Annotated in this window: 429 protein-coding genes, 16 tRNA genes, 5 rRNA genes, 4 pseudogenes and 1 riboswitch (1 of these 455 cut by a window edge); of the genes and pseudogenes, 177 read left to right on the top strand and 277 right to left on the bottom strand. The window is 39.8% G+C overall.

Translation table 11 applies throughout. From position 1 onward, the window contains the following. Positions 1 to 106: 106 nt before the first annotated feature. From SOI81_RS02520 to SOI81_RS02505, 4 genes are all read right to left on the bottom strand, one after another. Positions 107 to 2,997, bottom strand: a 23S ribosomal RNA gene (locus SOI81_RS02520). A 354-nt stretch (positions 2,998 to 3,351) separates the two neighbouring features. Beyond that, positions 3,352 to 3,427 (bottom strand) — tRNA-Ala (locus SOI81_RS02515). A gap of 55 nt (positions 3,428 to 3,482) precedes the next feature. Then, a tRNA-Ile gene (locus SOI81_RS02510) sits at positions 3,483 to 3,559 on the bottom strand. A 59-nt stretch (positions 3,560 to 3,618) separates the two neighbouring features. Beyond that, positions 3,619 to 5,156, bottom strand: a 16S ribosomal RNA gene (locus SOI81_RS02505). The 16S and 23S rRNA genes sit together here with 2 tRNA genes alongside, the layout of an rRNA operon. 541 nt (positions 5,157 to 5,697) lie before the next feature. Here SOI81_RS02505 and SOI81_RS02500 point away from each other — a divergent pair. The 3 genes from SOI81_RS02500 to psaB are packed head-to-tail and all read left to right on the top strand — an operon-like array spanning position 5,698 to position 7,924. Beyond that, entirely contained in the window at positions 5,698 to 6,201 is a 504-nt protein-coding gene (locus tag SOI81_RS02500) for a YfiR family protein (protein ID WP_016143032.1), read from the top strand. Between the two features lie 5 nt (positions 6,202 to 6,206). Then, on the top strand, positions 6,207 to 7,430 hold the full coding sequence (locus tag SOI81_RS02495; RefSeq protein ID WP_034677722.1) for a diguanylate cyclase domain-containing protein: 1,224 nt from the start codon (positions 6,207 to 6,209) through the stop codon (positions 7,428 to 7,430). Between the two features lie 14 nt (positions 7,431 to 7,444). Beyond that, the gene (gene psaB, locus SOI81_RS02490; protein WP_239970236.1) at positions 7,445 to 7,924 is read left to right on the top strand and encodes an OmpA family protein; all 480 of its coding nucleotides are present in this window, start codon (positions 7,445 to 7,447) and stop codon (positions 7,922 to 7,924) included. A 50-nt stretch (positions 7,925 to 7,974) separates the two neighbouring features. On the opposite strand, the gene SOI81_RS02485 is transcribed toward psaB, so the two are convergent. Further along, entirely contained in the window at positions 7,975 to 8,985 is a 1,011-nt protein-coding gene (locus SOI81_RS02485; protein ID WP_239970239.1) for a metallophosphoesterase, read from the bottom strand. A 106-nt stretch (positions 8,986 to 9,091) separates the two neighbouring features. Between SOI81_RS02485 and plD the strand changes: the two genes are divergently transcribed. Continuing rightward, on the top strand, positions 9,092 to 10,717 hold the full coding sequence (plD, locus tag SOI81_RS02480; RefSeq protein WP_320541185.1) for a phospholipase D family protein: 1,626 nt from the start codon (positions 9,092 to 9,094) through the stop codon (positions 10,715 to 10,717). Here the strand turns inward: plD and plsC are convergent, their stop codons facing one another. After that, the gene (gene plsC, locus SOI81_RS02475; RefSeq protein WP_320541184.1) at positions 10,718 to 11,527 is read right to left on the bottom strand and encodes a lysophospholipid acyltransferase family protein; all 810 of its coding nucleotides are present in this window, start codon (positions 11,525 to 11,527) and stop codon (positions 10,718 to 10,720) included. Positions 11,528 to 11,745: 218 nt separating this feature from the next. On the opposite strand from plsC, the gene hflX reads away from it, so the two are divergent. The 4 genes from hflX (at position 11,746) to SOI81_RS02455 (ending at position 14,705) form a co-directional block, all read left to right on the top strand. Beyond that, the gene (gene hflX / locus SOI81_RS02470; protein ID WP_239976890.1) at positions 11,746 to 13,089 is read left to right on the top strand and encodes a ribosome rescue GTPase HflX; all 1,344 of its coding nucleotides are present in this window, start codon (positions 11,746 to 11,748) and stop codon (positions 13,087 to 13,089) included. A gap of 33 nt (positions 13,090 to 13,122) precedes the next feature. Then, positions 13,123 to 13,494 carry a hypothetical protein gene (locus tag SOI81_RS02465; RefSeq protein WP_224993878.1) on the top strand — a complete coding sequence of 124 codons (372 nt, stop codon included), beginning with the start codon at positions 13,123 to 13,125 and terminating at the stop codon, positions 13,492 to 13,494. Positions 13,495 to 13,504: 10 nt separating this feature from the next. Continuing rightward, complete coding sequence (lrgB, locus tag SOI81_RS02460; protein ID WP_032007481.1) at positions 13,505 to 14,179, top strand: LrgB family protein; 675 nt, start codon at positions 13,505 to 13,507, stop codon at positions 14,177 to 14,179. Positions 14,180 to 14,261: 82 nt separating this feature from the next. Further along, positions 14,262 to 14,705, top strand: a complete 444-nt coding sequence (locus tag SOI81_RS02455) for a DUF2147 domain-containing protein (RefSeq protein ID WP_016143023.1) — start codon at positions 14,262 to 14,264, stop codon at positions 14,703 to 14,705. Between the two features lie 92 nt (positions 14,706 to 14,797). Here the strand turns inward: SOI81_RS02455 and apaH are convergent, their stop codons facing one another. The 3 genes from apaH to pdxA are packed head-to-tail and all read right to left on the bottom strand — an operon-like array spanning position 14,798 to position 17,460. Next, complete coding sequence (apaH, locus tag SOI81_RS02450) at positions 14,798 to 15,640, bottom strand: symmetrical bis(5'-nucleosyl)-tetraphosphatase (protein ID WP_239976900.1); 843 nt, start codon at positions 15,638 to 15,640, stop codon at positions 14,798 to 14,800. Beyond that, a complete protein-coding gene (gene rsmA / locus SOI81_RS02445) occupies positions 15,641 to 16,453 on the bottom strand; it encodes a 16S rRNA (adenine(1518)-N(6)/adenine(1519)-N(6))-dimethyltransferase RsmA (protein ID WP_016143021.1) in 813 nt (270 codons plus the stop codon). A 23-nt stretch (positions 16,454 to 16,476) separates the two neighbouring features. Then, positions 16,477 to 17,460, bottom strand: coding sequence for a 4-hydroxythreonine-4-phosphate dehydrogenase PdxA (gene pdxA / locus SOI81_RS02440; RefSeq protein WP_320541183.1), 984 nt, complete (start codon positions 17,458 to 17,460; stop codon positions 16,477 to 16,479). A gap of 173 nt (positions 17,461 to 17,633) precedes the next feature. Here pdxA and rplM point away from each other — a divergent pair, with 173 nt between their 5' ends. The 5 genes from rplM to SOI81_RS02415 all read left to right on the top strand — a co-directional run bounded on the left by rplM (position 17,634) and on the right by SOI81_RS02415 (position 20,407). Continuing rightward, the gene (gene rplM / locus SOI81_RS02435) at positions 17,634 to 18,062 is read left to right on the top strand and encodes a 50S ribosomal protein L13 (RefSeq protein ID WP_002117832.1); all 429 of its coding nucleotides are present in this window, start codon (positions 17,634 to 17,636) and stop codon (positions 18,060 to 18,062) included. A 12-nt stretch (positions 18,063 to 18,074) separates the two neighbouring features. Continuing rightward, a complete protein-coding gene (gene rpsI, locus SOI81_RS02430) occupies positions 18,075 to 18,461 on the top strand; it encodes a 30S ribosomal protein S9 (protein WP_002048725.1) in 387 nt (128 codons plus the stop codon). A gap of 174 nt (positions 18,462 to 18,635) precedes the next feature. After that, a complete protein-coding gene (gene sspA, locus SOI81_RS02425) occupies positions 18,636 to 19,289 on the top strand; it encodes a glutathione S-transferase N-terminal domain-containing protein (protein WP_224993883.1) in 654 nt (217 codons plus the stop codon). A 6-nt stretch (positions 19,290 to 19,295) separates the two neighbouring features. Continuing rightward, on the top strand, positions 19,296 to 19,730 hold the full coding sequence (gene sspB / locus SOI81_RS02420) for a ClpXP protease specificity-enhancing factor (protein ID WP_016143018.1): 435 nt from the start codon (positions 19,296 to 19,298) through the stop codon (positions 19,728 to 19,730). Between the two features lie 17 nt (positions 19,731 to 19,747). Beyond that, positions 19,748 to 20,407, top strand: a complete 660-nt coding sequence (locus SOI81_RS02415; RefSeq protein WP_224993885.1) for a hypothetical protein — start codon at positions 19,748 to 19,750, stop codon at positions 20,405 to 20,407. Positions 20,408 to 20,460: 53 nt separating this feature from the next. On the opposite strand, the gene SOI81_RS02410 is transcribed toward SOI81_RS02415, so the two are convergent. From SOI81_RS02410 to SOI81_RS02385, 6 genes are read right to left on the bottom strand one after another with little or no spacing between them, the layout of a single operon-like run. Beyond that, positions 20,461 to 22,401 carry an acetyl/propionyl/methylcrotonyl-CoA carboxylase subunit alpha gene (locus SOI81_RS02410; RefSeq protein WP_320541182.1) on the bottom strand — a complete coding sequence of 647 codons (1,941 nt, stop codon included), beginning with the start codon at positions 22,399 to 22,401 and terminating at the stop codon, positions 20,461 to 20,463. An 18-nt stretch (positions 22,402 to 22,419) separates the two neighbouring features. Then, positions 22,420 to 23,256, bottom strand: a complete 837-nt coding sequence (locus SOI81_RS02405; protein WP_320541181.1) for an enoyl-CoA hydratase/isomerase family protein — start codon at positions 23,254 to 23,256, stop codon at positions 22,420 to 22,422. A gap of 15 nt (positions 23,257 to 23,271) precedes the next feature. Then, entirely contained in the window at positions 23,272 to 24,429 is a 1,158-nt protein-coding gene (locus SOI81_RS02400; RefSeq protein ID WP_320541180.1) for an acyl-CoA dehydrogenase family protein, read from the bottom strand. A gap of 42 nt (positions 24,430 to 24,471) precedes the next feature. Next, positions 24,472 to 26,085: an acyl-CoA carboxylase subunit beta gene (locus tag SOI81_RS02395; protein WP_320541179.1), complete on the bottom strand. Its 1,614-nt coding sequence runs from the start codon at positions 26,083 to 26,085 to the stop codon at positions 24,472 to 24,474. Between the two features lie 2 nt (positions 26,086 to 26,087). Further along, positions 26,088 to 26,969, bottom strand: coding sequence for an SDR family oxidoreductase (locus SOI81_RS02390; RefSeq protein ID WP_320541178.1), 882 nt, complete (start codon positions 26,967 to 26,969; stop codon positions 26,088 to 26,090). A gap of 20 nt (positions 26,970 to 26,989) precedes the next feature. Further along, positions 26,990 to 28,795, bottom strand: coding sequence for an acyclic terpene utilization AtuA family protein (locus SOI81_RS02385; RefSeq protein ID WP_320541177.1), 1,806 nt, complete (start codon positions 28,793 to 28,795; stop codon positions 26,990 to 26,992). A gap of 185 nt (positions 28,796 to 28,980) precedes the next feature. On the opposite strand from SOI81_RS02385, the gene SOI81_RS02380 reads away from it, so the two are divergent. Beyond that, a complete protein-coding gene (locus SOI81_RS02380; RefSeq protein WP_262458102.1) occupies positions 28,981 to 29,580 on the top strand; it encodes a TetR/AcrR family transcriptional regulator in 600 nt (199 codons plus the stop codon). A 31-nt stretch (positions 29,581 to 29,611) separates the two neighbouring features. On the opposite strand, the gene SOI81_RS02375 is transcribed toward SOI81_RS02380, so the two are convergent. The 11 genes and pseudogenes from SOI81_RS02375 to SOI81_RS02325 form a co-directional block, all read right to left on the bottom strand. Further along, positions 29,612 to 30,775: an acyl-CoA dehydrogenase family protein gene (locus tag SOI81_RS02375; protein ID WP_320541176.1), complete on the bottom strand. Its 1,164-nt coding sequence runs from the start codon at positions 30,773 to 30,775 to the stop codon at positions 29,612 to 29,614. A gap of 136 nt (positions 30,776 to 30,911) precedes the next feature. Then, on the bottom strand, positions 30,912 to 31,475 hold the full coding sequence (locus SOI81_RS02370) for a DUF4256 domain-containing protein (RefSeq protein WP_320541175.1): 564 nt from the start codon (positions 31,473 to 31,475) through the stop codon (positions 30,912 to 30,914). A gap of 170 nt (positions 31,476 to 31,645) precedes the next feature. After that, positions 31,646 to 31,753, bottom strand: a pseudogene (locus SOI81_RS02365) (DUF2007 domain-containing protein); the annotation flags it as partial. Between the two features lie 218 nt (positions 31,754 to 31,971). Then, positions 31,972 to 32,086 (bottom strand): 5S ribosomal RNA (gene rrf, locus SOI81_RS02360). Positions 32,087 to 32,272: 186 nt separating this feature from the next. Then, positions 32,273 to 35,163 (bottom strand): 23S ribosomal RNA (locus SOI81_RS02355). Between the two features lie 354 nt (positions 35,164 to 35,517). Next, positions 35,518 to 35,593 (bottom strand) — tRNA-Ala (locus SOI81_RS02350). Between the two features lie 55 nt (positions 35,594 to 35,648). Then, positions 35,649 to 35,725 (bottom strand) — tRNA-Ile (locus tag SOI81_RS02345). Between the two features lie 59 nt (positions 35,726 to 35,784). Beyond that, a 16S ribosomal RNA gene (locus SOI81_RS02340) occupies positions 35,785 to 37,322 on the bottom strand. 443 nt (positions 37,323 to 37,765) lie between these two features. Further along, a pseudogene (locus SOI81_RS02335) lies at positions 37,766 to 38,852 on the bottom strand (DUF6670 family protein). A gap of 17 nt (positions 38,853 to 38,869) precedes the next feature. After that, entirely contained in the window at positions 38,870 to 39,703 is an 834-nt protein-coding gene (pssA, locus tag SOI81_RS02330; RefSeq protein ID WP_224993506.1) for a CDP-diacylglycerol--serine O-phosphatidyltransferase, read from the bottom strand. Between the two features lie 41 nt (positions 39,704 to 39,744). After that, entirely contained in the window at positions 39,745 to 40,602 is an 858-nt protein-coding gene (locus tag SOI81_RS02325) for a 23S rRNA (adenine(2030)-N(6))-methyltransferase RlmJ (RefSeq protein WP_016143005.1), read from the bottom strand. Between the two features lie 117 nt (positions 40,603 to 40,719). Here SOI81_RS02325 and SOI81_RS02320 point away from each other — a divergent pair, with 117 nt between their 5' ends. Further along, positions 40,720 to 41,325 (top strand): 2OG-Fe(II) oxygenase, encoded by a 606-nt coding sequence (locus tag SOI81_RS02320; protein WP_320541174.1) that lies wholly within the window; start codon positions 40,720 to 40,722, stop codon positions 41,323 to 41,325. A gap of 67 nt (positions 41,326 to 41,392) precedes the next feature. Then, positions 41,393 to 41,920 carry a hypothetical protein gene (locus tag SOI81_RS02315; RefSeq protein ID WP_239975690.1) on the top strand — a complete coding sequence of 176 codons (528 nt, stop codon included), beginning with the start codon at positions 41,393 to 41,395 and terminating at the stop codon, positions 41,918 to 41,920. Between the two features lie 62 nt (positions 41,921 to 41,982). Here the strand turns inward: SOI81_RS02315 and SOI81_RS02310 are convergent, their stop codons facing one another. From SOI81_RS02310 to slt, 4 genes are all read right to left on the bottom strand, one after another. Continuing rightward, positions 41,983 to 42,228 carry a DUF2789 family protein gene (locus SOI81_RS02310; protein WP_002119522.1) on the bottom strand — a complete coding sequence of 82 codons (246 nt, stop codon included), beginning with the start codon at positions 42,226 to 42,228 and terminating at the stop codon, positions 41,983 to 41,985. 174 nt (positions 42,229 to 42,402) lie between these two features. Next, on the bottom strand, positions 42,403 to 43,389 hold the full coding sequence (mdh, locus tag SOI81_RS02305; protein WP_002119517.1) for a malate dehydrogenase: 987 nt from the start codon (positions 43,387 to 43,389) through the stop codon (positions 42,403 to 42,405). A 211-nt stretch (positions 43,390 to 43,600) separates the two neighbouring features. Beyond that, positions 43,601 to 44,263, bottom strand: coding sequence for a ribonuclease I (locus SOI81_RS02300; protein WP_239975689.1), 663 nt, complete (start codon positions 44,261 to 44,263; stop codon positions 43,601 to 43,603). Positions 44,264 to 44,320: 57 nt separating this feature from the next. After that, positions 44,321 to 46,264 carry a lytic transglycosylase domain-containing protein gene (slt, locus tag SOI81_RS02295; protein ID WP_025470448.1) on the bottom strand — a complete coding sequence of 648 codons (1,944 nt, stop codon included), beginning with the start codon at positions 46,262 to 46,264 and terminating at the stop codon, positions 44,321 to 44,323. 286 nt (positions 46,265 to 46,550) lie between these two features. Here slt and miaB point away from each other — a divergent pair, with 286 nt between their 5' ends. Genes miaB through ybeY form a run of 3 tightly spaced genes read left to right on the top strand, consistent with a single transcriptional unit; the run spans position 46,551 to position 49,614 of the window. Beyond that, complete coding sequence (gene miaB / locus SOI81_RS02290; RefSeq protein WP_046813479.1) at positions 46,551 to 48,002, top strand: tRNA (N6-isopentenyl adenosine(37)-C2)-methylthiotransferase MiaB; 1,452 nt, start codon at positions 46,551 to 46,553, stop codon at positions 48,000 to 48,002. Positions 48,003 to 48,039: 37 nt separating this feature from the next. After that, positions 48,040 to 49,128, top strand: coding sequence for a PhoH family protein (phoL, locus tag SOI81_RS02285; RefSeq protein WP_002119513.1), 1,089 nt, complete (start codon positions 48,040 to 48,042; stop codon positions 49,126 to 49,128). 9 nt (positions 49,129 to 49,137) lie between these two features. Next, positions 49,138 to 49,614 carry an rRNA maturation RNase YbeY gene (gene ybeY, locus SOI81_RS02280; RefSeq protein ID WP_002119528.1) on the top strand — a complete coding sequence of 159 codons (477 nt, stop codon included), beginning with the start codon at positions 49,138 to 49,140 and terminating at the stop codon, positions 49,612 to 49,614. 52 nt (positions 49,615 to 49,666) lie between these two features. Here the strand turns inward: ybeY and SOI81_RS02275 are convergent, their stop codons facing one another. Then, positions 49,667 to 50,551, bottom strand: a complete 885-nt coding sequence (locus tag SOI81_RS02275; RefSeq protein WP_320541173.1) for an energy transducer TonB — start codon at positions 50,549 to 50,551, stop codon at positions 49,667 to 49,669. 232 nt (positions 50,552 to 50,783) lie between these two features. Between SOI81_RS02275 and SOI81_RS02270 the strand changes: the two genes are divergently transcribed. From SOI81_RS02270 to xpt, 3 genes are all read left to right on the top strand, one after another. Next, on the top strand, positions 50,784 to 51,455 hold the full coding sequence (locus SOI81_RS02270; RefSeq protein ID WP_320541172.1) for a hypothetical protein: 672 nt from the start codon (positions 50,784 to 50,786) through the stop codon (positions 51,453 to 51,455). 158 nt (positions 51,456 to 51,613) lie between these two features. After that, on the top strand, positions 51,614 to 52,327 hold the full coding sequence (locus tag SOI81_RS02265) for a DUF3108 domain-containing protein (protein ID WP_238514030.1): 714 nt from the start codon (positions 51,614 to 51,616) through the stop codon (positions 52,325 to 52,327). A 72-nt stretch (positions 52,328 to 52,399) separates the two neighbouring features. Further along, entirely contained in the window at positions 52,400 to 52,975 is a 576-nt protein-coding gene (gene xpt / locus SOI81_RS02260; RefSeq protein WP_002119547.1) for a xanthine phosphoribosyltransferase, read from the top strand. Between the two features lie 48 nt (positions 52,976 to 53,023). Here xpt and wrbA read toward each other — a convergent pair whose 3' ends face one another. Continuing rightward, a complete protein-coding gene (wrbA, locus tag SOI81_RS02255; RefSeq protein ID WP_320541171.1) occupies positions 53,024 to 53,632 on the bottom strand; it encodes an NAD(P)H:quinone oxidoreductase in 609 nt (202 codons plus the stop codon). Between the two features lie 358 nt (positions 53,633 to 53,990). Here wrbA and SOI81_RS02250 point away from each other — a divergent pair, with 358 nt between their 5' ends. Beyond that, positions 53,991 to 55,238: a YihY family inner membrane protein gene (locus tag SOI81_RS02250; protein ID WP_016142993.1), complete on the top strand. Its 1,248-nt coding sequence runs from the start codon at positions 53,991 to 53,993 to the stop codon at positions 55,236 to 55,238. 106 nt (positions 55,239 to 55,344) lie between these two features. Here SOI81_RS02250 and ycgM read toward each other — a convergent pair whose 3' ends face one another. Together ycgM and SOI81_RS02240 are read right to left on the bottom strand one after the other, a co-directional pair. Beyond that, a complete protein-coding gene (gene ycgM, locus SOI81_RS02245; protein WP_320541170.1) occupies positions 55,345 to 55,986 on the bottom strand; it encodes a fumarylacetoacetate hydrolase family protein in 642 nt (213 codons plus the stop codon). Between the two features lie 39 nt (positions 55,987 to 56,025). Beyond that, positions 56,026 to 56,523: a YcxB family protein gene (locus tag SOI81_RS02240; protein WP_016142991.1), complete on the bottom strand. Its 498-nt coding sequence runs from the start codon at positions 56,521 to 56,523 to the stop codon at positions 56,026 to 56,028. Between the two features lie 223 nt (positions 56,524 to 56,746). Between SOI81_RS02240 and SOI81_RS02235 the strand changes: the two genes are divergently transcribed. After that, a complete protein-coding gene (locus SOI81_RS02235; RefSeq protein WP_320541169.1) occupies positions 56,747 to 57,439 on the top strand; it encodes a nitroreductase family protein in 693 nt (230 codons plus the stop codon). A gap of 115 nt (positions 57,440 to 57,554) precedes the next feature. Here SOI81_RS02235 and SOI81_RS02230 read toward each other — a convergent pair. Further along, positions 57,555 to 57,631 (bottom strand) — tRNA-Arg (locus SOI81_RS02230). Between the two features lie 578 nt (positions 57,632 to 58,209). Here SOI81_RS02230 and SOI81_RS02225 point away from each other — a divergent pair. Next, the gene (locus SOI81_RS02225) at positions 58,210 to 60,504 is read left to right on the top strand and encodes a hypothetical protein (RefSeq protein WP_320541168.1); all 2,295 of its coding nucleotides are present in this window, start codon (positions 58,210 to 58,212) and stop codon (positions 60,502 to 60,504) included. A 64-nt stretch (positions 60,505 to 60,568) separates the two neighbouring features. On the opposite strand, the gene SOI81_RS02220 is transcribed toward SOI81_RS02225, so the two are convergent. The 4 genes from SOI81_RS02220 to SOI81_RS02205 form a co-directional block, all read right to left on the bottom strand. Then, the gene (locus tag SOI81_RS02220) at positions 60,569 to 61,162 is read right to left on the bottom strand and encodes an HAD-IB family hydrolase (protein WP_239975683.1); all 594 of its coding nucleotides are present in this window, start codon (positions 61,160 to 61,162) and stop codon (positions 60,569 to 60,571) included. Between the two features lie 106 nt (positions 61,163 to 61,268). Continuing rightward, positions 61,269 to 61,345: transfer RNA gene (locus SOI81_RS02215), tRNA-Arg, on the bottom strand. Between the two features lie 39 nt (positions 61,346 to 61,384). Further along, a tRNA-Arg gene (locus SOI81_RS02210) sits at positions 61,385 to 61,461 on the bottom strand. 10 nt (positions 61,462 to 61,471) lie between these two features. Further along, positions 61,472 to 61,562, bottom strand: a tRNA-Ser gene (locus SOI81_RS02205). A gap of 261 nt (positions 61,563 to 61,823) precedes the next feature. Between SOI81_RS02205 and rnr the strand changes: the two genes are divergently transcribed. From rnr to SOI81_RS02185, 4 genes are all read left to right on the top strand, one after another. Beyond that, positions 61,824 to 64,241 (top strand): ribonuclease R, encoded by a 2,418-nt coding sequence (gene rnr, locus SOI81_RS02200; RefSeq protein ID WP_320541167.1) that lies wholly within the window; start codon positions 61,824 to 61,826, stop codon positions 64,239 to 64,241. Between the two features lie 135 nt (positions 64,242 to 64,376). Next, positions 64,377 to 66,431: a M3 family metallopeptidase gene (prlC, locus tag SOI81_RS02195; RefSeq protein ID WP_320541166.1), complete on the top strand. Its 2,055-nt coding sequence runs from the start codon at positions 64,377 to 64,379 to the stop codon at positions 66,429 to 66,431. Positions 66,432 to 66,471: 40 nt separating this feature from the next. Next, the gene (locus SOI81_RS02190) at positions 66,472 to 66,681 is read left to right on the top strand and encodes a YheV family putative zinc ribbon protein (protein WP_016142985.1); all 210 of its coding nucleotides are present in this window, start codon (positions 66,472 to 66,474) and stop codon (positions 66,679 to 66,681) included. Between the two features lie 11 nt (positions 66,682 to 66,692). Next, a complete protein-coding gene (locus SOI81_RS02185; protein WP_320541165.1) occupies positions 66,693 to 67,118 on the top strand; it encodes a hypothetical protein in 426 nt (141 codons plus the stop codon). A gap of 164 nt (positions 67,119 to 67,282) precedes the next feature. On the opposite strand, the gene SOI81_RS02180 is transcribed toward SOI81_RS02185, so the two are convergent. The 5 genes from SOI81_RS02180 to SOI81_RS02160 form a co-directional block, all read right to left on the bottom strand. Beyond that, positions 67,283 to 69,478, bottom strand: a complete 2,196-nt coding sequence (locus tag SOI81_RS02180; protein WP_016142983.1) for a TRAP transporter large permease subunit — start codon at positions 69,476 to 69,478, stop codon at positions 67,283 to 67,285. A gap of 179 nt (positions 69,479 to 69,657) precedes the next feature. Continuing rightward, complete coding sequence (gene rrtA, locus SOI81_RS02175) at positions 69,658 to 70,233, bottom strand: rhombosortase (protein ID WP_016142982.1); 576 nt, start codon at positions 70,231 to 70,233, stop codon at positions 69,658 to 69,660. Positions 70,234 to 70,318: 85 nt separating this feature from the next. Continuing rightward, complete coding sequence (locus tag SOI81_RS02170; protein WP_239967795.1) at positions 70,319 to 71,407, bottom strand: hypothetical protein; 1,089 nt, start codon at positions 71,405 to 71,407, stop codon at positions 70,319 to 70,321. Positions 71,408 to 72,176: 769 nt separating this feature from the next. Next, the gene (locus tag SOI81_RS02165; RefSeq protein ID WP_239975680.1) at positions 72,177 to 72,566 is read right to left on the bottom strand and encodes a hypothetical protein; all 390 of its coding nucleotides are present in this window, start codon (positions 72,564 to 72,566) and stop codon (positions 72,177 to 72,179) included. Positions 72,567 to 72,572: 6 nt separating this feature from the next. Continuing rightward, positions 72,573 to 72,830, bottom strand: coding sequence for a succinate dehydrogenase assembly factor 2 (locus SOI81_RS02160; RefSeq protein WP_016142980.1), 258 nt, complete (start codon positions 72,828 to 72,830; stop codon positions 72,573 to 72,575). Between the two features lie 189 nt (positions 72,831 to 73,019). On the opposite strand from SOI81_RS02160, the gene SOI81_RS02155 reads away from it, so the two are divergent. Further along, complete coding sequence (locus SOI81_RS02155; RefSeq protein WP_224993474.1) at positions 73,020 to 74,192, top strand: acyl-CoA dehydrogenase family protein; 1,173 nt, start codon at positions 73,020 to 73,022, stop codon at positions 74,190 to 74,192. Between the two features lie 50 nt (positions 74,193 to 74,242). On the opposite strand, the gene hapE is transcribed toward SOI81_RS02155, so the two are convergent. The 30 genes and pseudogenes from hapE to yfeJ form a co-directional block, all read right to left on the bottom strand. Next, entirely contained in the window at positions 74,243 to 75,733 is a 1,491-nt protein-coding gene (hapE, locus tag SOI81_RS02150; RefSeq protein WP_239975679.1) for a flavin-containing monooxygenase, read from the bottom strand. Positions 75,734 to 75,914: 181 nt separating this feature from the next. Beyond that, the gene (gene rplQ, locus SOI81_RS02145) at positions 75,915 to 76,292 is read right to left on the bottom strand and encodes a 50S ribosomal protein L17 (protein ID WP_002049717.1); all 378 of its coding nucleotides are present in this window, start codon (positions 76,290 to 76,292) and stop codon (positions 75,915 to 75,917) included. Between the two features lie 18 nt (positions 76,293 to 76,310). Then, positions 76,311 to 77,318 (bottom strand): DNA-directed RNA polymerase subunit alpha, encoded by a 1,008-nt coding sequence (gene rpoA, locus SOI81_RS02140; RefSeq protein ID WP_002116730.1) that lies wholly within the window; start codon positions 77,316 to 77,318, stop codon positions 76,311 to 76,313. Between the two features lie 17 nt (positions 77,319 to 77,335). Next, positions 77,336 to 77,962, bottom strand: coding sequence for a 30S ribosomal protein S4 (gene rpsD / locus SOI81_RS02135; RefSeq protein ID WP_000135204.1), 627 nt, complete (start codon positions 77,960 to 77,962; stop codon positions 77,336 to 77,338). Between the two features lie 12 nt (positions 77,963 to 77,974). Further along, positions 77,975 to 78,361, bottom strand: a complete 387-nt coding sequence (rpsK, locus tag SOI81_RS02130) for a 30S ribosomal protein S11 (protein ID WP_001040166.1) — start codon at positions 78,359 to 78,361, stop codon at positions 77,975 to 77,977. A 19-nt stretch (positions 78,362 to 78,380) separates the two neighbouring features. Next, the gene (gene rpsM, locus SOI81_RS02125) at positions 78,381 to 78,737 is read right to left on the bottom strand and encodes a 30S ribosomal protein S13 (RefSeq protein WP_000090815.1); all 357 of its coding nucleotides are present in this window, start codon (positions 78,735 to 78,737) and stop codon (positions 78,381 to 78,383) included. 106 nt (positions 78,738 to 78,843) lie between these two features. Further along, positions 78,844 to 78,960, bottom strand: coding sequence for a 50S ribosomal protein L36 (gene rpmJ, locus SOI81_RS02120; protein ID WP_000867907.1), 117 nt, complete (start codon positions 78,958 to 78,960; stop codon positions 78,844 to 78,846). Positions 78,961 to 78,980: 20 nt separating this feature from the next. Then, complete coding sequence (gene secY, locus SOI81_RS02115; RefSeq protein WP_014207743.1) at positions 78,981 to 80,300, bottom strand: preprotein translocase subunit SecY; 1,320 nt, start codon at positions 80,298 to 80,300, stop codon at positions 78,981 to 78,983. Between the two features lie 45 nt (positions 80,301 to 80,345). Further along, positions 80,346 to 80,786 carry a 50S ribosomal protein L15 gene (gene rplO / locus SOI81_RS02110; RefSeq protein WP_002116985.1) on the bottom strand — a complete coding sequence of 147 codons (441 nt, stop codon included), beginning with the start codon at positions 80,784 to 80,786 and terminating at the stop codon, positions 80,346 to 80,348. A 3-nt stretch (positions 80,787 to 80,789) separates the two neighbouring features. After that, complete coding sequence (rpmD, locus tag SOI81_RS02105) at positions 80,790 to 80,966, bottom strand: 50S ribosomal protein L30 (protein ID WP_000849088.1); 177 nt, start codon at positions 80,964 to 80,966, stop codon at positions 80,790 to 80,792. Positions 80,967 to 80,972: 6 nt separating this feature from the next. Further along, positions 80,973 to 81,470 (bottom strand): 30S ribosomal protein S5, encoded by a 498-nt coding sequence (rpsE, locus tag SOI81_RS02100; protein WP_001141025.1) that lies wholly within the window; start codon positions 81,468 to 81,470, stop codon positions 80,973 to 80,975. 2 nt (positions 81,471 to 81,472) lie between these two features. Next, positions 81,473 to 81,823, bottom strand: coding sequence for a 50S ribosomal protein L18 (gene rplR / locus SOI81_RS02095; protein WP_002049741.1), 351 nt, complete (start codon positions 81,821 to 81,823; stop codon positions 81,473 to 81,475). Positions 81,824 to 81,837: 14 nt separating this feature from the next. Next, positions 81,838 to 82,371: a 50S ribosomal protein L6 gene (gene rplF / locus SOI81_RS02090; RefSeq protein ID WP_002116801.1), complete on the bottom strand. Its 534-nt coding sequence runs from the start codon at positions 82,369 to 82,371 to the stop codon at positions 81,838 to 81,840. Between the two features lie 13 nt (positions 82,372 to 82,384). Further along, complete coding sequence (gene rpsH, locus SOI81_RS02085) at positions 82,385 to 82,780, bottom strand: 30S ribosomal protein S8 (RefSeq protein WP_002049732.1); 396 nt, start codon at positions 82,778 to 82,780, stop codon at positions 82,385 to 82,387. Between the two features lie 11 nt (positions 82,781 to 82,791). Continuing rightward, positions 82,792 to 83,097: a 30S ribosomal protein S14 gene (gene rpsN / locus SOI81_RS02080; protein WP_002049689.1), complete on the bottom strand. Its 306-nt coding sequence runs from the start codon at positions 83,095 to 83,097 to the stop codon at positions 82,792 to 82,794. Positions 83,098 to 83,106: 9 nt separating this feature from the next. Beyond that, a complete protein-coding gene (gene rplE / locus SOI81_RS02075) occupies positions 83,107 to 83,643 on the bottom strand; it encodes a 50S ribosomal protein L5 (RefSeq protein WP_002116961.1) in 537 nt (178 codons plus the stop codon). 15 nt (positions 83,644 to 83,658) lie between these two features. Further along, positions 83,659 to 83,976: a 50S ribosomal protein L24 gene (rplX, locus tag SOI81_RS02070; RefSeq protein ID WP_002116820.1), complete on the bottom strand. Its 318-nt coding sequence runs from the start codon at positions 83,974 to 83,976 to the stop codon at positions 83,659 to 83,661. Between the two features lie 9 nt (positions 83,977 to 83,985). Then, on the bottom strand, positions 83,986 to 84,354 hold the full coding sequence (gene rplN, locus SOI81_RS02065) for a 50S ribosomal protein L14 (protein WP_001982634.1): 369 nt from the start codon (positions 84,352 to 84,354) through the stop codon (positions 83,986 to 83,988). A gap of 92 nt (positions 84,355 to 84,446) precedes the next feature. Next, positions 84,447 to 84,704, bottom strand: coding sequence for a 30S ribosomal protein S17 (gene rpsQ / locus SOI81_RS02060; RefSeq protein ID WP_002116661.1), 258 nt, complete (start codon positions 84,702 to 84,704; stop codon positions 84,447 to 84,449). Beyond that, entirely contained in the window at positions 84,701 to 84,898 is a 198-nt protein-coding gene (rpmC, locus tag SOI81_RS02055) for a 50S ribosomal protein L29 (protein ID WP_000849928.1), read from the bottom strand. Before rpmC ends, rpsQ begins: the two co-directional genes overlap by 4 nt. After that, a complete protein-coding gene (gene rplP / locus SOI81_RS02050; RefSeq protein ID WP_002049688.1) occupies positions 84,898 to 85,311 on the bottom strand; it encodes a 50S ribosomal protein L16 in 414 nt (137 codons plus the stop codon). The genes rpmC and rplP overlap by 1 nt, the downstream gene beginning before the upstream one ends. Beyond that, positions 85,251 to 86,067: pseudogene (gene rpsC, locus SOI81_RS02045) on the bottom strand (30S ribosomal protein S3). Before rpsC ends, rplP begins: the two are co-directional and overlap by 61 nt. A gap of 1 nt (position 86,068) precedes the next feature. After that, positions 86,069 to 86,398, bottom strand: a complete 330-nt coding sequence (rplV, locus tag SOI81_RS02040) for a 50S ribosomal protein L22 (RefSeq protein ID WP_004639524.1) — start codon at positions 86,396 to 86,398, stop codon at positions 86,069 to 86,071. 11 nt (positions 86,399 to 86,409) lie between these two features. After that, positions 86,410 to 86,685 (bottom strand): 30S ribosomal protein S19, encoded by a 276-nt coding sequence (gene rpsS / locus SOI81_RS02035; RefSeq protein WP_001138119.1) that lies wholly within the window; start codon positions 86,683 to 86,685, stop codon positions 86,410 to 86,412. Between the two features lie 13 nt (positions 86,686 to 86,698). Next, positions 86,699 to 87,523 (bottom strand): 50S ribosomal protein L2, encoded by an 825-nt coding sequence (gene rplB, locus SOI81_RS02030; RefSeq protein WP_002049686.1) that lies wholly within the window; start codon positions 87,521 to 87,523, stop codon positions 86,699 to 86,701. Between the two features lie 11 nt (positions 87,524 to 87,534). Next, complete coding sequence (rplW, locus tag SOI81_RS02025) at positions 87,535 to 87,855, bottom strand: 50S ribosomal protein L23 (RefSeq protein ID WP_002049693.1); 321 nt, start codon at positions 87,853 to 87,855, stop codon at positions 87,535 to 87,537. Further along, positions 87,852 to 88,454 (bottom strand): 50S ribosomal protein L4, encoded by a 603-nt coding sequence (gene rplD / locus SOI81_RS02020; protein WP_002049755.1) that lies wholly within the window; start codon positions 88,452 to 88,454, stop codon positions 87,852 to 87,854. The genes rplW and rplD overlap by 4 nt, the downstream gene beginning before the upstream one ends. Positions 88,455 to 88,465: 11 nt before the next feature. Then, positions 88,466 to 89,104: a 50S ribosomal protein L3 gene (rplC, locus tag SOI81_RS02015; protein WP_002117051.1), complete on the bottom strand. Its 639-nt coding sequence runs from the start codon at positions 89,102 to 89,104 to the stop codon at positions 88,466 to 88,468. Between the two features lie 58 nt (positions 89,105 to 89,162). Then, positions 89,163 to 89,474, bottom strand: a complete 312-nt coding sequence (gene rpsJ / locus SOI81_RS02010) for a 30S ribosomal protein S10 (protein WP_000070912.1) — start codon at positions 89,472 to 89,474, stop codon at positions 89,163 to 89,165. Between the two features lie 252 nt (positions 89,475 to 89,726). Continuing rightward, entirely contained in the window at positions 89,727 to 90,455 is a 729-nt protein-coding gene (gene yfeJ / locus SOI81_RS02005) for a type 1 glutamine amidotransferase (RefSeq protein ID WP_239975678.1), read from the bottom strand. 168 nt (positions 90,456 to 90,623) lie between these two features. Between yfeJ and metC the strand changes: the two genes are divergently transcribed. The 7 genes and pseudogenes from metC to SOI81_RS01970 all read left to right on the top strand — a co-directional run bounded on the left by metC (position 90,624) and on the right by SOI81_RS01970 (position 96,793). Continuing rightward, on the top strand, positions 90,624 to 91,814 hold the full coding sequence (gene metC, locus SOI81_RS02000; RefSeq protein ID WP_239975677.1) for a PLP-dependent transferase: 1,191 nt from the start codon (positions 90,624 to 90,626) through the stop codon (positions 91,812 to 91,814). 43 nt (positions 91,815 to 91,857) lie between these two features. Beyond that, positions 91,858 to 93,405, top strand: coding sequence for a helicase HerA-like domain-containing protein (gene yjgR, locus SOI81_RS01995; protein ID WP_239975676.1), 1,548 nt, complete (start codon positions 91,858 to 91,860; stop codon positions 93,403 to 93,405). Between the two features lie 18 nt (positions 93,406 to 93,423). Continuing rightward, a pseudogene (locus SOI81_RS01990) lies at positions 93,424 to 93,548 on the top strand (hypothetical protein). Positions 93,549 to 93,550: 2 nt separating this feature from the next. Beyond that, on the top strand, positions 93,551 to 94,315 hold the full coding sequence (locus SOI81_RS01985; RefSeq protein ID WP_016142973.1) for a globin domain-containing protein: 765 nt from the start codon (positions 93,551 to 93,553) through the stop codon (positions 94,313 to 94,315). A gap of 88 nt (positions 94,316 to 94,403) precedes the next feature. Then, entirely contained in the window at positions 94,404 to 94,841 is a 438-nt protein-coding gene (locus tag SOI81_RS01980; RefSeq protein WP_239975675.1) for an RrF2 family transcriptional regulator, read from the top strand. A 100-nt stretch (positions 94,842 to 94,941) separates the two neighbouring features. After that, positions 94,942 to 95,718 (top strand): ribosome biogenesis GTP-binding protein YihA/YsxC, encoded by a 777-nt coding sequence (gene yihA / locus SOI81_RS01975; RefSeq protein WP_239975674.1) that lies wholly within the window; start codon positions 94,942 to 94,944, stop codon positions 95,716 to 95,718. A gap of 124 nt (positions 95,719 to 95,842) precedes the next feature. Beyond that, the gene (locus tag SOI81_RS01970; RefSeq protein WP_082183844.1) at positions 95,843 to 96,793 is read left to right on the top strand and encodes a metal-dependent hydrolase; all 951 of its coding nucleotides are present in this window, start codon (positions 95,843 to 95,845) and stop codon (positions 96,791 to 96,793) included. A 43-nt stretch (positions 96,794 to 96,836) separates the two neighbouring features. Here SOI81_RS01970 and SOI81_RS01965 read toward each other — a convergent pair whose 3' ends face one another. Beyond that, on the bottom strand, positions 96,837 to 98,102 hold the full coding sequence (locus tag SOI81_RS01965; protein ID WP_239975692.1) for a dicarboxylate/amino acid:cation symporter: 1,266 nt from the start codon (positions 98,100 to 98,102) through the stop codon (positions 96,837 to 96,839). A 109-nt stretch (positions 98,103 to 98,211) separates the two neighbouring features. Beyond that, positions 98,212 to 99,084 (bottom strand): acyl-CoA thioesterase, encoded by an 873-nt coding sequence (gene tesB / locus SOI81_RS01960; protein WP_224993460.1) that lies wholly within the window; start codon positions 99,082 to 99,084, stop codon positions 98,212 to 98,214. 276 nt (positions 99,085 to 99,360) lie between these two features. On the opposite strand from tesB, the gene plsB reads away from it, so the two are divergent. Further along, positions 99,361 to 101,934, top strand: a complete 2,574-nt coding sequence (gene plsB, locus SOI81_RS01955) for a glycerol-3-phosphate 1-O-acyltransferase PlsB (protein WP_016142967.1) — start codon at positions 99,361 to 99,363, stop codon at positions 101,932 to 101,934. Positions 101,935 to 101,980: 46 nt separating this feature from the next. Here plsB and SOI81_RS01950 read toward each other — a convergent pair whose 3' ends face one another. Next, on the bottom strand, positions 101,981 to 102,964 hold the full coding sequence (locus SOI81_RS01950; protein ID WP_239975673.1) for a putative solute-binding protein: 984 nt from the start codon (positions 102,962 to 102,964) through the stop codon (positions 101,981 to 101,983). 79 nt (positions 102,965 to 103,043) lie between these two features. Beyond that, the gene (locus SOI81_RS01945) at positions 103,044 to 103,859 is read right to left on the bottom strand and encodes an NAD(P)H-binding protein (RefSeq protein ID WP_016142965.1); all 816 of its coding nucleotides are present in this window, start codon (positions 103,857 to 103,859) and stop codon (positions 103,044 to 103,046) included. A gap of 20 nt (positions 103,860 to 103,879) precedes the next feature. Here SOI81_RS01945 and recG point away from each other — a divergent pair, with 20 nt between their 5' ends. After that, positions 103,880 to 105,925 carry an ATP-dependent DNA helicase RecG gene (gene recG, locus SOI81_RS01940; RefSeq protein WP_005067253.1) on the top strand — a complete coding sequence of 682 codons (2,046 nt, stop codon included), beginning with the start codon at positions 103,880 to 103,882 and terminating at the stop codon, positions 105,923 to 105,925. Beyond that, on the top strand, positions 105,918 to 106,547 hold the full coding sequence (gene comF / locus SOI81_RS01935) for a ComF family protein (RefSeq protein ID WP_239975671.1): 630 nt from the start codon (positions 105,918 to 105,920) through the stop codon (positions 106,545 to 106,547). The genes recG and comF overlap by 8 nt, the downstream gene beginning before the upstream one ends. A 1-nt stretch (position 106,548) precedes the next feature. On the opposite strand, the gene mutT is transcribed toward comF, so the two are convergent. Continuing rightward, complete coding sequence (gene mutT / locus SOI81_RS01930; RefSeq protein WP_057074644.1) at positions 106,549 to 106,950, bottom strand: NUDIX hydrolase; 402 nt, start codon at positions 106,948 to 106,950, stop codon at positions 106,549 to 106,551. Between the two features lie 14 nt (positions 106,951 to 106,964). Next, positions 106,965 to 107,546, bottom strand: a complete 582-nt coding sequence (locus tag SOI81_RS01925; RefSeq protein ID WP_239975670.1) for a TIGR00730 family Rossman fold protein — start codon at positions 107,544 to 107,546, stop codon at positions 106,965 to 106,967. 158 nt (positions 107,547 to 107,704) lie between these two features. On the opposite strand from SOI81_RS01925, the gene SOI81_RS01920 reads away from it, so the two are divergent. Next, entirely contained in the window at positions 107,705 to 108,718 is a 1,014-nt protein-coding gene (locus tag SOI81_RS01920) for a magnesium and cobalt transport protein CorA (protein ID WP_016142961.1), read from the top strand. A 72-nt stretch (positions 108,719 to 108,790) separates the two neighbouring features. Here the strand turns inward: SOI81_RS01920 and SOI81_RS01915 are convergent, their stop codons facing one another. From SOI81_RS01915 to dxs, 9 genes are all read right to left on the bottom strand, one after another. Beyond that, the gene (locus SOI81_RS01915) at positions 108,791 to 109,078 is read right to left on the bottom strand and encodes a lipid asymmetry maintenance protein MlaB (RefSeq protein WP_016142960.1); all 288 of its coding nucleotides are present in this window, start codon (positions 109,076 to 109,078) and stop codon (positions 108,791 to 108,793) included. A gap of 11 nt (positions 109,079 to 109,089) precedes the next feature. Then, a complete protein-coding gene (locus SOI81_RS01910; RefSeq protein WP_016142959.1) occupies positions 109,090 to 109,731 on the bottom strand; it encodes a phospholipid-binding protein MlaC in 642 nt (213 codons plus the stop codon). A 26-nt stretch (positions 109,732 to 109,757) separates the two neighbouring features. Continuing rightward, positions 109,758 to 110,441 (bottom strand): outer membrane lipid asymmetry maintenance protein MlaD, encoded by a 684-nt coding sequence (locus tag SOI81_RS01905; RefSeq protein WP_014207762.1) that lies wholly within the window; start codon positions 110,439 to 110,441, stop codon positions 109,758 to 109,760. After that, a complete protein-coding gene (gene mlaE, locus SOI81_RS01900; RefSeq protein ID WP_016142958.1) occupies positions 110,441 to 111,217 on the bottom strand; it encodes a lipid asymmetry maintenance ABC transporter permease subunit MlaE in 777 nt (258 codons plus the stop codon). Before mlaE ends, SOI81_RS01905 begins: the two co-directional genes overlap by 1 nt. Beyond that, positions 111,214 to 112,032, bottom strand: coding sequence for an ABC transporter ATP-binding protein (locus SOI81_RS01895; protein ID WP_239967817.1), 819 nt, complete (start codon positions 112,030 to 112,032; stop codon positions 111,214 to 111,216). The genes mlaE and SOI81_RS01895 overlap by 4 nt, the downstream gene beginning before the upstream one ends. A 90-nt stretch (positions 112,033 to 112,122) precedes the next feature. Continuing rightward, complete coding sequence (locus SOI81_RS01890) at positions 112,123 to 112,332, bottom strand: hypothetical protein (RefSeq protein WP_016142956.1); 210 nt, start codon at positions 112,330 to 112,332, stop codon at positions 112,123 to 112,125. Positions 112,333 to 112,438: 106 nt separating this feature from the next. Then, positions 112,439 to 114,301: a DEAD/DEAH box helicase gene (deaD, locus tag SOI81_RS01885; protein WP_239975669.1), complete on the bottom strand. Its 1,863-nt coding sequence runs from the start codon at positions 114,299 to 114,301 to the stop codon at positions 112,439 to 112,441. 406 nt (positions 114,302 to 114,707) lie between these two features. Continuing rightward, positions 114,708 to 115,538 carry an inositol monophosphatase family protein gene (suhB, locus tag SOI81_RS01880; RefSeq protein WP_005078362.1) on the bottom strand — a complete coding sequence of 277 codons (831 nt, stop codon included), beginning with the start codon at positions 115,536 to 115,538 and terminating at the stop codon, positions 114,708 to 114,710. 121 nt (positions 115,539 to 115,659) lie between these two features. After that, on the bottom strand, positions 115,660 to 117,564 hold the full coding sequence (gene dxs, locus SOI81_RS01875; RefSeq protein WP_224993451.1) for a 1-deoxy-D-xylulose-5-phosphate synthase: 1,905 nt from the start codon (positions 117,562 to 117,564) through the stop codon (positions 115,660 to 115,662). A 303-nt stretch (positions 117,565 to 117,867) separates the two neighbouring features. Here dxs and ribA point away from each other — a divergent pair, with 303 nt between their 5' ends. The 3 genes from ribA to aroE all read left to right on the top strand — a co-directional run bounded on the left by ribA (position 117,868) and on the right by aroE (position 120,515). Then, positions 117,868 to 118,470 (top strand): GTP cyclohydrolase II, encoded by a 603-nt coding sequence (gene ribA / locus SOI81_RS01870; RefSeq protein ID WP_002116908.1) that lies wholly within the window; start codon positions 117,868 to 117,870, stop codon positions 118,468 to 118,470. A gap of 126 nt (positions 118,471 to 118,596) precedes the next feature. Further along, positions 118,597 to 119,547 (top strand): oxygen-dependent coproporphyrinogen oxidase, encoded by a 951-nt coding sequence (gene hemF / locus SOI81_RS01865; RefSeq protein ID WP_016142953.1) that lies wholly within the window; start codon positions 118,597 to 118,599, stop codon positions 119,545 to 119,547. Between the two features lie 179 nt (positions 119,548 to 119,726). Beyond that, positions 119,727 to 120,515: a shikimate dehydrogenase gene (aroE, locus tag SOI81_RS01860; protein WP_239975668.1), complete on the top strand. Its 789-nt coding sequence runs from the start codon at positions 119,727 to 119,729 to the stop codon at positions 120,513 to 120,515. A gap of 46 nt (positions 120,516 to 120,561) precedes the next feature. Here aroE and SOI81_RS01855 read toward each other — a convergent pair whose 3' ends face one another. Next, the gene (locus tag SOI81_RS01855) at positions 120,562 to 122,895 is read right to left on the bottom strand and encodes a hypothetical protein (protein ID WP_320541164.1); all 2,334 of its coding nucleotides are present in this window, start codon (positions 122,893 to 122,895) and stop codon (positions 120,562 to 120,564) included. Between the two features lie 256 nt (positions 122,896 to 123,151). Between SOI81_RS01855 and mmgC the strand changes: the two genes are divergently transcribed. Then, positions 123,152 to 124,975 carry an acyl-CoA dehydrogenase C-terminal domain-containing protein gene (gene mmgC, locus SOI81_RS01850; RefSeq protein WP_224993443.1) on the top strand — a complete coding sequence of 608 codons (1,824 nt, stop codon included), beginning with the start codon at positions 123,152 to 123,154 and terminating at the stop codon, positions 124,973 to 124,975. 68 nt (positions 124,976 to 125,043) lie between these two features. Here the strand turns inward: mmgC and SOI81_RS01845 are convergent, their stop codons facing one another. Beyond that, positions 125,044 to 125,691 (bottom strand): hypothetical protein, encoded by a 648-nt coding sequence (locus tag SOI81_RS01845; RefSeq protein ID WP_239975666.1) that lies wholly within the window; start codon positions 125,689 to 125,691, stop codon positions 125,044 to 125,046. A gap of 248 nt (positions 125,692 to 125,939) precedes the next feature. On the opposite strand from SOI81_RS01845, the gene SOI81_RS01840 reads away from it, so the two are divergent. Continuing rightward, the gene (locus tag SOI81_RS01840; protein ID WP_016142948.1) at positions 125,940 to 126,194 is read left to right on the top strand and encodes a PspC domain-containing protein; all 255 of its coding nucleotides are present in this window, start codon (positions 125,940 to 125,942) and stop codon (positions 126,192 to 126,194) included. Positions 126,195 to 126,257: 63 nt separating this feature from the next. Here SOI81_RS01840 and SOI81_RS01835 read toward each other — a convergent pair whose 3' ends face one another. From SOI81_RS01835 to SOI81_RS01820, 4 genes are all read right to left on the bottom strand, one after another. Next, the gene (locus SOI81_RS01835) at positions 126,258 to 127,358 is read right to left on the bottom strand and encodes an HPP family protein (protein ID WP_239975665.1); all 1,101 of its coding nucleotides are present in this window, start codon (positions 127,356 to 127,358) and stop codon (positions 126,258 to 126,260) included. 133 nt (positions 127,359 to 127,491) lie between these two features. Beyond that, the gene (locus SOI81_RS01830) at positions 127,492 to 128,289 is read right to left on the bottom strand and encodes a TIGR03915 family putative DNA repair protein (protein ID WP_239975664.1); all 798 of its coding nucleotides are present in this window, start codon (positions 128,287 to 128,289) and stop codon (positions 127,492 to 127,494) included. A gap of 2 nt (positions 128,290 to 128,291) precedes the next feature. Beyond that, positions 128,292 to 129,554 (bottom strand): putative DNA modification/repair radical SAM protein, encoded by a 1,263-nt coding sequence (locus SOI81_RS01825; RefSeq protein ID WP_239975663.1) that lies wholly within the window; start codon positions 129,552 to 129,554, stop codon positions 128,292 to 128,294. A 171-nt stretch (positions 129,555 to 129,725) separates the two neighbouring features. Continuing rightward, the gene (locus SOI81_RS01820; protein ID WP_239975662.1) at positions 129,726 to 130,910 is read right to left on the bottom strand and encodes a TCR/Tet family MFS transporter; all 1,185 of its coding nucleotides are present in this window, start codon (positions 130,908 to 130,910) and stop codon (positions 129,726 to 129,728) included. Between the two features lie 370 nt (positions 130,911 to 131,280). Here SOI81_RS01820 and glyQ point away from each other — a divergent pair, with 370 nt between their 5' ends. Together glyQ and glyS are read left to right on the top strand one after the other, a co-directional pair. Then, on the top strand, positions 131,281 to 132,258 hold the full coding sequence (gene glyQ / locus SOI81_RS01815) for a glycine--tRNA ligase subunit alpha (RefSeq protein ID WP_239975661.1): 978 nt from the start codon (positions 131,281 to 131,283) through the stop codon (positions 132,256 to 132,258). Then, positions 132,258 to 134,327 carry a glycine--tRNA ligase subunit beta gene (glyS, locus tag SOI81_RS01810; protein WP_320541163.1) on the top strand — a complete coding sequence of 690 codons (2,070 nt, stop codon included), beginning with the start codon at positions 132,258 to 132,260 and terminating at the stop codon, positions 134,325 to 134,327. Before glyQ ends, glyS begins: the two co-directional genes overlap by 1 nt. A 118-nt stretch (positions 134,328 to 134,445) precedes the next feature. On the opposite strand, the gene ydfC is transcribed toward glyS, so the two are convergent. After that, the gene (gene ydfC / locus SOI81_RS01805) at positions 134,446 to 135,348 is read right to left on the bottom strand and encodes a DMT family transporter (protein ID WP_320541162.1); all 903 of its coding nucleotides are present in this window, start codon (positions 135,346 to 135,348) and stop codon (positions 134,446 to 134,448) included. A 108-nt stretch (positions 135,349 to 135,456) separates the two neighbouring features. Between ydfC and ilvY the strand changes: the two genes are divergently transcribed. The 3 genes from ilvY (at position 135,457) to SOI81_RS01790 (ending at position 137,418) form a co-directional block, all read left to right on the top strand. Then, positions 135,457 to 136,323, top strand: coding sequence for a LysR family transcriptional regulator (gene ilvY, locus SOI81_RS01800; RefSeq protein ID WP_320149576.1), 867 nt, complete (start codon positions 135,457 to 135,459; stop codon positions 136,321 to 136,323). A gap of 147 nt (positions 136,324 to 136,470) precedes the next feature. Then, a complete protein-coding gene (locus tag SOI81_RS01795) occupies positions 136,471 to 136,890 on the top strand; it encodes a hypothetical protein (RefSeq protein WP_239975657.1) in 420 nt (139 codons plus the stop codon). 96 nt (positions 136,891 to 136,986) lie between these two features. Continuing rightward, positions 136,987 to 137,418 carry a hypothetical protein gene (locus SOI81_RS01790; protein WP_239975656.1) on the top strand — a complete coding sequence of 144 codons (432 nt, stop codon included), beginning with the start codon at positions 136,987 to 136,989 and terminating at the stop codon, positions 137,416 to 137,418. Between the two features lie 98 nt (positions 137,419 to 137,516). Here SOI81_RS01790 and SOI81_RS01785 read toward each other — a convergent pair whose 3' ends face one another. Beyond that, entirely contained in the window at positions 137,517 to 138,872 is a 1,356-nt protein-coding gene (locus tag SOI81_RS01785) for a S8 family peptidase (RefSeq protein WP_320541161.1), read from the bottom strand. Positions 138,873 to 138,907: 35 nt separating this feature from the next. Then, a complete protein-coding gene (locus SOI81_RS01780) occupies positions 138,908 to 139,216 on the bottom strand; it encodes a hypothetical protein (RefSeq protein WP_320541160.1) in 309 nt (102 codons plus the stop codon). Positions 139,217 to 139,806: 590 nt separating this feature from the next. On the opposite strand from SOI81_RS01780, the gene SOI81_RS01775 reads away from it, so the two are divergent. Continuing rightward, positions 139,807 to 140,640 carry a hypothetical protein gene (locus tag SOI81_RS01775; protein ID WP_320541159.1) on the top strand — a complete coding sequence of 278 codons (834 nt, stop codon included), beginning with the start codon at positions 139,807 to 139,809 and terminating at the stop codon, positions 140,638 to 140,640. Between the two features lie 60 nt (positions 140,641 to 140,700). Here the strand turns inward: SOI81_RS01775 and astE are convergent, their stop codons facing one another. The 8 genes from astE to SOI81_RS01735 form a co-directional block, all read right to left on the bottom strand. Continuing rightward, positions 140,701 to 141,675, bottom strand: coding sequence for a succinylglutamate desuccinylase (gene astE / locus SOI81_RS01770; protein ID WP_320541158.1), 975 nt, complete (start codon positions 141,673 to 141,675; stop codon positions 140,701 to 140,703). A 12-nt stretch (positions 141,676 to 141,687) separates the two neighbouring features. Then, complete coding sequence (astB, locus tag SOI81_RS01765) at positions 141,688 to 143,031, bottom strand: N-succinylarginine dihydrolase (RefSeq protein WP_320541157.1); 1,344 nt, start codon at positions 143,029 to 143,031, stop codon at positions 141,688 to 141,690. Positions 143,032 to 143,050: 19 nt separating this feature from the next. After that, the gene (astD, locus tag SOI81_RS01760) at positions 143,051 to 144,520 is read right to left on the bottom strand and encodes a succinylglutamate-semialdehyde dehydrogenase (RefSeq protein WP_016142930.1); all 1,470 of its coding nucleotides are present in this window, start codon (positions 144,518 to 144,520) and stop codon (positions 143,051 to 143,053) included. Next, positions 144,520 to 145,551: an arginine N-succinyltransferase gene (gene astA / locus SOI81_RS01755; RefSeq protein WP_032052634.1), complete on the bottom strand. Its 1,032-nt coding sequence runs from the start codon at positions 145,549 to 145,551 to the stop codon at positions 144,520 to 144,522. Before astA ends, astD begins: the two co-directional genes overlap by 1 nt. Before the next feature lie 18 nt (positions 145,552 to 145,569). After that, positions 145,570 to 146,784 (bottom strand): aspartate aminotransferase family protein, encoded by a 1,215-nt coding sequence (gene astC / locus SOI81_RS01750; protein WP_320541156.1) that lies wholly within the window; start codon positions 146,782 to 146,784, stop codon positions 145,570 to 145,572. A gap of 135 nt (positions 146,785 to 146,919) precedes the next feature. Beyond that, the gene (locus SOI81_RS01745) at positions 146,920 to 148,191 is read right to left on the bottom strand and encodes a Glu/Leu/Phe/Val family dehydrogenase (RefSeq protein WP_032054674.1); all 1,272 of its coding nucleotides are present in this window, start codon (positions 148,189 to 148,191) and stop codon (positions 146,920 to 146,922) included. 1,033 nt (positions 148,192 to 149,224) lie between these two features. Then, positions 149,225 to 150,658, bottom strand: coding sequence for an amino acid permease (locus SOI81_RS01740; RefSeq protein ID WP_016142926.1), 1,434 nt, complete (start codon positions 150,656 to 150,658; stop codon positions 149,225 to 149,227). A 413-nt stretch (positions 150,659 to 151,071) separates the two neighbouring features. After that, complete coding sequence (locus tag SOI81_RS01735) at positions 151,072 to 152,349, bottom strand: hypothetical protein (RefSeq protein ID WP_320541155.1); 1,278 nt, start codon at positions 152,347 to 152,349, stop codon at positions 151,072 to 151,074. Between the two features lie 127 nt (positions 152,350 to 152,476). Between SOI81_RS01735 and SOI81_RS01730 the strand changes: the two genes are divergently transcribed. Further along, positions 152,477 to 153,265: a class I SAM-dependent methyltransferase gene (locus SOI81_RS01730; RefSeq protein WP_320541154.1), complete on the top strand. Its 789-nt coding sequence runs from the start codon at positions 152,477 to 152,479 to the stop codon at positions 153,263 to 153,265. A 26-nt stretch (positions 153,266 to 153,291) separates the two neighbouring features. Then, a complete protein-coding gene (locus tag SOI81_RS01725) occupies positions 153,292 to 153,825 on the top strand; it encodes a hypothetical protein (RefSeq protein ID WP_320541153.1) in 534 nt (177 codons plus the stop codon). Between the two features lie 51 nt (positions 153,826 to 153,876). On the opposite strand, the gene SOI81_RS01720 is transcribed toward SOI81_RS01725, so the two are convergent. Together SOI81_RS01720 and SOI81_RS01715 are read right to left on the bottom strand one after the other, a co-directional pair. Beyond that, the gene (locus SOI81_RS01720; RefSeq protein WP_239967079.1) at positions 153,877 to 154,440 is read right to left on the bottom strand and encodes a hypothetical protein; all 564 of its coding nucleotides are present in this window, start codon (positions 154,438 to 154,440) and stop codon (positions 153,877 to 153,879) included. 139 nt (positions 154,441 to 154,579) lie between these two features. Beyond that, the gene (locus SOI81_RS01715; RefSeq protein WP_016142921.1) at positions 154,580 to 155,047 is read right to left on the bottom strand and encodes a Holliday junction resolvase-like protein; all 468 of its coding nucleotides are present in this window, start codon (positions 155,045 to 155,047) and stop codon (positions 154,580 to 154,582) included. Between the two features lie 158 nt (positions 155,048 to 155,205). On the opposite strand from SOI81_RS01715, the gene parA reads away from it, so the two are divergent. The 4 genes from parA to yccS all read left to right on the top strand — a co-directional run bounded on the left by parA (position 155,206) and on the right by yccS (position 160,141). Continuing rightward, positions 155,206 to 155,850: a ParA family protein gene (gene parA / locus SOI81_RS01710; protein WP_262446187.1), complete on the top strand. Its 645-nt coding sequence runs from the start codon at positions 155,206 to 155,208 to the stop codon at positions 155,848 to 155,850. Positions 155,851 to 155,973: 123 nt separating this feature from the next. Next, a complete protein-coding gene (locus tag SOI81_RS01705; protein ID WP_016142919.1) occupies positions 155,974 to 157,092 on the top strand; it encodes an AI-2E family transporter in 1,119 nt (372 codons plus the stop codon). Between the two features lie 125 nt (positions 157,093 to 157,217). Then, the gene (sodC, locus tag SOI81_RS01700) at positions 157,218 to 157,787 is read left to right on the top strand and encodes a superoxide dismutase family protein (protein WP_079284299.1); all 570 of its coding nucleotides are present in this window, start codon (positions 157,218 to 157,220) and stop codon (positions 157,785 to 157,787) included. A 203-nt stretch (positions 157,788 to 157,990) separates the two neighbouring features. Further along, entirely contained in the window at positions 157,991 to 160,141 is a 2,151-nt protein-coding gene (gene yccS, locus SOI81_RS01695; protein WP_320541152.1) for a YccS family putative transporter, read from the top strand. A 40-nt stretch (positions 160,142 to 160,181) separates the two neighbouring features. On the opposite strand, the gene cmr is transcribed toward yccS, so the two are convergent. Both cmr and SOI81_RS01685 read right to left on the bottom strand, forming a co-directional pair. Continuing rightward, positions 160,182 to 161,411 (bottom strand): MFS transporter, encoded by a 1,230-nt coding sequence (gene cmr, locus SOI81_RS01690; RefSeq protein WP_224992036.1) that lies wholly within the window; start codon positions 161,409 to 161,411, stop codon positions 160,182 to 160,184. A 368-nt stretch (positions 161,412 to 161,779) separates the two neighbouring features. Continuing rightward, positions 161,780 to 162,148 (bottom strand): hypothetical protein, encoded by a 369-nt coding sequence (locus tag SOI81_RS01685; protein ID WP_224992248.1) that lies wholly within the window; start codon positions 162,146 to 162,148, stop codon positions 161,780 to 161,782. Between the two features lie 236 nt (positions 162,149 to 162,384). Between SOI81_RS01685 and mdaB the strand changes: the two genes are divergently transcribed. After that, positions 162,385 to 162,972: an NAD(P)H-dependent oxidoreductase gene (gene mdaB, locus SOI81_RS01680; RefSeq protein ID WP_224992037.1), complete on the top strand. Its 588-nt coding sequence runs from the start codon at positions 162,385 to 162,387 to the stop codon at positions 162,970 to 162,972. A 13-nt stretch (positions 162,973 to 162,985) separates the two neighbouring features. Next, positions 162,986 to 163,300: a putative quinol monooxygenase gene (locus tag SOI81_RS01675; protein ID WP_016142913.1), complete on the top strand. Its 315-nt coding sequence runs from the start codon at positions 162,986 to 162,988 to the stop codon at positions 163,298 to 163,300. Between the two features lie 51 nt (positions 163,301 to 163,351). Here SOI81_RS01675 and SOI81_RS01670 read toward each other — a convergent pair whose 3' ends face one another. Then, positions 163,352 to 163,720, bottom strand: coding sequence for a hypothetical protein (locus tag SOI81_RS01670; RefSeq protein WP_016142912.1), 369 nt, complete (start codon positions 163,718 to 163,720; stop codon positions 163,352 to 163,354). A 95-nt stretch (positions 163,721 to 163,815) separates the two neighbouring features. Continuing rightward, positions 163,816 to 165,225, bottom strand: coding sequence for an FAD-binding oxidoreductase (locus tag SOI81_RS01665; RefSeq protein WP_320541151.1), 1,410 nt, complete (start codon positions 165,223 to 165,225; stop codon positions 163,816 to 163,818). A 379-nt stretch (positions 165,226 to 165,604) separates the two neighbouring features. On the opposite strand from SOI81_RS01665, the gene serA reads away from it, so the two are divergent. The 3 genes from serA (at position 165,605) to SOI81_RS01650 (ending at position 168,774) form a co-directional block, all read left to right on the top strand. Then, the gene (gene serA, locus SOI81_RS01660) at positions 165,605 to 166,837 is read left to right on the top strand and encodes a phosphoglycerate dehydrogenase (protein WP_224992038.1); all 1,233 of its coding nucleotides are present in this window, start codon (positions 165,605 to 165,607) and stop codon (positions 166,835 to 166,837) included. 98 nt (positions 166,838 to 166,935) lie between these two features. Then, the gene (locus SOI81_RS01655) at positions 166,936 to 167,820 is read left to right on the top strand and encodes an EamA family transporter (RefSeq protein WP_320541150.1); all 885 of its coding nucleotides are present in this window, start codon (positions 166,936 to 166,938) and stop codon (positions 167,818 to 167,820) included. A gap of 90 nt (positions 167,821 to 167,910) precedes the next feature. Continuing rightward, positions 167,911 to 168,774 (top strand): EamA family transporter, encoded by an 864-nt coding sequence (locus tag SOI81_RS01650; RefSeq protein ID WP_057074897.1) that lies wholly within the window; start codon positions 167,911 to 167,913, stop codon positions 168,772 to 168,774. A 7-nt stretch (positions 168,775 to 168,781) separates the two neighbouring features. On the opposite strand, the gene SOI81_RS01645 is transcribed toward SOI81_RS01650, so the two are convergent. The 3 genes from SOI81_RS01645 to truB all read right to left on the bottom strand — a co-directional run bounded on the left by SOI81_RS01645 (position 168,782) and on the right by truB (position 171,139). Then, positions 168,782 to 169,225 carry a hemerythrin domain-containing protein gene (locus SOI81_RS01645; RefSeq protein ID WP_001019905.1) on the bottom strand — a complete coding sequence of 148 codons (444 nt, stop codon included), beginning with the start codon at positions 169,223 to 169,225 and terminating at the stop codon, positions 168,782 to 168,784. A 212-nt stretch (positions 169,226 to 169,437) separates the two neighbouring features. Next, positions 169,438 to 170,214 carry a sulfite exporter TauE/SafE family protein gene (locus SOI81_RS01640; RefSeq protein WP_004789764.1) on the bottom strand — a complete coding sequence of 259 codons (777 nt, stop codon included), beginning with the start codon at positions 170,212 to 170,214 and terminating at the stop codon, positions 169,438 to 169,440. Between the two features lie 19 nt (positions 170,215 to 170,233). Then, positions 170,234 to 171,139 (bottom strand): tRNA pseudouridine(55) synthase TruB, encoded by a 906-nt coding sequence (gene truB / locus SOI81_RS01635; RefSeq protein WP_239975214.1) that lies wholly within the window; start codon positions 171,137 to 171,139, stop codon positions 170,234 to 170,236. 153 nt (positions 171,140 to 171,292) lie between these two features. On the opposite strand from truB, the gene SOI81_RS01630 reads away from it, so the two are divergent. Both SOI81_RS01630 and lip read left to right on the top strand, forming a co-directional pair. Beyond that, complete coding sequence (locus SOI81_RS01630) at positions 171,293 to 172,327, top strand: lipase secretion chaperone (RefSeq protein WP_320541149.1); 1,035 nt, start codon at positions 171,293 to 171,295, stop codon at positions 172,325 to 172,327. Positions 172,328 to 172,442: 115 nt separating this feature from the next. Continuing rightward, the gene (gene lip, locus SOI81_RS01625) at positions 172,443 to 173,384 is read left to right on the top strand and encodes a lipase family alpha/beta hydrolase (protein WP_239967087.1); all 942 of its coding nucleotides are present in this window, start codon (positions 172,443 to 172,445) and stop codon (positions 173,382 to 173,384) included. Positions 173,385 to 173,435: 51 nt separating this feature from the next. Here the strand turns inward: lip and rplS are convergent, their stop codons facing one another. The 12 genes from rplS to ispH form a co-directional block, all read right to left on the bottom strand. Beyond that, positions 173,436 to 173,804 carry a 50S ribosomal protein L19 gene (gene rplS / locus SOI81_RS01620; RefSeq protein WP_002116654.1) on the bottom strand — a complete coding sequence of 123 codons (369 nt, stop codon included), beginning with the start codon at positions 173,802 to 173,804 and terminating at the stop codon, positions 173,436 to 173,438. Positions 173,805 to 174,023: 219 nt separating this feature from the next. Continuing rightward, the gene (trmD, locus tag SOI81_RS01615) at positions 174,024 to 174,779 is read right to left on the bottom strand and encodes a tRNA (guanosine(37)-N1)-methyltransferase TrmD (protein ID WP_239975216.1); all 756 of its coding nucleotides are present in this window, start codon (positions 174,777 to 174,779) and stop codon (positions 174,024 to 174,026) included. 42 nt (positions 174,780 to 174,821) lie between these two features. Beyond that, the gene (rimM, locus tag SOI81_RS01610) at positions 174,822 to 175,370 is read right to left on the bottom strand and encodes a ribosome maturation factor RimM (RefSeq protein WP_002116736.1); all 549 of its coding nucleotides are present in this window, start codon (positions 175,368 to 175,370) and stop codon (positions 174,822 to 174,824) included. Between the two features lie 19 nt (positions 175,371 to 175,389). After that, entirely contained in the window at positions 175,390 to 175,641 is a 252-nt protein-coding gene (rpsP, locus tag SOI81_RS01605; protein WP_000260334.1) for a 30S ribosomal protein S16, read from the bottom strand. A 147-nt stretch (positions 175,642 to 175,788) separates the two neighbouring features. Further along, a complete protein-coding gene (pilE, locus tag SOI81_RS01600) occupies positions 175,789 to 176,214 on the bottom strand; it encodes a type IV pilin protein (RefSeq protein ID WP_239975217.1) in 426 nt (141 codons plus the stop codon). After that, positions 176,211 to 176,693, bottom strand: coding sequence for a type IV pilin protein (gene comE / locus SOI81_RS01595; RefSeq protein WP_239975218.1), 483 nt, complete (start codon positions 176,691 to 176,693; stop codon positions 176,211 to 176,213). The genes pilE and comE overlap by 4 nt, the downstream gene beginning before the upstream one ends. A gap of 10 nt (positions 176,694 to 176,703) precedes the next feature. Beyond that, positions 176,704 to 180,558, bottom strand: coding sequence for a PilC/PilY family type IV pilus protein (comC, locus tag SOI81_RS01590; protein WP_239975219.1), 3,855 nt, complete (start codon positions 180,556 to 180,558; stop codon positions 176,704 to 176,706). Between the two features lie 11 nt (positions 180,559 to 180,569). After that, positions 180,570 to 181,379 (bottom strand): PilX N-terminal domain-containing pilus assembly protein, encoded by an 810-nt coding sequence (gene pilX / locus SOI81_RS01585; protein WP_239975220.1) that lies wholly within the window; start codon positions 181,377 to 181,379, stop codon positions 180,570 to 180,572. Continuing rightward, positions 181,376 to 182,377, bottom strand: coding sequence for a PilW family protein (gene comB, locus SOI81_RS01580; RefSeq protein WP_239975221.1), 1,002 nt, complete (start codon positions 182,375 to 182,377; stop codon positions 181,376 to 181,378). Before comB ends, pilX begins: the two co-directional genes overlap by 4 nt. After that, positions 182,377 to 182,937, bottom strand: coding sequence for a type IV pilus modification protein PilV (gene pilV / locus SOI81_RS01575; RefSeq protein WP_320541148.1), 561 nt, complete (start codon positions 182,935 to 182,937; stop codon positions 182,377 to 182,379). Before pilV ends, comB begins: the two co-directional genes overlap by 1 nt. Beyond that, positions 182,931 to 183,404: a Tfp pilus assembly protein FimT/FimU gene (locus SOI81_RS01570; RefSeq protein WP_216967680.1), complete on the bottom strand. Its 474-nt coding sequence runs from the start codon at positions 183,402 to 183,404 to the stop codon at positions 182,931 to 182,933. The genes pilV and SOI81_RS01570 overlap by 7 nt, the downstream gene beginning before the upstream one ends. Before the next feature lie 171 nt (positions 183,405 to 183,575). Continuing rightward, complete coding sequence (gene ispH / locus SOI81_RS01565; protein WP_016142896.1) at positions 183,576 to 184,526, bottom strand: 4-hydroxy-3-methylbut-2-enyl diphosphate reductase; 951 nt, start codon at positions 184,524 to 184,526, stop codon at positions 183,576 to 183,578. A gap of 122 nt (positions 184,527 to 184,648) precedes the next feature. Between ispH and gmk the strand changes: the two genes are divergently transcribed. The 7 genes from gmk to bfr all read left to right on the top strand — a co-directional run bounded on the left by gmk (position 184,649) and on the right by bfr (position 189,595). Further along, on the top strand, positions 184,649 to 185,278 hold the full coding sequence (gene gmk / locus SOI81_RS01560) for a guanylate kinase (protein WP_002116973.1): 630 nt from the start codon (positions 184,649 to 184,651) through the stop codon (positions 185,276 to 185,278). A gap of 72 nt (positions 185,279 to 185,350) precedes the next feature. Beyond that, positions 185,351 to 185,629 carry a DNA-directed RNA polymerase subunit omega gene (gene rpoZ / locus SOI81_RS01555; protein ID WP_002116990.1) on the top strand — a complete coding sequence of 93 codons (279 nt, stop codon included), beginning with the start codon at positions 185,351 to 185,353 and terminating at the stop codon, positions 185,627 to 185,629. 38 nt (positions 185,630 to 185,667) lie between these two features. Beyond that, positions 185,668 to 185,823 (top strand): hypothetical protein, encoded by a 156-nt coding sequence (locus SOI81_RS01550; protein WP_014207816.1) that lies wholly within the window; start codon positions 185,668 to 185,670, stop codon positions 185,821 to 185,823. Between the two features lie 15 nt (positions 185,824 to 185,838). Continuing rightward, positions 185,839 to 187,944, top strand: a complete 2,106-nt coding sequence (gene spoT, locus SOI81_RS01545) for a RelA/SpoT family protein (RefSeq protein ID WP_016142894.1) — start codon at positions 185,839 to 185,841, stop codon at positions 187,942 to 187,944. Between the two features lie 144 nt (positions 187,945 to 188,088). Beyond that, positions 188,089 to 188,472 carry a RidA family protein gene (locus tag SOI81_RS01540; protein ID WP_002116996.1) on the top strand — a complete coding sequence of 128 codons (384 nt, stop codon included), beginning with the start codon at positions 188,089 to 188,091 and terminating at the stop codon, positions 188,470 to 188,472. Positions 188,473 to 188,692: 220 nt separating this feature from the next. Continuing rightward, positions 188,693 to 188,887 (top strand): bacterioferritin-associated ferredoxin, encoded by a 195-nt coding sequence (bfd, locus tag SOI81_RS01535; RefSeq protein WP_000289091.1) that lies wholly within the window; start codon positions 188,693 to 188,695, stop codon positions 188,885 to 188,887. Between the two features lie 243 nt (positions 188,888 to 189,130). Next, positions 189,131 to 189,595 (top strand): heteropolymeric bacterioferritin subunit Bfr, encoded by a 465-nt coding sequence (gene bfr, locus SOI81_RS01530; protein WP_000678123.1) that lies wholly within the window; start codon positions 189,131 to 189,133, stop codon positions 189,593 to 189,595. A 43-nt stretch (positions 189,596 to 189,638) separates the two neighbouring features. Here the strand turns inward: bfr and SOI81_RS01525 are convergent, their stop codons facing one another. The 16 genes from SOI81_RS01525 to pilM all read right to left on the bottom strand — a co-directional run bounded on the left by SOI81_RS01525 (position 189,639) and on the right by pilM (position 209,917). Continuing rightward, entirely contained in the window at positions 189,639 to 191,267 is a 1,629-nt protein-coding gene (locus SOI81_RS01525; protein WP_320541147.1) for a PglL family O-oligosaccharyltransferase, read from the bottom strand. Positions 191,268 to 191,400: 133 nt separating this feature from the next. Then, on the bottom strand, positions 191,401 to 191,862 hold the full coding sequence (locus SOI81_RS01520; RefSeq protein ID WP_224992052.1) for a pilin: 462 nt from the start codon (positions 191,860 to 191,862) through the stop codon (positions 191,401 to 191,403). A gap of 349 nt (positions 191,863 to 192,211) precedes the next feature. Further along, a complete protein-coding gene (locus SOI81_RS01515; protein WP_320541146.1) occupies positions 192,212 to 192,772 on the bottom strand; it encodes a TPM domain-containing protein in 561 nt (186 codons plus the stop codon). Next, a complete protein-coding gene (locus SOI81_RS01510; protein WP_320541145.1) occupies positions 192,766 to 193,848 on the bottom strand; it encodes a TPM domain-containing protein in 1,083 nt (360 codons plus the stop codon). Before SOI81_RS01510 ends, SOI81_RS01515 begins: the two co-directional genes overlap by 7 nt. A 24-nt stretch (positions 193,849 to 193,872) precedes the next feature. Beyond that, on the bottom strand, positions 193,873 to 194,463 hold the full coding sequence (locus SOI81_RS01505) for a LemA family protein (RefSeq protein WP_002117090.1): 591 nt from the start codon (positions 194,461 to 194,463) through the stop codon (positions 193,873 to 193,875). Positions 194,464 to 194,592: 129 nt separating this feature from the next. Further along, a complete protein-coding gene (locus SOI81_RS01500; protein WP_320541144.1) occupies positions 194,593 to 195,480 on the bottom strand; it encodes a metal-dependent hydrolase in 888 nt (295 codons plus the stop codon). Positions 195,481 to 195,653: 173 nt separating this feature from the next. Beyond that, complete coding sequence (gene gltD, locus SOI81_RS01495) at positions 195,654 to 197,075, bottom strand: FAD-dependent oxidoreductase (RefSeq protein ID WP_016142888.1); 1,422 nt, start codon at positions 197,073 to 197,075, stop codon at positions 195,654 to 195,656. Positions 197,076 to 197,144: 69 nt separating this feature from the next. Continuing rightward, on the bottom strand, positions 197,145 to 201,620 hold the full coding sequence (gene gltB / locus SOI81_RS01490) for a glutamate synthase large subunit (RefSeq protein ID WP_238514466.1): 4,476 nt from the start codon (positions 201,618 to 201,620) through the stop codon (positions 197,145 to 197,147). A gap of 461 nt (positions 201,621 to 202,081) precedes the next feature. Then, a complete protein-coding gene (locus SOI81_RS01485) occupies positions 202,082 to 202,966 on the bottom strand; it encodes a hypothetical protein (RefSeq protein WP_239975228.1) in 885 nt (294 codons plus the stop codon). 16 nt (positions 202,967 to 202,982) lie between these two features. Beyond that, on the bottom strand, positions 202,983 to 204,065 hold the full coding sequence (aroB, locus tag SOI81_RS01480) for a 3-dehydroquinate synthase (protein WP_016142885.1): 1,083 nt from the start codon (positions 204,063 to 204,065) through the stop codon (positions 202,983 to 202,985). A gap of 28 nt (positions 204,066 to 204,093) precedes the next feature. Continuing rightward, positions 204,094 to 204,663, bottom strand: coding sequence for a shikimate kinase AroK (gene aroK / locus SOI81_RS01475; protein WP_016142884.1), 570 nt, complete (start codon positions 204,661 to 204,663; stop codon positions 204,094 to 204,096). Between the two features lie 11 nt (positions 204,664 to 204,674). Then, entirely contained in the window at positions 204,675 to 206,840 is a 2,166-nt protein-coding gene (pilQ, locus tag SOI81_RS01470; protein WP_320541143.1) for a type IV pilus secretin PilQ family protein, read from the bottom strand. Between the two features lie 62 nt (positions 206,841 to 206,902). Next, positions 206,903 to 207,430, bottom strand: a complete 528-nt coding sequence (pilP, locus tag SOI81_RS01465) for a pilus assembly protein PilP (RefSeq protein ID WP_239975230.1) — start codon at positions 207,428 to 207,430, stop codon at positions 206,903 to 206,905. Between the two features lie 11 nt (positions 207,431 to 207,441). Then, positions 207,442 to 208,221 (bottom strand): type 4a pilus biogenesis protein PilO, encoded by a 780-nt coding sequence (locus SOI81_RS01460; RefSeq protein WP_239975231.1) that lies wholly within the window; start codon positions 208,219 to 208,221, stop codon positions 207,442 to 207,444. Beyond that, positions 208,218 to 208,859, bottom strand: a complete 642-nt coding sequence (gene pilN, locus SOI81_RS01455) for a PilN domain-containing protein (protein WP_239975232.1) — start codon at positions 208,857 to 208,859, stop codon at positions 208,218 to 208,220. The genes SOI81_RS01460 and pilN overlap by 4 nt, the downstream gene beginning before the upstream one ends. Next, a complete protein-coding gene (gene pilM / locus SOI81_RS01450) occupies positions 208,859 to 209,917 on the bottom strand; it encodes a pilus assembly protein PilM (RefSeq protein WP_224992062.1) in 1,059 nt (352 codons plus the stop codon). Before pilM ends, pilN begins: the two co-directional genes overlap by 1 nt. Positions 209,918 to 210,078: 161 nt before the next feature. On the opposite strand from pilM, the gene ponA reads away from it, so the two are divergent. Further along, entirely contained in the window at positions 210,079 to 212,640 is a 2,562-nt protein-coding gene (ponA, locus tag SOI81_RS01445) for a penicillin-binding protein PBP1a (RefSeq protein ID WP_224992063.1), read from the top strand. A 58-nt stretch (positions 212,641 to 212,698) separates the two neighbouring features. Here the strand turns inward: ponA and rrmA are convergent, their stop codons facing one another. The 9 genes from rrmA to sbp all read right to left on the bottom strand — a co-directional run bounded on the left by rrmA (position 212,699) and on the right by sbp (position 222,280). Continuing rightward, positions 212,699 to 213,523, bottom strand: a complete 825-nt coding sequence (gene rrmA, locus SOI81_RS01440) for a putative RNA methyltransferase (protein ID WP_320541142.1) — start codon at positions 213,521 to 213,523, stop codon at positions 212,699 to 212,701. Between the two features lie 2 nt (positions 213,524 to 213,525). After that, positions 213,526 to 213,858, bottom strand: coding sequence for a hypothetical protein (locus tag SOI81_RS01435; protein WP_016142876.1), 333 nt, complete (start codon positions 213,856 to 213,858; stop codon positions 213,526 to 213,528). Between the two features lie 59 nt (positions 213,859 to 213,917). Next, complete coding sequence (gene mraY / locus SOI81_RS01430; protein ID WP_002116751.1) at positions 213,918 to 215,036, bottom strand: phospho-N-acetylmuramoyl-pentapeptide-transferase; 1,119 nt, start codon at positions 215,034 to 215,036, stop codon at positions 213,918 to 213,920. Beyond that, complete coding sequence (gene murF / locus SOI81_RS01425) at positions 215,037 to 216,437, bottom strand: UDP-N-acetylmuramoyl-tripeptide--D-alanyl-D-alanine ligase (RefSeq protein WP_320541141.1); 1,401 nt, start codon at positions 216,435 to 216,437, stop codon at positions 215,037 to 215,039. Positions 216,438 to 216,445: 8 nt separating this feature from the next. Beyond that, positions 216,446 to 217,945 carry a UDP-N-acetylmuramoyl-L-alanyl-D-glutamate--2,6-diaminopimelate ligase gene (gene murE / locus SOI81_RS01420; RefSeq protein WP_320541140.1) on the bottom strand — a complete coding sequence of 500 codons (1,500 nt, stop codon included), beginning with the start codon at positions 217,943 to 217,945 and terminating at the stop codon, positions 216,446 to 216,448. A gap of 3 nt (positions 217,946 to 217,948) precedes the next feature. Continuing rightward, positions 217,949 to 219,781: a penicillin-binding protein PBP3 gene (gene ftsI, locus SOI81_RS01415; protein WP_016142873.1), complete on the bottom strand. Its 1,833-nt coding sequence runs from the start codon at positions 219,779 to 219,781 to the stop codon at positions 217,949 to 217,951. Between the two features lie 11 nt (positions 219,782 to 219,792). Further along, positions 219,793 to 220,125 (bottom strand): cell division protein FtsL, encoded by a 333-nt coding sequence (gene ftsL, locus SOI81_RS01410; protein ID WP_016142872.1) that lies wholly within the window; start codon positions 220,123 to 220,125, stop codon positions 219,793 to 219,795. Then, complete coding sequence (gene rsmH / locus SOI81_RS01405; protein ID WP_016142871.1) at positions 220,125 to 221,048, bottom strand: 16S rRNA (cytosine(1402)-N(4))-methyltransferase RsmH; 924 nt, start codon at positions 221,046 to 221,048, stop codon at positions 220,125 to 220,127. The genes ftsL and rsmH overlap by 1 nt, the downstream gene beginning before the upstream one ends. Before the next feature lie 230 nt (positions 221,049 to 221,278). Further along, entirely contained in the window at positions 221,279 to 222,280 is a 1,002-nt protein-coding gene (gene sbp, locus SOI81_RS01400; RefSeq protein WP_239975236.1) for a sulfate ABC transporter substrate-binding protein, read from the bottom strand. Between the two features lie 398 nt (positions 222,281 to 222,678). Between sbp and SOI81_RS01395 the strand changes: the two genes are divergently transcribed. The 8 genes from SOI81_RS01395 to SOI81_RS01360 all read left to right on the top strand — a co-directional run bounded on the left by SOI81_RS01395 (position 222,679) and on the right by SOI81_RS01360 (position 227,709). Continuing rightward, the gene (locus SOI81_RS01395) at positions 222,679 to 222,978 is read left to right on the top strand and encodes a hypothetical protein (RefSeq protein ID WP_016142869.1); all 300 of its coding nucleotides are present in this window, start codon (positions 222,679 to 222,681) and stop codon (positions 222,976 to 222,978) included. 116 nt (positions 222,979 to 223,094) lie between these two features. Beyond that, complete coding sequence (gene gltX, locus SOI81_RS01390; protein WP_224992068.1) at positions 223,095 to 224,603, top strand: glutamate--tRNA ligase; 1,509 nt, start codon at positions 223,095 to 223,097, stop codon at positions 224,601 to 224,603. 57 nt (positions 224,604 to 224,660) lie between these two features. Further along, positions 224,661 to 224,736: transfer RNA gene (locus SOI81_RS01385), tRNA-Ala, on the top strand. A gap of 25 nt (positions 224,737 to 224,761) precedes the next feature. After that, positions 224,762 to 224,837: transfer RNA gene (locus tag SOI81_RS01380), tRNA-Glu, on the top strand. Between the two features lie 128 nt (positions 224,838 to 224,965). Beyond that, entirely contained in the window at positions 224,966 to 226,387 is a 1,422-nt protein-coding gene (locus SOI81_RS01375; RefSeq protein WP_239975237.1) for an amino acid permease, read from the top strand. A gap of 118 nt (positions 226,388 to 226,505) precedes the next feature. Then, positions 226,506 to 227,405 carry a hypothetical protein gene (locus SOI81_RS01370; protein ID WP_080649548.1) on the top strand — a complete coding sequence of 300 codons (900 nt, stop codon included), beginning with the start codon at positions 226,506 to 226,508 and terminating at the stop codon, positions 227,403 to 227,405. A gap of 121 nt (positions 227,406 to 227,526) precedes the next feature. Further along, positions 227,527 to 227,602 (top strand) — tRNA-Glu (locus SOI81_RS01365). Positions 227,603 to 227,633: 31 nt separating this feature from the next. Next, positions 227,634 to 227,709 (top strand) — tRNA-Glu (locus SOI81_RS01360). Positions 227,710 to 227,799: 90 nt separating this feature from the next. Here SOI81_RS01360 and SOI81_RS01355 read toward each other — a convergent pair. After that, entirely contained in the window at positions 227,800 to 228,747 is a 948-nt protein-coding gene (locus tag SOI81_RS01355; RefSeq protein ID WP_016142865.1) for a hypothetical protein, read from the bottom strand. A gap of 275 nt (positions 228,748 to 229,022) precedes the next feature. On the opposite strand from SOI81_RS01355, the gene SOI81_RS01350 reads away from it, so the two are divergent. Beyond that, positions 229,023 to 229,361: a hypothetical protein gene (locus tag SOI81_RS01350; RefSeq protein WP_016142864.1), complete on the top strand. Its 339-nt coding sequence runs from the start codon at positions 229,023 to 229,025 to the stop codon at positions 229,359 to 229,361. An 18-nt stretch (positions 229,362 to 229,379) separates the two neighbouring features. On the opposite strand, the gene SOI81_RS01345 is transcribed toward SOI81_RS01350, so the two are convergent. The 5 genes from SOI81_RS01345 to SOI81_RS01325 all read right to left on the bottom strand — a co-directional run bounded on the left by SOI81_RS01345 (position 229,380) and on the right by SOI81_RS01325 (position 236,701). Then, the gene (locus SOI81_RS01345; RefSeq protein WP_239975238.1) at positions 229,380 to 230,330 is read right to left on the bottom strand and encodes a cation diffusion facilitator family transporter; all 951 of its coding nucleotides are present in this window, start codon (positions 230,328 to 230,330) and stop codon (positions 229,380 to 229,382) included. Between the two features lie 131 nt (positions 230,331 to 230,461). Next, positions 230,462 to 233,620, bottom strand: a complete 3,159-nt coding sequence (locus SOI81_RS01340; protein ID WP_239975239.1) for an efflux RND transporter permease subunit — start codon at positions 233,618 to 233,620, stop codon at positions 230,462 to 230,464. Continuing rightward, the gene (locus SOI81_RS01335; protein ID WP_239975240.1) at positions 233,610 to 234,830 is read right to left on the bottom strand and encodes an efflux RND transporter periplasmic adaptor subunit; all 1,221 of its coding nucleotides are present in this window, start codon (positions 234,828 to 234,830) and stop codon (positions 233,610 to 233,612) included. The genes SOI81_RS01340 and SOI81_RS01335 overlap by 11 nt, the downstream gene beginning before the upstream one ends. A gap of 2 nt (positions 234,831 to 234,832) precedes the next feature. Beyond that, complete coding sequence (locus tag SOI81_RS01330) at positions 234,833 to 236,248, bottom strand: TolC family protein (protein ID WP_239975241.1); 1,416 nt, start codon at positions 236,246 to 236,248, stop codon at positions 234,833 to 234,835. Between the two features lie 54 nt (positions 236,249 to 236,302). Next, positions 236,303 to 236,701, bottom strand: a complete 399-nt coding sequence (locus SOI81_RS01325; protein WP_239975242.1) for a cation efflux protein, CzcI-like — start codon at positions 236,699 to 236,701, stop codon at positions 236,303 to 236,305. A 158-nt stretch (positions 236,702 to 236,859) separates the two neighbouring features. Here SOI81_RS01325 and SOI81_RS01320 point away from each other — a divergent pair, with 158 nt between their 5' ends. After that, positions 236,860 to 237,552: a hypothetical protein gene (locus tag SOI81_RS01320; protein ID WP_239975243.1), complete on the top strand. Its 693-nt coding sequence runs from the start codon at positions 236,860 to 236,862 to the stop codon at positions 237,550 to 237,552. 333 nt (positions 237,553 to 237,885) lie between these two features. Next, complete coding sequence (locus tag SOI81_RS01315) at positions 237,886 to 238,269, top strand: tetratricopeptide repeat protein (protein ID WP_016142857.1); 384 nt, start codon at positions 237,886 to 237,888, stop codon at positions 238,267 to 238,269. 44 nt (positions 238,270 to 238,313) lie between these two features. Here the strand turns inward: SOI81_RS01315 and ettA are convergent, their stop codons facing one another. Further along, positions 238,314 to 239,975, bottom strand: a complete 1,662-nt coding sequence (gene ettA / locus SOI81_RS01310) for an energy-dependent translational throttle protein EttA (RefSeq protein WP_005067029.1) — start codon at positions 239,973 to 239,975, stop codon at positions 238,314 to 238,316. 295 nt (positions 239,976 to 240,270) lie between these two features. Here ettA and metY point away from each other — a divergent pair, with 295 nt between their 5' ends. Further along, positions 240,271 to 241,548: an O-acetylhomoserine aminocarboxypropyltransferase/cysteine synthase family protein gene (gene metY / locus SOI81_RS01305; protein WP_262446848.1), complete on the top strand. Its 1,278-nt coding sequence runs from the start codon at positions 240,271 to 240,273 to the stop codon at positions 241,546 to 241,548. A gap of 272 nt (positions 241,549 to 241,820) precedes the next feature. Then, positions 241,821 to 242,711 (top strand): SDR family NAD(P)-dependent oxidoreductase, encoded by an 891-nt coding sequence (locus tag SOI81_RS01300; RefSeq protein ID WP_031949532.1) that lies wholly within the window; start codon positions 241,821 to 241,823, stop codon positions 242,709 to 242,711. A gap of 68 nt (positions 242,712 to 242,779) precedes the next feature. Here the strand turns inward: SOI81_RS01300 and ychM are convergent, their stop codons facing one another. Further along, the gene (gene ychM, locus SOI81_RS01295) at positions 242,780 to 244,966 is read right to left on the bottom strand and encodes a solute carrier family 23 protein (RefSeq protein WP_320541139.1); all 2,187 of its coding nucleotides are present in this window, start codon (positions 244,964 to 244,966) and stop codon (positions 242,780 to 242,782) included. 297 nt (positions 244,967 to 245,263) lie between these two features. Continuing rightward, entirely contained in the window at positions 245,264 to 247,612 is a 2,349-nt protein-coding gene (gene tex, locus SOI81_RS01290; RefSeq protein WP_239975246.1) for a Tex family protein, read from the bottom strand. Between the two features lie 667 nt (positions 247,613 to 248,279). Between tex and ompR the strand changes: the two genes are divergently transcribed. The 5 genes from ompR (at position 248,280) to ypeA (ending at position 252,787) form a co-directional block, all read left to right on the top strand. Next, the gene (gene ompR / locus SOI81_RS01285) at positions 248,280 to 249,044 is read left to right on the top strand and encodes a two-component system response regulator OmpR (protein ID WP_000060753.1); all 765 of its coding nucleotides are present in this window, start codon (positions 248,280 to 248,282) and stop codon (positions 249,042 to 249,044) included. 17 nt (positions 249,045 to 249,061) lie between these two features. Further along, positions 249,062 to 250,519 carry an ATP-binding protein gene (envZ, locus tag SOI81_RS01280; protein ID WP_016142852.1) on the top strand — a complete coding sequence of 486 codons (1,458 nt, stop codon included), beginning with the start codon at positions 249,062 to 249,064 and terminating at the stop codon, positions 250,517 to 250,519. A gap of 33 nt (positions 250,520 to 250,552) precedes the next feature. Further along, on the top strand, positions 250,553 to 250,675 hold the full coding sequence (locus tag SOI81_RS01275) for a hypothetical protein (RefSeq protein ID WP_224992080.1): 123 nt from the start codon (positions 250,553 to 250,555) through the stop codon (positions 250,673 to 250,675). 35 nt (positions 250,676 to 250,710) lie between these two features. Next, positions 250,711 to 252,225, top strand: coding sequence for an acetyl-CoA hydrolase/transferase family protein (locus SOI81_RS01270; RefSeq protein ID WP_016142851.1), 1,515 nt, complete (start codon positions 250,711 to 250,713; stop codon positions 252,223 to 252,225). Positions 252,226 to 252,355: 130 nt separating this feature from the next. After that, positions 252,356 to 252,787, top strand: coding sequence for a GNAT family acetyltransferase (ypeA, locus tag SOI81_RS01265; RefSeq protein ID WP_171429169.1), 432 nt, complete (start codon positions 252,356 to 252,358; stop codon positions 252,785 to 252,787). Between the two features lie 178 nt (positions 252,788 to 252,965). Here the strand turns inward: ypeA and SOI81_RS01260 are convergent. The 3 genes from SOI81_RS01260 to SOI81_RS01250 form a co-directional block, all read right to left on the bottom strand. Beyond that, positions 252,966 to 253,041, bottom strand: a tRNA-Phe gene (locus SOI81_RS01260). A gap of 126 nt (positions 253,042 to 253,167) precedes the next feature. Next, positions 253,168 to 253,243: transfer RNA gene (locus tag SOI81_RS01255), tRNA-Phe, on the bottom strand. 106 nt (positions 253,244 to 253,349) lie between these two features. After that, positions 253,350 to 253,733, bottom strand: a complete 384-nt coding sequence (locus SOI81_RS01250) for a GNAT family N-acetyltransferase (RefSeq protein WP_239975247.1) — start codon at positions 253,731 to 253,733, stop codon at positions 253,350 to 253,352. A 102-nt stretch (positions 253,734 to 253,835) separates the two neighbouring features. Here SOI81_RS01250 and hisB point away from each other — a divergent pair, with 102 nt between their 5' ends. The 5 genes from hisB to hisA all read left to right on the top strand — a co-directional run bounded on the left by hisB (position 253,836) and on the right by hisA (position 257,302). Beyond that, complete coding sequence (gene hisB, locus SOI81_RS01245; RefSeq protein WP_002116767.1) at positions 253,836 to 254,429, top strand: imidazoleglycerol-phosphate dehydratase HisB; 594 nt, start codon at positions 253,836 to 253,838, stop codon at positions 254,427 to 254,429. Next, entirely contained in the window at positions 254,429 to 255,046 is a 618-nt protein-coding gene (gene hisH / locus SOI81_RS01240) for an imidazole glycerol phosphate synthase subunit HisH (RefSeq protein WP_239975248.1), read from the top strand. The genes hisB and hisH overlap by 1 nt, the downstream gene beginning before the upstream one ends. Before the next feature lie 153 nt (positions 255,047 to 255,199). Next, positions 255,200 to 255,748, top strand: coding sequence for a DUF805 domain-containing protein (locus SOI81_RS01235; RefSeq protein WP_320541138.1), 549 nt, complete (start codon positions 255,200 to 255,202; stop codon positions 255,746 to 255,748). Positions 255,749 to 255,834: 86 nt separating this feature from the next. Beyond that, the gene (gene wrn, locus SOI81_RS01230; protein ID WP_239975250.1) at positions 255,835 to 256,476 is read left to right on the top strand and encodes a 3'-5' exonuclease; all 642 of its coding nucleotides are present in this window, start codon (positions 255,835 to 255,837) and stop codon (positions 256,474 to 256,476) included. A 94-nt stretch (positions 256,477 to 256,570) separates the two neighbouring features. After that, positions 256,571 to 257,302: a 1-(5-phosphoribosyl)-5-[(5-phosphoribosylamino)methylideneamino]imidazole-4-carboxamide isomerase gene (hisA, locus tag SOI81_RS01225; protein WP_000905538.1), complete on the top strand. Its 732-nt coding sequence runs from the start codon at positions 256,571 to 256,573 to the stop codon at positions 257,300 to 257,302. 66 nt (positions 257,303 to 257,368) lie between these two features. Here hisA and SOI81_RS01220 read toward each other — a convergent pair whose 3' ends face one another. After that, positions 257,369 to 257,920, bottom strand: coding sequence for a helix-turn-helix domain-containing protein (locus SOI81_RS01220; protein WP_239975251.1), 552 nt, complete (start codon positions 257,918 to 257,920; stop codon positions 257,369 to 257,371). 99 nt (positions 257,921 to 258,019) lie between these two features. Between SOI81_RS01220 and SOI81_RS01215 the strand changes: the two genes are divergently transcribed. After that, complete coding sequence (locus SOI81_RS01215) at positions 258,020 to 258,922, top strand: DMT family transporter (protein ID WP_239975252.1); 903 nt, start codon at positions 258,020 to 258,022, stop codon at positions 258,920 to 258,922. A 35-nt stretch (positions 258,923 to 258,957) separates the two neighbouring features. Here SOI81_RS01215 and SOI81_RS01210 read toward each other — a convergent pair whose 3' ends face one another. From SOI81_RS01210 to thrB, 4 genes are read right to left on the bottom strand one after another with little or no spacing between them, the layout of a single operon-like run. Next, positions 258,958 to 259,263: an antibiotic biosynthesis monooxygenase family protein gene (locus SOI81_RS01210; protein WP_206260553.1), complete on the bottom strand. Its 306-nt coding sequence runs from the start codon at positions 259,261 to 259,263 to the stop codon at positions 258,958 to 258,960. Positions 259,264 to 259,266: 3 nt separating this feature from the next. Next, positions 259,267 to 259,659 (bottom strand): DUF4870 family protein, encoded by a 393-nt coding sequence (locus SOI81_RS01205; protein ID WP_063097744.1) that lies wholly within the window; start codon positions 259,657 to 259,659, stop codon positions 259,267 to 259,269. Between the two features lie 36 nt (positions 259,660 to 259,695). Continuing rightward, positions 259,696 to 260,325 carry a DUF1294 domain-containing protein gene (locus SOI81_RS01200; protein WP_320541137.1) on the bottom strand — a complete coding sequence of 210 codons (630 nt, stop codon included), beginning with the start codon at positions 260,323 to 260,325 and terminating at the stop codon, positions 259,696 to 259,698. A gap of 10 nt (positions 260,326 to 260,335) precedes the next feature. Beyond that, a complete protein-coding gene (thrB, locus tag SOI81_RS01195; RefSeq protein WP_320541136.1) occupies positions 260,336 to 261,286 on the bottom strand; it encodes a homoserine kinase in 951 nt (316 codons plus the stop codon). Positions 261,287 to 261,399: 113 nt separating this feature from the next. Here thrB and hisF point away from each other — a divergent pair, with 113 nt between their 5' ends. After that, positions 261,400 to 262,158 carry an imidazole glycerol phosphate synthase subunit HisF gene (gene hisF, locus SOI81_RS01190; protein ID WP_000880078.1) on the top strand — a complete coding sequence of 253 codons (759 nt, stop codon included), beginning with the start codon at positions 261,400 to 261,402 and terminating at the stop codon, positions 262,156 to 262,158. Between the two features lie 41 nt (positions 262,159 to 262,199). Here hisF and SOI81_RS01185 read toward each other — a convergent pair whose 3' ends face one another. Further along, a complete protein-coding gene (locus SOI81_RS01185) occupies positions 262,200 to 262,838 on the bottom strand; it encodes a sterol desaturase family protein (protein WP_320541135.1) in 639 nt (212 codons plus the stop codon). A 108-nt stretch (positions 262,839 to 262,946) separates the two neighbouring features. Here SOI81_RS01185 and SOI81_RS01180 point away from each other — a divergent pair, with 108 nt between their 5' ends. After that, positions 262,947 to 263,951 (top strand): AraC family transcriptional regulator, encoded by a 1,005-nt coding sequence (locus SOI81_RS01180; RefSeq protein WP_320541134.1) that lies wholly within the window; start codon positions 262,947 to 262,949, stop codon positions 263,949 to 263,951. A 132-nt stretch (positions 263,952 to 264,083) separates the two neighbouring features. After that, a complete protein-coding gene (gene aqpZ / locus SOI81_RS01175) occupies positions 264,084 to 264,773 on the top strand; it encodes an aquaporin Z (protein WP_320541133.1) in 690 nt (229 codons plus the stop codon). Positions 264,774 to 264,951: 178 nt separating this feature from the next. Here the strand turns inward: aqpZ and SOI81_RS01170 are convergent, their stop codons facing one another. The 3 genes from SOI81_RS01170 to SOI81_RS01160 all read right to left on the bottom strand — a co-directional run bounded on the left by SOI81_RS01170 (position 264,952) and on the right by SOI81_RS01160 (position 267,016). Next, on the bottom strand, positions 264,952 to 265,194 hold the full coding sequence (locus SOI81_RS01170; protein ID WP_320541132.1) for a hypothetical protein: 243 nt from the start codon (positions 265,192 to 265,194) through the stop codon (positions 264,952 to 264,954). A 45-nt stretch (positions 265,195 to 265,239) separates the two neighbouring features. Continuing rightward, on the bottom strand, positions 265,240 to 265,839 hold the full coding sequence (locus tag SOI81_RS01165) for a LysE family translocator (protein WP_320541131.1): 600 nt from the start codon (positions 265,837 to 265,839) through the stop codon (positions 265,240 to 265,242). 97 nt (positions 265,840 to 265,936) lie between these two features. Continuing rightward, positions 265,937 to 267,016: a DNA/RNA non-specific endonuclease gene (locus SOI81_RS01160; RefSeq protein WP_025470430.1), complete on the bottom strand. Its 1,080-nt coding sequence runs from the start codon at positions 267,014 to 267,016 to the stop codon at positions 265,937 to 265,939. 256 nt (positions 267,017 to 267,272) lie between these two features. Here SOI81_RS01160 and SOI81_RS01155 point away from each other — a divergent pair, with 256 nt between their 5' ends. Next, the gene (locus SOI81_RS01155) at positions 267,273 to 267,710 is read left to right on the top strand and encodes a hypothetical protein (RefSeq protein ID WP_224992090.1); all 438 of its coding nucleotides are present in this window, start codon (positions 267,273 to 267,275) and stop codon (positions 267,708 to 267,710) included. A gap of 55 nt (positions 267,711 to 267,765) precedes the next feature. Here SOI81_RS01155 and trkD read toward each other — a convergent pair whose 3' ends face one another. Further along, positions 267,766 to 269,643 (bottom strand): potassium transporter Kup, encoded by a 1,878-nt coding sequence (trkD, locus tag SOI81_RS01150; protein ID WP_016142833.1) that lies wholly within the window; start codon positions 269,641 to 269,643, stop codon positions 267,766 to 267,768. A gap of 118 nt (positions 269,644 to 269,761) precedes the next feature. On the opposite strand from trkD, the gene SOI81_RS01145 reads away from it, so the two are divergent. Further along, positions 269,762 to 269,851, top strand: a tRNA-Ser gene (locus SOI81_RS01145). 78 nt (positions 269,852 to 269,929) lie between these two features. Here the strand turns inward: SOI81_RS01145 and SOI81_RS01140 are convergent. Together SOI81_RS01140 and ywrO are read right to left on the bottom strand one after the other, a co-directional pair. Next, positions 269,930 to 270,271: a DHCW motif cupin fold protein gene (locus SOI81_RS01140; protein WP_001017481.1), complete on the bottom strand. Its 342-nt coding sequence runs from the start codon at positions 270,269 to 270,271 to the stop codon at positions 269,930 to 269,932. A 151-nt stretch (positions 270,272 to 270,422) separates the two neighbouring features. Then, positions 270,423 to 270,980, bottom strand: a complete 558-nt coding sequence (ywrO, locus tag SOI81_RS01135) for an NAD(P)H-dependent oxidoreductase (protein ID WP_320541130.1) — start codon at positions 270,978 to 270,980, stop codon at positions 270,423 to 270,425. Positions 270,981 to 271,095: 115 nt separating this feature from the next. On the opposite strand from ywrO, the gene SOI81_RS01130 reads away from it, so the two are divergent. Together SOI81_RS01130 and SOI81_RS01125 are read left to right on the top strand one after the other, a co-directional pair. Then, entirely contained in the window at positions 271,096 to 271,431 is a 336-nt protein-coding gene (locus SOI81_RS01130; RefSeq protein WP_016142830.1) for a winged helix-turn-helix transcriptional regulator, read from the top strand. 27 nt (positions 271,432 to 271,458) lie between these two features. Next, positions 271,459 to 271,677, top strand: coding sequence for a DUF6500 family protein (locus tag SOI81_RS01125; RefSeq protein ID WP_320541129.1), 219 nt, complete (start codon positions 271,459 to 271,461; stop codon positions 271,675 to 271,677). Between the two features lie 67 nt (positions 271,678 to 271,744). On the opposite strand, the gene SOI81_RS01120 is transcribed toward SOI81_RS01125, so the two are convergent. The 4 genes from SOI81_RS01120 to SOI81_RS01105 all read right to left on the bottom strand — a co-directional run bounded on the left by SOI81_RS01120 (position 271,745) and on the right by SOI81_RS01105 (position 274,709). Further along, positions 271,745 to 272,626, bottom strand: a complete 882-nt coding sequence (locus tag SOI81_RS01120) for a hypothetical protein (protein ID WP_320541128.1) — start codon at positions 272,624 to 272,626, stop codon at positions 271,745 to 271,747. 44 nt (positions 272,627 to 272,670) lie between these two features. Beyond that, positions 272,671 to 273,027: a hypothetical protein gene (locus SOI81_RS01115; RefSeq protein WP_320541127.1), complete on the bottom strand. Its 357-nt coding sequence runs from the start codon at positions 273,025 to 273,027 to the stop codon at positions 272,671 to 272,673. A gap of 67 nt (positions 273,028 to 273,094) precedes the next feature. Next, on the bottom strand, positions 273,095 to 274,015 hold the full coding sequence (locus SOI81_RS01110) for a pyridoxal-phosphate dependent enzyme (RefSeq protein ID WP_320541126.1): 921 nt from the start codon (positions 274,013 to 274,015) through the stop codon (positions 273,095 to 273,097). A 145-nt stretch (positions 274,016 to 274,160) separates the two neighbouring features. After that, on the bottom strand, positions 274,161 to 274,709 hold the full coding sequence (locus SOI81_RS01105) for a helix-turn-helix domain-containing protein (RefSeq protein ID WP_320541125.1): 549 nt from the start codon (positions 274,707 to 274,709) through the stop codon (positions 274,161 to 274,163). A gap of 761 nt (positions 274,710 to 275,470) precedes the next feature. Here SOI81_RS01105 and SOI81_RS01100 point away from each other — a divergent pair. Continuing rightward, a complete protein-coding gene (locus tag SOI81_RS01100) occupies positions 275,471 to 276,373 on the top strand; it encodes a helix-turn-helix domain-containing protein (RefSeq protein ID WP_224992098.1) in 903 nt (300 codons plus the stop codon). 111 nt (positions 276,374 to 276,484) lie between these two features. Beyond that, positions 276,485 to 277,486 carry an aldo/keto reductase gene (locus tag SOI81_RS01095; RefSeq protein ID WP_320541124.1) on the top strand — a complete coding sequence of 334 codons (1,002 nt, stop codon included), beginning with the start codon at positions 276,485 to 276,487 and terminating at the stop codon, positions 277,484 to 277,486. 45 nt (positions 277,487 to 277,531) lie between these two features. On the opposite strand, the gene SOI81_RS01090 is transcribed toward SOI81_RS01095, so the two are convergent. Together SOI81_RS01090 and SOI81_RS01085 are read right to left on the bottom strand one after the other, a co-directional pair. Continuing rightward, on the bottom strand, positions 277,532 to 277,924 hold the full coding sequence (locus SOI81_RS01090) for a hypothetical protein (RefSeq protein ID WP_320541123.1): 393 nt from the start codon (positions 277,922 to 277,924) through the stop codon (positions 277,532 to 277,534). 24 nt (positions 277,925 to 277,948) lie between these two features. Beyond that, a complete protein-coding gene (locus SOI81_RS01085; RefSeq protein WP_320541122.1) occupies positions 277,949 to 278,692 on the bottom strand; it encodes a hypothetical protein in 744 nt (247 codons plus the stop codon). A 229-nt stretch (positions 278,693 to 278,921) separates the two neighbouring features. Here SOI81_RS01085 and SOI81_RS01080 point away from each other — a divergent pair, with 229 nt between their 5' ends. Beyond that, on the top strand, positions 278,922 to 279,821 hold the full coding sequence (locus SOI81_RS01080) for a DMT family transporter (protein WP_320541121.1): 900 nt from the start codon (positions 278,922 to 278,924) through the stop codon (positions 279,819 to 279,821). Here the strand turns inward: SOI81_RS01080 and sxtR are convergent. After that, the gene (gene sxtR / locus SOI81_RS01075; RefSeq protein ID WP_320541120.1) at positions 279,815 to 280,726 is read right to left on the bottom strand and encodes a multidrug efflux pump transcriptional activator SxtR; all 912 of its coding nucleotides are present in this window, start codon (positions 280,724 to 280,726) and stop codon (positions 279,815 to 279,817) included. The two genes, SOI81_RS01080 and sxtR, sit on opposite strands and share 7 nt — an antisense overlap. Positions 280,727 to 280,866: 140 nt before the next feature. On the opposite strand from sxtR, the gene sxtP reads away from it, so the two are divergent. Together sxtP and SOI81_RS01065 are read left to right on the top strand one after the other, a co-directional pair. Then, positions 280,867 to 282,111: a multidrug efflux MFS transporter SxtP gene (gene sxtP, locus SOI81_RS01070; RefSeq protein ID WP_320541119.1), complete on the top strand. Its 1,245-nt coding sequence runs from the start codon at positions 280,867 to 280,869 to the stop codon at positions 282,109 to 282,111. Between the two features lie 23 nt (positions 282,112 to 282,134). Next, entirely contained in the window at positions 282,135 to 282,464 is a 330-nt protein-coding gene (locus SOI81_RS01065; RefSeq protein WP_320541118.1) for a gamma-glutamylcyclotransferase family protein, read from the top strand. Between the two features lie 51 nt (positions 282,465 to 282,515). On the opposite strand, the gene SOI81_RS01060 is transcribed toward SOI81_RS01065, so the two are convergent. Next, complete coding sequence (locus tag SOI81_RS01060) at positions 282,516 to 283,298, bottom strand: SDR family oxidoreductase (RefSeq protein ID WP_239975272.1); 783 nt, start codon at positions 283,296 to 283,298, stop codon at positions 282,516 to 282,518. Continuing rightward, on the bottom strand, positions 283,295 to 283,627 hold the full coding sequence (locus SOI81_RS01055; protein WP_239975273.1) for a nuclear transport factor 2 family protein: 333 nt from the start codon (positions 283,625 to 283,627) through the stop codon (positions 283,295 to 283,297). The genes SOI81_RS01060 and SOI81_RS01055 overlap by 4 nt, the downstream gene beginning before the upstream one ends. Positions 283,628 to 283,728: 101 nt before the next feature. Here SOI81_RS01055 and SOI81_RS01050 point away from each other — a divergent pair, with 101 nt between their 5' ends. From SOI81_RS01050 to SOI81_RS01040, 3 genes are all read left to right on the top strand, one after another. Then, positions 283,729 to 284,643 carry a LysR family transcriptional regulator gene (locus tag SOI81_RS01050; protein ID WP_239975274.1) on the top strand — a complete coding sequence of 305 codons (915 nt, stop codon included), beginning with the start codon at positions 283,729 to 283,731 and terminating at the stop codon, positions 284,641 to 284,643. Positions 284,644 to 284,735: 92 nt separating this feature from the next. Continuing rightward, positions 284,736 to 284,811 (top strand) — tRNA-Thr (locus SOI81_RS01045). Between the two features lie 307 nt (positions 284,812 to 285,118). Next, positions 285,119 to 285,496, top strand: a complete 378-nt coding sequence (locus SOI81_RS01040; protein WP_239975275.1) for a hypothetical protein — start codon at positions 285,119 to 285,121, stop codon at positions 285,494 to 285,496. Positions 285,497 to 285,724: 228 nt separating this feature from the next. Here the strand turns inward: SOI81_RS01040 and SOI81_RS01035 are convergent, their stop codons facing one another. The 4 genes from SOI81_RS01035 to SOI81_RS01020 form a co-directional block, all read right to left on the bottom strand. Then, entirely contained in the window at positions 285,725 to 286,150 is a 426-nt protein-coding gene (locus SOI81_RS01035) for a GFA family protein (RefSeq protein ID WP_239967007.1), read from the bottom strand. Positions 286,151 to 286,158: 8 nt separating this feature from the next. After that, positions 286,159 to 286,986: a class I SAM-dependent methyltransferase gene (gene chiG / locus SOI81_RS01030; protein ID WP_320541117.1), complete on the bottom strand. Its 828-nt coding sequence runs from the start codon at positions 286,984 to 286,986 to the stop codon at positions 286,159 to 286,161. A gap of 4 nt (positions 286,987 to 286,990) precedes the next feature. Further along, complete coding sequence (locus SOI81_RS01025; RefSeq protein ID WP_239975278.1) at positions 286,991 to 288,289, bottom strand: FAD-dependent oxidoreductase; 1,299 nt, start codon at positions 288,287 to 288,289, stop codon at positions 286,991 to 286,993. Between the two features lie 440 nt (positions 288,290 to 288,729). After that, the gene (locus SOI81_RS01020) at positions 288,730 to 289,602 is read right to left on the bottom strand and encodes a pirin family protein (RefSeq protein ID WP_239975279.1); all 873 of its coding nucleotides are present in this window, start codon (positions 289,600 to 289,602) and stop codon (positions 288,730 to 288,732) included. 278 nt (positions 289,603 to 289,880) lie between these two features. Here SOI81_RS01020 and ycaC point away from each other — a divergent pair, with 278 nt between their 5' ends. Together ycaC and SOI81_RS01010 are read left to right on the top strand one after the other, a co-directional pair. Beyond that, positions 289,881 to 290,507, top strand: a complete 627-nt coding sequence (ycaC, locus tag SOI81_RS01015; RefSeq protein WP_002052204.1) for an isochorismate family cysteine hydrolase YcaC — start codon at positions 289,881 to 289,883, stop codon at positions 290,505 to 290,507. Between the two features lie 20 nt (positions 290,508 to 290,527). Next, positions 290,528 to 291,502, top strand: coding sequence for a LysR substrate-binding domain-containing protein (locus tag SOI81_RS01010; protein WP_320541116.1), 975 nt, complete (start codon positions 290,528 to 290,530; stop codon positions 291,500 to 291,502). 103 nt (positions 291,503 to 291,605) lie between these two features. Here SOI81_RS01010 and SOI81_RS01005 read toward each other — a convergent pair whose 3' ends face one another. Continuing rightward, entirely contained in the window at positions 291,606 to 293,054 is a 1,449-nt protein-coding gene (locus SOI81_RS01005) for an NAD-dependent succinate-semialdehyde dehydrogenase (protein WP_016142807.1), read from the bottom strand. After that, the gene (gene gabT / locus SOI81_RS01000; protein WP_239975282.1) at positions 293,051 to 294,343 is read right to left on the bottom strand and encodes a 4-aminobutyrate--2-oxoglutarate transaminase; all 1,293 of its coding nucleotides are present in this window, start codon (positions 294,341 to 294,343) and stop codon (positions 293,051 to 293,053) included. The genes SOI81_RS01005 and gabT overlap by 4 nt, the downstream gene beginning before the upstream one ends. 156 nt (positions 294,344 to 294,499) lie before the next feature. On the opposite strand from gabT, the gene SOI81_RS00995 reads away from it, so the two are divergent. Further along, a complete protein-coding gene (locus SOI81_RS00995) occupies positions 294,500 to 295,999 on the top strand; it encodes a PLP-dependent aminotransferase family protein (RefSeq protein WP_062850269.1) in 1,500 nt (499 codons plus the stop codon). A 63-nt stretch (positions 296,000 to 296,062) separates the two neighbouring features. Here the strand turns inward: SOI81_RS00995 and SOI81_RS00990 are convergent, their stop codons facing one another. Both SOI81_RS00990 and ydcN read right to left on the bottom strand, forming a co-directional pair. Then, entirely contained in the window at positions 296,063 to 297,505 is a 1,443-nt protein-coding gene (locus tag SOI81_RS00990; protein WP_016142804.1) for an amino acid permease, read from the bottom strand. A gap of 305 nt (positions 297,506 to 297,810) precedes the next feature. Next, a complete protein-coding gene (gene ydcN, locus SOI81_RS00985; RefSeq protein ID WP_141314709.1) occupies positions 297,811 to 298,359 on the bottom strand; it encodes a helix-turn-helix domain-containing protein in 549 nt (182 codons plus the stop codon). A gap of 68 nt (positions 298,360 to 298,427) precedes the next feature. On the opposite strand from ydcN, the gene SOI81_RS00980 reads away from it, so the two are divergent. Both SOI81_RS00980 and SOI81_RS00975 read left to right on the top strand, forming a co-directional pair. Beyond that, a complete protein-coding gene (locus SOI81_RS00980; protein ID WP_239975283.1) occupies positions 298,428 to 299,123 on the top strand; it encodes an AzlC family ABC transporter permease in 696 nt (231 codons plus the stop codon). Next, complete coding sequence (locus SOI81_RS00975; protein WP_016143744.1) at positions 299,120 to 299,443, top strand: AzlD domain-containing protein; 324 nt, start codon at positions 299,120 to 299,122, stop codon at positions 299,441 to 299,443. Before SOI81_RS00980 ends, SOI81_RS00975 begins: the two co-directional genes overlap by 4 nt. 40 nt (positions 299,444 to 299,483) lie before the next feature. On the opposite strand, the gene ssb is transcribed toward SOI81_RS00975, so the two are convergent. From ssb to SOI81_RS00960, 3 genes are all read right to left on the bottom strand, one after another. Then, positions 299,484 to 300,074 (bottom strand): single-stranded DNA-binding protein, encoded by a 591-nt coding sequence (ssb, locus tag SOI81_RS00970; protein WP_239967000.1) that lies wholly within the window; start codon positions 300,072 to 300,074, stop codon positions 299,484 to 299,486. 51 nt (positions 300,075 to 300,125) lie between these two features. Then, positions 300,126 to 301,490, bottom strand: a complete 1,365-nt coding sequence (gene yajR, locus SOI81_RS00965; protein WP_239975284.1) for an MFS transporter — start codon at positions 301,488 to 301,490, stop codon at positions 300,126 to 300,128. 146 nt (positions 301,491 to 301,636) lie between these two features. After that, complete coding sequence (locus tag SOI81_RS00960; protein WP_016142798.1) at positions 301,637 to 302,719, bottom strand: DUF475 domain-containing protein; 1,083 nt, start codon at positions 302,717 to 302,719, stop codon at positions 301,637 to 301,639. Between the two features lie 261 nt (positions 302,720 to 302,980). Between SOI81_RS00960 and tenA the strand changes: the two genes are divergently transcribed. Then, positions 302,981 to 303,655, top strand: coding sequence for a thiaminase II (gene tenA, locus SOI81_RS00955; protein WP_206218682.1), 675 nt, complete (start codon positions 302,981 to 302,983; stop codon positions 303,653 to 303,655). A gap of 50 nt (positions 303,656 to 303,705) precedes the next feature. Here the strand turns inward: tenA and glpM are convergent, their stop codons facing one another. The 4 genes from glpM to ydhM all read right to left on the bottom strand — a co-directional run bounded on the left by glpM (position 303,706) and on the right by ydhM (position 306,340). Next, positions 303,706 to 304,047 carry a GlpM family protein gene (gene glpM / locus SOI81_RS00950; protein ID WP_320541115.1) on the bottom strand — a complete coding sequence of 114 codons (342 nt, stop codon included), beginning with the start codon at positions 304,045 to 304,047 and terminating at the stop codon, positions 303,706 to 303,708. Positions 304,048 to 304,337: 290 nt separating this feature from the next. Next, positions 304,338 to 304,691 carry a DUF1304 domain-containing protein gene (locus tag SOI81_RS00945; protein WP_000580166.1) on the bottom strand — a complete coding sequence of 118 codons (354 nt, stop codon included), beginning with the start codon at positions 304,689 to 304,691 and terminating at the stop codon, positions 304,338 to 304,340. Between the two features lie 65 nt (positions 304,692 to 304,756). Beyond that, positions 304,757 to 305,734 (bottom strand): zinc-binding dehydrogenase, encoded by a 978-nt coding sequence (gene mecR, locus SOI81_RS00940; protein WP_224992143.1) that lies wholly within the window; start codon positions 305,732 to 305,734, stop codon positions 304,757 to 304,759. A gap of 3 nt (positions 305,735 to 305,737) precedes the next feature. Next, on the bottom strand, positions 305,738 to 306,340 hold the full coding sequence (ydhM, locus tag SOI81_RS00935) for a TetR/AcrR family transcriptional regulator (RefSeq protein ID WP_262445823.1): 603 nt from the start codon (positions 306,338 to 306,340) through the stop codon (positions 305,738 to 305,740). Between the two features lie 296 nt (positions 306,341 to 306,636). Between ydhM and uvrA the strand changes: the two genes are divergently transcribed. Further along, the gene (uvrA, locus tag SOI81_RS00930; protein WP_320541114.1) at positions 306,637 to 309,471 is read left to right on the top strand and encodes an excinuclease ABC subunit UvrA; all 2,835 of its coding nucleotides are present in this window, start codon (positions 306,637 to 306,639) and stop codon (positions 309,469 to 309,471) included. 32 nt (positions 309,472 to 309,503) lie between these two features. Here the strand turns inward: uvrA and SOI81_RS00925 are convergent, their stop codons facing one another. Further along, positions 309,504 to 311,213 (bottom strand): GGDEF domain-containing protein, encoded by a 1,710-nt coding sequence (locus tag SOI81_RS00925; protein WP_320541113.1) that lies wholly within the window; start codon positions 311,211 to 311,213, stop codon positions 309,504 to 309,506. Between the two features lie 1,010 nt (positions 311,214 to 312,223). Here SOI81_RS00925 and omp33-36 point away from each other — a divergent pair. Continuing rightward, positions 312,224 to 313,126 carry a porin Omp33-36 gene (gene omp33-36, locus SOI81_RS00920; protein ID WP_320149663.1) on the top strand — a complete coding sequence of 301 codons (903 nt, stop codon included), beginning with the start codon at positions 312,224 to 312,226 and terminating at the stop codon, positions 313,124 to 313,126. Between the two features lie 62 nt (positions 313,127 to 313,188). On the opposite strand, the gene SOI81_RS00915 is transcribed toward omp33-36, so the two are convergent. The 4 genes from SOI81_RS00915 to SOI81_RS00900 form a co-directional block, all read right to left on the bottom strand. Further along, complete coding sequence (locus tag SOI81_RS00915; RefSeq protein ID WP_224992149.1) at positions 313,189 to 315,156, bottom strand: BCCT family transporter; 1,968 nt, start codon at positions 315,154 to 315,156, stop codon at positions 313,189 to 313,191. Between the two features lie 167 nt (positions 315,157 to 315,323). Then, a complete protein-coding gene (locus tag SOI81_RS00910) occupies positions 315,324 to 316,016 on the bottom strand; it encodes an ion channel (protein WP_224992150.1) in 693 nt (230 codons plus the stop codon). 167 nt (positions 316,017 to 316,183) lie between these two features. Next, complete coding sequence (locus SOI81_RS00905) at positions 316,184 to 317,899, bottom strand: cation acetate symporter (RefSeq protein WP_016142786.1); 1,716 nt, start codon at positions 317,897 to 317,899, stop codon at positions 316,184 to 316,186. A 1-nt stretch (position 317,900) separates the two neighbouring features. Further along, on the bottom strand, positions 317,901 to 318,233 hold the full coding sequence (locus SOI81_RS00900; RefSeq protein WP_016142785.1) for a DUF485 domain-containing protein: 333 nt from the start codon (positions 318,231 to 318,233) through the stop codon (positions 317,901 to 317,903). Positions 318,234 to 318,415: 182 nt separating this feature from the next. Here SOI81_RS00900 and luxQ point away from each other — a divergent pair, with 182 nt between their 5' ends. After that, complete coding sequence (gene luxQ / locus SOI81_RS00895; protein WP_224992151.1) at positions 318,416 to 321,913, top strand: PAS domain-containing hybrid sensor histidine kinase/response regulator; 3,498 nt, start codon at positions 318,416 to 318,418, stop codon at positions 321,911 to 321,913. A 388-nt stretch (positions 321,914 to 322,301) separates the two neighbouring features. Continuing rightward, positions 322,302 to 323,069: a hypothetical protein gene (locus SOI81_RS00890; RefSeq protein WP_032054486.1), complete on the top strand. Its 768-nt coding sequence runs from the start codon at positions 322,302 to 322,304 to the stop codon at positions 323,067 to 323,069. A gap of 43 nt (positions 323,070 to 323,112) precedes the next feature. Here SOI81_RS00890 and agmR read toward each other — a convergent pair whose 3' ends face one another. Further along, the gene (agmR, locus tag SOI81_RS00885; RefSeq protein WP_002122041.1) at positions 323,113 to 323,763 is read right to left on the bottom strand and encodes a response regulator; all 651 of its coding nucleotides are present in this window, start codon (positions 323,761 to 323,763) and stop codon (positions 323,113 to 323,115) included. Positions 323,764 to 324,139: 376 nt separating this feature from the next. On the opposite strand from agmR, the gene msuE reads away from it, so the two are divergent. Next, positions 324,140 to 324,877, top strand: coding sequence for an FMN reductase (gene msuE / locus SOI81_RS00880; protein ID WP_016142782.1), 738 nt, complete (start codon positions 324,140 to 324,142; stop codon positions 324,875 to 324,877). Between the two features lie 44 nt (positions 324,878 to 324,921). Then, positions 324,922 to 326,034, top strand: a complete 1,113-nt coding sequence (sfnG, locus tag SOI81_RS00875) for a dimethylsulfone monooxygenase SfnG (protein ID WP_163118796.1) — start codon at positions 324,922 to 324,924, stop codon at positions 326,032 to 326,034. Between the two features lie 94 nt (positions 326,035 to 326,128). On the opposite strand, the gene lrpB is transcribed toward sfnG, so the two are convergent. Then, positions 326,129 to 326,542 (bottom strand): Lrp/AsnC family transcriptional regulator, encoded by a 414-nt coding sequence (lrpB, locus tag SOI81_RS00870; RefSeq protein WP_016142780.1) that lies wholly within the window; start codon positions 326,540 to 326,542, stop codon positions 326,129 to 326,131. A 105-nt stretch (positions 326,543 to 326,647) separates the two neighbouring features. On the opposite strand from lrpB, the gene ywoC reads away from it, so the two are divergent. After that, entirely contained in the window at positions 326,648 to 327,190 is a 543-nt protein-coding gene (gene ywoC, locus SOI81_RS00865; protein WP_320541112.1) for a cysteine hydrolase family protein, read from the top strand. Between the two features lie 47 nt (positions 327,191 to 327,237). Here ywoC and acs read toward each other — a convergent pair whose 3' ends face one another. Continuing rightward, the gene (acs, locus tag SOI81_RS00860) at positions 327,238 to 329,187 is read right to left on the bottom strand and encodes an acetate--CoA ligase (RefSeq protein WP_016142778.1); all 1,950 of its coding nucleotides are present in this window, start codon (positions 329,185 to 329,187) and stop codon (positions 327,238 to 327,240) included. A gap of 294 nt (positions 329,188 to 329,481) precedes the next feature. On the opposite strand from acs, the gene SOI81_RS00855 reads away from it, so the two are divergent. Both SOI81_RS00855 and SOI81_RS00850 read left to right on the top strand, forming a co-directional pair. Beyond that, on the top strand, positions 329,482 to 330,057 hold the full coding sequence (locus SOI81_RS00855) for a DUF805 domain-containing protein (RefSeq protein ID WP_016142777.1): 576 nt from the start codon (positions 329,482 to 329,484) through the stop codon (positions 330,055 to 330,057). A 112-nt stretch (positions 330,058 to 330,169) separates the two neighbouring features. Then, positions 330,170 to 331,150 carry a mechanosensitive ion channel family protein gene (locus tag SOI81_RS00850; protein ID WP_224992157.1) on the top strand — a complete coding sequence of 327 codons (981 nt, stop codon included), beginning with the start codon at positions 330,170 to 330,172 and terminating at the stop codon, positions 331,148 to 331,150. On the opposite strand, the gene SOI81_RS00845 is transcribed toward SOI81_RS00850, so the two are convergent. From SOI81_RS00845 to prfB, 5 genes are all read right to left on the bottom strand, one after another. Beyond that, the gene (locus tag SOI81_RS00845) at positions 331,130 to 331,837 is read right to left on the bottom strand and encodes a 16S rRNA (uracil(1498)-N(3))-methyltransferase (protein ID WP_320541111.1); all 708 of its coding nucleotides are present in this window, start codon (positions 331,835 to 331,837) and stop codon (positions 331,130 to 331,132) included. The two genes, SOI81_RS00850 and SOI81_RS00845, sit on opposite strands and share 21 nt — an antisense overlap. Continuing rightward, positions 331,834 to 333,126: a 3-deoxy-D-manno-octulosonic acid transferase gene (gene kdtA / locus SOI81_RS00840; RefSeq protein WP_320541110.1), complete on the bottom strand. Its 1,293-nt coding sequence runs from the start codon at positions 333,124 to 333,126 to the stop codon at positions 331,834 to 331,836. Before kdtA ends, SOI81_RS00845 begins: the two co-directional genes overlap by 4 nt. 158 nt (positions 333,127 to 333,284) lie before the next feature. Then, positions 333,285 to 334,343: an alkene reductase gene (nemA, locus tag SOI81_RS00835; protein ID WP_320541109.1), complete on the bottom strand. Its 1,059-nt coding sequence runs from the start codon at positions 334,341 to 334,343 to the stop codon at positions 333,285 to 333,287. Positions 334,344 to 334,371: 28 nt separating this feature from the next. Continuing rightward, the gene (locus SOI81_RS00830; RefSeq protein ID WP_017399836.1) at positions 334,372 to 334,674 is read right to left on the bottom strand and encodes an ArsR/SmtB family transcription factor; all 303 of its coding nucleotides are present in this window, start codon (positions 334,672 to 334,674) and stop codon (positions 334,372 to 334,374) included. 221 nt (positions 334,675 to 334,895) lie between these two features. Then, a protein-coding gene (gene prfB, locus SOI81_RS00825; protein ID WP_155237660.1) for a peptide chain release factor 2 occupies positions 334,896 to 335,991 on the bottom strand; the annotation gives its coding sequence in 2 pieces (ribosomal slippage) (positions 334,896 to 335,918 and positions 335,920 to 335,991; 1,095 coding nt in all). Between the two features lie 392 nt (positions 335,992 to 336,383). Here prfB and SOI81_RS00820 point away from each other — a divergent pair. Further along, a complete protein-coding gene (locus SOI81_RS00820; RefSeq protein ID WP_320541108.1) occupies positions 336,384 to 337,151 on the top strand; it encodes a putative porin in 768 nt (255 codons plus the stop codon). 45 nt (positions 337,152 to 337,196) lie between these two features. Here SOI81_RS00820 and recJ read toward each other — a convergent pair whose 3' ends face one another. From recJ to SOI81_RS00790, 6 genes are all read right to left on the bottom strand, one after another. After that, positions 337,197 to 338,897 carry a single-stranded-DNA-specific exonuclease RecJ gene (recJ, locus tag SOI81_RS00815; protein ID WP_262445836.1) on the bottom strand — a complete coding sequence of 567 codons (1,701 nt, stop codon included), beginning with the start codon at positions 338,895 to 338,897 and terminating at the stop codon, positions 337,197 to 337,199. Beyond that, the gene (pdxH, locus tag SOI81_RS00810; protein ID WP_239966986.1) at positions 338,898 to 339,554 is read right to left on the bottom strand and encodes a pyridoxamine 5'-phosphate oxidase; all 657 of its coding nucleotides are present in this window, start codon (positions 339,552 to 339,554) and stop codon (positions 338,898 to 338,900) included. It abuts the gene before it with no gap. 10 nt (positions 339,555 to 339,564) lie between these two features. Next, on the bottom strand, positions 339,565 to 340,902 hold the full coding sequence (gene glmM, locus SOI81_RS00805) for a phosphoglucosamine mutase (RefSeq protein WP_016142766.1): 1,338 nt from the start codon (positions 340,900 to 340,902) through the stop codon (positions 339,565 to 339,567). Between the two features lie 149 nt (positions 340,903 to 341,051). Further along, complete coding sequence (gene guaB / locus SOI81_RS00800; RefSeq protein ID WP_016142765.1) at positions 341,052 to 342,518, bottom strand: IMP dehydrogenase; 1,467 nt, start codon at positions 342,516 to 342,518, stop codon at positions 341,052 to 341,054. Positions 342,519 to 342,653: 135 nt separating this feature from the next. Further along, positions 342,654 to 343,019 (bottom strand): YkgJ family cysteine cluster protein, encoded by a 366-nt coding sequence (locus SOI81_RS00795; protein WP_239976129.1) that lies wholly within the window; start codon positions 343,017 to 343,019, stop codon positions 342,654 to 342,656. Between the two features lie 90 nt (positions 343,020 to 343,109). After that, positions 343,110 to 343,907 (bottom strand): MBL fold metallo-hydrolase, encoded by a 798-nt coding sequence (locus tag SOI81_RS00790; protein WP_239976130.1) that lies wholly within the window; start codon positions 343,905 to 343,907, stop codon positions 343,110 to 343,112. 227 nt (positions 343,908 to 344,134) lie between these two features. Between SOI81_RS00790 and SOI81_RS00785 the strand changes: the two genes are divergently transcribed. Beyond that, positions 344,135 to 346,291 (top strand): TonB-dependent siderophore receptor, encoded by a 2,157-nt coding sequence (locus SOI81_RS00785; protein WP_239976131.1) that lies wholly within the window; start codon positions 344,135 to 344,137, stop codon positions 346,289 to 346,291. 59 nt (positions 346,292 to 346,350) lie between these two features. On the opposite strand, the gene SOI81_RS00780 is transcribed toward SOI81_RS00785, so the two are convergent. The 5 genes from SOI81_RS00780 to SOI81_RS00760 all read right to left on the bottom strand — a co-directional run bounded on the left by SOI81_RS00780 (position 346,351) and on the right by SOI81_RS00760 (position 353,231). Further along, positions 346,351 to 346,926, bottom strand: a complete 576-nt coding sequence (locus tag SOI81_RS00780; protein ID WP_125739508.1) for a TMEM165/GDT1 family protein — start codon at positions 346,924 to 346,926, stop codon at positions 346,351 to 346,353. 15 nt (positions 346,927 to 346,941) lie between these two features. Continuing rightward, a riboswitch (yybP-ykoY riboswitch) is annotated at positions 346,942 to 347,127 on the bottom strand. A 28-nt stretch (positions 347,128 to 347,155) separates the two neighbouring features. Continuing rightward, on the bottom strand, positions 347,156 to 347,434 hold the full coding sequence (locus SOI81_RS00775) for a hypothetical protein (protein ID WP_016142760.1): 279 nt from the start codon (positions 347,432 to 347,434) through the stop codon (positions 347,156 to 347,158). Positions 347,435 to 347,583: 149 nt separating this feature from the next. Next, positions 347,584 to 349,569: a 2-oxo acid dehydrogenase subunit E2 gene (aceF, locus tag SOI81_RS00770; protein ID WP_320541107.1), complete on the bottom strand. Its 1,986-nt coding sequence runs from the start codon at positions 349,567 to 349,569 to the stop codon at positions 347,584 to 347,586. Positions 349,570 to 349,571: 2 nt separating this feature from the next. Continuing rightward, positions 349,572 to 352,289: a pyruvate dehydrogenase (acetyl-transferring), homodimeric type gene (aceE, locus tag SOI81_RS00765; protein ID WP_239976133.1), complete on the bottom strand. Its 2,718-nt coding sequence runs from the start codon at positions 352,287 to 352,289 to the stop codon at positions 349,572 to 349,574. 249 nt (positions 352,290 to 352,538) lie between these two features. Continuing rightward, positions 352,539 to 353,231, bottom strand: coding sequence for a M23 family metallopeptidase (locus SOI81_RS00760; protein WP_016142757.1), 693 nt, complete (start codon positions 353,229 to 353,231; stop codon positions 352,539 to 352,541). Positions 353,232 to 353,331: 100 nt separating this feature from the next. Between SOI81_RS00760 and SOI81_RS00755 the strand changes: the two genes are divergently transcribed. Further along, a complete protein-coding gene (locus SOI81_RS00755) occupies positions 353,332 to 353,778 on the top strand; it encodes a DciA family protein (RefSeq protein WP_239976134.1) in 447 nt (148 codons plus the stop codon). Between the two features lie 97 nt (positions 353,779 to 353,875). On the opposite strand, the gene lpxC is transcribed toward SOI81_RS00755, so the two are convergent. From lpxC to gshB, 8 genes are all read right to left on the bottom strand, one after another. Beyond that, positions 353,876 to 354,778: a UDP-3-O-acyl-N-acetylglucosamine deacetylase gene (lpxC, locus tag SOI81_RS00750; RefSeq protein WP_016143784.1), complete on the bottom strand. Its 903-nt coding sequence runs from the start codon at positions 354,776 to 354,778 to the stop codon at positions 353,876 to 353,878. A 110-nt stretch (positions 354,779 to 354,888) separates the two neighbouring features. After that, complete coding sequence (gene ftsZ / locus SOI81_RS00745) at positions 354,889 to 356,064, bottom strand: cell division protein FtsZ (protein ID WP_016142754.1); 1,176 nt, start codon at positions 356,062 to 356,064, stop codon at positions 354,889 to 354,891. Positions 356,065 to 356,228: 164 nt separating this feature from the next. After that, positions 356,229 to 357,491, bottom strand: a complete 1,263-nt coding sequence (ftsA, locus tag SOI81_RS00740) for a cell division protein FtsA (RefSeq protein ID WP_002122057.1) — start codon at positions 357,489 to 357,491, stop codon at positions 356,229 to 356,231. A gap of 60 nt (positions 357,492 to 357,551) precedes the next feature. After that, a complete protein-coding gene (gene ftsQ / locus SOI81_RS00735; RefSeq protein ID WP_224992170.1) occupies positions 357,552 to 358,406 on the bottom strand; it encodes a cell division protein FtsQ/DivIB in 855 nt (284 codons plus the stop codon). A gap of 2 nt (positions 358,407 to 358,408) precedes the next feature. Continuing rightward, entirely contained in the window at positions 358,409 to 359,335 is a 927-nt protein-coding gene (gene ddlB, locus SOI81_RS00730) for a D-alanine--D-alanine ligase (protein WP_002121862.1), read from the bottom strand. A gap of 37 nt (positions 359,336 to 359,372) precedes the next feature. Next, complete coding sequence (murC, locus tag SOI81_RS00725; protein WP_239976135.1) at positions 359,373 to 360,821, bottom strand: UDP-N-acetylmuramate--L-alanine ligase; 1,449 nt, start codon at positions 360,819 to 360,821, stop codon at positions 359,373 to 359,375. Positions 360,822 to 360,832: 11 nt separating this feature from the next. Then, on the bottom strand, positions 360,833 to 361,930 hold the full coding sequence (gene murG, locus SOI81_RS00720) for an undecaprenyldiphospho-muramoylpentapeptide beta-N-acetylglucosaminyltransferase (RefSeq protein WP_224992172.1): 1,098 nt from the start codon (positions 361,928 to 361,930) through the stop codon (positions 360,833 to 360,835). Positions 361,931 to 362,167: 237 nt separating this feature from the next. Continuing rightward, the gene (gshB, locus tag SOI81_RS00715; protein ID WP_320541106.1) at positions 362,168 to 363,112 is read right to left on the bottom strand and encodes a glutathione synthase; all 945 of its coding nucleotides are present in this window, start codon (positions 363,110 to 363,112) and stop codon (positions 362,168 to 362,170) included. A 160-nt stretch (positions 363,113 to 363,272) separates the two neighbouring features. Here gshB and SOI81_RS00710 point away from each other — a divergent pair, with 160 nt between their 5' ends. Both SOI81_RS00710 and SOI81_RS00705 read left to right on the top strand, forming a co-directional pair. After that, positions 363,273 to 363,485: a DUF1737 domain-containing protein gene (locus SOI81_RS00710; protein ID WP_239966980.1), complete on the top strand. Its 213-nt coding sequence runs from the start codon at positions 363,273 to 363,275 to the stop codon at positions 363,483 to 363,485. A 230-nt stretch (positions 363,486 to 363,715) separates the two neighbouring features. Beyond that, on the top strand, positions 363,716 to 365,902 hold the full coding sequence (locus SOI81_RS00705; RefSeq protein ID WP_320541105.1) for a TonB-dependent receptor: 2,187 nt from the start codon (positions 363,716 to 363,718) through the stop codon (positions 365,900 to 365,902). 261 nt (positions 365,903 to 366,163) lie between these two features. Here the strand turns inward: SOI81_RS00705 and SOI81_RS00700 are convergent, their stop codons facing one another. From SOI81_RS00700 to pyrE, 3 genes are all read right to left on the bottom strand, one after another. Next, positions 366,164 to 368,275, bottom strand: a complete 2,112-nt coding sequence (locus SOI81_RS00700) for a DNA methyltransferase (RefSeq protein WP_320541104.1) — start codon at positions 368,273 to 368,275, stop codon at positions 366,164 to 366,166. Next, positions 368,272 to 369,090 (bottom strand): hypothetical protein, encoded by an 819-nt coding sequence (locus SOI81_RS00695; RefSeq protein ID WP_320541103.1) that lies wholly within the window; start codon positions 369,088 to 369,090, stop codon positions 368,272 to 368,274. The genes SOI81_RS00700 and SOI81_RS00695 overlap by 4 nt, the downstream gene beginning before the upstream one ends. 420 nt (positions 369,091 to 369,510) lie before the next feature. Beyond that, a complete protein-coding gene (gene pyrE / locus SOI81_RS00690) occupies positions 369,511 to 370,161 on the bottom strand; it encodes an orotate phosphoribosyltransferase (protein ID WP_174730911.1) in 651 nt (216 codons plus the stop codon). Positions 370,162 to 370,199: 38 nt separating this feature from the next. Between pyrE and crc the strand changes: the two genes are divergently transcribed. Together crc and yffB are read left to right on the top strand one after the other, a co-directional pair. After that, positions 370,200 to 371,024 carry an exodeoxyribonuclease III gene (gene crc / locus SOI81_RS00685; protein WP_174741326.1) on the top strand — a complete coding sequence of 275 codons (825 nt, stop codon included), beginning with the start codon at positions 370,200 to 370,202 and terminating at the stop codon, positions 371,022 to 371,024. Between the two features lie 454 nt (positions 371,025 to 371,478). Next, a complete protein-coding gene (gene yffB / locus SOI81_RS00680) occupies positions 371,479 to 371,829 on the top strand; it encodes an arsenate reductase (protein WP_016142747.1) in 351 nt (116 codons plus the stop codon). A 38-nt stretch (positions 371,830 to 371,867) separates the two neighbouring features. Here the strand turns inward: yffB and SOI81_RS00675 are convergent, their stop codons facing one another. Further along, complete coding sequence (locus tag SOI81_RS00675; RefSeq protein ID WP_002121971.1) at positions 371,868 to 372,305, bottom strand: DUF2147 domain-containing protein; 438 nt, start codon at positions 372,303 to 372,305, stop codon at positions 371,868 to 371,870. 152 nt (positions 372,306 to 372,457) lie between these two features. Here SOI81_RS00675 and est point away from each other — a divergent pair, with 152 nt between their 5' ends. Both est and SOI81_RS00665 read left to right on the top strand, forming a co-directional pair. Next, complete coding sequence (gene est, locus SOI81_RS00670) at positions 372,458 to 373,369, top strand: alpha/beta hydrolase (RefSeq protein WP_174728134.1); 912 nt, start codon at positions 372,458 to 372,460, stop codon at positions 373,367 to 373,369. A gap of 174 nt (positions 373,370 to 373,543) precedes the next feature. Beyond that, positions 373,544 to 374,737, top strand: coding sequence for a GGDEF domain-containing protein (locus SOI81_RS00665; RefSeq protein ID WP_320541102.1), 1,194 nt, complete (start codon positions 373,544 to 373,546; stop codon positions 374,735 to 374,737). Here SOI81_RS00665 and dsbD read toward each other — a convergent pair. The 4 genes from dsbD to SOI81_RS00645 all read right to left on the bottom strand — a co-directional run bounded on the left by dsbD (position 374,732) and on the right by SOI81_RS00645 (position 378,406). Further along, positions 374,732 to 376,558: a protein-disulfide reductase DsbD gene (gene dsbD / locus SOI81_RS00660; RefSeq protein ID WP_320541101.1), complete on the bottom strand. Its 1,827-nt coding sequence runs from the start codon at positions 376,556 to 376,558 to the stop codon at positions 374,732 to 374,734. The two genes, SOI81_RS00665 and dsbD, sit on opposite strands and share 6 nt — an antisense overlap. 18 nt (positions 376,559 to 376,576) lie before the next feature. Beyond that, entirely contained in the window at positions 376,577 to 377,344 is a 768-nt protein-coding gene (locus SOI81_RS00655; RefSeq protein ID WP_016142743.1) for a transporter, read from the bottom strand. A 12-nt stretch (positions 377,345 to 377,356) separates the two neighbouring features. Next, positions 377,357 to 377,902 (bottom strand): ankyrin repeat domain-containing protein, encoded by a 546-nt coding sequence (locus SOI81_RS00650; RefSeq protein ID WP_032054517.1) that lies wholly within the window; start codon positions 377,900 to 377,902, stop codon positions 377,357 to 377,359. A gap of 153 nt (positions 377,903 to 378,055) precedes the next feature. Continuing rightward, positions 378,056 to 378,406, bottom strand: a complete 351-nt coding sequence (locus tag SOI81_RS00645) for an HPF/RaiA family ribosome-associated protein (RefSeq protein WP_001019316.1) — start codon at positions 378,404 to 378,406, stop codon at positions 378,056 to 378,058. 252 nt (positions 378,407 to 378,658) lie between these two features. Here SOI81_RS00645 and puuE point away from each other — a divergent pair, with 252 nt between their 5' ends. From puuE to tsx, 5 genes are all read left to right on the top strand, one after another. Next, positions 378,659 to 379,624: an allantoinase PuuE gene (gene puuE, locus SOI81_RS00640; protein ID WP_320541100.1), complete on the top strand. Its 966-nt coding sequence runs from the start codon at positions 378,659 to 378,661 to the stop codon at positions 379,622 to 379,624. A 99-nt stretch (positions 379,625 to 379,723) separates the two neighbouring features. After that, on the top strand, positions 379,724 to 380,227 hold the full coding sequence (gene uraD, locus SOI81_RS00635; RefSeq protein ID WP_016142740.1) for a 2-oxo-4-hydroxy-4-carboxy-5-ureidoimidazoline decarboxylase: 504 nt from the start codon (positions 379,724 to 379,726) through the stop codon (positions 380,225 to 380,227). After that, a complete protein-coding gene (uraH, locus tag SOI81_RS00630; protein WP_016142739.1) occupies positions 380,224 to 380,547 on the top strand; it encodes a hydroxyisourate hydrolase in 324 nt (107 codons plus the stop codon). The genes uraD and uraH overlap by 4 nt, the downstream gene beginning before the upstream one ends. Before the next feature lie 24 nt (positions 380,548 to 380,571). Further along, complete coding sequence (locus SOI81_RS00625) at positions 380,572 to 381,939, top strand: nucleobase:cation symporter-2 family protein (protein WP_320541099.1); 1,368 nt, start codon at positions 380,572 to 380,574, stop codon at positions 381,937 to 381,939. A 121-nt stretch (positions 381,940 to 382,060) separates the two neighbouring features. Beyond that, positions 382,061 to 382,786, top strand: a complete 726-nt coding sequence (tsx, locus tag SOI81_RS00620) for an outer membrane protein OmpK (RefSeq protein ID WP_320541098.1) — start codon at positions 382,061 to 382,063, stop codon at positions 382,784 to 382,786. Between the two features lie 56 nt (positions 382,787 to 382,842). Here tsx and hpxO read toward each other — a convergent pair whose 3' ends face one another. Beyond that, positions 382,843 to 384,000, bottom strand: coding sequence for an FAD-dependent urate hydroxylase HpxO (gene hpxO / locus SOI81_RS00615; protein ID WP_320541097.1), 1,158 nt, complete (start codon positions 383,998 to 384,000; stop codon positions 382,843 to 382,845). A gap of 199 nt (positions 384,001 to 384,199) precedes the next feature. Here hpxO and alc point away from each other — a divergent pair, with 199 nt between their 5' ends. Together alc and allA are read left to right on the top strand one after the other, a co-directional pair. Further along, complete coding sequence (alc, locus tag SOI81_RS00610) at positions 384,200 to 385,210, top strand: allantoicase (RefSeq protein ID WP_320541096.1); 1,011 nt, start codon at positions 384,200 to 384,202, stop codon at positions 385,208 to 385,210. Beyond that, positions 385,207 to 385,710, top strand: a complete 504-nt coding sequence (allA, locus tag SOI81_RS00605) for an ureidoglycolate lyase (protein WP_320541562.1) — start codon at positions 385,207 to 385,209, stop codon at positions 385,708 to 385,710. Before alc ends, allA begins: the two co-directional genes overlap by 4 nt. 103 nt (positions 385,711 to 385,813) lie before the next feature. Here allA and SOI81_RS00600 read toward each other — a convergent pair whose 3' ends face one another. The 3 genes from SOI81_RS00600 to SOI81_RS00590 all read right to left on the bottom strand — a co-directional run bounded on the left by SOI81_RS00600 (position 385,814) and on the right by SOI81_RS00590 (position 389,547). After that, positions 385,814 to 386,608: an SDR family oxidoreductase gene (locus SOI81_RS00600; RefSeq protein ID WP_320541095.1), complete on the bottom strand. Its 795-nt coding sequence runs from the start codon at positions 386,606 to 386,608 to the stop codon at positions 385,814 to 385,816. 459 nt (positions 386,609 to 387,067) lie between these two features. Beyond that, positions 387,068 to 388,951: a DNA topoisomerase IV subunit B gene (parE, locus tag SOI81_RS00595; RefSeq protein WP_004790102.1), complete on the bottom strand. Its 1,884-nt coding sequence runs from the start codon at positions 388,949 to 388,951 to the stop codon at positions 387,068 to 387,070. Between the two features lie 14 nt (positions 388,952 to 388,965). Beyond that, entirely contained in the window at positions 388,966 to 389,547 is a 582-nt protein-coding gene (locus tag SOI81_RS00590) for a YqiA/YcfP family alpha/beta fold hydrolase (RefSeq protein ID WP_016142731.1), read from the bottom strand. Positions 389,548 to 389,757: 210 nt separating this feature from the next. Here SOI81_RS00590 and SOI81_RS00585 point away from each other — a divergent pair, with 210 nt between their 5' ends. Continuing rightward, a complete protein-coding gene (locus tag SOI81_RS00585; RefSeq protein ID WP_262445853.1) occupies positions 389,758 to 391,101 on the top strand; it encodes a GPI inositol-deacylase in 1,344 nt (447 codons plus the stop codon). A 68-nt stretch (positions 391,102 to 391,169) separates the two neighbouring features. On the opposite strand, the gene SOI81_RS00580 is transcribed toward SOI81_RS00585, so the two are convergent. Beyond that, complete coding sequence (locus SOI81_RS00580) at positions 391,170 to 391,523, bottom strand: DUF5991 domain-containing protein (RefSeq protein WP_224992189.1); 354 nt, start codon at positions 391,521 to 391,523, stop codon at positions 391,170 to 391,172. A 144-nt stretch (positions 391,524 to 391,667) separates the two neighbouring features. Here SOI81_RS00580 and SOI81_RS00575 point away from each other — a divergent pair, with 144 nt between their 5' ends. Then, on the top strand, positions 391,668 to 392,339 hold the full coding sequence (locus SOI81_RS00575; RefSeq protein WP_224992190.1) for a haloacid dehalogenase-like hydrolase: 672 nt from the start codon (positions 391,668 to 391,670) through the stop codon (positions 392,337 to 392,339). Positions 392,340 to 392,473: 134 nt separating this feature from the next. Here SOI81_RS00575 and SOI81_RS00570 read toward each other — a convergent pair whose 3' ends face one another. The 6 genes from SOI81_RS00570 to gshA all read right to left on the bottom strand — a co-directional run bounded on the left by SOI81_RS00570 (position 392,474) and on the right by gshA (position 401,702). Next, complete coding sequence (locus SOI81_RS00570) at positions 392,474 to 393,163, bottom strand: hypothetical protein (RefSeq protein WP_224992191.1); 690 nt, start codon at positions 393,161 to 393,163, stop codon at positions 392,474 to 392,476. 3 nt (positions 393,164 to 393,166) lie between these two features. Continuing rightward, positions 393,167 to 395,527, bottom strand: coding sequence for a hypothetical protein (locus tag SOI81_RS00565; protein WP_320541094.1), 2,361 nt, complete (start codon positions 395,525 to 395,527; stop codon positions 393,167 to 393,169). Next, complete coding sequence (locus tag SOI81_RS00560) at positions 395,524 to 396,087, bottom strand: hypothetical protein (RefSeq protein WP_224992193.1); 564 nt, start codon at positions 396,085 to 396,087, stop codon at positions 395,524 to 395,526. Before SOI81_RS00560 ends, SOI81_RS00565 begins: the two co-directional genes overlap by 4 nt. Positions 396,088 to 396,098: 11 nt before the next feature. Then, positions 396,099 to 399,428, bottom strand: a complete 3,330-nt coding sequence (locus tag SOI81_RS00555) for a type VI secretion system Vgr family protein (RefSeq protein ID WP_320541093.1) — start codon at positions 399,426 to 399,428, stop codon at positions 396,099 to 396,101. A 164-nt stretch (positions 399,429 to 399,592) separates the two neighbouring features. Then, entirely contained in the window at positions 399,593 to 400,108 is a 516-nt protein-coding gene (locus SOI81_RS00550; RefSeq protein WP_016142725.1) for a disulfide bond formation protein B, read from the bottom strand. A 16-nt stretch (positions 400,109 to 400,124) separates the two neighbouring features. Beyond that, a complete protein-coding gene (gene gshA / locus SOI81_RS00545; protein WP_016142724.1) occupies positions 400,125 to 401,702 on the bottom strand; it encodes a glutamate--cysteine ligase in 1,578 nt (525 codons plus the stop codon). A gap of 168 nt (positions 401,703 to 401,870) precedes the next feature. Here gshA and SOI81_RS00540 point away from each other — a divergent pair, with 168 nt between their 5' ends. From SOI81_RS00540 to ypnP, 5 genes are all read left to right on the top strand, one after another. Next, complete coding sequence (locus SOI81_RS00540) at positions 401,871 to 402,410, top strand: DUF924 family protein (protein ID WP_002121850.1); 540 nt, start codon at positions 401,871 to 401,873, stop codon at positions 402,408 to 402,410. Positions 402,411 to 402,468: 58 nt separating this feature from the next. Further along, the gene (locus tag SOI81_RS00535; RefSeq protein WP_016142723.1) at positions 402,469 to 403,032 is read left to right on the top strand and encodes a CC0125/CC1285 family lipoprotein; all 564 of its coding nucleotides are present in this window, start codon (positions 402,469 to 402,471) and stop codon (positions 403,030 to 403,032) included. A gap of 13 nt (positions 403,033 to 403,045) precedes the next feature. Further along, a complete protein-coding gene (locus SOI81_RS00530) occupies positions 403,046 to 404,356 on the top strand; it encodes a DUF445 domain-containing protein (RefSeq protein WP_239977141.1) in 1,311 nt (436 codons plus the stop codon). Positions 404,357 to 404,384: 28 nt separating this feature from the next. Next, positions 404,385 to 405,539 (top strand): pyridoxal phosphate-dependent aminotransferase, encoded by a 1,155-nt coding sequence (gene ybdL, locus SOI81_RS00525; protein ID WP_320541092.1) that lies wholly within the window; start codon positions 404,385 to 404,387, stop codon positions 405,537 to 405,539. Positions 405,540 to 405,645: 106 nt separating this feature from the next. After that, positions 405,646 to 407,013, top strand: a complete 1,368-nt coding sequence (ypnP, locus tag SOI81_RS00520) for an MATE family efflux transporter (protein ID WP_224992199.1) — start codon at positions 405,646 to 405,648, stop codon at positions 407,011 to 407,013. 56 nt (positions 407,014 to 407,069) lie between these two features. Here the strand turns inward: ypnP and SOI81_RS00515 are convergent, their stop codons facing one another. Next, entirely contained in the window at positions 407,070 to 407,903 is an 834-nt protein-coding gene (locus tag SOI81_RS00515) for an SDR family NAD(P)-dependent oxidoreductase (protein WP_224992200.1), read from the bottom strand. Between the two features lie 197 nt (positions 407,904 to 408,100). On the opposite strand from SOI81_RS00515, the gene SOI81_RS00510 reads away from it, so the two are divergent. The 3 genes from SOI81_RS00510 (at position 408,101) to phoR (ending at position 411,105) form a co-directional block, all read left to right on the top strand. Beyond that, entirely contained in the window at positions 408,101 to 408,772 is a 672-nt protein-coding gene (locus tag SOI81_RS00510) for a TetR/AcrR family transcriptional regulator (RefSeq protein WP_016142718.1), read from the top strand. A gap of 254 nt (positions 408,773 to 409,026) precedes the next feature. After that, on the top strand, positions 409,027 to 409,737 hold the full coding sequence (gene phoB / locus SOI81_RS00505; RefSeq protein ID WP_000650776.1) for a phosphate regulon transcriptional regulator PhoB: 711 nt from the start codon (positions 409,027 to 409,029) through the stop codon (positions 409,735 to 409,737). 9 nt (positions 409,738 to 409,746) lie between these two features. Next, positions 409,747 to 411,105, top strand: a complete 1,359-nt coding sequence (gene phoR, locus SOI81_RS00500) for a phosphate regulon sensor histidine kinase PhoR (protein WP_068564604.1) — start codon at positions 409,747 to 409,749, stop codon at positions 411,103 to 411,105. 69 nt (positions 411,106 to 411,174) lie between these two features. Here the strand turns inward: phoR and SOI81_RS00495 are convergent, their stop codons facing one another. Beyond that, positions 411,175 to 412,371 carry an alpha/beta fold hydrolase gene (locus SOI81_RS00495; protein WP_320139404.1) on the bottom strand — a complete coding sequence of 399 codons (1,197 nt, stop codon included), beginning with the start codon at positions 412,369 to 412,371 and terminating at the stop codon, positions 411,175 to 411,177. A 237-nt stretch (positions 412,372 to 412,608) separates the two neighbouring features. On the opposite strand from SOI81_RS00495, the gene SOI81_RS00490 reads away from it, so the two are divergent. Continuing rightward, positions 412,609 to 413,370 (top strand): AcfC family putative adhesin, encoded by a 762-nt coding sequence (locus SOI81_RS00490; protein WP_262457215.1) that lies wholly within the window; start codon positions 412,609 to 412,611, stop codon positions 413,368 to 413,370. A gap of 142 nt (positions 413,371 to 413,512) precedes the next feature. Here the strand turns inward: SOI81_RS00490 and asd are convergent, their stop codons facing one another. From asd to pncB, 3 genes are all read right to left on the bottom strand, one after another. Next, a complete protein-coding gene (asd, locus tag SOI81_RS00485; protein WP_262457216.1) occupies positions 413,513 to 414,364 on the bottom strand; it encodes an archaetidylserine decarboxylase in 852 nt (283 codons plus the stop codon). Continuing rightward, a complete protein-coding gene (gene rhdA, locus SOI81_RS00480; protein ID WP_262457251.1) occupies positions 414,361 to 415,209 on the bottom strand; it encodes a sulfurtransferase in 849 nt (282 codons plus the stop codon). The genes asd and rhdA overlap by 4 nt, the downstream gene beginning before the upstream one ends. A gap of 147 nt (positions 415,210 to 415,356) precedes the next feature. Then, positions 415,357 to 416,571, bottom strand: coding sequence for a nicotinate phosphoribosyltransferase (gene pncB / locus SOI81_RS00475; RefSeq protein WP_262457217.1), 1,215 nt, complete (start codon positions 416,569 to 416,571; stop codon positions 415,357 to 415,359). Positions 416,572 to 416,739: 168 nt separating this feature from the next. Between pncB and dtd the strand changes: the two genes are divergently transcribed. Next, on the top strand, positions 416,740 to 417,183 hold the full coding sequence (gene dtd, locus SOI81_RS00470; protein ID WP_032005029.1) for a D-aminoacyl-tRNA deacylase: 444 nt from the start codon (positions 416,740 to 416,742) through the stop codon (positions 417,181 to 417,183). Positions 417,184 to 417,226: 43 nt separating this feature from the next. Here dtd and SOI81_RS00465 read toward each other — a convergent pair whose 3' ends face one another. From SOI81_RS00465 to serB, 3 genes are all read right to left on the bottom strand, one after another. Continuing rightward, a complete protein-coding gene (locus SOI81_RS00465; protein WP_262457218.1) occupies positions 417,227 to 417,706 on the bottom strand; it encodes an SCP-2 sterol transfer family protein in 480 nt (159 codons plus the stop codon). A 252-nt stretch (positions 417,707 to 417,958) separates the two neighbouring features. Continuing rightward, positions 417,959 to 418,294 (bottom strand): ciprofloxacin tolerance protein AciT, encoded by a 336-nt coding sequence (gene aciT, locus SOI81_RS00460; RefSeq protein WP_002119105.1) that lies wholly within the window; start codon positions 418,292 to 418,294, stop codon positions 417,959 to 417,961. Between the two features lie 409 nt (positions 418,295 to 418,703). Further along, positions 418,704 to 419,927, bottom strand: coding sequence for a phosphoserine phosphatase SerB (serB, locus tag SOI81_RS00455; protein ID WP_005078729.1), 1,224 nt, complete (start codon positions 419,925 to 419,927; stop codon positions 418,704 to 418,706). Between the two features lie 59 nt (positions 419,928 to 419,986). Between serB and SOI81_RS00450 the strand changes: the two genes are divergently transcribed. The 8 genes from SOI81_RS00450 (at position 419,987) to glmS (ending at position 428,249) form a co-directional block, all read left to right on the top strand. Then, complete coding sequence (locus SOI81_RS00450) at positions 419,987 to 421,294, top strand: hypothetical protein (RefSeq protein WP_224992208.1); 1,308 nt, start codon at positions 419,987 to 419,989, stop codon at positions 421,292 to 421,294. Between the two features lie 239 nt (positions 421,295 to 421,533). Next, positions 421,534 to 422,655 carry a bifunctional 3,4-dihydroxy-2-butanone-4-phosphate synthase/GTP cyclohydrolase II gene (gene ribBA, locus SOI81_RS00445; protein WP_016142707.1) on the top strand — a complete coding sequence of 374 codons (1,122 nt, stop codon included), beginning with the start codon at positions 421,534 to 421,536 and terminating at the stop codon, positions 422,653 to 422,655. 11 nt (positions 422,656 to 422,666) lie between these two features. Continuing rightward, positions 422,667 to 423,137, top strand: coding sequence for a 6,7-dimethyl-8-ribityllumazine synthase (gene ribE / locus SOI81_RS00440; protein ID WP_002119264.1), 471 nt, complete (start codon positions 422,667 to 422,669; stop codon positions 423,135 to 423,137). A 3-nt stretch (positions 423,138 to 423,140) separates the two neighbouring features. After that, complete coding sequence (gene nusB / locus SOI81_RS00435; protein ID WP_032054550.1) at positions 423,141 to 423,590, top strand: transcription antitermination factor NusB; 450 nt, start codon at positions 423,141 to 423,143, stop codon at positions 423,588 to 423,590. A gap of 16 nt (positions 423,591 to 423,606) precedes the next feature. Further along, positions 423,607 to 424,524, top strand: coding sequence for a thiamine-phosphate kinase (gene thiL / locus SOI81_RS00430; RefSeq protein ID WP_320139392.1), 918 nt, complete (start codon positions 423,607 to 423,609; stop codon positions 424,522 to 424,524). Continuing rightward, positions 424,502 to 425,017, top strand: coding sequence for a phosphatidylglycerophosphatase A (pgpA, locus tag SOI81_RS00425; RefSeq protein WP_239969847.1), 516 nt, complete (start codon positions 424,502 to 424,504; stop codon positions 425,015 to 425,017). The genes thiL and pgpA overlap by 23 nt, the downstream gene beginning before the upstream one ends. Positions 425,018 to 425,033: 16 nt before the next feature. After that, a complete protein-coding gene (gene glmU, locus SOI81_RS00420; protein WP_320541091.1) occupies positions 425,034 to 426,398 on the top strand; it encodes a bifunctional UDP-N-acetylglucosamine diphosphorylase/glucosamine-1-phosphate N-acetyltransferase GlmU in 1,365 nt (454 codons plus the stop codon). A 12-nt stretch (positions 426,399 to 426,410) separates the two neighbouring features. Continuing rightward, positions 426,411 to 428,249: a glutamine--fructose-6-phosphate transaminase (isomerizing) gene (gene glmS / locus SOI81_RS00415; RefSeq protein WP_239976869.1), complete on the top strand. Its 1,839-nt coding sequence runs from the start codon at positions 426,411 to 426,413 to the stop codon at positions 428,247 to 428,249. Between the two features lie 86 nt (positions 428,250 to 428,335). Here glmS and murI read toward each other — a convergent pair whose 3' ends face one another. The 9 genes from murI to hutC form a co-directional block, all read right to left on the bottom strand. Continuing rightward, positions 428,336 to 429,136, bottom strand: coding sequence for a glutamate racemase (murI, locus tag SOI81_RS00410; RefSeq protein WP_320541090.1), 801 nt, complete (start codon positions 429,134 to 429,136; stop codon positions 428,336 to 428,338). A gap of 115 nt (positions 429,137 to 429,251) precedes the next feature. Beyond that, positions 429,252 to 431,078, bottom strand: coding sequence for a DUF885 domain-containing protein (locus SOI81_RS00405; protein ID WP_320541089.1), 1,827 nt, complete (start codon positions 431,076 to 431,078; stop codon positions 429,252 to 429,254). Between the two features lie 252 nt (positions 431,079 to 431,330). Then, positions 431,331 to 432,251, bottom strand: a complete 921-nt coding sequence (gene hutG, locus SOI81_RS00400; RefSeq protein ID WP_239976874.1) for a formimidoylglutamase — start codon at positions 432,249 to 432,251, stop codon at positions 431,331 to 431,333. Positions 432,252 to 432,261: 10 nt separating this feature from the next. Next, positions 432,262 to 433,467 carry an imidazolonepropionase gene (gene hutI, locus SOI81_RS00395; protein ID WP_239976876.1) on the bottom strand — a complete coding sequence of 402 codons (1,206 nt, stop codon included), beginning with the start codon at positions 433,465 to 433,467 and terminating at the stop codon, positions 432,262 to 432,264. A 51-nt stretch (positions 433,468 to 433,518) separates the two neighbouring features. After that, positions 433,519 to 434,931: an amino acid permease gene (gene proY / locus SOI81_RS00390; protein WP_016142696.1), complete on the bottom strand. Its 1,413-nt coding sequence runs from the start codon at positions 434,929 to 434,931 to the stop codon at positions 433,519 to 433,521. Between the two features lie 64 nt (positions 434,932 to 434,995). Further along, entirely contained in the window at positions 434,996 to 436,534 is a 1,539-nt protein-coding gene (hutH, locus tag SOI81_RS00385) for a histidine ammonia-lyase (RefSeq protein WP_000421598.1), read from the bottom strand. A gap of 87 nt (positions 436,535 to 436,621) precedes the next feature. Continuing rightward, positions 436,622 to 438,289, bottom strand: a complete 1,668-nt coding sequence (gene hutU, locus SOI81_RS00380) for a urocanate hydratase (protein WP_239976878.1) — start codon at positions 438,287 to 438,289, stop codon at positions 436,622 to 436,624. Positions 438,290 to 438,550: 261 nt separating this feature from the next. After that, positions 438,551 to 439,126: a HutD family protein gene (locus SOI81_RS00375; protein ID WP_224992217.1), complete on the bottom strand. Its 576-nt coding sequence runs from the start codon at positions 439,124 to 439,126 to the stop codon at positions 438,551 to 438,553. Continuing rightward, positions 439,123 to 439,875, bottom strand: coding sequence for a histidine utilization repressor (gene hutC, locus SOI81_RS00370; protein ID WP_199985820.1), 753 nt, complete (start codon positions 439,873 to 439,875; stop codon positions 439,123 to 439,125). The genes SOI81_RS00375 and hutC overlap by 4 nt, the downstream gene beginning before the upstream one ends. A 353-nt stretch (positions 439,876 to 440,228) precedes the next feature. Here hutC and SOI81_RS00365 point away from each other — a divergent pair, with 353 nt between their 5' ends. Beyond that, entirely contained in the window at positions 440,229 to 441,341 is a 1,113-nt protein-coding gene (locus SOI81_RS00365; protein WP_239976244.1) for an acyltransferase family protein, read from the top strand. A 35-nt stretch (positions 441,342 to 441,376) separates the two neighbouring features. Here the strand turns inward: SOI81_RS00365 and zigA are convergent, their stop codons facing one another. From zigA to aroP, 3 genes are all read right to left on the bottom strand, one after another. Next, positions 441,377 to 442,642, bottom strand: a complete 1,266-nt coding sequence (zigA, locus tag SOI81_RS00360) for a zinc metallochaperone GTPase ZigA (protein WP_320541088.1) — start codon at positions 442,640 to 442,642, stop codon at positions 441,377 to 441,379. A 148-nt stretch (positions 442,643 to 442,790) separates the two neighbouring features. Beyond that, positions 442,791 to 443,471 (bottom strand): YcbK family protein, encoded by a 681-nt coding sequence (locus SOI81_RS00355; RefSeq protein WP_239976248.1) that lies wholly within the window; start codon positions 443,469 to 443,471, stop codon positions 442,791 to 442,793. Positions 443,472 to 443,636: 165 nt separating this feature from the next. Further along, positions 443,637 to 445,025 (bottom strand): amino acid permease, encoded by a 1,389-nt coding sequence (aroP, locus tag SOI81_RS00350; RefSeq protein ID WP_057065560.1) that lies wholly within the window; start codon positions 445,023 to 445,025, stop codon positions 443,637 to 443,639. Positions 445,026 to 445,382: 357 nt separating this feature from the next. On the opposite strand from aroP, the gene fahA reads away from it, so the two are divergent. The 4 genes from fahA to araD all read left to right on the top strand — a co-directional run bounded on the left by fahA (position 445,383) and on the right by araD (position 448,951). Then, positions 445,383 to 446,690 (top strand): fumarylacetoacetase, encoded by a 1,308-nt coding sequence (fahA, locus tag SOI81_RS00345; protein WP_239976249.1) that lies wholly within the window; start codon positions 445,383 to 445,385, stop codon positions 446,688 to 446,690. Further along, positions 446,677 to 447,309, top strand: a complete 633-nt coding sequence (maiA, locus tag SOI81_RS00340) for a maleylacetoacetate isomerase (RefSeq protein ID WP_239976250.1) — start codon at positions 446,677 to 446,679, stop codon at positions 447,307 to 447,309. Before fahA ends, maiA begins: the two co-directional genes overlap by 14 nt. A 17-nt stretch (positions 447,310 to 447,326) precedes the next feature. Next, entirely contained in the window at positions 447,327 to 447,875 is a 549-nt protein-coding gene (locus SOI81_RS00335; protein ID WP_016142686.1) for a VOC family protein, read from the top strand. A 296-nt stretch (positions 447,876 to 448,171) separates the two neighbouring features. Next, positions 448,172 to 448,951 (top strand): IclR family transcriptional regulator, encoded by a 780-nt coding sequence (gene araD, locus SOI81_RS00330; protein ID WP_239976251.1) that lies wholly within the window; start codon positions 448,172 to 448,174, stop codon positions 448,949 to 448,951. A gap of 70 nt (positions 448,952 to 449,021) precedes the next feature. Here araD and hppD read toward each other — a convergent pair whose 3' ends face one another. Next, complete coding sequence (hppD, locus tag SOI81_RS00325) at positions 449,022 to 450,077, bottom strand: 4-hydroxyphenylpyruvate dioxygenase (RefSeq protein WP_032054566.1); 1,056 nt, start codon at positions 450,075 to 450,077, stop codon at positions 449,022 to 449,024. A 525-nt stretch (positions 450,078 to 450,602) separates the two neighbouring features. On the opposite strand from hppD, the gene ybbK reads away from it, so the two are divergent. Then, a complete protein-coding gene (ybbK, locus tag SOI81_RS00320) occupies positions 450,603 to 451,073 on the top strand; it encodes a DUF523 domain-containing protein (protein WP_239976253.1) in 471 nt (156 codons plus the stop codon). A gap of 3 nt (positions 451,074 to 451,076) precedes the next feature. Here the strand turns inward: ybbK and SOI81_RS00315 are convergent, their stop codons facing one another. Continuing rightward, positions 451,077 to 452,036, bottom strand: coding sequence for a bile acid:sodium symporter family protein (locus SOI81_RS00315; protein ID WP_239976254.1), 960 nt, complete (start codon positions 452,034 to 452,036; stop codon positions 451,077 to 451,079). A gap of 53 nt (positions 452,037 to 452,089) precedes the next feature. Next, positions 452,090 to 452,734 (bottom strand): bifunctional nicotinamidase/pyrazinamidase, encoded by a 645-nt coding sequence (gene pncA, locus SOI81_RS00310; RefSeq protein WP_320541087.1) that lies wholly within the window; start codon positions 452,732 to 452,734, stop codon positions 452,090 to 452,092. Between the two features lie 329 nt (positions 452,735 to 453,063). Here pncA and dapA point away from each other — a divergent pair, with 329 nt between their 5' ends. From dapA to yfdC, 5 genes are all read left to right on the top strand, one after another. Then, positions 453,064 to 453,957, top strand: a complete 894-nt coding sequence (gene dapA / locus SOI81_RS00305) for a 4-hydroxy-tetrahydrodipicolinate synthase (RefSeq protein WP_016142680.1) — start codon at positions 453,064 to 453,066, stop codon at positions 453,955 to 453,957. 15 nt (positions 453,958 to 453,972) lie between these two features. Then, positions 453,973 to 454,575: a lipoprotein-34 precursor (NlpB) gene (locus SOI81_RS00300; RefSeq protein WP_080649758.1), complete on the top strand. Its 603-nt coding sequence runs from the start codon at positions 453,973 to 453,975 to the stop codon at positions 454,573 to 454,575. Between the two features lie 36 nt (positions 454,576 to 454,611). Then, a complete protein-coding gene (gene purC, locus SOI81_RS00295) occupies positions 454,612 to 455,331 on the top strand; it encodes a phosphoribosylaminoimidazolesuccinocarboxamide synthase (protein ID WP_002119240.1) in 720 nt (239 codons plus the stop codon). A 188-nt stretch (positions 455,332 to 455,519) separates the two neighbouring features. Then, positions 455,520 to 455,723: a hypothetical protein gene (locus SOI81_RS00290; protein ID WP_016142677.1), complete on the top strand. Its 204-nt coding sequence runs from the start codon at positions 455,520 to 455,522 to the stop codon at positions 455,721 to 455,723. A 150-nt stretch (positions 455,724 to 455,873) separates the two neighbouring features. Continuing rightward, on the top strand, positions 455,874 to 456,713 hold the full coding sequence (yfdC, locus tag SOI81_RS00285) for a formate/nitrite transporter family protein (RefSeq protein ID WP_320541086.1): 840 nt from the start codon (positions 455,874 to 455,876) through the stop codon (positions 456,711 to 456,713). Between the two features lie 15 nt (positions 456,714 to 456,728). Here the strand turns inward: yfdC and rarA are convergent, their stop codons facing one another. The 3 genes from rarA to SOI81_RS00270 all read right to left on the bottom strand — a co-directional run bounded on the left by rarA (position 456,729) and on the right by SOI81_RS00270 (position 459,840). Further along, the gene (gene rarA / locus SOI81_RS00280) at positions 456,729 to 457,994 is read right to left on the bottom strand and encodes a replication-associated recombination protein A (RefSeq protein ID WP_057075434.1); all 1,266 of its coding nucleotides are present in this window, start codon (positions 457,992 to 457,994) and stop codon (positions 456,729 to 456,731) included. Positions 457,995 to 458,098: 104 nt separating this feature from the next. Beyond that, positions 458,099 to 459,271, bottom strand: coding sequence for a PQQ-dependent sugar dehydrogenase (gene yliI, locus SOI81_RS00275; RefSeq protein WP_320541085.1), 1,173 nt, complete (start codon positions 459,269 to 459,271; stop codon positions 458,099 to 458,101). Between the two features lie 110 nt (positions 459,272 to 459,381). Next, positions 459,382 to 459,840 carry a YcgN family cysteine cluster protein gene (locus tag SOI81_RS00270; RefSeq protein WP_016142673.1) on the bottom strand — a complete coding sequence of 153 codons (459 nt, stop codon included), beginning with the start codon at positions 459,838 to 459,840 and terminating at the stop codon, positions 459,382 to 459,384. 194 nt (positions 459,841 to 460,034) lie between these two features. Between SOI81_RS00270 and SOI81_RS00265 the strand changes: the two genes are divergently transcribed. From SOI81_RS00265 to SOI81_RS00255, 3 genes are all read left to right on the top strand, one after another. Then, positions 460,035 to 460,193 (top strand): DUF1328 domain-containing protein, encoded by a 159-nt coding sequence (locus SOI81_RS00265; protein WP_000490267.1) that lies wholly within the window; start codon positions 460,035 to 460,037, stop codon positions 460,191 to 460,193. A 171-nt stretch (positions 460,194 to 460,364) separates the two neighbouring features. Beyond that, complete coding sequence (locus SOI81_RS00260) at positions 460,365 to 461,102, top strand: dienelactone hydrolase family protein (protein ID WP_320541084.1); 738 nt, start codon at positions 460,365 to 460,367, stop codon at positions 461,100 to 461,102. A 184-nt stretch (positions 461,103 to 461,286) separates the two neighbouring features. Next, positions 461,287 to 461,373 carry the start of an HIT family protein gene (locus tag SOI81_RS00255; RefSeq protein ID WP_016142671.1) on the top strand. 276 nt of this gene lie beyond the right edge of the window, so the window shows 87 of its 363 coding nt (coding positions 1-87); it begins with the start codon at positions 461,287 to 461,289; its stop codon lies beyond the right edge, outside the window.

Genomic DNA, 461,373 nt, shown 5'->3' with positions numbered 1-461,373 from the left:
GAATCTGACTTTATCTGTTCATTTTAGCTAAGCGTTTAACTAAATCAAGTTGCTTTGCATGTTTATGAATCGATTGATGCTTCATATACAACTGCTTGGGTGTTGTATAGTCAAGCCTCACGAGCAATTAGTATTGGTCAGCTTCACATATCACTATGCTTCCACATCCAACCTATCAACGTCCTAGTCTCGAACGGCTCTTTAGAGGAATAAATTCCTAGGGAAATCTTATCTTGAGGTAGGCTTCCCGCTTAGATGCTTTCAGCGGTTATCCCTTCCGAACATAGCTACCCGGCGATGCGACTGGCGTCACAACCGGTACACCAGAGGTTCGTCCACTCTGGTCCTCTCGTACTAGGAGCAGATCCTCTCAAATTTCCAGCGCCCACGGTAGATAGGGACCGAACTGTCTCACGACGTTCTAAACCCAGCTCGCGTACCTCTTTAAATGGCGAACAGCCATACCCTTGGGACCTGCTTCAGCCCCAGGATGAGATGAGCCGACATCGAGGTGCCAAACACCGCCGTCGATATGAACTCTTGGGCGGTATCAGCCTGTTATCCCCAGAGTACCTTTTATCCGTTGAGCGATGGCCCTTCCATACAGAACCACCGGATCACTAAGACCTACTTTCGTACCTGCTCGACTTGTGGGTCTCGCAGTTAAGCGCGCTTTTGCCTTTATACTCTACGCGTGATTTCCGACCACGCTGAGCGCACCTTCGTACTCCTCCGTTACTCTTTAGGAGGAGACCGCCCCAGTCAAACTACCCACCAGACACGGTCCTCGTCCCGGATAACGGGACAGAGTTAGAACCTCAACATTACCAGGGTGGTATTTCAAGGACGGCTCCATTGGAACTAGCGTTCCAACTTCAAAGCCTCCCACCTATCCTACACAAGTAAGGTCAAAGTTCAGTGTCAAGCTGCAGTAAAGGTTCACGGGGTCTTTCCGTCTAGCCGCGGGTACACTGCATCTTCACAGCGATTTCGATTTCACTGAGCCTCTGCTGGAGACAGCGCCGCCATCATTATGCCATTCGTGCAGGTCGGAACTTACCCGACAAGGAATTTCGCTACCTTAGGACCGTTATAGTTACGGCCGCCGTTTACTGGGGCTTCGATCAAGAGCTTCGCTTACGCTAACCCCATCAATTAACCTTCCAGCACCGGGCAGGCATCACACCCTATACGTCCACTTTCGTGTTTGCAGAGTGCTATGTTTTTAATAAACAGTTGCAGCGGCCTGGTTTCTGCGGCTGTCGTCAGCTCAGGAAGCAAGTTCCATCACCAACAACAGCGTACCTTCTCCCGAAGTTACGGTACCATTTTGCCTAGTTCCTTCAGCAGAGTTCTCTCAAGCGCCTTGGTCTACTCGACCTGACCACCTGTGTCGGTTTCGGGTACGATTCCTGTGTAACTGAAGCTTAGAGACTTTTCCTGGAAGCATGGTATCAGCCACTTCGCTGTACAAGTACAGCTTGCTATCGGATCTCAGTATAGAGTACCCCGGATTTGCCTAAGATACATACCTACATCCTTCCACCTGGACAACCAACGCCAGGCTGACTTAACCTTCTCCGTCCTCTCATCGCATTACACAGAAGTATTGGAATATTAACCAATTTCCCATCGACTACGCCTTTCGGCCTCGCCTTAGGGGTCGACTCACCCAGCCCCGATTAACGTTGGACTGGAACCCTTGGTCTTTCGGCGAACGGGTTTTTCACCCGTTTTGTCGTTACTCACGTCAGCATTCGCACTTCTGATACCTCCAGCATACTTCTCAATACACCTTCATCGGCTTACAGAACGCTCCCCTACCACTTGACTAATGTCAAATCCGCAGCTTCGGCACATAGTTTTAGCCCCGTTACATCTTCCGCGCAGGCCGACTCGACTAGTGAGCTATTACGCTTTCTTTAAAGGGTGGCTGCTTCTAAGCCAACCTCCTAGCTGTCTATGCCTTCCCACATCGTTTCCCACTTAACTATGATTTTGGGGCCTTAGCTGGCGGTCTGGATTGTTTTCCTCTTGACTACGGACGTTAGCACCCGCAGTCTGTCTCCCGGATAGTACTCATAGGTATTCGGAGTTTGCATCGGTTTGGTAAGTCGGGATGACCCCCTAGCCGAAACAGTGCTCTACCCCCTATGGTATTCGTCCGAGGCGCTACCTAAATAGCTTTCGGGGAGAACCAGCTATCACCAGGCTTGATTAGCCTTTCACCCCTATCCACAAGTCATCCCCTGGCTTTTCAACGACAGTGGGTTCGGTCCTCCAGTTAGTGTTACCCAACCTTCAACCTGCTCATGGATAGATCGCCTGGTTTCGGGTCTATACCCAGCAACTAAACGCCCTATTAAGACTCGGTTTCCCTACGGCTCCCCTATACGGTTAACCTTGCTACTGAATATAAGTCGCTGACCCATTATACAAAAGGTACGCAGTCACACCACGAAGGTGCTCCCACTGCTTGTATGCATGCGGTTTCAGGATCTATTTCACTCCCCTCACAGGGGTTCTTTTCGCCTTTCCCTCACGGTACTGGTTCACTATCGGTCAGTCAGGAGTATTTAGCCTTGGAGGATGGTCCCCCCATATTCAGACAAGGTTTCACGTGCCTCGCCCTACTCGTCATCATTATGTGTGCCCTTTCGTGTACGGGAATATCACCCTCTACGTTCGCACTTCCCAGAGCGTTCCACTAAAACACACATAACTTAATGGGCTGATCCCCGTTCGCTCGCCGCTACTGAGGGAATCTCAATTGATTTCTTTTCCTAAGGGTACTGAGATGTTTCACTTCCCCTCGTTCGCCTTGCAACACTATGTATTCATGTTGCAATACCTACCTTAAAGTAGGTGGGTTTCCCCATTCAGAAATCTCCGGATCAAAGGATATTTGCCGCCTCCCCGGAGCTTATCGCAGGCTATTACGTCTTTCATCGCCTCTGACTGCCAAGGCATCCACCACATGCACTTAATTACTTGACTATACAACCCCAAACAGTCGTCAACACCTACAAGTGAGTGTTGTCCGTGCGATTCTTCATCGCTACTATCTGTTGTCTGTGTACTTAAACACTGTACAGCTTCAATCTAAATTCATATACCAAAACGCTTGATTCAGTTAATTTGCTAGTTCTCAATTCATTCAGATTAATTGCTTAATCTAAACTCTTGAGTGAACAATTTATTTCAGACTCAATTTTGCCAATCTGTTAATGAATAAACATGCCTTCGTCAGGTCATGCTTAATACCGTGATATTTAAATCACAGAAGTTAATAAACCAAGATCATATAATCTCTATTTACTAATTTCTGTAATCCGAACTTCTCTTAAGTTCTGGTGGAGACTAGGAGAGTCGAACTCCTGACCTCCTGCGTGCAAAGCAGGCGCTCTACCAACTAAGCTAAGTCCCCAGCTTACATCATCAGTCATGTATCTTTTATCTATAACTTTAACCAGTCAAAGTCATGGTGGGTCTGACAAGACTTGAACTTGTGACCCCACGCTTATCAAGCGTGTGCTCTAACCAACTGAGCTACAGACCCTCAGATACATCTATGAAGAACAACTTGTTGTGGATTCTTACCAATCGTCAATCTTTCGTTAAGGAGGTGATCCAGCCGCAGGTTCCCCTACGGCTACCTTGTTACGACTTCACCCCAGTCATCGGCCACACCGTGGTAACCGCCCTCTTTGCAGTTAGGCTAGCTACTTCTGGTGCAACAAACTCCCATGGTGTGACGGGCGGTGTGTACAAGGCCCGGGAACGTATTCACCGCGGCATTCTGATCCGCGATTACTAGCGATTCCGACTTCATGGAGTCGAGTTGCAGACTCCAATCCGGACTACGATCGGCTTTTTGAGATTAGCATCCTATCGCTAGGTAGCAACCCTTTGTACCGACCATTGTAGCACGTGTGTAGCCCTGGCCGTAAGGGCCATGATGACTTGACGTCGTCCCCGCCTTCCTCCAGTTTGTCACTGGCAGTATCCTTAAAGTTCCCGACATTACTCGCTGGCAAATAAGGAAAAGGGTTGCGCTCGTTGCGGGACTTAACCCAACATCTCACGACACGAGCTGACGACAGCCATGCAGCACCTGTATGTAAGTTCCCGAAGGCACCAATCCATCTCTGGAAAGTTCTTACTATGTCAAGGCCAGGTAAGGTTCTTCGCGTTGCATCGAATTAAACCACATGCTCCACCGCTTGTGCGGGCCCCCGTCAATTCATTTGAGTTTTAGTCTTGCGACCGTACTCCCCAGGCGGTCTACTTATCGCGTTAGCTGCGCCACTAAAGCCTCAAAGGCCCCAACGGCTAGTAGACATCGTTTACGGCATGGACTACCAGGGTATCTAATCCTGTTTGCTCCCCATGCTTTCGCACCTCAGCGTCAGTGTTAGGCCAGATGGCTGCCTTCGCCATCGGTATTCCTCCAGATCTCTACGCATTTCACCGCTACACCTGGAATTCTACCATCCTCTCCCACACTCTAGCTAACCAGTATCGAATGCAATTCCCAAGTTAAGCTCGGGGATTTCACATTTGACTTAATTAGCCGCCTACGCGCGCTTTACGCCCAGTAAATCCGATTAACGCTTGCACCCTCTGTATTACCGCGGCTGCTGGCACAGAGTTAGCCGGTGCTTATTCTGCGAGTAACGTCCACTATCTGAAGGTATTAACTTCAGTAGCCTCCTCCTCGCTTAAAGTGCTTTACAACCATAAGGCCTTCTTCACACACGCGGCATGGCTGGATCAGGCTTGCGCCCATTGTCCAATATTCCCCACTGCTGCCTCCCGTAGGAGTCTGGGCCGTGTCTCAGTCCCAGTGTGGCGGATCATCCTCTCAGACCCGCTACAGATCGTCGCCTTGGTAGGCCTTTACCCCACCAACTAGCTAATCCGACTTAGGCTCATCTATTAGCGCAAGGTCCGAAGATCCCCTGCTTTCTCCCGTAGGACGTATGCGGTATTAGCATTCCTTTCGAAATGTTGTCCCCCACTAATAGGCAGATTCCTAAGCATTACTCACCCGTCCGCCGCTAAGATCAGTAGCAAGCTACCTCTCTCCGCTCGACTTGCATGTGTTAAGCCTGCCGCCAGCGTTCAATCTGAGCCATGATCAAACTCTTCAGTTAAAATCATTTTGTACCTTATTTAAAGACAAGGTACCAATTCTGGCTCATCAATTACTGACTTAAATTTCGCTCAAATAAACTTCGAGTAATTTAAACCAATCAATCAATGAAAATTATTTCGATTAATCAACCAGTAAAAATCCACACAAGTTGTTCTTCAATTCTCTTAATGATCTTCTTCCTGGTTCGTCACCAGCAAGCTAGGTCGGCTATATTACTCTTAATCTCTTAAAAGTCAACAGGTAATTTCGATATTTTTAAAACTTATCTTCAAAACCAACTTCTCATCAAATTCATCACTTAAAGCAATCAACTTAATCACAAGTAACTGTTTTTCAACAAGTTTCTATCTGCATCACCGCCGATGGATGTGCATTATAGACCATTAAAAACCCTTTGCAACCCCTTTTTTAATTTAATATTACCACTTGGCTAATTTTTAGGCTTTTTGGTCACTTTTAGATGAGATATTAAACTTTTTTTACATTATCAACTTCATGTAGAATAGATTATTCGTGTAATAGTTTGGCATTAACTCATCATGTGGCAGTTCGCTAAAAAAGTATTTGTTTGCATACTTGTAGTGCTTGCTACGAGTGCGCCTTGTTATGCCAATTCAAAACATAACTTCTATGTGCTTACTTTATCTATTCTAAGCTACAGTAAATGGGAGAATGTAAACACGCCTACTCTTTGTGTTATTGATAACCCTTCAATCACATCTACTTTTCAATCTTATATCCAGCAAATGTCTTATAATTATCGTGTTCAAACCGTAAATGCGAAAGATTTTGCTCGATCTCATTGTCAGGCTGTTTATTTTTCTACTACCTCTCCCCAGCAACAACAGAATCTTATTCAAAATTATCCTTATCACTCTTTACTTTCTTTAAGCATTAATAATCCAGAGTGCGAAATAGGAAGTATTTTTTGTTTATATAATCAGAATAATTACACCACCTTTAAAGTTAACTTAGATGCTTTAAGTCACTCCAAAGTTCATATTGATCCAAGAGTATTACTCTTGGCTAAGAATGCGGAGTAAGGATGATGATATCAAAGTTGTATCAGTCCACTTCACTGCATGCATTATTTAGAAAATCTCAATTTACTATTTTTGCTATCACCTTTTTTATTTGTTCTTTTACATTTGTATCCATTTCTGTTTTTACAATGGAAACTTATGCTAAACAAAATTTGCAATTGCTTAGCCATACGCTATTAGAGCGTATCCAGCCCGCTGTGGTGTTTAACGATAAAATTACCATAGAGCAAATTTTAAATGAGTACACGAATGACCATTCAATTCGTACTATTCATATTTATGACTCTGAACATCATTTAATTGCACAAAGTTTCAAATTATCAAGTCAAACTTCAATTTTAGAAGGATGGTTTGATCATTGGTTTCTAAATGAGCCTGTCCACCTTACAATCTATCACCATGAACAAAATGTAGGTGAACTCACACTATTTGGTAGTTCTGAGAAAATATTGCAATTCCTCAAAATGATTATGGTCGGGCTTGCGATAGCGATGTTGTTTATTGTTTGCGCTTTGTGGTGGTCAGTAAACCTAACGTATCGTCAAATTATGCAGGCTATTTATCCACTTACTAATATTGCTCAAATTGTAAGTGAACAAAAAGCTTATAATCTTCGTTTTCCTTATAATCGAATTAAAGAGTTTCAAGATTTAAATACTGTTTTTAACGAGTTACTTGAAGAAATTCAGATATGGGATAATCAGCTACAAAAGGAAAATCGTAAATTATCCTTTCAGGCTCATCACGACCAGCTTACCTTATTACCTAATAGACATTATTTTTATCAGATCCTCTTAGACATGTTTGAGGATAAGGGTTTCGACAATAAGTCTGCTTTATTATTTATAGATAACAACAACTTCAAATCTATTAATGACCAATTTGGCCATTTAGCTGGAGATGAAGTTTTAAAAGAAATGGCGAATCGACTGCAAACTCGCCTACGCCATCAAGATTTTATTGCTCGGTTAGGTGGTGACGAATTTGCTGTCATTTTGCATTCCATTAGTCATGCTGATCATTTAATATCTATTGCTGAAAATTTACTCGAAAGCTGTAAAGAACCTTTGCATCTGAATGGTCAAACGATTTACTTCAGTTTTAGTGTAGGTATTGCTTTATCACAATTTGCATCTAGCCCCGAAGATTTCATTATGCAAGCAGATCAAGCAATGTATAAGGCTAAGAATTCGGATGAACACTGGTTTATCTATAAACCTGAAAATTAAATTTAGGCTAATCTATGAATACAAGATCTTTAAAACTCTCCTTTATTGCATTGCTATGCATTACTCTTGCAGGGTGCCTGAGTTTTGGACCATTAAAATATCGTCAAGTAAAATTGCTCAAAAAAGAAGGTTTCGTTCTTACTGATGAAGGATGGACTCTAGGTTTACCAGAACGTTTGTTATTTGACTTTAATAATGCAGAGTTAAAACAAAGCCATGAAGCTGAGTTAGTGCGTCTAGCCAATCAGTTGAATAAATATGATCTGAATAAATTAAAAATTGTGGGTCACACTGATGATGTTGGTGATGCTACATATAATCAGAAGCTATCTGAAGAACGTGCACAAAGTGTGGCAAACCTTTTCTTAGCTCGTGGATTCAAAAAAGAAAATATTTACGTAATTGGTCGCGGCTCAACACAGCCTTATGTTCCAAATACAACCAATGAAAATCGTGCAATTAACCGACGTGTTGCCATTGTGGTTATTCCATAAGTAAATTTAATTCATAAAAAAGCCAATCCTACATGATTGGCTTTTTTATTTTAAATTAGCTCAATAATATCAATGGTTGGCGGCACTCTGAAACGCAAAGGAATTCCGACCATTCCGGTGCCGACTGTAACAAAGACATCCGCATGCTCATGAGAGTAAAATCCACGTTTGTGGCCTAAAATTGATACTTTTTTCATAATATAATTAGTCAACCATGGAAGTTCGACCTGCCCTCCATGCGTATGTCCAGATAACATTAATGGACGATTCGGTAATTTAGGTACCATGTCAACCGTATCTGGGTTATGAGACAAAATTAACCAAGGCTTGTCTTGGGGTAAATCTGGCATCGAACGCATATCGGTTTTTCCTGCCCAGAGATCACCAATACCAATCAAGCGAAATTCTTCAAAATCAACAATCTTGCCTTCTATATCAATGACTTCATTATAAAATAGAGCATCTTTTAATAATTGTTGAATCGGTGGGCCAGGGTATTGCTCATCATGATTTCCCGGAACCGAATATACGGGCGCCTGAATTTCTTTTAAAACACTTAACTCATCAATCAGTCTATCTTCTGGTTCATATGTCCAGTCTCCAGCAACGACGACTAAATCAGGTTGCTGTTCATTTAATTTTCTAACTATGGTTTTGAGCTGACGTTCATGCCCTGAAAATAAACCAATATGTAAATCTGCAATTAGAGCTACTTTTACGGGCTTATCAAAACTACGATCTGGATTTAGGCGATATTGATGAGTATCGACACGGACTAAATGAGGCTCGATAAATCGGGCGTAAATTAATACGCCACTTAAGAAAAAGATGAAAATACCTTGGTGAATTGAGTAGTAACCAATCCAAGCAGCATATAAATTAAAAAACCAGAGAGGAATAAGTAGATAAGAGAGGTAAAATGCGAGTAGATGTACAAAAGCTTTAAATGGATGAATGGTCTCGGTGCGAGATTGATGAATCCAAGCCTCAGAAATTCCCCATAGAGCAAGTATTGAAAAAATAAAGTAAAAACAAAAAATGATTGAATTTGGATTCCACATTACGACTCTCGACTTATCTTATATTGATTGCTAGTAATCAAATTCAATATTTATCTTTCAATATGCACGAATTATACTCTAGCTCACCTTATCGTATGTACTGATTATGGCACAATCCTTTCATTCCAAACAGCTTCAAACGAATCAACAAGCTAAAGGCTTTTTGATAAAAGCCTCTATAGTCCTATGTTCAAGTTTTGCTGTGGGTTTGACAGGTTGCAGTACTCTGCCCAAACATGGTGTTGAGCCTGTGCAATATGCAAAGGATATTGATACCTCCGAGACTTCACTTGCCAAAATTATTACCCCCTTACGCCAACAGAATCCTAAGTTAACGGGTTTCCATGTTCTAAATGATCCGTTAGAGGCCCTAGCTGCGCGACTCAGATTAATTGATAAAGCTGAAAAGACTTTAGATTTACAATATTACATTTGGGATAATGACAAAGTTGGTGCTTTAGCCTTGCACGCTATTATTCGTGCAGCTGATCGAGGTGTAAAAGTCCGACTTCTTATTGATGACAATAATGCAAAAAAAATGGAAGGGATTTTACTGGCCCTTTCTCAGCATAAAAATATTGAAGTTAAACTTTTTAATCCCTATCGTTTTCGCAAATATCGTGCGATGGATATGGTGCTTGATTTAAAACGAATTAATCGTCGTATGCACAATAAAAGTTTTATTGCTGACAATGAGGTGGCGCTTATTGGCGGACGTAATATGACTAATCAATATTACAATGTTAGCGATAGCTATCAGTTTTCTGATGTTGATGTAATGCTGGTAGGCGCTGCTGTTGATGATATCGTAAATTCATTTGATGATTACTGGAATCATGAATATGCATATTCGGTTCAAAGTATCGTAAGTCCTGAACAGCACCGTTTACGCTATGAAGGATTAAAAGAGCAGCTTGAAGCACACTACCAACAAGCTACCGTTCAAAACTTTCTAAACTTAACATCAAAGTCTCATGCATTTGATCAATGGTTAAATCGCAATATTCGATTCGACTGGGTAAAAGCAGAAGTCGTCAAAGACTCGCCCGATAAAATCAAATCAAAAGCTAAAAAAGAAGAACATCTAAATTTCCAGTTAATTAACCATTTGGAAAAACCAGAAAGTAACGTTGATTTAATCTCAGCTTATTTTATTCCTGAAAAACAAGGGGCCAAAATTTTAGGCGCGCTTGCTAAAGAGGGTGTTGAAGTTCGAGTTTTAACGAATTCTTTTAAAGCGAATGACGTTGCTGTTGTACATGCTTTTTATGGGAAATATCGTAAAGAGTTGCTTAAAAACGGCGTACAACTTTATGAATTTTTACCGACACCCGATAAAAGAGATTTAAATAAGAATACAGATGAGCTTGCCACTAAAGCTAAAGTAAATATGAAAGGATTAAGCCGCTCAAGTTTACATACTAAGCTTATGGCATTAGATGAACAGGTTTTTATTGGTTCATTTAACTTTGATCCACGCTCGGCTTATTTAAATACTGAAATTGGCGTGATTTTAGATAGCCCCTCGTTGGCTAAGACGATTCACCATACGATGAATGAAAATTTAAATAAGTATGCTTATAAATTAAAGCTCGACGCTAACAATCATATTTATTGGCAGCAAGAAACTTCGAATGGTCCTGTAATTTATAAACAGGAACCGGAGATGAAGTGGTGGCAAAAAGCAGGCATGAAGTTTCTTTCATGGCTGCCAATTGAAGGATTTATGTAATTAATTTTTTGGCTTAAGTACTTTTTGATGTAGTTGAGCCAGACCTTCTACCATTCTTTCTTGAACTTCACGCGTTAGACTTTTGACATCATGCCCTTCCACTGAAATGGGAGGCAAAGTTAACAAATGAGCGGTTACCTTCGGCATTTCAAGGACACGTTGAATATGTTCGGCAAAGGTCATATCACCAATGAATGGCGCAACCGTATCTAGCTCTCCATCGCGGTTTACATAGCAAATCAAGCATACTTGTACCGGACGCTGTGCTTCAATCGCTGCCCCCAGTAATCGTCCATGAACTTTTTTAACAGAGTGCCCATCTGTAGTCGTCGCTTCAGGGAAAAATAATACTGGGATATTCTGTTTTAAAAATTCAGTAATTTGCTCACGAATTCTGACAGAATCTCCAGATCCACGCTTAATAAATAACGTTCCGCCACCTTTGGCTAAGTTTCCAAGAATGGGCCAATTTTCAATTTCAGCTTTAGCAAGAAAGAAAACTCGCGCACCTGAACCTAAAACTGCAACATCTAACCAAGAAATATGGTTACTTACCCATAAAGCTGGTTCTCTCGGAATTGTGCCATGTACTTCTATATCTAAATTAAAAACCTGACATAAACGGCGACAAAAGTATTGGACATAACGTGTATTAACAGGATTATTAGGATCTTTATAAAGTCCATGTCGATAAACTAGGTAAAAACCCTCACTAATTGCGGCCGTGGCAGAAGTGACTTTTTTCCCATATAAACCTATTTTTGATAATTTCTTTAACGTTGAATTAAATATACTTTGCGTTTGAGCCATAAAATTTCACTAACGATTAATCTTTGTTATACCCATCTCAAGTCATTCTATACGTTTCAGAATAAACTTGCATTGACGTTAGAACACGGCAAATAAAATAAATCTGAACATTACGCTGATCTCATATCGCTAATCTAAAGGATAAGAACAAACGCTTTCCCCTTTTGCTTAAGTTTCCTCTAGAATAAAGTTTTCCCATTTTCAGGATTTATAGCCACGTGGAATATGTTGATCGGCATCAAGGCGGTGAACGCACAATCTTAGTGAGTGTTTCTGTACAATTATTAGATGACCTGGATGCCGAAGAGTTTGCTCTACTTGCACAGTCTGCGGGTGCAGATATCCTTGAACATATTAAGGTTCAGCGTAATAAGCCTAACCCTAAATTTTTTATTGGTTCAGGAAAAGTCGAAGAAATTGCAGAGCAAGTTCAGGAACTAGAAGCGAGCCTGGTTATCTTTGACCATGCATTATCACCTGCTCAAGAACGAAATTTAGAAAGAATATTAAAATGCCGCGTCATTGATCGGACCGGTTTAATTTTAGATATTTTTGCGCTGCGTGCCCGTACACATGAGGGTAAGTTGCAAGTCGAACTTGCTCAGCTTAAACATTTATCTACCCGTCTCATTCGTGGTTGGTCTGCCGACTTTGAACAGCAAAAAGGTGGTATTGGCTTACGTGGTCCCGGTGAAACACAGCTAGAGACAGATCGCCGTCTCATCCGTGTTCGTATTACTCAATTAAAAGACAAATTAGACAAAGTACATCAGACTCGTATGCAAGGGCGTGCTGCAAGACAAAAAGCAGCCATTCCAACAGTTTCCTTAGTAGGTTATACCAATGCAGGAAAATCGACTTTATTTAATATTTTAGCCAATAGTGATGTCTACGCAGCCGATCAACTGTTTGCAACACTTGATCCAACCTTACGTCGTTTAGACTGGGATGGTATCGGCACTGTTGTACTAGCGGATACCGTAGGTTTTGTACGAAACTTACAGCATGATTTGGTTGAATCATTCAAAGCAACACTTGAAGAAACACTTGAAGCTACCCTTTTACTGCATGTTATTGATAGTAATAGCCATGACATGCTCGACCAAATTGAAGCAGTTGAAGGTGTATTAAAAGAAATTGGCGCTGATGCTCCCGTACTTCGGGTATATAACAAAATCGATCTAAGTGGTGAAGAAGCCAAAATCATTTATGCTGAGCCACACGTCCCAGATCGAGTTTATGTTTCGGCTCATTCTGGCCAAGGTCTAGATTTACTTCAAAAAGCAGTACAAGAATGCTTAATGGGGCAAATTCAAAAGTTTTCTCTCGTGCTTAAACCAGCTTATGGCAAATTGCGCACTCAGCTTTATGCTTTAAATGTGATTGAGTCTGAACATTATGATGATGCAGGCTTATTACACATTGATGTAAAGATTGCACCACATAAGCTAGAAAAACTGATTCGCCAAGCAAAACTCCCCTTAGATGAGATATTGGGAGAGCATGCCAGTCAATTTAAGCGCCCTTTGGAAGAGTTTGAAATCAAGGGCGATATCAGTTAAAACTTGATAAGTAAACTTTTAGAGATAAAAAATATGGATAAGATCAAAAGTATAGACTGGACAGCATGGGTAATTACATTACTACTCATTATTGGTTTTCGTGAAGGCTCTGTCGTCGTCATGCGTGCTTTTGGTCATCCAGAATTAGGTAATCTGGTTGGGTTAATCAGCTTACTTATTATTTTACTCATTTGGAGAAAGTTTAAAAAAATTCCACTTCGAATAGTCGATACCAATAATAAAATCATGAAAGAAAGTGGTTTCGCTTTTTTGCCTATCTGTGCAGGTTCATTAATTATGCTAGTACATATGGGTAAGGAAATTCCATTATTTCTTTTGGTTTTAGTGGTCAGCACCCTTATACCTTTGTGGGTTTATGCAAGAATGGCAAAACGTTGGTTATAAGGAGAATAAGATGTTTACGATTTTATACGGATTTTTGATCACATTAATTGGTTATCTTTGTGCAAAGCCTTTAAACCGACGTTTTCCGCAAGTTCCACTTCTAGTTTTCGGCATGTTCATTGTAATTGGCTTACTTTCGGTTTTGCATGTGCCATATGAGCAGTATCGTCTTTATGTAAATGACTTATTTGGTCATCTATTAGGTTATGTCACCGTAGCCTTAGCCATTCCTTTAGCTGCAATGCGCTATGATGACCTTCCAATTAAATCGGTCATTGGTATTTTACTTTTTGCAAGTATTAGTGCCGTTGCTCTACCTATGGGTTTGGCTTACTTGTTACATATGTCTGAACCTACCATCCTTGCATTTGCAACGCGTGCAGTAACTACTCCAATTGCCCTGAATATCGCAACTTTATTACATGCTCCTGAAACACTAGTGACCCTTATTGTTATTTTGTCTGGGGTAATCGGCGCAGCATTTTCACCTTTCTTACTTAAACATATTCATGATGAGAGAGCATCAGGTTTAGCCTTAGGTTTAGCTGCACATGCAATCGGAACAGCTCAAGCTTGGCAACGCGGACCAGTTGCAGGTCGTTACGCTGCATTTGGTATGGCATTGAACGGGGTATTTACTGCAATTTGGCTACCAACACTAATGTTGTCTTTTGGAACACCATAATTAAAAAGTGGATTAAATAAACATTGAACGGTCTATCAATTCCAAATAAGATGACCTTTCAAAGTTAAAAGGATTTTTAATTATGGGGAAAATATTTATTGGAGCTCTGCTCTTATTGGGGATTAATACTGCTACATTTGCAGCAGATATTACTGGTCTCTGGCAAACAATTGATGATAAGACCGGTGCTCCCAAAGCACAGGTAGAAATACGAAAAGAAGCAAACGGGACATATGCTGGGAAAATTGTCAAACTTACGCCACGCCCAGGTTATACGCCTAAAGAAATTTGTGATAATTGCCCTGCGCCATATACCAATAAACCGATTTTAGGTCTGGATATCGCAACGGGTTTAAAACAGACAGATGGACTTAACTATACCGGTGGCAAAATTTTAGATCCGAATACTGGTAAAGTTTACGGTCTTAAGGCGAAGCTTAGTTCAACGGGCAAACGCTTACATATGCGTGGTTATCTCGGAGTTTCAGCTTTGGGACGTAATCAAATCTGGATTCGCGTAGAATAATAGTTCCCAATAAAAAAGCCGCTTATGCGGCTTTTTTATTTTTAATTCAGCTAGAAACTTCATCTTGCACTCATAGAAAAGCATTGCTTTTCTTATATTTGCACAGGATTTTCAACAGAAAAAATTTCTTTGTCTTCAAGTCGATAAGCTATTAATTTTCTACCCCAAACACAGCCACCATCGATATTCTGGATTTGCTCATTAACAGTTTTGCCCTCGAGCGCAGCCCAATGACCAAAAATAATTTGATGAGTTTGTGCGGCTTTGCTCGGGAATTCAAACCAAGGGAAATAACCTTCCGGCATTGGCGCATCCAAAGAATCTTTAAAACTAAACTCTAAAGCCCCTTCTGCATTGGTTAAACGCATGCGAGTCAAATAATTAGTAATACAACGTAAACGTGCCGAACCCGTTAGGTGATCTTCCCACAAATCTGGTTTTGAACCATACATGTCTGCCAAAAAAGCATCTAATACAGATAAATCTTCGTTTGCAAGTACAGCCTCAACCTCTTTTGCTAACGTTACAGCTTTTTGTGCATCCCAAATACAAGGTATACCAGCATGAGTAAGGATCGTATGCTCGTTTGGCAATAGACATAATGGCTGTTTACGTAGCCAGTCGATTAACTCATCACCATCAATCGCATCAATAACATCTTGAGTCCGATCTTTTGCTTTAATCTCTTTTAAACCACGTGCACCCGCAATTAAAGTCAGGTCATGGTTTCCAAGTACAGTTGCAGCAGCACCACGATCAGCAAGTTTTTTAATAAAACGTAATGCCCCTACTGAATTTTCACCACGTGCAACTAAATCCCCAGCAAACCATAAAAAGTCTTGATCTGGATCAAAACGTATTTCTTTAAGCAAGGCTTTTAGAGCTTCAAAACATCCCTGCACATCGCCAATAACATAGTTAAAACGCTTAGTCATTTACGCCACCATTTGATCGGCCAAAGCAACAAATTGAGCAAGTGTTAAAGTTTCTGGACGAGCCATCGGATCAACACCAGCCTTTTCAAAGCCATCTTCTGCGATCATACCTTTAAGACTGTTTCTTAATGTTTTACGGCGCTGAGTAAATACATGAGCGACCAGTCGAGCTAAAGCTTTTTCATCTTTTGCTGTAATTGGCTTTTGATCATAAGGAACAAGGCGGAAGACAGCGCTCGTTACTTTAGGTGGTGGGTTAAATGCACCAGCTGGTACTTCAAATAAAAATGTTGGTTGACAGTAATATTGAATCATTACCGACAGGCGGCCATATTCTTTCGTATTCGGTTCAGCAGTAATACGGTCAACCACCTCTTTTTGCAGCATAAAGTGCATATCTTTAACTTTGCTGCCAAATTCCAAGAGATGAAAAAGTAATGGGGTTGAAATGTTATAAGGTAAGTTACCGACTACACGTAATGGTCGGCCATCTTTTACCAGTTCGCTAAAGTCATATTTTAATGCATCAGCTTCTACAATCGTCAAACGTTCTGGATGTGGAACACGTTCTGGTAGACCCGCAGCTAAGTCACGGTCTAACTCCACCACTGTTAACGCATCGCACTCCCCAATTAAAGGAGAAGTTAAGGCAGCTAGACCCGGTCCAATTTCGACAATATTGTCACCCGTACGCGGACTTACAGAGCGCACAATTTTGGCAATGACTCGCTGATCATGTAAGAAGTTTTGACCAAAACGTTTACGAGCTTTATGCCCTTCATCTTTCGGGTTTAGGGCATTAATTTGATACATAGAACATTTCCAACATGAAAAATTTAGCTCGCTGCTAAAGATAAAGCTAAATCAACAGCGACATTTAAACTTGAGCTTTTTGCCAAACCAGTCCCAGCTAAAGACAACGCAGTGCCATGGTCAACCGAAGTTCGAATGAACGGCAAACCCAATGTAATATTGATGGCTTCACCAAACCCTTGTGATTTTAACACAGGTAACCCTTGATCATGGTACATGGCAAGTACAGCATCTGCATTTTTAAGATGTTCGGGGGTAAACAAGGTGTCGGCCGGTAAGCTTAAACTCATCTTCATCCCTTGCGCCCGATAACTTTCGAGTACCGGATTAATAGTCTCAATCTCTTCACGACCCAAATAGCCATCTTCACCCGCGTGGGGATTTAAACCACACACGAGTACACGTGGGTCTGTAATTTTAAATTTAGTTTTTAGGTCGTGTAGTAAAATATCAATAACCTGATGCAACCGTTCTTTGGTAATCGCATCCGCTACATCTCTTAAAGGTAAATGTGTAGTTGCTAGAGCAACACGCAAGGTTTTAGTTGCAAGCATCATGACGACACGTTCCACGCCTGCAATCTCTTGATAGTATTCAGTGTGGCCACTAAACAAAATACCAGCATCATTAATAACTGATTTTTGCACCGGTGCCGTAGCTACCCCGACACTTTTACCAGACATTGCGTAATCAGCTGAACGACGTAGTTGTTCTAATACATAAGCTGCATTTGCTGGATTTAATTGACCATCAATTACCGCAGCCTCTAAAGGTACATGCTCTATATAAAGTTCATTCAGAGAAGATGACTCAGGCTGTCCGGTATATTCTATAAATTGAATATCCACACCAAGTTTTTGGGCGCGTTGCGCTAATAAGTCTCGATCACCCAAGATCACAACTGGACGCTGATCGACCCGCGTAGCTAAACTCAAACAAATATCCGGTCCAATACCAGCCGGTTCACCGGAAGTGACATATAATGGCAGCACAATCACTCCAGACACATAACAAGAATTTGTTTGATTTTAACATATCTGACATTCATCAGTTTATGGATTAAATTATCTCGCTTAAACTGGATTTTTCTTGTGACTTTGAACAAACTCGTTTAGAATGCTCGCTCCTTTTGTTTGGACAGATTCCATAGTCCAAACCAACTATAATAGGTAGTGGTTTAATGAAAACTCTCAGCGCTAAGCCAGCTGAAGTTCAACATGACTGGTATGTTGTTGATGCTTCTGGCAAAACTTTAGGTCGCCTTGCGACTGAAATCGCTCGTCGTTTACGCGGTAAGCACAAAACTTCTTATACTCCTCACGTTGACACTGGCGATTACATCGTTGTGATTAATGCTGAACAAGTTCAAGTGACTGGTAAAAAATCACTTGATAAGAAATATTATCGCCATACTGGTTTCCCTGGTGGTATCCGTGAGACTAACTTCGAGAAGTTAATCGCTCACAAACCTGAAGCTGTTCTTGAAAAAGCGGTTAAAGGCATGTTACCAAAAGGTCCTCTTGGTTATGCAATGATCAAAAAAATGAAAGTGTACGCTGGTACTGAGCATCCGCATGCTGCTCAACAGCCACAAGTTTTGGACATCTAAGGGATACAGCACATGGCTACTAATTATGGTACAGGTCGCCGTAAGACCGCAACTGCACGTGTTTTCTTGTCAGCTGGTACAGGTAAACTCGTTATTAACAACCGTACTTTAGAGCAATATTTCGGTCGTGAAACTGCTCGTATGGTTGTTCGTCAACCTTTAGAACTTTTAGAAGTTACTGAAAAGTTTGACCTTTACATTACTGTTAAAGGTGGTGGTATCGGTGGTCAAGCTGGCGCGATCCGTCACGGTATTACTCGTGCGCTTATCGCTGCTGACGAAACTTTAAAACCTGTTCTACGTCAAGCTGGTTTCGTTACTCGTGATGCTCGTGAAGTTGAACGTAAGAAACTTGGTTTACGTAAAGCTCGTAAACGTCCTCAATTCTCTAAACGTTAATTCGTTTATCGAGTTGGACAAAAAGCCTTGGATTTTTCCAAGGCTTTTTTATTACGTAAATAAAAGCATTAAATGCAAACTTATAAATATAAACAAACTATCTCTTTAGAACCGTGATTTCCTAGAGTATTTTTAGTATCCTAATCGATTCACTCAACCACGTCGTCTTGTGATATGTCGGTCGAAAACACCTCTATTCAGGGGATTACCCTTTACAGTCATGCTGATGATTTCCGTTCTCACTGGATTCGTTTCTTATTAGCAGAAAAACAAATCAAATATCAATTGATCGTAACTGACCATGAAGACGAAGATTTGGCCAGTTTAAATCCTTATAACCAATTACCGATGCTGGTAGAACAAAATCTTAAGTTATTTTCAGCTCCTATTATTGCTGAATATTTAGATGATCGTTATCGTCAAAGTAAGCTGTATGCCGATGCACCTATGATGCGTGCAGAACAGCGTCAGTATATCTGGAGGCTTGAAAACGACTGGTTCAAGTTAGCAGATCACATGTTAAAACATGCAGACACTCTAAATGTTGAACAAAAGCAAAAAGCTCAAAAAGAACTACGTGAAACATTAATTTCACTTACTCCCCTATTTCAGCATTTTCCGTTTTTCATGTCTGAGAGTTTTACAATCTTAGACTGCATGCTTGCCCCTATCTTTTTAAGATTAAATAGCATGGGAATTGATTTACCCAAACAGCACTGTCGACCTATATTTTTGTACTGTAAACGTATCTTTGAACGGCCTTCTTTTGCTAAATCGATGACGCCTCAAGAGAAAAACCGTTACAATGAACTATTAAATATGGAATAGCGTGATATGTCTGAGCAAACTATTGATTTAACCCCTACACGTCCTTATCTTGCTCGTGCAATCTATGAATGGATTTGTGATAACCAACTTACGCCTTATCTATTAGTTGATGCGACACAGCCACATACCGATGTTCCACAACAATTTGTTAAAGATGGACAAATCGTTTTAAATATCGTGCCGCATGCTGTTCATCAATTACTTATTACCAATGAAGCTATTACCTTTTCAGCTCGTTTTGGGGGAGCATCAAAAGATATTTATGTTCCTATTCAAGCTGTTCTAGGGATTTATGCACGTGAGAATGGACAAGGTTTATTCTTTGACCCTGAAGAATATGCCAATGTAATGCCTATAGAAGATACAGTAGAGTCAGAAGTACAAGAAGCAACTGAAACAACATCGACTAAGAAAAAACCGACGTTAAGAATTTTAGATTAAATTTAGAGGAAGAAAGCATGGCATTTGATTTAGTCCAATACTTTGCTGAGCAGATAAAAATTCAAAAGCCTCAGCTTTTAAATCAATATCCAGTTAATGAAAAAAATAAACTGATTGATGAGGTGAATATTCTTACGCTTGGAAAACTGATTAGTTTATGGCGTCAGAATGACAATAAGATTTATCAAGAAATCAAAACCTCAGATCCACTTTATATTCAAGAAGTTGCTCGTCATTTAACGACTTCTAAACATAATCAGTCGACTTTAAAAAATTCAGAACTCGAACAGAGTATTTCTGAAATTTTAACTTTGCAGTTAGCAGAACTTAACCAGCTCGATGAGACAGGTGGTTTTGGGCATAATGGCTTAAAAGAATTAATTTTAGGTCAGATCGAGCATTTATCAGGTCAAGCAGAAGATTGGGTTTGGTCAACAAACCATCTAAATGAATTAATTGGTTCTAAACCTGTGGAACAAGAAGAGCTATCATTGGATGCAACAATGAAGGAGTTCAACCAAATGGTTCACCAAGCCCAACCTCATCATGATGACGTGCATATTGAAGAACAAGCTGTCGAAATTTCTGTACCTACATGGTCAAAGATTATTGCCCCTGTAGTTGCTTTAGCGATTTTGGGCTATTTGTACTGTGCTTATACACAATTAATTGCTTAAGAATTTGCCTATGCAATCCGCTAAATGCCACCCATAAAAGGTGGCATTTTTTATTAGATTTGAATCGTAAATAACATTTGCCGTTTTTTTACTTGTTGCCCTTGTTGACCTAAAACTTCATCAACCACCCCATCAACATCAGATTTAATCTGCTGTTGGATTTTCATGGCTTCAAGAACTAGTAAAGTTTGACCTTTCACGACTTGATCACCTTTATCAACCAAGATATTCACTACAGCGCCATCCATCGGAGCACGAATTTTGCCATCGCCGGGCACATCCACTATTTCTGGGGCAGCATAAGTTACGTTGCGAATTGCAACATTGCCATTATCTCGATCTAAATAAAGTTGATCATCATCCAGCACATATTGCACACGGCGACGTACACCATCCATTAAATAAACTAATTGTTCTGCCGTTCTTTCGAGCACTTCAATACATACTGATTGATCGCAGAGCTGTACCGTAAACGTATTATTTAGCGATGAAAGCTGCAATTGAACTTGCTGATCATCATATTTAAGCTTTAATGGTAATGGCACACCTAGGCCAGTTTGCCACATTGCCGTACCGTTACTTTGGCTAAATAATGCCGCAGCAATTGCTAAAGTTTCTAAAGATAGAACCTGCTTATGTAGACTGCTGTCATTTTGAAAATGCTGTTGAATGAACGCAGTATTGGTATCACCAGCAACAACAATTGGATGTCGCAGTAAATTGACCAAAAACTGTTTATTGCTATTTACACCTAGCAAAACACTATCATCCACAGCACGAGCGAGTAAGCGAATCGCATCCTCACGCGTTTTACCATATGCGATCACCTTTGCTACCATCGGATCGTAAAACGGACTAACCTCATCAGTTACTAACATCCCATGATCAATCCGTACATTTGGCAAAGTTGCTGGCTGCCAACGCAGAACTTGTCCTGTTTGTGGTAAGAAATCTTGCCGTGGATCTTCTGCATACAGGCGCACTTCAATTGCATGCCCAGTTAAGGTCAACTCATGTTGTTGTAAGGGCAACTGCTCGCCATTGGCAACACGCAACTGCCACTCAACTAAATCTAAACCTGTAATGAGTTCAGTAACAGGATGCTCTACCTGCAAACGGGTATTCATTTCTAAAAAATAAAATGTACCTGATGCATCAAGTAAAAACTCAACAGTTCCCGCACCTACATACGCACATGCTTTAGCTGCTGCTACAGCGGCCTCACCCATTTGCTGGCGTAGTTCAGAAGTCATGACTGGACAAGGTGCTTCTTCAACAACCTTTTGGTGCCGTCGCTGAATTGAACAATCCCGTTCAAATAAATAAACATAATTGCCGTGTGTATCACCAAAAACCTGAATTTCGACATGGCGCGGCGCAATCACTGCTTTTTCTAAAATAAGCTCACCTGAACCAAAAGCATTTTCAGCTTCTGAACATGCTGTTTGTAATGCCTCAATCAATTCAGATGACTGCTGTACCAAACGCATCCCGCGGCCACCACCGCCCGCGGAGGCTTTGACCATAATCGGAAAGCCAATCTGCTCAGCTTGTTTCGCTAAATACTCAAGGTCTTGTCGGTCACCTTCATAGCCCGGCACACAAGGAACGCCTGCTTCAATCATGGCAATTTTTGAGAGTCGTTTACTCCCCATGAGCTCAATTGCAGAAGCTGTTGGCCCAATAAACGTAATCTGGTTATCGATACATGCCTGAGCAAAATCAGTATTTTCTGACAAAAAACCATAACCGGGGTGAACAGCATCTGCCCCAGTTTTTTTACAGGCTTCGATAATTTTAGCAATGGAAAGATAAGACTCGGATACTTTAGATGCCCCAATGTAAACAGCTTCATCGGCTTCTTGTACATGCCGAGCGTTACGGTCTGCATCAGAATAAACCGCCACAGTTTGATAGCCCATTGCTTTGGCTGTTTGCATAACTCGAACTGCAATTTCACCACGATTGGCAATCAGTACTTTTGAAAATTTCATTATTTTTATCCTTATCTCTTATGACTCATCAGCCCAATTTGGCAAACGTTTTTGGATAAAAGCCATCGTCCCTTCTTGTCCTTCAGCTCCACCAACTGCTTGGGCAAACTGCTGAGCTGCGTCATCGAGCAATTCATTTAAAGGTTCATTAAGTGTTCGATGTAACAGTGCTTTAGTCACACGCGAAGCTTGAGGAGCTACTCGTTTAATTTGCTGAATCGTTTCTTGTAAAGCTTGTTCGAGTTCAATTTCATTATGTGCAATTTGATGAACCACACCGACATTCAGTGCCGTATGCCCTTCAAAGCGCATACCTAATAAAGCTAATCGACGAGCCTGAGTTAGACCAATACGTTTCACTACAAAAGGAGCAATTTGCGCAGGAATCACACCCAGCCCAGTTTCAGGTAAACCAAACTGAGCATTGTCACGGCTAATGGCAACATCGGAAACACATGCTAGACCAAAACCACCTCCTAACACCGCGCCTTCTAAAATCACCACAACCGTTTGCGGTGCAGCTTCAACTTGCTCAAGCATGGCACCAAAACGGCGGTTAAAATCCACATAAGGTTGTAGACTGCCAACATTAGCTGCCTCAACACGTAAAGCTGCCATGTCTTTGATGTCACCACCCGCACAAAAAGTTCCACCTTCACCACGGATGATGACCGCACGAATCGTAAGGTCATCGCGAATGACAGAAAAAATTTGCTGAATTGCATTGACCATATTCAGGTTCATGGCATTGCGACTCTCTGGTCGATTTAACCAAAGGTATAAAATACCGCCGTCTTGTTCTAATTGAATACTGTCATCTATATCTAAAACTTGTAGAGATGCTGAAAGTGTCATGGTCGTTCCTTATTTTTATTTCTGTTTTTTAGGTAGGATGTCCATCAACTTACAGATAATCCCCAACATAATCTCATCTGCCCCGCCACCAATTGAACCTAAACGACCATCGCGATACAGCTGAGATGCAGGGTTATCCCACATGAAGCCATTGCCGCCCCAATATTGCAGACAGCTATCGGCAACTTCACGGCTTAAACGTCCAGCTTTTAGTTTTGCCATAGAAGCCAGTTTGGTCACATCTTCACCCGCAATATGCTGCTCACACGCTTGGTAGGTGAGTGCTTTAAGTGCTTCTACTTCAGTCATAAGTTCAGCAAAACGGAAATGAATATATTGGTTATTGATGAGTGGTTGACCAAAAGTGGTACGCTCTTTGGTATAGTCGATGGTCTTCTGGATTAAATTTTCCAAACCACCTATAGCATTAGCACAAGCCCATAAACGCTCTTCCTGAAATTGCATCATTTGCATCATAAAGCCCATGCCTTCAACGCCAACCAAATTACGCTGTGGTACACGGACATTGTCCAAATAAACTTGCGCTGTGGTCGTTGAACGCATCCCTAATTTATTAAGGGGCTCTGAAAAACTAATCCCTTTCGTTTTTGCTGGCACAATAATCATTGACTTATTAACGTGGGGTTTATCATCAGACGTGTTAGCTAAAAGACAAAAGAAATCAGCTTGCAATGAGTTGGTAATCCACATTTTACTGCCGTTAATAACGTAGTCATCGCCATCTTTTTTAGCTATGGTTTTAATAGCAGCAACATCTGAACCAGCATGCACTTCTGACACTGCAATTGATGCCACATACTCCCCGGCAATCGCTGGTGTTAAAAACTCATCACGTAATTCTTTACTACCAAAACGGGCTAAAGCTGGTGTTGCCATATCGGTTTGCACACCAATCGCCAAAGGCACGCCACCACAAGCTGCATAGCCAATTTCTTCAGCAACCACAAGGTTATAAGAATAGTCTAGAGCTAAACCGCCATTTTCTTCTGGCTTACAAATTCCTAATAAACCAAGATCACCCATCTTCTTAAATACTTCATGGATTGGGAAACGTCCCGCAGCCTCCCATTCTGGAATATGTGGATTCAACTCATTTTGAACAAATTGACGAGCTGTACGGCGCAATGCTTCATGTTCGGCAGTAAATTTCATGGTGTTATTCCTATTAATTTTTTTAATTGCGGTAAAGGTTGATTAAAAACGAGATACACCAAAACGAGTTGGATTCAACTCTCTTTGCTGTGCTTCATAAATAGTTTGTAAAAGGAAAATTAATAATTTTCGAGTGTCTCGCGGGTCAATAATGCCATCATCATGTAGCATGGCCGTATTGAAAAGTGCGGTAGATTGCTGCTGTAATTTCATCGCCGTACTTTGCTCAAGAAAATCGAGCATTTGCGGATTCGGCTCCTGCCCTGAAGCTTTTTGCTTTCCTTCAGCCACAATGCGTAGTACCTTTCCAGCCTGTGCAGAACCCATTACAGCAACATGCGAATTCGGCCAAGCAAAAATAAAATCTGGTGATAAACTCCGACCACACATCGCATAGTTACCAGCACCATATGACCCAGCCACAACAATTGAAATTTTAGGTACAGTACAATTGGCAACCGCTTGAATCAGTTTCGAGCCGTGTTTGATAATACCGTTTTGCTCTGCGTCAGTTCCTACCATAAAACCTGTGGTGTTATGCAAAAATAATAATGGACGCTTAGTCTGTTCACACAGATGTATAAACTGCGCTGCCTTCGCTGCCCCTTGAGGTGTAATCGGGCCATTATTAGTAATAATTCCTATATGTAGTCCACCAATTTTTGCCCAGCCACATACTGTTAAATCATCATATTCCTGTTTAAATTCTAGAAAATCCGAATCATCAATAATACGAGCAACCACTTCTTTCATATTGAATGGTTGTTTAGGGTCACTTGGAATAACACCCAACAGTTCCTCGGTATCGTAACGAGGTTCTTTATAAGTCGTTTCAACTGGCTTGATTTGCTCTTTCCAGTTCAGGTGTTCAAAAATTTCACGTGCCAACCGAATCCCATCAGCATCATTTTCAGCCAGATATTCTGCTGTTCCAGAAATCTGTGCATGCATTTCTGCCCCACCTAATTCCTCGGCTGTTGCCACTTCGCCCGTGGCAGCCAAAAGTAAAGGCGGACCTGCAAGCAACATCTCGGTTTGCTTACGCACGGCAATGACATAATCTGAAAGACCAGGTTGATAAGCACCACCTGCCGTTGCATTACCATGCACTACAGCAAGCTGTGGAATACCTGCTGCAGAAAGACGTGCCTGATTGGCAAAAGTCATGCCGCCATAAGTAAATACTTCAGCAGCATAATTAAGATTAGCTCCACCACTTTCAGTCAGCGTAATCAGTGGGAGTTTTTGTTCTAATGCAATTTTTTGCAAACGCAAAGTTTTTTGTACACCCATAGGTGACATGGTTCCGCCTTTAATTGCGCTATTGCTTGCAGATACTAGACAACGCACACCGCTGACAAAACCAATGCCGGCAATCACGCCGCCACCCGCCTCAGAGCCATCTTTATCATCATGCATGTTGTAACCGACCAAACCACACAGCTCAACAAAAGGTGAATCGGCATCGAGCAACAACCGTACACGCTCATGCGGCAAAATCTTACCTTTCTTATCGAACTTCGGTCTGGCAGCATATGACTTTTCAATACTTTTTTGCTGAATTGCACGTACTTCATTCAACTGAGCAAGTAGTACTTCTTTATTGTTTTGATACTGTTCACTGCCTACTGCAATCTCTGATGGAAGAATTGTCATCGTTATTCCTCCTCGGTTTGTTTTTTAAAAATTTCAGGAATAAATGCACGGTGGAAACCGTTATAAGACTGACTATTTGTTGCCTCACCTAGTGGATACATACGTGTACCTTGTGATGCTGCGCCATCAATACGCAAAGTCACACCCGACACAAAAGCCGCAGCATCAGATAGTAAATAACAAATCGCTGAGGATACTTCTGACTCGGTTCCCATACGTTTTAACGGCACATTGCCAGCAAGACTTGGAATAATCACTTTGGCAAAATCACCGCTATAATTATCCATACCAGATGAGACAATCCACCCTGGTGCAACCGCATTTACACGTACACCAGATTTCCCCCATTCGACCGATGCTGTTTTGGTTAAGTTATCAACTCCCGAACGCGCAGCGCCAGAATGTCCCATTCCCGGCATTCCACCCCACATATCGGCAGTCATGTTGACAATACTGCCACCATGTTTTGCCATCCATTGGTTATAAGCTTCGCGCATCAAATAGAAAGTCGCATGCAAGTTATTACGCACAACTGCGTCAAAACCATTTGCAGAGATATCCTCTAAAGCTGAGGGGAACTGGCCGCCCGCATTGTTCACCAAACCATCCAATTTTCCGAATTTTTCAATCACTTCGGCAATCATATTTTTCACTTGTTCTTCTTCACGGTTATCACAAACAATGAAATGAACCAAACCACCATCTTCTATAATTTCTCGGCTTACCTTTTCCAGTTTTTCAATTTTGCGTCCTGTAATCACCACTTGTGCACCCAAAGCAGCGAGCTCATGTGCAGTACAACGGCCAATTCCTGAGCCACCGCCTGTCACAATAATGACTTTATTGGCGAAAGCATCTGGTCTAAAAATTGATTGATAACTCATCTTTGTTTCTTCCATTTATTTTATTTTTCTAAAAGCTGTGCAGGAACTTTGACAGGCATATCCAATAATTGCTGTGCAAATGCTTTACCTTGTGGGTCAATACGCAAACTTGCAACCCCACCACCACCTAAAGCATTTTCCAGCATAAAGTTCAGTGCATTTAAACCCGGTAACTCATAACGAATCACTCGCCCTTTCTCTGCATCCAAAACATGCTGCATATAGCTTGCCACCGCCTGTTCAGTCAGTGCCGCACGAATCCATGGTAAATATTCTGCTTTACGCGCAATCACACCGATATTGCTATGATTACCTTTATCACCACTGCGGGCATGTGCAATTTCAATCAAAGGAACTTCAATTTCATCTCCTTGATAAACTGCATTTTCCCCTGCTGTTAATGTAGGTAATTGCTCTGTAGAAATTCTTTGTGGAACCTCAACTGGATAACGTTTGCCTTCAAAATCGATTTCGACATTAACTTGATTTTTATCAATTAAAAATGAAAATAACTTAATGACTGGAGACGCTTTTGGACGTCCTCCAACAATTCCTGCCAAGGCTGGAGCCATGCCTGTAGAGGCCTGTGCAATTTCAGAAGCAAAGAACATACAGGCTTCTTTAAACATGTGTTTTACAGCGATTTTAACGACCACTTCACGACTATTTAATGCCTGAGCATGTCCACCATAGGTACTTTCAATCCCTAAGATTTCAACCGATTTTTCACTAAAAGGTGGCACTGAGCGCATTGCTAAAACCCGCTCACATTTATTCAAAATCGCATCGGCAATGACTTGTGCTTTTTGAGGAGCTTCGCGACCTGCAATTAAAAAACTGACTAAAACCCGATAGCCATCTGGGTAAGTCGCACTGACTTTATACTGCGCAGTCGGTGCTTGTCCTTTTGCCCCTGTCACACGAACTCGATGTTCCCCGACTTGCTCTAAATGCACCTGACTAAAATCCGCAATTACATCGGGTAATAAATATGCTTGAGGATTACCAATTTCATAAACAATTTGCTCAGCAACAGTTGCCGTAGATACCAGACCTCCTGTCCCCTGTGGTTTAGTCACAACAAATGAGCCATCTTCACTCACTTCAACGACTGGAAACCCCATATTGTCGAAGCCATGAACTAAGCGCCAGTCGGTAAAATTACCACCTGTACATTGTGCACCACATTCAATCACATGGCCTGCCAGCGAACCTTGTGCCAATTTGTCATAATCATCAAGCGACCATTGATATTCATGAAGTAACGGAGCAAGTACCACAGCAGAGTCAACTACGCGACCCGTAATCACAATATCGGCGCCTAAGTCTAAGGCATCACGAATAGCAACCGCACCTAAATAGGCATTACTGCTCGCTAGCTGATCTGGCAAAGCTTCCCCGCTAAACATTTCCCGAATATTTTGCTGCTTGAGTTGTTCATGCTGTGCTAAAAGATCATCACCTAAAACCACGGCAACCCTCAGATCTAGACCATATTCTTTAATTATTTTTTGCAAAGCATCTCGACATGCCAATGGATTAACACCACCAGCATTACTAATGACCTTAATCTTTTTTTCTGCAATTTTTTTTACTAGAGGCGCCATCACCCGACTGACAAAGTCCAATGCATAGCCATGTTTTGGCTCTACCATTTTCGCTTTTGCCATAATCGACATGGTGATTTCTGATAAGTAATCAAAAACCAAATAATTAATATCAGCTAAATGTACTAATTGGAAAGCGGCAGTATTGGTATCCCCCCAAAAACCTGAGGCACAACCTATTTTTACGACACGCTTATCATCCTGCTGATCACTTGCCATTTTATTTCTCATTATTTTGTTTAAAAATTACACTCAACATTACCAAGCAAGCGCTTGGTTTGTAAAGAGCAAAATGTTATTGTGAAACTGACTAAAACTGCCAAACTTAACTATTAAGTGGAAACAGAAGAAAATTTGGCAAATTTTTCCGTTAAGTATTTTTATATAAAGGATTTAGCTTTCGTATGATTGCGACTTCAATTGAACAGATTCCAAATATCTCTTGTTTTGATGACAGCCCACGTGGTCGTTTATTACATGGGGCTGCCTATCTATTTCACAAACAAGGTTATGACAAAACCACTGTACGCGAACTTGCTCAATTTATTGGGATTCAATCAGGGAGCTTATTTCATCACTTCAAAAGTAAAGATGACATCCTTGCTCACGTAATGGAAGAAACCATTATTTACAATCTTGCTCGTTTAGAAGATGCAGCAGCTCAATCTACCGATCCAGAACAACAATTACGTGCCCTGATTAAAGCTGAACTCATTTCAATTACCGGAGATACGGGTGCAGCCATGGCTGTTTTGGTTTATGAGTGGTTTGCTCTGTCAAAAGAAAAACAAAATTATCTTTTAAAAATGCGTAATGAATATGAGCAAATCTGGCTAGATATTATTGAAAAGTTGCGCACTCAGGGCAAAATAAAACATGATGCCTTTATTTGGCGAAGATTAGTTGGTGGTGCGATTTCATGGACCGTAACTTGGTATAAATCTGAGGGCAAAGTTAAAATTGATGAGTTAACGGAAATGGTTTGGGAAATGGCTTTGAAATAAAAAAAGGTGGCTCAATGACCACCTTGTAAGATCAATAACTCAACTGTTTACTAATCAAATCTTTCATAATTTCTTCGGCACCACCACCAATCATATTGACCTTCACTTCACGGTAAATACGTTCAGACTTAGTCCCACGCATAAATCCCATGCCTCCCAAAGTTTGTACTGCTGCATCAGCACAAAATTGCATAGTACGAGTCGCAACATTTTTAAGCATTGAAATTTGCGCCACTAACTCAGGTCCTTGTAATTTCGGCTGAGTCATTTTCCACGCAGTTTCTTCAAGCAATGCCCGTGTTGAGGTCAATTGCGTTGCCATATCTACTAGTTTATGACGAACCACTTGATGATCAATTAATCTTTTACCAAAAGTTTTACGTTGCTGCGCCCAGTCTAAAGCTTCTTCGTAACAGACTAAAGCATAACCATAAGCCACCACGCCTAAGAAAAAACGCTCCATATTAAAGTTATTCATAATGACTTTAAAGCCAGCATTTTCTTTGCCAAGAAGATGTGATGCAGGAACTCGTACTTGATCAAAATGCAAATGAGCTGTATCAGAAGCCCACCACCCCATTTTCTTCAAAGGTGTTTTAGTGATCCCCGCACTGTGCGCATCAACGAGCAACATTGAAATACCTTCAGCACCTGTTTTTGTCGGATCTGTACGCACTGCAACTGTATAGTAATCTGCACGAATTCCCGACGTAATAAAGGTCTTCTCACCAGAGACAATATAATAATCACCATCACGAATGGCTTTAGTTTGTAATGCGGCTACATCAGAACCACCACCCGGTTCTGTAATTGCTAGTGCAGAAATTTTTTCACCAGAAATAATACCTGGCAGGACTCTAGCTTTTAACTCCTCACTTCCAAAGTGCTGAATTGGCGGAGCACCAATTGTATGTACCATTAACGAGATATGCACTCCCCCCGAACCCGCCTTTGCCATTTCGATACCAGCCAGTAATGAATAAAATGGATCTGCATCTGGAATGCCACCATATTCTTCAGAAAAGCCTAGTCCCAATAGACCAATTTCAGCAGCCTTTCTATAAAGCTCTCTAGGAAATGTCTCAGCTTCATCCCATTCATTAACGAAAGGTGCCATTTCTTTTTGTACAAATCGACGAACATTATCAGAAAAAGCAATATGTTGTTCATTATAGTAAATTGGGTTGAGTTGCATGTGTAGAAATGTCCTGATGTTTTTATTTAAATCCAGCACTTATCTTGTCATGTTTGCCCTCAATCAAAAGTTGCAAGAATCTCCATTTTCTTGGCATAAAACATCAAATAGAATTATTTTTATTTGAGTGAAACACCTATACTCTTAAGCAACAGCGAAAACCACGGACAGCATAATATGATTGTGCTCCATTATGATAAATAAAGACTCGACCATAGCGACGATCAGCAAAAAGCGCTCCGCCTAATTTACGAATCTCCGCTGTGGTTGCAATCCAACTTGATGTTTTAAGGTCAAACTCTTCAATCTGTTGCAATTGATAATACTGCTCTTCTGTTAGGAGTTCGACTCCCATTTCCTGAGCCACATCTATTGCACTGCTTTTAGGAGGATGATCTTTTCTAGATTGTAAGGCCTCACGATCATAACAAAGGCTTCTACGACCTTTGGGTGTTTCAGCAGAGCAATCTACAAATAAATATTCATCTTTTTGCTGGTTATACGCGACAACGTCTGGCTCTCCCCCTGTATTCTCCATTTCTTGCAATGACCACAATTTTTCTGGTGACTCTATTAATTTTGTTCGCACATTTGTCCACTCAATTTCTTTATGGCGATGTGAATTCTTTTCAAATCTAGCTTTTAATAGTTCAATTAAAACCTCTATTTGTTTTGGAGATAACTGGTTTTTAGTTGTCATGGAATAAATCCTTATATTTCTTAAACTGAACGTCCATCAAAATAATTAATTTTCTTTCTTTAATATCTAGCGCTTCTCTGCCTCGAACATTAATTGCAGAGTAGAACTAAATCCAATATCTCTACATTAGGTTCCATAGTTAAGATAATAAATAATCTTTTACTATATATTTAATTCCAAAAGTGTCCACAACGCTTACATCTATTACCATTTTTAAAAGAAAATAAAGGTAGACCGAAAAACATAAACGCTATAAAGGCAGATTTTTTTCCTTTTGAGCCTCATAAGGAAACGAGAAAGTTTTAACTACGATCTATTGCATATTAAATTTCTAATTAGGTAAATAATTTTAGATTAGCTTTATTTCTTTATAATTTGACTCAATTTTAATGTTTGAAGAATTGGCGATTAAGTTTCCACTTAATTCCCCACAAATATATCTTATAGGCATAAAAAAACACCCCTGACCATTGAGTCGGGGGTGTTTAGAATAATGAGCTGGCGATGACTTACTCTCACATGGGTAACCCCACACTACCATCAGCGCTAAGAGGTTTCACTTCTGAGTTCGGGAAGGGATCAGGTGGTTCACTCTTGCTATGGTCGCCAGCACAACTGGTATGGATACTTGCTTCGTTTTATTCACATGGTGATACGTTGCGTTTTCCAAATCTTTACAGACGGGCTGATTGAATCTGACTTTATCTGTTCATTTTAGCTAAGCGTTTAACTAAATCAAGTTGCTTTGCATGTTTATGAATCGATTGATGCTTCATATACAACTGCTTGGGTGTTGTATAGTCAAGCCTCACGAGCAATTAGTATTGGTCAGCTTCACATATCACTATGCTTCCACATCCAACCTATCAACGTCCTAGTCTCGAACGGCTCTTTAGAGGAATAAATTCCTAGGGAAATCTTATCTTGAGGTAGGCTTCCCGCTTAGATGCTTTCAGCGGTTATCCCTTCCGAACATAGCTACCCGGCGATGCGACTGGCGTCACAACCGGTACACCAGAGGTTCGTCCACTCTGGTCCTCTCGTACTAGGAGCAGATCCTCTCAAATTTCCAGCGCCCACGGTAGATAGGGACCGAACTGTCTCACGACGTTCTAAACCCAGCTCGCGTACCTCTTTAAATGGCGAACAGCCATACCCTTGGGACCTGCTTCAGCCCCAGGATGAGATGAGCCGACATCGAGGTGCCAAACACCGCCGTCGATATGAACTCTTGGGCGGTATCAGCCTGTTATCCCCAGAGTACCTTTTATCCGTTGAGCGATGGCCCTTCCATACAGAACCACCGGATCACTAAGACCTACTTTCGTACCTGCTCGACTTGTGGGTCTCGCAGTTAAGCGCGCTTTTGCCTTTATACTCTACGCGTGATTTCCGACCACGCTGAGCGCACCTTCGTACTCCTCCGTTACTCTTTAGGAGGAGACCGCCCCAGTCAAACTACCCACCAGACACGGTCCTCGTCCCGGATAACGGGACAGAGTTAGAACCTCAACATTACCAGGGTGGTATTTCAAGGACGGCTCCATTGGAACTAGCGTTCCAACTTCAAAGCCTCCCACCTATCCTACACAAGTAAGGTCAAAGTTCAGTGTCAAGCTGCAGTAAAGGTTCACGGGGTCTTTCCGTCTAGCCGCGGGTACACTGCATCTTCACAGCGATTTCGATTTCACTGAGCCTCTGCTGGAGACAGCGCCGCCATCATTATGCCATTCGTGCAGGTCGGAACTTACCCGACAAGGAATTTCGCTACCTTAGGACCGTTATAGTTACGGCCGCCGTTTACTGGGGCTTCGATCAAGAGCTTCGCTTACGCTAACCCCATCAATTAACCTTCCAGCACCGGGCAGGCATCACACCCTATACGTCCACTTTCGTGTTTGCAGAGTGCTATGTTTTTAATAAACAGTTGCAGCGGCCTGGTTTCTGCGGCTGTCGTCAGCTCAGGAAGCAAGTTCCATCACCAACAACAGCGTACCTTCTCCCGAAGTTACGGTACCATTTTGCCTAGTTCCTTCAGCAGAGTTCTCTCAAGCGCCTTGGTCTACTCGACCTGACCACCTGTGTCGGTTTCGGGTACGATTCCTGTGTAACTGAAGCTTAGAGACTTTTCCTGGAAGCATGGTATCAGCCACTTCGCTGTACAAGTACAGCTTGCTATCGGATCTCAGTATAGAGTACCCCGGATTTGCCTAAGATACATACCTACATCCTTCCACCTGGACAACCAACGCCAGGCTGACTTAACCTTCTCCGTCCTCTCATCGCATTACACAGAAGTATTGGAATATTAACCAATTTCCCATCGACTACGCCTTTCGGCCTCGCCTTAGGGGTCGACTCACCCAGCCCCGATTAACGTTGGACTGGAACCCTTGGTCTTTCGGCGAACGGGTTTTTCACCCGTTTTGTCGTTACTCACGTCAGCATTCGCACTTCTGATACCTCCAGCATACTTCTCAATACACCTTCATCGGCTTACAGAACGCTCCCCTACCACTTGACTAATGTCAAATCCGCAGCTTCGGCACATAGTTTTAGCCCCGTTACATCTTCCGCGCAGGCCGACTCGACTAGTGAGCTATTACGCTTTCTTTAAAGGGTGGCTGCTTCTAAGCCAACCTCCTAGCTGTCTATGCCTTCCCACATCGTTTCCCACTTAACTATGATTTTGGGGCCTTAGCTGGCGGTCTGGATTGTTTTCCTCTTGACTACGGACGTTAGCACCCGCAGTCTGTCTCCCGGATAGTACTCATAGGTATTCGGAGTTTGCATCGGTTTGGTAAGTCGGGATGACCCCCTAGCCGAAACAGTGCTCTACCCCCTATGGTATTCGTCCGAGGCGCTACCTAAATAGCTTTCGGGGAGAACCAGCTATCACCAGGCTTGATTAGCCTTTCACCCCTATCCACAAGTCATCCCCTGGCTTTTCAACGACAGTGGGTTCGGTCCTCCAGTTAGTGTTACCCAACCTTCAACCTGCTCATGGATAGATCGCCTGGTTTCGGGTCTATACCCAGCAACTAAACGCCCTATTAAGACTCGGTTTCCCTACGGCTCCCCTATACGGTTAACCTTGCTACTGAATATAAGTCGCTGACCCATTATACAAAAGGTACGCAGTCACACCACGAAGGTGCTCCCACTGCTTGTATGCATGCGGTTTCAGGATCTATTTCACTCCCCTCACAGGGGTTCTTTTCGCCTTTCCCTCACGGTACTGGTTCACTATCGGTCAGTCAGGAGTATTTAGCCTTGGAGGATGGTCCCCCCATATTCAGACAAGGTTTCACGTGCCTCGCCCTACTCGTCATCATTATGTGTGCCCTTTCGTGTACGGGAATATCACCCTCTACGTTCGCACTTCCCAGAGCGTTCCACTAAAACACACATAACTTAATGGGCTGATCCCCGTTCGCTCGCCGCTACTGAGGGAATCTCAATTGATTTCTTTTCCTAAGGGTACTGAGATGTTTCACTTCCCCTCGTTCGCCTTGCAACACTATGTATTCATGTTGCAATACCTACCTTAAAGTAGGTGGGTTTCCCCATTCAGAAATCTCCGGATCAAAGGATATTTGCCGCCTCCCCGGAGCTTATCGCAGGCTATTACGTCTTTCATCGCCTCTGACTGCCAAGGCATCCACCACATGCACTTAATTACTTGACTATACAACCCCAAACAGTCGTCAACACCTACAAGTGAGTGTTGTCCGTGCGATTCTTCATCGCTACTATCTGTTGTCTGTGTACTTAAACACTGTACAGCTTCAATCTAAATTCATATACCAAAACGCTTGATTCAGTTAATTTGCTAGTTCTCAATTCATTCAGATTAATTGCTTAATCTAAACTCTTGAGTGAACAATTTATTTCAGACTCAATTTTGCCAATCTGTTAATGAATAAACATGCCTTCGTCAGGTCATGCTTAATACCGTGATATTTAAATCACAGAAGTTAATAAACCAAGATCATATAATCTCTATTTACTAATTTCTGTAATCCGAACTTCTCTTAAGTTCTGGTGGAGACTAGGAGAGTCGAACTCCTGACCTCCTGCGTGCAAAGCAGGCGCTCTACCAACTAAGCTAAGTCCCCAGCTTACATCATCAGTCATGTATCTTTTATCTATAACTTTAACCAGTCAAAGTCATGGTGGGTCTGACAAGACTTGAACTTGTGACCCCACGCTTATCAAGCGTGTGCTCTAACCAACTGAGCTACAGACCCTCAGATACATCTATGAAGAACAACTTGTTGTGGATTCTTACCAATCGTCAATCTTTCGTTAAGGAGGTGATCCAGCCGCAGGTTCCCCTACGGCTACCTTGTTACGACTTCACCCCAGTCATCGGCCACACCGTGGTAACCGCCCTCTTTGCAGTTAGGCTAGCTACTTCTGGTGCAACAAACTCCCATGGTGTGACGGGCGGTGTGTACAAGGCCCGGGAACGTATTCACCGCGGCATTCTGATCCGCGATTACTAGCGATTCCGACTTCATGGAGTCGAGTTGCAGACTCCAATCCGGACTACGATCGGCTTTTTGAGATTAGCATCCTATCGCTAGGTAGCAACCCTTTGTACCGACCATTGTAGCACGTGTGTAGCCCTGGCCGTAAGGGCCATGATGACTTGACGTCGTCCCCGCCTTCCTCCAGTTTGTCACTGGCAGTATCCTTAAAGTTCCCGACATTACTCGCTGGCAAATAAGGAAAAGGGTTGCGCTCGTTGCGGGACTTAACCCAACATCTCACGACACGAGCTGACGACAGCCATGCAGCACCTGTATGTAAGTTCCCGAAGGCACCAATCCATCTCTGGAAAGTTCTTACTATGTCAAGGCCAGGTAAGGTTCTTCGCGTTGCATCGAATTAAACCACATGCTCCACCGCTTGTGCGGGCCCCCGTCAATTCATTTGAGTTTTAGTCTTGCGACCGTACTCCCCAGGCGGTCTACTTATCGCGTTAGCTGCGCCACTAAAGCCTCAAAGGCCCCAACGGCTAGTAGACATCGTTTACGGCATGGACTACCAGGGTATCTAATCCTGTTTGCTCCCCATGCTTTCGCACCTCAGCGTCAGTGTTAGGCCAGATGGCTGCCTTCGCCATCGGTATTCCTCCAGATCTCTACGCATTTCACCGCTACACCTGGAATTCTACCATCCTCTCCCACACTCTAGCTAACCAGTATCGAATGCAATTCCCAAGTTAAGCTCGGGGATTTCACATTTGACTTAATTAGCCGCCTACGCGCGCTTTACGCCCAGTAAATCCGATTAACGCTTGCACCCTCTGTATTACCGCGGCTGCTGGCACAGAGTTAGCCGGTGCTTATTCTGCGAGTAACGTCCACTATCTGAAGGTATTAACTTCAGTAGCCTCCTCCTCGCTTAAAGTGCTTTACAACCATAAGGCCTTCTTCACACACGCGGCATGGCTGGATCAGGCTTGCGCCCATTGTCCAATATTCCCCACTGCTGCCTCCCGTAGGAGTCTGGGCCGTGTCTCAGTCCCAGTGTGGCGGATCATCCTCTCAGACCCGCTACAGATCGTCGCCTTGGTAGGCCTTTACCCCACCAACTAGCTAATCCGACTTAGGCTCATCTATTAGCGCAAGGTCCGAAGATCCCCTGCTTTCTCCCGTAGGACGTATGCGGTATTAGCATTCCTTTCGAAATGTTGTCCCCCACTAATAGGCAGATTCCTAAGCATTACTCACCCGTCCGCCGCTAAGATCAGTAGCAAGCTACCTCTCTCCGCTCGACTTGCATGTGTTAAGCCTGCCGCCAGCGTTCAATCTGAGCCATGATCAAACTCTTCAGTTAAAATCATTTTGTACCTTATTTAAAGACAAGGTACCAATTCTGGCTCATCAATTACTGACTTAAATTTCGCTCAAATAAACTTCGAGTAATTTAAACCAATCAATCAATGAAAATTATTTCGATTAATCAACCAGTAAAAATCCACACAAGTTGTTCTTCAATTCTCTTAATGATCTTCTTCCTGGTTCATCACCAGCAAGCTAGGTCGGCTATATTACTCTTAATCTCTTAAAAGTCAACAGGTAATTTCGATATTTTTAAAACTTATCTTCAAAACCAACTTCCCATCAAATTCATCACTCAAAGCAACCAACTTAATCACAAGTAACTGTTTTTCAACAAGTTTCTATCTGCATCACCGCCGATGGATGTGCATTATAGACCATTAAAAACCCTTTGCAACCCCTTTTTTAATATTAGTGCAACAATAGTTCGCTTTTTAATCAAAAATGATAAAAATAGTTATTTTTTATATAAACATGGCTGTAAAAGCATCAATTTATCTAAGATTTTTTCATCTTGATTCTTTTCTTGCCATCTAAGTGGCCGACAATCAATATATTCACAATATCCACCTTCACCTTGTAGACACTGTTCATTCCAGCTTAATTGATATTGAAAGCTTCCTACATATCCAGCTGCCAATCCAAACTTGTAGTCACCACGGCTTTGTGCATATAGTTCAAAAATTATTTTTCCATTTTTCTTACACTGCCAAGAAAATTCTCGTGGCAAATACATCTCTTTACCATTCGGTGTTTTAACTTTTGGATAAACCCGATGAATATGTAAATTTACATCTTCGGTAAAGCTTTCAACAGGTTTCCCAAATTCTTGTATTTCTAGTCTTGAGCATAAAATGATATTCCACTGATTTCTTATTTGTAGGAATGTAAGCTGTGTCGTCTCATTCAAATTAATAATTTGGCATGTATAGAAACATAAAGATAAGAACGGTAAATGCAGAGCCCTTGCGTGTTTAAATCGCCCCAATCCTTCAATTTGATATTTTTGCCCTTTATAAAAAATTTCTCCTTCACAAACACACAGTGTTGACCAATAGTCAGAAACGCCCCACTGTAATGCAGAGGCATTAGAAATATTCTCTGGGACTTGAATTAAAAGATCACAACCCATTTCGGGGTCTAAACGCTGAAGGCGAATCGTTGGAATTTGCCATTGAATCACATCTATTTTATCAAACTGATAGAGGGACGAATCAAACTGACATTGGCGACGAATAGAATATGTTTTTAAATGTCCCACGCTATGTTGGCTATTACTTACGAGTACAGTTGCAGTATCGATTGCCGAAGTTGTAATGCTGTGAGTGTTATAACAAAGAGGGATCCGCGGCTGTCCTACCAAACTAATGTAATTAAAATAACGAAGCGGGGTTGGTAAATTTGGAAGAATCAAGCCTTGATAAACAATTTTAAAAAAGCCACGAGAAGGTTGATAAACAACCCCCTCTTTAGCATTAAGGCCCAGCTGCTGTAATTGATTAATTTGACTTATCAACTTAGGCATACTGAACCTCTTCTATTTTATGTTTTTATTGTTTCATTACTCTTGCGTGCCAATAGAGTTGTAACAAAACCAGAGAGGGCATAGATAATCGAAACAGTCAAAATGCCCATTGGAATATTATAAGTGATTGCCGCAAAAATCAGTACTACTGGCAACATAACTACAAAAGGAACGCGTTTACGGTCCATCTGTTTGAAAGAATAATATTTAATATTGGAAATCATGAGTAATCCCACAACAACCATAAGAACGGCATTAATAGTTTTAATCGCAATATCACGTAAGTCAAAAATGAAAGGATAGTCGCGAGCCACCCAGACAAGTGAAATAATGATAATGGCAGCAAGTGGACTTGCTATGCCGATAAAATAACGCTTATCAACAACTCCAATTTGCACATTAAAACGTGCTAAACGAAAGGCTGCACAGGCTGTATAAACAAAACAGCATGCTAATCCAATACGCCCCAAATCATGCAAACTCCAGCTATACATCAGCATTGCTGGAGCCACACCAAAAGCTAACAAGTCCGATAGAGAATCATATTGTTCACCAAAAGCGCTTTGTGCACCAATCGCTCGAGCAACTCGACCATCTAAACCGTCAAGTAGCGCTGCAATAAAAATGGCATAGATCGCTTGGTTAAAATCCCCATTCATACTTGCAATGATGGAATAGAAACCGGACAACAGAGCAGCGGTTGTAATTAAGTTAGGCCAAAGGTAAATACCTCGGCGCTTCACTTTTTGTCCTTCCGGATTATCTTCTTCTTCAACCACTTCAAATGTAATCCCATCAAATGAATGTTCATTATGAGTTAAATCTTGCTCTGGTTTAGGCGCATTTGTCATTATTTTCTATTCCAAACATGTGCATTGATTTAAGTTAACTATTACTCACCTACTAACCAGCGAACAGCAGCATGACCACCAGTTTCTTGCATACGTAGATGCGGGAATAACCACTGTAGTGCTTGGTCTGCTTGTTCTGAGAACTGCCAAGGTGGGTTAATCACTAATAAACCACAACCATTTAGACCTACAGGAGTATCATCTGGCCATACACAAATTTCACAAACTAACTGACGGCGAATACCCGTTTTAAACATTTTCTTTTCAAAACGTTCAATCATCGCTCGGTCTTTAATTGGATACCAAACTGCAAAAACGCCTGTTGGCCATTTTTTATAGGCTTGTTGTAAAAGTTCAACCAATTGCGGAAAGTCTTTACGTTCTAATTCGTAAGGAGGGTCGATCATAACCAGACCGCGCTTTTCTTTTGGCGGAATTACACCGAGCAAGCCTTCATATGCATCGCGTTCATGTAAACCTGCACGTTTATCACGAATGTTATGACGTAATTGCTGAAATACATCGCGCTGCATTTCAAATATAGTCGCTTTGTCGATTTCACGCATGCCTTGCAAAGCAAACCAAGGAGAACCTGGATAACTACCCTTTCCTTCCTCAGAACGTAATTGTTCAACCAATTTCAGATATTGCTGGATCGCTTCAGGTGCCTGACGCTTTTCCATATCAGATAGTTGAACTAGACGATGAATGCCTGTGAGAAACTCTCCAGACTTTTGTGCAGGTGCCAGAGATAAATCATATTTGCCTGCCCCTCCATGCGTATCGATATAACGATAAGGTTTATCTTTAGCATTTAAACGGTTGAGCAGCTGTAGCAAAAGCACATGCTTCATAACATCTGCAAAGTTGCCCGCATGGAAATGGTGACGGTAATTCATGTTGACTTTAATTCCTCAATTCAACAAATAGTTTAACATGAAAAAAATATTCTTTCGTAAGGTTGTGATCATCTAAAATAGAGCTGCTTGATATTTTTACGATCTACCTGAGGTTATATGCACTCTCACTCGCTTCCTGATTCATGGAATTTGGATCAAATTTTAGATGATTTAAATACGCATGGCTTTGCCATTATAAATCAGGCCTATCCCGATCAATATCGCGCTCAGGTCGCTAATGAGTGCAGCCATCACATGGATGAATTTAGAGAAGCAGGTATTCAAAACGGCGTAGTTAGTAATATTCGTAATGACCATATTCTTTGGATTAACGATCAGCTTCCTATTGCTCAGCAACATATTGAAACTTTAAGTTTATTTTCACAAAGTTTAAATCAAGCATTCTATTTAGGAATTAAAGAAGTTGAAGCTCATTTTGCTCGTTATAATTTGGGTGAATTCTATGCTTTACACCGAGACAATCCCCAACAAAAAAATGATCGTATGATGTCAACTGTCTATTACTTACATCCAGAATGGCAAGAAGATTGGGGTGGACAATTACGACTACAAGATAAAAATGAGAAATGGCATATTGTTAATCCTGAACCCAATCGCCTGGTAATATTTCAAAGCGATTTATTACATGAAGTATTAACCTCAAAACAACAAAGACTCTCTATTACAGCTTGGCTTCGTAGTGGAAATTCCATCTGGGTCTAAAGGTTACTCTTTAAATTTGCTAAATGAACCCGATATAAAAGCTATTGATTAGGAAAGGTGATGGCGTATGTCTATTGAAAGTAAAACAATTGTGAACCGAATTGGTGAAACAGACCAACTTTATTTGACTGAAAATACGCCTGAGCTTGCTTTGGAGCGTGCTGATTTACGCATGCAACTTGTAGTATTAAGTCGTGTTCGCCAAGAGCAACTTCATTTTTTACAAGAAGCTATTGTTCTGCTTGAACAAGCTCGTATGGAATATGAAGAAATGCCATTGAGCTTATATCTTAATTTGTCTTTACACTTAGCCAAAGCGTATATGCTTTACTTTGAACTAAATAAAGAAAAACGTTTTGCATTAATTACTCAACAAATTTTGAAGCCCTTAGCGCATCATGAACATGCCGATATCTATTTCTTTTTGGCCTATGCTTCAGCAGCACGAGAAGAGTCAGCATTAACACGACATTGGTTAACTAAATATTTATCAACGTCTACGTGTGATCTTGAACTACTTCATGGCCAACCTGTATTTGACCTTGTACGTCATGAACCATGGTATAAAGATCAATTAAAAGTAAAAACACATTAAACCCTTAATGTTATAAAGCCTGTTTTACGTATTACATGTAAAAAAGGCTTTATTTTATGAACTTATTTTTTCACGCTGTCTTCATGTAACTGTTCATTCAGTTCATCAATCACCACAATCCACTCATCATCTTTTTCCCAATGACTTTTTAAAAAATCACTTTGCCCCTTTGACCAAAAAGAAGCTTCATGTAGTTTTTGTTCGGCTGGCAATTGATGTGTCTTGATAAAATTTTCAATACTTGCTTCATCTGAGTCCAAACCCAGTTGATCAAATAAAAGCTCTAATGTAGGTTGCTGCTCAAACATTGTTATTCTCCTATAACTTCTTTTAAATCATCTATTAACTAATCTAACAATAAAACGTTTTTACTTGCATGATAGTGTCTATATTTTCTTGTTGCTTTTTGTGTTCCCTTTTTCAGGGTTCAATAAAAAAGCACTCTATAAAGAGTGCTTTTTTTAATTCATCAAGTTGATGAATTATTTTACCATGTCAGCAATTGCTGCACGTTCTTCTTCAAGCTCGTTTAGAGTGAAGTTGATACGCTCACGGCTGAATTCATCGATTTCTAAACCTTGAACGATTTTGTATTCACCGTTTTCAGTTGTAACAGGGAAACCGAACATAACGCCTTCAGGAATACCATAAGAACCATCAGATGGAATACCCATAGTTACCCATTTGCCGTTTGTACCAAGCGCCCAATCACGCATATGATCAATTGCAGCATTAGCAGCAGAAGCAGCAGAAGACAAACCACGCGCTTCGATGATCGCAGCACCACGTTTACCAACAGTTGGAAGGAATACGTCTTTGTTCCAAGCTGGATCGTTAATTTTGTCTTTTAAGCTTTCGCCATTTGCAGTTGCAAAACGGTAGTCAGCATACATTGTTGGAGAGTGGTTACCCCAAACTGTTAAGTTTTCGATATCAGCAACTGCAACACCAGCTTTTTGAGCAACTTGAGTCAACGCACGGTTGTGGTCAAGACGCAACATCGCTGTGAAGTTTTTCGCTGGAAGATCTGGAGCAGATTTCATTGCGATATAAGCGTTAGTGTTTGCAGGGTTACCTACAACTAATACTTTAACGTTACGGCTAGCAACTTCGTTTAATGCTTGACCTTGACCGATGAAAATTTCACCGTTAACTTTTAACAAGTCAGCACGTTCCATACCAGGACCACGTGGACGAGAACCTACCAATAATGCGTAGTCAGCATCTTTAAATGCAACTTTCGGATCATCAGTCCCGATCATGCCAGCCAATAAAGGGAAAGCACAGTCATCAAGTTCCATCATTACGCCTTTAAGCGCTTGTTGTGCTTTTTCAACTGGAACTTCAAGCAATTGCAAAATAACAGGTTGATCTTTACCTAACATTTCACCGCTTGCGATACGGAATAATAAGCTGTAACCAATTTGACCTGCAGCGCCAGTCACGGCAACACGAACGGGTTGCTTCATGTAATTGTCTCCAATGAGTGTCCTTAATCGGGCTAAATAGGAATTCCATCTAACCAAATCATCATAAACGGCAAAGATTGTACTCTAAAGATTTGGCAGATGCATGTAAAAGCGACTCATTTTCACCAAAAGTCTGATAGAAAATACAAATTAACCTTTATAAATAGATTCAATGTATGGCGAGCATTTTCTTACAAAATGTTCACTACCTTTAGTAACTACCTTTAATCATGATTTCACCAGGGCAATTCGATACCACATGATTTGCACATTGTTTATATTGGCCTTTTACCGTGTAACAAACTTTCACTTCTGTTAAGACCACATCTGAACGCGATAACTGGCAACTAAAACGGATACCATTTTGAGGTAAGCTTGGATTAAGACGAGTAAACTGCTGCCTTAATGCTGATTGCTGCATTTCAACATTTGTTGAACTTGTAAGACTAGCCGGGATTTTTAAACGTTCAGCAAAATTAATAACTGTACGGAAATATTGGCTTGCATTCATAGGAACGCACCCCCCTACACTTTTCCATAGCTGCACACGAGCATTATTATCAGGCATAACCCGAGCTACGACTTTAGCTTGTAATGGAGAGAGGGCTGCTGAACTTTCTGTTGAACAATCAGTTTTTGTGGTTTCCGGCATAAGACCTGTAATTGTCAGTGAATAGCCTTCAAGACATTTACGTTGTTTTTGTTTAGAGGGATCTAATGCACATGCAGCTGGTGTCATTTGCACATGCATAACATACCCCTGTAAATTAACAGGTTCGGCATGTAAAACGGAACTCATCAATCCTACCCCTGCACAGAGTAACCACCATGCAAGTTGCAAAATTGAACGAAGTTCCAAATATCTATATTTCATTTAATTAAAACTTGAATATGCCAATTAAAAGAAGATCCATCATCAACCACCTTAAAGTTAAGGCGACGTACGCATTGGAATGACTTTCATACGTTGTGATAATGACTGAGCCCCTTGACCCAATATCACACCGTAATGTGTTGCATTCGTCATAACATGCTTGACGTAGTCTCTAGTTTCTAACAATGGAATTGTCTCAGTATATTGGTCAGCCGAAATTGATTGATAGTCCGGTTGCCAACGTCTAGCCCGATTAGGTCCCGCATTATAACCTGCAGTTGCCAAAACAGGGTTGTTGCTTAATTGTCCCTGAATCATCGACAAATAAAATGTTCCATATCGAATATTGGTATTCATTTCATTTAATGCAGCAGGATTATAAGTTTCACCCATTTGTCGTGCAATCAACTTCGCTGTATCAGGCATAATTTGCATAAGACCGCCCGCTCCAACGTGAGAACGTGCAGAGGTGACAAACCGGCTTTCTTGACGCATTAAACCATAAGCCCATGCTGGATCAATTCCTGCATTGTAACTATGACTTACGACATTAGTCTTATGTGGGGTCACATAACGATACGTATCATTGTGCTTATTCGTTGTACGATCTGCTGCATAGATTGCACGGTCATACCATCCCATATCATGAGCACGCTTTGCCGCAGCTAAAAGTAAACCATCATCGTGCTGAAGATAAGCTTGGCGAACAGCCCAATTCCACTCACGGTTAGTGTAAGTTGGATTTGCATTAATACGTCTTAAAGTAAAAGCACGATTGAAGTGAATATTCTGATCTAAACGTCTTAAATCACTTGCTGTTGGTTGATCATCATAAGGTTGATGGTTATAACGTTCACCTAAGCGATCTTTTGCTAAAAGGTTATGATAGTCATCACCCGCCTGAGCTAATTTTCTATAAATTTGTTGTGCTGTTGCTTTAGAAGCACTATCACCACGCTGCTCTGTCGCACGAGCAAGCCAATATTGCCAGCGGTCTTCTTGTTTTTGGGTCACGGTCATACTATCAATCGCACGGATTAAGCTTTCCCACGCGCCAAAACGGATTGACTGACGTGCATAAATTTCAGCTTCTTCCGGACTTAATGGATAACCATAACTTGCATCAAAGTATTGAAGAACTTCACGATTAAAATTATTTTTCATTACCGTGGTGCCACCAATATAGGCTACCGTACGATATAAATATTTTTGTACATTTTGTGGTGTACCTTGGGCGACACGCTGCACATTTGAAAAAGCATTACTCAAGTCATTATTAGCTAAACGCCCTAAAGCAAAAATCAAATAAGCATAATCTGCATCATTGGCCTTAGGTGCACTCCATAAATAGTTAAGCGGATTAGCCTGAATTTGGTTAAGCTGGGCCAAAGAAAGATTTAAGCCCAAAGTCTGTGCTGTCGCGAGCGCTTGTCCCGACAAACCTGCACGCAACTGTACCCATAGACGCTGTTGTTTATCTTGTGCACTCATTAAAGGACTAGATAACATCATGCGACCTAAGCCCACACAAGATTCCGGTTGTGATTCAGTCGCTAACCAAACATCTTTATATTCAGCAAAAACTAAAGCATCGCCGCTTTTCGCCCGCACTTGTGCTAAAGCACAATTTTCGGCTTGGTCAGGATTGGTAACGTAAGATAAGACAGGTTGTGCAGATGCAAAGTCAGCTTGTTTAACTTTTTCTTCAACATAATCAGCTGCTAATTTTTCAGCCATTGCTGATTGTGGATAGCGTTGAGCAAAGCTTACGATAGAGGCAGTGGGTTGAAAGCCAAGGTTGGTATTGAGTTTCCAATACTCTGGATAATATCCCAATACATCATTTTGCATTGCAAGCTGATATTGGTCTAATAACGCAGTATTACCACTATTTGCAGCATTTAAGGCATCATTGAACTGCTCTTCGGCAGCATAAGTAAATGAACAACCAAGTAAACACATAGCTCCTAACCAGCTACGATGCATATATTTATTTTTCATTACACGACTATGTATTGATGAGCTCTTTCTACTTGGTCTCATAAATGTGCTAAACCCTGACTATTCACCTTCAACGCATAGTTTAATTATTCTTCGTGCTTTCTTTTGTTGTGTTATGTAACTCTATGATTCAACATCATTAAAATTCACCTAATTTACTTCACAAAAACCTTGTCATGTTCTGAAAGTTTACTGTTATCGGTTCAGCTCAAATACTGCTATAATAAATGGTTTGACCCATTTTGGGCCAATTTATTCTTTTTAGATCGATCTGTTAGGAGCCTGCATGACGGTTCAAACCTTCATTCCCAATGGTGCCAAAGCTGCCTCAGAAAACACTGTTACCCAGCCAACGCACACCACTGATGTTTCAATAAAAAAACTTTATATTGAAACTCAAGGGTGTCAGATGAATGAGTATGACAGTCACCGTATGGCAGACCTTTTAGGGGACTCTCACGGCTACGTTTTAACGACCAACCCTAATGAAGCAGATATTCTGCTCATGAATACGTGTTCTATTCGTGAAAAAGCGCAGGAAAAAGTATTTAGTGAATTAGGCCGCTGGCGTAAACTCAAAGACAAAAATCCTGACCTGGTAATTGGTGTGGGTGGATGTGTTGCCTCTCAAGAAGGTGACAATATTCAAAAACGTGCGCCTTACGTGGACATGATTTTTGGTCCACAGACATTACACCGTTTACCACAAATGCTTGATCAACATAATGCTCAAGTAGAAAAACCAAAAAAAGATAAAATCAAACTGGTTGATATTTCTTTCCCAGATATTGAAAAGTTCGACTTTTTACCTGAACCACGTGTAGAAGGCTTTAAAGCATTCGTTTCTATTATGGAGGGCTGTTCTAAGTATTGTTCTTTCTGTGTAGTTCCTTATACACGCGGTGAAGAAGTTTCTCGTCCATTAGATGATGTACTTGCAGAAATCGCGGGTCTTGCTGAAAAAGGTGTTCGCGAAATTTCACTCCTTGGTCAGAATGTAAATGGATATCGCGGTGAAACCTTTGAAGGTGGCATCTGCACCTTCCCTGAATTGTTACGACTCGTTGCAGAAATTCCGGGTATCGGCCGTTTACGTTATACAACATCTCATCCACTTGAGTTCTCTGATGAGTTAATTCAGTGCTATGAAGATTTGCCTCAAATGGTGTCGCATTTACACTTGCCTGTTCAAAGTGGCTCTAATGATGTCTTACAGGCAATGAAGCGAAATCATACGATTGATGTTTATATCGATAAGATTGCCAAGCTAAGAAAAATTCGTCCAGATATGCATTTATCGAGTGACTTCATTATTGGCTTCCCAGGTGAAACTGATGAAAACTTCGCTGAAACACTTCAATTTATCAAAGACTTAGATTTCGATCACTCATATAGTTTTGTCTATTCAAAACGTCCGGGCACACCTGCATCGGACTTACCAGACACTACACCTGAGCACGTCAAAAAAGAGCGTTTAGCTCAAGTTCAAAAAGTGATTAAACAGTCTAGTATTGAAAAAACTGATGCAATGCTTGGCAAAATTGAACGCGTTCTTATTGAAAAAGTCTCGGACCAAGACCCTAATATTTTACTCGGTACAGCTGACAATACACGTTTAGTCACTTTTGTCGGTGATGCTGCTTGGGTTGGCCGTTTTGCGGAGATCGAGATTACTGAAATTAAAACTTTAAATTTAGTTTACGGTGAGCTCTTGAATCTTGAGCCTGACGTGGCGTAATGTAGAGGTATTCTAAAGTCTACTGAAAGGTTTTCTCTTGACTGCAGCGATTCGACGTACCGTAACATTTCCTGAAATTTCAATGGAACGTTTAAAGAGCATCTTGGGTGCCTATAATGGGCACCTTAAGCAAATTGAACAGCGTTTAGATGTCAAAATTACTCATCGTGGAGATGTTTTTCATATCGATGGTGAGATAGATGCTGTTGGGAGAGCCGAAGCATTATTGCAACGACTCTACGAAGAGTCTGAGGTATCCCAGCAAATCAGTGCCGATCTATTGCATCTGCTAATTCAATCTTCTCAAACTGAACGTAATTTCGAGTTAGTGGGAGAGGAAATGGATGAGCATGATGCACCAATGGATGTTTATTTCCAGACTCGAAAAGGCCGCATTAATCCACGTGGCGCCAATCAAAAACGCTATGTACAGCGTATTTTGCAAAGCGATATTTCTTTTGGGGTAGGCCCTGCTGGTACAGGTAAAACCTATTTAGCAGTTGCTGCCGCAGTAGATATGCTCGAACGTAACGAAATCCAGCGGATTTTACTTGTACGTCCTGCCGTGGAAGCTGGAGAAAAGCTCGGGTTCCTACCTGGTGATTTAACTCAGAAAATCGATCCATACCTACGCCCTCTTTACGATGCCCTCTACGAAATGCTCGGCTTTGAAAAAGTTGCCAAGTTAATCGAGCGTCAAGTGATTGAAGTTGCACCTCTTGCATATATGCGTGGTCGTACACTTAACCATTCGTTTGTAATTTTGGATGAAGCTCAAAACACAACACCTGAACAAATGAAAATGTTCTTGACCCGTTTAGGTTTTGGCTCTCGTGCAGTGATTACAGGTGATATTACCCAAGTAGATTTACCTCGAGGCCAACAATCTGGTTTGGCGCATGCACTACGTGTACTCGAGAACATTAAAGAAATTCATATTACCCGTTTCCATTCCCGTGACGTTGTACGTCATCAACTTGTTCAAAAAATTGTTGAAGCGTATGAAGGTTGGGATGGTGAACAACAGCGTCTTAATGCTGAAGCGCGTGCTGAACGTAAAGCACGTCAAGAGGCATTAGTTGCTGAAAACGATACAGCAGCAGACTTGCAACATCAGGATGCTTAAGGATTCATTTTGAAAATCAGTTTAAGTTTACAACAAGACTTTCAATCACCTGAGTTAGAGCTCAAACGAGCTCAACTCAAAAAAATTATTGAGACAACTTTACGCCACGTTGGTTATAAAGAAGATTGTGAAATTGGGGTTGCTTGCGTTGATCTGGATGAGAGCCAGCAACTCAATTTGCAGTACCGAGAAAAAGACAAACCAACTAATGTCTTATCTTTTCCAAGTGATATTCCTGAAGAAGTTTTACCAATGCTAGATGCCTTACCTCTAGGTGATTTGGTTATCTGCATTCCAGTGGTATTACAAGAGGCATTAGAGCAGAAAAAAACTGCCCAAAATCATTTTGCCCATCTATTAGTACATGGCGTTTTACATTTGCTCGGTTATGACCATGAAACTAGTGATGAAGATGCAGAAGAGATGGAAGGCTTAGAAATTGAAATTTTAGCAAAACTCAATATTGCAAACCCTTATCAGGAATAATGTGATCATTAGTAAAATGTGGATATCCTAAAAGTTATCCACATTTTTTTAATTAGTGAACCTCAAATTCCGCTTCAGCTGGATCAAAACGCCAAGTACGTACAATACGTAACTCCGAAATATCTTTCATATTGGCATCGAAATGTCCAAATGGTGCACCGCGACGTACTGAAGACTTAGCGGCTTCATCTAGTATTGAATGCCCTGAGCTTTCAAGCAAACGAATTGCACGAATCCCACCTTGAGCATTCAAAATCACCATTAAACGGACTTCACCTCTTAGTTGTTGCTGTTTGGCTTCTTCCGGATAATAGCGGTTACCGTAAAGCTCCACTTTTTCACGAAACTTATCTAAATAAGCAGCCGAGGCATCTTTCTTTGCTTGAATTCCATCTACTGTCTTGATTTTTTGCTGACGGCTAAAATCTTGCCGACGTTGTAAATATTGTGCTTCAAGGCTGGCAACCATCGCAGCTTTTGCTTGAAATTGACTTTGTAATTGTTCTAATTCTTTTTTCCTCTGACTTGCATTAGCTTGTTTTTGCCAACTCAAAACCGTCATTAGAACTTTTTCTTCAAATTTAAGTTCTCTTTGTTGCTGAACCTTTTGCAAAGTTTCTAACTCTGCACTTCCAGTTGAAGCCTCACTAAGCATAGGGTTTGGAGTATCACTAGAAGTCCGGTGAGCCTCACGAAATGCACCTGAACCCTGCTGGTTTGATTGAGCCAAAAAATCTGCCTGATTAACTGGCTCATTGCTTGGTCGAATTGAAATTGCAATTTCTTTAGTAGATTGCTCTGACGGGCTAGGCATGGCAAAGTGAATAAGCAATACAAAAATATGCAGCAAGATTGCCAATATTGTTGCAGCAATAAAGATTCGGTCTTGCCACCAATAATGAAAATGCTCTTTGGATCGACTTCTGGTGTTCAGCATAATCTTAAAAGCATATAAATGCCTTTTCCCCACGGTTTAATACCGAATAAAATGTAAACTAATATTCAAATTTGGATAAAAGTGTGATTCACTTCAAATAGAGAGTTTTATCCATTTTCATTTTGTCAAAATGTATCAATTAAATTTGTTACACTGCAATATCAAAACCCGTTTTTTATCATAATAAAGATTGTGTGGGCTCTTTAGTAAATTATCTTCTGGAAGTTCTTTTATGCAAACGCTATTTTCCTCTTTAGTCAGACGCCTTCAAAAAGTCTATAAAAAAGCAGAAGCATTCATTGAGGAAGAAAGAGATTTTACGTTATCGCAAACCTTTCTGAATGCAACTTTACAACGTTATGTCACCAATAATGTTGAATTTTTAGATGACCTACATGCTGATCTTTATCATGACTGGTTAAGGTTATATGCAACTATGCATGTAAAAGGTTTAGAAACAACATTATCAGTTGATCTAAAACTAATTCAGATGGAATTTAATAAAGAACAACAGCTTTTAGTTTTTGAACAAATTAGTAATACACAAATTATTGAAGCAAAATATAAAAACTTTTGGCAAAAAATCGCCGTGAAAGCCGCAGTTTTTTACTACCATAAGATTTTGAAAAAAGATCCTTTAGGGATGATTCTTGAACGTTTTAATGTAGCAGAAGAACGTGATGAACTTATATTTCTTGATCTCAACCGCTGGTTTGGTAAAAAAGCCAGTATTATCGAGACATTAGGTAAAGTACATGTAAATTATGCACGGGTGCGTGAAGCTGAATTAGTCGTATTTGGAAATGTGAATTTAGCGGCGCTACTATACCGCGATCAGGATGATGATTTTGAAGGTGAATTAGAAGACTCTGAAATAACACCAATTCAGCAAAAAGATGCTTAAATGGATATAAATGAAAAATAACTCGCTGCCAAAAAAACACAAATAGATTACACATTTAGCATAAATCCTGATTTTTTCTCCATGATCAACAGGCATAATATGTTTAAGTTACAGATGCATCAGCACTAACTTTTTAGTCTGTACAAGGATACTTACTTATGGCAACAAAATTTCTGAAATCGTTTGGCATCGCAACAGGTATTTCAACAACTTTGCTTTTTGCAGGCTTCTCAAGTCATGCTCTTGCCATGAGCCCATTTCAGGCAAATTATCAGTTTACTTATAATAATAAAGGTATGGGTACAGCTACACGTGCTTTAAGCCAGCAAGGTAATAATTGGACTTATAATTTCACTGCAAAAGCAGGTGGAATTGCTTCTGCAAGTGAAACAAGTAAATTTAGTTTTGCTAATGGTAAAATTGGGTCTCAAAGTTTTAGCCGTACTAGCAAAATTTTGATTCACAACAACACTATGAGTATTAACTTTAATCCCAATAGTAAAACTATTTCGACTAAGAAAGACGATAAGGCCCGTTCATTTGCTTGGCAAGCAGGCGTTCTTGATGAGTTAAATGCAGAGTTACAACTGCGTGAAGATTTAAAAAATGGCTCACTTAAAACCTCTTACCCACTTGCAGATGCAAAAGAAGTTGAAAATCGTCGTTTTGTAAAACAAGGCAACGAGAAAATTAAAACCTCTTATGGGACATTCGATACCATTAAAGTCGTTTTACAGCATAAAAAACCTGAACGTAGCACAATCTTTTGGTTAGCACCGAAATTAGATTATTTACCAGTTAAAGTAAGTCATATTGATGGTAAAACTTCTTATGGATTGTTATTAACTAGTTATTCAGGTAAGACGAATTAAAGCTTGCATTTTTTTGGATGCTTTTTAAAATACGCATTTGCTTTAAAAAGCATCCGTCTAGAGGATTCTCCCGTGCACGCACTAGAACAGAAAATCTTAACAGAAGGTATCGTTCTATCTGATCAAGTCTTGAAAGTCGACGCTTTCTTAAACCACCAAATTGATCCTGTACTCATGCAGCAGATTGGTAAAGAATTTGCCGCTCGCTTTAAAGATGCAGGGATTACCAAGATTATTACCATTGAAGCATCAGGTATTGCACCTGCAATCATGGCAGGTTTGGAACTTGGTGTACCTGTAATTTTCGCTCGAAAATATCAGTCATTGACTTTAAAAGATGACCTATATCGTTCTAAAGTATTTTCTTTTACTAAACAAACTGAAAGTACAATTGCGATTTCAAACAAGCATCTTCATTCAACTGATAAAGCATTAGTTATTGATGACTTCTTGGCGAATGGTCAAGCAGCATTAGGACTAATTGATTTAATTCACCAAGCAAATGCAGAAGTTGTGGGTGTCGGTATTGTGATTGAAAAATCATTCCAACCAGGTCGTGATTTATTGCTTGAAAAAGGCTACCGAGTTGAATCACTAGCACGTGTTCACTCTCTTACAGATGGTAAAGTTACCTTTGTAAAAGAATAAGATATACAAATAAAAAAAGAGCGGATAATCCGCTCTTTTTTTATTTAATTAAGGTGAAATAAGGAGCTTTTTAGTAACTTCACCTAAACGTCTGCCTTGAGCTTCACACAAAATCTTTTCGTCCTGACTTAAGTTCTGGTCATGGCGAGGTCCACTTACATGGCTAGCTCCATACGGCGTTCCACCTGTTTTAGTGTTAGATAACGCCGGAATTGCATTTGGTAATCCCATAATCATCATCCCGTGATGAAATAACGGCGGTAGCATAGTAAGTAAAGTAATCTCCTGCCCACCATGCATTGATCCAGAAGAAGTAAAAACACAAGCTGGTTTATTGTGTAATGCCCCATTGAGCCAAAGGCTCGTCGTTTGGTCCCAAAAATATTTCATTTCACTTGCCATATTACCGAAGCGAGTTGGGGAACCTAACGCCAGCCCCGCGCAATTTGCTAGATCATCCAACGTACAATAGATATCACCTTCTGCCGGAATACTTGGTTCAGCTGTCGTGACGACTGGAGCAATATTTGGCACAGTCCGAATTTTTACTGACATACCCGCAGACTCAACACCATTGGCAATTAAATGTGCCATTTCTTTAGTAGAACCATATTTGCTGTAATAGAGTACAAGAATGTAAGGTTGCATCGGTTTCATAAATTTTGTTAAAAAGAACACTATACGGTATTTTTTATTTTTTTGGCGAAGCCAATCTTATGAAATTCTAGAAGCGATTGATCGTGTAGTACTGAAGGCAAGCTACGTAACTTTCTCAAATCTATCAAATAAAAAGAGTAATCTTTTTGATTTCGCTTATACCTGATAAGAGAAATATGACTTCCTTCAAAAGATTATTGCTACAATTTTTTCTATAGCACATAGTAAACTTACAAAATGACTTTCATTCTTTAAGTTATTATTTTGCTTTAATCTACTATTTAAGTTCTTAAGCTAATACTTTGCTAAGCTATCAATCGCCCAACATGATGACTAAAAAAATCGGGATAGACGACGTATGTTACAACGTTTTTTAGAGAAACTTCCTTTTTATAAAAAAACCTGGTTTCAGTTCGTTTTATATGTATTTAAGCGTTTTGAAGCTGATCGGTGCCGTGAACAAGCTGGTTCTCTCACCTATACAACACTATTTGCAGTTGTACCGATGCTAACGGTTTTTTTAGTAATTATTTCTTCAATTAAAGCGTTAGAACCTGCAAGACAACAGCTTCAACATTTAATTTATAGTAACTTTTTACCGAAGAGTACGATCGCATTTGATAAAGCACTAAATGCTTTTACAGAGAAGTCGAGCAACTTGACTGTAATTGGTGTGCTATTTTTATTCGTCACGACAGTTTTAATGCTGACCTCAATTGAAACAGTTTTTAATCGTATTTGGCGAGTAAAAGAAACGCGTAGTGGCATTATGGGCTTTATGCGCTACTGGACCATTATTTCGCTTGGCCCTATTATTTTAGGCAGTGCATTTGTTATTTCATCAACTGTTGCTTCGATGAACTTATTAAGCAATAACTTCACAGGTTATCAACTTGATGGCGCATTTCTACTCTGGCTAATTTCTTTTGCACTCACTATTTTGGGTTTCTTCATTTTATATTGGACCATTCCCAATCGCACCGTCCCAGTTTATGCAGCAGGAATTGCTGCTTGTTTAAGTGCAGTACTGTTTGAAATACTCAAAAATTTATTTAGCTTCGTGATGTCAAATTTCACTAGTTATGAAATTATTTATGGTGCATTTGCAGCCGTGCCAATTTTCCTTCTATGGATCTTTCTTTCATGGAATATTATTTTGCTAGGCGTAGAGGTGAGTTTTGCTTTAACTGCATTTCATTCGGGTAAAGAGCAAAAACGTCATCCTGTTTTAATGCTATTAGATATTCTTGAGCTGTTTTATAAAAAACAGAAACTTGGCGAAAGTGTAAGCGATAAAGAAGCTCTCGAAATTTTAGGACGTGGAGAAGTTGGCCGCTGGCCAGCTTATGTACTTTTGCTTGAAGAGCAAAATTTAGTTAAACGTACCGATAAAGATGAATATGTGCTTGCGCGCAATTTATCCCAAGTTGACTTCTGGGGCTTTTTCACTGCTCTCCCATACCCTTTACCGTTACGTGAAGATGTTCTAAATGTACACGATGACGATGAATGGATGGAAAAAATAGGACCAGCTCTAGTCGAGTCTAATGATTACTTGGCTGCCAAACTTTCTATTCCGCTCTCAACAATTTTTGAAGAGAAATAAGAAAGTAAAACTATTCAATAGTATAAGCACTCTTTCCTACCCAATAAAAAAACCCTGTTATTAAAAATAATAATAGGGTTTTTTATTGTCCATCTTTAGGAATGGGTTAGGCTTTTACAAAAGTTTTCCATACAAAATCTTGCGTTGCACCTTTTAATGTCATTTTCAACTGATCACCTGCATGTAATGGTCCAACACCAGCAGGTGAACCAGTCATAATTACATCACCCGGTTCGAGTGAGAAGACCTGATTAATATCAATTAATAGATCAGCAATGCTAAACATTAACAGTGCAGTATTTCCATCTTGACGCAACTCATCGTTAATATGGAAAGTGAATTTGGTCTCTTGCCAATCTGTAATTTCGCTCACATCAACCCAGTCTGACAGCACACAGGCACCATCAAAAGCTTTAGCACGCTCCCATGGATGACCTTTACCTTTTAGTTCATTCTGTAAATCACGCATTGTTAGATCAAGACCTAAAGACACTGCACCAATCGCTTTTAAGGCTTTTTCAGGATCTGTTTCACCCTTTAAAGGCTGATCAATGCGCAAAACTAACTCGCACTCAAAATGACAACTGCCCCAAGCTGGATTCCATGAAATACCGTCATTTAAACCAATCAAGCTACTCGGTGGCTTAATAAATAATATCGGCCTATCTGGCATAGCATTATTTAATTCTTTGACATGATCGGCGTAACTTCTGCCCACGCAAACGATTTTTGAAGGACGTGTATTCATGAGGCTTCCTTTGTTGTTGCGGCTGATAATTCCAATAATTTATTTCTTAAATGTATTTTCAAATATAGTTTGATCTGCGACCTGTGAGAATGCTCGTTTTGGTACAATAATTACAGTTTTATTTTTTAGTTCAAGCATATAGGTTAACTTGCCTTTAGCAAAGGTTTGCACATCTGCATATTGCATCACTTGCTTACGGCCATTGGCGTAAAGCTCAAAATAATCTTGATATAAGTCGATTCCCTGCTCGCTCTTTCCAAACTGGTAACGAACGAATTGACGCTTAAATAACATCGGTAAAAGCCAATAACGCATGAGACCTTGCATCACTAGAAAAAACACACCTAACCCGACATAATATCGACCAACACCAGAGAGACCTAAATAAAATCCCCAAATAATAATTGCGATACTAATCGCAGGTGTTAGAAAACGGGTAATTTGCTTTTTCCCAAACGTCACTAATGAAAATCCATCTTGTGACTCTTCTAAATTCAAATAGTAACGTAAAGATAAAGCTATTTTTTGCTCGGTCATTGCACTGCATCAATACTCAATAAATCGAAACTATTAGAGCATATTCATTTCAGCTTTAAAATGAATCAAAAGCTATTTTTTATTTTGTTTAAAAGTGGAGCTTATTAATAGATTGGAAGAGCAGCTACGTTGCATATATAGAACGTAGATTCATATTTTTTGAGCTTATTTCAGTTTTTAAAATTTCTACAATGGAAACATCACCTTCTTAGTGGAATGTCTCATGTCTTTTCTTGCAAAATTATTTGGCTTAAATCAAAAAGCGACTGTCTCAAAAGATGTGGTTATCCAAGCCACTCAAGAGAACCATCTTTCAAATGAAACTAACTTTTTAGAATTAATTAAAAAACGCCGTTCTATCTATTCGATTGGAAAAAACTTAGAACATACCCCTTCGGAAATTGAAGAATTGATTCAAGAAGCGGTCAAACATAGCCCATCAGCGTTCAACTCTCAATCTTCTCGCGTTGTGATTTTATTTAATCAGTCTCATGAAAACTTCTGGAATATTGTTTTAGATGTATTAAAAACGATTGTCCCTGCTGAAGCATTAGCCGGAACTGAGCAAAAAATTCAAAGTTTTGCAGCAGGTGCAGGTACAGTTTTATTTTTTGAAGATCAGGATGTAATTAAAGGTCTACAAGAACAATTTGAGTTATATGCTGACAATTTCCCAGTGTGGTCTGAACATTCAACAGCAATTGCCCAATTTGCAGTATGGAGCGTACTGGCTGAGCAGGGTCTTGGAGCCTCTTTACAGCACTACAATCCAATTATTGATGAGAAAGTTAACACTACTTTTAACATCCCTACTCAGTGGAAATTAAGAGCTCAATTAGTATTTGGCTCAATTGAAGGTCAAGCAGGTGAAAAAGTATTTATTGAAGATGAAAGCCGTTTTAAAACATTTAGCTAATTTTTTTTCAACTTCAAATCATTTAAAGCCGGTTGCCATGAGCACTGGTTTTTAAATTGAAATAATAAAAAACAGGCACAAAAAAACCGCTATATATAGCGGTTAATTCTTCAAGTGGTGCGCTCAGAGAGATTCGAACTCCCGACCCCTTAGTTCGTAGCCAAGTGCTCTATCCAGCTGAGCTATGAGCGCGTACTTGATGTTGCGCATTATACGCATTTTTCAAAGCTTAGGAAGCTTTTTTTCATCTTTCTGTCACCAAACGTCTAGTTCTTAGTCATCAAACTAGTTTACATCAAATAGCGGCTAAAATTATTAGTGTTTTTCTTCTTTAAGATGTATTTGAAATATTTTTTTTCAAATAAATTTTATCGGCTTTTTGAGGCATTTGGCCATATACCTAGATGATAAAGGCTACTATTTTAGTCAACATTATAGAAATAATATATTTCTGGTTAAGCTTTAACATTATAAGCTTAATTAAAATTTATCGAGAATAATGCTTCAAATGAGTGAAAATATGATTAAAAAATAATTAATGAAAAAAATATTATATAAAAATTATTATTATTTTTACGTCTAAATTAAAAAATTATTATTGCTTTAAATATTATTTAATATCAAAAAATGTGACTAAAAATACACATTGACAGCTTTTGAGATCTCACCAATACTAAATCGCAATTATTGAGATATATATCTCAATAATTAACTCGCGCAATAAATAATACTTACTTAAAAATACATAATTATATAGGAAATAGACTGAAATGTTCTTACTAAAAAATCTCGTTTCTTCGATATCAAAAGTTACTCAAGATTTGGGCAATATTATATCGGTGAATACTAATGTAACGGGCGGCTCTACTGTTGATGGTCACATATCAACTTCTGGCTTACTTTCAGACACTCTATCTACAGCAACAAATACACTTACAACGACCACAACTGGTCTTGTTTCTGATGCAGTGGGCACAGTTACAGGTAGTATTGGTTCTACAAGCCCGGTTGACACTGTAACCAATATTATTGGTGGTGTGACTGGCGGAATTAGTAGTGGCAATCCTCTTGAAACCGTAACTAATATTATCGGCGGTGTTACAGGTGGAATTGGTGGTACATCTCCAATTTCACCTGTGATTGATGTCGTTCAAGGCGGTATTGATATTCTTCAGGGTGTAGAAAGCCTAAAAACTGAAATTATCAACACTGGCATTGATACAGTTGCAGATACAATTATCGGCGTCCTTCCACAAGCAGAACATCCAGTTTCTGAAATTGCCGACCTCGGCACACTAACTTTTGAAACTTCTCGCGACACAGTTAACGGTGCACTTGAAGTTGTTTCTGATTTAGTTGGCGGTGATATTCAAGGTGCTACTGAATCTGCTACTGGTATTCTCGATACACTGATTACAAATGGCACAACTGCTACTGGTATTGTTACTGGCGTGGTCGGAAGCGTTACCGATGTCGTTGGTGGCGTAACGGGTGGTGTTGAAGGTAACCCGCTTGAAGTGATTACCGACATTATTGGTGGTGTAACTGGTGGCGTTGATGGTAACCCACTTGAAGTAATTACTGACATTATTGGTGGTGTAACTGGTGGCGTTGATGGCAACCCGCTTGAAGTGATTACTGACATTATCGGCGGTGTTACAGGTGGTATCGGTGGTGGTACATCTCCAATTTCACCTGTGATTGATGTCGTTCAAGGCGGTATTGATATACTTCAGGGTGTAGAAAGCCTAAAAACTGAAATTATCAATACAGGCATCGACACTGTTGCTGACACAATCATTGGTATCCTTCCTCAAACTGAACATCCAGTTTCAGACCTAGCAGATCTTGGCACACTAACTTTCGAAACTTCTCGCGACACAGTAAATGGTGCACTTGAGGTAGTTTCTGATTTAGTTGGCGGTGATATCCAAGGTGCTACTGAATCTGCTACAGGTATTCTGGGCACGCTTATCACCAATGGTACAACCGCAACTGGAATTGTGAATAATATTATCGGTGGCGCAACTGGTGGTGTTGATGGAAGTCCACTTGATGTGATTACCGATATTATCGGTGGTGTAACTGGCGGTGTTGATGGCAATCCACTTGAAGTGATTACCGATATTATCGGTGGTGTAACTGGCGGTATTGACGGTAACCCACTTGAAGTAATTACTGACATTATTGGTGGTGTAACTGGTGGTGTTGACGGTAACCCACTTGAAGTAATTACCGATATTATTGGTGGTGTAACTGGTGGCGTTGACGGCAACCCACTTGAAGTGATTACTGACATTATCGGCGGTGTAACTGGTGGCATCGGTGGCGGTACTTCTCCAATCTCACCTGTGATTGATGTCGTTCAAGGCGGTATTGATATTCTTCAGGGCGTAGAAAGCCTAAAAACTGAAATTATCAACACTGGCATTGATACAGTTGCAGATACAATTATCGGCGTCCTTCCACAAGCAGAACACCCAGTTTCTGAAATTGCCGACCTCGGCACATTAACTTTTGAAACTTCTCGCGACACAGTTAACGGTGCACTTGAGGTAGTTTCTGATTTAGTTGGTGGTGATATTCAAGGTGCTACTGAATCTGCTACCGGTATTCTCGATACGCTGATTACAAATGGTACAACTGCTACCGGTTTAGTTACAGAAATCATTGGCGGATTAACTGGTACTATTGGTGGAGCAACTGGTGGAGATAGCTCACTCGGCCTACTAACCGATTTACTTGGTGGCTTAACAGGTAGCGTTGGTGGTGATAGCTCTCTTGGTGTAGTGACCGACCTCCTCGGTGGGTTAACTGGTGGTGTGACTGGCGGTACAGATAACCCTATCGGCATCGTTACAGACATCGTTGGTAGCTTAACGGGTGGCGTTACTGGTGAAGGCGGCTTAGATGTTATTTCTAATTTACTGGGCGGATTAACTGGTGGCAGTTTACTTGGTGGCGTGACGTCTACAGTATCTAGCGTAACCAACACAACGCATACTATCGTACCGACATCATTACTTACTGATAGTTTCTTAGAAAACTCTTTCAATACTGTTTAATATAAGCCATTAAAAGAAAGCCACTTCTCATAAGTGGCTTTCTTTATTAATATATTTTTAAATATTAATTCACTTCTTGCCATCTATAATATTTCTTATGCGCCAGCTCTAACATTGCATAATCATTAGGTGTATCACCATAAGCATAAATTTTAGAATATTGGCTTAAATCATATTTATTTTTTATTCTATTTACTTTTTCTAAATAACCACAATCGCCATTAATAAAATCACCCGTCAAAATACCATCACGTATTTCAAGTTGATTGCATATAACATCTAAACCTAAAGACTGGCACCAACTTTCTAAATAAACGCCCAATGATGCAGAGACGACAACAATCTGATCGCCTTGTTGTTTATGCCAGAGAATACGTTCCAAAGCATTTTCACGCACACAGATAGGAAGCACATTTTTAGCAAACTCTTGTCCCCTAACTTTTAGGGCATCTGCATCATAGCCCGCATATCCCACTTGGCAAAGTTTAGTTCGAATAGTTCTATCAGTTACCCATCCAAGCTTATAACCCGCTATATAAGGTGCAAGACGAATACCACCGACTATTTGAGTTTTTTTGTTTAAAGAAAATTTAAGAAATAGGCTGAATGTGTCGCTATGAGTAATCGTGCCGTCAAAGTCAAATAAAGCTAAGTTCATTTATGATTATCTCTAATATAATTAAAAAGTTATAAATTTAGATTTTTTTAAAGTACTAAAAAACAGGCACAAAAAAACCGCTATAAAAGCGGTTAATTCTTCAAGTTGGTGCGCTCAGAGAGATTCGAACTCCCGACCCCTTAGTTCGTAGCCAAGTGCTCTATCCAGCTGAGCTATGAGCGCGTAACTTGTGTGCCTTTCAGCGATTCGTTCTGTTTTACTTGGTGCGCTCAGAGAGATTCGAACTCCCGACCCCTTAGTTCGTAGCCAAGTGCTCTATCCAGCTGAGCTATGAGCGCATTAAGTAAATGGCGGTGAGAGAGGGATTCGAACCCTCGATACCAGTAATAGGTATGCTTCCTTAGCAGGGAAGTGATTTCAGCCACTCATCCACCTCACCGGAACGAGCCGCCATAATACAAACTAAAACCCTATTGTTCAAGTCATCATAGTGAAATTTTCTTGTTTTTTAGTTCAATGAATTATTTTTTAAGCAATTTCCTCATTATTTTCGTCTTTTTCGATCAAACGCTTGTTAAGATAGATATTATTTCTTCATCAAAATACTGTAGTGCATAACACATTATTGCAAACCTAAACGTGCAGTTCGGGTCTGCATGACTTATGCTAAACTTATCTGCCAAGCGTGAAACCAAACGACATGACAAAAAACTGGGCTGACCCCGAAGCGAAAGCTGAAGCTGAACGTTATGACAATCCTATTCCAAGCCGTACTCTTATTTTAGATACATTGGAACAATTGCAGACACCGCAATCTCATGCAGAACTTGTCGATCATTTTAATATTCATGACCAAAAAAGTATTGAAGCTCTAAGTCACCGCTTAAGTGCCATGGTTCGTGACGGCCAAATCATGAAAGACGGTTTTAAATTTCAGTTGGTGGCAGATCAACCAACCTATGAAGCAACTGTTTATATTAATAGTAAAGGTTTAGGTACGGCACATATTGATGGTCAAACTGATCTTTTACTTCCTGAACGCGAATTACGTTTAGTGTTTAATGGTGACCGAGTTAGAGTGCGCCAGACTTCGGTTGACCGTAAAGGTAAACCATGGGGTTTTATCACAGAAGTTTTACAGCATCGTGTTAAACAATTAATTGGTAAATTGTCAGTTCACGATGGCGAATATTTTATTCAACCCAACAATCCAAATCAGCACCAACCTATTCCTTTAGAAAAAGAATTGGTAACACACGCTAAAGCAAATGTTGGCGATATGCTACGTGTCGCAATAGATAGTTATCCAACTCGTGAAGAGTTTGCGACGGCGCATATTATTCAGTCTATGGCCGATAAAGCTGATACAGAAATTATTATTCCACAGACCATTCTTGAATTTGGTTTGCCATATGAGTTTCCAGATCAAGTCTTAAAAGAAGCTGAAAGTTTTAAAGAGCCATCCGCTCAAGATCGTGAAGGCCGTATTGATTTAAGAGATTTAGCATTAGTTACGATCGATGGTGAAGATGCTCGAGATTTTGATGATGCGGTTTATGCAGAAAAACGTCCAGGCGGTGGTTACCGTGTAGTCGTCGCAATTGCCGATGTGAGTCATTATGTCCGCTTAGACTCAGCCCTCAATGAAGAAGCTGAGGAACGAGGTACTTCGGTATACTTCCCACACTTTGTATTACCGATGCTACCAGAGGCTTTGTCAAACGGTTTGTGCTCTCTGAACCCTCATGTAGACCGTTTATGTATGGTCTGTGACTTAAAACTCTCTCGTACAGGCCGTGTAACAGGTTATGAGTTTTATCCATCAGTCATGCATTCAAAAGCACGTTTGACCTATACACAGGTAGCACAATATTTTGACGGCGCCACAGATGCGATTCCAAAAGATCGTGATGTTCATAAATCTTTAAATACGCTTTTCCAGCTTTATCAGATTTTGAAAAATTTACGTGCTGATCGTCATGCAATGGAATTTGAAACCATTGAAACCTACATGACTTTTGATGAGCTAGGCGGGATTAAAGAAATTTTGCCACGTACACGTAATGAAGCACATAAGCTCATTGAAGAATGTATGTTACTTGCTAACGTTGCTGCCGCAGAATATGCATTAGAACATGATGTTCCAATGTTATATCGCGTGCACGAAGCTCCAGAGTTTTCACGTATTCAGAAAGTAAAAGACTTCGTAAAATTACTGGGTCTACCCTTCCCTGACCAGCCAACTCAAGCGGACTACCAAAGAGTTATTGAAGCAACCAAAGATCGTATTGATGCACCAAGCATTCATGCCGTTTTATTACGCTCAATGATGCAAGCTTATTATGGCGCAAAAAATGCAGGGCACTATGGTTTGGCTTATGAAGCTTATACACATTTCACTTCGCCAATCCGTCGTTACCCAGATTTATTATTGCACCGTGCCATTAAAGCACATCTCAAACAAAAGCCTTATCCACTCTCTGGTGCTGCACTAGATGATGCAGGTGAACATTTCTCTCAAACAGAACGCCGTGCTGATGAAGCATCTCGCAGCGTAACGACTTGGTTGAAGTGCCACTACATGCAACAGCATTTAGGGGATGAGTTTATTGGTATTGTGAGTGCGGTAACCGAATTTGGTTTGTTTGTGACACTGAAAGATCTATATGTCGATGGTATGATTCATATTAGCCAACTCGGCGATGACTTCTTTATTTATGACCAAGCGAGCCAAAATCTGGTAGGTCAAAATCGTGGTCAAGTCTTTGGTCTAGGCGATGAAGTTAAAATTCAGGTTGCTGGTGTCAATCTAGAAGAACGTAAAATTGACTTTCAGCTTATTAAACAAGTTACCCATGCAGGCCGAGTAGTTCGCAGCCGTGCACCACGCACCACTAAAACAGCTGCTCAGGCTAACGAAGAGGTCTTTAGCAAACCAACCGTCAGCAGTGATGGTGAAAGACCTGTTCATAAAAAGAAAGAAAAAAGTAAGCCAAGTTCTTACACCAAAAAATCTGGTAAAAAAACCTCAGTAAAAGCTGAGGCTAAACCAGAGAAGGTGAAGAAGAAATCTAAGCCTAAAAAGAAAAAGTCGAATGCAAAATCAAAGACAGAATAGTGGGTAAATAATTATCACGTTTCAGTAATAAGTCTCCAATAGGAGGCTTATTTCTTTTTAAAAAGGGTTATTTTACACATTAAGCTTGATTTCCGGCTTGAGAGGACCTACATCTAATACCATGTTTAAAAAATAATGTGGCTATTAGCAATGACTTTACAGCAAGCGACTTTACCAACTCCGCGTTTTGACCAAATTAAATTAGAAAATTTAAAACAAGATATTCAGCAAGCGATTCAGGCAGGCCAGGAATTTTTAAATACTCTTACAGCTGCACCTACAGATAGAGCACAGCAACTTTCCGTACTTGAGCAAGTCGATACGCTTGAAAATAATCTGAGTGAATCATGGGGCGTTTTATCGCATTTAAATGCGGTAATGAGTAATGTAGAAACGAGAGAAGCTTATCAATCCTTATTACCGGCATTGAGTGAATATTACACTCAGCTTGGTCAACACACGGCGCTTTATCAGACATATCAACACATCCATGATGATCAAGGTTATACATCGCTTAGCCCAGCCCAACAAAGTGCTATTCGCCTCGCTTTACGTGACTTTAAACTTTCTGGTGTAGCCTTAGAGGGTGAAGAGAAAAAACGTTATGCAGAGATTTCTGCACGTCTTTCACAGCTTTCTTCTGATTTTTCAAACCACGTACTTGATGCAACACAGGCTTACTTTAAACCACTTACCGAAGATCAGTTAAAAGGCCTTCCAGAAAGTAATATTGAGCTATTAAAACAGTACGGCAAACAACGTGAACTCGACCAAGCTGTAGCAACTCTCGATTTCCCAGCATATTTTGCGATCATGACTTATGCAGATGACCGTGCATTGCGTGAAGAGCTTTATAGAGCTTATGTAACTCGCGCATCTGATCAGTCTGAACAAACTGAGTTTGATAACAGCAAAATTATGGAAGAAATTTTGAGTCTTCGTCAGGAAATGGCGAAACTACTTGGTTTCAATAACTATGCTGAATATTCTCTGGCAAGCAAAATGGCGCCAGACGTAAAAACAGTACATGAGTTTTTGGTTGATCTAGCAGAACATGCACGTGCTCCTGCGCTACAAGAAGTTGCGGAACTTCAAGAAATTGCCAAACAAGATGGTGTGGATGAACTCAAACCTTGGGATACAACGTACTATTCTGAAAAGCTTAAACAGCAACAATTCAACTTATCTCAAGAAGCTTTAAAACCTTATTTCCCTGCACCTAAAGTTCTTCAGGGATTATTCCAGATTGTGCAGCGCCTATACGGCATTAATATTATCGAAAGACAAGCACCTGTTTGGCATCCAGATGCACGTTATTTTGAATTAGAAGACCAAGGCCAAGTGATTGGTGGATTCTTCTTTGACATCTATGCTCGTACGGGCAAACGTGGTGGCGCATGGATGAATGGTTTCCGCTCACGCATGCAGACGCTTCATGGCTTACAAAAACCAATTTGCTATATGGTGTGTAATTTCACCCCTCCGGTAGGTGATCAACCTGCTTTATTGACTCATGACGAAGTGATTACTTTATTCCACGAGTTCGGACATGGTTTACATCACATGCTAACAGAGGTAGATAACATCTCGGTTGCAGGAACGCACGGTGTTGCTTGGGATGCAGTAGAGCTACCAAGTCAATTTATGGAATTCTGGTCATGGGATAAAGAAAGCCTAGATGTACTAAGTGAACACATCGATAGTAAACAAACTTTGCCACAAGAATTACTAGATGCTTTATTAAATGCCCGATTCTTCCAATCTGGTATGCAAACTTTGCGTCAGCTTGAATTTGCGTTGTTTGACTTGACCATTCACACAAAAACGCCTGCGCTAAACAGTGAGCAAATTCAGCAGACCTTAAACGACATTCGTAAGCAGTATGCAGTCGTTCCTACTGTCGACTACAATCGTTTCCAACATAGTTTTAGTCATATTTTTGCTGGTGGTTATGCCGCGGGTTATTACTCTTACAAATGGGCAGAAGTCTTAGCAAGTGATGCGTTTGATCGTTTTGAAAATGAAGGTATTTTTAACACTCAAACAGGTAAAGAATTCCGTCAGGCAATTTTAGCTGTGGGTGGAAAAGACACCGCGCTTAAGGCATTTGTTAATTTCCGTGGGCGCGAACCTAAAATTGACGCGTTGTTACGTCATCAAGGTTGGACGAATGACAACAAAACCGCTTAAACTATGGGCCTAAATTGATCGTGTGGTTAGGGTGATAAAGATGAAAAAACGTTTCATTGCTGGGGCAAAATGTCCAAAATGTGAAGCCATGGATCGGATTGTCATGCTAACCACCGCAGAAGATGAATGGATTGAATGTATTGAATGCGGTTATAGCGAAAATCGTCCAACTCATGTTGATGAGCCTGAGACGCCCGCTATACCTGATGAAATTGGGGTAATACAGTTCAAGCCACGTCGTCCCGACTAAAGGTCTTAAACATGCCACTACAAAGAAAACAAAACTCAAAATTATTATGGATTTTAATTGGGGGCTTAAGCATTCTCGTAGTGCTTTTTTTTGCAGCACAATGGTTTTTTAAAAAAACTGAGTCGTCAGCACCACTGGTTGATCCTCAACCAGTATCGACGCCCGCTCCTGCTCAACCTGCTGATCCATCACCAAGCTCTGAACCCTTAGCTGAAAATGCAAGTTCTCAGCAACTTGTCAGTGAGAATATGCTTAAAGAACCTGTACCAGCCCAAGAGTCTTTAGCAAAAGAAGAAGTGTCAAAACTTGAAGATATCCAACGCCAGTTAAAAGAACAGGAATCCACCTTAAAAGCTCAGCATGCTGATGCTGATCAATTAGCTAAACTCAAAGAAGAACAAGTTAAATTGCTTGAAGCTCAGCTTAAACAGCAATAGTTTTTGAGCGGACTCTTAAAAAAGCTAAAGTCATCTATCTTTAGCTTTTTTATTTGGATTTAAAAATAGTATTAATTATCTTTTTCTAAATTTACTCAATCTACTTATAAAAAAAGCCCTCCGTTTAGGAAGGCTTTTTTATATAACCGATACTTTAATTTAAGTTAATGATACCAACCGAATAACTTAAATACATATGGTACGTAGGTCACTAATACCAATGATGAGAACAAGACAATAATTGGTAGCAACCAGCGCTCATATCGGAAGTAGAAACTTGTATATTTCTCTTTCGCTTCAGCATCAGCCGCATTCACTTCATCATCTCCGACGGACAACCGCGTGAGTAGATGGTTCAAGGCAACGGGTGGTGTTACATAACCAAATTCGAATGCCACCAATACAATCATCCAGAAATGAATTGGATGAATACCATTTTCGTATGCCACAGGTGCAATAGTTGCAGCAACTAAAATTACAGCACCAAATGGGTCTGTACACATACCAATAATGGCAAGTAATAACGCAATACATGCAAGTGAGATGTAGATACTGCCTAAATGGGTCGGCAATAATTCAACCACTTCAGAGCGTTCAATTAAACCACCTACACTTGCAGACAATGCCATCAAGATAATTAGAGCACCAATATGACCTACAGTTTCTGAGGTCGCAAAACGAAGTGCTCCACCAAAACCAAGACGGAATTGAGAACTATGCGGATCATGCGCACGAAGGAATGGTGATTTTTGTTCGTGTTCACGAACAATCGCCTCATGAATATTAATTGCAGGAGCTTCTTTGGTAGCGACCAATTTGTCATACAAGATCATTGCGATGAGGACTAATGGCAAAATTACTGGTGCAGTAAACTCATTCATTCCTGTATCTAGCGCATATTTATAGATCGCAAGAACAACAGCAGTGATCAGAATATATGGAATTACGGGTACAAAGGCACGCATCATGCCTGGAATCGCAACTTTTGGTGAATTTACACGGAATTTTTCTTCAGCCAAAAGTAAGGAAACACCCAAGAAAATAAATGCAGTTAACCAAAATACATAAATACCATGACCAAACAATTCATCGGACGTTACATGGCGGCTATCAAGCATTGCAATTAAAACGACCAATAGACATGGACGTACAACTACACCTAAAGAACCAGACATGGCAGACACAGCCAACGCATATTGACGGCGAGCACCTGCATTCCAGACTTCTTTATAAATAATTGCACCAGCTGCGATTACGAAAATACCTGATGCACCTGTATATGCTGTTGGTACAGCAGCAGCAATTAGAATTAACCACGTTAAAGTTTCTGGCGCCAAGTTCCATGGACGAAGGACATTAAGGAACAAATCCATAACACGTGTTTGAGTCAAAAGCATACCTGCCCAAATAAACAAGGCAAGGTTTAAGAAGATACCTGAGAACTCAACCAATAAACCAAGGTAAATCCCTTGCCCCATTGGGTAATCCATAAAGAACGTGAATACGATACCTGTAATTAGTGCCATGTAAGCATATAAAGGCACCGATAATAAGGCTAAACCTATATTACCGCCTTCACGTTTTGGTGGAGGTGAGACAAATAATTGATAGAGACTAATTAAGGTCAGAACAACAAATAGAATCATCCAGATCCAGTAAATCGTTACTGTTTCATAAGTAGGTGTTACCCCAGAATTTATGACTGAACGATACTGACTAATTACCGAGAAGCTAAGTAGTGCATTACCAATCAACATAAAGAGGGAATACACTTTGTAATCTATTTTTGTTGCCGGATTACGCAAGCCAATATGGTGATATTTCAACGATGCAGTGATCGCAGAAATCAGAACCATAAAGATGAGTAAAATAGCGCGGTTCTCTGTACCGAATTTAAAAATACCAAAGAAACCAGTCTCGATAGCACGGTAAGTACGTACCCCAGGGTTAGCTTCGATATATTTAATGGTTTTATCATACGCTTGGTATTTTTCATCACATTGTTGCTGCGCTGCGAGTAGTGATGCACGGACATCACTTTCCGATGCTGCACCAAAGAAACTTGCGAAATCATCAGATGCATTCGCTTTCATTTGTTCTTTTACTTGAGCATCGATATTTGGATGTCGATCACAAGTTGGCTTTTCTGGCTCAGCACGCAAAAAAGAATATTGCATACCTGTAGCAGGGTCACCATAGAGGCGCTCCCCGATACGTAATAATTGTCCGTGGATCATTTCCCCGGTACCAATAATTAGAGTCATTAATAGCAGAATAAGGATGACGAATGTTGAGATCCATTCGTTCCAGATATAACCCAGCAGACCTAATCCAGATCTTTTTTCTTGATGTTCTTGCATAAATATTCCAATTTTGTTCTCTCAAAAACCTGTAAAAACAGGAGTTTGAGTCATGCAATTTTCTTGGTCAGGGGTTAAATCCATCCCCCTTCTACCAATCCCTTTATTCAACGATCAAATTTGCATCAAACTTTATGAATAAAGAATGACTAAAATCACTTTTTTAACAGTTTGTATTGTCAATGTTTCTTTTTTAATCTCTGCACAAGCCAATAGCATCCCCCAAAAATTGCTCCACCTATCGCTCCATATAAATGAGCCTCAGTTAAAACAGGACTTCCTATTAACTGGGCAGTTCCTGTTTGCCCGAATGTATTTTCCCATATGAGTTTTGCTACGATTAATCCTAGAACCAAAAAAGCAAAATTACGCTCTTTACGATATTGCAAATACACTAAAGCAACCGCTGTATATAGCCCATGTAATACACCAGACAGCCCTGCATACGCTTCGATATAAGGTAAATAAAAGTAGAACACCAAACTAATAAAAGGTGGCAACAGCAAAAGCAGGCTTAAAATATGCCATGCTTTTGTATGTGGAAAGATAAAGGGTAAACAGGCAAATGCCATCATATTTAAAAGAAAATGAATCCAACCAACATGAACCCAGTGCGCTGTCCATAAACGCCAGAATTCGCCAAGTAAACTGTCACGCCAATAAATAAAAGTATCAGGAAACACCTGTAAACACGCAGAAATGGAAATGCACACTGCGACCAAAAGCACTTTACTATTCAGTACATGATCCTTCATGGCACACTCCTTGAAATTAAACTTCTTGCAATTATTGTAGAACTTAACAATAGACTCGCAAGAAGTTTAGTCTTTCAAATATTTTTTACTGCGCTGTTGGTGGAGTAGATGAATCCGCAGGAACTTCAGAAGCAGCTCCGCCATCAAATAATTCATCTAGCTCTGCTGCACCTTCATTCTTATCATCCCAGAAATGAGACATTCCATCATCTCCGGTACGTACACCGGTATGCTCGGTCCAGTAACGGTCAGAGATACCACGTACAATAAGGCCTGCCATACTATCAATTAACTTAAAGTTTGGATTGACAGGTTTATCATCAGCTTGAGATGCCGCATATGATCTTAATGCATCACGAATTTTTGCATCATCACCACTTGCTTGGGCAGCCACTGCATATAAAGCATGAGATAAGCGAACACCTTTTTGCTCGCCTAATTGCACTGACTGTTTCAAAGTTTGATATGGATCTGGCTTACCCTCATCTGCACCAGGTAATAAAGTCCAGATAACAGCACGCGTTGCGTTAGGCGCTCCCCAGAATTTTTCATTATCTAGGCAGACCATTCCCCGCTCTACAATAGCAGCGATATCTTTAGGAACATTAACTGCGCCACCAGAGTTAATATCATTGGTCACAGCTTGTAGACCACTGATCATTCCCATTAAATAGACAGTTTGATCTAAGTCACTACGCATCGTTGGACAAGAATCACCTAAATGATATTTATATTTTGATTCCCAACGGTCAGCAAATAACTTATAACCCGTATATTGACGTTCAGCAGCAATTGCAGCCCAACGTTTTTGTGCAATACGAGCATCCTGAGCTTCTGTTACCTGTCCCGCTTTTGAAGCCCGCAAATAACGTAATTCTGCCTCTAAAGCCTGATTTTCAGCACAGACACCCGACGCTGCATATAGCAAAACTGCAACACGTGTAGGGTCTGCTCCCATACCTTTAGTAGACATAATTGCTGGAGTTAAAGCATTACCTGAATTACAGACCATTTCAGCATCTTGCATAGCAAGAATAGGTGGAATCATATGCTTTTCAGTAAAACCTAAAGCAACATTGGCTCCGGTTTTTACCACATAAGAACAACCTGATAAAACTGAAGCTGCAAGAAAACTCACCGCCAAACCTTGGCTTATTTTTTGGACTTTAGACATCTTCCTGTCCTCTATGTAATTTGTTTTTTCCTTTTCAGATGTACATTAGCAGATGCATATCTTGAATAAAAGAGTAATTACTCTAATTGTAGCGCTTATACTTTGACACACTTCCCAGCAGATAAAATTGACAGTTTTTCGAGGAAACAGAAATTTTGGGCAAAAAAAAGTAGCATTGCGACGGTTCAGCACATGCTACTTATTAACTGAGATAAGCTTTTAACGGCTTATATTATTTTTGTTCTATATAATCCTTAAGTAAAGTTCCTGCTCTTCCTACTACTACAGCCATAACTACTGCAATTAACAGAAACATCCACATTGAAATCTCCATGAGAGACCTCCTTACTACAATCGCACCCAGTAATAAACTGGACACTTGATGAAATTAATCGACTAACCAATTTAATAATTGACTGATCGACGACCTTGCATCCTCTGTCTCTTAACTTTGTTAAAATTAACTTTGTTAAGATGTTCCCTGAGTAAAGTTCCTGCTCTTCCTATTACCACTGCCAAAATTATGGCAATGACCAAGAACGACCATGTTGGCATCTCCATTTTGAGACCTCCGACACACTTTACGGTGGTGTTTGTACTTTAACCGATCAAATAAATACCCATAGGCGAAATTGTCAGACAATCACCTTTCCTTCGCTTTTTTCTATATTTTAATTAGACAATCCTGAACTCAAGCAAGAAAATAATTATTAAGCTTTTGTTTTTTATAATTTTTAAATAAATATACAAATGTAGAATTGTCTAACAATTAATAGAGTTTTTCTAAAACTTTTATCCTTTTCCACTGCTGAATAGGAAGCTGATCGTACCAAATAATAGCTATCTTCGTAGGTCCTCCTTCAAAATAAACGACTATGAATATCTGATAATCAATTATTTTAATAATTACCAACCGATGAATCGCGTTTTGAGAGGTGTATGCAACCGACCATAATTTTTGATCTAAATATACAATTTGAGATATTCGTGTTTGCTTTAAAAAGAAGATAAAACTAATAGATAAAAGAATAAGAGCACATAGCCACCACATGGGTGTTAATAATTGATAAAGCAGGATTGCTAAGCCCAAACCAACAAAAAGCTGAAATATTACCGAGACACGGCTATATTTCAGCTTGAAATTTAATTCTTTTATCAAAACAGTTTAGCCATGTACATACTGTTTTAATTTATAAATAAATTCACGTAACTCTGTGCGTGGAGGTTCAGAAACTTCCATGAACCAATCTAATAAATCTGGATCTTCTTGCTCAACTAACTCTGCAAACAATGCTTTTTCTGCCGGATCAGCTTTCAAATAATAGTTTTTTACATACGGGTCAAAATAGACGTCAATTTCTTTTAAGCCGCGGCGTGCTCGATAAATTACTTTACGTTCTTCCAAGGTCATTTCGTCAGACATTTATTTCCCCATCTGCGTTGATAGTGCGCCTAGTTTACCTGATCACCCTCCAAAGATCGCTAAAAATATCAAATTGACCAAATTTATCATCTTGTTCTCATAATTGAGCATTCATCACATTGTTAGGTATGGAATGCTTCCGTATGTTTAGGGACATAACATCACACCTGAACCAAGGAAGAAATACAAATGCAATCTGGTGCCATCCGTCCTATTCCAAATATGTTACCGAGACACTTATTTAATGAAGAACATGAAGCCTTCCGTGAGACTGTCCGTAAATTCTATGAAAAGGAAGTAGTTCCAAATATAGAAAAATATGAAAAACAGCAACATGTGGACCGAGATCTTTGGAATAAAGCTGGAGAACTAGGTCTTCTTTGCACCACAATGCCAGAGCAATATGGTGGTTCTGGGGTAGATCGTCTATACAGTATGATTCTTATCGAAGAACAAGCGTATGCGATGGACTCGAGTACCGGTTTCTCTTTGCATTCCGACATTGTTGCTAATTACGTTAATAATTTTGGTAATGAAGAACAAAAACAAAAATGGTTACCCAAAATGGCTACTGGAGAAGTGGTCACCGCTATTGCAATGACAGAACCAGGTACGGGTTCAGATTTACAAGCGGTAAGAACCACAGCCGTACTTGATGGTGACGAATATGTCATTAATGGCTCTAAAATTTTTATTACGAATGGCTACCTATGCGACATGGCCGTAGTCGTTTGTAAGACTGGTAATAGTGATAAAGGTTCGGCGAACTTATCCTTAATTATTGTGGAAGCAGACCGTGCTGGTTTTAGTAAAGGTAAACCTCTAAACAAAATAGGAATGAAAGGTCAGGATACTTGCGAATTATTCTTTGATAACGTTCGCGTTCCTAAAGAAAACCTTTTAGGCATGGAAGGTATGGGCTTTATTATGCTCATGAAAGAATTAGCATGGGAACGAATGTTAGTTGCTATTATTTGTCAGGCAGGCGCTGAAGCAGCCTTTGCGCATACCGTTCAATATACAAAAGATCGTAAAGCATTTGGTAAACCTATTGGCGCATTTCAGAATACACGCTTTAAGCTTGCTGAACTTAGAACAGAGATAGATTTCTGCCGTACTTATCTAGATCGTTGTATGGAGTTACAACTTGAAGAAAAGTTGAGTGTCGAAGCTGCTGCAGCTGCTAAATATAAAATTTCTGATATGTTCTCGAAGGTTGTAGATGAATGCCTTCAATTGCATGGTGGTTATGGTTATATGCTTGAATATCCAATTGCGCGTGCCTACATAGATCATCGAGCAAATCGAATTTATGCAGGTACAAATGAAATCATGAAAGAATTAATTTCAAGAACACTTTAATACCTTCATAAGAAAAGGGGCATTACGTCCCTTTTCTTATTTAACATGACTTAGGATACTAATTTTGGTTTACGTTCATTTGCTTCAGAACGCTTATGAAAATGAAGAATACCATCTTCAAATGTCGCATTTTTTAGGGACTTTCTATCTTCGAGGTAGTTATTAGTCACCTGCCATGGAGCCCGCTTACCTTGTTTAGGAAGCTCATGTGCTGCACGGTTAATATAGCCTGAAGATAGCTTACCCATTACGGTATCTTCTTCCATCACCGTCTTATCGCCCGATGGAATCACTTCATCATAACTATTTTTGTCCATATAGTTTAATAAGCGACAAATATATTCGGCAGCGATATCCACTTTGAGTGTCCATGATGCATTCACATAGCCAATGATCATCGCCATATTTGGTACATCACTGAGCATTATGCCGTTATAAAGCATATGTTCAGATGAGTTGATTGGTTTCCCATCAAGAGTAGCCTGAACTCCACCCATAATCTGAACTTGTAGCCCTGTTGCAGAAACAACAATATCAGCATCAAGATGTTTGCCAGATTTAAGTAAAACACCGTTTTCGGTAAATTTCTCAATCTGATCAGTTTCTACACTTGCTTTGCCTTCACGTAAAATCTTAAACAAGTCACCATCTGGCACTACGCATAAACGCTGATCCCAAGGATTATATGAAGGCGTAAAATGCTTCATATCAACCTTACCTTTAAGTTGCACTTCAATTGCTTTTAAAAGTAAACGACGTACAGTTTTCGGATGCTTCTGAGACAATGCATAAATAGCGCGTTGCATGCCAATGTTGCGAGCACGGGTAAATTTATAAGCTGCTTCTTCAGACATAAATTTACGCGTTTTTTCATAGATGAAATCGATAGAAGGAACACTAGCAATATACGTTGGTGAACGCTGCAACATGGTGACATGACCTGCCCCACCTTTAGCCATGGCTGGAACTAAAGTAATTGCTGTTGCACCACTCCCAATAATAACGACTTTCTTACCTGCGTAATCTAAATTTTCCGGCCAATGCTGTGGGTGAATAAACTGCCCTTTAAATGCTTCTTGATTTGGGAAAGAAGGCGCATACCCCTGATCATAGTTATAGTAACCTGTACATCCAACAACAAAATTTGCAATCCAAGTCTGCTGTTTTTTATTGCTATCTTCTACTACAACCTGCCATTTTTTTGAGGCAGAATCATAATTAGCAGAAAGTACACGATGACCAAAATGAATTTTTTCTTTTAATTTATATTCATCAATTACTTCGCCTAAATACCCTTTAATAGAAGCACCATCAGCTAATACATTCGCTTTACACCATGGTTTAAAGTTAAAACCAAAGGTAGACATATCTGAATCTGAACGAATACCAGGATAACGGAAAAGATCCCATGTTCCACCAAAAGACTCACGACGTTCTAAAATCTCAAACTGTCGTTGTGGTGAATTTTTTGACAAATGAGCAGCGATTCCGATTCCTGAAATACCTGCACCAATGATTAAAATATCAACTTGCTTTTCCATTTTATTTTTATACCCATTGTTGAGAATATAAGTTTATTAAAACACAATTTTGACAATACACAATGTCAAGTTTGACCGTTTATCTGCTTTTTTATGTCACTTGAGGACATTTTTATAATTTATTTTGTGACTAGAAATAAAAAAGACCGGTATAAAACCGGTCTTTTTTGAATAAAATCAATTATTCAGCTGAAGTGTTTACTTCACGATCTACAAGCTCAACGTAAGCCATCGGTGCTGCATCACCAGCACGGAAGCCCGCTTTAAGAACACGTAGATAACCGCCGTTACGTTCTTTGTAACGAGGGCCGAGTACGGTAAATAATTTACCAACAGTTGCAGCATTACGAGTACGAGCAAATGCTAAACGACGATTTGCTACAGTATCGTTTTTTGCTAGAGTGATTAAAGGCTCAGCAACACGACGTAATTCTTTAGCTTTAGGCACAGTTGTTTTGATCAACTCGTGTTCAAATAAAGAATTAGCCAAGTTTTGGAACATCGCTTTACGATGGCTGCTTGTACGGCCTAATTTCACACCACTATTACGATGACGCATGGTGATAGTCCTACTTAATTAACGGCTACGATAGGCAAAACGGTCGTCCATACGAAGACTAGCTGGTGGCCAGTTTTCAAGACGCATACCGAGTTGTAAGCCTTTCGATGCCAAAACATCTTTGATCTCTGTTAACGATTTTTTACCAAGGTTAGGAGTTTTTAACAACTCAACTTCAGTACGTTGAACAAGATCACCAATGTAGTAAATATTTTCTGCTTTCAAACAGTTAGCAGAACGAACAGTAAGCTCTAGATCATCTACTGGGCGAAGCAAGATTGGGTCAACTTCTTCACGAGGCTCTTGAGCAACTGGAGTTTGGTCTTTCTGAAGATCAACAAAAATTGCAATTTGTTGTTGCAAGATTGTTGCCGCTTTACGGATAGCTTCTTCAGGATCAACCGTTCCATTTGTTTCAAGGTCGATTACCAGTTTATCTAAATCAGTACGTTGTTCTACACGCGCATTTTCAACGGTGTAAGAAACACGTTTAATTGGGCTATAAGAAGCATCTAATTGCAAACGACCAACAGGACGTGTTTCACCTTCAGGGAAACGAGAATCAGATGTTTCATAACCACGACCTTGAGCAACTTTCAAGCGCATTTTTAATGAGCCTGAAGCACTTAAAGTACCGATTAAATGTTCTGGGTTAACCACTTCAACATTATGAGGTAAACGAAGGTCAGCAGCAGTAATATCGCCAGGACCTTGTTTTTCTAATGTTAAATATGCTTCATTTTGATCGAACAGCTTAATAGACAATCCTTTTAGGTTCAGCAAGAGCTCGACGATGTCCTGCTGCAAGCCTTCTAAAGTACTGTACTCGTGCTCGACACCTTCTATCTCTACTTCAACCACAGCAGCGCCAGGTAAAGAAGACAATAGAATGCGACGTAAAGCATTACCTAGAGTATGGCCAAAACCACGCTCTAAAGGTTCTAGAATCACTTTTGCCGAGGTCCCGCTTACCGCTTCGACCTTGATCGCTTGCGGAGTTAGAAACTCGTTTGCAGTACGCGTCATTATTGCTACCTCAAGGATTATTTAGAATACAATTCTACAATCAAGCTTTCGTTGATTTCAGCAGGTAAATCAGAACGATCTGGTGCAGCTTTAAACGTACCTTCAAGCTTAGAATGATCAACTTCGATCCAAGCTGGAATACCACGTTGTGCAGCTAACTCAATCGCGTTTTTAATACGCAATTGTTGTTTAGCACCTTCGTGAACCGCAATTACATCACCAGCTTTAACTTGAATAGATGCGATGTTTACACGACGACCATTCAAAGTAATGCTACGGTGACTTACTAACTGACGAGCTTCTGCACGTGTAGAACCAAAACCCATGCGATAAACAACGTTATCAAGACGGCTTTCAAGCAATTTCAACAAGTTCTCACCTGTTGCGCCTTTAACACGAGCTGCTTCTTTATAGTAGTTACTAAATTGACGTTCTAACACACCGTAAATACGACGGACTTTTTGTTTTTCACGTAATTGTAGTGAATACTCAGATTGCTTACCACCGCGTGCCTGACCATGTTGACCAGGTGCTTTGTTAGCTTTTTTAGTTTTGACGTCAAATGGTTTAACGCCAGATTTAAGTTGCAGGTCTGTCCCTTCGCGGCGAGAGAGTTTGCATTTTGGACCAATATAACGAGCCATGAATGTTTCTCCTTACACGCGACGTTTTTTAGGTGGACGGCAACCGTTGTGAGGAATTGGAGTCACATCGGTAATGCTGTTAATCTTATAACCCACTGCGCCTAATGCACGAACCGCAGACTCACGACCTGGACCAGGACCTTTTACAAGGACGTCCAGATTTTTCAAACCGTAATCCAAAGCTGCTTTACCAGCAACTTCAGCAGCTACCTGAGCAGCAAACGGAGTTGATTTACGTGAACCACGGAAGCCTTGTCCACCTGAGGTGGCCCAAGCCAATGCATTACCTTGACGATCAGTAATCGTAACAATGGTGTTATTAAAAGACGCGTGAATGTGTGCAACACCTTCAGAGACGGTACGGGTGACCTTCTTGCGTGTGCGAGTATCTTTAGCCATCTTTTAGCTTCCAGAAATCTTACTTTTTAATCGGTTTGCGCGGACCTTTACGGGTACGTGCGTTAGTTTTGGTGCGTTGACCACGGACAGGCAAGCTGCGACGATGGCGAAGGCCGCGATAGCAACCCAAATCCATTAAACGTTTAATGTTCATGGAAATTTCGCGACGTAAGTCACCTTCGGTAGGAACCTTAGCAACTTCTGCACGAATCGCATCAAGCTGAGCATCGTCCAACTCACGGATCTTAGTAGTTTCAGTAATACCAACTGCAGCTAAGATATTCTTAGCAGTGTGGCGACCGATACCAAAGATATAAGTGAGGGAGATAACAGCATGCTTGTTATCCGGAATGTTTACACCGGCAATACGAGCCATTCACTTTCTCCAAAAAGGCAGTAGAGATAATCAACCGCCCCACAAAAATCTTGAGGGGCGGATATTAACCCAATTCGCCTACTGAAATCAACAGGTCTTGATTAGATTAACCTTGACGCTGCTTATGACGAGGTTCTGCGCTACAAATTACGCGAATAACCCCATTACGACGGATAACTTTACAGCTACCACAAATTTTCTTTACAGAAGCTTGTACTTTCATGATGAAACCTCTAAGTGCGCTTATCCCTTAGGATGAGCAGTCGTTTTTCTCATTAATGTTTGATTGTCATATTGATGAGATGTTAAATGCGCTTGTAGCTGAGCCATAAAGTCCATAACCACGACTACTACGATCAATAATGAGGTACCACCTAAATAGAATGGAATCCCAAAAGAGCTTTGTAGAATCATTGGCATTAAACAAATGACCGTAATATAAATCGCACCAATAAACGTCAAACGATTAAGAATATGATCTAAGTAACGAGCAGTTTGCTCACCTGGGCGAATACCAGGCACATAAGCTCCGCTGCGTTTTAGATTTTCTGATACTTCCTTAGGGCTAAATACTAAAGCCGTATAAAAGTAACAGAAAAAGATAATTAACGCACCAAAGAGCACCAAATACAAAGGCTGTCCAGGCGACAATACTAACGCTAAGTCTTGTAAGCTACTTTTAATAAAACCAGCATTTGGATCTGCACTTCCAACCCATTGTCCAAGACTAGCTGGGAACAATAGTAAAGAACTTGCAAAAATCGCAGGAATAACACCAGCCATATTAATTTTTAATGGCAAATGCGTCTGCTGTGCTGTAAATATACGACGACCTTGTTGCTTTTGTGCATAGTTTACTGGGATACGACGTTGTGCTTTTTCGATAAACACAATGGCTGCCAATACACCTAAAGACAAAAGACCAAAGATTACAAGACCAATCAAACTTGTCTGACCATTATCTACAGAAGATACTGATTGCATAATTAATTTAGGCAAACCAGCAACAATACCTGCGAAAATAATCATTGAGATACCGTTACCAATACCTCTTTCAGTGATTTGCTCACCTAGCCACATTAAGAACATAGTTCCAGCGACAAGTGAAGTAACTGCCGGTATATAAAAAGCGAGACCAACTGACAGAGTAATACCCTGACCGATCAAACCCGCACACATACCAACTGCCTGAACCACTGCAAGCAACAATGTGCCCTGACGCGTATATTGATTAATTTTACGCTTACCTTGCTCACCTTCCTTTTTCAAGGCTTCAAGTGAAGGAATTACAGTAGACATTAACTGCACAATAATTGATGCAGAAATGTAAGGCATAATCCCTAAAGCAAGAATAGACATTCGCTCTAAAGCACCGCCAGAAAACATATTGAATAGCCCAAGAATAGTTCCTTGGTTCGCATGAAATAAATTTTCTAACGCAGCATTATTAATGCCTGGTACTGGAATATGCGCTCCTAGTCGAAAGACCAGCAATGCACCGATTAGAAAACTCATCCGGCGAATAATTTCACGATATTTCACATGAAATGGCTGACCTTTCATCATGTTGACATGACCTGAAGAACTAGGAGACATAGACACTCGAGATTACTCCTCGACTTTACCGCCAGCTGCTTCAATCGCAGCTTTAGCGCCTTTAGTCAATGCAACACCTTGAACAGTGAATGCACGAGTGATTTCACCAGAAAGTACGATACGAGCACGAATTTGGTCACGACGAACAACATTCGCAGCTTTCAAAGTTTCTAGGCTAACGATGTCGCCTTCAACCTTGCTTAACTCAGATAAACGTACTTCAGCAGTTTTTAAAGCGATTTGGCTAGTGAAACCGAATTTAGGTAAACGACGATAAATCGCTGTTTGACCGCCTTCAAAGCCTGGACGAACGCCACCACTTTTACGTGATTTTTGACCTTTGACACCACGGCCACCAGTCTTACCAACGCCAGAACCGATACCACGGCCTAAACGACGGTGTTCACGTTTTGCACCTTCTGCAGGCGCAAGTTCATTTAAACGCAGAGTCATGGCTTATTCCTCTACACTAACCATATAGTAGACTTTGTTGATCATACCGCGGTTAGAAGGCGTATCTTGCACTTCTACAGTATGACCAATACGACGCAGACCTAAACCTTGTAAGCAAAGCTTGTGATTTTTCAAGCGATGTGAAGAAGATTTAGTCTGGGTAACTTTAATCGTTTTCATGATTGATTACCCTTGAATTTCTTCTACTGATTTACCACGTTTCGCAGCGACTTTCTCAGGAGAAGTCATATCACGCAAACCTTTGAAAGTTGCGTTTACTACGTTGGCAGCATTAGTAGAACCATAACATTTAGCAAGTACGTTATGTACACCTGCAGCTTCTAGAACGGCACGCATTGCGCCACCAGCGATTACGCCAGTACCTTCAGAAGCAGGTTGCATATATACACGGCTTGCACCATGACGAGCATTCACAGGGTGTTGTAAAGTAGTACCTGCAAGGTCTACAGTAATCATGTTGCGACGTGCAGCTTCAAGTGCTTTAGAAATAGCAGCTGGAACTTCACGTGCTTTACCACGACCAAAACCAACACGACCATTACCATCACCCACAACAGTTAATGCTGTGAAAGAGAAGATACGACCACCCTTAACAACTTTGGCTACACGATCAACGGCAACCAGCTTTTCAACAAGACCTTCGTTTTGTTCAACTTTAGCCATGATTAGAACTCCAAGCCGTTTTCACGAGCAGCATCAGCCAAGGCTTTGATACGACCATGATATTTAAAACCAGAACGGTCAAATGCAACTTTAGTTACACCAGCTGCTTTCGCACGCTCTGCGATTAAAGCGCCTACTTTAGTAGCCGCGTCTACATTACCTGTAGTACCGCTACGTAAAGATGCATCCAAAGTTGAAGCTTGTGCTAAAACTTTGCCACCATCTGCTGAAATAACTTGAGCATAGATGTGACGCGGAGTGCGGTTTACACACAAACGAGTCGCACCCAATGCACGAATGTGCAAGCGTGTGCTTTTCGCACGACGCAAACGGGATTGTTTCTTTTCGTTCATAAGAACCTCGCGCCTTATTTCTTCTTAGCTTCTTTACGAAGAATGACTTCATCCGAATAACGAACACCTTTACCTTTATATGGTTCAGGAGAACGATACGCACGGATTTCTGCCGCTACTTGACCTAACAACTGCTTGTTTGCTGATTTCAAAATGATTTCAGTAGCAGTTGGAGTTTCCGCTGTTACACCTTCAGGTAAAGCGTAGTCAATTGGGTGTGAAAAACCAAGGTTAAGGTTTACAACAGTACCTTTAACCGCAGCTTTATAACCAACACCAACTAGCTGCAACTTACGTTCGAAGCCTTCGCTAACCCCTTTTACAAGGTTATTCAATACAGCGCGAGCAGTACCAGCTTGCATCCAAGCATCTTTCGATTCTTTAACTGGAGCAAGTTGAAGTTTACCTTCTTCCTGTTTTAGCTCGACCAGCGCATGCAGGTTGAAAGACAATGTACCTTTGCTGCCTTTCACTTCGACCTGCCGGCCGTTCTGAGTAACTGCTACACCATTAGGTACAGTTACTGGGGCTTTAGCCACACGAGACATGAGGAATCACCTATTAAGAAACAAAAGCAATAACTTCACCACCAACGCCCGCAGCACGTGCAGCGCGATCAGTCATGATGCCTTTGCTTGTAGAAACAATTGCAATACCTAAACCTTGCTTAACGCTTGGAAGTTTATCTTTACCACGGTATTGGCGAAGACCTGGACGGCTTACGCGTTTAACCATTTCGATAACTGGTTTGCCTTCGAAATATTTTAAAGTAATTGTCAAAGTAGATTTTGTCTCTTCTTGAGCAACTTCTACATTTGAAATATAACCTTCTTGTTGAAGTACGTTTGCAATAGCAACTTTCAACTTAGAAGAAGGCATAGAAACAGTTTGTTTCTTAGCCATTTGTGCGTTACGAACACGTGTTAGCATGTCGGCAACGGTATCTTGCATACTCATTTAGTCGCTCCTTACCAGCTTGCCTTAACAACGCCTGGTACATCACCCTGCATTACTGTGTCACGTAATTTGTTACGGCTTAAACCGAACTTACGGAAGTAACCATGAGGACGACCAGTTAAACCACAACGGTTACGAAGACGTACCGGAGATGCATTACGTGGCAATGCTTGTAACTTTAACATCGCTTCGAAACGCTCTTCTTCACTTGCATTTACGTTTGCAATCGTAGCTTTTAATTCAGCACGTTTTGCAGCGTATTTAGCAACTGTTTTTTCGCGTTTCAATTCGCGATTAATCATACCTTTCTTAGCCATATCGACCTCTTATTTGAACGGGAAGCCGAATGCACGCATAAGCGCACGGCCTTCGTCATCGGTGCGAGCAGTCGTAGTAATAGTAATATCCATACCACGAATACGATCAATCTTATCGAAATCGATTTCAGGGAAAACGATTTGCTCTTTCAAACCCATTGAGTAGTTACCACGACCATCAAATGATTTCGAAGAGAAACCACGGAAGTCACGGATACGAGGGATTGCGATTGAGATCAAACGGTCCAAGAATTCGTACATTTGGTCGCCACGTAAAGTAACTTTACAACCAATCGGCCAACCATCACGGATTTTGAAACCAGCGATAGATTTACGAGCAAGTGTAATTACTGGTTTTTGACCAGCAATTAATTGCATGTCGACTACAGCGCCATCTAATAATTTCTTATCAGTTGCAGCTGCGCCTACACCCATGTTTAGGGTAATTTTTGTGATGCGTGGAATTTCCATCACGTTCTTAATGCTAAGTTCTTCTTGTAACTTCGCTTTAAGTTCTTCGTTGTAACGTGCTTTAAGTCTGGCCATTGCCTTTTCAACCTATTACTTCGCTACCGCCACTGATTCACCATTTGATTTATAAACGCGAGTTTTCACGCCATCAATCACTTGGTAACCAACACGGTCAGCCTTCTGGGTTGTAGCATTTAAAATTGCCACGTTTGAAATATGAAGCGAAGCTTCTTGAGTAACGATACCGCCTTCAGCGCCAGTTACACGATTCGGCTTTTGATGCTTCTTCACTAAGTTAAGGCCTTCAACCTTAACGCGGTCTTCAGAAACAGACAATACAGTACCCTGTTTGCCTTTTTCTTTACCTGCGATCACGATAACTTGATCGCCTTTTTTAATCTTAGCCATGATTGCCTCTTATAGAACTTCAGGAGCCAATGAAATGATTTTCATGAACTGTTCAGTACGAAGTTCACGAGTCACTGGTCCGAAGATACGAGTAGCAATCGGAGCTTTGTTGTTGTTCAGGATAACTGCAGCATTATCATCAAAACGGATCACAGAACCATCTGGACGACGAATGCCGAATTTAGTACGAACTACAACCGCATTCATCACGTCACCTTTTTTAACACGTGCGCGTGGGATTGCTTCTTTTACAGTAACTTTAATAATGTCGCCAACAGAAGCATAACGACGATGTGAACCACCAAGTACTTTAATACATTGTACGCGGCGAGCACCACTGTTGTCTGCTACGTCGAGCATAGTTTCGGTTTGAATCATTGCCCTACTCCAAAACCGAGCATCACCGGTCACAATTTCGAAAGGCTCAAAGAGTACTCGAAATTGACCGATGATGCAACAAGAACGTCGAATTACTCAGCAGCTGCTTCAACTACTTCCACTAAAGTCCAAGCTTTAGTTTTAGAAATTGGGCGGCTTTCTTTAATGGTCACAACATCGCCAAGTTTAGCAACATTGTTCTCATCATGAGCGTGTAACTTAGTTGAACGGCGAATTGATTTGCCATACAACGGGTGTTGAACGCGGCGTTCGATAAGAACAACAATAGACTTGTCCATTTTGTCGCTTACTACTTTGCCGGTTAACGTGCGGACTGTTTTTTCACTCATTGTCCGTTCCCCTGTTTTTCGGTAAGGAGTGTCTTAATACGAGCAATTGTCTTACGAGCAACTTGCACTTCATGCGATTTACCCAACTGACCAGTTGCTTTCGCCATACGAAGACGGAATTGATTAAGCTGTTGCTCATCAAGCAAAGCTTTCAACTCTTCTACCGATTTTTCACGTAGATCTTTAGTTTTCATTACATTACCGTCCGAGTCACGATAGTGGTTTTAAACGGAAGTTTAGCAGCAGCTAAAGCAAATGCTTCACGCGCTAATTCTTCGTTCACACCTTCAATTTCGTACAGGATCTTACCTGGTTGGATCTGGCAAACCCAGTACTCCACGCTACCCTTACCTTTACCCATACGCACTTCAAGAGGCTTTTGAGTAATTGGTTTATCCGGGAATACGCGAATAAAGATTTTACCACCACGCTTAATACGGCGGCTAATAGTACGACGTGCAGCTTCAATCTGACGAGCAGTCATACGACCACGTTCAGTTGCTTTAATTGCAATCGAACCAAATGATACTGTACTACCACGATGCGCTAGACCAGTATTACGGCCTTTGTGCACCTTACGGAATTTGGTACGTTTAGGTTGCAACATGGATTATTCTCCCTTGTCAGCAGCACGGTCACCGCGACGACCACGACGCTCTTGACCTTCACCACGACCACGACCACGTTTAGCTGGACGATCTTCAGCAGGAGCAGGGTTCATGACTTGTTTCATGCCACCTAAAATCTCGCCACGGAAAATCCAAACTTTAACACCAATCGTACCGTAAGTTGTTTCTGCACGCATAGTAGCATAGTCAATGTCTGCACGTAGCGTATGTAAAGGTACACGACCTTCACGATACCATTCTGTACGAGCAATCTCTGCACCACCTAAACGGCCAGACACTTCAACTTTGATACCTTTAGCACCAGCACGCATAGTGTTTTGAACCGCACGCTTCATAGCACGACGGAACATTACACGCTTTTCTAATTGAGAAGCGATAGCTTCAGCAACTAAACGCGCATCTAAGTCTGGGCGATCAATTTCGTTGATACTTACTTGCGCAGGAACACCCATAATGCTGGTAAGTTCGCGCTGTAATTTCTCAATATCTTCGCCTTTTTTACCGATTACGATACCAGGACGAGCTGTGCTAATAGTTACTTTAGCAGCGCCTGATGGACGTTCGATAAGAATATTGCTTACCATCGCATTCTTAAGTTTTTTAGTTAAAAACTCACGAACTTGAAGATCTTTAAGCAAGTATTCAGCGTATTGTTTCGGATTCGCATACCAGTTAGCGTTATGACGTTTCACAACACCTAGGCGGATACCGATTGGATGAACCTTCTGACCCATATCAAACCCCTACCTTAACGGTGATGTGACAAGTACGCTTAGTAATACGATCTGCACGGCCTTTAGCACGTGGCATAATACGTTTAAGGCTCACGCCTTCGTCAACGTAAATCGTAGATACTTTAAGATCGTCAACATCTAAACTGTTATTGTGTTCAGCGTTTGCAATCGCAGATTCCAATGCTTTTTTCACTAAAACAGCAGCTTTTTTATTGCTGAAGTTTAAGATATTTAAAGCATGCGCAACAGATTTGCCGCGAATAAGATCTGCAACCAAACGTGCTTTCTGTGCCGAGATAGCGGCACCGCGTAATTTAGCAGTTACTTCCATCATGACACCTATTAACGTTTAGATTTCTTGTCAACACCGTGACCACGATAGGTACGAGTTGGCGCGAATTCACCGAGTTTATGACCAACCATATGCTCAGTAACAATTACTGGAACGTGGTTACGACCATTATGAACAGAAATTGTTAAACCAACAAAATCTGGAAGGATCATCGAACGACGAGACCAAGTTTTAATCGGCTTGCGAGAGTTACTAGCAACAGCCGCTTCAACCTTAGCGAACAAGTGCGCATCGACGAATGGGCCTTTTTTCAGAGAACGAGGCATTAGTCAGATTCCTTTACTTGACGCGACGGTCGCGAATAATCATCTTAGTCGTACGCTTATTGGTACGTGTCTTGTACCCTTTAGCTTTTTGACCCCATGGGCTTACAGGTTGAATACCTTTGTTACGCCCTTCACCACCACCGTGCGGGTGATCAATTGGGTTCATCGCCATACCACGTACGGTAGGACGAACACCACGCCAGCGCGAAGCACCAGCTTTACCCAATGAACGAAGGTTGTTTTCTTGGTTAGAAACTTCACCAATTACAGCGCGGCATTCAACATGTACTTTACGCATTTCGCCTGAACGAAGACGAATAATTGCGTAAGAACCATCACGACCCAATAACTGAACAGAAGCACCAGCAGAACGCGCTAATTGCGCACCCTTACCAATTTTAAGTTCAACGTTATGAAGTGTAGAACCGATCGGCATATTACGAAGTGGCAAGCAGTTACCTGGACGAATTGGAGCATCGTTACCAGATTGTACTTTATCGCCAGCACGTAAGCCTTTAGGTGCAATGATATAACGACGCTCACCGTCAGCATATTTCAATAAAGCAATATGTGCTGTACGGTTTGGATCGTATTCAATACGCTCTACAACAGCTGGGATGCTGTCTTTGTTACGTTTGAAGTCAACGATACGGTAGTGTTGTTTATGACCACCACCAACGTGACGAGTAGTAATGTGACCGTTGTTATTACGACCACCAGTACGTTTTTTAGCTTCAACCAACGGTGCGTAAGGCGCGCCTTTGTGAAGATGGTCATGAACCACTTTCTCTACAAAGCGACGTCCTGGAGACGTTGGCTTACATTTTTGAATCGGCATAATTTTCGTCCTTATTCCGCTGCGCTTTCAGCGGTATCGCCCAAGTCAGCCATTTCAACATCTTGGCCGGCTTTCAGGGTGACGTATGCTTTTTTAACATCAGAACGGCGTCCTAATGTACGACCAAAGCGCTTAGTCTTACCTTTAGTAATAGTTGTGTTAACTTTAACAACTTCTACACCAAAAAGTTTTTCAACTGCTTTTTTGATTTCAAGCTTAGTAGCATTGATGTCTACTTTAAATACTTGAACACCAACAGTATCACCTAAAACTTGTGCCTTTTCTGAGAAGACTGGTCCTTTAAGGACTTGATAGATACGTTCGTTGTTCATCCGAGTTCTACCTCAATTTTCTTAGCAGCAGCTACAGACATCACAACTTTATCAAACGCGATCAAGCTTACAGGATCGATTGCAGTTGCATCTACCACATCTACATGCGGAAGGTTGCGTGCTGCAAGATATAAGTTCTCATCTACAGCGTCAGTAACGATTAATGCACGAGCAGCATTTAAGTCGTTAAGTTTTGCAAGCAACTCTTTAGTTTTTGGAGCTGCAACAGCAAACTCTTCAACTAATACAAGACGATCTTGGCGAACAAGTTCAGCTAAGATACATTGCATTGCACCGCGGTACATTTTACGGTTTACTTTTTGAGACCAATCTTGTGGACGAGCAGCAAAAGTTTTACCACCGCCAACCCAGATAGGGCTACGAATAGAACCCGCACGAGCACGACCAGTACCTTTTTGACGGAATGGCTTTTTACCACCGCCAGAAACGTCTGCACGTGATTTCTGAGCACGAGTACCTTGACGACCACCTGCTAAGTAAGCAGTAACAACTTGGTGTACAAGAGCTTCGTTAAATTCACGTCCGAAAGCAACTTCAGACAATTCAACAGCAGAGCCGGAAACAGTTTTCAAATTCACGGTATTTCCCCTCAGGCCTTGATGGTAGGACGTACAATCACGTCGCCGCCAGTTGCACCAGGAATTGCACCTTTAACAACTAAAACAGAACGTTCAGCGTCAATAGATACGATTTCAAGACCTTGTACTGTTACGCGTTCATCACCTAAGTGACCAGCCATTTTCTTGCCTTTGAAAACGCGTCCAGGAGTTTGGTTTTGACCTGTAGAACCTAATACACGGTGAGAAACTGAGTTACCGTGTGTAGCGTCTTGGGTACGGAAGTTCCAACGTTTAACACCACCTTGGAAACCTTTACCTTTTGATTGACCAGTTACGTCAACTACTTGACCAACTGTGAACAAATCAACGCCAATAGTGCCGCCAACTTCACGACCTTCAAGCTCAGCTTCAGTAACACGGAACTCTTTAACTAAACGACCAGCAGCAACACCAGCTTTCGCAAAGTGACCTTTTTGAGCGTTAGTTACGCGAGATTCGCGACGTTCACCAGTAGTTACTTGAACAGCTTGATAACCATCAGTTTCAAGTGTTTTGATTTGCGTAATGCGGTTTGGATCGACTTCGATGACTGTAACAGGTACAGAAACACCTGCATCTGTAAAGATGCGAGTCATACCACATTTGCGACCGACTAAACCAATAGCCATGTGCATAAACCTCTAAAAAAGCGGCCTAATTAACTTAGAAGTTAATCAACCGAAAGCCTTAACCCAAAGCGATCTGAACATCAACACCAGCCGCAAGATCTAATTTCATCAATGCATCAACAGTTTTATCTGTAGGTTGAACGATGTCGATCAAACGTTTATAGGTGCGGATTTCGTACTGATCACGCGCATCTTTGTTAACGTGCGGTGAAGTAAGAACGTTGAAGCGTTCGATGCGAGTAGGCATCGGAATTGGACCACAAACTTGTGCGCCAGTACGCTTAGCGGTTTCTACGATCTCTTGAGCTGATTGATCAATCAGACGATGATCAAAAGACTTCAAACGGATACGAATTCTCTGGTTAGACATACCAGTAAACTCCAAGCCAAACATATAAAGAATCACCTTTGACGCATCTCACCCATTGGTAAGTGTCAAAGGCAGTGAAAATCACTAAGGTCATGATCGATGCCACGACTGTAATGCACATTTACTACTTTCTTCGCAGTAAATGCCCCTCCTTTTGAGGGTCGCCCATTATAACGATTGTTTAAGTCTTATGCAATTCTCTTTTTCTATTTTTTGCTCAAAACCTGCTTTAACTGAGCATTGACAACTCATCTATGCATTTATGACAAATTCAATTGCTTTATTTAAGAGTTGATTGCCTTGTTCAAATTTTTGCGCTTCCGAATATTGTAGTTCTCTCGGAGATTGAACATAATCTCCATTAAAAATTGATAGCTCCTCTTCATTTTCAAGCAAGAGTTCTAAAGTCGCTGGTGTCATTTCCGGATGAAATTGAAAGCCCAATACATTCTTTCCAATCTGGTACATTTGATTACGACAAGCCGTACTTTCAGCCAAGTGTATAGCGCCTTTAGGTATTTCAAATGTTTCACTGTGCCACTGCATCACCTTTATTTTTTCAGGCAATGGAAAGCTGTCTTGAGGTAAATTAGCAACTCTCTGAACTGTCGACCATCCAAGTTCCTGATAGCGATTACGGCTGACGGCTGCCCCTAATGCATTAGCGATTAGCTGCCCGCCCAAGCAAAGTCCTATAGCAGGCTTTCCTGCTGCTAAATATCGGCGTAACCATCTTTTTTCTATCTTAAGCCATGGATAATTTGCTTCATCATTTACACTCATGGTGCCACCCATGACGAGTAACAAATCAACCTCGTCTATTTGAGGCAAAGCTTCTATTTCAAGTGACCGATCGACCGGAAGTGCAAAAAATTCCGTAGAACTAATAGTCGCATGGTGAGCTTTTAAAAATGAATAACAACTCCCAAAGCCTTCACCTGCGATATGTTGAAAATAATGAACTCTTAAATGCGACTTCATGCGCTTAAACCTATTGTTGTTAGAATGTTGTAGTGGTCTTTGCAAAAATAAAGCCAAGTTTTTGTTTTATGGATCTACTGTAACGAAACGTCTTACAAAACTTTATAAATCTAGCGAAGAATTTAAATTTCTCTTAATCTAACTTTATCATTTAAAACCCAACGCACTATGAAAAAGCATAACGATTTTCAAACTCGCCTCATTCATGCCCCAAGAAAGGCTCCGCAATTCATTGAAACAGTGCAACCTCCCTTATTTCGCGCATCAACTATTATTTTTAAATCAACTTCGCACCTTTTTGATCGTCATTGGACTGACCCTTATGACTATAGTTATGGAACACATGGCACCCCTACTACCTTCACTTTAGGCGACAATATTGCGCAAATTGAAGGTGGATTGCATTGTTTACTTGCACCGAGCGGTTTATCAGCAATTAATATTGTGAACTCAGCTTTTTTAAGTACCAATGATGAAGTATGGGTTCCAGACAATATTTATGGACCTAATCTCGAACATCTAAATTACCTACAAGATCAATATGGGATTATCGTTAAAGTATATAACCCAATTGATGCATCAAGCTTTCAGCCAACCGACAGAAGCAAACTGCTATGGCTAGAGGCTGCGGGCTCCGTTACCCTAGAATTCCCCGATCTTAAAAATCTAGTCAAAAAAGCTAAAGAACATGGTGTTTTAACAGCCTTAGATAACACTTGGGGAGCTGGGTTTGCATTTAATGCTTTTAATTTTTCTGATGAGCATCTGTCAGTCGACTTAACTATACATGCACTCACCAAATATCCGAGCGGTGGGGGTGACATCTTAATGGGCAGCATTGTAACTCGTGATGAAAAACTACATCACCGCCTATTCCGTACGCATGCCATTTTAGGTATTGCAGTTTCGGGAGACGATGCAGCTCAGATTCAACGTAGCCTAGCTCATATGTCTTTACGCTATGAAAAACAGTCAGCCAATGCCTACACTCTACTTAAATGGCTAAAGAATCAACCTCAATTTGCACAGGTTCTACACCCAAGCGATGAGAACGCCCCAGGCCATCAGTACTGGCAAGAAATCTGCACAGATGGTCAAAGTGCTGGCTTAGTCAGTGTCATTTTTAAAGCTGAATATGACATTAAAGCAGTACGTCGCTTCTGCGATGCATTGGCTTTATTTAAGCTCGGGTTTAGCTGGGGAGGACCTGTTAGCCTGATTATGCTTTATGATTTAAAAATGATGCGAAAACTTGAAAATACACATTTACAACAAGGATTATTGGTTCGCTTCTGTATAGGACTAGAAGATCCGCAAGATTTAATACAAGATATCGAAAACGCACTGAAACAACTGTAAAAACGACAAGATCATAGTGACTCGAACCACAGGATAAAAATATATGGGTACACCGATTGTTATTGCTAAAAATATTAATGACACATCCAAAGAAATTGTTTTACTTTCCCAGTTTGCTAACCGCCATGGACTTATTGCCGGCGCCACGGGTACAGGTAAAACAGTTACGTTAAAAGTTCTAGCAGAGAGTTTCTCTCGAATTGGTGTACCGGTATTTCTTGCCGATGCTAAAGGCGATGTTTCGAGTCTCGCAAAAGCTGGTGAAGCTTCTGATAAATTTAATGAACGTCTAAAGCTTTTACAAATTGATAGCGTTCCTTTCGCAGCTAATCCAGTTGTTTTTTGGGATTTATTTGGTCAGCAAGGCCATCCTATCCGAACTACTATTTCTGAAATTGGGCCAATTTTATTGGCTCGCATGCTCAATTTAAACGATACTCAAGAAGGTGTGCTCTCTGCTGTATTCCGCATTGCAGATGACCAGGGTCTACTATTAGTCGACTTTAAAGATTTAAAAGCCATGATTACGTTTGTTAGCGAACATGCAGCCGAGTTTAAAGCTGAATACGGCAATTTATCTCCAGCAAGCCTAGGCGCTATTCAGCGCAATTTACTAGCCCTTGCCGATCAAGGTGGAGAGCAATTTTTCGGCGAACCTGCTTTAAATATTTTAGATTTTATTCAAACTGATGCAAATGGGCATGGCTACATTAATATTCTTTCGGCTGACAAGCTCATGAATACACCCAAACTATATGCCACTTTCCTTTTATGGATGCTTTCAGAACTATTTGAACAGCTTCCAGAAGTCGGTGATATGGATAAACCCAAACTCGTATTTTTCTTTGATGAAGCTCACTTATTATTTGATAATGCCAGCCAAGCACTCCAAGACAAGATTGAACAAGTTGTACGTTTAATCCGCTCTAAAGGAGTAGGTATCTATTTCATTACCCAAAATCCACTCGATTTACCTGAAAGTGTTCTGGGTCAACTTGGTAATCGCGTTCAACATGCCTTACGTGCATTTACTCCTAAAGATCAAAAAGCGGTAAAAACTGCAGCAGATACTTTCCGAGCTAATCCAAACTTTAAAGTTGATGAAGCAATTACGGAACTTGGTGTTGGTGAGGCCCTCATTAGTTGCCTAGATGAGCAAGGTACTCCACAAATTGTAGAACGCGGTTGGGTCATGCCTCCGTACTCTGCATTTACACCAATCACTCCCGAAGAGCGCCAAACGCTAATCTCGCAAAGCATTATTGCTGGTGTATATGAACAAGCTGTAGATCGTGATAGTGCCTATGAAATGCTACAAAATAAAGTTGCTGAACGCGAACAGCAGCAACAAAATGCCGAAATTGCTAAACAACAAGCAAAAGAACAAGAAACTTTAGCCAAACAACAAGCTAAAGAGCAAGAAAGATTGGCACGTGAACAATTAAAAGAAGAAGAGCGAGCAGCACGTGAAAGAGCCAAGCTGACCCAAGACATTGTTGGAACTTTTGCAAAAAGTGCAGCGCGCAGTTTAGGAGGAAGTACAGGCCAAAAACTCGTACGAGGCCTACTTGGTTCTTTATTTGGAAAATAAAAAAATTTTAATAAAACTGTGTTAATACTAGGGGATTTTATATCCCCTAATTTTTTTATGGTTTTTCTCAAAAAGTTATTGCCATTAATTTTTTAAAGATGTATTTTAAATACATCTTATACAGCCAGATAAATAAGGTCTAGCCATGACTCCACAACAAATTGAACTTGTTAAATCTACCGTACCTGTTTTACGTGAACACGGCGTTACGCTAACTACATACTTTTATAAGCGTATGTTGAATAACAACCCTGAATTAAAAAATGTTTTCAACTTAGATGATCAAACTAGCTTACGCCAGCCACGCGCGCTTGCAGCTGCGGTTCTTGCATATGCAGAAAATATTGAGAACCCTAGTGTGCTCGCTAAAGCTGTAGAACGCATCACCACTAAACACGTGAGCTTAGATATTCAGCCTGATCAATATGCAATTGTTGGTGACAACCTACTTCATTCAATTAGTGAAGTACTCAATGTGCCATTTGAATCAGAACTTATCGAGGCATGGAAGCAAGCTTATCTACAATTAGCAGACATTTTAATTGGCGTTGAAAAACAAAAGTATGAACAACTTGAGAGCTTAAAAGGTGGATGGGCTGGCTGGCGCTCATTTGAGATTACACAAATTGATCCTCTTGAATCTGGCAAACGTTTTACTTTAAAAGCAACTGACCATGAGGACGTATTAACTGGTCCAGCCAATGCTTTTATTTCGGTTAAAGTACAAGTTCCAGAGCAACAACTTGAACAACCAAAAGCTTTTAAATTTACAGAAGCTCAAGAAAATAACTCATATCACTTCGATGTTCAGCCTGAAGAAAACCATACTGAGTTTTCGGTGGCTAATATTTTACTTGAGCATTACAGAGTGGGTGATCAAGTGCAGGTTTCAGCTCCTTTAACGCTGTAATGTAAAAACCTCTTGCCTGAAAGTTTTCTTATTTAAACTTTCAGGCTAAGATGATCATCCTTTTTATTCTCTTCCATTTTTGGTGATCATGCAGCTTAATAAATTTACCGATTATGCATTACGAATATTAATGTATGTTGCACGCCCAAGTGATGCACCCTACACGATTGCAGAAATCGCGAAAGATTTGCATGTTTCACAAAACCATCTGGTTAAAGTTGTTCACTTTATGGGCAAACAAGAATGGATTATTACCATTCGTGGAAAAGGTGGTGGAATACGCTTAAACCCAGATGCACTTAACTCAAATTTAGGTTCAATTGTTCGAATATTACAGGGTGATAATCAAATCGTTGAGTGCAATACGCCCCCTTGTGTATTACGCAGTCACTGTGGTTTAAAAGGTATTTTAGATCAAGCTCTAGAGAGCTTTTATCAAAGCCTAGACCAATACACACTCGGAGAAGTTTTACAGCACTCAAAATCTACTCCTACTCACTCCCCTATTGCCTTTTTAGAAATCTAACTTGGATTAATTTTCATAAGTTGATTTATTGAAAATTAGCAAGAATACCCAAGCTCCTTTATACTAGGCGCGAGCCCTCTCATTTAAAAAGTTATTTTTTATGCGTCGTAGTGAAAAATCGAAAGACACCAAAGCCAGACTCGCACCAAAGCAAAAGATCAGCTATGAAAAGAAACCAGACCCAGCGATCACGGAATATGCCGTGCAATCACTAAACTGGTTACGCCAAGCTGAATTTTTAATGAGTGCTCCTAAATTGGCACTTTGTGTTGAAGATAGTGGCTACGAGATTGCTTTTGCAGGGCGCTCAAATGCTGGTAAATCTAGTGCTATTAATGCATTGACCAACAAAAAACAACTCGCACGTGCCTCAAAAAAACCAGGCCGTACACAGATGATTAACTTCTTCAGCCTAGGTAACCCTGATCAACGTTTAGTCGACCTTCCTGGCTATGGCTATGCAGCTGTACCTGAAGATATGAAACGAGTATGGCAAAAAGAATTAGAGAACTATCTCATTCATCGTAAAAGCTTACAAGGCTTAGTATTACTGATGGATATTCGCCATCCTTTACAGCACTTCGACATGATGATGCTAGAGTGGGCTTATTCACGTCATCTTTTTGTTCATATCCTTCTAACAAAAGCAGACAAACTTAATCGTGGTCCAGCAAACAAAGTGCTATTAGAAGTTAAGCAGCAGCTGAAAAAAATGAAGCTTGATTTCTCGATTCAACTTTTCTCATCACTTAATAAATTAGGTTTAGAAGAGCTAGCAAGTGTTATGGCTGGACGACTACATTTTACGCTTAATCAAGAACCAGAATTTGATGTCGATGCGATTCCTGAAGCCACCGATGAGGACGCTGAAAGTTAAATTGTCATAGCAGATACAATTTCTTCATTAAATTTATATTCAAATTGGCCCCTATTGCTAAACACAAATGTAGGGGCTTTTTTTATACTCGTTATAACTTCATCGAGTTAAAAATCAGGACTAAATGATGAAATTGTTATCTTTTTTGAAGAACAAGGCTTTAGGTTCTTCTATTGACTATAAAATTCTTCCACGTAAAGTAAAATTTGACTGGAAAGATACCCCTGTTGACTGGATTCCAAATCAGCCTTTCGCAAGTTATTTTATTAATGAAATTAATAATATTTTACCTGCCGGAGAATTCTGGTTTTGCCGTTTGTACAATAAAGTTTTACCGCAAATTAAAGACGAAAAGCTTAAACAGGATGTACAAGCATTTATCCGCCAAGAAGCTATGCATGCCAATGCGCATACTTCTGCCAATAAAGAATATTTAAGTGCGCGTAATATTGATATCCAGCGAAATCTGGACATTATGAATTATCTATTTACGACCGCCTTAGCAGATAAACCCTTTGATAAAGAAGTCCCTCAATTTCTACAAGAACAATGGGACCTTTTCCGTTTAGGCGTTATTGCAACTGTCGAACATATGACTTGTGTATTAGGAAAATATGCACTCTATAATAAGCGTTGGGAAGAGTTAGGCGCTGACCCTGAAATGGTCGATCTAGTTAAATGGCATGGTTCAGAAGAAATTGAACACCGTACCGTTGCTTTTGATTTATATCGCCATCTTGGTGGTGGCTATATTCCACGCTACTATTTAAGTCTTGCAGTGATTGTACTGGTACTTGGATTATGGGTAGATGGCGCTGCACATATTATGAAACAAGATCCACGTTTTGCTGATGCAGCTAAATCCAGATTTTTCCCAGTATGGGTTGCTGTAGAATGGCTTAAGATTAGTCGCAAAGATAACCAAGTGCTACCAAATCCATTTTGGCTGATTGCCCAACAAATTGATTACCTCATGCCTTGGTATGATCCAGTTAAAGAAGGCAGCACTGAAGATGCGGTAAGTTATTTATCTCAATCTCCAGCAGCAAAAAGAGCTGAGCTTCAAGCCGCTTAAAAATAAAAAAGCAGGATTTTAAATCCTGCTTTTTTATAGGAGATTAGACACTGATATCTTTATCTTTTGTATAACGATCTACAACGACACTAATCATCATATCGCCTTGCACATTGACCACTGTTCTCACAGTATCGAGTAGACGATCAATCGGAAGTAAAATTGCAATTGCTTCAGCCGGCAAACCTACAGACTGTAAAACCATAATCATGGTGACCATACCCGCACTCGGAATTCCCGGTGCACCGAGCGATGCAATCATTGCTGTTAAGCACACGATAATTTGTTGTGTCAGGTTTAAATCCAGTCCCACTAAGTTTGCCACAAAGAGTGCAGCTGCCGCTTCATATAGTGCAGTACCATCCATATTAAGCTGCGTACCTAAAGGAATCACAAAGCCCGCTGTTTGAGGGCGCACACCTAAGTTTTCTTGTGCGCATTTCATACTAAGCGGCATCGTGGCAGAGCTAGAACTGGTGGCAAATGCAGTGATCAGCGCTGTACGTGTTCCTTTGAAAAAAGTCCAAGGACTCATACGACCAAAAATCCAAAGTAATAGCGGTAAAACAACAGCACCATGAAAGATGGTAGTCCCCGTTACGACAACAGCAAACTCAGCCAAACGACTTAATACCGAAATATCTTCCGTTGCCATTAACTTTGCCAATAGAGCAAAAATACCTAAAGGTGCCAGCTTCATCACCCAGCCGACTAACATCATCATCATTTCAAAAAACTGATGACTCAATACGCGAATACTTTTGAAACGCTCACCGCCATGGACTAGCGCAACACCAACAAATAGTGCAAACACCACAACCGCTAAAACGTTACCGTCACTAAACGCTTTAAATGGGTTGATTAATGTATTTTGAATAAAATTGGTAAAAAAACTTGCAGGGTTTAAACTGTCGGGCGCCTGATAATTTTGCATAGACGTTTGGAAAATAGAAATATCTATACCGCGCCCTACTTCAAATAGATGAGCACAACTTATACCTAAAATTAAAGCCAACGTTGTTGTGGTCAAACAACATAAAAAGGTAATTTTCCAGACTGGACCTAGCTGGCCACCTGCCTGCAAATTAGAGACACCCACAACAATCGAGCTAAAAATCAAAGGTACCAACAACATTTTAAGCAGCCCAATAAAGACACTACTTAATATGCCCAGCCCATATAAACTATGTTTTACAAACACAGTATCAGGATACAACGTTAATAAGAAACCAAAGGCTAAGCCTAAAATGGCAGCAATAAGAATTTGTGTGTTTAAGTTCATATCAGCATTATTTTTTTCAGTTGGCAATCCTTTTGCAAATATGACATGAGCTTGCTTTTCATACGAGCAATTTTTTGTCACATCGTTTCAATTAAAAATAAAAAAGCCATCTGATGAGATGGCTTTATAAATGAGTTTATTGCGTTTCAATTTCCCGCAAACGAATTAAACCCTCTTGCACGGTACTGCAAACAAGTTGGCCATTTTGCCACATACGGCCAAAGTTTAAACCGCGAGAAGCTGCGCTGACTGTTGCTTCCATATCGTAAAGCATCCATTCATCAGCGCGTAGCGGACGATGGAAATAAATTGCATGATCAATACTTGCACACTGCAAACTTGGAGAAATATAGCTGAGCCCATGCGGTCTTAAAGCCGTTGTCATTAAGGTAAAGTCTGAATAAAACGCAACAATTGCTTGATGCAGAGCAATATCATCTAATTGTTTTGGAATACGGTCATGTGTGCGGATATAGTGCGCATTATAAGGAGCTTCAGGTTGCGGTTGAAACGGATTTACCGGATCAATTGGGCGAATCTCTACGTGGCGCTCACGCATAAAGCTAGCGCGAACATTTTCCGGTACGAAGTTTAGAATACCTTCTTTGAGTTCATTTTCAGATTTAAGAGTCTCTGGTGCAGGGTAGTCTGGTTCTTGATGTTGATAATTCAGACCTTCTTCTGGATTAGCAAAAGAAACCATCGCCGAAAATATAACTCGCCCATGCTGAACTGCACGAACCTGACGGCTTACGAAACTCTTCCCATCACGTAAACGGTCTACTTCATAGACAATTGGGGCATTAATATCGCCACCATATAAAAAATATGCATGTAAAGAATGCGCGGGACGATCGGTTGTATAAGATGCCGCACGTAAAGCCTGACCCAAAACCTGCCCACCAAAAACACGTTTGCCGACAAGATTACGGCTTATGCCACGGTAAATATTTTCTTCTAGCTTTTCTAAAGTGAGAAGATCGACAAGTTCTTGGGTTAACGCATTCATGAGAGATACCTTCATATTTCAGGTAAAAAATCGTATTAAAGTACAGATGTGTAGAATCTATTGTGCCATAAAAAACTATTTGAACATGGAACAATCAGTCAACTTCTGACGAACATTGCTCATATAACAGCTAAAAATACGATTTTTAACGATAAAATATGCCAAAAGCATTATAATTTATAAGAAAGTAGCATATTGTTTTTTTTAATAAATGCCGCAAAATAATTACCCTCTGCATTTGGTGCTGGGATTTGTCTTTAAGAAGTAGGAGTTCTTATGTCCAAGAGTGGGTTTGGTCAAATGTATCGTCGGCTTTCGAGTAAACTACTTGACCTCGTGGTAACACCACATGTTCTTGGGGAAGTTCCTACTGAACCAGTATCAGAAACAACAGAAACAGAAGCAAAGACTGAGCGCCAAAAAGTGGTTTGCTATGTCTTGCAAAACCATTCTAGAAGCAATGCTTTAGTGGTTGATGGGGAAACGCGTCGTTTAAATTTAAAACCTGCGTTAGATCCATTAGTTGTTGGCGCTCATCAGGAAAAAGCATCAGTTTTATTTTTACAGCACAATGATGAAAATAATTTACTGAATCCGCCTCCTCATGCTTTTCCACCACGCTTAATAAAACTGATTGAAGTGTTACAAGAAAATCCTGAACTTGATATAGAACTTGTTCCGGTTACAGTTTTATGGGGCCGTTCGCCAGATAAAGAAGATTCTTGGTTTAAATTATTATTTTCCGACACATGGGCAACACCAAGCACAGTTAAGCAGTTGGTTAATATTGGTTTGCATGGTCGACAGTCTTATTTAGAGTTTCATGAACCGCAATCGCTACGTGAATTGGTTGAATATGCCCAGCAGCATTATCCAAATCTATCACCAGCAACTTATATTGTAAGTACGTTAAATGATTATTTAGACCGTCAGCGTGAAGTGGTGCTAGGTCCCGATTTATCGGATCGCCGTAATGTCATGCAGTCAGTCGTAAAATCTCGTGATGTTCAAGAAGCAATCCGCCGTGAAAGTATTCGCGGAAAAGTGAGCATGCTTGAAGCGGAACGCCGTGCGATTGGTTATGTGAATGAAATCGTATCGGATTATTCACATTCAGCAGTGCGCTTTGCTGACCTTGCCTTAACGCGCTTATGGACTCAGCTTTATGACGGCGTAGAAGTACATAACTTTAGTACAGTTCGTGAGCTGGCAAAAGATTATGAAGTTGTCTACACACCTTGCCACCGCAGTCATATTGATTATTTATTATTGTCATATGTGATCTATAAACGTGGATTGATGGTTCCGTATATTGCTGCGGGTGATAACTTAAACTTACCATTTGTTGGGCAGCTTTTACGTGGAGGTGGTGCATTCTTTATTCGCCGTTCTTTCCGCGGTAATGGCCTATACACCACTGTATTTAAAGAATACTTATATAGCATCTTGTCACGTAATACCCCACTTGAATACTTTATTGAAGGTGGACGTTCACGTACAGGACGCCTATTACCGCCTAAAACCGGTATGCTTGCCATGACAGTTCACAGCCATTTACGTGGTCGTGCTAAACCAATCGTTTTCTTACCAACATATATTGGTTATGAACGACTCATGGAAGGCTCAACTTACGTAGGTGAAATGCAAGGTAAGCCAAAAGAAGCCGAATCTATTTTTGGCATTGTGAAAACCTTACGAAAAATTGAACGTATCTTTGGTAAAGTCCACGTAAACTTTGGTGAACCCGTTTTCCTTGATGATCTGCTTAAGCAACATAATGCAGAAAACGTTTACATCGAGAAAAATGACGACCCAATCCCTCAAGCTGTTTCAGATGCGGTAAATAGCTCTGCACACGCAATTTTAGAAAATATTAACCGAGCGGTGGTCATTAACCCTGTCTCTTTACTTTCTATTATTTTGCTTGCGACGCCAAAACATACGCTTGATGAAGAAATTTGTATTAAGCAACTAGAAGCTTATCGTAACTTGGCATCAAACTTCCCATATGACCAACGTATGGAAGTAACGCCACTTTCTGGTAAAGAAATTATCGCGTATGGTTTAAAACTTAAACTCATTAAACGGGTTCAGCATGCGCTTGGCGATATTATTGCGATTGAAGATAATCAAGCCGTTCTTTTGACTTACTTCCGCAATAACATTTTGCACGCCTTTGTTTTACCATCATTGGTGGCTTCACTTGTTGAACATAATGGAAAAATCAGTCGTTCAGATTTAACCAATGTCATCTATACGCTCTATCCATTCTTGAAAGCTGAGTTATTCCTTAAATGGAAGAGTAGCGAGCTTAAGGCACAAATTGAGCAATATGCTGATGCGTTAGTTCAATCAAATCTTATCCAACAAGACGATGAAGGTAACCTGATTAGCTCTGCACCAAATACAGAAGAACATAATCAGCTTGTTGTTTTAGCTACTCCTGTTAAGCAAAGTCTTGAGCGTTACTACATGACGCTTGCACTCATTACTCAACGCGGTTCGGGGAATATTTCTGCGAAACAAGTTGAAGAGTTAAGTCATTTACTTGGACAACGTTTGTCTGTCCTCTATGAATTTAATTCGCCAGAGTTCTTCGATAAAGCTTTATTCCAAAGCTTCTTAAAAGTACTTACACAGCAAAATTACATTCGTACTAACGATCAAGGCCAAATTGAGTTTGATGATAACTTCCGTCAAATGGCTGCTGGTGCACAGTTGGTGCTTGATGAAGTAACCTTGCAAATGTTACAGCACATCACCACCTTTACCGACGAAGAGTTAAAAGATGCTCTTGAAGCAATGGCATCTCAACAAGCTAAACGTCGCTTAAAACGTAAAAAAGCTTAAAGTCTCCAGACAAAATAAAAGGCAACTTCGGTTGCCTTTTATTTTATTAACGAATTGGGCATTCAAAATAACGTGGATCATCCATGCACCGCAGACGCTTCATAAGTTGAACAAAATAAGCATCGTAGTAACCTGAAAGGACGTACTGATTACGTATTTTGGCAACCATTACATCATAACTTTGTTTTTCATAAAAAGAGACATCCACCCAATAATAAGCAGGTAAATGATTTTCCCATTGTGTCGCACGGTTAGTCAGCAATTGGCTATTCTGAACAAACCATCCCCGAATTTTTCGGCCAAAATTAGCAGGATAAGCTTGCGGTTTAATAATTAAATTGACCCCAAAATATGCCAAAGGAAAATTGATAACTTGAGTATCTTGTCCAAATTCTTTTTGTAAGTTATATGGCAATAAGCCATACACAGGAGCAGGAACAATATCGATTTTATTTTGCTTAAACTGCACAATCGCGTTAGATAAATCAATATAAACTGGCCGAGCACCTACACTTCGTACCAATGCTTGTTGCGGTGGATTATTGGGTAACACACCAATACGTTGATTTCTTAATTGAGCGACTCTAGAAAGTTTCTTATTTTTTAAAACCATGTAAGCAGTTCCAATAGGAATCATTCCTACAGCTTCATAGTCCTTAGAAACCAGTCTTTTCTCAATTGTAGGGTGATTTAAAAGCTGCAAGAAGCTTTTGGCTGTACGATTATTAGGAATTAGTCCTATACCCGCGGTACTCCCCATAAACTGGTTATAACGATAAGTATTGAAATTGGATGCAGCTAGACCAGAACATTTCCCATCATCAAAAGCTTGTATCGCCTGCTGTTCTTTTTGATAGGTAACTACTTTAAATTTGACTTGATATTGCTGGGCATATAGCCGAATGTCATTTAAACGGCGAGTAATATCCCCTTGGGACCCAATAGGATCATATGCACACCACACCTGATCCTCAGCCCAACTCGCAACAGCTAATACGCTCAAAATCAGAGCTAAACAAATTTTTTTCACTTTCAACCTTTTTATCTTTATCGGCAATTTGACTGCCTCATCAGGTATTTCTGTTCTTATTTAAAGTTTAATCAAAATTTTATTTAGTACCATGAACATTTAAACATAATAAATAGTCATTAAAGCAAATTGGATGCTCTAACTGAAAACCCGTTGCTGGCAAATATTTCGCATAAATTCTTTTACCTGAAATTTGGCTTGATTCCAAAGTTAACTCTGGCAATCCTAATTGTTTTTGAAACCAGACTATAACCTCATGTAATGGTAATGGCTGGTTATTCGTCACAATATAGCTCGCTTGATGAGTTTCGTAGTCAGCCATAAAAGCTAAAAATCTTGCTAAATCATCAATATGTATTCGATTGCTATAATGTATGTTTGGATAATTTTGATTATTTTCAGCCATTTTCTTTAAACGGGCAACAGAAGTTCCATAAATACCAGTAGGGCGAATAATTACAGATTGGGCTGGATAATGTTTCTGCCAGAGTAGCTCCATATTACGTAATATATGGCCTTGTTCATCACTTGGATGAATTTCACTAAAATCATCAATGATCTCCCCCGCATTTTCACCATAAACTCGCGTCGACGAAACAACGATTATTTTTTTTACCGGATGTATTTTTAATGCTTCTCGAATCGGTTCAATACTATCTACATAAGTATGCTGGTAGCCCTCAACCGTACTCTCGTTTGGAGAAAGTAAAATATACACGATATCTACAGGTTCAATTTGACTCAAATCAAGCGAAAAAATATCTTGGACAAGATGTGTTGCGTAACTATCCGTTTTTACACTACGGCTGATTGTGGTAATTTGATGTTCTTTCTCAAATAGTTGTTTAGCAACACGCTGAGATGTTTTACCATAACCGATAAATAATATATGCATAGAAAACTCGTTGAGGGGACATGACTTCAGTCCATCAGTTACAAGGCGTTGGATCGGCTTCAGCAGCCCTGCTCGAAAAACTAAATATTTTTACCACAGATGATTTACTGTTTCATCTGCCACGTGATTATGAAGACCGAAGTACGATTATTCCAATGAATCAACTTGTGGTTGGACGGAGCTATTTGCTCGAAGGTGAAGTCAAATCAATTGACTTCCCTCCAGGAAAAAGAAAATCCATGGCAGCCTTGGTGCAAGATGAATTTGGTAAAGTCACCTTACGCTTTTATCATATTTATAAAAACCTGACTGACAAAATAAAACCTGGTCATCGCTTACGTATTTTTGGTGAAGTTCGTGTAGGTGCTCGCGGCCTTGAGATGTATCATCCTGAAATTCAGCTCATTCATGAACATACACCTCTACCAAAAACTCAACTGACAGCAATTTATCCAAGTACGGATGGGCTGACTCAGCCTAAATTACGCGAATACGTTAAACAAGCTTTAAAGCATCATAGTGATGCTCTACCAGAGTTACTCCCAAAACAATATACCAATGGCTATGCGCTGAAAGAGGCTTTGTATTACATTCATGAGCCTCCCGTTGATGCCAATATGCTCCAATTGGCCCAAGGATCTCATCCTGCGCAGCAACGGCTTATTTTTGAAGAACTGGTTGCTCATCAAATTAGTTTACTTAATCGCCGTGCTTATATTCGTCAAATTGCATCACCTGCTTTTTCAAGCAGCAAAATATTAGCGAAAAAGCTATTAGAAGCTTTGCCTTTTCAAATGACCAATGCACAAAAACGTGTATCTAAAGAAATTTTAAATGACTTAAAACAGCACCAACCTATGCTACGCCTAGTACAAGGTGACGTAGGTGCTGGAAAAACCTTAGTTGCTGCTGTGGCCGCGTGCCATGCTTTAGAAGCCGATTGGCAGGTTGCATTAATGGCGCCTACTGAAATTCTAGCAGAACAGCATTATTTGAATTTTAAACGTTGGTTTGAACCATTAGGCATTACAGTTGCCTGGTTGTCTGGTAAACAAAAAGGTAAAGCCCGCGCTCAAGCAGAACAACAAATTAAAGAAGGTCACGCAGAACTTATTGTGGGTACTCATGCCTTATTTCAAGACAATGTTGGTTTTGCTAAATTAGGACTCGTAATTATTGATGAACAACATCGCTTTGGTGTAGATCAGCGTTTAGCTCTACGTAATAAAGGTGCTGAGCAGTTCACTCCACATCAACTCGTCATGACGGCCACTCCCATTCCAAGAACTCTAGCAATGAGTGCATATGGTGATTTGGACACGTCAATTATTGATGAGTTACCTCCGGGCCGTACTCCAATTCAAACGGTTACCATTCCGCTTGATCGTCGAGAAGAAGTACTGCAACGTATTGCTTCAAATTGCAGAGATGGGAAACAGGCGTATTGGGTATGCACACTGGTTGAACAGTCTGAGACTTTAGATGCTCAAGCAGCAGAAGCCACCTATCAGGAAATGAAAGAACGCTTTCCTGAACTCAACATTGGCTTGGTGCATGGCAAAATGAAAGCTGATGAAAAGCAAGCTGTTATGCAAGCATTTAAAAATAATGAATTACAACTTCTTATCGCAACAACGGTCATCGAAGTTGGAGTCGATGTTCCTAACTCCTCTATTATGGTGATTGAAAATGCTGAGCGTTTGGGCCTTTCTCAGTTACATCAATTACGTGGTCGTGTAGGTCGAGGCGCTCAAGCCAGCTTTTGTGTACTTCTATATAAAACGCCTCTTTCACAAAATGGGCAAGAGAGACTTTCTATTTTAAGAGAAAGTAATGATGGCTTTGTGATTGCAGAAAAAGATCTAGAGTTACGCGGACCGGGTGAATTACTAGGGACTAAACAAACTGGGGATATGGGATTTAGAGTTGCTCGGTTAGAGCGAGATGATCACTTACTGAGTCAAGCTCATTATGTAGCACAGCAAGTTTTAAAAGATTATCCAGAACAAGCAGATGCTCTATTAAAGCGCTGGCTTCCTGAGGCACCTCGCTACGCCTATGTTTAGTTTTTTAAACGTCCAACATCTTATTCAGTTATTTTCACCTTGCTCATTGTGTGAGTTAGGGGCGCGAGAAAAATATTCACTTTGTAAAGACTGTTGGGAACAGCTGCCTTGGCTTAAACAAACGATTCAACGTAATAATCAAACTGTTCTTGTGGCCTGTGACTATGCTTATCCAGTTAACCGAATTATTCAGCAGTTTAAATATGAACAGAAATTACATTATCAAATCTTATTAGGGGAAATTTTAAAACAATTAAAATTTCCTAAAGTACAAGCTATTGTACCCATGCCCATTTCCAATCAACGTTTAATTGAACGTGGTTTCAATCAGTCATTATTACTTGCCAATATTTTAAGCAAACACTTAAAAATACCTGTTTGGCAACCAATTCAACGTTTAAACGAACATTCTCAAAAAGGTCTTTCTCGACTAGAACGTTTTGAAAATATAGAACAACAATTTGTACCTCATCATAAAGAGAAACGACGTTATCGCCGTGTTCTCATTATTGATGACGTGATAACCACAGGAAGCTCTATTCATGCGCTCAGTCAAGCCCTTCAACAATTAGGCTGCACATCTATTCACATGGCTTGCCTAGCGGCAACACTAAAGAATTAGGCTATTGCACTGTAGATAAATACTCTTCACACCAAGGAATGACAATTTCTTTGGTTAATGGTGCAAGTTGAGTTTCCGAATCATTTAAATCTATCCACTTCATTTCAGCAATTTCAGCTGCAATTTTAGGTGCTTGATCAAGCTGAACTAGATATAAATGGCTCACTAAAATATGATCTGGCTCATTGGCAGCTGCGGTTTCGAAATGGCCAATAAATTGCTCAATCACACAAGAGCTACCTACTTCCTCTAAAATTTCTCGCTGCATGGTGATCTCTGGTGCCTCATTGGGTTCCAGCTTGCCGCCTACTTGCATAAAAGCTTGAGTATTTTGCTTTCTTACGAGCAATAACTGATTTTGCTCATTTAAGATCACTGCGGCAGCGACCGTGATTGTTTTCACCTATTTAACCTCGTTTATGGTTGAACGTCTGCATTTGTCCATTTTGGAGCAGGAGCCTGATATTGCTCAAACTGTTGAAGAATATCTTCAATGTTGTCTGATACGATCAATTTATCAACGAACCGTGCTTGGCTAAATCCATTATCTACCGTTCCTTGGATCATTTTAAGTAAATCTTCATAAAAACCCGCTACATTTAAGAAAGCACATGGCTTTTGATGAATCCCTAATTGCGCCCACGTCCATTGTTCAAAGATTTCTTCCAATGTACCTGCGCCACCCGGCAAAGCAATAAAGCCATCTGAAAGATCCGCCATTTTGGTTTTACGCTCATGCATATTTTCGACCACATATAATCTGGTTAGGCCCGGATGAGCTAACTCACGATCGACTAAAGCACGAGGGATCACGCCAATGACTTGTCCACCTGCTTGTAAGGCACTATCGGCAACGACACCCATTAAACCTGAGCGACCACCACCATAAACCAAGGTCTTACCTTGTTTTGCAATAGCCTCGCCTGTAGCTTGGGCAATTTGTTGGAAAATTGGGTTTGAACCAAGAGATGAACCACAGAAAATACAAATTGATTTCATAGTGTAAAAAACCGTTTTATTGAACTGTCATGCTGACAAACTAAACTATCGATAGAGTTTTTTTTTGCAAAATAGCGTATTGGCAAGTGTTTTTCGGCAAATCCTTGTCTAAAATACACCCATCCATTTCCATCAGACTGCGTGAGGAAAAAAGACACATGCTTGAAGCCTTTTATGCCACAGAACGCGGAAGTCTGGAAGATGCCACCATCAATGGTGGATTTGATCTACATCCCGAATTAGTCTGGCTTGATCTTATTGCACCCTCACAAGAAGAGCAACAATGGGTATTAGATGCCTATGACCAAAACTTACCAACACTAAAGTCGCTTGAAGATATTTCATCTTCTGCACGATTTTACCGTGATGATGACGGTATTTTGCATATCAGTACTTATTTTTTAACGAAAAATAAAAATTATCAGGTAGATGGTGACGCAGAAGACTCATCACACATTTTAGCAATGGTGCAAACGGTCGCTTTCATTTTACATAAGGACCGCCTGTTCACGATGCGCGGGGAAAAGTTAGTTGCTTTTCGCGCCTTTCGTGCACGTGCTCGTCGAAATGACTATGACATGGACTATAAAGATCCTACATGGATTTTATTGGGCCTTCTTGAAGCGAAACTCGATGAGCTTGCGGATATCTTAGAAGATATCCACAAAGATTTAGAAAAATACTCCACAGAGGTTCTAAATAACCACCAACGTGAAAAAATTCTAGATCTTGATGACATGATTACACGCCTTGCTCAACAAGAAGATATGCTAGGAAAAGCACAGCTCTGTCTCATTGATTTACGACGTGTGCTCACTTTCTTATCGCGTCCACGAGCATTAGGCAGTCACATCTATGATGCCGACATTCGAGAACTAAGTGAGGATGTGCGCTCACTGGTAGAACATGATGCCTTCTTATTCCAAAAAGTACGATTCTTACTTGATACGACTTCCGGATTCATTAATACCGAACAGAATGACACGATTCGTCGATTCTCGATCTTGCCAAGCATGTTAGCTCCACCTATGCTCATTGCCAGTATTTATGGCATGAACACAGACGTATTACCTTTTGCGCATGGTACGACCAGTTTCTTCGTTGTATTACTCATTATTATGGGTTTCTTTATTGGTCCAATTATTTACTTCCGCTGGAAAAAATGGATCTAAGCTTTGTAATAAAATGCTAATTTCAAGCATAAAAAAGCACCTAAATATAGGTGCTTTTTTATATCTTAAACATCAGATCAGATGCAGATCTTCCTGCAAATGGCAAGCTTGAATGATCTTCAGCATTTTCTCGGGTACATTTTTAAAATGTAAACCAGTATTTTTTGGAGTTTCTCGCAACCATTGAACTAAAACAGCCAATGCCAAGGTACTACCATGTTCAAGCTCAGTTAAATCTACCACTAGAGGGAAGCTTTGCTGCTTCTTTATGATAGCCAAACCTGCTTGATACTGTTGTTCCGCATTTTCAAAATCAATTTTTCCCGAAACAACCAATTGTTGGTTGAGATACTGAACCACTCGTCACCTACTTATTTCTGTTTGTTTTGATTAACAGCTGCGTCTGCATCAGGTTGGAACGTTGCAATTGCTTTATTTAAATCACCGCCATTGCGTTTCACTGTTGCAGCAAACTGATTACGGAACTGTAATCCTAAATCAATACCAGAAACATTGATATTACGGATTTTCCACTGAGTACCTTTGTCAGCTAACTGGAAAGAGACAGGAATTTTTTCACCATTGTGATTAAAGTCCAATGTCACTACAGGGTTTTTACCCGCAGTTGCCTTGTAAGGACGCATGGTATAGCTTTGATTCGTATATTTAGCAAATGCACTGCCGTAATTTTCAATTAATGTATTACGGAAATTCGTTTCAAACTGAGCACGTTGTGCAGCTGTACTATACTGATTCGTCGCATAAGTACCCATCACAATACGAGTGAACGCTTGTGAATCTACATACGGGTCTAAATTCTGACGTACGATCGTTTTCACTAACGCAGGATTGCTTTGTAATTTTGCATGATCTGCTTTTAAACGAGCGATCAAGCCATCAGCAACACGCTTAATAAAATCAGGTGGTGCTTCTGAAGGCGCAGCAAATGCTGTACCTGCAATCATCGTAGACAAAAGACTTGCTGTCAGGGTTTGTTTAAACAACGTATTCACCTGGAACTACTCCTTCAAATAATCTTTTACTCAACAAATGATGTTTGTGCACTATCATTATTAGTGCTTGCAGGAGTACCTGCATCTGTTGAGGCTGAACCAGCGGCAACTTTACCTGCACCACCGCCAGTAATAAATTTACTAATTAAATCTTCTAAATCCATGGTTCCTTGAGTATTTGAAATCACATCGCCACGTTTAAGATAGTTTAAGCCACCACCCGGAACGACTTTCAAATATTTCTCACCCAATAAACCATTCGTTGCTACCATTATATAAGCATCTTCATCAATACTTGTGATGGAGTTCATGTTACTGGTCAGTTGCTGTTCCATTGCTTTTTGTTGCTCTGGAGAAGCTTGCGTGTAGTCAGAACTATAACGGAGTTCATCTAAAGCATTTTTTTGAACTTCTTTTAGCTGTTCAGCATTAAAACTTGTCAACTTCCCATCTAAATCAAATGTTACGGTAGCTAAACGCGTAACTGGATCAAGAGTAATTGAATCAACACGACCAATTGTGACACCGCTCATCGTTACTTTAGCACGAGGCTTTAAACCATTGACGTTATCAAACTGAGCCTTCATGGTATAACTATCATTTAAGTTGGTACCCACAAGGCCACTAACTTTCATGGCTAAAAAGAACAAGGCAATACCGAAGATAATAACAAAGATACCTACGGCCAGCTCACTACTACGTGATTTCATTAAATCCCTCCGAACATGACCGCAGTCAACACGAAATCAAAACCTAAAACACATAATGAAGAATATACAACTGTTCTCGTCATTGCAGTTGCGATTCCTTCTGGAGTCGGATCACATGCATATCCTTGATATACCGCAATCCATGTACATAACAGAGCAAACACAATACTTTTGATAATGCCATTTACGACATCATGCCCAAATTGCACGTTGTTTTGCATTCCGCTCCAGAATGAGCCTTCATCGACGCCAAGAAAATCGACACCTACCATTTTGCCACCCACAATACCAATCGCAGCAAAAATGACAGTTAGCATCGGTAAACTGACCACTCCCGCCCAAAGACGTGGTGATACGATTTGTTTTAATGGGTCAACCCCAATCATTTCCATGCTGGCAAGTTGTTCACTTTGCTTCATTGAACCAATTTCTGCTGTTAATGCAGAACCTGCTCGACCAGCAAATAATAAAGCAGCAACCACTGGTGCCAATTCACGCAGCAATGTTAAAGACACCATAGTGCCTAGCATTGATTCACTGCCGACGTTCACTAAAATTGAATATCCTTGCAAACCAAGTACCAAACCAATGAATAGGCCTGACACAGTAATAATTAACAAAGACATCACCCCTACCCGATGCATTTGGTAAATAAATCGCCCAAAACCACCAGATGAAGGAAAAGAAAAAATAATTTGTAAGAGCATTAGTGCCGCAACACCAATCCCTCGAATCCGCTCAATAACGAGTCTACCTAACCAGGCAATCGTATTCATGGACGAACCTCGTTATCTAAATAGGCTTGATGACTAAATTGGTATTCAACCGGTCCTTCTGCCGAACCTGTTAAGAATTGGCGTACAAATGGAGAAGCATATGCCTGTAACTCTTCTGGCGTTCCTTCCCCTTGAATTTTCCCTTCTGCTACAACGTAAATGTAATCAGCAATAGAAAGGGTTTCAGGAACGTCATGCGAAACAATAATTGTGGTTAAATCTAAAGCTTCTCGCAATGAACGAATTAAACGTGTCAACACACCTTTTACAATCGGATCTTGCCCCGCAAAAGGTTCATCGTACATGATTAAATCAGGGTCAAGCGCGATTGCGCGTGCTAAAGCGACACGACGATTCATACCACCTGAAAGTTCTGTTGGCATTAACTGTTCAGAACCACGCAAACCTACCGATTCAAGTTTTAATGCAACCAGTTCAGCAATTAGATTTTCAGGAAGCTTGGTGTGGGCTCGAATTGGAAATGCCACATTTTCATAGACGGACATATCCGTAAATAAAGCACCGCTCTGGAATAACATTCCCATACGTGCGCGGGCTGAAAAAAGTTCCTGACGAGACATTTTGGCAATATCTTTACCGTCGAGCAAAACTTCGCCCTGATCAGGAACTAACTGTCCACCGATCAGACGTAATAATGTTGTTTTACCTGTACCAGAAGGTCCCATAATGGCCGTAATCTGGCCTCGACGTATATTTAAACTAATATTGTCATAAATGACGCGTTCCCCTCGATTAAAACTCAAATTTTTCACTTCAATAAGTGGTTGAGCCGAGAGAGGAGTTTTATTATTCATAATGGCAATCGTTCCTGCACTTTTATGCACGCATACTATAACACTGAAAATTAGCAAACTTGTTGTTATTTTGACACAAGCAAAGCTAACTTATTTGATCGAAATAGAAGAGGTATGTTCGTAAAAAGAAGTTAATTCAGAAATTTGAAACTGCTCAATAGAAGTCCCAGTTATAAAAGCATAGGCAAAATAAACCCCATTACACAAAACGAGTGCAATAAAAAGATAAGGCAAACCGTGCTGAACCAATAAGTTCTTCAACTGCGCCATTATTGTTTCTTTTCGTTTAATTTGACTCATTATTTAATAAAAAATTGAACTAATTCACACTTTGTTATTTTATAACAAAACTGAAAAATAAGAAAGGCCAGTATAAATACTGGCCTTTCTTTAAATAACTACTTGATTAACGGTCGAATTTACGACGCGGTTTATCATCAAAACTACGACGTGGACGATCTTCACCACCGAAGCTACGTTTTGGACGATCTTCGCCACCAAACGCTGGACGCTCACCACGTGGTTTATCATCAAAGCTACGACGTGGTTTATCGTTGAAGCCACCTTCGCGACGTGGACGATCTGAGTTGAACTCACGACGTGGACGATCTTCGCCACCAAATGATGGACGTTCGCCACGAGATTTATCATCAAAGCTACGACGTGGACGATCTTCACCACCGAAACTACGTTTTGGACGGTCACCAAAACCATTTTCACGACGCGGTTTGTAATCTACACGGTTACCACGGTTGTCATCATTTGAGTCAAAACGTGGTTTATCGTTGAAACCACCTTCACGACGCGGACGATCTGAGTTGAACTCACGACGTGGACGATCTTCAAAACCACCTTCACGACGTGGGCGATCTGAATTGAACTCGCGACGTGGACGATCTTCACCACCGAATGGGCGTTCACCACGTGGTTTGTCATCGAAGCTACGACGTGGACGGTCATCACGACCACCTTCACGGCGTTTGAAGTTGCTTTCGCCTTCAAAGCGACGACCACCGCCAAAACCGCCACCACGACGACCATCACGACCACCGTTACCGCCACGACCACGACCACCGCCATCACGACCTGAACGAGCAGGAGGTGGAGATGGCTCTAAGCCTTCAATTTCAGAAACACTTAAACGTGCATCTAAATAGTCTTCAAGCGCACGGATTTTACCGCGTTCACGATAAGTCGCTAAAGTAATTGCTTGACCTGTACGACCAGCACGACCTGTACGACCAATACGGTGTACATAGTCTTCGTGTTTCATTGGTAAACCGAAGTTAATTACGTGAGAAATTGTCGGTACGTCAAGACCACGTGCAGCAACGTCTGTTGCTACCAAGATTTTTGCACGACCTTCACGAATACTACGTAAACGACGGTTACGAACTGTTTGTGGCATTGCACCGTGAAGTGCAACTACAGAGTGACCTGCTTCTGCAAGTTCTTCAGCCAACATATCTGTATCTTCTTGAGTGCTCGCGAATACAACCGCTTGATCAAGAGTTTCATCAGCCAACCAGTGAGTCAGAAGTTTCTTCTTATGTTCGAAACCGTCTGTCCAGTGTAAAGTTTGGGTGATGTCAGTGTTTGTGCTGTGACCTGTTTCAATTGCAATACGCTCAGGCTCATTCATCATGCGCTCAGCAAGACGAATAATACGGTCAGCAAAAGTTGCAGAGAACATTAATGTTTGACGACGGTTACCAGCTAAATCACTGATCGCTTCTAAATCTTCTGAGAAGCCGAGGTCTAACATACGGTCAGCTTCGTCAACGATTAAAGCTTCAACTTTATCTAACTTTAATTGACGACGGTTAACTAAGTCTAATAAACGGCCAGGAGTCGCAACGATAACTTGCGCACCTTTAAGCTGTTGGATTTGCTTACCAAAAGGCATACCACCCATGATTGCAGCAATACGAACACCTTTCATGTGACGTACAAAAGCAATCGCGTCTTGGCTAACTTGTTGAGCCAACTCACGTGTTGGGCATAAAACTAAAATATTAGGTTGGGTCACAGCTTTCATGCGTTCTTTGAACGGAACAAAAGTTTCTTGACCAGCTAAATTATGTAATGTCGGTAATAAAAATGCCGCAGTTTTACCAGAACCAGTCTGGCTAGATACTAGAAGGTCTTTTCCTTCTAAAGCTGCAGGAATAGATTGTTCTTGCACAGGAGTCGGGGTAGTAAAACCTAAACCTTCAAGCGCTTGTTGTAAGGTTTCATGCAAAGAAAATTCGGCAAAAGTTTTGCTCATAGAGAGTTTCACCCTAGTGGGTGCTCCATTTTTAATAAATACAAAATAGACATCGGCACAAAGCGGCAAAGCAAAGTTAGCTGAAACGTTTTTTCAGCAGCAATCCGAGTAACGACGATGTGGACTAAACGCACGCTTGATTACGGCCGAACCTGAAGAATCGCTGAGCGATCGGGGCGCAAGAAATGGTCCTCTCTATGGACAGCGTGCGCTTACAATGAATAGAACAGAATGTTCAGGTAATGAACGGAAATTTAAGTGCGTGGGCGGATTATAGCAGAAAGAAATTAAAAGTCATGTGTTTTAATCAACTTTCTTCATATTTATTGAACTCAGTAATATTTACCCATGGCTTAAAAAAATAAAACCCTCTGATAAAAGAGGGTTTTATTTATAAATAATTAAATTATTTTGCAGCTTGAGCCCAAGCCGGAACTACAGTTTGCATTAAAGGTTTTAGCATTTTGAGTGAACTTGCAAGCACTTGACCATTTTCAAGAGATTCATTACCACCGCGTGCGTCAACCACTACACCGCCTGCTTCTTTAATAATAAGCTCACCAGCAGCGATATCCCATGGTTTTAAGCCAAGCTCAAAGAAACCATCAAAACGGCCAGCAGCAACATAGGCTAAATCTAGGGCAGCTGAACCACCACGACGAATTTGTGCGCCTGCTTGAGTAACAGCTAATAATGAAGCAAAGTGTTGTTCTGCATAAGATACGATCTCACCAGCACGTTTAGCACGGTAAGGATGGCCTACTGCCAAGAATGTATTTTCTAAAGTATCTTTTACATTTACACGAATACGGCGTTGGTTCATCACCGCGCCGCGACCGCGACTTGCAGAGAATAATTCGTCACGTACTGGGTCGTAGATTACGCCGTGCTGAGTAACACCTTTATGCTGAACTGCAATAGAAATACAGAAATGAGGGAAACCATTAATAAAGTTTTGCGTGCCATCAAGTGGGTCGATTACCCAGCACCAGTCTGCATCATGGCCTTTGCCTTCTTGCAAACCGAACTCTTCACCTAAGAAGCTATGGTTTTTATAACTTTTACGTAATGTATCAATCGTCAATTGTTCCAAATAACGATCTACACGTGTTACTGGGCCATCAATGCCTTTCTCTTCAACTTGCAAATCGAGTTTATGACGATTTTGATGCGCTTTTAAAAGCTCTTGACCAACTGTTTGAGCCGCACGCGCAGCCATAACCACCATAGGTTCCATTGAACACCCACTACAATACAAATTTGAAGATTTTGACAAAGAATAATGCATAAAAGCGCATACATTTTAGCAAATGAATGCGCTTTAGGGGAAAAAATGTTTCAAAAATTTTATTAAAGGCTTAAACCACCTGATTTAGCTTAAGCCAAGCTCGCTCAATTGAGCTCAAAATACCTTTAGCATCTAACCCACAATCTTGTAGCATTTGACCGTGTGACGCCTGTTGTAAGAACAAATCTGGCAGACCTAAATTGATAATAGGCTTCACAATTTGTTCTTGTGCCATGAACTCATTTACCGCACTGCCTGCACCACCCATAATTGCGTGCTCTTCGACAGTAACAAATAAATGTGTGTGTTCAGCCAACTCACGAATAATTTTTTCATCAAGTGGTTTCACAAAACGCATATTTACAACGCGCACACCGACATCGTGTTTTTGTGCAAATTGCTCAGCAGCTTCTATGGCAACCATAACGCGGCTACCAAATGCCAAAATCGTAATCTGCTCATCACAAGCAGATTTAATTTCAGCAACGATTTCGGCTTTACCTAATTCAATCGCAGTTAACTCTTGCTGAATTTCAACCCCTACCCCTGCACCACGTGGGTAACGTACTGCCGCTGGTCCATTATAGACATAGGCAGTATGTAGCATTTGACGACATTCATTTTCATCTTTTGGTGCCATGATGACCATGTTCGGGACTGTACGCATGTATGCATAATCATATGCACCTGCATGAGTTGGACCATCTTCACCCACCAAACCAGCACGGTCAATACCGAAAGTTACATCAAGATTTTGTAATGCAACATCATGAATAAGTTGATCATAACCACGCTGTAAGAATGTTGAATAGATTGCAACAACAGGTTTTAACCCTTCACACGCCATTCCCGCTGCAAGTGTTACTGCATGCTGTTCAGCGATTGCAACATCGAAGAAGCGCTTTGGAAATTCTTTAGCAAACTTAACCATGCCTGAGCCTTCGCACATAGCTGGAGTAATCGCTAATAAACGTTCATCTTGTGCAGCTTCGTCACACAACCATTGACCAAATACATCTGAATATTTTGGCGGTGTTTTACCCGCGGAAGTCGCATTAACTTTACTAATTGCATGGTAGGTGATTGGGTCGGCTTCTGCCGGAGTAAAGCCCTTACCTTTTTTAGTATAAACGTGGACTAAGCGTGGACCTTTACGTTTTTTTAATGCGTTAAATACTTGAACAAGTTGATTTACATCATGCCCATCGAAAGGACCGAAGTAATCGAAACCAATAGCTTTAAATAAATTATCGGCCGCATCTGTTGCTGATTGATGTAAACGAGAGTTGTACGTCCATTTCGGATGTGGCTGTACATACGCCTCACCATGTTCATCGACATTAACTAAATGGCCTTTTTCCCAAATTGCAGCTAAATGCTTGGCAAAGCCACCTGTGCTACAAGAAATTGACATGTCATTGTCATTAAGTACAACAATTAAATCAGCGTCATGTGCGACAGCATCGTTCATGGCTTCAAATGCCATACCTGCCGTCATTGCACCATCACCAACAATACATACCACATCACATGGGTCGTTTTGATAGCGACGCGCTAAAGACATTCCTAAACCTGCTGAAATTGCAGTGGATGAATGTCCTACACCAAAGGTATCAAAAACTGATTCTTCTCTAGCTGGAAATGCTGCTAAACCGTTTTTAGCACGGATGGTTGTCATTTGCTCACGACGACCAGTCAGGACTTTATGCGGATACGCCTGATGTCCTACATCCCAAACTAATCGGTCATTTGGAGTATTAAAGCAATAATGCAGCGCAACCGTCAGCTCAACCACGCCGAGGTTAGCACCGAAATGGCCACCACTCTGGCCTGCTGCATATAAAATATATTGACGCAACTCATCAGCCACTTGAACCAATTGGCTATGCTCGAGCTGACGTAATTGTTGAGGATGATCAATTGCATCTAACAATGGCGTAACAGGGCGTTGAGTTGGAATTTCGGTATACAACATATGTGGCAAAGCCTTTATAAGCCTGGCAAATCCTAAGCTGGGTCAAAATGGGTCGATCATACAATCGAATGAAGTCACCTTCAATCAGCCACATTTGCGAACGAGGTCATGCAAAGCAGTCTCTCATACAGTATGGGTATGGTTGGCAGATTATCCTGAATAATCTGACTATTTATCAACTATTATCGTCTTCTTTATACAAAAAAGAAAACCTTAGTGCTCAAAATGATTATGACAATTCGACCAATCTCCCAGCATTACGCTATACTTTAAACCGTTTTCGGTTAAAAGATGAGTTAATCTGTGCCTATAGAGTTCATTGCAACATCAAAACTCCCGACTGCTTTTGGTGAATTCAATATTTCTGTGTTTCAAGATCCAGTATCGGGTGAAGAACATGTGGCACTTTCTAAAGGGTTAGAAAATCCACCCACAGGCCCTGTTTTAGTACGTGTTCATTCAGAATGCTTAACAGGTGATGCTTTTGCGTCATTAAAATGTGACTGCGGCCCTCAATTACAGGCAACTCAAAAGCTCATCAACGAAGCAGGTCAAGGTGTTATTTTATATTTACGCCAAGAAGGCCGTGGTATTGGGCTCACAAATAAAATTCGTGCCTATGCCTTGCAAGATCAAGGTCATGACACGGTAGATGCAAATTTACTTTTAAATTTACCCGCCGATGCACGCCGTTACGACATGTGCAGCATTATGCTCGACCATTTAAAAGTAAAAGAAGTTAAGTTAATTACTAACAATCCTTTGAAAATTCAGGCACTCAAGGACCAAGGTATTAATGTAGTTGGTCGTGTTCCATTAACCGTTGGACGTAACCCTTTTAATGAACAATATTTAAAAACTAAACGTGAACGTATGGATCATCTTTATCAAAAAGATGATTTCTAAAAAAATCAGAAATTTAAAAATAATTAAAAGGGATTTTTAAGACATTTCTTTAAAATCCCTTACTTTTTTTATGGTTTTGTGTTTTGATGTATCTATCTCCTATCTCAATCATCTTTGAGGGTCACTATGCAGCATCCGACTTCAACAGATATTCAACGTGTCCGCGAATTTCTCCTCGATTTACAAGCCCGTATATGTGCTGGTTTAGAACAACAAGAAAAAGCTGGTGGCGGTACGAGTGAATTTATTATTGATGATTGGGAACGTCCAGAAGGTGGTGGTGGACGTTCACGGGTTTTGCAAAATGGCACCGTGATTGAAAAAGGTGGTGTGATGTTTTCTCACATCAATATTAGTAAACTGCCCGCTTCTGCTACAGAAAGACATCCACAAATTGCTGGTGCTAAAGCTCAAGCGCTTGGTGTGTCATTGGTGATTCATCCTAAAAACCCCAATATTCCAACTTCTCATGCCAATGTACGTTTATTCGTTGCAGAACGTGAAGGTCAAGATCCGATTTGGTGGTTTGGTGGGGGTTTTGACTTAACACCGTTCTATCCAGATGAACAAGATGTTATCGATTGGCATCAAGCCGCATACGACCTATGTCAACCTTTTGGAGACAATGTCTACACTGAACATAAAAAATGGTGTGATGATTACTTCTATTTAAAACATCGTGATGAACAGCGCGGCGTCGGTGGTTTATTCTTTGATGATTTAAATTGCTGGGATTTCGAAACCTGCTTTAAATATATCCAAGCTGTAGGCAATGGTTATTTAAATGCCATTCTACCAATTTTTGAAAAACACCGTGAACAGCCTTACACCGAAGCTCAAAGAGAGTTCCAGCTCTACCGTCGTGGTAGATATGTCGAATATAACTTAGTCTACGACCGCGGAACATTATTTGGCTTACAAACAGGTGGACGTATCGAATCTATTTTAGTCAGCCTTCCTAACCTTGCAGGTTGGTCGTATCGTCCAGAATGGGATGAAGATTCACCAGAGAAACGTTTAACTGACTATTACCTAAAACCACGTGACTGGTTAAATCTAAAAGAAAAAGTCGCTTAATTTTTTGCTTTTTGGAGATTCTTTGGCTTCCACCCTAGAGAATCTCCTTTTTTATTTTCAATTTTCTGAACCTCATTCAAATATTTTTTCTTATTCTAATTTGGCTTATAGTGAGGCCTACTGAAAATTCAGTACAGACTTTATCTGCCTCATGCCATTTTAAAATTTTGGATATAAGAATGACCAAACAGTTTGCAGTAATTGGCAACCCAATCGAACAATCACGCTCTCCTGAATTGCATCATGCTTTCGCTCAAAAAACTGGTGTTGACCTAGACTACCAAAAACGTCTTGCACCTCTTGATGGTTTTGAATCGAGTATGCGTAGTTTCTTTGAAAATGGCGGAAGTGGCATGAATGTTACCGTACCATTTAAAGAACAGGCTTTTGCTTTGTGTGATGTGCTGACTGAACGAGCTCAAATTGCCAAAGCCGTAAATACACTATGGATGGAAAATGGCAAATTACATGGTGACAATACAGATGGCCAAGGCTTAGTTGCCGCAATTCAAGCTTTAGATTGGAAGCTAGAAAATACTACTATTTTAATTTTAGGTGCTGGTGGTGCAACTCGTGGTGTTATTTACCCGCTTGTACAGGCTGGCGCTAAAAAGATTGTGATTGCAAACCGGACGCTTGCTCGCGCTGAACAACTTGTAGACGACTTAAAAACAGCAGTCCCGCAAGCTCAATTACAAGCAATTTCTCTAAATGATTTAGAAGGGAAATTTGATATTGTCATTAATGCAACTTCTGCAAGTTTGTCTGGTGACGCTTTACAACTACCGGAAAATTTAGACTTCAACTATGCCTATGAAATGGCCTATGGCAAACCATCTAGCTTTCTTGATCAAGCTAAACAACGCAACGTACCTTATGCAGAAGGTTTTGGCATGCTAGTTGGTCAAGCCATTGAAGCCTTTTATATCTGGAATGGCGTAAAACCAGAATTAAAAGATTTTCTATAAATCAAAAAAAGAACCTACATCTGTAGGTTCTTTTTTTGCTCATCTTTTATTTTTTTGCTGTAACCATCTGCTTATAAACTTTTCGGAAAATCTCATAATCAATAAATTCGTTATGTTCAGGTTTTAAATTCTGAATTGTTTTTTCCGTAAGTTGCTGTTTACGTGCAGCGACATAGACCTTACCTAAAATATCTGCCGTTTGTGACAACAATTGTTTTTCTTCAGCAGAAGCACCATTTTGTTGTTCAAATTCTAATTGATACTGTTTTGAGAAAAGCTGCTCTGGTTGCTTATATTGTTTCTGTAGCTTTTGCCATGCTTCACGCCCAGCTTCACCTTGTATTGTTGTGATCACAATATGGTCCACAGCTCGACCTAAGTCATTATCAAATTGATCCTCTTGCTCAAGATGATGCTTTTTCTGTAATGCCTCGATACGTTCTAAAGCTTTACCTTGAGGATTATAAGTTTCTTCTTCAGAGAACCAGTAAGCATAAACCTCGGCAATTTCTTGTAACTGTTGAACTGAGTAATAATTAATATATGACGGTTTTTCAGCAGTCAATTTTGCTATAAACACAGCCTTATACGTTTTGTCATAAGCATGCGTTGCATCATAAGTTTGGTTAGCCAACAACGCTAGACTTGAATCTAAATCTTGTACATCGCTATGTGAGCCAACTGGATGTTCAGAAACATCACTCTGCCCAAGTTTTTCACTAAACCCTTTTATGAAGTTTTCAAATATAGAACCTTTGCTTGCTTCTGCAACTGATTTCGCTTGTTTAAGTTGCTGCTGATTAATTGAGGTTGCTTTACCATAATTTAAAATTTGCATATCTGCTTTAATATTAAAGCGATGATTAAATTCAGATGGTGTATAGGCAATATCATAATCTGCGTTGACTAAACGGCCTTTTTCATCCAACCCTACATCAATCGTAATTGGATTTTTTTGTTTTGGTAAAGCTTGTTCAATTTCTGCCTTATGTTTGATCCATAGTGCTTTAAATGCTTCATCATCAACAAACTGGTTTTGATCATAAGCAGCGAAAGTTTGTTTTAGAGCAGCTCGATGCGCTTTAATCTGAGTTTTTTCAGTATTTACAGCGCTCTGGTCAAGCACATCAATACCGTAAATTTGACAGTAATTAATATCACCTAAGGCAACTGGTTTTTTTAGAGACTGTAATTCAACACACTGGTCTTGTGTAAGTGAAGCTACTTCCTCGCCTTGTTCATCGTCTGGTACAGCAGCATCCTCAGCTTGAGCTGAATCAGAAGCTTCCTGGGCTGCTGCGACATCTTGAGCTGCATTGGCTTGATCTTCATCATCTTCTTCAGAAGCCAATGTATTGCCAAAATGAGCATTAATAAGTGAATAAAGTTGCTGGCTAACTGCTGCTGCATCTTCAGAAGAAACTTTTTGCCCCTCAGCATTACCCTCTTTACTCTTCGCTTCCGAAGCAGCTAAATCAGTTGCTATAGTTTCGGCAATCTTTTCTTCATCAAAACCGAAAACATTTTTTTGCAGATATTTTTCATTGACCTGCCCATAGAGTTCTGATTGCAGCAACAACGCTTCAACCGTATCTTTTAAACGAATTTTTTCTACAATCCCCGCTTTACGCTCAGCATCACTAACGGATAAACGTTGTAAATTTTGTGGTTCGGCCAAACGATATGATACCGCACCAGAAGCTTTCGCATATTCAACGAATTTCTTCATATCCACATTTGTAAACAGGTTTTTATATTTTGAAAAATCGACATACGCCAAGTTATTTTGATTATCTTTATTGACCAGATAAGGCATTAATCCGAAATAATTTACGTAAAATTTATAATCATTCAGATCCAGTACTATTGGCAATTTTGCCTGTACCAAAAGCGTCGGTTTTTCATATCTTGCCGTGAGATTTAAAGACCCCATTTTTTGACGATAATGAACTGAACCATCGTAGCTAAATTGAAGATCATTTAATAAATTAATTAATACGGCGTTTATTTTTTCTGAGCGTGATTCACCAGAAACACCTAAATCCGCTTGCTCATTTGCAATTGCGGCATAAAGCGCCTGCTTCTGTTTTTTATTCAAATTAATTTTTTGTTCACGTAAATATTGATCTACTTTTTTTTGCACTACAGCATCTAATTGTACTGTTTTTTCTTTATTATTTATTTTCTTTGACTGGTTTGAATCAACATTAATTTTAAAATGCCCACGGTAATCATAGCTTGGATATTCATACATTGCATTCATACCCTGAATGACTTTTTGATCTAACTGAGTAGATGGTACTGATGGACGTAGGTTATGCTGCGCACAAGCGGTCAAACCCAAACTAAATAAACATAAACTGAGATATTTTAAATGCATAACCTTTTTTAAAACCTTATTGCTTTATCTTTTTAGCGAATCTTGCTAAAAATAAAAAAATAGTTGTTTTTTCACATAAAAGTATAAGTCCTGAATGTAGCAGAAAATATAATTTCAGGTGTATTTATTTTCGACAAAATTCGCTTTTCTGACATTTCTTTCGGATGTCATTATCATTGTATTTTTATCATGTGAGTGAATAATCAAATCATCGATTCAGATAATCCCACAATGATTCAAAATTAGGATTAAAGCCATGCCAGCATATAAAGCTCCGCTACACGATATCCGCTTCTTAATGAATGAAGTATTAGATTACCCTGCTCACTATAAAACTTTATCAAATGGTGAAAATGCAGATCCAGATACAGTTGATATGATTCTTGAAGGTGCGGCAGATTATTGTGAAAACGTATTGTCGCCACTTAACCAATCTGGTGATGAGGAAGGTTGCCATTTTGACAACGGCGAAGTAACTACTCCTAAAGGCTTTAAAGAAGCTTATGACCAATTTGTAATGGGCGGTTGGCAAGGTCTTTCTTATCCAGAAGAATTTGGTGGTCAAGGCCTTCCAATGTCTTTAAATCTGATTAAATCAGAGATGATGGGTACTGCAAACTGGTCATTTACCATGTATCCAGGTTTAAGTTCTGGTTGTATGAATACTATTTTGCAATTCGGTACTGATGAGCAAAAACAAACCTATATGCCTAAGCTGGTTGAAGGAACTTGGAGCGGCACAATGTGCTTAACCGAACCTCAATGTGGTACAGACTTAGGTCAGGTAAAAACTAAAGCTGAACCTCAAGCAGATGGTACTTATAAAATTACTGGTACGAAAATCTTCATTTCTGCCGGTGAACATGACCTAACTGAAAATATCATTCATATCGTACTTGCACGCCTTCCAGATGCACCGGCTGGTACCCGCGGTATCTCATTATTCATCGTACCAAAATTCATCCCTACAGCTGATAATGGTGTTGGTGAACGTAACACAGTTACTTGTGGTTCAATCGAACATAAAATGGGGATCCGTGCCTCTGCAACTGCGGTACTCAACTTTGATAATGCCACTGGTTATTTAATCGGTGAAGTTAACAAGGGCCTACATGCAATGTTTACCTTCATGAATACAGCACGTATCGGTACTGCTGTTCAAGGTATTGCACATGCTGAGCTATCTTTCCAAGGTGCATTACCATATGCCAAAGATCGTATGTCAATGCGTGCGCTTTCTGGTAAAAAAGATCCAGATAAAGTTGCTGATGCAATTATTCACCATGCAGATGTACGTCGTATGCTATTAACACAAAAAGCAATCGCTGAAGGCGGTCGCTCAATGATTTACTACGCTGCTCAAATCGCTGACAAAATGACAGATGCCTTAGCACGTGGTGACCAAGCTGCTTACGAAGACTATGATGATAAACTTGGTTTCTATACGCCGATTTTAAAAGGTTTCTTAACTGAACTTGGTTTAGAAGCTGCTAACCACGGTATGCAAGTTTACGGCGGCCATGGCTACATTAAAGAATGGGGTATGGAGCAAATTGCTCGTGATGCACGTATTGCGACTTTGTATGAAGGAACAACTGGCGTTCAAGCACTCGACTTGATCGGTCGTAAAGTGTTGTTAAGTTCAAAAGGTAAAGTGGTTCGTGAATACACTGCTGAAATCTTAAAATTCTGTGCTGCACATGCACGTAATAAGTATTTACGTCGTTTTGCTTGGGACTTAACTAAGCTTTGTGCTCAGTGGAATACTTTAACCGTTCGTATCATGCTTGCTGCACGTAAAGACCGCGACATCGTATCTTCTGCTTCTGTAGATTTCTTGATGTTCTCAGGCTACGTTATGATGGCTTATTTCTGGGCTCAACAAGCTGTGGTGGCTTCTGAGAAATTAGAAGCGGGTAATGGCCAAGAAACTGCTGAATTCTATAAAGCAAAAATCAAAGTTGCTGATTTCTACTTTGACCGTTTATTGCCACGTGCTCAAGGCCATGCAGAATCGATGGTGACTACATCTCGTACATTAACCTCATTACCAGTTGAACACTTTAGCTTTGACTACTAATGATTTTTAATTAGTGAAATGAAAAAGAGCGCAATTTATATTGCGCTCTTTTTATATCAAACGGTTATCTATTCTTTAGTCAAAACATACGCCCGATTTGGAACAAAATAATTTTGCTCTAAAAATTCACGATTTTTTCCATAGTCACTATAAAGTAATTTTTCTAAATTCGTGACCAATCTTTTATTTGCATCCAGATTAAAATAAAAATTAACTTTAGATAAGGGACATTGAATCGTTAACTCATGCTCTTTTTCATCTACTTCCCAATTTAGAGTAGGACACAACTGATTTACAGCGGCACTTTTAGACCCATCTTTACTTCCTACACGACCAAAATGGACAACATTCCAATAAGCAGTCCCATTTGGTAATAAATTTAAAATGTACTCTGCTTCGCCCGATTCACAATCAGCAAAAGCGTCTTCACATGAAATACGAGTGTGATATCGCCCGACATATTGCAATGAAGCTGCGTTTAATTTTTGGGTTTGATCTGAGGTATCTTCAGGTAAAAAAGTACGACCAGCGACATAATCTAATGTTTTTATAGATGCGCTACTTTTTATTAAATTTTCTTCATGATTAGAATTAGAGCTTGTAGTAGAGTGATCTTTTGAATTGGTATGGTTTATATCGCAAGCACTTAGCGTCATGCACATTGCAGCCACTACAACCAAATGCTTAACTAAAAACCTAGACCACTTCAAAGACATATACATTATTCACAGATAACAGCAACAGCTACATTTATACTCAATTCAGGCACTAGCTGATTGCTGCTTTAAACCTTTAAGCCCTGAAAAGGTGCATTTTAGTAGATGTTGGTTTCCTTCATTTCAATCCTTTACATATTTTAACTATTTTACTTTTTAAACGACTTTAAACCCTTAATTTCGTCACCATATTTCTATTAAGCAAGAGCAATAGCTTCTTGTAATTTTTTATCTTTAAGGAGAATTAGATGGCCAGTTCTGGTTTATATCGCTCGAACCGACACAGCATGATCGCCGGTGTAATGGGTGGTATTGCTGAACGTTTTGGTTGGAACGTAACTTTACTACGCATCATTTTTGTTTTGATTTCAGTTATGAGTGCTGCCTTTCCAGGAATTTTAGTTTATCTGGTTTTATGGTTAGTCATTCCGAAAAAACAGCCAGAACATATTGAAGGCTATCGACAATCCGTCCGAACAGTAAATGAAGAACAAGTACGTTAATTTATAACTTTGGTCGCTACGGTTGCATCCCCTAATCAACCGTAGCTTTTTTTATTCTAAAAATTATAGCTTTCGATTTAACTGTTGCTGTAACGCAGCAATCATATCTGCGCGGCTAATCATTCCTATAAGTTTGCGATCTTCAACCACAGGAATATAGTTAAACGACTTTTCAACAAAGTACGGCACAAGATCTTGAATAGGTTGAGTTGGTAGCACCGTGACCACTCGACGACTCATAATTTGTTTTACGTAGTGCTGCCAAGAGTTTCTTGGGTCTGCTGCCCCCTTAAACCATTCTACGACTTCATATAACGCTAAAGTGCCTACCAAATGGTTCTCTGCATTGACTACTGGCAGGCTCATTAGGTTCACTTGTTTAAACTTATCGAGTGCCTGATGAATATCATCATCTTCATGTAGTTTAATCACATCGCGACTCATAATATCTTGACAGACATATTGATTGACCATGCGCTCATTGGCATGCTCTTGCGCTTCTAAAATGATTTTTTCTAAGTCGTATTGGCTAATATCTAAAAGTTCAGTGTGATGCTCTAATGCGTACTCAATATCTTTTGGTTGAATCGATACCTTTTGAGTAGGCGTTGGGTCCTTGCTACGCTCATTCAAATGTGCAGTAACTGGATAGTGTCGCCCAATTAATCGGTTAAAAAATACGGCAAAACCTAATAGAAGCAATGAATTGAGTAAAACTGGATAAAAAACAAAATAAAAGCCTAACTTATGAATCGCAGCTCCACCCAGTACGGCTGTAATCGCAACTGCGCCACTCGGCGGATGTAAAGAGTCGGTGGTCATCATTAAAAATATGGCAAAACCTACTGCGACACTAAAAGCTGTAGTTAAATCAGGAATCCACTGCGCACAGGCTACACCAATAATTCCAGCTAAGGTATTACCAACAATCACATTCCATGGTTGAGCCAAGGGACTAGTCGGCACAGCAAACAATAGAACAGATGAGGCACCCATTGGTGCAATGTACCAAGCATTAATTCCACCCAGAACATACCAACTAATTAAGGAAGAAATTGCTAAACCACACAACGCTCCAATACCGCAAAGTAATCGTTCCTTTAAAGGTAAAACTTTAAAATTCGGCTTTAAAATCTGTAACCATTCTCGCTGTATAACACTCACAGTACACCTTTGGGGATATGCCGTCATTTATAACGGGCAAAAGTATACGCTCAAAGCCACATAAAATGCATTTAAATTATATCTTTGAATAATAAGAAAACCTGCTGAACTATTTTTTTATGATTTTAAAACTTCAATATTCCATCAATTTTTCATTTAAATAACGCCAGTAGCGTTTAGGTAAATATTGCACATGGAGTTTTATATTTTGGCGTTCAGTAATATTCACGCTCTTAAAATAATCTTTCCAAAGCTGGTCATATAAAACTTCCTGCTCATCAAGCTCAAGCTGAAAGCTTTGACTCATTCCATTTTTTAAATTACGGTCAACTTCAGAAGCCTCGAGTGAAACTTCATGTATTCCTCGTAAATCATAATAAAGCCCGAACTTACGTTTCTCATCATAAATCAGCCAACGCTGATCTTGATAACGCCGTTTAAAATGGGGCTGAATAAGCGGTAAAACATTAAAATCGGGACGTACCAAACTTAAAAAAAGCTCATCTTTAGTTTTCTTAAACCGAATAAAAGCTTCCATTCGATGCTTCTCTCGTCCGACCTTTTTCGTCCACTGTGCAATCGCTAAAACACTAGGATTTGAATAATCTTTTTCTATGGAAACATGACTAGTAAACACATAAATACAGTAATTAAATAAATGTTGATAGGCATCTAAAGATTCAGATAAAGAGGCAAAATAGAATTGTTTTAATGAAGAAGATGAAAGCTTTTTTTGCAGGGCAGACCAAACACGCTCGGCATGTTGCTCGTTATTTGAAACCTCAATTTTATCGGCAAATAAGCCATGTTGAGCCGCATCATTCAAACAGAGTCTGACCTGTAATTCTTTAAATTGAAATGCACGAAACACACAGCTCAGCAGCCCAACCATTGAACCATCAAAATAGTAAGCCACTTCATCATTAAACATGGCTAAAACCCGAGGCTTAATTGTGGCGAGAGTTGCTGCACATATTTCGAGGAACCCTGTGTTAAAATCTGCTGCCGAATAAAACTTGAAGATAACTCTTTTTGGAACTTTGGGCTGTCTTCACAGCGAATAAAGAATTTTGCACGCTGATAAGCTACGCCGAGTTTTTTAAGTAAATCGATATGGATTTTTCCAAAACGGCGAGCCTGCACAATTTTCTTCGCTGATTTCACACCAATGCCTGGTACACGCAAAATCATCTGATAATCGGCACGATTTAAATCTACTGGAAACTGCTCAGGATGTCTTAAAGCCCAACTTAATTTCGGGTCTACATCAAGGTCTAAGTTTGGGAATTTTTCATTGACGATTTCATTGACTTCAAAACCGTAAAAACGCATCAGCCAATCACTTTGGTAAAGTCGGTTTTCCCGCAATAATGGCGGTGCAGAACCCACTGCTGGCAAGTAATTATTTTCAGTATTAATTGGGATATAGCCCGAAAAATAGACGCGTTTAAGTTTAAATTCTTTATAGTGCTTGTCTGCCATAAACAAGACATCTTGGTCTGACTCTTGATGAGCACCCACTACCATTTGCGTAGTCTGCCCTGCCGGTACATATTTCGGCACATGCTTAATGATTTGTCGCTCATCTTTAAGCTGAATGAGCCTGTCACGGACCAAACCTAAATCTTTTTGCACTTCCTCATGTGATTTTTCTGGTGCAAAAGTTTTTAGCCCTACCTCGGTTGGCATCTCTAAATTAATACTCATCCGGTCAGCATATAAACCTGCCTCATGAATCAGTTCAGGCGATGCTCCCGGAATCGTTTTTAGGTGAATATAGCCATTAAAGTTTTCTTCAAGACGTAACTTCTTCACCACTTGAAGCATACGCTCCATCGTATGATCGGCCGATTTAAAAATGCCTGAGCTTAAAAACAAGCCTTCAATATAATTACGGCGATAAAAATTAATGGTTAAGTCTACGACCTCTTGCACCGTAAATGCCGCACGCTGAACGTCGTTAGAACGGCGTGAAACACAATAGGCGCAGTCAAAAATACAAATATTGCTAAATAGAATTTTTAAAAGAGATACACAGCGGCCATCTTCGGTATAGCTATGACAAATGCCCGAATGACTGGCATCCCCCAGACCTTTATCTTTATTTTTACGGTCACTGCCACTTGATGAACAAGACACATCATATTTAGCAGCATCAGCAAGAATTTGTAGTTTTTCTCGAATGCGATCAGACATATCAAACGACTCATTTATGGCATCGTTTAAAAAATATCATTTCGCATGCGTAAATTTAATCCAGTGAAGTACGCTCAGCGTCATGAGGTGACGTTGAAATGAGAATAATTTTTAATCATTTAGTCACAGCCCCTCTCGTTCAAATAATATTGAACACTTAACTCCATATTTCTATCTTTGCTGTATAACTGGTCGGGTGCTGTACAAAATGATTGGTAAAGCAAGCAGGTAAATTACAATCACACTTAGCCAAATTGCACCTGGCCATTTTTCCTGAAATTGAAAATAAAGGGCAGAGAAAAATAAAGGAGCGACCATAGAGGCCAAGCTCACTGTAGAGGCAATCACTCCCTGAAACTGACCTTGCTGTTCAGCAGGAACCTTTTGAGAGGCTAGGGCTTGTAATGAGGGAGTCCCCATACTTCCTAGCGCAAAAATAGGCATAATGGCAAAAATCATCCAGCCGCTTTGAGCAAAAGCCATCACCCCTAAAGCCAAACAACTGCAAGTAATTCCGACGAACACGGCTTTGCGATCACCCAATATTCTTGCAGCATGACTGGGAATAAAAATTTGAACTAACATTTGGCATAACCCAAATGCACCTAAAGAAAGTCCTACCCAGAAACCATTCCAATGAAAAGTATCATGTCCCCATAATGCCCAACAGACTCCATAAACTTCTCCTATTGCACTAAAAATAAAAAAGATCGCAATAAATGGAAGTACACCACCAATTGAGCTAATACCAGTAAATATTTTGAAAGGATTTAGTGTAAATAATAGCTTTTTCTTTGGAACCGCTTGTTGAGATGGGGGCAAAACAATATATGCAAAAATAAGGTTAAGGCCTGTTAGCATGGCTGCAACCAAAAAAGGAAGCCTTAACCAATATTCACTCAATAACCCACCTAGCACAGGGCCAATAATAAAACCTGCACCAAACATAGCATTGATTAAACCAAAGTATTTCGCACGGTTATTTTTTGAAGAAAAGTCGACAATATAAGCACTTGCAACTGCCATATTGGCGCTGGTGATTCCAGCAATAATACGACCTATTAATAGGAAAATTAGACTATGTGAAAAAGTTAAAAATATGTAATTGATTGCTGAACCCGCAAGTGAAATAAGTAAGATCGACCTACGTCCATATCGATCACTTAAAGCGCCTAATATGGGAGAAAAGATAAATTGCATGGCGGCATAGAGACTCGCCAATACCCCCATATATACAGCAATATGGCTACTATGAGTCATATCTTGCAGCAATGATGGAAGAATTGGAAAAATAAGGCCGATACCTATAGCATCGAGAACAATGATTGCAAAAATAATAAATAGAGATCGATTCATAAAGCGTCCTATCGAAAAATCAGGCACAGTAAATGTGAAAACCTGTTAACGATGCTTGATAACCACTCAAGCCCTGATGAACGCTGACCGAATCTTAAAGATTGGGATATATGTCGACTGAGTATTTTCTATATAAAAGAAGAAATAAAACTTAAGTCGATTTTTCGCGATTTTTTTCGTAACAATAAAAAGATTAAGTTACTTATCCTAACATTAAAATGATGAAGCGAACAATCTACTCAATAGCTTTATGGAAACATCGAAGTTACGTTTATCTCCTTAGTAATTTTCCCCACATTAAGCCTTTGCCACTCCCCCACAAAATCCTTATACTTAGGGGCAATTTTTCTCATAAATTCGTGGATGCTACATGAGTCGCGCCATCTCGCACATTGATACATTTCAGGGCTTAATTCTTGCCCTACAAAACTATTGGGCCGAACAAGGCTGCGTCGTACTACAACCTTACGACATGGAAATGGGCGCTGGAACATTCCACACCGCAACATTCTTACGTGCTTTAGGGCCTGAGACTTGGAACGCGGCATACGTTCAACCTTCACGTCGTCCAAAAGATGGCCGCTATGGTGAAAACCCGAACCGTTTGCAACATTACTACCAGTTCCAAGTGGTACTTAAGCCAAACCCAGACAATATCCAACAGCTTTATCTCGATTCTTTAAAAGCAATCGGGATTGATACGCTTACTCACGACATCCGTTTCGTAGAAGACAACTGGGAATCTCCAACTCTTGGTGCGTGGGGCTTAGGTTGGGAAGTTTGGCTTAATGGTATGGAAGTAACTCAGTTCACTTACTTCCAGCAAGTCGGTGGTGTTGAATGTTACCCAGTAACAGGTGAAATCACTTACGGTTTAGAACGTCTTGCAATGTACCTTCAAGGTGTTGACTCGGTATATGACCTAGTTTGGACCAAAGGCCAATTTGGTACTGTAACTTACGGCGACGTATTCCATCAAAATGAAGTTGAGCAATCGACTTATAACTTTGAATACGCTCCAGTTGAAAAACTATTTGAACTATTTGATTTTTACGAATCAGAAGCAAACCGTTTAATCGAAGCAAAACTTTCTCTTCCTGCTTATGAGCAAGTTGTTAAAGCGTCTCATACCTTTAACTTGCTTGATGCACGTGGCGCAATTTCTGTGACTGAGCGTCAACGTTACATTTTACGTGTACGTACTTTAGCGCGTGCTATTGCACAAAGTTATGTACAAGCGCGTGCAGAACTTGGCTTCCCAATGGCAGAACCACATTTACGTGATGAAGTATTGGCACAGTTAAAAGCACAAGCTGAAAGTGAAGCAGTAAAGGCGGAGAAAAACTAATGAGCAAACATACTGTTTTATTCGAACTTGGCTGTGAAGAGCTTCCACCAAAAAGCTTAAAAACGTTACGTGATGCTTTACAGGCAGAAACGGTAAAAGGCTTAAAAGATGCGGGCTTAAACTTCGCATCAATTGAAGCTTATGCAGCGCCACGTCGTTTAGCACTTAAAATTGTAGATATCGATGCTGCTCAAGCTGACACACAAAAACGTTTTGACGGCCCTGCTGTTCAAGCGGCTTACGATGCAGAAGGCAAACCGACTAAAGCACTCGAAGGCTTTATGCGTGGTCAAGGGATTACAGTTGATCAGCTTTCTACTTTCCAAGCAGGTAAAGTCGAAAAAGTTTGCTATTTAAAAGATGTGAAAGGTCAAAGCCTTGACGCTTTACTTCCACAAATTTTACAAACTGCGTTAGACAATTTACCAATTGCTAAGCGTATGCGTTCTGCTGCAAGCCGTACCGAATTTGTACGTCCAGTGAAATGGGTTCTTTTGCTCAAAGACGACCAAATTGTTGACGCAACTATTCAAGATCATAAAGCTGGCAATGTGACTTATGGTCACCGCTTCCATGCACCTGAAGCTGTGACGTTAGCGCATGCAAATGACTACTTAGCTGCTTTAGAAAAAGCTTACGTCGTTGCTAACTTTGAAAAGCGTCAGGCGACCATTCAAGAACAAGTGAAAAAGTTAGCTGATGAAGTAAATGCAACTGCGATTGTTCCAGCGGACTTACTTGACGAAGTAACAAGTCTGGTTGAATGGCCTGTGGCTTTACGTGCAAACTTTGAAGAGCGCTTCCTTGCTGTTCCTCAAGAAGCTCTTATTACAACAATGCAAGACAACCAGAAGTATTTCTGTTTGATCAACGCGGAAGGTAAATTACAGCCTTACTTTATTACTGTTTCAAATATTGAGTCTAAAGATCCGACTCAAATTATTGAAGGTAACGAAAAAGTTGTTCGCCCTCGTTTGTCTGATGCTGAGTTCTTCTTCTTACAAGATCAAAAACAACCACTTGCATCTCGTAAAGAAAAACTAGCAAACATGGTATTCCAAGCACAACTCGGTACGCTTTGGGATAAATCAACACGTATTGCAAAACTTGCAGTTGCATTATCTTCAATTACTGGTGCAAACCCAGTCGATGCTGAAAAAGCTGCATTACTTGCTAAATGCGACTTAACCTCTGAGCTTGTTGGTGAGTTCCCAGAACTTCAAGGTATTGCGGGTACTTACTACGCACGTATTGAAGGTGAAAACACTGAAGTTTCAGAAGCTTTAGGTGAACAATATTTACCAAAATTTGCTGGTGATGTTTTACCAAAAACCAAAACAGGTACAACCATTGCTCTCGCTGACCGTTTAGATACGTTAGTTGGTATTTTCGGTATTGGACAAGCGCCAACAGGTTCTAAAGACCCATTCGCTCTTCGTCGTTCAGCAATTGGTATCTTACGTTTAATCATTGAAAATGAATTAAATGTAACTATTGAAGAGTTAGTGAATCTTGCACTTCAAGGTTATGGCGATATCGTTAAAGACCACGACAAAACTCGCGCTGATGCTGTTGCGTTCTTGGAAGGTCGTTACCGTGCCAAGTATGAAGACCAAGGCGTTGCTGTTGACGTACTTCAAGCAGTTCAAGCACTTGCACCAAAATCTCCACTTGATTTTGACAAGCGTGTAAATGCAGTTAACCACTTCCGCACATTACCTGAAGCGGCTGCACTTGCTGCTGCAAACAAGCGTGTTGCTAATATTCTTGCAAAAGAAGCGGCACCAGAAGGTTCTGTCGTTGAAGCGAACTTGGTTGAAGATGCTGAGAAAGCATTATTTGCTGAGCTTCAAGCAGTGACACCTGTGGTTGAACCACTACTTGCAGCAAAAGACTACACTGCTGCCCTTTCTAAGCTTGCAGCACTTCGTGCGCCGATTGATGCATTCTTTGATGGCGTAATGGTTATGGCGGATGATGCTGACCTGAAAGCAAACCGTTTACGTTTATTGGCTCAGTTGCGTAACTTGTTTACTGCTGTGGCTGATGTGAGTGTATTGCAGGGCTAATTAGCTCATTACTAAATAAAGGGATCTTTTATAGATCCCTTTATTTTTTAAATTAAACAAACACTTTAATTTCTTCTATTGATAGTATCAATCTAAAGATCGTTGAATGATCTATAGCTTATTCGATAGGGCGCCTATTACCCCAATTCATCCACACCAGACTCCCCACAATAATTACTCCACCTAGTAACACCATCATTGATGGTTTTTCATTTAAGAAAAGCACTGCTAAACTCATCGCGACAATCGGTGAGCAATATAAAAAATTCGATGCAATCGTTAATGGCATATTTTTAAGTACATATCCCCACAGTACATAAGCCATCGCACTTGGAAAAATACCCAATAAAACAACCGACATATTGGCTTGCCAAGTAGCATGTAAAATTTCACTAGGCAAATGAGCACTATAAAATAGTAAAGGAATGGTCCCGAACCAAATGATGTAGCACATCATGCTCAATGCATCATAATTTAAGGCAAATTTTTTATATAAATTAAAGTACAGCCCCCATGCAATTGCGGCTAAAACAATCAATAAACTATAAGGACTCGGTACACCAAAACCATGATCTCCACTAACCACTAACACGGCGCCGCCAAGTCCCAATAAAATACATAACCACTGTTTAAAACTGATTTTTTCTTTAAAAACTAAAACTGAAATAATAAAAGTAAATAAAGGAATAGATTGGCTTAAGATGCTGGATGCAACCGCAGTCACATATTGCTGCCCTGTATTTATGAGCAAATGATGTAGCGTTACAGAGAAAAATCCTAATACAGCAAGAGCAGGAACATCCTTCCAATTTAAAGGCTGAATGCCTTTTTTTATGACCAAAAGTAGTAAAAAAAAAGATGCAATCAAAAAACGGAGCAAGGCAATATGCTGCGGTGTATATGAATGCAAGGCACTATGTACACCAATAGGTGAATAGCCCCAACAAAAAACGGTTACAGCAATACATAAATAGAGCTTAAAAGCTGGAGGCTGGGTTTCGGCAGCAAGAGAAATTGCCATGTTAAATCTGCACTAGTGGAATGGAACACTTTCATCATATGCGCATGGATAGTTGAATAAAATTAACTTATATTGAGCTAAATATTCATTAAAAGTGAATGATAAAACATGGATATCGCTCAGTTAAAAATGTTCCAAACTGTGGTTGAATGCGGAACAATGGCTAAGGCATCAATGCAACTGCATTGCGTACCATCCAACATCACAACACGGATTAAACAACTCGAAGAAGAACTGGGTGCACCGTTGTTTTACCGAGAAGGGAAAAGTTTAAAACTCACACCATCTGGAGAAATCTTTCTCGATTATTGCCATAAAATTTTAGCGCTGTGTGATGAAGCAAAACGAAGCATTCATCCAGATGCTCCTCCTTCTGGTCCATTAAAAATTGGCGCTATTGAATCTTCTGCTACGACTCGCCTACCTAATTTGCTAGCGAAATACCATCAACGTTTTCCAGAAGTTTCCATTCAAATTATTACTGGCACATGGAAACAGCTATTACTCGATATTTCTCAGCATAAACTTGATGGTGCGATTGTCGCGGGTAATATTGATTTTCCAATGCTTAATAAACTCAGCATTTACCAAGAAGACATGGTCTTAATTGCATCTCACTCTTTGGGCGAAATTAATTGCCAAGAAGACCTGATTGGCAAAGAAATCTTCATGTGGACTGAAGGCTGTCCTTACCGTGCAGCCCTTGAAGAATGGCTTAAACTTAAGAATATTTCTCTTCCCATCACTAGCATTACCAGCTATGCCACCATTATTGGTTGCGTAAGTGCAGGTTCTGGTGTGGCTTTGGTGCCTAAGAGTATTTATGAGCAATATAAAAATTTAGCCCATATTCAAAGTTATAAGTTTGAATATCTGTCCTTTATGCAAAATCACTTTTTCTGGCACAAAAATGTGAGTAACCATAAAGCTCGAGATATGTTTATAGAATTAATTAAGTCTGAATTTTGTTTATGAGTCATGGGTCTCATTGTTTTACTGCTATTAAATGATGATTTATCGTAATCAAATCGTATGGGTTTTATCTCATTGCAGTACAAGCTTTATTTTTAACAGTAAGATCACCTCTTCATCTTTTGATTCTGGTTGGGGAGATTGATCCATATGAAAACCTTACAAGTGTTATGCGTTGCAAGTTCTATATTGGCTTCATCAACCTTATTTGCAGAAACAACACAGCCACAACAAGTTGTTGAAACAACACCTAAAACACAACCTTATGGTGACAACCCAAGCTTAGGTCGTGTATTACTGTATAAAACAGGAAAAGGCATACAAAATTTAGGAGACTCTATTCAAGGAGCTTCTGAAAAAACTTCAAATAAAATTAGCGAAAAGTGGAAAAATACCAAAGAGTTTACGGCTGAAAAAGCAGAAGTCGTTCAGCAAAAAGCAGATACCGCAAAAGCTTTTACCGAAACAAAAATAGATCAGGCGAAGCAAAATATTACCAGTAGTCGAAACGGTGAAAACATTCCGATAGAGCAAGGCGAGTTAAGCAAATCAAGCACAACAACTAACTAATTTGCTTGGACAGCGCGATAAATTCGCGCTTTTATAAATACATATATTCATCTAGAACTAATGATCATCCACTATAAAAAGCTAGGAATCTGCCTTATGAATAGTCACAAACTACTCTTTTCCACCCTATGCTGCTTGGCATTAACTGCATGTGCAACTTCAGCACCTATCTCTCCTTATTCTCAGGCACAAGTTTTAGAGCAAGATACGAATATTGAAGCTTATCCATCAACTACAGGTAATGTAGCTAAACTTATTAAACAAGATAAGCAAGCTTGCATGATTGAGTTTACGGGATATTTAGGTGGTGGACATGTGACTGAACACTGGATATTTAACGATAAAGGCCTAATTTCAGCTACATCGTTCACTCAACAATACCCTGATGAATCAGGCATATTAAATCAGGCAACAAACTCTACAACCAAAAGCTCAACCACTTTTAATATTCAAGATCCAGAAATTCAGAATAATTTCAAAAAACTCCAAAGCAACTTCAATCCTGCAAATTTAGCAAAGTGTCATTAACTTTTTCATAAAAAGCCCGTTGCAAAAGCTGCCCTTCGCAACGGGTTATAGCTATTTAAAAATTTCTTGGACTTAATTTAAAATTATAAATAAGCGATTTAATTAATGGTTAAACCATTTGTTGCTGCCAGTAAATCAATACGCGGGAAAACCAAGCCCGTTCTTGAGTCAGTAATTGGCTTACCTGTCGTTTTTAAACGGCTGATGGTTTGATCAATACTTTCTGTTGGACTCACACTATTCGCTCGTAATAAAGCAATCGCACCTGCCACATGTGGTGTCGCTTGAGATGTACCACCCATGGTGTAGCCACCTGCCGTAATCATTGCTCCCGGTGCCAACAAAGTCACAAGGCTACCGCCATTACTAAAGCACGCCACTTTGTCTGCTGCTGTTGTCGGGTCAGAACATTTCACCGGATTCCCCCATGACACACCACCAATATTACTATCATAAACAGCCCCCACTCTTACGGCACCAGCAACACAGGCAGGAGATGAAATTCCATCTGAAAATGCATCATTACCTGAAGCTACAACCGGAACCACACCAGCAGCTCGTGCATTGGCAAATGCCGTTCCATAACTGCTATCGCTACACTCCGAGGTATATTTAACACCTGGCACGCCAAGGCTTAAGTTAACTGCTTTAATATTGTAGGTTTGTGCATTATTTACAGCCCAGTTAATCCCCGCGAGAATATCACTATCATAAGCCGTGCTTACCCATTTACCTTGGGATCTGACCTTTCTAAAAACATCAATGCCTATAATTTTGGTCTTGGTGGCAACCTTAGACACAATGCCTGAAACATTACTCCCATGCCCATCATCATCTAAAGTGCCATCATCTGGTGCACTATCAAATGAATAAACAACTCGACAAGTATTGGATGGTGTGTTCACTGCCGTACACCCAAAATCTGAATGTAGATAATTCACCCCTGTATCAATCACTGCCACACTCGAGCCTTCACCAGTGAAACCATTAGTATTTACTTGTGGTTGATTAATTAAAGGTAAACTTTCATTGGTCGTGGTTTGATTAATACGATTTGGATAAACCGCTTTAACATTCGGATCATTGAGCAAAGAGACCAAAGCTTCGCGGTTACTAATCCGATAAAAAGCTAAAGGCAAATTATTGTAGTCCCGAAGTACTTGAACACCACCAGCACGGTTAAACCTTGCCTGAATATTCTTTTTATTTGTAGCAATATAACTACGCCGTTCTAGACCGGAAGGCACACTCGCCGAAGGAATATTGTATTCAACAATTAAATCATTCGAATCATTATTGACTAAGGCATCCAAATCGATTTTGCCCTGAAATACTTTTTGTTTTGCTGCTTGATTTAATCGCTGCTTAGCACCTTTAGAATCTAAAGGAAGAGCGGATGCTGTTGTACTTAAAATCGTACATAGACCTAATAGAAATAACGTTTTACTTTGCATTATTTTTCTCCGTAGTTTTTCAACTAAAAATTTGCTTATTTCGCTTTTATTTCATTTGCTGGATCTTTTTCTGGATCAATCGGTTGAATAGAAAGATCACTTTTCGTGTCATATAAAGGAACGGTATTAACTGCTACCGATTGAGAATGAGTTGAATGTTGAGATAGATTTTTAGGTTGGGTAGGCTCCTTAAGTTTTGAAAGAAAAGACAATGTATTTGGCTGTGGTGAATTCGACTCATGTAAAGCAGAATTGAACACATCAGCTGCACCGCTTGTGGGTTTAAAGTAGAAAACAACGGCGATTAAGCCGACTAATACAAGAAGGGAAGCAATAATTTTCATCTGTAAGATCTCTGTTTTTTTGTTTATAGACATCTATTTTTATTTTTGATTATTCGAAATAAAGTGCTATTTCTTTAGATATATTTCATGTGAAATTTACATTTCATGAAATATATAAACATGAGAAAAGCTAAATTACCTTTTCCCGAATAAGCAAAAATACAGTTCTGCCCTGTACATTTATATTTCTGGCAGAATATGGTTCAAAAAAGTGCTGAAAAAGCACCCTATTCTCATAATAAGCAATTAGCATGCCGTTTCCTCTAATAAATAATGAGAACTACATCACATCTAGAGATATAGGCAAATAGCTTATGAATAATGATAAAAAATTTAGGAGATGGGAGTTAAAAAGCCGTAAGAGGGAAATAGGGCCAGCTTAATTAGAATAACTAAAAAATAAATGTTCTTTTTCACTTTATTATTAATTTTTATTAATCTTCACAATTTATCCCTAGTCTGTTTACTCAATGTAACACTGTTGTAACGTTTTGATGAAGTGAGTTCCCAAGCTCCTATTTCCTTAGCTATGATGCGATTGCGTTTATGAAATACCTCACTAAAGGGTATATTCTTTGAAGGATATCGCAATGAAAATGATGAAAACAGCTATCGTTACTGCAAGTGTTCTTGCTTCTGCCTCTATTTTTGCACAAAGTGCGGGCGTTAATGCAGGTGCTTCTGCTCAAGTAAATGTACAACCGGGTGGTCTTGTTAGTGGCGTAGCCAATACAGTCAAAAATACTGCACACACTGTAGGCAGCACAGCAAAGCATGCGGGCCATGTCGCTGCTGACACTACAGTTAAAGCAACTAAAAAAACAACAGGAAAAGTGACTGAACTTTCTTCTAAAGCTGCAAATGGTACAAAACACTTAGCTACTGAAGCTGCGACAGGTACTAAAAACTTTGCTACCGAAGCTGCAACAGGTACTAAAAATGTAGCGACTAAAGCTGCAAATGGTACTAAGCATTTTGCTACCGAGGCAGTAACAGGTACTAAAGACGTAGCAACTAAAGCTGTAAACGGTACTAAAAATCTAGCAGTTGAAGCTAAAGCTGATACTAAAGCACGTGTTGATGCTGTAAAAACTAAAGTTGCTGAAAAACAAGCTGACCAAAAAGAATTTACTGCTGAAAAACAAGCTAATGCCCAAGCGCACGTAGATGCAGTAAAAACTCGTGTAGCTCAAAACCAAGCTGACCAAAAAGAATTTGTAGCTGACACTAAAGCTGGTGCTCAAGCACAGTTAAATGCAGCTCAACCAGCACATGCTATTAATGCTCAAACTGGTGTAAATGTTGGCGTAAACGTTGCTCCTGTTGGAATTAATGCAAACGCAAATGTAAATGCTGGTGCTGAAACTTCTACTCAAAAAGCTGAAAAGAAATCTTGGATTAAAGGCCTTTTCGGTACTAACTAATTTCTTACAAATAAAAAAGGGCAATCAATTGCCCTTTTTTATTTCTCTAAAATCAATGATTCAGTTTATTTCAGTTAAAACTAAACCCGCACGCAAACCAAGCTTCACATTTGGATTTGGAAATAAAATCCAGACCTGATCTTGCTCAACCACATAATTACCAGAAGGCTGAGTCGCAATGATTTCACCCTTGGTAAAAGTTGAAAAATTTGGGGCCTCAGCCGATAAATTCATCTGAAAATCTTCATCTTTTTTAATTAAAGAATCCGATACATTAAAGATCCGAATTTTTGTTTTATTGCGTGGTGGTAATGCTTGTTCAGAAACTACATTACGAATGACTTCGTCAATTGCAGCAAACTGACTCAGGTCATTTTGTCCAAATGGCAAGGCCTTGCCTAACTCTAAAGTTGCACTCGCAGCTTTAAAATTTTCACTGGTAAAATGTGTAAATGTTTTACCGACCGCATTGTGATAAACCAAAGCATCTAAATCAGCTGCTTCAAGGCTCGCTTTCAAACCTGCATCATAAGCATGCGTTTGGTATGGAAATAAAGCAAAAGTAGGCAATAAAGAAGCACGAATTGCAGTGTGCAAATCATAGTGATAGCGTTTAGCCTCACTTGAGCTTTCCTGAAAGAAAGTCGTGACAACTTGCTCTAAAACCTCAGCACGCTTTGATTCTTCAGTCACGGGTAGATTTTTATATCCACCACAAAACATTCGATTTACATCATCATGCACATAGCGTTTGCCTTGACGCATTGCATAGGGGTTACCCAATACAAACAGCAACCTCACAGCAAGGTTTAAACGTCCTGCAAATAAATCTGTGCAAAGATGAGATAACAATTCAATTGGTGCTGTTTCATTACCATGTACTCCAGCTGACAGTACGACGGCTTTGTCGTACTGTGCGTTTGGCGTACATTCAAGAAGTCCTTCACCCAACCAACGCCAAGAAAAATTATCTTGTTTTCCTTCGCGGGTTTTAGGCTGCTCACCTTGTAAGGTTAATGCTAGAAAATCCTGCATGTCACCTCCTCACTATTTTTGGAAAGGATAAACCGAACCCAAACCTAAAATTTTGGTCAGTTCGTCGAGCGCCATACGGCTTTCCATTAACAAATGCGGATCAGCTAAATCTTCTTGTGCTAAACGATCACGATAATGTTTATCTACCCATTGATTGAGTGTGGCAAACAATTGATCATTCATTAGTACTTTTGGATTTACAGCATTTAACTCAGTTTCGTTTAAAGCTACACGTAAACGTAAGCAAGCCGGACCACCACCATTACGCATACTTTCACGTAAGTCATATACCTGAATAGCATCAATTGGTGTACCCATTTGAATCATATCGTTCAAATAGCCCCACACTGCTGCATTTTGACGAGACTCTTCTGGTACAACAATAGTCATTCCACCATCTGGACGAGTCAAAATCTGGCTATTAAATAAATAGGTCGCTACAGCATCGTCAACCGTAACACGGTTTTCAGGAACTTCAATCGAGATAAAATCTTCACCGATACTTGCCATTTTTTGACGAATTTCAGCAAAAGCCTGATCTTGATTTAAGAATGCATGTTGATGATGGAATAAAACCTGTTGGTTACTTACCGCGATCACATCGTTATGGAATACACCCTGATCAATTACATCCGGATTTTGCTGAACAAAAACTGTATGTGTATCATCCAAACGGTGCAAACGTGCAATTGCTTCACTCGCCTCACGTGTCTGACGAGCTGGATAGCGTTTTGGTCCCGGTAAGCCATTATTTAAATGTTGCTGGCCATAAACAAAAACTTGAACACCGCGCTTAGCATAATCACCACCTAAACGATTGTGATTTGCTGCTCCTTCATCACCAAACAAAGCCACTTGTGGCAAAGCCTCATGATGAACAAAGTGACGTTCATTTTTAAAGATCGCTTGTAAAACTTGGCTTGTAGTTTCGGCTTCAATTGAACGGTGAAACTTATTGTTCAGATTTGCTGCGGTAAAATGCACGCGTTCGTCTTGGCTATCTGCCGAAGGTGAAACAGTTGCCGCATTTGCAGTCCACATCGGTGAAGCTGAGCTTAAAGATGATAATAGTTCTGGTGAATGACGCATTGCTTGAGCAATAACACTAATGTCATCTCCCGTAAAACCTAAACGACGTAACATTGGAACATGTGGGCGCTCATGCGGGACAAGCACACCTTGTTTCATTCCCATGTCAGCTAAGGCTTTCATCTTTAGCAGACCTTGTTTAGCTGCTAATTTTGGATTCGAGGTATTATTACGGTTTTTCGTCGATGCTTCATTACCAAAAGACAACCCCGCATAGTGATGCGTTGGCCCCACTAAACCATCGAAATTTACTTCATATCCTTTCATTTTTTTCTTTCCCTAGTGTTTAAGGCAACACAATCCCTGGAGATAATTTTTCTGGCAAGGTTAAGCTGTCACTTTCAAGTGATGCCATCGGCCAAGCACAATAGTCAGCAGCGTAAAAAGCACTCGCGCGGTGATTACCTGAAGCCCCTACACCACCAAATGGTGCAGCACTTGAAGCACCAGTTAATGGCTTATTCCAATTCACAATACCTGCACGCGCTTCAATGAGTAAGTCATCAAACAGTTCACGCTTTGGAGAAACCAAACCAACCGACAAGCCAAAACGAGTTGCGTTAGCAATTTTTAATGCTTCTTCAAAGTTGTCATAACGTTGAATTGTCGTAAGCGGACCAAAATATTCTTCATCCGGAATATCTTTCACACCTGTAACATCAACAATACCCGGAGTGAGTAATGAGCTGTCTTGTTGTGGACGCGTCATTGGTAATAAACTTTTTGCACCAAGTTCAAGTAACTTTTGTTGAGCATTCATCATGTTTGTTGCAGCAACCGACGAGATAACGCCACCCATAAATGGTTGTTGTTCATCATTCCAACGACCAACTTTTAGGTTTTTAGCAACTTCAACAAAACGTTGAATAAATGCATCACCTTCAGCACCATTTTTCACCAAGATGCGACGTGCACATGTACAACGCTGACCTGCCGAAACAAAAGCAGATTGAATAGCAAGATTCACTACTGCATCGACATCAACAATTTCATCAATAATCAATGCATTATTGCCGCCCATTTCAAGCGCAAGAATTTTTTCGGGTGCACCTGCCATTTGTTTATGCAAGTGGTAACCGGTGTTTGCACTTCCGGTAAACAATAAACCATCAATTTCATGTGAGGCAGCTAATGCTTCGCCCGTGGTACGACCACCTTGAACTAAGTTCATCACACCATTTGGTAGGCCAGCTTGCTGCCAAAGTTTTACAGTTTCTTCAGCAGTCCAAGGTGTTAATTCACTTGGTTTAAATACAACTGTGTTACCAGCCAACAAGGCAGGAACAATATGCCCATTTGGTAAATGACCCGGGAAGTTATATGGACCAAAAACTGCAAGTACACCATGCGGACGGTGACGTAAAGAGGCTACACCATCGGCCATTTCAGTTGAGCTTTCGCCTGTACGCTGATGATAAGCACGAATTGAAATCGCAACCTTACCAATCATTGACTGAACTTCAGTTAAGGTTTCCCAAAATGGCTTGCTGGTTTCTTGGCTAATGACCTCTGCTAAATGCTTTTTATTTTCTTCAAGCAAAGCCGCAAATTTTTCAACAATTGCTACACGCTCTGCAAGTGGTAAACGTGCCCATGCTGGAAATGCAGTACGCGCTGCCTGACACGCTTGCTCTACATCAGCAGCAGTTGCTTCAGCACCTGACCATACAGTTTGGTTATCAACTGGATTTGTCTTTTCAAATGTTGTGCCGTTGCCTTGTAACCATACACCGTTAATAAATAAAGAGTTTGACATCAGGATACTTCCATTGGATTTAGTGATAACACACGAACAACGTGACCTTCTTGTACACCGAGTTTTTCAGCTTGTTCATGCGTTAAATTTATAGTGTTATCAACAAGATCAAGCTTCAACAACATTGCCTTATAGTCATGATAATTATCATTAGCAATGAGATATTGGGTCTTACCGACCACAGCTTCACTTGTAATTTTGACGTTTAATAATTGACTTTCTTTTACTGCACGCAACTCATCAATATTGGCTTCAATGGTTGGTCCCGCATCAAAAATATCGACATATCCTTGATAACGTAAGCCTTCCGACTCAAGCACATGATAAGCAGGCAATGTTTGTGGATGCATTTTTCCAATCACCTCTTGCGCATCTTTTGGCAAGAGATCTACATAGACCGGAAAACGTGGCATAAGCTCTGCAATAAATACTTTCTGCCCGATTCCACTCAAATAGTCTGCTGTTGAGAAATCCATATTAAAGAAATGGTGACCAATCGCATCCCAAAATGGAGAACATCCATTTTCGTCTGAGAAACCACGCATTTCAGCAATTAATTTTTTCTCGAAATATTGTTTAAAGGCAGCAATAAACATAAAACGGATTTTCGATAAGAATTTACCGTTTTGATTTTCACGACGCTCTGGGTCTAAAAATAATGTACAGAGTTCGCTACTACCTGTTCGGTCATTACTTAAAAATAAAGTAGGTAGTGACTTATAAACATTTAATGCTTTTGAAGCGTGCACCTGAGTACCAACATGAAAGTTGTACCAAGGTTCAATGAGCCCTACAGCGACTTCAATTGCACTTAATCCAATAACACGTTGTGCTTCTGTATCTTCAAGAACAAACAGATAGCCTTGTTCACTTTTATGGACATTGCCATTTAAAGTATTGCGAGTACGTGAAATTCGAGCCGAAAGTGTATCCATATTTTGTGGCAAGGAAGTCAGGCCTACACCCGACTTACCCGCTAATTTATAAATATCTTCAAGGTCTCGAAACTCGGCATGACGGACGATCATCATGGCTAGCTTTCCTTTTTCTTATTTAGCCAACTTTGCCAATGCTCTTTTTAAACGAGCAATCCCTTCATCAATATCTTGTTCAGGAATAATCAGAGACGGTGTAAAACGAACTACATTCGGGCCTGCAATTAAAGCAAGTAAACCTTCTTCACCCGCCCAAGTCGTAATATCTTTAGCTTTCCCTGCATATTCAGCTTTTAATTCACAACCAATCAGTAAACCTTGGCCACGAATTTCTTCAAAAATCTGATGCTCAGCATTTAATTTATTTAATGCGTCAAGGAAATATTGATGGCGGTGCTTTACCCCTTCAAGTACTTCAGGCGTATTAATAAATTCAAATACTGCACCCGCAACCGCACTTGCTAGCGGGTTACCACCATAAGTCGTGCCATGTGTACCTACTGAAAAATGTGGGGCAAACTTATCGGTTGTTAACATTGCACCGACTGGAAAACCGCCGCCCAATGCTTTTGCAGTGGTTAACACATCTGGAATAACACCAGAGTTCATGTAGGCATAAAGTGCACCAGTACGGCCAACACCCGTTTGTACTTCATCAAAAATCAGTAAGGCACCGAACTCATCACACAGTGCACGCAAACCTTTTAAAAATTCAATGTCAGCAGGAATAACGCCGCCTTCACCTTGGATTGGCTCAACAATAACAGCACATGTTTGCTCATTAATTACTGCTTTTGCAGCTTCTAAATCATTAAAGGCAACATGGTTGATGCCATTTGGGAGTGGTGCAAAGTCTTGTGAATATTTAGGTTGACCACCTGCCGAAACGGTAAATAAGGTACGACCGTGGAACGCATTGTTAAATGCAACGATGCCACTTTTGCCAGCTACACCACTGTCTAAACCAACTTTACGAGCCAATTTTAATGCAGCCTCGTTCGCTTCTGCACCTGAGTTACAGAAGAATACTTTATCTGCAAAAGTGTTTTCGGTGAGTTGTTTTGCAAGACGTAGAACAGGTTCATTGGTATAACCGTTACCAACGTGCCAAAGTTTTGTTGCTTGTTCTGTTAAAGCATTTACTGCCACTGGATGCGCATGACCTAATGCGTTTACTGCAATCCCGCCTGCAAAATCGATATATTCTTTATTTTCTTGATCCCAAATACGTGAACCTTCACCACGTACCGGAATGAAATTTGCCGGTGCAAAAACTGGAACCATCCAGTCGTTAAAGTTGCTTCGAGTTACAGAAATTGGCTGTTCCATGCTTACCTCAGTATTTATTTAATATATTCGATAATACTTAAATTTGAATCATTGAGAAAAAGGGAGTGAGCAAATAAACCCTATAACATCCTTTATATTTGCTCAAACCACTTTTTCTAAAGTAATTTCCGCAGATTAGCCTGGGAAAATACCGCGCTCTTTACGAGCTTTTAAGATACGCTCACATGCCAAGATGTAAGCTGCTGTACGTAAAGTACAAGCGTTGCTGTTTGCTGTATTCCAAACGTCGTCCATAGCTTGAACCATCAATTTGTCTAAACGCTCATTGATTTCTTCTTCAGTCCAGAAGTAGCTCGCCATGTCTTGGACCCATTCGAAGTAACTTACAGTTACACCGCCGGCGTTACATACAACGTCAGGAACGACAACAATGCCACGCTCAACTAAAACGTCTTCAGCTTTAGGATAAGTCGGGCCGTTTGCGCCTTCTAAAATCAACTTAGCTTTAAGTTTTTGCGCACGTTCAACAGTGATTTGGCCTTCCAATGCAGCAGGAACAATAATGTCAACTTCAGCTGTCCAGAAATCTTCGTCAGCAATTGATTGAGCACCAGCAAAGCCACCAACACCTTGGTTTGCATTTACGTGATCACGTAATGCTTCAAGATCAATACCATCAGCATTGAAAATTGTGCCCGTGTGGTCTTGAACGTGTGTAACTTTAGCTTTTGATTCAACAAATAAGAAAGCTGCTTCACTACCTACGTTACCAAAACCTTGAATAGCGATTTTCGCACCTTCAATTGGTAAATTGATTTTCGCAGCTACTTCACGGCCTGTAACAAATACGCCACGACCAGTCGCTTTTACACGACCTAAAGAACCACCTAAGTGAACTGGTTTACCAGTTACAACACCTGTTACTGTGTAACCTTGGCTTGTAGAATAAGTATCCATCATCCAACCCATGATATTGGCATTTGTACCAACGTCTGGAGCAGGGATATCTTTTTGAGGCCCGATAATGTGACCAATTTCAGTCGTATAACGACGAGTCAAACGCTCTAATTCACGATTAGACAATTTACGTGGATCAACACGAATACCACCTTTCGCACCGCCAAATGGCAAGTTCAAAACAGCAGTTTTAATTGTCATCCATGCAGACAACGCCATCACTTCATTCAAGTCAACATTTGGATGATAACGAACACCACCTTTACCAGGACCACGAGACAAGTTGTGTTGTACACGGTAGCCTTCAAAGTGCTGAATAGATCCGTCATCCATCACGATTGGCACGTCTACAATAAGTGCACGTTTTGGACGTTTTAAAGTGTCGATAAACTCGGCTAAGTGGTCTAAGTACGGAGCAACACGGTCAATTTGTGCCAAGTAAGTTTGCCATGCATCGCTGTGTTCGTTTACGTATGAAAGATCTGACATCTTTTTTCCTATATACCTTCATAGACTCAGAATTGATAAATCTGCAGTCTTTATTATTCAGCAACCAAAGCCTTGAAATAACAATGCTTTAGTTTATTTACTAAATCTTTTGCCCTTCTAAAGCATCAGATTTTTTAAATTCCATTTGTTGATACTAAAAGTATGATCTACTTTTATATATCGATATCTTTTACAAGCTTTCTTTCGTTTAACTTACTGTTTATAAAGCTATCTTTATAAAAGCAAAGTTTAACCACAACCCACTTAATCCAGTCGGCTGAAATATAAGTACAAAAGAAATGACATAACCGTTTGGGAGTTAAAAAGAACGATGATTTATCGAAAAACCATGTGTCCATAAAAATTATTTTGACTAATCGATAGATCCCTCCATTAGTCTTTTTAGAAATAAACATTGTTCAATAATGCTACAGATTAATTATCTCTACAGATACTGCTTAAAATTAAGCCGAAACATAGCTATAAAATCTTCTAATAAATATAGCATAGAGCGCACTCATTTAGAACATTTTAAAATAAATAAGCAGAGAAAAAATAATCAATTCACACTGTTTCTTATAATAATAAAACAACAAATATTAAAAAAACCTTAACTTTGATAAAAATTTTTTATAGAAAACAAATAACCATAAATATAAAAAATGATATAAATTTAAACTATAAATAACAATAACTTAAAAATTAGATATCTATAAAAACCCATCAAAAAATTATGTATTCTCTACATTAAATCTATATTAAGTCCATTTCCAATTCATAATCTATAAAACCCTAAATTTCTCATTATTAAATAATCAGATGAAACATAGACTTAATCAATGAGTTATAATAAATAAATATTAATAAGAATCCGATAAATGGTAATTTCATAAAACAATATTTGTTTCTATGATTAAAATTAAAAAAACATTTTTAAAAAAAATATATAAATTTTACTTTCAAAGTTTCTTCTCAGCCATAAAAAAGGCCCCATATAGGGACCCTAAAACTACATTTCTGTGTGCATATAAGCTTAGCTCCGCACTTCATCTTTGTTTCGATAAAAAACGAAATAACTTAGATAACACAGAAGAATAAAAATAATGCAACAGATAAAACCAACTTGCATGGATGGATCAAACACCATACTTATACAGGTAACGATACAGAACAGCCCACCTACAATTGGAGTAAGAGGGAAAAGAGGTGCGGCGAAACGTAAATCTTTTGCTGTTTTACCTGACTTATACCATTGTCTACGGAAGTTAAATTGTGAAACACAAATCGCAATCCAAACCACAACCATTGTAAAAGCTGCAACCCCCAATAAATTCTTAAAAATTGTTTCTGGTGCAAATTGTTCTGAAAGTAATCCAGGAATTGCACCAAACATAGTTACAGTAATGGCAACAATAGGTGTTCCTGAAGGAGTAAGTTTAGAAAAGATTTTTGGTAATTGATTTTTTGCTGACAGTGACCACATCATACGTGAAGCAGCAAACAAACCAGAATTTGCAGCAGATAGTAAAGCCGTAATAATTACAAAGCGAATAATGTCTTCTGCGTAGGGAATCCCAATATAATTAAATACTGTCACAAAAGGGCTATTACTTACTTCATTCGCGCTAAGACCTGCAAGTTGATACGGTAGTAATGAACTAATTACTACAATCGTACCCACAAAGAAAATCAGTAATCGCCAAATTGCTGCATTAATTGCTTTAGGAACTGTCTGTGCTGGATTTTCAGCCTCCCCAGCCGCTACTCCAATTAATTCTGTACCGGAAAAAGCAAAGTTAACAATAAGCATGGTGGCAAAAATTGGGAAGAGACCATTTGGAAACCAACCGTGAGCCGTCAAGTTGCTAAATAATGGTGCCGTTTCATGTCCGTGATAAGGAATAAAACCAAAAATTGCCAGTAAACCCAATCCAATGAAACAGATGATGGTGATAACTTTGACGAGTGCTAACCAAAATTCAGACTCGGCAAATAATCGAGTTGAACTAATATTAAGGAAAAAAACTAAGGCACCAAAAAAAAGAGTCCAAGCCCATACTGAGGTAGAAGGAAACCACTCCTGAACCAGTAAAGCCGCAGCGGTAAACTCAGTTCCTAAAGTTGCAGTCCAAGTTAACCAATAGAGCCAAGTAATCATATAGCCCGTACCCGGACCGATATAACGACGAGCGTATTCCCCAAAAGAACCTGATTCGGGCACATGGACCGCCAGCTCACCAAGACATAACATCACGGTATAGGCAATTAAACCGCCCAAAAAATAAGAAATAATTGCGCCAATTGGGCCTGCTTGGGAAATTACATCACCAGACCCTAAAAAAAGACCTGTACCTATGGCACCGCCAAGGGAGATCATCACCAAATGTCGAGTACTCATTGCTCGTTTCAAAGGTGCAGAACTTCCATGTTGCGATGCATCATTATTCCGATAATTTAATGATTGCATATAAAAAACTGTAACGACAATTTAGTAAAAAATCATTTTAGGAGAAAAAAATAAATATGCAATTATCTTTAAGGAGTGGATTTATTTTAACCACGCCTCTTGTATCAAAAACAAATAATATTTAAAAACAATTATTTAAGATTTTTTATAGTTATAACTGTATTTTAATTAACCTTATATTATTTCCAAAATTTATATATATTAAAAACCCATTTATTTTCAAATATAATATTTATATGCATGGCTGGTCATGGCTAATTTTAATACAGAGAATATGTACATAATAAACACACTATTTATTTAAATAATGAGTTTTAAAATAATATACAAATAAGTTTATAAAAAAATTTTTTTTAAGCAAAAAATAAAGCTCAAACTTTCAGGTTTGAGCTTTATTTAAGCGCTATAACTTTTTAATAGCTAATTGGAGTCAATTGTTCTGTAGGCTGGATTGAACCTTCTGTAAATTCACACAACCCTTGTTCATCACAAGACAAATTTAGTTGCTTATAGCTAATTGAAAAAGAGTCAGAATATTTTTTGACTACAAACGGACTCATATCCGACGTTAAAGGCTCTTCACTCTTGAACAATTTAATGATTTTACGATCATTCATAGCTAACAAATAAATTTCATTATTTAATTCAATATGTACTACACCTGTGTGCTCAGCCACAATTGGAACCAAATAAGATTTATTCACCAGCAGAGTATCTACTGCATAGCTTTCAAACTTTGAATTAATGAGGTTGAATACCAGAACTGAACCAAAGCTGGTCTGCAAACCTTCTTTATAATTTGCTGCTTCCTGAATTCGCTGTACTTTAATACCCAACTTTTGAAAGTCTAGCTCCGTTGCTTGCTTACTCTTTATCAGGCTACGTGTAATAGCCTGTTTAAGTGGGTTATCAAAATAACGTTCATCGAGCTGAAAATCGTTCTGACGCAATATTTTTAACAACATTTCGTCATGATGGGTAAGAACATGCGCAAGTACATTACGGAAGTAAAATTTACTTTGCTTTTTGACCTTACGAACCTGCTGATAAAAATAGATTTCATCAAATTCATGTTCAATAAAATCATGCAATAAGCTTGAACTTGCCAATACAGACAATGCTTCATGACCAGTAAATGGCAAATGAATCGTATGTAAGTTTGGTAACAACTCTTTTATTTTTAAATAATGTTCACGGTCAACCGAGAAATATGGATCATAAACAATTACGTATTCACGCGCTGCATCCACATCTTGCGACTGGATTTGCATGTCTTTATTTGCCACAGCATCAAAAAACTCAGCATAGCGTCGATCTTCAACCTGCTCAGGATCAATTGAATATTGAGGCACAAATGCAATCACACGGTTCATATTCAATAAATTAGAATATTTAATTGCTGCATAGCCGCCCATTGAACCGCCATAACCCACAATATTTTTAAAGCCTTCTAAAATAGGCGAAATCGCTTTTGCCAGCTCAATCATGCTCGCTTGAGGAAACCATGATTTTTGTTTTGGCATTACCCCAATAACATTATAATGGTATTTAATTAGGGACTTTTCAGCATTGATAGATAAGCCACTCGCTCGGGTAATCAAATCGCCAAAAGAGAGAACCAATGTATTAGAATCGCCTGGTAAAAAAATGGCTCTAATGTGTTCGTCTTCAAAAATAATTTGCTTATCCATGCTCACACCGAAAGAAAATTTACTCCCACATACAACGTCAAAAATGAAACAAAATAGGTGTTTTGCCAATTTATGATTGCGGAGTATCTTATTTTATAGATGCCAGTCAGATTAAAAAGCGCAAAATATGACACAATCCTTACATCCTGCCGCTCAAAAAGGCTTCAGTTCAGCTGCTGAACTATATCAGCAAGTTAGACCCAATTATCCCGCAGAAATAGTAAGTTGGCTGCAAAATTGCCTACAAATACAGGAAAACTCTACTGTTATTGATCTTGGATCGGGTACTGGCAAATTCTTACCCTACTTAAAACAAACACATGCAGATGTTATTGCAGTTGAGCCAATTGGCGAGATGTTACAGCAGCTCCAACAAGTTTATCCTGATATCAAAACATTACAGGCTTTTAGCAATTCAATTCCTGTAGCAGGCCATATAATTGATGCCATTATTTGTGCGCAATCTTTTCACTGGTTTGATAACCTTAATACCTTAACAGAAATGTATAGAGTCTTAAAACCGCAAGGACATTTAGGACTCGTTTGGAATCAACGCGACGAACGTACGGACTGGGTAAAAGCCTTAGCTGATTTTTTACTCCCACTTGAAGGAGACACGCCGCGTTACCATAGTGAAAAGTGGAAACGTGTGTTTGAACAACAAGATTTATTCGTATTTGATAGCCTACAAACATTTACACAGTCACAACATGGTCCTGTCGAACAAGTCGTAAGTAAACGTTTACTCTCTACGAGTTTTATTGCTGCAATGACTGAAAAAGATCAGTTACAACTCAAAGCACAGTTTGAAAAAATTGTTTATGATTTTACGGGATTAGGTCCTCAAGATCAGATTGATTTTCCATATGTTACGTATGCATATCACTTTCAGAAAAGTACGTTAGCCGTTAAATAATTAGTGAATAGGTTTGGTTGAAAGTTATGAAGAAGAAAACACCTCAAATCATATTAATGTCTTTGCTTTGCTCTGGCCTATTTCTTACTGCCTGTAAAAAAGCGGATGAGCCTGCTAAGACGGAGCAACCTTCTGCCACCTCGTCTACCGATCAGGTTTTAGAAAAACTAAATGAAAGACCTGTTAAGACATTTCCTGCCACTGCTGATGACGCACACGATATTGCGCTATTAGAAGATTATGACCGTCGCTTTACAGAAATGAGTGACGAGATGGAAAGCGAACTAGCAAAAATGCATGAAGCTGGAACTCTGACTACAGAGTTTGAGCAACAACGTACTCTTGATAATGTACGCTCTTCTCTGACCATGTTAAAAGATTTAGATTTAAAAACTGAGCAAGGCCGTTACATTCAGGGTTTATTTTATCAATATTGGGAAAACCAAGAAAAACATTTGAGTGATAAGCAAGCCAATAACGATGAACAGATCAACGATCTTGCTGACTATTTACAAGCGCAAAATCAATTGAAATATTGGAAAGCATCGCAGCAGAAATAAATATTAAATTTCTTATAAAAAGCCTTCATCAATATGAAGGCTTTTTTCAAATTATATATTTTGTTTTTCAACCCAATGAATTGCCTGAACGCGGAATAATTCACATGCTCCATCGCCCGTATCAGTTGGCGTAAGCGATGATTTCCAGACTAAATTTTTATCCTTAATTTCGACAAGGTCACCTTTAAGATAGACCAGATCACCACGTTTAACGTGTTTAATCTGCTCTGCAATTTTCGGGTTTGCAGGAATGATGTGCATGTTAGACACCATTTGCATTGCTTGCTCTGCTGGAACAGGTAATTTAGGAATTTTCCAGTTTAAATAACGGTCATATTGTTTCACTGAAATATGACGTGCAATTTCAGGTTGTGCAAACAATCCCCAACTTACTGCATAGTCGATAGGAGAAAACTTAGCTTGTTCATCATTTTGATAAACTTTTGAGCCCAAGATTCTGAAATTTCCTTGAAAAGGTTGTAATACAGAAATAGATTGATCTTTTTCTATGGGACTCAAACCATTGGCAATATTATATTCACTTGAGGTCGATGCAAATGCTGAACTCATGCCAATAGCAGCTAAAAAGCCCATCATCAAACGTTGTTTTTTCATCGCGTTACACCTCAAATATTGCTAGATCAAAGTGAATAGATCTTCAATTTATAATAGCTTTAAGCGATGAAAAAAATATCGAAATTTAGTAACAATACAGATCAATTTCGTCTATTTTTGTGCTGAATTAAACAGCTTATTAGTCTTCAAAATCTATTCTCAAAGTTTCAAAACGAACTCTACCTTGTTGGACCGCTTGTGCAATCGCCTGTTGCCCCTTCGTGAGCCTAGCCCCACCGCTTTTTACATCGAGTAGAATAATATTAATGTCTTCTGCTGTCCCATCACCATCTCGAAAATCGGTGTATCCATCAAAGATAATATAGTCCACTGGATCACCCATGAATTTTGCATCACTGGGTAAATATTGAAATTCAGGTAAAACCGGGGCAAATTGTTCTGCCATTTTTCCTTTTAACACTGCACGGCTTGTATTTACACTTCTCTTTTGTGCTTGTGTGAGAGCTTGTTGATGCTCTAGTTCAAGTTCAGCAATATATTGCTCATATTCAGCCTTAATTCGTCCATTGCGAGTGTTTGATAAAATAAGAGTAGTGATAATGATGCCAATTCCAGCACCAATAAGCATGGCAAGCCATACAGACATAAACTTTCCTTAAAAAGTGCGAATTAAGATTACAGATCTAATCATATCTAAAATAACGAAACAGCTTAAACTTTTGTCAAATGCGGTCATCTCCTTCACACAAAAAGATGCTAAGGTATAAAACATAAACAAATGTGCTGCTGAAAATAACTGGATTTATGAAAACGATACTTATTGCAAATCAAAAGGGCGGATGCGGAAAAACCATGACGGCCATTACGTTGGCAACAGCATTGGCACAAAAAGGATATAAAGTAGCATTAGCAGATTCGGACAATCAAAAATCGGCTTTACAGTGGTTAAAACAGCGCCCTAATACTGTCGCAAGAATTCAAAGCCTTGACTGGCGTCATGAAAAATCAATTGGTGATGCACCCAAAAATCTGGATTATTTAATTATTGATGCGCCTGGTGCACTTTCAGGTGAGCATGCTGAACAACTGATTAGTGAAGCTCATGCCATTATTACTCCACTTCAGCCTTCCTTTTTTGATATAGACAGCACGCGTCGTTTTTTAAAGCATTTACAAGACATTAAACGTATTCGTAAAGGCAAAGTACAGATTTTACTGCTTGCAAATCGAGTCAAACCTAACAGTGCCAGTTCAAAAGATATTCAACAGTTTTTTGAAAAAATTGAACAAGAACCTGTTGCCTGGATTGCAGAACGCAGTGCGTATGGCAGCTTGGCAATGCAGGGTTTAAGCATTTTCGACAAGCCTCAAAAAAACTTTATTAGTATCCAAAATCAATGGCAACCAGTTCTAAATAAATTAATTGAGGATAAAGCTGAGTGGTTTTAAAGGAATTTAAGCACGGAAACTGAATGTATAAGGTTCTTTACAGTAAAGCCTTAAAATTTGCCTCAGGTTATTTTTCAGTTAATATGACTTTATTCTATGTAGAAAATTAGAGAAATATTGTTCGTGCATCCATACGCTCCTAATTTACAGCGCGTTTTATTGTTTGGGCTGTTTTTTATTTTAATTTTTTTAGGATTTAATATCCTGAAATACTTTATTGTTCCTGTACTTTGGGCTGCCATCATTGCTTATATGACTTGGCCTATTTATTTAAGAATTCAACGTTTTTTTGGAGAAAGTCGTAATACTTTAAATGCAACACTCATGATCAGTCTGGTCATTTTGGTTGTGGGCGTTCCTTTTACATGCGCTATTTTTATTTTGCAGCATGAAGGTCGCAATTTATATTTTGACTTACAACGTCAGGTTTTTTCAGGCCATTTAAGTGTTCCTGATTTTATTCGGAATCTTCCTTTTATAGGAAAAGAAATCTCTCGCACACTCAATGAATTAAATAATGATCCTAATAGCACGATTCAAAATATCGCAGCTTGGGTACAAAGCCATTTAAGTTATGGTCGTGTGTTGCTCGGTGAAATTAGTAAAAATGTTGTCAAACTCGGCTTTGCGGTATTTAGCCTATTTTTCTTCTATCGTGATGGACAACTGATTTTATCTCAGGTGAGTAAAGCTTTAGAAATGGTGATTGGCCCTCGTATTCATCATTATCTTGATACGATTTCTGAGACAACTCGTGCAGTCGTGTATGGCGTGGGTTTAACTGCAATTGCTCAAGCTGTTTTAGCTGGTTTAAGTTACTTTGTAGCAGGTGTACCAAACCCTATGGTACTCACTATTGCTACTTTCTTATTGGCTCTAATTCCATTTGGTACGCCAATTTCTTATTTAGGCGTTGGCTTATGGTTGTTCTCTCAAGGTCAAACCATGGAAGCAATCGGCGTGGTTGTTTGGGGGGTAGTCATTGTCAGCAGTTCAGATAATGTTATTCGTCCACTGGTGATTTCTGGTGCTACCAAAATTCCATTCTTATTAATTATGTTCGGTGTATTAGGTGGTATTGCGAGTTTTGGATTGGTAGGTCTATTTATTGGCCCTGTCATTTTGGCTATTTTGCTAGCAATTTGGCGTGAATGGTTACATGAAACGATTGAACCAGAACCTATGCCAAAAACCACTATGATTTATGATTCTGATCATGAATCTTCAACTGATAAAGAGTGACATCGCTATTTAATTTAAAAATGTTTCTAGATACAAATTAACTATTTAAATTAACTTGTAGGTTAAACCTGCGTTTGTTTGAATCAAACAATCATACATATTTATAAGGACATCCAATTATGCAGATGTTTAATAAAATTGGTGCGGTCTGCGCGCTTACGGCTCTTTTTACGGTTGGCTGTAGTTCGGTCACAAAAACTGTTTCTGACACAGCTCAAGCATTAACCACAATGCATACAAAAAAAGTGGTTGATGTAAATGAAGTAACCGCTAACGGTATTGGTAAAAAAATTGGTACGGTTAGCTTCCAAGATAGCGATAAAGGTTTAATTATTACCCCAGCCCTTGCTGACTTACCAAGCGGTACTCGTGGTTTCCATATTCATGAAAATGGTTCTTGTGCACCTGCTGTAAAAGATGGAAAACCTGGTGCGGCTTTAGCTGCGGGTAGTCACTATAACCCGAACCAAGCACCTCACCATGGTACACCAACCACAGGCCATCTCGGTGATCTACCTGTTTTAGTAGTCGATAATACAGGTGTTGCAACAACAGCTGTGATCGCACCTCGATTAAAACTTGCTGACATTCAAGGTCGAGCTATTATGATCCACGCGGGTGGCGACAATTACTCAGACTCACCTCAACCTCTTGGCGGTGGCGGAGCACGAATTGCGTGTGGTGTGATTAAATAATTGATGTCTTTTTTAAATTGTGGGTATCTAAAAAGATATCCACAATTTTGCTAATTTTTTAATCATTACAACTTGGTCTAAGCATAATAAAATCTTAAAAATTGACTGACTTTTGTAGATAAAAAGAATAATATTTTTGAAGTAATAAAAATTTAAAGTTCCGTACTGCTTTCTCACGTATTCTCTAAGTTAGAACAAAAGCCGTGAATTATCTGACCCAATTATTTAATAGCTTTAAGACAAATTCTATTTTAATTTATTGCCTGCAAATTTTGATTGTACTCACAGGCACAACTTTAGGTTTGCTTTGGTTAGGACATAACGAGCTAATTGTTCCAGTCACTTTAGGAGCAATTGCAGCAGCTTTAACAGACTTTGATGATCGTTTAAGTATTCGATTACGTAACTTGGCCTATGTCTGCCTGCTCTTTTTTACAGTCAGCAGTATCCTTGGCTTTTTAGCTCCCTACAAAATTTTCTTTATTTTATATCTCTCAATCTCAAGTGCTTTTTTTATTTTACTAGGGGCCTTAGGGCAACGTTATGCCACGATTTCTTTTGGCACAATTTTGCTTTCCATTTATAGCATGTTCGGGGTAGGCGAATATGTGCATTGGTATCAACAACCTACCTATTTTGTTTATGGTGCTCTCTGGTACGGTTTAACTTCTATTTTATTTTTTATTATTAAACCTACCCTTCCCTTACAAGACAAACTCTCACAAATTTTTCAAGAAATTTCTGCACTACTGCAAGCTAAAGCACGTTTGTTTGATCCTGACAATAAAGAGAATGTAGAACAGCTTTTATATGAACTATCCTTACAAAATACGCAAGTTGCCCAAAGCCTGAATCAAATCCGCAGTTCCCTACTTACTCGATTGAAAGCTTCGAGGGTGAGTAATAGAAGTATCTATTGGCTAAACCTGTATTTTTTCGCCCGTGATATTCACGAGCAAGCGACTTCAAATTATTTACATTATGAACATATTCAACAGAATTTTAGCCGCAGTGATCTTATTTTCCGTTTCCAAAAAAACCTGCGCCTACAAGCACAAGCATGCCAAAAATTAGCTCAATGTATTTTATATAACCAGCCATTTCAGCCTTCGCAAGAAAGTCAGACCGTATTAGGACATTTGGAAAGTTCTTTAAAAGACTGGATACAACAACATCCGCAAAATTTTGAAGTTAAAAATTTAAAACTTATTTTTGATAATTTAAAAGGAATGCATGAACAGTTTGAACAACTGCAATACGCACAACCCATCCCTGAAAATAGCACACACACCAGACAAGAACACTTAAATTTACTTGATGATGATATTCAAGGATTTTCAGATCTTATCTTAAAACTTCGGCAACAACTTACGCCGCAGTCAGCCCTGTTTAGACATGCCGTACGAATTGCTGTGGTTTTTGCGGTAGGTTATGCGATTTCGTTATTACCCTTTGCGCAGCATGGTTATTGGATTTTGCTCACCAGTTTATTTGTCTGTCAGATTACTTATTTTGCGACTAAAAGCCGTCTTAAACTAAGAACTATTGGCACCCTACTCGGCGTTTTATTAGGTATACCAATTTTATATTTTGTTCCAAGTATTGAAGGCCAGCTCATTCTTACCATTATTTGTGGAGTTAGCTTTTTCTACTTACGCCAGAAGAAATATGCCCTAGCAACACTGATGGCAACCTTAATGGTATTGCTCATTTTCAACTTAAAAGGTGCAGGTTACAGCATTATTTTACCTCGCCTAATCGATACCTTATTAGGCTGCTTGATTGCATGGCTTGCCGTAAACTTCATTTGGCCCGACTGGAACTTCCGTAATATTCCAAACAATATTAAGAAAAGTAGCAAAGCCACCTTAGATTATTTCAATGTGATTGTTGAACAATATCAATATGGAAAAAATCAGGATATAGAGTACCGCCGAATTCGTCGTGCTGCGCATAATGCTCAAATCGAGCTATCAAATATGATCTCGAGTTTAAGTGCCGAACCAAATCCTAACCCTCAACTCATCCATTATGCTTTTCGTTATCTGGTTTATAGCCACAGCCAACTGAGTTACGTAGCAGCGTTAGGAAGTCAGCGTCAAAAAATTGATGATGAGCAGATTTTGCAATTATTGTTACGTTGCCAGCAAATTATAAGCCAGAGTGTTCTTGAGCAGTCACTTCCCAACCCGAAGCTTATTGAACAAACCTTACAAGAAATTCAAAGCATAACTGCACATGAACACCTTTCCGAAAAATATATATTAGTCTTGAAACAAATCACTTTATTGTTAGAAACTTTGCCTGAACTATTAACGCTTAAAGGCAAGCTTTTAGAACAAGAAATGATGTAAAACAAAAAAATACCGGAATATTTATTCCGGTATTTTTAATTTAATCATTTCCTTCGAGCTTTCTTTCTTGCATTTCCTGCTTTAAAGCAATTCGCGGTTGGCTAAACCAAAGAGCAATAAAGGTAAATGCAGATAATGCAAAAGCCCATAAATGAAATTGTGTATAGAGGTAACGTACTAGCTCAATCATTGCAAAGAAACTCATCATCAGCAACATCGAAACTGCTGCAGCAACCGTTCCTTTTGATACTTCAGATGACATGAGTGCAAAACGATATAAGACTGAGAAACTAATCCCTTCACCAAAACAAATCAGAGTCATACCTGTAAGCAAACAAGGTATGAGATAGGTTTGCCATACCACGCCTAAGATTAAAATGAGTGTACCCAACAGCATAATGGGCAAACCCATCATGACCGTTCTACCTAAAGCCAAACGGTCAATAATTTTAATTAAGACGATGTTGCCGACAATCAAGCCCAAAAATACGGGGAATTGAGCTAAACCATATTGCACACTGGTAAGCTTCAACTCATCAACTAAAATGATGGGTGATAAAGCAATCCATAGCATTAAAGGCATGCCCACTAAGGGCAATGCAAGGCTTAGACCCAAAAAACGACGGTTGGTAAACACCTTCTTAAAGTCATCAAAAAGATAACTAAAGGGTTGCTTAGTTACACTCGCTTGCTGGCTTGGCATCTGTTTTTTCAAACCGATCCAACTGAGTAATGCCAATACAGCAATGGCGACAAAGCCCCAATGCCAAGACACATAATCAATTAAAAAAGCTCCAAGTACAGGTCCGAGCAAGGGCGCAAGTAATGAGATATTCGCCATGAGTGCCATGACTTTAATCGCATCACGCTCAGCAAAACTTTCTTGAATGGCCGCATAACCAACGGCTGAAATTACGGTTAAGCCAATTCCCTGCAAAAATCTTAAAGCTAGAAATTGCTCGATTTGCGTCGTCAGTAAAATTAAAAAACAGCATAGAGCAAAAAATAAAACTCCTGCTAATAGTACTTTTTTACGTCCGAGCCGGTCCGACAAAGGCCCAAGCAACCATGCAACTGTAGCGCCGCCTAATAAATAAAATGACATTGAAGAGGGGGCCCAAGTTGCACTTACCCCAAAATCTTCAGTAATTGCCAACATGGCTGGCTGAATCAAATCATTACCAATATAAACCGCAAATTCAAATAGCACTAAAGCTAAAGGAAACATCAACGTTGTACGGTTCAACGTTGTCGTTTGAATATTTTTCATGAGTTTTACACTTCAAAATAGCGGCCATATGTCTCTATGACTATCTAAAAAATAAGATGTAGTCATGACGATGACATGTATGGTCAATCAATCTTTAGTTAAGTTGTTATATGCCGTGAGAGTGCATGTTTAGAATGTGAAACACCGTATTCACAAGGTGTCTAAAACGAGAAAAAAATATATGACGTGAGATTCGGTAATTTTTACCAATCGGCACAATTGCCGAGCGCAACAATAGCATTTTTTAAATTGATCAGCAATCATGCAATTTCAAGAAATTCAAATTTCAGTTTTTGCCCTAAAAAAACTAAAAATCTCTGTTGTGTACAAAATCAAAGTTATCCACATTTTCGATAAAAAATTAAACATTAAGGACAAGGATTAACTTGAAAGTCTGTGGTTTCCTCCCCTTTTGTACATTGATAGCTTTGCTTTTTATTCACAATTTTCCAAACTTGCTGATCTCGTTTTAATAAATATTCAGTACGTGTTTTCGAGACAGCATCTGGACTAGGCTCTGTTTGTAAAATAGTAACTTGCGCATTGGAAGGATCATCTGCAGCATTCATTTGCTGCGAAATATCTAAATTGCTTGCATCATTTAAAAGATCTGGTTGATCAAGTAATACGGCCTGTATCGGACTATCAGCAAGTTGAGTCGAAGAATTTTGAGGCGGAACACAAGCCGTTAATATGCCTAAGCTGAAAATAATCAACAAACAATTTTTTTTCATTATCCTTCCCCTCTATTTACTCAGAATTAATGCTAAAACGAATAAGCTGTTTTTTCCTTTGAACTTTGTAAACATCCATAAGATGAGTGATATGAATGAGATAGGAAGTTTTTAAAAAGAAAAATCTTAATAATTGTTGATTTTTAATCAATAATATTTTTCCAATTCATGCATTTTTCTACAACAGTAAATCTCATAGAGTATGTCTCAAATACAGGAATTTAATGAGAGCAACCTCCATGAGTAAGATTTTAGTGATTAATGGCGCTAAACAATTTGCCCATTCAAACGGTGAATTAAATGACACATTAACCACCCTCGCAACTACACACCTCACGGAACTCGGACACGAAGTTCAAGTCACCCGTGCAGACAGCAATTATGATGCTGAAAGTGAAGTTGAAAAATACTTGTGGGCAGATGTCGTTATCTATCAAATGCCAGGCTGGTGGATGGGTGCACCTTGGACAGTCAAAAAATATATTGATGATGTGTTTACCACAGGCCATGGTTCCCTTTATGCAAGTGATGGTCGTAGCCGTTCCGATGCCTCAAAAAAATATGGTTCAGGTGGTTTAATCCATGACAAAAAATATATGCTATCACTCACCTGGAATGCACCGATGGAAGCATTTGACGATGCAGATCAGTTCTTCCATGGCATAGGGGTAGACGGCGTTTATTTACCATTTCATAAGGCCAATCAATTCTTAGGCATGACTACATTACCTACCTTTATTGTAAACGACGTGATTAAAATGCCTGACGTTGATAGTTATATTGAAGAATATAAAGCACACTTAAATACTGTATTTGCAGCAGCCTAATAAGGAGAAATCCATGCTAACCATTATTGCGGAAATTCGTACTCAATCGGGCGGACAACATCGCCAGAATGTATTGGATGCCTTTCAAAAAATCATTCCCACTGTTTTAGCAGAAGATGGTTGCCATGGTTATGAACCTTTAGTTGATCACAAGTCAAATGCGAGCTTCCAGACTCAAGAACCTGACACAATTGTCATGTTGGAAAAATGGGAAAGTGTGGCTCACCTTGAAGCACATTTAGCTACCCCGCATATGCAAGCACATCACGCAGCAGTTAAAGATGATGTTGTTGATGTCAAAATTAAAATATTAGAAAGCGGCGTATAATTTATTTAGTCCATAAAAAAAAAGACGATATATTTATCGTCTTTTTTATTTTTAAGAACAAAGCTGCGTTTGAAAGCCTCTAGAGCCTTTCCCTCTCGCGCATTGATAGCTCTTTTGTTTATTTTGTAATTGCCACTTTTCATCAATCAATTTAAATGAATATTCTGTTCGGATTGCAGAAACAGAATCATCCATTAAACCAGTTTGAATCACGGTAATACGGGAAACTGTTGGAGATTCTACGCGGTTAAATACTTGCTGAACTGAGGTATTGTTATGCTCTTTTACGATCTCTGGTTGAGCTTTAAGTACTTGTTGCATTGGGGTTTCAGAAGCCACAAAAGGAATTAATTTACTGGTGGTCGCACAGCCAGTAAAAAGTCCCGCACAAAGCGCTGAAATTAAAAATAAACGTTGCATTTTTATCACCAAAAAACAAAAGCCATAGCTTTATGATGCTATGGCTTTGTCGGTTACTCTGTAGAAACTATGTAGCTCTACAAAATAGATCTAACTTAAAGATCAAATAATTTACCCGGATTCATCAAACCATTTGGGTCAAATACTTTTTTCAATGCCTTCATATATTCAATTTCTTCAGGCGAACGCGAGTATTCCAAATACGGCTTTTTCGTCATGCCTACACCATGTTCAGCAGAGATAGAACCATCGTATTTTTTCACGGTATCAAACACATATTTATTCACCACCTGACACTTCGCAAAGAACTCATCTTTGGTTAAGTTTTCAGGTTTTAAAATATTTAAGTGCAAGTTACCGTCACCGATATGACCAAACCAGCAAATTTCAAAGTCTGGATAGTTTTCTTGAACAATTGCATCAATCTCACGAATAAATGCTGGCACGTAAGTAATTAACACTGAAATATCATTTTTGTATGGAATAAACGGCGCGATAGATTCAGAAATATCTTCACGTAAACGCCATAAACTTTCTACTTGGTCAAGACTCTGGCTCATTACACCATCAAGTACCCAACCTTGCTCCATGCAATGCTCGAAAATCTCCATTGCTTTATCGATAATCGGCTCGTATGGTGCTTCAAACTCAAGCAATACATAGAACGGGCATTCAGTTTCGAATGGACGTTGTACATGACCATTATTTAAAACTTTTTGCATTGCAAGTTCACCAAAGAACTCAAAGGCAGTTAAATCGATATCTTTTTGGAACGCATGTAGTACAGGCATTACTGCATCAAAATCAGGAACACCTAAAACTAATACTTGTAAGTTTTGTGGTTGACGCTCAAGTTTAATTTCTGCTTCAGTCACTAAACCTAATGTACCTTCCCCACCAATAAACAAATGCTGTAATGCATAACCAGTTGCATTTTTAACCATGCCTTTGTTTAAACGTAGAATATCGCCTTTACCAGTCACTACGGTTAAGCCAAGCACCCAGTTACGTGTCATGCCATATTTAATAACTTTAATACCACCGGCATTAGTACCGATATTACCGCCAATCTGGCTAGAACCTGCTGACGCAAAGTCCACTGGATAATACATGCCTTGTTCTTCTGCATAATTCTGCAATTGCTCAGTCACAACACCAGCTTGCACTCGAACCATACGATCTGCCGGGAAGAACTCAAGAATTTGGTTCATTTTGTCCATGCTAATGACAATTTCACCATTGGTTGCTACCGCACCAGCAGAGAGACCAGTACGACCACCTGACGGTGTAATCGCGATATTAAATTGGTTCGCAAGCTTTACAACTGCCTGAACTTGTTCAGTCGTTGATGGAAAAACGATGACCGATGGGTTCGGATTAAAATGCTTGGTATGATCTTTACCCCAGTTTTCGAGACTATCAGCATCGGTTTTAATACGGTTTTCACCAACGATTGCTGTTAATTGGGTGAGTAACTCAGGTGTTAAAGCGACTGGAGCATTCATCGTTTGCAGACCTAGCAAGAAGTAAACTGTGGTGGGACTATGACCTCATATTCCTCAAGGTTCTCACTTGAGCAAAGCCATAATGTTCAAGGAACTCCTATATTCTACATGTATCCGCGCAAGCGATAAAGTTCAGAATAGAGATACTGTCACTACAAAACATGTTTAACGTAAATAAATACTTTCTATGGGGCTTTCAGAGAAAAATTGCATTTAAATAACAACCAAAGCATATTTTTAAATGCTCGACAAGCCATAAACAGAAGTGATTAGACATAGATAAAATTGCCATAAGGCGATGGTATAAACGAAATATCTATAGCGCTGCCCAGTATGTTATTATACCGCCACCAAATTTGGCCTTTGTAGCGGAGCCGTAATGAGCCAACATCTTTCACTACCTAAAGATAAAATCCGTTTCCTTTTGTTAGAAGGCGTTCACCAAAACGCAGTCGATACTTTAAACGCTGCGGGTTACACCAATATTGACTATCGTAAAACTGCTCTTGAAGGCGAAGCGCTTAAAGAAGCAATTAAAGATGCTCACTTTATTGGTATTCGTTCGCGTACCCAATTGACTGAAGAAGTTTTCGAAGCTGCAAATAAATTGATCGCAGTAGGTTGTTTCTGTATCGGAACAAACCAAGTTGATCTTAAAGCAGCAATGGCACGTGGTATTCCTGTATTTAACGCACCGTATTCAAATACGCGTTCGGTTGCAGAGCTTGTACTTGCCCAAACGATTCTTCTTCTTCGCCGTGTTCCTGAAAAATCGGCGGCTTGTCATCGTGGTGGTTGGGACAAGTCTGCTGTCGGTTCTTTTGAAACTCGTGGCAAAACTTTAGGTATTGTGGGTTATGGTTCCATCGGTTCTCAACTTTCAGTTCTTGCTGAAAGCATGGGTATGCATGTCATTTATTATGATGCAGTAACTAAATTACCAATGGGTAATGCTCGCCAAGTTGGTTCTTTAGATGAGCTTTTAGCAACTGCAGATGTTGTGACTTTACATGTGCCAGATGTTCCGTCTACACGCAACTTCTTCACTAAAGAACAATTTGCGAAAATGAAAGAAGGCGCGATTTTCTTAAATGCTGCACGTGGTACATGTGTAGTGATTGAAGATTTAGCTGATGCAATCAAATCTGGTCATATTGCTGGTGCAGCAGTTGACGTATTCCCGAAAGAGCCAAAAGCAAACGGTGAAGAATTCCAGTCTCCACTTCGCGGCTTAGACAACGTGATTTTAACTCCTCACGTTGGTGGTTCAACCATGGAAGCGCAAGCAAACATCGGTTTAGAAGTTGCAGAGAAATTTGTTGCTTACTCTGATAAAGGTATGACACTTTCTGCGGTTAACTTCCCAGAAATCGCATTGCCATTGACAGCTGGCCAACACCGTTTATTGCACATCCACAAAAACGTGCCAGGTGTATTGTCTAAAATCAACAACTTGTTTGCTGAACAAGGCATCAACATTTCTGGTCAGTCACTTATGACTAAAGGCGACATCGGTTACCTCGTCATGGACGTTGACGCTTCTGCTTCTCACGAAGCTTTAGATATGTTGCATGAAGTTGAAGGTACAATTCGCGTGCGCGTATTGTTCTAATACGAACTGTAAATTTAAAAGCCACAGCAATGTCTGTGGCTTTTTTATGGGCATTTACATTATCATGTGAAAAGTATACCAATCGATCAAATAATAAAATGTCCAGTTCGAACCAGAAATCTCAGCTGCATGCTTTGGGCTTTCTTATTCTCGCTATGTTAAGCGTACAAAGCAGTGCATCTTTAGCAAAAATTCTGTTTCAGAACTTTCCTGTGCTCACTGTCTCCGCAATGCGCTTATGCCTAGGTGCAATTATTCTTGCCTTTATTTTTAGAATTTGGCGAATTAATTTTAGTCAGGTTCATTGGAAAGCAATCTTGGCTTATGGATTTGCGCTTGCAGGAATGAACGCACTGTTTTATCTGTCGATTGAACGCTTACCAATTGGGATCGCGGTTGCTTTTGAGTTTATTGGTCCTTTAAGTGTGGCGTTATACCACGCACGCCAAAAATATGATTTTGTTTGGGTGAGCTTCGCAATTATTGGGCTGATTTTACTTTTCCCTTTCAATCAGGTCCATAGTCTAGATTGGATTGGGGTGTTATTTGCTGTTAGCGCAGGCGCTTGTTGGGCACTTTATATTATTGCTGGGCAGAAACCTTCAGGTATTTCCGGAAATCACACGGTGTGTTTAGGAATGAGTGTGGGTGCATGTATCTTATTACCCATTACTCTGTTCTCAGGTTCAATTGGGCAAGTGATAGAACTTCCCTATCTTTTCTATTTTATCGGTTTAGCCATTTTAGCCAGTGCACTCCCGTTCTCTTTAGAAATGTTGGCGCTGCGCAATTTGACGCCTTTAAGCTTTGGAACATTGATGAGCCTAGAACCCGCAGTTGCAGCGCTATCTGGTTTTATCTTTTTAGGCGAATATCTTTTATGGAACCAATGGCTAGCACTTGCAACCATTATTACCGCTTCTGTTGGTTGTACCATAACCACCCAAAAAGCTCGCCAAGAACGTGAAAAAGCGGCAAGTTAATTTAATGATCGTTGCCAGTTAAAACTCAGTATTCGTTATAATTGACTCCTATTATTTTTTAAATATCAAATGAAGCGCTAAGGTTTTTCCATGCAAAATCTTCCAATTATTGCTGTGCTGTATATGATTTTGTCGATGGTTTCTTATCAAATCAGCGCTTCATTTGCCAAGCAGCTCATTGCTACATTAGACCCGCTCACTGTCACAATTTTAAGACTCTGTTTTGCAGCAGTTATTGTTGCCGTCATGTTTCGTTCATGGAAAATCTGGTCTCGCTTACCCTACTTAAAATGGCGTGATTTGTTGATGTACTGCGCATCTTTAGGGTTAATGAATATCCTATTTTATACTTCGCTCGGAAAATTACCCCAAGGTATTGCTGTTGGCTTAGAGTTTATTGGTCCATTAGGCCTTGCGCTTCTTTCTATTAAACAAAAGAGTGACTACATTTGGGTAGCGCTTGCCATGTTAGGCATCGCACTTATGGTACCTTGGCAAAACCCAGTTCAACACCATTTCTCGTATTTAGGTGCAGCTTGTGCTCTAGGAGCAGGGCTTTGCTGGGCCTTCTATATTTATTTCGGCCATAAAGTAGTGACTCAAAATATAGGGATGCATGCATTAACAATTGGAATTGGCGTATCTGCACTTGCATTATTACCAATTGGGATCTGGCATAATGCTCCTGCATTACTTGAGACGCAGTACTGGGGTAAAGCATTACTTATTGCGGTTTTAGCGACTGCTATTCCCTATGCACTCGACTTAATGGCACTCAAACAACTCAATAAATTAACTTACGGTACTCTAACGAGTTTAGCACCAGCATTGGCAGCATTAACGGGTTTCTTATTACTTCACGAAGAAATCAGCACGCTGCAATGGGTGGCTTTGGCTTGTGTAATGCTGGCCTCAATTGGGGTTACTTTAAGAAGTACTAGAAAAGCTGCGTAGGTTTGCTCTACTGCTGCTTCTTATACTTTTTATATTCCTTTAAATATTTATTACCCAGCGTTTCTTTTTCACTGTCTTTCAGAATTTTTCCAGCTTGCTGGAAAAACTTATGCTCTTCTTCTTTTAAATGGTGATGGACTTTTTCACTCAACTGTTTTGCGGTTGCTAACCAGCTAGGGCTACTCATATCGGTTTTTTCAAGCTGTTCAACCAACTCATCCATTTCATGATGTTCGGATAAAGCATGTCTCGTAATATCTAAACCCACATCATCAAACATTAAAGGAATATAGAGATAACGGTCTTCAGCAACTGAATGGGCATAAAGTTCATTTTTTAATGCATCAAATAATTCTTTTCGTTCTTCGGTTAAACCATGTGTCTGGATTAATTGCTCAGAAAGGTTTCGTTGATTTTCATGGCTTTCTCTTAATGCTTCGAAAATATTCATTCTCTTCCTCATTTTTAGCTAAAAAATCTTTTTTATTTCAAGGTTTATCATACGTTGAAATTTATATTATTTAAGTAGCTTAAAATGAGACTATTTTTTACACAGTTTTCTTTCTAGTAAGTTTCTGTAATGATTTTTATATTTTTAATGAGGAAGGATACATAAAAAGTATGAACTGCTCCTTAAGATCAGCTCATACTTTTTTATCTTATTTAGCCTGTAACAAACATTTGGTAGCCCAAACGGCAAATTAGAATACTGACTAAAATTAAAAAGATAATACGGACAAAACCACTACCGTATTTAAGCGCGGTACGCACCCCAACAATAGAACCAAGCACGTTAGCTACCGCCATCATCAAACCAATATGCAAAATAGCGTGACCTGTTGGAATAAAGAAACTCAATGCAGCCAAGTTCGTCATAAAATTACCAATTTTAGACAAAGCTGAGGCATGTAAAAAATCAACTTGTAAAAAACGAATAAAGAAAAAGATAAAGAAGCTACCAGTACCCGGCCCAAAAATACCGTCATAAAAACCAATCGCCAAACTACCAATAGCAGCCAAAATTAACATTTTGTTGGTAATTTTTTGCTCTGTATGGACTTGACCAAAGTTCTTTTTAATTAAGGTATAGATGGCTATTACAATCAACATTACAAACACAAAAGGACGTAATACCGATTGGGGAATAAGTGACAAACAAGCCGCACCAGCAAAAGAACTAATCAATGCACAAATGGCAATAACGGCTAAAAGCTTCCATTGCAACTTTACTCTTTTTGCAAAAGTATAAGCTGCAGATGCAGTACCAAAGATTGAAGATAATTTATTTGTACCAATAACCGTTGCAGTCTGCATGTTCGGAAAAGTACTCATGATACCGGGAATCTGGATGAGTCCGCCGCCACCTACAGCAGCATCAATTGCTCCCGCAGTAAACGCAAAAAAGATCAAACTAAGGATAACATCCCATTCCATGCCCATGCTCTATACTCTACATCTACTACAAATTTAAGATACGCTTAGGTATCAACCGTTTTTTATCGGTAATCTCAGCTAAGCCTAAACAGCGCTCACCCGAAAACACCAAAACTTCTGCTTCTGCAGAATGCTCAATATTGCTTTCTAAACCATTGCAAAAATATTTTTCACGTCCTTCTGGAACTTGAATTTTTAGGAAATGGTCAACTGGAGCATAAACTGGAAGTAGCAAAGCTTCTCTTTGCTCTTCTGTTAAGCTTTCCAGATATTCAATGGTATAACTCGGAATAAGCTCAAAATGTCCTGTTTGAGTCCGGTTTAGCATCGTTAAATGCCCACCACAGCCAAGAGCCTCACCAATATCTTCACCGAGTACACGGATGTATGTCCCTTTAGAGCAGGTTACATCCAGAGTGATCGTATTTTCGGTAAATTCTAAGAGCTCTAAAGCATAAATTGTAACTGGGCGAGCTTCACGCTCAATCTCAATACCTTTTCGGGCAAGCTCATATAAGGGTCTGCCTTCTTTTTTCAAAGCCGAATACATGGGCGGAACTTGTTGAATATCACCTCTAAATTTCTCTAAGGTTTGTTCAATAAGCTCTTGGTTAAGAACAGGGACAATGCGTTCTTGTAAAATATCCCCTTCCACATCACCTGTTGTTGTGGTCTGCCCTAATCGAACAGTGGTTTGATAGCGCTTTGTGGAGTCCAGCAAATAATGTGAAAACTTGGTCGCTTCTCCCAAACAAATCGGGAGCAAACCTGTTGCCAATGGGTCTAAAGCTCCAGTATGACCTGCTTTTTGGGCGCGATATAACCAACGCACTTTTTGCAAAGCCGCATTTGAACTTAAGCCTAATGGTTTATTTAATAGAAATACACCACTGATATGGCGACGAGAAATTTTTTGATTTTTTGTCGTCATTTTTACTGGAACACAAAGCTAGAAAAAAGTGCCGACATGTTAGCAAATTCGGCAAGATATTTTCACAATATTTAGGTGCCTTTTCACTTATTTTGTGGCACATTAATGATCGAGTAAAAAAACAAAAAATTAAAACTTAAGGAAGATATCTTTATGCAAGGAATGCAGAAGAAGGTATTGTGGTGCGTGCTCGGATTTTTTATTTTGAGCCTCATTGCATGTGTATATTGGTTAAGTCCTGATTCAAAAAATACATCAACTCAACTAAATCAGGATGAAGCTAAAAGCTTAGCATCTACGCCTCAAATCTCTTTGAACTCAACGCTAAATGCAGATGCTTACCATAGTAAAAGTCAGCAAGATACCGAAGTGAACTGTCAGTTAAAAATTGATAGTTCCCAGCATTTGGTCGTGAATAGTCAAACACGCGACTGCTTTGAGTATTTTATTACCCAATATGGAGAAAATGATTTAGAGCAAATCAAAAATCACTTTGGGAAATTTATTCAAGGAAAATATTCTGAGCCCGCCCGCTCACAGATTATAGATTTATGGGGCCGTTACTTAAAATATCGCGAACAACTGGCTCAAATTCAAACACCTCCATCAAAACAACAAGATAAAAATTATTTTCAAAAGATTTTTAATTCAATTCAAGATTTAAGAAAACGTTTCTTTTCCGTCACAGAAATTGAAGGGCTTTTCTCAACCGAAGATATCTATCAGAACTACACGCTTGATCGGATGCAAATACTTGAGGACTCGTCTTTAAGCGAAATTAAAAAGGCACAAAAACTCAAAGAGCGCTTTGAACAACTACCAGAAGACTGGCAACAAAACTTGCAAGAGCTCTCTAAACTTGATGATTTACATACACTAACCAAACAAATTAAATCTCGTCATGGTTCTGCAGAAGAACTTAGACAAATGCGTACAGCACTCGTCGGAGCTGAAGCAACTCAAAGGCTAGAAACTTTAGATACACAGCGTAGTGCTTGGCAGCAGAGAGTCACAAGTTACTTGAGTGGACGAGATGAAATTATTAAAAGCAATATGAGTGATAGTGGTAAAAATCAAGCCATACAACAATTACGCCAACAACAATTTAACTCATCACAAGAACAATTAAGACTTCGAACTTTTGAAACGGTCCATGATCAGGGAGGTGAACTGCCATTTAATTATTAAGCCTTTTCTTTTAGGAATAGGCTAAACATTCACTAGCAGTAAGAAGCTGCTTTTCATGCAAAATAAAAATAGTGAGTAAAAAATGAAAAGGAAGTTAATGTTTTTTTGCGCTGCAATGCTCTCAGGACTGAGTATTTCGGCGGCCCATGCCACAAATGCTGAACAAGTTAAAAACTCGTTCGTTTACTCATCTTACGCACAAACCAAATATCCATTGGTTTTTAACCATGGTATGGCAGGTTTTAACCGAGTTGGAACAGATACTCTTGGTCTCGATTACTGGTACCAAATTCTTCCTGATCTGGCACGTAATGGAGGAAATGTCTGGGCAACAAGGGTGTCCCCTTTTAACTCAACAGAAGTGCGTGGAGAACAACTTGCCCAACAAGTAGAAGAAATTATTGCTATTACCGGTAAACCTAAAGTCAACTTAATCGGTCATAGCCATGGGGGCCCGACAATTCGCTATGTGGCCGGTATCATGCCAGAGAAAGTTGCCTCACTCACCACAATTGGTGCACCTCATAAGGGCTCACCAATGGCAGATGTCATCCTGAACGTTGAGGGTACTCCTCTATCTGGACTGGCAACGTTAGTAAACTGGTTTTCAGCAGCAATTACTTGGGCAGGTGGCCTAGATCCGACAAGCTATCCGCACGATTCTCTAGCCGGAGCTCATAGCTTATCTACACAAGGTTCAGCAAAATTTAATGCTCAGTTCCCAATGGGTATACCGACCACTTCTTGTGGTGAAGGAGCATATCAAGAGAAAGGTATCTATATGTATTCTTTCTCAGGAAATAAAGCTCTCACCAACCCATTAGATCCATTTGATATTGCACTTACTGGCAGTAGTTTAGTAGTCGATCCATTCGGTGATAATGATGGACTTGTTTCCCGATGCAGTGCCAAATTTGGTAAAACAATTCGTGATGATTACAACTGGAATCATTTAGATGAAGTGAACCAAGTACTTGGGGTACGTTCTATTTTTGCTTCCGATCCTGTCTCGGTTTACCGTCAACATGCCAACCGTTTGAAACTTCAAGGATTATAGTTTTTAAACAAAAAATGCGCCAAAAGGCGCATTTTTTTACTCGCTATAAGCTTACGCTTTACGAGCTGGTAATTTTTCACGAATACGTGCAGCTTTACCAGACAAGTCACGAAGGTAGTAAAGTTTAGCACGACGAACGTCACCACGACGTTTCACTTCGATTTTAGCAACAACTGGTGAGTGAGTTTGGAATACACGCTCAACACCAACACCGCTAGAAATTTTACGTACTGTGAACGCAGAGTTCAAACCACGGTTTTTCTTAGCGATTACAACACCTTCAAATGCTTGAAGACGTTCACGATCACCCTCTTTTACTTTTACTTGAACGATGACAGTGTCACCAGGAGCAAAAGCAGGGATATCAGATTTTAACTGTGCATTTTCAACAGCTTGAACTAAAGGATGTTTACCACTCATTGTGGGAATCTCCAATATGTGCGGAGTCAGAAGAGGTCTAAGATTCCGCTGGGGATAGAGGCTAAAGCGCATATCAACCCGTTTATCTTTCCCTTTACGACAATATGTCTATAAAGAGCCTTTAAATATACATAAAACTATTCATTAAATAGAATTATGCTTTAACTCGAAGCATTGCTTCTCGTCTGATTGCAGAACTTTCGTTCTTGAGAATAACGATTAAGAATTACCGCCATTCTCTTGCGTATCTTTTAGCCATTTCTTTTGCTGCTTAGTCAACTCAACTTTTTCAGCCAACTCCGGTCGGCGCTCTAGAGTTCGTTGATATCGCTGCAAAAAACGCCATTTTTCAATATTGCCATGATGCCCAGATTTTAATACCTCTGGCACATCCAGCCCTTCAAAATGGTCAGGCTTTGTATATTGTGGACAATCTAAAAGACCATCTACAAAAGAATCTTGTACTGCTGATTGTTCATCTGACATTACATTCGGCAAACGGCGAATAATACTGTCAAGTAACACCATAGCGGGCAGTTCACCACCAGATAAAACATAATCACCAATTGACCATTCTTGATCAACATAATGCTGGATCAAACGTTCATCTACTCCCTCATAACGTCCACACAGTACGATTAAGCCGTCATAATCGACAAACTGCTGTACTGCCTTTTCATTTAAGGTTTTGCCTTGTGGGGACATATACACCACAGGGACATGAACATATCCTGCTTGTGAGGCAAGCTGTTTGGCATGTGCAATTGCTTTCGCCAAAGGCTCAGCCATCATCACCATACCGGGGCCACCACCAAATGGACGTTCATCCACTCTTCTGTAGTTTCCCTCAGCAAAATCACGAGGATTAATACAAGTGACTTGTACAATATCTCGTTTTGCCGCACGTCCGCTGATGCCGTAGGCTGTAATCGCTTCAAACATTTCAGGAAAAAGCGTAATGACTGCAAAAAACATTACAGACTCCTCTATTTTCCTGCTGTATTAATCCTAAAAGGATTAATAATCTACGCCCCAATTGACGTAAATACGACCAGCTTCAAGATCAACACGTTGTACTACATCTTTGTGCCAAGGAATCATGCGTTCTTCTGAATCAATGCTGTCTGGGGTAGCATGCACCACCATCACATCATTGGCTCCAGTTTCAAACAACTCATGAATTTTTCCTAAGTTTACTTCCTGTTCTTCTTCATCAAGACCTAACACTGTTAAGCCCTTTAAATCCGACCAGTAGTACTCATCTACATCTGCTTTTGGCAGTTGAGACTTAGCAATCCAGATATTAGCGCCAACCAAGCTTTCCGCTCCAGTGCGATCACTCACACCTTTCAACGCGACAACTAGGCCTTTGCCATGGGGTTTCCAACGTTTTACATCTATTGTTTGCCAACCGGCCTTGGTCTCAATGTACCAAGGCAAGTAGTCAAACATGTTGCTCATAGGTTCTGTATTTGAATACACCCAGAGCCACCCATTCAATCCATAAGCTGAACGTAACTGTCCAATCTGAATACGATCTTCGGGAACATTCTGTGTTGATGTCATGGGCTACCTACTACAAAAATTATGCAGTAGCTTTTTTAGCTTGAGCAGCTAAAGAAGCAACACGTTCAGAAGGTTGAGCACCTTGAGAAACCCAGTGAGCAAAACGGTCTGCATCTAAACGAAGTTTTTCTGCTTGACCTTGTGCAGTCGGGTTAAAGAAACCGATACGCTCGATGAAACGACCATCACGTGCATTGCGGCTGTCAGTCACAACGATTTGATAGAATGGACGTTTTTTTGCGCCGCCACGTGCTAAACGAATAACAACCATGATAAAAGCCTTATAATTCTTACGGATTATCCCTGCGCCGACCATCGGCAACACTTCAAACCCCTTTCATAGAGGGCGACATTCTACGTGATTTTCGCCCTGAAAGAAAGATTATTTTTTGAGTTATCCGCAGTTTTGAATTTAAAATTACTCTAGCCAATTTGATGCAGCAGATAACGCACAATCAGTTGCACCTTTTGCCCAAAATTTTTGTCCTTGATCATTAAGACAAATGATCCCATCACCAGCTTGTGAACTAGTAGCAATAGGTGTAGCCGTTAACACCCAACTTGAATCAGTTATACTGACAAAAGCCAAGTTATATAAGGCTTGGCCTTGTTGAGGACTTACACTAGAACCATAAATCGATGTAATAGTCGCATTCGATGGATAACGATTGTGAACTACTTTTTCTGCTTCTAATGTTTGGGCAATATTCATCATTTCAGATTGAACAGCTGTACGATGTCCTTTGCGTAAATACTGCAAATACGAAGGTGTCGCTATAGCTGCTAAAATTGCAATTATTGCGACTACAATCATGAGCTCTATTAAGGTAAAACCATTTTTCATTGCCAATTCTCACTATTTGTTTCACATACATTGCAAGTGACTGTTCCACCACAATCATTATCAACAGCGGTAGCTGTTAAACTTTGGCAACGCAAACCTGAATTTTTAGCAATAAAATTAAAGTTTCTTGAATCTGTAGTTGTCGCTTTAATGACCCATGTTTGCCCATTCGCCGTACCATTCGTCAATAAATTTCCTGTCGTCGTATCATCACTAATTTCAATCGTATAACCGCCCCGTGGCAACGTTACAGATGTGGTGGTAAATCCTCTATAGGTAAAGTTCTTGGATTTATGCCGTTCCAATTGTTCTGCCAATTTTAGAATTTCGCCTTTAGCAGCAGAAGCCGTCGCTCTACGGCTATAACTTTCATATGAAGGGATAGCAATCGAAGCAAAAATAGCGACAATCACGATGACAACCATGAGCTCAATCAAGGTAACACCCTGATTAAACCGCAGAATATAATATTTATTCATCAGTCATCCCTTAACGATAACGCTCATACCAACGCGCAGGAACTAAGTGACTTGTACACTGCCACTCGCCCGTTCCACTCTCGTTTCCAGACAGTTGTAATTTCCCACAACTATTAGTCACTGGAGGCTCGTCTCTTTTTGGAACGAATGCTATGCCACGGATACCTGAGCCAATAACGTTTTTATTACATTCAGAGGCTCCTACTGGGCAATTAGTACCAGTTTGTGTTTTAAATCCACTTCCATTCTCTTTATTTTGATCGATTGACCCATCAGAATTAAGGCACGCGCCAAATGGTAAACAGAACGTCTGCTGGTCAGTTTCACCAACTACACGTGGTAAACATGGGTCTGCCGCTACAATACCTGTTCCCTGTGGGTCATAAACAGGCACAATTAAAGTCCCTGTAATTGCCATAGGCTCTTCAAAAGCTTTGAGACCTCCTTTAATACGGAAACTATTATTAGCTTTTTCGGTACCATCGCTCATACTAGAAAGTGAGCGATACCAACCATTTTGTCCCGTCCCCGTATTCGGAAAGAAAATCTGTGCTACTCGTGTTTCTCCAGATCGTAAAATTTGTGGATTTTTTCGAAGCGTTGATCGAGTAATATCTTTCGTTTCAAGCTGGCTATCCGTTAAAGACATTAAATTCTTTTTAATAAAATCTTTGTCGATAATTCCATAGATGTTGTTTACAGGTCTTCCGCTTAATGCTGTGCTTGGTGACATCCCCTCACGACCTGTAAGTGGATAAACATCTAACGGTGTACTACGGTCACCTGAAGCAATACCTACAGTAATAAAAGTACGGATTCCATAATCGTGAATTGTCACTGTTGGCGGTTCATAAAAACGCGGCGCATTCCCAGCTGTATAGTCGTTCGAGCTATCATAAGTAGCATCATTCGTTGCCAAATTGGCTAATCGAACAACTCGAACCCCGAAACTACTATAAGTTGAATTTGTTTTGGTCTGGTTATTATTAAGATCGATACGGAAAACTTGTCCACCTAAATCGCCAAAATATAAATGGTCTACTAAACCATCAGCATCTCGATCTAAGGTACTAATACGACTCACAATACTGTGCTTCATATTAGAGTTATCTACACTAGAGCCTGTATCACTAGTCCACCATAAGCGTTCCCCAGTTTTAGCATCAATAATATAGACAGCGTTTCCTTTTGCTTTTCCATTCGTAAAGCAAGAGTTATTCAAGGTAATATTCGGGTTTTCATAACATTGGTCGTAGCCACCACCAACAATCATGACCCGTTTAATAACTCCGTTATAACGTATATTTGCAAGTACAGGTTTAGACCAACTCTGCCCCATACGACTATAATCAGTTTGGTCTGCTCCTACTCGAAAGAGGAGCTTAGGTGAAGCAGGATTTAAGACATTTAAGCCATAATAACTGCTGCCCCCCATTCGCATGCCACCATAAATATTCATTTGCTTTGCAGTCACTTTTGATACTGCGGAGCTACCACTTCCCGTTGTAGTAATACTATATGCAGGGTCAGATACCCAAGCCCCATCCATACCGTGAGCAGGAGCTGTAGCATCACTTTGACCAACAACTAAAGCTTTTGAAGCGACTGGATCATTTAAAATATCGGCAGGAACGAAAGCCATTTGTTCTATACCAGTTGAGGCATCCACAATATGCAAACCGCCTTCCATCGTTCCATAGAGAATGGATTGTTCACGCGCAGATGTTAAATTCCCATTTTCATCTAATGTTCCATTATAGGTAAGCTGTACCGGTAAAGAATGAATACTACCGCCCATCGATAAATAGGGTTCATTCGATGTAACTAATGACGAAGGTAAAGTCGTAGCGCTAATATCAGTTGAATAACCTAGATAATTTAATATTTTTAATTTCAAGCTAATTGGGAAAGCTTTTAAAATATCTTGTCCAGTCGATGCATTAAATTTTCCTAAAACATAACTTGCTGTATTAGCCACACTATCAAAAGGATTAGTTCCTTCTGGTGGAGCAGCTGGAATTTTTAGCAAATTAGTTCCAGAAGTTGATAGCTTCGTTAAGCTACCATCCGCTGCAACAGCGGAAACATCAGTAAATAAGTTGCGGATTTTAGTTTGTACTACGTAATAATATTTTGTGATATTTCCTTCTTCATCACGTGTTTCATTTTGTCCAGTAATTGGTAAAGGAACTTTTGCATATGAACCGCCAAAAAAGACTTTACCTCCATCATTATAAGTAGAGCTATTCCAATAATCTTTCGTACCCGTTCTAAATGCCCCAGTTGCGTTGTAAACCAACCCACCAGTATTAGCTTCAAAAGCACCAGCATTTGTTCCCGATAAAACAACATGGTATTTTTTTAGGTTGCCTCGCCAAGTTAAATAAGCATTTGCTGGATTTGGCTCAAAAGCACGTAAGTAACCATATTCCTGTAAATTTTTAGGATTTAGTGCATCATAAGGAACAGAGATAGCTCCTGTGGTTAAGGGTTCTAAAGGAACTTTTCCGATGTTAGTAATAAATGCGATAACGCTGTCTGTTACACCTTGCGCACTTTGGGTAGGGAAAAAGCCTCCATTTCCATAACCAGGTGCAGTGACCGCATTTGTGGTCTGATTCGGCGAACAATTATCATCACTTCTACGGTCAGATTGGGTTCTCGAACTTAAACGACAGGCATTTTTTACATCAGAAGAACTTAAACTAGAAAAGTCACTACCAAAACCAACAAATGCTGTTTGAATAGAAACCCCGGCGGGATTCTTTGTTTTATCAAATAGTCGTTTTGCAAACTCCCCCATACAGGCCCAACCAGAGTCTGCTGTAGTGTTAGATAAACCTCCAGAACAAGTAAAATTTGCTCCCAAAGTACCGCCTAGGGCTGTCGACATGACACTTGCCGAACGTGTATTTGTTGTATTGTTCGGTTCACCATCTGATAAAAAGTAAATACCTTGCCCATCACAACTTTGACGATTGGCCACCGCAGGCAAAGGAGATTGGTAAATGGCATTTAAGTTAGAAGCATTTCTATCTACAACAATATTTGGATTGCTTGTCGTATCATTTGTTTTTGATTTTGGAATGCCACTATCTGCGTTTGCTATCGCATAGTTAAAAGTAGTGTAGTAATAAGTATAAGAATAGGTCCAATCCGACGAAGTATCATAGGCGGTTGCCGTATCCACACCCGGATTAGCGGTTGACCAGTTACTCCAATAGTTACTAGAGCGGCAAGGTTGCCATAAATTTGCCGTATCAATTTGTGAATCGCGATAATTCGTACAATATGAGTATTCCGTCCTATTATCAGATTTTCGCACACGCTTTACATAGCTATCTTTTCGAATAGCATAATTCGTCTCTGAATAGGTCGTTGTACCCATTAAATAAGCAGCAGCTTCTGCATAAGCATGTGCTGAGGGCGTTGACCCACCAGCAGTTAAATTTGCAACGGCCTGTTTTAATTTATAACGCTGAGAACCTACCGTATTTAAAGTACTCGCATCTCCTAAAGGAGCAGCAGCCACCAAAATTTGTCCACTTCGACTATCACCATTGGCAGAGAAATTCCCCAAGCCCACACGAGTATCATTTAAAACTGGATTATTGCTGGCTAAAAAAGCATTCATACCATTTTTAAGCATAGCCAGCCGGTTTTCACCATAACTATTATTGGTCATACTTCCTGATGTATCCAACATCATCACAATGGTTTTTTTACCCGCTGTAGGTGAAGCATAAATTTGTAAATCACTTGCCTGCACCACAGAGCTTGTCATCAACCATGTAAAAGCAACCGAACTCGAACAGATGGCATACCATAAATTATTTGGCTTAAAATTCTTCAATTTTAGTTTCACGATATTCCCCATTATGAACCCGGTGCCGTAATTTGAGTGAGCTTATTGGTATAGTTAAATTCTTGAACTTGAGTACTAAAAGGCACGTTATGATTTGCTAAACACTCAGCCAATGTTTGTTTAGCTGTTAAAGTGGTATCAAAATTGTCGCTAATTTTTGCCGAACTCGTGCTTAAGCAATCTCTTTGTAAAGTTTCGATAGAGGTAGATGCATAGGCTGGTAAAAAAGCTGTTGTAATCACTCGAATACGCTGCGTAGACAACATGCTTTTAGGAAGTTGTGTACCTTCCGAAGTATTTGTTCCTCGCGGTAAATTTGAACCTGGAATATCACTAGCAGCATCTGTTGGAATACTTACAGCAACTTGAGTAACCACTGCTTGGCGATTACTTCCATAGTCACTTGTTAAATCACAGAAACCCGCTACGCCGCCATCTTCAACGACTGCATTATTAGCGCTTCCTGCTCGAAGTAAACTTGCACCTCTGGTCTGAGCAAAATTTGTTGCTGTAGAAACAGGTTTATAACAAAAGTTGTATTCTGCACCTGGGTTACTTTCATGCTCTTTGAGCGCCGCCCCAATCACATTAGTAATATTAGTTAGGGTAGTAGGATTCATCTGTACAATGAGTTCTAAAGGCGTGTCAGATGACTGAAAATTTAATTGGCTAACTTGGCTATTGGTAGCAACTTTTAAAGAAACAATAGCCACTCTTATTGCTAAAACACCTACAGAAATAACAAGCAATAAAATAATAAGCACAACAATAAGGGTTGCCCCTTTTTCTTTAGATCTACCTTTATGAGTTAAATGGGTCACAGACTTTCCCCCATCGCATTGCGTAGAGCAATTGTTACGTTATAAGTACGGCGTAAGAATCGAGTTGTATTATCAGAAGCATGCACGGTCTGATCTAACATAAAAAAAGACTGCGCCGGATCTATTGCTTTGTTTTGAGCATTATTAGTAGAGCGCGCTAATACAGATATTTGTATTAAAAGAATTCGTGGCGGCATCACAGATGGTGTGGCATCTCGGGCAGCCTGTGCAGCAACGCGATATTGGGGAATGGTATAATAAGCAAAATTGCCAGCCGCATTTTTTGCACCAAACAGCACATGAAAATGATCAATACGCGGCAATACAATTTGACCAGCGTCGCCCAACCCGGCAATCGTGGTCGGTTGAGCTGTGGCTACAATAGAGGGAGTATTTGCATCACATGCAAGTGCATAATCTTGCTGGGAGGTACCATTGCTATCCAGTCGTAAAAAATAACGCTCTACTATTAAATCTCCTGCAAGAACATTCACACCTTCACAATTAGTCATATTCGTAGGCGCAATAAATTGAATCGTCAATTGATCACTTTGCACAGCTGCATTTGAACTATTCTGTATATTTGTAAGACCTTTCCAGTGATTGCTCACTGTACTTACCGTATCGCCTGCACCACGGCTCAATAATGTGTCAGCAATATAAGTATTTGCTCCGACATTAGGGACAAAATTAACAGTGTTATTATTAGTTGCTGTTGAACCAGTTAGCACAACGCCGCCCCAAGGCGTCATATCAGTTAATATTGGGTTGGTTACATTTCCATAATTTAGAAGGCGTATATCACGGGCAATATATTCCAAACCAAAAATACCGCTATCTTGTATTTCAGCATTTGCTTTTTGTAGACGGCTTGATAAAAGTCCACCAATAAATAGTTGAGTTGCTGCAGCTACTAAAATTAGGCCTAAAGCCAATGCAACCATAAGCTCAATTAATGTAAAGCCTCGTTGTTTCCACGATACAAATGAGTGAGCCATTAATATGCCTCCATCATCAAACAATTTGAATTATTGGCATAAACACCGTCTGTACTCATACAGCTCGACACATCCGCGCTAGTACTTTCCCCATTTGTTGTAATTACCGGAGAGGTTTTCCCCCAAAAAACAAACAAACACTGCCTCTGCTGGGCCATTGTGGTTGTAACTCCAGGACAATTTGTCATTGTGATTTTCATGCCAAGTTGATCAGCATTTCTTGCTGCTTGATATGCATCAAATTGAGCAAGTTGAGAAGGCGTACAAGCGGCATTGAAACAGGAAGTCGGAGCTGCAGTAGCAGATGAATAATTGCTATAACTACGAACAAATGCAGGATATTGACTAGCTTGAGAATTATTTACGCGAATATTTTCTGCTAACCCTCTCATAATCATCATGGCTTGAGATTTACTTAATGCTTCTGAAGAAGCATCCATAGCCCGAATTTGCAAAGCGACATATCCTAAAATTCCTATCGCAAGTAAAATTAAGGCGACCAATACTTCTAATAAACCAACCCCAGCTTGAGCTTTTTGATTAGAGCCCCGCATTAACATGTCTCCTCAGCTTTAAAAATTAATGTGCCAAGCTTCGTTAAAATGATAATTTTCTTTTTATTTATTTTTGAATTACAAATAGATAAAAGCGTATCTTGAGTAATATTGGTTACCACTCCATTTGCATTAAAAGTTAAAGTCGTCGCTGTTGATGAGCTCTGTGTACCATTAGCAGCGATATTTTTAAGCTCAAGAGTGCTATTGGAAGCAGCTTTCCAATTAAAAGAAGTCGGTGTATTTGAGGCTGTTGAATTCAGATTAATGGATACATCTTGGCGACCAAGTATTGCTTGGCTCTTTGATTCTGACAAAGTATTGATTAGGTCTCGTTGATTTTCATCTAGTCGTTTGCTTTCTAATAAATTTGACATAGACGGCGCAGCCATCATCGCGATAATAGCCATGACCGCAATCGTCACCATAAGTTCAACCAAGGTGAACCCGTCTTGCGGAATAATTCCCCTCATCCCCAGAACCCCAAATAAACTTAAAAATTTTTTATTTATTAATTAAATTTTACGCCTTATGTTTACAAAACAAATACAAAGCAGATAAAGGGTATAAAAAAACAGATAACTGTCATATCAACAATTATCTGTTTAACTATTTTAAAATCAGTATGTTAAATAAGTCACACTTTATGCTTGAGTCACATGAATGCGTAATTCTTTAGGAAGGCTAAAAGTAATATTCTCTTCACGCCCTTCTAACTCTTTCGGTGCTTGAGCACCCCAATCTTGTAAACGTTGAATAACTTGTTTAATCAAGATTTCTGGCGCAGAAGCACCAGCGGTAACGCCGATCTTGCAAGTCTCATTGAACCATGACTGCTCTAACTGATCAGCATTATCTACAAGGTAAGCAGCTTTACCCATACGCTCTGCAAGCTCACGCAATCGATTTGAATTTGATGAGTTCGGTGAACCTACAACCAATACCACATCGCATTTTTCTGCTAAATCACGTACAGCATCTTGTCTGTTTTGAGTAGCGTAGCAAATGTCATCTTTACGAGGACCCTGAATATGCGGAAATTTAGCACGCAAAGCATCAATAACTTTAGCTGTATCATCAATAGATAGCGTTGTTTGCGTTACAAATGCAAGCTTTTCAGGATGTCGTACGGTGAGTGCAGCAACATCAGCCTCATCTTCAACCAAATAAATATCACCGCCTTTTAATTTGTCATATTGGCCCATTGTGCCTTCGACTTCCGGGTGCCCTTCATGACCAATTAAAATGGCTTCAGTACCTTCACGCGCATATTTAGTCACTTCAATATGAACTTTAGTCACTAAAGGACAAGTTGCATCGAAAACTTTTAAACCTCGGCGTTCAGCTTCCTGTTGAACTGCTTTTGAAACACCGTGCGCACTAAAAATTACAATTGAGTCATCTGGAACCTGATCTAGTTCATCAACAAAAACGGCCCCTCTCTGACGTAAGTCATCAACCACAAATTTATTGTGTACAACTTCATGACGTACATAAATAGGAGGGTTGAAACATTCCAAAGCCCGATTGACGATTGCTATGGCTCGATCAACACCGGCACAAAAACCACGCGGATTAGCTAACACAATTTCCATAACAGCCTCAAAATTAATAAAACAGGGGAATTTCTCTTGAATATTTGCAATTAAAACTATTCAGTTTAAACGCACGGTACACTACAATAGCGAAGATATTTTATCATATCAGGAAAAATATCATGTCGGGTCTATTGTTTGTCGTTTCTGCTGCATCAGGAACGGGCAAAACATCTTTGGTAAAAGCCCTGCTTGACCGTGTGAGCAATTTACATGTTTCAGTCTCGCATACAACCCGAGGTCAACGTCCCGGTGAGTTAGATGGTGTTCACTATCACTTCACTACAAAAGATGAATTTCTAGACCAAGTCAACCATGATGGCTTTATCGAATACGCCGAAGTATTTGGTAACTACTATGGCACTTCTCAAGCTACGGTAAAACAACAGTTAGCTCAAGGACACGATGTCTTACTTGAAATTGATTGGCAAGGTGCAGAACAAGTCCGCAAACTTTTCCCTGAATCAAAGCAAATATTTATTTTGCCTCCAACTCAATTTGATCTGCGTCAGCGTTTATCTAATCGCGGCACTGACTCAGTTGAAGTCATTGAGCATCGTTTAAGCTGTGCAGTAGAAGATATGCAGCACTACACGAACTTTGATTACATCATTATCAATGATGATTTTAATAAAGCCTTACATGAGCTTGAAGCTGTGATTACAGCGAACCGTTTAGTGCTATCTCAGCAAGCAAAACGTCATCAAACATTAATCCAAGACTTGATTACTCCTCAACCAAAACAGGAATAACTTGAGTCTAGGTCGAAAGCCTTTTATACTATTTAGTCTGTTCAAATTCACCATTCCAAAACGAGAACTTTTATGGCACGCGTCACCGTTGAAGATTGTTTAGATCATGTAGACAACCGTTTTGAGCTTGTGCTCGTTGCAAGTAAACGTGCTCGTCAATTGGCACGTCAAGGCATGGAGCCAACTGTAGAATGGGATAACGACAAACCGACTGTAGTTTCTTTACGCGAAATCGCGGCAGGGCACGTTACGAAAGAAATTCTTAAACAACGTGAGCAAGATTACCAAACTTCTAGTCTTGATCTTGCCCTTTCTACAAACAGCTTGAATTTAGAAGGTTTTTCTTTCTAATTCACTCTGTTTCATAAAAAAACCATCGTTTTTTTGCGATGGTTTTTTATTTGGCTTTGCGCCATATTCAAACATATTGGGAAAAGCAATTATTTTCATTGAAAAAAAAATACACTTTTTCAAATGAAAAAATTGACAAGTTCCGCAATATGCTTTTCATTAAGAAGCAGATAGATTTAGTTTTTCAGCAATAGGAAAAAGGGTGATTTATGCCAGGCGAAGAGGTCAGCCAAGCCAAGCAACAGCTTAAATTAATTATCGACCCTTACTTATCGGTAAGCGAAGTCGAAAAAGTGCTTGCTGCCTGCGATTTTGCCGATCTAGCGCACACTGGCATTACACGTAAAAGTGGCGAACCCTATATTTTGCATCCGATTGCGGTAAGCTGCATTCTTGCAAACATGCGTTTAGATGCTGAAACTTTAATGGCAGCACTTTTGCATGATGTTATTGAAGATACTCAATATACAAAAGAAGATATTATTGAGAAATTTGGCCTAACCGTTGCCGAGCTAGTCGATGGTGTAACCAAACTTAGCCAATCAAGCGATAAAGAATATAACAAGGCAGCTTCATTCCGAAAAATCTTGCAAGCAACCTTACAAGATCCGCGTGTCATCATTATTAAATTAGCAGATCGCTATCATAATATGACAACTCTAGGTGCTCTGCGTCCAGATAAACGTGCCCGTATTGCTCAAGAAACTTTTGATATATTTGTACCGATGGCAAGATTAGTCGGCATGAATGAAATGGGCGATAATCTAGAGAATCTCTGTTATCAAAACCTTGATCTAGATATGTTTGATAATGTTCAAAATGCACTGCTTCAAACAAAGCCAGAACGCTGTAAATATCAAAGTATTTGGGAACAAAACCTCGCTGAACTTCTACATAATTATCATATTCAAGGCCGTATTAAAAAGAAAAATAACAATATCGAATTATTACGCCATTTCGTTAAAAACGAGATGGATCTCCAAGAGCTTACCCATAGTCATGCTTTTGAAATCGTTTTACAGTCTATTGCCGACTGTGACCGCTTAGTCGAAGCATTAAGAGAAAACTTTCAGGTTATCCAGTATCAAGACCATATTCGTCGCCCATTACCTGGCGGGAACCAGTCTTTACTGATTAAGCTTAAAGGCGAAAAAACGACGCTCTCTCTTACAATTCAAACCGAGCTGATGCGTAAAGCTGCTCGTTTTGGGGTCGTGTTAGGCGAAAATGCGCCGCAAACTTGTCGTTCTGCCATTCAAGCCTCAATGCAGAACTTAAATACCTTGATTGATGGCGAATGTGCTAAAACAACTTTCAATGATTTACTCGATTACCTACACCAAGAAAAAATCTGGGTATATACACCGCATGGTCAACTGCATGAGCTGCCACAAGGCGCTACCGTAGTTGATTTTGCTTATTCAGCAAGTTTATTTTTAGGTAACCATGCCGTTGGCGCAAAAGTCGATGGTGAGATTAAACCACTTTCTACCCCATTAGTTAGCGGTCAGGTTATCGAGATTATTACGGATGTTTTGGCAACACCAAACCCAGACTGGCTAAGTTTTATTAATACGCAGAAAGCTCGTCGTGCATTACAGCATGTGCTTAAAGATCAAGATATCGAAGAACAACGTCTAGTTGGTGCGCAAGCCCTTTCTCGTGCACTGAAACTCTTTAATCGTTCAATCAATGATCTTTCTGACGCTGATTGGCTAGATCTGTTGCAATGGCGTCATATCGATAATAAAAATACATTGTTTGAACAAATTGCAGTAGGCGATTTATTACCTCAACTTGTAGCAAATCACCTGTTTGCCCATGATAAACACCCACAAGTAGAAAACTCAGATCGACTTATTCAAAGCACTGAAGGTGTCGACGTTAAATATGCACACTGCTGCAATCCAATTTTAGGCGATCCAATTCAAGGGCACTTAACACGTCGTGGATTAATTGTGCACCGTATTCGCTGTCATAACTTACTACATGAACAACATCTACACCCTGAAAATATTATGCCGCTTCAATGGAAAGCAGATGATGTAGATGATGTCCGTTTTACAGCCTACCTTGCTATTTATATGGCGATGAATGATGAACAGGTATCAGATCTGATTTATCAATGTCGTAAAAATAACGCTGGTGTAGAGATGGTTCACTCAAATGAGCAGAGAACTTTTGTGAATATTGTAGTGAATAACCGTAAGCACATTGCAAAAGTCATCCGTGATTTACGCATGCACTATGGTTTCCCACGTATTGAACGTTTAGATGCCCCTACGCCACAAATGGAAATTTCAAAAGTAAGCTAAGTTTCTCTAGAGATGATTGACTAGATTTATGTTTCCTTAACAAAATCAAACTTTCCAAATTCACTTAATCAATTAAATCGATGGTACTTTTGTCCAAAGCTATCATCGATTATGATGGAAATAGATTTAATCAAGGAGAACCAAATGTCCCGCCAAGTCATTCATACTGAAAATGCCCCTGCTGCTATCGGCACCTATTCTCAAGCTATTTTAGTAGACAATACGCTATATCTTTCAGGGCAAATTGGTTTAGACCCATACAGTATGGAACTTGTAGAAGGTATTGAAGCTCAAATTCGCCGTGTATTTGATAATTTAAAAGCAGTTTGTGAAGCTGCTGGTGGGTCACTTGCAGATATTGCTAAGCTCAATATTTTTTTAACTGACCTATCAAATTTCCAACTCGTCAACCAAATTATGGGTGAATATTTTGCTCAACCCTACCCTGCACGTGCAGCGCTTGGTGTAGCAAGCTTACCAAAAGGTGCATTAGTGGAAATGGACGGAATTGTAATTATTAATCAATAAGATATAAAAAAATTAAAATATCTAAATTTCACTATTTCATTTTTAAAACATGAGCCACCTTGGCGTAAAAATCTAAATTATTCTTAGATTTCCGCTTAGGTGGTCTTTTTTTATTCAAAATCCCAATAAGGATAAATGAGATTTTAAATGAATTTCATTGACAAACGATAATAATTATCAATAATATCAATTATCGCATTTATATTTGGGGATCACTCCCATGTACGTTTGCTTGTGTCGTGGCATTACTGATCAGGATATTAAAGACGCTATCGAAAATGGCGCTGAAAGCTATCGTGAAATTCGCGACTTGCTTGATCTTGGTACATGCTGTGGACGCTGTGCACCAGAAGCTCGCGCTATCATTAGCGAAGAATTAGCAGAAATCGCTGCTCGTATTTCTGTAGCTGCATAATAAAAATGAATATTTAACAAAATTTATTGACTCCTCCACCGCTTTTTGCGGAACATTCATAGTTCCTCATTCAAGCGGTTTTTTTTGGCATAAAAACCTTCTTTCTAATATTGTGTTGTTTTTGATTGCGATTTTCATTTGCTGTTCCATAAATTACTCGCCATCTCTCTGATTGTTCACTAAAATGGATTTATAGATTGCCTTAATCAAGTTTGAGGCAGAAATTGTTTTGGAGTAGCTACAATGAAAGGCAATCGTGATGTCATTAATCAGCTCAATCAAGTGCTGTATCATCATTTAACTGCAATTAATCAATACTTTTTGCATTCACGTATGTTTAATGACTGGGGAATTGAGCAGCTTGGTTCTGCTGAATATAAAGAATCAATTCGTCAAATGAAACATGCTGATAAAATTATTGAACGTATTTTATTTTTAGAAGGTCTACCTAACCTTCAACATTTAGGTAAACTTTATATTGGTCAACACACAGAAGAAGTTCTCCAGTGTGATATCCGTAAAGTAAAAGAAAATATAGAAGCAATTCAAAAAGCGGTTGCTTTAGCTGAAACAGAACAAGACTATGTCACTCGTGACCTTGTTCAAGAAATTTTAGAAAAAGAAGAAGAATATTGGGATTGGTTAGATACTCAAATTGATCTTATTGGCAGCGTAGGTATTGAAAACTATATCCAGAGCCAAATGTAATTCCTCATAAAAAAATCCCCTTGAGTACAAGGGGATTTTTTTATTACTTCTCTTTTAGTAATTCCGATAGCGTTATTTTCTGTCTATAGAGATGCTGTAAAATAAATATCTGCTGCTGTGCCTGCTCTACTTTTCCATTATAAGCGAGTAATTTTGCGTATTTACGTAAGTTATATGGGGTAGGTTTATTCTTTACAAAATTTGCCCATTCAACCAAATCAGCTTCAGATAAAACATTTTGGGGATTAAGTTCAATCCACTTTAAACGCTGCTCAAACTGCGTTAAAACAAAAATTTTACCGCTTCCCATAAATTCAGCGTTTGGACGCTTATTATTAAAAAGCAAATTACTATTTAGAACATAGACATTGTAATCACGTAAAATCGCAATAATAAGCAGCAAACTCACAACACATGACAAACGAAGCAGATGTTTACTGAGGACAATTCCTTTAAGCACAGGAGTCTGAGCTTGTACAATACCAAGTAGAAACCCACAAGTAAGCAAGAAATAAGCGTAACGTTGTGGAAATTCTAGCATGGCATGAATAAGTACTGTACATACCATCATAATCGCAATAATTGAGATGGTATTTTTAGCTTGTTGGTTTAACCAAATAAACCAGCAAGCAAAGTAGGTAATGATTACAGTACCCAGTGGAATACCATTCCAAATAATTAAATCGAGCAGCACATTATGAGCACTAGTCGTCCACTCTCCAGTTGGGAAAGCATGATAAACGGTCATTTGTGCCACACTGGTTTGATTCCAACCATAACCCAACCAAGGGTGCTGCTGTACAGCAAGCAACATTTGTGACCAGATATTAAAACGCAAATACCCAGAGCTCGCTCTTTCAACTAAACTATTTGCTTGGGTTACATCAGTAGTTGACCATGCTTCAATTAAACTAGTAGCAAATGGCAGAACTATGCCAGCCATTACGAAAAAACCAACACACCACAAAAAACCTTGAATAAAACCAAATTTTTTTTGTTTTTTAAATTGTTTAACTATCCAGTAGATGAATAAGAATGGAAAAACGATCCATGAAGTGCGTGACTGGCTTAAGGCGATCGTAAACAGAATAATGAGTGCTGAAGGCAGGAGTAACCAGACGGTTGCTTTATTTTTTTCATATAGATACAAACACCCTAATAACCCAATAATTAGGAATGTTGCCATATTGTTGGGCTGACCAAAATTTCCGTAAGGACGGTTACCAATCAAATTGAGTATATAAATAAAATTTGCCTCTAAATTTAACCATTGGCAAATCGCAATAAAACTTGTTCCTACAGAAACTGCTAACACTAAAACACTAAAACCAGAAAAAAATTGATCTCGCTTTTGCTGATCTAAAGATAGGTTGTAACCTGCCAAGACCATAAACCAAAAACCTAGCAAGTAAAATGAACTTAGTAAGGCCGTACTCAAATCAAAAACAAGACCAAAGCCCCACTGTACTATCGGAATAAAAGTAAATGGCAGTAATAAGAGCTGTGCTCTAGGAATTTTAATATTTTGTTGAATTAGGGCAGCTAGAACACATAACCCAGCTACAAATGTACTCACTTCACTGGAGAACATCACCCAAGGGCTATAATGAAATGGCGACAACCATGCAAAACCCAATAGAATTGCAGCGAAAAATAGGAAGAATACTTGCATACCAGAAGCTAGTAACTATTAATAAAATTATTGAAATTATACACTTTACTTATAAGCAAATTTGTTGTTTTAAACTTATTAAAAAGTTAAATAAAAAGAGGGATTACCCCCCTTTTTATTTACACTAATTTATTTAAGAAACTGTACATGACTTCGGAGCAATGGCTGCTGTAATTTCTGATGAACCAGCATTTGCAATTGAACAGGCCCAACCACCGGTATCAGTGGTTACTCCAGAAGCATCTGTTGCTTCAGCAGTACGAGTTAATGTAATTACCCCGCTAGTGATTGTTGCAGAACCCTTTAAGGTACAAGTAATAGTCCCTGTAGTACCCGCAGTTGAGGTTGCTGTAACAGCACTACAGTTATTAGTCGTTGCATTTAAACCAATATTAGCAGGAGTTGTAACAGTTGTGCCTTCTGATAAAGCCAATTCAAACTGAGTTTTCCCTGGGCTAATCTCGGCTAATGCCGCTGTGATTTGTGAACGTGCGGTATATTTTTGATATTGTGGAATCGCAATTGCAGCCAAAATACCAATGATGGCAACTACGATCATGAGTTCAATTAATGTAAAACCTTTTTGTGCATTCATAGCCTTTTCCCCAAAGATTGTATGTATGTTTTTATATAAGCTTTTTCAGCTATCAACTATATTGCAGCATCCATGCCAACTTTTTATTAACATTTAAAAACAAACACTTATATTAAATTTAATTATTATTAGACTTATAATCACTGTAAATAATTGACAAAATTTGTCACTCAAACTTTATTAGCAATAGGTCACTAATAAAAAACAGCTCATCACTTATTTCAATTTTTTAATTCTTTATTGTGATAAAAATCTCATTAAAAATAGAAAAAAAGGTGACATTTTTTGTCAGTCACCTTTAAAAGTAAAAATAAGAAAATTAGCTAATATAGGAAGGTTACAAGGCAGCTTAATTCAAAATAATCGGAGCATTGCCTAATTCATTGGATTGATCAGGCATGTTTTCGTCATAAAACTGTGACATCACCTCTCCAATTTGTTGTACGCCCATCACTACAGCTTGTTGATATTCTTTTTGCTTAAGCTTTTGTACTATTGCTTCACAAATCTGTTGCCAGACTTGATCGTTAGTCGCATTTCGAATTCCGCGATCAAATATGATTTCTACTGTTCGTTCACATAAATTTAGGTATAACAATACACCACTATTTAATGCAGTATCCCAAACACCTAATTCTGCAAATAATTGCTGTGCTCTTAAACGTGTATTTTGTCTATAGGCTTGTGAACATGGAATATGGCCTTCAATTACAACCTGTATTTCTCCAACATGCCCATGTTCTGCCTGCTGTACCGCATCAGCAATAGCTTGTTTATCTTGTTTGGAAAAATATCGGCTGCTGGCTGGCAAGTAACAAAAGTGCTTGAACCAACGTTTTAGGCTAGGTTCTACTGATTCCTCAATTTTTGGTTGAGTAATAATTTGTGTTGTTTCTGATGTTGTTACCATGAGCCTGAAGCACCTCCACCGCCAAAACGACCTCCGCCGCCGCCATAGCCTCCACCACCTCCACCGAAGCCACCTCCGCGACCGCCACCACCAGAACCACTTAAAATGGCCTGTAAAATAAGTTGGGCAATTGAAGTAATGAGTAAAAAGAAAATACCAAAACCAAGTAACAAGCTGGTCACTAGCCCAGCACCATTTACAAAACCTGCTACTGCAGCAGCGACACCTGCTGTAGAGGCACTAAGTGGACGACCGACAATAAATGATCCCACAATTCCAGCAACCAGAATAAATAAAGCCATTGTCAGCGTTGTCTGTTTGGCTTGTTGTTCTTCAGCAGCTTGATGTTGGCGCTCTTTCAAATCTTGAGCAGCTTGCTGAGCTACTTCTGGGTCAAGATTTAAAATTCTTCCAATTTCATCCAGACCTGCATTTAAACCTTGCCCATATTGGGCTTGTTTAAAATAAGGTGTAATTTGGTTTCGAATAATCCGACTTGCCACAATGTCAGGTAACACACCTTCTAAACCATAGCCGGTTAAAATTTGCATACGGCGATCATTTACAGCAACTGCAATGAGTAATCCATTGTCACGTTTAGCTGAACCTAATTGCCACTGTTCACCCACTCGTAATGCATAATCAAAAATATCTTCTTGGCCCGTAGTCGGAACAATAACGACACCAATTTGCGCTTTACCTTGTTGATATAAACTTAGAATTTTTTGGTCGAGCTGCTGTTTCTCAGCTTCACTTAAAATGTTAGCTTGATCAATAACAGGCTGATTTAAAGTTGGCAAACCACGAATTGATTCACCATCAGCCATATCGTTAGCAACTTGGACTTGAGGGGCAGCACTTGAAGCAGCTTGCCCCTCTAATTTAGTTGAAGAAGCTTGAGCTTGTTGCTTTTGTATAATTTTGCCAGCAACTACTGTATCAGTCTCATCCGTAGCAGTTGCAATATTGCTTTCACTCCATGCCGTATTCTGAAAAAGAACACCACAACAGAGCAAAATTAAGGTCGAAATAAAGACCTTAATTTGCTTTGATTGAAGCAATAGAGTATTTCTCATACGGCACTCCTTTGATTTATAAAATTAATCAAAAGAAACTTTTGGAGCCTGTTGAGCAGAAGCTTCTGCAGAGAAATTGGCTTTTGGATGCATACCAATTACTTTTGCAGTTACTGCTTGCGGGAATTGACGCACATATGAGTTATAGTCTTGTACCGTTGTAATATAACGATTACGTGCAACTGCAATGCGGTTTTCTGTACCCTCAAGTTGAACTTGTAATTCTTGGAATTGGGTATTAGCTTTCAAATCTGGGTAATTTTCCGAAACAGCAATGAGTCGAGATAATGCCCCTGTTAATTGACTTTGAGCCTGTTGATATTTTTCAAGTAAAGCTGGGTCTTCTAAAACTTCTTTATCAACTTTTAAACCCGCAACATTAGAACGCGCCTGAGTTACTTCGGTGAGTACTTGCTCTTCATGTTTAGCATAGCCTTTCACTACATTAACCAGGTTTGGTACCAAATCTGAACGACGTTGATATTGGTTTTGTACTTCAGACCAAGCTGCTGTTACAGCCTCATCTTTTACTTGTAGAGTGTTATAACCACATCCTGAAAACAGCAAGGTACTGGCAAGTGTTGTTGCAATCGCAAATTGTTTCAATGTTTTCATCGTCACATTATCCTCAAGTTTTTCTTTATATTTTTAACCTCTTTGCCTGATTGTATGATGATTTTGGCATTATTGTGTTGCTTTTATTTTATTGATTTTAAAAAACTGGATTTTAGATCCGGTTATCTACTAGCTCAATCGCTGATCTTTTTCTTGTTCAAAACTTGCCATTTGATATTCTTCTGCTAAAGAGCTTTTCCAGTAATTAACCATCCTGCCATAATCTTTTTGACTCGGATGAAAGTCTTTTTTGTAATATGCAAAGTATTCTGGTATTAACTGAACAAGCATCTTCATTAGCAAATACAATCCAAATAGATTACCTCCAATTTTAGGCAAGCTGTTCCATTTATCTTGCCAAAATAAACGCGTTGTCCCATAAAAAGCGAGACTCGCAAATCCTGTAGTGACACTACGCATCAATAAACGTCGGATACGATCATCACCATATACATGTTGATAGACATCAAATGCAACCGAACGGTGTTCAATTTCTTCAATCGCATGCCATACCCAAAGTTTTAGCGCATCTTCATCTAGCGTTCTTAATAGCTCTGGATGCTGCAATATATATCCCCCAAGTAAAGCAGTGAAATGCTCAAACGCACAGGTCAATGCCAATTGCAGCTTAGGTGAAATTGTTCTTAAATATTTATCGCGCTGATTTAGCCAATTTTGAAAACTGTCCAGATTATAATCATCACGTCGCCAAGCTTCATTAAACTCGCCATGTGCTTTGGAATGCATGGCCTCTTGTCCAATAAAAGCCGCAATTTGTGCTTGTAGTTGAGAGTCTGAAACTTTATCGCGAACATTACGTACGCTATTTACGAAAAATTGCTCTCCTACCGGAAACGTTGACGAGAGTGCAGTTAAAAAATGAGACATGAGGGGCGATTTTGCAAAATAGTGCCGTTTAATCGCTTTTGGATTAAATTCAAGACGACGCACTGTAATACCCAACGCTTTTCGACGATTTAAATATGATTTTTCTGCCGTCATACCTGCGATGTTCATATTCAACACCTATTGTATTGAAGAAGGAGGTTTCGAGTATGTCGCGAGCCTAAAAAGCTAAAAAGGGCGAAAAAGCTTATTGTATTTGCCAAAAACATCAAACTGATTAATGGTAGATAATAAAAAAGCCTACTTTAAGTAGGCTTTTTTAAGAGTTTTAACAAATTAATTTATTAAACACCAAGGTAGTCCAAAATACCTTCAGCAGCTTGGCGGCCTTCCCAGATCGCAGTTACGACAAGGTCTGAACCACGTACCATATCACCACCCGCAAAGATTTTCGGGTTTGATGTCTGGAATTTGAACTCTTGTTTTTCAGCTGCCACAACACGGCCTGAACCATCAAGATTAATATTCGCATTACCAAACCAGTCCGCTGGACTTGGACGGAAACCGAAAGCAAGTAAAACTGCATCTGCTGGCAATACTTCTTCAGAACCAGGAATTGGCTCGGGGCTACGACGACCGCGACTATCTGGTTCACCCATTTGTGTCGTTACCACTTTTACGCCTGTCACTTTGCCATTTTCACCGACAATCTCGATCGGTTGGCGATTGAATAGGAATTTTACACCCTCTTCATAGGCATTTTTTACTTCACGTGCAGAGCCTGGCATATTGCTTTCATCACGGCGGTATGCACAAGTTACATCGTGAGCACCTTGACGTAAAGACGTACGGTTACAGTCCATAGCGGTATCACCACCACCTAGAACAATAACTTTTTTACCATCCAAGCTGATGTATTCACTTGGATCTTTTTCCCAACCTTGGCAACGGTTCACGTTGGAAATCAAGAAATCAAGTGCATCATAAACACCATCAAGATCTTCACCTGGGAAACCACCCTTCATGTAGGTGTAAGTACCCATACCCATGAATACAGCATCATATTCTGCAAGTAATTCATCAATCGTGATGTCTTTACCAATTTCCGTATTTAAACGGAATTCGATGCCCATACCTGTGAAAATTTCACGACGGCGTTTCATTACATCTTTTTCCATTTTAAATTCTGGAATACCGAATGTAAGTAAGCCACCAATTTCAGGACGCTTATCGAATACAACTGGTTTAACACCACCACGAGCTAGAATATCCGCACAGCCTAAACCAGCAGGACCAGCACCAATAATTGCAACTTTTTTGTCAGTCCATTTTACGCCTGACATGTCTGGACGCCAGCCCAAAGCAAAGGCTGTATCGTTGATATATTTTTCAGCATTACCAATCGTCACTGCGCCAAAACCATCATTTAAGGTACACGCACCTTCACATAAACGGTCTTGTGGACATACGCGACCACATACCTCAGGTAATGTGTTCGTTTGATGACAAAGCTCAGCAGCTTGGAAAATTTGGCCTTCAGCGATGAGTTTTAACCAGTTTGGAATGTAGTTATGTACAGGACATTTCCATTCACAATAAGGGTTACCACAGCCTAAACAACGGTGTGTCTGATTAGTGACAGTTTCCGATGTAAAAGGTTTATAAATTTCCACAAATTCTGCTTTGCGGACAGTAATATCTTTTTTCTCTGGATCTTGACGAGGTACATCCAGAAATTGAAAGTCATTATTTAGGCGTTCTGCCATGTCTCTCTCCGTGGGTAGGCGCGGATTTCCTTGTTGCCCGCACCTGCCTATGTCTTTGCAGTCGTGGAATTATTGTGGGTCAGCTTGTGTTGTTTTCAAAAGCGTTTGCAAATTAGCAGCTTTTGGTTTCACAAGCCAGAATTTACGGCTGTAGAAATCGAACTCATTGCGGATTTTATAAGCCCAAGCACTACCAGTTTCTTTAATGTGCTCATCGATAATACGCAACAAGAACTCTTTATGATCTTCCATAGATTCTGTTGAAATACGATTTAAATCAATCAATTCGTGGTTGTAGTAATCTACGAAGTCATTATCAAGGTCAAGTACATAAGCAAAACCACCAGTCATGCCCGCACCAAAGTTATGGCCTACTTTACCAAGTACAGTCACAACACCACCTGTCATATATTCACAACAGTGATCACCGGCACCTTCGATTACAGCAAATGCACCAGAGTTACGAACTGCAAAACGCTCACCCGCTGTACCTGCTGCAAAAAGCTTACCGCCAGTTGCGCCATACAAACACGTATTACCAATAATTGCCGTATTTTGTGTTTGGAAAGGCGAACCTTGTGGTGGGAAAATCGAAATACGACCACCAGCCATACCTTTACCTACATAGTCGTTTGCATCACCCTCAAGACGGATATGTAAACCACCAGCATTCCAAACCCCAAGAGACTGACCAGCCGTACCAGTTAAGTTCATTACAACCGGATGTGCTTCCATACCCAAGTTGCCATAGCGACGAGCAATTTCACCTGATACACGAGCACCGATCGAACGGTCACAGTTCACGACCTTGAAGTTGAACTGACCACCTGCACTTGATTCAATTGCAGGAAGTATTTCAGCAACCATTTTCTCAGCTAAAACGCCTTTATCAAATGGTGCATTACCTTCTACTTGACAGTATTGCGCTTTACCTTCAGCAGAAGGATGTGAAGTTAATAACGCACTTAAATCAAGGTGAGCATGCTTTTCAGTTTCGCCCGGTAATACTTCAAGTAAATCAACACGACCAATTAAGTCTTTCAATGAAGAAACACCTAAAGCAGCCAACCATTCACGCGTTTCTTCCGCAATAAAGTGGAAGAAGTTGATGAGCATTTCTGGCTCGCCAATGTAGTGTTCTTGACGTAAATGATCTTGTTGAGTTGCAACACCAGTTGCACAGTTGTTTAAGTGACAAATACGGAGGTATTTACAACCTAGAGCGATCATTGGTGTTGAACCAAAGCCGAAACTTTCCGCCCCTAAAATTGCTGCCTTGATCACATCAAGACCAGTTTTTAAACCACCATCAGTTTGTACACGTACTTTTCCGCGCAAGTCGTTTACACGAAGTGCTTGATGCGCCTCACTAAGACCCAATTCCCATGGAGAACCCGCATGGTGAATTGAAGAAAGTGGAGATGCCGCCGTACCACCGTCATAACCAGAAATGGTAATGAAGTCCGCATATGCCTTAGCAACACCTGCTGCAATTGTTCCCACACCCGGTTCAGATACCAATTTCACAGATACCATTGCTTTCGGGTTAACTTGTTTCAAGTCAAAAATTAACTGAGACAAATCTTCAATTGAGTAAATGTCATGGTGTGGCGGAGGTGAAATTAGCGTTACACCCGGTACCGAGTAACGTAAACGTGCAATTAAGCCATTTACTTTACCACCCGGTAACTGACCACCCTCACCTGGTTTTGCACCTTGAGCAACTTTAATTTGCAATACTTCAGCAGAAGTTAGATATGCAGGCGTTACACCAAAACGACCAGATGCGATCTGTTTGATTTTCGAGTTACGAATTGTTCCGTAGCGAACAGGATCTTCACCGCCTTCACCAGAGTTTGAACGGCCACCAATCGTGTTCATCGCGATTGCAATTGCTTCATGTGCTTCTGGAGAAAGAGCACCTAAAGACATACCTGCCGAGTCAAAGCGAGGCAAGATATCTTCAACTGATTCAACTTGCTCAACAGGAATTGAATTCGTTGTTTTTAACTTAAATAAGTCACGGATTGTCGCTACTGGACGGTTATTCACCAGCTCAGCATATTCTTTAAAGTCTTCGTATTTACCAGAGCGAACAGCTTTGTGTAATGCATTAATCACATCTGGGTTGAACGCATGGTACTCTTTATCAAATACGAATTTAAGTAAACCACCCTGATCAATTGGCTTACGATTTGACCAAGCTGTCGCTGCTAATTTTTTCTGATCTTTTTCAAGGTCAGCAAATGTAGCGCCCTGAATACGGCTTGGAACGCCTAAGAAACATTGATCAACAACTTCAGATGACAAACCTACTGCTTCAAAAAGCTGACCACCGCGGTAAGACGCAACGGTAGAGATACCCATTTTTGAAAGAACTTTTAATAGACCTTTCTCAATACCTTTACGGAAGTTTGCTTGCGCATGAATTGGATCACCTAAAAGTTCACCTTTAGCAATCAAATCATTGATCACGTCATATGCAAGGTATGGGTAAACTGCGGTTGCACCAAAACCAAGTAATACCGCAAATTGGTGCGGATCACGTGCAAAACCAGTTTCAACCATGATGTTCGCATCAGTACGCAAACCAGTTTTGATGAGGTAATGATGTACCGCACCTGTTGCAAGTGCTGCGTTTGCAGGTAATAAACCTTGGCGGATATTTTTATCTGTTAAAACAATTAAAGTTTTGCCGTCACGAACTGCTTGCGCCGCTTCTTCACAGATACGCGTAATCGCAGCTTGCAAACCTTCTTCTTCAGCATAGTTTAAGTTGATATCAACTGCTTCGTAACCCGGACGCTCAATGCTACGGATTTGCTGCATTTTTGAATTTGACAATACAGGGCTAGAGATGATGATACGATCAGCATGCTCAGGACCTTGCTCAAATACATTCTGCTCACGACCTAAACAGGTTTCAAGCGACATTACAATTGACTCACGTAGTGGGTCAATTGGCGGGTTTGTTACTTGAGCAAACTGTTGACGGAAATAATCAGTTACGTGGCGTACTTGACGAGACAATACAGCCATTGGCGTATCATCACCCATAGAACCTACAGCTTCTTGTCCACTTTCAGCAATTGGACGCAACAATTGATCGCGCTCTTCAAATGTCACCATAAACATTTTTTGAGCCGCTTTTAAAGCATCGCCAGTTAAACCTTTATCAACTAATTGTTCTTCAAGTTCTGGATTTGCTTTTAAACGAATTGCATGGTCACGCAACCACTCACGGTACGGGCGCATGTTTTTCAAATGCGTACTAACATCTTTAGTATCAAGTACTTTACCTGTTAGGGTATCAACTACTAAAATTTGGCCAGGGCCTACGCGACCTTTAGAAATAACATCTTCAGGCTCATATCCCCAAACACCAATCTCAGATGCTAAGGTAATGTAATCATTTTTGGTAATCACCCAACGTGCAGGACGTAAGCCATTACGGTCAAGCATACAAATCGCATGACGACCATCTTGAATAACAAGACCAGCTGGACCATCCCAAGCTTCCATATGCTTAGAGTTGAACTCATAGAAAGCACGTAAATCTGCATCTAGAGTTTCTACGTTTTGCCAAGCTGGTGGCACGAGCATACGTAAGGCACGGAATAAATCCATACCACCACCCACCAAGATCTCAAGCATATTATCTAAGCTTGATGAGTCTGATCCCGTACGGTTAACGATTGGGTCAAGCTCTGTGAGGCCTGGTAATAATGGGTTTTCAAATTTAGGAGTACGCGCCAACGCCCAGTTACGGTTTGCTGTAATTGTGTTGATTTCACCATTATGAGCAAGATAACGGAATGGCTGAGCCAAAGGCCAACGCGGTAATGTATTGGTAGAGAAGCGTTGGTGGAATACCACGATATGTGATTTTAAACGCTCATCTGCTAAGTCTGTATAGAACTCAGCAATTGCAGCCGGCATCATCAAGCCTTTATAGCTGATTACTGTCGAACAAAGCGTAGTCACATAGAATGACGGATCATTTTGTAATTGTTGTTCTGCACGACGACGTGCCAAGAATAATTTACGGTTAAATTCAACTTCAGTCACACCCATTGGGCAGTTCACAATAACCTGTTCAAAAGCAGGGAGCGATTGAAGAGCAATTTCACCTAGTGCATCGTTATTTGTAGGGACAACACGCCAAGCCAGTACACGTAAGCCATCTGACTCGATTTCTTTCGTTAAAATATTTTTAGAATGTTGCGCTAATGCTGGATCAGTATTTAAAAATACAGTACCCACAGCAAAAATTTCACTCAGTGTAATATCACTCAGTTTTTTTGCTTCATCACGGAAAAATTGCTTTGGCATCGCCAATAGTAAGCCGCAACCATCTCCCGTCTTGCCATCTGCGGCAATACCACCACGGTGCGTCATGCAACTTAAACTGTGAATCGCGGTTTCCACAAGATGATGACTTGATTCACCCTTCATATGGGCGATCAGTCCAAAACCACAGTTATCCTTAAACTCATCAGGCTGATATAAACCTTGAGCGGGAGCTACAGTATTAGGCGATGGCATGTGCATAGCGTACCCTTCTTTCAATAAGGCTCTTTCGAGCGTCAAACAAACAACTTATTTCTGCGATATTGCCTATGGACGATAGTTAGCTCAATGTTTCGCAAAAAAAAATTTTGGGCTGATAAGCCAATATACGCTGTTCCATTTTTACGTACACTGGTTTTTGCTAGAAAAATGTTTTGACTTATTTCGCACTCTTTTAAAGCAGTTCGACCCCACGACTCTGCATAGAATTCACTCTTTAGAGCGCCAAAATAGTTTGCAGCACATTAATAAGCACAAGAATAAAGCAAAAACTATGCCAATATAATTTTTAGAGGTTAAGTGTTTATATTTGTTAAAAATAGATAGGTTTTATTCAGGTTATCATTTTAATAAATGACCAAATATGCACCACTGTCGATCAAAATATATATATGTTTTTTATTTTTGCACCACAATAGAGCAATTCAACCTTATGATTAATTGCCTCGTGTGCCCTCATTTGTTGCATTTTTTGTAGAAACTTCAGTTGTGCGATTTTGTTGAGCCTTTTTAGCCGCATCACCTGCACCAGAATTAGACTGATGTACATCCACTACATTTCCCTCAGCATCTCGACGAATAATTGTTGTTCGAGTTGTAGAGTTTGTTGTTGGAGAAGCTACTTTAGGTTGTGTATTCACGGTTCCGCCTACGCCAGACCCTATGAGTAATGACTCATCAATTTTAGGCAAGGCAGCTGGACGTAATCGCACTTCATAAGTTTGGCTCATTCCACCTTTCATTTCATCCGCTCCCAAATCATTAACTAAGGGTGCATAGGTCGAGAATTGTTGGGGATGAGGTTTAACTGACTCAGGCAAATCAAGATTCAGTTGAGTTAATTGTTGAATAGCATCTTCAGAACGTTTAAATACGCCATACGTCAATACATATTGTTCAGATTGCTTATCTCCACTTAAACGGAAGTAGATAAATTTATTGCGCTCTGGACGATTTTTTAAAAAGTTTTTAATAATATCTTCATCAGACGCACGGAAAAGCTCAAGCGTCCATTGTTTCTTATTTTCATTAATAAATTTTGTACCGCGGAACTCTGCCTCATGTTGACCAGAAGCAACCGTACGAGTCGTTAAATCAAGAGGCCTAACTTCATCAGCTAAAGCCCCTAAATTAGCAGTTGTTGCTACTTTTTCAGGCTGAATTTGCACTGGTGCATCTGCATCAGCTGCTTTTTCAACTTCAACTAGCTTCTTACTATCGGTCATGACCCAGAAAATAAAGGCCAGAAACAAGCAGACGATACCACCCACCAACCAGATATATTGTTGAACATTCTGCCAAAGTGTACGTGATACAGTCATGTGTTACCTTAATTTATTATCCGTGTTGATTCGCCAAAATAGCTTGTTTCATGAGTTCGACATCAAAGTCTTTGGTAATTACTGCTTGACCAAGTTGCTTTAACAACACTAAGCGTAATTGACCATTGAGGACTTTTTTATCATGAGCCATATATCCAAGGAATTCATCCAATGGAATTTTTGGACATGATATCGGCAAATTAGCGCGTTGAATAATTTTTTTTGTACGCTCTACATCATCGCTTGAAATCCAACCTAAGCGTTGTGATAAATCAGCGGCCATTACCATACCTGTTGCTACTGCTTCACCATGTAACCAAGTGCCATAACCCAAGTAAGATTCAATTGCATGGCCGAAAGTATGCCCCAAGTTGAGTAAAGCTCGTTCGCCTTGCTCTTTTTCATCATTAGCCACAATACGCGCTTTATGAGCACATGAACGATAAACAGCTTCCGCTAAAAGCTCAGCATCCCGTCCAATCAACCCATCCATATTCTGCTCTAACCAAACGAGAAAATCAGCGTCGCCTAATAAAGCATATTTAATGACTTCCGATAATCCAGCCGATAACTCTCGATCAGGTAAAGTATTGAGTTGTGCCATATCAGCTAAAACGACTTGAGGTTGCTGAAATGCACCTAGCATATTTTTACCGAGTGGGTGGTTAATACCAGTTTTACCGCCTACACTTGAATCTACTTGTGAAAGGAGCGTAGTTGGAACCTGAACAAAATAAACACCGCGCTGGAAACATGCCGATGCAAAGCCAGCCATATCACCAATAACACCACCGCCTAAAGCTAAAACCGTACAATCACGATTAAAGCCAGCTTCAAGTAATGCATCAAAAATCAAATTTAAATGCTGAATATCTTTATATTTTTCACCATCAGGCAAAATACAAGTCGCTACAGTTTTACCCAAACTTTTTAAAGCTTCTTGATAGTGAGATAAATATAAAGGAGCAACCGTTTCGTTACTCACGATCATAACCTGTTGACCATGAAGATAAGGCTCAAGCAACTGCTTAGGATCAAGTTGACTGCCAATAAAAATAGGATAACGGCGTTCGCCTAATTCAACATGTAAAGTTTGCATGAGTTTATAAAACCACAAGTAAGTTTGGCTATTTTAGCGGGTTGGACAAAATAAGTTGCAGAATCTTTTGAGCAAGATCACGAGCAGCGCCCTGATTGGTTTCAATCGTGTAATGAGCAACTTCACGATATAAAGGGTCACGTATTTTTAACAAATCTCGTAATTTTTGTTCAGGATTTTCAACTTGTAATAACGGTCTGTTTTTATCGCGATAAGTTCGTTGTAATTGTAGTTCTACAGGGGTGTACAGATAAACAACTATACCACGTTGCTTTAGAAATTCGCGATTGGGTGCTTGAGTGATCGCCCCTCCTCCTGTCGCTAACACCAAGGCCTTACGGGAAGTCAACTCATTTATGACTACGGTTTCACGGGTACGAAATCCAATTTCCCCTTCTTTCTCAAAAATCCAGGGAATAGTGGCGCCTGTTTTGCGTTCAATTTCATGATCACTATCTAAAAATTCACGCCCTAATAGTTCGGCTAAATGACGTCCAACGGTTGTTTTTCCTGCCCCCATGGGCCCTACCAAATAAATATTTGGCAGGGTTTCAAACGCTTTGCTTGGCAAGGCGCCACCTATTTCAATTGCTTTCATTAAAAAATATATTAATGATTTCTCACCAAAGTGTCATTAACAATTCGTGGCGTAACGAAAATCAGTAACTCTTGCTTATCATCAGATTTCACATCTTTTCTAAATAAACGTCCAACGACGGGAATGTCTCCAAAGAAAGGAACCTTGGTTTGTGAGTTAGAAGTCGTCTGCTCAAATACTCCTCCTAAAATAACAGTCTCACCATTATTGACGAGCACATTAGTATTAATCTGATTCTTATTTAAAATTAACTCGCCATTGGGAGCCGCGCCAGCCACAGAATCCTTTGAAATATCCAATTTCATTTGAATTTTGCCATCAGGCGTAATGCTTGGAGTAACATCCAAACTTAAAAGCGCATCTTTAAATGATGTACTTGCTGTAGCTCCAGCAGCAGAATTCGTCGTAGTTTGATATGGAACCTGTTGACCTGTGGCAACTTTTGCAGGTTGTTTATCTGCGGTCATCACTTTAGGGGTGGAAATCACCTCACCATAGCCATCAGCTTGTAGTGCAGAAAGTTCGAGATCAAGCATAAAATCCGACATACTAATCAAACCAAAGGCAATACTTCCAGCTGGATTAGTTACCCCTAAATCGACATTTAAATTGTCTGGGCGTTCAATCGTATATTTATAACCACCTGTGGTTTCATCTTTTTTAGGTTCTCGTAAATTCCACAAGGTTGTTTCACTGCCACCTACTAACAAATTATTATTATTGGTAATCCCTTGCGATAATATGCCCCATTTAACACCGAGTTCTTTAGTAAAAGAAGTAGAGGCTCTTACAATACGTGCCTCAACCATAACCTGTTTAACTTGTACATCCAAAAGATCAATCATTTTACGAATTTGATCAATCGACTGAGCCGTATCATTAATAATTAAGGTATTGGTACGGTCATCTTGGGTAATTGTTCCACGTGGACTCAATAAACTTCCTACATTATTACCTAAACTATCAACACCAGTATTTAAATTGGTTGAGGTTGAAGTACCCCCGCCAGAAGTACTCTGCAAACCATTACTATTGTTTGAGCCTTTGGTAACTAAGCTCATAATATCTTGAGCTCGTGCATATTTCAGTTGAATATACTCAGTTTGTAACGGCGCTAATTTCACACTCTGTGCAACAGCTTTTGCCTCTTCTTCTTCAGCCTTAATCAATTCTGTAACTGGAGCAATCCAAATTACATTTCCATTTCTGCGTTTATCTAAATTTTTAGTTTTTAAAATAATATCAAGTGCTTGGTCCCACGGAACATCTTTTAAACGCAAAGTAATATTACCTTGAACGCTGTCAGCTGCAACCATATTAATGCCAGTAAAATCAGCCAGTAACTGTAAAACGCGACGAACTTCAATATCTTGAAAATCGAGAGAAAGCTTATTACCAGAATAATTAGGTGTCTTATATAAAGAGGTTACATTTTTGTCCTGCGGACGCTTTAAGCTAATGGTCAATTTATTTTCTGCCTGATAAGCCATATATTCATAGCTACCAGTAGATTGAATCGTAATAACGCCATTGCCTTTTTCATTATAAGATTCAATTGTCGAAACAGGCGTAGCAAAATCATTTACATTTAAGCGTTTAGCTAAGTGTGTAGGAATTTTAGAGCCTAACGTTCTCACCACGACCTTACTCCCTTGTTGTTGAACATCAACAGGGGTATTACTTCCCAGCAAGTCAATAACAATAAGGCCTTCACCTTGACTACCGCGCTGGAAACCAATATTTGAAACACCTTGGGGTTGCACAACACTTGTTGGTACGGGCTTCGCTACAGCTTGAGCTGAATTAATTTTTAAAATAAAAGTATTGCCTTCAATACGAGTAGTAAAAGCACCTGCCTCATTTAAATTTACTGTTAAACGTGAACGCTGATCATCAGAGCTTACATCGACCGAGCTCGCCTCATTAGTTCCAATCGCTACTTTTGTCTGTGTAAGATTCTGCTGTGCTTTATTAAAATCTAAAATTAAGCGTGAAGGATTTTCAAGTTGATATGCTTGTGGTTGCGGCGGCAAACCATTAAACATCACTCGAATTTCCGTACCCTGACCCGCTATTTGCGTCGGTGCTATGTTGGTCATGCTGACCTGTGCAGATGCAACCTGCATAATTGCAACCGCTACAGCCCCCATAAAAAACTGACTGAATACGTGATTCATTGTCTAACCATCCCCAATTAAATAATCTTTAAAAATACTTTTTCTTTGTTATTCCCTAAATTTTAGGGTGCAGGTCCAATTAACACTAAGGTTCTTGGTCTCTCCACATAGCCTTCTCGTCCGTCAGGAACAATTTCCACCAGATCAATCTGAGTTGGACCAATATGGGTAATCCGGCCTTGATTCATTCCGATATAGTTCCCCACCTGTACACGCTCAATTTGGTGGTCAGGTGTTTGAATAAGCGCCATGACTTGCCCGCGGTTGTTACGCATACTTCCTTTCATATTTAAGGATTCTAATGCATAGCTTTCGAGTGGCTGAGGTGCGCGGGAGAAATTCGGATATACCTGTTTTCCAGCCATAATTTTGAGTTCAGCCGCAAGTGAGCTTGGTAAAAAAGGACTCTTTAACTGATGGGCTGCATAATTAAACTGAGGCACAGGTGTAAAAACAGGTGCAGGTTCTATAGCTTGTGGTGGCTGATTACGTATATCGGCCATTTGCTGATTTACGGCGTCGATTCTTGAGTCGCATCCAACTAAAACCAAGCCTATCCCCAGAGAAAGTAAAATTTTCTTTAGTTTCATTAATTATCCTCCTACTTTCGCTTTGACTTCTTGATAGAAGGAATATTTACATTATGGCTATCGGAGGTGTTGGCTTGGTTCTCACCATTTATCCCTTGTGAATCATTATTATTTTGGCTTTCACTTGCTCCCATATAGCGATAAGTTTTTGCTTTAATAGCATAATTAAGCACAGGAATATCTGATTTACTATCTTTAACAGGAGCAGCTTCAACGACAAAATCGTGCATGGTTACAATACGCGGTAATGCGGCAATACTGCTGACAAAAGCACCAAAAGCGTGATAATCGCCTGTTGCCTCAATCGTAATTGGCTGTTCAATAAAAATTTCCTGCTTCACTTCATCTTCTAAACGGATATTTTTAAACTTCAGACCAGAATTCACCCCTGTTAAGTTAATATCTTCAACTAAACTTGGAATTTCGGTCTCCTTTGGCAATTGTTCTAACTGCTGATTAAAGTTCGCTTGCATCTCTTGAAGTTGAAGCTGATATTGCTGCAAGTTACGTAATTTTGAATCTTTTTCTCGAAACTCATTTAATAAATTACTTTCTTGTGCTTGAGCATTATCAATTGCTTGGAGCTTTGGCTGAATAGCAACAAAATATCCCAAGGCCAATACAGCAAAGAAAATAAAAATCCAGCACGTAATTTTCACAGATAATGGCCAGCTACCATAACTGTTCATATCGAGTGTGTTAAATTGCTGAAGAAATTTTTCTAAGGTAATCTTTTTTTTCTTAGATGGAGCTTGTTCTAAAGACAGCTCATGAAGTTCATCAAGACTCATTTTGCTACCTCCTTATCCGTACTTACAGATGCGTTGGCAGTATCATCTGTTACTGTCACTCCCATTTCCCCTAAATCAACAGTAACGACAAAACTGCCATAGCTATCTTCCACTCGGGGAAGCAAAGAACTCACAGCCTTATCTTTTTTCTCTTCAGTCGCCAAGAAAGAATTCATAAAAGCATTGCGATACCATGGGGATGCTTCGAGATTACGTAATAACTCTGCAACTGTATTTGGACTTTCTGCTTTACCTTCAATGGTAAATTTATCTCCAGTTCGACTGAATTTGGTCAAATACATAGCTGCCGGAGTCACGCGCACCAATTCATCTACCAAACGCACGACGACTGGACGCTGACTTTGCAAACCTTGAATGAGTTTCATACGCTCAATAATGGCATCACGTTGTTCTTGCAAACCGTTTAAGGTTTTAAGTTGTTGATCTAGATTTTGGTTTGTACTGATGATGAGCTGATTCGCTTGTTCTTGATCATCTAATTTTTGATTCAAATAAAACCACCCGGAAAATACAGTGGTTATCCCCAAAACAACGACCCCAAAACATAAAATAATAAATTGTTTTTTACGCTGCTCCCTAAGCCCATCACGCCAAGGAAGTAAATTAATTGTTGCCATTAATCAAAACTCCTTAAAGCCAAGCCACATGCCACCATTAGTGATGAGGCATCGTTTTCAATTTTTTGAATGTCGACTTGAGGAGAAAAACCCATTTGTAAAAACGGGTTGGCAATAGTGACTCGGTAACCAAGTTTTTGTTGCAACAATTTAGCTAGCCCTGGAATATTGGCATTCCCGCCTGCTAGCAAAATATGGTCAATTTCGTTGAATTGAGATGAAGAAAAGAAAAATTGTAGCGATCTAGCCGCTTGCTGCACTACAGCATCTAAAAATGGCTCTAAGATTTCGATGTCATAATCATCTGGTAAAGAACGTTCTTTCTTAGCCCGTCCCGCCTCTTCTAATGACAAACCATAACGGCTTTGAATTTCGAGAGTAAGCTGTTTACCACCGAAGACTTGTTCACGGGTATAAACGATTTTGCCATTTTGCATAACCGATAATGTGGTCATGGTATGGCCAATGTCTAAAATACCAATAGTATTTGCACCCATGGGTAAGCTATCAGCAAACACACTAAAAGCACGCTCGACCGCATAACTCTCGACATCAGCAAGTTTAGGCGTTAAATCTACCAGTTCCAGTACTTCTACGCGTGTTTCAACATTTTCTGTGCGCGTTGCGACTAAAAGTACATTCACACGATTTGGATTTGGCAGTCGATCTGGTAAAACCTCAAAATCAAGGCTCACCTCATCCAAAGGGAACGGTATATATTGCTCCGCATCTAATCGAATCTGAACTTCACGTTCATCATCGTTCATATCTGCATCCATTTCGATGGTCTTATGAATGACCGTCGATGTCGGAACAGCAATTGCAGCATTACTGGTTTGGGGATTTGCTAAATTCATCGCCCGTTCCAAAGCTTCTGCAACTGCTTCTGGATTTAAGATATTTTTTTCAACTACACTGTTCTCAGGTAAAGGCGTCAAAGCATAACTTTCCACCCAATATTTACCGTTCTTAACAGAGAGCTCTAACAACTTAACAGAAGTCGAACTAATATCGACGCCCATTAACCCCTTATTCGGTTTACGATATAACCTGAGCACACTATTGTCCTATTATTTTTTTATCCCCAAAAAAAATTACAAACCAATAATCTCGGTCTTTATTTTTACACGGATACAATATCTCATCTAACAATCCGCATGTCTAAAGGCTATACTGACCACAATTAGTTTGTATTCGATCTTATTAAAGCTTACTTATCATGAAAAAGCTATCCAGTTTGGGCTTCGTGCGTCCAATTTTTTTGATCATTATTATTATCTTAGTCTCACTTCCGATGGGCTTTTATGGCATGTATCTCTATATCGCCCCATCGCTTCCAGAAATGAGTTCACTAAAGAAAGCTCCGCTTTTAAAACCGCTTCAGGTCTATACTTCAGACAATCAACTGATTGCCGAGTACGGTGGTAAGCTTTCTATTCCAGTTGAATACAAACAAATTCCTCCTGCTTTTATCCATGCATTTTTAGCAGCAGAAGACTCTTCTTTCTTTGAACATAGCGGGATCAGTTTTAAAGGCTTAGGTCGTGCTTTAAGTGAAAGTGTGACAGGTTCAGATGTGCAAACTGGTGGTTCAACGATCACCATGCAAGTTGCAAAGAACTATTATTTGAGTCCAGAAAGAACCCTAAAACGTAAAATAACCGAGATCTTTTTGGCTCGAAAAATTGAGCAGAATTTATCTAAAGAAGAAATTCTCAGTCTTTATGTGAATAAAATCTTCTTAGGCAAAAATGCGTATGGTATCGCGGCAGCAGCCAAGATTTATTACAACAAAAGTATTAATGAACTGAGCGTTGCCCAAATGGCAATGATCGCTGGTTTGCCAAAAGCACCATCTAAATACAACCCAGTGGTTAATCCGGAACGTGCACTCGAACGACGTAACTGGATTTTGGGTCGTATGTTACAACTGGGTTATATTACTCAAGCAGAATATCAAAAAGGTGTAGCAGAACCGATTAACCTGAACATGCCCAATCGAGATTTAAATAATATTCACCCGTACGCTGGCGAAATGGTTCGTTCAGAACTTGTAAAGCACTTTGGTGAACAAGCGATTGATTCTGGTTATAAAGTCTACACAACGATTAATGCTAAACGCCAAGCGATTGCAGAAAAATCTGTGCAAGATGGTCTTGAAGCTTATGACCGTCGTCATGGCTGGCGTGGTGCAGAAGCGCATGACAAACCATTAAGTGAATTTAGAGCATATGCCAACACTTATCCTGCGCAAGTTACTAAGGTAAATAGCAGCTCTTTTGAAGCATTAATGCAAGATGGCTCAACCGTTACTGTTCAGTGGTCAGGCATGTCATGGGCACGTCCCTATCGCAATGCAAATAGTGTAGGTGGTGCTCCTTCGCGTGCATCTCAAATTGTAAAAGTTAAAGATATTGTTCGTTTACGCCCAAATGATAATAAAACTGCATGGTCTTTAGTTCAGGTTCCTAAAGTTCAAGGTCAACTTATTGCAATTAACCCGAATGATGGTTCAATTGAAGCAATTGTAGGTGGCTATAACTTCTACCAATCAAAATTTAACCGTGCCTTACAAGGCTGGCGCCAACCGGGTTCTACGATCAAGCCATTCCTCTATGCTTTAGCATTAGAAAGAGGTATGACCCCGTATAGCATGGTGAATGATAGCCCAATTACGATTGGCAAATGGACACCACGAAACTCTGATGGACGTTACCTAGGTATGATTCCATTACGTCGTGCTTTGTATTTGTCTCGTAATACCGTATCAGTAAGACTTCTACAAACTGTAGGGATTGAACGTACTCGCCAATTATTTATGGATTTTGGTTTACAAGAAGATCAAATTCCACGTAACTACACCATTGCACTAGGTACGCCTCAAGTATTACCAATTCAAATGGCAACTGGATATGCAGCGTTTGCAAATGGTGGCTATCGTGTACAACCCCACTTCATTCAACGTATTGAAGATGCTTACGGCAAAGTTATTTATGAAGCCAAACCGGAATACGCATGTATTCCATGTATTAATGCACCTGACACAACAGGTGATGAGCAAAAACCTACAACAACTGATGATGAAGTCATCGAAGTTACGAATAAAGACGTAGAGCAGAAGGAAAAGGCTGCTAAGCAGCTTAATCTTAAACAGACTGATAAAAACAACAGTCAATATCGCCAAGCTCAACGTATTTTAAAATCAAGCTCTGCTTACGATATGGCGAATATCTTACGTGACGTAATTGAGCATGGTACAGGTCGTGCTGCGCTTAAAATTGGCCGTAGTGATTTAGGTGGTAAAACAGGTACTACGAACGATGCAAAAGATGCATGGTTTGCAGGCTTCAACGGTAAGTTAGTGACTGTAGCATGGGTTGGATTTGACCAGCCGACTACACTTGGTCGCCGTGAATATGGTGGTATTGCCGCATTACCAATCTGGATTAACTTTATGGGTCAAGCATTGCAAGGTACGCCAGCAGCTTGGGTTCGTTTAGATAAAGACGCTCAAGGTCCTATTTCTCGTGACAAACAACAAACCGTTACTGAAGTAGGCGATAAGAAAACTTATCGTGCTGCTCCACCATTAGCGCGTCCGCTCTACCGTCCAGCACCGCCGCAACCAAAACTGAGCAATGACAATGACTTCTCTGATTTACCGGGCGAAGAAATTGTTATTCCATCTAAGGCTGCGCCTCCTGCTATGAAACCTTCACAGGAGCCTGCGCCTAAGCGTGAAAAAGATGAATTAGAAAATCTGATTAATCAGATTGAATAGCAAAAAAAAGAAGCCATCATCAGATGGCTTCTTTTTTTTGCGCTCTTAAAATAGATCATCAGATGGCTTTTTTAGTGCGCTTCTGAAAAACATATATTTGAAAAGATGCTGTTACTTCTAATTGTGAGTGCTGCTCTAACTGTGAACGGCGCTCAGGAGAAGCTTTGTAAGCATAAGGCGTCATAGCAATTAGATTTTTTAAAGCTTGCTGCTCAAGCACAAAAGGTGCATCAATAATTTGCTCTTGTTTTAGCTCAAACAAATCTTGCAACTGCTCTACAAACTTTTCTGGTGTGTGAGGGTTCACTTGTTCAAAAAGAGCCTCACGCATGGCGTATAAATGTTCAGAGGCAGGCGTAACAACTATTAAATAACCCTCATCTTTTAAAACACGCGCAATTTCGGCTTGGGGAATCGGGCTAAATAAACTGGTGCAGGCATCCATGCTATGGTCTAGCACCGGTAAAGTCGCCCCTGTTCCTACAACCCAAGTTACTTCAGGATTGAGCTTTGCCGCGCGCTGTACAGCAGTTTTCGCAATATCAACACCAACACAGTGCTCAACGACTTGCTGCATAGCACTTGTATAGTAGCCCTCACCACAACCAATATCGAGTATCGCTTTTACATCGAGTTGTTTTAATAAATCGACTACAGCCTGCTGTAATGGCTGATAGTAACCACCTTGTAAAAAAGCTCGGCGCGCATCTACTGACTCGGGTGTATCCCCAGGGTTTTTACTATGTTTATGTTGCACAACATGTAAATTGACATAGCCTTGCTTAGCCACATCGTAACTATGCCCTTGCTCACATCGCCATGTTCTTTCAATTAAATTTAGGGGTTGACGACACACAGGACACATTAAAATTTGCTTAGCCACTTTTAATTATTCTCTTGTTCTTTTTGTTGTAAATAAGCCTTTGCATGCAGTCCAACAAAGGTGCGACCTGCATTTGTTCCCTTAATCCATTCATCTACCTGAAATAAATCAAACAGACCTACTTTGATCAAGGTTGGAATTGCAATTTTCAATTCTTCCTCAATTTGTCCTCTTTCCCCTGCATTATATAATTCAATATTGTGCAGCATTGTCGCTACAGTTCCTGTTTGAACCTGACTTCCATCTTTAAGTACAACTTGAGGTAATACTTCGCCCTCTCCAACTACTTTTTGATTAATCACAGATAATTGGTCTAGACCAGCAACTTTTGTCATTCACCTCTCCAATAAAAAAAGCCAGTAGAACTGGCTTTATATTGACACTAAAATAAGATCTATCGCAATTTTAAAGTCATTAGACCTAAAACTACTAATATAATTGTAATAATCCAAAAACGAATCACGACTTGCGTTTCTTTCCAGCCCTGCTTTTCATAATGATGATGCAGCGGCGCCATTAAGAACACACGTTTATTACGCATACGCAACGAGCCGATTTGCAAGAATACAGATACTGCCTCCATTACAAATACACCGCCCATAATTGCAAATACGATTTCTTGGCGCACCATAACTGCAATTGTTCCAAGCATCGCACCCAAAGCTAAAGCGCCAACATCACCCATAAATACTTGAGCAGGATGCGCGTTATACCAAAGGAAAGCCAAACCTGCACCAATCATGGCAGAACAGATCACCACAAGCTCAGAGGTATATTTCACATACGGAATATGTAAGTAGTTAGCGAAACGGATGTCACCAGACAAGTAAGCAAATACGCCCAAGCCCGTCGCTACCATAACCACTGGCATGATTGCCAAGCCATCCAAACCATCTGTTAAGTTAACTGCGTTAGAAGCACCATTAATCACCAGATAGGTAAACACAATAAATGCTAAACCTAACGGAACAATTGAGAGTGGAATTGAAAGATTCTTAAAGAATGGAATCAATAAATCCAACATGTTTGCGGTATGTTCTGCATTGGACTGTTGAGTTGCGATTAAATATAACGCAATACCTGCCCCAAGAGACGCAACAGAAGTCCAGAAAAACTTCTTACGTGCAGGTAAACCCGCATTATCTTTATAGCGAATTTTAATCCAGTCATCTGCCCAGCCTACAGCACCGAACACAACCATTACACCAAGCACAATCCAGACATAAGGGTTAGATAAATCAGCCCATAGCAAGGTACTAATACCAATTGAAAGCAGAATTAAAATCCCGCCCATGGTTGGTGTACCCATTTTTTTAGCATGATTTTCAGGAGCAAACGAACTTACTGCCTGACCGTATTTTAACGCTTGTAATTTACGAATCATGATCGGTCCAAGGACCAGACCAATGGTCAGTGAAGTTAATACACTGAGTAAAGAACGTAATGTTAAATAACGAACGACCTGAAACGAGCTGTGATAGCCCGCAAGTTGTTCAAACAACCATAACAGCATTTAAAGTTTCTCCATCAAATCAGCCATCAACGTTTCCATATGAGTAAAGCGAGAACCTTTAAACAGGAAACTCATGGACTGGGGTTGATGTGTTTGGATTAGATTAATTAAAAATGGAAGCGCCTCAGCTTGTGTCTGAAATGCTTTCATTTTATTAGAATGAGAGCCTGCACCCTCGAGAGCAGCTGGAGCAAACTGCCCAACCGCAATAATATGGTCTAAAGGAAGCTCGGCGAGATCACGCCCTAAATCATGATGCTCTTGCCAACTGCTATCACCTAACTCACCAATATCCCCGATGACCATCACTTTTACGCCTTGTTGCTGCAACAACACTTGTGCAGCAGCGCGCATAGAAGTTGGATTGGCATTATAGGTATCATCAATAAATAAGTAAGGTGACTTTTGAATAAAGTTAAGACGACCTTTCGCTCCCTCAGCTTGCTCTAAACCTTGAACAATATCTTCTAGTCCAATACCAAGTGCCAAAGCAAAAGCTACGGCTGCGGTCGCATTTTGAACATTATGCTCGCCGGCAAAAGGAAGCTTAACAGCACTACTACCTTGCGGTGTATGAAGATTAAAATTCGTTGACTGGGGCAATAAATCAATATCTGTTGCATAGACATCGCCTCCTACACCAAATGTTGAAATGCTATGCGCCTTTGCAGCTTCAAGAATTTCGGCAGTAAAGTCATCTTGTTGCGGCACGATTGCAACGCCATTCGGTAAAATATGGTGATAAATTTCCGATTTAGCACGGCAAATACCTTCACGCCCACCAAATTCACCCAGATGAGCTGTACCAATATTTAAAATGCCTGCAACATGGGGCTGAACAATTTTTGAGGTGTAATCAATCTCGCCTTGATGGTTTGCACCCAACTCCATCACCGCATATTGATGTTCCTTGCGAAGCTCTAGCAACATCATCGGGACACCAAGGTCATTATTTAAATTGCCTCGGGTAATTAATGTCGGTGCTAAGCGCGACAATATACTTCCCAACATTTCTTTGGTCGTCGTTTTACCACTACTGCCCGTCAAGGCAATTACCTTTAATTGTGGGTTCTGTTCACGGCGATAAGCGCCAAGTTGTCCTAAAGCCAAACGGGTGTCGGTAACAACAAGTTGAGCAATATCAATATCTAGCGGACGTTCAACAATGGCGATTTGACAACCATTTTCAGCAACTTGCGCAACGAAATCATGCGCATCAAAACGCTCACCTTTTAGCGCTAAAAAGGCATCCCCAGTTTCCGCATGACGCGAGTCCGTCAAAATACGTTTAATTTCAGTTTGAGGGATCTGGTCTTTATGCCAGTAGCCCTGTGTTGCCTGTTGTAATTGTTGAGCTGTCCACGGTTCCAAAGGCACGGTACTGGTGGTTGAAGTATGCATAATTTGTCCTATTGTGCAGGGTAAGCAGCGTCTACAGTATGATGTTGCGCAGCAATCGCTGATTGCACTTCGACAACATCATCAAACCAGTGACGCACGCCATTAATTTCTTGATAATTTTCATGTCCTTTACCAGCAATCACAACAATGTCGCCAGGCTGAGCCTGTTGTGCAACAAATTTGATTGCTTCACGGCGGTCATGAATTTCATGCATACGGTGCCCTGAAAAATCGATTTCTTGCTTCATGTCTGCAAAAATCTGTTCAGGGTCTTCTGTTCGTGGGTTATCTGAAGTCAAAATAATCGGGTTTGCACCATCTAAAGCTGCTTGAGTCATAAGTGGACGCTTACCGCGATCACGGTCTCCACCACATCCAAATACTGCCCAAAGTTGATTCGAAACATGGCGTTTTAGTGTTTTAAGCACTTGAATTAATGCATCTGGTGTGTGCGCATAATCAACAACAAATAAGCGATCACCATCGCGAATGACCTGCATTCTGCCTGGCGCACCAATCAGTTGAGGAACGAAAGCGACTAGTGCTTTTAAAACAAAACCCGCTTGTTCAGCAGCAATGAGTGCTGCAACCAAGTTTTCGACATTAAAATGCCCCAATAACGGACTTTGTACCTCAAAAGAACCGTGTGGACTCACTAAATTAAATGTTGCCCCAGCTAAACTGTAACTTAGGTCAGTAATATAATAATCGGCAGTATTTTGAGTAAGTGAATACGTTAAAATTTTTGGTTGAGCAGGATTTTCCTTTGCTGCATTTATCATAAGAGCAGCATGCTCATCATCTAAATTAATAACAGCTACTTTTAAAGAATTGAAACGGAATAAAAGAGCCTTTGCTTCTGCGTAAGCTTCTAAAGTTCCATGATAATCCAGATGATCACGACTCAAATTACTATAAACGGCAATCTCAATAGCACAGCCATTTAAACGTCCTTGCTCTAAACCATGTGAACTTGCCTCTAAAGAAGCAAAAGTCGCACCTTGTTTAGCATAATCATGCAATGCATTTTGTAGGTGTAAAGCATCAAGCGTAGTATGAGTTGATGGCGTTAAGTCTGGCAAAATACCATTACCTGTAGTACCCATCACGGCACAACGCTGTTGTTGTGAGCTAATTAATTCAGCCACTAGACGCGAAATTGTGGTTTTACCATTTGTACCAGTCACGGCAATAATACGTGCTGGCGTCACAGGATCTATACGCTGTAAATAACGCTCTTGCCATTCGCCCATACGTTGACGCACATCAGGACATACCCACTCATTTGCCACACCCAGCTCAGTCTCACTAATGATGGCAAGCGCACCATTCACTAAAGCCGACTCAGCAAAGGTACGCGTTTTTTCAGGTTGGCTATAACTGGTCAAAGCGATAAAGATCTGGCCTGACTCAACCTTACGGCTGTCTAAACTAAAACCATGAAAAGGCTGCTTAGACCAGTGTGCATCAATCTCGACTGGATTAATTTCTTGAAAAGAAACAGACATAGCTTACCTGCGAATAGGATTTACTGAAGTATCAAGGGGCTTATCAAGCGGCACATTCATTAAACGCAATGATTCTTGCATAATGCGTGCAAAAACAGGGGCCGCAACCAAACCACCGTAATAACGACCTTGTGGATTTTCAACAACGACAATAACTGCTAAACGAGGATCGCTAATCGGAGCTACACCTGCAAATAAAGCACGGTATTCATTATTTGAATAACCTTTGCGGTCTGCACGAAGTTTATGAGCCGTACCCGTTTTACCGCCAACACGATAACCCGGAATATTAGCTTGTTTGGCAGTACCACCCGGCATAGTTACTTGCTCGAGCATAAGCAAAACCTGATCAGCAATTTTTGGAGCAAGAACTTGCTCACCTTTCGGTGCTTGATCGAGCTTATGTAGGCTTAAAGGCATTTTCACCCCATGGTTTGCAAGCATTGCATAGCCTTGCGCCAACTGGAGAATAGTTGCGTTTAGACCATAACCATAAGCCATAGTACCGATTTGAGAAGAGTTTAATTTGCTTACGGGAAGCACTAAACCAGAGCTTTCGCCAGGGAACTTCACAGCAGAACGTTTACCAAAGCCAGCACGATTAAAGAAGCTCGGTAATGTTTCCTTAGGAAGTGATAACGCAATTTTTGCCGAACCTACGTTTGATGACTTGATAATTACGCCACTAACCGTCAAAGCACCATAGTTATGTGTATCGCGAATGGTATGCCAACCTAAACGCATTGAACCAGGTGAAGTGTTGACAATCGTATTTGGTGTGTATTTTCCAGTTTCGAGCGCAGCAGAAATCGTAAAAGGCTTCATGGTAGAACCCGGTTCGAACATATCAATCGCACCGCGGTTACGCATAGCATCTTTATTAGATAAGCCGTTTTTATCATTCGGGTTATAAGATGGCCAACTGGTCATTGCCAGAATTTCACCTGTTTTAACATCTACAGCGATTGCTGTTGCCGAACGGGCATTATTTGCAACGCCAGCAGCAGTCAACTCACGATACATAATATATTGCAAACGAGAGTCGATACTTAAAGTGATGTTTTCGCCTGGCTCACCTTCACGAATAACCTCTGAAACTTTTAAGCGGTTACCACGTTTATCACGAATAATTTTTTGCTCACCATCCACACCTGACAGTTGTTTATTCAACTGCATTTCCAAGCCTTCAATCCCTTGGCCTTCGCTATTTGTTAGACCAATAATCTGAGCATTTGGCTGTGGTTGAGGATAATAACGTTTATATGTTTTCTCGGCATAAACGCCTTGGAAGTTACCCTTTGTAATCAGATCTGCCTGTTGTGGTGGCACTTCTTTTTTCAAAACTAAATAACGAGAACGTGGACGTGCATTCATCTGTTTCTTAAGATCGGCACGGTCTAAGCCAACCACATCAGCCAATTCATCAAGATTCAGGTTTTTATCTGGTAATTGGCGTTTTAACTTACGATTATTCGGATCTTTCTTTAATTCTGCCGTAATTTCGTCATATAAATGCTTAGTATCAAAATAATCACGCGGATCCATTACGATTTTCATGATCGGAGTACTGATCGCTAAAGGCACACCATGGCGATCGCTAATCACCCCACGCATTGCCTCAATACGTTCCGTACGCAAAATATTGGCATTGGCCTTGTTTTGTAAAAAGTCTTTATTAATGACTTGCACATAAAATGCACGTGCAATTAATACAACAAAACAGAGCAGTACTGTTGCCCAGAGCAGATAAAACCGCCACATATCAAAGGCAAGAGTTGGTTTTTCCGAAATAGACTGCTGTTTTTTCCGTGTTTGCTTTGTTCGCTTATCTACCATACAGCAAGGCCTTACTTATTTTGCTCTGAGGTCATCGGTAAAGAAATTACCACCGTTTCTGCAGCAGGTGGCGAAAACATCCGTAGTTGGGTTACAGCACGCGTACCAATCTGTGCTGTTGCACCGAAGGTTTGTTGCTCAATAAGCAAACGCCCCCATTCAGCATTGAGATCATCACGCTCACGCATATAAGAGCTAAGCTCTCTATAATCATGACGATATTCAAATACTTGAAATACCACCATCATGGCACTAATAAAAACAAGTGCCACTAGTACGGTATATACCACAACTTTTTTCACCACTTTATTTTCGGTGGTTTCAATTTCATCACTGCTTTTCATTACGCGCCTTTTTGTTCCAAGCGTTCAGCAACCCGAAGCCATGCACTACGTGAACGAGGATTCGCTTTTACTTCTTCTTCACTCGCACGAACCCGTGAAATTTTCTTTAACCTTCTTGTATCTACCTGTTGCTGTGGCATCCCCCAGCCAAAATCTTCTGCCAAAGTCGATTCTTTTTGAATAAATTGTTTGATCAAGCGATCTTCAAGAGAATGAAAGCTAATCACAGACAAACGTCCTTTTGGTTTTAGCAAGTCTACAGCTTGTGGTAAAAATACTTCAATATCATCTAGTTCTTTATTAATAGCAATACGAATTGCCTGAAATGTACGTGTGGCTGGATGCTTATGTTTTTCCCATTTTGGATGAGCTGTTTTAACAAGTTCTGCCAACTGTGCAGTCGTGTCGAGTCTTCCAGCCTGTTTAATAGCTTTTGCAATACGTCGACTATAACGTTCTTCGCCATATTGATAAATAATATTTGCCAATTGTTCTTCTTCAATTTCAAGCAACCACTCAGCCGCAGTTAATCCTTTAGAGTTATCCATGCGCATGTCTAACGGACCATCTTGCATAAAACTGAAACCACGCTCAGCTTGGTCGAGTTGAGGAGATGACACCCCTAAGTCAGCCATAATGCCATCAACACTCATCACACCAATTTCCTGCATTTTTTCTTTAATATCAGCAAAACTGGCATGAATAATAGTAAATCTTGGATCTTCTTGTGCCAAAGCAGCCGCAACTTCCAAAGCTTGAGGGTCTTTATCAAATGCATACACTCGTGCATTTTCATCAAGTTTCGAGAGCAATAAACGTGTATGCCCACCTCGTCCGAAGGTTGCATCGATATACACCCCTGTTGTGCGATCTGCCAATAAGCTCTCAACGGTCTCAAAAAGTAAGACAGAAATATGCGACATAGGTGTTAAATCATTGCGTAAAAATGTAACTGCACATTATCACCTTGTTTATGTCCAACACCAAACGGCTTTTTGTAGGAAAATATTAATTTTTCATAGATAAAACCGTTTTATTAGCATTTTTTAAGCAAAAAAAGAAAGCAAGCCCACTTTTTTAAGTTTGCTTACTTTCTTTATAAATATTTAGCTTTTAACTTTTCTTTTGGACTACTATTTTTTAAACATTCTATTTACTGTTTGCCACCATAAATTTGATCAAAAATAGCGCCATTTGCAAAATGAGTTTTCTGTGCTTTAGCCCAGCCACCGAATACATCATTAATGGTAAATAATTTAATTTTTGGGAATTGCGCTGCATATTTCGCAGCTACTTGAGCATTACGCGGTCGGAAATAATGTTTAGCAGCCAATTCTTGGCCTAAAGGTGAATATAAAAAGTTTAAATAGCCTTTTGCTAAAGTTCGGTTTCCATCTTTATCTACGGTTTTATCTACAATCGCGACAGATGGTTCAGCTAAAATCGAAATTGATGGATAAACAATTTCATATTTATCTTTATCTAGTCCTTTAGTTGCCAATAATGCTTCATTTTCCCAAGACAATAAAACATCACCAATGCCACGTTCAGCAAATGTTGTAAGTGAACCACGTGCTCCTGAATCAAGCACTTTCACATTGTGATAAAGCTTTTTAACCAGCTCACGAGCTTTAGCATCATTTCCACCCGGCTGTTTTAAAGCATATCCCCACGCAGAGAGATAAATCCAACGCGGTGCGCCACCTGTTTTAGGGTTAGGTGTAATAATTTCTATTCCCGGTTTTGTTAAATCATTCCAGTCGCGTATGTTTTTTGGATTACCCTTTCGCACTAGAAATACGACAGTTGAAGTATAGGGCGCCGAGTTATTTGGAAATTCTTTTTGCCAATTTGGCTGAATAAAACCAGCTTTCACAATCTCGTCAATGTCATTCGCAAGTGCTAACGTTACTACATCAGCCTCAAGCCCTGTTGCTACTGCACGAGCCTGTTTACCAGATCCCCCATGCGATTGTTTAAATTCAACATCTTGCCCTGTCCGCTGTTTCCAAAACTTACCAAAAGCCTGATTATATTCTTGATAAAACTCCCGCGTCGGGTCATAAGAGACATTTAAAAAAGAAGTAGCTGCTTGAGCTGCTGTTAACGCCATTCCTATATACAAAGCGACAGCCATTATTGATATTTTTTTCATTTACAAAATCCATCATTCATTTTAGTTTTACTATATTTTTAATTTTATTTTTTACAATCAATTACTTATATTTATATCTTTATTACTAATCTTTTTTAAAGATATACTTTAGAATGTCTGAGTTATTCATTTTTGAAAAATTTTGTAATTATTCTTACAACTTATTTAGGACCTTCACTTTATCTACACATTAATTTGATAAATAATGAAGTGCAAAGGATACATATGGTTTACATTTAAGTCGACCAGATTAAAATATAGGTAAATTTTGTAAAAATTGTGACACAGTTCAACTTTTTTATTAAGATTTATGTTTAAATCGTAGTATTACCGTAATTTTACATTTTGTTAAACTCAAAAAATAGATGAAATGTAATGAACAGAGGGGATGATTAACAATGAAAATTCATTATGGAAAAGCGTTAAGCTTAAGTTTGGTGCTGGGCTTGGCATCACAGTTCTCTGCAGCAGCAGTACTTAAAGATACTCCAAATAAAACTGGTTCAGATAAGCAAACTTCACTTATTGAAAAAGCTTTAGATCAACAAAAACGCAACCCTATTGTGTTACCGTCTACAAATGATGAACTTAAAGTTCTAAATACGATTCGCGTTACACCAACTCAAAATTTTCTAGCTGCACAACATGAGCGTTTTTCACGTTTTGTTCAGGCAATCTTTCAGCCGCATGCTTCTTAAAATCTGAAACACCCCCTCTTCGTTTCAGTTTTAGCCCAGACTGACGTTAAATAAAACGTCAGAATACTGGGCTTTTTCGTTATAATAGTTTCAATTTTTATTCTGACCCTTTATCTATGAAAGTTCGTACTCGTATTGCACCTTCCCCTACTGGTTTTCCTCATGTCGGCACAGCCTACATTGCTTTATTTAACATGTGTTTTGCAAAACAACATGGTGGAGAATTTATTTTAAGGATTGAAGATACAGACCAACTTCGTTCTACACCAGAATCTGAAAAAATGATTTTGGATTCATTACGTTGGTTAGGTTTAAATTGGTCTGAAGGTCCAGATGTAGGTGGTCCGCATGCACCATATCGTCAATCTGAACGTATGGGAATTTATAAGCAATACGCATTAGAACTTGTTGAAAAAGGTCATGCTTTTTACTGTTTTGCAACAGCAGAAGAACTTGACCAGATGCGTGCGGAACAACAAGCACGTGGCGAAACACCAAAATATGATGGCCGCGGCTTAAAGCTTTCTCAAGAAGAAGTGACTCGCCGTCTTGAAGCGGGTGAACCTCATGTCATTCGTATGAAAGTGCCTGAAGAAGGTGTTTGTAAATTTAATGACTTGCTCCGTGGAGAGGTTGAAATTCCTTGGGCACAAGTCGATATGCAAGTTCTTCTTAAAACAGATGGCTTACCAACTTACCATTTAGCTAACGTTGTTGATGACCATTTAATGGAAATCACTCATGTATTGCGTGGTGAAGAATGGCTCCCATCTGCACCAAAGCATCAATTGCTTTACCAATATTTTGGTTGGGAAATGCCAACACTTTGCCATATGCCATTGTTGCGCAACCCAGATAAATCAAAACTATCTAAACGTAAAAACCCAACATCAATTAACTACTACCGCGATATCGGTGTATTACCAGAAGCCTTGTTAAATTATTTAGGCCGTATGGGTTGGTCAATGCCAGATGAAAGAGAAGTTTTCACATTACAAGACATGATGGATAACTTTGACATTCAACGTGTATCACTAGGCGGACCAATTTTTGACGTTGAAAAATTGAACTGGCTTAACGGTCAATGGATCAAAGGGTTAACTCCAGGTCAATTATTAGACCGCTTATTAACATGGAAGAGTGATCGCAGCACTTTAGAAGATATTGCTGCCGCTATTCAACCACGTATTAATTTACTTTCAGAAGCTGTGAATTGGGCTGGTTTCTATTTCAACCATATGCCACAAATCACAGCAGAAATGTTTGAAAGTAAAAAATTGACTCAAGAGCAAGTTCGTCAAAGTTTGCAATTTGCAATTTGGCGTCTTGAAGGCCAATTTACTTGGAATAATGACACCGTTAGCCAAACCCTAATGGATCTTGCAAATCAGATGGGCATTAAATTACGTGATTTTATGCCAGCGTTCTTTATTGCAATTGCCGGTTCAACGAGCTCAACACCAGTTATGCAGTCAATGGTTACGCTTGGACCTGATTTAACTTTCGCTCGCTTACGTCATGCCCTAGAAATTGTGGGTGCACCAAGTAAGAAAGAAGTTAAAAATTGGGAAAAACTCAATGAGAGCTTAAAATTGCCGAAAAATGACGCAACTAGCGAAGTTTAATTCATTTTTTTGTTGACGTGTGAGCGCATTCACCCTAAGATTGCGCTCACACAAACTGGGGTCATAGCTCAGTTGGTAGAGCGCTACAATGGCATTGTAGAGGTCAGCGGTTCGATCCCGCTTGACTCCACCACGCTCCTTTGTGTTTGCCTCATCAAGTCCCTATCGTCTAGAGGCCTAGGACATCGCCCTTTCACGGCGGTAACCGGGGTTCGAATCCCCGTAGGGACGCCATATTCTGCTTTAATAATTATTAAAAGACTCTCTCGTCACCTTACTGTTTATTCTTTATCTCTTTCTAGATTGCACATTTGTCTATTTTATCTAAAATAGCGTCTTTCTTAATTCTCTCAATGTGTAATATGCAGCCATCTGACAATCAACTAGATGCTCATCAGCATCAGAACAGTACTGCACCTTTAAAAAGAGCCATGAGTACTCGCCATCTTGTGATGTTATCACTGGGCGGAGCGATCGGAACTGGTCTATTTTTAGGTTCAGGGGAAGTCATTTCACAAACTGGAGCTATTGGCGCAATTATTGCCTATATTCTTGGTGGCGCGATCGCTTACATGGTTATGCTCTGCCTAGGAGAACTCGCTGTACACATGCCTGTTTCAGGGTCTTTCGGTGCATATGCCAAAAAATATATTAGTCCAAGTACGGGCTACATGATTTCTTGGATGTACTGGCTAACTTGGACGGCAACGCTTGGAACCGAATTCACAGCCGCGGCTCTACTCATGCAAGAATGGTTCCCGCATATTTCAATGTGGATTTGGACAATTATTTTTGCGGTTACTATTTTTGGCTTAAATATTAGTTCAACTCGTATTTTCGCTGAATCTGAATTCTGGCTAGCCCTTGTTAAAGTCATTACCGTCATTGCCTTTATTGTGCTGGGCTTATTAGCAATTTTTGGTTTAATTCCATTCCATGGTTCCCAAACTGCTCCTCTATTTAGCAATCTGACAGCTCAAGGCTGGTTTCCTCATGGTTTAATTCCTATTTTTACAACCATGTTAATTGTTAATTTTGCTTTCTCAGGAACCGAATTAATTGGTGTAGCAGCAGGTGAAACAAAAGATCCGGCTCAAAATGTTCCAAAAGCAATTAATGCTGCAATCTGGCGTCTACTTATTTTCTTTGTAGGTACTATCATTGTTATTAGTGCTTTGCTTCCTTTCCAACTTGCTGGCTTAGGCGGTGATGGCGTAAGTAGCAGCCCTTTCGTTACTGTATTTAATTATATTGGCATTCCATATGCGGATGGCATTATTAGGTTTGTAATTATTACAGCTCTGCTTTCGGCAGCAAACTCTGGACTTTATGCTGCTTCACGTATGATGTGGTCACTGTCGGAACAAAAATTACTGCCTAGCGTATTTGCCACTCTATCAAAAAGTGGAACACCGATTGTAGCTCTAGTGGTAACGATGTTCGGTGCCATTCCGGGTTTGTTATCAGAGCAATTTGCACCAGAGACTATTTTTAAAAATCTGCTTGGTGTTGCGGCTTTTACTATGGTCATTGTATGGATGAGTATTTGTTTAAGTCAGTTCAATTTCCGTCGCCAATGGTATCGATCAGGCCATACGGTTAAAGACTTACAATATGCTGCCCCTCTATTCCCTATTGTGCCAATTTTAGGTTTCGTTTTCTGTTTTATTACTTGTTTAAGTATGGCAGCAGATCCTGAAATGCGTGCCGGTTTTGTAGGCTGTCTAATTTTCACAGCTTTATGCTATCTCAGTTATTTTATTTTTTACCGCAATAAGGCCTAAACTTATTGTTGTGAAAAAAGTGTAGCAAAAAGCTACACTTTTTTTTGCCTACATACTGGTTTTCGACAAGATACCGTTGTAGATTGAAATTTATATTAAAAACAAAATCTTGTATAGAATGAAAATTATATTTATCCACGGGATGAATCAACAAAACTACACAGCACATCGCTTGAAAGAGCATTGGTTAAAAGTATTTAAGCTCGGCCTAAAACAAATGCCTTGCAAAATTAATGTCCGCGATCTTCATATTCATATGCCGTTTTATGGCGACCTAATGACTAAATATCAATTAAGCAATCAATTAGACCTTAATACGTTATTACCTAAATCATTTTTAAATAATTATTTGCCCATTCACTTCCATCACAACAATCCCCCAGCTAAAGAACACACCCCATTTGTTCCCTTATTACCTCCAGCAACAGATCCAGCTGAAAAAAGCTTTTCGGAACGACTTTATCTCACTTCTCAGCTTGTAAAAGACCGCGTACTCAAAGAGCTAGTCGTACTTTTAAATAACTTCCCTAAATTGCATGAAAGTTTGATCCAGCAGTTTTTAATTGAAACATATATGTATTTGTCTAATCCTGAGTTTATGCAGGAAGTGAATGAGCGGATTTTAAAGAAAATGCGAGAAGACGAAGATTATATTATCGTTGCTCATTCTCTCGGCTCGGTTATTGCTTTTAACCTTCTTTCGGACCCTACTTATCAGTTTTCGATTAAACGATTTATAACGCTAGCTTCTCCTTTATCTTTTCGCGTGATTCAAAGCAAGCTTGCCAGTCCAATTTCTAGACCACCCTGTATCCATGGTGATTGGTTTAATTTTTACTCACAAGATGATTTTTTGACCGCATTTCCATTATGCGAGGCTCCATTTAATTTTGAGCCGCCTATTATTAATCAGAAAATTTATACTTTCGCTAACCAGCCACATGAGATTTTAGGGTATCTACAACACCCCTCGGTTATAAAGGCTATTATTGAGCCTTTTCAGAAAAATGAAGGCTAAATGTATATATTTTCTACGATTTGAGTTATTTTTAATCGCTTGACTGTTTTTTTTAATATTTCTTCAGAAAACTATTTGACACTTTTATTAAATCGACCTAATATACGCCCACCTCTGAAACGTCCCTATCGTCTAGAGGCCTAGGACATCGCCCTTTCACGGCGGTAACCGGGGTTCGAATCCCCGTAGGGACGCCAATATTTTTTTTCAGATGTATGCCTCATATAAGTCCCTATCGTCTAGAGGCCTAGGACATCGCCCTTTCACGGCGGTAACCGGGGTTCGAATCCCCGTAGGGACGCCAAATTCTAAAAAGCCACTGCATAACGTCAGTGGCTTTTTTCTTGCCTTAAAAATAAAAAGCCAATCAATAATTAGCTTTTCATATGCTCTACTAACCTGCAATCCCTACTTGTACTTCAAGACGACCCGACTGTACTCGAAGCCCCCTAATTTCAAACTGATCTACCAGTTGCTGCACAAGCTCGCGACTTTCTCTCAAAATATTCAAGCCCGGTAAAATACTAAAATCAGTCAAACTTAAAAGCTTTTCAACCATCCATGAGCGATTATTAATAAAGTCAATAAATCCTGCTTGCTCTAGATCAATAAACCACATGCGGTGGCCATCGCGTTGGATTCCGGGAATATCGCCAATCAAATGATTAATCAGTGATGGAATGGGTAACATATTTACGACTTCAAAACCCACTCGACCAATACGGCGTACCGCCCAATTGGATAAGGTTCCCCCATGACGAATCTGGACGTCGAGACTCTCATCCATTTGACGTAGGCGCAAGAATTTTTCCTGCCCAATACGACATTCCAATACTTTAAAATCCAAACTCAAACGATACATGAAACGATGGTAATGCCCATCAATCTCGACTTGGAAACTATCATTGCCACATTTGATTTTAATATCATCAATTTCAGAGCGGTCAATGCGCTTTCGGATTTGATTATTTAATAATATTTCAGGTAAGTACAAAGTTAAGGTACTTTTCCCCAAAAATGTCCGCGCCATAATCAATGCGACTTGGCGTGCTGTTTCACTGGTTTCAGACACCATATCTCTTACAGTGCCTGCTGCCAGATTTGTCATGCCCACAACGCCACGTCTCGTCTGAGTAGTGACTTGATCAAGTGCATCCAAAGCCGCATCAGCAACTCCAGCAATATTACGTGTTGTGTCACTCGCAAACCCAACTGCATCTTGAGCATGTTGCAATGTCTTATGCAGTAATCGACGAGATAATGACGGTTTCGCGGTATCTGGGGTAGCTAAAACCGATGCTGTCGTTGTAGGCTGCGACTTATTGTCATCTTGTTGACCCAAGTCCCTTTCTCCTTTTTATATTTATTTCACATCCTATTTACGAGTATTTAAGCTCATTTATCGTGCTCATCACACTTCATTTTTCTGTAGATTAGCATGCTCTACAATATTATTTTAATTTTTATGTGTACGGATAAATCATCATTTTTTTATATTTCTTTGTTTATTCATAAGTAATTTTTATGCTAACTCAAAGCATCTCATCGATATCTTACAAATTTTTTTCTTTCTGCACATTTCCGTTAGAATAGATTCAAACTAAATGTGGAGTTCTCATGCAATATCGTTGCCCTAAATGTCAAAGTGTTAAAATTATGCCTGTGAGCCAAGGCGTTAACAGCGCGAAACCTGTCGTTCCTAAAAGTCTGGTTATCTTGATTCCTGCAATTTTTGTGCTTTTGCTCTTAGTAGTGATTAGCATTTTTATGTGGATTTTTGGCAATGGTGCAGGTAGTTCTCTTCAAATCGCAACAGTAGTTGCTTTTGTTGTAGCTGTAGGGGCAGGTTTTATGTTCTGGCGTGATTTGCCTGATTTCAAATTATCTATGCAAGCATTTATGCAGTCACAAAAGCACTGGAAATGCCGTGACTGCAATAACGAGTGGGAAATCTAATGAATAACTCACATCAGTTTAATGCTGATGTGAGTGTTTTTCGTCAGTATGTTCATGTGGAGCATGTTGATTAATATGCTGGCAATTGATCTCGGCATCGTCTTCAATTTGCAATGTCACTTCACCAATACCATGTTCATGAGAAAGCATTTCAACAGCATCTTGATATAACTTGGTACGGTCAGCTTGCGGCGCAAATAGATGCACCGTTAAATGAATATTTTTCGAAGTAATTGCCCATACTTTCAGTTGGTGGATACTCTCCACACCATTTAAAGAAAGTAGATCGGCACGCAGCTTCTCAATATCGACTTCTTCCGGCACCCCTTCGAGCAAAATATTAATACTCTGTTTCAGTAAAACCCATGTCCGTGGTAATACCCAAAAACCAATCAAGACTGCAATAAGCGTATCAATCCAATACCAGTTGGTGAAGTAAATGATAAGCGCCCCAATAATCACCCCTACCGAGCCTAGCGCATCACTCAATACTTCTAGATAAGCCCCCTTCACATTTAAACTGTTATTGGCACTCGACATGAGAATTTTCATTGAGATGAGATTAATCACCAAACCAATGGACGCGACAATCAACATTCCCAAGCTTTGAATTTCAGGTGGCTTAGAGAAGCGGATATAGGCCTCATATAAAATATAAATTGCCACCACAAAAAGCATGAGTGCATTAAATAAAGCAGCCAGAATTTCAAAGCGCTGATAACCGAAAGTGCGTTTATTATCGGCAGGACGTTTGGAAATTTGAATGGCGATCAAAGCAATTGCTAAAGCCGCTGCATCTGTAAACATATGTGCAGCGTCAGAAAGCAATGCCAAACTTTGCGTAATTAAACCTGCAATGACCTCAACAATTAAAAACGTTGTCGTAAGCGCTAAAGCAATCGTTAATTTCTTAGCATTACCTTCAGTCACTACAGCATGACTATGATCATGACCATGATGTCCACCCATTTTGCGGACTCCTTTTTATTTATCTTTATGGTGAGTTAAAAGTAACGATGAAGACACCATTACCTTTAACTCTTTCAAACACTTTTTTGAGTTGACTCTGTCATCAAAAAAGATATCTCAAATCGATGACATTATGAATGCTCAACACTTTTCGTCTTGCCTTCATTCATCCATCGATAAATGACCGGTAATAAAACCAGCGTTAATATCGTAGATGAAATAATGCCACCGATTACTACAGTTGCCAAAGGTCGCTGTACTTCTGCACCAGTTCCAGTTGCCAAAGCCATTGGAATAAAGCCAAGAGATGCGACACAAGCCGTCATGAGTACAGGTCTTAAACGTAAGATTGCTCCATTCCATGTTGCAGTTTGAATATCAAATTTTTCTCTAAGCTCTTTAATAAAGCTCAGCATCACCAGACCATTCAAAACAGCGACACCTGATAAGGCAATAAACCCAACACCAGCAGACATGGACAGCGGAATATCTCTTAGCCAAAGCGCAATCAGACCACCTGACAAAGCAAAGGGTACGCCGCTAAAGACCAACAAGCTTTCTTTCACATTATGGAATACCGCCATGAGCAGAATAAAAATCATAGCAAGCGCCAATGGAATAACTATTTTCATTCGGGCAGCCGCTGAAGTGAGATTTTCAAACTGACCGCCATATTCCAACCAATAACCCGCCGGCAGTTGTTCTTTTGCGAGTGTTGTTCTTAACTCTTGAACAAATGATCCTAAGTCACGGCCTTCTACGTTTGCAGTAATAATGACACGGCGCTTCCCATTTTCACGTCCCACCTGATTTAGGCCTGAGGTACGTTCAACTTTAGCGACATCTTGAAGCTGGATGAGGCCACCATTTGGCAACTGAATCGGAAGCTGAGCTAAGTTTTGGATGGTACGCTGTTGGTCTTCTAGGCGAATTTCAAAATCAAATCGTCTATCGCCTTGTAAAATCTGCCCAACATTTTGTCCACCGACACTTGCAGCAACAATATCTTGAATAGCTTTGGCAGATAGTCCGTATTGCGCGGCCAGAGGTCGGTTAATTTCAACACTCAACACCGGTAAACCGCTCGTTTGTTCTACCTTAACCGCGGTAGCGCCTGAATTTTTTTGTACTTTCTGAGCGAGTGCTTGAGCCTGCTCATTGAGTACTTGCATATCGTCGCCAAAAATCTTGACGCCAATATCACTCCGAATCCCTGATATTAGCTCATTAAAGCGCAGCTCAATCGGTTGAGAGAACTCACTGTTATTACCCGGTAATGTCGCTAAAAAAGCTTCCATACGTGAACGCAGCTCAGCTAGCGTCTCTTTAGAGTTTGGCCATTGATTATGCGGTTTAAGTAAAATAACTGCATCAGAGATATTCGGCGGCATCACATCAGTTGCAACCTCAGCTGTACCTGTTCGAGCAAAAACAGCTTTCACCTCTGGAAAGTTTTTCAAAATGAGCTTTTCAGTATTTTCCTGCATTCGCAGTGATTGCTCGAGCCCAGTACTCGGTGAACGCATTTGCTGTAAGGCAAAATCACCTTCACTGAGTTGCGGTGCAAATTCACTGCCCATTTGGGTCGCTAACACACCTGTGAGTACTAAAATACTTAATGCAAAGCTAACAACCACTATCTTAAGCTGATAAGCCTGATCAAGGATATCTTGATATTTCTGCTTTAAAAGCTGCATCCAGCGTGTTTCTTTTTCTTTCACTTCACCCGTAACAAAAAGAGCAACTGCCGCTGGTACAAATGTCACAGAAAGAATCATGGCACCCAATAATGCCATCACCACAGTCATCGCCATTGGATGGAACATTTTGGCTTCAACACCAGATAAAGCAAAAATAGGTAAATAGACCACTAAAATAATCATTTGCCCAAAAATTAGTGGGCGACGGGCCTGTTTTGCTGCAAGGAAAACTTCTTTGAATCGCTCAGCTCGTGTAAGAGGTCGGTGTAGGGCATGCTGTGCTTCTGCTAGACGTCGAATACAGTTCTCTACAATAACAACTGCACCATCTACAATAATCCCGAAATCAAGCGCTCCCAGACTCATTAGATTGGCACTAATGTTTTGCTCAGCCATACCTGTTAGGGTAAATAACATCGAAAGTGGAATAACGCAGGCTGTGATTAAAGCAGCTCTAAAATTTCCTAAAAAAATAAATAAAATCACAATAACCAGAATTGCGCCTTCTACAAGGTTCTTCTGCACCGTTGCAATTGCTTTGTTTACTAAACTCGTTCGGTCATAAACCGTTTCGATTTCCACACCTTTAGGTAATGTAGGCTGAATTTCCTTAATTTTGCTATCAACCGCCTGAGCAACGGTACGGCTATTTTCTCCCATCATCATCATGGCAATGCCAAGAACCGTTTCCTCACCGTTGTAAGTTGCAGCACCCGTTCTTAAATCATGTCCAATAGAGACATTTGCCACATCGGCCACGCGAATGGGTAACCCATTTTTGGTGCTCACAGTAATGTTTTGAATATCTTCAACACTACTTAACATGCCCGGCACACGAACAGTGAGTTGTTCGCCGTTTTCTTCAATGAAACCTGCACCGCGATTTTCATTATTTTCTTGTAGAGCAGTTTGAAATTCATTAATTGAAATCTGAAGCTGCTGTAAACGTTTTAAATCAGGTGACACAATATAGGTTTTATTGTAGCCACCAATACTGTTAATTTCTGCTACGCCTTTCACACGCTGCAATTGAGGACGCACAATCCAGTCCTGAATTTCACGTAAGTCCATGGCTGTATAGGACGTACCATCTGCTTTCTGAGCGCCTGATTTTGCTTTTACCACCCATTGGTAGATTTCACCCAGCCCCGTTGAAACAGGAGACATGACTGGATCAACTGATTCAGGCAGTTGCCCGTCTGCCTCTTGTAAACGTTGGTTAATCAGCTGTCTTGCCCAATAAATATCGGTTCCATCTTTAAAAATAATGGTGACTTGGGAAAGTCCATAGCGGGAAATTGAACGAGTCTGCTCCAGATTAGGAATACCAGCCATCGCATTTTCAATAGGATAGGTAATTCGCTGTTCAACCTCTAAAGCGGTATAACCATTGGCTTGAGTATTAATCTGAACTTGCGTATTAGTAATATCTGGAACTGCATCAATAGGAAGCTTTTGATAACTCCAGATCCCAACTCCAATCCAAGTCAATACAAAGAGCATGACCCAAATAGCATTTTGAATAGCAAACTGAATAATTCTGTCAAATAGCCCTTCTGGTTTGGGTAGCTCAGTTTTATTAATGTCCATGCTCAGCCTCTCCTTTTTCCAGTTCGGATTTCAGCAAGAAGCTACCTTCTGCCACATAGCGCTGGCTTGGATTAATACCTTTTACAACTTCGACCCACTGGCCATCTTTAGAGCGTTGTCCCAACTGCACAATGACAGGCTCAAATTCAAAGCCTGTTTTAACCATTTTTGGGGTAAAGATAACGTCTTTCCCTTCGACTTGTTGAATCGCCTGAGCTTTTACACGAGTCACTTTTTGTGTTGTGCCTGAAGAATTCAGCTCAACATTAACCATTAAGTTTGGACGTAATTCACTGTTATTTGCCAAGACCTTGGCACGCACTTGTAAACGTCCCGTTTGAGCATCGGCCTCTGTTGTTAAACTTTGAACCTGAGCTTTAAATGCATTCCCAGTTTGTAAAGATTTAAAATCAATCTGTTGATTTGGCTGTACATTGATATTTGCATTGCTTGGTAAAATGAATTCCAACCATAACTGATCAAGCTGATTAATAATAAAAAGCTGATCTGCTAACTGTACGTTTTCACCCACTACAATATCTTTATTACTCACGATACCCGCAATTGGCGCTGTTAAGGTATAACGCCCTGCTGAACCAGAACCTGCCCCGAATGCACTTAAGCGAGAGCGAGCTGCTTTAACCTGAATTTGTGCTTGCTGATAGGCGTTATAAGCTCGTTGATAATCTTGTTTGGCAGAAATTCCTTGAGACCATAAGCTACGTTCACGTTCATAGTCCTGACGCGCTAAATCAAGATTAGACTGGGCAATTTGCAAATTGGCTTGTTGATCGACCAGATCTGGAACCAATAAGCTTGCAAGTGCCTGCCCTTTTTTAACCTGTTGCCCCAATTCAACATATACCGCTTCGACACGACCACTAAAACTTGGTGAGACATGGGCTTGTCGGTCAGTATTCACCACCAATTTTGCTGGATAAGTTTGAAGTTGAGGAACTTCACCTAGTTCAGCTTGTTCAATTTTTAAATTTTGTTCCTGCATTTGCTGAGCAGTGAGTAGCAGTGGTTTTTCACCTTCTTCATGGTGTTCTTCCCCCTCTTCTTCAGCATGCCCGTGACCTTCCGATGCTTCAGAAGAATTAGATTTATTTTTTGAATTTAAAACCAGCAAACCAATTAATAGTGCAGTGATTGCAGCAATCACCCCTACCCAAAGCCATTGAGAATTTTTCTTTAAATTTGTCGACATTATTATTCTCCTGCCTGAGTTGGGAATGTTTGACTTTGTTGCCAAGCACGTTGATTGAGCTGCATTAAGGCATCTTTCGCCATGATCTGTTCTGGTTCTAAACCAAGACGCAAACTTTGGATTTCAATTGAATTCTGCCAAGCCTGTTTTAATAGCTCGACTTTACGTAAGCGCACGTCTTGCAATTGCATGGTGGCTTGCTGAACATCGGTAACGGCGAACTTACCCAAACGAAAACCTTGCAATGTTTTTTGCTGAACCTGAACAGCAAGAGGAACTTGCTGATCATTTAATTGCTTGAACTGAATATGTAAGCCTTTTAACTCTGATATCAGAGTTTCAATAGCCGCTTGATTTTGCTGTCGGTAAAAGCTTTGCTGACGTTGAGATAGCTCTTGCTTGGCCTGAGCAATCTTGATTCCGTATTGCTGGCGATTAAAAAGATTTAAAGGAATTTCCACACCTAAACGAATTTGATTATCCGTACGCTGTTCTGGAGAACGAGTGTTATTAACACCCAAAGTTACAGTAGGCTGTGGTCTTGCTTTTACCTTAAGCTGTTGGATATTGGCTTGCTGCGCAAGAGCATCTAGCTGGAAAGAACGCTCTAATAAATTCTTTTGCGCATCTTGGCTTGGTTCTACATTCGCTGCCAACGCCCATAACTGATTTGGACTTTGGAATAGCTGAAACTGACTTGAACCACCTCCCCATAAGTTCACCAACTGTTGTTTCGCAACTTGAAGTTTTAAATCGACCTGTTGATACAAACGCTGATTTTCCAAGTGAGACATCCGCACTCGATCTACATCAACTTGTGCAATACTGCCTGCTTGATAACGTTTTTCCGATGCTTGTAAATTTTCTTGGCTGACGGATAGCTGTTCTCCAATAAGAGACTTTTCAAGCTCAAGCAAAGCCACTTGTGACCAGAAATATTTAACAATTAATTCAAGTTCAGCTTTATAACGCTGCTCAGCCAAATCAATTTTTGATATTTCCACTTTTGCTAAATTTTGTGCAGCCTTACGTTGTCCAAAAATATCTAAAGGCTGAGAAATACCAATCGCGAGTTCTTTTTCTTGATCACTTTGGAACCCTGTTTGCTCAATGGAAAGACTCGGATTAGCCCATAAGCGACTTTGCTTTAAATTAGCCTCAGCCATTTGCTGCTGTGCTTGCCAAGTGCCTTGTTGACTTTGATAGCTTTGAACTTGTGCCAGTGCCTGTTTAAAAGTAAACGCTGCTTTTTGGATAGAAGGTTCTTGTTGAATATCAGACTGAGCCATCGTTACTTGTCCAACCAATAGCATGGCAATAGACAGGCTTGAGAACGTTACAGCTTTTTTTAACGTTAACTTAACGTTATTACGTGATGAGCAACCAAGGCTCACCTGATTTTGAAAAATAAAAGACATGTTTTAGCCCCGCAATGAATATAAGATGCGGTGGGCTTTTTTTGGCTACCCCACCTATAGCGGGGTTAAAACAGGAGGCGGTTTCAGAGCACCGAGATGCGGAGACTGATAAGAATTTGACCAGTGATAAATTTGCGAAAGCTCATGTACATGCACTACAGGCGCCTGAGCTTGTTTTTCAACTTCAGTCATCACCACATGAAAACATGTTGGTAAATGGTCATGATGATCTTGCAAGTTTAAAGGTGCTTTATGAGAAGTGTTTACCTTATCGCTTTGTTCACTATGAGCATGAGGTGAAGCCTGATCTACATTCAAAATAGTATGATGCCCAAAATGATGTAATACTTTTTCCTGATTTTCATGCATGCAAAATGCTGCCGCCACATTCCATAAACTTTGGAATATGAGCAAACTAAACAAGATAGACACAAAAACGGCGGAACGTGGCAAAAGCGCACCATTAAACTAAAAAGTTGAACAGAGCCACTATAACAGGCAGTAGGCATGTAATAAAATTACAAAACCTCGATTCATAAATTCCCATTTTTTAATTTAGAACTTAGTCTCACGCTGTACGAGACAAAAATAATTTCTTTTGAGTAATCATTATGTACAAGCTTTTTTCTATATCGATATTAACCCTTTGCCTTGGCCTAACAGGCTGCGCAACGAATCTATTGTCCACTGCTTTGCCAAATGAAACAACTGAAATTAAAACCACCGTTTTAAAAAATGATCAAATTATTGCCTTAGGTCAAACAGTTAAAAATGACCAAGAACAAGGTTTTGTATTTGTGGGGAAAGACTATAACTATTTAATGACTGACGGTAGCTCAAACCTTTTAAATATTATCAAAAGTATTCCAGCAGAACAGAGAACTTTAAAGACACCATCACCGCTTGTACTTGAGATGGATGATTCTACTCATTTTCATGGCGAGATAACGATTCGTTATAATATTCCTACTTATCAAATAGATGAAAAACAAAAAGAACTTTTAAATACATTAGGGTTTAAAAATCAATTTATGGCGATGGAAAATCAAAAACAAGTTTTCTACCCTTTCACCATAATCCGCTTTAAAGGAAAGATTTATCAAAAAGCAGATAATCAAAAGATTCAACAGCAGCTCCCAACTCCCTACTCAGTCGCTCTACAACAAAAAGATGAAGTAACCAAGAAACATCCGTTTAAACGTGTAACACGCATGGCGTTGTATCCTCTTGCGATGACCTTTGATGTAATTACAGTAGCCCCATCATTAATCTGGTCAGATTTGCATGGTGACTTTAATAAATAAATTCATTCACTCTTAAAATAAAAAACCAGCCCATAGGCTGGTTTTTGTTTAAGAAAATTTCTTTTGTTTGATATTTATAAATTTTCTTATATTAAATAAAAAACTATTTTCGAGTTTTAAAGAATTCTTGATTTAACTGGGAATACTCTATTCTTATAGCAATTTCACTATACGTAAAAACAGATGTAACTTTTATGTAAGCTAAAACCTCATCTGTTTTCATCCAAATGCGCTATATTATATTTACAAAAAAAAACATAATATTTCAATATAAGGGACTAGCTTAAAAGTGTGAGTCAATTCAATCAAATTGAGGAACAAGGGAGAACTATCATGAATATGAAATCAATCAAGCATGGGCTTAATCACTTGTTTGCTTTTGAGAACTTAACCGCTGATATGCATTCGCAAGCAGTTGATGAGATTGAACAAGGTTTACGCTTTGAAGAGTTAGCCGAGCAAGATCATGAACGTATGCAAAATTGGTTAGATATAACTCCTAATGACCGAAATGCCATGTGGTGTTATTTACGCGCAGCTTTACGTGGTAGCCCAGATGCTTCATTTAAACTGGGTATTGGTTATCTAAATGGACAATTTGGTCTAGATAAAAATTATAGTGAGGCTGAAAAGTGGTTACAAAAAGCCGCAAGTCAGGGACATCCTGATGCAGATCGCTGCTTACAGGAAGCCTTTAGTAAATTGGCTTTTTCATAAATAAAAAACCAGCCCGTAGGCTGGTTTTTTTAAGTTAGCAAAAATTATCCGCTAATTTTTTTGTATTTAGTACGTTTTTGAACAGCGTCTTCACCTAAACGTGACTGACGATACGCTTCGTATTCTGCATAGTTACCTGTGTAGAATTCTGGCTGTTCATTTTCAAACGACAAGATGTGTGTCGCGATACGGTCAAGGAACCAACGGTCATGCGATACCACCATTACTGTACCTGGGAACACAAGAATTGCATCCTCAAGCGCACGTAAAGTTTCAATATCCAAGTCGTTTGATGGCTCATCCAGTAAGATAACGTTTGCGCCTTGCTGTAAAATTTTCGCAAGTTGTAAACGGTTACGCTCACCACCAGACAATTCGCCTACGCGTTTTTGCTGATCTTGACCTTTGAAGTTAAAGCGGCCGATATAAGCACGTGAAGCAATTTCATAATCGCCCACTTTCAAGATATCTAAACCACCCGATACTTCTTCCCAAACAGTTTTGTTATTGTCTAGGGTGTCACGAATCTGACCTACGTAAGCTACTTTAACTGACTCACCTAAAGTCACAGTACCTGTATCAGGTTGCTGTTCGCCAGTCATCATCCGGAATAAAGTCGTTTTACCCGCACCGTTTGGACCAACAATACCTACAATTGCTGTTGGAGGTACAGTAAACGATAAGTTTTCGTACAATACGCGGCCGTCAAATGATTTGCTGATACCTTCCACTTCCACAACTTTATTACCCAAACGAGGGCCAGGTGGAATGTAGATTTCAGACGTTTCATTACGTTGCTGGAATTCTTTAGAGTTGAGCTCTTCAAAACGCTCCATACGCGCTTTGTTTTTCTTTTGCTGACCTTTCGCATTTGAACGAACCCATTCAAGTTCTTTTTTCAATGCTTTAGCAAAAGATTCTTCTTGTTTCTGCTCTTGTTCTAAACGAGCATTTTTCTGTTCCAACCAAGAAGAGTAGTTACCTTGGTAAGGAATACCGTGTCCACGGTCAAGCTCCAAGATCCACTCGGCCACGTTATCTAAGAAATAACGGTCATGCGTAATCGCAACGATTGTGCCAGGGAAATCTTTCAAGAAACGTTCTAACCAAGATACAGACTCTGCATCCAAATGGTTCGTCGGTTCGTCAAGAAGCAACATGTCTGGCTTTGAAAGCAATAAACGGCAAAGTGCTACACGACGGCGTTCACCACCTGAAAGCTTAGTTACATCAGCATCCCAAGCTGGAAGGTTCAAGGCATCTGCCGCGATTTCAAGCTGGTTGTTTAGGTTGTGCGCATCCCAAGCATGGATAATTGATTCTAATTTTTCCTGCTCTTTTGCAAGTGCATCAAAATCAGCATCCGGGTCTGCATATTCTGCAAATACCTGATCAAGACGTTCTAAAGCATCTAAAGCTTCACGTACGCCATCTTCAACGTTACCACGAACGTCTTTAGTTGGATCAAGTGGCGGCTCTTGCTCTAAATAGCCGATTTTAATTCCAGGTTGTGCACGAGCTTCACCAGAGAAATCTTTATCTACGCCAGCCATAATACGAAGCAAGGTAGATTTACCTGCACCGTTCAAACCGAGTACACCAATTTTGGCACCCGGGAAAAATGATAAAGAGATGTCTTTTAAGATTTCGCGCTTTGGCGGAACCATCTTAGACACTCGGTTCATCGTATAAATATATTGGGCCACGCAGGACTCCTCAATTGAAAAACCAATACATCGCATAAGCGATAAATAATCGCGCGTATTATACGCTGAAAACCCCAACAACTTGAAGTTATGATTTCCATCGTACGGATTTATCAAACAATTTTCTTTTTCAATAAGTTGCAAAATGTTTATGTATAAGATTTATACAGCGTTTCAGCGTATATTTTTCTATCTTTATTCCTAAAATTAGAAAACAAACCAGAATTTCTGCAATTTTCTATTTAACTTTTAAGCTAGACTCGCTCAATATTTAACTCACGAAGATGAAGTAATCATGACTTATAAAGATGAAACCTTAGCCATTCACGCAGGCTACTCACCCGAAGCGACAACAAAAGCAGTTGCGGTCCCTATTTATCAGACGACTTCTTATGCATTTGATAATACACAGCACGGTGCCGACCTTTTCGATTTAAAAGTTCAGGGCAATATTTATACCCGGATTATGAACCCGACCACTACTGTACTTGAAGAACGCCTTGCTGCACTTGAAGGTGGAATTGGTGGGTTAGCCTTGGCTTCTGGAATGGCAGCAATTACCTATGCCATCCAAACTATTACAGAAGCAGGAGACAACATTGCCTCAGTTTCAACTTTATATGGCGGGACGTACAATCTATTTGCCCACACATTACCAAAACAAGGTATTGAAGTTCGCTTTTTTGATTACCAACAACCAGAAAGCTTACGTAATTTAATTGATGATAAAACTAAACTTGTTTTTGTTGAATCGATTGGTAATCCGCTTGGAAATATTATCGATTTAGAAGCAATTTCAAAAATTGCACATGAATATGGTGTACCTGTTATCGTCGACAATACTGTTGCCACCCCTGCTTTATTAAAACCATTTGAATATGGTGCCGATATCGTTATTCATTCTCTTACCAAATATATTGGTGGGCATGGTAATAGTATTGGTGGCGCGATTGTCGATAGTGGTAAATTCCCTTGGGGTAAATATCCAGAACGCTTTAAAGTTTTGAACACGCCTGACCCAAGTTATCACGGGGTTAATTATGTCGAAGTATTAGGTGAAGCTGCTTATATAGCCCGAGCTCGCGTTGTACCTTTACGAAATACGGGCGCAGCTATTAGCCCGCTGAGTGTTTTCTTGATTTTACAAGGTCTAGAAACTCTAAATCTCCGAATGGAACGCCATACTGAAAATGCCCAAAAAATTGCGGAATATTTACAGACTCATCCAAAAGTAAAATGGGTCAACTATGCAGGTTTAAAAGATCATCCACAGCATCAACTTGCTCAAAAATATGTACAAGGTAAACCCTCTGCAATTTTATCTTTCGGTGTGCAAGATGGGCGTGAAGGTGGTACTCGATTCATCGATGCCCTTCAGCTATTTACTCGTCTGGTCAATATTGGTGATGCAAAAAGTTTGGCGTGTCATCCTGCAACCACAACTCACCGCCAGCTCAATGAACAAGAACTTAAATCTGCTGGTGTAAGTGAAGATATGGTACGTCTTTCAATTGGAATTGAGCATATTGATGACTTAATTGCCGATTTAGAACAAGCACTTTCAACTGTATAACTTTTAAACTATTCAACAAGCCTCTGGAAATAGAGGCTTTTTTGTTTGTTCATTTATTATAGGACTAAAATAATTAATGGATTAAGATCGTATTTTAGAGTTTTTACTCTAAATAAATTGTTAAATTTCATATATTTACAGACTAGACAATTTTTAAACATCTATTAAGATAAGCACAATATTTATGAGTTCATCTGGATGAACCTACGGTTGTAAAAATAAAAATTACATACCGGAATAAATAGTCCCTGCCCCTACTTAGGTAAAATGCTGTGAATAAAAAATTAGAAGCTCTGTTCCAGGAAAAGGTACAAGATAAAGTCATTTTAGTGACAGGCGCCTCGAGTGGAATCGGATTAACGATTTCAAATAAACTTGCTGATGCTGGTGCCCATGTTTTATTGGTTGCCCGTACTCAAGAAACTCTGGAAGAAGTGAAAGCAGATATTGAAAGCCGTGGCGGTAAGGCATCAATTTTTCCATGTGATCTCAACGATATGGAAATGATTGACCAAGTATCTAAAGAAATTTTAGCGACTGTTGATCACATTGATATTTTAATTAATAACGCAGGTCGCTCTATTCGCCGTGCCGTACATGAATCTTATGATCGTTTTCATGACTTTGAACGCACGATGCAATTAAATTATTTTGGTGCAGTTCGTCTAGTTCTCAATATTTTGCCGCATATGATTCAGCGTAAAGATGGACAAATTATTAATATTAGCTCGATTGGTGTTTTAGCAAACGCAACTCGCTTCTCTGCATATGTCGCATCTAAAGCTGCTCTTGATGCATTTAGCCGCTGTCTATCGGCCGAAGTTCATGCACACAAAATTGCAATTACTTCAATTTATATGCCATTGGTTCGTACCCCAATGATTGCACCAACTAAAATTTATAAATATGTACCAACACTTTCACCTGAGCAGGCTGCTGACTTAATTGCTTATGCAATTGTGAAACGTCCAAAACGTATGGCAACTAACTTAGGTCGCTTAGCTTCAATGACTTATTCTGTAGCGCCAGGCATCAATAATATGTTTATGTCGATTGGTTTCCGTTTGTTCCCAAGTTCAGATGCAGCAAAAGGTGAAAAAACTGAGAAATTAAACTGGGCACAAAAAGCATATGCACGCATTTTCCCAGGTGAACACTGGTAATTTTGAGTTAATCACATAACGAATAAAAAGCGCCTTAAATAAGGCGCTTTTTTTAACTAAAGAAGCAATTAATCAAGAAACTGAACGTGCCCTGTTTTTACATCGTAAATTGCACCCACAACTACAATCTCACCTCGATCCACCATATCTTTAAGCACACTGCTGTTATTAATAATATACTGGATGTTGTAGTGAACATTCATTGCTGTGACTTGACTGATAAAAGCATTACCTAATTCACGTGGCTGCATAATGTCATATACGCTATCAACCGAATGCATTAATGGCCCAAGCACATATTGAATGTGTGGCATTTCCTTTACATCAGACACTTGCTTTTGCTCTAAACGCAATTGACATGCACTTGTCACCGCACCGCAATCGGTATGACCTAAAACAACAATGACTTTAGAACCTTTAGCCTGACAAGCAAACTCAAGTGAACCCAATACTTTTTGCCCAGCAATATTACCTGCAATTCGTAAACTAAACAGATCGCCAATACCCACATCAAAAATCATTTCCGTAGGAGCACGTGAATCCATACAACCAAGCACGGCTGCAATCGGGTGCTGTCCTTCATCTGCAGTCACACGAATTTGTCGGTAAATATCGCGTTGAAGACGTTCATTTTTTACAAAGCGCTCGTTTCCTTCCTTCAGTAAATTTACCACCTGTTGAGGACTCAGCTTTTGTTGCAAATCTTGCGTACTAATATCAATATCAAGTACCGCATCATCAACATCTTGATAGTGCTGCTTAAACCCGACAAGTTTAAGATTTACTTGGCGTTTAATAGCAGTTTCACTTTGATAATCTTGAATAACTTGATAGATATCAGGATCAATCGAATCACATTGAGTCGCATCAATAATGAGTTGTTGGTGTTTATGCACATGTTCCAAGGCTGAAATAAGTGCAGAACGATTAAGAAAGGTCACTTGTGATGGGAGTTCAATACGAGTAACTACGCCATGTAAGCGCTTCTCTCTATAAACACGAATACCTTTATTAAAATTACCATAGAGAATAAAAGCACTACTGGTGAATAGGCCAATTAAAATTCCCATTAAAAGATCAGTCAGCAAAATTGCAACTAAGGTAATAATAAAAGGCAGAAACTGTTTCCAACCTTTTTGATAAAGCTGTTTAAATAGTTTTGGATGGGTAAGCTTAAAGCCTGTCAGGATGAGGATCGCAGCCAATGCAGACAGAGGAATCATGTTCATTAATGGCACGAAGAACAAAACTGCTAGCAGCAACAATACCCCATGAATAATGGTAGAGCATTTACTACGCGCACCTGTATTTGCATTCACCGAACTACGCACAATCACTGAGGTGACAGGCATTCCACCAATTAAGCCCGAAATGATGTTACCTGTACCTTGTGCCCAGAGTTCACGGTTAGGAGGAGAAGAACGTTTTTGAGGATCGATCTTGTCTGCCGCTTCTAGATTCAATAATGTTTCTAAAGATGCTACAACAGCGAGCGTAATGGCTCCTGTGTAAATCATAGGCTCAGCTAAATAGCTAAAATCAGGAAAAATTAATACTTCTTCGGGTGCTTGTAAGATATTTGGTAACTGAATGAGGTTATCCACTTGCACGGCCAATGGAGAGCCTGTACTTACTAACACAAAATTTAAAACTGCTGCTAGCACAACTGCAATTAAAGCCGAAGGTAAAGCTAGTTTTTTTAGCGGACTACTATCCCACGCTAAAATTAGGAATAAACTGAGCAAACCAATCAGTGCCGCTCCGCCATCAAAACGTTGAAGGAATGCGTCTGGTGTTGAAGTCCAAACCTGTTTCCATGAAAAATCAGAAAGTCCGAACAGGTAAGGCAATTGTGTCGCAATCAGAATGACACCAATAGCAGCGAGTAATCCTAAAATGACATTATTTGGAATAAAATTAGCAAAAAAACCTAACTTGAATAATCCAAATAGAATTTGTAGGACACCGGCAAAAATAATACATAATAAAAAGGCGGCATAATTGCCGCCTAGTTGTTCTAACTGTACAAGAATTACGGCAGTCAGCCCTGCCGCTGGGCCTGCAACGCTAATGTGGGAACCACTGAGTAAGCCCACAATGATGCCGCCGACAATACCTGCAATAATACCAGAGATGATAGGAGCACCTGAGGCCAAAGCGATACCTAAGCACAGCGGTAATGCGACGAGGAATACGACAACTCCGGATAAGAGGTCTTTTAAATGAAATCTATTTTTCAGGTTTAAAACCGACATAAAACAACCATTTATAATAAAAAGAAATAAGCAAAGTTGTACTATTACAGCCTGAAAGAGAATAAATGCTTCAAGGCTGGGTTGATGATGTCGGACAACTGAATCTCATTAAAGTTTAGTTATGCTATAACGTTGTGTATTTAATTGTGTATTTAACAACGATTTGTTGATCTTAAGATTCACCTCATCTTTACGACTGCGTTTTTTTCTTAACTGCTCTTTAAAGCCTGTCAAAAAATTAATACTTCGCTAATAAAAAAGCCCCCGAATGGAGGCTTCTTATCATTTTAAAGGCTCTTATTTAGAACCTTTAATTCCTGCTTGTAATAACAATGCACCTAAACCACCAATCTTTTGTTCTTGTGGTTTTTCTTGCTTGTTACGCTGAGGACGTTCAGCTTGATCTTTACGTGGTTGAGGACGTTTACCTTGAGGCTTACGTTCAAAACGTTGTTCGTTATTTTGCTCACGGCGTGGTGGACGCTGTGCTTTTACAGGTGCAGAACCTTCGGCACGCATACTTAAATTCACGCGATTACGTTCAGCATCAACCTGCATAACACGCACTTGTACGATCTGGCCTGGTTTTACAACTTTATGCGGATCAGAAACGAACTCATTCGCTAATTCAGAAATATGAACTAAACCATCCTGATGAACACCAATATCAACAAAGGCACCAAAGTTTGTGACGTTGGTAATCACGCCTTCAAGCTGCATACCTTCAGTTAATTGGCCCACTTCAGTGATATCTTCACGGAATTTAGCAGTACGGAACTCTGGACGTGGGTCACGGCCCGGTTTTTCAAGTTCAGCTAATACGTCTTGAACTGTTGGCAAACCGAATTTGTCATCAACAAATTCATCAGCTTTTACTTGGCGAATGATTTCGGTGTTACCAATGATGTCTTTCACAGTTGTGGCTTTTGCTGAAACAATTTTCTCAACAAGGCCATAACTTTCAGGGTGAACAGCAGAAGCATCTAAAGGTTCAGAACCATTTTGGATACGCAAGAAACCAGCTGCTTGTTCAAAAGTACGCTCGCCTAAACGTGGTACGCTTTTCAAAGCTTGACGGTTGTCAAAACGACCATGCTCTTTGCGGTATTCAACAATTTGCTGTGCAATGGCTTTATTCAAACCTGCAATGTAAGCCAAGATTGCTGGAGAAGCGGTATTTACATCAACACCAACCGCGTTCACACAGTCTTCGACTACTGCATCAAGTGTTTTAGCCAAACCGGTTTGATTCACATCGTGTTGATATTGACCTACACCAATTGATTTCGGATCAATCTTAACAAGTTCAGCAAGAGGATCTTGTAAACGGCGAGCAATTGATACTGCACCGCGAATTGAAACATCAAGCTCTGGAAGTTCTGCCGCAGCAAGCTCACTTGCAGAGTAAACAGATGCACCCGCTTCACTTACAGTCACACGTGTTAATTTAAGATCTGTATTTGCAGCCATCATTTCAGCCACGACAGCTTCCGTTTCACGACTAGCTGTACCATTACCAATGGCAATAAGCTCTACATTATATTCACGGCATAAACGTGCAAGCTCAGCAATAGAACCTTCTTTATCTTCTTTAGGTGCAAATGGATAAATCGTGCTGTGAGCAAGTACATCGCCTGAGTCACTCACGACTGCGAGTTTCACACCGGTACGAATGCCAGGGTCAACACCTAAAGTAGTACGGCTACCCGCTGGTGCCGATAATAATAAATGACGAAGATTTTCAGCAAATACCTGCATTGCTTCTGCTTCGGCAGTAAGGCGCTTCTCTGTCAGCAATGAATGCTCGATTTGAGGGCGAACTTTACCCAACCAGAACAATTTAGCAGTTTGCTTTAAGAAGTCCTGACGTGCTTGTGGCTGAATTTGCTCAAGGTTGTATTCAGTTTCAATACGTGCCAATGGTGCATCATCTTCACCATCTACTTTTAAACCTAATACATTTTCTTGACGACCACGCAACATCGCCAATAAACGATGTGAAGGCAGTTTGTTTAAACCTTCAGAAAATTCAAAGTAATCACGGAATTTTTTACCAACTTCTTTCTTTTCTTCAGAAGCAACTGTACTTTTTAAAACTGCAGTTTTTGCAAAAGTTGCTTTTAATTCTGTAGTCAGCGCAATATTTTGTGCCCAGTCATCAATTAGAATATGCTGAATCGCATCTAACTGACTTTCAACATCTGGATAGTCTTCATGACTAAAACCAGCTAATGCTTCTGTCGGGTCAACTTGTTCTGCAATAATTTTTTCAGCAATCGGTCCTAGACCTGCTTCTTTTGCTTTAAAAGACTTACTTGTACGCTTAGGACGATACGGTGCATAAATTTCTTCTAAGGCATTTTTTGTTTCGGCTGCATTCACCCGCGCCAACAAGTCATCACTCAATTTATTCTGTTCTTGCAATGACTGAATAACCTTTTCACGGCGCTCATATAAATCACGTAAATACGCTAAACGAGTATCTAATTGGCGTAACTGCGTATCATCTAAACCTTGTGTTACTTCTTTACGGTAACGGGCAATGAATGGAACACTGGCACCTTCGTCAATTAAGCGGATGGCAGCTTCTACTTGGTTTGGACGTACGGCAAGTTCACTTGCCAACTGCTGAACTAAGTCAGTCATCGTGTTTGATCCCACAAGGATAAAGTTTAAAAGCACTGATTATAAAGACCAAGCCCATAAAATCCACACTTGTTTGCGTATTCAAAACGTTTTTTTGTATTGACTCTGAATATTTATACTTTTTTCGACGACTAGAGCACAAAAAAACAGGCGTTTAAGTATGAAAAAATGAATACTGAACTCAGCCTTTTAATCTTTATAAAATACAAACGTATGACTTATGTCATAAATGTGACAAAAATTTAATATAATTTACGAGAAAATGATCATATTGATACATGACCCAAAAGATGAAATATTGAGGTTGATCACTGTTTTATTCTCGTAATTTGTTATCGAATTTGCCTATTTGCTCAATTCATCTATTAAAAACCCTATAGATGGGCGTTAAGAGTTTTTCAAATAAATTATTTAAAACAATGAGTTATTACTATTGAATGATTATAAAATCATTGAAAATTTAACTATTTGTTTTTTCTGAGCGGTCTTTGCTAAATTATGGGCTTAAGATGTTGTTTTTTGGTTTCAAACCACCTTGAAAATTGTAATTTTGAGCAAATTGATACATAGTCTAAACAAGAACATCAGCATTATACTGAGGGCTTGTTGGCAATAAGCCTATCCGACCCAATAATATATAAATTATGACTTTAAAAGGGAGTACATCATGAGTTTAGTTGTACCTGCTGAACATCCTGAAACCGTACACAACGAAACGGATCGTGTCGAACGTATTTTAGTGGTCGATGACGATGTGCGTTTACGTACCCTCTTGCAACGTTTTTTGGAAGATAAAGGCTTTGTTGTAAAAACTGCCCATGATGCTTCACAAATGGACCGTTTATTACAACGTGAGTTATTTTCACTGATCGTACTCGACTTTATGTTACCGGTTGAAGATGGTTTAAGTATTTGCCGTCGTCTACGCCAATCAAATATTGATACGCCAATCATCATGTTAACAGCACGCGGTAGCGATTCAGACCGTATTGCCGGTCTTGAAGCTGGTGCAGATGACTACTTGCCAAAACCATTTAATCCAAATGAGCTTTTAGCACGTATCCGTGCAGTATTACGTCGTCAAGTTCGTGAAGTTCCGGGTGCACCAAGCCAACAAGTTGAAGTAGTAAGCTTTGGTCCATGGTCTTTAGACTTGTCTACTCGTACACTGACACGCGAAGGACAAATTGTTACCTTAACAACTGGCGAATTTGCAGTATTAAAAGCATTGGTACAACACCCACGTGAACCATTAACACGCGATAAACTAATGAACTTAGCGCGTGGCCGTGAATGGGGCGCAATGGAACGTTCAATTGACGTTCAAGTCTCACGCCTACGTCGTTTAATTGAAGATAACCCTGCACGTGCACGTTACATCCAAACTGTATGGGGTGTGGGCTATGTATTCGTTCCGGATGGTGCTGAATAAGCTTGAGATAAGATAGAGTGAGTTTAGAACCAATCGCCCCACAGAACTTTACTGATTACGTTACCTACTCAGAACGTAAACGGACTCGATGGGAACGTTTTCTCGACAAAATAAAACCACGTTCTGCTGCCATGCGTACCACTATTCTGGTACTGCTGGTGGTGTTCTTTAGCTTATTTATGTCGTTATGGTTCTTTTGGCGCACTCTTTACTTACCTGAAATTCAACAACATGCACGTTACCTTGCTGTTGAACTTGAACTCGTCAACAATCCTGATATACGAATTTTTCATCGTGAAAATGAAGTAGATGTGGATGCATGGTTACGTAATCGAGTCGGTATCGAATACGTTACAAACCCTAAAGAATATCCTAGTGTTCGAGACAAGGTTATTGCCGAGTTTTTTACCAATCAAGTTGAAGAAAAACTTGCAAATGAGATCGGGACTAAAGACGTTACCGTCTACTTCCAGTTTAAACCGAGCCCACGCATTTGGATTCAAACTCCTGAGATGCATGGAAACTGGGTTCGTGAGCCTTTAAAAACCTATGCCAACTACAGCCCTGAGCTTTTAGTGGGTTGGGTTGTGGGTGTTCCATTATTGTCGGCTATCATTATTTTGATTTTGGTCAGACAGATGAACCGCCCTCTGCGTCGTTTGCAGAATGCTGCCAATGAATATAGTAAATCTGGAACAGCGCCTTACCTTGATACCAATCATGGACCACTAGAAATTCGTCAAGTAAACCAAGCTTTTAATCGCATGGTCTATACACTCGACCAGACTGAACGTGAACGACGTATTATGTTGGCGGGTATTTCACATGATTTACGCACTCCCCTTACACGCATACGCTTAACAGCAGAGATGCTGCCTGATGAGTTTTTACGTGAAGGCTTGGTCTACGATGTAGATGATATGGATGCAATTCTTAATCAGTTCATTTCGTATATGCGCGATGGTTCGGATGAGGAATTGAAAGACACCAATATCAATATTCTTTTGCAAGAATTAGTTGTGCAATTTAAACCTCTTGATATTCAATTCGAGATGCAGGATGTGCCTATTATTCCGGCACGTAGTCTTTCTTTAAAAAGATTAATTGCCAACTTGATTAACAATGCAAAACGGTACGGTGCTGAACCAATTGAGCTCAGTGCAAAAGTTGAAAATGAATATATTTTAATTACCGTTGCTGATCATGGTGAAGGTATTCCGGCAGATCAAATTGAAGAGTTGATGCAACCTTTTGTTCGCGGAGACTCAGCAAGAACGATTCAAGGTAGTGGTCTTGGGCTTGCGATTGTTAAACGTATTGTTGATATCCATCATGGTGAGATTCAAATTCATAACCGTGAACAAGGTGGTTTAGAAGTTATTATTTCTTTACCAATCCCAAAACCAAGCACTGAAGAAAATACCACGACCAATCCATTAGAAAAAATAAAACAAACTTTAAGTGAGCGCTTTTAATTTGAGCAATTAGTAATTAAAAGCCTTGTTTTAATGATAAATAAAAGCAATAGAAATCAATTAAATAAAAACCATAAATATAATTTATACCGCCATTTATTTACAAAATTAGACCTTAGCCTAACACCTATGCACTTTTCAATTTTTCATAGCTAAAATCCCCTATGTTTTGACAATTCTGAGGATGTCCAATGTCTTTAAGTCGTATTCGCCTAGCTTCTCTTCATGACAAGGTCATCAGTGCTGAACAAGCTGCGCAATTCATCGAAAATGGAATGACCGTTGGTATGAGTGGTTTTACTCGTGCCGGTGAAGCTAAAGCTGTTCCACAAGCACTTGTAGAGCATGCAAAGAAAAATCCGTTAAAAATCACGTTAATTACGGGTGCTAGCTTAGGTAATGACTTAGACAAACAACTCACGGAAGCAGGTGTTTTATCTCGTCGTATGCCATTTCAGGTAGACAACACTTTACGTCGTGCGATTAACAACGGCGAAGTTATGTTTATCGATCAACATTTATCAGAAACTGTTGAGCAAATGCGTAACCAGCAACTTAAACGTCCAGACGTTGCGGTGATTGAGGCAATTGCGATTACTGAAGATGGCGGCATCATTCCAACAACTTCAGTTGGTAACTCTGCAAGCTTCGCTATTTTTGCCGAAAAAGTTATTGTTGAAATCAACACCTCTTTAAGCGAAAGCTTTGAAGGTTTACACGACATCTATATTCCGACTTACCGTCCAACACGTACTCCAATTCCATTAACTAAAGTGGATGAGCGTATTGGTACAACAGCAATCCAAATCGATCCTGCAAAAATTGTAGGTATTGTATTTAACGATACACATGACTCACCATCAACAGTAACTCCTCCAGATGATGAGACTCAAGGTATTGCAAACCACCTTATTGCTTTCTTTAACAAAGAAGTTGCAGAAGGCCGTTTACCAAAAAATCTTGGTCCATTACAAGCAGGGATTGGTTCTATTGCCAACGCTGTATTAACAGGTTTAAAAGATTCTGATTTTGAAGACCTCATTATGTACTCAGAAGTACTACAAGACTGTACTTTTGAACTCATCGATGCAGGCAAAATGAAATTTGCTTCTGGTAGCTCAATTACCCTTTCTGCAAAATGTGGCGAAAAAGTTTTTGGCAATATCGAAGCTTACAAAGACAAATTAGTGCTCCGTCCACAAGAAATTTCTAACCACCCTGAATTGGTACGTCGTTTAGGTATCATCGGCATTAACACTGCACTTGAGTTTGATATTTACGGTAACGTGAACTCAACTCACGTATGCGGTACTAAAATGATGAACGGTATTGGTGGTTCAGGTGACTTCGCTCGTAACGCACACTTGGCAATCTTTGTGACTAAATCAATTGCTAAAGGCGGCGATATCTCTTCTATCGTGCCGATGGTGAGCCACGTTGACCATAGTGAACACGACGTTGATATTTTAGTGACAGAGCAAGGTTTAGCAGACTTACGCGGTTTAGCACCTCGTGAGCGTGCTCGCGCTATTATCGATAACTGTGTACACCCACTTTATCGTGGTGCATTAAACGACTACTTTGATCGTGCATGTGCTAAAGGTGGACATACTCCTCACTTACTTCGTGAAGCATTGTCTTGGCATGCAAACTTCGAAGAAACAGGCCAAATGCTTCAAGCAGAACCAGTTGCAAAATCAGCTTAAATCACTGATTTAATTCAAGCACTCCCTCGGGGGTGCTTTTTTATTTGTTTAAATTATTAATAAAATACTGCTCAAGTCCTAATTTTTATTTTATCTTTTCAGCACATCAAAACAAAAAGTAGAAATCCATATGTTTATTATTCGTCAATTTACAAATGCAGATCTGGATGATGTCGTTATTTTATGGGAAAGCTGTGGCCTGACCCGCCCTTGGAATAATCCTGAAACCGATATTTTCAGGAAAGTCTCACAACAAGATGATTTGTTTTTGGTTGCGATTAAAGACGAGCAACTGATTGGCACGCTTATGGGCGGCTACGACGGCCATAGAGGCTGGATTAACTATTTAGCTGTTCATCCCCACCAACAACGTTTAGGAATCGCTACAGCGCTCGTTCAGCAGCTTGAAAAGCGCTTAATTGCCCGCGGTTGTCCAAAACTACAATTACTCGTCCGCAAAGACAATTTAAATGTACTGAACTTTTATGAACAGCTTGGCTATGACGAAGTAGAAGCAGTGTGTTTAGGAAAACGACTTATTAGCGATAATCCACTCGACTAACGCACCAAGTCCACACTGTCTTTTTCGCTATTAAGAAAACCCATTTGGACTTGGGGATAAGTAACTATACTTGTGGATAAAATGGGATTTATACACAAGTGAATTAACGATGTGTTGGGGCAAAATAGATAGACATGAAAAAAGCCCTATACGTTAATGTATAGGGCTTTTTCGAATATGGTGGCGAGACCCAGGATCGAACTGGGGACACACGGATTTTCAATCCGTTGCTCTACCTACTGAGCTATCACGCCGATGGCCTGTATTAAGCCGTATCTCAGAACAATAGTCAACTATTATCCTGAGTTTCTGATTTAAATGAGTATTTTTTATACTTAAAAAAAATCCCTGATGGGATCAGGGATTGAAAACACAAATAATGGTGGCGAGACCCAGGATCGAACTGGGGACACACGGATTTTCAATCCGTTGCTCTACCTACTGAGCTATCACGCCGAAGTGGGCGTATTAAACAATGTTTATAAGAAGACGTCAAGCAACTTCCGTGTTTTTTGTAACAAGTGATTATTTTTAAATCACAGCCACATTGAAATAGAGGCTCTTAGTGATGTAATTTACCAATATGCGCCAAGCAACGATGAATCGCGCCGCAGCCCGGTTCAAAAATTTTAACGCCTTTTGACTCTTCCATACGACAAGCTTCTTCAACTAAGCGCTCAGCTACCCCACGACCACGGTTAGCAGGGTGCACAACAATGTATTCAAGAACCTTGCTTTCACCTTGTCCTGAAGACCAAATTGCACCTATAATTTTGGTGTTAAATTCAGCAGTGTATAGCGTGGTATACTGTTGTAAATCTTGTTCAAGTTGTTCAATCGCATCGTGCCCGTCACCAAACTCCGGACTTGTATCATACAAACGCTCAAGCTGATCGCGGATCTCTGAATTATCTAGAGAACTATAAGCATGTACGGTAATAGGCATTGATTAACCCTCCTGAGCAAACTATGATGCTGTCACGAATTCGTCACAGCGAAATTGTCGTTAACATCCAATCATTTTTGACGTTTTTTGAGGAACGTGTCCATGACGCAACGTATCAGTGAAGTGGTTAGAAATACCAATGAAACCAAAATTCGAGTTCGTTTAAATCTCGACGGTACTGGTCAAGGCACACTAAACACTGGAGTTCCATTTTTAGACCATATGATTGATCAAATCAAGCGACATGGCTTATTTGATATCGATATTCATTGTGATGGAGACCTCGAGATTGATGATCACCACACTGTAGAAGACTGTGGTATCACGCTTGGACAAGCTTTTGCGCAAGCTTTAGGTGATAAAAAAGGTTTAAAACGCTATGGTCATTTTTATGCACCATTAGACGAAGCTTTATCTCGCGTAGTTGTCGATTTATCTGGTCGACCGGGATTATTTATGGATATTCCATTTACCCGTGCACGCATCGGTACATTTGATGTGGATTTATTTTCTGAGTTTTTCCAAGGTTTCGTAAACCATGCGCTTATGACCTTACACATCGACAACTTAAAAGGTAAAAATAGCCACCACCAAATCGAAAGTGTTTTTAAAGCACTTGCTCGTGCTTTACGTATGGCATGTGAAGTTGATCCACGTGCAGAAAACACGATTGCATCGACAAAAGGTAGCCTCTAATGACACGTATCGCGTTACTTGATTATGGCATGGGCAATCTACACTCAGCAGCTAAAGCACTTGAGCATGTGGGCGCTACAGTCGATGTGACCAATGATCCAAAATTAATTGCACAAGCCGACAAAATTGTTTTTCCGGGTGTTGGCGCAATGCGTGACTGTATGCAAGGCATGCGTGAAGCAGGTATTGATGAAGTCGTACGTCAAGCTGCTTTTAATAAGCCAGTTCTTGCGATTTGTGTAGGCATGCAAGCGCTACTACAAAGCTCAGAAGAAAATGGCGGTGTAGACGCGCTTGGTATTTTCGATGGTGTGGTAAAACACTTTCCTCAAATGGAAGGTTTAAAAGTGCCGCATATGGGCTGGAATCAGGTTCACCAACTGGAGCCAAGCCATCCGATGTGGAACAACATCGAACAAGATGCTCGTTTTTACTTTGTACATAGCTACTATGTCGAGCCTAAAGATGAAAGCGTAGTAGCTGCAACATGTGACTACGGCGTGAATTTCTGCACAGCCATTCACAAAGATAATTTATTCGCGACTCAATTCCACCCAGAGAAAAGTCACACTGCTGGTTTGCAGTTACTGAAAAACTTTGTGAAATGGAATATTTAATCTGATTTAAAAACTAAAAAAGATCAGGTCAAGATGGCCTGATCTTTTTTTTTATTTATAATAACAACCAATCATTTATAGAATGATATTTTATCCAATAAGATATTGAATATTTATACTTTTAAATAAAACCAAATGATCAGGAAAAACAAAATGAATTCACCTTTTGAAAATCAACCCCTTCAACAAGATTCGCCCTTTAAGGCAAATGGGCGTTTTGGGCGACTCTCTTACGCTGCTTGGACCTTCCTATTTACGCTATCCCTCACTGCTGTTGTTCTACTTATTATTTTTACTTTCGGACTTACACAAAACGAGGGCGCTCCAGGCTTTACTGCGCCGGGCATAGTCTCTATTGCCATTCTCTATATCGTCGGTATTTATATTAGCTTCGTATTTACTATTCGCCGTTTGCATGACCGCAATAATACAGGTTGGTTATCTTTACTCATGCTCGTACCCATTGTGAATATTGGCTTTGCGGTTTATTTATTCTGTGCCAAAGGAACAGAAGGCACTAATAATTATGGACCCAAGCGTCCAACACCAAGCTGGGAACGTATTTTAGGCTGGATTTATATTGCGCTTATTCCACTTGCAGTAATTTTTGCTATTGTTGCCACAATCATGGCTCCTACCTATGAAGGTTATGTCGAGAAAAGCGAAAGTATTGTGATCGGTAGCCCATCTCAGTCTGAATAATTTTTAAAGACAGTCATAAAGCCTAGTCCTCTAGGCTTTATTCATATATAAAGTGAATAGCCCAATTCATTTGTAAGCTGTTAAATATGTCCGAAGCCTTTGCCCTCCTTGATAAAGCCTCTATTCAGCAGCTCCCTCCTTTTGAAAATCTTAACCACCACAATATTGTGGTGATTGAAAATAGCGAACAATGCAAAAGTATTGAAGAAGAATTAAAAGCAGCTACCTTTTTAGGATTTGATTCCGAGTCCAAGCCTACATTTCAAGTGGGCGAAATCTCAACTGGTCCACATTTGATTCAACTTGCTACAACACAAAAGGCCTATTTATTTCATGTTAATTCATCAACTTTAAAATTCTTGCAGCCCATCTTGTCGAACCAAAAACAAATTAAAGTCGGCTTTGGCCTTAAAAATGATAAGCACATTTTTCATAAAAAAGGTATAGAGCTAGAAAGTTGTGTCGACCTTGCTAAAAGCTTTAGTCACTTTGGTTTTAAACAGCAAATGGGCTTACAAAAAGCAGTAGCCTTGTTATTTGGGCAGTACCTTGCAAAGTCGAAGAAAGTCGGAACTTCAAATTGGGCACGAAAACCACTCACATCACAGCAAATCAATTACGCCGCCGCGGATGCGTATGCTGCATTATTGGTATTTGAAGCACTCAGAAAACAAAATCTATTGCCTGTTCATATTTCACAAACGTTTCAAACCGCACTTCAAACGTAAAGTTATAAAAGTCTTTTCTAAGGCTTAGCGATTGATCAATACTTTGCTAAGATGTGCACAATTTCATAATCATGATGAAGCAAGGAGCGGAAGCATGCTAATCATTCCAGCAATTGACCTGAAAGATGGTAAATGTGTGCGTTTAAAACAAGGGCGTATGGAAGACGATACCGTTTTCTCTGACGATCCGGTTGCAACTGCCCAGCATTGGGTAAATGAAGGCGCACGTCGTTTGCATTTGGTTGATTTGAATGGCGCTTTCGCAGGTACCCCAATTCATAAGCCTGTTGTTGAAGCAATTGCTAAAGCTCAGCCAGAATTACCAATTCAAATTGGTGGTGGTATTCGTTCATTAGAAACGATTGAACACTATTTAGAAGCTGGCGTGACTTTTGTCATTATCGGGACAAAAGCAGTTCAAGAGCCTGAATTTGTAGAAGAAGCTTGTAAGCGTTTTGCTGGTCATATCATTGTTGGTATTGATGCCATGAATGGTATGGTTGCAACTGACGGCTGGGCAAACGTTACTGATGTGAAAGCAACTGACTTAGCAAAACGCTTTGCAGATGCAGGCGTGTCTAGCATTGTTTATACAGACATTGCTCGTGATGGCATGATGCAAGGCGTAAATGTTGAGCAAACTGTAAACTTGGCTCAATACTCAGGCTTACCCGTGATTGCTTCAGGTGGTGTAACTAACCTCGATGACGTTCGCAACTTAAAAGGCCAACCGGGTATTTTAGGTGCAATCACAGGCCGCGCAATTTATGAAGGTACTTTAAACCTTCGTGAAGCTCAGCTGTTGTTAGATGAAAACCGTCTTTAATTTTTAAGATGTAAAAAAAGAGCCGGTTTAGGCTCTTTTTTATTATTGGTATAAAAATATTTCTAATCAATACACCACATTACGAATAAACTTAAGGACTTGGTTACCACTATTAATATAAGTATAAGTTACTGAACTGGCATATATAAATGAAGAACCAGCAGCAATAGTTTTTGAGCTATCTGCAAATTGTATGGTTAACTCGCCTTCTAATACATAAATAAGCTCTTGCCAGCCTTCCGGATCTGCTTCAGCAACATAAGACTCTCCTACTGCCAATGACCATGTCCAAAGCTCAACTTGAGTATGAGATGGAACTGAGGCTAATAGAGTAGCAGTACTCTCATCTTTACTACCCTGCCAAGCGAGTGCATTTACTAAGACTTGTTCTTTATGCTCAGGAGCACTCACAATCGTTCTAAAATCTACACCCAACACGACTGCAATCGCATCGAGTTTAGCTAGACTAATGTTAACTTGCCCTGTTTCCAAAGCTGCAATGGTTCGTCTACTTACCCCTGCCTGATCGGCCAAGTCCTGTTGGCTTAAATCTCGTTCATCTCGTAATGAACGGATATTTGTGCCGACATGCTTTAAAACGGTACTCGACTGGCTCATAAAATAAAGTAGTAAATAAAATATGAGCAATATATTGCACAAAATAAAAGAATAGCGCAATATGTGCAGTATATTGCACAATTTCTAATGATTTTAAGTATGTCACCAATTTCCCTGAGTTCAAGCAAAGCCCCACAGTTAGCACTCATTTTGATTACGATCATTTGGGGTGGAACATTTCTTACGGTGCAATATGCACTGCATTTTTCGTCGCCTATGTTTTTTGTGGGCTGCCGCTTTGCGGTAGCAGCTCTTACTTTGCTTGTTATTTCTTTAAAAAGTATGAAAGGTGTCACTTTAAAAGATTTAGGCGCAGGTTGTGCGATTGGTCTTGTTATTGCAGCAGGCTATGGTACACAAACGGTTGGTCTGCAAACAATTCCAAGTAGTGAGTCGGCTTTTTTAACAGCGCTATATGTTCCGCTTGTTCCTATTTTAATGTGGCTTATCTTTAGAAAAACTCCCCACATTATGACTTGGGTAGGTGCTGCTCTTGCTTTTGTCGGTCTTGTGTTATTGACAGGCAATGGTTTTGAGAAAATTACATTAAGTTTTGGGCAACTTTTAACAGTGCTCGGGTCGTTTGCGATTGCTTTAGAAATTATTTTTATTAGCTACTTTGCTGGAAAAGTAAATTTGCGTCGCGTTACGATCATTCAACTTGGTGTGGCGTCTCTACTTTCTTTCGCAATTATGCCTGTGGTGGGTGAACATACAATTCCTACATTTTCATGGCCGCTTGTACTCATTGCGGTTGCATTAGGTTTAGCGAGTGCACTCATTCAATTTGTGATGAACTGGGCTCAACGTGTGGTTGATCCTTCACGTGCTGCAATTATCTATGCAGGAGAACCTGTTTGGGCAGGCATTATTGGTCGAATTGCGGGTGAGCGCTTACCACTTATTGCTCTTCTGGGTGGAGCATTAGTCGTTTTAGGTGTTTTAGTCAGTGAGTTAAAACTTAAGTTGCCCATTAAAAAAACGAAAAGAATTCGAGAATAAAAAAGAGAGCGCTAAGCTCTCTTTTTTTATATGTATTATTTTTTCTTCAATAACGTACACGGTTGGTAGTACTCAACCGTCGGCATTGGATCATAAAATGGATGGAGCAGAGTCTTCCATTCCTGATAAGCCTCAGACTTTCTAAACCCTTCTGTATGATTTTCAATTTCATCCCAGAAAATCATTAAAATATAATGATGGGGATCGGTTGCATGTTTAATCAGTTGGACTGCATTAAAGCCTTCCATTGGATAAACAATATGTTTAGCCTGCTCGAATGCCTTAAGAAATGCTTCACTCTGCCCAGACTTTATACTCAAATGCACATGTTCAATAATCATGGTTTATTGATACATCGGGCGATTATCATTTAAAGCAATCAAGCCGCGAATTGCACGATATACAATCCAGATCCACGCAGCACCAATTACGCCCACACAGAACACGGTCGATGAAACGGCAACGCCTGCAAATAGATCAGTATTTTCACCTGTAAAGAACAAGAAAATAAACGGCAGAAAGGCAATAATATTCCAAGCCAGATACCACCAGAATGTTCTGATTTGCCATGTAAAGTGGCTCGCAAAAATTGAACCTTGCACATCGGAACGTTTTACATAGTTAATAATTAAAGCGATAACCGCAAGTAGGCCGCCTGTAAAAATAGCGACAATATAAAGTACATATAAAATAAGTGTTAAAGTACGATTTGGATCTTGGTCGATAGAACTATTCATTTTTATACCTCTCAAGTTTAATAAAACAATTTACTTTTATGAGCCCCGCAACACATTTAAGGGAGAAATTAGCCACAAAATCAAAAGTAAATGAAAGAATATGGTACAAAAATAAATCTTACGAAAGGGTTGTTTTTGTGTTTTATGTCTCAGTTTTTGTTGTGCCCACCATGCAGCAGGCCAACCTCCTAAGAAGCTAACGATGTGTAATGTTTGCTCAGGCACACGGCGATTACCCAATTGTGCAGCTTCTTTGTCTTGTGAATATAGCCAATAACTCAGCACATTCATCATTAAAACAAACAATAAGGTATAGGCGGGTAAAATATGGATAAAGCTCATAATTCCCATTAAAACGAAATAAAACACGATCCCCATTTGCACTGTAGACCATGGACTGGCTTGAAAAGAAGATTGTGTTTTTACAGGCTTTGATGCTTTACGGGTTTGAGATGCTTTTAAATAAGTGACTTGCTGGGCACGAAAGCGACCTCGTTCATCGAGAATAACCAAATATTCCAGTGCACAGCCAATAATTGGCCGAGGTCCGGGGCGTGCAAAATCTTTAATATGCAAAAAGACTCGCTCTTTTTCAGCATCATCTGGCTGAATAAAGCCATAACCTTTTTCGTCGAACCATTCGACTAATCGCCCCTGATCTCGCATCTTTCTTCCTTTATCCTTTTACATGACTTAAACGGTCTTGCATCATTGCTCGCATTTCTTGCGGATCTTTTTGCAAGATGTCATCGCCTGTACGTCCTTCTTCTTTATTTTTTTGAGCAACTTGCAAACGCATTGACCAAAAACGGCAAGCCGCCATTGCCAAGAATACATCTAAACACTCAAGTTCATCGGTAGTCAGCGCACGAACTTTTTGGTATGCCTCTAAGTAAGCGGCCACTTTGTCAGAGTTTAAATGCGCTGCTGGATATTCGGTACAAAAATCATTGATGGTAATTGCAATATCAAACAGTAATTCGTCTTGATTTAGCTCGTAAAAATCTAAAATACCTTGTAGTTGCTCGCCTTCAAACAAAGTATTGTCACGGAACAAATCTGAGTGAATAAAACCTGTTGGTCGGTTTGAGTATTGTGCTGTTTTAGCATTAAAAGCTTGATAAACCTGCTCAAGTAATGCTTGGTCATCTTGAGTCATATTTGGTTTAAGCTGCTCTGCAACACCTGTCCAGTATTGATGATCACGTCTATAGTCACGCTCAAGTGGAAAATCTTGTAAAGCCACATGTAGCTTCGCTTGTGCATCAGCAATTGCTGCGACCTGAGCTACTGTCGTTTGCATGGGATGGTGACCCATGAGACGTGGAGCAATCTGTGCGGGCTTGTCTGCAATCACATGAACCGCTTGTCCGCTATGTTTTAACGGCACGGCAACAGGGACATCATGAGTACCTAATTGCTCAAGTACAGGAATGAGTTCGCCTGCTCCTTTAGCATCTAACTCTTCAAATACAGTCAATACATATTGTTTACGGTTTACATCAACCAAAAAATAATTGGTGTTTTGAATACCTCCCTGAATTGGGTTCAGCTCCAACACCTCTAATCCATAAGGTGCGGCAAAGGTGCGAACTTCATCTAAACTCAACGGGGTATAAACCGACATGGAAAACCTGCAAAAAACATCTGTGAAGTTTGATAGAATACCTCTTCCCTCCATGAAGGTGTAGCGCCTGTGTAGGAACTTTCACCAACGGCGATTATTTTTGGAAATAAGCTATGCTTGCTAAACGTATTATTCCTTGCCTAGACGTTGATAACGGACGCGTAGTTAAAGGCGTTCAATTCCTCGATATTCGTGATGCGGGCGACCCAGTTGAAGTGGCACGTCGCTATAACGAACAAGGTGCAGACGAAATTACTTTCTTAGACATTACCGCTACACATCATGGACGCGATACCACTTACCGTACTGTTGAACGTATGGCCGAGACTGTATTTGTGCCATTAACTGTGGGTGGTGGCGTACGTAAGGTTGAAGATATTCGTGCGTTATTAAATGCAGGCGCAGATAAAGTCAGTATTAACTCAGCTGCCGTATTTAACCCTGAATTTGTTCAAGAAGCTTCACAGCACTTTGGCGCACAATGTATTGTCGTTGCGATTGATGCCAAAAAAACTGGCGACAACAAATGGGAAATCTTTACTCATGGTGGCCGTAAACCAACCGGTATTGATGCGATTGAATGGGCTGTAAAAATGGCTGACTACGGTGCGGGTGAATTACTGATTACCAGTATGGACGCCGATGGTACGAAAGCAGGTTATGACATTGCTTTAATGCGTGCCATTAATGATCGTGTGACCATTCCAACGATTGCTTCAGGCGGTGTAGGTAACTTACAACACCTTGCAGACGGTATTTTACAAGGTGGTGCCGATGCAGTGTTGGCAGCAAGTATTTTCCACTTTGGTCAATATACCATTCCGGAAGCTAAGCAATATTTGGCTGAACAAGGCATCGAAATGCGCTTGTAAGCTTATTTATATTTAAAGGGGCAATATGCCCCTTTATTTTTTTATGCAGCACCATCTATTTCTTTCACTTCACTAGGAAGTTCTAGTTTTTCTTTTTTCTCGACCCATTTTGCAGGAAAGATTTTTTCTACAGCTTGAGACAATGGTCTAGCAAGTGCCGTAGGTAAACGCACACCCAAAGGATTTTGTTCTTTTAAATCTGCCGAAGATACCACACGTGTTCCCATCACATAATCAAACCAAGGCTTGGTCACACACCAATTAGCGTCTTGATTAGAGTTCATGTGGTGATCGTAATGCCACGGAATTTTACGCTTTGCCCAGTCAGGCTCTAAATGTGCACGGCGGTGAATATAATAATAATTACCAGCACTGTACCAAGCTGCAAGTGCCATACCTTTTGAAAACGGGTAAAAAATTGCACTTGAAACGGTTGCTACAACTGCCAGTGAAATTAACTCATTTTTAGTTCGCCAGTTTTCAACGCCTTCTACATAGCAATCATCATGAAACTGTTGTTTACGGACTTCGCGATGGTGTGCCCAATGAGATTCCATACTTTTTGGTACTGGGCTAAAGCGCGGCTTTCCAGCACGGTGCACACCATGCAAAATATATTTATGCGCCACCCATTCAAATACATTCGCAACCGCAATTCCTGCAATAAACCCTTTTAACATCGCCTAACTCCTTTTTCTTTTTATTCAGCATATAAAATTCGCTATGCTAGGTATTGACCAGAATTTATGGTTTCATTGACAAATCACGACAAGAAAGAGGTGGTTGGGATGCCACAACTAAAAAACTATACAGGCTCGGTATATGGAGGGCTGGGTCATCTATTAAAAGCTTATTGCGAAGCTAATCAGTTAGCTATTCCAGAACAATTAGAACAAATTCAAAATCTGGAACGCTTTGACTACGTCGTTTGGCGTGACCTATTAGAAGTCATTTATAAATTGGACCCAAAGCCTGGATTAGGTCTAGAAATCGCAAAATATGTGCAACCTAAACACTTAGGGATTATTGCCTACCTCGCACTCTCTTGTGATAACTTAGGTGAAGCCTTAATTCGCTATCATGATTTTCACCGTCTGATTTATGACGGAAGCCCTTTAGTGGTTGAGCTACAAGGAAGATATGGTTCTATTCGTTGGGAAGCGACTGAGCTACACCCCACCCAGCTTACCGATGAAATTGCGATTGCACTAGTCATTCAATTCTTACGCCTTTTTATGTCTCATGAAGACGTACATTTACATGAAGTACATTTCTTAAATGCCGCTCCTAAAAATATCAGGGTTTATGAACAATACTTTCAATGTCCCGTTCGTTTTAGCCAACCACGTACAGAATTACTCATCCCAATTACGGAAATTCATAAGCCGCTTAGCAGCGCTGACCACACCCTACAGCAGTTATTGGTTCAGCAAGCACAAGCGCTTTTAGAACAATTACCAAATTCGACCCAACTTGATCAGCGTTTACAGCATTCAATTTTGACTGGACTACAAAAGAATCAATATCAAATTGAACATATTGCTGCTCAATTAGGTCTGTCAGTTCGACAGCTCCAAAGGCATTTACAACAACAAAACACCACCTTTCAGGAGCGCGTTCAACAAGTACGCTTTATGCTCGCAACCGAGTATTTAAAAGACCCACATTTGAGCCTACAAGAGATTGCCCTTTTGCTTTGTTACTCAGAACAAAGTGCTTTTCAAAGAGCATTTAAACATTGGACTAATCAAACACCACAACAATGGCGAGATCATTTTTTAGACAAAGAATAACCAACCAAAACTTACAAATCTTTTCTTGATTAAAACAACACTGAAAACAAAAATTTCATATAGTCACATGCTTAATTTTTTGTGACACATTTCACATTAATTAAAAAATAGATCAATAGATGAGTAATCACAATGAATAAATATTTTGCTGAATTCTTAGGTACGTTTTGGCTAGTCTTTGGTGGTTGTGGTAGCGCAGTTTTAGCCGCAGCTTTCCCTGAACTTGGTATTGGCTTTGCAGGTGTAGCCCTTGCCTTTGGTTTAACCGTACTCACAGGTGCTTATGCTCTAGGGCATATCTCAGGTGGACATTTTAACCCCGCGGTAAGTGTTGGCCTTTGGGTCGGTGGCCGCTTCGATGTTAAAGATTTAATTCCCTATATCGTTGCTCAAGTGGTCGGTGCGACTGCTGCTGCATTTGTTCTTTATATTATTGCTCAAGGCCAAGCTGGCTTTAGCGGTGTTGGTGGCTTTGCTTCAAATGGTTTCGGTGATTTATCACCAAACAACTTTGGTTTAAGTTCAGCTTTTATTATTGAAGTGGTACTTACAGCGTTCTTTTTAATCATTATTTTAGGGGCAACTGACCGCCGTGCGCCTGCTGGCTTCGCTCCTATTGCGATTGGTTTAGGTTTAACACTGATTCACTTAATCAGTATTCCGGTTACAAACACTTCGGTGAACCCTGCACGTAGTACAGGTGTTGCGTTCTTTGCTGAAACGGCTGCGTTAAGTCAGTTGTGGTTGTTCTGGGTAGCTCCGATTTTAGGGGCTGTGATTGGTGCGATTATTTATAAGGTAGTTGCTGGGGATAAGGATTAACTGCACGACCGCAAATACCACGGTCACTCAAGTTGTTGTTGTATAGGTAATGCCTCACTTTTGAGTGAGCAAAAGTGACAAAACTCATTCGTTTCACTGACGTTACTTCCATGTAACGCAGTGAAACAGGCGGCATCCGTGCCGCCGTCGCGATAGCAAATTGAGTAAAATATATTTATTACAAAAACGGATTATTAATTTCTTGCTCAGCTGGACGTTCAATTTTCTCAGGCAATTCTTCTTTTTCCAAAGCTGTAACCACTTCGTTTAAAAAGTTCTGTAAGGCTTTTGCCTGCTCTAGCCCGACTTTGTCTTTAGTGATTTGCAAATTGCCATAAATGCTGACGCAATCGACATCATTTTCTAATGTTAAATCTTCAATTGAAGAAGACTCTGTACCCTTTTCAAATGGCTTAAACATAAGTGTTGTCTCGTTGTTATATCTTCACAGTGTAATACGACCAATTTAAAAAAAATCAATCAAAATTAAAAGAGCCGATAAAATTAAGAATGTTCCCATCAGGATATTAAAATATTTCAAACGGTTACCCTGATTAAGTACCACTGAAAATTTATCACCACATAATCCCCAAAAGAACAAACATGCATAGCAAGTGAAAAAATAAATAATAATGAAGATCGGCAATGATTGCGGGTTTTCAATGCTTGTAAACATGGTAATGCCCGATACACAAGCCAACCAAGCTTTGGGATTGAGCCACTGTAATAAGAAACCATCTTTAAAATTAGGAATGATCATCTGTTCTACAGGAGCATTTGAAATTGAAATATTGGCGGCAGAAAGAATAATTTTTATGCCGATATAACAAACAAATAGCGTTCCACAAACTGCAAGGATTTTTAAAACAATAGGAAACTGAGTTAATAAACTCTGAAGTCCAAATGCCATAAAAATTAAAAGTAAAGTAAAGCCAATTGTGGCACCTGAGATATACGGAAGTGATCTTTTTAAACCATGATTTAAACTGGTTGATAAAATGACGGTATTTACTGGACCGGGTGTAATAGACATTGCAAATGAAAAGAGAAACATCGAGGCAAACATTGTTATTGTCCTTATTAAAATAAGACCCATAGACAGATCTGTCTATGGATTCTATTTTAATTAATTACGATGTTGCAATAACAATAAAAAAAGCTGCTTATTTCATTATTTGCAAGAAGTAGTTCACCAACGCTTCTACCAGTTGTTTCACGATTGCCTTTCTCGTTTCTTCATCAATTGTTGGAACTTTTGCTTCCATTGGTTCTGAAGAGCCAGTTTTTTGCTTTTTAAATTGGTCTTGTAGCGCTTTAATTTGATCAGGGTTTAAGTCCTGCTCACACTGGCTTTCACCGTCCCAGTGTAAATAGTCGAGCTTTTGATTTGGCTTAACTTGGCTCGCTGTTAAAGGTAAGCGATAGACATTACGTTTTTGTTGCTCAGTTAACTGCGGGAACAGGTTAACGCCTAAGCGTTCCTCAAGGTAGCAAACACTCACCACTTTCACTTGTAGAGAGTTATTGTTAGGTGCGTAATAAGCGCCGATTGCGCCAGTTTTTGGCATATACACCGCTTTATAAACTGCGGTAGGAACAATTACACCCTGCCCAATGGTCTTAAGTCTTTTGCCTTCAAAAACAGGACCTGTTACCACATACACATCTTGTTTTTGCTTAGTGGCAATAGCACGGGTCGCTTCTTCGAGCTTACGCCATACTTCTTGGTTATTTTTAGGGGCTTGCGGCACCATGTTGCTGAGCGAGAAACTATCAGATTGTGATTCTTTATTTGGCATATCACCATTAGGCGCCATATGCCCACGGTCATAGCCTGAACCACGATAATCACTTAACAGTGCCCGATGCCTTTGAGCAACACGGGTTTCTTCATGGAAGTTATCTTCACGCTTAATTTTGACACTCAAACGTTCTGCATTTAAATGCTCAGCCGACCATAACGGCGTTTTAGAAATCCCTGAATACAGAACATTAAAACCATTAAAGCATAGCGGATAGCTGTCTTTTTTTAGGCTTTCTTTATTTAAAGCGGGTGGAACTTCACGATAAAACTGATTAAGACAAGTCGAGTTAGTCGTTAAAGGCGAAAACCACTGCGAAATCTTTTCACTACCAAAAGCAATTGCAAAACTTCCAGCCGCAATACAAGCAAGAATAATCTTGCCAAAATGCTGACTTATAGAGAATGAGTTTGTACCTTTACTACGTTTTTTACTTGCCATGTTTCTATCAATACCACTGTCCATACGCAGCTTAACAATCCTGCTTTTTTAAGTATATCTCTTATCTTTCATATGGTTAAAACATGGTCATCTTTTTTGTAACTCTATTCCGTTTTACGTAACAATCTGTTGATATTCTGAGAGGCTTTGGCTATTAAATTGCGCCAATTGCGTATCTTTCGTTGAAATGCACTTACGGCTTATGACATGGTTAGCTCCACAAATTTGGATAAAAATATAATCGGAGTCTAATTTGATGATCCATTCAAAGATTATTGGTATTGGCGTAATCACAGGGTTGTGTAGTATGGCTGCTATGGCTGAACCAGCAGTCCAACCAGGCGACACTTTAGAAAGCTTATCTAAAGTTAAAGTAACCACAACCGTAAATGGCCAACCCGGCTCTATTAGCGATTTAGTGAATAGCGGACAAGTACAACAAGTTTCTGCTGCACCGACAAGCGCAGCTCCAACAGGCGCTCCAATTCCGGCAGACGTTCCACCAGCACCTCCAGCGGGCGGTGAAATGGCGCCACCAGCAGCACCAACTGGTGCGGTTCCAGCAGCTGCAGATCAAGCTGCCCCAGCGCCACAAGATCCTAACACTCCGCCACCTGCTAACCCAAATCAATCAGCAGACCCAATGGCGAAAGATGGTCCTTTACCAGCAGATGCACCTATGCAAGCTCAATAATCAAAGCTATAAAAAAACCAAGACATTTGTCTTGGTTTTTTTACGTCTCAATTTTTTATATTTCGATTTGACTACCTAACTCAACCACACGGTTGGTTGGAATTTGGTAGAAGTCACTCACTGGACTGGTATTACGCTGCATTGAAATAAACAGCTTTTCTCTCCATGGAGACATGCCATCACCCACCGAATGAACAATACGATCGCGGGAAATAAAGAAGCTGATATGCATCAAGTCATATTCAAGACCTAACTGTTCATAGGCTTGCATAAGCGCTTTTGGTACATTCATTTCATCTTTAAAGCCGTAGAAAATTTTAATACGGAAGAAATGTTCCGCTAACGTTTCAGTCGTAATACGCTCTTCTGGCGCAACGAATGGTACATCTTCAATAACAACCGTCACCAAGATATTGCGTTGATGCAATACTTTGTTGTGCTTGATGTTATGCAGCATGGCATGCGGTACAACGTTTGGCGTACCCGTCATAAACACTGCATCACCCGGCACCCAGTGCACGCTATTACCAATACTTTTTACAAATAAATCGAGCGACAAAGTATCGTGTTCAAGCTTAGCAAAAGTAAGCTCACGACCACGTTTCCATGTCATTAAAATAGTAACTGCAATGGCACCAATCAGTAATGGCACCCAACCACCAGACAAGATTTTAAGTGAAGTTGCACCGACCAATACCGACTCTAAAACAAAGAATGGAATAATCAAAAGTAGTACTTTTGGTAAGCTCCATTTCCAAGCCGAGTAGATAAATACAGCAACCAAAATCGTGTCACACAACATGGTCAAGGTTACCGCGAGACCGTATGCGCTTGCCAAGTTTGAGCTGGTTTTGAAGATTAAAATTAAGATAATAATGGCGATTAAAAGCAACCAGTTTAAGAAAGGAACATAGATCTGACCTTCTTCAGACTCAGAAGTATGTTTAATACTTAAACGTGGCAAATAACCCAATTGAATCGCTTGGCGAGCAAGTGAAAATACCCCAGAAATTACGGCTTGAGAGGCAATTACAGTTGCCATGGTCGCCATAATAATCATTGGGTAAAGTGCCCACTGCGGAACTAATAAATAGAACGGGTTTTCAATTGCCGCTGGGTCTCTGAGCAATAATGCACCCTGTCCCGCGTAGTTTAAAACCAAACACGGCAACACCACAAAGAACCAAGCCAGACGAATCGGAACTGGTCCGAAATGTCCCATATCAGCATAAAGTGCTTCACCACCAGTTACTGTTAGCACCACAGCACCCATCACAAAGAATGTCATGATTGGATGGTGATAGATAAACTGAATTGCCCAATGTGGACTAAACATGCCCAACACAACAGGGGTCTGAATGACGCTGTGAAGACCTAATAATCCTAAAGATAAAAACCACACCATCGTGATCGGGCCAAAAAACTTACCGACAAAGGCCGTACCGTGTTTTTGTACTAAAAACAAAGAGATGATAATGGTAATCGCAATTGGCATGATGAACGGGTCAAATACATCGGTTGCAATAGACAAGCCTTCGACTGCCGAAAGTACCGAAATGGCTGGGGTAATAATACCGTCACCAAAAAACAGCGACGCACCAATAAAGCCAATCGCAATCATGTAGATTTTTTTGTTGTCGGCAATTTTGGCTTTACGTAAATTCAATGCGAGTAAGGCCATGATCCCGCCTTCGCCATTGTTGTCTGCACGCATGACAATGGCGACATACTTGATGCTGATGATCAGCATTAAGCACCAAAAAATAATGGATAAAATTCCTAATACGTTTTCAGGCTGAATACCCAACCCATGCGCTGCATGGAAGGATTCTTTCAAGGCATAGAGCGGACTTGTTCCGATGTCTCCAAAGACCACTCCAAGAGCTGCCAAAGCCGTGGCAGGCAAGGTCGCTTTTTTGGCCGTATTTTGCATTGTGTAATTAAACCAATATGATTTTTAGCGCAATCTTATCACCTCTATTATTTTTTTTCTGTAATGCTCGTCTTAAATCTTGGCAGAACTCGTTTTTTTGGTTACTATCGCACGCCTTGGTGAGGTGTCCGAGTGGCTTAAGGAGCACGCCTGGAAAGTGTGTATACGTTTGCGCGTATCGAGGGTTCGAATCCCTCTCTCACCGCCAGAATTCAAAAAGACCTAAATCGTTTTGATTTGGGTCTTTTTTATTACCCTCTTTTTAATAAATTTAAATAAAGTCAATTTAATCAACGATAAGTAGCTTCGCACCGTTCAAGCTAAAAGACTGATGCGGCTCCGAATTATCTCCGACTTGATAACTCATTCCCGAAGTTAGAGTAAATGTTCGACCATCCTTCAATCTACTTTCTAGTTCACCTTCTAGGCAAAATAAGATATGTCCTTTTTCACACCAATGGTCTGCTAAATAATTGGCTGAGTACTCCACAAGTCTTACTCTAATTTTATTTGTTTCTTCACCAAAAAATTGAGTTTTCCAATAAGCTTTTCCTGTTTCACCGCTATATTCAGTGACTTCAATTTCTTCCCAGTTTGTAATTTGAAATGGAAAAGGCGCGATATTCATAATTTTTTCCAAAGAAGTATTATTGTATTTTTCAACTTATAGACAAATTTGATTTTTGCAAACTTTTTATTAAAAAATCAGAAAGATAACAAAACTATTTTCGACTTTGAAAAGACCCAAACCTCACGCTTAGGCCTCCCCCTTTTTACACCTACTCAGACAATGCCAACAACTTCTGAACATACTGAATCGCATTATTTTCTATGTCTTGTTGAGTCGGAATATCGTCATCTTCTGATGGATTAGTATCTAAACCATAAAATGCATGAAGTGGTTGATAGACTGCCCCGACATAGAGAGCGGTTAATTCAAATGGAATAAAAACCTTCTCTAAAGAAATTTGATATTCGCCACTTTCTGAATAAACCTTTTCTTGAGCACCAGCAGACACCGCCAACATAAACTTTTTATTTTTAAGTTTGTCGCCAGTTGAACCATAAGCCCAACCATACGTTAAAACTTCATCTAGCCATTGTTTCAAAAGCGGCGGGCAGTTAAACCAATACACGGGAAATTGAAACACTAAATTTTCGTGTTGCTCTACAAGCGCTTGCTCTTTGGCAACATCAATTACGCCATCTGGGTAGGCTTGATAAATTTGATGAACCGTAAATTGGTCTGGGTGTTTTTCTAATTCCTCAATCCATCTTTTATTTACAACAGACTGGTCTATGTGAGGATGGGTAACGATGACTAATGTCTTTTTCATTATGAAAACACTCTATCGAAAAGTAGATAAATCGATTATAGAAGTGTGCTTTCCTAAATATAAGTACGGTAATTTATGTTATATACTATACTAAAAGATAGTATGGATTTTAAAAATGGACGACTGCCTTCCGTCATATACTCCATTAGAAGATACGGGTTTTGGGTACACCCTTTCTTTAATTAATGGCAAATATAAAATGATTATTATGTATTGGCTGTATGGAAAAACCGTCATGCGTTTTAACGAGATGCAACGCTGCATTGGCAATATTTCGTTTAGAACACTCAGCAATACACTTAAAGAATTGGAAAGAGACGGTCTGATTATTCGTAAGGAATATCCTCAAATTCCGCCAAAAGTTGAGTATCGCCTTTCTGAAAGAGGACAGTCTTTAATTCCTTTATTAGATATGATGTGCGAATGGGGCGAGCGTAATAAGCCGTCTTAGTTTTATAGAGTTGAAGCGATACTAAATATGAGAAATGAATTAAGAGAAATTTTTATTAAGGGATGCGACGAAAAAATTAAAAAGAAGGGAGACAGTGTGGGTCTGTCTTTTTACGCTTTTTTTAAAAATAAGAACGATAACCCTGAGCTACTCATGGAAGCAGCGTATTGGTGGATTATGGAGCATAAGCTAGATCACTTCGAGAAAGCAGTTAAGATTAAGAAGTTGGTTTTAAGTGAAAGTTAAAAAAATAAGTGGTTTAAAAAAGGCGTAAATTTAAATAACTTAAGCCTCTTTATTATTTTAAAAATATTTACTTAACATAAGGCCAAACATCAGGATCTGTATATTCTTCATCGATATGATAACCTTCAGCCTTAGCTTTTCTCTCTTCCTTTTCCCGATATTTTTTATTTTCAATTAATCTCTTTTTAAACGCTTGCTCAAACTCAATAGATGTCATTTTATCAGAGTCAGAAATTGAGTCTCTTTCATTGTATCGAACACTCTGAAAGCTAAATCTAAGCATATATTGTTCTTCATTCCGCTCATTCTTAGCTGTTCTTTTTAAACTGATATCTAAAATAACCCCATTAGCATACAACCTATAACCCAATGATTTTGTCGGGCTGTTGTTTATTATATTTTTCCACTCCTCAAAGCTAAAAATATAACTCGGGTCAATGACATCACGACTTTTCGATAGATGCTTAATATTATCTTCTTTAGCGATACGCGGAGCATCTGTAAAGAAATAGTTTTTCCAACCAGCCTGATTAATACGTTTCATTAAAGCTACATAGCTTTGATAAACCTGCTCTGAGGTAGCAAATTCTTCCTTTGTGAGGCCAGCATCAATATCTAAAACTTGGATCCCTTCATTTTTATCATATTGAGTTCCTAAAACAGAGAAAACATGCTCAATCGATAAAGTGTTAGAACCATTCTCTATAGTTATTTTTCCTAAGTTAGGAGGGGAAAGTTGAAGTTCTCTAAAGCTAACGCCAGCTGGATGATTATCGACGTTGTCATCACTATACTTTGAAAAATCTTGAATACCTTGTTCACCCATATGCAAAGTGTAGGCTTGCTGATTAATAGTCAAATTCTGATTATGTTCTGATGTTGGCTGACAAGCGGAAAGTAATAATCCGAAAATAAAGATTAGGAAATATTGTCTAAATTTTACCGTCATTACTAAATTCTCTACTTTGCTATTTCCCGACTCTGCGATAATTTTTATTCTTGGACAATAAAGCTATATGTCTTGTCAATTTCAGCATCACCTCCCCCAAAGAAATCAGTTCTTATATGGATGGTGTATTGTCCTTTGTATTTTGGAGTACCTTTTATTTGTATGACGTTATAGCCATCCAAGTCATCAATAGGTTTAACTGTTATGCCTAGGTCTTCGGGAATATTTGTTTCTAATTCAGCATATTGATCGACAACTTTTCCACCAGAAATCTTAATAACTTGTTGGTATTCTTGATTAATATGAGCAACAGGCAAATCCTCAGGAGTAATTTTATATTTCTTCCCACAACCTGTAAGTATAAAAATAATGGAGAAAATAAATATTAATTCATGCTTCATTAGAAACTTTCCTTATTAGCGAATAAGAGTAAAAAGTTTTTGCATCTACTCTAATATATTGGGAACTTCATATTTCTAATGCTAAATCATTTGAATATTTTATTAACTGATCCAACGTCACCGTTGCCCCACCACATACAATAACTAAAATATTATCAGTTCGAGAAAAGGATAATTTTTTAGTGTATAAGGTTGATAAAGTCGCACCACAAGCTGGCTCAACCAAGGTTCTGTGATCATCTAGAAAATTAAAACAAGCCGCTAGAGCTTCTTCATCAGAAACAGTCAAACTAATAATGTGTTCAGTCTGAGAAACTTTAAAAGCATTTTCACATACTTGTTTAGCAGCGAGTGTAGTTGCTATTCCAGTTACTTCCTCTAATTTCGCATGTTGACCAGTTCTTATAGAAGCATTTAGAGAAGCTGTTCCCTCTGATTCTACGGCATAGATAGGAATGTTAAGTGATTTCTCAATTAAACCTTGGCTAATTCCTGAGAGTAAACTTCCACCACCAACAGATAAAATGACAGCATCTGGTCTCACCCCATCTGAAATTACTTCCTCAATAATATGAGCAACTCCATCCCATAAATATTGGTCATCAAAAGGATGAATGTATACAGCTTCTGAATTTACATAAGTTAGAGCTAAATCATTAGCTTCGACCCAAGATTTCCCATGAACAATAACCTCTGCATTTTCTTGCTGCATAAGATTTATGGCTTGTGTTGAAGTTGTCTCAGGAACAAAAACTGTTACAGGGATACTTAATTTATTTCCCATGTAAGCAACTGAAATCCCAGCATTCCCGCCAGAGGAACTAATAAATTTTTTTGCACCTTTTTTTGCATATTGCACACATGCATTACCGATACTTCTTTGCTTAAAGGAACCCGTTGGTTGTGAAGATTCCATTTTTAGCCATACATTACAATTATTTAGTTCACTTAATTTATTTGATCTAATACAAGGAGTTTTTGTGTTCATCTTTAATAATTTTATTGAAAAATAGGGATTAACATTCTTTGTGTTTTACCATTTATTCAATTCATTAGCAAAAACGAGTATCGCAATCTTTAATATAGAAAATTTCTTTTCTCCAAAAGCCCAACTCCCGTCGGGCCTTTCCCCATCAAACCCGACTTAAAAAGTATTCAAGTAATGCATCCCTTTCATCGGTGTTATTGGCCCCTAAAAGCTGAACCATCGCGCCATCAATCACAAATAAAAACATGTGCGCATCTTCAACTGTAGAGGCAGGCTTTACAGTTAAAAGTAGTTTATGAATTTCTTTAATAAACCAGTTTCGGTAGTCAGTCACGATTTTATAGGCCGTTGGATAAAGCTTTTCAATTTCAAAAATTGCTTTAAATGGCAACCGATAAAATCCCTCTAAGTTTGCATGTAAAAAGTAGATTTTCTTAAGTTTATCGAAGGCCATAAGTTCACGGTACGAATGAATGATAGAAAACACCTCATGTTTTAATGCATCTGTTTGAAAAGTTAAGCTCATCTGAATAAGCCTTTCTTTGGAGTGAAAGTAGTTATAAAAAGTGGCTTTAGGAATTTTGGCTTCCTCAACGATTCGATCGACCCCGATGTAAAACCCATGTTGATTAAATAAATCTTTTGCCGCGTGGAGCACGCGTAATGCTCTAAATGATGCTTCTAAATTTGGCATTTTTATACCGTTTAAAATATTTTTTTGTTGTATGTAAATGAGATAGACATGCCGTCACTCTTAAATTGAGCGCTAAAAACAGGCATGGATAAGTTACACAAAAAAGGTGTGCTCGCCTATCTCAGGTTTTATTGTTGCTATGATTTTTTAGGCATAATGACCTATGGCTTAAAACCTAGAGTCGGTTAAACCGTTTTAAAGACCAGTGCGATATAGACGTAAAGACTTTGGCGAAGGGTGTCAATGAGAGAGATGAAATAGTACGCATGTGCGGACTCCTTGTGTGTAAAGGAGTTCTACCCGATCACTGTCAAATGATGGTGGCAGAACGAGAGAAGGTTGACAGACTGACACACAAGAATCAGCACGCACAAGGCGTCCCTCCCTCGCCCTACCGCTACGAAGGGGGACGAACGAGTTCGCCACCAAAAAGAGAACTTTTTGATGTCTTGTGTGTTATATCGATCTGTCAAAATCGACTGGCAATGTGGCCAGCAGGCAAAGGATAATCCGCGTGTTTTTGAGTGTCAATGTGATATTGGCTATTCATTTATAAAGATTATTTTTATTTTTCATTGGCATAGTGATTTAACAATATATTTTCTTAAAGTTTAGTTTGTCTGGTCATTTCATTATTAATTTATCATTCATTTTCAAACCGCTTAAATGAACCGATTGATCGCGTTATAAATAAAAGCTACAGTAAATAAAGTTTGAATTTTATAACTTTAAATAAATTGATAACGCATGCAGGCAAAGACATGGAAACCATACATGATTTTTATCGCCGCTTTTCTTTAACCAGAGATAGCGATTACTCGGTTCCATCGACCTCGTTTGGACATTTTAACGTGTTCCAACGTGATGCCTGCTCGTTTCTCACGCCTTATAGCCGCCGCGATTATTATAAAATTTCACTGGTTTTAGGCACAGGTGACCTTCACTACGCCAACCGCTGGATTCGAGTAGACCGCCCTGCTTTACTGTTTTCAAACCCGATGGTTCCCTATGCATGGGAAATTAATTCGCCCGAACAGGCTGGCTGGTTTTGTCTATTTACCGAAGAGTTTGTAAACCAAGAATCAAGACAAAGCTTTTTAAAAGACTCTCCACTATTTAAAGTCGACGGCGACCCGCTGTATTTTTTAAACGATCAACAAGTTGAAGAAATTTCATTTATTTTCAAAAAAATGATGAATGAAATAAATTCAGACTACATTCATAAATACAACGTTTTAAGAAACTATTTGCACCTGATTGTGCATGAAGCCATGAAAATGCAACCGACTCAACAGTTTGAAAAACATAGCAATGCTGCGGTTCGGATTTGCCATTTATTCTTTGAATTATTAGAGCGCCAGTTCCCGATCGACTCACCCCATTTTCAGCTTAAACTCAAAACTGCAAATGACTATGCCTATGGCTTGTCGGTGCATGTGAACCATTTAAACCGAGCTGTAAAAGAAGCCACAGGCAAAACCACGTCTGAGCATATTAGCTCGCGCATTACGCAAGAAGCCAAAGCGCTGCTACAACACACCAGTTGGAATATTTCCGAAATTGCCTATAGCTTAGGCTTTGAATATTCAGCATATTTCACCAATTTCTTTAAGAAAAATACGGGTTTTTCGCCTAAAAAATTCCGCGAAGATTGTATCGCCTAAAAACAGATTGTTTGAATTTTATAATTATTGGTTTGAATGTTATACGTCAGTTTGAGCCAAAGCATTTTATAGTTTTTCTACTCAAGTGATTTTGCAAAAAGAGTGTGAAAAATGAAATATAGAACTTTAGGACAAACAGGCGAAAAAGTATCAGCACTTGGTTTAGGTTGCATGGGAATGAGCTTTGCCTATGGTGCCTCAGATGACACACAAAGCATTGCCACTCTAGAAAAGGCATTAGACCTCGGCATTAACTTTTGGGACACTGCCGACATGTACGGCAACGGCGCAAACGAAGTTTTGCTCTCAAAAGTTTTAGAAAAACATCGTGACAAAGTGTTCTTGGCGACCAAATTTGGCTTTCGCTATAAAGAAGACAACCTTAACCCACAAAACTCTTTAGAGTCTTATATCGACGGTTCTCCAGAGTGGATTAAAGTTGCGGTCGAAAACAGTTTAAAACGCTTAAATACAGACGTGATTGATTTGTATTATGCACACCGCATAGATCCAAACATTCCAGTTGAAGACACGATTGGCGCAATGGCTGACTTGGTGAAACAAGGTAAAGTGCGTTATTTAGGACTTAGTGAAGCTTCGGCAGAAACTATTCGTAAGGCGCATGCGATTCACCCGATTGCAGCGGTTCAACATGAATATTCGTTGCTTACCCGTGAGTTTGAGCAAACGCATTTGCAAACCATACGCGAGTTAGGCATTAGCCTTGTGCCGTATTCACCGCTATCGCGTGGTTTAATCACCAATACGCTTGATGTGGGCAGCCTAGACGAAAACGATTTCCGTCGCCAGTTACCACGCTATCAAGGTGATAACTGGAAAAATAACCAAAGCTTGGCGCAAGCATTTAGCGAGTTTGCTCAAAGCAAAAACGCAACAGCGGCTCAACTGGCTTTGGCTTGGATTTTGGCGCAAGGTGAAGACATTATTCCAATTCCGGGTACGCGTAAAATCGAGCGACTTGTGGAAAATGCGGGTGCTGTAGACCTTCATTTAACGGCAGCAGATTTGGCAGAAATCGACGCGATTATTGCGAGATATCCAAACATGGGCGCACGCTATAACGCTCAGCAACTCGCAGCGGTCAATCATTAAAAACGAGGCTATAAAAAAGTCCGACTCAGTGTCGGACTTTTTAATTTAATTTTTGCTATACGTGCCTTGCTGGCGTCCGCCTTCCCAGATCGCGTCTAAAGATTTGTCAGAAATATTCAGCCTTTCAGGGAAAATACTTAAATCCTTTTTAAATTTAGCCTCTGGTTTTAAACCAATACAGTCTCCGTTTTTCCACCATGTGCCTTCAGCATATTGGTCTAAAGCACCCACAGCCAACATCCATTGAAACTTACCGTCTGGTTGAAGTAAAAGCTCCGAACCCACTTCCATCACGCCATTTAAATAATAGTGTCCACTCCATACTTCATCGGATTTTTGGAATTTCACCTCTTTGCATATGCTGGTTGGTTCTGCATAAACCTGAGCAGAAAAAATAACGGTAGAAACAAGCAGTAGAGGTGCAAATATATTTTTCATTATTGTGTTCCTATATGTTTAATCTTATTTCCCAGACTCAACTTTTAAATACGTGCCATCTGCATATACGTTATGTCCAAAGCCACAACCCGAGTTACCCTCGTTTTGTTTGACCTGAATATAATTTCCTAATTTCGCATTAGATTTAAAATCGAGCTGAATACGGCAGTCTTCATTTTTATAAACCGTTTGCTTTTTATTAATCGGCATTTTGGTGTCAAACTCACCCATATTTGGGCCGTAGATCAAGCTTCTAAGTCCCATATATAAACCGGCATAACTGATTGCATATTGGCCCTGCTTACGGCTTACCGTGATGTGATCCCATTCGCCAAAACCCGAGTAACGCACATATTCACCAGACAAGTCATTTGAGGCTTTAGGTGTTGGTAATTGCTTAAGATTAAACTGACTCGACTTTGATTTTTCATCAAGCATGAACCATGCTCTTGCCCAAAGTGGCTGACCCAATTTGGCATAGGCTAAGCCCACGTTATTGTTGGCAACTTCAATATCACGGTCGGTAAATTTAACTGTAGTTTCATCTGCATTAGCTTTACAAAATGCAGTCCAAGAGGCTTGGTTTTGGAAATTTTCGAGCGCTTTTTTATATTGTTTTTGGTCGTAGTTTTTCTTACCTAAGCTCGCGTATTGCTTCACTTTATTACAGCTTTGTTGTAGTTCTTGTTCATAAGAAAACTCTGCATGAGTCACCGCCAACGCCGAAAGTGTGAGAACCGCGCAACCTGAAATAATCGATTTAATCATTTTTAAAATTCTTTAATAATTAACTAATTATATAATATGAGTAAGCTCTATAAATCACAATTCTCTGAAACAAAAGTCTATTAGAATACTTTTAGTTTTTAATAAAATTTATGAAACTAATTCAGAATAAATCTTTATAAATATGAAGTATTAACCGGTTATTTTAGCTGAATATTCATCCAAAAAATATTGTAGACTGCATGCGTAAAACTTAGGAAGAATTATAAGAGTGAATAATTTAATTATTGGAACCCTATTTGCACTTTGTGCGGCTGCACTTAATGCCTCTATTGGTGTAATTAGTAAATTACTCATGCACAGCGGTTTAAGCCCACAAGGTATTGCCTTTTTAAAAACCATCATCGCCTTTTTCTTTTTAAGTGTGTTTTTATTTAAAGTTCCTGTTAGCCAACAGATTGCATACATTAGCAGCACGCCAAGTAAACTCAGCGTTTTTACTCAAATTGCCATATGTGCTTTTTTAGGAATTTTCTCGCTATTCTTTTTCGAAACCATTGCCTACAACCACGGTGCAGCAGCTAATGTTGTAGTGGTACTCATGGCTTCGGCTGCCATCTCTGCCCTATTTTTTGGTCGGTTTATTTTAAAAGAAAGTATCTACATTCATTCTCTTATTGGAACATTATTGGCTGTCGCGGGTATTAGTATTATTTCATGGAAAGGTGAAAATAGCCTTTTAATGCTGATCAATGCTTCTATTGCCGGCACAGGCTATGGCCTATTTTCGGTTTTAGTGAAAAAGTTCAAATTAAACGGCGGGCTGTTTCTAACCAAGTATTTATTGCTGTTTGGCAGTGTTTATCTTGCTGTTCCGTTTTTAATAAATTTTCACAGCATTAATTTTAATAGTGACATTGTTTTAGGCTTGATTGGTTTAGCTGTGCTGCCGACCATCCTCGGCTTTTTCTGTACCACTAAAGCGTTGTCTTATATGAGTGCCGCAAAAGTACAGGTGACCGAGCTTTCTGAACCTATTTTCGCAGCGCTTATGGCATGGGTTTTCATTCATGAACAGCCGACTTTATCGTTTTTATATGGCGCGATTTTTATTATTGCAGGCATTTTTTTAATGAACAAAGCGCCAAAAATAAGCTCGCCAATTCATTGATATTCCTCTGCGTGGTGACAAGCCACTTGCACCACACTGGCAAAGTTAATCGCCATTTGTGAAGGGGCGTGTTTTTTATAAGCAAGCCCTAAACCTACCGTAGGTACAGGCGCCTTCAAAGAGCGATAAGCCACGCCTTGTATTTGCAATTGTTTGGTCGACTCGGGAACCAAAGACACCCCTAAGTTTGCAGATACTAACGATAAAATCGACACAATTTGTGGGGCGTTTTGTCCAATTTTTGGTTCAAAACCGCGTTCATGGCAGGCTTGTTTAATCGCATCAAAAAGCCCTGCGCTAATGGAAGGCGGCGAGACAATAAAATCAAGCTCTCGTAGTGCCGTTAAATCAATTTCTGGTGATGCATCGTCGAGTTGAAAAGACTCGGAAGGCAAAGCAGCAATGAGTGGCTCTGCCAATAATTCTTGAATAATTAAACTGTCTGGAATGTTGCGTGGCGAGCGAATAATCGCCACATCTAAACGGTCCTCAAGCAATAAATCGATGAGCAGTAAAGTATTGGCTTCTTCAAGCTTTAAATTCACTTTCGGATATTGCTGCTGAAAATAGCGAACGCATTTAGGAATTAAAGGGTTCAACATTGAAGTCCCTGTAAAGCCTAAACGTAGTTGGCCGACTTCGCCATTTGCCACTTGTTTAACAAGGTTCGCTGCATCTTCTACACGCTGCTGTACAGGCTGAATGGCATTTAAAAAGGCAAGCCCAGCTTCAGTTAGCTCCACCCCATGCGGAGATCGAATAAATAAATCTGCACCCAGCTCTTCTTCTAAGTCTCTTATTTGCATACTTAAAGGTGGCTGGCTCATGTTTAAACGATGCGCCGCTTTGGTAAAGTTTTTTTCTTCTGCTACCGCTAAAAAGTAGCGTATATGCCTGAGTTCCATCGCTATATATAAAACATATCATGACCTATTGTTAAATATATTAGAAAAATACCTTTCAAATTGCTAATTTTAATTCATCGAATTTTCTCGATGCAGTATGCCCCCAAAGCGCTGCACTTTCTTTCTGTCATGGTCATGATATGAGCTCTTCATCTACACCCAGTACCTTAAGTACTGAGACGACTTCTGTTCTGTCCCGCGAGTGGATTCACAAAGGCACTAAAGCCTATAAGCATGCAGGATTTGCTTTATTCCTCGTAGGTTTTGCCAGCTTTTCACTAATTTACTGTGTACAGCCGCTGTTGCCTGCATTTAGTCAAAGTTTCCAAATTAGCCCTGCAAGTAGTTCTTTAGCCCTGTCATTAACAACGGCCTTTTTAGCCATTTCAATTGTGCTATCAAGTGCCTTTTCACAAGCGATTGGCCGTCGTGGCGTGATCTTTACATCCATGTTATGTGCCGCAATTTTAAATATTGTCTCAATGCTTACACCGAACTGGCACAGTTTATTGATGGCACGTGCTTTAGAAGGTTTGCTGCTTGGTGGTGTACCCGCAGTCACTATGGCGTGGATTGCCGAAGAAATTGCTCCTGAACACTTGGGTAAAACCATGGGTTTATATATTGCAGGTACGGCTTTTGGTGGCATGATGGGCCGTGTCGGCATGGGTATTTTAATTGAGTATTTTTCATGGCGCACAGCTTTAGGTTTACTTGGAGCAATCTGTTTTATTTGCTCAATCGCCTTCGTCAATCTACTGCCAGCCTCACGTAATTTTGTACAGAAAAAAGGGCTAAATTTAGGGTTTCACATGCAAATGTGGCGTACCCATTTAACCAATACAAAACTATTACGTCTGTTTGCCATTGGGTTCTTGCTCACTAGTGTATTTGTGACCTTGTTTAACTACGCGACTTTCCGTTTAAGTGGAACGCCTTATTCACTCAGTCAGACGCAAATTAGCCTTATTTTCTTGTCGTATAGCTTCGGTATGGTGTCTTCATCATTGGCAGGTAGCTTAGCCGAGCGTTTCGGTAAAAAAACCATGATGATGAGTGGCTTTGCCCTCATGATTGTGGGTAGCCTCATGACCCTACTCACCTCTCTTTTCGGCATTATTATTGGCATTGCATTTATTACTACGGGTTTCTTTATTACCCACTCGCTTACGAGTAGTTCTGTAGGTGCTGAAAGTAAACAAGCTAAAGCCCACGCCAGTTCGCTCTACTTACTTTTTTACTATATGGGTTCAAGTATTGTCGGCTCAGCGGGCGGTTGGTTTTGGCTACACGGCGGATGGAATGCAATTGTAGCTTTAACCGTCGTACTTTCATTATTTGGAATATTTTTAGCGGTTTATACCACACACGCGAAAGCGCATTAATTTTTAAGGTAAAGGAAAATCACATGTCGAGTTTATTTGTTTATGGCACTTTAGGCCCGGGTCGTCCTAATGCACATATACTTGAAAATATTGGCGGACAATGGTCAGAAGGTTGGGTAAACGGAAGCTTGCGTAATGAAGGTTGGGGAGCAGATTTAGGCTATCCGGGAATTGTACTTGATGATAGTAGCAATCAAGTGCAAGGTTTTGTTTTTAGCTCAGAGCATTTAGACGCAAACTGGAAATTACTCGATGACTTTGAAGGTGAAGGCTATGAAAGAGTCCCTGTGCAAGTCACTTTAAATAGTGGCGAACGTGTTGATTCGTTTATCTATGGGTTGAAAACTCAATAAAACAAACAGCGTGCTGTCTTCCTAAAAGCAGATAGCACGCATCTTTATATTTCACACAGTCGGCACTGTTCCGCCATCAATCACAAACTCAGTACCCGTAATCGCTGAAGCCCGTTCAGAGACCAAATAAGTAATTAAATCTGCCACCTCTTCCGGTTTATTGGGGCGCCCTAACGGAATCCCCCCCAAAGCATTCATAATGATTTGCTTCCCACCTTCATAATTTGTTTCTGCTTCGAGTGCAAGACGCTCTGCCAAAGCCACAGCAGCTTCGGTTTCAATCCATCCCGGCGCAACGCGAACAACACGTATTCCCTTTGGAGAAATCTCTTTAGATAAACTTTTACTATATGTAGATAACGCCGCTTTTGCTGCTGCATATGCAGTCGTTGATTCTGGTAAAGGCAGTTCTCTCTGAATGGAAGTTACATGAATAATGACACCGGAACCTTGCTCTAACATCAGAGGTACCAATGCCCGATCCAGACGAATGGCAGGCATTAAATTTAAATTAATTTCTCTCTCCCATTCTTCATCACCCAATACAGCAAACCCGCCTGCCGGAGCAGATGAACCACCTAAAACGTGTACAACAATATCAATTTTCCCCCAGTGTTTCTGCACAGCCTGCACTACCTCGCTGCATCCTTTAGCTTTAGTTAAATCAGCTTCAATAAAATGCACATTTTGTGGTAAATCCTGTACAGGATGACGAGCAGCGGTCATGACCTCCGCCCCCACCTCATGTAATGCTCTTACAACAGCGGCTCCTGTTCCTTTACTGCCACCTGTTACTAACGCCTTTTTTCCTAAGAGTTGTAAAGGAAAATTCATACGGTAATCTCCAATATTTCAATTTTTTCATCGGTTAACTGGAAGGCATAATGTAAATTGATCGGACTACCGGGGAAGTTACCTTCTACACGTGCCAAAACCACATACTTTCCGTTCTGCATCTCTATACTCAGTGGTTCAGCATAATATTCATATTGAGTCGAAGCTTGCTGTTTCCAGCCTAAGATGGCCTTATGACCTATATATTCGTGTCCTTCATCGCGCACGACACCATGCTCTGTAAAACAAGTAACTACTGCTTCTGCCGTCTGCCGATCTGATTCAAAATAATGTTGAATGATTGATGGCAATAAAATTTGGTGAGCCATATATCTAAGCCTTATGTAAATTGATGCTTTCGATTGTAGCCCTACAAGATTCTTGTTATAAGAGGGATAATATGGGATGAATTAATGCAGAAATCGGGACAATGAATAACACTAGCCTAACGGATCTAAAAGCGGTAATTGCGCTTGCCAACCACCGTAATTTTCGGTCAGCAGCAGTTGAACTCGATATGTCATCTTCAGCACTCAGCCGAAATATTGCTCAGCTAGAACATCATTTAGGGATACGCTTATTTAATCGTACAACCCGTAGTGTTTCACTGACCGAAGCAGGACTACAGTTTTTAAATCGTATTACCCCAGCCTTGGAACAAATTGATCTTGCTGTTCAAGAGACATTAGACCGTCGTGCCACTCCCTCAGGAACATTAAGAATCAATGCAGAAGAAGGTATGTCTCGGCAAATTCTGCATTCTGTAATCATTGAATATATCCGTCGCTATCCGGATGTACGAGTTGATCTCGTTTCTGACGGAGAATTCATTGATATTGTGAAAGAAGGTTTTGATGCTGGTATACGTTTCGCGAGTACCGTTCCACAAGATATGGTTGCCATTGAAATAGGCCCTAAGCAAAGCATGGCAGTAGTTGCAACACCAGCGTATCTAAATACACATGGTATACCCCACATACCTTCTGATTTGTTAAAGCATGAATGTATTCGCCTACGATTACCTAGCGGTAAAATTTATAAATGGGAATTTACTCAAAACAATGAATCTTTAACGGTCGATGTTTCAGGACATCTTACAATTGATACCTATATGCTAGCCATTGATAGTGCTTTATCTGGTATTGGCTTAGCTTACACAGGACATTGGTTTGTAGCTCCGCTCATCGAACAAGGTCGACTCATACGTGTTTTGGAAGAGTGGACACCTCACTATGCAGGTCTATGTTTATATTACCCTCAAGGAAAACATCCGAGTGCTGCACTACGTGCTTTCATTGACTTAGCACGTGAACAGCGACTTATTCCTTCCTATCCCATTCTTTAAACTGTTTGCCATGATCAGATATGAGAAAACATCTAACTGCTCATTTTTTGGCTTGTAATTTTTTTAAGAAACTGTAAAATTCTCACCACATCGCCGGCATAGCTCAGTTGGTAGAGCAACTGACTTGTAATCAGTAGGTCCACAGTTCGAATCCGTGTGCCGGCACCATCATTAAACCTCATGAATATTTGATTTATGGGGTTTTTTGTTGTCTATAATTTTAGGCATAGTCTATCCATCATGTTTTGAAGAAACATACTTACCTAAAAATTTATTATAAATATGAAGTTAAAAATAAATTTCTAAAAAAATTATTATTTTAAAAACTAAATATAGTCCCTCTAATTTATTAAAAAATATAATATTAAAATAAGAAATATTAAAAATATAAGATTATAATGCGCCACCAAATAGGGACCTATTAATAAGACCTATTTATAAACTTTAATTCATTAAGATACTAACAAGGAAAAATATGAGACTCCGTTTTATTTTACCTACTTTATTTCTAGCTTTACCTTTAACTGCATTTGCTCAAGATACAGCTTCTCAAATACAAACTATTGCAAACCCACCTATTTGCTTAATTGAGGGTACTCCTTCAGCAGAGCACTATAAATCTATTAAACGTATTAAAGCCGCAAAAGGAACTTATGGGGGGTTTGAAGAAGTAAAACCTAAATTAGCGATCATTGCTCGTAAATACGGTGCAGATGTAGTGATTAATTATCACCAAAGCCAAAGATTTGGCTTCTGGCCATGGCGTATTGTTCGTCCCGTACTTACAGGTACTGCGGTGAAATGGAATACACCTGTTGATTGTGCAGTATTGGGTGGAAAACAAGTTTATTAATACAAAATGAAAAAAGCCCAACATCCTGTTGGGCTTTTTCCGTATTTCGTTACTAGGTACACTTCCTGTAATACCTCACGTCCTGATGCTTAAACTTATTATTGTTGTTTTACGTTTCGGAACTTCCTGTTCCTGATGAGTTCATCATAGGTAATTTGTAGGGTCATAGAAAGAAGTCATTTTCCCGAATGTCTGTAAGAAAAGGCTTACGAGCTTGTCAGACGACCTCTATCCTTCTTTTCTCTTCTCTATCATTTTTTCAAAGTGTTTAAGCTGTGGATTCAGGGTATCCCAAGCATAGGCTTGGCTCACAAACACCTCTGCTCTAGGCTGATAAAGACTAGGGTCATCCAAAGTACCTGCACGTATTGAAATCATTTCAGGAGCAATTTCAGGTAAGCCAAAAAGCTGGGAACCACAAGTCGGGCAAAAAGCTCGTTTAATAGGTCGGCCAGAAGATCCTAAAGACTCAAAATATTTAAGCTCGCCACTTACTTTCAATTCAGATTGGTGAAAAAAAGCGATGGGTGCATAGGCTGAACCTGTGGCCTTCTGACAATCCCGACAGTGGCAATTAAAGCTATAACGTGGCTCCGCTTCACTTTGGTAGCTCACCGCTCCACATAAACACGATCCTTGATATTTGGCTGACATGGCTCATCCTATTTTTTTATTGCTGTAATTTGAATATAACGTACATATCCATTTTGGTAGAGTTGTTGGCATAACTTTGCAGTCATTTGAATTTTAAAATTTGCCAACCCTCGGCTTTGATTTTGTCGTTGCTGATTTTGAATATATTGTGAAAAACCGAGTAATACTTGCTCGGATAAATCTTCAATTTGAATATCGACGAAACCTTGTTGTTCCAAGGTAGTTCTTAGCATTTTCTCGTTTGGTAAAGCTTCCCAAATAACGTCTGCTGCTTTGAGTAAATACCGATGCTTTTGTTCTTGTAGGGCAGTCATGTTTTGACATGAGTCGGCACGCATTAAGTAATGAAAACCTAATCGACCTTTTGAATTTAAAACTGATGTGACCGAATCTAGAAATGAATTTAAATTGCTGTGATAAGCCGCATCGATACAGAGCACTACATCGAAGCCTTGTTTAAATTCAAATTGTTTTAAATTTAAAAATGAACCGCAGAAAATCTGACTTATTTCGGGAATAAGATTTTGAATTTTATGAACGCATGGGGCTTGTAAGTCAACTGCGCTGAGGCTTTTAGGCTGATAGTGCTGTAACCAGTGCAACAAACTTGCACCCTGTCCGCAGCCTAAATCTAAGAGATGATCTTTTGAATTTAAATTGACAGCTTGTGCCAAATGGTCAGCCAATTGGCGACAAGCTTCACGGTAGCTTTGGGTATTTTTCCAAAAACCCAAATTTGTCCAAGCAAGCTCCCCATCATCTCCCAAGTTTGATGCATCAATTGCATATTTATGGGGAATGAGTCGAGAGAGAGCTGCTCGAACTTTTATTTTCACAATTTTAGTAGCCGAGTTCTGGGGCAACTTCTACCTTAGGTTTTAAGCCTACAAATGGTAAAGGTGCACCTAAAATTTCAGCAATATGCATTGCAGAAGTGACTGCTGACTCTAAAATTGGCAAGCCATCGCACGACCATGAACCACAGTAAAATACTTTACGGCTTGGGTCTAAATGACGTTGTTGCAATTCTTTGTTTAAAGCAACCGTTTGCGAGTCTACAACTGCACGCGTTAAAGTCACTTTTGAAATCACTTTTTTAGGGTCAATATCAACCACTGGACGCCAAGTTTGGAATACAGGATTTTTACCCACAAGTGTTGGCTCGACCGCATTCATCCATACCGTGAATTGCTGACGTGTAAACTTACGGTCCATCATGTAGCTCAACACTGACCAGTCTTTACGGCGTGGTGGCATGACTGTCGCATCGGTATGAATCACAAGATCGCCTTGTTCAAAGCGGAATTGCTTAAGCAAGTTCATATCTTCTGCAAACTGTTCAGGATTTAAAAACTCATCGATTTTAGATGTTGGCGTTGCAACAATCACTCGATCAAATAAGTTCTGTTCACCTTGGCTGTTTTCAACCAGTACTTTTTCGCCTTGTAGTTCAACTTTCTTAATTGCCGATCCGCTATGGATATCGATGTCTTTAATCAAGCTATCTACAAATGCTGGTGTGCCACCTTTCATGCGCAACAACATGTCGCCATCAGTTAAGTGACGTAAAAACTCAAGTAAGTTTTTTGCAGGCCAATCGCCAATCGTTTTTGGATTACACGTACAAATTGTATAAAGCACTGGCATAACCACACCATGCCAGAATACTTCTTCAATATCGTTCTGATTAATAAATTCAGCGAGGGTAATATCTTGATTTTTAGATTTGAAAAACTGGTGAATCGCAGTTTTTAATTGCAACATCCCTTTCACAAGACGCCAGCCATATTGCTGGATGCCTTTACGGTTATTAATAATCGGGAAATTACCAATACGGCTACGAGAAGTCGTTAACCATGTTTCCGTACGATCTTCGAATAACCAGCTACAAGACATATAAGTACGAACAGGGAAGGTTTTAATGCCTAAATGAGCCGCAAGGCTAAGTGTATTTTTCCATAAGTGAGGATTCATCACACGTAGCGGTGCATCAATAATTCCACCATCGAACTCAATGCTATGGCTATCCATTCCCCGGCCAGGAAGTGCTTCAAATATCGTGATCGTATGCCCTGCATCTTTCAGAATTCTTGCTGCCGCAAGCCCTGCCATTCCACTGCCAATAATTGCGATATTCAAAATGATGTCCCATTTTTCGAGAATTTTTTTGATTATCACTCATACCCTAAAAAAACACCGTATTAAAAACTACCAGATTTTTATTTTTTGCATCAATTTATATAGAAAATATTTAACTCTTCACTCGTCTCATTTTTTATATTTTTTTACAAAACCAGAGAACTCTATAAGATCTTATATTTTTTAAAAATTTAAAAAAAATCTTTTAAATAAAATAAGATAATTTAACTATATTTATATCATTTGTTTTACAAGCATCTTTTTTTAATATATTATTAACTCATAATAATGAGAAGCAAATCACACAAAACAATGCCGAAACAACAATGCAAACCATCATAAAAATAGAAACTTTACAGCGAAAAAGCCCGCTATTCATACTTGATAGCGGGCTTTTTATTACTTTGCTTTTAGAGCTTAATTAAATGCCATTTAGCAATTTATGCTTCTTGCATAATTGAACCGAATTTTCCACGATTAAAATCATTAATCGCTTCCATAATCTCAGCTTTGGTATTCATTACGAATGGACCATAACCTTCGATTGGTTCATTGAGTGGTTGGCCAGTTAACACTAAGAATTTAGTGTCTTCTTCTGCATTCAAACTAAACTCAACACCCTCACGAGACAAAATCGCAACGGTTTTACCTTCAAGGCGATTTGCATCATTGACCACAACTGCGCCATCTAATATTACAACAAGCGTAGTGTGACCTTCAGGTACATAAAGGGTATGTTTTTGGCCTTTAGCCAATTTACCATCCCATACATTTAATGGACTAAATGTCGTTGCTGCACCTTTTGCATCTGCATATTCACCAGCAATCACACGCAAATGACTACCGTGCTCGTCTAGTGCAATGTCTGGAATATCTTTCGCTTCTATTGCTTGGTATTTTCCAGGCGTCATTTTTGAATGAGCAGGTAAATTGACCCACAATTGCACCATTTCAAAAAGACCACCATGGTCTGCAAATTCAGGAGAATGGAACTCTTCATGCAACACGCCTGCACCCGCAGTCATCCATTGCACATCACCAGTTTTAATGGTTCCACCGCCACCGCTTGAGTCTTTATGAGTCACTTCACCTTGATAGGCGATTGTCACTGTTTCAAAGCCACGGTGAGGATGCGAACCTACACCTTGCTGTTCGGTCGTTGGTGAGAAGTTATAAGGCGCTGCATAATCGAGTAACAAAAATGGGCTTAGGGTTTGGCCTAAACGGTCATAAGAGAACAGGTTATATACAGGGAAACCATCACCCACCCAATGCATGTGGTTATTTTGATATGCACCAAGAAATTTCTTCATCTGATCTCTCCTATATATGTAGGATTTTCTTGAACTGAGATTGATTTTACGCCTCAATAATTGCAGGTTATAGATCAGGATTAGCAACACATTATTTCATATATGAGACAATCTCAATTTTTCAGAAAGTCTCTTAGTGATCGTCCTATTTTTAAAATTCTTAATCCTATTTTTTAGACTTAAACACAACATAAAACTCAACTAGCATAATTTTAGGCAATGACGACCTACTCAAATAATTTTTGATTATTCATTTTGATAACACGAGGAAATAAAAAATGGCTCAAGATTACGTGCGCTTAGACAAGGATAATGCTGCGGTTCTTTTAGTTGACCACCAAGCAGGTTTACTTTCTTTAGTTCGAGATATCGACCCAGATAAATTTAAAAACAACGTATTAGCGCTTGCAGATGCGGCGAAATATTTCAATTTACCGACTATTCTCACTACCAGTTTTGAAAACGGTCCAAATGGTCCTTTAGTTCCGGAATTAAAAGAACTTTTCCCAGATGCACCTTTTATTCCACGTCCTGGTCAAATCAATGCATGGGACAATGAAGACTTTGTAAAAGCGGTCAAAGCGACAGGTAAAAAACAACTGATTATTGCTGGTGTGGTCACTGAGGTTTGTGTGGCATTCCCCGCTTTATCTGCTCTCGCAGAAGGTTTTGAAGTGTTTGTGATTACTGATGCTTCTGGTACTTTCAATGAATTAACCCGTGATGCTGCTTGGGACCGTATGTCAAAAGCAGGCGCTCAGCTGATGACTTGGTTTGGTATGGCATGTGAGTTACACCGTGACTGGCGTAATGATGTGGAAGGTCTCGGTGCACTCTTCTCAAATCATATTCCTGATTACCGTAACCTGATGACCAGCTATAGTTTTAATACATCGCAAAAATAAGCTGAATTGTTAAGATTAGAGTGCCTAAGCGCTCTAATCTTAAATTTAAATGGATTGATCTGACATTGATAAGCTCTTTTGATGATTTTTATTATTTCTATTTAGTCGTAAAACACGGCGGCTTTAGTGCGGCCGGTGAAGCTGAAAATATTAGTAAATCTAAGCTCAGCCGACGTATTATTGATCTTGAAAATAAATTTAATGTGAGCCTCATTCAAAGAACTACCCGCCATTTTAAAGTGACCGATTTAGGTCAAGAATTTTATGAGGAATGCTGCAAAGTTATTGCTCAAGTTGAATGTGCAGAAAACGTTTTGTTAAAACAAAAAAGTGAACCGCAAGGAGTAATAAAAGTAAGCTGCCCACCTTTAATGATGCATTTTCAAATTAGAAAAATTTTAAATCAGTTTCTAAAAACCTACCCTAAAGTTGAAATATCGCTTGAGCTGACGAGCCGTCGGGTAGATATATTGCATGATGATATCGACCTCGCCATTCGTACCAATTTCGAACCGAATGAAGATTCAAATTTAATTGTTCGCGATGTGATTAAAACTGACCATTGTCTGGTGGCTTCGCCTGAATTACTGCAAGGTCGCACCATCGAGCATTATTCCGAATTACAGGAATTTCCAAGTATTAGCTTAGGGACTCAAAAGCAAAATTACATTTGGCATTTATGCAATATTCGTAACGGTGAATCAGTTGATATACCTTATCAACCACGAATCAAAAGTAATGATTTGGCAGGCGTTTACTATGCCGTGATGGATGGTTTAGGCATTGCCGATCTTCCCTTTTTAACTGTCGAATCTGAAATTCGTAAAGGCACACTGGTTCATATTCTTCCTGACTGGAAGTCGAATATTGGCATGCTACAACTGGTTTATGTATCCAGAAAAGGCCAACGCCTTGTGGTCGAAAAACTCATTGAAACATTGATTGATGAGCTTAGGCGTTTACCTGAAAGCCATGAAGGATACCTGCCGACTTAAATAAAAAACCGGCCATGAATGGGCATGACCGGTTTTTTGTGACACATCACATACAGCATAACTGCATGTTTTCGTTCAGAACAAAACGAACTCGTTTGGTTCCTTACTCAGATAAGTCTACGCAGAGGTATTTCATTTCGACATATTCTTCGATGCCGAATTTTGAACCTTCACGGCCTAGACCTGACTGTTTTACGCCACCAAACGGAGCAACTTCATTTGAAATCGCGCCCGTGTTAATGCCGACCATACCGTACTCAAGTGCCTCACCGACTCGCCATTGACGAGCTGTGCTTTGAGTAAATAAATAAGCAGCTAAACCAAATTCGGTATCGTTCGCCATTGCCACTGCTTCATCTTCAGTTTTAAAGCGGAATAGTGGTGCAAGCGGACCAAAAGTTTCTTCTTTAGACACTTTCATGTCTTGAGTTACGCCAGTTAAAACTGTTGGCTCAAAGAATGTGCCACCAAGTGCCGAGCGTTGACCACCAATACGAACTGTTGCGCCTTTCTCGGTTGCATCTGCAATATGAGACTGAACTTTCGCAATCGCATCTTCATCAATTAAAGGCCCTTGAGTTGAACCTTCTTGACGGCCATCGCCAACTTTAAGTTTAGATACAGCTTCAACCAGACGCTCTGCCAATGCATCGTAAATACCATCTTGAACATAAATACGGTTAGCGCAAACACAGGTTTGACCGCTGTTACGATATTTACTTGCCATAATGCCCTGAACAGCTTGTTCAAGATTGGCATCGTCAAATACCACAACTGGTGCATTACCACCAAGTTCAAGTGAAAGCTTTTTAATGGTTGGCGCACATTGTTGCATCAAGATACGGCCAACTTGAGTTGAACCTGTAAAGCTGAGCTTACGAACAATATCGCTTTCGCATAGGGTCTTTCCAACTTCAACCGCATCACCACTAATGTTAATTAAAACATCCGCTGGTAAACCCGCTTGTAAAGCCAATACTTCAAGCGCATAAGCAGTTAACGGTGTTTGCTCTGCTGGTTTAACCAACATTGAACAACCCGCCGCAATCGCTGGACCTGCTTTACGTGTAATCATGGCAGCTGGGAAGTTCCACGGCGTAATTGCCGCAGTTACCCCAATCGCTTGTTTAATCACGAGCAAACGTTGATTTGGCAACGTAGGTGTTAAGACTTCACCATCAATACGGCGTGCTTGCTCGGCAAACCAACGAATAAATGATGCTGCATAACCAATTTCACCACGTGCTTCTGCCAATGGTTTACCTTGCTCAGCTGTTAAAATTTGAGCCAGATTTTCTTTGTGCTCAAGCATGAGGTTGTACCATGCCAATAGCACATCAGCGCGAGCCAAGGCAGTTTGCTTTTTCCAAGCAGCTTGCGCTTTTGCTGAGCGATTAATTGCGGCTTCAACCCCTGCACGGTCATAGGTTTTTACCCATGCCAAAGTTTCACCCGTAGCAGCATCATTTACCTCGACATAGTCATTTGATGCAGGTGCTTCTAATGAGATATCAGGATGTTTTAATAAATACTGCAAATTATTTTGAATCATGCAGATTGCTCCATTGCTTTTGCACTACCTGCTTTTAGTGTCGCAAAACCTTGTTTCAAGATATCAAGACCTTGACGGAATTGCTCAGCAGGAATGGTTAATGGATATAAGAAACGAATTACATTACCGTATTTACCACAAGTAAGAAGTAACAACCCGTTTTCCATTGCATAGTTTTGTACAACTTTTGCTTGTTCAGCTGTTTCAAGCTCTACCGCAACCATTGAACCCAATGCACGAATATCAGTTACTACGTCACCTGTTGCTTGTTGAATATCTTTAAGTGCAACAACCAACTCAGCACCTAATTCATTTGCACGGTCGCATAGGTTTTCTTCTTCAATTGCATCAATTACCGCGTGTGCAGCTGCAACCGCAATCGGGCTACCTGCGTAAGTACCACCTAGTCCACCTGGGTTTGGTGCATCCATTACTTCTGCACGGCCAACAACACCTGAAATTGGGAAACCGCCGCCCAAGCTTTTCGCCATCGTGATGAGGTCTGCTTTAGTCTCGTAATAGTTCATTGCAAACAATTTACCAGTACGGGCAAAACCTGATTGCACTTCGTCAGCGACAAGTAAAATACCGTGCTTGTCGCAAATTGAGCGTAAACGTTTTAAGAATTCAGCTGGCACAACATTAAAACCGCCCTCACCTTGTACTGGCTCAAGTACAATTGCTGCAACATCATGTGGTGCAATATCTTCACTGAAAATATCTTCAACGCTTTCAATTGCCGCGTCTACTGAAATACCTTTAGCAGGTACAGGGTAACGTGCGTGGAATACCCCCGCTGGCATTACACCGAAATCACGTTTGTAAGGCGCTGTTTTACCCGTCATTGCCATAGTCATGAATGAACGACCGTGGAAACCGTTACCAAAAGTGATAATGCCGTGACGACCTGTATAACAACGAGCAATCTTCACCGCATTTTCAACTGCTTCTGCACCAGTTGTGAAAAAAGCTGACTTGGCAGGACCAGCAATTGGTGCGCGCTCATTAATACGCTCAGCTAAAGCTACATAGCTTTCATAAGGTGTTACTTGATAGGCAGTATGCGTAAATTTAGTGAGTTGTTCAGTCACCGCTGCAATCACTTTAGGGTGGCGATGGCCGGTATTTAAAACCGCGATACCACCAGCAAAATCGATAAATTGGTTGCCTTCCTTGTCCCAAATCGTGGCATTTTCAGCTTTTTCCGCATACCACTGACACATCACGCCTACACCACGTGGAGTTGCTTGCTGTTTACGTGCGTTAAGTGCAGAATGTTGATTATCCATTTGATTCCCTCATATTTTCATCATCAGTTGCAGCTTTGGTTTTTTGCATCCTGTGCTTAATTTTCAGGGTGCTTTACAACGACTGCCTATGCATGTAATTTCGCTCGTCTGGTGCCAACTGACGAGAGCCACTTTTTAACTGTAGGAGAGAGCCAATTGCGTAGTTTACTTGGAGATCATTTGCTGCAACGACTCCAACAGGACACTGAAGGGAAACTACATCAACGCCTTTTCCGTTGCCTGCGTGGTGCCATTATTGATGGAGTTATCCAGCCCAAGACTCGTCTACCTGCGTCACGCGACTTAGCCAGTGAAATTCATGTTTCAAGAAATACAGTGCTTACTGCCTATGAACAACTACAGGCGGAAGGCTACTTAGAAGCTCGTACGGGTCATGGCACTTGGGTTGCCGAAAAACTACCAGAGAGTTTTTTAAATACACAAAATAAGAAAAAAGTGGTTTCAAGTCCGAAAGCTCAAAGCTCTTATGCCCTATCACAGCGTGGTTCCAACTTATTGGGCTATGCTGCAGCTTCACCACACCAATGGGGAGCTTTTGTGCCGGGAGCACCCGATGTGACTGAGTTTCCGCATCATATTTTTAGCCGCATTCAAGCACGCTTAAGCCGTGAACCAGATATTAACCGCCTTATTTACAGCAATGCAGGTGGATGTATTGAACTTCGAAGTGCGTTGGCAGATTACTTACGCGTTGCACGTTCAGTTCAGTGCGATGCGGATCAGATTATTATTACCGAAGGTATCCACCAAGCGATCGACTTAGTCTCTCGTGCCCTTAGCGATATGGGAGATAAAATCTGGATTGAAGATCCCGCTTATTGGGGAATGCGTAATACGTTACGTATTAATGGTCTTGATATTCAGCCGATGCCTGTCGACGCTGAAGGCATTATTCCTGAAGAAAATCCGGCAGTACCGCCTAAACTCATTTTTGTCACACCTTCACATCAATATCCGCTTGGCTCACATTTAAGTCTTGATCGTCGCAGACAATTGATTCAAATCGCACGTCAGCACAATAGCTGGATTGTCGAAGATGACTATGACAGTGAGTTCCGTTTCTCAGGTCAGCCTTATCCATCTTTACAAGGTTTAGAAAATGATGCGCCTGTGCTGTACATGGGCACATTTAGTAAAACCATTTATCCATCTTTAAGAATTGGTTATTTAGTCGTACCTAAACCACTTTTTTCACCACTACGTATTGTTGCAGCCGAGCTTTATCGTGGGGGCCATTTGCTTGAGCAAAAAGCCCTCGCTGAATTTATTCGTGAAGGCCATTATGAAGCCCATATTCGCCGTATGCGCCTACTTTATGGCAAACGCCGTGACTACTTAGTGAGCCTTATTCAGCGTTATCTTGGGCCCGAATTTATTCATGAATATGATGAAGCCGCGGGGTTACATCTGGTTTTAAAACTGCCAAACGCTTGCGATGATGTCGCGATTGCGGCGACTGCGCTTGAACGTGGTGTTAAAGTTCGTCCACTGTCTCAGTACTACATGCAGTCGCATGCACATGCCGAACGTGGATTGCTCATGGGCTTTGCATGCGTAAATGAAAAAGATATGGTGATGGCTTTTGGCGTCTTGCTCCAATGCTTACGTGAAGCAGGTGTACCTACGCTGAATTAAAGATTTTTCCATATTAATAAACAAAAAGAGCCTCACTGTGAGGCTCTTTTTTTATTTAAAAATTTAAACTAACTTTTCTTCATGGCTGTGAGTTAAATGAGTCGCTCTACGATCTTTACCCCACCCCAATTTTTCAGACAACAACCCGAAGAACACAATAATGCCGAACAATGCTGTAGTGTAAATCACTTCTTTAAAGTAGGTGCCTTCAATTAACATGGTAAGAATTGCACCAATAATTGCAAAGATCACCACGTATGTTAGATAAGGGAACATCCACATTTTAAAGTCAATTTTTACGCCTTCCGCTTCAAGTTTCTTACGCATACGAAGCTGAGAATATGCAATGGTCAGGTATACATACAGTGTTGCTGCACCAGTCGTTAGCATGAAAAAGTCATAAACATTCATACTCTCGGTTGCAGTTAAAATTACTGCAATCACTGAGAAGAAGCATGACACAATCACCCCAACCCAAGGGCTGCTTTTACTGTTTACAGAACCAAAACTTTTCGGTGCATCACCACGTTTAGCTAAAGAGAACAACATACGTGAACATGTGTAAAGTGCTGAGTTAAAGCAACTACATACCGATGTTAAAACCACAAAGTTAACGATATGGCGCGCACCCGGAATGCCCAGAGCAGACAGAGTCACACTATAAGTACCCCAAGTTGAATCTTTCAAAAGTTCATTGTTGTGAGGAATGAGACATACCGCAACGAACATTGAGCCGACATAGAATAAAATAATTCGCCAAACCACCGAGTTCGATGCTTTACGAATTTCTTTAGATGGATTTGCCGATTCTGCTGCCGCTACAGTGACAATTTCAGCGCCAATATAGGCGAACATAACCCCAAGCAAGGCGGTAATAACGGATGAACCACCATTAGGCATAAAGCCTTGAGAAGTTAGGTTACTAATACCAGAAGCAGCCGGATTGCCCCAAGGCCATAAATGCATGATGGCTAAACTACCAATCACAAGGAAAATAACAATCGCGATGACTTTAATGAGCGCAAACCAGAACTCAAACTCGCCATAGTTTTTCACGTTTTGTAAATTAACGACAACAAGTGCACCAATCACCACGACCATATAGGCCCAGATCGGTATAAACGGGAACCAGTTGTTTAGAATTTTACCTGCAACATAAGCTTCCCACCCCATGAGCATTGCCAAAGTACACCAGTACAACCAGCCAATTGAAAACCCTGCCCAACGACCAATTGCACGATCCGCATAGGTTGAAAAAGAGCCACTATCAGGATTTAAAACGGCCATCTCGCCTAACATACGCATGATGAACCAAACGAGTAAACCACCTAATGCATAGGTTAGAAATACCACAGGGCCAGTGTTGTAGATAATACTGCCTGAGCCAACAAACAGAGAACCGCCAATAACCCCAGCAATCGAGATCATGGTGAGGTGGCGTGATTTAAGTCCATGTTTTAAACTTTGGGAGTGATTGGCTTCAGAACCATTTTGATGAGCTGCCATATCATTTTCCTTAATATATGGAGGATATCGGCTAGTCTCGGAAAACCTCCGAAGCCAAAAAATATCCCCTAAAAATTTAGCCGTTCTGCCCAATTCCTAAAAAAGAAAATTCACTGAGCTTATCCGGCGCTTCCGTATGCATACTTCCAATGGCTTTAATTTGTCGTTTCGGCACTCAAGAAACGAGAGCCATTTTTGGAATAAAAGAGAGAGCCAATTGCAAAATTTATACGCAAAATTGGCCCTTTTTGTAGCGGATACTGCTAAATGGCTTTTTGTTTTTATTTTAATCAGCTTGAAAAGCTTTAGTTCTGTTCAGAGATTAACAACGCTTTTGTGCCTGTTTGCAACGCTCTAAATATATGCTTTTGATCGGCTGGATAACAAATATAGTCTCCAACCCCCAGCTCAACCGCCTCATCAATTAAACCCACCAAAGCTCGCCCTTCGACCACAATAATATGTTCTACAGAACCAACTGGATGTGGTTCTGAAAGTCGATCTTCACCCGGCTCCACAATCAGTAAATAAACATCACGGCGCGCATGCGGCGGACAAGTCGCTAACAAAATTGCTTTGTAGTTGGCAATCTCTGAGCTCACTGTTGGACCATCGCCACAGCGAATGACTTGTACCTGATTGCTCGGTTCTTCCATCAAACGTGCAAATGGAATATTTAACGCAACACAAAGTGCCCATAAGGTTTCAATGCTTGGGTTACCTTGGCCCGCTTCTAATTGTGAAAGAGTCGATTTGGCAACACCTGCACGGCGAGCAACCTCTGCCAATGAAAGCCCTGCTCTTTGACGTTCACGTGTTAAACCTTTGGCAATAATTTCAATGGGCTGAGACATTCATTCTATCCGTTCTATAAAAAAAACGATCGTTCGTTTTGACAAAACAATCAGACTTATTCATTATAATGGAAAATCGTTCGTTATATCATGCCATGACTACATATGCTCTCATTAAAAAACTCAGTAAAGACACGACTCGCTCGATTTTCTTTGTGTGTCTAGCGACGAGTGTCGTTGGCATGTCTTTAGGTTCACTCGCCGCAAGTTATGGCTTAGCACTCTGGATTCCGCTTTGCCTATCCGTGTTTGTGCTCGCAGGAACTGCTGAATTTATTTTTATTGGATTCTTGGCTGTAGGTGGTAGCCCAATTGCTGCTGCGATTGCAGGACTACTCGTCAATTTAAGGCATTTACCTTTTGGTATTGCGGTCAATGAACTGATTCGAGGCAAATATTCTCAATATTTTGGGTCTCACATCATGAACGACGAAAGCGTTTTGTTTGGCATGGCACAGCCCGATTTCGAAATGAAAAAGGCTGCTTACTGGCTATGTGGAATAGGCATCATGTTCAGTTGGCCTCTCGGTGTAACAGCAGGTTATTTTATTGGAAGCGCTATTCCAGACCCGAAAACTTTTGGTTTAGATGCCATTTTCCCTTCCATTCTAATTGCACTTACTTTTTCTGCTTTAAAGAATAAATCTACTCGAAAAGCTGCATTTGCTGGATCAACTTTAGCGCTGATCACCACGCCCTTTTTGGCCTCGGGACTTCCAATTCTGATTTCACTTTTTGGCTTGATATGGGGTAGAAAGAAATGAATCAACAATTACTCATTATTTTGGGTATAGGCTTGTTAGCACTTGGAACCTATGGCATTCGCTTTGCTGGTTTTCACTTGGGTGCCAAGTTTTCGTTTTCTGAAAAATACCAAGTTTTACTCTCAAACGGCGCAACGGTCTTGCTCTGTGCGATTGCTGTGACGACGACATTTTTTGAAGGTCAACATTTCGCGGGTTTCGCACGAATATTTGGGGTGGCCCTAGCACTGTTCTTAGTTTGGAAAAAAGTACCACTTTTATTGGTGATTTGCTTGGCAGCTGCCGGCACGGCACTTATACGTTTGCTTGGAATTGAGTAATAAAAAAGGCGAGATAAACTCGCCTTTTTTGCAACTTTGATTAGAACGGTAAATCGTCGTCTAAATCAGCTGGTGCAGAAGCTGGTTGTTGCGGAGCTTTAGGCGCAAAACCACCCGCTTGAGGGTTACTTCCACCATTACCAAAACCACCTTGGCCACCATAACCACCGCCATTGTTTTGGCCGTAACCGCCACCTTGGTTGTTATTGTTTTGATAACCATTACCACCTTGTTGAGGTGCGTTAAAACGTGGCTGATTAAAATCATTACCACCAGCAAAACCTTGTTCACCTTGTTGACGAGCATCTAACATTTGCATCTGGTCGCCACGAATTTCTGTTGTATAACGCTCTTGGCCATTTTGGTCTGTCCACTGACGCGTACGTAATGAACCTTCAATATAAACCTTAGAACCTTTACGTAAGAACTGCTGAGCAATTTCCCCTAAACGGTTATGCAAAACAATACGGTGCCATTCTGTTTGTTCTTTACGTTCACCGGTATTTTTATCAGTCCAAGCTTCACTTGTCGCGATTGAAAATTGGGTCAACGAGCCCCCATTTGGAAAAGTTTTTGTTTCAGGATCACGACCCAAAGTACCAACCAAAATAACCTTATTTACACCACGCATTAGCTGTCTTCATCCTATACATTTCTATGTTTTACTTTATAAGAGTTATGCTTAAATGGCTACCTCTTTACCGAACAACTGCGTTAAATCACGTCGCGCAGCATCATCTAGAGACTGTTTATCGACTTTAATATAAGCAACTTGCTGGTCAGGCATCACCACAACTTCTTCGATACCACGAATTGCCAATAGCTGTGTGGTCCACTCATTCACCTGTTGCACTTGCGGCAATGGCAACACAATCGATGACAAATACCGCGGCTGAGCTAAACCAAAACTAATTAGCAACCATATTATAGCAATCCCTGCCAAGACACTCCATCCAATCGCAGTATTATGTAACATCAATAATTGACCACCTAGTGTGCCACCGAAAAAAGCGCCTAAAAATTGGCTACTGGCATTTACACCCATAGCCGTGGCTTTTGACTGGATTGGAGCAGACTTCGACAGCCAAGAAGGTAATAAAGCCTCCATGACATTAAAGGCAATAAAGAAAATACCTAAGCCTGCAAGCAAGACATATTTGGACTGATAACCAAATATCAGTAATAGTAAACCTGCAATAATGCCTGTAATAGCTGTTAAGAAAATGCCGCGCATTTTGCGATATTTTTCAGCGATGATAATGCTAGGAAATGCAAAAAATAGACTAATAACCAAAAGTGGCAAATACACCAAACCGTGGCTAGCCAAAGGAATGTGCGCAAACTCGATAAGCTGTGACGGCACATAAATAAACATGGCGGTCAGCAATAAATGCAATGCAAAAACCGAAACGTGTAAACGGTTTAAATCACCCATTTGAATGACTTGTTTAAGCTGTGCCATGTAGCCTTGCTGATAATTACGATGATGACGAGTTACTTTAGGTACGAGCAATAACATCAAAATCGCGATTAAGCCCATAATGGTCGTCACAAAGAACAAACCAGAAATACCGACAAGGCTTGTGAGCCAAGGCCCAAGACTAAACGCCACTACAAAAGACAGGCCAATACTCATGCCCATTGCAGCCATCGCTTTAGTACGCTGTTCTTCACGCGTCACATCGGCTAAAAGCGCCATCACGACTGCCGAAACTGCACCCGCGCCAGCGATAGCACGGCCAATAATCACGCCATAAATCGTGTCAGATAACCCCGCAATTGCACCACCAACTGCAAAGAGTAACAACCCAAATACCACCAATGGTTTACGGCTAAAACGGTCTGCCAGTAAGCTAAATGGAATTTGTAAAATCGCCTGACTTAAGCCGTAGACACCTACAGCCAAACCAATGAGTACTGGAGTCGCATATTGATATGACTGTCCAACTACAGAAAAGACAGGAATAATCATGAACAAGCCCAACATGCGTAGCGCGAAAATACTACTTAAGGCAAAAGTTGAGCGACGTTCCAAAGCATTCATCATATCAATACACGTTATCAAACTAGGTAAATTATAAGCCGATTCGTTTCTAAAAATACGGGACACCTTATTTAAAATAACGATTTGGGCTTAAAAAAATAAAGAGGCATTTAGCCTCTTTATTCTATCGAAGTTTGCTGAAAATTAGCTTAAGGCGACTGTTGCTCGCGCTTTGAATATTGAATTGAAGCAATAACAGCCCAAACAATGAACGCTACACCAATTAAACCTGTGACAACTTCAGGTACATGTACGCCAGTACCACTTGCAATCATAATGAATGCTAAAGCACCAATTGCATAATGCGCGCCATGTTCCAAGAACACATAGGCATCTAGTGTGCCTTTTTCTACAAGGTAAACTGTCATTGAACGGACAAAAATAGCACCGATTGCAAGACCGAGCATAATCACGACAACGTCGCTGGTAATCGCAAATGCACCGATTACGCCATCAAAACTGAATGATGCATCTAATACTTCAAGATATAAGAAACCACCTAAACCTGCTTTCACCACACCAGAAGCAGCACCTGATCCATCTTGTAATACAGCATTACCATTTTCATCAATTTCAGGTTCACCACCTAACAAATGACTAAGTACTTCAACGCCAATATAAACCACAATGCCCCAAATACCTGCCATGACCACAGCTAAGCGGTGAACTTCATCCACATAAGCAGCCATCACGATTAAGGCAATCAAAGCCAGAAATACAGACATTGCCGGTACGCTTGCCAAGCTTGCAAGTTTAGATTCAAGCCATCTAAACCAATGGGTTTCTTTTTCGTCATCAAAAAAGAAGTTTAAGAACACCAGTAATAGGAATGTTCCACCAAAAGCTGAAATTTCAGCATGGTGTGCCATTAAACGATCAGAGTAAGTTTTCGGATCATTGAGTGCCAATTTAGCCACTTCAATAACACCCATATCTGCAGTCACTGCAACAATTACAACAGGGAAAACTAAACGCATACCAAAAACGGCGATTAAAATACCTACCGTTAAAAAGATCATTTTCCAGAACGGGTCCCAATTACGTAGAACCGATGCATTTACGACAGCGTTGTCAAAAGATAAAGAGACCTCCATTACAGCTAAAATTGCTGTAATTGTTAAAGCTTTAAGCATGGTAGACACGCCCGCTTCAGGTCCGTGGGTAAAACCCCAATACGCGGATAGTGCTAAACACACCACCGTAAAAAATATCGAAAATCGGAAATGCTTCATGGATCAGACCTATACCAAGAATAAATTTAATCTTTCTTAAAAACCGCGGCTATTATATCGATAATTAACCACAAAACGATGATGTTTTGTGCCGTTATTCAATTTCCTTTATCTGTCTGTTTAATAAAGAAATTTATAATATTTAATTAACTCATTAATCGCATTAAATATTTTCTTGCGATATATCTATCATTATTATTTTTGTATTTTAAAATTGATTTAAAATCCGGTTTAGCTGTCTTATTTTAAATGGAATGTTTTATGCTTTTTTCTCAAGAACTCTGGCAACGTAATTTAAATTTATACCAAAAAATTCTCGACCTGCCTTTTAATCAAGAACTTGCTAACGGTACTTTAGATAAAGAAGCTTTTTGTCATTATGTGATTCAGGATGCCCAATACTTAGTGGCTTATGGTCGCGTTCTTGCTGTGGCAGCAGCAAAGGCTTTTGATGCTGACGATATCATGCAATTTTCAGATGCCGCTAAAATTGCAATTGTGGTTGAACGCAGCTTGCATGATGACTTTATGAAAAATTTTGGTGTCACCAAAGAAGAATTTAAAAATACGCCGTTGACCTTGGCAGGCCATCATTACACTTCATTTTTGACCGCAACTGCTTGGTCTGAGAGCTACCCTGTCGTACTTGCAGCATTGTTACCTTGCTTCTGGATTTATGCCGAAGTGGGTAAAGATATTGTGAATAAATCAATTCCTAACAACCCTTACCAAGCATGGATTGATACTTACGCTGGGGAAGAGTTCCATACAGCGGTTCGTAATGTGATTGCGACAGTAGATAAAGTTGCAGCACGTTGTGATGCCGACACTTTAGAAAAAATGCATGCCGCTTACACCATGGGTGCAAAACTTGAATGGTTATTTTGGGATAGCGCCTACCACCAAAGACAATGGTTAGGTTTGGACCAGATCTAAATCAAGATAAGGCTCTGACCATTTACTTCGTTAAATGGTCAGTCTTAAATTTAACTTTGAAACCACTGCCAGCCGTAAATCAAACCTGCCGCAGCGGCCACCCAACATAGAGTTGCCACTCCTAGACACGACCACATCGACATACGCGTTGCCAGCACATAAACAGCAACTAAATAAATGGCATAGGGAATAAGTGACCATAGACCAAACAGAGCCGTTTTTTGTAACGCCTCCGCCCCTTTTTGCTGGTAAACAATCACGTGGGCAATCAAAGCGAATGTAGGAAAAAGCGGGACCAAGCCTGCAATATAAAATGCCTTACTTTTCGATAAAATTGAAATGATGAGGACAACCCCAGCCCCCAACATACATTTTAAAAATAACGCCCACATATTTAATCTAGATCCAACGCTTAACTATAAACTTCAATATCGTGCAGTTTGACTAAAGATACTTAAACCACAATCTGCTTGTGCTAAACGTCATCTGCAACCTGCCTATGATTATAAATGAATGTTTTTGCAAGAGAGTGGATAGATGATGCAAAACAACAGGTTTTGCAGATGACAATGGTTTTGGTTACTTTTGCCAAAACAAAAGTAACAGAATTAGCTGATAGTATCTAATCTCACGGATTAAAGCTCCGTCGTGAAATTAAAAGTATTACCTAGATTTCAGTTCATCATAAAAAATTAACAGCGACTAAAGCAATTAATGCAGGAACTGCCTGAATATAAATAATCTTTTTACTGGCAGTGAGTCCGCCATAAATACCTGCAATCAGTACGCACCCTAAAAAGAAATTGGCAATAGATGTCGCAAATGATGCATCTGCCAATAAAGACCAGAATAAACCTGCTGCTAAAAAGCCATTATAAAGACCTTGGTTTTGTGCCATTACTTTAGTGAGTTTTGCTTTTTCGGCATTATTTCCAAAGGCTTTCATGCCATAAGGTTTGTCCCACAAAAACATCTCTAATACTAAAATATAGACATGTAATATTGCGATAAGTGCAATTAAAATTTGTCCGATCATACAATTTTCCTTTTTATTTTAAAGATATGAAAAAAGATCAGTCTCTCGACTGATCTTTTAGTGTTTTACGGCTTTAACAACACTTTGCCTTGTCGAGCACCTTGCGTTGCGCTTTGAGCGGCAGTTTTAATCTCATCAAAACTAAATACACCTTCTACAGGAAGGATTAATTTTTTCTGAGTCGCTAATGTTAATAGCTCAACAATTAGTTCTTTTTTACGAGCAGCTGGCATTTCTTTATTCACCACACTCGCCCAGAATCCTTTTACTGTCGCTTGTTTGAAAATTAGATCACCCGATGAAATCTGCATGGTTTCACCTGTCATACTACCAAACGAAACGAGCAAGCTATTTTCACTGAGTAAGTGCAGCATTTCACCACTTGCGGTTCCACCAATCGAATCTACACCAGCAATCAGAGGTTGGTCACCGTGAATCTGTTTAACTTGTTCTTTCCAGTTAGGTTGATCGGTCGCAACAACATGTTGAATGCCTAATGCCTGCATTTCTGCAATTGCATCCGTACGACGAACCAGATTAATCACAGATAAACCACGTGCCTGTGCAATCATCGCAACTGTTTTACCGACTGCACCGTTCGCCGTGTTTTGAATGAGCCATTGACCTGGTTGAACGTTAACAAAATCTAAAAGCATCAGGGCACTAATTGGCATACCAATGAGCTGTGCTGCTGTTTCGTCATCAATTTCATTATTAAGTGGAATAAGTCCTTGAGCAGGTGCAATAAAGTACTCAGCCCAACTGCCATGCACAGCTGCTACTGCAATACGTTGACCTACCTGTATATGTTCTACGCCTTCGCCCAACGCATCTACAATACCAACCGCTTCACTACCGCCAATCGCAGGTAAAGTCGGCTTATAGCCATAGCTTCCGCGGACTGTCCATACATCATGATTATGAATTGGAGACATAATAGTTTTAATACGCACTTCGCCTGCTTTTGGTTCTGGCTTTGGCATATCCGCCTGCTCTAAAACGTCTACAGGTTCGCCAAAATTACGATGGATAATACTTCGCATGCTTTATTCCTCTATCGGTTTTATGAGTTGTTGAGTAGTTTCTAGGGCTAGATGGAGATGTGCTTTGTCTTGCGACAATTTTGTGAGTAAAGCAGCACCTAACCATAACTGGTACATGACTTGCGCAGTTTTTAAAGGCTCAATATGTTTTGGAATTGAACCTTCTTGTTGCCCTTCTTTAAGCAGTAAAGCTAAACGTTGCGTTAATTTGTGCACGCCTTCATTGAGAATCTGGCGCATATCTTCCGACAAATCGGACACTTCAGCTGCCAACTTCACAATCAAACAATTTTCAGCCCAACTGCCATTTACCGGGTCATCAATCCACGCCTGCCACAATGCCATTAATCGGGCATGGGCGCTTCGCTCGCTGTGCTGCCAAAGTTGTTCCACACGAACTTTATAATCAGCCATGTATTGTTCTAACAATGCACAGCCAAATGCCTCTTTCGAAGCAAAGTAGTGATAAAACGAACCCTTAGGTACGTCACAAGCCTTTAAGATCTCTTGCAAACCGACACCAACAAAACCTTTATGTAGTACCAGCTCAAAGCTGGTATCTAAAATATGTTGTCGCGTGGTTTCACTTTTATTTAATCGTTTCATGCACCCATCATAAACAACTATTAGACCAGTCGTCTAGTAAAGTTATGTTGCTGGTTAAAATTTGTCTAGAGTAGAAATCTGAACTAAGGAATGTTAAAAATACAACCTGCTTATTTAAACAAATTTTGTCGATTGTCGTTTAACCGTCACAATTTGTCGCATTAAATCATTTTGTACCACTTGAACAATTTTAAATCGTTATCATATATAAGGTCTGTTGTTTACTACTAGTCACACTTCCCTGCGGCTGATCAAACAACACCTAAATTTTCATCAATATATAATTGAGATGTTTTATGAGCCAAAGTCATATCCGTATTCGAGGCGCACGTACCCATAATTTAAAAAATGTGTCTCTCGATATTCCACGCGACAAATTTGTGGTAATTACGGGGTTATCAGGTTCAGGAAAATCTTCTCTAGCCTTCGATACCCTGTATGCCGAAGGACAACGCCGTTACGTCGAATCGCTTTCAGCGTATGCCCGTCAGTTTTTATCGCAAATGGAAAAGCCTGAAGTCGACTCGATTGAAGGTTTATCACCAGCGATTGCGATTGAGCAAAAATCTACCAGTCACAACCCACGTTCAACCGTCGGTACGATTACCGAAATTTATGACTATTTGCGTTTACTTTACGCACGTGTCGGCACGCCTTACTGCCCTGAACACGACTTGCCAATGGTTGCGCAAACTGTTTCTGAAATGGTCGATGCAGTAAAAAACCTTGAGGAAGGCACAGCACTCATGTTGCTTGCTCCTGTCGTTCGTGAGCGTAAAGGTGAATACAGTAACCTGTTCGAGCAGTTACAAGGTCAAGGTTTTGTTCGTGCTCGTGTAGATGGTGAAATCATTGATATTGATACGCCACCAGAACTCGATAAAAAGAAAAAACACACCATCGAAGTTCTAGTTGACCGCTTTAAAGTGCGTGAAGACTTAGGGAACCGTATTGCAGAATCATTTGAAACTGCACTGCGTTTAGGTGGAGATATTGCTGTTTTATCATGGATGAATGGTGAACATCCTGATCGCGTTTTTTCTGCAAAGCACTCATGTCCAGAATGTGATCGCGCTGTCGCAGAGCTTGAGCCACGTTTGTTTTCATTTAACAACCCGTTCGGTGCCTGCCCTGTTTGTGATGGTTTAGGTACACGCAGTCATTTTAGTTCTGAAAAGCTCATTCCAAATCCAGATCTTGCAATTAGTGAAGGTGCTATCCGTGGTTGGGATCGTCAGCGCCCATATTATTATTCGATGCTGCAAAAAGTTGCCGATCATTTTGGTTTAAAACTTGATACGCCTTGGAACCAGCTAGATAAAGATACTCAAAAGAAATTCTTACAAGGTACGGGCAAAGAAAAAGTCGATTTAAGCTATATCGACGAACGTGGCCGTAAACATACTCGCGTACAACCGTTTGAGGGAATCTTGCCTCACCTTGAACGCCGTTATCGTGAAACTGAAAGTAACTATGTACGTGATGATTTAGCTCAATATCTCTCTAATGCAGCGTGTGATGCATGTGATGGTTCACGTCTCAATGAAATTTCACGCAACGTTCGTGTGAAAGATAAAACGATTGCTGATATTACTCGCATGTCGATTGGTGATGCTGAAAGCTACTATCAAGGTTTAAACCTTGAAGGTGCTAAAGGCGAAATCGCAGATAAAATCTTTAAAGAGATTCGTGAACGTCTACACTTCTTAGTGAGTGTGGGTCTGAACTATTTAAGTCTAGCTCGCTCTGCCGAAACCTTATCGGGCGGTGAAGCACAGCGTATTCGTTTAGCCTCACAAATTGGTGCAGGTTTAATGGGCGTAATGTATGTGCTTGATGAACCATCAATTGGTCTACATCAACGCGATAATGATCGTTTATTACAAACGCTAATTCGCTTACGTGATTTAGGTAATACGGTATTGGTCGTGGAACACGATGAAGATGCAATCCGTGCGGCTGACCATATTATTGATATCGGTCCGGGTGCTGGTGTACATGGCGGTGTGATTATTGCTGAAGGGACTTATGATGAATTGGCTAAACATGCTGATTCACTTACAGGTCAATATCTTTCGGGCAAACTCAAAATTGAAGTACCCAAAAAACGTACTCAATCCCCACGTCCAGATGAGCTTATCAAACTCTCTGGGGCAAGTGGTCACAACTTAAAAAATGTTGATTTAACGATTCCGCTTGGCATTATGACCTGCGTAACCGGGGTTTCAGGTTCAGGTAAATCGACGTTAATTAACCGCACATTACTTCCATTGGCTGCGACACAGCTTAACGGTGCAACGACATTAACGGCCGAGAAGTTTGACTCGATTGATGGTCTTCAACATCTAGATAAAGTTGTCGATATTGACCAAAGCCCAATTGGACGCACACCACGTTCAAACCCAGCGACCTATACAGGGTTATTTACGCCAATTCGTGAATTATTTGCACAAACACCAGAAGCAAAAGCTCGTGGTTATAGTGCAGGCCGTTTCTCGTTTAACGTAAAAGGCGGACGCTGTGAAGCGTGTGAAGGCGACGGTATGATTAAAGTCGCAATGCACTTCTTACCAGACATGTATGTACCTTGCGACGCGTGTCATGGCAAACGTTATAACCGTGAAACACTTGAAGTTGGCTATAAAGGCAAAAACATTTCTGATGTTTTAGAAATGACTGTTGAAGATGCTGCGGAGTTCTTTAGTGCAATTCCAGTGATTCATCGCCGCTTAGAAACCTTAACTCAGGTAGGTTTAGGCTACATCCGTTTAGGTCAAGCTGCTACCACGCTCTCTGGTGGTGAAGCGCAACGTGTGAAACTTGCACGTGAATTAGCAAAACGAGATACGGGTAAAACTTTATATATCTTGGATGAACCAACAACAGGTCTGCATTTCCATGATATTGCCAAGTTACTCGACATTTTGCATGAGCTACGTAACAAGGGTAATACCATTGTGGTGATTGAACATAACCTTGATGTGATTAAAACAGCCGACTGGGTTGTGGATTTAGGCCCTGAAGGTGGTTCTGGTGGCGGTATGATCATTGCCGAAGGCACACCTGAACAAGTCGCTGAGGTTGAGATTTCCCATACGGGACGTTTCTTAAAACCGATGTTGAAGCAATAAAATAAAAAGCCGGAAATCATTTCCGGCTTTTTTTACCCCTCAACTGCATTTCGCCCTCTGGCTTTAGCTTTTAAGAGTGAGTTGTCAGCCTTTTCTAAAAGCTCAATCCAACTCATCGCTCCTATCGCAAAACCAATACTGACAGACACATGCAATTTTTCTTCTGATCCAGATAAATCAATCTCTTCTAAAGAAATCGCCATTCGAATTTTCTCTGCTAAAAGACGGGCATCTACAAATTGCACCTGCTCTAACAGTATTAAAAATTCATCTCCCCCATAACGTACAATTAAATCTGAACTTCGAATATTTTGTTTTAATTGCTCAGCAATACTGACAATGACACGGTCACCCACAATATGTCCATATTGGTCATTCACCTGTTTAAAACGGTCTATATCGATAATCATCAAACAGGTCTGGGTAAATTTTTGAGGATAACTTTCAACAATTTTTAAATATTCAGATAGAGCCAAACGGTTAGACACACCAGTGAGGGGGTCCGTATTCGCGATATTCTTTAATTGAAACTCAAAAGCATCTCGTTGTTGTAACATACGCTGCAATCGATCTATCGCTTCAAACAAAGAAAAAAATTCACCTTTTGTGGTGACATTCATGTCATCTGTACAATGATCAGAACTATGAGATAAATCTAAAATTAAAGTTCTCGCTTTAATTAAAGGGGAAAATACACGTCTTTGGGCATATATCAGAGTAAGTAATGCTGTAGCCAAAGAAATTAAAGAAATAAATAAAGTTAAAAAGAAATCATTTCGAGCAATCGCATTTTCTTGATTTGCAATCACCACACTTTCATTGAGAATATAACTTTGTAAATCAACGACCGTAGTAAATTTACCTACGATTGCTTCGGTTAACTGTGTACCATTTAGAAAATACGGCTCGCCCTTTTGGCTCTCTTCCAATAGCTTTTCTACAATTGGAATACCTTTGTCTATAAATTCCGTTTTTACTTGTGAATATAATCGACGATATTCTGGAGTTTTTGCCTGTTCAGGCTGCAAAGTATCAACCAAAATCCATAAATATCTAGCTTGATGCTGAGTTTGTAGAGAACGTGCCCTGTTATTACTTGGAATCTCTTCATTAAAACTAACGGGAGCAATAATGTTAGAGGCCATGCGTCCAGCTTGATCACGCATATCAGTCAGCACAATAATAAGCGTAAAATAATTAGAAATACGGCTGTCTTTACTTTTTAGCTGCAACATCAATTTTTGCAGGATTTCCCTACAATGATCCCATGCGCCAAACATCCCTAAAATAGCATTATCCATTTGAACGGAAGTCCTTGCTGCATAGGGAGTTTCACCATAATAATCAACGACAGCTCTCGCTTGTCTAATATTTTCCTTTAAACTGGTTTGCAACTCATTAGCTAATGAAACATAACCCGCTTGTTTTAAAATAAGAATACTTGAATCAATTTGCTCATCGACAATTAAACGAAATTTTCTTAATTCTTGTTGATTCTTTAATAAATCCTCAGGAGTACTCGACATCATTTTGTTAGCAGGAGCACGCTCCTTAGAAATTTTATAAGCAATATCTGCTACTGCTCTTAAACTTTTTATTTCAGCTAAGGCTTGTCTAGTTTTTATATAATCCTGATAGCTTCCCACAATAAGAGGTATTGCCATGAATAATAAGGACAAAATAATAACCAGCATGAAAAGGAACAGTCGATTACTAATATGTTCTGAACGTAATCCTGCCATTTCTAGCTGATACTCCGTAAATGCCCTGCCATTTTTAATGCGATATAAATTAGGCTTAAATTTATCCTAGCATTTTAATAACTAAAATTTCATCAATAAACTGATCTTTACTCTTCTTAATAATTATAAGAGCCCTACATGCCGTAAGCTTAATTAATAAACTAAATCGGAAAATCAAATAATTTTTATAAAAAAACTCCATTTTACAGATTAAACTGTTTTGGTGATGATAATCAAACATATTCACTTGTCCTCTTGGATGCTTCTCCCAGCATCCATTGCCCAGCTTCTTTAAGCTGGGTTCTTTTTGACCAAATGTTTTAAAATAAATTTCACATAATTTTTATTAGAATTTTTAGATTTTCTTATAGATAAAAAAAAGCTCAACCTTGGGGAAAGCTGAGCTCGTAAAATCTGATGCGGTATACACATCGTATCTGGGCAAGCACTTTAAATCCTAAAAACGTTAGGCAGTGAACTTTGCCATTGAATTATGTGATTTATCTCTACTTTTGTAAAGTTGATTAAATTAATCAGAATTAAAACTTTAATCGTTTTTTTGACTTAAAATAGAGATTTCTTTTACTTTATTCACTTATATAATAATTAAGAATAGTTAAATTTTTTAGCTAAACTAATCTAAATATTGTTAACTATTCCTCAAAATAAAACAAATTAGATAATAAAATGGCTATTTTTTACTCACTTTGTAAACAAAGCGATACTTTTATTAATGTTAAAACCGATCAATATAATCAGTTTTTCCAATTGTAATTGTAATATCTTTTTAATATTTACTTCTTAATTCATAATGAAATATAATTATTAGCTTATTGTAAATGTTCATTTTTTTATCAGGTTGACAATTCATTTTTCATTTGATTAGTTTTTCACCAATTTTAACATAAGTGTCAAATATCTTTAACATTACCTTTCCTACATTATTGACTTCATAAATTGTTACAATACAATGACCCCAGCTTTATCTCTTGTTAATGCTGGAAATGATTATGAAAAAACTTGGTTTAGCCACTGCTGTATTATTAGCCATGACCGGTGCTCATGCTTATCAATTTGAAGTTCAAGGTCAATCTGAATACGTTGACACAACTGCAAATGATAAAAACTTCACTGGTGACGTTGCTGGTACATTCTATTTAAAAAATGTTGATACCGCTAAAGGTCCTTTAGCTGAAGCAGCTTTCTTGAACCAAGCTTCTAGCGTATCTTTAGGTTATAGCTACCAACAGTATGACCAAAGCAACGGTTTAAACTACCACGTTGGTACATACGGTGTTAAAGGTGAGGCTTACGTTCCTACTCCTTACCTTCCTGTATACGCTAGCGCAACTTATAACCACACTGATGTTGATGGTAAAAACGCTATCTCTCGTGATGACAACGGTGACCGCTATGCATTAGAAGTTGGTGCTATGTTGTTACCTAACTTCTTGATGACTGTTGGTTATACAAGCGTTGCTAACCAATTCGCTTTAGACAACTTTGGCATCATCAGCAACGGTATCTACTCTGCTGTGAACCAAACTGCTGCGATCCAAGACGACCAAGATGCTGTTACAGCTCGTGCTAAATATGTAGGTCCGATCGATGGAACTAACATGGCAATTGGTTTTGAAGCTGCTGGTGCTTTCGGTCAAGAAAACCAATACGGTTTAAAAACTGACCTTTACTTAACTCCTAAGTTAAGTGTTGGCGCATCTTTCATTGGTAACGATGGCGTAGCTGACATCAAAGGCAATGACCTTGGTGAATTCCGTCAAGCTTGGGGTGGTAACGTAAACTACTTCATTACTCCAGCTGTAGCAGTTGGTGCATCGTACATGAAAGCTGACGTTAAAAAGTCTAGCTACGATACACAAACTATCGGCTTAAATGCTAAAGTTCGCTTCTAATTTAAATTAGAAATCGAATTAAAAAAAAGGACTCATTTGAGTCCTTTTTTTACAGCTAAATATTAACTTCGTACAATATTTAAGAAATATAAATGACGTTCATATTGATCAATAATGTCTTGAATTAAATCTTCTTGAGTCCAATCCATTACGTCATAGTTTTGCCCGCCTTCTCTTAAAAAGACCTCAGCTTGGAAATATTGCCCATCTTCAGCTTCAGTACGTCCAATTAAAAAACTTGGCGGCACTGTTTCACGTGAAACAACTTTATAAATAAAATTAATTTCATGATGGTGATCGACCCGAAGTTGCATTCCATCTTCAAGTTGAGTAATTGAAACTTCTAAGTGACGGCGTCTAAATTCATGTTTAATATTTTCAAACGCACGACTTACTTGCTTTTCAATATATTCTCTTACTTCTTCTTCACTATGAGGATAGTGCATGATTAATCCGAGACGCTGTTGCCAGCTTCGTGGATTATGAATAGCACGTGGAGTAATGCGTGCTTCCTGAATGGCTGTCATTTTGGTGACATCAAGATGCAATGCTTTTATCAATCCCCAACTCATTAAAAGCATGACCACAGTAAACGGCAATGCACTCATAATAATTGAAGACTGTAACGCGGCTAAACCACCGACTAGCAATAAGATAATGGCAAGTACAGCCATCAGCACCGTCCAGAACAAACGCTGCCAAGTAGGTGAGTTTTCAGTTTTTGCTGTTAGATAATCGGTGACCAATGCTCCCGAGTCAGCAGAAGTTACAAAGAATAAAACGACTAAAATAGTAGCCAAAATATTCATGACACCTGACCATGGCAAGTGACCTAAAAACTCAAATAGTGCAACTGAGGAATCTTGCTGAACAGCCTGAATGAGAGTAGTTTGATGCTCATGAATAATACTAAATAACGCAGCATTTCCTAAAAAGCCCATCCAGATAATCGTAAAACCTGTCGGGATGAGCAGAACTCCCACAATAAACTCTCGAATAGTACGACCACGTGAAACACGTGCGATAAACATTCCCACGAATGGTGACCATGAAATCCACCAAGCCCAGTACAAAATTGTCCAACCACCAATCCATCCATTTGGCTGATAAGCATATAAATTGAATGTCATGGTAAAAAGATTAGAGATATATTGCCCAGTGTTTTGAATAGTGGTTTGGAGTAAATAGATACTTGGACCAGCAATAAAAACGAATGCTAATAAAATTAAGGCTAAGACTAAGTTTAGCTCTGATAAGCGTTTAACCCCTTTATCAAGACCTAGGAATACAGACAAGGAAGCTAAGATACTCACAAAAATAATGAGTAAAACTTGAATATGGGTGCTTTGCTCAACACCGAACAAATAATGTAAACCAGAGTTAATCTGAGTTACACCGAACCCGAGAGAAGTCGCTACACCAAATACCGTACCAATGGTCGCGAATATATCGATGCTGTCGCCCCATGGTCCATAAATCTTTTTACCAATGAGCGGATAGAGTGCAGAACGGGTCTTTAAAGGTAAATTATGTCGATAAGCAAAATAAGCCAATGCCAATCCGACTACTGCATAAATTGCCCATGCATGTAAGCCCCAGTGGAAGAAGGTTACTCTGAGTGCTTGCTGAGCTGCATCAATAGTCTGGGCGTCCCCACTCGGTGGATTAACATAATGCATGACGGGTTCGGCAACCCCGAAGAACATTAGACCGATTCCCATCCCTGCTGTAAACAGCATGGCGAACCAAGACCCATTATTATATTCAGGCTGGCTGTGGTCAGGCCCTAACTTAATCCGGCCTATTGATGAGCAGGCGATATAAATCAATAAAATGAGAAAGAAGGCAACAGATAAAACATAAAACCAGCTAAATGAATCGGTGATCCATTGTTTTAATTGCTGCGTTAAAAGTTCAAAGGAACTCGGGGCGATCACCACAACTGCTAAAAATAAGGCAATGATAATGACCGTACCAAAAAATACGTTAGGATTAACGTTTGCGAACCAACCTGGTTGTTTGGAAGGCATAACTCCTCCATGTTATTTTAATGAAAAGTGACAGGCACTAAGCCAATAGAGATATTCACGGAATGAACAAAGTTAAATCTTTCAATAGAGAAAGCCGATAATACTCTAAATAAACTTAAATAATATTGCAGTTACAAAGGTGTAAACAAATTGAAACACCCTCTTCTTTATTTGTCGGTATTTCTCCTTGGCGGATGAGCAATATACTGTAGAGCAATCAAACGTGTAACAATCAAAGCGAGATACATCACGCCGCAAAACATTTGTAGCATCGCTAAAACACGTGCTGGCGGACTAAGCGGCATTAAATCAGATAAGCCTGTTGCTGACTGTAAGCTAAAACTCAGGAAGAGTAGATCTAACCACGTCTGTAAATGATGAGCATTATTTGGATTTTGGAAGCTAGCTGGAATTAATAACTGACAAATGTTGTAGAGGAATGCAAAGCCCCAAGCAAGCAGAGTAAAAACTGCGGCGGCTGCAAATAATTCATCCCTTGTTAAATATCGATCAGCAAACATATAACGAAATAAACCATACGCTGCTGAAAAATAAGCTAAGGCTTCACAACTATGAGCAAATATCTGGATCGCTAAATTGCTATAGCCCAATAAAATAAAGACCGAAGATATAATCGCTCCACTGACAAAGCTTAGACCCAGAAAAGTAAACATTGGGGTTTGGCGAATCACTTTGGCAATAATGAGTAAGGCAAGTACTCCTAACGCCCAAGTGAGAGTTCTATAAGAGGCATCGTTAAAAGTCAGCATAGCTAAGATCAATAAAACAAACTGAACCAGCAACAGCCACGCAGAAGGTAGCAATCGAAAGCTCGCCCAGAACTCGATAATAGAGCGCATTTAATTATTTTCCTTTTTCGTTATATTTTGAATTATAGAAAATCATACTGTACAAAAAATAGGATAAACAAGTTGTTCTTTATTAAAAAGCTCTTTCATCTCAGTATATAAGATAAACAAAAAAAGCCCCTAAGGGCTTTTAATGAGATATTTACTCAATATTGAGTTTAGTGGTCTGACGCACCAGAAGCACCGATACCTGTCATTGAACGAACATATTGGGCATCGAATGCAGCACGCTCTTTTTTAGCACGTGCAGAGTTATCAGTCACCGAGAAGAACCAACAGCACAGGAATGATAATGGCATCGCAAATAATGCAGGGCCGTTGAACGGGTTGATTGGTGTATCAGAGATTTTTAAGGTATCTACCCAAACTGCTTTAGACAGAATAATAAGTACCACTGCTGTTACAAGACCAACTACACCACCAATTACCGCACCACGAGTGGTTAAACCTTTCCAGAACATTGAAAGAACAAGGATCGGGAAGTTCGCACAACATGCCACAGAGAATGCTAAGCCCACCATGAAAGCGACGTTTTGTTTTTCAAACAAGATACCCAAAATCATGGCAAAGATTGCTAAACCAAGTGTCGCAATTTTTGACATACGCAGTTCTGAAGCTGGAGTCGTTTGACCTTTTTTGAATACGTTAGCGTATAAGTCGTGTGAGATTGCAGATGCACCTGAAAGTGTTAAGCCAGCAACAACAGCAAGAATTGTTGCGAACGCTACTGCTGAAATGAAGCCCATGAATAAGTCACCTCCTAAAGCGTCACTTAAATGCACGGCTGCCATGTTATTACCACCAACAAGCTCAAGCTTGCCTGATACTGCCATTTTCGCAACATCAAGGAACTGTGGGTTGTTTGATACGAAAAGGATCGCACCGAAACCAATAATGAAAGTTAAAAGATAGAAGTAACCAATGAAACCTGTCGCAACAACAACCGATTTACGCGCTTCTTTTGCGTCTTTTACAGTGAAGAAACGCATAAGAATATGTGGAAGACCCGCTGTACCAAACATGAGTGCTAAGCCAAGAGACAATGCATCAATCGGGTTTGCGGCAAGTTTACCCGGACCCATAATTTTTGCAGCTTCTTCAAAGCTTACGCTGTGAACTTTACTGAATACTTCAATTGATTGAGTGAACATGTTGCTGAAGCTGAAACCAACCGCTTTCATCACCATGAATGCCATGAAAGTCGCACCACTAAGCAACATAACCGCTTTAATGATCTGTACCCATGTCGTTGCCAACATGCCACCAAAGATCACATATGCCATCATTAATAGACCAACGATGACAACAGCAATGTTGTAGTTCAAACCAAATAGTAATTTGATGAGCTGGCCCGCGCCTACCATTTGAGCAATCAAGTAAAATGCCACAACAACAAGCGAGCTTAAGGCAGCTAAGGTACGGACCGGTTTTTCTTCAAGACGGAATGACACTACATCTGAAAGATTGTATTTACCGAGGTTACGTAAACGCTCTGCAACCAAGAATAAAACGATTGGCCAACCTACCATAAACCCAAGAGAATAAAGTAAGCCATCAAAACCCGAACTAAAAACCATCGCGGAAATACCGAGGAAAGATGCAGCTGACATATAGTCACCGGCAATTGCCAATCCGTTCTGGAAACCGCTGATTCCGCCCCCTGCGGTATAGAAATCTTGTGCTGATTGGGTTTGTTTTGCCGCCCACTTGGTAATAAACAAAGTGAAACCAACAAAGATGACAAACATAATGATGGCATGCCAGTTAGTGGCTTGTTGCTCAGCTTCACCTAAGTCCGGGCTTGCCATAGCAACAGTTGAATATAGCGATGCTGCTGCCAATAAGGCTTTCGCTTTTAATGAATTCCATTTCATATTAGTGTAATCCTTTCTCATGCGTGATGGCTTCAACTTCCTTCAACGCTTCTTCACTCAACTGGTCAAGGGTATTGTTTGCAATATAGGAATACACGCCACACAGTAGGAAAGATAAAACGATAATTCCTAAGCCTAGTGGAATACCCCATGTCGTTACACCACCACTAAATGAACTCATCAAAAATTCTTTGTTGTAGCCAACAAGTAGCATAAAGCCCACATAAAGCACTAACATAATGATTGTGAGCGTCCAGCTTAATGCACTTTTTTTCTTGACCATTTTCTGAAACTTTGGATTGTGTAGAATCTTTTCTACTTGGCTTTGATCCATAACCAAACTCCTTGCCCTGTGCCCAACCTTGGCCACTTTTTTAATAGTAGTTTCTCATTATTCAAATTAGCAAAATTACGTGTAATTCGTAACTTAGACTTTGGTCGTTAAAATTTAATCAATTTATAGCTTTGTTTCTGCTTGGGGTATGATAGGCACAAGGTTTTAATCATGTAGGTCATATGAACAGCTGGCTGATTATTGGGGTACTCACTCTTTATATAGCACTCTTATTCATTTGTGCTTTTTTTGGCGAAAAGCATGCCAGTCGCCTAAGTACACGTGGCCGCATGTTCTTGTTCAGCTTAACCTTAGGTGTTTACTGTTCATCTTGGACTTTTTATGGCGCAACTGGGGCTGCCGTCCGAGAAGGTGTTATTTTCTTACCGATTTATTTAGGACCACTATTATTTGTCTGGTTTGGTTATGACATTTGGCGACGCTTAGGCCGAGTGCGTCAGCATCACGCGATTTCATCAATTGCTGACTTTGTTGCTGCACGTTATGGCAAAAGCGGTGTCTTGGCTTCATTGGTTACGATCTTGGCGGTCATTGCGATTATTCCCTACCTTGCTCTCCAGTTACGCGCAATTGCTTTAAGTACATCAGTCATATTGGAGCAGAATGCTCATATTCATACGACCACCAATAGCGTTTTACTTTTAACCAGTGTCCTTGCAATCTTAGCCATGATTTTTGGTACAAGGCAAATTGCAAACACCGAACAGCATGGCGGCCTCATGTTAGCTGTCGCTTTTGAATCTTTTGTAAAATTATTCGCGCTAATTTGTGTCGCTTTATTTTTTATTTTTGAAGCACCCGCGAACTTAGTTCAAGTTACAGCCGACGTAAACCAAACCTTTCAGGAAGTTCAATTATTTGGGGTCCCTGAAACTTTTTGGATTCAGACATTATTGGCAGGACTAGCGATTATCTGTTTACCCCGTCAGTTCCATGTAGCTGTTGTTGAATTACGCGATGAGAAGCATATTCGCGGTGCACGTAAATGGTTTGCGGCTTATCTCATTTTAACGATTCTAGCTATTATCCCGATTGCAAGCTGGGCTTTACATGCAGCGCCAAAATTCTTAACAGTGCCCGATGTTGCAGTACTCTCATTACCATTGAGTTATAACCAAGAATGGTTAGCCCTATTGGCCTTTTTAGGCGGGTTCTCTGCATCCACCGGCATGTTACTGGTTTCATCTGTTGCCTTGTCTATCATGCTCAGTAACGACTTGATTATGCCTGCCCTGTGGCGGTTCAAATTACTTTCACGACACGATAAACACTTACCGAAAGTTCTTAAATTTAGCCGTCGTATTAGTATTGTCGCAGTAATGCTTCTTGGCTTTTTATTCTTCCATTTCTTTAATGATATTAATCAACTTTCAGTATTCGGTTTATTAGCATTTAGTGCGGTTGCCCAGTTTGCACCTGCTCTCATTGGCGGTTTGTATTGGCGAGGCGGAAGTCGCCAAGGTGTTTACGCTGGTCTTATTGTTGGATTCTTAATGTGGAGTTACACATTACTGTTTCCAACGATTTTACGTAGCTTGCCAGAGATCTATCAGGACACAGCTCAAAGTATTTTACTTTTTGGGCCTTTTGGAATTAATGCGTTACGTCCAGAGTCACTTTTTGGTTTTGAATCATTTGCTCCGCTTACACACGGCGTAATCTGGTCACTTGGTTTAAATATTGTTTTATATATCTGGATTTCTAAACTTTACCGCCCAAGTGTGGCAGAACAAATACAGGCAGAAAGCTTTTTCTATTATGAAACTAAGCCTTTGCCATCACCGCATACGTCTACCGATTTGACCTATTTACCACACGATGCTGCACGTTTAAAAGTAGGTGATCTGTTCGCCCTTGCTAAAAGAATTACAGGAGAGCAACCCACAACACAAGCGTTTGAGAACTTTTGTGAGCAAAATCATCTCACACTCAATCCAAATAGTATTGCCAATGGCATGTGGTGGCGATTCACCGAACAATATCTTGCAGGCATTATCGGGGCTGCTTCTGCACGTACGTTGCTGACGACAGCCATGATTAACAATGGTTTGGCATTAGGCCAAGTCGCCAATATTTTAGACCAAGCCTCACAATGGCAACGGTTTAATCAAAACCTGCTGATGACCATGATTGACCACATGACCCAAGGGGTAAGTGTGGTCGATAAAAATATGTGTTTGGTGGCTTGGAATAACCAATATTTAAAACTGTTTGGCTACCCTAAAGATTTAGTCTATGTGGGTTGTCCAATTGCCGATCTGATTCGTTATAACGCTGAACGCGGCGAATGTGGCCCCGGTTCAGTCGAAGAACATGTTCGTAAACGCTTACACTGGATGAAAGTCGGAAGTGCGCATGAATTTGAACGTATCCGTAAAGATGGACGCGTTATTCAAATGCGTGGTAATCCTATTTCAGGTGGAGGCTTCGTTACAACATTTGCTGACATTACTGCTTTCCGTGCGAATGAGGCAATACTTGAAGCACGCGTAAAAGATCGAACCCAACAACTTGCCGATGCCTTAAGCGAGCAACAGCTTGCACGCGAACAAGCCGATATGGCCAATATGTCGAAAAGTCGCTTTATTGCAGCGGCCAGTCATGACTTATTACAACCTATGCATGCTGCCCGTCTCTTTAGTACGGTTCTTGAACAAAGCATCGCAACTGAAGAAGATCGGCAAACTTTGCAGCAGCTTGACCGTGCTCTGTATGGCGCAGAAAGTATGCTCTCTGCCCTACTCGATATTGCACGTTTGGAAGGCGGCACCATACAACCAAAAAGACAACCTTATCCTTTACACGATTTATTAAGCGATCTTGAACTCCAGTTCAAATCGATTGCTGCACAGCGAAATATTTCATTAAAAGTTCATGATGTATCGTTCTGGATTGATACAGATCCACAGTGGATTCGACGCATTATTCAAAACTTTGTAAGTAATGCTTTGCGCTATACAGCCAAAGGCCGAGTGATTGTTGGTGTATTACGTTCTGCTCAAAAACCTGGTCATATTCGAATTGGTGTCTGGGATACAGGCCCCGGAATTGCCGAAGAGCAACGTATTAAACTATTTCAAGAATTCGAACGCTGTGGGCATTTATCACCTTGGGGTGAGCAAGGCTTAGGTTTGGGACTTGCTATTGTGCAGCGTATGACTGGTTTGTTGAATTATCCGGTTCATGTCTACTCACAACTCGATAAAGGCTCTTGCTTTATGATTGAGGTTCCAGTGGTAGAAGCTCCAAAAGTGGCCACTCCAACCGTACAAGCAGTGCCTTTAAAAACTAAAGCCTATCGAATTTTATGTTTAGACAATGATGAAACAATTCTTGAGGGCATGAGTAGCTTATTAGGTCGATGGGGCTACGAGGTTTTTAAAGCCACTGAACCCGAACAAGCATTTGAGATTATTCAAAAAGAGAATATTCAAGTCTGGCTTATCGATCAGCATTTAAATAACAACCAACTCGGTGTCGATTTTATTTTGCAAAATCGTCAACATGATGTTCCGGTTGCTCTGATTACAGCAGACTCCCATCCAGAGTTACCTCAACAATTGAAAGAACTGAATATCGTTTTACTTAAAAAACCGCTTAAACCGGCTTCTTTAAGAGCATGGCTATCGGGTCTTAAAATTGCCAGTGAAACAGATTAATTTTTTCTCTCCCAACGCCTTAATAAGTTTGGGAGAGATTTTTGGCAAAAATTATAGGTCTAATTTAAGCCAATAGGCAGAACTGCTCAAAAAGTCTACTTTTGCTTATTAAATAATTGGCTAAACTTTCCAATAGCTCTTTTTCTATGGCAAAGCCCACCTTTTTTGTAAGTGAACACTTGTATACTTAGTTACAATTTCATAACTTACTGTTTTTTAAAATTATAATTAGATAAAAACAACCATATACGACTTTAGTCGTATTCTACTTGCATTCTTGATGACACATAAATATTCAAAACCAATTTATTCTATGTACCGCTATTTTTTATAGCCCATTTCTATATAAAGCACCCCTGCTCACGAATTAATGCAAAGGACAATTGCCATGAATATTTCTGATAACAGCCCACAAGGCCAACTTTCGTCTCAACAGTTTTATCGTCAATACAGTGCCAATGCTTTACTTCCTGAACTAGATTGGCAAAGTATTTTCCCTCACAGCAAACTCAATGAAGCACATATCAAAGCATTAAATACAATTTATCAGTCTGCTGTCCCCCTCGCACTCAATGTATTCCACGACCTAAATTTTGATGTATTTGCACCTGCGGCTTATCATCCGCAAGGACTAGGCTTGTTTGATAAATTGGCACAACAAGAAGAAAACTTCTTAAAAGTTCTTAGCGCTGAAAGTGAAAATCTTGACCATGACACACGTCATCAAATCTGGAGCATGCTACTCCGTGGCGGTGCGGTTTTGGTTTTCAAAGCTTGGCTTGGCCATGTCAAACTCGGAGAGAATCAGTTAGATATGACGCAATTTGATGAATTATCTGACTTACTCTTTATTAAAACGCACCCCGATCAACTTGCTGAACGACTACATGTTGATGAAAAAGCAAAACTTGACCATATCTTCTTGATGTATGGCAATGATATTTTCTTGGATCGTTTCAATAGCCTAGAAACAGCTGCTCTGTTTGTTGATTTAGGTGTTTATGATGCAGCCTTCCTAAGCTTACGTGATGACCGCGTGGCTGAATATTTAAAAATGAAAGGCTATGTGACTCAAGAACAAATTGATGATTTGCAATGTGCACTTAACCCTTTGTACTGCGACAGCCTAACACCTAAGCAAGATTGCCTTGCTTAAGTGATACCTACAAAAAAGACCTCAATCGAGGTCTTTTTTCTTTTTAGATTTTCTTATCTTCAATATTGAGTGCGCTAATGGCCAATACGGCTTGTGTACGGTTTTGCACACCTAGTTTCCTAAAGATAGCCGTTACGTGGGCTTTAATCGTTGCTTCTGAAACATCAAGCTCGTATGCAATCTGCTTATTTAACAAACCTTCCGCAACCATCATCAAAACACGGAATTGCTGAGGTGTTAGAGATTGAATACGTTCAGCTAAAGCAGTTTCATCTGCTGCTCTTGGGTCAAGGTTAAGATTAGATGGCAAGTTAGGTGGTAACCAGATATCACCTTCTAAGACTTGACGAATCGCTTCGCCAATATGACTTGGATGAGCCGACTTAGGAATATAACCCATCGCACCATGTGCAATTGCACGCTGAATGATTGAAGTTTCTTCATGTGCAGAAACAACAATAATCGGAATAGATGGATACTGTGCTCTTACATAAACCAGAGCCGAAAAGCCTGAAGCACCCGGTAAATTTAAATCGAGTAATACTAGATCAGGTTCTGCCCCATTTTCCAAACGCTCATAAAACTCATCAACCGAGGCTGTTTCATGAATTTGTGCCTGTGGCAGGCTATAACGTACTGCTTGAATTAAAGCATGACGAAACAAAGGATGATCATCAACGATTAAAATATTCATAAGCGATTAAAGTAATCTTGAGCATAAGTATGGCCTATTGTAACCCTACTATTTAGATGAAAGATACGTTCATCTTATCCATTTTTATGCAAAATGTTGATAAATGTAGAACTTAGCCAAGATTTTCAGATGTTTTTTAACTTTTAATCAAAATTAATCTGTTTTTTATATAAGCTTCCTTTTTATTATAAAAAATATATCACCTATAATTATATAAAATAAAAACAATAGGTTAATATAAAAATAAAGTATAAAAATCCACTATTTATCTTTTATATTTAAAACTGATAAGGTTGACCAATTTCGTTATTTTACAGTTTACCGTCGTTGTTGATTAATAAGTCTAATCTCTTGTTTTAGGCTTAGGAACCAAATTATGACTGGTATCACATCACCAAAACCTTTAAATATTGTTGCCGTTTCTGGTGGCTTAAATACCCCATCTAAAACGGAAAGTCTGGTTCAAGCCATTCTTGATGAGTTATCCGAAGCAATCGATATTAAAGTTCACTTCATTAAATTAAGCGAAATTGGACCTTTATTAGGAGGTGCATTTTATCGCAACCAACTTCCACAGCGCGTACAAGATGATCTTGCAGCAGTTGAAGCAGCAGATGCTTTAATTGTAGGTACACCTGTTTATCGTGCCTCTTTTACAGGTCTTTTCAAACATTTCTTCGATTTTGTTGAACAAACTGCATTGGTTGATGTACCTGTGCTTTTAGCGGCATCAGGCGGTAGTGATCGTCATGCGCTGGTACTCGAGCATCAACTTCGACCGTTATTTAGTTTCTTCCAAGCACAAACTTTACCGATTGGTGTATATGCGACCGATCGTGACTTTACTCCTGAATATACGGTGAAAAGCGAGCAATTATCAGATCGTATTACCTTAGCGGTAGCACGTGCATTGCCAATTTTAGAATGGGCACCGGCAAAAGGTAAACGTGCTGAGGTGGTTAAACCTAAATCACAGCAGGCAAATCAAGAGCTTGGTATTAACAAGCAAATTGAACAAGAAGAAGTATTACCTTCAGCGGCTGTACCAGATCTTGATGCGGCAGAGTCTCGTTTGCATCACAAATCTGGCAAATCATTAACGCATGTTGCCTAAGCGCAACAGAGCTAAATAAAAAGAACGAATGGGGAGAGCGAACCATGACGCAATTACAACAACCAATTAAATTTGCTTATTGGGTACCAAACGTAAGCGGTGGCCTTGTGGTGAGCAACATCGAACAGCGTACAGACTGGAGTTATGACTACAATGTTCGACTTGCACAGGCTGCCGAAAACAATGGTTTTGAATATGCGCTCACCCAAATTCGTTTTACGGCAGGGTACGGGGCAGAAAACCAACATGAATCTGTAAGTTTCAGTCATGCATTACTGGCAAAAACTGAAAAACTTAAAGTCATTGCGGCGATTCTGCCCGGCCCTTGGAAACCGGCACTTGCAGCCAAACAACTTGCAACGATTGATTATCTAACCGAAGGCCGCATTGCCATTAATGTGGTGAGTGGCTGGTTCAGAGGTGAGTTTGATGCTATTGGAGAAGAGTGGCCTGAGCATGACGAACGTTATGTTCGCTCTGAAGAATTCATTCGTACACTAAAAGGAATCTGGACCACAGATAACTACAGTTTCGATGGTAAATACTATCAGTTCCAAAACTACACACTTAAACCAAAACCTCTGCAAAAGCCTTATATTGAAGTTTTTCAAGGCGGTAGCTCACGTGCTGCACGTGACATGGCGTCTCGTGTATCTGATTGGTATTTTACTAATGGTAATACTGTCGAAGAAATTCAAAAACAAGTTGAAGACATTCGCACCAAAGCAAAAGCCAATAATCATCATGTCAAAATTGGGGTAAACGCTTTCATTATTGCCAGAGATACCGAAGAAGAAGCAAAAGCAGTACTTCACGAAATTATTGATAAAGCCAACACTGAAGCAGTCAATGCGTTTGGCGATGCAACTCGGGAAGCAGGTGCGGCTTCCCCAGAACAACAAGGTAACTGGGCAAAATCAAGTTTTGAAGATTTAGTGCAATATAACGATGGATTTAAAACCAATTTAATTGGTACACCACAGCAAATTGCAGAGCGTATTGTGGCCCTTAAAAATGTAGGCGTTGATTTGATTCTTTCAGGATTCTTACATTTTATTGAAGAGGTGGAATATTTTGGAGAAAAGGTTCTACCACTCGTTCGCCAGTTAGAGCTTCAACAGGAAAAGGAGGTAGAAATTCAAGCTAAATCAGCCTAAAAACCCCAGTTAAAACAGCGCAAGATAATAAAAACAATAAATTAAAAATAAAGAATTTATTGGCTCCAAGACTCGGCTTGGAGCCTTTATTTTTTTAAGATTTCTCAACTTCTCGAATCACAGTTTCAACTGAGTAACGGCACCATTTGGAAAGTTTCTCTATAAACTCATTTAATGCTGTGTGTTCAAAATGGCTTACGATCATATAGCAAGCATTGCCCATGACTTTAAAACATTCATCGATTTGTTCATATTGCTTGACCAGATTTTCAATTTCTTCAAATGCGCGTTGTTCATTTAAATGCAAATGAATAAATTGTTTATGGGAATACTGCACGGCAATCGTGTAATTTTTAATGACCCCAGCATCCATCAACTGAGCAATTCGAGCACCCACCGCTTGCCCTGTCCGGTGCACGCGTTGCCCAATTTCTTTATTTGTAAGGCGGGAATCTTGTTTAAGCAATGCAATAATTTTTAGATCAATCGGGTCTAATTCAATATTCATTTTTCATGGCGAAAGAAAACGAGCGGTAATGCTTTCATCTGACTATAGCCGATTTTACTGGCAGAGAATAATCTTGTTGTATCTCATATCAACAAGAGTAATCTCATGAAACAAGCATTATTAGTTATCGATGTACAAAATGATTATTTTAAAAATGGCAAAATGGAATTGGTTGGGCCAGAGCAAGCGCTAGAAAAAATAAAACAACTTGAACAATATTTTAGCGAGAAAAACTTGCCCATCATTTATGTACAACATATTAACCCACCACAAGCGAGTTTCTTTCAAGAAAATACTGACGGTGTTTTACTTCATCCTGAACTTAGTACTCATGATGAGTCATTGATCGTGACAAAGCATTATCCAAACAGTTTTTTAGAAACCAATTTAAATGAACTTTTAAAAACACATCAAATTGAGCAACTCGTTATTACAGGCATGATGACACACATGTGTATTGATTCAGGTACACGTGCAGCCAAAGAACTTGGCTATCAACCGATCTTAATTGCAGATGCAACCGCAACTCGCGATTTAAGCCATGACGGAAAAACTGTAAAAGCTGAAGACGTACAAACCGCTTTTTTAACTGCGCTGAGTACATTTGCAAATGTACAAAATACTGCTGACTTTTTAGGAAAGTCTTAAATAAAGCCCAATAAAAAAGCCCCTATCGGGGCTTTTTTATTAAAACGTTATTTTTGTCTATCGGGATAAACCGTGGCGATTAACTGATCTACCACAGCAGGTTCAGCCAAGGTAGAAGTATCACCTAAACTATCTAATTCATTCGCTGCAATTTTTCTTAAAATACGGCGCATAATTTTACCCGAACGCGTTTTAGGTAATGCTGGTGCCCAGTGTAATGCGTCAGGTGAAGCTACTGGCCCAAGCACTTTACGGACCCAGCTAATTAACTCTTTACGTAGTTCTTCCGACTCTGGAACGCCTGCTTGCAAAGTCACAAAAGTACAAATACCCTGCCCTTTAATATCATGTGGCATCCCTACTACCGCAGCTTCGGCCACGGCTTCATGTGATACCAAAGCACTTTCAATTTCAGCCGTACCTAAACGATGTCCCGAAACGTTTAAGACATCGTCAACACGACCTGTGATCCAGTAATAACCATCTTCATCACGGCGAGCACCATCACCCGTAAAATAAGTATTTTTAAAGGTCGAGAAATACGCTTCAATAAAGCGGTCCGGATCACCCCAAATGGTACGCATCTGGCCCGGCCATGAATCTTTAATCACCAGATTACCTTCAACCGCACCTTCTAGTTCATTACCCTCACCATCGACAATGGCAGGTTGAATTCCAAATAAAGGACGTGTTGCAGAACCCGGTTTTAGGGCTGTTGCACCTGGTAATGGCGCAATCAAAATACCGCCTGTTTCGGTTTGCCACCATGTATCAACAATCGGGCAGCGGCCCTCGCCAACTACGTTGTAATACCAGTTCCAAGCCTCAGGGTTAATAGGTTCACCCACTGAACCGAGTAAACGTAAGCTGCTACGGTTACTTTCACGTACAAACGAATCACCTTCTCGCATCATTGCGCGAATTGCGGTTGGCGCTGTATATAAAATCGAGACTTTGTGTTTATCAACTACGTGACCAAGACGTGCCCACGTTGGATATTGAGGCACACCTTCAAACATTAAGGTCGTGGTACCATTTGCTAGTGGTCCATAAATGAGATAACTGTGGCCTGTAATCCAGCCTACATCGGCTGTACACCAGTACACATCATCTTGTTTTAAATCGAAGACTTCTTTAAAGGTACTGGCTACATAAACTAAATAACCACCAGTCGTATGCAAGACACCTTTAGGTTTACCAGTCGAACCTGATGTATAAAGAATGAATAATGGGTCTTCTGCCTTCATCGGTTCTGGAGGACAGTTTGCATCAACCTCCATAATAATAAGGTGATACCACAAATCACGACCCGGCTTCATTTCGATCGGGTTGGCATTACGGTAAACCACAACTACATTTTCAACGCACTCTGTGCCCGGCAATGCTAAAGCCAAATCGACGTTTTCTTTAAGTGGTAAGAGTTTACCGGCACGTAGACTTGAGTCTGCAGTAATCACCAATTTAGCTTGGCTGTCCTCAATCCGACTTGCTAAAGAGTCTGGCGAGAACCCGCCAAACACGACACAGTGAACAGCACCAATACGGGCACAGGCTAACATGGCAATTGCAGCCTCAGTGACCATCGGCATATACAGTACAACGCGGTCACCCTTACCAATGCCATATTTCTTCAAAACGTTAGCAAAGCGGCAGACTTCGTCGTGTAATTCTTTATAAGAAACGATTTTATGACGAGAAGGATGGTCACCTTCCCAAATAATTGCAGGTTTATGTGGATGTTCTTTAAGATGCCTGTCTAGGCAGTTTGCTGATACGTTCAACTCACCATCAGCAAACCATTCAATTTTGAAATTGTCTTTGTCAAAACTCGTATTTTTAACTTGGGTAAATGGCTTTATCCAATCGACAATTTTAGCTTGCTCTGCCCAGAATTCATCTGGGTTCTCGATAGAGTGTTGATAACGTTTAAAGTAGTCTGCTTCAACAGTACGAGCTGTCTTTTTAAATTCCTCTGGTACTGGATAGATCTCATTCATACGCAACTTCCTTGATCTTGTGCATCCCATCTCGAGATTGTGGCTATTATTTTACTGGATCTTATTTGTATGCCTTTTCAGTATGATGACTGTTTCAAAGCCTAGACAATGCGACTTTGGTCATATATTAACCACTTACTCAAGCATACGAAATTATGAACATTTTTATAAAATTAAGTTGATTTAAAACATTTGTCTATAGCTTTTACTTTTATAATTTTTTCAAGATTTGATGGTTTTGATCATCAACAAAGATTATTTTGTCTCTCATATGCAACCCAGGAATAAAATAATATGTTTGCCCAAACTAGCTCTTCACGCCCACCGCAACTCCCTTTAAAAGATAGTCCGTTTTCAATTCATGGGCGCTTTAATCGCATGAGCTATTTAGGTGGTTATGGGCTGATTTATTTAGTCACTCTCGTGGGCTATTTCATTTTGGCTTCATTTCTTGGAAGTTTTCAGCTTTCAAGCAATCTATTTAATTTTGAGTTTTATAGCTCTCTTTCTGGTGTTAGTGCCTTGATCGTCTGGGCTTTTTGGATATTTCTGATTTACTTAAATATTGTTCTCGTTGTTCGACGTTTGCACGATCTAAATAAAAGTGGCTGGATGGGTTTGCTATTATTCATTCCAGTTGTTCAGTTCTTTTTTATGATTTATTTACTGCTTGCATCAGGTACAGCGGGTCCCAACGAATATGGTCCAGCTCGACCATCTACATTTATAGAAAAACTTATGGCTTGGTTTATTTTATTGGCTATTTTAATTAGCCTTATTTCTACCGCAGGCTTTTTTTACTACTTCTCTGGTACCGATACTATAGAAACTCCGTCACAAATCTTACAAAAAGGAACGGAATACTTTTAATTAAAAAACACTTTATTATTTAGATGAACTCATTATAGTAGGCGCACATTTTATCTCCTACTATAATGAAAGCCGATCATCGCTTTCATCATTTTTTAAATAGAGACTTGTCGTGGCTGATGAACAAAACTCCTTAACGGATGTTGCAAAAAATACAGGCGAACTTTTGCAAGAAGCAGGTACTAAAACCACTCAAACGGTTTTAGCCCATACTGAAAAGTATCATGATGCCTATACCACTATTGATAAAATCGTGGATAGCTTCTGGGAGCGTGTGCCTTATATTTGTATTGCGATTATCGTCTTTGTTATTTTTTGGCTACTCACCAAATTATTTAAATTCTTTGTTCGTAAAACCTTAGAAAATCGCTCTTACACGCGCCAAAATCTGGTTCTTGTTTTAAACCGTGTCGGTAGTACAACAATTTTATTTTTTGGATTTTTAATTGCACTCGTTATCATGATTCCAGGGTTTACGCCGGGACAACTCATGAGTGCACTTGGGATTGGTTCGGTTGCAATTGGTTTCGCATTTAAAGATATTTTTCAAAACCTGCTCTCAGGTATTTTGATTTTATTAAGTGAACCATTCCGTATCGGCGATTCAATCGTGGTGAATTCACTTGAAGGAACTGTTGAAGATATTCAAATTCGTGCAACATTCTTACGCTCACCAGATGGACGCCGTATCGTTATTCCAAATGCCACTGTTTATACGAGTGCATTAACTGTAAATACAGCTTATCAACAACGACGCTGCGAGTTTGTAGTCGGAATTGGATATGATGACGACGAACAAAAAGCCAAGCAGATCATTTTAGATATTCTTAATAATGACCGAAATGTACTCAGTCAACCGGCTTTCTCGGTTAACGTTACAGCTTTGGCAGATTTCTCGGTTAACCTGACTGTACGTTGGTGGGTTGATACCACTGAAACAGATATGTCGTCATCTATCAGTACAATTCAAGCTCAAGTAAAACAAGCTTTCAATGACAACGATATTAATATTCCTTACCCAATTCAGGAATTAAAAATGGCTGCCAACCAGCCACTTTTAACCCCAGAAACATCAACTAAAGAGACGACCTAAAATATAAGAAATAGACGTTTCAGTTCTTAAAATACGGTTGCCTAAGCTCACAGCTTGGCAGCCGTTTTTTGTGAGCAAATCAACTTCATAAGGAATAAAGCCGCCTTCAGGTCCCACGATTACGCTACACGCATGTGGAATATTGAATGGCATACTTTGCTCGGCATAAGGATGAGCCACATAAGCGGGGCTTTCCTTTGAAATTAAGCTTGGCAAAACATCTTCAACAAAAGGTTTAAAGCGTTTATACATCTGAATTTCAGGAACAATCGTATCCCCTGCCTGCTCAAGACCTAAAGTCACATAGTGATCGAGTTGTTGTAAAAATGGTGTTTGCCAATAGCTTTTATCTACGCGATAGCTATGAATCAAACTAATTCTTTCAACACCTAGAGTCACACTGTCCATAATTAGACGGCGTAAAACTTTGGGCCTTGGTAAAGCTACGATTAAATGAACCGGAAGTTTTGCAGGTACAGCTTCTGCATTAATAGGACGTATACAAACTTCATGCTCATTAATCGAAACAATTTCAGTGATATAACGAGCACCATTACGAATGCCAACTTTTAAATTTTGGCCGACCGTAATATCAAGATGTTCACGTAAATGCTGTAATTGGCGCTTTGAGCGGACTGACCACAACTCTGACTGAACATCTTCAGGTTCTAGCAAAACGATATTCATGATTTTTCGGCCAAATACCGATTAATTACACCAATATGTTTCTGTAATGAACCTTGGTTACGCTGCAAGACTTTATGCGCCTGCTCAACCACTTGTTGAGTCTGATCAGGTTCAGCTAAACATGCCATCCAGATTGCTACGACTTGCTCAGCATCTTGGGCAATGAGCACTCCATTTTCATCAATGAATTCATCAACAATAGTTTGGAAATTAAAGTAACGAGGCCCGATCACTGTCGGCACATTTAAAACCATAGGCTCTAAAATATTATGCCCACCACCCGGTTCATTAAGCGATCCACCCACGAAACACACCTGACTTAAGGCGTACCATAACCAAAGCTCACCCATGCTATCCGCCAGATAAACCTGTGTACTGGCATGAATACTATGATTCATACTTCTACGATGAGTGACGAGATCTAAATTTTTGGAAATTTCAAAGACTTCATCGAAACGTTCAGGATGTCGAGGTACGACAATACAAACTAAATCAGGATCTGACTTTAAATAGGGTGCAAGCGCTTCTAGAATTTGTTGTTCTTCGGGTGCATGTGTACTGGCAATTGTTAGGACTTTACGCTGTCCCAAATACCATTGTTGTTGTAATTGCTCAGCCTGATTTATAAAAGCTTCGGGTGCATGAATATCAAATTTAATATTTCCAACTACCTGACTTTTTTGTTGATCTAAGCCAAGCTCGACATAGCGTTGGCGAGTCGCATTATCTTGTGCCAATACCCAGTCAATTTGTTTCAGCATTCCTGCTGTTAGACCTGAAACGCGGCTATAACCTTTAGCTGATTTTTCTGATAATCGCGCATTTAATAATAAACAAGGAACCTGTTGTAATTTGGCTTGATCAATTAAATTTGGCCAAAGCTCAGTTTCAACCAATGCTAAAAGTTTTGGCTGGTACAACTCAAAAAATTGTTTTAAAAGATGTTTTTGGTCAACAGGCAAATAAACTGCTTGAAATAAATCTAAATAAGGCGCTTTTAAAAATAATGATTTGGCACGTGCCTGTCCTGTTTTCGTTGTGTTGGTCACTAATACAGGCTGGCCAAGTTTAAGATAATGCTCGATTAAAGGCTGTGCAGCATTGGTTTCTCCAACCGAAACAGCATGGAACCAAATTGCTCTCACATTTTTCGGAGTTTCAAACGGCCCAAATCTTTCCAGACATTCCTGATGATATAGTTCCTGGCTTTCTGCACGTTTTTTTATCCGCCAGTGGTAAAAAGGTTTTAATAAATGGAGTGCGGTGTTGTACCAAAAAGGGGTCGCCAAGCGGTTTGCCTCAAATCATCAAAGTTTTAAACTGGGGAAAATATAACATAGATAGAAAAAATGGCAGAGTTTCGATACCTAAACTCTACCATTACAAGAAAAGCGATTTACTGAATTCAGAAATGGATGAAGTCAGCAAAACATCATTTCAAAGAATCTTATGAAGCTTCTAGTGTTGGATAGTCTGTATAACCTTCAGCACCTTTCGCATATAAAGTTGTTGGTTGAAGCTCGTTTAGTGGCAAATCTTGCTCTAAACGCTGTAAAAGATCTGGGTTAGCAATATATGCCTTACCAAAAGATACAGCATCTGCCTGATCTTCACGCAAGATACGTTTTGCTGACTCTGGTGTGAGGTTCTCATTGGCAATCCATACACCATTAAATTTTTCGCGGAGTTTAGGGCTAATACTGTCAGCAGCTTCATATTCACGAGAGAAAATGAAAGCTACATTACGTTGGTTAAGCTGTTCAACCACATAGCCAAACGTTGCTAACGGGTTTTCATCACCCATATCGTGTGAATCACCACGTGGTGCAATATGTACACCTACTCGGCCAGCGCCCCACACTTCAATAAATGCATCAACCACTTCTAATAATAAACGTGCACGGTTTTCAACAGGACCACCGTATTCGTCATCACGTTGGTTGGTATTACTTTGAAGGAACTGGTCAATTAAGTAACCATTTGCAGCGTGTAACTCAACACCATCAAAACCAGCTGCTTTAGCTAATTCTGCTGAATGTTTATATTGAGCGACCACCTCTTTCACTTCTTCTAATGAAAGCGCACGCGGTTTTACATACGGGCGTTTAGGGCGTAATAGGCTCACTTCACCCGCAGGTTGAATCGCGCTTGGCGCAACAGGAATATCACCATCTAAAAGCTCAGGATGCGAAATACGGCCTACATGCCAAAGTTGAACTACAATTTTAGAATCTTGAGCATGAACAGCCTCAATAATTTTATTCCAAGCTTGTGCTTGCTCTTCTGACCATAACCCCGGGGTATCTGCATAACCCACAGTTTTTGAACCAATTACTGTTGCTTCAGTCAAAATTAGACCAGCATTTGCACGTTGTTGATAGTATTCAACCATTAAATCATTCGGTACTCGGCTTTCACCACTACGCGCACGCGTTAATGGAGCCATGACCAATCGATTCTTGATTTCAAAATCACCAATCGTTAAAGGAGTATTGAGTTCAGCCATAATCGCCTCGACTTACACTTTTAATAATTTAAAGTGTTTGTTTTAAATGTTCGATATATTGCTGAATCAAAGCTTCGTTACGTGAAAAATAAGACCATTGACCATATTTTTGGACCTGAATAAGCCCCGCCTGTTGTAATACAGACAAATGATTAGACATCGTAGACTGAGCTACTTTACCCAAGCGTTCAATATGACCTGCGCAAACACCCTTCTCAAAACTACCACCACATTCTTCAATCGGTAAATAATGTGCAGGTTCTTTTAACCATTGCAAAATTTGCCGACGAAGAGGATTGGAAAGGGCTTTGCTAATTGCATCAATATCCATAGGCTCAACACGTCTTTTAAACGAACAAAGCTTTGTTCAGCATTTCGAAAACATAATATCGCATTTTTACGATATTCATATCTATTTTTTTCGATATTCATATCGCATTTTTTCGATTAACATTCGAAGGCTGAACTGCTTTGCCGTTTTAATCGCTAAAAATCCAAGAGTTCTACATATTCATAGATGAACTGTATTTAAACCAAAAGTTCAGCAGACTCTTATAAACCTTGCTTTAAACTCGCTTCGATAAAACGATCAAGGTCACCATCAAGAACAGCACCTGTATTAGAGTTTTCTACACCTGTGCGTAAATCTTTAATACGAGAATCATCTAATACATATGAACGAATTTGGCTTCCCCAACCAATATCAGACTTCGAGTCTTCTAGAGCTTGAGCCGCTTCATTACGTTTTTGCATTTCTAATTCATACAAACGCGCACGTAACTGTTTCCATGCGTGGTCACGGTTAGCATGTTGCGAACGTTGGTTCTGACACGCCACCACAATACCTGTTGGAATGTGAGTCAAACGTACAGCAGAGTCAGTTTTGTTAATATGCTGACCACCTGCACCCGATGCACGGTAGGTATCAGTACGAACATCAGAAGGATTAATATCAATTTCAATATTGTCATCAACTTCTGGTGAAATAAATACCGCAGAGAATGAAGTATGACGGCGGTTACCACTATCAAATGGTGATTTACGGACTAAACGGTGTACGCCTGACTCTGTGCGTAACCAACCGTAGGCATATTCACCTTCAACACGTATAGTTGCTGATTTAATACCAGCGACATCGCCATCAGACACTTCCATAAGTTCTGCTTTAAAGCCATGACGTTCAATCCAGCGCATATACATACGTAATAGCATAGATGCCCAATCTTGTGCTTCGGTACCACCTGAACCTGATTGAATCTCTACATAACAAGGATTCGGGTCCATAGGGTTGCTAAACATACGACGGAATTCGAGTTTAGCCAGTTCATCTTCAGCCGCACCAAGCTCTGATTGAACATCCTCAAGCAAGCTCTCATCGTCAGCTTCTACAGCCAAATCCAACATTGCTTTTGCATCGTCAAGCTGTGTAGATAAGCCATCCAATACATTAATAACGTTTTCTAGTTCGCCCTTTTCTTTCGCCATTGCCTGAGCACGGCTTTGATCGTTCCAGATCGCAGGATCTTCTAACTCACGTAAAACTTCTTCTAAACGTTCTTTTTTCAGATCGTAGTCAAAGATACCCCCGTAGTGTTTGGCTACGATCAGTTAAGTCTTTCAATTGGTTTAGATAAGGATTAATTTCCACGCGAGTGTTCCCATAAAAGCAGATAAACAGTCAATTATTTTAGCATAGCTGCGGTTATCTACGAACCTGCTTTATATTTCTCCTCATATTTCACACATTTAAATTCTAAACATCCTTCATTTTATTTTAAGTTTAATTGGTAACATCCTCATACAAAATTGGGTACTTTTACAGCATTTTTTATGATCTACACAAAATATCCTCAATTTTAATAAAATAAAACATTATGTTTTTATATTTTAAAATCAATTGGTTAAATTAAATTACTTTACATAAATAGCACACGGTTACAGTACGGTTACTTGAGTAAGATTGACGATCAAGCTTTTTCGTCTAGACTTAAAGTTGTAACAAAACATTTATAAAATCGCTTTTTAGAGGGGAGAGATTCCATGAAAAAACTAGCAATTGCATCAGCTCTTTTATCTGCTCTTGCAGTAAGTGGCACAGCAAACGCTTACCAAGCTGAAGTTGGTGGTTCTTACAATTATCTTGATCCAGACAACGGTAGCAGCGTAAGTAAATTCGGTGTTGACGGGACTTATTACTTTAATCCTGTTCAAACTCGTAATGCTCCACTTGCCGAAGCAGCATTCTTAAGCCGCGCAAGTAACGTTAACGCCCTTATCAACTATGGCGATAACAGCGGTACAAAAGATACTCAATATGGCGTAGGTGTTGAATACTACGTTCCTAACTCAGATTTCTACCTTAGCGGTGATGTAGGTAGAACTGAACGTGAAATTGATAACACTAATATTGACCGTAAAGTAACGACTTATGCAGCTGAAGTAGGTTATTTACCAGCTCCTGGTTTATTACTTGCTCTAGGTGTTAAAGGTTACGACGAAAAAGACGGTAAAGACGGTGCTGATCCAACAGTACGTGCTAAATACGTAACTCAAGTAGGTCAACATGACGTAAATCTTGAAGCTTATGGTGCGTTTGGTGACCTAGACGAATATAAAGTTCGTGGCGACTACTACATCGACAAAACTTTAAGTGTTGGTGCAGATTACTACAACAACGACTTAACTGATAAAGATGAATTTGGTATCAATGCTAAAAAATTCTTAAATCAGCAAGTAAGTGTTGAAGGTCGTGTTGGATTCGGTGATAACGACAAGACTTATGGTGTTCGTGCAGCATACCGCTTCTAATCAAGCCTAAAGTCATAAAAAATCCGCTCAATTGAGCGGATTTTTTTATTGGTTCAAATGTATGATGCGCAATTGCAAATTTACATTACCATTAAATGCATTTCGGTCTATTTCATAGACCAAATGAACTTCATCTTGCATAGGGTTAAATTCAAATTTGCCTGCGGCATTAAAAGCAATCGCATCAAAAACATATTGATCTAGTGCCAATCTAAGTTTGAGATGTGCTTCTTTAAGCCAACGATAATCAACAACTTTAAAATACCCTTCAAATTGCGGAAAAGGGAATTTTTGCCCCCATGGCCCTAGCTGTTCTATCCAGTCTAAAGTATCGAGTTGTAAGGCAGAAGCAGGCAGTTCTCCATCCGTCCAGAGAGTTGCTTGAAACAAAGATTCTTCCATTTCTGCAATGCAATTGGTAAATGCTGTTTTAAAAGCCTCAAAGTTTTCTTTACGTATGGTTAAACCAGCCGCTGCTGCATGACCGCCAAAATGGCTAACCAGTTCTGGATGTTGCTCCGCAACCTGTTCAATCGTATCTCTTATATGTACACCGTCAATTGAACGTGCAGACCCCTTAATATGGATACCGTCTTCATCTGGTGCAAACACAATAGTGGGACGATGAAACTGTTCTTTTAAACGCCCTGCTACAATTCCAATCACACCTTGATGCCAATTTTCTTCGAAGAGTACAAGAGCTGGAGGAATATCTTCCTTTGAAAGCTGCAAGCTATCTAAAGCAGATAAGGCTTGTTGCTTCATCTCCCCTTCGATTTGACGCCGCTCAATATTTAATTGATTTAATTGTCTCGCGATCGGATAGGCAGTTTCCATAGAGTCTGCCAACAAGCATTCGATCCCAATGCGCATGCTCTCCATGCGTCCAGCAGCGTTAATACGCGGACCTAAAACAAAACCTAAATCTTGTGCACGCAAAGATGAAGCCTCACGGCCAGCAATATCTAACAGTGCTAATATTCCAACTCGGCATTGATGTTGCTGAATGCGCTTCACGCCTGCATCGACCAAAATGCGGTTGTTATAATCTAGGACAGCAACATCGGCATAAGTTCCCAAAGCAACCAAATCTAAATATTGAGTGACTTTACTCGTACTTTTACCTTGTTTACTACGTAAACTCGCTAAATTAGCCAGCACATAAAATGCAACTCCAACACCTGCAAGCGCTTTACTTGGAAACTCACAACCTAACTGGTTAGGATTTACCACTGCTTCTGCCAGAGGCGTTTCTTTGGTCGTTAAATGATGATCGGTAATAATAACTTGCATGCCTAGCGCATGCGCGGCATCCACACCAGTATGACTGGAAATACCATTATCAACAGTAATCAGTAGGTCAGGCTGATATGTTTGATGTGCAAGTTCTGCAATTGCAGGGGTAAGTCCATAACCGTATTTAAATCGGTCTGGAACCAAATAGTCGACTTGTGCTCCCATATCGCGAAGCACCAATACCATTAATGCTGTGCTGGTTGCACCATCGGCATCATAATCACCGACAATAACAATTTTTTTCTGCTCATCAATGGCTTGATCTATTAATGCCACAGCGGTTTCTAGTCCCTTGAGCTGTGGAGCTAATAAGTTCTTAAGTTTTAACTCTAATTCCTGTTCAGATTTCACTCCACGTCTTGCTAAAATTTCAGCAATAAACGGAGGCACGCCCTGAAACTGTTCAGGGCGTGTTAATAAAGGTCTTTGTTTGATTTGTATTTTTGTCATTTAAGGCATCAGTCGGTGCAGCGTCCATTGATCATCGATTTTTTCATAACTTAAGCGGTCATGTAAACGATTTGGTCTTCCCTGCCAGAATTCATAATAATCTGGTTGCAAACGATAGCCTCCCCAGAACTCTGGCTTATCAAGCACTTCACGACTTTCGACTTGCTGTTGTAAGTCTTGAAAGCGTTGCTGTAACAGCTCTCGGCTTTCGATTTTACCACTTTGTGGAGTACTGATATGTGCTGCAATCTGGCTATCACGGGGCCGTTTAAGATAATAATCTGTAGATTCTTGCTCAGCAATTTTAACTACACGACCACCAACTCTCACCTGACGCTCTAGACTTGGCCAATAAAATAATAATTCGGCATATGGGTTTTCTGCCAAATCTATACCTTTTTGACTGTCATAGTTAGTATAAAAATCATACCCAGCTTCTGTGGCCCCCCGTAACAAAACTGTTCGAACATGGGGTCTGCCATTCGCGCCTGCTGTTGCTAATGACATTGCATAGGGTTCATGTAAATTCGCTGCTAAAGCATGGTTAAACCAACCTAGAAACTGCTGATGAGGATTAGATTCAACCTGCCCCTCATGCAGCTCTCCTTGTTCATAACTTAAGCGTAATTCACTTAAATCTTTAATGACATCACTCATGTCATGCACCTTACGCAACTTGTGCTTGTGAACGAACCGCATTTGCCAAGTGCTCAGCCAAAGCATTCACTTCTTGCTCGTTATCACCTTCAACCATGACACGAATCACAGGCTCAGTTCCTGATTTACGAATCAAAATACGACCACGGCCTTTAAGTTGTTCTTCTGCTTTATCAAATTCAGTAACCAATGCCGGAATTGAATACGGATCAAGCATTTGTTCTAAACGTACATTCACAAGAATTTGCGGGAATAGTTTAAAGTCTTGAACCAATTCATGAAGAGCTTTATTTTGCTCGACCATCACGGTTAAAACTTGAAGTGCTGCAATAATCGCATCACCTGTCGTACTCTTGTCTAAAGTTAGAATATGACCAGAAGGCTCACCACCTGTTACCCAGCCGTTTTCTTCTAAAGCTTGTAGTACATATCGGTCACCAACCTTAGCACGTACAAAGCCAACATTCGCTTTTTCAAGTGCAACCTCAAGTGCCATATTACTCATGACAGTACCAACAACACCTGCTGGTTTTTTCTGAGCTTGAGTCGCTAAAATATATAAAATATGGTCGCCATCAATTAAGTTACCAAACTTATCGACCATCACGACACGGTCAGCATCGCCGTCAAAAGCAATCCCTAAATCTGCTTGATGTTCAACTACTGCTTTTTGTAGGTTTTCAGGGTGAGTTGAGCCACAACCTTCATTAATATTTAGGCCATCTGGCTCATTATATAAAGCAACAACTTTTGCTCCTAACTCACGAAAAACTGAAGGTCCAACACTATATGCAGCACCATGAGCACAGTCCAATACGATCTTTAAATTATTTAAGTCAAAGTGGTAAGGGAAAGTAGATTTACAAAATTCGATATAGCGACCGTTTGCATCAGTTACGCGAACACTTTTACCTAAGTTTGCAGTATCCTCAATTAATAAATCTTTTTCTAATTCAAGGTTAATTTCTTCTTGCAACGAATCTGGTAATTTTTTGCCTTCGCTTGAGAAAAATTTAATACCATTATCAAAATATGGGTTATGCGATGCAGAGATAACAATACCTGCATGGGCATGTAAAGCACGGGTAAGGTGTGCAATTGCTGGTGTTGGTAATGGACCAAGTAAATGAACATACACGCCAGCAGCGTTCAAACCTGCCTGTAAAGCAGACTCTAAAATATAACCAGATAAACGAGTGTCTTTTCCTAATACAACGAGTGGCTTATTTTTCGGACTCGTTCGTTTTAATACCTTCCCTGCAGCAAAACCGAGTTTTAAAGCAAACTCTGGAGTAATAGGCATTTGCCCAAATTTTCCACGAATACCATCCGTTCCAAAATAACTCATAGCTTATCTCATTCTTACGCCACTTCAACCGTGGCTTACTTCATATATGGCAATTCCGCCATATTTCTTTTCGTCAGATTTACTTTACACCAAAAACAAAAAGCCGTCAGTGTAATGACGGCTTTCTTGATTGTTTTGGTTACCAAAATCTAACCAACACGATAGTTTGGAGCTTCTTTAGTAATCGTTACATCGTGAACATGTGACTCAGACATACCCGCTGAAGTAATTTTCACAAATTTCGCATTTTGACGAAGATCTTCAATTACCGATGAACCTGTATAACCCATCGATGAACGTAAACCACCCATCATTTGATGAACGATATTACCCATTGGGCCTTTATATGGAACACGGCCTTCAATGCCTTCTGGTACTAACTTTTCAGCACCCGCTTTTGAGTCTTGGAAATAACGGTCAGCAGAACCTGTAGCTCCCGCCATTGCGCCTAATGAACCCATACCACGATATGCTTTGTAATAACGGCCTTGGAAAAACTCAACCTCGCCAGGTGCTTCTTCAGTACCCGCTAGAAGTGAACCCACCATGATCGTACTTGCACCCGCACCGATCGCTTTTGCCATATCGCCAGAGAAGCGGATACCGCCATCTGCAATTAAAGGAATTTGATCTTTTAGTGCATTAGCAACGCTGTCAATCGCAGAAATCTGTGGCATACCAATACCCGCCACAATACGTGTGGTACAGATAGAACCAGGGCCAATACCAACTTTTACAGCATCTGCGCCTGCATCTAATAATGCTAATGCAGCATCACCAGTTGCGATATTACCGCCAATCACTTGTACTTGAGGGAAGTTTTGTTTTACCCAACGTACACGTTCAATTACACCAGCTGAGTGACCGTGTGCTGTATCAACAACAATAACGTCTACACCAGCTTCAACTAATGCTTCCACACGACTTGGAGTCTCAACGCCTGTACCTACCGCAGCACCAACACGTAGACGACCAAGATCATCTTTACAACTGTTTGGATAACTCTCAGCTTTACGGAAATCAGTTACTGTAATTAGGCCTTTAAGTTCGTTGTTTTCACCAACGACTAAGACTTTTTCAATGCGATGCTTTTGCAATAATGCTTGAATATTTTCTTTAGATTCGCCTTCACGCACAGTCACCAAGCGATCTTGACCTGTCATGATGTTACTAACTGGCTGTTCTAAATTAGTTTCAAAACGCGTATCACGGCCTGTCACAATACCAACAACCTTGCCGTCTTTCACAACAGGTACACCGCTAATGTTATTAGCATTGGTAATTGCAATCAGTTCACGTACTGTAGTTTCAGGCGTTACAGTGATAGGATCTTTCACCATACCCGCTTCGAATTTCTTAACACGGCGTACTTCTGCAGCTTGAGCAGCAATATCCATGTTTTTGTGCAAAATCCCGATACCACCATTTTGTGACATTGCAATCGCCATACGTGACTCAGTCACTGTATCCATTGCTGCTGAAACTAATGGGATATTTAAATGAATGCCGCGAGTTAAACGTGTCTTTAAAGAGACATCTTTTGGGAGAACAGTAGAGTAGGCAGGAAGTAATAAGACATCATCGAAGGTTAGCGCTTCTTGAACGATGGTCAGCATAACAATCTCACTGGTAAATTCCGTGAGCTATTATAAACAAATTTCGATGCAATTTTCATATAATCTTTGCCTTTTTCAGCAATAGATATCCACCTACTCTAAATATTTCTCACTTATTATCAAGTTAGCTGATATTTAACTCACCTGATCATAGTCTTGATCATTCTCTGAATCTGCCGGGCTAACTTGAATAAGAGGAATAAGCTGATGCGCTAAACGAGCCTTATTACATTGCTCATCAGCAATCTGCACTTCTCTACAGGTAGAACTACGCACTGCATAAATAGAACAACCCACCTCTTTACCAATTTCCCCCGTCAAAGCCTGACATCGTGGCTCAGGCTGATTGGTTCCACGCATACATGAATAGACAGGTGTCAAAGGTTCAACTAGATGTTCGCCCATTGACTCGGCCTCAGCCCAATAAAATGAAACCCGAAAATGTGCACAACACGCCCCACAGCGCAGGCACTCATCTGGAGTCGCAACTTGAGATAACATTTTTATTCAAATTCTCGTCATCAAAAATTTTTCTGTGACGCAAAATCCTAAAAAAAATTTAAATGAGACTCAATATATCCAATATCATTTTTATGTTGGACAGCTAAAAATTTGTTCCGTCATTAAATCAACACCACAAGGTAATGTTTCAATCCAGTCTAAAAATTGCTTAACCATTTGTTTACCCATAAACGGGCTGCCATGCTGTGGAACAATCATTTCAATATCCATCTGCCGGACCATATTGACCCATAAACGTATAACTTTATTGGAGCACATATAACGTTGGTGAAAGGCTTTCATTTTCATGATATGTGTATCGAAATCTTTTAAAGGTTGATTAGCATCCTCAACAATAGATGCTCCCATATCACCCGAAAATAAAATTTTAGCGATTGGATCATAAAACTGGAAATTACCCACCGAATGTAGAAAATGTGCAGGAACCACCACAAGCTTTGACTCGCCCAATTGAATCACTTGGCCACAGTCAGGCAATTCAATAAGACGGTCCTCCCAATTACCTTTCATACGCTCACTCATAAATGAGGAATTTAGATGCGGTAAAAATCGTGCCCATAATTTTGACGCCACGACTTTAGCATCGGTATAGACTAACCAGCGCGGCATTGAAGTAATAATGTCCGGATCCTGATGCGAAGCCATCACATAGTCCAAATTTTTCAAACGTGTATATTTATTTAATTCCATCGTTAATGGAACATAGGTCAAATCACCACCTGGGTCGATTACAGCAGCTCGTTCATGGTCAATAATTAAAAATTGATTGGCTTGGATACCTTCCCCTTTGACCAAACTGGTAAAACTAATACATTTATGTACGCCATTATCAAATAATATCTGCGACGTTGTTTTTTCAAACCCCATATAATTCCCCAAAAAAACTTTAAGTATTAGATATTTTTATATCCATAATAAAATAATGGGATTATGTAATTCTTGCAATGAATTATTTGATTTTTCTCATAATATTTTAAAATGGGTTTGGATTTTCTTATTTTAGAAATGAATCATAATGTTATTTAAAATTAACTCGCAATAAATTAAAATAATTCTCATTATCAAATTTACTTTTTGTGCTGTTTAGGCCTCCCATGACTCAACCCTTCCGTTTTTCGACTTCAAAAACATTGTTAGCAGTTGCTATTTTTACTTCGATGACAGCAAGTCACGCTGAACAAATAACAGAACAAGGAAATTCAACCAATGTCCTACCCACAATTTCTGTTCAAGCACAAAAAGAAAGCTCTTCACCTTATGTCGCAACGAAAGCTAACTCTATTTTAAAATCAGATGCGCCCTTATTTAAAACTGCTCAGTCGGTTTCAGTAGTGACCCGCGAGCAGCTTGACCAGAAACAAGCAAAGACACTTGCAGATGCAATTGAAGGCGTTGCAGGAGTGGGTGCTGGGAAACTTGGTCGCCGTGGTTGGGATGATTTTGTTATTCGAGGCCAGACCTCTTCCGATTCAGTTTATATAGATGGTTTAAGAGTTGGACAAAATACTTATGTTGCCACTGAACTATCAGGCATGGATCAGGTCCAAGTCTTAAAAGGCCCTGCCTCTATTAATTTCGGTTTGGTTGCACCAGGCGGCATGGTGAATTTAGTCACTAAACGACCTGAAGCAGAAAACTTTGCGCGTGCTAGCATGACTTATGGCAGCTATAACTTAAAAGAAGGTACATTCGATTTAAACTATAGTCCAAATAATAGTGAAAAAGGTGCTTTTCGTTTAAATGGCCGCATCTCTGACCAAGATGACCCGACAGATTATGTGTATTTTAAAAATTACTATATCTCGCCTTCTTACAATTTTGACTTAGGAGATAATACTGACCTCTCTGTCATCGCAAGTTATCAGCACCGCGAATACATTCGTCAACAGGGTCTACCCGTCATTGGTACATTAAAAGATAATCCTAACGGCGCTATAGACCGAAGTTTATATATTGGCGATCCTAACTTCGGTAAATATGAGGCAGATGTTTACCGTACAGGTTATACCTTTAAACACGCTTTTGATAACGGTTGGAACTTTAACCAGAATTTTGCCGTGCAAAAAACCGAAGTGGATGGTAAAGCGGTTTTTGCTCGTACAGGCACAAATTTCTGGGCAAAAAACAAACAAGGTGAAATCGACTACACAACCATTAGCCGTAAAAACAATAGCCGCCATCAAGTTATTGATAATTTGAGCTTTACCATCGATAACCGTTTAAATAAACAGTTTGATTTATATGGTATGCAACACGACGTTAATATTGGAGTAGATGCTTTTCAGGAAAAAAGTGATTACACCAATGATAAATACGACATTGGCGATTTAAATATTTATAACCCTGTTTACGATCAAAATGTGAAATTGACGCAAAATGTTCGTGACATCAACCGTCTCAAATATTTAGGGCTTTATTTACGTGATCGCATTCAACTCAATGACCAATGGCTTTTAAGCTTGTCTGGACGCCAAGACTGGACACAAACCCAAAGCACAAGCTTAGTTACAAGTAGTGCTAGTAAACAATCAGACAATGCATTTACGGGTAGCGCCTCTGTCATGTATACCCTTAATGACATTGTTGCTCCTTATGTCAGCTATGCCACTTCATTTACACCTAACAGTGGTACTGATGTAAATAACAATCCATTCAAACCTGAAGAAGGAAAACAGGTTGAAGTCGGCATGAAATTACAAAGTCCTGATCAGCGAATACAAGGCAGCATTGCTTGGTATGATTTAAAACGTCAAAATGTTTTAGTCAACGACCCTACAGATACTACTTTCAAAATACAGCGCGGTGAACAATTAACTCGTGGTATTGAGACTGAGTTAAATGCAGATGTATTAGATGGCTTAAAATTAACGGCAACCTATACTTACACCATTGATGCTGAAATTAGTAAAGATGCGAACTCAAGCAATGTCGGCAAAGCACTAGATAACATTCCTGAGCATGCTTACAGCCTGTCTGCTCGTTATAAGTTCGACCCTGCATCAAAAATTGGTTGGTATGTTGGTGGTGGATTCCGAGGCGAAACATATAAAACTATGGATAAGCTAGATGTCCATATTCCTGATTATACCGTATTTGATACAGAAGCTGGCTACGATGCAGGACACTGGGGTGCTCAACTTGCAATCCGTAATTTATTCGATAAAGATTATTACGCAGGTGCCTTAAATGAAAATATGGTAACTCTAGGCAATCCACGTCAGATTAACTTCACTGTGAAATTTAACTATTAAAATTATCCATAAAAAACGCACTCGAATTGAGTGCGTTTTTTATACAAGTTTAAAATTACTTAGAAAAAATAATGTTGTACCAAAGTAGAGATACCAACAATTAAGAAAATAACAGCCCCAATTTTATGAATGAGCGAAATAGATAAACGTTCCGCTAATTTATTACCAATAAACACAGCTGGCGCATTGGCAATCATCATCCCTAAGGTTGTACCCAACATCACCCAAAAAATGCTGTCGTAGCGAGCAGCCAAAGCCACTGTTGCAATTTGGGTTTTATCACCAATTTCAGCTAAGAAAAACAAAATAAAGGTTGCACCAAAAACACCAAATTTTTGCCATTTATTAATACTTGCTGTTTCATCATCCAGCTCATCCGGAATAAGCATCCAGAACGCCATACCAATAAAGCCAGCTGCAAGTACCCAGACTAAAATTTCGGGACTCAGCACGGTTGTAATCCACTGTCCAAGTACAGCAGAAATACCATGGTTGATTAGAGTTGCTAAAAGAATCGCAATGAGAATAGGGATTGGCTTACGAAAACGTGCAGACAGTAAAAGGGCCAATAGTTGCGTTTTATCGCCCATTTCAGCGAGGGCAACAATTGAGGTAGAAATCAGAAATTCTTGCATGTCGTTTCTCTGGCTAGCATAAATGCCCATGACCTACCCCTCCTGCTAGCCAAATATCTGCAGAGTGGTAAATCAAAGGTCTTGCCAACTCGGAAACGATGAGACGTTTAAGCTATGATGACCATGTTCTGTTGAACAATTATGTTGATCATCACCTATTCATTCAGAAATGAATAGCGGCTACTCCCCAATGAAGTATGTGCTCATTATATTCGAGCAATTCTATTTTTCAAATAAAAAATTTTATCCATGCCCAAACCAACAATCGACCTAAACCCAATAGCAAAGCTAAACAAATACTTAAGTTAATAAATCCGAAATTATTAATACCAGTTACGTGCTGTGATTGAAATTCAAATGGCAAAATAAGCATGGCCACAAACACTTCCAAACCCATTGCAACATAGGTCATCCATTCCCAAGGAAAGTGTAAAACACTCACCCATACCCCCATCAATAAAAATACAATCAATAGGATGGGTACCATGATTTTTAAAAAACCCGTCATTTAGTATTTCTCCTTTGCTTAATAACGAGAAATTTCTCCTCTCTCTCGATCATTCAATACTGGGCTTTAGATTAACCTAAAATCAATTAAATTAAATATCAAAATAAAAACCCCGCCGAAGCGAGGTTTTAATGATTCATTTCAAAATATTAGATCAATAAAGTACGAATATCTTTAAGCAGTTTCGTAAGTTTATTAGTAAAGCGAGCAGCATCTGCACCATTAATCACACGGTGGTCATAAGACAACGACAATGGCAACATTAAGCGTGGGTCAAAGTCTTTACCATTCCAAACAGGCTGCATTGTTGCAGGTGAAATACCTAAAATTGCAACTTGTGGCCAGTTCACAAGTGGTGTAAATGCTGTACCACCTATTGCGCCCAAACTTGAAATGGTGAAATTCGCACCTTGTAAGTCTTTTGGTGTTAATTTCTTATCACGTGCTTTTTGACCTAACACACCCAATTCAACTGCAATTTGCTTAATTGATTTTTGGTCTGGGTTACGAAGTACTGGCACAGTTAAACCATCAGGTGTTGCTACCGCAATTCCCATATGGATTTCATTGCGCAAGAGCACTGATTTACCGTCATCAGATAGATGGCCTGCGAACTCACGCTCTTCTTTCAACAAATGCGCAACCGCTTTGATAATGAATGCCATAATCGTCAGGCTGATACCTTCTTTTTTGAAGTTGCCTTTTAGCTCATTACGCCAATCTTCTAACTCAGTAATATCAGCAAGGTCAAACTGAGTTACCTGTGGAATAAAGTTGTTCAACGACAATTGCGGAATTGATACTTGCTGCAAACGCGTCAGTACTTTTTCTTCTACACCACCAAACGCAGTAAAGTCAGGAAGCTTTGGTAAGCCCGAAACCGCTGGTGCAGCCGCAGCAACTGGTGCAGCTTGTGGCGCAGTTAAACGAGTCTTCACATATGCAAAGATATCTTCTTTAACAACACGACCATGTTCACCAGAAGTTTTAACTTGAGATAAAACTACACCTAGCTCACGAGCAAGCTTACGCACAGCAGGTCCTGCATACACTTTAGCGTTTTCAGCTTCTTGTTCTTTGGTTAATTTATCATTACCAGAAGAGGCTGGAGCAGATACTGCTTGAGTCGGAGCAGGAGCCGCCGCTTTAGGCGCTGCTGCCTGTGGAGCTGGAGCTGCTTCTGCTTTTGCCGCTGGGGCAGCCGCAGGTGCTTGGCCTTCAGCTTCAATTGTTGCAAGCAATACACCTTGTGAAACTTGTTGGCCTGCTTGCAAATGAATTGCTTTCACAACACCCGCAACAGTACTTGGAACTTCCACAGTGGCTTTATCTGACTCAACAACAACAAGACTTTGATCTACATCAACCTTGTCACCAACCTGAACTAAGATTTCAGCAACAACGGCTTTATCTACACCCAAATCAGGAACATTAATATCAACTGGTCCAGATTGAGTAGCAGTCGATGCTACAGTTTCTTGCTGAGCTGGTGCAGGTGCAGCCGCCGGAGCTGCTGTTGTAGGAGCAGGTTCAGCCGGTGCACTAGATGCAGACGTTGTTTTCACTTGAATAAGAACCACGCCTTCTTTAACTGTATCGCCTTCTTTAACTTGAATGCTTTCTACAGTACCCGCAACACTGCTTGGTACTTCTACAGTTGCTTTGTCAGACTCAACCACAACGATGCTTTGCTCGACATCGATTTGCTCACCAACTTTTACTAAAATTTCACCAACAAGTGCTTTTTCAACACCAATATCGGGAACTTGAACTTCAACCACTTGGCTAGTGGTTGCAGTTGCTGGTTGAGCAGTAGTTGGAGACTGTTGTGCCGCTGCTGGCGCTGCAGTTTGTTCAGCTGCTGGTGCAGGTTTTGGAGCCTCTTCTGCTTGAGCTGCAGGTGCAGCTCCTTCAGCTTCAAGTTCAAGCAATACCGTACCTTCAGTAACGCTATCACCTTCTTTAATTAAGATGCTTTTTACCACACCTGCTGAAGTGCTAGGCACTTCAACAGAGGCTTTATCTGACTCAAGCAAAACAAGGCTGTCATTCTCGGCAATGCTATCGCCAACTTTTACTAAAATTTCAGCAACAACTGCTTTATCTACACCAATATCAGGGGTCTTAATTTGCATGCTTAGTTCCCCTCACCTGTTTGCGTTTCATTATATTCAGCAACTGCTTGAACTTCTGGATGCGCTTGAGGAGCCCATGCCACAGGACGATCAGTATCTAACTCAAAGTTAGAAATTGCGTCTTTAACCAAACGTGCATCTACTTCACCTTCATCAGCTAATTTTTTCAAAGTAGCAACAACGATATGTGCAGCATCAACACCAAAGAAACTACGTAAGTTAGCACGTGTATCTGAACGACCATATCCATCTGTACCTAATGCAACAAATGGACGACCATCTGGAAGATAAGCACGGATTTGTTCGCTATAAGCACGCATATGGTCAGTTGCTGAAACAACGATACCTTCTGTACCACGTAACTGTTTAGATACCCATGATTCTTTCACTTCTTCAGAAAGTGGGTGTAAACGGTTGTATTCTTCACATGCCATACCATCACGTGACAACTCATTGAAGCTTGTTACACTCCAAACGTTTGAATGGATTTGGTATTCATCACGTAAGATTTTCGCTGCCTTGATCACTTCACGAAGAATCACACCTGAACCAAGCAATTGGACAGTTGCTTTTTCATCTTTTTCGAACAAGTACATACCACGTTTAATGCCTTCCTCAGCATCTTCAGGCATTGCAGGATGCTCGTAGTTTTCATTCATTACAGTTAAGTAGTAGAACACACGCTCTTGGTTCACATACATACGTTTTAAACCGTCATGTACGATTACAGCCAACTCATAACCAAAACATGGATCATAAGATACACAGTTTGGAATCGTGTTCGCCAAGATATGCGAATGACCATCTTGGTGCTGTAAACCTTCACCATTCAATGTTGTACGACCAGCAGTCGCACCTAACAAGAAACCTTGAGCTTGCGCATCACCAGCTGCCCATGCAATGTCACCAATACGTTGGAAACCAAACATTGAGTAATACATGTACATTGGAATCATTGGCAAGTTATTGGTTGAATAACTTGTTGCCAACGCAGCCCATGCACTCATCGCACCAGCTTCGTTAATCCCTTCTTGAAGCATGTGACCGTCACTTGCTTCACGGTAATGCATTAGCTGTTCTTGGTCTTCTGGGGTATATTTTTGACCGTGAGCGGCATAGATACCGAGCTGACGGAACATACCTTCTAGACCAAAAGTACGTGCTTCATCTGGAACGATTGGTACTACGCGGTCTTTAATCGCTTTTTCTTTGAGTAAAGAAGCAATTAAACGAACCATCACCATAGTGGTAGATTGTTCTTTACCACCTGAACCATTTAATACAGCATCAAATACAGATAATTCAGGAATCGCTAAAGTTTCACTCTCACGACGACGTGCAGGTAGATAGCCACCTAATGCTTCACGACGCGCCTTCATATACTTCATTTCTGGAGAGTTTTCACTTGGGCGATAGAATGGAAGCTCTTCTAATTTATCGTCTGTAAATGGAAGGTTGAAACGGTCACGTACATATTTCAAAGAGTCGATCTGCATTTTTTTGATTTGGTGAGTTTTGTTCACCGCTTCAATTTCTTCAGACAAACCGTAACCCTTAACAGTTTTCGCAAGAATAACTGTTGGTTGACCTTTGGCTTTCATTGCTTCTGCATATGCAGCAAAAACTTTGTAAGGATCGTGACCACCACGGTTGAGATTATCGATGTCTTCATCGCTTAAATCTTTTACAAGTTCCGCAGCTTCTGGGTACTTGCCAAAGAATTTCTCACGTGTATATGCACCACCTTTTACTTGGTAGCGTTGGTACTCACCATCAACTGTTTCTTCCATTACCGCTTTTAAAGCGCCTGAGGTGTCTTTTGCAAGAAGTGGATCCCAATGACGGCCCCATACAACTTTAATTACACGCCAGCCCGCGCCACGGAATAAAGATTCTAACTCTTGAATGATTTTACCGTTACCACGTACAGGACCATCTAGACGCTGTAAGTTACAGTTAACAACCCAAATAAGGTTGTCAAGCTTTTCACGGCCAGCAAGTGAAATCGCACCAGTACTTTCTGGCTCGTCCATCTCACCATCGCCAAGATAAGCCCAAACTTTACGGTCTTCTTCTTTGATCAAGCCACGGTTCATCAAATATTTTTGAATGTGTGCTTGATAAATCGACATGATTGGACCAAGACCCATTGATACGGTTGGGAATTGCCAATAGTCAGGCATTAAATATGGATGTGGATAGCTTGGTAAACCGTTACCGCCAACTTCACGGCGGAAATTGCTTAACTGTTCTTCAGTTAAACGTCCTTCAAGGAATGAACGTGCATAAATACCAGGAGCACAGTGTCCTTGGTAATAAATCATATCTCCGCCAAAATTATTGCTGTTTGCGCGGAAGAAATGGTTAAAACCTACGTCATATAATGTTGCACTTGATGCGAAGCTCGCCAAGTGTCCACCTAAATCATCACCTGTTTTATTCGCACGAAGTACCATTGCTAAGGCATTCCAACGAATCAATGCACGAATACGGCGTTCCATATCTTGGTCGCCTGGCATTGCAGGTTGTTCTTCAACAGAAATTGTATTTAAGTAAGGTGTATTGAGACGTTGAATTGGAACATGCTTAGCAATTGCTTGTTGGTAAAGTTTTTCCAACAAGAATGCCGCTCGTTCAGTTCCCATATGTTGTAAAACTGAATCGAATGCATCTTGCCATTCTTGGGTTTCTTGTGCGTCGGAGTCACCGTAAAACGCCATAATTCACCTGTTCCTTGTTCTCTAATCTACTTTGTATTTTTACCACGTTTTACCCCTTTCAAGTTATTGCCTCGGGTGAATGTGAGGGGGCTCTATTATTTTCTGAATGAATAGTCATTGACCGAGCATTAAACAAAATAACAAAAAAACGCCAATAATGGCGTTTTTTTATACAATCTTTACGTTAAAAAAGGTTTAGCTTAGTTTTAGATTCATAAATTTAATAACCTTACCTTTTTAACTATGCTTTTATGGAAGCATCGCTAAGTAAGTCGTTGGGTTCTTACGTTGACCATCTTTTACTACTTCATAATGTAAATGTGGGCCAGTACAACGACCTGTACAACCTACATTAGCAATATGCTCGCCTGCTGACACTTGGTCGCCTACACGAACCATTAAACGTGAAGCATGAGCATAACGCGTTAAGTAACCATTGCCATGGTTAATTTCAACATATTGACCATAGCCAGTGCCCCAACCAGATTTAGTTACGATACCTGGGCCTGTAGCATAGATTGGTGTGCCACTCGGAGCAGCCATATCTAAACCACCATGATGTTCTGCACGACCACCCATGGTGCGACCACCAAAGTTTGAAGAAACTCGTACCGTATCAGGAAGAGGATGAGAAACTAACCAAGAGTAAGAATTTGAAGAAGAAGCATTAAAAGAATTCTTTGCGGTCGCATTACCATACTTCTTTGCAAGCGACTCATTGTTGAGTTCAACTGTTTTTTGGCGTAAGGTCACTGAAACTTTCGCACTCGCCGGAAGATCTAAATCGTCAGGATGAGTATATGAACCTTGAGATAATGTTTTTGATAGCTGTTCCAATCGATCTGAGTCAGTAGATTGGTTAATTGTTTGATAATCTGCAAAAGCAACTGATGCTGCCGAAGCGGCAAGTGAAAACGCTAATAAAATACGACGCGTGTGCATAAAAACCTCTTGAAACTGTTCTTACTCAAGTTCCTTATGATCTCTTCCTTGATATCGATTGAAATGAACGCTTAAGATTAAGACAAGAATCCATCCGAGAATGAACATGTCTAAACCCGATAACGTTTTTCAACAAACCGGAAAACACATAAAAACAGGAAACCTTACGTTTCTAACAACGCAAGTCGCGCAATGGCAAAGACTTACGAAAATTATCCAACCCTTATTGCCCCAACCGGAACAATGGCAGGTCGTGTGTTATCAAAATGGTTCTTTAATCATTACTGGTGAAAATCAAGCGATGATCAGTCAACTCAGTTACTTACAGAACCAATATGTATCTAAATTATCTCAGCTTGAAGGGTTAAAAGACTTACAAAGAATTCAGGTTCGATTGAGAAATAAAAATACTCCCAATGCACCCTCATCTGAGCCATCTAAACCCATCCCCCCGGAAACACAAGAAATGTTACGTAGTGCAGCCGACTTCGTGAGCGACCCTAAGCTTAGCCAAGCTTTACTACGTTTGGCAAGCAATAAAAAATGATCAGCTTTCTATTTCTTAATTAGAATCGTTCTTGTTATGTGATTATAATCACACTTTTAAATGTTACATTATAACGTAGCCAAGTAAAGACAATGACTTATGTCACGCTGACATATGGAATTGGACACTGACTCTCGTCATCAAATGTTACAATTTCATAATTACTCGGATCACTTTGAACATTGCGTAACAGCTGATTATTTAAAGCATGTCCCGATTTATAGCCATCGAACTTGGCAATAATTTGATGACCAAGCAAATACAAATCACCTACTGCATCTAAAATCTTATGTCTGACAAATTCATCGGCGAAGCGTAGACCTTCTTCATTAACGACCCCTGTATCATCTACACCAATTGCATTATCCAAACTTGCGCCTAGCGCTAAATTGTTTGCTTTCAGATAATCTAGGTCTTTCATGAAACCAAACGTACGTGCTTCACTAACTTCATAAACAAAAGTTTCTGTCGAAAAGTCGATCGTTGCAGATTGATATTCTTTAGCAAATGCTGGATGGTCAAAATCGATTGTGAAATTTAATTGGAAACCATTGTGCGGGCTAAAAATTGCTTTTTTATCATCAATCAGTGCTTCAACTGGTTTTAATATTTTTATAAATTTTTTCGGTGCATCCAGTTCACGCAATCCACCTTGCATCAAAAGGTAAATAAATGGACCAGCACTTCCGTCCATAATCGGAACTTCGGACGCAGATACTTCAACAATCAGGTTATCAATTCCTAAACCTGCAATTGCGCTCATTACATGCTCAATTGTTCCCACTTTTATATCTCCAGTGACTAAATTGGAGCACATAAAAGCTTCTTGAATCAATAATGCATTGGCAGGGATATCAACCGGTGGATCCAAATCGATACGGCGAAATACAATACCTCCATCCACGGTATGTGGAATGAAATTGATCATCACTTTTTGACCGCTATGAAGACCTATTCCACTCGCTTTTACCACACGACTGAGAGTACGTTGTTTCACCATGCTTTGTAACTTCTTTTTTAAAACCGCTATACGTTAGCATATTTAGTCATTGATCAAAAATAAAAAAAGGCAGTGTTTAAACACTGCCTTTCATTAAATCTAACGATTATTTACTTACGTTGCTGATTTTTCAAGTAATCTTGAATACTCATTGGAGAAGAACGCGGAGTAGAACTTGCTGCGCTACTGACTTCATTATCAGCATTTTGACGTTTATTGATTGCAGGAACATCATCTTCATCAACAGATTGAGCTGATTGAGTTGATGCATGGCTTACCGTATTACGCTTTCTCGGTTCAGCATCTGCTGCATTACGAGTTAAACCGGTTGCAATCACTGTTACACGTAATTCATCACGTGCATCTGGGTCAAATACTGTACCGTAGAAGATTTCGCCTTCATCAAGGTCAACAATCTGGTTCACAACATCAGTAATGATTTCTGTTTCACGTAACGTAATATCATCACCACCCGTAATGTTAATTAACACGCCTTTGGCATTAATAATATTAACATTATCAAGTAATGGACTACGGATCGCTTGTTCAGCAGCTTGACGCGCACGGTCTTCACCACGACCTAAACCAGCACCCATCATTGCGTAACCGCGCGTACTCATTGCGGTTTTCAAATCGGCGAAGTCAAGGTTAATGTGACCACGGTTAACAACCAAGTCAAAAATACTACGTACAGCGTTTAACAATACATCATCAGCTTTTTTATAAGCATCTTTCATTGAAATATCGCCATATACGCTCAATAAGCGTTGGTTAGGGATAATAATCAATGAATCAACATGTGCTTCAAGTGCTTCAATACCGCGTTCAGCAGATTTTAAACGGCGACGGCCTTCAAAGTTAAATGGAGTTGTAACTACACCAACAGTCAAAATACCCATTTCTTTGGCAACTTCAGCCACAACAGGCGCTGCACCAGTACCTGTACCACCACCCATACCAGCGGTAACGAAAACCATATCGGTACCTTCAAGGTGATGACGAATGATTTCACGGCTTTCTTCTGCTGCAACTTGCCCTACTTCAGGGTTAGCACCAGCACCTAGACCACGTGTACTTTGCTCGCCTAACTGAATTTTAAAAGGTGCATTCATACAGTCCAGTGCTTGTTTGTCTGTATTGGCACAAACGAATTTAACACCTTGAATATCAGACTGCACCATATGTTGAACGGCATTACCGCCACCACCACCTACACCAAATACAGTGAAACGGGCTTGACCGTTGCCATCGTTTAGTTCATCTTCTATAAATTCAAATGAGGCCATGACCTTTAGGGTTCCTAATACATTATGGCAGTCACTTCAGCCCGTATACTGCCTTGATTTTCAAAAATAACTAATTTTAAGAATGCTGTGCAATACCAACCTTGTCAAGTACAGCGGTTTTCTCTTACAACTTCCTAACAATTCTACCAATAAATACATACATCCTAAAAAATGGCTTTTAACTTGCTATTAAACGCATTCCAGCCATTTACCATTCGTTCCCATACCGAACGGTCATTTGCCTCTTCAGGCTCTTCAACAGCATCTTGCAACTCACTTTGGCTAAACATGAGCAAACCAGCTGCTGTTGCATACATAGAACGACGTAAGGCTGCTTGATGTTGATCATCAGCATAAACCTGTAACGGTGGATTACCCAAATGTGCAGATACACCCAACATACGACGAGCTAAACTCACCATACCTTCTATTTGACAAGCATCCCCTGTCAATACTACACCATGGTATAAACCATGAATTGCACCGCTTTGTTCGAGTTCATCGCGAATCTGGCTAAAGATCTCTTCATAACGAGCAATAATAATTTCTGACAACTCAATCCGGCTAATAGTTTGAGGGCCATCAATCCCTTCTACTTGAATCATGTGATCTGGCTTAACAGCACTTAAATCGACACAACCATGTAGAATTTTAATTCGTTCAGCTTCTTCTGTCGTAGTTTGCAATACAGCGGCAATATCACGTGTGACATGCTCACCACCACGCTGCAATGTACGCGCTAGCGCTAAACGTCCATCAAGATAAACTGCAAGATTGGTAATGCCTGCGCCAATATCAACGAGACAAACACCGTACTCTTTTTCATCTTTCAGCAAGCTTGCCTCAGCGGTTGCCAGACAAGACACCACCATTTTTTCAACCCCGATATTTGCGCCTTTCATCGCACGATCAAGGTTTTGCATAGTCGCTATAGGCATCATCATTAACTGATAATGTCCAGTCATACTATGGGCAGTCATATTAATTGGATTCTGAACCCATTCAGCAGAATCACCTAATTCAAAGCCTAGCGGTACTGCACTTGCTAAATAGTAATCAGAAGTCACATGACTTGCTTTTGCCAATTCTAACGCGCGCACAACTTCATTTGTTGTAATCACATGTGCTGGATTAGATACTGGTGTGCGACCAGAGGCATAAAAACTTTGCAACTCGGTACTCGGAATAGATACCCATGCGCTATGAATGCGACATTCGGCCATATTTTCCGCTTCCGCAACAGCATTTTTAATCGCAGCAATGACTTTATCGAGGCTTACAATTTTTCCTTTATTCATGCCTCGATTGCGAGCAGTTGCCATACCGATAACCTGAATGTTATCCGGCGCATGAATTTTTCCAATCAAAACTGAAACTTTATGCGTCCCAATGTCAATCGCAACAACTGAGGGAACAGCTTCACTCATCACTCATACCATTTCTTTGTTGTTTAATACCAGGCAAATTGCCTATTTTAAAGCCACGTATTATGGCTTTGCTTTTGTTCCACCTGCAATGCTTGTGTCATCAATCGTTACAACAAACTGACCATTCACAATTTTAGGTGGTGTTGCGTTCTTCCATTGAATAGATAATCCATTACGATATCGCAAATCAATGGCTGAGATTTTCGGCCACACCTGTTTTAAGTCAGATTGTGCCAAATGACTTAGACGTTGCAACTTATTCATTGTTTGATCTTGGTCAACAATAATGCGTAAACCAGAGTCAAACTGCATAAACCAAGTCATTCGCTCAGTCAGATATAACTCTTTTAAGCGTAAATTGACAGGATGGAATAATTGATTAATTTCATTATAGCGTCGCATCATCATTTTTGACTGACTTACCGGCCCATGAAGCAACGGAAGTTCAGGATGAATTGTTGGCTCCGCCTCACTAAACACATCGCCTCCATCGCTTAACAAGCGACCTGTTCCCCAACGGGCGATAGCATGTCGAGGCATGACACGAACACGAATACCATTGGGCCAAGCACGAGATACAACAACTCGGTCTACCCATGAAATTTCTAATGTTTTGTCACGAATCTGCTCTAAATCAGATGTGAAATAATTTGCTTTTATAATTGGAGCAACATGTTGCATCACTTGTTGTGTTTCAACCGATGAGGCTGAACCGACAACTTCTAGTTTTGCAACTTTTGCATCTGTAATAACTTTATATAACCCATAAACTCCGACTGCCAGCACTACAAAAGCAATAACCAACAGCACCCATCCACCAGCATTCGCAAGTTTCTGCTTACGTGTAGGTGGTTTATCATGAATAGAGGTGATGGCCGCACGTTTACGGCGCATGGAAGCCGGAAGTTGTGCCATATTTAAGCCGTACCTTCCAATGTTTGCTCAAGAATTGCAACACACAATTCATCAAAGCTATAACCAACAGCCTTAGCAGCTTTTGGAACTAAAGAGTGGCTGGTCATACCTGGGACAGTATTTACTTCTAAAAGCCAGAAATTACCTTGCTCATCCTGCATTGCATCAATACGCCCCCAGCCTTCTGCACCAACAGCCTGAAAAGCACGTAAACACAATGCTTGCAGGTTTTTCTCTTCAGTCTCACTGAGACCACAAGGGATACCATACTCTACATCATTACGTTGATATTTCGCTTCATAGTCGTAGAAAGCAACATCTGCTGGTGGCTGCAAACGAATAACCGGCAAAGGCTGTCCATTTAGGAAAGAAATTGTGAATTCACGACCAGTGATCCATTTTTCGGCCATCACCACAGCATCGTGCTGGGTCGCTTTTTCAATTGCAGCAGCAAAGTCTTCTGCTTTCTCAACCTTACTCATGCCGACACTCGAGCCTTCGTGCACAGGTTTGATAATGACAGGTAAGCCCAACTCAGCAATTACCGCATCTAAATCTGTTTCTTTAGTAATAATGCGATATGGCGCTGTAGGTAAATCACTACCTTGCCAGATTTGCTTGGTTTTAACTTTATCCATGCCTATAGCAGAACCTTGTACACCGGTTCCTGTATAAGGCAGATTTAACCATTCAAGTACACCTTGAATCTGGCCATCTTCACCGCCGCGACCATGCAATACAATAAATGCACGATCATAATTTACAAGTTCAGTCACACTGCGGTCTTGCGGATCAAATGCTTCAGCCTGAACACCTGAACGTAACAAAGCGTCCAAAACTGCCTGACCACTATCTAAAGACACAGCACGCTCAGCCGATTTCCCACCAAATAACACGGCAACTTTGCCGAATTTTGTAGCATTTGACACGTTTAAATCCTTAACCCGATAATTCAATACTTTTTGTTTATTTCACATACAAATGGTGTTGTGCAAGTTCTACTGAAATTGCTCCCACGTTACCCGCACCTTGCGTTAATAACAAGTCATTTGGTTGTAACACATTTTGCATGATGTTTTGCAAATTACCTTCAACCGGATCAACTAAAATCGGCTCTACTTGTCCACGTAAACGAATACTACGCGCCAAAGTACGGCTATCTGCACCCACAATAGGTTTTTCACCAGCAGGATAAACTTCCAACAATAATAATTGATCGACTTGAGAGAGCACTTCAATGAAGTCATCAAAACAATCGCGAGTACGAGAGTAACGATGTGGCTGGAACAACATAACCAAACGACGATCCGGATGGCTTTGACGAGCAGCTTTAATGGTTGCTTCTACTTCTTTAGGATGGTGTCCATAGTCATCAACTAACTTAACATTGCCATCAGCAAGTTCAAACTCACCTTGTACTTGGAAGCGGCGACCTACACCACTAAATCCTGCTAATGCACGGCTAATTGCTTCATCAGAAACACCTTCATCCGTTGCAACACCAATTGCTGCCAAGGCATTTAAAATATTATGCAAACCCGGTTGATTAATCGTTAGACGTAATGGTTCACGGCCTTTACGCAACACAGTAAAGTGCGAACGCATACCATCTTGTTCAATATCAACTGCGCGAATGTCATTATCTTCATTAAAACCATAAGTAATAACCGGACGGCCTACACGTGGCAGAATTTCACGAATATTGGCGTCATCACCACACACTACGGCTAAACCATAAAATGGTAAGTTATGAAGGAACTGTACAAATGTATCTTTTAATTTATCAAAGCTACCTTCATAGGTATCCATATGGTCAGCATCAATGTTCGTTACAATCGCTGCCATTGGTTGCAAATAAAGGAAAGATGCGTCTGATTCATCAGCTTCAGCTACGATGAAACGACTTTCACCTAATGCTGCATTTACGCCTGTACTGTTAAGTAAACCACCAATAACGTAAGTTGGGTCGAGGTTTTCTTCAGCCAACATCGTCGTCAAAAGACTTGTAGTTGTGGTTTTACCATGTGTACCTGCTACAGCAATACCATGACGATAACGCATTAGTTCGCCTAGCATCTCTGCACGACGTACAATTGGAATACGCTGTTCAATCGCAGCTTTAATTTCCGGATTTTCCGGATCAATTGCTGTAGAAACTACAAGCACATTGGCATTTTTAATATTTTCCGGTTGATGGCCAATATAAACTTTGATGCCATTTTTCTCTAATTGTTCTGTAGTTTTAGACGCTTTAATGTCTGAACCGGAAATTTTATAGCCTTGGTTACCCAAAACCTCTGCAATGCCACACATCCCAGCGCCACCGATCCCCACAAAATGAATGTGTTTGATACGGCGCATTTCAGGCACTTTAATCAGTTTTTTTGCTTGGTTCGCAGCTGTTGATGGAGACATAGTAAATCCGATTACATTTTTTGGATAAGATCAACCACATGCTGAGTCGCATTTGGTTGGGCATGTTGACGCGCTTTCACTGCCATTTCGGTAAGTAATTGGCGGTTCATCAGCGAAGTGAACAATTCATTTAAAACATCTGGTGTCATGGTCGATTGCTGGCAAATTTTCGCAGCGCCGACATCGGCCAGAAATTTGGCATTTGCAGTTTGGTGGTCATCAACTGCTATAGGAAGTGGTACAAAAACTGCGGCCACACCTGCTGTTGCAACTTCTGTCACCGTGAGTGCTCCAGCTCGGCAAATAATTAAATCCGCCTCACTATAAGCCTTTGCCATATCTTCAATAAAAGGCAAAACTTGAACAGTTAAATGAGCTGGTGCATCTGCATAAAGTGCTTGAGTTGCCTCAACTTGTTGCTGGCCACACTGGTGAAAAATATTGAGTGGAACTTGTAATTGTTTTAATGCTGGAGGTAAGCGTTCGTTGAGTGCTTTAGCACCTAAAGAACCGCCAACAATTAGAATATTTAGAGGTTTACCCGCTTGCTCACGCTCATCATAGCGCCACTTTGGGCTTAAAATATCCGTGATTTCACGACGCACAGGATTTCCTGTGGTTACGACTTTTCCACCAGCAGGAAAGGTATTTGGAAATGCTTCGCACACCACTTTAGCAACGCGAGATAACTGCGCATTGGTAAAACCTGCAACTGCATTTTGCTCATGAATAAGTACAGGAATACCTAACAAACGTGCGGCTAAACCACCCGGCCCCGCCACATAACCACCAAAGCCTGCAACTGCATCAACTTTAAGCTGTTTCATATAGCGCATTGCGCTCAAAGTGGCTTTTAAAATTTTAAAAGGTGCAGCAATTTTACGGACTAATCCATTACCACGAACCCCTTGAATATCAATTTGATATATTGGAATATTTTGATCTTTTAACAACCGATTTTCCATACCTGTTGGCGTGGCTAACCATGAAACCTGACAACCTTGTTGTTGAAGTTGCTTGGCTACGGCGAGGGCTGGAAAAACATGTCCACCTGTACCGGCAGCCATCATCATGACATGTTTGGGTTTGCTTTGCTGTGAATCGGTCACGGTCTAATTCTTCAACTCAAAAAACAATGGAAATTGTCATCTATTTTTGTAGCCGTTTATTTTAATCCTAAAGCTTCATTAACGAAAAGCGAATTTCACTCGTTTATAACAGAAAGATGTGCTTTTTTGAAAATATGCCTACAAAGCTGTGGTGTATTTAGTATTGTTATTTTATTAATTCATATATTTTCAGGTGATTTCCCATAAATACCTTAGAAAACCACCTGAAATAACGAGTTAAGCTGAACGACCAGCTTCTAATACATCAAATAAATTGTCTGCAATTGATGTACCAAATTGAGCATCAATTTCACGAATACAGGTTGGGCTAGTAACATTAATTTCAGTGACATAATTACCAATTACATCTAAACCAACAAAAACCAAACCTTTTTCGCGTAAGAAAGGACCAATTTTAGCTGCGATCAACTTATCGTTTTCAGTAAGCGGACGCGCTTGGCCTAAACCGCCTGCCGCCAAGTTACCGCGTACTTCACCATTTTGTGGAATACGAGCCAAACAATAAGGAATAGGCTCACCGTTTACCATTAAAATACGCTTATCCCCTTCTACAATTTCAGGAATATAGCGCTGTGCCATAATTGGACGTGTACCTAGCTCTGTCAGCATTTCTAAGGTAGATCCAATATTTACACCGTCTTGGTATAAACGGAAAATACCCATACCACCCATACCATCAAGTGGCTTAACAATGACATCACCATGTTCTTTAATAAATTCACGGATTAAACTTTGTTGCGATGTCACAAGTGTAGGTACTTGTAGTTCTGGAAATTGCGTTGCAAAAATTTTTTCGTTGCAATCACGCAGTGACTGAGGCTTATTAATAATCCATGAACCTTCGCGCTCAGCTTGCTCAAGCACATAAGTTGTATAGACAAAATTCATGTCAAACGGTGGATCTTTACGCATGAGCACAACATCATAAGCTGCGATAGATTCTTTTTTCTTTTCGCCTAGCTCATAGTAATGATTGTAGTCTTCAAAAACTTTTAACGGTGAGATTAGGCCGTACGCCTTACCCTGATCAATATATAAATCTTGCTGTAATGCATAACCTAATTCATGTCCACGACGGCTCGCCGCCCACAACATTGCCATGGTTGAATCCTTTTTAAGGTTTACGGTTTCAATCGGATCCATGACGACAAGTACACGCATGCTCAAGCTCTTCTTAAAATTTAAATTAGCATGAGTATAACTGAGATTTTTCACTGGTTTTTCTTAATTTCAGTAAAACCTTATCTGTTATTTCTTTATCTAGAGCAAAGGTAAATTCGGTTAAACTATATTCATAAAATATTATTTTTAAAGGCTAAAGATGAAACTTTATCGCTATTTAACAGGCCCAGATGACTCTGCTTTTTGTGCACGAGTCACTAAAGCACTGAATCATGGTTGGGAATTATACGGAGCGCCAACCATGACCTTTAATGGCACGCATGTGATTGTTGGACAAGCAATTTGTAAAACGATTAATGAAAATTATGATCCAGAAATGGATATTTTAGATGTTCTCAAAAATAATGCGTAATTCTAAGGGGAGCTTTAATCGGTAAAAAGCTCCCCTTTCAAAAATCAATTAACAAGAAAAACTAATGAGTTAACTCATATTATCCGTTTAATTCCCCAATCATCTTTCTAAAAATCAGTTACTAAACAATAAATATGTCATTTTTTAAGGCAATATTTCTTTTATTCTAAACAATTAAATGATTATAATTATCATTTATACTTTTATTTTTGTTAATTGATTTTATTTTTATGTTAAGAATTTCTTTATCATCTCCCCAAATTAAGGGTTCATTCCCGCTCAGCTTACTTAGTTTAATGATCTTGAATATTCAAGGTGCCTATGCAGAAGATGTAACTGACTCATCAAAAGTGGCAGCTACCATGCCCACCATAAAAATTGAAGCCATGAGTGAGCTCGACCCGATTAAAAGTTATATCGATTATGACAAGGCCAATGTCACACGTAATGGTTTAGACAAAAAAGATATTCCTCAAACCGTTGATACTATTGATGTACAGAAATATAAAATTTATGGATCGAATGATTTAAGTGTGATGCTACAAGGTACTCCAGGCGTATCAACCAGTTACGATATGCGCGGTGATGGCATTACGATTCGTGGTTTTGGTGCTGATACAGGCGATATTTACCGTGATGGTATACGTGAAAGTGGACAAGTACGCCGTAGTACAGCAAATATCGAGCGTATAGAAATTTTAAAAGGCCCCGCTTCTGTTTTATATGGTCGTAGCGCTGGTGGTGGGGTTGTGAATATGGTGAGTAAGTTCGCCAATTTTGACTCTAAAAGTTCAGTTGGCGCATATGCGGGTTCATATGATAACTACGGAACAACCGCTGACATCAACCAAGTCATTAATGACAATTTAGCAGTCCGTTTAACGGGAGAATATGGCGAGACAGGCAGCTTCCGCTCTGGTATTGAAAATAAGATTGAAATGTTTTCGCCAAGTTTCACTTATAAAAATGACGATGGAACACTCACTTGGACCACGCAATATACCTATGACAAATTAGGTCGTGTACCTGATCGCGGACCATCACATGACATTCTGCCTGCGGGAACTTCAATTAAAACAGGATTTGCCCAAGACGGCGATTATGTTGATGATATTTTGCAAGTGGTCCGTACCGATGTGAATTATGAATATGCGCCTGATTGGAACTTCCACTGGGCAGCAAGTTACCGACAAGCAGAGCAGAACTTTGACCACTTTTATTTTGGAACTTATTGTGGGTTAGATGGAAAAAACTCAAAGAATGAGTCTTGTACTAAAAAAGGTTACATCGACCAAATTTACTACTGGCAACAAACCAGCAATAAGACCACCACAAATACATTTGATATTAAGGGCAAGTTCAAAACAGGCCAGCTTGAACATCAAATTATGGTGGGTACAGACTGGACTTATGAACAGCGAGAGCCACGTCTAGCCAATAAAACTCAAAATGGGTCAGCCATTTATGGTTACGTTAATCCAATCACTGGTGAACGAGAGTACAGTCGTGGCAATGGCCCATTAAAAATTAGTCAGCATAACTATAATGAAGGCACAACTTACGGCGTATTTATGCAGGATTTAATTGGGCTAAATGATCAACTTAAACTCATGCTAGGTATCCGCTACGATTACTTTGACTTTTCAACCACTAACAAGTTAACTAATGAACACCGTAATGTAAAAGACGGTAGTTTTAGCCCAAATGTTGGTTTGGTATGGCAACCACTTCCTGAACATAGCTTTTACACGTCTTATTCTAAGAGCTTTGCACCATTTGGCGGACAAATGGGTGTTAACCAAGTTACTGGAAGCACCGATGTCACAAAAATGGATAAAGAGCCTCAATATAACGAGCAATACGAAGTTGGGGTAAAAAGTGAATGGTTAGATAATCGTTTAAATACTCAATTTTCTGTCTTTGATATTCGTAAAAATAATATCCGCTATAAACCAAACCCTGACAGTGAGCCAGAAGTATGGGCAACTGCGGGTCAACATCAATCCCGTGGTCTTGAATTTAGCTTTATTGGTCGCGTACTTGATAATGTCTTTGTGCGTGGTGGTTATGGCTACACAGATGCAAAAGTGAAAGAAGACAAACAAAACCCTGAGCGAGAAGGCAATTATTTAGCCAACACATCTAAAAACACGGGTAATTTATTTGTTCGCTATTTACCAACCGAGCAGTGGTATACAGAGGTGGGGGTAACCTATGTCGGGTCTTATTATCCAAATATTAATAATCAAGTAAAAATGGAAGGCTTTAACCGTATCGATGCAGCGATTGGCTATAGTGCTGACCCATGGAATGTCACACTTGCGGTAAATAACCTAACTAATAAAGAGTACTGGCGTTCAGACAGCATGCCAGGCACACCACGTAATGTGTTATTGCGTTTGAATTATCAGTTTTAAATAAAAATATTAAAAAGGCATACCCCTATTTAGAGGTATGCCTTTTTCTTTTTAGATACCATATTTCTCGCGATAAGCTTGCATATTTGCTAGCGCTTCTTTTTCGCAATTGGTGATGACTGAACAAGGTCAACAAGACAAGTTGGGCATGACCGTGAAGTGTAAGAAGTGGGAGGGAATGGGATTCGCATATGAGATTTTATGCCAAATAAATTATAGAGAGAAAATATATTTATTATTTTCCCTATATAAAATAATTACCTAACTATTAAATAGTATTCTTACATTTTCTAAATGCTTTTTAATTTCATCATAGCTTAAGTCATGAGTAGCATAGGAAATTAAGGTTTGGGCAGCACTGATAACAAATTTATCATTATTTGAAATCTTCATCCCTCCATTTTGGAGCTGAACTGAAGTTTTTTCGATAATAGTGTTTAGTTCTGCCATAGAAACAAAGTGATTTGTAGCAAATCTTTTTTTACGACAAACAAGAATTGCATCAATACTAATAGGCTCTTTAGCTGAAGTTTTGGGACTGGCAGAGCGCTGTTCAGCATGAACAGCATGTGCTGTAACAATCGCTAAACCGGATTTATTAATAGCTTCATAGATAGCCGCCCATCCTTCAGCACGCGAATGATGAAAACTAAATGCAAGAATTCCCTCATCTTTTAGAACACGACAAGCTTCACTAAATACTGAAGATAATTGATTTGAAAATATCTTGGGGTCATTGTGCTGAACTTCTCCTGGATGAGATGAATCTATAGATGACATCCAGTCATAACGATCACGTAAAACAGGAGACAACCAAGCAAAAAAGAAATCACTCAGTTCAGAATAATGCACAAAGTCAAAATATGGTGGATCAGTAATAACAGCATCTACAGTTTTTTCTGGTAATGGCAGTTTTGAACTATCTCCATTTAAAATTAATACTCCATGTTCTTGAAGCTTTAATTCTTCCCAATTTTCTACACGCTGAGCTGTAATTGGATTGCTTACGATAATCTTATTAGAACCTATCCGCTCACCAAACATGTCATATTTAAACTCTAAATCAAAAGGAGTATCTAAGTAACGTTTAGCTCGTAATAATCGAGATTCGAATAAAGTACTGAATGTCCCACTGCTTCGATTAGTTCCCCAAATAGAATTCTCTAGTGGGGTACGTTCAGGCTTTAAAATATGGTTTGAAAACATATGGCGTACAGCACCAGTTCCCTCACCTTTAAAACTGCAGAAAAGGTTATTGAATTCCAATGTACTGGAGAATAAGCAAAGGATCTGTTCTTGAATTATTTGATTCTTTATATTCAGAATTTCCTTTAAGAGTAGACCCAAGCAAAGCAGTTGACGAGAATTAAAAAAATCACGCCATTTAGTATAGTTATAACCTCGTGCTTGATCTGTATTATGACCAGGACGAACCTCAGTTTGAGGTAGTGGAAGATTTTCTATATCAAGTCTTTTGTCAGCTTCATCATATAAATCAAAATCTTCTTGAGTAGCTTTTAAGTAGATTTTTGAACCATCCTTACGCAAAGCCATCAATGCATACATACGTTGCTTTGGAGGTGTATTCTTAGGTATTAAATCTTTGATTTTATATTTTGTTCCATCCTTTACTGTTATGTTCTGACCACTAGCTGGCCCTTTTTGCGGGTTGAAAATATATGCACAACTTTTACAACATAACTCAGTCGCATCATATCGATCTTCTAACACTTCCCAACAATTAGGACAGACAATTTGAGCTTTTGGTTTTTTTTTCGGATAAGCATCTTGTGAGAAAACGTAACGTGAAAATAGCGGAATTACTTCATTATCCGGTGTCGTTACTGTTTTAACCCAAAAGTAATATAGAACAGGTATTTTTTCCCCAGTTAATGGATCTCGAGTTTGATAATAGTGTCGAATTTTAGGAGCTACTCTTTCCTCTAAGTATTCAAATGCAGCCTGTAAATCTGCTTCAGGAACAGGTGTGAAAGCTTGACGAACTAAAAAAGTACTGATGGGGTTAATATCATTACCGATAGCCTTTGCACCCAGCTTTAATGCTTCGCCAACAGAAGTTCCACTACCCATAAAAGGATCTAAAACTACTTTATCTTTTAAATTATGAGTCTTATAAAACTCTTCCCAAATATTAGTGTTTGGAGGAGTTAAAGCACCTATTGTGATAGCACGAAAGACTGAGCCTAAGCGAGTAGCCCACCATTTATGAATATGATAAATCGGGCGATTAATTTCTTTACGCCAACTCTCTTGTTCAGCAATCTGGCTAATTTCAACTATAGGAAATTGAGCTTCTAAAGCCGTTGTAGATGTTGAGTCTGTATTCTGCATTGTTTTTGCAATATCTATCATTTACTACGCAACTTCTTATCATCTTTTACTGAAGACGATTTATCTGACATAAGAACTGATTTATTAGTTTGGCTAAGTAGTCGATATGCAATAAATTTGTGTTCAGTTTTTCCTTTAGGATTCTCACATCTTTCTGCTACTAAGTCATTTGTACGCAAATCGAAATTATAGCCTACCACTAAAGAATCTGCTTCAACTCTAGTAAGTTGTCCGACCTCTTGGTATCGAGCATCTGTACCAAAGCCTTCTGGTAAAATTAGAGTCATTAATCCTGTAGTACCTTCTGTTAAGGCAAAAGGTGTAGGAGCAACATACATTTTTCGATCACGAATCATAATGTCGCCATAAGTACCAAATCCTTTAACATTTTTATTTTTATGGACGTAATTATGGTCTGCATTTAAGAAGTCACCATGACATATAACTAAATCAACAACTGGATACTGTTTTTGATTACTATCACCGATAGAATAATCTGAAAGGTCTGCAGGATAACGGCCAAATACATAAAATATAGTACGGCCATTATGGAAACCTGTAGGTACTTGGCTATTTGAGTCGTAGTCACGTTCACGCCCTGGCCAAGCAAGTCCTTTAATTTCAAAACCTTCAGCTTTATTTACTAAACAGAAATCAGGATAAGTATTTCTTCCAGATCCTTCAAAGTAAATACTTAAGTTTTCAAGGCGTTTTTGAAACCAGTTTTGGAAATGAAATTCCTTATCTTTTGAAGAAACTGCTTCAATCAACTCGCCATTTTGAACAGCTAAAACACATTGTTCAAAAACATCGAAAACTGTACTATCTTTTGACATGATTATCCTTATTACTAATAAATTCAAAGGTCTATATGAAATTAATAGCATATTCTCAAAGGTTTTAAGAATAGTCATTAATTTGGATATTGAAATCTGGCGAATGGTAGAGGTAAACGTATTTTAGCCATAATATCTTTAGATGAGGATATCTATGAGTCTAGATGTATGAGACAACATCACTTTGGGATATTTAATTTTTCTAAAATTAACATAATACGCCTTATACGAAAATCTTAAGTCTTCTAATTATAATTAATAAGTTAAATTAATTCACTCTAGAGCTCAGCTCACTCGAATGGCTTTTTATTAATCCTTTATATTCTACATTTATTTTGTAATCGCTATTTCCAATAATTATTTATTTACACTCAACAAAGCAAAAAAGGAAGCCTCAGCTTCCTTTTCCACATCTAACTCTTAGATACCGTATTTTTCACGATAAGCTTGCATATTTGCTAGCGCTTCTTTTTCGCCTTTTGCTTCCAGGTAATCCATTAAATCTTTCATAGTAATCAGTGCATGCACAGGTATTTCCAATTCTTTTTGAACTTCTTGAATTGCGGAAAGTTCACCTTGACCACGTTCTTGACGATCTAATGCCACCAAAACACCCGCAATAGTTGCACCAGCATTTTTCAAAATCGTTACGACTTCACGAATTGCTGTACCTGCGGTAATCACGTCATCAATAATCCAGACTTTTTTACCTTCAACCGCAGCACCAACTAAAACACCGCCTTCACCATGATCTTTCGCTTCTTTACGGTTAAAGCCCCATGGCACACTCTTGTTATGTACTTGCGACAAAGCAACAGCAGTTGCTGCTACAAACGGAATACCTTTGTATGCTGGCCCAAAAATCACATCAACATTTTCGCATTGTGTTAATTTATCGGCATAGCCTTGTGCTAAAAGAGATAAAGCTTCACCATCGTTGAGTAGGCCTGCATTAAAAAAATAAGGACTCACACGTCCAGATTTTAAAGTAAACTCACCAAATTTAAGCACACCGCGTGATAATGCGAGTTCGATAAATGCTTGCGGGTTAAATGACACAGGCGTTGTCATGAGGTGCTCCAAATTCACAATTGAGGTTAAATTTTCGCATGATACCAAAGGATCAGTATCCAAGTGATGTAAAAATTCTTCGAGTCGTTTCCATTAACGTAAATGGCTTACGTTCTTCAGTAACGAAAGGCTTACTTGAATGGTTAGAACAATCAGATGCCGATGTCGTATGCATGCAGGAAAGCCGCATTACCCATGAACAATGGACTGAAAAATTTAGACCCGAAGGATGGCATACCCATCTCTTTCCAGCAGAGCGTGCAGGTTATGCGGGGACTGCTATATATAGCCGCTTACCCTTTGTCTCCGTTAAAGACGGATTAGGGTTTGAGCTGGCTGACAGTCAAGGCCGCTTTATTTCTGCGGAATTCGATTTAGGTTTGTCACATCCCGTACATATTGCATCATTATACTTACCTTCAGGCTCAAGTGGTGAAGAAGCTCAAGCACGTAAAGATTTATTTTTGGGTGAATACGCAAAAATCTTAAAACAATGGCGTGATGAAAATAAGTCCATCATTATTTGTGGTGATTACAATATCGTTCATAAACGAATTGATATTAAAAACTGGTCGGGTAACCAGAAGTCGTCTGGCTGTTTACCACATGAACGTGCATGGCTTGACCATATTTATGATGAACTTGGCTATGTAGACACCTTCCGTGTGGTAAGAACAGAAGCCGAATTGTATTCATGGTGGTCAAATCGCGGTCAAGCGCGTGCGAAAAATGTAGGTTGGCGTATTGACTATCAAGCTTGTTCACCAGACTGGAAAACACGTACAACAAACGCATGGGTCTATAAAGATCAATGGTTTAGTGACCATGCCCCAGTTATTGTTGACTATAAAATCCAAGAATAAGTGAACACATGTTCACTTACATTGTCGTTTTTGCTTACAGCACATGTCGTTTTTGAGTATTTTTCTTACACAGCTTTAACGGCATTATAGCCCCACGGCACAGGGAAGCAGTCAGGATGACGCAAAAGGATAGGACGCCGTAGGAAGATAAAATAAACTTATGATAAGTTTATTTGCAAGGATGTGACAATGGACGTTGAAATGAGACCCGCATGATCAGGATGATTAAATGCGGGTTTTCTCTTTTTTAGTCTCTTATTTTTGCGCTAATTTCTTTTAGTTTTAACTTCTTCTTATTAAGCTCATTATTACCTTGTCTTATGACAATAACATGACATTTCGCTTTCGATTAATCATTAATTTTCATTTGTTTTAAAAGTATCGGTATAAAGTAGTGCTTAAAAGCTTTTTGGGTTAGGCTGTGTGCTCTCTCTTTTTGACATGGTCCGATAAAATGTTAAAAATTTATGGAATTAAAAACTGTAACTCAATGAAAAAAGCTTTTGATGCTTTACAAGCCAAAGGGCTTAGCTACGATTTCCATGATTATAAAAAACAAGGCATTGATGCAGATACTCTAAAAATCTGGTTAAAAGAAATTGGACAAGATACTGTTCTCAACAAAAAAGGCACGACTTGGCGTAAGCTTTCAGAAGAAGAACAAAATCGTGCTTTAAGCAATGAAGATCACCTTATTGAAGCACTCATTGCTCAACCAAGTTTGATTAAAAGACCTGTTTTACAAACCGCTCAAGGTTTCATTGTAGGTTTCGATGAAACCACTTATCAAAATATCCAAGCATAAAAAAACGAGCCATACGGCTCGTTTTTTATTAAAACTTTTTAGTTAGCGCGAATCCATGTCTGGTTACGGCCAAGTGCAGAAACGCCAATATAACCACGCAGTTTAAGCTTTTTACCGCCATCGGTTAACTCACCTTTCAATTTGTAAGTTTTACCAGATTTTGGGTCTAAAATCGTACCGTTTTCATAACTGTTACCACCTACATTTTTTAAATTATGTACAATGGTGACACCTTTAAGTGGTTTGTTTTTATACGGACCCTCACATTTTGTACAAGCGTTTTCTTCGCCCGGTGTCAAAATGTTTTGAATGGTTGCAGTTAAGGTTCCGTCCTTCTGTTCCGTAAATTTCACTACGGCTTTTGGCTTGTTGGTCTGATCATCAATCGTTTTCCATACCGTTCCATTGAGTGAATCAGCCGCATTGGCAAATGCAGCCATACCAATGAGTCCTAAAGCTAAAGCAATCTTTTTCATTTTTGTAATATCCTTGGGTCTTTCAAGATTTTCAGTATTCAGAAGTCGCAAAGATATTGCAATTTTTGAATGTGACTGTTTCGTGTAACCTTGTAATCTTGCAAAATAAAATTTACAAGAAAACAAGAAACTAGCATAAAAATGGATGCTATATGAATATATCAAATGTTTGGAAATATTACTTTACAGAAACTTTTCTTAAAACAACAATTCGCAAGCCAAGCCAGCTAAATTTGCCGGCTACCGCTTTACGTCCCGTTCTAGATCAGATGTGTCGTGCTTTTCCACGACAAAAAAATGTTTCTGTGCGCCCAATTCGGTTAGCAGGCATTAAAGGTGAAGAAATCAAACCGCAAGATTCTGCAACTCAACTGATTTTTCACATTCACGGTGGCGCTTTTTTCCTTGGGAGTGTCAAAACTCACCATGCTTTTATGACCGATTTAGCTGCCCGCACCCAAATGCAGATTATTCATGTGGATTATCCGCTTGCGCCTGAACATCCATACCCTGAGGCGACTGAAGCACTATATGACATCTATCAATCTTTATTGGTACAAGGCGTTCAGCCTAAAGATATTATTTTATCGGGTGATTCATGCGGAGCAAATTTAGCACTAGCACTTTGCTTACGTTTAAAAGAACAACCTGAGCTTATGCCGAGTGGCCTGATTTTGTTATCTCCATTTTTGGATTTAACGCTCACGAGTGAGTCTCTCAGATTTAATAAAAAACATGATGCATTATTATCTATTGAAGCCCTACAAACAGGAACTCAATACTATATAGGCAATCATATTGCAGCTGATGATCCACGCGTTTCGCCTATTTTCGATGACTTGCATGGCCTACCGCCAACTTTGGTTCAAGTAGGATCTAAAGAAATCTTATTAGATGATGCCAAGCGTTTTAGAGAAAAAGCTGAAGAGGCTGGCGTTAAAGTTCAATTCAAACTTTATACAGGCATGTGGCATAACTTTCAGATGTTTAATGCATGGTTTGATGAAGCAAAACAAGCATTGGCAGATATTGCTGAATTTGCCCATGAGCTTGATAAAACTTAATTTACCTATCAATGATGTGAATAGCTCTAAAAACTTTTCACATCATTTTCCTTATAAAAGGCATCATGTATAAAATGAAAATCATGCTATGTTTAAAATATAAATTAATTTAAACAATCCAATATTAGAATGGTCTAACAAAGAGGCATCTATATTTAGGAGCCCTTACGTACTATGAAAAATCGTTTAATCACTTATCCCATACATAGAACAAAACAGGTGATAATCGATTTCATCCATAACAATCACATCATCAACTGGACACCACTACAAAAAAGCGCACTGATGCTCACACTTGCCTGCGCCATGAACTTTAGTTGGATCTTATGGAAAGGTTATATTTTAATTACGCCAAGCATCTGGCAATGGGCAAATCTGCCTTTGGTTGAGTCACAAATCTGGCTTAATTTATTGACTTTATTTTTATTGGGCCTTTTGATTATCCCCTGCTATAAATACAAAAATGTTGAGTGGGCTCAAAGAGTCATTCCTTTCATTAGTGTGCAGTTTTTTGCACTCATGCTATGTCATGATGGGTATTTAATTGGCAGTATTAGTCCAGCCACTATGGTCGGCTATGTGGGCACGATTGGCGTCGGTCTGGTGTTATTTGATCGAAAAATTGTTTATAGCGCACTTGTACCTGCGACGATTATTTTAACGGTATGTACATATTTAAGTATGAGCGGTACTGTGCCTTATGCCCCTCTATTTAATTTTAAGGCTATGGAACATGCTCAAACTAACCCCTTTTGGTTAGGGAGCATGGCTTTTTTTATTATGCCCATCTTATTGGCTTGCTTTATTTTATTTGAAATATTGCTCACTCAATGGCGGCAACGTGAAACTTATATTCAACGCCTAAGCCAACTTGATCCCTTAACTAATGTATTAAATAGACGTAGTTTAAACACGCATTTAGAGTCGCTACACCAACAGCAATTTGATTACGCAGTAGTACTTCTCGATATCGATCATTTTAAAAAAATTAATGATATATACGGGCATCACCAAGGTGATCAAGTCTTAATTGAAATCGCTCAATGTCTTTCTGAGAACTTGCGTAACGAGGATATTATTGGACGTTTTGGTGGAGAGGAGTTTATTTTATTACTCCCTCACACCGATATTATTCAAGCAGAGAAAATTGCTGAGCGTTGTCGTCTTGCTTTGCAAGAACTGCCCGTTTGTAGCGCTCAAAACAATCCTATTCATATTAGTGCAAGTTTTGGAATCAGCAGTTCAGCTTTTGCAGAAGACCCTTATCTTGTTATTCGACAGGCTGATCAAGCACTCTACGCGGTAAAAGCTTCAGGACGCAATCAAGTACGTACATTTCATCAGATTGAAACGATGAATACCTTATGAATCTTTTAGTTTTGCCAAACTCGCAAGTTGTTGCAAAAGTTCTTGCTGACTAAAAGCACCAGTTAAACGCAATGCACGAATTTCTTTTTGCTCTGGGCTTAAAAATAGATAGGTCGGTGGACCTAAAATATTCCATTGTTTGAGTAGCGCTTCATGTGACTGGTCATAATGACTCAAATCAAGCTTAATTAAATAATATGGTGCAAGAGCAGCCTGAACCTCAGGTGATTTTAAAATACGATGCTCAATCGGTTGGCAGGCAACACACCAGTCTGCATAGACATCAACGACAATAGCTCGATCTGTAGGCGCTGCTGCTAAAATTTTCTCAAAGTCCGCTGCCGTAGTTGCAATATGCCATTCGGCCATATGATTAGAACTTTGCAAAGTTCGATTTTGAATGTGTTGGTATTGGTTATAGGCTACAAAAGGTGTAACGATTAATAATAAAATCGCGTAGAGCCATTGTAGCTGTCCTTTTTTCCAGAAAAACTGATAAACAGCATAGGCTATAAAAGCGAGACCTAATACGAGACTAAGAACTTGCATGCCCCAATCTGGCAATAAAGGACGAATAAAATAAAGACTTAAACCTAACATCAGAAAAGCAAAAATAACTTTAATCTGATGCATCCAATCACCAGCTTTAGGCAGAAATTTCGCCCCTAAAATACTTGCCAGTAATAGCGGAATTCCCATACCAAAACCTAGACAGAATAAAAGCAAAGCCCCTTGCCACTGGTTTTGTGTTTGAGAAATAAATAATAAAGTTCCAGCGAGGGGTGCGGTCATACAAGGACCCACCAAGAGTGCAGAAACCATACCCATGACTCCAGCACCCACTAAAGTGCCACCTTGTTGCATCGACTGAATACGATCAAGTCGGTTTAACCATGTTTGTGGTAAACGAAGCTCAAACAGACCGAATAAATTCAGAGCAAAGACAATAAACAGCAAACTAAAAGCAATTAAGGTTGCTGGCTGTTGTAACCAGCGCTGGAAATTTAGACCTGCCGAAGAAGCAATTAAACCTAAGCCTGCGTAAACCAATGCCATGCTACACACAAAAGTAAGTGCAATGGTCCAAGCCTTTAGACCTTTATGATCCCGAATGATGAGTGAAGTTAAAATGGGCAGCATCGGTAAAGAGCATGGTGTAAATGCGAGCAACATGCCTAAACCTAAAAATAATAAAACGCCATACCACAATGAGTTCTCAATTAACTTAGCAGACCAGATCTGATCTTGCGCAATTTGTGGTGTGGTTGTAGTAACTGCTGTCTCTGTATTCTGCTCTTTTTCTACAGATTCTGAACCCTTAGAAGTATCAGATTGTGTATTTGCTAAATCTAGCAATCGTTTTGGGGCTGTTCCTGCTTGGTTTTGTACACCAACTAGGCCATCTGCATCAGTTTGAAACTCAATGGTTTGTGGTGGATAACAAATACGGTCTTTGGCACAGCCCTGCCAAGTCACACTATAGTGCTCTGAAGGCTTAGTCTTAATTTGGAAATTAACTTGATGGTAATAAACCTGACTTTGCCCATAATTTTCATCATATTGGGCAATCGCTTTCGGTAACTTTAAAGCTAAAGGTTGAGTACCTTGTTGTACGGAAAATTTATGCTGATAAAGATAGTAATTTGGCTGAATCTGCCAAGATAAACTCGCAGTATGCGGCTCAGAAGATTCAACCGAAAATGAAAAAGCTTGTTCGGGTGAAAGTAGCTTATCTTGCGCAGAAACCAACTGGCTAAACACACAAACAGCAACTGCTAGAAAATAAAGAATTCCCTGATGAATAAGCTTTTTCATTAACATAAATTTAAATTGCTTTATTTAGAACAAGAACGCCACGCCTAAGCCACCGTTGTAGCTCTTGTCTTGACCATTCAAATCAACCCCGATACTTGCATCGAGTTGTGTACGATTATTTACGGCGTAGACTAAACCTGTACCTAAACCATACTCATAGTCTTGGCTTTCAGCTTTACGGTAAATGAACTCAGAATAACCTGATAGCTTACCTGCGATTTTATAGTCAATCGTCGGTACTGCTGTCACTGCCCAATCACTATTTTGCACTTCGTAGCGCATGGTAATTGAGGTGCCCACTAAATCACTATATTGGTAAGCTACCGCAGAGCTAAGACTATAAATGTCGTCATGGGCTGTAAATTTATCATTTCCCGTTGCAATGATAGCTTCTGCCAACACTGCCATAGACAATCTATCGTCTTTTAAATCAATAGCTTTTTTTAAACCAATACTTATATCACCAAAACCTGAAGTATCATTTTTTTTGCCAGCACGTTTAGTTTGGGTCCATGCTGGCCCTTGCCATCCTAATTGTAATTCTAAATCACGCGCTAAACCTGTACGGAATAACATATCCTGATTTAAGGTTACGGTCTTTTCTTTAACACCGTCAACAGTCGACTCAGTATAGGTTACGCTTGGTAAACCTTGCTCCCACGCCAAATTACCTACAGGAGTAATTCCCGTTCCCATTCCAGCACCTGGACGGTCAAACGAGAACTCTGCGGCAAAAGTACTTCCTGCAGCAACAGTGGTCAGAGCAAAAGTTAAAATTTGAAATGTTCTCATTCTATTATCCAATCAAGTAGTTAGTTCTTTTGACATTTTTGCCCCATGTTGGCGCAATAACTCGAGTGTTTCACGCTCTTCTTGAAGCGCTTCTGACCAATCTATTTCATCAAAGTCACAATCAAAGAACAACTGACTGATTGAAGATAAAATAGTGAGACCCTCTTCATCACGTGTGTTTGGGTCAACTTTTTCATCGAGTAAACGTTGAACGGCTGGAGCACATGCCGAGCTTGCTGCATCCCATAAAGGGCCATAAAACTCTTCTGCATCCCAAAGGTGTACGTTGGCTTTGGCTTGAATTAAAGCTTCAAGAATATCGAGGTAAACTTGTAATCTTTGTTGCTTTTCTTCTTTTGATAAAGGTGTACCCGCTTCATAGGCTTCTGATACATCTTCCCACCATTTGAAAATTCCGTCACAAATGATTGATACAGGTGGTCCTTGTTCCGGATCAATAAAGTTCGGATCAAGCCCGTCAGCAAGTAATTTTTGCACTTGCGCGAGTTCTAATTCTTCTATGGCTTTAATTAAAGCTTGCTGCTGGGTGGTTAACATGACCATCTCTCAAAAATATATTAGGGCTATTATGCCTAATCTCATATGAAGATTTTAGAGGTTGATTGCATCGCATTGCAAACCTAATGTTGTGAATAGTTTTATTTTCATCAAATATAAAAAAAGCCCCGAAGGGCTTTTTAGCGTTTTCAATTAGACTTCATCATCAATGAATTCTGGTTGTCCACCTCTCGGGTGTTCTTTTTTCTCAAAAGTATGTTCAAGGCTACGTTTTAATTTTTCAATCGCACCATGAATTGAGGCATCAATATTTCCTGCTTTATGGTGCACTGCAACCGGTTTTAAACCTGAAGGACGTGCTTCAATCATACAGTGGATATCTTTGTCACCACCTTTGTCCCCATTTTCATCACTAAAATGAACCGAGAAATGCGTAATACGTTCGCTATGACGTTGGAATTCTTGAGTAAGTTCTGCACGTACATAAGTAATTAAACGTTCACTGTTATGGATGTTTTTATCTGTGCGGATTTCAATATTCATAAATACCATCCTCTCTTTCTTACTGTGGATCTTTTCTATGCAAAACTTTTTTATGTTGGCATGTTTTAAGCATGCATGAACCGACTTCAATTGTACATTTTGATGGTGTAATGGTTTGTTATCTCCTGACTTAAACGTACTGCTTTTAATTTATTTTGAAGATCTTCATATCTTCAATATCAGTCCATCTATAAAAATATGCAAGCTGATTTTTTAAATTTTTATGAAAAATTGAACAAAAGGAGAGCAATCGTGTCCAAATCTTATTTATCTGGAGCTGAGCTCATTGAGCAAATTCAAAAGTCTCCTTATTCACGTGATTTGATCGGTTATCACGGGCAACCTCCACAGGTTAAATGGCCTAACAATGCCAAGGTTGCAGTGCAATTTGTGCTTAATTATGAAGAAGGTGGCGAAAAACATATTGAGCACGGCGACGATGGCTCAGAACAGTTTTTATCGGAGATTATTGGTGCAGCAAGTTACCCGGCGAAACATATGTCGATGGACTCTATGTACGAATATGGTTCACGTGCTGGTTTTTGGCGCATTCATAATGAGTTCCAAAAGCGCAAACTTCCAATGACCATTTTCGGAGTAGCTATGGCGCTTGCCCGCAATCCTTATATTGTGGAGGCGATTAAGGAAGCTGATTATGATGTGGTTTCTCATGGTTACCGTTGGCTTCACTATCAAGATACCGATAGGGAAGTTGAAAAGCAGCATATCGAACAGGCTTTATCTGTTTTAGAAAACTTGTTTGGAAATAAAGTGACAGGTTGGTACACCGGACGTGACAGCCCGAATACACGTCAGTTACTTGCAGAATTTCCGCAAATTCAATATGACTCTGATTATTATGGCGATGACCTGCCCTTTTGGACGACTCTCACCGATACAGCTGGTGCATCACGCCCTCATCTCATTATTCCTTATACTTTGGAATGTAACGACATGAAGTTCTGCTCGCCGGGTGGATTTAATAGCTCAGAACAGTTTTTTCAATATTTAAAAGATAGTTTTGATGTGTTGTATGCAGAAGGAGAAACTGCACCAAAAATGATGTCAATTGGAATGCATTGCCGTATTTTAGGGCGACCAGGCCGTTTTAAAGCGCTACAAAGGTTCCTCGACTATATTCAAATGCATGATCGTGTTTGGATATGTCGTCGTCAGGATATTGCGCAGCATTGGTATAAAAATCACATAACTAAATAATTGATTTTTAATTTTCCAAATTCATCAGCGAATTACAAATCACTCTTGGCACTGTTATTGCTAAAACTCTATATCACATTAACGAGTTTAGGAATAACAGTGTTTTTAGTCGAGTTTAATCAAGCCTCACCAGAACAACTCAAGACTCTGTTAAACAACTGCGTCCATATTCCTGCATGGGCCGAAAAAATTATTTCAGAACGCCCCTATTCAACAAAAGCATCTCTTTTGGAATATGCAGAAAATTTAAGTCAAATGTGGTCATGGCAAGACATTGAAACTGCTTTAGCAACCCATCCAAAAATTGGTGAACGCCAAGCTAAAAAACAACTCAATGCAAAAGAGCAGCATTTTTCAAATCAGGAACAAGCTGGCATTTCTTTAGATGAACAAACACAACAAGCTCTGCTACAAGGCAACCTTGATTATGAACAAAAGTTTGGCTTTATTTTTTTAATTAAAGCGGCAGGCCTCAGTAGTGATGAAATTTTAAAAAAACTACATGAACGTCTACAAAATGACTTGGCTATTGAAAAAACAATTGTACATGGGCAACTCGCAGCGATTGCTCTATTACGCCTATCTCAGGAAATACAAGCATGATCAGCACTCATATTTTAGATACGAATTTAGGTAAACCAGCTGCACAGGTAGAAGTGAAGTTGTTTCATGCAGAAACTCATGAGCTGATAGCGACTGCAATTACCAATCAAGACGGTCGAGTGAGTAATTTTGGAATAAAAGACTTAGGTGAAGGCGCTTATCAACTTGAATTTGAAATTGCACCTTATTTTTCATCACAACAAGTCAAAACTTTTTTCCCACGTGTTTGTATCCAATTTTTTATAGAAGACGTCAATCAGCATTATCACATTCCATTACTGATCAGCCCATTTGCTTACTCCACTTATCGCGGTAGTTAATTCAAATATAAATAGGAGAAAAATATGAACCATCAGCAAAAAAATGCGATTTCTCCAGAGCATGAATATTTAGGAATTTCCAAAAGTTTTGCTTACGGCTTACAGCATGTGCTGACCATGTATGGTGGCATTGTAGCCCCGCCCTTGATTATTGGAACGGCAGCTGGCTTAAGCTCAGCACAAATCGGAATGCTCATTGCAGCGGCTCTATTTGTAGGTGGATTGGCAACCCTAATCCAAACAATCGGAACCAAATATTTAGGCGCAAAATTACCTCTGGTACAGGGTGTGTCTTTTGCAGGTGTAGCCACCATGGTTGCCATTATCACCACAGGCGGTGGTTTGCCTGCTGTCTACGGCGCGGTCATTGCTGCATCTCTGATTGGACTATGCCTTGCGCCTTACTTCTCAAAAATTATTCGTTTTTTTCCACCCGTGGTAACTGGATGCGTCATCACGATTATTGGATTGTCTTTGCTACCAGTTGCAATTCGCTGGATGATGGGTGGCAACAACAAGGCGCCTGACTGGGGTAGCGTAGAAAATATCTCTTTGGCCCTGCTGACCTTATGCATTGTGATTGTTTTAAATATGCTGCCGCAAGCAAGCATTCGTCGTTTATCAATTTTGTTGGCTATTGTTGCTGGTACTACCCTTGCCTACTTTATGGGTTTTGGTGATTTTAGTCAGGTGAGTTCAGGGGCATGGCTGCAATTCCCACACTTATTTGCATTTGGTTTACCAACTTTCGAGCTCAGTGCAATTTTATCGATGTTGATCGTGACCTTAGTGATTATGACGGAAACCACAGCTGATATTATTGCTGTCGGAGACATTGTAGGAACTGAAGTCGATTCAAAACGGATCGCCAATGGCGTTCGTGCAGATATGTTTTCGAGTGCTTTTGCGCCTATCTTTGATTCATTCATGCAAAGTGCTTTTGCTCAAAATGTTGGACTGGTTGCGATTACAGGCATCAAAAGCCGCTTTGTAGTCGCAGCAGGCGGTGTGATTCTGATTATTTTGGGCCTACTCCCTATTATGGGTCGTTTGATTGCCGCGATTCCAATGCCCGTACTTGGTGGTGCAGGTTTGGTCTTGTTTGGGTCGGTTGCAGCAAGTGGAATTCGTACTTTGGCAAAAATAGATTATAACGATCAGAAAAATTTGATTATTGTGGCAACTGCTTTATCAGCAGGGATGATTCCAATTATTAACCATGAGTTTTATGCCCATTTCCCAGTTTGGGTACAAACATTATTTCACTCAGGTATTAGTTCAACATGTATTTTTGCTATCTTGTTGAATTTATTATTTAATCATTTACCCTCATTTCGCAGTTCGCGTACACCACATTTAAGCCAAACAATAAATACAAGAAATACCCATTAAAGATTTACTTTTTAGCGCCCCACTTCGGTGGGCTTTTTTTTAACCGTTGATCAAATTTGGCTTCATTTTTGCTTAAGACCCTGTATCCTTAGCGTGCTTTATTTGGGGGGAGATCATTTAAATGCAATTAAAGCAACTTGCGGCGACTTGTGCCTTGTTATCTGCAACTGCCATGGTTCAGGCGAAACCAATTTGGCAAGATTTTAGCGTGACTGGACTTTATGGTGAAAACTATGAAGTTGTAGATGAGAAAGAAACCACGATTACTTTGGAATATACAGCGAAAGTTAAATATGCTGACGTATTTTTCTTCTTAGACCGCATGCGTGGCGAAGATGACTATAAAAGCACTTATTTTGAGTTATCACCACGTTTAAGTTTAGGTGAAGTATCTGGTAAAAAACTGGCATATGGCCCAGTAAAAGATGTGTTGATTAGTACCACTTGGGAGAGTAACTCTCAAAACGGCAACAACTTCGACAACTTCCTTTATGGCTTCGCAGTTGATTTAGATATCCCATATTTCCAATATGCGAATTTAAACTTCTACCGTGCCAATAATGAGAAAACTGACGACGATTATCAAATGACATTCGTTTACGGCATTCCATTAAAATTAGGATCTGAAGATTTCTTGGTAGATGGTTTCCTTGACTGGTCAACTGCTGAAGATGACCATGCAAGCGAGTTGAACTGGACAACTCAATGGAAATGGAATGTAGGTAAACACATTTCTCCTGATACACGTTTATACCTAGGTATCGAGCACTCAGTGTGGAATAACAAATTTGGTATTAAAGGTGCCGACGAAAATAACGTTAGTGCATTGGTTAAATACCACTTCTAAAATTTTTATTTAGAAGCATAAAAAACAGCAAGGAAGAATCCTTGCTGTTTTTGTTTTTAATCGAGTGGATTACCCACAATATTGCTAATAATCCCCTGCATAATATGTCCGCCTTGTTCACGGCGTAACTCCGCATACCAAGCTTGGGTAACAGCTTCATCTTTCATATGGGTCACATCACAACGTTTGCGTGCACGAAGTACCAATTCATTGGCACGTTCATTACGTTTATTTTGATAGCGTCGCAAAGCATCCTCTAGCCCCAAAGTATTAATTTGCAGAGAACGCGCTAAATAAATTGCGTCTTCCATCGCTTGGCAACCGCCTTGGCCAATATCAGGTGTCGTGCTGTGTGCAGCATCCCCTAAAATCACCACGCGACCTTTATAAAATTGAGTGAACGGTTCAATATCATGTATTTCGACCCGATTGGTCTTTTGCGGGTCTAAGCGCTCAATGAGTTGCTGTACTGGCAAACACCAATCAGCAAAATATTGTTCTAAAAGTTTTTTATAGTCATCTCGATTATTGTCTAAACCTGCTGGCAAAGGCACATCTAAAAAGAAATAAAACTTACCATCCGCAACCGGCATCAGAGACGCACGCTTGCCTTCCCCCACATATGTCGTCCATTGCTCGGCTGGTGCTAAATCTTCAGATATTTCAACTAGGCCATTCCAGTTCACATATCCCGCATAACGGCGCTGTACTTGTTGGCCCAACACATAGGTCCGTGTAAGTGAGTGGGTACCGTCAGCCCCAATTAATAGATCAGCCTGCGTTGAACTGCCATCTGCAAAATGAACCTCGACATAATCAGCTTTGTCTTCAAGGCGGACCATTTTTTTGCCTAAATAAATCTGATCACGGCCAAATTCATCCATGAGCATATTTTGTAAATCAGCACGTGCCACTGGATAAGGTCGTTGGCCTACTTCTTCAATTAATGGCAATAAACTGAATTGTGTCATCACATCGCCAGTTAAACCATCTACATAGGCTAAGTCATCCATTTGTCCGCCAAGTTTGGCGATTTTCTCGGTTAATCCCAGATAGTTCAGACATTTCACACCATTTGACCATAACGAAATTGCTGCACCGACAGGAAGGATTTTTTCAGTTTGTTCGAAAATGCGGACTTGGTGACCAAATTTTTTTAATGCAATACCTGTGGTTAGACCTCCCATTCCCGCACCAATAATCACCACATTCATAACACGCTCCTATAGATATTGACCTATAGGGTGCTTATGCTAAAAACATGCCATCGTTCAAAAATTATTTTGCTTTTCCACAAAACTGGCATGCACCATGCTTATATATTTAGGTACAAAACTCGTCTCGGCACGCTCAGTGTGAGTGCAGTTTTAAATGAAAAATCATGTTTTTAACAAGAAATACGGATACTCCATTATGGCAACATTGCATGCTCCAGCTTTTGAACTTCCTGAAATTTTGAATACTAAAACTAATTTGGCAGATGCCCGAATTGGTGCACAAGTCATTGAGTGTTCAGATGATTTCTTTGCAGAAGCAAAGCGTATGCTGCAATTTGAAACACCTATTTTTGTTGAAGATAAATTTGATGATCATGGCAAATGGATGGACGGTTGGGAAACCCGCCGTAAGCGTCATGCGGGCTATGACTGGTGTATTGTAAAACTAGGGGTGAGTGGAAAAATCACTGCTCTTGATATCGATACCAGCTTTTTTACAGGAAATTATCCAGCTTCTGCATCATTAGAAGCATGCTATGCACCAAATGGGGACCTGACAGGGGCAAAATGGGAAAGTGTTTTAACAAATACTGAACTCGGCCCAAGCCAGCATCATATTTTCATGGTCAATAATGATGCACTTTTCACTCATATACGCCTCAATATTTTCCCAGATGGCGGTATTGCCCGTTTACGTGTCTATGGTGATGTTCATATTCAAGTGACTGACAGCGAACAAACTCTCGATTTATTGGCTCTCGAAAATGGTGGCCGTGTAGTTGCCTATAGCGATGCGCATTTTGGACATCCACGTAATTTGATTAACCCAGGCCGTGGCGTCAACATGGGGGATGGATGGGAAACCAAACGCCGCCGAGCACCAGGTTATGACTGGTGTATTCTTGCGCTCGGTAAAAGCGGAAAAATTGAGAAACTTGAAATTGATACGGCTCACTTTAAAGGGAACTTCCCTGCTGAGGTTTCTATTCAGGCGGTTTACCTTGAAAATCCAACCGATGCACAGTTAATTCCTCAAAGTATGTTCTGGTCTTACTTACTAGAAGCCCAACCGATGCAAATGGATCATATTCATGAATATGTGAATGAGATTTTACAACATGAAAAAATCTCGCATATTCGTATTAACATGATTCCAGATGGTGGCATTAGCCGTGTTCGTTTATGGGGAAAAATTGCCAAGTCATGATCATGAATAATATTCAAATTCAGCCTTTAACAATTGAAAATTTTCAGCCCTTCGGAGAAGTTATTTGTTGTGACGGGCATGACTTTTTTCATATTAATGATGCCCACACCGAGCGCTACCATGCACTCGTTGAAACTGAAATTGAGGGAGAAGCGAAAGCAGGAATTAGTATTTTCCGTAATATTAAGGCCAGTGTACTACCTCTGGAAATTTCAATGCTAGAGCGCCATCCAAAGGGGTCTCAGGCATTTATTCCATTACAGCAACAAAAGTTTTTAATTATTGTGGCGCCCGCTTTAGACGAGAATACACCCGACATTTCAAAGCTATGTGCATTTGTTTCAAATGGGAAGCAAAGTATCAATTATCGAGCAGGCACATGGCATCATCCTTTGCTTACCTTTGAGGCACCAAGTGATTTTGCAGTGGTCGATCGAATTGGAGGTGGAGCGAATTGTGATGTTTTTCAATTTCCGGAAGCTATAAAAATTACTGTCTAAATTAAAATAGACAAATCTGTCTATTTTAATTTAGTGATCAAAATGCCAATGGTCGCGTAAGAACAGAGTCGTGTACTTCAAACGCCAACCTAAGCTTTGAGTATTACAGAATGGAACGGAAGGTTCCGCCTTCAACACGAACTGCTGCCCCATTAGATGCTGATCCCAAAGGACTTGCCAACAACGCAACCATAGATGCAATTTCATCAGCTTCAATCATTCTTGCAATCAATGAGCTTGGACGATATGTCTCGAAAAAATGTGCTTCAATTTGTTGATCTGTCATGTCGGGACGAGGAGCAGTTTGACGTAAATAGTCCATGATACCTTCGGAACGTGTTGCAGAAGGAAGTACGCTGTTCACCGTAACTCCCGTGCCTTTTGTTAACTCGGCCATTCCACGTGATACAGCCAATAGAGCAGATTTACTTACGCCATAATGCACCATATCTGGTGGTGTGAATGCTCCTACCTCACTCGACATAAAAATCACTCTTCCCCAATTATTTTCTAACATTTTTGGAAAGTAGTGACGAGATAAGCGCACACCTGACATAACATTCACATTAAGCATATGCCACCAGTCTTCGTCTGTAATCTCAGTAAATGGTTTAGCTTCATAATATCCTAAGTTATTTACCAAAATATCGGTGAAAGGGTGTTGTGAAATTAATGTCTCAACTCCCTCTGATGTACTAAGATCAGCTAAAAACCCACGTACTTTGCCCAAGGGAGCATTTGCTTCTATCTCAGCTACCGCCGCTGCCAATTTGTCTTGGGTACGGCCCGTAATGATGACATCAGTTCCTTCTTTAGCTAGAGTTTTGGCAATTGCTAGACCGATGCCTGCTGTTGCCGCAGTTACAATAGCTGTTTTACCTTTCAGTTGGAGATCCATAGCTTTTTCCTTTTCATATTTAAAGATGGTGTGCAGGCGCTTTAATCATTCTTTGGCTATACCAGATTTAGCCAATTTCTGATCAAGGACCTATTAGCGATGAGTCACCACATAAGATGTAAAGAGAGCTAAAGTATTACTAAATTCCCTTTCATCCTGTTCCAATACGTTTTGCAAATTAATTACATAAATTCATGGAAAAACTGAGATGACTGAAACACCATAACGATGATTTATATGAAGTGTATGGTTAGCAGCAGAGGGGATAAACAACCGTCAAAGGAAAACATTTGTTCTTTAAAGAACAGAATAAGACAGCTTTTTTAGAAGTATGGCCATCAAAAGATAAAGGATATGCCTAAAATCAGGAAAACTACTTATAAATTAGTTATTTGAAATAAATTATATGAGTTGTCAGGTGCAGGATAATTTTATAAAAAATTATCCTGCACACTTTAATTAAACAGTAATATCAGCCAAGTTACCCTTCTGCTCAAGCCACTGCTTACGATCTGCCGAACGTTTTTTCGCGAGTAATTTGTCGAGTAAACCTGCTGTAAAGTGGGCATCATCAAGATCTAATTGAACCAAGCGGCGTGTATTAGGATCCATCGTGGTTTCACGTAGTTGAATCGCGTTCATCTCACCCAACCCTTTGAATCGGGTAATTTGCGGATTACGATTACCTTTAATATTTTTCAAAATAGTTTCAAGTTCATCATCATCCAGCGCGTAATGGACATCTTTGCCAATGTCGATACGGAACAATGGTGGCATTGCCACATACAAATGTCCTTCTTCAACCAATGCTGGAAAGTGTTTAACAAATAAAGCGCAAAGCAAAGTCGCAATGTGTAAGCCGTCCGAGTCCGCATCGGCCAAAATACAGATTTTGCCGTAACGTAGTTCAGATAAATCATCACTGCCCGGATCTACACCAATCGCAATTGCAATATCGTGAACCTCTTGAGAAGCCAAGACTTCATCTGAAGAAACTTCCCATGTGTTTAAGATTTTTCCACGAATTGGCATGATAGCCTGAAAGTTTTTATCACGGGCTTGCTTGGCACTACCGCCCGCAGAGTCACCCTCGACAATGAATAGCTCACTGTCCTCACGAGTTTGACCAACACAGTCAGCCAATTTACCCGGTAAAGCAGGGCCAGAAACAATCTTTTTACGCTCGACTTTTTTTGCTGCTTTTAAACGACGACCTGCTTTAGAAATCGCCATTTCTGCCAGTTGCATGGCAATTTCAGCATGTTGGTTTAGCCAAAGTGCGAAAGCATCTTTAGCAATATTTAAAACAATATTGGATGCTTCTCGACTCGAAAGACGCTCTTTGGTTTGACCTGAAAACTGCGGTTCTTGGAACTTGAGCGATAAAATATAGTTCACGCCATCCCAAACATCTTCTGCCGAAAGTTTAAGGTTTCGTGGCAACAAGTTACGTAGCTCACAGAATTCACGTAACGCTTCAGTTACACCTGAGCGCAAACCGTTCACGTGAGTACCGCCTTGCGCGGTTGGAATCAGGTTGACATAACTTTCTTGAACCTGCTCACCGCCTTCTACATTCCAACAAATTGCAAATTCACATGCCGCCCGATCTGCCTGACCATTACTCACAAAAGCAGGATTTGGCAAGATTTCGCGATCTTGCAACTCATCCATCAAATAATCAACGAGGCCATTTTCAAATTGCCATTCGATTTTTTCATCGTTAATTTGATCGATATAGATAATTTTTAAGCCAGCCGCTAAAACTGCTTTGGCTTTTAAATTGTGTTTAAGAGCTTTTAAAGCAAATTTTGGACTATCAAAATATTTCGCTTCTGGCCAAAAATGTACCGTTGTCCCTGTCGCACGTTTTGGTGCTTTACCTTCGAGAACGGCTAAAGGTGCTACTGGTTCACCTTGCTCAAAAGCCATTTGGTATAGGTTACCCTGACGTTGAACTTCAACCTCAACACGTGTTGATAAAGCGTTTACAACCGAAATCCCCACACCATGTAAACCACCTGAAAATTGGTAATTATCGGTACTGAATTTACCACCGGCATGCAGCTTGGTCAAAATGATTTCGATACCACTTTGGCCATATTCAGGGTGAATATCGACAGGCATACCACGACCATTATCTTCAACTGACAATGAACCATCTTTATAAACCGTGACACATATCTTGTCGGCATGACCAGCTAATGCTTCATCAACAGCATTATCAATCACTTCTTGGGCTAAATGGTTAGGTCGAGTCGTATCGGTATACATCCCTGGACGACGACGAACAGGGTCTAAACCAGAAAGGACTTCAAGCGATTGAGCCGTATATTGTGTCACGTTGTACGTTTTCCTTATTTGATGGTGTGCGCAAAGAATTCGATCACTAACGGTAATTTTTCTTCAAAATCTTCCATAGCATGATTGCCATGAGCATCCGTCAAAATCAATGAGGATGGCGTTGCAGCACTATAATAGCGTTGTGCTTGACGATAATCCAAAATTTCGTCGCCTTGTTGCAACAAGACGAGTATTTTGTCAGCATTTTCAGGTTGTTTCAGTTCAAGTTGTTGTAACTGTCGTAACTGAATATGGTCAATTGACCATTGATCATTCACCACATAGGGCATGCTTTCAACTTGAAATAACTCATCAAACAGCTTCCATGGTTGCATAGCAGGATTAATCAGTACAGCCGGAATATTATATTTCGCGACAAAATATGTCGCAAAAAATCCCCCGAGGCTACTACCGACTAAAGCCACGTCTTGTAAAGATTCAATAAGTGTTGAAACTTGCTCTACCACTAGATCGGGAGATCTATTTAAATCTGGCAAATGCACATTTATACCCAATTCGCTACAATACTGCTTCAGGCTTAGCCCCTTAATTGAAAGAGAGCTACTATTAAAGCCATGGAGGTAGATAATATTCATATATTTCCCTCTAAATTGAGAATAAACTCACATTTTTGTTCTCAGTTTGTATATAAAAACACTATTGTTAGACAAGAAAAACCACTCAACTAACCATTCATCAGTATTTTAAAAACATGTGTTATTTAAACTACTAAGATGGAAACGTTTACTGCCGTTGATAAAAAGTACAGCTTAAAACGTCGGTTATAACGTACATGGGGAAAAGATATGCCGAGCTTAACACCACTACATGAAACTTATTGTAAATGGGATCGTACGCCACCTAGTCAGGCAGACGTATTAGAAGGTTTAGCTCAACTGTTCAGTACCAGCTTAAATGGTGTACATGAATTAATTCAAGTTATTAATATTGAAGTATTAAAAAATGCGTTTGGTGTGAGCACACAAAATGCAAAAAACTTTCAAAAACGACCATTTGTGCAAAAGGCATATCAGCTTTCTTATGGCGCTTTACAAAAATACGGTAGCTGTTTTTTAGCGCCAAGTTTACGTCATATTATTGAAAAATATCCTACCCTTCACGAAAAACCACTCACCCCAAGCCTACATTTTTTGGTTGGAATTTTGAATGGGATTTTTGGGGATTATCTACTTAAACAGCATAGCCCCCTCGCCTTACCCATGGTGCTATATGATCACTACGGTGCAATCCAACAAGGGGAACTTGCAGGGCGTATCGTAATTTTGGCCCATGGTTTGTGTATGAACCATCTTACTTGGTCAAATGCACATTATGGCGGTATTGGGGAGCGCTTGTTAGCCCAACGTGACCACAACACGATGCTGTATTTAAACTACAATACAGGTCGACGTATTTCAGCCAATGGACGCAGTTTTTCAAATTTATTAGAAGATTTGGTACAACGTAACCCAAGAATTACCAGTATTGATATCATTGGCCATAGTATGGGCGGATTGGTTTCTCGTAGTGCCTTGTTTTATGGTAAACAAAATATGTATCAATGGATTCATATGGTCGAGAATCTAGTCTGCATTGGTTCTCCACATCACGGTGCAGTATTGGAGCGCTTTGGCTTTACCATACAAGATAAACTCGGGGCTTTCCCTTTCGTAGGTTTACTTGGTCAACTGGTTAATATACGTAGTAATGGCATTTTAGACTTACGCCACGGTAGCGTTCGTGATGACGACTGGGAATATATGGATGCCCGAATTGGTATGATGGATGATAATCGTGCCCCAGCTCCGCTACCTTCCCATATCAATACCTTTTTAGTGGCAGGCACCCTCGAGTTTGAAAAAGTACGTAACAAAGCGCTGACGGTGATTGGTGACTATTTGGTAAGTGTAAAAAGCGCGCTAGGTGAACACCCAAATCCACGTTTTCAGCTCAAAGTTCCAGATTCGCATAAAGCCGTGTTTTATGGCTTAAATCACTTTGAAATTCAGTATCACTCAAGTGTTGCCGAACAAATTACGCGCTGGCTATATCCTCATATTAATGATTATGTGCAAGACGGTATTCAAACCCATATTATTGATATGCCGAACTATACGCTCGAAGATTTAGAAGGAATTGTAGAGACGTAAAAAAAAGCCCAACTTATGTTGGGCTTTTTTATAGAATCTTAAATATTTTAAAAAAAGCTCTATAACTATTATTTATCTTTAAAAAATAAGTTGTCTTTACTATCTAAAACTTCATCAGAATAAAGATAGTATTTTCCTTTCTTAACGACTACTTTTCCTAACTTTTCACCACTTTGAACATTAAAGAAATATAGCTCGTTATTTTTCTCTTTCACTTTGCATATATAAGATTTATCAACCTGAAAGCCACTAATAGAATACTCACACTTTTTGGGTGTTAATGTTAAAACAGATTCTATCGTCGCAACATTACCACCCGGCAACTCTTCTGAACTATAATAATGATAAGTACCATTCCACTTATCCGTATTTGCAAATGCGTTAGCAGAAAGAGCCAGCAATAATAAACAAAAAAATTTCATTAAATTAATTTATAAACAATCAAGTCAAACTATTATAACCAAATTGCAATACAATAAAATATTTTATGATTTCATAAATAAACTATTGAAAATACTCTTTTCAAAAATTAATTCTTATCACTATTAGTAAATTTAGAGAAATATATGAAAGAAATTGTTGTTTTTGACTTGGATGGGACATTACTTTCGGGTGACTCTACAAAGGCATGGTTAACAGATAAATTGAAATCTAATCTTCTCAGATTTATCGCTGCAATTATTGTTAGTTCGATTGCTTTACCTCTTATGAAATTCAAGAAATATAAATCTAAAGGTGCTTCATTGTATTTGTGGATTGCAACGTATGGTATGAATGAAGAAGAATTAGAATATAGTTTTAAAAATTTTTCCAATAATATCAAAGATATTACTTCTGATTCATTATATTGGTTTGAGCAAGGTATAACTGAAGTTAAAGATCATTTAGCACATGGAAGGATTGTGTTTATTGCCACGGCTGCACCAGAAAAGTTAGCGAATGTTTTACTAGAGTCCATCAATCTAGATGTACAAATTATTGGTACTCCTTTGCAAAAGAAACTAGGAGGATGGATAAGTGGGATACATTGTAGGTCTGAAGAAAAAGTAAGAAGATTGAATAAGCTTGATATCAAACAACCTTGGTTTGCAACATATAGTGATAATATTGAAGATGACTTGCCTATTTTGATGGGCGCCAAACTCCCCTATTTAATTAACGGGGATAACAATAAGATTAAAAATATGAAAATCAATAACTTAAAAATATTAAATTGGGTTTTAAAGTTAGAACATTAATATTATTTTTAGAAGCCACCGAAAACTAATTAACCGAAGACGCTATAGAATCAATTAAATTAACCTACATAGGCACTTTTAGTAATAAAAGTGCCTATGTTATTTAAATTTTCATTTATCATGAATATTATTAGTTAATTTTCTCTATATTTATTTCTTATATCCAACAGACCTTTACTATATATTTTTTCATTTTCGGTGCATGATACTTGTAAATTCATATCTAGGTAAGTGTAACGATGTACTAATTTTTCTTCATTATTGTGCCCTCCAAAAATATTAAAATGTGCACCTTCACTTGAAAAACATTCAGTTATAATATTAGGAATTCCATCCCCTATTAAATCCACCCCTCTAATTTTATTATTTTTATATAAAATCTGATCCTTATTTAATTCAAAGCCATAGCCTCGAACTAAATCCTTGCTTCTTTTATTAATATTATAAAAATAATTAGGCTCATCTGTAACAAAAGCTAATTCTGAAACACAATCACTACTATCTTTTTTCAATACTGGATTCACGATATCATATTTAAATTTTTCTTCTTCTTTATAAACAATTACAACATCTTTATTAAGAGGTTTTTCACTTACTATACAACCTTCATCAGAATCTAATAATAAATAAATCTTATTGTCTAACATTTTTTTTATATCTTTACTAACCTGTAATTTCTCTACTGAAGGTAATTTTTTTTGTGGCATCTCGACTTTATGTTGTTCAGTAGGTTTAACATGAGTAGTCTCACTTAAATGTTTATTATCACAAGCACTTAAGCCCAATCCCAATAAACACATACCAATTAATGTTTTGTAAATCACTTTTTACCTACCTGTCTCTGACCAATGAGGTGCATCTTTACTACCATACCAAATTACACCATATTTTTTGCCAAATTGAGTTAATGTTGCCCAACTTGTAATTTTTATACTTTCACCATCAATAGTCATAACTTTTCCAATATAATTAGATATTCTCATATCTACTGCTTTTTTTCTATTATGGTTTGAAGAGCCTGGTTTACCTACTGGATTCTTGCCTATACCATATTTTTTATACATTGCTTTTGCTGCTTTTATTGCTTCAGTTTTATTTCCTTTATGTGTCCAATCAATATTTACTCCCGGAAATGGAGGTACTTTATCTACAGCAATTTCTCCTCTTGCTATCGCTGTAGAATAATACATTAAATAACTTCTTTCAGATGGACGCCAAGTTGTATTAATTACGACACTGATACCGGCATTTTTCATACCATTAATAAATTTTGAAGCGTTGGTTTTGAAAGGCTCAGCTAAATCACTTAATCTATTACTTTGTAAGAACAAGCTACACCAATCCACCCCGCTAACTTTTAGTTGAGATGAATCCGACTTAGTAACATTAATAGATATAGGTTTCATATCTTTTTGTAATACTACTTGGGTCAATAGGTTTGTATTTTCAAATATTTTTATTGTTTGTCCGGCTTGGCCCTTATGTATTTTTGCACCTAGACCGCTAACACCGCTTATATGAGAGTTTTTATTTCCCTTATACTCAATTATATATTCACAATTACTAACTAATTGCTTAGTTATTTTGTCATAAGTTAAAATTTTAAACTCTATATCACTATTATCTATAACAATAGTTTTAGGATGGCCTTCTGTACTGGTTTTTACTTTTTCATCCCTCTTAGGGGTAGAGTCATGAGTTTCAACTGGCTTATCAACTAGTCGCTTATGTTTAGCTGAAGAAATTGGTTGTTTAGATTGAGATATTTCTACAACTTTAGTCCCTGTCTTTATATTTTTTGATGCTTGCTCTATTGCTGAGGAATCAACATCGATAACACGAAGCGATTTATTTTTATCAACTTTGATAGTTAATAAATTCCGTTCATCTCTTAATTTATAATTCAGTTCGAATCCTGGCATTGCACTAACAGTTATCTTTCCATTACCATCAGTCTTTTTTTGCTTTATCTGATTTCTATATTTTTGAATTAAATTCAAATTCGTTATAGGTTTTTTCGTATCTCTATGTCTGAACAGGATATTAAAAGTATGTAAATTAACCTTTATAGTCTTTTCACCCATCCCCTCTTGTGCTGTAAAACGAATAATTTCTTGTTTTGAGTCCAGCCCACTAATTAAAACTATAATCTCCTCACCACTTAACGCTACTAAGTTATTTTCAATACCATTAGTACCTACACTATGCTTCTTTTCAGCATTTTTATATTTTAAAAAATAGGAAAAATTTGGTATTACCTTATTTTCACTATCTATGATCTTAATACTAAAATTAACGTTTTTTTGTTTAGTATTATTCTCACCCTCTTCTGCTTTTTTTTCATTATTTACTTCAGCTTTGGTGTCTTTTTTTACAGATTCTTGCTTTTGACTAGGTGATGTCTGTTGGTTATGTATGTCAGTTTGAGATTTTATTCCACTACGACCACTTGCAACAACTATAACCGAAGAATGATTTTTCCCATCAGCAATTAATAAAATTTCTTTATTATTATTATCAACCGCTTGAACACCATCAATAGTAAATCTTGCTCCCCAACCATCTTTCACAAGAAATGATCTAATTTTACCTTGATTATCAGTAACTAAATTACTTAACGCTGGTACTACTTTTGTTTTCTTGTACCCAATACTTACACTAGACTTAGCAAGTACATTAGCACTTCTATCAACAAATTGAACATAGAAACGTGATGTGCCTTTATATCTATACCAACGCATATCATCATTTTCTGTTCCTTTTATTTTTACTTCTTCAGTCAAGGAACTTTTAGCAAAATCTGGAACTAGTGAAGTATATTTTTCTGGATTTTTCTTATGTAAAGCTGCTTGAGCTTTAGGGCTAAAATATAATACAACTCCATTTGTTATATCCTCTTCCAGTCCTTGATAAATTGGTGATATTGCTTCAATGATATCTTGGGTATGATCAGATATATTCCCCGAATACATTTCTGTCACAGCTTTTTTAAAAGGTGGATTTTTATCAGTAATAGCATCGAAATTCTTTTTTAAAATATCACTAATATTTCTTGCATTAAGCCACTCTGCAAAACCAATCCTATTTTTTATACAGTGCGCCACAACTTTCCAAGTGGTTGGACTGCATCCTCCAGCTTCTCCCGCCACAGTCCCAACAAACTTTATAAATTCTTCTGAATAACTCATTTACTGTTACTTCCACAAGGATTTTGAATTTTCTTTTTAAATAGAATTTTACCATAATCATTTGCAATTAAATTGAGCTCTCCAGTATTATCAAAATGAGACATCTCACTAAAATCACTGTAATAATTAAATTTTGATGGAAGAATATTGAATTTCTTTTCACTTAAGTCTATTAAAATTCTTTTATTATTAGTGAACATCTTTTTTGCATATATTTTCTTTTTACGACTATCACTTTCTATAATACATTTAGACTTAATATCAAAACTAATCAACTCCTCAGTATAATCTTCCTCATGTTTTCCGATAAAGTAATGTCCTACACAAGGTGAACCACATGAACTTACTACATGAAAGATGTCTTCATTAACTTTTTCAATACTTGGTGATTTTATATCGCGTAATAAAATATTTTTTTTACCATTTGCTGTTAGAACAACATTACAACTTGTCTCATATTCGTCCGTACATTGTGAAATAAGATTAAAATCTTCTTTTGCATAACTTTTCAGTGAAAATAAAACCAAAAAGAGGCAAACAATATTTTGTTTATTAAACATCAGTCAATCTCCTAATCATTATGTGTATGTTCATGATCAATTCCACATCCACAGCCATCAATCTCCTCACCATCTAGTGATTCAGCTTCCTGTCCAAGCATCAGCTCTTTAATTTCTGTTAAATAAGCTCCTGGGACTAAAGCGAGTTCTAAATTATCAACAGAATCGCTGTAAACTCTCGCGCTACTTTCTTGCTCAAACTCATATACAGCTTCAATTTTCTTAGAATGATTAATTAATTTATACTTCATATTTTTTAATATTTTAGTATCAAATATTTGACTTAAATCAAATCTCATACTATACATTCCAGTTGCCGGCATTTTCGGCAACTCAGCATTTACTGTTGCTCCACTCGTAAACAAATGCTGCCCAGCTTTACTTTCAAACTTACCGCCTGTTGTTGAAAATACGCCATCCGCATTAATTTTGAGCTGTGACCCACCTGCTGTTAATACAATTTCTTTTGGACTGGTAAGCTCGATTTTTTCTTCAGTAGAAATGAACTTGATGACCTTCTTGGCAATCGCTTCAATAGCATCATCTTGCGCTTGTAGTTCGAGCTTTCCTTTTGCTGCATAAGCGCGAAAACCCTTTTGTGCGGCAAACAAACTGATTTTGTCTTGTGCATGCCCAATAATATTTTTCTGCGCACTCAAATTAATTGAACCACTCGCACTTTCAGCAATATCTTGCGAAGCTTGTAGAATAATATTTTCAGGCGTCGTCAAAGCAATACCATTTGGCGATGCCAACAACATAAGAGCTTGTCTAAAGATCTTGCCTTGCTCTTGCTGTTTAGTATCGGAACTGCTTTCTAAACCTTGGGTATAACCTTCCATAAAGCCTTGCAAAGAACTTAATGCTTTAGAAGGTGATACTTCTAATTTACTGCCTTTACTAAAAGTTCCACATACACTCATCATGTCAAAGTCTTTGGTCTCAACATTGGCTAAGACTTTTCCAACCTCTTGAATACTTTCAAATGGATTTTTATGAATGCGTTCTTTAATACTGGCAAGTTTTCCTTTAACGATGTCGGCACCATGCTCTTCAACATTTTCAATAAATGCTTTTAAGTTTTCCACCGCATCTTTGGCATCACTAAAGAAAGAATTAAATTCGTCTACAACGCCTTTTGCATTTCCCCCTAGCGCGCCAATATCTTGAATAAAGCCACCACAGTCTTTTAAGGCGTGAATAGGATCGTTATTAATCCCTTCTTTAAATAAGTTCACCGTACTATCTAATGCCTGTCCTGTAGTTTTTAGCTCAAGGGACTGGATGAATTTGGGTAAGCGATTAATCACGTTCAAAGCATCAGTCTGTTGCTTTGCTGCAACTTCACTGAGCATTTTCATGCTTTCATAGCCTTGTGAAAGTAAAGATTGTGCTTGTGCAGCCTCTAAATGGTCTGCAATCGCCTGCTCTTGTGCATAGGTACTAATGAGCATGCCTTTACCCGCACGCACAGCACCCCAAGCATCTGTTCTGAGTTCAAAGCCTTCACCTCGGCCTTGGCTCGTCTCTTGTTCTTTCGGATGGCTTAAATTACCCAAATTCAGCTGTGTTGCCGCATGACTACTTTGGAGTTGAGTACTGATTTGTCCGGTTGTGTCATCAAAACGTAATTGGTTGAAGCCGCTTCCATTGATTTCCTGACTGCGAATCCCGCTCAGTTTTTTAGTTGCAGGAAGCTGACCTTTTACATCGAACTTGGTGGGTGAGCGCTGTGCTTCATGGATGCGCCCAGTCACAAATGGACGGTCAATATTGCCATCAAAGAAGTCAATGACAACCACTTCACCAATACGTGGTAAGAAACGTGCGCCATAGCCTTCTCCTGCCCAAGGAGTCAGTACATCCACCCAAGCCGAGTCAGTATCGTTGTCATTGCTACCTGCGCCACCGTCATGGCCATGATCATCACTACGGGTAAATAGAAAACGTACTTTAATGCGCCCCCATTCATCGACATGAATGGTTTCTCCCTCTGGTCCCATGACTTTCGCTCTTTGTGGATAGGCCATTGGTCGATGCTGTTCTGGATTATATTCAGGTGCTGTCTTGATCTGACGACGTATTAATGTCAGCTCATTACCTTGACGTTCGATATCTTCATAACCATGTTGATCCCAACGACTTTGGGTTAATAACTGGCTAACTTGCTGATGTAAATCTTTAGGTAAGTTATTTTGGTTATAGAAATTTTTAGCAATGATTAGGAACTCTTGATCTGCTCCTTCATGCTGATCAATTTCAGGATGCTCCTGTAGATTAAACCAATAACCAACTTGGCTATCACGGACACTACTATAGGCCTTAAAGTATTTGGCCTGACTCGCGTACATATTCGTAAATTGCTGATTTAATTTCTCTAGCTGATTACTACTTGAAGCGGTAGCTTGATCTTCCCCTTTTAAATCTTGCATCCAAGCGGGGCTTACGTGCCATGCTTGCTCAAGACTTAAAGTGGCTGAGTCGAAGTTATCTGAATGTGTATGCGTGGTAACAACCGAACCATTACCCTCTTCTTGTGCAAGGACATCCGGTTGCCAGCGCTGTACATGTACCGCTGTCGGCTGCAAACTTCGCACTGCAACAAAACCAGTAATACTATCTTGATATTCGGTTGCGCTACTTCTGTGATAGCGAATACTACGACGCTCTAAAGCCTCATACTGGCTATTGTCATCAATGAGTCTTAGTTTTTGAGCTTGTATGGGCGCAGTAAAATGCGGAACAAAAAGTTCTGACTCATCAATAAGCCAACTAATGCCTTCACTTCGCCATAAGCGCGTAAGAAAGTCATAGTCAGACTCATTGTGCTGCATGGTGAAAGGTCGAATATCATAGTTTTGACTTAACCCACTAAGATCAAGACTTAAACTTGCCGCAAAAAGCTGACTTTTTTCCTGCCATTCTTTAAATAATATTTCCGTGACTTCAATAATACTTTTATTCATGAAAACACGACTATTACGGCGCTTGTGCCATAAGCTTGTCGCGTCTTTTAAGGTGAGTTTATAAAGTGTTAAAGCACCGTCACTTTGACCATAACTGGCTTCTGTCACTATTCCTGTAGTTCGAAATAATTGTCCAGAATCAGTAACCTGATCAACAGCAACTTGTACCCCTATAAACTGCTTTAATGCAATTTGGGCATTCGTTGAAAGACAGATCAACTCAGCTTCCAATCCCCCATTTAGCTGATGTTGGCCTTCGATACGCTGTAAAAAAACTTGGCTATTGAGTAGCTCATTAGAAAATTGCACATGGATGGCACGTTTCTGCGCACTTAACCCTATTTTTTCCAAAACATTAAATATATTGAAAAGCATTTTTTTATAATCATAAGGATATAAAACGGCTGCACTTTATAAAAAACAGACCTATCTGTCTACAAAATTATGCGTTATTTTTATCAATTTTTTTATATTTTCACTTATTCGAAAGTAATAAAAAAGCCCAACTTATGTTGAGCTTTCCTTTAACCACTTTACATTTACTTTTTAGCAGTCTTAAATACTGGATAAAAACGGAACAATTGCCATAAACAAACCAGTAATATCAAAAGAAAATAAACAAATGACCAAACTGGTAAAGATTGGCCTAAAAAGGTCCAATCAATTGCTGCACATTCACCTGAACCGGATAATACTTCTTGTAAAACCATTTTCATTGGTAAAGCATCAATGAGGTAATTTAATCCCGGACCACAACTTGGTACTTGATCAGGTGGTAAATGTTGCAACCAGACATGACGTCCTGCCACACCGACTGACCATAAAATTGCGATACCTGCTAAAAATGCATAAAAACGTTTCACCGCGTTGGAAACCGGGTTATGTAAAAAGGCAATCAGTGCTACAAGGCCCATCGCCATTAAGCCAACACGTTGAAAAATACAGAGCGGACATGGCTCTAAACCTTTTACATGTTCCAGATACAACGCAAAAGACATGCCGACAATACTTGCTAAAACAAGTAGTCCACTCACCAAACGGTAACTTAATCGCATGTAAAACCTCGTTTTATTATCGATATTGTTCAAGATATTGATCAAAACTGACCTGAGTATCTTGTTCAAGTTGTTCTTGCTGCTGTAAAGATTGTGCAGCCAATTGTTCAAAATGTTTCAAAGTGTCCACACTAAGCTCATGCTGTTCATAACTTTCCGCATGTAACTGAGCCATGTGGCTACCAAAACTCCAAGTTCCACCATGCTTTAACGTATCGTCAATAACATGTGCAGACAAAGTCTCATCAACTTCATCAATTCGTGCTTGCATGACCGCTAAAGCTGAACTATACAAGTCCGTTGCGTAGGTCTGATCGAGTAACTGCGCACAATCTTGCATTTTTGCAATATACAGACGTGCCCAATCTTCGATGTGATATGACCCAGTTAAATCTGTAATGGTTGCGTTCGGCGCTCGGCCTCGGTTCACCACTTCTGTCTGATTTTTCTCAACCAAGTCTTGCTCTGGACCTAACAAATCTGGGCTATCACTTAGCAAACAATAAAGTGCTAACACTTCAAGGAAGCCTGCTGTCGTTTCATCAACGCCAATTGCCGAATATGGATTTACATCAACAGCACGTAATTCAACATAACCCACCCCTCGATTTTTCAAAGCTTGTGACGGTGTTTCACCTGCTTGAGGCACCTGTTTTGGACGTACTAGACTGTAATATTCATTCTCGATCTGTAAAACATGATCATTTATTTGCAACGGCTCACCAGATGCATCATTTAACCCTAAACGGCTAAATGGCGGGTAAGGAGAATGAACGGCTTTTTGTAAACCATCCAGATAGCCAGTCAAATTGTTGTAATGAATGCCTAAGCTTTTTTGAGCCGAGTTTTGATAACCCAATCGTCCCATACGGAGTGCTGTAGCATACGGCAAATAGTATGAACCTTTGATTAAAGGCAACAAATGATGTTTATGTCCGGTCAAGAAACAGCGACATACTGTTGGACTCGCACCCACCAAGAACATCACTAATGGTGTTAAACGAATGAAGTTACGAATAAGCCCAAAATAACGATGGCTACGATAATCCTGCAAACTTAATGATTTTAATTGTTCGTCAGTTTCGTGAGCTTGTAGCTCAGCAAAAAGTGTATCTGGGAAAGATAAGTTGTAATGCACCCCTGAAATGGTCTGCATACGACGACCATATCGAATTCCTAACCCACGGCGATATAGTGTTTTAAAACGACCAATATTAGAGGTGCCGTATTGTGCTAGACGAATCCGTTCTTCATTGTCGTCTAACATACATGGCATCGAAAGTGGCCAGAGTTTTTCACCATTTTCTAAATGACGGTGCACAACCGCATGAATATCGGTGAGCTCATGCAAAGCTTCTTCAATCGTTGGCTTAGGTGAAGTAATAAACTCCATCAACGCTTCTGAATAATCAGTCGTAATTTGTGGATGTGTTAAAGCTGAACCTAATGCCTTCGGATGTAACTCTTGCGATAAGAACCCATTACTTTGCATACGTAGGCTTTCACGCTCTATTCCACGTAACATGCCTTGTAGTAGCGACGAATCCACCCAAGCAGGAATAACTGATTGAGATGGTGTAGTGGGTTGACTCATGCATTTGCTCGCTTATTAAAGATCACTATATACAAAATCGTGAGATGATACGGCTATTTATATAATCACATCATTCCAGTTTGGCAATTTTTATCACAATCTTGTTATTTAAGACACGAAAGAATTGTGATTTTATTGAAGAATAATTGCTAAAGAGTTGTCAATATCATGAACGAACAAGACATTTTAAATTTCTGGTTTTCTCCTGAACACCGTTCACTTTGGTTTGCGAAAAGTGATGATTTTGACAAAAAAATCCGTGAAAATTTTTCTGATGTTCATCGACAGGCAACTCAAGCAGAACTCTGGTCTTGGCGAAAAACAGCAGAAGGCCGTTTAGCAGAGATTATTGTACTAGACCAATTTTCTCGCAACATCTATCGTGATCAGCCTCAATCTTTTGCTTATGACAGCTTGGCATTAGCGTTGGCACAAGAGGCAATTAGTTTGCAACTCGATGCACAGCTTAATCCAGAGCAACGTTCTTTTTTATATATGCCGTTTATGCATAGTGAATCAAAATTGATTCATGAGTTTGCCTTAAAATTATTTCAACGCCTCGGCAATGAAATTAATTTAAGCTTTGAGAAAAAGCATAAAGTCATTATTGACCGTTTTGGACGCTATCCTCATCGCAATACTATTCTCGGACGTGTTTCTACTCCAGAGGAAACCGAATTTTTATTAGAACCAAACAGTAGTTTTTAAAGTTTCTTAATTCTTAATGCTGAGTCATTATTTTTTAATGCTCAGTCGGGAGTTCATCATGAAATATCTCTCTCTTTGTTTAGCTTTAGGCACTGCCTTAACCTTAACTGCATGTGCAACCACTCCAAGTAAACCAAGAACCTTTGATCAGCTTGGCCAGTTTTCAGCATATCCTTTAAATGCCCAAACGTTTCGTATTAGTTTTCAAGCCGATTCAAATATGAGTTATGGCAGAGCTGAAGAAATCACCTTGGTGAAATCTGCACAAACGACCGTACAAAAAGGTTTCCGCTTTTTTAAAGTACTCAATGACCCAAGTAATCAGAGTCAAAAACCACCACGTCAGGCTGTGATTTATCCATCTGCTCCAAGTTTTTATCCTTATGGCTATGGTCGACGCTATCCAGGTTTCTGGCATGATCCGTTCTATGATTACCCACAAGTGGTCAATATCGATCCTGTTCAAGTGTCGTATACTATTGAATGTTATCGGGATCAAAAACAGGCTCCTCAGGACGCTTTTGATGCAACCTTGATCTTGAAGTCAATCGGCCAAAAATATGGATTGAGTCCGACAGGAGCGCTGTTGCCACCGCCTGAGCCGCCAGTAAAACAAAAATGAATAGGATAAATGTATGAGCATGGTAGAAGAAGTCCACCACGTGCCCAGTCTTAAACGTAGCAAATATTTTGCCACTCTAGCGCTAATTATCGTCGTTGTGCTGTGGGTTGCACTGATGGTTGCCGACCGGTTTCTGCCAGAGTACACAGATTTTATTCATATTTTAATGCTGGGTGCTGAAGCAGGTGTAGTCGGTGGTTTAGCCGACTGGTACGCGATTACGGTTCTGTTTCGTAACCCATTTGGTAAGCTGCCAATTCCTAAGTTTTTACGTGACCACACCGAGATTATTCCACGCAACAAGGCACGTATTGCAGAGTCAATGGGCCGTTTTGTACAAGAAAATTTTCTTTCGCCTCAAGTGGTTGAACGTAGCTTAGAAAAAACTGACTTAAGCCTCGCAATTGGTCAATGGTTAGCAAGTCCACAAAACAATACACAAGTGGTAGAGCTCATTCAGCAAACTGTACCGAAAATTTTTGAATTTGTTAGCCAAGAGCAAATTGCCAATTTTGTGCAAAATAATAGCGTGCAGTGGGTACGTAACACTCAAGTCAATAAACTCGCAAGTGAAATGCTGCGTGCAGTATTGGAAAATGATTTCCACCAAGATGTATTACAGCGTGGTCTCGATATCGCTCATGAGTGGGTGGTACAAAATCCGGATAAAACTCGTGAATTAACCAGAAAAATGTTTAAAGCGTTGGGCGTATGGTCTCTTGCAAGAGGTGCAAGCTGGATTGGTATTGATGTTCAACAACGCACCATCGACTCCTTGGTTGAAAAAGTAGAATCGATGCTGGCAGATCATGAACACCCATGGCGACAAGAAATTGAAACCATAGCTCATTCACTCATGCTTGAGCTGGCGAAACCAGACAGCATTGCGAGTCAGCGCCTTAACAGCGGTAAGGATGCGCTGCTAGACAGTCCGCAAGTTCTAAATTTTATTAGTGGGGCTGTCACGATTCTGTGTGATGCCATTAAAGAAGATTTAATGAAAGAAGACTCTGGCATTGCAATGAACTTAAGAGCGGCAATCCAGCAACTGGGTGAAAACCTTATTCAGAATGTAAAAGTACGTGAAGTTCTCAACAAAGAAATGACAGGACTTGCTATGAATTTTACGGAACAATATAGCCATAAAATCATACGCTATGTGAGTGAGCGCATTCATGAATGGGATTCGCGTGAAATGATTGGAAAAATTGAAAATGAAGTCGGTGGCGACTTACACATGATTCGAGTGAATGGCGTTGTAGTCGGTGCATTTATTGGTTTGACACTCGGTGTAATTCGGGCAGTGATTGAATCAATTTTATAACTTTAAATATTTTAAAAAAGAGAACAATATGCTACAGCTAATGTCAAAATTGGCCACTCAAGGCGTAACTATTTTTAGTACCATGACGGCACTGGCACATCGTCTAGGTGCACTCAACCTGTCACAAGGCTTTCCAGATTTTCCGGCACCACAAGCCCTGCTGGAAGCCCTATCTCAGGCGACTTTAGCTGGACATAATCAGTACCCGCCCGGCGATGGTATTCTCGGTTTACGAGAGCAACTCGCTTTACAATTTCAACAGCGCGATCAGCTTCAACTTGATCCTGTAACTCAAATCACGATTACGCCCGGCGCAACCATTGCAATTTTTTGTGCCATACAGGCATGCATCACTGCAGGTGATGAAGTGATTATTTTCGACCCAAGTTATGACAGCTACGGCCCTTCTGTCGAGTTAGCAGGCGGCAAAGCGGTTCATATTGCCCTGCAAGCCCCTGACTTTAGGGTGAACTGGCAACAAGTTAAAGATCTGATTAATGACAAAACCCGAATGATTGTGGTGAATACTCCTCATAATCCAACAGGTACGATCTGGGCAAAACAAGATTGGTTAGAGCTTATTGAACTGATTCGAGATAAAAATATTGTAGTTTTATCTGATGAGGTCTATGAACACCTAGTTTTTGATGGTCAACAACACTTTAGTGCATTGCATTTTCCAGAGCTCAGAGAGCGTAGTTTTGTGATTGGGTCTTTTGGAAAAACCTTTCATGTGACAGGCTGGAAAACAGGTTATTGCGTCGCCTCACCTGAGTTAATGCGTTTATTCCGCCAGATTTACCAATATGCAAATTTCTGTGGCACGACACCTTGCCAAATTGCTCTAGCTCAATACATGGAACAACATCCAGAACATATTCAAGAGCTTTCGCAGTTTTATCAAACTAAGCGAGATCGGTTTAATCAGGCGATTCACAATAGTCGTTTTTTACTAAAACCATCTCAAGGTACTTATTTTCAAAATCTCGATTACAGTCAAATTAGACCCGACTTAAACGATGTGGAAATGTGCCAATTTTTAGCTGAGCAACATAAGATCGTGGCTATTCCAGTTTCGGTTTTCTATCAGCAAGCGCCTGAGTCTTTACGTTTGATTCGATTCTGCTTTGCAAAAAATGATGAAACTCTGCAAAAAGCAGGAGAAATCTTGAATGAATGTTAATAAATTTAGCCACTTAGCACTGTAAAAACACTACAAGTCATTCGCTCCAACTATGCTAAGTTGAATATCCGCCCCGCTCATCAAAGAGATGGGCGATGGAGAATACATGCCACCAAGACAGTCTTTAATTCATCAGCAAAATCTATGGAAAGCATTTTTTGTTTTCTTATTGCCCCTCATTGCAACCAATATTTTACAGAACTTGTCGGGAACGATTAACACCATCTTTGTTGGTCAAATGCTGGGAGTAGACGCGATTGCTGCCGTCTCGGTTTTTTTCCCTATTTTATTCTTACTTCTCGCTTTTATTATCGGGATATCAACGGGTACTACTGTTTTAGTTGGGCAAGCATGGGGTGCGCAAAATATAGAGAAAGTTCAAAGTGTGGTTGGCTCTACCCTATTTATGACACTGATTGGTGGGGTAATTACCGCGATTATCGGTGTGTTTTTTGCCCACGATATTTTAGAGTTATTAGGTACAGATCCAAAGGTGATGCATCTTTCTTTGCCTTATGTGCAATGGATGCTTGCAGGTAGCCCGCTTCTGTTTGTATATATTATCTATACATCAATTTTACGTGGTGTAGGCGATAGTACTACCCCTTTGCTGGCCCTTGCTTTAACCAGTGTGATTGGCTTAGTGATTACCCCGATATTGCTTAAAGGTTATTTTGGTTTACCCGCTCTAGGGATTATTGCGCCAGCAATCGCAACGATTACGGGCTATGTAGCTATTTTGATTTTTCTCGCAATTTATCTGAACAAGAAAAATCATCCACTCCGGCCGAATCGTCAGCTTCTGCAACATATCCGTCATAATCCAGAACTGAGCAAAATCATTTTGCGCTTAGGTGTCCCAACCGGTATTCAAATGATTACCACCTCAATGGCAGGCTTGGTTATTGTTGGGTTAGTTAATCGTTATGGATCACATGCTACAGCAGCGTATGGTGCAGTGAATCAGGTACTCAACTACATTCAGTTTCCTGCCTTATCCATCTCAATTGCAGCTTCAATTTTTGCAGCACAAGCGATTGGTGCGGGCAAATCAGATCTATTAGCACGGGTAACCCGCACAGCTTTAGGCATGAACTTCTTATTTACAGGTGCCTTAATTGCACTTGGCTATTTATTTTCAAAATATTTAATGGCTTTGTTTATTACCGACCCAACTGTGGTGGTATTAGGGCAGCAACTTTTATTCATTGTACTTTGGGCAATTTTATTCTTTGGTGCAGGTGCGATTTTTGCATCGATTATGCGTGCCAGTGGAACTGTGACTGTCCCAATGCTAATCAATATCTCGGCTATTTTATTTATTGAAATTCCATGTGCTTATTGGTTTAGCTCAATATGGGGCCTTAAAGGCATCTGGGTTGCCTATGCCTTGGCATTTGTCAGTTTATGTATTATCCAAGGCCTGTATTACCAATTTATCTGGAAGAAAAAGAAGATCAAAGTTCTTATTTAGAACGATCTAAACCATATAAAAAAAGCCATCGATTGATGGCTTTTTTAATTTAAATCTTATTTCATCCATTTGGTCACAATGGTTGAAGCACGTTGATATCCTGTTGGGAACAAACGCTGAAAAGCATCAAGAATTTTTGCGTCACTACCAATCAATAAACGGCGTTTATTTTTCAAAACGGCATCCAAGATTTGACGTGCAGCTTCTTCTGGTGGAGTACGTAGTAACTTGTCAAAGTTTTGAATTGATTTCGTCGGGTCCATACCCAAACTACTCAAGCTATCACTCATTTTTGCCGCTTTAGCAATATTGGTGCGAATTCCCCCCGGATGTACGCACAAAGAGCTCACGCCACTTTTTTCGATATCTAGTTCTTGGCGTAATGATTCGGTAAAACCGCGTACAGCAAATTTAGTCGCGTTATAACCAGATTGAGTCGGTTGAGCAGTCAGACCAAATAAGCTTGAGATGTTAATAATATGGCCGTCTTGAGTCTGCTTAATGAACGGTAAAAATTCTTTAGTCCCGTAAACCACACCCCAGAAGTTAATTCCAACAATCCACTCTAAATCTTCGTAGGTTGCACCCTCAACAGTAGAACCTAATGCTACGCCAGCGTTGTTAAAAATCAGGTTAACAGAACCGTGATCTTGTACAGTTTCTTGCGCCCACTGCTTTACCGCTTCGCGATCAGACACATCAAGCTTTTTGGTGGTAACAGTAATATCACTGTACGGTTTTAAAAGCTCGACAGTTTGTTGTAATCCTTTTTCATTAATATCACTCAACGAAAGATGGCAGCCCTGTTTTGCCAAAAGAATTGCTAACTGTTGCCCAATGCCAGAACCTGCGCCCGTAATTGCAGCGACTTTGTTTTTAAAATTTTTCATTGTCCATCCTTTGTTTTTCGATATTTGCACAATCGGTTCATTGCATGTGCAGTTTAGACATCTTCAATATAATTTTGACAATACACATTGTCAATATAGTACACTGTAATTTCAGATAGAATGGCACAATTCTTCTGAGCGCTTTATCATAGTGAGCATATTGGGCTAAAACCTATAAATTAGGAAACGACTTATTTATGACGACTAACGACTCAACCAGTAAAAAGAAAACAAAAAGTGTGAGTAAAGAACGTCAGTTCAAAGGGTTATCTCTATCTGAACGTAAAGAGGCACGCCGCGAAAAACTGATTGAAGCAGGCATTGCGACCTACGGAACGCTCGGTTTTTTTTCAGTGACGGTAAAAGATGTCTGCCAAGAGGCAAAACTCACAGAACGTTATTTTTATGAATCATTTAAGAAGAGTGAAGATTTATTCCAAACCATCTTTTTAAAAATGATTGAAGAATTACAGCAAAATCTGATGCAAGCCGTGATTAAAGCTGCACCCGATCCAGAAAAAATGGTTGATGCAGGTTTAAGAGCACTGCTGACTACCTTAAAAGATGACCCAAGATTAGCTCGCATCGTCTATGTCGATGCAGTTCTGGTACAAGAATTACATAATCAAGCCACCATTCAAGAAACACTTGCGCAATTTGATCGCATGATTCAGGCCTTCGTTATGCTGACCATGCCGCAAATTCAACACCATGAAAATGAGCTATCTTTAATCGCAACTGGTTTGAATGGATATGTCACTCAAATTGCGATTCGATGGGTCATGGGTGGCTTTGAGCAGTCTCTTGAGCAGGTTTTAACCGCATGCCGTATCGTTTTCTTATCTTTATTAGCTCAAGTTTCAAAATAATATTAAAGTTTTTTGACAGCTATAAATGGGACAAACCAGTTAAACCTTTAACATAGTAACTTATTGAATGATTTTAAGAATTCTCTAAGTTATATGTCATAATTTGGTCATACCTTTGCCTTGGTTTTGTCACAAATTATTGCTAAATTCAATTTTATAGACTTTTCTGCAATGAAATTGTCATAATTAATCTTTGTAATAAGCCTGTCATAACTACAAAACGGTTCACCGTTAAATCTATAGGATATTGCGTTGTGAAAGATGACTACATTTTAATTGTCGATGATGAGCTTCCTATTCGCGAAATGATCCATACTTCTTTGGACATGGCAGGCTTTCAATGTTTACAGGCAGAAGATGCCAAACAGGCTCATCAAATTATCGTCGACCAACGTCCGGCGCTTATCTTGCTTGATTGGATGTTACCTGGAGGCGTAAGCGGTGTCGATTTATGTCGCCGCTTAAAACGCGATGAGAACTTAGCAGAAATTCCAGTGATTATGCTCACCGCTCGCGGAGAAGAAGACCACAAAGTACAAGGTCTTGACGCGGGTGCAGATGACTACATGACTAAGCCTTTTTCAACACGTGAATTGGTTTCACGTATTAAGGCAGTCCTGCGTCGTGCTAATGCATTAAGTGGTGAAAAAACAATTGATGCCAATGGTTTAATTCTTGATCCTGTGAGCCAGCGTGTTAGCTTTGGTAACAGTATTTTAGATATGGGTCCAACTGAATATCGCTTACTTGCATTTTTTATGACCCATCCGGAGCGTGCATATACGCGTGCCCAGTTGCTCGATCAAGTATGGGGCGGTAATGTATATATTGAAGACCGCACTATCGATGTGCATATCCGTCGTTTGCGTAAAGTGCTAGAACCTTTTGGTGTTGACCGATTTGTTCAGACCGTACGTGGAACTGGCTACCGTTTCTCTACACGTGCAGATTTAGCCGCAGGTTAACCAAGATTTATGTATGAACCCTACCCCGTCCCTGAACAGGTACGTGAACAAAAGCTTTCTCGCTACAGTAGTTTATGGACGTTTGCCAAACAAGATTTACGGCTTTTATTATTTTTTCTAATCATTGCCGGTTTAGTCGGTTTAGGCGTCGGGTATTTCTGGAGTTGTATTTTTATCGCCTTCGTGGTGTTTTTTACACTCCAGTTGCGTTCTTTATATCTGGTCAATGACTGGATTGCGAATAAACCTTATGACGTTCCTCCAAATCTTAATGGGATTTGGGGGGCATTATTATTTAACGTCTACCGTGCTCAGCGCCAAGAACGAATTGTTCAGGCCGAAATGGTTGGTTTAATTGACCGAGCACAGTCTTCATTAGTTGCGCTTGCTGAAGCGGTTGTACTCATTGATGACCAACATCAAATCGAATGGTGGAACCCTGCAGCTGAACGTTTGTTAGGAATCAGTCCTCTCGACCGTGGTCGTAACTTATTAACGATTTTACGTCAGCCAACCTTTATTGAATATTTTAACAATATTGATCAGGCACCCGACGGGATTAAGCTTCACTCAAATTTTGATGATGACCGCTATGTGCAGGTTAAACTCACAAGATTTGGTGGAGAAAGTCGTTTATTAGTCGCTTACGATGTGACTCGCATGCACAACCTTGAGCAAATGCGTAAAGACTTCGTCGATAATATTTCTCATGAACTTCGTACCCCGCTAACCGTACTCAGTGGTTACATCGAAACGTTTACCGATCAGGAAGATATTAGTCCACGCTGGAAACGTGCGTTTGATCAGATGCAGTCTCAAACTAAGCGTATGAATGCTTTGGTGAATGATTTACTGCTGTTATCAAATTTAGAAAATAATAAGAAAATTGCGAAAAATCAGATTATTGAAATGCCGAGCTTAATGAATCAACTCTTTGATGATGCTCAGGCCTACAATGCCGATTATGGACATACGCTCAATTTACATATTGATAGCCACTGTGACTTGATTGGTTCTGACATGGAAATTGCCAGTGCATTTAGTAATTTAATTACCAATGCCATCAAGTACACACCAAAAGGTGGAACGATTACGATTGGCTGGCACGACGATGGCGAACATGCTTACTTTAGTGTACAAGACACAGGTATTGGTATTAACCCTAAGCATTTGCCACGACTAACTGAACGCTTCTATCGAGTTGACAGTGACCGTAGTCGCCAAACAGGTGGTACAGGTTTAGGTCTTGCGATTGTAAAACACGTGCTGATGCAACACGGCGCGTATTTAGATGTGCAGTCTAAAGAAAACGAAGGATCAACATTTACCGCAGTTTTTCCAAAAGAAAGACTATATAACATGACTTAAAATTATCCCCCGTACATATAAAAAGCCGACTTATGAAAAGTCGGCTTTTTTGTATTAGTTAAAACCAATTTACTTAAAATTAGAGCAATACGATTTGCTCTGATTTTTCTCAATTACGTTTAAAAAACTAGTGGCAAACGTATTGCTCTGGCGCAATGCATCGCGATGATCTCCGCCATCAATTGTTTGATAGATAGTTGGTTTTTTTAATTTACATAACTGTTGGTAATAAGCTGATGTCCCTCTAGGGTCGACTAAATGATCTTTAGAACCTTGAACAATCATTAACGGTACAGTAGGCACCATATTTTCAATGGACTGTTGTTTTAGATAAGCCAAAAGAGGTTTTAAGTCTGCATCAGGTCGAAATATGCTCGAAGGCGATTTCTTCAAATCAGATTGGAGTTCAGATAAACAGCGACTACGTGCTTGAGTCAGCACCGTGTTCATTTCTGGACTAACTAAATTTTCAGGAACAATACTTGGCTCCGCTGCTTGTGCTCCCAACAACACAATTGGGAAAAATGCGGCTACACTAGGTTCTGGATTTGGGTGACTCAACACATATTCTGCAATGCCTTCATATTGATAACCACCCGGAGCAAGTGCAATCGCTCCTTTTAAATCTAATTCGGGAGCATCTTTCTGACCATAAGCCGCCACTGTAATTGCCGCAGCTCCACCCTGACTATGCCCCATTACCAACCACTGTTTATTAAAATCTTTAGGCTTAAGCACATGTAATGCCCGCACAGCATCGACCACCGTATGTAGCTGGCTCTTTGCATTCATATAAGGATGTGCACCTAAAGTACCTAAGCCTTGATAGTCAGGTGCGACAACTGCATAGCCACGTGCCAACCAACCATCTAAAGCTTTAGAAGCAACTTCTTGATATGTATGAACTGGTCCACCAACATAATCACCCGAAGGTGCACAGGTATCAGCAACTCCTGTCGTGCCATGTGCCCAAGCAAGTATCGGCCAGCCATTTTTTGGTGGTGTTCCTTTCGGTAATAAAATAAAAGCCGATGCCACGATGGGTTCGTTCTGAATACCTCGACTACGATAATTGACTAACAAACGTTGATCGGCATGAGGAAATAAATCCGTCACTTTTTGTTGTTCTATAGAGAGTATTGAACCCGGTTTTTCGCTCACAATTTGCTTACCCAAATCTGTAATTGGAGCAGCCATAGCAGAACCTGACACCAAACAAGCACTGCTAAATAAAATTTTTAAAAAAGAATTACTTTTTCTAATCAAGGGATTACTCCTCTATTATTAATATTACATCTATTTAAATAATTAATTTATAAAATATAAATTACCATAAAATTATCTATATTTATATTCAATAACTAAATACTTTGAATATTATTGCTGAAATTTAATAAAAAAACTTTTAAGAATATCTAGTATAAATATAGTTGCAAAAAATTAATCCCATTTAAATAATAAAAAATATATGCTGATATTTTCTTAATTACGATAGTGATTAAAATGTCAAAACAATATAAATTTATACCGTACCTGATTTGTCTTATTCTCGGTTCTCTACCTATCCATAGCTTTGCAGACATACAAGTCTATGGTCCTGGTGGCCCAGCCCCAGCAATGAAAGAAGCTGCCAAACAATTCACCAAAAAAACGGGGATAGCAGTCCATGTGACTTCCGGCCCAACTTCTCAATGGTCTGATAAAGCGAAATTAGATGCCGATGTGATCTATAGTGGTTCCGAGGCGATGATGTCTGATTTTGAAAATGCTTTTTCTGAACAAATTATAAAAGACTCGGTGGAACCTTTATATTTACGTCCCGCAGCGATTTTAGTGAGAAAAGGAAATCCTAAAAATATTAAAGGATTTAAGGATCTCACTAAACCCGGTGTTAAAGTTTTAGTTACGCATGGTGCAGGTCAAGTCGGTATGTGGGAGGATATTGCGGGTAGAACCGGAAATATTCAATTAACAAAATCTTTTCGAAAAAATATTGTCACCTACGCTGCCAACACAGGTATTGCCAAGAAAAATTGGGAAGAAAATAGCAGCTACGATGCTTGGCTAGTCTTTAATATTTGGGGAATTAGTAACCCAGACGTAGGGCAAATTATCCCTATCGAGCCAGAGCTAGTTGTCTATCGCGATACAGGTGTAGCATTAACAAAACATAGTTTAAAAGATGCTGAAGCGAAACGTTTTGTAGAGTTCTTATCGTCTCAGCAAGGTAATATTATTTTCAAAAAATATGGTTGGACTAAATAATTTAAAATTATTATTTCGGCTCTATCTAGAATATATTCGTTTTTAAGTTGAATATAATAACGACTTAATTTTTGTATTAAAAAAATAAACCCTGAATAATTAAATTCAGGGCTTATTTGTATTATACAGGCTATAAAAGTGATTAAACTGTATGACCCATGCGCTCGCCCATTACAACCACAGACTCAGCTTTAAAACGTTGTTCCCATTCGATCTTATCTTTTTCAAATAATATAACTGCGGTAGAACCTAAATAAAAACGTCCAAGCTCAGCACCTTTTTCTAGCTTTAACTGATGATGCTGTAATTCGATACGACCTGAAGGTTTCACTTTACCTGTTGCCACAGTTTCAATACCAGCAACAATCATTGCACCCACTAAAACAACCGCCATACGGCCAAGTTCAGTATCAAACAAACACACCATACGTTCATTACGAGCAAATAAACCCGGTACATTTTCCGCAGTGACTTGATTTACCGAAAATAGCTCGCCGGGTACATATAACGTTTCTGTTAATGTCCCTGCAAAAGGCATATGCACACGATGATAATCACGCGGTGACAAATAAACTGTAGCGAACTCACCGTCTTGGAATGGCTGAGCAAGCTGTGGATCACCAATGAGTTTCTCTACAGAAAAGCTTTGGCCTTTGGCTTGAAATACTTCACCCGCAGTGATTTTACCAATTTGGGAAATCGCACCATCTGCTGGAGACACGATGCTATCTGCATTTTCATCAACTAGACGTACACCTTCTTTTAATGCACGGGTAAAAAAGTCATTAAAAGATTTATATTTCAATGCATTGCCTTGTTCAGCGATTGATAAATCAATCCCATATTTGGTTTTAAATGCATGAATAACAGCGGCTTTCACAACTGGATTTTCACTCGCCGCCACTTTACCTATCACACGGCTCAATTGATGCTGTGGTACAAGATTTTGTGCCTTAATAAATAATTCTTTTTTTAATCGAGATGTGAAACTCACGACGGTGATTCTCCAGTAATAATAGGACTATCGAGGCGATTGCCCCATTCACTCCACGCACCATCATAGGCTTTTGCTTCCCAGCCCAAGAGTCTAGCCAGAATATAGGCCAAACCGGAACGGTGATGTGACTGGCAGTACACAACTACAGGTTGATGTAAATCAAACCCCAGTTGTTCAAGGCGCTGCCGCGTGCGTTCAAGCGGATGCAATTTTAGATGATTTTCACGATTAAGTGCAGTACTCCATTCAAAATGGAGAGCATTTGGAATGTGACCGCCGCGTCGCGCTGCTAAACGGACACCACTATATTCATCACTCGTGCGGCAATCCCACAATTGCACATTTTCTTGCTCAACTTGTTTGCGCAGCTCTTCATAGTTCACTCGGAACTGAGCAGCATGCGATAAATCAATCTGAATTAAGTCTGCAACAGGAGAAACTTTTTCGACTTCTGCTGTGGTTGGTAGCCCTGCTCCTAACCATGCATGGATACCGCCATTAATTAAACTGGTACGGGTGAATCCTAAGCAATGCAAATTCCAGATTAAACGCCCAGCCCATGCTCCGCCTTCATCGTCATAGACCACAACATGATGATTAGGTGAAATATTCAATTTTTCAATCAGTGCTTGTAAGCCCGCTTCATCCGGCAAAACACCAGTAGCTTCTTCATGTTGAGCTACCAACCATTTTGGTTGTAAGTGAATGGCATGTGGAACATGAAGTTGTTCATAAACCGATGCACGGCTCAAATCTACAACGCGAATAAATTCATTGCCTAAATAAGGCACTAACTCTTCTGCTTCTATTAATAAACCGAGTTTAAAATCAGGGAGTATCATCGTCATGGTTTCTTTTTATACCAGCTTAATTTCATATTAGCATAAGCATATATCTAACAAACTCTGATTTTCTGCTACGCTTTAGCAGAAAATCAGATATCAGCATTCTCACTTTTAAAAATAAAAAATAGCGAGACTACTTTTTACTTAAACCACTTCTTCAAGTTCTTCGATTTCAAAAACCTGACGTAAATAGGCCAAGAACGTATCATTATCAGTCATGGTCTTACCTGGACTGTCAGAGATTTTCGCAACAGACTGACCATTACATTCAACAAGTTTCAACACAATATTGAGCGGCTTTTGGCCCATATCATTGGTTAGGTTAGTTCCAATACCAAAACTCACCTGAAAACGATCTTTAAAGTATTGATGCAACTCCCATGCCTTTGGCAAATTAAGACCATCACTAAAGGTCAGCATTTTGGTTTTGGTATCAATTTTTAATTTACGGTAGTGCGCATAAGCCTTATCACCCCATTCATACGGGTCACCACTGTCATGACGCAAACCATCAAATAGTTTGGCAAAATACAGGTCAAAATCACGTAAGAAGGCGTCCATCCCCACCACATCAGTTAGGGCAATTCCTAAATCTCCACGATACTCTTGCACCCATGTTTCTAAAGCAGCTTTTTGGAAATCACGTAAGCGGACATCAAGCGCCTGAAACGCTTGTAGGAATTCATGAGCCATGGTTCCAATTGGTGTAATGTTAAGCTCTTTAGCCAGTAATACATTACTTGTACCACGGAACACATTTGGTACAGTTTTATGAAAAGCTGCTACGACATGTTTTTGCCATGCAAAGCTATAACGACGACGCGTACCAAAATCAGAAACTAAAAACGGTGGGTCATTCGGATGTTGAGACTTTTCATATTGCTGAATCAATTCGAGTTTTGCTTGTAAACGGCGTTCGCCTTCAGCCCAAACTTGATCTGTTTTGATACGGCTAAAATATAATTCGTTTACAATAGCCAGAACGAAAATCTCGAACATCATAGCTTGGACCATTGGTCCTTCAATATGAATATCTAGTCGGCCTTCCGCGTCAATACTTGCCTGAATAAAACGTCGTTTGAGTTGGAATAATTCTAAATAATCGACAAAGTCACTTTTAATAAATCGTAATTTTCGTAAATATTGTAGCTCGTCTTCTTTATATTTGAGATTACATAAATGGTCGAGTTGCTCGTTTAAGTCATCCAAAATATCCACTAACGGATAAACTGTATCTTCTAAGTTTCTGCAACGAAAATGATAGACACTATGTGTTTGCGGGAATTTATGCAAAACCACTTGTAGCATCGTAAATTTGTACAAGTCTGTATCTAGTAAAGAATGGATAATTGGAGACATAGTCAATGATTATTCGCTTGCTTCTTAGCATTAAAGCATATTTTTATGGATGAATTGCGAGGTTTTATACCATTGTTGCAGTTCCATGAAATTTCCTTTTAAAAATCATTTAATTTAAATTCTGCTAAACTACATTAATTCAATTAATTATAGAAATTTGCTTTAACTATGCGCGCTTTAATACAACGAGTTCTTGAAGCCAAAGTGGTCGTAGACGGTGAAACTACAGGCGAAATCCAACACGGCCTACTGGTGTTTTTAGGCATTGGCCGAGATGATACTTTGGCTATTGGCCAAAAGCTTATTGATAAGATTTTGAAATATCGAATCTTTGATGATGAGCAAGGCAAAATGGGCTGGAATGTATCTCAAGCAAATGGTGGAATCCTGCTTGTGTCACAATTTACCTTGATGGCACAAACACAAAAGGGATTACGTCCAGATTTTGGTCCAGCAATGCCACCTAGCGACGCAAAAGCTTTATACGAGCAATTGGTTGAATATGCGCATTCTCAATTTGAAAAAGTTCAAACTGGAATATTTGCTGCTGACATGAAAGTACATTTAATAAATGATGGTCCAGTGACATTCAATCTGGAAGTTGAAGCATAAATATAAAAAAACTCCCAAAACGGGAGTTTTTTATAGCTGGATATTAGCGACCAGTTTTCTCTTTAATAAAAGCACGCGCCTGACGTACTTTATCTTTTACTGGTTTTGGTAACTTAGGTGGAATGAGCTTAGCAACTTGGTTAAACCATACCAATAGGCTGAAGTCACCTTCCATTTTAATACTGCCTTCTTGCATCCCCGTCATAAATGCTGTTGGGTCACCTTTGATCAAAGTTTTTACACCTTGCTCACTGTCTGCAAATTGCAAAATAAAATCAGCTTTTTCAGGTGAGCCAGCGACTGTATCGATGTGACCATTGTTAATAATAATTTGGCGAGCAACACCTAAATCTGTACCGATCTGAATACGGAAAGCACGGTCATGAATCAGTTCAATAAACTTAGGGCTAGTACGCGCCAACTGCTTCATACGCAGCACTAAACCTGCTACCAATAAATCTAACGGGTCTGTACTGACATCAACGAGAGGTAACTTGACTACAGGTATAGAAGAAAGTTTCATGAACATTCACGCCTATTGTATTTTTATGAAAACTTTAGAGCAAAACTTAGCAAGGCCATACCATTGCTTATGTTTTATGCCTCAATTGATAATTTTTTAGCTGACAACGCAATCTAGATGAAACGTCAACAGACACATCTATCGTAGCATAACTGGCTATTTTTTAATAAATGCTTTGTATAATAAAAATCACGTTTCGTAAATGAAAAAGGCATGCTGTGCATGCCTTTTTACCTTTAGATAACAATTTAATTATCGGCTAGAACATTGCTGCTGATCATCTTCATATACTGGCGTGTGTTCTATATATTGGCGATTTGCCAAAGCCTTTTGTGCTTGTTTATCCTCACGTAACAAAATAAATGTAACCATTACCATCGCTAGACTTAGTGCAGTTAAATAACTATATGTGACTGGCATCTCAAAAGTGACTTGAACTCCAAAACGGACCACTTCCAATAGCCCCCAAAAGAACATCCCTGCAAGCATAAAACCAAGCCAACGACGGTAAGGAGAAAAGAAAACAGCAACAAGCGCGACAGCAATTAAGCTGAATCCGGCGATAGCGGCAAAATTCGCTGTTACCATAGAAACCTCCGTCTTAATGAAAACGTCTAAAAACATTCGGTCTTTAATACCCGACCTCATTCCAAAAACAACTTTAATTCATGATTTGTGTTGAAGCTTAGGATGCATTATGTATGTTTTTTTTTAGAAAAAAAGACCCGTTTTTTCTTAATGCGACATACTTTGTCGCAACATTCTTTTGTCATTACATTTTTGTAAAATTCAAAAAGTTCGATTCCCTATATGGCATCAATTCTGGCGTGTCATTACAAAAAAATATGCTGTTTTTAAGGATCAAAATAAGTTTTTTTCAGTTTTTTTTATTGCCTTTTTTCTGTGCAAAATTCTGTCATAACTTGCTTGTTTTTATGACTATTCTGCATAAAAAAAGCGCTACTCTGAAGTAGCGCTTAAAGCTTATCCATATAGGTTAAGCACGATTTAAATCTTTGTCATGCATACCGAGTAGATAAAGTACACCATCTAAACCCACACTTGAAATCGCTTGATTTGCATTTTGACGTACTAATGGTTTTGCACGATAAGCAACGCCCAGGCCCGCAATAGCAAGCATTGGCAAGTCGTTTGCGCCATCGCCTACTGCCATCGCTTGCTCTAGAGAAATACCCATTTTATTCGCAAGCTCGCGTAATAGCTCAGCTTTACGGGCACCATCAACAATCGCACCTTTCACTTCACCTGTTACGAAACCGTCTTGCACATCTAAGATATTGGCATGAACTTCATCAATACCCAGTTTGCCTTGTAAATATTCAGCAAAATACTGGAATCCACCTGATAAAATTGCCGTTTTATACCCAAGTGCTTTTAAAGTCGAGATCAGGCGTTCTGCACCTTCAGTAATGGTTAATCGCTCTGCAATTTTAGGTAAAACAGCGGCATCAAGCCCTTTTAATAATGCGACACGTGCGCGGAAACTTTGCTGAAAATCAAGCTCACCTTGCATCGCTCTTTCAGTAATTTCAGCAACTTGAGCGCCTACCCCTGCTTCAATCGCCAACTCATCAATCACTTCTTGCTCAATTAAGGTTGAGTCCATATCAAAACACACTAAACGGCGATTGCGTCGATAAGCGTTGTCTTCTTGAACAGCAACATCAATATTTAATTCGCTTGAAAGAAGTAAACATGCAGCACGCATAGCTTGTGCATCTAAAGTTGGGCCACTACTTAAACCAAACTGTACACATGCACGGCGTGGGAATGCGCTATCCTTTTCAAAGTCGACACGACCTGATAAACGCGTTACCGTTTCGATGTTAAAGCCTTGGCTAGACACAATTTGTGTAACCGCTTGTAAATGTGCAGCAGTGAGTTCTGGGGCTAAAGCCGTGACGATATAACGAGTACGGCCGCCTTCGCTTACCCATTGATCGTATTCTGCGCCCGTGATTGGTTTAAAGCGCACTGTTAAGCCAATATCATGTGCTAAAATCAGAATCTCTTTCATTGCCAATGCGGTCGCAGTTTCATTATCAGAAGCGACCACAATGCCTAATGTAAGTTGATTATGAATAACAGCCTGACCTACATCCAGTATTTGCAATGAATGTACGGATAGTACTTGCATTAATCGGGTAAACTGGTTTGGTTGGTCTGGTCCTAAAAAGGATATAAGAATGATTTCTCGCATGAATTGACTCTAGTCTGAGTGACAACTATTGTAAGAATCATAATCGAATTTCAATATAATTGCCTTGGAAGTTTAACTTGATTGCGCCTAGACAAGGGCTATTTGCTAGCCTACTGATCGTTAGTTTTGCATTGCATACCTTTTTATTGGTCATTGCAACGACACACCAGCTTAATGAAAACCGTGCGAGTCAAGGTCAGCTCATGACCAGTCAGCTCGTTGCAGACAGCTTATCTGAGCTTGAACCTGCCAATACGGTGTCTTTAGCTCTGATTGCCAATCGCTATGCGACCAATCCAAGTGTTGCGTCTATTCGCATTCTTGATGCTAACAAACAGGTTCTAGCAACGAGCGGAATTTCAAAAACCCGCCAAGGCGAGATTTTTGCTCGTGATGCCCTTCAAAATGAAAAGAAAGTAGGGTCTATCGAAGTTACGCTGATCCAGCCAAGTATTGGAGAAATTCTTCGTACACAATGGCTTGCAATTTTAGCTTCACTATTTTTGCATGTTTTATTATGGCTTGCCTATCGCGCGATTGCTCGTCCAACCCGTAGCGAATATTTGGCACGTATTAATGAAGAAAACCGCTTGAAGCATGAAATTCAGCAGTTAACTCAAGCATTGGCTCTAGAAAAGCAAAATACGGTCACGTTGGTTGCACAAGCACAGCAACAAGCAAAAGCTAAACCAAAGGTTCGCCCACAAACTGAAAAAACTTCAGATTCAGTTGATCAACATACTTTGGCACTCAATATCCAGTTTTATGACCCTAAACAGTTATTAAGCAGTGTTAACCAATCTGTTTCTGTGCCTTATTTCAAACTCTGTCAGCTCTTTTTAAACAAGAGTATTGAGTTGTGCGTTAAGCATTACCAATTGAAGCTAACCGATATTGAAGTGGTAGACGAGTTTAATGCCGACGGTGCGACGCTTGCGATTTCAACGTCGCATACGCATGCCGTAGAGTGTCTGCTCATGATTGGAACTGTCTTCCAACTACTCTCTGACGTTTTATATAAACGTTACCGTGAAGATAAACGTTTCGCACTGCAAACTCGTAGTGCAACGTGTAACGCTGTAGAAGCCATGCAAATTGATGCGAAAGAAGCTGCTCAACGTTTAGCACAGCATCTTCATGCCAAAGAGTCGGCTTTATATCTTGAGAATGATCAACTCAAGGCGATTCAAGACAGCTATCAACTTGTTGCAATGCCAAACCCAAGCAATGTGATGACTCGTCATGCATTTATGATCAATGGCATGAATGCAGAGTGTGCTGAACTTGCTCAAAATATCCGGACTGAAATTTTAATGGGTAAAAAATCAATCCCACAAAATGATAGTCCAAGCAGTGCAGCTTCATAAAAAATAACTGCGCATACCAGAACCTAGCCTTTTGGCTAGGTTTTTTTATTTAAATTCATAGCTTTTATTTAAAACCCCTCCTTTTTCTTATGATTTATTTGTATAAATAAATCTCGATCTATTCTTAAGTGTCACAAATTTGGATAAATCAGAATCATAGGCAAAATTATCTAAACAGCGTAAACTATGCAAAATTTATTAAATAGAAATTGTCTTACGACAAAAAAAGGTGAAAGCGAATGCCGCTGAGTCGTGTTGAAGATCTTGTCGCCGATATTCGTGCAGGCAAAATGGTTATCTTGATGGATGACGAAGATCGCGAAAATGAAGGTGATCTTGTCATTGCAGCAACGCATGTTCGTCCTGAAGATATTAACTTCATGATTACTCATGCACGTGGTCTAGTTTGTCTAACGTTAAGTCGTGAGCGCTGTAAACAGTTAAACCTTCCTTTGATGGTTGACCAAAACGGTGCCCAACATAGCACTAACTTTACGTTATCAATCGAAGCCGCTGAAGGTATTACAACAGGTATCTCAGCAGCAGAGCGTGCACATACAATTCAAACTGCTGTCGCAGCGCATGCAAAACCAACTGATATCGTACAACCTGGCCATATTTTCCCATTAATGGCACAACCAGGTGGTGTTTTACATCGTGCAGGTCATACCGAAGCAGGTTGTGATTTAACGCGTTTAGCAGGTCTTGAACCGGCTTCTGTCATTTGTGAAATCATTAATGAAGATGGCACAATGGCACGCCGTGCAGATTTAGAAATTTTTGCCGAGAAGCATGGCTTAAAAATTGGTACAATTGCGGACTTGATTCACTACCGCATGACCAATGAGCAAACGGTTGAACGTCTGGATCAAAAGACCATTCAAACAGAATATGGTTCATTTGAACTCTATCGTTATCGTGAGATTGGTAACCCGGACATTCATTTGGCTTTAGTTAAAGGCGAGCCAAAAGAAGGTGTTACAACAGTACGTGTACATGGTTTCAGTCCAATTCGCGATTTACTTAAGCTGAATAAAGCTGATGGTGAACCTGCGTGGAATCTAGACCGTGCACTACAGACGATTGCAGCGAGTGATCGCGGTGTTTTAGTCTGGATCGGACAAGATCATTTGCAAGACTTGGGACCAGCGTTGGATGATTTAAATAAGCCAAAACCGGTGAAATCCAATGCAGCACTTTCACATCAATATCAAACCATTGGTGTAGGTGCTCAAATTTTGCGTGATTTAGGTGTTGAAAAAATGAAGCTTCTTAGCTCACCATTACGTTTCAATGCTTTATCTGGCTTTAATTTAGAAGTAGTGGAATATGTCACTGCTGATCAAATCACAACGAAATAATCGAGGTTGCTATGGCAATTCGCCGTATTGAAGGTTTATTACATCTCGCAAGCGAAGGTCGTTATGCGATTTTAGTGGGTCGTTTCAACAGCTTTGTTGTTGAACACTTATTGGATGGTGCAATCGACACATTAAAACGTCATGGTGTAAATGAAGATAACATTACTGTTATTCATGCTCCTGGCGCATGGGAACTCCCGATTGTTGCTAAAAAATTAGCTACATCAAACCAATTTGATGCAATCATCGCACTTGGCGCAGTGATTCGTGGTAGCACACCACACTTTGACTTCGTTGCTGGTGAATGTGCAAAAGGTTTAGGTGTAGTCGCGTTAGAAAGCAGCTTGCCTGTCATCAATGGTGTATTAACTACTGATAGCATCGAGCAAGCCATCGAACGTTCAGGTACAAAAGCAGGAAACAAAGGTAGCGAAGCTGCATTGACTGCTATTGAAATGGTTAATTTATTAAAGGCAATTTAAAGCATGTCTCAAACACTGCAAGCCGCTTATGCAGCAAAACGTAAAGCACGTCGTTTTGCTGTACAAGGTATTTATGAGTGGCAAATGAGTCACAATCCTGTACATGAAATCGAAGCACGTACCCGTGCGGAAAATGCAATGCACAAGGTAGACTTAAACTACTATCACGAACTGCTAACACAAGTGATTGCACAGCACGAAGATCTTGATGCATTACTTGTTCCGGTTCTTGACCGTGAACTTAGTGCACTTGATGGTGTAGAGCTAGCAACATTACGCTTAGGTGCTTACGAGTTACGTGATCATTTAGAAGTACCTTACCGAGTAGTTCTAGATGAGGCTATTGAACTCGCTAAACACTTTGGTGGAGCAGATAGCCATAAATATATTAATGGCGTTCTAGATCGTTTAAGTTCAACACTACGTAGTGCTGAAAAACAACAAGCAAACTAACAGGTTTGAAGTTGATATGGCTGAGTTTTCTATTATTGACCAGTACTTTAACAGACAATCTTATACAGATGTCACCTTAGGTATTGGAGATGACTCAGCCTTAATTACCCCTCCCGCAAACCAACAATTGGTGATCTGTGCAGATACACTCGTTGCTGGACGTCACTTCCCTCTTGATACTTCTGCCCATGCGATTGGCTGGAAAAGCGTAGCTGTCAATCTTTCAGATATTGCAGCAATGGGGGCAAAACCGCATAGTATTTTACTAGCGTTAAGTCTTCCTACTATTGACCATGAATGGCTTGAAGGATTCAGTCAGGGAATTTATGACTGCTGTAATCAATTTGGGGTTGCTCTTATTGGCGGAGATACGACCCAAGGTCCACATCTGACCATTACTGTGACGGCTATGGGTTGGATTGAAGCTGGACAAGCGGTGTTACGTTCGGGCGCAAAAGTCGGTGACTATGTGTGTGTGAGCGGTCAAGTTGGTGATGCAGCATATGGTTTACAGCACCTAGGTCATCCATTACAAAAAAGACTAGACTACCCGACACCACGTTGTCAGCTTGGACAACAGTTAAAGGGACTTGCTTCTAGCATGATTGATATTTCTGATGGATTAGCCCAAGATTTAGGCCATATTTTAAAAGCCTCGCACGTCGGCGCTCGGTTACTTTTAGAAAAGTTACCGATTGATTTAACTCTACAAGAACTACCAGAACATCAGCGTTGGCAATATGCACTCGCTGGTGGCGATGACTACGAATTATGTTTTACAATAACACCGCAAAATTATGAAAAACTTTTGCAAAAACAACTAGACATTAAGATTACAATGATCGGAGAGATCGTTGAAAAAACACAACTAACTTTTGAGCATTTGGGTTCAGATTACCCATTGCAAATTCATGGATACCAACACTTTGCATAAGCCACCGATTCATTTTAAGGACATGTCTTGGTTCAACCGCTGCATCGTTTTCTGTGGAGTTGGTTTCGGATCTGGTCTCGCACCTAAAGCTCCCGGTACTTTTGGCTCTGCCTTTGCCCTACTCTTCGTTCCAATCTGGTTATCGCTTGGCTTTAACTTAAGCTTGATCGCCATCCTCATCATGTCATTGGTTGGGATTTATATCTGTGGTCAAACTGCAAAAGTTATAGATGTACACGATGATGGTCGAATTGTGTGGGACGAATTTGCAGGTCAATCTATTACCTTTCTTCCTCTGCTTTATTTACAACAAATGAATTGGATGTGGGTGATCGGGGGATTTATATTATTTCGGATTTTCGATGTTTGGAAACCTTGGCCTATACGCGTTATTGATCGTCAAGTGCATGGTGGTTTTGGTATTATGCTTGACGATATTATTGCCGGTGTATGGGCTGCTCTTTGTACACTAATTATTATCCATTCGAGTTAAATCATTAGAGTTATACATGTCAACTACCGTCATTATTCTTGCTGCTGGCAAAGGAACGCGTATGCGTTCTCAGCTTCCTAAAGTACTACAACCTTTAGCGGGTCGCCCACTTTTAGGACATGTCATTCAAACAGCAAAAAAAATACTCGCAGAAAATATTATTACGATTTATGGACATGGTGGTGACCACGTCAAACAAACTTTTTCACAAGAAAATATTGAATGGGTTGAACAAGCAGAACAATTAGGTACAGGCCATGCAGTACAAATGACCTTACCCGTACTTCCTAAAGACGGTATTTCATTAATTCTTTATGGTGATGTACCTTTAGTACGTCAAACAACGCTCGAGCAACTTGTTGAAGAATCAAGTAAAACGGGTATTGGCATGATTACTTTACATGTCGATAACCCAACAGGTTATGGTCGTATCGTTCGTCAAGAAGGCAAGATTCAAGCGATTGTTGAGCATAAAGATGCAACAGAAGCTCAGCGCCAGATTCAAGAAATCAACACCGGTATTTACTGTGTTAGCAACGCAAAACTTCATGAGTGGTTGCCTAAACTTTCAAATGAAAATGCGCAAGGCGAATATTACCTAACCGATATCGTGGCAATGGCTGTTGCAGATGGACTAGAAATCGCATCTATTCAACCAGAACTCGCATTTGAAGTTGAAGGTGTCAATGACCGTTTGCAACTGGCTGCACTTGAACGTGAGTTTCAACAACAGCAAGCAAAAGAGCTTATGCAACAAGGCGTAACTTTTGCCGACCCTGCACGTTTTGACTTACGCGGTACTGTGAAAGTTGGACATGACGTTCGTATTGACGTCAATGTGGTTATTGAAGGCGACTGCGAGCTTGGTGATTTTGTCGAAATCGGCGCTGGTTGTATTTTAAAGAACACCAAAATTGCAGCAGGCACTAAAGTTCAGGCTTATAGCATTTTTGATAGTGCGGTTGTCGGTGAAAATGCTCAAATTGGACCATTTGCACGCTTACGCCCAGGCGCTAAATTGGCAAATGAAGTACATATTGGCAATTTTGTGGAAGTTAAAAACACAACAATTGGATTGGGTAGTAAAGCTAACCATTTCACCTATTTAGGTGATGCAGAAATCGGTGCTGAATCAAACATTGGGGCAGGTACGATTACTTGTAATTATGACGGTGCAAATAAACACAAAACCACTATTGGCGATGCCGTTTTTATCGGTTCTAATAGCTCGCTGGTTGCTCCGGTGACCATTGGGAATGGCGCTACAGTTGGTGCGGGTTCTGTGATTACGAAAGATGTAGCCGAACAAAGTCTCTCCTTTGAACGTGCGCAACAAATTTCAAAAGCAAATTATCAACGTCCCCAAAAGGTTAAAAAATAAGAGGATTGAAGTATGTGTGGTATCGTCGGAGGCGTTGCAGAACGTTGTGTAACCGAGATTTTAATTGAAGGTTTAAAACGTCTTGAATACCGTGGTTATGATTCTGCGGGTGTTGCTTTATTAAATAATCAACAAATTTTACGTGAGCGCCGTGTAGGTAAAGTCATCAACCTTGCAGATGCTGTTGCTGAACACCAGCTTACAGGGGCGATCGGGATTGCACATACACGTTGGGCAACGCACGGTAAACCAACTGAAAATAATGCTCACCCGCATATGTCTGGTAAGGTTGCTGTTGTACATAACGGTATTATTGAAAACTATCAAGAATTAAAAGATGACCTTCAAGCTTTAGGTTATGTTTTTACTTCTCAAACAGATACTGAAGTTGTTGCCCACTTAGTTGCTGAAGCACTAAAAAGCACAGATAGCCTTTTAGAAGCTGTCGAAACTGTTGTACCGCAACTTAAAGGTGCCTATGCGTTAGGTATTATCCATAGCGACTATCCAGATGAACTGATTACTGTACGTGAAGGTTCACCTTTAGTGATTGGTGTAGGTATTGGTGAAAACTTTATTAGTTCAGACCAATTAGCCCTTTTACCAGTGACTAACCGCTTTATGTACCTAGAAGAAGGTGATATTGCACGTCTTACTCGTACTTCAATTGAAGTATTTGCAAATGGCGAGCGCGTTGAACGTCCAGTGCGAGAGCTTGATGCAACCGTAAGTAGTGCATCAAAAGGTGAATACAAACACTACATGCTCAAAGAAATTTATGAGCAACCAGAAGCAATCAAGCAAACGATTTCTCAAGCGCTTGATGGCAATAGCTTACGTGATGATTTCTTGAAAAATGCTGATGCAGATTTCAATAAAATTCAAAGCGTACAAATTATTGCATGTGGTACAAGTTACCATTCAGGAATGATTGCGAAATATTGGTTTGAGCAACTCATTGGCGTGCCTTGCCAAGTTGAAATCGCAAGCGAATTCCGCTATCGCACTCCTGTAATTGTTGAAAATACACTTTATATTTGTATTTCTCAGTCAGGTGAAACAGCCGATACTTTAGCGGCACTACGTGAAACTCAAAAACGTGCAAAAGCAAACAATATCGATATTCAAACTTTGACTATCTGTAACGTTGCTACGTCTTCAATGGTTCGTGAAACTGATCACCACTTATTGACTCTTGCTGGTCCTGAGATTGGTGTTGCTTCAACTAAAGCGTTCACGACTCAGCTTGCTGCGCTTATGTTGTTAATCTTGAAAATTGGTCAAGTGAAACAACGTATTAGCCCTGCTCTGCTTGAAGAAATTACACGTGAATTATGGCACAGCCCGAAAGTTATTCTTGATACGCTTAAGAATGACCCAGAAATTTTGCGTTTGTCTGAATTATTCGTTGAGAAAAATCACTGCTTATTCTTAGGCCGTGGCACGAATTATCCAATCGCATTGGAAGGCGCATTAAAGCTCAAAGAAATTTCATATATCCATGCTGAAGGCTATGCAGCTGGTGAGTTAAAACACGGCCCATTAGCACTTGTTGATAATGAAATGCCAATCGTGATTCTTGCACCAAATGATGAAATGCTTGATAAGCTAAAATCGAATATGGAAGAAGTTCAGGCACGTGGTGGTGAATTATTCGTTTTTGCTGATGAAAATAGCGGAATCAATGAAAAAGACCGACAACATGTTGTACATATTCCAGCAGTAAATGAATGGCTTGCACCAATTATTTATAGCGTACCAGTTCAGTTATTGTCTTATCACGTTGCTGTATTACGTGGTACAGACGTTGACCAGCCACGTAACTTGGCGAAGTCAGTAACTGTAGAGTAATTCAAAAAAGATCATTATTAAGACATCTTTTGCTTTAATAAATGATTGATTAAGCCCGATATGTATATTAATGCATATCGGGCTTTTTATAGGTCTACTGCTTTTACAGACAACTTCTCAGATAACAAAGAAAAAATCACGTCCGCAACTTTCAACCGCTCTGAACTGGTCCAAATAATATGATTTCCCTCATTTGGACTTTCTGAATTTAAATCATATCTCTTTAATTGACGCATTAAATGCGCTGTAACTGCTTCTGATGGCTCAATAATTTGGATATCAGAGCCAACAAGGTCCTGAATAATGTTTGAGACGAACGGATAGTGTGTACATCCTAAAATAATCGTATCAACTTTTTGCTCGACCAGCGGCGCCAAAATATTTTTTAAATAATCCTTCACTTCCGCGGTATGTGCTTTACCCGTTTCAATTTTTTCGGCTAAACCAATACAAGGCACTAAAGACACTTTGATATCTTGTGCGTAAGTTTCAATTAAACTTTTTAAGTTTTTACCCTTAACTGTGGTTGCAGTCGCCAAAACAGCAATGTGCTTACTTTGTGTGATTGCTATAGCAGGTTTTACCGCTGGTTCTATGGCAATAAGCGGCACATTAATTTGCGATCTGATTGTTTCAATCGCTACAGCCGTCATGGTGTTACAAGCTATCACGATCGCTTTGCATTTGCCATGAGCAACTAAGTTTGAAATTAAATGCGTGGTTCGAGAAACAATCCAGTCGCTTTCTCTGTCGCCATATGGGACATATTTCGAGTCGGCGAAGTAGATAATATCTTCATTCGGAAGGGCCTGCCGAATGTGCTTAAAGAGAGACAGCCCACCTAAACCAGAATCAATCATTCCAATCGGGTTATTCTTCTGGTTCATTATTTTTCCAATTTAAAATTTTAAAAGAAACTATATTTTTCATTATTATATTATGTTTTCTATCCGTTTTTAAATCAGGCCCAACGAGGACCTGACCTAAATTTCGAATTTTATTTTAAGCTGCCACTTTTTGTTCCTTAATCCAATTTTTAATACGTGCATCCAATATATTTAAAGGCAATGTTCCTGCATTTAAGATCATGTCATGGAACGCTTTTATATCAAAACGGTCTCCAAGCTCCTGTTTGGCTAGCTCTCTTAGCTCTAAAATTTTGAGTTGGCCCATCTTGTATGCCAATGCTTGGGCAGGAATAGCAATATAGCGGTCTGTCTCTGCCTGAATATCAGGCTCATCTAAAGCTGAGTGTTCTCTCATGAAATCAATCATTTGCTGACGGGTCCATTTTTTATAATGCACGCCAGTGTCTACCACTAACCGACAAGCACGGAATAACTCACTCGAGAGCCTTCCATAATCTGAAAGCGGGTCTTTATAAAAACCCACATCCTTACCCAATTGCTCTGCGTAAAGTGCCCATCCTTCAATATAAGCTGTATGGTTGGGTTGCTTTCGGAACATCGGTAAATTTGGTAAGTTTTGGGCAATATCAATCTGCATATGGTGGCCGGGAATGGCTTCATGGTAAGCGGTCGCTTCCATTGATATTTTGGAACGTTCAGAGAAGTCCCCTGTATTCACATACACTTGCCCAGGGCGTGAACCATCAGGTGTGCCTTGGTGATACTCCGCACCTGCCGCTTCTTTTTCTCGATATTGCTCTACAGGCAAAACTTCGACTTTATTTTTGGGTAGTAAACCAAACAGCTTCGGCAACTCTGGTTGCATTTGGGCAATATACCCGCGATAAATCTCTAAAATTTCTTTACGAGATTTTGGGAAAACAGCGGAATTTGTTTTTAAGGATTGTTGGAAACTTTTTAAGTTATTGAAACCTTGTGCTTTGGCAATTTTCAGCATTTCCGCTTCTATACGAGCAACTTCTTTTAATCCGAGCTGATGAATAGTTTCAGGGCTTTCAGAGGTTGTCGTATTATTTTCTACATAAAAGCGATAGAGCTCGTCACCGTTTGGCAAGCTCCATATACCCTCGTGTTGTCGTCCATAGGGTAAGTAATCTTTCTTAATAAACGTCCCGAGTTTTTGATAGGCAGGCCGAACATTTTGATCTATGGCCTGTAGTATTTCACGGCTTAAACGTTCTTGTTCTGTTTTCGAAATGTTTTTTGGGAATTGCTTTAATGGAGAAGCAAACACACTGTCTTTCCCTGCGGGAGTTGCAATGCTATCAATCTGCTTTGCCACCTTTTCAATTAAATACTTGGGTGGCATCAAGCCGTCTTTTTGTCCTTGTTTCGCTAACTGAATACCTTGATCAAGAATAAGAGGAATTTGTTTTAAACGAGCAATATAATCTTGATATTGCTTCGCATTATTAAATGGAATCGAACTAATAAATCCCGGAAACTGTAAATGTAGCCCCCACATTTGATTGAAAGGCATCTCATAGAGTTTCAAATCATAATTTTTAAGAGTCTCTTTCAACTGATAAATCATTAAATCTTTATTTAATTGATCAGTTGCTGAAAACCCTGTGCTATCAATTGCTTCAAAACGTTTTAAAAAATTTTGCGTAGTTTTTTTATCTTTCTCGATCTGATTTTTTGAAAGCTCAGTCCATTGCTTGTTGTAGCGTAAATCTCCTAAAGTCGTTGCAGTTTCAGGATTATTTTTCAAAGTATATTCCCATTGTTCTTGTAAAAGCTGGTTTAAAGCTTTCACCCGAACAGAGACATCACTATTGGGTTTAGATTGTGATTTTTTGATGGTATTTGTATTTATTTCGGGGGTTGCAGCACCAGAAGAATGAGATATCCAAAATAAAACACTGATACAAGCAAAATGTAAGGTTCTGTTTTTCATTTAATTATCCAGAAATATTTAACGAAGGTTAAAATAAAGACAAAACAAATTACGTGCCAAGCAGCCTATAAAATGGTGTAAAAATCGAGTATTTTTTTAACTCAATGATTTTATAAATTAATTTTCTTTTTAATTATATTATTTATAGTTGCTATCTATATTCCGTATCTGAATTTAATGATCCAGAAACTAAAAAAAGCGCACATGAGCGATCTCAGTGCACTTTTTTATTTCTACATTAAAAATTGTTTCTCAAGAAAACAAATATTGATAAACAATATACGCAGCCAGTTTTGCTGTTCTATTGTCTAAATCAAATTTTGGATTGCACTCAGCAATATCTAAAAGTTTGATTTTTCCAGTCTCCTGAATATGCTTAAGAATTGCTTCAAAAGTAGCTAAATCAATTCCTTTTACAGCAGGTGCACTGACTCCGGGTGCAATCGCAGCCGCGAAGACATCTAAATCAATCGTAACGTACAAACAGTCTACTTTTTCGATAAAAGCATCAACTGCCGCGAGCACGTTATTTAGGTTAAAAATATTAACTTCATGATCGCGTAAATATGAACAATTCAACGCATCGGCTGTATCAAACAAAATTTTAGTATTGGCGTGGTTAGCAACCCCAATACATAAATAATTAAATTGTTTTTGATGTTGCTCAGATAGTTTTGCTGCTTGTAAAAAAGGTGTTCCAGAGGTGGCATGCTCTGCTTCACGCAAGTCAAAATGGGCATCAAAATTAATAATGCCTATTTTTTTATCTGGCGCGTGAGCTTGTACATATTGGAACAGGCCGCTAAAGCTGCCAAATGCAACCTCATGTCCACCGCCTAATACAATCGGTTTTAAACCATTTTGTAGGCTATTTGCGACTTGCTCCGCCAACTCTGTTTGGGCTTGCTCTAGATTGCCATATTCACAGGTCACTGTACCCAAATCGACCATACTGACTGGACGATGAATGGGTAAATTGGCAAGTTGAGTACGAATTGCATCTGGTGCATCGGCAGCGCCGACCCGGCCTTTATTACGCTTCACGCCTTCATCAGAGCTAAAACCAATCAGCGCAAATTCAGCGTGTTGAGTTTTGTTCATGATATGGTGGATACGTTGGTGTGCTTCACCCTCGCCATCATGGCGGCCTTGCCATTTAAATGTGTGATTCATGTGACACCGTTTAAAAAATAACTTCTTGTCCATGCTGAACGACTCGCTTAGGCAAATCTCCGCCCAGCCAGTAAACAATTTCAGATGGATGCTCAATATCCCAAGCCACAAAGTCAGCGACTTTGCCCTGCTCTAGACTGCCGTGCGTTTGTTCTAAACCAAGTGCTTGTGCCGCATGAATGGTGACACCCGCTAAAGCTTGCTCAGGTGTTAAACGGAATAACGTACTGCCCATATTCAGCATTAAACGTACAGAAAGTGCTGGAGATGTACCCGGATTTAAATCACTCGACAGCGCAATACGCACGCCATGCTTAATCAGACTTTCAATTGGTGGGTATTGTGTTTCACGCAATAAATAAAAGGCACCCGGCAATAACACAGCAACCGTACCCGACTCTGCCATTGCTTTGACATCATCTTCGGTCATGTACTCTAAATGGTCAGCCGACAAAGCATGATAACGTGCTGCTAAGCTTGAGCCGCCTAGTGATGAAAGCTGTTCAGCATGAAGCTTAACGGGTAGACCCAATGATTGTGCCGTTTTAAAAACACGTTCGACCTGAGCGGGTGAAAAGGCTAAATGCTCGCAAAACGCATCTACTGCATCGACTAAACCTTCAGCATGTAGTTTAGGCAACATTTCTGTACAGATATGCTCGATATAAGCATCGCTTTGGTCTTTATACTCTGGCGGTAACGCATGTGCAGCCAAACAGGTACTTTTGACCGTCATCGGTAATTTTTCACCAATTTGACGGATTACACGCAGCATTTTGCGCTCGTTTTCGTAATTGAGTCCGTAGCCAGACTTAATTTCAATGGTGGTGACACCGTCTTGCTGCATACAGCGAATACGTTTTAGTGCTGAGTTTAAGAGTTGTTCTTCACTGGCTTCTCGGGTTGCGCGTACTGTACTTGCAATACCGCCACCGCTTGCTGCAATTTCCGCATAACTTACGCCTTGTAAGCGCTTTTCAAACTCAACACTACGGTTGCCACCAAATACACTATGCGTATGGCAGTCGATGAACCCTGGGGTTACCCAAGCGCCTTTTAAATCAACTGTTTCGGAATATGTGTCAGTAGGAAGTTGTTGTTGTTTTCCAATCCAGTGAATGAGATGCCCTTCTGTGACAATTGCAGCATCTTCAATGTAGGAATATTGCCCATTTTGCATGGTCGCAATGTGGCAATTTTGCCAAAGTTTTTTCATTAGCCCTTCCTCAAAACTGCCCAATAGTTCAACCATTGGGCAGTTCATTTGTTAGCTTTCTATCTCAACATTTTGCTGGATAGGATTACTTTCCTTTCCCAAGCTTTGCTCTGGCTTTACCCAAATGCGATAAGCAATTGTTAACAGAGCAAGCCAAGTGATTCCTACATAAATTGCAGGACGTGAATCTGGGAAATACCCCATCATGACTAAAATGAACGCCATAAAACCAATCGCAAATGCAGGTGCATATGGCCAACCCCATACAGGGAAATCCAGTGCCTTAATTTCAGCAGTAGACAACTTACGGCGCATTGCGACTTGCGAAAGTAAAATCATGAGCCACACCCAAACGGTTGCGAAAGTTGCAATCGACGCAATGATCATGAATACATTTTCAGGAATCAGGTAATTCAGTACGACACCAATTAATAGCACACCAGCCATAACCACTACGGTCATCCATGGCACGCCATTACGTGATAATTTCTGAAAAACTCGAGGCGCTTGACCACGATTTGCCATACCATAAAGCATACGGCCAGCACCAAACACATCACTATTAATTGCCGAGATCGCAGCTGTTACCACCACCATATTTAAAATATGCGCAGCAGATGGAATTCCTAGATTTTCAAAAATTTGTACAAATGGACTACCTTGGCTACCAATTTGATTCCATGGGAAAATCGACATCAAAACAAAAATGGTCAGTACATAGAAAAGTAGAATACGTACTGGAACAGCATTAATCGCTTTTGGCAAAGTTGTTTTCGGGTCTTGTGATTCACCTGCCGTAATACCAATAATTTCGATACCACCGAACGCAAATACCACCACAGATAAACATGCAACCAAGCCTGCAATCCCATGCGGCATAAAGCCATCATAAATCCACAAGTTTTGAATACCCGGTACTACACTGCTATGGTCAGCATGGAAGCCGTAGAACATTAAGCCTATTCCACCTAAAATCATGGCAACAATCGCACTCACCTTGACAATAGAAAGCCAAAACTCGAGTTCACCGAAGACTTTAACGTGAATCAGGTTAATTGCACCCAAGAACATAATCAGGGATAAAATCCAGATCCACCGTGGTACATCGGGATACCAGAACCCCATATAAATACCAAAAGCAGTCACATCGGCAATCGCAACAATCACCATTTCAAAGACATAAGTCCAGCCTGTCGTAAAGCCAGCCAAAGGACCAATGTACTGTGATGCATAGTGGCTGAATGAGCCAGAGACGGGATTATGGACAGCCATTTCACCCAATGCGCGCATAACGATATAAATTGCAATCCCTGCAACGATATACGCAAGTAAAACTGAAGGCCCTGCCATTTTAATGGCAGTTGCCGAACCATAGAAAAGCCCAGTTCCAATTGCTGAGCCCAATGCCAAGAAACGAATATGGCGGGTGTTTAAACCCCGCTGTAGTGTGGAGTTTTGTGACATTATAATCTCCAATCCTTGAGGATATTTAGTTAGATTCGGCCACTCCATGTGACCGTTTTATCAATCACACTTCAGATAAACTAGGGAGTAGTTTTGGAATAATTAACTCGTTTAGGCAGCCGCTTGAGAGTAATTCACTTGCTTGCTCAATATCAGGAGCAAAGAAACGGTCTTCACTGTAGTAAGGCACTTGAGCGCGCAAGATTTTACGAGCTTGTTCAAGTTTAGGCGAGCTTTTTAAGCCTTCACGGAAGTCTAGACCCTGACAAGCGCCTAACCATTCAACAGCTAAAATGCCACGGACGTTGTCAGCCATATACCAAAGACGTTTACCAGCATTCGGAGCCATTGATACATGGTCTTCCTGATTCGCTGAAGTTGGCAAGCTATCAACACTTGCAGGATGTGCAAGTGCCTTGTTGTCACTCGCAAGCGCAGCAGCGGTCACTTGAGCAATCATAAAGCCTGAGTTCACACCACCATTTGCCACCAAGAACGGTGGAAGCTGTGACATGTGACGGTCCATCATCATTGAAATACGACGTTCAGACAGTGAACCAATTTCTGCAATTGCCAATGCTAAATTATCTGCCGCCATTGCTACAGGTTCTGCATGGAAGTTACCACCAGAAATCACATCACCTTGTTCAGCAAAAACAAGCGGGTTATCCGATACAGCATTTGCTTCAATTTCTAAAACTTCAGCCGCCTGACGGATTTGGGTTAAACATGCACCCATCACCTGTGGTTGGCAACGTAAAGAGTATGGGTCTTGAACTTTGCTACAGTCTTCATGTGAATGTGCAATTTCACTCGAATCAGTCAATAGATCACGATAAGCCGCAGCCACATCAATTTGACCGCGTTGGCCACGTACTTCGTGAATGCGCGCATCGAATGGTGCACGTGAACCTAGCATTGCTTCAACGCTTAAGCCCCCACAAACCGTTGCAGCTGCAAATAAATCTTCAGCTTCAAACAAGCCACGTAAAGCATAAGCGGTTGAAACTTGTGTACCGTTTAAAAGTGCTAAACCTTCTTTAGCTGCTAAAGAAATCGGTTCTAAACCTGCAACTTTTAAAGCTTCAACTGCTGGTAACCATTCACCCTTATAACGCGCTTTACCTTCACCAAGTAACACTAAAGACATGTGTGCAAGTGGTGCCAAGTCACCTGAAGCCCCTACTGAACCTTTCAGTGGAATGTGTGGGTAAACTTCGGCATTAATTAAAGCCAACAATGCATCAATCACTTTACGACGAATACCAGAGAAACCACGCGCCAAGCTATTTGCTTTCAATAGAATGATTAGACGAACCATTGCATCATCAAGTGCTTCACCAACACCTGCGGCATGTGAAAGAACCAATGAACGTTGTAATTTTTCTAAATCTTCAGGAGCAATTTTGGTTGAAGCGAGTAAGCCAAAGCCCGTATTAATACCGTAAGCTGTACGTCCTTCATTTACAATTTTCTCAACACAAGCCACGCTTGCATTAATTGCAGATGAAGCACTTTCATCTAATTTAACTTTGATCGGATTGAGGTACGCTTGACGTAAATCGGCTAAGGTCAGTTTTCCCGGTTGGATCAATAATTCCATGTTGGCTTCCTAATTTTTTGCACTATATTCTGCTGAGACGGTGCTTTTCACAATTGCAAAAAGCACCGCCAGTTCTTCCGTGTATTTTTATTGCGTGATCATTGGCAAGTGTAGGCCTTGCTCTTTCGCACAGTTAATCGCAATTTCATAACCTGCATCGGCATGACGCATAACACCTGTTGCAGGGTCATTGGTTAGTACGCGAGCAATACGTGCAGCAGCTTCATCTGTACCATCACACACAATCACAACGCCTGAGTGTTGAGAGAAGCCCATACCTACACCGCCACCGTGATGTAAAGACACCCAAGTTGCGCCGCCCGCTGTATTTAACAATGCGTTTAATAAAGGCCAGTCTGATACTGCATCAGATCCGTCTTGCATTGCTTCAGTTTCACGGTTTGGACTTGCAACTGAACCTGAGTCTAAATGGTCACGACCAATCACAACTGGAGCTGATAATTCACCGCTACGAACCATTTCGTTAAATGCTAAACCAAGTTTTGCACGTAAGCCTAAACCTACCCAGCAAATACGCGCTGGTAAGCCTTGGAAGCTAATGCGTTCACGAGCCATGTCTAACCAGTGATGTAAATGCTCATCATCAGGAATTAACTCTTTAACTTTGGCATCTGTTTTATAAATATCTTCTGGGTCGCCAGACAACGCTGCCCAACGGAATGGACCAATACCACGGCAGAACAATGGACGGATGTATGCAGGTACGAAACCTGGGAAATCAAAAGCGTTTGCTACGCCTTCATCTTTCGCCATTTGACGAATGTTGTTGCCATAGTCAAATGTTGGCACACCCATTTTTTGGAAATCGAGCATCGCTTGTACATGCTTAGCCATCGACTGTTTTGCAGCTTTTACAACAGTTTCTGGTTCAGTTTTTGCACGTTCACGATATTCATCCCAAGTCCAACCTACTGGTAAATAGCCATTGAGTGGATCGTGTGCACTTGTTTGGTCGGTCACCATGTCTGGACGTACACCACGGCGAACAAGCTCAGGTAAAATTTCAGCAGCGTTACCATGAAGCGCAATTGAAATTGCTTTGCCTTCTTTTGTATAGCGGTCAATACGCGCTAAAGCGTCATCTAAATCAGTTGCTTGTTCGTCTACATAACGGGTACGTAAACGGAAATCGATACTTGCTTGTTGGCATTCAATGTTTAAAGAACATGCACCTGCAAGTGTTGCAGCTAAAGGCTGAGCACCACCCATACCACCTAAACCGGCAGTAAGTACCCAACGACCTTTTAAGTCACCGTTGTAGTGTTGGCGGCCTGCTTCAACGAAAGTTTCATAAGTACCTTGTACAATGCCTTGGCTACCGATGTAGATCCATGAACCTGCTGTCATTTGACCGTACATTGCAAGTGCTTTTGCGTCTAACTCGTTGAAGTGTTCCCAGTTTGCCCAGTGCGGTACAAGGTTTGAGTTTGCAATTAAAACACGAGGTGCATCTTTATGAGTTTTAAATACACCTACTGGTTTGCCTGATTGAACTAATAAAGTTTCATCAGTTTCAAGATTTTTTAAAGTATCTACAATTTTGTCGAAACATTCCCAGTTTCGTGCTGCACGGCCAATACCACCGTATACAACCAACTCTTTCGGGTTTTCTGCAACGTCCGGATCAAGGTTATTCATCAACATACGTAATGGAGCTTCAGTTAACCAACTTTTAGCCGTCAATTCAGTGCCGCGTGGCGCACGAATTTCTACATCACGAAATTTTGTTGTCATTGTTGTCACAGGCGGACTCCTTCCTTTGAGCTTACATCAGCAGAACATCACTTGTTTCTGCATTTGTATAGTAATGTATTAACTTGTATATACATCTATATACTACACAAATATTTTTCGGCGTGAAGAGGGTTGCTCATATTTTTTTAAAAAAATTGAATAAGCTTATGAATTAAATTAATTTATTTTTATAACTGGCATAAAAAAAGCACATGCCTTTTCACTAGACATGTGCTTTTGAATAAGCAAATTATTTAAGTTTTAACGTTGAATTAGCTCAATAACATAACAACTTTTTGCCTGAATTTGAGTAAAATGAACCGATGTTACCCCAGTATTTTTTTCAATTTTTAAAGTCTCATGGGCAGCAATTTCAAAGGAATGCTCATCAACGTTCACTTGTGTCTCACCACCCTGGTTAAAGATAAAAATTAGATCTGCCGAGCTAATAAATGTCTGCTCCGCTGCCTCATTCAACCACTGAAAACGAGCATAAAACTTTGCTGGATCATAAATTAAATTTAAATCTCGAATTGCACCGTCTACCAGTTCACTTTGGATCTGACTCTCACCATGAAAAGCAAAAATATCGCCTTGGTTTAGCGTCTTGGCAGGAAGATCATCGACATGCAGAACCATGCCCTGTCCATCGAGTACACTAATAATTCGCTGCTTATTGGGAAATAGCGAAAATGGCCCAGAAGTAGTTACATCTGCCATCGAAATGCGCCACTCAAAGTCAGCCTCACCTTGGCTTCGAGCAATTTCTAAAGTGAAACCCGCACCATTTTTCCAAAGCATTTTTGTATATTGATCGGCCCTGATCAATTCAATCATGGATTAAATTTCCCTTCGAGATAATAGCGGCTGCCCGGATAGATCAAACGTGCACTTGAAATGAGTTGTTTATTTGACCATGTACGGCGACGGATGAGTAAACATGGTTCAGCTTTGGTGATCTTCAACCACTTGCACTCTTGAGCAGATGCTAAAACGGCCTCGACAATATGCTCACCTTCCGTCACAGGCGCTTTTGCCATGAGGTAAGCATTAGGCGTAATCGTTTTAAAATCTTGTTGTAGATAATCTGGAATCAGTGCTGCATCGACTAAACGATCTTCGACCTGAACAGGCACATCATTTTCATAATGCACAATAATCGAGTGAAATAATCTTTGCCCTTCGCGAGTCTGCATTAACACGCTTTGCTCTGCATTTGCATAAATTTGTTCTAAGACTAAAACTTCAGCGTGGTGCTTATGGTTTCGTGCAATAATCTCATCGGCGATATTATTAATCTGAAAAAGTGCAGTACGGCCCTGTCCTTCGGCTACGAAAGAACCAACGCCCTGAATTCGCACAAGCAAGCCCTCAGTGGTTAACTCACGTAGCGCACGGTTTACCGTCATACGGCTACAGCCGAGTTGATTAACGAGTTCACTTTCCGAAGGAATTTTTTTATTTACAGCCCACGAGCCTTCATAAATTTTTTGTGAAATTAGCTGTTTGACGCGTTGATATAAAGGAACTGGACTATCAGCTTCAATCGAAAGCTCAGCATGTTCTTGTTTTGATGTTCTGGGCATAACAAATACTCAAAAAGGCAGCAGGCAAAAAGGTATTTTAGTTGACATGCTATGTATATACAACTACATACAACATGTTAATTGATGAATTAAATAGATTTTAAAAAGTTTAAAAAATAAACATAGCTCAATAAGAGCTAATTTAAAGTTTTATGTAGAGAAATTCAAATATATTAGGCTTTTATCAATATTTATTTAATAGTTATTTCTGCTAAGACTATGCTCAATTCAAGGATGTAAAAAGTATCATCTTTTCTAATTTACGAAACGCTGCTTAAAATTTTTATTTAAAATAACTGATCGATAGTATTCTTCTGCCACACAGTATATTAATAAAACTGGAAGCACATCGAATGCGTAATTATAAAATAGATATTCTCCGAGGAATTTCTATCCTTTTGGTTCTTTTACATCATTTTAATATTCCCTATAAACTTAAAGACACATGGTTAGGTTTTGATTTCTTAGGTGAAGCATTTAGCACAGTCATCGCAAGAAACGGAAATTATGGCGTCACCATGTTTTTTGTGATTTCGGGTTTTTTAATTACCCATCACACTTTAAAAAGAGATAAACAATTCTCCGCAATTAATCTCAAGCATTTTTATATCAGACGGGCAGCGCGTATTTTACCGTGTCTAGGATTACTCATTTTAGGGGTAAGTCTACTTGGGTCATTTGATTTAAAACCTTTTATGAACCAAGCCCCGAATGGCATTGAGGTCTCTTATCCATTAACAATTTTTGCAGCTTTAACCTTCTGGATGAATATTCTGATTATTAAATTCGGTTGGGTAAACTATGCTTTAGGCGTGTTGTGGTCGCTCTCTGTAGAAGAAGTTTTTTACTTTGTTTTTCCATTATTGTGCCTGCTCACGCGTAGTAATAAGCTCTTTATTGCTGTACTGATTGGAGTAATTTTATATGGGCCTTATTTTAGATCTCTACATTTTGGAGAAGAAAGCGGCGCCTATTTATATCATTATTTTTCGAGTTTTGATGGCATAGCGATTGGCTGTTTAACTGCCATTTTTTCTCATACATATCGACCAGACTGGACTTATAAAAAACCTCTTTCGTGGTTGATTATTTTGGGCATGACCGCTCTATATTTATATGCGCCAATTAAAGAAGTGAGTACATGGGGGATTAGCTTATTTGCTTTTGCCACAGGCTTACTGATTTTGTGTTTTCAACATCCTTCAGGAGCGCAAGCGCATAATCTATTTACCAAAGTCATGGTCTGGTTGGGGCAAAGAAGTTATGAAACTTATTTGTTCCATCTGGTTGTGCTGGGGCTTATGAAAGTTGCTTTTATTCCGGCTCAAACCGACGCTAGCATCAAAATTATGCTTTTAATTGGCTATTTGGTTCTGACTTTCATCATTAGCGCAGCAATTGAAAAATATTATTCCACCCCACTTAACAACTACATTCGAAAGGTTTTTATTAAAGATAAATCATAGAAATAAAGCCCCTTTAAAATAGGGGCTTTATTTTATTAAGCGATCAACATGGTTTCATTATCTTGCTTAAAAGGATTAGACCAGCTCTGCCAAGCTTGTGGTCCTAAAGCCATTTCTTCATCATTTAACAAGCAACGATCTAAACGTTGTATTAAGGCTTGCTCATCCATTTGCATACCAATTAAAACCAGTTCCTGACGTGCATCACCTGTGCGGGCATCCCAGTTTTTCTTAATTTCTTCAATACTGGCTAGGTCACTCGGCCAGTCTTCTTCTGCAACGGCCGCCCACCAGTAACCTGCTAAGCCGTGGCGAGCCATTGCTCCCGCTTGTGACCATGAATAAGCCAATGTCGGTTCAGCAGCCAACCAGAAAAAGCCTTTAGAACGGACGACACCCGGCCATTCAGACTGTACTAAATCATAAAAACGCTCGGGATGGAAAGGTCGACGTGCACGGTAAACAAAGCTACTGATTCCATACTCTTCAGTCTCTGGCGTATGCTCGCCGCGCAACTCTTTTAACCAGCCTGGTGCTTGTGCGGCTTCATCAAAATCGAATAGCTGTGTATTTAATATTTTATCTAAAGCAATCTTTCCAAATTGAGCAATTTCAATTCGAGCACGTGGATTGAGAGTTTTTAAAATTGCGATGAGCTGGTTTTGCTGAGCTTGGTCAATCAAATCAATTTTATTCAGCACAATCACATCACAAAACTCGATCTGATCGATAAGAAGGTCAACCACAGTTCTTTCATCTTGCTCGCCTAATGATTCACCACGCTCTTGTAGTAAGTCAACCGAACTGTAATCTTTAAGAAAGTTAAAAGCATCGACTACCGTGACCATGGTGTCAAGTCGAGCGAATTCATTTAGAGAGTTTCCATCTTCATCTTCAAAGGTAAAGGTTTCTGCCACAGGTAAAGGTTCTGAAATGCCAGTAGACTCAATCACCAATTGGTCAAAGCGTCCTTCATCAGCTAAACGCCTCACCTCAACCAGTAAATCTTCTCGTAGCGTGCAACAGATACAACCATTACTCATTTCAACCAGCTTTTCATCTGTTCTTGAAAGCTCTGCTCCACCTTCGCGTACTAATGCCGCATCAATATTTACCTCAGACATATCATTGACAATCACGGCAATACGGCGGCCTTCACGGTTATTTAAAATATGGTTGAGTAATGTGGTCTTTCCTGCACCCAAAAAGCCTGACAAAACAGTGACTGGAAGCTTGGCAAATGAGTTGGCGATTGCAGTGTGCATGGCTTGATCTCTTTGAATAATCTTTAAACTGATCATGGCTGGCCATTTAAATATGGCCAGATCACAGGCGTAATCTATTTCTAAACCATAATAATGTTATGTTATAACATAACTATTGATCAAGTTTTTATTCCAGTTTTATTTAAGCTAACACTCTTAGTATTTGAAAAAATTGCTTTTATAGTCACTGACAAATTGAGGTTCTATAGTGATGGTCAGATCCCCATGAACGGAACCCTTGGCTATCAATATGAATTTGTCCCGAAGCATAAACACCTAGCCCCATATTAAGTGCTTGGCCCTTTGTTTCCCAGAACTGACACAGTTTGGTTTTGGTTTGTTGAATATTAAACTGGTCTAAATCACTCGGCTGTTCTGGGCCAATTCTAAAATCAAGTGCTGCATTAAAGACATGTCGGGAAGCATCCGCACCACCTGCACAGCGGTTTAAAGATAAAGCACGGTAGACCGAAGTCACTTCAAAATCATTAATTACACCAGCGTCAACTAACGCTTTTAAAATGCTAAGTGTCGGAACAATATTGGACCAAATTTCTCTTGGTGGCACCGCATAAGGCTCGACTCCACATTTTTGCCAGTCTCGAGCTGAACGTAATAACTCATGATCTGGAACTAAATCGGCAAGACCCTTTTGCTTAAGAAATTGCTTGTAAGCTTGCACAGACTGCCTGTGATCGCCTGTAGCTAACCATGCAACATACGCCTCGGGTTGAGGCTTTATTCTGACCACTGGTTTTGTAGGTTGAGGTAAAGAGGTCTGGGTGTGCAGAGGAATTGTTGGCTTGGGAGTTTGAGTACTACACGCTGTGAGAGATAAAAAAAGTAAACCTAAATAACGCTTCATAAATATGCTCTATCTTCACCAAAAATGGGAAAATTGCTCATCATTAAATTGAAGAAATGTTATATTATAACAATAATAAAATCCTTTAATTTCTGTTGCTAAATTTTAAAAATAAAAAAGGACGCCTCTCGAACGTCCTTTTTTTAAGTACAACTCAATAATTTATTAAATATCTGCTTCTAAAGCGCGTATAGACTGCTCAGCTTTTAATTTCCGGCGTTTAAATTGATAAGCCACCATCAAACACAAAATCCAGCCAGGAATCATCATGACCGCAACACGCATATCTGGTGTTAAAGACATCACGATCAAAATGCCAAGCATAAATAATATGCATAGATAGTTGCTAAACGGATACATAAAGCTTGGGAACTTGGTTGTTTGCCCTTGGCGCTGCATATATTTGCGGAATTTTAAGTGCGTCCATGAAATGACTACCCAGTTAATCACAATCGCCGCAACCACCAGCATCATCAGTAAACCAAATGCTTTTTCAGGGAAAATATAATTTAACAGTACACATAAAATAGTGACTGCCGCAGAAAGGATCACTGCGTTGGTTGGAATACCGCGTTTATTAATACGTGCAAATACTTTTGGTGCATTTCCTTGTTGTGCAAGGCCCAATAGCATACGGCTACTGCAATAACTTGTGCCGTTATAAACTGAAACCGCTGCTGTCAAAATGACAAAGTTCAATAACGTTGCAATGCCTTGGCTATCTAAAGAAGCAAAAACCATCACAAACGGGCTTCCGCCTTGTGCCATTTGATTCCATGGGAATAGCGAGAATAAAACAAAAAGTGTCGCAATATAGAAAATCAAAATACGGTAAATAATTTGATTCACAGCTTTAGGTAAAGTTTTATCAGGGTCACGTGCTTCAGCCGCAGTAATACCGAACAGCTCAATACCACCAAAAGCAAAAATAATAACCGCCATTGCCATGACTAAGCCTTCAACACCAAACGGGAAGAAACCGCCAAGTGCCCAGAGGTTCGAAATGCTTGCCTGTGGACCTGCTGTGCCTGTTGCAAGTAGATATGAACCAAAGCCAATCATTGCAAGAATCGCCAAGATTTTGACAATAGAAAACCAAAATTCCATTTCGCCAAAAAACTTAACGTGGAGCAGATTAATGCCATTAATTAAGACAAAGAAGGTTAAAGCAGATGCCCACGTCGGGATTTGCGGCCACCAATATTGAATGTAAAGACCAATTGCACTGAGTTCTGCCATGCAGACGAGGACATTGAGTACCCAATAGTTCCATCCTGACATGAACCCGGCAAATGGTCCCCAATATTTGTAGGCAAAATGACTAAAAGAACCACTTACTGGCTCTTCAACCACCATTTCACCAAGCTGGCGCATCATTAAAAAAGCAATAAATCCTGCAATGGCATAACCGAGGATGACCGATGGACCTGCTAATTTAATCGATTGTGATATACCAAGAAAAAGCCCTGTGCCAATCGCCCCACCCAATGCAATAAGCTGGATGTGCCGATTACTCAAACCATGTTTCAGGTTTCCTTGCTCTTGTGCTGACATATGATTATTCTCATCCGTGTCACGTAATTTTTTTCCAATAAATTACGTATATCATAAATTGATCAAACTTTCATAGAGATTGATGAAAAAATAATTGCGTGACTTTTCTCAAGAACGCGAATGAAAACAGAAAATACAAGAAATGACAATTATTATGAAATGTGTAATTAAATTATGTATTGCGTAATTTGATGAATTCAGTATTATAGAGACATGAAGCAATTGGTTGTGCTCGGTCTATATCAAACTCATAAGACCAAAGATGATCTAAGCAAAGGTTAAAAACTTATTGAGTAGCTCAGTCCTAGACCGAACTTTTATTTGTATAAGACCCGAGATAAAGACAAGGACGCGAAAATGGAACAAAAACTAAACTCTTTTATTGAAGTTTCACCTCAATCAGATTTCACTATTCATAATTTGCCTTACGGTATTTTTAGTAGAACTAACGAAAGTGATCGTCAAGTTGGTGTAGCAATCGGTGATTGGGTGATTGATCTCGCTGCGCTTGAAAAGCACGGGCTTTTAAAACTTTCAGAACAAGACACATATTTTAACCAGCCTACACTGAATAAATTTATCGAGTCTGGCAAAGCCAACTGGTCAAAAGTTCGTAAGACACTACAGTCTCTTCTCTCGGTTGAAAATTTAACACTTCAAGAAAATGAAGCATTGCGCCAAGAAGTTTTGGTTAAACAAGACAGCGTAACTTTGCATTTACCACTTCAAGTCCCGGGTTATACCGATTTTTATTCTTCTAAAGAACATGCGACCAATGTGGGCTGTATGTTCCGCGATCCTAAAAATGCTTTACTGCCAAACTGGAGTGAATTACCTGTTGGTTATAATGGCCGTGCTAGTTCTGTTGTAGTCAGTGGTACTCAAATCGTTCGTCCATCTGGACAAATTAAGCTTCCAAATGAAGAGCGCCCAGTTTTTTCAGCGACACGTAAACTCGATTTTGAACTTGAAACAGCATTTGTTATTGGTAAACCAACGGAGCTTGGGCAACCTATCTCGATTGAAAATGCATGGGACCATATTTTTGGAATGGTTTTGCTGAACGACTGGTCAGCACGCGATATCCAGCAATGGGAATATGTTCCACTTGGACCCTTTAACGCAAAAACTTTTGCAAGTTCGATTTCTCCTTGGGTAGTCACGCTTGAAGCACTTGAGCCATTTAAGGTGGAAGGCCCAAAACAAGAGCCTAAACCTTTAGCGTATTTACAAGAAAATATCGCAAATAGTTACGACATTAATTTGAGTGTTGAAATTCAAAGCCCGAAATCAGCACAACCTGATGTGATCTGCAAAACCAATTTCAAATATATGTATTGGTCAATGGCTCAGCAGTTGACTCACCACACGATTGCAGGCTGTAACGTTCAGGTCGGTGACTTGATGGGCTCAGGTACCATTTCTGGTTCTACGCCAGATTCATATGGCAGCTTGCTTGAGCTGACTTGGAACACCACCAAGCCTTTAACACTCGCCAATGGTGAAACTCGTGGTTTCTTGCAAGACGGCGATACCCTGATCATGAAAGGTCACTGTGAGAAAAATGGTATTCGCATTGGCTTTGGCGAGGTTCGAAACACGGTTCTTCCTGCATTAACTTTCGATTTTGCAGAAACTTCGGAGCCTGACTATGAAGCTGTATAGTTACTTTCGTAGCTCTGCAGCTTACAGAGTACGGATTGGCCTCAACATTAAAGGCTTAGCTTATGAGACTGTTCCAGTTCATCTGGTAAAAAATGAACAGCAGAGCGAAGACTATTTAAAGTTAAACCGCAGTGCTCTTGTGCCGACCTTAATTGATGGTGGTTTAACCTTGTCTCAATCGTTAAGTATTTTGGAATATTTGGATGAGCAATATCCAGAAACCAAGTTACTTCCAAGTGATGTGCAAGAGAGAGCCAAAATCCGTGCCTTTGCCCAAGCAATCGCCTGCGATCTTCACCCATTAAACAACTTACGCGTACTGAAATATTTAAAAAATGAATTAAATGTTTCAGATGAGCAGAAAAACTATTGGTATCAGCACTGGATTATTGAAGGCTTTCAAAATCTCGAACAGCAACTTCAAGATTCAAATGGACAATTTTGCTTTGGACAACAAGCAACAATTGCGGATTGCTGCCTAATTCCACAGGTCTACAACGCGAAACGCTTCAAGATTGATTTATCTGCGTTTCCAAAAGTTGAATCGATTTATCACCATTGTTTGTCTATCCCAGCCTTCTATAACGCGGCGCCAGAACAACAACCAGATTGGGAATAGTAAAAAGGAGTTTTAATATGACATTTGCCATTAAAAAAATACATCACGTTGCATATCGTTGTAAGGATGCGAAAGAAACTGTTGAGTGGTATAAAAAAATGCTCAACATGGACTTTATTTTAGCTTTTGCTGAGGACCATGTACCTTCAACTAAAGCCTTTGACCCATATATGCATTTATTTTTAGATGCCGGCCAAGGTAACGTTTTGGCATTTTTTGAATTGCCAACTCAACCGGAAATGGGGCGCGACGAGAATACGCCTCAATGGGTACAACATATTGCTTTTGAAGTTGAAGACTTAAATGCACTGATGGCTGCCAAGCAACATTTAGAAGAAAATGGTGTGAAAGTTTTAGGCGTGACCAACCATGGCATTTTCCACTCAATTTACTTCTTTGACCCAAATGGCCACCGTTTAGAGCTGACTTATAACGATGTGCATGCTGAAGAAAAAATTGCGAAAATTACTGAAGAGATGAAAGTTGAAATGCTAGAGGAATGGAGCAAAACTAAACGCGCTCCGCACCACACTCATTTCTTACATGAAGAAGAGTTAGGAACCTAATTTTAAAAGAGCGAACTAAAAAGTCGGCATTGATTAGAATTGTTTTTAACGAGCAGTTCTATATCAATGCCGATTTATATTATTTAATACTGCTAAATTTCTAGAAAATTGCGCTATAAATAAGAGCATAGTGATTTTAGAAAATTGTTGATTATTAAACATGTCAATTTCGCTAATAGAAAAAGGTGATTTCTATTTTTCACTAGGCTCAGGCATGATGTAAAACGCGCCAATTTCAATTTATGTTTTGATCGTCACTATTTAACAGCTGAAGTAAATTTATTAAGGGTATTTAAATGATTGAAGAAAAAGTATCTGGGGGGGTTCAATCACTTGAAGTCGGTTTATCTGTACTAAACGCCCTTTTGGAACACAATCAACCTATTATTCTCAAAGATCTATCGAGCAAGCTCGACATGCATCCTGCCAAGGTACATCGTTATCTGGTCAGCCTTATTCGTATGGAATATGCAAAACAGCTTGATGATGGGCAATATGCTTTAGGTGATCAGGCATGGCGCTTAGGTCTAAACTGTGTTCAGCATAGCGACACACTACAGCTGGTACAGCATTTAATTTACGACCTACAAAACAAAATTGGTTGCGGCATACAAATCAGTAAATGGTCACCGAAAGGTCCTGTCGTGGTTCAATCGATTGAATCGAACCACCCTATTTCGATTGTCACTAAAGTCGGCTCAATTATGCCTTTAGTCAATTCTGCTGCGGGACGTCTATTTGCTTCTTATCTTCCAGAGCATTTTGTTCGTCCTTTAATGGAAGCTGAATGGCAAAAGCATCAAGAACTTGGATTGCACATCGCACCACGAAACTGGCAAGAGTTTACAGAGCTCAAAGACACTATTCGCCAACAACAAATGTCGGCAGCGAAAGGTGATTTACTGACGGGGATTAATGCGGTGGGTTTACCTGTGTTTAACTCAAACCAGAGCATTGAGTTTTGTATTGTCGCATTGGATAGTGAAATGTTTTTACCAGTCGACCCTCACAGTAAAACGATTGAAATCTTGAAAAATGAAGTAAACCTCATCAATCAATATATTAAAAGCCGCTAATCAATAGCGATAAAAAAAACCAAGAGATCAACTCTTGGTTTTTTTAGCTCAGGAATAAAGCTCAGCTTATTTATTTAGTTTCTAAAACACCACGGCGAATCTGGTCACGTTCAATCGACTCGAACAATGCCTTGAAGTTACCTTCACCAAAGCCATCATCATCTTTACGTTGAATAAATTCAAAGAAAACTGGACCAATCATGTTTTCAGAGAAAATTTGTAATAACAGCTTTTTCTGACCGTCTTTAGTATTACCATCGAGCAAAATACCGCGCTGTTTTAATTCATCAGTCGGTTCACCATGCTCAGGTAAACGATCTTCTAGCATTTCATAATACGTATTTGGTGGCGGAGTCATAAATTTCAGACCCAGGCCTTTTAACTTATCCCAAGTCGAGATTAAGTCATCACAAATAAATGCGATATGCTGAATACCTTCACCATTAAAGTCAGATAGGAACTCTGCAATTTGGCCGTTTCCTTTGTCCGAATCTTCGTTTAGAGGAATACGAATCATGCCGTCTGGCGCTGTTAATGCTTTAGACGTTAAACCTGTATATTCGCCTTTAATATCAAAGTAGCGAATTTCTTGGAAGTTGAAGATTTTTTCATAGAAGTTTGCCCAATACTCCATACGGCCTTTGTAGACGTTATGAGTTAAGTGGTCAATCTCGTTTAAGCCTGCCCCTACTGGACGTTTCTCGGCATCATCAAAGAAAACAAAGTCATTTTCATAAATATCACGGTCAACTAAAAAGATTGGCATGCCACCAATACCTTTAATTGCCGGAATGTTGAGCTCCATTGGCCCAACTTTTGAATACATTGGTTCAGCACCAAGCTCTACTGCTTTTTGGAAAGCTTTTGCTGCATCACGTGTTTTAAAACCCATCGCACAAGCAGATGGACCATGTTCATTAAAGAAGAATGAAGCATAAGATTCTGGCTGATAATTCAGGATAATATTGATATTTCCTTGACGCCATAAGTACGCTTCTTTCGATTTATGCTTGGCTACTTTTGAAAAGCCGATCGTTTCAAAAACTGGATCTAATTCATTTTCTTTTGAAACAAATTCAATAAATGCAAAACCGCATAATTCTAATGGGTTCTCTAAAATATCCATCTAGTTTCCCTCTGGTGATTACCTGTTCCGTTTATCTCTATTGCTGATGAACTCAGCTCCTTTCTCTATAGAATACGTCGTCATTGAGTGAGTATTTGAACCGTCAAAATGCCTTAACCCAACGCATCCTATGAGAAAAAAACGAGTCGCTAAAACGAAGATATGATGGGCGTAAAGCCTTTGATGATTAATTTCCGTTCCATGTGGTGTTTATTTTCCATACACACTGTCCTTTGTTATCTAAAAGTACGATTGAGATTTTTCAATAAACCTTTAAAAATCGTCTTTTCCTAAAAATCATTTATAGATTTATGGAGACCAACATCCTTGTTGGATCTCCAATGGCCATTTACCTTGAATTAGATGCTACTAAAAACAATTAAATTATGCAATACATAACTTAATTATGAATTGCATAATTTTAGTAATCTTGAATTAAGCTATTTTAAAATTAATGGTCAGTTTTCAAATTTTGTTTATGATTCTTATAGTCAGCCACACCATCCATTTGATTTAGGAAAACTTATGATCTTAGTGAGCGCCTGTTTAATTGGTGAACCTGTTCGATATGATGGTAAATCTTGTCCAAATACCATACTTAAGCAGCTATTAATCAATAAAAAAGCCCAAGCATTATGCCCAGAGTTATTAGGGGGTTTTACTACACCTCGCTTACCTGCAGAGATTGTAGGAGGAACAGGGCAAGATGTGCTTGATGGCAAAGCAAAAATTACCGATTCATCTGGTTCAGATGTAACTGATCTATATTTAAAAGGTGCTTATCGCACACTAGAAGTCGCACAACAAATAAAAGCAAGTTGTGTGGTATTAAAAGAAAATAGTCCGTCTTGCGGCAGTCAAAAAATTTATAACGGTACTTTTCAAGGCGAAAAAATTGTGGGAACTGGAATCACCACGGCACTGTTGCGGCGCCATGGTTTTGAAGTGATTTCTGAAAATGAAATTGAAGATTGGTTAGTAGAGCACCCTCTTTAAAAGTTACTCAATTTTTTTAGCAAGATCATTTACATCTTTACGACTTGCCCAGTAAGTCGCAAGCGCAGGCCCAGAAATATTGTGCCAAAGACTGAAAATTGCGCTCGGTACGGCAGTAATTGGAGATGCTGCAAAATGTACTGCGGCAAGCGCAACGCCTAAGCCTGAGTTTTGCATTCCTACTTCTACGGCAATTGCCTTACTGTCCGCATAAGGTAATTTAAAGAAACGTGCCGCGGTAAAGCCTAATAAATATCCAAGGCCATTATGCAATATCACCACAGCCAAAATGAGCAAACCCGACTGTAAAATTGCCGCTTTACTGCCGCCAATAATGGCTGCCACAATCGCGACAATTGCAATGACTGACACTAAAGGCATCACTTGAATATAAGATTCGACTTGACGTTTAAGCCATGTTCTTAAAATCAGACCCACGACAATAGGAAGCAGGACCACCTGCAAAATCGAAATAAACATCGAAGCTGCATCAATCTTTAGCCATTGGCTCGCAAGCAGATAGAAAATAGCAGGTGTTAACACAGGCGCTAAAAGCGTAGACACCGATGTACAGGCCACCGATAAAGCCACATTGCCTTTAGCCATATAAGTAATTACGTTTGAAGCCGTTCCGCCCGGACAACATCCCACTAAAATGACACCGACAGCAATTTCAGGCGGTAAATTAAATAATTTACATAAGATAAATGCCAAACCCGGCATAACCACAAACTGTGCCACCACCCCAATCAACACAGCTTTAGGGCTTTGTAATACCCCTTTAAAGTCATCAACGGTCATGGTCATTCCCATGCCGAGCATAATAATCCCCAAAATCCATGGAATGTATGCTTTGAGCCAGACAAAAAATTCAGGCTGCCATAGCGCCAGAGCTGCAAAAACAATCACCCATAGGGCAAAAGTTTTTTGAATAAATTGAGTAAAACGCAGAAATGCAGCCATATTTTCTATCCCTAAAAATAAAATATGAAAGTTAAAATACTAGAGCAATATACTTAATACTTACTCAACAGATCAGTCGATTGAATACGTACAACACCTCGTTGCTGCATGGTTTGCCACGCGTGTTCTAATGAACCATTCAGATCAATACCTTTGCAAGCATCTTCAACCACTAAAGTTTTAAAACCTTGTTTAACTGCATCTAAAGCAGTCCATGCGACACAAAAATCTGTGGCAATTCCGACCACATAAACCGTATCAATGCTACGCTCTTTTAAATATCCCGTTAAACCCGTCATTGTGTTGTGGTCTGCTTCCATAAAGGCCGAGTAGCTATCAATATGCGCATGAAAGCCCTTTCGAATAATCAGTTGAGCAGTTGGAATATTTAAATCAGCATGGAACTCAGCATCTTTGGTGCCCTGCACACAATGCTTAGGCCAAAGCACCTGCGGTCCATAGTCGAGTTCAATCGTTTCAAATGGCTGTTTGCCCGAATGGTTTTGTGCAAAAGAAATATGATTATCTGGATGCCAATCTTGAGTCAGAACAATATTTTCAAAACAACCCGCCAATTGGTTAATGGTTGGAATAATTGTATCGGCATCAGCAACTGCTAAGTTTCCACCCGGTGTAAAACCATTTTGTACATCAACTATGATTAAAGCCGCATTTTGAGGTTGTTTATTCATACTCATGTCATCTTCAATCCCAATGGGGAAAATTTCATTCTATCTTGCCATAAAAAAAGCCTATATTAAGTAAGGCTCAGTCGAATCAGGCTGTATTGTTATATTTACTGGGTATTCTTAGCTTACAATAATGAAAACATCCTATCTTTTCCTCAAGTTTACATCGCGATTATCCGTTAGGCGTATTGTTCTTATGCGTCTGATCAGTCATAATTTGCATAATTGTCATTCAACAATCTGTTATTGTTAGAACTGGACAATCAAAATACTGCAACCATCCCACATTTTGTTTTTCTTACCTCAGATTCGGATGGATAAATAGGATATTTTTAAAAATGACTCAGCAAGCACAGACCATTCAAGGCTCAATCGTCGCAATCGTCACACCAATGTTGAAAGACGGCGGTGTAGATTGGAAGGGTCTTGAGAAGCTGGTTGAGTGGCACATAGAACAAGGTACAAACAGTATTGTAGCCGTCGGTACAACCGGCGAAGCCTCAACATTGAGCATGGAAGAGCACACACAGGTTATTAAAGAAATTATTCGTGTAGCCAATAAACGTATTCCAATTATTGCCGGTACTGGTGCAAACTCAACCCGTGAAGCAATCGAATTAACTAAAGCTGCGAAAGATCTTGGCGCAGATGCAGCTTTACTTGTAACACCGTACTATAACAAGCCAACTCAAGAAGGCCTATTCCAACACTATAAAGCGATTGCTGAAGCCGTAGAGCTCCCTCTTATTCTTTATAACGTACCTGGCCGTACTGGTGTAGATCTTGCAAACGACACAGCTGTACGTTTAGCAGAGATCCCTAATATTGTTGGTATTAAAGATGCGACAGGTGATGTACCTCGCGGTAAAGCTTTAATCGAGGCTTTAAACGGCAAAATGGCTGTGTACTCAGGTGATGACGAGACCGCTTGGGAACTCATGCTTCTTGGCGCTGACGGCAATATCTCGGTTACTGCCAATATTGCACCTAAAGCAATGAGTGAAGTATGTGCTGTTGCGATTGCTAAAGATGAACAACAAGCGAAGACGATTAACAATAAGATTGCAAATTTACACAATATTCTATTTTGCGAATCAAACCCAATTCCTGTGAAATGGGCACTACATGAGATGGGACTGATTGATACTGGTATTCGCTTACCACTCACTCCTCTCGCTGAGCAATATCGCGAACCTCTCCGCAATGCCCTAAAAGATGCGGGAATTATTTAATAAGAGCAATTTATGATGCAATTACGTCTTGGTTTAGTCCTTGCAGTTTCAGCCTTAAGTTTAGCTGGTTGTAGTCGCTTCGCAATTAATAATCATTCTTTAGATTATAAAAATGCCAAGGAACTTGCCCCGCTTGAGTACCCTGCCGATGCAACTGTACGACCAGCGACACCTTTGTATCCTGCACCAACTGTAGAGCAGCGCGCTATCGATAACGCACCGAAGTTTGAAAACAAGCGTGGTAACCGTTTTGAATTGCCACGCCCGGAACAAACGCAAGGTAATGCTACAGCAGATGCGTCTGCTCAAACCACGACTGCCCTTGGACGCCCTCAACTTGTGACTGACGGTAATAAAAACCCGTTATTAAAGATTGATGGAAATACGACCGAGATTTGGCAATACACCAAAGCAACTTTAAGTACTTTAAATTACAACATCATCGCTCAAGGCAGTAATCAGGCGACGATTAAAGTAAATGACAATACTTATGTGCTTAAACTTACTGGTGTGGGTTCTAGTCATACTCTTGCCCTATTTAATGTAGATAACACTTTTGCAAGTCCAGATGTGGCCGCTGAAGTGTTAAACCAGATTTACCAAAATTGGCCAGCCTAGTCGTTTACTAGGCATTTTTTTTAAAAAGGTTCCCTCATGTTAAAACAAACCTTGCTCTATACTGGTAAAGCAAAATCTGTATATGAAACAGACAATGCCGACCATCTGATTTTAGTCTTTCGTGATGATGCCTCTGCGTTCAACGGCGAAAAAATCGAACAACTAGATCGTAAAGGCAAGGTGAACAACCGTTTTAACGCCTTCATTATGGAAAAACTTGCTGCTGCGGGTATTGAAACGCATTTTGAAAAATTGCTTTCTCCAACTGAAGTGCTTGTTAAAAAACTTCAAATGATTCCAGTTGAATGTGTAATTCGTAACTACGCAGCTGGTTCTCTATGCCGTCGCTTAGGTGTAGAAGAAGGTAAAGAGTTAACTCCTCCTACATTTGAATTGTTCTATAAAGATGACGGTCTAGGCGACCCAATGGTTAACGAATCTCAAGCGATTGCTTTAGGTTGGGCGACTGCTGAACAGTTAGAACAAATGAAAGTTTTAACTTATAAAGTAAACGACGTATTAAAAGCATTGTTTGCTGAAGGCAACATGATTTTGGTGGACTTCAAGCTTGAATTCGGTGTTTTCCATGACCGTATCGTGCTTGGTGATGAGTTCTCTCCAGACGGCTGCCGTTTATGGGATAAAGACTCTAAGAAGAAACTCGACAAAGACCGTTTCCGTCAAGGTTTAGGCGGTGTTGTTGAAGCTTATGAAGAAGTTGCTGCTCGTTTAGGCGTAGATTTATCTGACATCTAATCAGTTACTTTATAAAAAACCGGGTTTCAGCCCGGTTTTTTTATATTTAATGCTCGAGAACCAAATAATATAGACAGATTTGTCTATTAAAATAAATTATCACTTGCACAAACTTAATTTAAAACACTAAAATCTAAAAAAACACAAAGTACTTCACAATAATTAAATTTAAAAACTAGGGTGAATTTATGGAAATAACTAAGTTTGAAAAGAAATTAATCAATCATCCAGTCCATTTTGGTGAAAATCCTCTAGTCTTATTAACTAACTTTAGCAGTTCTGCTTTAAAACAAGGCTGGACTCAAACAGAGGTTGAATCCGTTATTTCTAAAGCCTCTCAAGGCGACTATATGGCACTCATCCGCACTTTAAGAGCTTATACATTTCTTTAACCTTCTTTTCGATGATCTGCTGCATTGCATATTCAATTTATAAAAAGACACATAAACGTGTTATGAATAGACTAGATTTATCCTGAGCACTGCCTTAACAATAAATAAAACTATAAATATAAGAAATTTATTCAGTGAGGAGTAAACCTGATGGATCACGAAATAGAGGAAAAAAAGGTCGAGAAAACCTTAAGCTGGCGTGAAAAAATGGCAGTTGAAGAACATGAAAAACTGTCTCCCCGTCTAGTCTATGAAATTATCCGCCGTGATGGTGCCGAAGAGCTGGATCGCCCAACTGCTGCACTGATCTTTTCGGGGATTGCTGCGGGTTTAGTCATCAGTTTTTCATTTGTATTTAAAGCGATTATTGCCTCTTATCTCCCAACTGATGCGATCTGGACCAATTTAATTACCAATATCGGTTATACCATCGGCTTCCTGATCGCCATTTTGGGTCACATGCAACTCTTTACCGAGAATACCATCACCACAGTTGTGCCTTTATTTAAACCCTTTACCTTCGATAAATTACGAGCAGTGGGCCGATTATGGGGAATTGTGATTCTATGCAATATCATTGGAACAGCTTTGGCGAGTTTATTTTTCCTCACTACTCACCTGTTTACTCCAGGTATTGACAAGGCACTAGATGAACTCGCCCTTCATGTGGGTTCCTTTTCTGCCACCCAGAATCTGCTCAAAGGTATTATGTCAGGACTGTTAATTGCTGCATTGGTCTGGATGTTGCCCTCAGTCAGTAATAAGTTCCTGCTTATTTTTTTCATGACTTACCTGATAGGACTGGGTGATTTTACCCATGTAGTGGTTGGTTCTACAGAAATGTCCTATCTGGTCTGGCAAGGAGAAGCTTCTATTAATGAATATCTCTTTACTTTTTTGGTCCCAACCACTATTGGCAACATTGTTGGCGGTACAGGCGTGTTTACGCTACTGATTTATGGTCAGGTGACTGAAGAATTGGAACAATAGCAGGACACAATAAAACTATTGTTCCTGCTGCCATCTACGTTGTTGTAAGCGCTCACCTTCAACCTCACGCTTATTTCTCGCAGACTCATAGAGTTTGGTTCCCTTTAACTCAGGCGGCAAATAATCTTGCAGCACAAAGTGTTCAGGGTAATCGTGAGGATAGAGATAATTAATCCCATAGCCTTGCTGTTTCATAAGCTTGGTTGGTGCATTCCTTAAATGCAAAGGCACAGGTAAATTCGCCGTTTTTTCGGCAAGTTCCAGAGCCTTATTAATCGCTAAATAAGTACTATTACTTTTTGCACTCGTTGCTAAGTAAACTGCTGTTTGACCTAGAATAATTCGAGCCTCTGGCATCCCTACTGCTTGTACAGAACGGAAGCATTCACCTGCAAGCAATAACGCATTAGGGTTAGAATTTCCAATGTCTTCTGAGGCAGCAATCAGCATACGTCTTGCAATAAAAACGGGATCTTCTCCGCCTTTGAGCATGCGGGCCATCCAATAGAGGGTTGCATCTGGATCACTGCCTCGAATTGATTTAATAAAGGCAGAAACGAGGTCGTAATGCTGCTCGCCAGATTTGTCATAACGCGCAATATTTTGCTGAGCGACTTTCACCACCACCGCATTGGTAATCGTGTTTTCAATTTCAGGTTCAAAAGTACTTGCAATCAAGTCCAGTAAATTAAGCGCTTTACGAGCATCGCCTGCTGCGAACTGTATGAGCGCGTCATATTCTTCGATATGGATATAACGGTCTTTTAAAAATTTATCGGCTTGGAGCGCATTATTAATGAGAGTCTGAATCGCCTCGCTGTCTAAACTATTTAAGGTATAAACCTGACAACGTGATAAAAGTGCACTATTCACCTCAAAAGATGGGTTTTCAGTGGTCGCGCCAATTAAGGTAATTTTGCCTTTTTCAACTGCACCCAATAAAGCATCTTGCTGAGATTTATTAAAACGATGAATTTCGTCAATAAAAACGACAGGTGTTAGTAAATCGCCACTTTCTGCAATCACTTCACGTAATTCTTTTACGCCCGTATTCAGCGCAGATAAGCTCACAAATGGACGGTCTATCGCTTGAGCCAAAAGCAAAGCAATAGTTGTTTTACCAACGCCTGGTGGTCCCCAAAAAATAATAGAAGGCAAATGACCCTGATCAATCATTTGACGTAAGGGCGCATGTTCACCTAATAAATGATCTTGCCCAATAATTTCAGACAAGTCTCTTGGGCGCAGGCGTTCGGGAAGTGGAATATGGGTGTCTGACATCTCAAATGGCTTTATCGTCTTTTCTCTATAGTCTATTGTGTCTCACAGAAATCTACAATTTGAATCTATGAGACACGCCCTTTATTTACAAGTATTTCCTAGCTTTAAGAGGGTTTCTTACTGAGCTTTAGTAAACGTGCATTTGAGCCGTCTTCAATGACCCAAATTGAACCATCTTGTGCTTCATGTAACCCACGAATACGTTGCTTCATCTCTAGTCTTTGCACTGCTTTCACAGGCTTTTGCTCTAAATCCACCACAATAATTGCTTCAGAAGATAGCCCGCCAATTAAGGCTTTATTTTGCCATGCAGGAAATTGTTGGCCGCGATAAATAATCATACTCGATGGAGAGATTACAGGGGTCCAATCAATTTCAGGCGCTTTAAATTCTGGGCGAGTGTGATGATCTGGAATAGGTTGACCTGAATAATGGTCTCCATTTGAAACGATTGGATAACCATAGTTTTCGCCTTTGGTAATAATATTAAGCTCATCACCGCCTTTAGGTCCCATTTCAACTACCCAGAGCTGTCCTTTGCTGTCAAAAGCCATACCTAAGGGATTACGGTGTCCCAGTGACCATATTTCAGCAGTAACCCCACCTTGCTTATAAAATGGGTTACCTACAGCCGCTGAACCATCCTCATTTAAACGCAAGATTTTGCCCAAGTTACTTTTCATGTTTTGGGCAGGGTCAAACTTTTGTCGCTCACCTGAACTGACCCAAAGCTTACCATCTGCACCAAAAAGCATGCGATGCCCATAATGGCCTTGCCCTGAAACTTTGGGCACTTGCTGCCAAATCTGCTTCACATCTATAAGTTTTGGCTGATGAGGATTAGATAAATCTAATTTAGCGCGTGAAATCACTGCGCCAGAACCGCCCTGTCCTTTCATTGCATAGCTGAGGTAAACCCAGTGGTTCTTAGCAAAATTTGGGTGTAAAACAATGTCTCCTAAGCCACCCTGTCCCCCATAGTTCACCGCTGGAACACCCTGCACATCCAACATTTGTTTATTTTTAGGATTAAAAATTTTTAATTTGCCCTGCCGTTCAGTCACTAATAAACGTTGATCAGGCAGACTGGTCACTGCCCACGGTTCATTGAAATGGGCAAAGGTTTCAGATTGATAAGTTTGTTTGTTTAAAGCGGGCTGCTCTGCTTTTGCAGACGTATTTTGTTCAAGATTTTTTGAATTAGTATTATTAGACCCACAGGCCATTAACAAAAAAAAGCTACTACATAATAAGGGGGCTGCTAATCGTCTCATCATTCTTATCTCCTTTTGTTTTTATTGTTATATAACGGAGATGAGCAAAAAATTTACGATAAAAGTGTTACTTTATTATACGCTGTAATTAAAACCGCTCTTTTAAGAGCGAATTAACGCACCCATCGCACAATATAATCTTCAAGCTCATCTTCATGGACATCAACCTCAGATAGACAACGTCCTGCAACTGACTTTTTCGCCTTAACTACGCTTTGTCTCGAACCCGTATTTAAATAGTGCCATGAAGGTAAATTTTTGCCTTCATTTAAACGCTTATATGCACAGCTTGATGGCAACCAGTGAATGGTCTTTAAAGACTCTACCGTTAACTGTAAACAGTCTGGCACTTGCTGCTGACGATTTGGATAATCTGAACAACGCCCTGTACCGCAATCAAGTAACTTACACGCCACTTTGGTATAAGCCACCTCATGGGTATCTTCATCTTCTAGCTTAACCAGACAGCACAAACCACACCCATCACACAAAGCTTCCCACTCAGCCTGAGTCAGTTGCTCAAGCGTGTAATTTTTCCAAAACAATGGACGAAGTGAGGTCTCGGTAGACATAGGTTTTTAGTAGCTGAATAGTTGAAACAGTGTATGAGTATAACATTGAAGTGGATGGTGCTAAAAAAAGAAGTCGTGTTTTTAGAATCACAAAATGATTGTTTAATATACATTTCAACCACATAAACGACACATTCGGTTCAAAAAACAAGCTTTATAGTTAAACAACAATGAAAAAATAAGGAGGACAGCATATGTTCCGTTGGGCAATAATTTTTGCAGTGATTGCACTCATTGCCAGTCTATTAGGGTTTGGTGGTGTTGCAGGGTTATCTAAAGACTTTGCCGTGATTTTATTAGTCATAGCTGTAATTCTCGCTGTTATTGGTTTCATTTCGCGAGGCAGAACCTAATCTAATCATTAGCACATAAAAAAGAAGGAACCAGTTTCCTTCTTTTTTATTGCCTGAGGTTTTCAATCTTTTCTTTTGATGTAGATTCTTACATAGTTATTTATATTAATTTTACCTTTTTATGCTTTAATCAAGCGTGTTTAAATCGAGTCAAATTTCAGGATTAATGTCATGAGTACAGCAATTAAAACCCGTGAAATTCAATATACTGCACCAGACGGCAGCCAATTAATTGGTTATTTTGCAGCTCCAGAGAGTGAAAAACCTGTACCGGGTATCATTATTGGTCCTGAGTGGTGGGGCCGTAATGAATATACTGAACAACGCGCACGTGAGCTTGCTGAACACGGGTATGCCGCTCTTGCTATTGACATGTATGGCGATAAAAAAGTCACCTCAACTGCAGCTCAAGCCTATGAATGGATGATGCAGACATTTGAAGAATTAGACACAGTTACTGATCGTGCTAACGCAGCGCTACAAACGCTTGCAGCTCAACCAGAAGTAAATAGCGAAAAACTAGCCGCAATTGGCTTTTGCTATGGCGGTAAAGTTGTATTAGACCTTGCTCGCTCAGGTGCACTACTTAAAGCAGTCGTAACATTCCATGCGACATTAGCACCGAAGGCGCCTGCTCAAAAAGGTAACATTCAAGGTGAAGTTTTAGTTCTACATGGTGAACTAGACAGTATGGTCACCTTAGAAGATGTTGCTAATTTTGAAAAAGAAATGCAAGCTGCTGAGGTTAAACACGAAGTAGTGGTTTTAGAAGGTGCTAAACATGGCTTTAGTAACCCGCTTGCAGATGAAAAAGCTAAGGCGAACGGTGTAGATCTTGGCTACAGCAGCGAAGCGGAAAAACAAGGCCTTGCTAAAATGTACGGTTTGCTAGATCGTACTTTAAAATAAAAGAAGCAAATTTGGAGCAAATGACTTTTTCGCATTTGCTCCCTTAAATGTATATGACTTTGCAATATTTTTACTGTATTTTTTAAACCATACTTCAATAACTATACTCCCGTTGAGCTAGAGCAAAGCCTAGTCTTATTTCCCGCACTCGGGGTTTAATGGAATAACATGAGAGGATACAACAATGACTGACAAGAAATGTCCGTATTGCGAATTTGATGAATATGACATCATTGATAAAAATGAATTTGCTGTAATTTTGCCTGATTCT

The sequence above is a fragment of the Acinetobacter pittii genome (genome assembly GCF_034067285.1).
Lineage (GTDB): Bacteria > Pseudomonadota > Gammaproteobacteria > Pseudomonadales > Moraxellaceae > Acinetobacter > Acinetobacter pittii_E.
Note: the sequence above shows the minus strand (reverse complement) of the source record. Positions and strands in the feature narration are given on the sequence as shown.

Coding starts and splice junctions, on each gene's coding strand:
- SOI81_RS02500 (WP_016143032.1), top strand. CDS start 5,698: ATGTGGCAGTTCGCTAAAAAAGTATTTGTTTGCATACTTGTAGTGCTT.
- SOI81_RS02495 (WP_034677722.1), top strand. CDS start 6,207: ATGATATCAAAGTTGTATCAGTCCACTTCACTGCATGCATTATTTAGA.
- psaB (WP_239970236.1), top strand. CDS start 7,445: ATGAATACAAGATCTTTAAAACTCTCCTTTATTGCATTGCTATGCATT.
- SOI81_RS02485 (WP_239970239.1), bottom strand. CDS start 8,985: ATGTGGAATCCAAATTCAATCATTTTTTGTTTTTACTTTATTTTTTCA.
- plD (WP_320541185.1), top strand. CDS start 9,092: ATGGCACAATCCTTTCATTCCAAACAGCTTCAAACGAATCAACAAGCT.
- plsC (WP_320541184.1), bottom strand. CDS start 11,527: ATGGCTCAAACGCAAAGTATATTTAATTCAACGTTAAAGAAATTATCA.
- SOI81_RS02465 (WP_224993878.1), top strand. CDS start 13,123: ATGGATAAGATCAAAAGTATAGACTGGACAGCATGGGTAATTACATTA.
- lrgB (WP_032007481.1), top strand. CDS start 13,505: ATGTTTACGATTTTATACGGATTTTTGATCACATTAATTGGTTATCTT.
- SOI81_RS02455 (WP_016143023.1), top strand. CDS start 14,262: ATGGGGAAAATATTTATTGGAGCTCTGCTCTTATTGGGGATTAATACT.
- apaH (WP_239976900.1), bottom strand. CDS start 15,640: ATGACTAAGCGTTTTAACTATGTTATTGGCGATGTGCAGGGATGTTTT.
- rsmA (WP_016143021.1), bottom strand. CDS start 16,453: ATGTATCAAATTAATGCCCTAAACCCGAAAGATGAAGGGCATAAAGCT.
- rplM (WP_002117832.1), top strand. CDS start 17,634: ATGAAAACTCTCAGCGCTAAGCCAGCTGAAGTTCAACATGACTGGTAT.
- rpsI (WP_002048725.1), top strand. CDS start 18,075: ATGGCTACTAATTATGGTACAGGTCGCCGTAAGACCGCAACTGCACGT.
- sspA (WP_224993883.1), top strand. CDS start 18,636: ATGTCGGTCGAAAACACCTCTATTCAGGGGATTACCCTTTACAGTCAT.
- sspB (WP_016143018.1), top strand. CDS start 19,296: ATGTCTGAGCAAACTATTGATTTAACCCCTACACGTCCTTATCTTGCT.
- SOI81_RS02415 (WP_224993885.1), top strand. CDS start 19,748: ATGGCATTTGATTTAGTCCAATACTTTGCTGAGCAGATAAAAATTCAA.
- SOI81_RS02410 (WP_320541182.1), bottom strand. CDS start 22,401: ATGAAATTTTCAAAAGTACTGATTGCCAATCGTGGTGAAATTGCAGTT.
- SOI81_RS02405 (WP_320541181.1), bottom strand. CDS start 23,256: ATGACACTTTCAGCATCTCTACAAGTTTTAGATATAGATGACAGTATT.
- SOI81_RS02400 (WP_320541180.1), bottom strand. CDS start 24,429: ATGAAATTTACTGCCGAACATGAAGCATTGCGCCGTACAGCTCGTCAA.
- SOI81_RS02395 (WP_320541179.1), bottom strand. CDS start 26,085: ATGACAATTCTTCCATCAGAGATTGCAGTAGGCAGTGAACAGTATCAA.
- SOI81_RS02390 (WP_320541178.1), bottom strand. CDS start 26,969: ATGAGTTATCAATCAATTTTTAGACCAGATGCTTTCGCCAATAAAGTC.
- SOI81_RS02385 (WP_320541177.1), bottom strand. CDS start 28,795: ATGGCAAGTGATCAGCAGGATGATAAGCGTGTCGTAAAAATAGGTTGT.
- SOI81_RS02380 (WP_262458102.1), top strand. CDS start 28,981: ATGATTGCGACTTCAATTGAACAGATTCCAAATATCTCTTGTTTTGAT.
- SOI81_RS02375 (WP_320541176.1), bottom strand. CDS start 30,775: ATGCAACTCAACCCAATTTACTATAATGAACAACATATTGCTTTTTCT.
- SOI81_RS02370 (WP_320541175.1), bottom strand. CDS start 31,475: ATGACAACTAAAAACCAGTTATCTCCAAAACAAATAGAGGTTTTAATT.
- pssA (WP_224993506.1), bottom strand. CDS start 39,703: ATGACAAATGCGCCTAAACCAGAGCAAGATTTAACTCATAATGAACAT.
- SOI81_RS02325 (WP_016143005.1), bottom strand. CDS start 40,602: ATGAATTACCGTCACCATTTCCATGCGGGCAACTTTGCAGATGTTATG.
- SOI81_RS02320 (WP_320541174.1), top strand. CDS start 40,720: ATGCACTCTCACTCGCTTCCTGATTCATGGAATTTGGATCAAATTTTA.
- SOI81_RS02315 (WP_239975690.1), top strand. CDS start 41,393: ATGTCTATTGAAAGTAAAACAATTGTGAACCGAATTGGTGAAACAGAC.
- SOI81_RS02310 (WP_002119522.1), bottom strand. CDS start 42,228: ATGTTTGAGCAGCAACCTACATTAGAGCTTTTATTTGATCAACTGGGT.
- mdh (WP_002119517.1), bottom strand. CDS start 43,389: ATGAAGCAACCCGTTCGTGTTGCCGTGACTGGCGCTGCAGGTCAAATT.
- SOI81_RS02300 (WP_239975689.1), bottom strand. CDS start 44,263: ATGAAATATAGATATTTGGAACTTCGTTCAATTTTGCAACTTGCATGG.
- slt (WP_025470448.1), bottom strand. CDS start 46,264: ATGAAAAATAAATATATGCATCGTAGCTGGTTAGGAGCTATGTGTTTA.
- miaB (WP_046813479.1), top strand. CDS start 46,551: ATGACGGTTCAAACCTTCATTCCCAATGGTGCCAAAGCTGCCTCAGAA.
- SOI81_RS02275 (WP_320541173.1), bottom strand. CDS start 50,551: ATGCTGAACACCAGAAGTCGATCCAAAGAGCATTTTCATTATTGGTGG.
- SOI81_RS02270 (WP_320541172.1), top strand. CDS start 50,784: ATGCAAACGCTATTTTCCTCTTTAGTCAGACGCCTTCAAAAAGTCTAT.
- SOI81_RS02265 (WP_238514030.1), top strand. CDS start 51,614: ATGGCAACAAAATTTCTGAAATCGTTTGGCATCGCAACAGGTATTTCA.
- wrbA (WP_320541171.1), bottom strand. CDS start 53,632: ATGAAACCGATGCAACCTTACATTCTTGTACTCTATTACAGCAAATAT.
- SOI81_RS02250 (WP_016142993.1), top strand. CDS start 53,991: ATGTTACAACGTTTTTTAGAGAAACTTCCTTTTTATAAAAAAACCTGG.
- ycgM (WP_320541170.1), bottom strand. CDS start 55,986: ATGAATACACGTCCTTCAAAAATCGTTTGCGTGGGCAGAAGTTACGCC.
- SOI81_RS02240 (WP_016142991.1), bottom strand. CDS start 56,523: ATGACCGAGCAAAAAATAGCTTTATCTTTACGTTACTATTTGAATTTA.
- SOI81_RS02235 (WP_320541169.1), top strand. CDS start 56,747: ATGTCTTTTCTTGCAAAATTATTTGGCTTAAATCAAAAAGCGACTGTC.
- SOI81_RS02225 (WP_320541168.1), top strand. CDS start 58,210: ATGTTCTTACTAAAAAATCTCGTTTCTTCGATATCAAAAGTTACTCAA.
- SOI81_RS02220 (WP_239975683.1), bottom strand. CDS start 61,162: ATGAACTTAGCTTTATTTGACTTTGACGGCACGATTACTCATAGCGAC.
- rnr (WP_320541167.1), top strand. CDS start 61,824: ATGACAAAAAACTGGGCTGACCCCGAAGCGAAAGCTGAAGCTGAACGT.
- prlC (WP_320541166.1), top strand. CDS start 64,377: ATGTGGCTATTAGCAATGACTTTACAGCAAGCGACTTTACCAACTCCG.
- SOI81_RS02190 (WP_016142985.1), top strand. CDS start 66,472: ATGAAAAAACGTTTCATTGCTGGGGCAAAATGTCCAAAATGTGAAGCC.
- SOI81_RS02185 (WP_320541165.1), top strand. CDS start 66,693: ATGCCACTACAAAGAAAACAAAACTCAAAATTATTATGGATTTTAATT.
- SOI81_RS02180 (WP_016142983.1), bottom strand. CDS start 69,478: ATGCAAGAACATCAAGAAAAAAGATCTGGATTAGGTCTGCTGGGTTAT.
- rrtA (WP_016142982.1), bottom strand. CDS start 70,233: ATGAAGGATCATGTACTGAATAGTAAAGTGCTTTTGGTCGCAGTGTGC.
- SOI81_RS02170 (WP_239967795.1), bottom strand. CDS start 71,407: ATGTCTAAAGTCCAAAAAATAAGCCAAGGTTTGGCGGTGAGTTTTCTT.
- SOI81_RS02160 (WP_016142980.1), bottom strand. CDS start 72,830: ATGTCTGACGAAATGACCTTGGAAGAACGTAAAGTAATTTATCGAGCA.
- SOI81_RS02155 (WP_224993474.1), top strand. CDS start 73,020: ATGCAATCTGGTGCCATCCGTCCTATTCCAAATATGTTACCGAGACAC.
- hapE (WP_239975679.1), bottom strand. CDS start 75,733: ATGGAAAAGCAAGTTGATATTTTAATCATTGGTGCAGGTATTTCAGGA.
- rplQ (WP_002049717.1), bottom strand. CDS start 76,292: ATGCGTCATCGTAATAGTGGTGTGAAATTAGGCCGTACAAGCAGCCAT.
- rpoA (WP_002116730.1), bottom strand. CDS start 77,318: ATGACGCGTACTGCAAACGAGTTTCTAACTCCGCAAGCGATCAAGGTC.
- rpsD (WP_000135204.1), bottom strand. CDS start 77,962: ATGGCTCGTTATATTGGTCCAAAATGCAAACTCTCTCGCCGCGAAGGG.
- rpsK (WP_001040166.1), bottom strand. CDS start 78,361: ATGGCTAAAGATACTCGCACACGCAAGAAGGTCACCCGTACCGTCTCT.
- rpsM (WP_000090815.1), bottom strand. CDS start 78,737: ATGGCTCGTATTGCCGGTGTAAACATTCCGGATAACAAGCATGCTGTT.
- rpmJ (WP_000867907.1), bottom strand. CDS start 78,960: ATGAAAGTACAAGCTTCTGTAAAGAAAATTTGTGGTAGCTGTAAAGTT.
- secY (WP_014207743.1), bottom strand. CDS start 80,300: ATGAAAGGTCAGCCATTTCATGTGAAATATCGTGAAATTATTCGCCGG.
- rplO (WP_002116985.1), bottom strand. CDS start 80,786: ATGACTCTGCGTTTAAATGAACTTGCGCCTGCAGAAGGTGCAAAACGT.
- rpmD (WP_000849088.1), bottom strand. CDS start 80,966: ATGAAAACGATTAAAGTTACCCAGACTAAATCTTCTTCACATCGCTTG.
- rpsE (WP_001141025.1), bottom strand. CDS start 81,470: ATGGCTAAAGTTGAACAAAACGAAGGTCTTGTTGAAAAGCTGGTTGCC.
- rplR (WP_002049741.1), bottom strand. CDS start 81,823: ATGAACGAAAAGAAACAATCCCGTTTGCGTCGTGCGAAAAGCACACGC.
- rplF (WP_002116801.1), bottom strand. CDS start 82,371: ATGTCTCGTGTGGCTAAAGCCCCAGTAACTGTACCTAATGGTGTAGCA.
- rpsH (WP_002049732.1), bottom strand. CDS start 82,780: ATGAGTATGCAAGATACCGTTGCCGACATGCTAACACGTGTTCGTAAC.
- rpsN (WP_002049689.1), bottom strand. CDS start 83,097: ATGGCTAAGAAAGGTATGATTAATCGCGAATTGAAACGCGAAAAAACA.
- rplE (WP_002116961.1), bottom strand. CDS start 83,643: ATGGCCAGACTTAAAGCACGTTACAACGAAGAACTTAAAGCGAAGTTA.
- rplX (WP_002116820.1), bottom strand. CDS start 83,976: ATGGCTAAGATTAAAAAAGGCGATCAAGTTATCGTGATCGCAGGTAAA.
- rplN (WP_001982634.1), bottom strand. CDS start 84,354: ATGATTCAAACCGAAACTATGCTCGACGTAGCAGACAACAGTGGTGCT.
- rpsQ (WP_002116661.1), bottom strand. CDS start 84,704: ATGAGTGAAAAAACAGTCCGCACGTTAACCGGCAAAGTAGTAAGCGAC.
- rpmC (WP_000849928.1), bottom strand. CDS start 84,898: ATGAAAACTAAAGATCTACGTGAAAAATCGGTAGAAGAGTTGAAAGCT.
- rplP (WP_002049688.1), bottom strand. CDS start 85,311: ATGTTGCAACCTAAACGTACCAAATTCCGTAAGGTGCACAAAGGCCGT.
- rplV (WP_004639524.1), bottom strand. CDS start 86,398: ATGGAAGTAACTGCTAAATTACGCGGTGCCGCTATCTCGGCACAGAAA.
- rpsS (WP_001138119.1), bottom strand. CDS start 86,685: ATGCCTCGTTCTCTGAAAAAAGGCCCATTCGTCGATGCGCACTTGTTC.
- rplB (WP_002049686.1), bottom strand. CDS start 87,523: ATGCCGATTCAAAAATGTAAGCCAACGTCTCCAGGACGTCGCTTTGTA.
- rplW (WP_002049693.1), bottom strand. CDS start 87,855: ATGAACAACGAACGTATCTATCAAGTCCTTAAAGGACCAGTCTTCTCA.
- rplC (WP_002117051.1), bottom strand. CDS start 89,104: ATGGCTATTGGTTTAGTCGGTCGCAAATGTGGTATGACTCGCATCTTT.
- rpsJ (WP_000070912.1), bottom strand. CDS start 89,474: ATGTCTAACCAGAGAATTCGTATCCGTTTGAAGTCTTTTGATCATCGT.
- yfeJ (WP_239975678.1), bottom strand. CDS start 90,455: ATGAAGTCGCATTTAAGAGTTCATTATTTTCAACATATCGCAGGTGAA.
- metC (WP_239975677.1), top strand. CDS start 90,624: ATGAAAAAGCATAACGATTTTCAAACTCGCCTCATTCATGCCCCAAGA.
- yjgR (WP_239975676.1), top strand. CDS start 91,858: ATGGGTACACCGATTGTTATTGCTAAAAATATTAATGACACATCCAAA.
- SOI81_RS01985 (WP_016142973.1), top strand. CDS start 93,551: ATGACTCCACAACAAATTGAACTTGTTAAATCTACCGTACCTGTTTTA.
- SOI81_RS01980 (WP_239975675.1), top strand. CDS start 94,404: ATGCAGCTTAATAAATTTACCGATTATGCATTACGAATATTAATGTAT.
- yihA (WP_239975674.1), top strand. CDS start 94,942: ATGCGTCGTAGTGAAAAATCGAAAGACACCAAAGCCAGACTCGCACCA.
- SOI81_RS01970 (WP_082183844.1), top strand. CDS start 95,843: ATGATGAAATTGTTATCTTTTTTGAAGAACAAGGCTTTAGGTTCTTCT.
- tesB (WP_224993460.1), bottom strand. CDS start 99,084: ATGAATGCGTTAACCCAAGAACTTGTCGATCTTCTCACTTTAGAAAAG.
- plsB (WP_016142967.1), top strand. CDS start 99,361: ATGTCCAAGAGTGGGTTTGGTCAAATGTATCGTCGGCTTTCGAGTAAA.
- SOI81_RS01945 (WP_016142965.1), bottom strand. CDS start 103,859: ATGCATATATTATTTATCGGTTATGGTAAAACATCTCAGCGTGTTGCT.
- recG (WP_005067253.1), top strand. CDS start 103,880: ATGACTTCAGTCCATCAGTTACAAGGCGTTGGATCGGCTTCAGCAGCC.
- comF (WP_239975671.1), top strand. CDS start 105,918: ATGTTTAGTTTTTTAAACGTCCAACATCTTATTCAGTTATTTTCACCT.
- SOI81_RS01925 (WP_239975670.1), bottom strand. CDS start 107,546: ATGAAATCAATTTGTATTTTCTGTGGTTCATCTCTTGGTTCAAACCCA.
- SOI81_RS01920 (WP_016142961.1), top strand. CDS start 107,705: ATGCTTGAAGCCTTTTATGCCACAGAACGCGGAAGTCTGGAAGATGCC.
- SOI81_RS01905 (WP_014207762.1), bottom strand. CDS start 110,441: ATGAAATCACGTAGTAGTGAGCTGGCCGTAGGTATCTTTGTTATTATC.
- mlaE (WP_016142958.1), bottom strand. CDS start 111,217: ATGAATACGATTGCCTGGTTAGGTAGACTCGTTATTGAGCGGATTCGA.
- SOI81_RS01895 (WP_239967817.1), bottom strand. CDS start 112,032: ATGAATAATAAAACTCCTCTCTCGGCTCAACCACTTATTGAAGTGAAA.
- SOI81_RS01890 (WP_016142956.1), bottom strand. CDS start 112,332: ATGAGTCAAATTAAACGAAAAGAAACAATAATGGCGCAGTTGAAGAAC.
- deaD (WP_239975669.1), bottom strand. CDS start 114,301: ATGAGCAAAACTTTTGCCGAATTTTCTTTGCATGAAACCTTACAACAA.
- suhB (WP_005078362.1), bottom strand. CDS start 115,538: ATGGAACCTATGGTGGTTATGGCTGCGCGTGCGGCTCAAACAGTTGGT.
- dxs (WP_224993451.1), bottom strand. CDS start 117,564: ATGTTGTATACCGAAATTCCAACTCAACGCCCTGTTACGCCATTGTTA.
- hemF (WP_016142953.1), top strand. CDS start 118,597: ATGCAGCATCCGACTTCAACAGATATTCAACGTGTCCGCGAATTTCTC.
- aroE (WP_239975668.1), top strand. CDS start 119,727: ATGACCAAACAGTTTGCAGTAATTGGCAACCCAATCGAACAATCACGC.
- SOI81_RS01855 (WP_320541164.1), bottom strand. CDS start 122,895: ATGCATTTAAAATATCTCAGTTTATGTTTATTTAGTTTGGGTTTGACC.
- mmgC (WP_224993443.1), top strand. CDS start 123,152: ATGCCAGCATATAAAGCTCCGCTACACGATATCCGCTTCTTAATGAAT.
- SOI81_RS01845 (WP_239975666.1), bottom strand. CDS start 125,691: ATGTCTTTGAAGTGGTCTAGGTTTTTAGTTAAGCATTTGGTTGTAGTG.
- SOI81_RS01840 (WP_016142948.1), top strand. CDS start 125,940: ATGGCCAGTTCTGGTTTATATCGCTCGAACCGACACAGCATGATCGCC.
- SOI81_RS01830 (WP_239975664.1), bottom strand. CDS start 128,289: ATGTTTAATGATGAAGTGGCTTACTATTTTGATGGTTCAATGGTTGGG.
- SOI81_RS01825 (WP_239975663.1), bottom strand. CDS start 129,554: ATGTCTGATCGCATTCGAGAAAAACTACAAATTCTTGCTGATGCTGCT.
- SOI81_RS01820 (WP_239975662.1), bottom strand. CDS start 130,910: ATGAATCGATCTCTATTTATTATTTTTGCAATCATTGTTCTCGATGCT.
- glyQ (WP_239975661.1), top strand. CDS start 131,281: ATGAGTCGCGCCATCTCGCACATTGATACATTTCAGGGCTTAATTCTT.
- glyS (WP_320541163.1), top strand. CDS start 132,258: ATGAGCAAACATACTGTTTTATTCGAACTTGGCTGTGAAGAGCTTCCA.
- ydfC (WP_320541162.1), bottom strand. CDS start 135,348: ATGGCAATTTCTCTTGCTGCCGAAACCCAGCCTCCAGCTTTTAAGCTC.
- ilvY (WP_320149576.1), top strand. CDS start 135,457: ATGGATATCGCTCAGTTAAAAATGTTCCAAACTGTGGTTGAATGCGGA.
- SOI81_RS01795 (WP_239975657.1), top strand. CDS start 136,471: ATGAAAACCTTACAAGTGTTATGCGTTGCAAGTTCTATATTGGCTTCA.
- SOI81_RS01790 (WP_239975656.1), top strand. CDS start 136,987: ATGAATAGTCACAAACTACTCTTTTCCACCCTATGCTGCTTGGCATTA.
- SOI81_RS01785 (WP_320541161.1), bottom strand. CDS start 138,872: ATGCAAAGTAAAACGTTATTTCTATTAGGTCTATGTACGATTTTAAGT.
- SOI81_RS01780 (WP_320541160.1), bottom strand. CDS start 139,216: ATGAAAATTATTGCTTCCCTTCTTGTATTAGTCGGCTTAATCGCCGTT.
- SOI81_RS01775 (WP_320541159.1), top strand. CDS start 139,807: ATGAAAATGATGAAAACAGCTATCGTTACTGCAAGTGTTCTTGCTTCT.
- astE (WP_320541158.1), bottom strand. CDS start 141,675: ATGCAGGATTTTCTAGCATTAACCTTACAAGGTGAGCAGCCTAAAACC.
- astB (WP_320541157.1), bottom strand. CDS start 143,031: ATGAAAGGATATGAAGTAAATTTCGATGGTTTAGTGGGGCCAACGCAT.
- astD (WP_016142930.1), bottom strand. CDS start 144,520: ATGTCAAACTCTTTATTTATTAACGGTGTATGGTTACAAGGCAACGGC.
- astA (WP_032052634.1), bottom strand. CDS start 145,551: ATGATGATCGTCCGTCATGCCGAGTTTCGAGACCTTGAAGATATTTAT.
- astC (WP_320541156.1), bottom strand. CDS start 146,784: ATGGAACAGCCAATTTCTGTAACTCGAAGCAACTTTAACGACTGGATG.
- SOI81_RS01745 (WP_032054674.1), bottom strand. CDS start 148,191: ATGTCAGATCTTTCATACGTAAACGAACACAGCGATGCATGGCAAACT.
- SOI81_RS01740 (WP_016142926.1), bottom strand. CDS start 150,658: ATGCAATCATTAAATTATCGGAATAATGATGCATCGCAACATGGAAGT.
- SOI81_RS01735 (WP_320541155.1), bottom strand. CDS start 152,349: ATGGATAAGCAAATTATTTTTGAAGACGAACACATTAGAGCCATTTTT.
- SOI81_RS01730 (WP_320541154.1), top strand. CDS start 152,477: ATGACACAATCCTTACATCCTGCCGCTCAAAAAGGCTTCAGTTCAGCT.
- SOI81_RS01725 (WP_320541153.1), top strand. CDS start 153,292: ATGAAGAAGAAAACACCTCAAATCATATTAATGTCTTTGCTTTGCTCT.
- SOI81_RS01720 (WP_239967079.1), bottom strand. CDS start 154,440: ATGAAAAAACAACGTTTGATGATGGGCTTTTTAGCTGCTATTGGCATG.
- SOI81_RS01715 (WP_016142921.1), bottom strand. CDS start 155,047: ATGTCTGTATGGCTTGCCATGCTTATTGGTGCTGGAATTGGCATCATT.
- parA (WP_262446187.1), top strand. CDS start 155,206: ATGAAAACGATACTTATTGCAAATCAAAAGGGCGGATGCGGAAAAACC.
- sodC (WP_079284299.1), top strand. CDS start 157,218: ATGTTTAATAAAATTGGTGCGGTCTGCGCGCTTACGGCTCTTTTTACG.
- cmr (WP_224992036.1), bottom strand. CDS start 161,411: ATGAAAAATATTCAAACGACAACGTTGAACCGTACAACGTTGATGTTT.
- mdaB (WP_224992037.1), top strand. CDS start 162,385: ATGAGTAAGATTTTAGTGATTAATGGCGCTAAACAATTTGCCCATTCA.
- SOI81_RS01675 (WP_016142913.1), top strand. CDS start 162,986: ATGCTAACCATTATTGCGGAAATTCGTACTCAATCGGGCGGACAACAT.
- SOI81_RS01670 (WP_016142912.1), bottom strand. CDS start 163,720: ATGCAACGTTTATTTTTAATTTCAGCGCTTTGTGCGGGACTTTTTACT.
- SOI81_RS01665 (WP_320541151.1), bottom strand. CDS start 165,225: ATGAATGCTCCAGTCGCTTTAACACCTGAGTTACTCACCCAATTAACA.
- serA (WP_224992038.1), top strand. CDS start 165,605: ATGAGCCAACATCTTTCACTACCTAAAGATAAAATCCGTTTCCTTTTG.
- SOI81_RS01655 (WP_320541150.1), top strand. CDS start 166,936: ATGTCCAGTTCGAACCAGAAATCTCAGCTGCATGCTTTGGGCTTTCTT.
- SOI81_RS01650 (WP_057074897.1), top strand. CDS start 167,911: ATGCAAAATCTTCCAATTATTGCTGTGCTGTATATGATTTTGTCGATG.
- SOI81_RS01645 (WP_001019905.1), bottom strand. CDS start 169,225: ATGAATATTTTCGAAGCATTAAGAGAAAGCCATGAAAATCAACGAAAC.
- SOI81_RS01640 (WP_004789764.1), bottom strand. CDS start 170,214: ATGGGCATGGAATGGGATGTTATCCTTAGTTTGATCTTTTTTGCGTTT.
- truB (WP_239975214.1), bottom strand. CDS start 171,139: ATGACGACAAAAAATCAAAAAATTTCTCGTCGCCATATCAGTGGTGTA.
- SOI81_RS01630 (WP_320541149.1), top strand. CDS start 171,293: ATGCAAGGAATGCAGAAGAAGGTATTGTGGTGCGTGCTCGGATTTTTT.
- lip (WP_239967087.1), top strand. CDS start 172,443: ATGCTCTCAGGACTGAGTATTTCGGCGGCCCATGCCACAAATGCTGAA.
- rplS (WP_002116654.1), bottom strand. CDS start 173,804: ATGAGTGGTAAACATCCTTTAGTTCAAGCTGTTGAAAATGCACAGTTA.
- trmD (WP_239975216.1), bottom strand. CDS start 174,779: ATGTTTTTTGCAGTCATTACGCTTTTTCCTGAAATGTTTGAAGCGATT.
- rimM (WP_002116736.1), bottom strand. CDS start 175,370: ATGACATCAACACAGAATGTTCCCGAAGATCGTATTCAGATTGGACAG.
- rpsP (WP_000260334.1), bottom strand. CDS start 175,641: ATGGTTGTTATTCGTTTAGCACGTGGCGGCGCAAAAAAACGTCCATTC.
- pilE (WP_239975217.1), bottom strand. CDS start 176,214: ATGAAAAATGGTTTTACCTTAATAGAGCTCATGATTGTAGTCGCAATA.
- comE (WP_239975218.1), bottom strand. CDS start 176,693: ATGAATAAATATTATATTCTGCGGTTTAATCAGGGTGTTACCTTGATT.
- comB (WP_239975221.1), bottom strand. CDS start 182,377: ATGGCTCACTCATTTGTATCGTGGAAACAACGAGGCTTTACATTAATT.
- pilV (WP_320541148.1), bottom strand. CDS start 182,937: ATGTTAATGCGGGGCTCTAATCAAAAAGCTCAAGCTGGGGTTGGTTTA.
- SOI81_RS01570 (WP_216967680.1), bottom strand. CDS start 183,404: ATGAGGGGAATTATTCCGCAAGACGGGTTCACCTTGGTTGAACTTATG.
- ispH (WP_016142896.1), bottom strand. CDS start 184,526: ATGGAAATTGTGTTAGCTAATCCGCGTGGTTTTTGTGCCGGTGTTGAT.
- gmk (WP_002116973.1), top strand. CDS start 184,649: ATGTCGGGTCTATTGTTTGTCGTTTCTGCTGCATCAGGAACGGGCAAA.
- rpoZ (WP_002116990.1), top strand. CDS start 185,351: ATGGCACGCGTCACCGTTGAAGATTGTTTAGATCATGTAGACAACCGT.
- SOI81_RS01550 (WP_014207816.1), top strand. CDS start 185,668: ATGGTTTTTTATTTGGCTTTGCGCCATATTCAAACATATTGGGAAAAG.
- spoT (WP_016142894.1), top strand. CDS start 185,839: ATGCCAGGCGAAGAGGTCAGCCAAGCCAAGCAACAGCTTAAATTAATT.
- SOI81_RS01540 (WP_002116996.1), top strand. CDS start 188,089: ATGTCCCGCCAAGTCATTCATACTGAAAATGCCCCTGCTGCTATCGGC.
- bfd (WP_000289091.1), top strand. CDS start 188,693: ATGTACGTTTGCTTGTGTCGTGGCATTACTGATCAGGATATTAAAGAC.
- bfr (WP_000678123.1), top strand. CDS start 189,131: ATGAAAGGCAATCGTGATGTCATTAATCAGCTCAATCAAGTGCTGTAT.
- SOI81_RS01525 (WP_320541147.1), bottom strand. CDS start 191,267: ATGCAAGTATTCTTCCTATTTTTCGCTGCAATTCTATTGGGTTTTGCA.
- SOI81_RS01520 (WP_224992052.1), bottom strand. CDS start 191,862: ATGAATGCACAAAAAGGTTTTACATTAATTGAACTCATGATCGTAGTT.
- SOI81_RS01515 (WP_320541146.1), bottom strand. CDS start 192,772: ATGGTAACAACATCAGAAACAACACAAATTATTACTCAACCAAAAATT.
- SOI81_RS01510 (WP_320541145.1), bottom strand. CDS start 193,848: ATGAGAAATACTCTATTGCTTCAATCAAAGCAAATTAAGGTCTTTATT.
- SOI81_RS01505 (WP_002117090.1), bottom strand. CDS start 194,463: ATGAAAACATTGAAACAATTTGCGATTGCAACAACACTTGCCAGTACC.
- SOI81_RS01500 (WP_320541144.1), bottom strand. CDS start 195,480: ATGAACATCGCAGGTATGACGGCAGAAAAATCATATTTAAATCGTCGA.
- gltD (WP_016142888.1), bottom strand. CDS start 197,075: ATGGCAGAACGCCTAAATAATGACTTTCAATTTCTGGATGTACCTCGT.
- gltB (WP_238514466.1), bottom strand. CDS start 201,620: ATGCCATCGCCTAATACTGTAGCTCCCGCTCAAGGTTTATATCAGCCT.
- SOI81_RS01485 (WP_239975228.1), bottom strand. CDS start 202,966: ATGACTGTATCACGTACACTTTGGCAGAATGTTCAACAATATATCTGG.
- aroB (WP_016142885.1), bottom strand. CDS start 204,065: ATGCAAACTTTACATGTTGAATTAGGCGAACGCCGTTATCCTATTTTT.
- aroK (WP_016142884.1), bottom strand. CDS start 204,663: ATGAAAGCAATTGAAATAGGTGGCGCCTTGCCAAGCAAAGCGTTTGAA.
- pilQ (WP_320541143.1), bottom strand. CDS start 206,840: ATGAATCACGTATTCAGTCAGTTTTTTATGGGGGCTGTAGCGGTTGCA.
- pilP (WP_239975230.1), bottom strand. CDS start 207,430: ATGAAACTAAAGAAAATTTTACTTTCTCTGGGGATAGGCTTGGTTTTA.
- SOI81_RS01460 (WP_239975231.1), bottom strand. CDS start 208,221: ATGAGTCTTGATGAACTTCATGAGCTGTCTTTAGAACAAGCTCCATCT.
- pilN (WP_239975232.1), bottom strand. CDS start 208,859: ATGGCAACAATTAATTTACTTCCTTGGCGTGATGGGCTTAGGGAGCAG.
- ponA (WP_224992063.1), top strand. CDS start 210,079: ATGAAAAAGCTATCCAGTTTGGGCTTCGTGCGTCCAATTTTTTTGATC.
- SOI81_RS01435 (WP_016142876.1), bottom strand. CDS start 213,858: ATGACAAAAGTTGCTGGTCTAGACCAATTATCTGTGATTAATCAAAAA.
- mraY (WP_002116751.1), bottom strand. CDS start 215,036: ATGCTGTTATGGTTGTTTGAACAACTTGCGGGCTATCACAGCTCGTTT.
- murF (WP_320541141.1), bottom strand. CDS start 216,437: ATGCATACTTCAACCACCAGTACCGTGCCTTTGGAACCGTGGACAGCT.
- murE (WP_320541140.1), bottom strand. CDS start 217,945: ATGTCTGTTTCTTTTCAAGAAATTAATCCAGTCGAGATTGATGCACAC.
- ftsI (WP_016142873.1), bottom strand. CDS start 219,781: ATGGTAGATAAGCGAACAAAGCAAACACGGAAAAAACAGCAGTCTATT.
- ftsL (WP_016142872.1), bottom strand. CDS start 220,125: ATGAAAAGCAGTGATGAAATTGAAACCACCGAAAATAAAGTGGTGAAA.
- rsmH (WP_016142871.1), bottom strand. CDS start 221,048: ATGTCGCATATTTCTGTCTTACTTTTTGAGACCGTTGAGAGCTTATTG.
- sbp (WP_239975236.1), bottom strand. CDS start 222,280: ATGAAAAAAATATCAATAATGGCTGTCGCTTTGTATATAGGAATGGCG.
- SOI81_RS01395 (WP_016142869.1), top strand. CDS start 222,679: ATGAAAATTCATTATGGAAAAGCGTTAAGCTTAAGTTTGGTGCTGGGC.
- gltX (WP_224992068.1), top strand. CDS start 223,095: ATGAAAGTTCGTACTCGTATTGCACCTTCCCCTACTGGTTTTCCTCAT.
- SOI81_RS01375 (WP_239975237.1), top strand. CDS start 224,966: ATGCAGCCATCTGACAATCAACTAGATGCTCATCAGCATCAGAACAGT.
- SOI81_RS01370 (WP_080649548.1), top strand. CDS start 226,506: ATGAAAATTATATTTATCCACGGGATGAATCAACAAAACTACACAGCA.
- SOI81_RS01350 (WP_016142864.1), top strand. CDS start 229,023: ATGCAATATCGTTGCCCTAAATGTCAAAGTGTTAAAATTATGCCTGTG.
- SOI81_RS01345 (WP_239975238.1), bottom strand. CDS start 230,330: ATGGGTGGACATCATGGTCATGATCATAGTCATGCTGTAGTGACTGAA.
- SOI81_RS01340 (WP_239975239.1), bottom strand. CDS start 233,620: ATGGACATTAATAAAACTGAGCTACCCAAACCAGAAGGGCTATTTGAC.
- SOI81_RS01335 (WP_239975240.1), bottom strand. CDS start 234,830: ATGTCGACAAATTTAAAGAAAAATTCTCAATGGCTTTGGGTAGGGGTG.
- SOI81_RS01330 (WP_239975241.1), bottom strand. CDS start 236,248: ATGTCTTTTATTTTTCAAAATCAGGTGAGCCTTGGTTGCTCATCACGT.
- SOI81_RS01320 (WP_239975243.1), top strand. CDS start 236,860: ATGTACAAGCTTTTTTCTATATCGATATTAACCCTTTGCCTTGGCCTA.
- SOI81_RS01315 (WP_016142857.1), top strand. CDS start 237,886: ATGAATATGAAATCAATCAAGCATGGGCTTAATCACTTGTTTGCTTTT.
- metY (WP_262446848.1), top strand. CDS start 240,271: ATGACTTATAAAGATGAAACCTTAGCCATTCACGCAGGCTACTCACCC.
- ychM (WP_320541139.1), bottom strand. CDS start 244,966: ATGTCGGTTTTAAACCTGAAAAATAGATTTCATTTAAAAGACCTCTTA.
- tex (WP_239975246.1), bottom strand. CDS start 247,612: ATGACTGACTTAGTTCAGCAGTTGGCAAGTGAACTTGCCGTACGTCCA.
- ompR (WP_000060753.1), top strand. CDS start 248,280: ATGAGTTTAGTTGTACCTGCTGAACATCCTGAAACCGTACACAACGAA.
- SOI81_RS01275 (WP_224992080.1), top strand. CDS start 250,553: ATGATAAATAAAAGCAATAGAAATCAATTAAATAAAAACCATAAATAT.
- SOI81_RS01270 (WP_016142851.1), top strand. CDS start 250,711: ATGTCTTTAAGTCGTATTCGCCTAGCTTCTCTTCATGACAAGGTCATC.
- ypeA (WP_171429169.1), top strand. CDS start 252,356: ATGTTTATTATTCGTCAATTTACAAATGCAGATCTGGATGATGTCGTT.
- SOI81_RS01250 (WP_239975247.1), bottom strand. CDS start 253,733: ATGCCTATTACCGTACATGCTTATAGTTCTCTAGATAATTCAGAGATC.
- hisB (WP_002116767.1), top strand. CDS start 253,836: ATGACGCAACGTATCAGTGAAGTGGTTAGAAATACCAATGAAACCAAA.
- hisH (WP_239975248.1), top strand. CDS start 254,429: ATGACACGTATCGCGTTACTTGATTATGGCATGGGCAATCTACACTCA.
- SOI81_RS01235 (WP_320541138.1), top strand. CDS start 255,200: ATGAATTCACCTTTTGAAAATCAACCCCTTCAACAAGATTCGCCCTTT.
- wrn (WP_239975250.1), top strand. CDS start 255,835: ATGTCCGAAGCCTTTGCCCTCCTTGATAAAGCCTCTATTCAGCAGCTC.
- hisA (WP_000905538.1), top strand. CDS start 256,571: ATGCTAATCATTCCAGCAATTGACCTGAAAGATGGTAAATGTGTGCGT.
- SOI81_RS01220 (WP_239975251.1), bottom strand. CDS start 257,920: ATGAGCCAGTCGAGTACCGTTTTAAAGCATGTCGGCACAAATATCCGT.
- SOI81_RS01215 (WP_239975252.1), top strand. CDS start 258,020: ATGTCACCAATTTCCCTGAGTTCAAGCAAAGCCCCACAGTTAGCACTC.
- SOI81_RS01210 (WP_206260553.1), bottom strand. CDS start 259,263: ATGATTATTGAACATGTGCATTTGAGTATAAAGTCTGGGCAGAGTGAA.
- SOI81_RS01205 (WP_063097744.1), bottom strand. CDS start 259,659: ATGAATAGTTCTATCGACCAAGATCCAAATCGTACTTTAACACTTATT.
- SOI81_RS01200 (WP_320541137.1), bottom strand. CDS start 260,325: ATGCGAGATCAGGGGCGATTAGTCGAATGGTTCGACGAAAAAGGTTAT.
- thrB (WP_320541136.1), bottom strand. CDS start 261,286: ATGTCGGTTTATACCCCGTTGAGTTTAGATGAAGTTCGCACCTTTGCC.
- hisF (WP_000880078.1), top strand. CDS start 261,400: ATGCTTGCTAAACGTATTATTCCTTGCCTAGACGTTGATAACGGACGC.
- SOI81_RS01185 (WP_320541135.1), bottom strand. CDS start 262,838: ATGTTAAAAGGGTTTATTGCAGGAATTGCGGTTGCGAATGTATTTGAA.
- SOI81_RS01180 (WP_320541134.1), top strand. CDS start 262,947: ATGCCACAACTAAAAAACTATACAGGCTCGGTATATGGAGGGCTGGGT.
- aqpZ (WP_320541133.1), top strand. CDS start 264,084: ATGAATAAATATTTTGCTGAATTCTTAGGTACGTTTTGGCTAGTCTTT.
- SOI81_RS01170 (WP_320541132.1), bottom strand. CDS start 265,194: ATGTTTAAGCCATTTGAAAAGGGTACAGAGTCTTCTTCAATTGAAGAT.
- SOI81_RS01165 (WP_320541131.1), bottom strand. CDS start 265,839: ATGTTTGCCTCGATGTTTCTCTTTTCATTTGCAATGTCTATTACACCC.
- SOI81_RS01160 (WP_025470430.1), bottom strand. CDS start 267,016: ATGGCAAGTAAAAAACGTAGTAAAGGTACAAACTCATTCTCTATAAGT.
- SOI81_RS01155 (WP_224992090.1), top strand. CDS start 267,273: ATGATCCATTCAAAGATTATTGGTATTGGCGTAATCACAGGGTTGTGT.
- trkD (WP_016142833.1), bottom strand. CDS start 269,643: ATGCAAAATACGGCCAAAAAAGCGACCTTGCCTGCCACGGCTTTGGCA.
- SOI81_RS01140 (WP_001017481.1), bottom strand. CDS start 270,271: ATGAATATCGCGCCTTTTCCATTTCAAATTACAAACTGGGAAGAAATT.
- ywrO (WP_320541130.1), bottom strand. CDS start 270,980: ATGAAAAAGACATTAGTCATCGTTACCCATCCTCACATAGACCAGTCT.
- SOI81_RS01130 (WP_016142830.1), top strand. CDS start 271,096: ATGGACGACTGCCTTCCGTCATATACTCCATTAGAAGATACGGGTTTT.
- SOI81_RS01125 (WP_320541129.1), top strand. CDS start 271,459: ATGAGAAATGAATTAAGAGAAATTTTTATTAAGGGATGCGACGAAAAA.
- SOI81_RS01120 (WP_320541128.1), bottom strand. CDS start 272,626: ATGACGGTAAAATTTAGACAATATTTCCTAATCTTTATTTTCGGATTA.
- SOI81_RS01115 (WP_320541127.1), bottom strand. CDS start 273,027: ATGAAGCATGAATTAATATTTATTTTCTCCATTATTTTTATACTTACA.
- SOI81_RS01110 (WP_320541126.1), bottom strand. CDS start 274,015: ATGAACACAAAAACTCCTTGTATTAGATCAAATAAATTAAGTGAACTA.
- SOI81_RS01105 (WP_320541125.1), bottom strand. CDS start 274,709: ATGCCAAATTTAGAAGCATCATTTAGAGCATTACGCGTGCTCCACGCG.
- SOI81_RS01100 (WP_224992098.1), top strand. CDS start 275,471: ATGGAAACCATACATGATTTTTATCGCCGCTTTTCTTTAACCAGAGAT.
- SOI81_RS01095 (WP_320541124.1), top strand. CDS start 276,485: ATGAAATATAGAACTTTAGGACAAACAGGCGAAAAAGTATCAGCACTT.
- SOI81_RS01090 (WP_320541123.1), bottom strand. CDS start 277,924: ATGAAAAATATATTTGCACCTCTACTGCTTGTTTCTACCGTTATTTTT.
- SOI81_RS01085 (WP_320541122.1), bottom strand. CDS start 278,692: ATGATTAAATCGATTATTTCAGGTTGCGCGGTTCTCACACTTTCGGCG.
- sxtR (WP_320541120.1), bottom strand. CDS start 280,726: ATGGAACTCAGGCATATACGCTACTTTTTAGCGGTAGCAGAAGAAAAA.
- sxtP (WP_320541119.1), top strand. CDS start 280,867: ATGAGCTCTTCATCTACACCCAGTACCTTAAGTACTGAGACGACTTCT.
- SOI81_RS01065 (WP_320541118.1), top strand. CDS start 282,135: ATGTCGAGTTTATTTGTTTATGGCACTTTAGGCCCGGGTCGTCCTAAT.
- SOI81_RS01060 (WP_239975272.1), bottom strand. CDS start 283,298: ATGAATTTTCCTTTACAACTCTTAGGAAAAAAGGCGTTAGTAACAGGT.
- SOI81_RS01055 (WP_239975273.1), bottom strand. CDS start 283,627: ATGGCTCACCAAATTTTATTGCCATCAATCATTCAACATTATTTTGAA.
- SOI81_RS01050 (WP_239975274.1), top strand. CDS start 283,729: ATGAATAACACTAGCCTAACGGATCTAAAAGCGGTAATTGCGCTTGCC.
- SOI81_RS01040 (WP_239975275.1), top strand. CDS start 285,119: ATGAGACTCCGTTTTATTTTACCTACTTTATTTCTAGCTTTACCTTTA.
- SOI81_RS01035 (WP_239967007.1), bottom strand. CDS start 286,150: ATGTCAGCCAAATATCAAGGATCGTGTTTATGTGGAGCGGTGAGCTAC.
- SOI81_RS01020 (WP_239975279.1), bottom strand. CDS start 289,602: ATGAAGAAATTTCTTGGTGCATATCAAAATAACCACATGCATTGGGTG.
- ycaC (WP_002052204.1), top strand. CDS start 289,881: ATGGCTCAAGATTACGTGCGCTTAGACAAGGATAATGCTGCGGTTCTT.
- SOI81_RS01005 (WP_016142807.1), bottom strand. CDS start 293,054: ATGATTCAAAATAATTTGCAGTATTTATTAAAACATCCTGATATCTCA.
- gabT (WP_239975282.1), bottom strand. CDS start 294,343: ATGGATAATCAACATTCTGCACTTAACGCACGTAAACAGCAAGCAACT.
- SOI81_RS00990 (WP_016142804.1), bottom strand. CDS start 297,505: ATGGCAGCTCATCAAAATGGTTCTGAAGCCAATCACTCCCAAAGTTTA.
- ydcN (WP_141314709.1), bottom strand. CDS start 298,359: ATGTCTCAGCCCATTGAAATTATTGCCAAAGGTTTAACACGTGAACGT.
- SOI81_RS00980 (WP_239975283.1), top strand. CDS start 298,428: ATGGAAAATCGTTCGTTATATCATGCCATGACTACATATGCTCTCATT.
- SOI81_RS00975 (WP_016143744.1), top strand. CDS start 299,120: ATGAATCAACAATTACTCATTATTTTGGGTATAGGCTTGTTAGCACTT.
- ssb (WP_239967000.1), bottom strand. CDS start 300,074: ATGCGTGGTGTAAATAAGGTTATTTTGGTTGGTACTTTGGGTCGTGAT.
- yajR (WP_239975284.1), bottom strand. CDS start 301,490: ATGATGAATGCTTTGGAACGTCGCTCAACTTTTGCCTTAAGTAGTATT.
- SOI81_RS00960 (WP_016142798.1), bottom strand. CDS start 302,719: ATGAAGCATTTCCGATTTTCGATATTTTTTACGGTGGTGTGTTTAGCA.
- tenA (WP_206218682.1), top strand. CDS start 302,981: ATGCTTTTTTCTCAAGAACTCTGGCAACGTAATTTAAATTTATACCAA.
- glpM (WP_320541115.1), bottom strand. CDS start 304,047: ATGTGGGCGTTATTTTTAAAATGTATGTTGGGGGCTGGGGTTGTCCTC.
- SOI81_RS00945 (WP_000580166.1), bottom strand. CDS start 304,691: ATGATCGGACAAATTTTAATTGCACTTATCGCAATATTACATGTCTAT.
- mecR (WP_224992143.1), bottom strand. CDS start 305,734: ATGCGAAGTATTATCCATCGTAATTTTGGCGAACCTGTAGACGTTTTA.
- ydhM (WP_262445823.1), bottom strand. CDS start 306,340: ATGAAACGATTAAATAAAAGTGAAACCACGCGACAACATATTTTAGAT.
- uvrA (WP_320541114.1), top strand. CDS start 306,637: ATGAGCCAAAGTCATATCCGTATTCGAGGCGCACGTACCCATAATTTA.
- SOI81_RS00925 (WP_320541113.1), bottom strand. CDS start 311,213: ATGGCAGGATTACGTTCAGAACATATTAGTAATCGACTGTTCCTTTTC.
- omp33-36 (WP_320149663.1), top strand. CDS start 312,224: ATGAAAAAACTTGGTTTAGCCACTGCTGTATTATTAGCCATGACCGGT.
- SOI81_RS00915 (WP_224992149.1), bottom strand. CDS start 315,156: ATGCCTTCCAAACAACCAGGTTGGTTCGCAAACGTTAATCCTAACGTA.
- SOI81_RS00910 (WP_224992150.1), bottom strand. CDS start 316,016: ATGCGCTCTATTATCGAGTTCTGGGCGAGCTTTCGATTGCTACCTTCT.
- SOI81_RS00905 (WP_016142786.1), bottom strand. CDS start 317,899: ATGAAATGGAATTCATTAAAAGCGAAAGCCTTATTGGCAGCAGCATCG.
- SOI81_RS00900 (WP_016142785.1), bottom strand. CDS start 318,233: ATGGATCAAAGCCAAGTAGAAAAGATTCTACACAATCCAAAGTTTCAG.
- luxQ (WP_224992151.1), top strand. CDS start 318,416: ATGAACAGCTGGCTGATTATTGGGGTACTCACTCTTTATATAGCACTC.
- SOI81_RS00890 (WP_032054486.1), top strand. CDS start 322,302: ATGAATATTTCTGATAACAGCCCACAAGGCCAACTTTCGTCTCAACAG.
- agmR (WP_002122041.1), bottom strand. CDS start 323,763: ATGAATATTTTAATCGTTGATGATCATCCTTTGTTTCGTCATGCTTTA.
- msuE (WP_016142782.1), top strand. CDS start 324,140: ATGACTGGTATCACATCACCAAAACCTTTAAATATTGTTGCCGTTTCT.
- sfnG (WP_163118796.1), top strand. CDS start 324,922: ATGACGCAATTACAACAACCAATTAAATTTGCTTATTGGGTACCAAAC.
- lrpB (WP_016142780.1), bottom strand. CDS start 326,542: ATGAATATTGAATTAGACCCGATTGATCTAAAAATTATTGCATTGCTT.
- ywoC (WP_320541112.1), top strand. CDS start 326,648: ATGAAACAAGCATTATTAGTTATCGATGTACAAAATGATTATTTTAAA.
- acs (WP_016142778.1), bottom strand. CDS start 329,187: ATGAATGAGATCTATCCAGTACCAGAGGAATTTAAAAAGACAGCTCGT.
- SOI81_RS00855 (WP_016142777.1), top strand. CDS start 329,482: ATGTTTGCCCAAACTAGCTCTTCACGCCCACCGCAACTCCCTTTAAAA.
- SOI81_RS00845 (WP_320541111.1), bottom strand. CDS start 331,837: ATGAATATCGTTTTGCTAGAACCTGAAGATGTTCAGTCAGAGTTGTGG.
- nemA (WP_320541109.1), bottom strand. CDS start 334,343: ATGGCTGAACTCAATACTCCTTTAACGATTGGTGATTTTGAAATCAAG.
- SOI81_RS00830 (WP_017399836.1), bottom strand. CDS start 334,674: ATGGATATTGATGCAATTAGCAAAGCCCTTTCCAATCCTCTTCGTCGG.
- SOI81_RS00820 (WP_320541108.1), top strand. CDS start 336,384: ATGAAAAAACTAGCAATTGCATCAGCTCTTTTATCTGCTCTTGCAGTA.
- recJ (WP_262445836.1), bottom strand. CDS start 338,897: ATGACAAAAATACAAATCAAACAAAGACCTTTATTAACACGCCCTGAA.
- pdxH (WP_239966986.1), bottom strand. CDS start 339,554: ATGAGTGATGTCATTAAAGATTTAAGTGAATTACGCTTAAGTTATGAA.
- glmM (WP_016142766.1), bottom strand. CDS start 340,902: ATGAGTTATTTTGGAACGGATGGTATTCGTGGAAAATTTGGGCAAATG.
- guaB (WP_016142765.1), bottom strand. CDS start 342,518: ATGCTGACCATCGTTCAAGAAGCGCTAACCTTCGATGATGTCTTATTA.
- SOI81_RS00795 (WP_239976129.1), bottom strand. CDS start 343,019: ATGTTATCTCAAGTTGCGACTCCAGATGAGTGCCTGCGCTGTGGGGCG.
- SOI81_RS00790 (WP_239976130.1), bottom strand. CDS start 343,907: ATGGGGTTTGAAAAAACAACGTCGCAGATATTATTTGATAATGGCGTA.
- SOI81_RS00785 (WP_239976131.1), top strand. CDS start 344,135: ATGACTCAACCCTTCCGTTTTTCGACTTCAAAAACATTGTTAGCAGTT.
- SOI81_RS00780 (WP_125739508.1), bottom strand. CDS start 346,926: ATGCAAGAATTTCTGATTTCTACCTCAATTGTTGCCCTCGCTGAAATG.
- SOI81_RS00775 (WP_016142760.1), bottom strand. CDS start 347,434: ATGACGGGTTTTTTAAAAATCATGGTACCCATCCTATTGATTGTATTT.
- aceF (WP_320541107.1), bottom strand. CDS start 349,569: ATGCAAATTAAGACCCCTGATATTGGTGTAGATAAAGCAGTTGTTGCT.
- aceE (WP_239976133.1), bottom strand. CDS start 352,289: ATGGCGTTTTACGGTGACTCCGACGCACAAGAAACCCAAGAATGGCAA.
- SOI81_RS00760 (WP_016142757.1), bottom strand. CDS start 353,231: ATGCACACGCGTCGTATTTTATTAGCGTTTTCACTTGCCGCTTCGGCA.
- SOI81_RS00755 (WP_239976134.1), top strand. CDS start 353,332: ATGAACATGTCTAAACCCGATAACGTTTTTCAACAAACCGGAAAACAC.
- lpxC (WP_016143784.1), bottom strand. CDS start 354,778: ATGGTGAAACAACGTACTCTCAGTCGTGTGGTAAAAGCGAGTGGAATA.
- ftsZ (WP_016142754.1), bottom strand. CDS start 356,064: ATGGCCTCATTTGAATTTATAGAAGATGAACTAAACGATGGCAACGGT.
- ftsA (WP_002122057.1), bottom strand. CDS start 357,491: ATGAGTGAAGCTGTTCCCTCAGTTGTTGCGATTGACATTGGGACGCAT.
- ftsQ (WP_224992170.1), bottom strand. CDS start 358,406: ATGGCACAACTTCCGGCTTCCATGCGCCGTAAACGTGCGGCCATCACC.
- murC (WP_239976135.1), bottom strand. CDS start 360,821: ATGTCTCCATCAACAGCTGCGAACCAAGCAAAAAAACTGATTAAAGTG.
- gshB (WP_320541106.1), bottom strand. CDS start 363,112: ATGCGTGTACTTGTCGTCATGGATCCGATTGAAACCGTAAACCTTAAA.
- SOI81_RS00710 (WP_239966980.1), top strand. CDS start 363,273: ATGAAACTTTATCGCTATTTAACAGGCCCAGATGACTCTGCTTTTTGT.
- SOI81_RS00705 (WP_320541105.1), top strand. CDS start 363,716: ATGTTAAGAATTTCTTTATCATCTCCCCAAATTAAGGGTTCATTCCCG.
- SOI81_RS00700 (WP_320541104.1), bottom strand. CDS start 368,275: ATGATAGATATTGCAAAAACAATGCAGAATACAGACTCAACATCTACA.
- SOI81_RS00695 (WP_320541103.1), bottom strand. CDS start 369,090: ATGTCAAAAGATAGTACAGTTTTCGATGTTTTTGAACAATGTGTTTTA.
- pyrE (WP_174730911.1), bottom strand. CDS start 370,161: ATGACAACGCCTGTGTCATTTAACCCGCAAGCATTTATCGAACTCGCA.
- crc (WP_174741326.1), top strand. CDS start 370,200: ATGATACCAAAGGATCAGTATCCAAGTGATGTAAAAATTCTTCGAGTC.
- yffB (WP_016142747.1), top strand. CDS start 371,479: ATGTTAAAAATTTATGGAATTAAAAACTGTAACTCAATGAAAAAAGCT.
- SOI81_RS00675 (WP_002121971.1), bottom strand. CDS start 372,305: ATGAAAAAGATTGCTTTAGCTTTAGGACTCATTGGTATGGCTGCATTT.
- est (WP_174728134.1), top strand. CDS start 372,458: ATGAATATATCAAATGTTTGGAAATATTACTTTACAGAAACTTTTCTT.
- SOI81_RS00665 (WP_320541102.1), top strand. CDS start 373,544: ATGAAAAATCGTTTAATCACTTATCCCATACATAGAACAAAACAGGTG.
- dsbD (WP_320541101.1), bottom strand. CDS start 376,558: ATGTTAATGAAAAAGCTTATTCATCAGGGAATTCTTTATTTTCTAGCA.
- SOI81_RS00655 (WP_016142743.1), bottom strand. CDS start 377,344: ATGAGAACATTTCAAATTTTAACTTTTGCTCTGACCACTGTTGCTGCA.
- SOI81_RS00650 (WP_032054517.1), bottom strand. CDS start 377,902: ATGTTAACCACCCAGCAGCAAGCTTTAATTAAAGCCATAGAAGAATTA.
- SOI81_RS00645 (WP_001019316.1), bottom strand. CDS start 378,406: ATGAATATTGAAATCCGCACAGATAAAAACATCCATAACAGTGAACGT.
- uraH (WP_016142739.1), top strand. CDS start 380,224: ATGATCAGCACTCATATTTTAGATACGAATTTAGGTAAACCAGCTGCA.
- SOI81_RS00625 (WP_320541099.1), top strand. CDS start 380,572: ATGAACCATCAGCAAAAAAATGCGATTTCTCCAGAGCATGAATATTTA.
- tsx (WP_320541098.1), top strand. CDS start 382,061: ATGCAATTAAAGCAACTTGCGGCGACTTGTGCCTTGTTATCTGCAACT.
- hpxO (WP_320541097.1), bottom strand. CDS start 384,000: ATGAATGTGGTGATTATTGGTGCGGGAATGGGAGGTCTAACCACAGGT.
- alc (WP_320541096.1), top strand. CDS start 384,200: ATGGCAACATTGCATGCTCCAGCTTTTGAACTTCCTGAAATTTTGAAT.
- allA (WP_320541562.1), top strand. CDS start 385,207: ATGATCATGAATAATATTCAAATTCAGCCTTTAACAATTGAAAATTTT.
- SOI81_RS00600 (WP_320541095.1), bottom strand. CDS start 386,608: ATGGATCTCCAACTGAAAGGTAAAACAGCTATTGTAACTGCGGCAACA.
- SOI81_RS00590 (WP_016142731.1), bottom strand. CDS start 389,547: ATGAATATTATCTACCTCCATGGCTTTAATAGTAGCTCTCTTTCAATT.
- SOI81_RS00585 (WP_262445853.1), top strand. CDS start 389,758: ATGCCGAGCTTAACACCACTACATGAAACTTATTGTAAATGGGATCGT.
- SOI81_RS00580 (WP_224992189.1), bottom strand. CDS start 391,523: ATGAAATTTTTTTGTTTATTATTGCTGGCTCTTTCTGCTAACGCATTT.
- SOI81_RS00575 (WP_224992190.1), top strand. CDS start 391,668: ATGAAAGAAATTGTTGTTTTTGACTTGGATGGGACATTACTTTCGGGT.
- SOI81_RS00565 (WP_320541094.1), bottom strand. CDS start 395,527: ATGAGTTATTCAGAAGAATTTATAAAGTTTGTTGGGACTGTGGCGGGA.
- SOI81_RS00560 (WP_224992193.1), bottom strand. CDS start 396,087: ATGTTTAATAAACAAAATATTGTTTGCCTCTTTTTGGTTTTATTTTCA.
- SOI81_RS00555 (WP_320541093.1), bottom strand. CDS start 399,428: ATGCTTTTCAATATATTTAATGTTTTGGAAAAAATAGGGTTAAGTGCG.
- SOI81_RS00550 (WP_016142725.1), bottom strand. CDS start 400,108: ATGCGATTAAGTTACCGTTTGGTGAGTGGACTACTTGTTTTAGCAAGT.
- gshA (WP_016142724.1), bottom strand. CDS start 401,702: ATGAGTCAACCCACTACACCATCTCAATCAGTTATTCCTGCTTGGGTG.
- SOI81_RS00540 (WP_002121850.1), top strand. CDS start 401,871: ATGAACGAACAAGACATTTTAAATTTCTGGTTTTCTCCTGAACACCGT.
- SOI81_RS00535 (WP_016142723.1), top strand. CDS start 402,469: ATGAAATATCTCTCTCTTTGTTTAGCTTTAGGCACTGCCTTAACCTTA.
- SOI81_RS00530 (WP_239977141.1), top strand. CDS start 403,046: ATGAGCATGGTAGAAGAAGTCCACCACGTGCCCAGTCTTAAACGTAGC.
- ybdL (WP_320541092.1), top strand. CDS start 404,385: ATGCTACAGCTAATGTCAAAATTGGCCACTCAAGGCGTAACTATTTTT.
- ypnP (WP_224992199.1), top strand. CDS start 405,646: ATGCCACCAAGACAGTCTTTAATTCATCAGCAAAATCTATGGAAAGCA.
- SOI81_RS00515 (WP_224992200.1), bottom strand. CDS start 407,903: ATGAAAAATTTTAAAAACAAAGTCGCTGCAATTACGGGCGCAGGTTCT.
- SOI81_RS00510 (WP_016142718.1), top strand. CDS start 408,101: ATGACGACTAACGACTCAACCAGTAAAAAGAAAACAAAAAGTGTGAGT.
- phoR (WP_068564604.1), top strand. CDS start 409,747: ATGTATGAACCCTACCCCGTCCCTGAACAGGTACGTGAACAAAAGCTT.
- SOI81_RS00490 (WP_262457215.1), top strand. CDS start 412,609: ATGTCAAAACAATATAAATTTATACCGTACCTGATTTGTCTTATTCTC.
- rhdA (WP_262457251.1), bottom strand. CDS start 415,209: ATGATACTCCCTGATTTTAAACTCGGTTTATTAATAGAAGCAGAAGAG.
- pncB (WP_262457217.1), bottom strand. CDS start 416,571: ATGTCTCCAATTATCCATTCTTTACTAGATACAGACTTGTACAAATTT.
- dtd (WP_032005029.1), top strand. CDS start 416,740: ATGCGCGCTTTAATACAACGAGTTCTTGAAGCCAAAGTGGTCGTAGAC.
- SOI81_RS00465 (WP_262457218.1), bottom strand. CDS start 417,706: ATGAAACTTTCTTCTATACCTGTAGTCAAGTTACCTCTCGTTGATGTC.
- aciT (WP_002119105.1), bottom strand. CDS start 418,294: ATGGTAACAGCGAATTTTGCCGCTATCGCCGGATTCAGCTTAATTGCT.
- serB (WP_005078729.1), bottom strand. CDS start 419,927: ATGCGAGAAATCATTCTTATATCCTTTTTAGGACCAGACCAACCAAAC.
- ribBA (WP_016142707.1), top strand. CDS start 421,534: ATGCCGCTGAGTCGTGTTGAAGATCTTGTCGCCGATATTCGTGCAGGC.
- ribE (WP_002119264.1), top strand. CDS start 422,667: ATGGCAATTCGCCGTATTGAAGGTTTATTACATCTCGCAAGCGAAGGT.
- nusB (WP_032054550.1), top strand. CDS start 423,141: ATGTCTCAAACACTGCAAGCCGCTTATGCAGCAAAACGTAAAGCACGT.
- thiL (WP_320139392.1), top strand. CDS start 423,607: ATGGCTGAGTTTTCTATTATTGACCAGTACTTTAACAGACAATCTTAT.
- pgpA (WP_239969847.1), top strand. CDS start 424,502: ATGGATACCAACACTTTGCATAAGCCACCGATTCATTTTAAGGACATG.
- glmU (WP_320541091.1), top strand. CDS start 425,034: ATGTCAACTACCGTCATTATTCTTGCTGCTGGCAAAGGAACGCGTATG.
- glmS (WP_239976869.1), top strand. CDS start 426,411: ATGTGTGGTATCGTCGGAGGCGTTGCAGAACGTTGTGTAACCGAGATT.
- murI (WP_320541090.1), bottom strand. CDS start 429,136: ATGAACCAGAAGAATAACCCGATTGGAATGATTGATTCTGGTTTAGGT.
- SOI81_RS00405 (WP_320541089.1), bottom strand. CDS start 431,078: ATGAAAAACAGAACCTTACATTTTGCTTGTATCAGTGTTTTATTTTGG.
- hutG (WP_239976874.1), bottom strand. CDS start 432,251: ATGAATCACACATTTAAATGGCAAGGCCGCCATGATGGCGAGGGTGAA.
- hutI (WP_239976876.1), bottom strand. CDS start 433,467: ATGAAAAAACTTTGGCAAAATTGCCACATTGCGACCATGCAAAATGGG.
- proY (WP_016142696.1), bottom strand. CDS start 434,931: ATGTCACAAAACTCCACACTACAGCGGGGTTTAAACACCCGCCATATT.
- hutH (WP_000421598.1), bottom strand. CDS start 436,534: ATGGAATTATTGATCCAACCGGGAAAACTGACCTTAGCCGATTTACGT.
- hutU (WP_239976878.1), bottom strand. CDS start 438,289: ATGACAACAAAATTTCGTGATGTAGAAATTCGTGCGCCACGCGGCACT.
- SOI81_RS00375 (WP_224992217.1), bottom strand. CDS start 439,126: ATGATTGAATTGATCAGGGCCGATCAATATACAAAAATGCTTTGGAAA.
- hutC (WP_199985820.1), bottom strand. CDS start 439,875: ATGCCCAGAACATCAAAACAAGAACATGCTGAGCTTTCGATTGAAGCT.
- SOI81_RS00365 (WP_239976244.1), top strand. CDS start 440,229: ATGCGTAATTATAAAATAGATATTCTCCGAGGAATTTCTATCCTTTTG.
- zigA (WP_320541088.1), bottom strand. CDS start 442,642: ATGATCAGTTTAAAGATTATTCAAAGAGATCAAGCCATGCACACTGCA.
- SOI81_RS00355 (WP_239976248.1), bottom strand. CDS start 443,471: ATGAAGCGTTATTTAGGTTTACTTTTTTTATCTCTCACAGCGTGTAGT.
- aroP (WP_057065560.1), bottom strand. CDS start 445,025: ATGTCAGCACAAGAGCAAGGAAACCTGAAACATGGTTTGAGTAATCGG.
- fahA (WP_239976249.1), top strand. CDS start 445,383: ATGGAACAAAAACTAAACTCTTTTATTGAAGTTTCACCTCAATCAGAT.
- maiA (WP_239976250.1), top strand. CDS start 446,677: ATGAAGCTGTATAGTTACTTTCGTAGCTCTGCAGCTTACAGAGTACGG.
- SOI81_RS00335 (WP_016142686.1), top strand. CDS start 447,327: ATGACATTTGCCATTAAAAAAATACATCACGTTGCATATCGTTGTAAG.
- araD (WP_239976251.1), top strand. CDS start 448,172: ATGATTGAAGAAAAAGTATCTGGGGGGGTTCAATCACTTGAAGTCGGT.
- hppD (WP_032054566.1), bottom strand. CDS start 450,077: ATGGATATTTTAGAGAACCCATTAGAATTATGCGGTTTTGCATTTATT.
- ybbK (WP_239976253.1), top strand. CDS start 450,603: ATGATCTTAGTGAGCGCCTGTTTAATTGGTGAACCTGTTCGATATGAT.
- SOI81_RS00315 (WP_239976254.1), bottom strand. CDS start 452,036: ATGGCTGCATTTCTGCGTTTTACTCAATTTATTCAAAAAACTTTTGCC.
- pncA (WP_320541087.1), bottom strand. CDS start 452,734: ATGAGTATGAATAAACAACCTCAAAATGCGGCTTTAATCATAGTTGAT.
- dapA (WP_016142680.1), top strand. CDS start 453,064: ATGACTCAGCAAGCACAGACCATTCAAGGCTCAATCGTCGCAATCGTC.
- SOI81_RS00300 (WP_080649758.1), top strand. CDS start 453,973: ATGCAATTACGTCTTGGTTTAGTCCTTGCAGTTTCAGCCTTAAGTTTA.
- purC (WP_002119240.1), top strand. CDS start 454,612: ATGTTAAAACAAACCTTGCTCTATACTGGTAAAGCAAAATCTGTATAT.
- SOI81_RS00290 (WP_016142677.1), top strand. CDS start 455,520: ATGGAAATAACTAAGTTTGAAAAGAAATTAATCAATCATCCAGTCCAT.
- yfdC (WP_320541086.1), top strand. CDS start 455,874: ATGGATCACGAAATAGAGGAAAAAAAGGTCGAGAAAACCTTAAGCTGG.
- rarA (WP_057075434.1), bottom strand. CDS start 457,994: ATGTCAGACACCCATATTCCACTTCCCGAACGCCTGCGCCCAAGAGAC.
- yliI (WP_320541085.1), bottom strand. CDS start 459,271: ATGATGAGACGATTAGCAGCCCCCTTATTATGTAGTAGCTTTTTTTTG.
- SOI81_RS00270 (WP_016142673.1), bottom strand. CDS start 459,840: ATGTCTACCGAGACCTCACTTCGTCCATTGTTTTGGAAAAATTACACG.
- SOI81_RS00265 (WP_000490267.1), top strand. CDS start 460,035: ATGTTCCGTTGGGCAATAATTTTTGCAGTGATTGCACTCATTGCCAGT.
- SOI81_RS00260 (WP_320541084.1), top strand. CDS start 460,365: ATGAGTACAGCAATTAAAACCCGTGAAATTCAATATACTGCACCAGAC.